The organism is Polycladomyces abyssicola, assembly GCF_018326425.1.
GTDB classification, from domain to species: Bacteria; Bacillota; Bacilli; order Thermoactinomycetales; family JIR-001; genus Polycladomyces; species Polycladomyces abyssicola.
In genome coordinates this window covers 360,001-821,373 of record NZ_AP024601.1, presented here as the reverse complement: position 1 = coordinate 821,373, position 461,373 = coordinate 360,001, and the positions used below count along the sequence as shown (strand labels likewise).

Below are 461,373 nucleotides of genomic sequence, written 5' to 3'. Positions count from 1 at the left end.
CAACAGCTCAATCCCTTCCCACACCATCTCGTGAGCGGCAGATGCCAACGAGGTTTTCGGCGTCACGGTGATGGGATGTTTGGTCATGACCTTCTCCAGCCGCTCTTCCGGATCATGCCCCATCACATCTTTGGTGGTCACCATGCCGACCACCCTGTTTCCGTCGTCCACCACAGGATAACGGCTGTGACCCGTCTGTTGCACCATCTCGTGGAAACGTGCCACTTGATCGTCCACATGCAGAGCAACCGGATTGCGCTCCGGGGACAACATATCCTCCACCAGCAGGATTTCCTTTTTGATCAAACGGTCGTCGATTGCGCGATTGATCATTGACGCCACGGTGAACGTATCATAACTGCAGGAGATGACGGGCAGCTCCAGCTCGTCGGCCAGCGCCTTCACTTCCTCCGTCGTATCGAAACCGCCTGTGATCAGTACTGCCGCGCCACGCTGAAGGGAGATGCGATGCACATTGTCCCGGTTGCCTACAATCAACAGGTTGCCCGGTTCCACATACCGCATCATCGCCTCCAGTTTCATTGCACCGATCACGAACCGGTTCAGGGTTTTGTGTAATCCACCCCGACCGCCCAACACTTGGCCGTCTACGATATTCACCACTTCCGCAAACGTGAGTCGTTCGATATCCGAACGCTGCTTTTTCTCGATCCGAACCGTGCCGACGCGTTCGATCGTGTTGACCAGTCCCTGAACCTCGGCGTCCTTGATCGCTCGATACGCCGTCCCTTCGCTAACACCCAGCGTCTGGGCGATCTGACGGACGGAGATTTTGTGACCGACCTCCAACTGCTCAATATATTTCAAAATTTGCTCATGTTTGGTGGGCATGCGCAACCCTTCTTTCCCCCAATTTGTTGATCCTGTTATATAACATTATACACCAAATAAGATACAGTCAAAAAAAGAAAAGGAGAGTTAAGACTCTCCTTTATCTTTCTACCAAGTAACAGTTTTCGTTCCAAACTGAAACACAATATTTCGCTCATAGGCGTTCATTTTTCCTCCGGTTTCCAGCTTCGTTCCACAGTTGTTTGCTGCAAAGGATCACCCATCATTCTTATCCCATACGCCGCTTCTGTCTGCCCGACAGACTGTGGTTCCATGTCCGCTGTGCTTCCAGCCACCGTTGTCTCCGATCCCGCTCTTCCCGCCGCTCGCGCTCCCGCTCCGTCCGCCAAGCCATCGAGCCATGGGCCGCCGCGACGAGTACGGCCAATGACGTCCACAACACGGCAAACCATGAGCCCCATCCCCAATCAGCGGAAAACGGCAGACGGGGAATCGCAAGCAACATCATCGTCAACGTCAACACCAGCGATAAGCCGTGCTTGTTCCGCAACATGCACCATCCCTCCCGCACGCCGTTTTTACATTGTACGTACAGGCCTCGTACGGAATGCAAAAAAAAAAGAGACGGTGTGGCTCCGTCTCAATGAAGGGGGTTTTCATCCTGTTTTTAATCGTAATAGAAGTAGATTACAGTCAGGTTACATCGCATTTACATTTTTTTATCGGGTGAGATCGATCGATTCCCCGCTCTGCAGGATGACGCCCCGGATGCCTTTCTTCTCCAACCGTTTCACAAAAGCGTCGGCATCCTGCTCAATCAACGGGAAGGTGTTGTAATGCATGGGAATCACGCGTTTGGCACCCACCCATTCGGCCGCCAACAACGCATCCTCGGGTCCCATCGTAAAATTGTCCCCGATCGGCAGCATGGCCACATCAATTTTGTGTTGCATACCGATCAGCTTCATGTCGGAGAACAAACCGGTGTCTCCCGCATGGTAGATGGTGAAGTCGCCCATGGTGACGATCAAGCCGGCTGGCATACCGAGATAGATGATTTCCCGCGTATCTTCACGGACAAAGCCGGAGCCGTGGAATGCCGGCGTCAATTTCACGCGACCAAAATCAAACGTATTACCTCCGCCGATGTGCAAGGGATGCACTTTGGCTCCTTGCCATCCCAACCATGTGGCCAATTCAAACGGTGCGATGATCGTGGCGTCGTTTTCTTTGGCAATTTGGAGGGCGTCGCCGACATGATCCCCGTGTCCGTGGGTCAGCAGAATGGCATCCACGCGGATATCTTCGGGTTTGGCAGTCGCTTTCGGGTTACCTGTCAAGAACGGATCGATGATCACGCGTTTGCCGCCGTGTTCCAACTCAAAACAGCTGTGCCCGTGAAACAGGATTTTCACAGTGATGCTCCCTCCCGATCTTTTCCTGGTTTTGATGATTGACCGGACACACCCTGGTCACTTCTCTATCATTGTAACGTGTTTGCCGGATAAGACAAAGTCCCTCCCTGCCCACGCAGGCTGTCCGGAGGCAAGCCCCTTTTTTTCACCCGCATATACATGCCTACATACGATACATTAGCCAAATACAGCGGAAGGGGATCGTCATGGGGCAACATCGCGTACAAATTCAAATCGTGCCGAACCGATACTTTCCCCCGCAAATGAACATGGTCATCAGCCGTCATCTGGCCCGAAAGCTCCATCTCCAGCAGCACACCATCTGGACCGCCTTCGGTTCGGCCGTCGGAACAGGTCTCGTCGCATTGGCCCAAACCCGAAGCCCTCTGATTCGCATCAGCGCTTCGCTGGCGCATCGCCTCCATCTGACACAACAACTGTCCACCCATGTACGATATGATCCGCAAGGACGCGTGTTACGATTCGGACCTATTCTCGGCATCCTGATCAACCAACATGTTCAGGAAACCGAAATTGACCAGCCTTTTGGAGCGATGACCCGCTTCCTGGAGGAATGCACCCTCGCCGGCAAAAATCGCGGTGTTGTCGTGGCCGTCCTCCGACCGGAAGAAATCCTTTTAGAGAAAAAAACGGTTCGGGGATGGGTATACGAGCAAAATCAGTGGCAAAAGGCGTTGCTTCCACTGCCCGATGTGGTATACAACCGGATCACATCCCGCCGCATCGAAGCGCAACCGCAACTGCAACAAAAAATCCAGCAACTGCGCCATCAGCATCATGTCTCTATTTTCAACGAGCGTTTTCTGGACAAACAACAAGTGTACGACATTTTAAAACAGGACCCGGATATTCGAACCATGTTGCCTCAAACTTATCCTTTTTCCCCCAATATCCTGCGGATCATGTTGATGAAATACCCCTGTCTGTACCTGAAGCCGACCAATGGCAGCCTGGGAAACGGCATTATTCGCGTCACCAACCATGGTGGAGGCATCACGTGCCAATACACATCTGCGACGCGCAATCTGACGCAAACGGTACGTTCAATCCCGGAAGCGATGAAGTGCCTGCGACGACGTATCAGACGGTCTCCCTATATCATTCAACAAGGATTGACGCTGGTCAAAGAGAATGGGCGTCCAATTGATTTCCGCGTCTTGGTGCAAAAGAACATTCGCGGCGAATGGGCGGTCACGTCCACGGTGGGACGCGTCGCCAATGATCAGGACATCGTATCCAATCTCGCTCGGGGCGGAACGTTACGCAAAGCGGGAGAAGTGCTGCTGAGCCTGCAGGTTCCCAATAAGCCGACTCCCGCCCAGCTTCGCGCCAAAGCCATACAGATCGCCCAGACATTCGAGCAGTTGGCCGACGGTCACTACGCAGAACTGGGAATCGACCTGGCATTGGATATTCAGGGAAAACTGTGGTTACTGGAGATCAATTCCAAACCGTCCAAAACGGACGATACAGTGACAAATCCCACTCTGACCACACGGCCGTCCGTCTCCCGGCTGATTGATTACACTTGCCACCTCTGCGGTTTAGTTCCTGCCGCCAAGAAGCGCCGCAATATGAAACATACACCGCAAACCAAACCTGTCAGGAGGAAAGCCCGATGAGCGGTGATCATGACAAAACGCCCACCCTGGGGATCACCGTTTGTAAAACGCGCGGAACCCCGCCTTTTCATGAAACCGCCTATTTCAAACAATTGACGCGGGAAGGTCAGCAGGTCGGAATCCGGGTGATCGTCTTTTGCCCCAAAGACGTCAACTGGGCACGGCGTTCGGTTTCAGCATGGCACTATTCTACTCGACGAGGGCAATGGATCGCTGCAATCTACCCGCTTCCCCACTTGATTTACGATCGGTGTTACTATACCAACGCTCGTCACTATCTGGACTACAAACCCTACGTCAACAGGCTGGCAACCGATCCCCAGATCCGCCTTTTGGGGCGGCCGCTGGGCGGAAAATGGCAAACCTATCTGTTTCTGGCCAAAGATCCCGATCTTCGACCTCATCTTCCGGAAACCCGACGTCTTACGACCATGCAAGATTTATACACGATCCTAGGGCGCTACCGTTCCGCGGTGATCAAACCCAATGGCGGCAGTCACGGTCAAGGAGTAGCGGCCATCCTTCCCGGAAAAGACGGCATTCGCGTACACGGGCGCACACGCGGCAATCGAACGTTTGATGACCGTTTGGTCAACCGTTCCCAAATGGAGCAGTGGATATCCCAATTCACTCAAGGCACCCGTTACGTAGTTCAACCGTATCTGCCGCTGTGTACCACAGATGGCCGACCGTTCGACGTTCGGATCCTGATACAAAAAAGTGAAAGAGGAGATTGGGTCCGAACGGGCATGGCTGTTCGCGTAGGCAAACCGCAAACACTGACGTCCAATCTTCATGGGGGAGGGAAAGCTGTTAAGGCCGAATGGTTTTTCTCCCGCCAATACGAACCGGAACTTCGAACACATATCCTGGAGAGGCTGGAATGGTTGTCTACTCAAGTGCCGATGCAGATCGAGGCGCGACACGGTCGCATGGTGGAAGTGGGCTTGGACGTCGGTGTCGATCCCCAGGGCCGTGTTTGGCTGTTGGAGGTCAATTCCAAGCCTGGACGCAGCGTATTCCTGCTGACCGGTGAGAAAGAAATCCGACGTCGTTCCATTGAGTTACCGATGCGATATGCCCGGGCTCTGTTGGACGGGCAAGTAGGAGGGTCACGATGAGTTCAATTATCTGCCGCATTCTTCCTTTGTCCAATGCCCCAACCAAAGCCGTCATCCTCACACAACCGCTGATGGAAAAATGGGGATGCAAAAACGGGCAATCCGTCAAAATTTCTTTGGGAAACAAAATGCTGATCACACAGGTGATCAGCATTAGGCGGCGTGAACCGATCATTTATCTTCCGGTTGCAACCGCCCGACAACTCAGTATTCCGTACTTCGGCGAGGTACGGGTCACTTTCCAAAATCGGTGCATCAAAATTGGACCGGTTCTTGCCATACTGACAACCGGTTATACTGGCTCCACCGCTTCACCGTTCGGCAACCGATCACAACTGTTCCGCAACTTCCTCGTCGCCGGACAGGATGAAAAACCGTACTTCTATGTTTTCACTCCGGAAATGATCGATTGGCAGCGCGGCGTGATCAGCGGTTGGTTCCTCCGAAAAGACAAGATGGGGCCTTTTCACTGGGAACGACTAACAGCCCCTTTCCCCGATGTGATTTATGAACGCGTACCCAATCGCAAATCCGAATCATTGCCTCACGTCCAACAATGTCTTACCCGGTTGAAATCATTGACCGTTTGCCGTGTTTTCAACCAAGGATTTTTCAACAAATGGTCCATTCACGAATTGCTCCACAATCATCCGCTAACCGCTCAATTCATCCCTGAATCCGTTCTTTGCCCATCCATCGATAAAATCCAGGAAATGCTGAATCGACACCAAATGGTCTATCTCAAGCCCAGCGGAGGCAGCCTGGGCCTCGGTATCTTTCGTATCACCTGGCATCCGACAAACGGATATTACTGCCGGTTCCGCGAAGGGGACAAAAATATCCTGCACCGTTTTCATTCACTCGATAAGCTGATCTTATATTATTTCGGCAAGCAATTGCACCGTTTTGAACGTTATCTGGTGCAACAAGGCATTCGGTTGATCAAGTACGAAGATCGTCCGGTCGACTTTCGCGTGCATATGAACAAAGACAAATCCGGTCAATGGCAGGTGGTTGCAATCGGCACCAAAGTGGCGGGTTTCGGCAGTGTAACCACCCATGTGCGAACCGGTGGTCAGTTGCTTTCCACCTCCACGCTGATGCAAAAGATATTCGGTGATCAGGAGCAATTTGTCAAAGAAGAGATCCACGAAGCCTCCATTCGCATCGCTCAAGTATTGGAAAAGCAAATTGACGGTCCCCTCGGCGAGTTGGGACTGGATATCGGCGTCGATCGAAATCATCAAATATGGCTGTTTGAGGTCAACGCCAAGCCGGGACGCCACATTTTTCTCCACCCCGACCTACGTGATGCCGGCCGCAAATCGGCCCGGTACATCACAGAATACAGCCTGAGACTCGCCAATTTTGTGTGAGAGAGGATGTTGATCGGTGGCGTTAGCGAATGCTGGTTGGTTGGCATGGCAAAATGCGACCATCCCCGTTGCGTTCATCCCTCATCCGCGGTACTCGCCGAAACCGTTGCCCGAACAATTGTCGGTTGTTTTGGGATCGCGCTGGAAAACCAAAATTCCCGTCGTACAGAGAAGAACCGACAGTAGCAACACTCGATACACACCCGCCTGGGTGATGCCCACCAGCCGTAACGAATACAGAGCCGGACCGTTCGTCGCCATCCTCACCTCCGGTGGGAATCGCGGCTTTCGGGGAAACAAGCGCAATTTTATTGACATTATTCGGATGGGGCGCAAGATCGGTGTGACTGTTTTCGTCGTTACCCCCCACGGCATCCATCCCCACGCTTCCTCCGTACGGTGCTTTCTGTTGGACGATCACGGGGAGAAAACACACTGGATTCCGGCTACCATGCCCATGCCCAACATTGTATACAACCGCATCCCCGACCGCCTTTCGGAACAACGTCATGAAGAGCAGGACGCGATTCAATTCTTCTTGGAGACGCCCGGGATTCAACTGTTTAACCCCGGTTTCTTCGATAAATGGACGTTGTATGAATACCTGATGAAATCCGAAAAGACTCAACTCTATCTGCCCGAAACGGTTCAATGGGGCAACGGAACCGAATGCCGTCATTTATTTCGGCGCCATCCCATCCTGTTTTTGAAACCAGTCGACGGCAAGGCAGGGTTGGATATGATCCGTATCATTCGCGAGCCGAAAGGTTATGAAGTGATCCAACAATCGAAAAATGGCAAGAAACGATACCATGAAACTCACTTCAGGTCATTGCGGCGATTGCTGGAGAGCTTGACGAAACAAAGAAAATACATCCTGCAACAGGGCATTCCCTTGGCTACCTACCACAACAGTCCATTTGACCTGCGACTGTTGTTGCAAAAAGACGGAGCCGGATGCTGGCAAGTCACTGGCCTGGGCATTCGCGTTGCCGGATTAGAGGCCATTTCCACGCATGTTCCCATGGGTGGATCCATCGCACCCGCTCATGAAGTTTTAAGGAACGTATTTCGGGAGCGCCAGGCCGAGATCCGTGAGGAGATCGAGCGGACAGCACTCAAGATCGCCCGCCACATCGAGGCGGAAAAACGATGCAACCTGGGGGAAATGTCGATGGATCTGGGGATCGAACCAAACGGGCGGTTATGGTTCTTCGAAGCCAATGCCAAACCAATGAAATTCGACGAACCGGACATTCGGCACCTGTCCTTGGCTCGATTGATCCATTATTGTCTCTATCTCAGCGGATTCAAGCAAAGTAAGGAGGCATGACCGCCGTGCATATACAAATACTCACACCCCGGCAATTATCTCGACACCGCCTCAAAATCCTCTCTTTTTTCCGGAAATACGGAGAAAAACGAATCACGCACAAAGCGCTTCGCTGGCTTCAACAACTATCGGGCGAACAATATCCGGAAGGCACACTTGTCTCCATTGCTTTTGAAAACAAACAGGCCATCGGCATCATCGTCTTTGGGCGTTACGGGCTGGACGAATCGATGATCGCCGTACATCCCGCCTTTCGAAAAAAGGGGATCGGGGAAGCCCTACTTGGTCACGCAATCGACGATCTGGGGAAAGTATATACCCGCGTTGCCTGTGATAACACCCCCAGCCTCAAATTGTGCTTCTCCTCCGGATTGGTGGCGTTTCGTCTGTTCCTCGGCCCCACGGGCAAGCCGACCTTGTGGCTGGCAGGCGGCGATTGGGACCCCTCGGAAGTGACGGGGTGATCCGACTTCGATAAAACGCATCCACAACAAAAGCCCTTTGTTCTGGGAACAAAGGGCTTGTCCGCTTCTTATCGGATCACGCGGCGTGCCGTGACATACGTCTTGTCCAACCAGGGGGTACTCATGCTGTCGTAACGCACCCCACCCGGTCCGTACGTGTGCAGAATTTTGTTGTTGCCTGCGTAAATTCCCACGTGACCGATCTGCCCGTCCGAACGGCCAGCCGTGAAGAACACGAGATCCCCTTTTTGCAGTTGGCCCCGTGGCACATACGTACCCATCCGCGCTTGCTCTCTGCTAGAACGGGGAAGTTTGATACCGTTCTCTTTGAAAACCGTTTGTACAAACAACGAGCAGTCAAAGTATCGAGTCTGGCCGGACGGTGCTCCATATTTGTAGGGAGTCCCCAGGTATTTTTCCCCAGTTTGGATAATCCGGTCAGCCAGGGAAGCAGTCGACTCGGTTTGATTCGCTTGAGCTGGTTTGTTGTTTTGTGGAACGGTTTGACGCTGAGCAATCGCTTGTTTCTGAGCATTATTATGAGTGAATATTCCATCGTTTCCATATTGAAGGAATATTTTTTGGACCATGCTGTATGCATTTGCGTTGGACGGTGTCACCGTAACCTGTTGCGGTGCGGCATGACCGATCCCAACGGGCAATGCCACAACCGTTACCAACGTTGCAGTCACCAACAGCAACGACTTTTTTAACACTCGTTGAAAACGCATGACATCCTCCTTTTCTCCTACTCCCTTTTTTCTAGATTTCAGGATGATCCCAAAATCCTTGTCTATGGTAACATAAATGCCCACGCTAGTTTTATGTAATATACTCCATTCACGCCTAATGAAAGCAAATATTTGTATAATAATCCAATATTAATCCTATATCTTCAATTTAAACCGTTTGTTACCACCCATTTTTCAGTTCAACGGTTTCCACATTCACCCCTGATGAATATACCTATAGACGACTGACTCTATATGCGAAAGGATGGAGAGACGAGTGAGAAAAAAGAGATCCAAAAGCCTCTCCAACAAAAAAATCCAGTCTCGTATGTTGGAAGGGGAACCGATTTTTCCATCGAGAACATTCAGCGAACTTGCTGACGAGGAGGTGTTGGAGGAAATTATAAAACAAGAACAGGAAGAAATAAGGAAAACAAAGGAAATGGACAAAAAGCCGATGGAGTCGCCGTCTTCCGACGGCGTATTGCCCACAGCGAAACAAACGGTCCAACAACAAAAAAAGCAACGCCAACTTTCCCAGCCGACCAAAGCCTTCATCTACACGGATGATCTTACCGACGGCGCTGTCACTGCGGAAAAAATTGCACTGCGCGCGATTGACGGTTCTAAACTGCAAAACCAGTCCATCAAGGAAGATCACTTGGTGGACGGCGCGGTTAACACGGCCAAGATCGCCAACGGAGCTGTCATTGGTCAGAAAATTGCTTCCGGTACAATCAAGGAGCATCACCTTGCGGTGGATGCCATTACCAGCGATAAAATCCGAAAGGAAGCGATTCATGCCGATCACATAAAGGAAAACAGCGTCACGGGAGATAAGCTGGCTGATCGCAGTATTGACGGCAGAAAACTCAAAGAGCAATCCATCACTTCCAAACACTTGGTCAAGGGCCATGTGGAAACCGACCATCTGGCTGATGAATCCATTACTGGAAATAAAATCAAAAGTGGCTCGATCGATTCGCGACAGTTGGTCAACGAGTGCATCACTAACGCCAAACTGGCAGATCAATCCGTTTCAAACTCCAAACTGCAAGATAAGAGCGTCACTGCAGACAAACTGGATGATGAAGTGATTCACGCCGATAAATTGGCTGCTTCTTCCATTCACGATTATCATTTAACTCCTCAAGCGGTGAAAACCGATCATTTGGCCAACTTTTCCGTGACGGCTTCCAAAATCGCGCCCGATGCCGTTTACAGCGAAGCGATTATCGATCAAGCCATCACCAGTAAACATCTGTCAGAAAACGTCGTTACCGAATCCCACCTGTCGGAGCGTGCCGTGACCCGGTCCAAAATCGCGCCCGGTTCGATTGCCACAGAGCATTTACAACGGAAAACCGTCACCAACGAACATGTGCAGCTAGGTGCCATTCACAATTATCATTTGGCCGACAACGCTGTAACCCAATCCAAAATCGCACCTCGTTCCATTCAGTCCGATATGGTGGACGATCAGGCCATACAAAGTCACCACATTCAAAAACAAAGCATTCATTCGAAACATCTTAACCGTCGAGCGATTGAGTCCGACCATCTCCAGGAAGGGATCGTGCAGGAACAACATCTTGCCGAAAATGCCGTCACTGGAGTGAAAATTGCGGATCATTCAATCACTACATCCAAGTTGTCCCCGGAATCCATCTCCACTGACAAACTGATCGATTATGCCATCAACAGCAACAAATTGGCTGACGGTGCCGTTATTTCTCGCAAAATCGCACCACAGGCCGTTGTTTCCGAACATCTCGCACCTGATTCCGTCTCCGATTCCCACATCCAGAATCAAGCTGTCAATACGCGCCATCTCGCACCAGATACCATCCAGTCCCAGCATATCCAAGCAGGGGCCGTCGGGCGGGGTCACCTCGCTAAACAATCCGTCGACACTGCCAAAATCGCACCGAAAGCCGTTGTTTCCGAACATCTCACACCCGACTCCGTCTCCGATTCCCACATCCAGGACCAAGCTGTCAATACACGCCATCTCGCACCAGATACCATCCAGTCCCAGCATATCCAAGCAAGGGCCGTCGGGCGGGATCACCTCGCTAAACAATCCGTCGATACTGCCAAAATCGCACCGAAAGCCGTTGTTTCCGAACATCTCGCTCCTGACTCCGTCTCCGATTCCCACATCCAGAATCAAGCTGTCAATACACGCCATCTCGCACCAGATACCATCCAGTCCCAGCATATCCAAGCAGGGGCCGTCGGTCGGGATCACCTCGCCGAACAATCCGTCGACACTGCCAAAATCGTACCGCAGGCCGTTGTTTCCGAACATCTCGCTCCTGACTCCGTCTCCGATGCCCACATCCAGGACCAAGCTGTCAATACACGCCATCTCGCACCAGATACCATCCAGTCCCAGCATATCCAAGCAGGGGCCGTCGGTCGGGATCACCTCGCCGAACAATCCGTCGACACTGCCAAAATCGTACCGCAGGCCGTTGTTTCCGAACATCTCGCTCCTGACTCCGTCTCCGATGCCCACATCCAGGACCAAGCTGTCAATACACGCCATCTCGCACCAGATACCATCCAGTCCCAGCATATCCAAGCAGAGGCCGTCGGTCGGGATCACCTCGCCGAACAATCCGTCGACACTACCAAAATCGTACCGCAGGCCGTTGTTTCCGAACATCTCGCTCCTGACTCCGTCTCCGCTTCCCACATCCAGGAGCAAGCTATCAGTTCCCACCATCTTGCACCAGATACCATCCAGTCCCAGCATATCCAAGCAGAGGCCGTCGATCGGGATCACCTCGCCGAACAATCCGTCGACACTGCCAAAATCGTACCGCAGGCCGTTGTTTCCGAACATCTCGCTCCTGACTCCGTCTCCGATTCCCACATCCAGAATCAAGCTGTCAATACACGCCATCTCGCACCAGATACCATCCAGTCCCAGCATATCCAAGCAGGGGCCGTCGGGCGGGATCACCTCGCCGAACAATCCGTCGACACTGCCAAAATCGCACCGCAGGCCGTTGTTCCCGAACATCTCGCTCCTGACTCCGTCTCCGCTTCCCACATCCAGGAGCAAGCTATCAGTTCCCACCATCTTGCACCAGATACCATCCAGTCCCAGCATATCCAAGCAGAGGCCGTCGGGCGGGATCACCTCGCTGAACAATCCGTCGACACTGCCAAAATCGCACCGCAGGCCGTTGTTCCCGAACATCTCGCTCCTGACTCCATCTCCGCTTCCCACATCCAGGAGCAAGCTATCAGTTCCCACCATCTCACACCAGATACCATTCAATCCCTTCACATCCAAGCCGGGGCCGTCGGGCGGGATCACCTCGCCGATCATGCCGTCACTACAGCCAAAATCGCATCACAAGCCGTTGTTTCCGAACATCTCGCTCCCGAATCCATCTCCGGTTCCCACATCCAGGAGCAAGCTATCAGTTCCCACCATCTTGCACCAGATACCATCCAGTCCCAGCATATCCAAGCAGAGGCCGTCGGGCGGGATCACCTCGCTGAACAATCCGTCGACACTGCCAAAATCGCACCGCAGGCCGTTGTTCCCGAACATCTCGCTCCTGACTCCATCTCCGCTTCCCACATCCAGGAGCAAGCTATCAGTTCCCACCATCTCACACCAGATACCATTCAATCCCTTCACATCCAAGCCGGGGCCGTCGGGCGGGATCACCTCGCCGATCATGCCGTCACTACAGCCAAAATCGCATCACAAGCCGTTGTTTCCGAACATCTCGCTCCCGAATCCATCTCCGGTTCCCATATCCAGAACCAAGTTGTTGGCGCTCGCCATCTCGCACCCGATATCGTCCAATCCCATCACATCCAAGCCGGGGCGATAGGACGGAGTCACCTCGCCGATCATGCCGTCGCTACCGCCAAAATCGCATCACAAGCTGTTGTTTCCGAACATCTCGCTCCCGAATCCATCTCCGGTTCTCACATCCAGGAGCAAGCTGTCAGTACACACCATCTCGCACCAGATACTGTCCAATCCCATCACATTCAAGCAGGAACCATCGATCGGGATCACCTCGCCGAACAATCCGTCGACACTGCCAAAATCGTACCGCAGGCCGTTGTTTCCGAACATCTCGCTCCTGACTCCGTCTCCGATGCCCACATCCAGGAGCAAGCTGTCAATACACGCCATCTCGCACCAGATACTGTCCAGTCCCATCACATTCAAACCGGAACCGTCGGGCGGGATCACCTCGCCGATCAGGCCGTCACTACAGCCAAAATCGCACCGCAGGCCGTTGTTCCCGAACATCTCGCTCCTGACTCCGTCTCCGATGCCCACATCCAGGAGCAAGCTGTCAATACACGCCATCTCGCACCAGATACCATCCAGTCCCATCACATTCAAACCGGAACCGTCGGGCGGGATCACCTCGCCGAACAATCCGTCGACACTGCCAAAATCGCACCGCAGGCCGTTGTTTCCGAACATCTCACACCTGACTCCGTCTCCGATGCCCACATCCAGGAGCAAGCTGTCAATACACGCCATCTCGCACCAGATACTGTCCAGTCCCATCACATTCAGGCAGGAACCGTCGGGCGGGATCACCTCGCCGAACAATCCGTCGACACTGCCAAAATCGCACCGCAGGCCGTTATTTCCGAACATCTCGCACCTGACTCCGTCTCCGATGCCCACATCCAGGAGCAAGCTGTCAATACACGCCATCTCGCACCAGATACCATCCAGTCCCATCACATTCAAGCAGGAACCGTCGGGCGGGATCACCTCGCCGAACAATCCGTCGACACTGCCAAAATCGCACCGCAGGCCGTTGTTTCCGAACATCTCACACCTGACTCCGTCTCCGATGCCCACATCCAGGAGCAAGCTATCAGTTCCCACCATCTCGCACCAGATACCATCCAATCCCATCACATTCAAGCAGGAACCGTCGGGCGGGATCACCTCGCCGATCAGGCCGTCACTACAGCCAAAATCGCACCGCAGGCCGTTGTTCCCGAACATCTCACACCTGACTCCGTCTCCGATGCCCACATCCAGGAGCAAGCTATCTGTTCCCACCATCTCGCACCAGATACCATCCAGTCCCAGCATATCCAAGCAGGGGCCATTGGACAGGATCACTTGGCCGATCACTCGATTGGTGTGGAAAAGCTGGCATTCGATCCGTCTCTCATGTTTGGAGGCAACAATCTTCGGGCAGGCATACAGGGGTTCACCCTTCACGAGGGAAAAGATGCGGTATTGATTGAAGTTCCCGTCACTCCCGCCTTGGAGACAGACGAATACATCGTTGTCGCCATGACGAACCATCCTTACTGCACAGCCAGTCTGGTCAGCCGATCCCGGCAAGCGTTTACCATCCACGTGCAGCGAAATTGGGAAGATCACCAATTGGTGCAAGGATTTTTCTTCTGGATCGCCACCCTCCCCACCTCCTCTACCGCTTTATCGAAGATACCCCAATCCGATAGAAACTCTTTGGAGGGATCGAAGGAATCCGAGATCATCGCCATGATCAGTCAAACACCTTCCCAATCGAAAGTCTCGGAGGATGTGACACATGATACCCCACCTGAAACGGATGACCTTCCTGTCACCAACTCGAACCAGTCCTACTCAACAAATGACCAACTGTCGGTAGAAGACATCTCTGCTGCATCTGATGTGGAAACGAAAACCCCTGATCAGGAAAAAGGAATTACTGAGGGGGAATCGACAGAGACCGATGCGACACAAGATGAACCTTCCCAAACTGATGAATCAGATGAAGATTACGGAACATTTGAATGGTGAACCTAACACGTTGATAAAATACCAAGTGCTATGTACTCGGTAAGGCACAAACCCAGCGCAAAATCGCTGGGTTTGTTGGCTTTCACATGAATATTCAAACGTATGCACCGGGATAAAAAACCCCAAAAAAGACTGCTGACAAATGTAAAAGGTCAGCAGTCTTTTTCTCAAAAAAGGCGCTCCTTTCACAAAAACCGCCGACTGCATTTTTTCCCGTTGTAGCTGAACATGACAGGCCGTTTCTCGATCACCGTCTCCAGATGGACAGTGCGCCCCCACAGGTGATACACGTGAGGCAACGTTTTCTCCAAATACTTCACGTCCAGCTCGGTACCTTCATAGACGTGCTCCAAATACAGCTCCCCGTTTTGCAAATAGTCCCCGTCTTTGACCTGAATATAGGGAAATCCGCCGTTCACCCGACTGGCGACCAATTCATCCCGCACGTTCTCCCACGATTTGTCCGTGATCTTCCATTCATTTCCCTTACGTTGAAACACGTACAAATCAAGCTCTTCGACCAACTCCTCGGTCAGATAGTTGCGAATGAACGAGATGTCCGAATCCAGTTCCCTCACCTCGAACAGCTTTTCCCGTCCTTGACCCGGGACGCGGCCGAACCGCTCCCGTTCCTCTTCGGTCGGGTTGTCCCAGCGGCGCTCGATGTCTTCAAATATTTTCAATCCCAGGTAGTAAGGGTTAAGAGAGGTTTTGGACGGTTGAATGACGGATGCGTTCAACTTGGCAAACTCGATGGCTTCTTCCTCATTCAGATTCAGCTCCCTCATGATTCGAATGTGCCAGTACGATGCCCATCCTTCGTTCATGATCTTTGTTTCCAGTTGAGGCCAGAAATACAACATCTCCTCGCGCAGAATGGTGAGAATGTCCTGTTGCCAATCTTCCAGAACCCGGCTGTGGTTCATGATGAACAGGAGCAGGTCCTTCTCTTTTTTGGGGGGGAGCTTCTTTCTGAAAGCAACACCGGATGCCGTTTGCTCCTCTTCTTTTTCATCCAGCTTCCACAAGTCATCATACGGGGTGGATGGCCCTCGTCGAGACGTCTCATCGTCGTCTTCCGGTTTGCGACGGGGCGGGCGAATCAGTGTAGGGTCGATGTGCTCCTGAATCGCCAGTACATGATCCAAAAACGCCTCGACGTCTGCTTTACCGTATTGCAGTTCATACGAGCGGATTCGTTCGGCGCTGGCCGCCATACTTTCCACCATGTCGCGGGACGTATTGGTGAAGCGAACATTGTTTTTGAAAAAATCGCAATGGGCCAGGACGTGGGCCACGATGAGCTTGTTCTGGATCAAGGAGTTTCCCTTCAACAAAAAGGCGTAACAGGGATTGGAATTGATGACCAGTTCATAAATCCGACTGAGATTGAAATCGTACTGCAACTTCATCCGATGAAACGACTTGCCGAAACTCCAGTGGGAAAAACGTGTCGGCATGCCGTAGGCGCCAAATGTGTAAATGATGTCCGCCGGACAAATCTCGTATCGCATGGGATAAAAGTCCAAACCGAATCCTTTCGCGATTTCAGTGATCTCATCGATTGCCCGTTCCAACGCCTTCAACTCTTCACTCATCATCCCCGGACATCCTTTCCATTCATCTTCGTGTGGTACATCTATATGCGCTAGGATGGAACAAGTTGCCGTCGGACGCCGGGAAGCGAATGATTCATTCACAAATCTGCAACCGGTTTTGTCCATCACCGGGCGTCTCTCGCCAGGTGTTTTATGGTCTCCATACAAACTATTGGATGTCCCTTGAATCTCCTAATCGTTTTAGAAGTATGAAAAGAGCCCTTCGTTTAGTGAGGGGCTCCACACAATCAAAAAGAAGAGAGCTTTATACGGAACCTGTCAGGACCATCATACAAAAAACCAAGGAAATGAGCGGAAGCGCGTTAACAAGAGCCAAAACGATGATGGACTGGTTCGCAACATATCGCTTCGCAGAATCGGTCAAATGAGGATCTTGTTGGATTTGCATCCGGGTCAGAAAAATGTTTACCGCACCAAAAGCCATGATTAGAAGCGTAACAATTAAGGGGACGACAGGTTCGACAACAGGATGGTCAATGATTTGGAATGAGCCAAAAATCTGTAAGATACCAAAGGCGATGAGAAGAACCGGAACAGCCTCGATAGCCGCCAATCTAACGATAAAACGTTCAAACTCCTTAGCAAACAGTTCTTGCGAATATTCCGAGGAAACAATGTTGGAGACCATTTGCTTAAAAGAGAAAAAGATTCCCACCACGCAAATGGCCGATGCGATTACAAACAACCACAATGGATTTTGCAGCGTCATCTACACTCCCCTTTTCTGTCTATTTTCTATTTATCCATTATTCTACATGATTAGTTTACATTACTTCATATGAAGTTTGGATAATGAAAAATAGCCCAAACAAGCGACTTATCAATTATTTGGGCTCATAAGAAATTATGTGATTGAGGCAATTGTGCTTGACCCACTTTTGATCAGCAGGTAAACAAAATTACGCGTCGGAAGGGTCAGCCTCCTCTTTTTCTAAAGTCCAGTCCTCGTATTCCTCTTCTAACAACCAAGGCAGATAGGCTTCGATATACAATTCCATCCAGGGTTCCGGGAAGGGGAGATGTGTGGGGATGTGACTGTTTGGCAACACTTGGGTCAGCGTTAGCAAAAAGTGGTCTGTTTCATTTTTGTAGTAAACTTTCACTGGCCACTCAGATGGTTGTTCGAGGATTTCCCCTGTGAGCCCGTTCTCTGCACGGAAATAACGGGTTACATGTCCTTCCTTTACCGGGTCCATTCCCAATAAAGCAAACAACTTCTTTACCTCAAACGGAAAGTGTTCGGTAGCTAAAGCATAATTGCTACAACCCTGACAGTTGCAGTGTTCTTTTTCTCCGATATTCGGCAATTCCCGAATCAATTTGTGTGTGGTATCCGGATCTGCCTTCACGGTATAGCCATGGAATCGGACAATCCTCCACTCCGTCACTTCTAACCAATCTCTCCTTTATATCAGGAATTGGCATATGGATCATTCCATATTCCGAAAATATTCAAAAAAGCGGCCAATAAGGAAGTTCCAATCAGGATCCAATCGATACGCCGCCCCTGTTTCGTCTCCACCGTCATCGTTTTACTCCTTCATTTTGTTTCCCAGGGTATGTCTGGTGAATACTGTCCACATTGTTTTCCCGGCTCCCTTACGGAATGGCCAGACACTCCCTTGTCCTGATGGCTTCTTACTTTTGTCATCATACTCCCTTTAGCTGAATTGCCGATGAAGGTGAACTGAACATTGATTGGGCCATAGCTGAATATACGCTGAAAACAAACAATAAAAAAAACGACATTCATACTGTGATGCGCATGAATGCCGTAATTGGATCGATCGTTATCTCTTCTCTTTCTTGGCAAAAAAATGCTTCAATGCATCGTACACTTGGCCTTTCTCCCTGATAATATAGTGCATAAACTTGGGATCGGCGAAATTGCGAAAGGCGGTCATCAGGGTGGAATGCCGGTTGTACTGGTTCACCTCACCGTAGCCGAACAGATTCACGCGTTTCATTAGTTCCCGCACCAGCTTGATACAACGTTCATTGTCCGATGTGAGGTTGTCGCCGTCCGAGAAATGGAACGGATAAATGTTGTACCGGCTGGGGGGATACCGCTTGTCGATGATCTCCAGTGCGAGCCGGTAGGCGGAAGAGCAGATCGTGCCGCCGCTTTCCCCTTTGGTGAAAAAGTGATCTTCACTCACTTCCTTCGCTTCGGTATGGTGAGCGATGAAGACGATCTCTACTTTTTCGTATTTGGTGCGGAGGAATCGAACCATCCAGAAAAAGAAACTGCGGGCAATATATTTTTCGAATATTCCCATACTTCCCGATGTGTCCATCATCGCCAGTACGACGGCGTTGGAATGGGGAATCACGATTTCTTCCCAGGTTTTAAAGCGTAAGTCATCGACGGAGATTCCTTTCGGCCGACGGTGACCCCGGAGTGCGTTTCGTTTGATCGCTTCCAGGATGGTACGCTTTTTGTCAATGTTGCCCATCAGACCTTTTTTGCGGACATCATTGAACCGGATGTCCTGGGTGGTGATTTCATGCTGATCCTTTTGCTTCAAACGGGGGAGTTCCATTTCACCAAACAGGATTTCCTCCAATTCCTCCACCGATATTTCTGCTTCATAATAATCCGCTCCGGCTTTATCGCCTGCTCCTTGCCCTTTGCCCGGCCCTGGTTGCTGCTGCGATTCACGGCCGATGACGTCGCCTACCTGACTTTTGCCGTCCCCCTGGCCGACATGTTTGCTTTTGTTGTGATTGTACCGAAACCGATATTCCTCCATCGAGCGGATCGGCACTTTCACCACTTGTTTGCCGTCGGACATAATAATGCTTTCTTCAGTGATGAGATCGGGCAGGTTCTTTCGGATCGCTTCCTTCACTTTCTCCTGGTGCCGCAGCTGATCCTGGTACCCCTTGCGGTGCAGGGACCAATCCTCCTCCGACACGATGAAAAGGGGATGTTGCACTGTCCGATTCACCTCCCCTCCTGACGGTTTGGCGGGGACGTCAACGATTCAAGAGACTGCCCACATAACGGAGCAATTCATTTGCGCATACCGGACAATAGCCGTAATCATCAATCAAGCGAGCCGTTACTTCGTTGATTTTCTTCAATTGATTCTCATCCGGTGTTTTGGTGGAGGTGGTAATTTTGACCACGTCCTTTAAGTCGGTAAACAACTTTTTCTGGATCGCTTCACGTAAACGATCATGGCTGTTGTAGTCGAATTTTTTACCTTTGCGGGCATAGGCCGAGATGCGGATGAGGATCTCTTCCCGGAACGCCTTTTTCGCATTCTCGGAGATGCCGATCTGCTCCTCGATCGAGCGCATCAGCTTCTCGTCCGGATCTAGTTCCTCACCGGTGATCGGATCGCGGATCTTGGTCCAGTTGCAGTATGCCTCCACGTTGTCCAGATAGTTGTCCAGCAACGTTTTCGCCGATTCCTCATAGGAGTAGACAAACGCTTTTTGCACTTCTTTTTTGGACAGTTCATCATACTCTTTGCGCGCAATGGAAATAAAATTCAGATATCGTTCGCGCTGATCCCGAGTAATTGACGGATGCTGATCCAATCCTTCCTTCAACGCACGCAGGACATCCAACGCGTTGATACAGGGTGCGTCGCTGCGGATCAGGGCACTGGAAATGCGATTGATCACATAACGCGGATCGATGCCTTCCATCCCTTCGTCCAGGTGTTCGTTGTGCAGTTCTTCCAAGTCGGAAACTTTGAATCCCTCCACCGACTCCCCGTCGTACAGCCGCATTTTCTTCAGGAGATCCATCCCTTGCTTTTTGGATTCCTTCAGCCGTGTCAAAATGGAGAAGATGGCGGCGGCACGCAAGGCATGAGGCGCGATGTGAACATGAGCCAAATCACTCTGGCGGATCAGTTTTTGATAGATTTTTTCCTCATCCGATACCCGAAGGTTGTACGGGATCGGCATGACGATGATCCGGGATTGCAACGCCTCATTTTTCTTGTTGCTGATAAACGCTTGATACTCCGATTCATTGGTATGAGCAACGATCAGTTCATCAGCGGATATGAGGGCGAAACGCCCCGCCTTGAAATTGCCTTCCTGTGTCAGGGACAACAGATTCCACAAAAACTTCTCATCACACTTGAGCATTTCCTGAAATTCCATCAGCCCACGGTTGGCCTTGTTCAATTCTCCATCAAACCGATAGGCGCGCGGATCGGACTCCGACCCGTATTCGGTGATGGTGGCAAAATCGATGCTCCCGGTGAGATCGGCAATATCCTGTGATTTGGGGTCGGACGGACTGAATGTTCCAATCCCCACGCGGTCGTCTTCGGATAACAGCACCCTCTCCACCATGACGTCTTCCACCCTGCCCCCATACTCCTCCTGTAGGCGCAACCGGCAAGCCGGACACAAATTTCCTTCGATTCGTACGCCGAGCTCTTCCTCCACATTGGAACGAAGCGCAGGCGGAACCAAATGCAAGGGTTCCTCGTGCATCGGACATCCTTTGATGGCATACACCGCGCCTTCGTCCGTGCGCGAATATTGTTCCAGCCCTTTTTTCAGCATGGCGACAATGGTGGATTTCCCACCGCTGACCGGTCCCATGAGCAACAAAATCCGCTTGCGAACTTCCAGCCGTTTGGCGGCAGAATGAAAATACTCCTCCACCAGACGTTCGATGGCACGGTCCAAACCGAAGAGTTCGCGACTGAAAAACAGGTAGGATTTGTTCCCTGTATCGTCCGTCTCCACACCTTGACTGGCAATCATGTTGTACACCCTGGCATGCGCAGTTTGCGCAATATATGGACGCTCTCGAACAATATCCAGATACTCGGCAAACGTCCCTTCCCATTTCAACTGATGTTCCCTTTCCCGGTGCTCCGCTATACGCTTCAGGATGTCCATAGAAGCCTCCTCTCCTTCAGCACCGCTTCCTTCCCGTACGTCATCAAAATCAGCTATTCTCAACATATGCCTCCCCCGGTTCCATGATCCAAGGGGAAAAGGGATAGCCCGAAAGATGGTATATATTTATGCGTTGCCACGGACAATGTTTCACTCCTCCTGCCCCGTTATGAAGAAAAGAGGGAAACGGATTTCCTTGAAAAAAGAAAAACCCCCGTCATCGGGGGAAAAGACAAGTGGCAAACAGTCAGTTGAAATGCCCGCAACTTCATTCGTCAAAGCCAGGGTGATTTCGCTTCACGAGCCTCAATCAGAAAAAACCCCGGTTCCTTCGCGGATGGCCGACAATAATTCTTCCATGCTCCCTTCCTGATCCGGCTGATAAACGGGATGCCCACGGTCGATCCGGCATTGGTTCAAATAGAACGTTTTCATTCCCACCGTTTGAGCCACCATGTCTTCCTGCATATCGTTGCCGATCATCACGCATTCCTCCGGCCGGACCCCGAGACGATCCGCGATCTCCCGATAATACTCCGGACGCGGCTTGCAAAAATGCATATCCTCGTAAACGGTTACCCATTCAAACGGCAAATCGTCCACTTCAGCCCAACGCAACCGTTCCATTATGGCCACGCGTGGGAAAACGGGGTTTGTCGCCACCGCCACTTTGTACCCTTTCTCCAAAGCCGCTTCCACTACCCGGCGGGACAAGGGTGTCGGTTCAACATGCGTTTTCAACTTGGGATAGTGCTCATCGTAAAATCGGTCGAAATGGGGCCAGATCTCCTCCTTTGACACACCGGCCAACTGGAGGAAGTGTTCCACAAACACTTCTTCGTTGGTTTTGTGAGCTTCACTATTCCGGATCATCGCCTCCGTTGCTTCCCACAGATAACGAACCAGCTTGTCCGGCGAGACGACGTCAGCCACATGAGAGGCCAATTCCTGGAGATAGTGATGAACGAAGGATTCCGTATCCATCGGTAACAACGTACCGTCCAAATCAAACAAACAAGCGCGGATCACACCCGACACCCTTCCTACTCGTCAATTCAATCCTCTTCGTAACGTTTCAGCAATGTTTCCTTGCGCAGAGACAAACAGTTGCACCGGGTTTGTTCGGCATCGATCCGCTTGAGACTGTCCAGCAAAATATGACCGATGGTATGGGACTCATTGTGGAAAATATCGCTTAAGTCCTTGTGCTCCCAGTCCCGAATGATGCCTTCCGCATAGTTGACCACCATGTAGATCCCTGCGTAGCAGGCGCCGATTTCCCGGGCGAGATATACTTCCGGGGTGATGCTTTGACCGACGATGTCCGCAAACCAGGTACGAAACATCTGGACTTCCGCCCTGCTTTCGAAATGCCGGCCGTCCGTATTGACGTAGATACCCCGTTTGAACACATGTCTCCCCTCAGGCTCCACGCGCTCTTTGGCTGTTTGGTACAACGCATCCGCCTGAGTGGGGCAGATCGGTTCACGCATCACGAGCAGATATGGACCATCAAACCCGACATCCTGTCGCATTGAATGATCGATGTAATCATTGGGAATGACCAAATCGCGCAACTCCAGCAGATGATTGATGGCGCCAACGCCACCCTCCGCGAAGATCTTTTTCACACCCGCCTGCTGGAAAACCCAAAATACCTGCCGGGACGCATCGGCACGCGTCACCTTGCCGGGTCGCCAACCGTGCATCCGGCAGGTCAATGCGGTTTTATCGCCGACCCGAATCAACTTGAATTGCGGACTTTCACCGTAGGGTGTGTCAAACACCATCCCCTTTGCCAACACTTCCGTATCTTCACGGTTCAAATCCTCCGGAAACCGGATGGAAAACGTGCTGGAACCACCGATAATGGCAAAGTCAACGCGAGGAATGTCTGTCATCGTTATCCCACCTTTTCCGGGATCATCATACATACAACCGGTTTGACCGGCGAGTACAAAAATCTCCACTCTCAAGAATATCACGGGGTCGAAAAACCCATCAAGCCGTCCGACCGTTTCCATTTCAACAAAAAAACCGCGAACCGCGGTTCATACTCTTAGTATAGCAAAAAAGGATATCAGAAAGGATGACGACCACGGGAGTTGGCCACAGTGTACATCACCCGTTCCCACTCTTCCCCCACCGGAAAAACGTGTTGGATGCCGCTTGTAGAACGGGTTACGGGTCCAAAATCATGGCCATCGCGGGGGCCGCTTCCGCAATTGGCGTCGATGTTGACCCGGAAAGCATTCAATTGGCAAAAACGGAGTACCATGACGACAAAATCCAATTTCAGACTGCCGACGTCTGTGCTCTTCCATTCCAAAACAATACTTTTGATATCGTCGTCTCATTTGATACCATCGAGCATATTCCGAACGGAGACGTATTGATCAAGGAATCGTGGCGGGTGCTGAAGGACGACGGCCTCCTGCTGATCTCCACCCCGAACCGACACTTTGGCAGTCCGGGCCGCTTTCGCGAAGAAAAGCCGCTCAACCCCTACCATTGCTTTGAATATAGCATACGGAATATATCGGGGCTTTGTTGACGCATTATGAGATCCAACTTTACTCCCAGACCATCATGAACGATGTCGATTCCGTCGCGTTCCAGTTGCTTTGTCAATTGTGGGGATTGGACCCGAGCCCCAAAGATGTCCATCGAAATGCCCAAGGTCGGAGCCAGATGGGATCAAAAACGGAGAACCGGGCAACCTGGTAGCGGTGTGCCGCAAGAAACGGACACCGCTGAATGAAGATTCTTTGTTTGAAAAAATCCTGTGAAGACCATGCTGACAGTGGCGTGAAATTCACGTCAGCCCGGGGAAGCCGTTTTGCCGCAACGCTTCATACAATACGATGGCTGCCGCGTTGGACAGGTTGAGCGAACGGGTATCCGCCCGCATCGGGATGCGGATATTGGTGTCGCGATACTTTTCCAGGATCTCCTGCGGCAATCCTGCCGTTTCTTTACCGAATATCAACACATCGCCTTCCCGATAGCGAAAATCGGTGTAGGATCGGTCTGCTTTGGTCGTGGCACAAAAAAAGCGCCTGCCGGGGAGCGCCGCTTCTAGTTCAGCGAACGAGTCGTACAGGTGCACGTTGACCTGATCCCAGTAATCCAATCCCGCCCGTTTGAGATACCGATCTTCAATCGAAAACCCTAACGGACCCACCAAATGAAGCGTTGCCCCGGTGACTGCGCACGTTCGAGCGATATTTCCGGTATTGTAGGGTATTTCCGGTTCGACGAGCACGATGTGAAATGACATGATTCCTTCCTTTCCACCTTTTCGCATGCTTTTGTACGATTTTTATTGTAATGATTGGGTCCACCCTCCGCTATCCCTGTATATGAAAGAATCGATATTGCACACGTGGTGTCCAGGCATGCGAATCGCGATACTCCCAGTAGCGGTGGCGGCTGTTCACCGTATGTGCGTTGACGAGCGGCATGCCGTTGTTGTCGAAAGCAGTGACTATCGTATTGTGATCGTATCGGCCGCTTCCTTCCCAATCGTAACAAATAATGTCCCCGAGCGACAGCTGATCCGGTCGGTCTACCATAACGGCTCTGGCAGTGCCGCCCGTCGCCAAATACCTTTTCAGACTGTCCGCCACCGCCCAACTGTAGCTCCATTGCTCGTGCGGTCCACGGTACCACCAACCTCGATCCCGTCTGGACGTAAAATTCATCGGAATGCCGCCAGCCACCATACATTGCGATACATAGTTGGTGCAGTCCACTTCAAATCGACTGTACCGGGGATTGTAGCTGTTCCACCAAATCTCCGCATACTGCACGGCTCTGGCTCGGTTGTATCCCTGTCGGGTACCGGCCGATTCCTCTTGTTCGCTGATCGTGGTGACTCTGGTCCGTTCCTTCCACTCCGAAGGCTCAGCCAACCGTCCGTCGGCAATCCCCCATTTCCCCTCAGAAAACCGGACGTTGAACTTCCAACAAATCGCCTCTTCTTCCTCATAAGTGTCTCCGTGGATTTCGTAAAACATGCGATGCTCACTGATCATCCACACATCCGCCTCCTCATCGGAGCGGATTTTTTCTTTGACCAACCGCAGTCGAGAATCACTTTTCAGCGGGTGGCAATTCCGTTCTCTCTGCTGTAGCCGCAACCGACGCAGCCGCTCTTGTTCCAACTGAATCCACGCTTCATTTCCATCCTTCAATAACGGTTCGTATAGATCGTCCGGCTCCCCTTCCACCCATAAACGGTTTTGAATTTGAAACCATATCGCGATCGGTTGATGCCATGGTCGTCTTTCCATCACGACCCGACTCCTTTACTTTTTTCCTCATCTTTATGTCAGCGGGTCAAGCAGTATGTGCAGACGAACAGACAAAAAAAGACCGAGAAATCTCGGCCAGGTGAATACTCATCAATGGGAAACGTTTTTCCGGGGTAGGTAGCCTTCCAATGCCAAAAGCTTTTCTTTGATATGCAATCCGCCGCCGTATCCGACAAGGGAGCCGTTGGAACCGATCACACGATGGCAGGGCACAATGATGGGGACGGGATTTTTGTTATTGGCCCCTCCCACCGCGCGGACGGCTTTGGGTGCACCGATCGCTTTCGCGATTTCCTTGTAAGAACGCACTTGTCCATAAGGGATCGCCTGCAACTGACGCCATACCGCCTTTTGAAAAGGGGTACCGAACAATTCTACGGGTACATCAAACTGTTGTCTTTTCCCCTCGAAATACTCTTTCAACTGCTCCACCACCGGAACACAAGTCCGATCGTTTCGCTCTATTTTCACTGAACGGCCCCATTGTTCTGCCCATACTTTGATGCCGACCAATGTTTGATCGCTTTTGCCAAATTCAATGGCACAAACACCTTTGGCTGTCATGGCCAAGGTCAATGGACCGACCGGGCTGTCCATCTGACTCCATACAACCGTGCGCGATCCCGGGATCATCAGTGAGCCCTCCCCATATCCTTCTCTTCCCTTTATTTTACACTTTCCACGATCGGTGTGCGAATGTTTTATTTGCCAGCTGTGAGCAATGAAATCGCATTTTCGACTTCTTTGCGCACTTCTGCTTCTGTTTCCTCCCGTTCCGCTTGCATTAACGCGTTTTTCGCCTCGTCCCCGCCTATTTTACCAAGTGCCCACGCTGCCGTGGCGCGGATCACGGGTCGCGGATCTTCTTTCAGCAAACGACTTAAAAGCGGTACCGCCGTCCGATCGCGAAAATGGGCCAACGCGATAATCGCGTTGCGCTGAATCGGCTTTTTACCCCGCCACGAACCCGCCATGTCACCGAACCGCTCGCGAAACTCCCGATTACTGAGCGTAAGCAAAGGTTTCAACAATGGCTTCACCTGTTCGGGATCAGGCGTAAATGCCTCGTGATGAGTGAAATTCCGCTTACGATTGTGGGGACAAACCACTTGACAGGTGTCACATCCGTACAGACGGTTGCCCAGCTTTTCGCGGTACGCTTCCTCCAACATTCCCTTCGTTTGCGTCAAGTAGGCCAAGCATGCCTGGGAGTTGAGCTGACCTGGCTGGACCAATGCTCCTGTCGGACACGCGTCGAGACAGGCGGTACACTCTCCGCATTGCTCGGTGATGGGTTGATCGGGTGGAAGGTAAACATCCGTCACCATTTCGCCCAGATAGACCCAGGACCCGAACTCCGGTGTGATGATTGCGGTGTTTTTGCCGCTCCACCCGATTCCTGCCCGTTCCGCGACGGCACGGTCGGACAATGCACCGGTGTCCACCATGATTTCGGTCGTCGCATGAGGCACCCATTCCAACAGTGACGCTTCCAGTAGGCGCAATTTCTCCCGCAACACATCGTGATAATCCCTTCCCCAGGAAGCCCGCGCAAAAATACCGCGATACGCGCCCGGTTTGGATTGGGGTGGGTTGTTCATCTTGGACGGATAAGCGAGCGCGATGGCGATAATCGTCTTGGCTTCGGGAACAATTCGATCCGGGTGGGTGCGTTTATCGATGTCGGGTTCTTCAAATCCGGACTCATAGCCCAACTCCCGGTGCCGGATCAATCGCTCCCTCAGCTCCGTAAACGGATCGGCTGAAGCAAAGCCGATTTTGTCGATGTGCAGTTCTTTCGCTCTGGCGATCAGCTTTTCCTTCAGTTCCTCCGGTGTCATCGCGCTCACCTCCTTTTTTTCCGAATGCGACTGTTCGCTTGGCTGGAAGACGACTTCGCTCATATCAGCCCAGGATCTGCCCAGGAGGCCATCATAACATGTGCAACCGGATCATGAAATGGGAATGGTTGGTTAATGCTCAGACTTCAATCCCTCGGCACCGCAGCGCGCGCCAATTCGTCACAGCGATTGTTCCATTCGTTGTCGCTGTGTCCCTTCACTTTGAGAAATTCCACCTGATGATGCCGGGTAAGCGCCAGCAACCGTTGCCACAAATCTTTGTTTTCTACCGGTTCTTTTTTGCTGTTGATCCACCCGTTTCGTTCCCATTTCTCATACCAACGCTGTTGAAAACAGTTCACCATATACGCACTGTCCGTATACAGCTTTACCCGACACGGTTCCTTCAATCGACGGAGCGCTTCGATTGCAGCCGTCAATTCCATCCGATTGTTGGTCGTGTTTTTTTCCCCTCCCGAAATTTCCTTGCGACGAGAGCCATACATGAGTACCGCTGCCCACCCCCCGGGACCGGGATTGTGGGAACACGCGCCGTCCGTGTAAATCACGACTTCTTTCACTGTTTTCCTCCTCCGTCACTGGACACGCAAAGTACGCATGCGGTTGATTGCCCCGGCCAATTCCTGTTTGCGCGGTAACGCCAAGTCACCCGGATGTTGACCGGCATAGGGCGAAATGATATCCAATCCCTTTTGTTCGATCTCATCATACAATTGTTCGATGGCCTGTGCCAATGTTTGCCGTCCGTTCACCCGGCGACCAAGATACCGGATCATTTCCGCCACAGCCCGGGTCTGGCTGGGGTCCACTAATTGCTCCAGGGCCGACAAATCGATGGAAGTCTCGCCGAACACGATCGTGTGCAACCCTTTGGCATCCACCTTTTCTTTTTTGCCACGCTTGGGGTTGAAACTGTCGCGCAGCGGCACGCGAGGGGTTACTTCTCCGAAGGAGTCTCCGCCTTCCTTTTTTCGATCATTGGCTCTCGATTGGGCGATTTGCTTTGCCTCCCGGGTTACGTCGCGCGGCTGGTATTCGTCCATCATGATCACCGTATCAGCCACATCGAAATAGTCACCGGATCCCCCCAACACCAACACACTGGAGACACCTTTCTCCTCATACAACTGGCGCACCTTGTCCAAGAAAGGCGTGATCGGCTCCTTGCCTTTCGCCACCAGCGCCTGCATCCTTCCGTCACGGATCATGAAGTTGGTGGCACTGGTGTCCTCATCGATCAACAGGCATGATGTGCCGATCTCCAAGCTCTCCATGATGTTGGTCGCCTGCGAGGTACTTCCACTGGCATCATCCGTGGAAAAGCGAACCGTATCGCGGCCGAACGGCAGATGGGTGATAAACGGAGAAATGTTCACCTTTTCCACGCGCCGACCATCTTCCGCACGCACTTTGACCGCATTCCGATCGGTGATGACGTATTCCCGTCCGTCTCCTTCGATGTGATCGTACACGCCGCGCTCCAACGCTTTCAACAACGTGCTCTTGCCATGGTATCCGCCACCGACGATCAGGGTGATCCCGTCTCGAATGACCATGCCGCGAATCGCCGGTCCGTGCGGCACTTCCACGGCTACCTCCAACGATGACGGCGATTGGAACGGGATCACTTTTCCGGTGGTCAACGGCCGGTCGCTTACGCCGCTTTCCCTTGGCAGAATGGCGCCATTGGCAACGAAGGAAATCCATCCCCGCTCCTGCAAATAGCGGCGGATGGCGAGTTGGTTATCCACCAATTGCATCCGTTCCTCGATTCGACTGCGATCCAACGAAGATACGGGGAGAGCGCGTTGAACCAGTTTCGGCAAGTCTTCACACAACATCTGGGCCGCCTTCTGCCCCAAAACGGTTCGCCCGCGTGCCGGCAGACCCACACTGAGCCGCACTTCCACGAATTGTTCGTTTACCACGACAGAAGTGCGCGGCAAAATTTCCTGTCCGGGACGGTCGATGGCGATCAGCCCGCTTTTGCCTGTTCCGCCGACACGGAAAGCAAATTTTCCGATGTTCTTGGCCCACTCCCTCGTCAGCCAGTCTTCCAATCCGATCCGCCGATGTGGTTCTGCGAACCATTCGTGCGGATAACGCGCCACATCCATCGGCATCCGCACCCGAATACGCGAGGGAGAGGCAAACGGATCTCCCTGGACATAATCGATGAACAGCGTAAACGTCGGGAATCGGTACTCTCCCTGAATCTCTTTGTAGGCCTTGTATCCTCTGCCGTCGATTCGTTTCAATATGGATTGCAACCGTTGCATGGAATCCCTCCTGCGTTGATTTCATCACACTTTTGGTATTGCCTTTCAAGTGCTATACTTAAAACCAACCCGCACCTGAAGAAAATCGCAACTCTTCGGAGGCGAATCACATGATCACATTGAGCGCGCAAATCCAATCGATGCTGCCCCGGTTCCGACTGGGTGCCATCGTTTACCAGGGGATCACTGTCGCCCCTTCAACCGGACCGTTTCGCGGCCGTTTTCAATTGTTTCAGGAACATCTTCGCATGGAGCACAATACCGACACAATCGGACAAATTCCCGCCATTCAGGCAATGCGGGAAGCCTTTCGACGGGCCGGTGCCTCCCCGTCCCGGTATCGGCCGTCTGCCGAAGCCCTGCTTCGCCGGGTGTTGAAAGGGGAAAACCTCTCCCCCGTCAATAGTGCGGTGGATGCCAACAACTTCTTTTCCCTGAAATATTGCCTTCCCTTCGGCATCTATGACCTGTCCGCCATCGACGGTGACATTGTCTGTGACATCGGCGGTGAGAAAGATGCGTACCAAGGATTAAACGGTCGGGAAATCCGAATGGACGGCAAAATCCTGCTCAGGGATGCGCAAGGTGCGTTCGGCAGTCCATATGTGGACTCTACCCGCACCGGTGTGACGGAGCAAACAAGAGATTGTTTGCAAATCATCTATGCCCATGAGATGGATGACGATGGGCTCCTGACCATCACGAAACAGGTTAGTCATTGGTTTGTCCAGCTAAACGGGGGAGATATCCGAGAAACAACCGTTATCCGGTGAGCAGCATGAGGTTCAAGACGGACTACCCAGGGTATATCTGGTGATGTCCCGCTTCCTGTCTAACGTTGGCCTATTACCGATATACGATCTCTGTGCAACCTCGCCTTACCATTATATCGAAAACGAAAGCATATCTGATCGTTATCGCCCGCAACGTTTTCCCGGCTCCCTCCATCCGGGAAAACGTTGCCGCCTAACCAAATGACCAGACAGGCCCCAGATTATCCCATCCCTCATGAATATATGATATGATAGACTAATATACTGTCAAATCATCGATGAAATCATTACCCATGATTCATAAAGCCCCCACATGCGCTTAACGCAGTTGTGTTATCGTAGCCTCCATAAGGAGATGATGCGTTTGACGCTGGCTTATCGACTTTTGGTATCGGACATCGACGGTACAATCGCCAACAGCGCGAAAGAAATTGCGGATGTCAACCGCCGTGCCATCTCCCTGTATCGACAATCGGGCGGACAGTTCACGTTAGCCACCGGACGCAGCTATGCCGAAGCAAAACGATTTATCGATCTTTTAAAGCCGGATCTGCCCGTTATTCTTTGTAACGGCGCTGTGCTGTATGACCCATCTTCTGATCGGTTGACTCCGATTGCCGTTTTGCAACGGGATGTGGCGGTTGACGTTTTAAAGAAACTGACGGGATTGTGCTTGAACATCGACATTTTCGTCTATACCTCTGACGCCGTCTACGCCACCCAGATCGGTCCATTGGCCCAAGCGGGGATGGACAGCGAGGATTTCCAACTGGAGATCATCGAGAGTTTCGACTTGTTGACGGAGGTACCGTGGATCAAGTTTGTCGTCGTTGCCGATCATGAGGAAATGAAACAACTCCACGCCTGGTCGAAAACGGTCAACCATGATCTGGAGTTTGTCCAATCCTCCGATCATTACTTCGAGATTCTGCCACCCAATATTTCCAAAGGGGCGGCCTTGGCCCGCATCGCCAAGGAGCGGGGAATCCCAAGCCGTCAAATTGCGACGATCGGCGATCATCTCAATGATCTCTCGATGTTGAGAATGGCCGGTTTGTCGGCAGCTGTTGCAAATGCCCATCCCCATGTCATGCAAACGACGGATATCGTGGTCCCCAGCAATGACGAAGGGGGCGTGGCCTATCTGATTCACCATTATCTGTTAAATGATATGGCCATACGTACACAAACGACTTGATAAGAATAAACAAAACAAGGGGCGATGTCGCCCCTTATCTTAATATATTTTATCCTTCCCGATCATGTATCACGCGACGTGGACGCATCTGCGTACCAGCGGATCATCCTTCCCCCAAGATGTTCTGTACCTGCTCCAGCGTCGGCAAGGCCGTCATCGCCCCCTGTGTCGATGCCGCCAATCCGCCCGACATGCTGGCAAAACGGACCCAACGCTCCAGTTCGGACACTGTTACTTCCTCCAAACTCCCCTCATATCGGTCGAGAGAAAACAGAATCCCGGAAACGTAGGCATCCCCTGCCCCGGTTGTATCAACAGCTTCCACCTTCATGGCCGGTACGGCAACCTTGCCGTTGCGACAAAATGCGACGCTTCCCTCCGCGCCACGCGTGACGAAAACGAGGGGAATCTCGTAAACTTTCAGTGCATCCACACCGGCTTCGATTGACTGTTGTCCGGTCAGAAACACCAACTCTTCCTCCGACACCTTTAACACGTCCACCTGTGGCAGCATCTCGATGATGGTGTTTCGTGCCTGTGCAGGTGTTTCCCACAATCCCAAACGCAGATTGGGATCGTACGATACGATCAGACCATGTTTTTTGGCATTGTGAACCGCTTTGACTGTCGCGCTTTTCGCCGGTTCGCGAATCAAGGAGATCGATCCGAAATGCAGGATTTTGTGCATCCCGATGAAATACTCGTCAATTTCGCGCTCATACAAGAAAAAGTCAGCGCTCGGTTTCACGAAAAAAGTAAAATCCCGCTCTCCGTCAGCGTTCAGTTCGACGAAGACCAAACCCGTTCGCGCCTCATCCGTCAAGATCATCTGACGGGTATCCACCCCGTAATCATTCAATGTCTGCTTAAGAAACGCCCCCAGCACATCATTCCCCACCTTGCCAACAAAGGACGAACGCCCTCCCAGCCGGGCAACACCGACTGCTACGTTGGCCGGTGCGCCTCCCGGACTTTTTCGGTATGTCATATTGGTCGCGTCAAGCGGAATCAGGTCGATCAGCGCCTCTCCCAAAGCAACGATTCCTGTTTGCATGGCTTCTCCTCCGTACTCACTGTTTTTCCAAAATGAGTTGGGTGTGCAAGGTCAAATTGCCGATTTCCGACTCCCACATCAAATTGCTGATTTCCGCAATTTTTAGTTTACTCCATCCATCGCGGGTTCGGTAATCCCCAGAAACGCGGAAAGACCCAAAATAAACAGAGACTGACCATGCAGACACTCTGCTCATTTTGGGTCTTAGCCGCTGAGTTACAATCCCCGATATCCAGCTTTTCAGCAGGATTCAAAACGCAAGAAACCATACTCCAGCCCATCGGACACGTTTTTGTCCTCAGTGCAGACGTAGATCTTCACTTTCCTGTACCGGATTTGGTTCAGGTTGAAACCACGGTGTTACCTCCTCAAAAAAACGATCCTGATGTTCGGGTGAGACGGTTCCCAACGGGATGCCGGTGGCTTTTGCCAAGAAAGGATCCAGTGTGCAAAGATCGGACTTCGTGATGTCCGCCAATGCCGTTTTGCCCAGTGTCATCGCCACTTGCTCCATTTCATGGACACAAGCGTTCAGATACCGAACCAAATTCATGACCGACTGATCGATGTCCAAGCGCTCCGTCATTTTTCCGGTGTAGACGAGCAGACTGGTGGGCGGCTCAAATGGCATGGTTTTGACCATTTGATCCCCCACCATCGCCATCAGCGCTGCCGTACCAATATACACGGCATCCGCACCCAAGGCGAGCGCTTTGAGCATTTGGCCCGGTGTAACCAGTCCACCTGTAACAATCAGGTTGATGTCACCTATGACACCTTTTTTGGTGAAAAACTCCGCTGCCCTGGAGATGGCAAATAAAGTGGGCAATCCAACGTCATCCTGGAGAGTGGGAGAGCCACCGTGTGTACCACCTTCGGCGCCATCCAGCGTTACAAAATCCACCTCGGCTTCCACTGCAATTTCCAATTCCTTTTCCAGATGGTGTGTTGCCGCGATTTTTAATCCGATAGGTACGCCGGTTTCATCACGAAGCTGCCGAACCAACCGAATAAAATCATCTTTGGTTTGAACTCCGGGAAGACGTGAATGAATCCAAGCGTCTTCTCCTTTTTTTAAACCGAAGACCTCCCGGAAGTCCTTACCGATATTTTTGGCTGCCGTTCGTTGTGGAGCAGAACCTTGGGCCCCTTGACCCAACTGAATTTCAATCGCATCCAAACGCCGGTATTTGCCCGGGTCATTCATCCAACCGCCCCGATTGTACTGCCCGATAAATAGTTGTGCCGCGTCCCTTTCCTCTTCCAACAGCCCCGCCTCGCCGGAATTGGTTGCCGTCCCGACAGCGGTCGCCGCTTTTGCCAACGCGATTTTGGTGCGCTTGCTCAATGCACCGCCGAAAGACATGGCCGCAATCATGATGGGAATGGAAATCGTCAACGGTTTCCTAGCACGATGTCCGATGGTGATCGATGTGTCGATCCCCACATTTTCCGGAGTGGGGAAGCGAAACAGGTGACACGGATTGAACAGAACCTTTTCCCATGGAGACATGTGAATCGGACTTCCCAGCGGCCGTGAGAGGGGGGTTCCCTGATTCGCCCGCATGGCGATCTCCATCAGATTGGTCACACCGACCTTATTGGTAGTGGGCACCATTTCAAACAGGTTTTCCGTGTATTGGTCGCGAATAGCTCTCGTGATCGCTTTGTCCACCGTATCATTGATGGCCGATCGTATCAGATTCTCAATGAACCTCATCATGGTGAGTCCGCTCCCCTGATCCGCCACCCTCGATCGTATTCCGGATGTCCTCGATCTGTTGGGCCATAGATAAACACATATGCTTGATCGTTCCGAGTTGACGGGCAGCATGCTGTTCTTCCACCGCGATGTCCCCCAATTCCCGATGATCAAACTTCGTCAATTTGTTGAAGTGATCCCGTTCAATGGACGACAATGTCCCGGCCATTGTCTCGATCCGATTCAGCTCGGATTGAATATAGGAAAGTGTGTGTTTGAGATTCTGCACGTTCTCCATTGGATCATCACTCCAAGATGTTTTCCTTATCTTTCCCCCAATCGGATCAGTCGCATTCACGAGGAGCACAGTTGGGCGGAGAATGTTCGATATACCTGTGAATAAACGGTTGGGGATAAGCCAGACTCTAATGTGTAAAAGATTACAATTGGGAAAAAAGGAGTGGTATCAATGGCTTGGCCCCAACGGTTCGATCCTTTTGACAGACACCCGATCACCCATTTTCGCGATGAGTTAAATCGTACATTCCAACGGTTTTTCGGGCAGCCTTTCTTGACAAGCGGCGGTTTCCTCGCAGAGTGCGGGACTTTCATGCCCACTTTCAATGTTGAGGAGCATGAGGATCACTACATGGTTGAAGCGGAGCTTCCGGGAATGGATATCAAGGATGTGAATATCGAGGTTAGTGGGAACACGTTGGTCATCAAAGGGGAAAAACGACGCAAAATCGAACGGGAAAAAGAGGGGCATGTTCACGTCATGGAGAGCAGCTACGGCTCTTTCCACCGTTCCTTCACCTTGCCGGAAAACGCTGATCCCCAGGGAATTACGGCAAAAAGCCGCAACGGTGTCCTTTACATCCGTATTCCCAAAGATCAAACCAAAACACCCCGACGGATTGAAATCCGGGACGACAACCCGCTTCAATAACGCATAACGGATACAATATCTCCGTTTGTGTACGTGACGAAAAAAACATACTTATGAGAATCACCCCAAGTCTTTCTGTACAGTTGAAACCCAATGGCGCACATCGGTAACTTGCTCAATCCAAATGAAGACTGGTTCCTTCATCAGGAGCCAGTCTTCGTGTGTTATCGGAATCGCATTGGGCTGTTCTTTACATGCCTTCTCCATTCATCCTCACTCTTGGTTTGGAAGATTGAGCATATTGATGGGCATTATTCTGATCCTCTTGAGAAATGCGGCTGTTTTACGGGCATCAGGCACGCTCTCATCAGCCATGAAAATATAGAAAATTAAAGAAAACATATTTTAGTATCTTTTCTGATATGCTGAATTCTTTTATTATAATAAATGAGTTTCTTGCCGTGTTTGAACCATCCAGACAGAAGTTATTGTTTAAATTATCTGTAAAAACCGCCATTATCCCTCTTTGTTCCAGGAGATGTGAAGGAGGTCTACCGATGAGACGGAAGGTATATGCCTTGGCAGCAGTGTTGTTCACGGTCAGCTGCTTGTTGTCCGCTTGCAGTCTCTCCGGCAACACAGCCCAAGGCGGCCCCAATGAACCGCAAGTGTTGAACCTCGTTGTGGATTCGGAACCGCCCAACTTGGACAGTGCCACTTTGATCGACGGAACGTCCATCACGGTACTGAACAATGTGATGGAAGGATTGATGCGCCTGGATAAGGACAACAAACCAGTTCCCGCGATGGCGGTGGATTTTCCCGAAATCAGCCCGGACAAAAAAACCTATACATTCAAAATCCGGGATGCCAAATGGTCTGACGGGGAACCGGTGAAGGCACAAGATTTTGAATACGCGTGGAAACGGGCGCTTGATCCGAAGACCAAATCGGAATACGCCTACATTTTGTACCCGATCAAAAATGCCGAGGAGTACAATCAGGGGAAAGTCAGTGCAAACAAAGTAGGTGTCAAGGCACTCGATGACAGCACCCTGCAGGTCAAGTTGAAAGAGCCGATCCCGTATTTCCTCAGCTTGACAGCGTTCGCTACGTACTTTCCGCAACGGGAGGACATCATCAAGAAATACGGGAAACAATATGCCAAAGACCCTGACAAGATGGTGTATAACGGCCCCTTTGTGCTGTCGCGGTGGGAGCACGATCAGGGTCTTCAGTATCGGAAAAATGACGAGTACTGGGATAAGAACAACGTGTATCTGACCGAGGTCAACGTCAAGATTGTCCCGGACTCCACGCAGGCGATGAGCTTATATACATCAGGCCAAGTGGATGTGGCACCGCTGGACGACAATCTGGTGGAAGTGTTTAAAAACAACAAAGAGTACTTGCCCGTGACACGCGGGAGCACCTATTACATCATTTTCAACACGGATGATGCGTTCCTTGCCAACAAAAATATCCGCAAGGCGATCAGCTTGGCGATCGATCGCGACGACCTTGTGAAGGACGTACTGAAAAACGGATCAGAACCTGCAGGCGGAGTCGTGCCGCCATCCATTATGGGTTACAACAACCAATCATTCCGCGACCAGGCACCGGCACAACCGGACTATGATCCGGTCTTAGCCAAGCAATATTTTGAAAAAGGATTGAAGGAACTGGGCCTTTCCGCTCCTCCGTCAAATCTCACCCTCATGGTCTATGATGACGACCGCAAAAAAGTGGCCGTGGCGATTCAGGAGCAGTTAGAAACCAATCTGGGTTTGAAAGTGGCAATCGACCCGAAACCGTTCAAACAAAAATTGAACCTGGAAAAAAAGGGTTATTTCGAAATGTCGATCGGTCGTTGGGTGGGGGATTACAACGATCCGATGACGTTCCTGGATGTCTGGAAGTCGGACAGCGCGGTCAACTTCGGGGATTGGAAAAACCCCGATTTCGATCGGTTGATCGATCGGTCCAAAAAGACCACCAACTATCAAGAACGGAACGAGAACTTGATCAAAGCGGAGAAAATGCTAATCAATGATGCCGCGCTCGCACCGTTGTACTACGAGTCGAAGTCGTTCGTGCAAAAAACGTATGTCCACAATCTGGTGCGCCATCCGATTGGTCCGGAATACTCCCTGAAATGGGCATATATCAAAGGAAAAGCGAAACAGTAACGACTAAGGACATACTTTCGACAGGAAGGCAGGTAATCTACACCACCTTCCTTTTTTGTATGGCCAAGTGCTTAAAAGGACCAGAACACTTTATCGGGATAAGAAATCAAAAAGACGGGCTGTGAAAAGCCCGTCCGTACTGGTCGGGGCGACAGGATTTGAACCTGCGACCCCCTGGTCCCAAATTAGATGAGAACAGAAAACACGGAAAAACGAAGGGAAAAAACACACAATACACAAGGCAATGAGTAATCAGGAAGACGGAAAACAAAGGACAAAAATCGCTTTTGGTTTGCAGTTTGGTTTGCAATTTGTTTGCAAGGGTGATGTGTCGATAACACCCTGTCCATGAACGGATTTCATGGTGATCAAGTCCCACTTCAACTTTGTCTTTTGTTCCATCATGCAACGAGTCCCCACTTGAACCAAACTTTCGAGGGAAGTTTATTTGGGTATGATATGTCTGCTCATGTATATTAGCGGACATGAATTAAGACATTAGAGTCTGATCAAAACTTGCTCATTCTGTTTCCCCGGAACACACAAAAAGCTACCCGTTAGGGTAGCTAAACGCCGATTCCTCTATGGGGAATCGGCGTTTTTGGCAGCCCACCGACATGAATAGAATCGCCAGCCCAGAAACAGTGCCCTCCAGAGATTATCCAGTAAGATAGCAAGCCACACCCCGGCTAATCCCCAACCTAAGGCAATTCCCAATCCATAGACTCCAACCACACGAACTACCCAGATGCCAACGGCCGTCGAAATCATGGGCCATTTCGTATCTCCGGCACCGTTTAAAGCCCCTGTCAACACGAGGACTACAGCCAGCGGGATTTGGGTGAAAGCATCAATTTTCAGCGCAACCCCAACCTGGTGAATGACGGTGGATTCCTTGGTGAAGTAATGGGCGGCCCACTCTCCTCCAAAGTACAAGAAAATCCCGATGGCTCCCATGAAAGCGATGGCCAACAGGACCGAGATATACCCGTAGGTCAGGGCTTCTTTGATTCGTTTGGCCCCTAGTTGCTGCCCGACCAGCGTAGTCGCCGCCACCGCAAATCCGTACCCGGGGAGATAAGAGAAGGTCTCGATGTTCCCGGCAATCTGGTGAGCCGCAAAGGTATAGGTTCCCAGCGCAAGGATCAAGCCAAAATATAAAACCTGACCAAAGCGCATGATGAGACGTTCAATCGCGGCAGGGGTACCGATCCCGGTAATGGAACGAAGAACTTGACGGTCTGGTTTCCATCCCTGGGGCCACTCCTTTCCCAAACGGGTCCGTCGGAGAGAACGAATCAACAACCACAACCCGAATACCCGGGCCAACACCGTCGCCGCTGCGGCACCTGCAATCCCGAAACCGGGGAGCGGACCCAACCCGAAAATAAGGAGATAATCTAAGGCAATATGGACTCCATTCATCCAGAGACCGGCCTTCATGGGGGACACGGTGTCTCCGGTCCCGCGGAGCAAGCTCCCCAGGATAAACGTCAGCGAAATGAAAAGAGAGGGGACAGCCACCACTCGGAAGTAAATCGTCCCTTGGTGCAACACTGCGGGTTCCGCCCCCATCATTTGTAAGATCGGCTCTGCAAAGAATAAGGTGGCAATCCCGAAAACGATCCCCACCCAGCTCGCCAACAAGATGGATTGTTTGGCCACCCGGCGGGCTTGCTCGATTTGGTTTGCCCCGATATAACGAGCGATCAGGGCTGTACTTCCCACCCCAATGGCCATGAAGACCGCAAAATATAGCTCTAAAATCCTTTGCGTAATACCCACAGCGGATACTTCAGCTAGACCAAGCTTAGAAACGAATAGCGTATCGACAAAACCTACAAGGGTTTGTAAAGTATTCTCCACAATGGCTGGCCATGCCAAGGTCATGACAGTTGAGATTTTCTCCCGGATCGTGATGGTATCTGAGACCACCGATTTTGCCTTATCGGATGAATTTATCCAAGGCATCCTTCAAATCCCCCAATACTTTTTCTTGATTCCCCGAACGGATGGCCTCGACCACGCATCCCTCCAAGTGATCTCGTAGGATTAACTTTCCTGTGTTATCCAAAGCTTTTCGGACCGCAGCGATTTGAATCAACAAGTCCCCGCAGTCCCGATCTTGCTGAGCCATTTCCTTGATCGACCTGACATGCCCTTCAATGCGAGCCAACCGATTCACGATGGAACGACGATGTTTATGATGAGACATGGAATCCCTCCTACTGTTCATATCCCCCCCGGGGGGATATGAACAGTATACCATATAAAAAAAGCCGGTTCCCAGATAAGGAATCGGCTTTCTTTATAAAATCATTTTATCTTTGGCTATGTGTTTGGTCTAGGGCCACCCGAAGCCCCTTAGCTAGTTTGGGTACATCGCCGTTCGCCCAGAAGTGCATGAAGAAAAGACGCGGTTGTTCGTTCAGCATGTGATTGTGCAAGGCTGTCACTTCGATACCATGTTTGCGTAGTGCCTGGGCAACGGTGTTTACTTCCTGGGCCGTCAAGACAAAATCCCCCGTGATCGCGGCTCGATGCCCCCCGGTGGGTTGGAAGTTGATCGCAGTGGCGGTCCCCATGGATGGGGGGATTTCCATACCGTTTTCCATGATGGGTTCCGCTCGGGGGATATTCATTTGATAAACCCCATCACTCCATTGCCCGGAATGGCCGAGAATTTGGTCGATCTTCTTCGTATCCAACGAAAGCCAGGTGTACGAAGTGGACTCTCTTGCCTTAAGCGGGGTCTTGGTTATCTCCAACGCGGAGCGGAGGGTGCGGGCCATCTGGACAGGATCGCCGTGTCCTTCGATATGCAGGTACATCACTCGCGGTGATTCGTGGAGCAGGTGGTTATGGATTGCCGTGATACTAATTCCTCTCTGGAACAACCGATCCATGACTGGATTAACCTCGTTTTCCGTCAAGACCATGTCCCCCATGACCATGGCAGTAGAATTGATCCGCTTGAAGGCCACCCAGGATCCAAGCGCCAGCGTTGGGCGAATGATCACGCCCCGGAGGGTTACTCGGAGATCCCGGCGTGGGAAACCGAACTTTAAAACCCCATCGGGGTGCCTCACCCCCGTTTTTCCGAAGACCTGGTCAACCTCCTTCCAATAATTTTCAACCCGGGCTGCTTGGATCGTAGTAACATACTCCGCAAGGGTGCCGACACTTCCCAACCAGACAATCAAGCATACAATTCCCAGGATGAAGCGGGTTCCTTTCACGTTACCATCCTCCTTCAAACTTAGGATTCTCTTCTTCATCCTGGGTTACACGGAGAGAAGCTCTAGTCGAAAGAACCGAATTTTTTTTTGGTGATGGAACTTCGAAGTTTTACTTCTCATCGTCCCGGAAGGTGACTAGGGCTCTATCCATCCGAAGGCTTGCGTCCCTACGTGAGCTCCGTAGTAGGTGAGCTGGGCCGGGAGACTCCCGTCCGATTTTCTTTTCAATTCCCATTCGATAAGCACGCTACCGCTGGCCTCTTTGAATGCCCCGTCTGTTTCTGATATTGATACACACTTAATGCCAGGTTAATCCTGGCCGAGATTGTTGACAAAGGTAGCAGGTCAGCAGTCTTTTTTGTCGAAATAAGAAGATAACATCAACTGCCTCGAGGTTGAACAAGACGATACGTCGGGGACAAAACTACAACCGTGGCTCTTAATACCGCTCCATTGAGGTGGTGAAGACATGGGATTTATCGAAAATCTTTCTAAACAATTTCGACATCCAATTGGTTTCTGGGGACACATTGCCGGAAAACTTATGGCCATGACCACTGGTGAACGAAATGAATGGACCTTGTCTCTACTGGATATTCAACCAAATGACCGCGTACTGGAGATCGGTTACGGTCCGGGAGTAGGAATTTCTAAAGCGAGCCTTATGATTCAGAACGGTAAGGTAGTTGGCATTGATCCGTCCGATGCGATGCGGAAACAGGCGGAACGGCGCAACAAAAAGGCTATCTTGCAGGGAAAAGTCCGCTTGATAACCGGGACGATTGAGGAATGCCCAGATTTTGAACGGCCGTTTGACAAAATTTTTTCCGTTAATTCCGTAATGTTCTGGCCTGATCGAACCCACGTGTTTAAGAAACTTTATCAATGGCTTAAGACTGGTGGAATGATCGCCACGACTTACCAACCGATAGGAAAACATGCTCCCAATTTGGATGCTTTCACCAAACAATTGACTGAAGAGCTGAAACAGGCCGGCTTTATCCGAATCCGGCGAAAGACCAGACACTTCAAACCTGCACCCGCCGTTTGTGTGCTCGCGGATAAACCTTGATGCTGTTAGAAAACATTAATGAGGTACGGCAAGCAAAAGATATATGTAACCACTCTAGAAGAGGGTGGTTTTTTTATGAATGCTTAACAGCTAAGGAGAACGAGAATGGCCCCGAAACCTGCCTTACCGACGTGAGAGAGCTTCTTACCATGTATACTGCTATGAAGATCGCTCAACGGTCTCGAAAATGGCGTGGTGTTGTTTTGTTGGCCCCGCGGCCAGCTGGGTAAAACCTAATCGATGCGGTGTTTTTTAAGCTTGGATGTCTCTCTGAAGGACAAGACTTTACTCGCTTATTAACGGCATCGCTGGACGAATGAAGTGTTTTTTCAATGGATGAGGGGTGCTTTCTCCATGGAAGGCTACCGGGTCCGTTCCATTCGGGCCATCGAGAGGCTGAGCGTAAGCTTTCTTGTCGGATGAGCCGAAGGAGGAAGAGCATGATCACGACAAAGACAATATTCATGAATCCCACCATAAGTACCGGATTCTCCGGGGCGACCATCACCCCCAGCATCACCCCCATCATGCCCCCCATGATACCGGCAAGCAGGCCATCCAACGAGGCGACGAGATGAATAGGCTTTCCTGTTAAATTCCCCACAACCATCCCTATGAGCACGGAATAGATAATCGGTACCGTCAACTGTTGAACAAGTACACCTAAGACCGTTCCTATGAGGAGACTGGCCATCATGGCAGATCCCATAGAGACCATCATCCCAATCATACGTGACAAGATATTTCGATGACGATAAACCAAAATAAAGAGGTAAGTGGTAAAGCCTAAAACGGAGAAAACACTGCTAACGTAAACCAGCACCAAACGATCCCCCCTTTTTAATCCCTTGTTTATCTCATGTACAGAAAGGGGGAGTTATTCCAAGTAATCATATTTGAGTTTGGTAAAGCTTATAAAAACTATGCCCTGCCGTTAACGATTAGATTTTGGGATTCGGACATAAACGGTCGTCCCTTTCCCCTCTTCACTTTCGATTTCCACATCTCCCCCGTGTGCCTGTGTCAGTTTTTTCACGATAGTCAAACCGATACCGCTCCCCCCAAGTTTACGGTTACGCGATTTTTCCACGCGGTAAAAGCGTTCAAACACTTTGGGCACCTCTGACGGTGGGATGCCAATCCCGTTATCTTGGACGATTAGCAATAAATCAGTTCCATCGTTCCGCACCTCCACTTTTACTTCCCCTCCTTTCGGGGTAAACTTCAGCGCGTTGGACAGCAAATTGGCCAAAATTTGCAGTATGCGTGTTCGGTCGACCATGGCCAATACGGAGTCGGGAGCATGAAACCGAAGTGTGACGCCTTTTTGCAAAAAAGAGGCTTGTGCCGACTTGACGGCTTGTTCGGCGATATCCTGGAGATTCTCTCTTTTTCGGTTAAGTTTAAATCCCGGTGCTTCCAACGCAGTCAATTTTTCCAGATCACCCACAAGACACGTCAGGCGCTCAATTTCTTCATAACAGGAGCGGATGCGTTCGTTTGTCGGCTCCCAAACCCCGTCCATCAACGCTTCCATATGACTTTTCAAGGTGGCAAGAGGCGTACGGAGTTCGTGAGCCACATCGGACGTCAGGTTTTTTCGCAGGGCCTCTTGCTTTTGCAACTCCTCCGTCAAATGGTTGAGCGCTTGCGCCAAATCCGACAGCTCGTCGTCTCCCCTCACCGGAATCCGCGTAGTTAAATCACCTTGAATCATCTTTTCTGCCGCTTGACGCATCTGGATCAAGGGCTTTGTAATCCGTTTGCTGACATACAGGCTGGTGAAGACGGCCAATGTGACAGCACCGATCACAGCCAATGTCGTGGATTGGATCATGGCCTGCCCAAAGTGTACATCCAAACTGACCGTGTGTTTATCCATCCCAGGTGTTTGGATACGGTACAAGTGATAATGGTAAACGGTGGCCATAACGAGAAAGGTAACGGAAAGGATCACAGTGCCGGACGCGATGGAGATAAACGCGACGGCCAATCGTTTGCGTAAACCTTTCATCGGGAATCATCTCCCACGAAACGGTACCCAAAGCCGTAAACGGTTTGAATATACATCGGATCGGACGGAATGGGTTCGATTTTATGCCTCAGGTTCTTCACATGTTGATCGATCGTTCGAAGGTCACCCTCATAGTCAAAACCAAAGAGTTTCTCAACCAACTCTTCACGAGAAAAAGCGCGATGGGGATGCCTTGCCAGAATGAGCAACAATTTGTATTCCATCGGCGTCAAGTTCACCATTTGTCCGTGACGAAAGACTTTGCGTTGTCCGGTGTCGATCAACAGCTCTCCGAAAGTCAGGCGCTCCGCCAGCAAATCTTGTTCGGTACGGCGCAAGATGGCTTTCACACGGGCGACAACTTCACGCGGACTGAACGGTTTAACCACATAGTCGTCAGCACCCATTAAAAGGCCCTGAACACGTTCATCCTCTGCTGATTTCGCTGTGAGCATCAAAATCGGGACGGCTGAAAAACGGCGAATTTGTTGACAGACTTCTTCACCAGGCAAGTCTGGAAGCATTAAGTCGAGGATGATGAGGTGAACCGGTTCAGACCGCAAAATTTCCAATGCTTCGGTTCCTGTTGCGGCTTCCCGGGTGTGGTAACCCTCTTTATTCAAATAGGAAGCAATGACTTCTCTGATTTTCTCTTCATCGTCCACAATGAGAACATTTTTCATGTCCCTTCCCTTTCCTTTCAGTGAACCGTGATGTGGAGATGACTTTATTTATCATAACCCAAAACCGGTTCGGCTTCATAAGAACTACATAACTTTCCGGTAAGTTTAGTGAGAGATTGGTCTCAGGAGGGATTCTGATGAGACGTTCCAAGCATTGGTTTTTCCTGGGAGCGGTTGTTGTGGTTGCATTGGTTGTTGCAGGCTGTGCCAATCCACACGCGCAACACTCGGCAGAAATGCCTAGTCACACGAAAGCGGTAGGAGGTCAATTGAGCAAGCCCACCATTTCCAAGGATTCACAAGGGCGCGTCGTTAAGGAATTCACCGTGGTGGCCAAGGAGGCAGATTGGCAAGTGTCTCCCGATTATTCTGTTCGTGCACTGACGTATGACGGGACAGTACCTGGTAAAACCATTCAGGTGGAACAAGGGGATCATGTCAAGGTACGCTTGATAAATAAAATGAAAGTCCCGGTTACGATTCACTGGCACGGCTATCCCGTTCCCAACAAGATGGACGGTGTTCCAGGACTAACGCAAGATGAAGTTGCTCCGGGGAAAACGTATACCTACGATTTTGTGGCGACAATACCCGGCACCTATTTTTACCACTCTCACTTCCAAAGCTCCGATCAAGTGGACAGAGGATTGTATGGTGCATTTATCGTCTTGCCCAAGGAGAAACGAACTCAATATGATCGGGACTATGTGTTGATGTTGGACGAATGGATGAATCATCATGGGAATATGGGTCAATCCGGAAGCCATATGGAGCATGGCGAAATGAATATGGGCGGCTCCGGAATGAACATGGATCATTCCATGATGATGGGAAGCGGCCAAGAATCTTCCATGCCGCAGATGGATCATGACGAGATGATGAAACAAATGTACAACCTTTATTCGGTCAATGGAAAATCGGGATCACTCGTCCAACCGTTAACGGTGAAAAAAGGCGAACGTGTTCGATTACGTTTGATCAATGCCGGATATATGACGCACAAGATTCACTTCCAAGGGCAACCCTTTCAAATTGTCGCCATGGATGGCCATGAAATTTCAGATCCGCCTGTGGTAAAGGACAAGCTCGTTGTAATTGGAGCAGGAGAACGTGTCGATGTGAGTTTCGTGGCCGGAAAAGACTTTGCCATTGATATGCACGACGGTACGCCCGGTGCGAAAACGTTGGTCATCCCCGTACGAGTCATCGGAGGAGAAAAAACACCGGCAAAAGCGGATCAATTGTCCCTACCAGAATTGGACATGAGAAAATATGCGACGAACAGCCGGACAGAAAACGTCGAACCATCCGCTTCGTCTTACGTCTTTCGTTTGAATCAGTCCATGCAAAACGGGGCAGAAGTTTATACAATCAACGGCAAAACCTGGCCGAATACCGATCCCATCGTAGTGAAAAAAGGGGAACGGGTGAAGATTACCTTCATCAATGAGGGACGCTCGGATCATCCGATGCATTTGCACGGTCACGTGTTCAAAGTGATCAGCCGAAACGACGTCCGATTGTCCGTTCCGCTTGAAAAAGACACACTTCTCGTGCGGCCCGGAGAAAAATACGAGATCGAGTTTACGGCAGATAACCCGGGTAATTGGATGTTACACTGTCATGATTTACACCATGCTGCTGCCGGTATGATGACGGTCGTTAAGTATCAAGATTACAAAAGCGATTATTCGGTAAAGATGAACACGGTACACGAATGATGGTTACAGCCAAGGTTATTTATATTTGATAAACACATCACACCGGTTTATCACCATTTGTGGATTATTCATGCACTCCGCCGTATGCACACACTATTATGGGTGTGGATGCGACGGAGTGTATAATCCACCATCTAGGATCTAGCCTGAGTTTTTTTGCGAAGATGTTGAACAGTTGGAGTGAAAACAGCAATAGAGATAAAAAGGTATATATAGCCGCTCCCAGAATAAATGGAAAAAGCCGTTCCTACCATTTTGATGATGGATGAAAATACACACACAAAAGTTGACAAGGGGGATGAAAAATTGAATCGATCGGATTTGGTGAGAAAGTTCGAGAAACAGGCCCGTTTGTACGAAAAAAAGCGAAAAAAACAAGCACAAAAAAAGTGGAGGCAAAAGCTTATTCGTTCAGCCAAGGGGAAAGTGCTTGAGGTGGCGGTGGGGGCTGGAGCCAATTTTCCCTTCTATGGCCCTGATGTGAAAATAACGGCTGTGGATTTCAGCCCGGAAATGTTAAAAAAAGCAAAGGAAGCCGCTCAGGAATACGGAATCGAAGCTGAGTTTATCCAAGCTGATATAGAAAACCTTTCATTTGCTTCCGATTCATTCGATACCGTGGTCTCCACCTTGTCTCTGTGCGGATATCAAGATCCCATCCAAATACTAAATCAATTTAACCGGTGGTGCAAAAAAGACGGCCGCATATTGTTGATGGAGCACGGTATTAGCTCCAACTTTGTTCTTGCTTCCCTTCAAAAAGCATTGGATCCTCTTGCCTACCGTCTGGTAGGATGCCATCAGAATCGGGACATAATGCATATCATCCAATCATCAAAGATTGTAATAGAAAAGACAGAATCTTATTGGACAGACATGGTTCATTTAATCTGGGAAAAGCCTGGTAAATAACTGTCGCCTTTAAGGTTGACGGATTGATGTGCCAACATCGGTGCGATAAATACAAAGACCCCCTGCCGTTCGTGTGTAATCGTGAAATGGGAAACGAGGGTAAAGCTCCCAGGGCGGGGCTCTTTTCATTTCTTCTTATAACCAGCTTTTTGGCATACTCCTTCCAAACACCCTTTGTTCTATGGTAATATCCCTATGATTAGATTCCACATACTCTTTGGCTTCATATTTACCAGCGTACTTATTGGGTTGCCGGTGACCGACGCGTGACCAATGGGCGACGTGACCGAAATGACTTCAAGTCCCAATCAACTTCCTCGTTTTTTGAATGGAAAGGATGCGAATGTCTTGAAGATCTACCGATCAGCAGCAAAAAACGGAGATTTGCTCCAATATATTCCGTGTTATTGTGGGTGTGGGGAAAGTGTGGGACATAAAAACAATCTAAACTGCTTTGTCAAAGAAACAAAATCTGACGGCTCCATTGTATTGGATTCGCACGGTATGAACTGCGGCACTTGTTTAAATATTGCCTCAGAAGCGATTGCCTTGAAAAAAACAAGTGAAAACGTCCCTTCGCCGCTATATTGATCAAAAGCATCAAGATGGGTATGCCAGACCCACGCCCACCCCAATGCCCAAATCCTAAGGGACGAAACTGGATAAAAGGGGTAACAACGGATGAACAACGAGAAAAATCGGCAAATATACCGAATGTGGGCACCATTCTATGATTGGGTATTACAGAATCGGTGGTTTAGATCGGCCCGCCGGAAAGTGGTGGAACAGGCTCACCTCCAACCTGGGGAGAATGTATTGCTGGTGGGAGTCGGAACTGGGCTGGATTTTGCCTATCTTCCTGAGAGTGTGCGGGTAACTGGGATTGATCTTTCTCCCGAAATGTTGGAACAAGCCCGAAAAAAAGCCAGTCGTCATGTCATTCACCTGCAACAGATGAACGCGGAAGCATTGGCGTTTCCTGACGAAACCTTTGATGCTGTTTTTTTCAACCTGATTCTAAGTGTCGTCGAAGATCCACGTAAAGCGCTGATGGAAGGAATCAGGGTGTTAAAAGGAAGTGGACGCATCCTGATTTTTGATAAGTTCCGGCATTCAGAAGCATCGCCTTCCTGGGTCAGCCAAACGCTAAACATACTCACCCGACGACTTGGAACTGATGTGAACCGTTCCTTTGAAAGGATTGCCGACGGGATGCCGGTTTATGTCGTGAAGGATGAACCCTCGCTATTTCGTGGGAAATACCGGATTATCGAACTTCGGAAAGATTGATATTTTTGTACTTCTATCCTTTGGAACTAATCCCGGATACTTCGCGCTTTAACTTTACTCACTTCTTACCAGTATTTTCACAAGAAAGTGCGCTAAGCAGATGACTTTTCCAGTCTCAAAAAGACCGTTTTTGAGACTCTACTGTGACAGCTTCGCTGGTATTACCCCTTGAAGAAGTGTGACGAGGTTTTTAAGCTCTGCTCAAGATGACCGTCTATTTGCATTATTTTTTCTGGCCATCAGCACCGGCTTGCGCCGTGGAGAGTTGTTGGGATTGAAATGGGGAGACGTGGATTTTGATCGTGGGATACTCGTTGTAAGAAGGACGGTACAACGTACTGTCAATGGACTCATTGTCAAAGAGCAACCCAAAACCGATAACAGTCGGCGATTGGTCAATATTTCCCCAGCCACAGTGGACGTTCTAAGACAGCATCAAAAAAGACAGGCAGAGGAAATGCTCAAGTTTGGTCTACGGGATATTGAGTTCATTTTTACAAATACTGTAGGGAACTTGATGGAGCCTAGAAAAGTCAATCATATATTCGACCGAATCATAGGGAAAGCCGGGATTCCCAAGATCCGCTTCCACGATCTCCGACACACCCACGCCACGATGCTCCTGAAACAAGGGATTCACCCGAAAATCGTTTCTGAACGGTTAGGGCACTCATCGATCGGAATCACCCTGGATATATATTCCCATGTGATTCCGTCCATGCAAAGAGAAGCAGCAGTAGCAATTGACCAAGTGCTTCAAAAGGACCGGAACACTTTATCGAGATAAAGGTTTGCAATCCGTTTGCAATCCTGCCAAGAAATCAAAAAGACGGGCTGTGAAAAGCCCGTCCGTACTGGTCGGGGCGACAGGATTTGAACCTGCGACCCCCTGGTCCCAAACCAGGTGCTCTACCAAGCTGAGCCACGCCCCGACAATGATTCATTATTCTCATGAAAAAGATAGTGAAACATGGCAAAAGACATTATAAGCGGAACGTAAGCAAAAGTCAACCTGTTTTTTTCCGATCCATATTTTCTCATATACCAAACGTGCGATTTCCCGTAAAGGGGACACCTGAAAAAAAAGATTGCCAGAGCTACGTGATAAATAAATGACTTTTACCATGAAAAAACGCAGGCTTCCCATTAGAGCCTGCGTTTTCGTTTGGTGCCGAAGGTGGGAGTCGAACCCACATGGTCAGAGACCACACGATTTTGAGTCGTGCGCGTCTGCCAATTCCGCCACTTCGGCATGATGCTTTGATTTCGTTTGTCTCTCGCATTTTCCATTGCGTCGTGACGAATTTAATTCTATAACGGATCGGACAAACTGTCAACAGCCTTTTTGATGTTTTATTTTTCCGACATTTAAGGGGTGATTTTCATTGAAATGAAAAGAGGATCAACCAATCAAAAGCCGAATAAACTGTTGTCCGACATGAAACACTACAGTGGGAGCAAGGGAGGCATACGGTTGATTCGCACATTGGCTGTCAAAGCAGACGGCACGCTGGAACGGGACTTGCCGTTGGAACAACTGGATCGTGCGGACATTTCATGGTATTGGGTCGATTTTGAAGCACCCAGCGAAGACGAAGCCGCGCTGTTACACAATCATTTTCATTTTCATCCCTTGGCTATCGAAGATTGCCTTCACTTTCTACAACGCCCCAAACTGGACTTATATGAAGGATATCAATTTTATGTCCTGCATTCGCTGAATCCGGACACCTTGAAAACCGAAGAGCTGGATCTGTTTGTCGGTGACCGGTATGTGGTCTCGTTTCATTTTTCCCGTCTGAACGAAATTGATTCCGCCTGGGAGGCGGTGTCCGCCGACGCCCAATCGATCCAATTGGGGCCGATGCAAGTGCTGTACTTGGTAATGGATCGGATCGTAGACCAATATTTCCCCGCGATGTACAATCTGGAGGATCGTATCAACGAATTGGACGACGGTACCAACCGACCCCATCGTGTGATCACGCGCCGTTTATTCCGCATCCGCAGTGACATGCTCGCGCTCAGAAAAACCATCGTACCAACAAGTGAAATGCTGTATCGCATGCTCAATATGGATTTTCTCAAGGAAAGCAAGCGCTATAAGCTGTATTTCACCGATATCTACGACCATCTGTTAAAATTGACGGCGATGATCGAATCCAATCGTGAGCTCACGTCCGACATGCGCGATCATTACATGTCAATCAAGACTGACCGGATGAACTCCATCATGCTGACATTGACAGTGTTCACGGTCATTTTTATGCCATTGACATTCATCGCCGGGATCTACGGGATGAACTTTGAATACATGCCCGAACTGAAATGGCGTTACGGCTACTTTGCAGTTTTGGGATTGATGGCAACCGTCGGCGTCTCCATGTTTATCTGGTTCAAAAAGAAAGGGTGGCTGGAGTGAATCCAAAAATCAACCGCAGGCACTCATCCCGTATGCCTGCGGTTTTGTATGGTTTATTCGCTCTCAACCAGCTTGGTCAACAACGGTGCGAGATAATCGACGCGGAGACGCCGATCGTGATGCAAAAAACGGGTGATCTCCGACTTCTCCTTTTTGAGCCAGATGAGAGAAGCAAATTCCGGCTTTATTCCTTTTTTCTGCAGACGATGCAGGAATGCGGCGTAATGATGTCGCATGTCTTCTACTGTCATCGGCAGACCCAAACGATAGATGAGCGTTGCGGAATGACGTTCTCCCCCTGTTTTCAGATACAAAGGTTGGACTTGGACATCGTCCGCCATCTGCGACAGGTCGATCCCCAGCTCTTCCTCTACCTCCCGAAACATACTGTGGAGAAAATCCACCTGATCCTCTTTCACATCCGATTCGTCAATCCCGCCACCCGCCAACTGCAATCGCCTCGGGAATGAAGTGTGATCTGCCATTTCTCCGATCACCCAATAACCATCAGACGTCTCCGTCAGGGCGCAAGCGTACATGACGCGGCAGGCCCAAGGATTGGTCATTTGATGGTGCACGGTATATAGATAATGGTCATATCGGGTGCGCATCAGGGTGACATCAAGTCGGTCGGGCTCATGGTGCCAATCCCGGATGGTAAAGATGGTGCCGTTTTTAAATGTTTTTCCTTCCCGTTTCAACCGCTCCCAATGCACTGAGATGTCCCGTCTCAAAGTGGCCGGGAGTTCGACAGGATCCGGCAGAACCCGTACGCGGATCTGATTGGGCATGCTTTGCAAACAAACGGGTATCATCAACGGGGATCCTCCTTTTCTCTCAAACATGTGGAACAGCCGCGGAGATGAGCCGCGGCTGTCATTTGGAGCGATCTCATTGCGGACGGAATACACCCAGCATGATCTCGATTTGATGGATGCGTGAGCCGTCTTTGGGACTTTCCTCGTACAGTTCAAGGACCAGTGTCCCGTTGGATGGCAGTTGATCGCGAGGAATCGAGATCTCCAGGGTGAACGGTGTCCAACTGGGTGCTCCGCCCTTCACCTGTACAGGTCCCCTTTTCAGATATCGGTGGCCATCGGTAACTGCGTAGTTGAAAACCCCTTCCAACACACGCGCTTCCCCTGTCACGCGATACGTTCCTTCGCCTCCGACGACACGCAATTGACGAAACGCGGCATTTTCAAGCTTGGGCCCCGGCTTCACCGGTTTCCTGTCCAGTGTCGGTGCCGCATGTACTTCAAACGTGCCCTTGGCCAGGAATTGATGCGAACGCGGGGCTTCTCCGTTTATCTTCTCCGGCAACAACTTCACCTCCACCTCATAAGTTCCCGCCGGAACATGTCTGCCTTTTGCTTGAAGATCCCACACACCTCGCCATTGAACCTGTTCCGACGGAGCCAGCATGACTTCGCGCGTCTCTTTTGGAACACTGTCTACTTCCACATGAGCGATCTCGGTTCCTTTTTGGAGAATGACAAAAGAGACGGGTTCATCTGAAAACGTGAGCCGAACATCCTTCTTTCCTTTGTTCCTTAACTTCAAATCAAACTTGACGGTTCCGTTTTTCTCCGCGATCACCAATATCTGACCCAACTGAACGTCGTTGGTCGACGTTGGCTGGCTCGGTGAGGTCGCTTGAAAACACCCCGCCAGCAACACGAAACTCAACCACAGCACCAGCCATTTTCCGCGCATGGCACATCCCTTGCCTTTCGTTTGGCATGTGTTTGTAACATTGCTGTAATATATGCATGTTGCTCACCCTTGAAACCACGCATCAGCGGACCAAGTTGTGATTTTTGTTGTAACAACAAAAACCCCGATGGTCACCCACCGGGGCGAATTTGATTCACCGCATTGCTTCGAGCCGCTCTCGGATTTGTTGACGCGGGAGAATCGCCTGTATAAACGTTCCCTCCCCGACCAATGCCTTATCGTGTTTTGCCGTTACGCGACACACTACTTTGTTGAACCTTACTTCCATCGCTTCGGCGGTAAATGTGACCTTTTTGCCGATCGGGGCGGGGGCGCGATGCTTAACCTCAATCGCCGCCCCCACTCCTTCTTCGTGGTCATCCAGGAAGGGCAAGATCACTTTCCTACCTATCCATTCCATGTAGTACACCATGGTGACGGTGGAGAGTGTCGGATGAATCATCTCTCCGCCGAAGGAAGCCGCCATTTCCTCCGTGACCGTGACGGTCATCGTCTCCTGGTGACCCGGATGCAATCCCGGTTTCACCGGCAAACACCTCACACGCCGAAGGGATTCAGCGGTTTGGTTCCGATATAGGAGAGGACGCTCTTCGTTTCCGTATACAGATCAATCGACTCGATGGCAAGCTCCCGACCGAATCCAGATTGTTTGTAACCACCGAACGGCAATCCGGGGAAGGTGGAGAACGGATTGTTGATCATGATAACACCCGCTTTCAGTTGTCCGGCCACACGGTGTGCGCGGGAGAAATCCTGGGTCCACAGTGCAGCGGCCAGTCCGTAGATGGTGTCGTTGGCCAGGCGGACCGCTTCCTGTTCGTCGCTAAATTTGATGACCACGACGACCGGTCCGAAGATTTCTTCCTGAGCCACGCGCATGTCGTTGGTTACATCCACAATGACCGTCGGTTCGTACCAATACCCTTTCTCAAATTCCGCTCCTTCCGGCCGTTTTCCGCCGCAGATGACGCGCGCTCCCTCTTCCTGCGCCAATTTGACGTAGGAGTCGATCACATTCCATTGTTCCCGGGATATGACGGCCCCGACATGCGTCTCCTTGCTGAACGGATCACCCAATTTCAGTTTCTTCGTTTTCTCTACGAACTTCTCCAAAAATGCATCATAGATCGATTCGTGCACCAGCAGACGGGATCGCGCTTCGCAGGATTGTCCGGTATTGTAGTAAATGCCGAAAACGGAGCCGTTCACCGCCGCATCCAAATCGGCATCCGGAAAAATGATATTGGCCGATTTTCCGCCCAGCTCCAACGTCACCCGCTTCAGGGTGTCGGAAGCTCTAGCCATGATATCTTTGCCCGTCGTGGTTTCACCAGTAAAGGCCACTTTGTCCACACCGGGATGTTCGATCAGGTAAGCGCCCACATCGGAACCGCTGCCGGTAATGACGTTGATCACACCGGCCGGAACACCCGCTTCGTGACAAATATCAGCCAATACGAGTGCGGTCAGCGGGGTGAGCGAGGCAGGTTTCAATACGATGGTGCATCCTGCAGCCAAAGCCGGGGCGATTTTCCAGGCCGCCATCATCAACGGGTAGTTCCAAGGCACGATTTGTGCGCAAACCCCGACCGGCTCCTTGACTGTGTAGTGGAAAAAACCGTTGGGTACCGGTTTGGTACTGCCGGAAATGGTCGTTACTGCACCCGCGTACAGCTCGAAATCCTCAATCGCCTGATGCACTTGACCCTGGGCGGCGGAGATGGCTTTCCCGCTGTTGAGTACCTCCAGTTCCACCAAGTCGTTGAAGCGTTCACGCATAATCTGGGCAATCCGATTGAGGATCTGCCCGCGTCGAGAGGCCGGCCATTTCGCCCATTTTCCCTTCTCCAGCGCTTGGTGGGCCGCTTCCACCGCTTTGTCCACATCGGCTCGGGACGCTTTGGCCACCCGCGCGATCACTTCCCCCGTGGCCGGGTTGAACGTTTCAAACCATTCCCCGGAACTGCTCGGCACTTTTTCCCCGTTGATCAACAAATGATATTCATCCTGCAACAACGCGATCTTCTCTTTCAGCATCGGTTCTCCTCCCTTGATTCGTATGGTGTTTCGCTTCGCCAAACTCATTCCACCCGTTCCACGATGGTGGCGATGCCTTGTCCCACGCCGATGCACATCGTGGCCAGACCATACCGGCCACCTCGTCTTCGCAATTCATAGGCCAATGTGCCAATAATCCGCGCACCGCTGGCACCCAGCGGATGGCCCAACGCGATCGCGCCCCCGTTGACATTCACCTTCTCCTCATCCAATCCGAGTTCACGAATGCAAGCAATCGCCTGAGCGGCAAACGCCTCGTTCAATTCGATGAGATCCAGATCAGCGACGGACAGCCCTGCTCGGGTCAGCGCCTTTTTCGTTGCCCCGACCGGTCCAATGCCCATGTAGTTGGGATGGGTGCCACATACGGCAAAGGTGACGATGCGGGCCAGCGGTTTCAGTCCCAGCGATTGGGCGACGCCCCGTTCCATGATCAGGAGCGCAGCCGCCCCATCGTTGATCCCTGACGAGTTACCGGCGGTTACAGTGCCGTCTTTGCGAAATGCCGGACGGAGAGATGCCAATTTTTGTAATGTGGTGTCAGGACGCATGTGTTCATCCTTATTGAACACCTTTGGTTCTCCGCGTTTGACTGGGATGGTCACGGGTACGATCTCGTCAGCAAAACGGCTTTCTTCCCATGCACGGGCGGCCCGCTGTTGACTGCGCAGGGCGAAAGCATCCTGGTCCTCACGGGACACACCGTATCGTTCGGCGACGTTTTCAGCGGTTTCCCCCATGCTGAGCGGCGGGAACATCTCCGCAATTTTCGGGTTGACGAACCGCCAGCCCAACGTGGTGTCCACCAACGTCTGATTGCCGCGGGGAAACGGTTCCTCCGGCTTCAACATCACCATCGGGGCTCTTGACATACTCTCCACGCCACCGGCGATGAAAATGTCGCCGCAACCAGACGCGATGGCCGCTGCCGCCTGATTGACCGCTTCCAGTCCAGACCCGCACAAGCGGTTGACCGTCACACCGCCCGTCTCCTCGGGCAATCCCGCCAACAGAGCAGCCATGCGGGCCACATTGCGATTGTCTTCCCCGGCTTGGTTGGCACAACCGAATATGACGTCTTCGATGCACTCGGCGTCGACCACCGGATTTCTTGCCAACAAGGCGCGGATAACATGGGCGGCCAGATCATCGGGGCGTACGCAGCTCAGTGTTCCTTTATACCGTCCAAACGGTGTCCGGACCGCATCCACAATGACGGCTTCGCGCACGGTTTGCCCCCCTTTGCTTACACAGATGTCCGTTCTTTCTCTCAGGGCGTGCTTGATGTATAGGTCCGCTTCGCTTTCCCGTTTCGCTCCGTCTTCGCCCTGAAAAGATTGTGCGACAGAATCGCGGCCACCCTCCTACAGATGACCTATATACTGACCTTGCTAATTTCAGAGGATTGCCGCTTCCCATCTACGTCGTACCGATAAAAACCACGTCCGGCTGCACGTCCGGTGTAACCGGCATACACCATTTTGCGCAAGAGGGGAGCCGGACGATAGCGATCCTCTCCCAGCTCGCGCACCAAGCCGGATAAAATCCACACCACCTGGTCGACCCCGATCGTGTCAGCCCATTCCAACGGTCCCATCGGAAAACGTGTCCCTTTTTTCATCGCCAGATCAATGGCGTCCGCTTCCGCTACGCCTTCTGTCAGCGCAAATGCCGCTTCGTTGACCAGCATCGCCCACGTTCGGGGGAAGACCAGACCCGGTTCGTCACCGACCACTTCCACTTGTTTGTCTACATACCGCCACAGTTGCACGGCCCGGGCCCACACGTCATCATCCTCCGCCTGAAGCGGGCGGCCAACTTCCACCAATGGCATCTGCTTGATCATTAACGGGGAAAAACCGCCGACCCGCTCGGGGTGTGGGACCCAGGAAGCGACCTGTGTCGCTGTTACATGAAGTGTGTTCGTCCAGATCGGAGCATCGTTCGGCACGAGTTCCACCGCTCGGCGCAGCAACCGCTTTTTCTCTTCCACAGGTCCAGTGACCGTGTCCACCACCGCACAAGACGATGACAACGGTTGATCCAATTGGTCCATTGCCCATACGTTCCAACCCCGTTCAGTAAACACATCCGACGTTTCTTTTGCCAAGGGTCCGTCACCGATCAACACGATGTCATTCATAGCGGTAATGCCCCCTTCCCGCCTTTTTACCGAGCGAACCGCTGTCCACCAGTTGCCGCTGGTGCGGATGGGGACGGAAACGCGGATCGTGGAAATACCCTTCGTAGACGGAGCATGAGGCGGCATAGTTGATATCGAGGCCAATCAGGTCCTGCAATTCAAACGGTCCCATCGGAAAACCGGCCGCGCGTAGGATGCGATCCACCTGTCGTTTCTCCGCCACATGGTCCCCGACAAGTCGGTATGCCTCGCTGTGAAACGACCGCGCCACACGATTGACCAAAAACCCGGGGGTGTCGGTCACCTTCACGGGGTCCTTGCCAATCTCCTTGACAAACGCCATCGCCTGATCGACCACTTCCCGTTCTGACATTGGCCCGTGGACCACTTCTACCAACGGCATGACGGGAGCCGGATTGAAGAAGTGAAGTCCGATCACCCGTTCGGGGTGCTTCGTGGCCGAGGCGATCGCCGTCACCGATAAAGAGGAGGTGTTGGTGGCTAAGATCGCTTCCAGGTCGGTGATCTCATCCAATTGGGAAAACAACGACTTTTTCACGTCCAGCCGTTCCACCACCGCTTCGATTACCAACTGAGCTTCGGCGACAGCGGACAGGTCGACAGACGACTCGATCCGGTCCAGCACCTGCTTCATCTCCTCCGCCGTCATCCGCTTTTTCTGCACCCGTCGGCGCAAGCGGTCACGGATCACCTGCATGCCGCGTTCAAGAGCTGCCGGGGAGACGTCGACCAAAACGACCCGTTTCCCCGCGGTCGCCAGCACTTCTGCAATCCCGTTCCCCATCGTACCGGCGCCTACCACGGCCGTCCGCACAATCGGATCAACAGTCACTTTTCATCACCGCTGGCTGTCTCACCAATCATCATCGTCACCAGTTTGCCAGCGAAGCCCATCAAATCTTTCGCCGCAGCACGCCCCTCCTCAGAAGCCATTGCTTCGTCCAATGTTTTCCGATCCTCAAACACCATTTCCGCCATCAGATAATACGGAGACTCCCCTCCCATTGGTGTGCCGACAAACCGGGTCACCTCGATCTTCTTTAATCCCGGCATTTTTTTTGCCAGCGGCGCATGCACCTGAAAATAATGCTCGTCAAATGCTTGTTGGTCCTCCGGTTGACGGTAAATGGCGATCAATTTGGTCATGTGGATCCCTCTCTCAGAAGAATTTCCAGTTGATGTCAAGTTCGCGGACTCCGATTTCCCGTCTTAAGCACCGCAACGGGGAATTCGGACCCGCTCCCGAAACCAATAGCAGCTTCATAGCTTCATCGCAGTCTCCAATTTCCGCCTCACTCATCTGGGCTGCGGCACTCTGCGATCGATCACACGAACCGCTTTCCCTTCACTGCGGGGAATTTCATGAGGTCTGCGCAGGACCACCTGCGTCGTCACACCCAAATTGTCTTTGAACAAGCGGCACAGCCGGTCGGTCAGCCGTGCCCCGTCCGCGTGTTCCGACAACGGGCAGTCACCGATCCGCTCTTTGAAAGATTCCGATACTTCCACTTCCACTGTAAAGTGGTCCAATGTCCCTTCCCGTGTGATGATGATTTGGTAATGCGGCGTCACCTCCTTCACTTGCAAGAGAACATGTTCCAACTCGGACGGGAAGACGTTTACACCGCGAATAATCAACATGTCGTCCACCCGTCCCTTGATCCGGGACATCCGCGCATGGGTACGGCCGCAAACACACGGCTCGCGGTACACGGCGGCGATGTCTCCCGTCCGGTAGCGGATCACCGGGATCGCCTCCTTGGTCAGAGTGGTAAAAACCAACTCTCCCGTCTCACCGTCGGGCAAAGGCTCCCCCGTGTCAGGATCGATCACCTCGACCAAGAAGTGGTCCTCCGCGATATGCAACCCGTTTTTGGCTTGCCAGCATTCGATGGAGACCCCCGGTCCCAGCACTTCGGACAAACCGTAAATATCCACTGCATGGATGCCCCATTTTTCTTCCAGCGTGCGTCGCATCCCCTCGGACCACGGTTCCGCGCCGAAAATGCCGTACACCAGAGAAGAGCTCGCCGGGTCCTTGCCCATCTCCTCCATCGTTTCCGCCAAACTGAGGATGAACGAAGGGGTTCCAGCAATGCCGCGCGGCTTGAAATCTTCGATCAACGTCACTTGGCGGGTACGGTTGCCGCCGGAAGCCGGCACCAGCGTCACACCGAGTCGCTCCGCTCCTGCATGCACGCCCAATCCGCCTGTAAACAAACCATAGCCGTACGCATTGTGAAACACGTCACCGGGACGGCCACCTGCAGCGACGATGGTACGTGCGCACAAATCAGCCCAATTGTCCAAATCTCTGCGGGTATACCCCACCACCGTCGGTTTTCCTTTGGTTCCGGAAGAAGCGTGGAGCCGTTTGACTTCCGACAAATCAACAGCAAACAATCCAAACGGATATTGATCCCGCAGATCCTGTTTGCGTGTAAACGGCAACCGGATGATATCCTCTACACTACCAATCTGCTCCGGCTTGATACCATGCTCGTCCAGCCGATGCCGGTAATACGGTACCCGGTAATATACGCGTTCCACCGTTTGGCGAAGTCGTTCCAACTGTAGACGGAGCAACTCATCACGCGGCATCGCTTCCCATTCCGGTTGAAACATCGGACTTCCTCCCTCCCCCCTCGTTGGGGCGCATACTGGACCGTGTCTGGTTATTTCCGTAAGGGGGCAATGTTTTTCCGAGTGAGCGACTGACCAATCCCGACCGAGTGAAGACCCGAAAAGCGCAGAATGGAATCTCGGGCAATTACCTATAGGCGAAGCGTACTTACCTGCGTCCTGCGCGTCGGATAGGAGCGGTCTGCTTCCTTCAAGGCGCAGATGGAGTGAACCGGAAAAGCAATGTGGACAGTATTGCCAGACACGCCCTAGACGGGTTTCAATCCTTCAAAGGGCTGACGGCATCGTTTGCAGTAGAAAATGGCCCGGCAGGCGGTGGGTCCGAACCAATTGTGCACCTCACCGTTGCCCGCACCGCAATAGGGGCATTCGGGCACCAGCGAACCCGAACTGCCTTTAACGGGGGGAGCAATGCCGAATTGCCGCAGCTTCTCTCTGCCTTCCGGTGTGATCCGATCCGTCGTCCAAGGCTGGTCCATCGTGATCACGACTTCCACTTCCCGTATCCCGTCCAGAGCGGTCAATTGTTCCTGCACCGCTTGCCGGATCATGCCGATCGCCGGACACCCGACAAATGTTGGCGTCATCTCCACCCTGACGCAACCATCATCCAGCCGTACCCGGTTGACCATACCCAACTCCACGATACTGATCGAGGGAATCTCCGGATCTTTCACTTCGTCCAAAGCGGACCACAGCATCTGTTCCGTCGTCGGCATGACGCACCCCTCCTTTACCACACAGCGTTGGGGTCCAACCGGTACACTTCGCCCATGGTGTCGAGCAATGCGGACAAATCGTCAGTGTGTTCTCCTTGGCGTCCGTCGACGCTGGGGATGAATATTTCACCCGGCCAAGGGATGCCCGCCTCATCCATCACCGGGCGAATCCGTTCCTCCCACCGCTGTCTCATTTCCTCGCCACTTATGGGGACGATGCCGTTTTCAATCAGAGCGGCTTCAAAACGGCCGAGAGAGAACAATCCCCCCACATCCGACCACAACCGGTTCACTGCCTGTGCCAACCGTTCCTGCGCTTCCCCACCGGCTTGTCCGAGGCGGGCGAACCACAGACGGAAATGCTGCAAATGGTACGTCTCCTCCCGGCGGATTTTACGGGCACCTTCCCTCAGTGGACGGTAACTGGATTTTGTGAGCGCTTCCAACCGAATGTCGTCAAAGACGTCGTACAGAAAGTGGCGGGCGATGCTGTACGCCCAATCTCCGTTGGGGCGTTCCAACAACACGGCATTTCGCCACCTTTTCACCTCCCGGGCGAAAGCGATTCGGTCGGGGTCCTCCTCACCCAAATCATGCAACAGACTGAAACAATAGGTGGCATGGCCCACTTCATCCTGTGCAACGGAACTGAACGCCACATCCTCTTCGATATCCGGCGCCAATCCCAACCACTCCGAATCCCGATGGCCGAGACAAAGCTCATCATCGGCCAGCTGATACAAAAAGTCGACCAGCGCGGCACGATATGCTTCCGATTGTTTAGCTTGTTCCGCGTTTTCCACTCGCATCTTCTTCAACCCCAGTCAACGCTTGGATTGCTCCGTTTTGGCTTCCTCTACCCCCACGTGATGTACGATGTCTTCCAAATAGAGCGCTCGTTCCTTAAACATGCGCCACAGTCGTCCGTTTTCCGTATAACCGGACACTTCACGATACTTGCGATCCATTTCCCGGGCGAAAAAATCTCCTTCATACGGCGTTGCATACACGTGCTCCCTCGGCACAATCCACAAATTGACCGCGCGATCCCGCCGAAGGAAATTTTCCCGTGCCGTCTGCAGAGCCATCTCGGGCGACGGAGCTAACACGCTACCCACATGCACGTGATGATCCATCTGCGACTTTTGCACGAACACTTCATATACCCCGTATTCTGTACGTGTCTTTTGCACTGTTATGAAATCCCCCCTATGGTGCTTAAACCGTGAGGAGTGTCAAACCGCCGCCATTTGCTGGGATCTCACCATCGCTTCCCGCACCCATCGCTGTTCTTCATGCGCCATCTTGCGCAAGCTGATACGCTCCCGCGATTTCGGCCCTTCGTTGTTTTTCACGATCTTGGCAAATTTGTCCCAGTCCGGCTCCGTATACACCCAACGACCCCGCTTCTCGTCGTAGTGTAATTTCGGGTCGGGAATGGTCAACCCGATGGAGCGAATCCGCGGGATGTACTTATCGAAGAATTTTTGACGCAATTCTTCATTGGTCTTGGTCCGGATCCGGTAGTCCATCATGCGTTGGGCGGCAGGTGTCACATCCACCGGTCCGAAGAAAAACAAGAGCGACTCCCACCATCGGTTCAGCGCATCCTGCAACATGTCCCGCTGTTGTCTCGTCCCCTGTGCCAGAGCTAAAATGATGTTCTCCCCGTGCTGCATATGGAAACTCTCCTCGGCACAGATTCTCTTCAGCACCCGGGCATAAGGCGCGTATGATGTATCCAGCAATGCCGCTTGATTGATGATGGCCGCACCGTCCACCAGCCAACCGATCACCCCGGCATCTGCCCAAGTCTCCGCTGGCATATGGAACACATTGTGAAATTTGACTCGACTCAAAAAAATATCCGTGATCAGATCCTCCCGTGTTTTACCAAGCGGGGCGGCCAGATCCTCCACCACGCGCAACAGCAGTTGTCCGTGCCCCATCTCATCCTGCACCTTGGCCATGATCGCTAACTTCCGGCGCAGGGTGGGAGCTTTCGGAACCCATTCCTTCTCAGGATAAGCCCCCATGATTTCGCTGACACCGTGCATATGAATCAGTTTGATCAGCAATTGTCGGTATTCGTCCGGCATCCAATCCGTTGCCTCAATTTTTTCTCCGCGTTGAATACGCTCCATAAAGCGTGCATACCGTTCATCTGACCCGGTCATCCCTCGTCCCCTCCTCCCTTTGCGGCGATACCTTGCAAGATCACTTCCATAAAACGTTCGGCAATCTCTTCCGGGTGCAGCCCGCCGTCAGGTCGATACCATTGATACAGCCAGTTGCCCGCGGACAAGATCAACAAGCGTGTAAATTTGAGATCACGACAGGACAATTCGCCCTGACGAACACCTTCTTCCAATAACCGGTTCCACATCGATTCATATGTGTCCCGCTTGGATTGAATGATCGCCCGGCGATCATTTGAAAGCGCTTTCCATTCATGAAAAAAAACCGTCGCTGCATCCAAATGATTGGCCACAACCCGAATGTGGGCGATCAATGCTTTGCGCAATTTTTCGATCGCGGAATCTTCCCCTTCCACAATTGGAGTAAGCGCTTCCAAAAAAGCATCTGCTCCGCGGTTGGTGATGTCGAACAGCAAATCTTCCTTGGAACGGATATGTGCATACAGGCTGCCGGACAAAATGCCGCTCCGCTCGGATATGTCCCGTATGGTCGTGCCGTGGTATCCTTTAACGCTGAACAGCTTGCGGGCATGAGCCAAAATTTCCTCTTTTCGTCCTACTTTGGGCATGACGATTCTTCCTTTCCACTTAAAGCAAGCGCTTGCTTGTTATTAGCTTACCGCGCATGCTGAAATCTTGTCAAGAGTAGGAAAATAGAAAATGAGGATATGAAGGGCAAAAAAAACCTCACCCTGAATGGGGGTGAGAACTACTGAACCATGTTTCATCAGAAGTAGCTATCGTTGATCCGCGCGTTCACCCATTGATCCGAGCAACAGTTGCCCAGCGCTTGTTCACCCGCATCATCAATCGTTTCCCCGCACACTTGACAAACCACCATCATGTCGGTCATTTCCTCTATTTTTTGATTCATCTGAATCCCTCCTGTTGAGTGTATTATAATATAACAGATACCATTTTGTAAACCTCTGTATTATAACAACTTTGATCTTTCCTACCGCTTAGATCTATCAGTATCAACAACAAAACCGGTTCTCAAAGGAACCGGTTTTGACTGGTTGAGGCTGTATCAGCGTTCCTGCAATTCTCCAACCGAAACGGTCATCTCTCGTTCGGGATCTTGTTGTTCATACACACGGGCAGTCCCGTCATCATTTACATGCTGAATCCAAACCGGCTTGCCGCGATACCGGACTTCAATCGTCTTGGGAGATTCCACGATCTGTTTGGTTCGGTTGACATCCATGACCATCCCTCCTCTGAAAGGTATTGTGGGATGGTCAGTGGACAAATATGCATGACGAAGATATTTCTCTTCAATGCCATTGAACATATTCGACAACCGTTCCGTTCGGATGAAAACAGAACCGATCCGACTTCGGCCAAATCCAATCGCAAGTGGGTATAATGAAAACAAAGACTATCTGTTCTTCATCCCAAATCATCTGGTTTTACATATAACCGAAACAACACTTGTCGGATTTGCACTGTCAGCCCTCCCTTTCTGAACAGAAAGCGTTCATCTACGCAATATTTTTAATACATCTAAATAATAAAAAATATCACGCCTCCCAATGGCATACGACAAACGACAATCGACACGATTCGCAATTTCACAAAGACCATGTCGAAAAAAGGTGTTAAGAATAGCAAATTTCTGGTAGAATTATATTGTTATCTTTGAAATGAAGGATGGAAAAGGTGAGGGAAGTCACATGGACTCCAATATTCGCGCGTATCGCATTCCGGTGGTCACCATTTTTGCGTTAGCGAGCACCGTCTCCTTTTTTTCCGTTTGTCCTCATCCCACTGGACTACTCTATTTCATGGTTATCACATTTTTGGTTATCGGATGCATCATCGACAGCTTCCTTCATTACCAAACCAAAACTCTGAGCGAAAGCGTACAACAATACAAAACTCTTTTCGAATACATCCCGGATGCTATTTACTGCAAGGACATCATGGGTCGCTACACCAGCTTCAACCCCGCATGTGAAAAACTAACCGGATATTCCGTAAACGAAATGATGCAAATGACGTTGTCAGATTGGGTACTCCCCGAAGACTATGAAAGGGTGAAGAACCATGTCCGGCGGGCATTGAAGGGGGAACCCCAACATTTTGAAACGGCCATTGTCCGCAAGAATGGAGAAATCGTCCAAGCGAAGATTTCCTACCTACCCATGATCAAGGAAAATCGCATCACGGGCATTTACGGAATCGCCAAAGACATCACCGAATATAAAAAAACAGACGAACTCTTGCAGCGATCCGAAAAGCTTTCAGCCGTCGGCCAATTGGCGGCGGGTGTAGCCCACGAAATCCGCAATCCGCTCACGGCGTTGAAAGGGTTTCTGCAATTGCAACGTCACAACTCCAACCAATCAGATGAACACCTGTCCATCATGTTGGCGGAGTTGGAGCGCATTGACCAAATCGTCAGCGAGCTGCTGGTCTTGGCCAAGCCGCAAACGGTTCAATTTTCACCGGTGGATTTGTTTCGTTTGCTGGAACAGGTGATCATACTGATCAATACGCAGGCGATCATGAACAATGTGGAAATCGTCATCTCCGAGTTTGATTCAAAGATCCCGACCATGATGGGAGAAGAGAACCAACTGAAGCAACTGTTGATCAACTTGCTGAAAAACGCAATCGAGGCAATGCCCAACGGGGGAACTATCGACATCCGGTGTCGTATGATCCGTGAACGTTCCGTCCTGATTCGCATCACCGATCAGGGATGCGGTATCCCTGAGGAACAGTTGCAAAAAATCAACGAACCCTTTTTTTCAACCAAAGAAAAAGGTACCGGGTTGGGGTTGGTCGTCAGCCACCGCATCGTGGAAAACCATCGGGGCAAACTCACCATCACCAGCCAACCCGGTCAGGGAACACGCGTAGATATTGTGTTGCCTGTACAAATCCCTTCATCCACGGGCTGAATCTCCCTTGATCTCCCGTCGCTCGCCAATTCGCAGGGTCCAGATCACACCCGCACCGAACATCGTTAACAAACCGAAAAACAAATAAGCAGTAAAGACGCTGAACCGGTCGATCATCACACCACCCAAGAAAGTGAAGAACCAATTGCCCAAACCGTTGCCCATGCTGGTGTACAGAGCCACTCCCGTCAAACGCACATCCCGAGGGGTAATATCAACAACATATGCCAATGCGGCGGGGATGAACAAACCGGTGGAAACGCCCTGAAGAAGAGTGGACACGTAGACCAGCCATAGCGGCGGTTCCATGAAATACAATCCCCACCGCATTCCCGCCACCAGCGCCGACAGCAATACCACTGCCAATATCCCATGACGTTTAATCCATGCCTGCGCCCGGAGCATAAAAGGTACTTCACTACCGGCGGCCAACAAAAATCCCAAACCGCTGGCCGCCACCGTGCCACCCAATGACTGGATCAGCAATGAGAAATACGCGTTATTGGCTTGAATGGGACCCATGATACAAAAAGCAGCCAATAAAAAGAGTACATAGCGCCGGTTGCGCAACAACCGGGACAAGCCCTCGCGCAGATTCAACTTCAAAGATACGCGTTCGTCTGGCATATATCCCGCCATCCAGGCGCCGATTCCCATCGTCAAAGTGAAAGCGACAAAAATCACTGATACGCCCCACCATTGTGCCGCCATGCCCATCACATAGGCCGCCACCGCGAAACCAACCGCGCCCCACAGACGAAATCGGCCATAGTCGCCATCCGTCCTTCGCACGTAACTCATGGTCAAACTGTCAGAGATCGGAACCAGGGCAGCCTGAAAAAACGATAGCAGCGCCATAATCCCCAACATGAAAGGATAATCGCGGGTGAGGACAAAGCCGACGGCAGTTAGACCCGTCAACATCATCGCCGTGATGAGGACAACTTTGGATCGTTGCGACACATCGCATACCACTCCCCACAACGGCTGGGCGATGATCATGACGATGGGACCGATTGACATCAACAATCCGATCTGCGTACCGGACAATCTTACTTCCTGCTGCAAATATACACTTAACAACGGAAACAAAATGCCGAAACCTGCATACAAGCAGACAAAAAACAGCCGAATCGGTACATCGGGCAGCGTTTTTCGCTGACAGGGGGTCACCGTTCCCGAACGGACCGGCATCATCGTCATCCCTTTCTCTATTTTGCAGTAGATCACCAATGGCCATATTGTATCACGTGATGAGAAACGGAAAAAAGGAATGATTACCAGTGCGGAAAAAAGAATGCCGCCCCCCGGCCATGGCGGAAGACGGCGGTTTCACAGATTTTCTCTACAGTCTGAGGCCGATCAATCGGTTTTTGCAACCTTCCTGGAAAGATGATCTATCAGGCGGCTTTAGAGGTGACTGGTGAATCCGTCTTGCCACTCGGACGGTAAAACAAGGCCAACAGAACAAAACCGAGCAGAGAAAAGGTGAGGAAATAAAACATACTGCCGCCACCCCAATATTGGATCAGGGTTCCGCCAATATACGGTCCCACCATGCTGCCAACACTGAAGTGCGCCGTTGCGATCGCATTGGCCTGCGGCAGATAGGAGGCCGGCAAGATATCGGATAAAAAGGCCAGTCCCAGTGTAAAGAGCGACCCGATCAGCCCTCCGGTCAGCGCGAACAATACCAATAGTATGGTTGGCCGACCCATAAAAAAGGGGACGAGGCTCATTCCGACAGCACCCAGTGTACAAACGGTCATCAAAACCTGCTTGCGACCAAACCGGTCACTCAAAATACCGAGCGGAATTTGAAACAACAAACTTCCCCAAACGAACGCGCTCAACAATGCGGAAATCCATGCCGTGGAGAGTCCTTCACGTAAACCGTACACCGGAAAACTTCCAGCGAGACACGCTTCCAAAAAACCGTATAAAATAGCAGGACATAAAGCAACCAGGCCCAACCGATAAATTTCTCCCAATTGTGCCCGGTCCCGTTGTTCCTTTTTCTCCGTCGGAGGAGCACCCGCGTCCAGCATCATGGTCAATGCCAACACACCAGCGAGCAACACACCCATCACGACAAACGGCACCCATTGGCCAAACGACAATAAATTCATCCCCAACGGCCCCAATCCGAACCCGAGACCGTAGGACAAACCGTACTGAGAGATCCGTCGACCGCGAATCCGGGACGGGCAAGTGGAGGTGATCCACAATCCGGTCGCGTAATGTAACATACTGTCACCGGAACCGACCATAAAACGAAGAAACACCCAAGCCACCATACTCGTCGTCAAAGGAAACAGAAAAAATGCCACCGTCGTCATCGCTATACCCGTCACAATCACTTTGCGGTACCCCCATCGGGGCACCAACCAACCGCTGATCGGGGCAAACAACAGGATTCCCAAATAAAGCGCTGCTGTATTCAACCCGTTGATGCTGGAACTCACCCCTTGCTGCTCCAACAGTGTCGACAACAGCGGGATGAGCAACCCTTGCGTGAATCCGGCGGCCATCACGATGGCCACCAGGATGCGAAACCGTTTTTCCGACCACGACTCCACCATGACTCTCCCACTCCATCTCATTTTCTTTTCATTTATTGGAGAGTATAGCGTACAGAAAAACAGGGCTTCAAGCGACTGCGTTAAAGGAGCAATACGGTAGGAAACCGCAGAGATGTTGACTGTACATGGGCAGAAAAAGGGCGTGTCTGGTCAAATCACCATCGATCCGCTCCTGGATCGACGAATCACCAGTCACGCCCTGATCAAATTACGCGGGCACGAATACCAATTGCAGAATGAACAGCACCATAAACACGTACATCAACGGGTGAACTTCCCGGAATTGCCCACGGACGATCTTCAGCAACGGATACGTAATGAACCCGAACGCGATTCCCGTCGCGATGCTGAACGTCAAAGGCATGCTCAACATGACGATAAAGGCGGGAAACGCCTCGTCAAATTGATCCCAGCGAACTTTGGCCAATCCGGCCATCATAAAGCATCCGACGATAATCAGTGACGGTGCGGTGATCGCCGGCAAACCTGCGACCGCTTCCACCAACGGTTCAAAAAAGAGCGTCCCCAGCATCAAGAAACTGACCACCACGGCGGTGAACCCGGTACGACCGCCCGTGGCAACACCCGTGGAGGATTCGATATAGGCGCTGGTCGGTGTGGTGCCCATCACTGCACCGGCGGACATCCCGATCGCATCCGCCAACAGCGCTTGCTTCATACGGGGAAATGTACCATTCTTCATCAATCCCGCCTGTTCAGCCACGCCGATCATCGTACCCGTTGTGTCAAACAACGTTACCAACAAGAATGCGAAGATCACCGCATACAGTCCATGTTGGAAGACCTCAGGCAACGTAGCGACCGCCTGTCCGAATGTCGGTGCCATGCTGGGCGGAGCGGAAACCCATTGTGCCGGCATTTTCATCAAGCCGAACGCCCAGCCGGCGGCCGCAGTCAACACCATGCCGATAAACAGGGCCCCTTTGACGCGCAGTGTCATCAGGACCAATGTCGCAAACAGTCCAAACAAACTCAGGATTGTCAGAGGATGTCGGAAATCACCCAGACCAACCAAATTGACTTCATTATTGACGATAATGCCTGCCGATTTCAGCCCGATAAACGCGATAAACAGACCGATTCCGGCAGTGATGCCATGCTTCAGACCGTCAGGAATAGCCCGGATCAACCCTTCACGGAACGGAGTGAGGCTCAACAGCAGGAACAAAATGCCCGCAACCAAAATCGCTCCCAATCCCACCTGCCAGCTGACACCGTGATGTCCCACCACGCTGAAGGCAAAATAGGCATTCATCCCCATTCCCGGCGCGATCGCGATCGGATAATTGGCGAAAATACCCATAATCAATGTACTCAGCACCGTCGACAGCACCGTAGCCACAAACACGGCACCAAAATCCATTCCGGCTTTTTGCAGAATCGCCGGGTTGACCACCACAATATACACCATCGTCAAAAAAGTGGTGAAACCCGCGAGGATTTCCGTTCGGACATTGGTTCCCTTTTCGCTGAAACCGAAAAATTGGTCCATAATACACCTCCTGATAACGTAAAAAACGAACATTAATACCAACAATAACTATAATAATCGGTTTTTTTGCTGAAGGCAAGAAATCACAACAATAAAAAAGGCCCATTTTTCATTATGGGCCAAAAACAATGTTTTCACTCTGATCATGCGGGAGCCCATCGTTTACGCTCCCCTTTGATACAGTTTACTGGCGGCTTGTTCGATGACCTTCTCGTAATACAACTCCACCACCAAATCATATTTTTCTTCCAATGCCGGCAACTCTTCTTCTGTCGCCTTCATCATGGCTTCCTTTAAATCGCTCAGCATATCCTTCAACTCTTCTGCGGTATGGTTTGCCAGATCATCTTTAACGATCTGCATCCAGAACGCCTCCTTTTTCCATCTATACTTGTTCCCAATGCCCGAATGGAAAAAACCTCTTTTTTCGTCATATTGAAGTTAATTGTGACAATGATCGGAAAATCGACACCCTCGCAGCATCTTCCGTTACACGATTGTTACAAAGATGAACCCTACCTTACAAGTGGGTTACAAATCGCCTGATTTCAACAAAATCTTTTTCTCCTGCGCTATAATGAAACCAACGATGCGGAACGGAAAATACGATCTCATTCGGAGGTGTTTCACCATGAACGGTGTTATCGGAATCATGAATGCGACTGCGATCAGTTTGCCACTGTGGATGTTATTGATCCTCTCTTTGCGAATGTTCCTGTAAACAACACCCTATGGTGATGAAATAGATTTAGATTTTTTACCCTTCTCTTCAACCTTTTGCTCGATTCAACCTTTTCAACCTTTGCTCGATCCGATCCAATCCAACCCCCAAAAAAACACTCGATCCGAATACCGGATCGAGTGTTTTTATTGTGACTTGCCCCACACGGATGAAGCACCAGAAGCACTCCCTTTCCCACTCGCTCTTTATAAAAAAAGCCGCATCTCCGCTGTTTTGCGGAAATGCGACCTTCAGGTTCTATTGGGAGGAGATTGATCAGGTTCAGTGGGCTGCTTCTTCGCCCAACTTTTCCTGCGCTTGGTTCAATTGATTTTCCAGCTGAGTGATCAGTTTGCCCAACTGTTCAAAGTTGGGGCTTGAAGATGTCAATTGCTGGGCAATCGCCTGACCGGTCTGCTGGATGCCTTTAGCCAGCTGTGCATCCTTTTGGGCCAGGATGCCGCGCACTTGGTCATAATGGGTAGAGAGCTCACTCAATTCCACCTTGATTTTGTCCACGTTTTTCTCATGATAGAATTCTTTGATCTCCGCCAGCTCATGCAAGATCGTGCTCAGATGGCTTTCATGCATTTGGAGACGGTTTTCATACCCTTTATACACCATCAACATGTGCATGCCGTGTGTGGAGTGCGGGCCGATGTGACAATGTATCGGCCAGATACCGGGGTTGTTGGCGGTCAAAACCAAGTCATACCGCTCCCCGGGACCGATCGTGATGGAGTCTTTCGTCACGGGTTTCGGCAACGGCCGCCCATCACTGGCGATGACTTGGAAATGATGCCCGTGTGTATGAATTGTATGCACGTCCGAACCGGCATTGATCAAGCGGATCAGGTATTTTCCACCCTTTTTCACCTGTACCGGCGGGATGGCCGGATCGATTTTGCCGTTGATGGTGAAGAACTTCGGTTTGCGATCCACTGTATCGTAATCGCCGTCCAAATGTTCGTGTTCCGCTTCCGTTCCGACGTATTTGCCCGCTTCCGTTCCTTCCGCCAAGCTCAATTTGGGATCGCGCTCACCCAACATCCAGACGAATTCTCCGTCATAATGCGGTTTCTTTTTCGGTTCCACGATGAAGGCTCCGTACAAACCCATTTCCGGATGGCGATCCGGCTCCACATGACAATGGTAGAAATACGTTCCCGGTGCCGGGGCATCAAACTCATACGTATAAGTGCCGTTTTGCTCCACTTCTTTTTGGCTTACGCCCGGTGTGCCGTCACCTTGGAAGCTGTTGTCCACACCGTGAAAATGAATCGTATGCGGTTCTTTTTGCCGGTTGTGGAAAATGACTTTGACATGATCCCCTTCTGTCACCCGTAATTCAGGACCGGGAATGGTGGCAGGTGAAGCGGGTTGATTCTTTTTGGGGTCCCACAACCCAAAACCCCAGGAATAAAGCGTTTTGCCGGGAGCCAATTCCTGATTGACATCCGCGGCATATAGATGAAACACCTTGGTCGTTTTTTTCTCGTGATTATCAGGTGCCGTTGATGCACCTGCAGAACACCCTGTCACCATCCAAGCGAGCAGGGCGATCATCATTGCCGTTCGCTTCCACCACATATTCCGCGTTCCCTCCGTACCACCTCATGATACTGTTATTAATCGTAATTGATAATCATTCTCATGTCAACCCAATTTCCCTTCCAAATTATTGCTTCCTACTACTGTCCGGGATGCTTTCCATTTCCATACTCAACACTTGTGTGTAGAAATCGGTATAATATAGTTGACATTCATAGATGGGGGGATCCGGTATGTACCATCTGACAGTTTACGATCAAGACGGAAACAAACTGCACGATGCCCCGCTCGAAGCCGATCATGATTTGGAAGCACGGATCAAAGGAATGGAATGGCTTAAGCAGCATCACTATGAAGAATGCCCTTACCGGATCTTTCACACGTCCGGGCGACTGATCGCATTTCAAAGTCACAAGGGAAAAATCACCGGATAAACCGGCAGAATCTTGATAAACCGCGGATCAGCGGTTTTTTTTTGAGCAAATTGATACTTGTTTCTCTACTAGAAAAGGAATGATAACATAGCATTGAAATCATCATTGCCTACCTAAGCTGAAAAAACTTGAAAAGGTAAGGGATCTGCATGAAACGAAAGCTCACATATGCAGGCTTGGGCATCGTAGTCATCTTCATCTTGGCCATTTTGGAATATACGGGAATCATTTGGCACAACGAATGGTTTGCAAGACCATATGAAGTAAAAGGGCTGGACGTCTCTCATCATCAAGGAAAGATCGATTGGCGAAAGGTGAAAGAGGAAAAAGAATATGATTTTGTTTACATCAAAGCGACTGAAGGAAAAGATTTCGTCGATGACCGACTCCGCTACAATTGGAACGAAGCGAAGCGCCAAGGAATCATGGTCGGTGCTTATCATTTTTTTTCGATGAGAAGTTCAGGGGAAACACAAGCACTTCATTACATCCGGATCGTTCCGAAAGAGAAAGACAGCTTGCCGCCAGTCATCGATGTGGAAATCCATCTCGGTCACAATCGGGAACGCGTCAGAAGGGAACTGCGAGCCATGGCCATCCGACTGCAACAGCATTACGGCAAGCAACCGATCCTCTATGTCACCTATGATACTTACAACACCTATATCAAGGATGATTTCCAAGAATATCGCATCTGGATTCGGGATATTTTCAAACCGCCTTCGCTGGATGAACGGTCTTGGTCCCTGTGGCAGTATTCCAACCGTGGCCGAGTCGACGGGATCCCCACCTATGTGGATATCAACGCCTTCTGCGGAGATATCAAAGCATTCCGACGGGAAATGGCAAGATGAGAAAATCTGGAATACCTTTCTCCGTTTTAAAAAGAAGAAGGCCCCCAAGTTGCTGACAAAGTCACGCGACTCCTATCTCCCGTCTCCCACTCCGTCGTGACAGCCAGAGTCGGTTGATGGGAAATAGGAGTCGCCCGTACACTTGCATCAGGTTTACACTGCTGTCAGCAGACTCTCCCACTTTTTCCTTAAGACAACGGCCATTTCGTAGCGGGCGCATGACACGCATGATTCTCGCAAACGTACACGGTGGCCCGTCCGTCCAATGTATGTTGTTCCTTGGTAAAAGGCGCGATCGTATCCAGTGTCTCCGTCGGTTCTCCTTCCGGCTTGAACAACAGCACCGCATCCGGCAGATATGTCCGGTGTGCTTGCTGGATCATTTGGCGGGTATCTTCGGCATCTTTTTTGCCCACAATCACGATCTCCTTGGTGGGACCGAGGGCCCATTGTGCAGCCGTCAGGAAGAAGGAGTGCGCGATCGGCGAATGTTTTACGGTTTCCCCAAAAGCTCGCAATTGGCGTTCTGCTTGGCTTTCCCATTCAGGGTCCCCCGTCATCCGGGCTAATCGGATCAGGTTGCAGGCGGCCACCGAATTGCCTGACGGCAGCGCTCCGTCATAAACCTCTTTGGGACGGGTGAGCAGCTGTTCCGCGTCCCGTCCGTAGAAGAACAACCCGCCTTTCTCCTCATCCGCAAACAAATCCAGCATCTGATGGGTCAGCTCGATCGCTTTTTCCAAGTGAGACACGTCAAATCCGGCCTCATACAGCTCCAGCAAGCCCCATGCCAGATAAGCATAATCGTCCACATATGCGAGATAAGCCGCTTCACCGTCGCGGTAACGGGCCAACAAACGGCCGTCTTCCCGGCGGAGATACCGCCAGATGAACGACACCGCCTTTTCCGCCGCAGCAGTGTAGCGCTCGTCTCCCAACACGCGGCCGCCACGGGCCAGTGCCGCGATCATCAGACCGTTCCACGACGTGAGGACCTTGTCGTCCTTGTGCGGATGAACCCGCTTCTCCCGCACCTCAAACAGCTTTTCCCGCGCTTCGCTCATTTTCCGTTCCAATTCATGCAGCGTCATCCCTTTGCGTGTAGCAATTGTTTCCCAAGAGACATCCAGTAGGTTGAGAATGTTTTTGCCCTCGAAGTTTCCTTCCGGTGTCACCCCATAGCACTCGACAAACAATTCTCCGTCCGCTTCACCCAATACGTCCTGGATTTCCTCCGGCGTCCAGACGTAAAATTTGCCTTCCTCTCCTTCAGAGTCGGCATCCTCCGCAGAATAGAAGCCGCCTTCGGGATCGGTCATGTCCCGTAAGACATAGGTGAAAATCTCCCGCGCCACCTGAGCGTAGATTTCCTTGCCCGTCGCTTGGTACGCCTCCAGATAGGCCAGTGCCAGCAAGGCGTTGTCGTACAGCATCTTCTCAAAATGCGGGACCAGCCACCGTTCGTCGACTGAATACCGGGCAAACCCATACCCGAGGTGGTCGTAGATGCCACCCCGGTGCATCATTGTCAACGTCCGTTCTACCATCTCCAAGGCATGCTGGTTTCCCGTCCGTTTCCAGTAACGCAACAAAAAAAGGAAATCGTGCGGACGCGGAAACTTGGGGGCATCGCCGAACCCGCCCCAACGCGGATCGAATTGAGAACGAAACTGTTCAAATGCCCGGTCCAACACTTCAGCGGTCAACTCGCCTTCCGCAACGGGGTCCAGATTCTTCTCCAGCAATTCCGTAATCTTATCCCCTGCCCGTAACATATTGGATCGGTCCTGTTTCCACACCACGGCGATCCGTTGCAAAATCTCCATCAGACCGCGGCGACCATAACGGGACTCTTTTGGGAAATACGTCCCAGCAAAAAACGGCTTCTTGTCCGGCGTCATGATAATCGTCAGCGGCCACCCTCCATGACCGGTGATGGCCTGACACACGGTCATGTAGATGTGATCCACGTCGGGCCGCTCCTCCCGATCCACCTTGATCGAGACAAAATCACGGTTGAGCACCTCCGCCACTTCCGGGTCTTCGAACGATTCCCGCTCCATCACATGACACCAATGGCAGGTGCTGTAACCAATCGACAAAAAGATCGGCTTGTCCTCCCGTTTGGCCTTCTCAAACGCTTCCTCCCCCCACGGATACCAATCGACCGGGTTGTATGCGTGTTGGAGGAGATAAGGGGATTTTTCGTGGATAAGGCGATTCGGTTTGCGTTGAGTCTTAGTCAATGTTTAATCCACCCTTCATATGGATGACTAACCTGCGGGTCACAGGTTTTATACACATTAGCCCCTTACATAAAAATGGATAGTCACTTCAATTGTATCCGCTGTTGTACGCTTCCAAACAATATGATCAATAACCGAATTATAGACATGGGTTGAGTTCTGCGTCAGATTTTTGGGACTTTACATCTTGAACGCATTTCAGATGGATTTTGTTCCTTATGCAGGGATGAGATTTCTGTTTAATGAAGACTATGTTGTTAATAGTGTTACTTATGCTGTTGGCAACAGAACGCTATTTGTAAGATTTGAAGAAAAAGTGATTGATGATTTGATATGAAGAACATTTACTACCTAATGGATGGAGATACTCAGGTGGCGGCTATCGAAGGGTATCTTGAATATAAAAACAAATGAGTTAAACCATGACCGCCCCGCTCTCCTTCGGAGTGGGGCGGTTCTACTTCCTCAACCATAGCATGATCAAGTGACTGGTAGCACCCATAATAGCAAAAAAATCCCCCATAAAATGGGGGGAGTATGATGCTGGCCATGTTAAACTATCTCACAACACAGCACCACATAGTCTTTACATCAACCTTTTTTTTCTCTTTTCCATCGATCTACCTCTAATTTGGTTACCCAAATAATGAGTATAGGAACGGAAATGACCATAAGCCACCAAATAACGTTTAGTGCTTTGGGGGAATATTGGTAAACAAAAGCGAGAAAAACGCCAGTTATAATAAAGAGCGTTATAAAACGCAATATAACCAATGATTAGCCCTCCAATTTATGTTACCCATGATTATTATAGCAAAAGTGGTAAATTATTTTAATTTTTGTGTTTTGTGAATTTTATCCCAGAAAAATTAGTCTAGTCTAATGCAACCTTCATAAGCATTTCTGATGACGTAGACCCAACATATGCTTCTACATTACCAGAGTTACATCCGTGTATTGATTTTCTGAAAATAGATAACATATAATATAGGCAAGAGAAAATGTGTAGGGTTGCCCCACCGTGGGCCTGTTGCCGTAAGTAAAGATGCCGCTTTACTTACGGTTTTAATTTAGGAAAAAGCCCAAACTGAGGGCCAACGCCGCTTCCGGCTGGATGTCAAAGTCCGTGGGCTCCGAAACGCCGTCTCTGCTCCTTATCAACAGCTACGTCGTTCGACGGGAAATTCGGATCCGCTCCCCGTAATTTGCGAGAGATACAACCACCATATTACCTGTCTAGCGGGCCTTTATGGCCCGTTTTTATCGGTCAGGGAAAAAGCATGGGAATCTGCACCCCCTTGCTCCCAAAACAGCGGCGTATCCGTTATCAACATGTGTCCCGGAGCATGGGTAATCATCCAATCGGGGCGACTTTCCATAGCTACTGCTTGAGGTGTGACTCCACAAGCCCAGAAGACGGGAATCTCCCCTTCCCGAATCGGGACGGGATCGCCGTAGTCTGGTTGGTCCAAATCGCGAATCCCGATCGCCGCCGGATCCCCTACATGAACAGGCCCACCGTGAATCTCCGGGTAGCGGGAGGTGATCTCCGTCGCCCGGATCAGGTTTGCCGGTGACAAAGGGCGCATGCTGACAACGAGAGGACCACGGAACATTCCCGCCGGCTCACAGGGGATCGGGGTGCGATACATGGGCACGTTTACTCCTTCCTCTACATGGCGGACCGGAATTCCCGCATTCAACAACAGCGCGTCAAAAGTAAAACTGCACCCGATCAAAAAGGAGACGGCATCTTCTGTCCATTCTTCAGTGATATCGAACGCTTCTCGTGCGAGCTCCCCATTCCGGTAGATACGGTAACGCGGCACATCGGTACGCAAGTCCGCCTTCGGTGCCGTCTTTACCGGGACTGGCGATCCGGGATCGGTCACTTCGATGAGAGGACAGGGCTTGGGATTGCGCACGCAAAAAAGCAGGAAATCATACGCATACCTTTTTGGAAGGACGACCAAATTGGCTTGCAGGATACCCGGAGCCAGTCCCGCTGTCGGACGAGTCCATTCCCCCGATCGGATCGCACGACGGATTTCCTCCAAACTGTTCATTTTTTCTTCCCTTCCTCTCTACTTCAATAATTTAGGAATCTCCTCTGCCATCGTATCAATCCCGAGATAAGCCATGATGACCACGATAACGGCCCCGGAAATCGTGAGCCAGACCGGATGCCTGTAGTCACCGACAATGTTCTTTTTATGGGCCGCAACCAACATCACGCCCAGTGAAACGGGAAGGATCAACCCATTGAGCGCTCCTGCCAAAATCAACACTTTCACCGGTTTGCCCACGATGACGAAGACAAGCGTGGAAACAACGATAAATGCGACAATCATTCTCCTATGATATTTCTCCAGGACGGAACCAAAAGTACGGATAAATGATACTGACGTGTAGGCCGATCCGATAACGGATGTAATGGCTGCCGCCCACATAATGACGCCGAACATTTTGTATCCAATATTCCCTGCTGCCAGTTGAAAGACCGAAGCGGCCGGGTTCTTCGGATCTAGGGAGAGTCCTTTTGCCACCACTCCCAACGCAGCCAGGAAAAGAAGGATGCGCATGATGGAAGCGATCCCAATGGCTGAAACCGAGCTCTTTGTCACTTCAGACAACGCCTCAACTCCTTTGACACCGCCATCCAGTAACCGGTGACCCCCGGCAAATGTAATGTATCCACCCACTGTTCCTCCGACAAGGGTAACAATCGCCAACATGTCAATCGAATCGGGAACAATGCTTTTGACAGCAGCCTCTCCGTATGGAGGGGAAGCGGTGAACATCACATACAATGTGAGTACGATCATGACTGATCCCATGATCTGTGCAAACTTGTCCATCGCTTTACCCGCTTCTCGTATCAGAAAAATCCCGATCGCGATGACTCCGCTGATCACAGCTCCCAACTCTGGTGACATTCCAAACATCACATTCATCCCCAGGCCGGTTCCCGCGATATTTCCAATATTAAATGCCAATCCCCCGATCACAACCAAGACTGCAAGCAAAAATCCCATACCCGGCAACACCATGTTGGCTATATCCTGAGTTCGTCTCTCAGAAACGGCTATAATACGCCAAATATTGATCTGGGCACCGATGTCGATCAATATGGAAATCAATATCACAAACCCAAAATTGGCACCCAACGATTCTGTAAAATAAGTAGTTTGGGTTAAAAAGCCCGGTCCGATCGCAGAGGTTGCCATCAAAAATGCGGCGCCCAACAGTAAGCTGCGGTTCTTTTTATTCAAATGCCATCCCTCCAGGATAGTGATTTCTGAATCCACCGTTATATGTTGATGTTCTACATACAAAAACTATTATTCATAAAATTTAATATTTTATAGATACTGTGCCACGCCTTAGATGTGAACATAATACGATCCGTCAGACAGGAATCATTTTGTGGATGATCCATGTCCGACAGTTTCCCGATTTTTCGCTCAAATGATCGTTTGAAGTGATTCCGCACTTCATGCCCATATTATATCGTTGCCCTAAGTATCCCCACAAGAAGGATACCGAGCGACACTCGATTCCGATTGAAATGCAGGATTCTCTCTCGCTATTCATAAATTAACATGAGCGCCAAGCGCCTAGGCCGGAGTATTGACTTACAATTAATAATCGGCTTATGATATGTATGTTGTGCAGGATGAGCGTTGCTATTGGGTTAGGATATCAAACCACATATAGAAAGGGGTTTCCACACTTCACATGGATGCCGTCAATACCAAACCACAGACAATGACACCCTCACATCGATTTGGGATAGCTGCTCTCCTTGGCATGTTGACTGCACTTGGACCCCTGTCTATTGATATGTACTTGCCCGCTCTGCCCGCTCTCGCCAATGATTTGCACACCAGTACCTCCCTTGCCCAGCTCAGTTTGACGGCTTGCTTATTGGGTTTGGCTTTTGGACAATTGTTGGTGGGACCGATCAGTGATATCCGCGGTCGCCGAACCCCATTGATCACATCACTGGTTGTCTACGCTTCCGCTTCCATCCTGTGCGCCTTGGTTCCCTCGATCTGGGCACTCATTCTCCTGCGTTTCGCCCAAGGAATGGCAGGATCCGGAGGAATCGTGATCGCCCGTGCCATCGTGCGTGATCTCTACTCGGGTTCTGAGATCGCGAGGTTTTTCTCCCTTTTGATGCTGGTTAACGGGTTGGCACCCATCCTGGCCCCTGTGATCGGTGGGCAATTGTTGCGCATCACTTCCTGGCACGGGGTGTTTCTGGTACTGGGGATTTTGAGTATCGCCATTCTTCTGACAGTCGCCTTCAAATTGCCTGAAACTCTGCCCAGCCAATATCGTTCGGAGGGAAGCTTAAAACAGACGTTTTCCACCTTCCGCGGCCTGATCAAAGACCGTGAATTTATGGGATTTGCGTGGTCCCAAGGACTGGTGATGGCCGCTATGTTTGCGTATATATCGGGATCACCGTTTGTACTACAAAATATCTTTGGTGTCTCTCCACAAGGGTTCAGTCTGTTTTTTGCCGTCAACGCGATCGGGCTCATCTTGGCCAGTCAAATTACCGGCCGATTGGTAGGTCGGATCAGTAAGACCAAACTGCTCACTGTCGGGATTGTATACGCCGCAATCGGAGGAACCGCCCTTCTTACCGCAATTCTGCTGGGAGTAGGACTTGTCGGTATCATACCGTCCCTGTTCATAGTCGTGTCGAGCGTCGGGATTGTCGTGACCACCTGCTTTTCACTGGCCATGCAGAGTCAGGCTCAATCGGCCGGCAGTGCCTCGGCTCTGCTGGGGGTGATTCCCTTTGTGATGGGGGCGATGGTTGCACCTTTGGTCGGGGTCGGTGGAAGTGACACCGCGATTCCGATGGGGATCGTCATCGCTTCCTGCAACATCGGGGCTCTGCTTAGTTACTTCGTATTGGTGAGACGTTGAGACTCCACACGGCTGAAGTACCACAGGCACTCCCTATGGTCGCAGTGGGATTCTTGGGTAGTTCACGTCCTCAGTCCATTTCTGTTTCGGACAACTCCCAAGTTCAGGGCTGTCTCATCAGCCCATCCCATGCCGTTCTACAGCCGGGCTGTATGTACCCGCATGGGCGGGACACCAGCGACCAACGGAAGTGCCCGTGGTATTACCAGTGTCCTAGTTCCTTTTTTCACTCTTATGGTTTTACCCAGCGGGAGAGACTGGTTCGCCGCTGGAACCCCATACCATAACGTTTTCAAGGAACAGAACCCCTACCAGTGGGATGAGCACCGCTCATACGTTCGATTATACTATAGACAAGTTGCTCTTGACATCCCCACAAGGGGGATTGGCAACGCCGCCTTTCATCCCACGATTAAAACCGTGGGCTTTTAGGCGGCAGTTTCTGTAAATAAAGCTTCTGCTATACGGAGAAAATCATTAACAGCTGCGAATACACGACTGTTGTTATATCTCCCTTCGTGACATAATCAGCTGATCATAACCATCCTCAGTGCCGGATGAGTTTAAATGAGGGCTAAATCGCGGAGCGATCCGCGTCTTTTTCTTTTGCCTTAACATAAGCTATTGCCGTAGAGGAAAGTGTGTGGCTAACAGAAAAGAACGCACCAGAAGCGAACGGATCGATTCTGGTGCGTTTCGTGCCCAAAACTCTCCCTTCCCACCAAAGCCCTCTCATTCACAACTTTGTTCGAAGACCCCACAGCTCGGGAAAGAACCGGTGATCCAGCGTCTTTTTCAGGTATTGGACGCCGGAAGAACCGCCCGTTCCCGTCTTATTGCCGATGATGCGCTCCACTGTAGTCACATGGCGGAAGCGCCATTGCCGCACCCAGTCTTCGAGGTCGACCAGCTTTTCGGCCAGTTGGTAGAGGTCCCAATAGGATTCCACATCGCGATATACCGCCAGCCAAGCCGCTTCCACACTGGGGTGCGCTTGGTAAGGCTGGGTATAGTCCCGGTTGAGCACATCAGGGGGAATGGCCAAACCCGCTCGGGCCAACGCCTGGATGGCGACATCGTAGAGGCTCGGGGCATGCAGTGCTTCATGCAACTGTCGGTACAGTTCCGCATCTTTTCGATAGATATCCAAAATGTGCCGGGTTTTATACCCGAGGGCAAACTCGATCATCCGGTGTTGATACGATTGAAAACCGGAAGCCCGGCCCAATTGGTCACGGAACTCCAGATATTCGGCGGGAGTCAGGGTGGAGAGGACATCCCATGACTGGATAATCTGGGACTGAATTTTGGAAACACGGGCCAACATCTTGAACGCGCGGGACAGCTCCCTGTTTTGGATACATTGGATTGCCGCTTGAATCTCGTGCAACATCAATTTCATCCAGAGTTCGCTCACCTGGTGAATGACAATAAACAGCATCTCGTCATGATGGCCGGACAAGCGTTGCTGCCCGGACAGAATACGGTCCAACTGCAGGTACTCCCCGTAGGTCATCTGATCGCGAAAATCGGTGTGAATCCCTTTTTCGTCATGCATCACATACACCCCCTTATTCATACGGACGCAACAGCGCACGGACCGGGCTGGCATCTGCATCTCGGAGCGCGAGCGGCACGGCGATCAACTCGTAATCACCCGGTTGGACTCGATCCAACACCACGTTTTCCAAAATGCAAATCCCGTATCGAAACAGGGCGTGATGCGCCGCCAACTCCTTACTGTCCAATGGGTCTACGGAAGGCACGTCCACTCCGAGCAACCGCACCCCTTTTTCATGCAAATAGGCGGCGGCATCCGGCCGCACATAGGTAATGGTACCGGGGAACACCGTCGGGTCAGATACGGGACGTGTCCGCAACAACAATCGCTTGACCCCCTCCAGATCATAGGCGGACAACTCTTCGGCACCGACACTTTCATGGGAAGAGACGTCGATCACGCGTGCAGGCCCCACAAACACCTCGATATCCAGCTCCATCACTCTGTAGCCCGTATCATCAAAATGAAACGGCGCATCGACATGTGTTCCCGTATGCGTGCTCATCGTCAACTTGCCGACATTGACGGAACCATACTCCATGGTCCACGACAACGCAAACGAAAACGGCGTATCTCCCGGCCATCCCGCGATGTCATTGCTCAACGGTTGTGAGATATCCAACCATTTCATGCTGATTCTCCTCTCGTCGGAATATGGATGACCAAACGCGCCCTAAGCCACCACATCCCGTGTATTTTCATACTGCTTGTATAGTCCCGTCTCCATGATCTCCTTGAGGATTTGAACACACTTCCAAATCTCCTCAAAGGTTGTGTAGAGCGCAACCGGAGCGAAACGAATTCCGTTCGGCGCGCGAAAATCGGGGATGACACCGTTGGCTTTCAATGCTTTACAGATACGCGCCGCCTCGGGGTGTTCCAGATAGACGTGTCCGCCGCGACGGTGATACTCCAGCGGGCTTCCGATCATAAATCCATATCCGATGAGTTCCCGTTCGATGAGGAAAATCAGATAATGTGTCAGTTGCAGTGATTTTCGGCGTACCCGGTCAATGCCCGCTTCCGCAAACATTTCCAATGAACCGATCAGGGGGGCGGCGCTCAAAATGTGCGGTGTTCCCAGCTGGTAAGCGCCGGCGTGTTCGGCAAGGGTCAGCGTATGGGCCATGTCGAACTGTTGATCCTTACGCGAACCGAACCATCCCGTCAAGCCGGGTGTGCGATCAAAATGCCGGCGATGGACATACAGTCCAGCCACTCCTCCCGGGCCGGCATTCAGGTACTTGTAGTTACACCAAACGGCAAAATCAACGCCCCACTCACTCAACGCATGCGGGATCGCACCGATGGAATGGCAGCAATCGAAACCGATGAGAATTTCCCGTCGGTGCGCTTCCTCCGTCAGCCGTTTCATGTCGAGAATTTGTCCGCTCCGGTACAACACACTGGGCAGCACGATCAACGCGATCTCGTCGGTCATGGCGGCAACAACATCTTCTTCCTCGATGAAACGGCCGTCGCGACTTTTTACTTTGACCAAATGTGTCTCAGGATCATACCCCTTCCATTTGATTTGGCTTTGCAAAACATAAATATCGGTGGGGAAGGCCAGTTCATCCGCTAAAATCTTTGTTCTTCCACCCCGGGGTTGATAAAAAGTGGCCACCGCCTGATGCAGATTGACCGTCGTAGAACCGGTTACAATCACTTCCTCGGGAGAAGCTCCGATCAAGGGAGCGGACATTTCCCCCAATCGTTCCGACAGATCAAACCACGGATACCGTCCCTGGGTCCAGCCTTCAATCCCCAGTTTCTTCCACGACTCCAACATCTCCAGTAGTGATTGTTCAGCCCGCTTGGACAGTAAACCTAGTGAGTTGCCATCCAAATAAATCGTCCCCTCCGGGATGTAAAAGTCATCGCGAAATGAAGACAGCTCATCCTGGCGATCCAAACGCAGGGCGCATTCATACGTCGGGTCAAAAGAGGAAACATCCATTGTATACAGCCCTTTCTGACAATTTCTATGTCCAGTATACGATGAACCCGACAACGTGTCATGCCGAAGCGGGCCCCATTCCTTTTTTTCGTGTTCACCGTGTAGATATTGAATCAATTCCACTCTGAAACTTTTTCATGCTTGTTTGAACGAGAGAAGATCATTTAATCGTGTTCCCCTCTCTCTCCCGTTCCTCATCAAAAATATATCTCTCAATCACTTTTTTTTAACTCACCCTATTTCCAAATAGTGAAAGTTCATGTATGATAGGAGTAATTAGAGAATGGAATAAAAAGGGGTGTCCCGCATGAGCGAATTTGATATTCTTCAAATTGGCTCCCTGATTCGGAAAGTTCGGAAAGATCGTGGTCTCCGTTTGGAAGATATAGCAGATGAAAACATCTCCCCCGCCACAGTCAGCAATATCGAACGCGGCGTTCCCCACGTCAGCATGGATAAGGTAATGTACCTTCTTGAGAAATTGGGTCTCACCATGGATGATATCCCCCAGATCATTGAGAATGAAGAGTATGAACTGGATCGGTTGAAGTTGCGCTTGCTGTCGATTGAATCAATGTTAGACTACGGAGATCCCAACGAATTAATCAACCTTCTGAACGCCCTTCAACTGGGTGACGATCATCAATACGCCGCCCATGTTCATTACCTAAAAGGAAAATGCCACAGCAAAAAGTCCGATTGGAAAAAAGCGGAGAAATGTTTTTTGAATGCGATTCGTCTATCCGCTACAAGTCGCTACAGTCAAAAAGACAATATAGAGGCTCGTAGCTTCAGCGATCTCGGTATCTGTTATTATTATCAAAATGATTTAATTCAAGCACTTCAATATACGGAAAACGCTGAAGATGCATTTGTCGATGAAGGCGGATATAAACATTATAAGTATATTATTAATTGTAATAAGGCTCGTTATCTCGAAAAATTGGGAAGATTGGGAGATGCATTGAAAGTCGTGAATGAGTTGTGGAATCATATCGATGAGATGGACGATAATACCGCTCTTCATCTTTATGAAATCCGTGTTTATCTATTCAAACGAAACAAAATGTATGAAGAAGCGATCCAGTATGCCAAAGAAGGAATATACTTGGCCAGTCTGAATGGGGACAAGCTTTCATTGTTTTATCTATGGACGGCATTGGGGAGTACCTATCTGGCAATGAAGAACTTCGAAGAAGCCGAAGTCTGTCTGACGACTGCTCTATCGTTTGGCAACACGGATTCCAAAAATGTACTGGTTCAAGCTTATTCCAAATTGTCTATTGTCTATATGGAACAAGAACGTTGGGAAGAAGCTCAAAACATACTGAACAAAACCGAAACTCTCGCAGAACAAACCGATGCTCTTTCTTCATTTTTTGCTTACACCGTTATTGGCGATTTTTACAAAAAAAAGGGACGATCTCATCAAGCCATTCATTTCTACCAAAAAGCACTGGATTTAGCACGTAGATACCATCACACAAGATTGGAACATAAAGCACTTTTCCGTCTCGCCCAACTAAAAAGAAACGAAAATAAAGAGGAATTTGCGGCCTACTTGGAAAATATGTTTGAAGTAGCAGTTGCTTTGGAGAAAATGGGTGAGGAGGGAGATTACAGTGACATACTCTAGACTCATTATGTTGGTAGCCTTCATCGTAGTAACATTGTCAATTTCACACCTTGTCGACATCAATGTTTGGCATTCTACAGTCACGGCCGATGTATTCCCTAACAGTGGTGATCCCAAGTCATTGATTGGTTGATACAGACAATTATGAGCAAGCGGGAAAACCCAGCCCGTTCCTCTGGTACTTTAGCTGTGTGAAGCAAGTCACACGCCCTCCTGTAAAGCGCCTCACATTTTATGTAGTGAGGCTTTTCTTTTTCTTATGGCGATTCTATGCAACACATCCGTGTCAAACATATCGTTTGGACCAATCACCGTCTTCCACTCGTTCCCCCAACTCCCTCTCGCTTCCGTTCCAAAAATAGCACCACGCCTGTTCCTCTCTACCATCAGCCGTTATAGCGGTAACGACTTTTCGCAGATACAGACTGCCGGCCTCGTCGCGAGGATCATAATCCTCCCAATCATCCAGCGCAACCATCACACTGTCGTATACATCCGGTGCGATGTGGATCAACTCTCCCTTCACCTCGCCGTCTCCCGGTACCAGGCAGGGCCAGGGAAGCGAAACATGTGTATAGAGGAAACCTCGTACACGGGCCGGTGTTTCATTCACTGTTTTCCCTTTCAACAACCGGTCATAATGGATATTTCCCGGACGTAGAGAACCGTACACAAAGAAAGGCAATCTATGCATGCGTGATCCCCCTCTTGCATCGGAAAAAGTGGGTTTTCTTTTTTGCCTCCGATCTGTATAGTAAAGATACCTACTGTGAATTTTCAAACAATGATTCCCCTCTACATCGATATCCCAAATATCCCATACCCAACCTCACAGTGGGAATCCGATTCTTATGAGGTGTCTCATGCGAACGTATGTGATGCTCATCTTCCTTTGTTGTTCCGTTTGGGCCATCCTTTTTCCCTTACCCGTCGCCGATGCAAACGGTGGTCCCACCATCACTTTCCCCCAGCAAAACGGTGGTTTACAGTTTGATCCGGATTCCAACATCCGCCTTGTTTCCGAACAAGTCCATTATACTATGCATGAGAAGAAACCGTCAGAGGTAGAAGTGCGGTACCAACTGCTGAATGAAAGCGGTCAAGCAAAACGGTTCACGATTTTGTTCGTCACACCCAAGATCAGTTTTGAGCCGCAGGACATCGTGAAACGTCTTCAGGCCATGCATCATTTCGAGGTGACAGTGAACGGACAACCTCTGTCTCTACAACCGGCGATGGCCGTGATGATTCGTAACTGGCGGGCAAAGATCGTCGATCCGGTTCGCGATCCCATCGACAACCGGCCCCTGTCCGGAAATGCCGGAACCCAAACGGCGCTGAACGGCATCAAAATCCCACTACAGATCCGACAGGGTGAAGCCCTCACCGTCCATTTCCGTTACACGCCTTTCGGCGGATATTACAACCGGGATGTCGTTTACCCTGTCTTTTCGCAATGGTACATGCTCACCCCGGCGGCCTTCTGGTCTGGTGAACCGTCGGTCCACTTGCGTGTGACCATGCCGTCCCACTATGTCCTCCACTCCAACATTCCGCTGAAACAGACCGGGAGCGGCCGATACGAAGCGAAATTGAACCGTTTGCCGGAAAAGGAATGGGTATTGTCCTACGCTAAACCCGAAGGATTGTGGTGGGGCACCAACCGATTATGGCTGAACAATGTCATATGGATCACCGTCATCTGGGGAATAGCGTGGCTGATCCTGCGATGGGGGATGCGAAGTCATCGGGCCCTCCCGTATCTCGCCTATCTGGTTCCCTTGTCGCTGGGACCTTGGCAAATCCGTAAAATCATGGGGTATCCGTTGGACCCCATCATGCTCCCGCTATGCTATGCATTCCTATTGGCTGTTGTGTTTTTCCTGCATCGAATAATGCGCTCCCGTCTCTCACAACGTCAGTTGAATCAGAACAAAATTCCCTTTCATTCCTGACCCATCGACGGTTTCGATTTGGAGGCCTTCTTTTGTGCCGGCAACACCGTTTTTTCCGTTACCAATGGAAGGAAGTACTGACGGTACGACCAGAAAAGGTGTCCCCAAAGAAGTGAGAGGAACACCGCCAATGGCAACATGCCCGGATCAACAAACCAGTGAAAACAGAAGATGTTGACGACGAGTGGAGCCAGAACGACCAGCGCAAAAGGGACGAAGCGGTTTATGAGAAGCAACAGGGCAGAGACCAATTCTGTCCCTTTGACCAGTACCAGCAGATATCCATTCCCTAGAAACGCTTCCGCAGCGGGACTGGTTGGCAAAAACGCACCCCACCCCAGAATGACTGCCCACCCGTTCAGAGCGGCGGACAGGAAAATCAATCCCAGCAGCCATCGAAAAACTGTCACCACCGTCATCTTACATTCCCCTTTCTTCTCATGACGTGAGGTGCCGCCTCTTTTCATCAACGGACACATCCTAACGTCCGATGATCTCAATTAGATCCTGTAACTGTTTTTTGGGAAGCCGGGGATAACTGGCACCCTCCACCCGGACCCTGATCCGCTTTCCTTTGTTCGTCGTCAGCAGCTTTTCCTTGCCAGAAGCGGATGAAACCGGCATATCCAACGATCCGTTCGGCCGGATGGTCCACTCCCCATTGGCAAATCTGGTGCTGTAGATACCGGAAGAGTCCTCTCGCAGAAACAGCAGCATCCGTTGATGCGGGCGGGGTTTTACATACAGAGGATACTTCACGTAAACCGGTTTGCCACGATCATCTCGAATGCTTTTAAAATATATGCGATCTTGTTTGGCAATATGGATACGCTTCCCTTGCACCCGCCCCTTGAGGACACGCTCTACTTGAAACGGATACAAGCGTGTGGTATTCGCATCCCGACGACCGGTCACGTCCGTATACGAACCCACGACGATAACTGGTAAATCACGGATCAACGTCTTCCAATCATCGGTGACGACAACATCCAGATACATCACCATCTCCTGAGGAGTGCTGATCGTTTCTTGCACCCACCCCGTCACGCCAATCATAGCCGCCAGTACGAGTAATACGATTCACCACCGCACAATTCCCACATCCTCGTTGATTGATGTTCCCCATCGGATCGAATCATCGTCATTATTACTTATGCACTTCGTGTTCTTCTCCTTTATCAAAAATAATGACCCGGCACTGAGTTGCCGGGTACAATTCTTTCACATCTCCAACAGACCGCCGGTTCCCACCAAAACCGCCCGGTTGTCGATGGCATTTTCGATATTGACCAGTCCTGCATATTCTTTTTCATCCTCGGCTACGATCGTAATCGACAAGTTGGTTTCCTTTTTCTCTACCAGGTACCGGATCTCATCCATATTGCTGATTTGCTCCAGCTCCACACGCCATTGATCATCAGCGATGAGTATAAGTCCTTGACGAAACGCTACTGTAATCGGTTCTTCCTGTTGGGCCGAAAAGATTTGCAGGGATCGAATGGATTGTCCTTGTGCCATCATTTCACCTCCCCTCTCATCATAATGGGGAGAGAAAGAGGTGAAAAGAGGCTTTGTATTTTATCTGGAAGCTGCTCCCGACCGACTGCAAACCGGAAACCGGATCCCGTATATGGTCAATCGTTATTCCAACTCTGTCTGATAGGTTTCTTTGATCCGCAACAAAACCAGCGTCGTCACCAGGGCGGAACCGATGACGTAAAAGGTGGGTGCCAATGGGTTATGGGTGAGCGAAACAAGATAAGTGGCGATAAACGGTGCTGTACCGCCAAAAGTGGCAACAGCCACGTTGTAGCCCACCGATAACGCACTGGCGCGTACCTGCGTCGGAAACAACTCCGCCAGTGTGGTCGGGGCGGGTCCGTTGTACAACGCGCAAAAGATGGCCAACAACAGTTGCGAGACCAATAGCATGATCATACCGTCATCCATCAGGTGAAACAGTGAATACACCGTCACCGCCAATCCAATGGACGACCCGAGCAACAGCGGTTTGCGTCCGTATCGGTCAGACAGCCAACCCACCAGCGGAATCAACAGGCTGAAGAAGGCCAACATGACCGAGTTCACGATCAAACTGGTGGAAAAAGGCAGTTTCAACACTTCAGACAGATAGGTGGGCATGTAGGTGAGCAGCAGGTAGTACGAAACGGTCCAATGCATCGTAAACCCGATCGTTTTCAGCAGTTGAAGGGGATATTTGCGAAAAGCATCGATCAGGGGACGCTCCGGCACTTTGTCCGCTTGTTTCAACCCTTCAAAAAACGGGGTATCCTTCATTCTCACCCGCAAGTACCAACCGACTATGCCAACAAGCACACCGCCGATAAACGGCAAGCGCCAACCCCAGCTGTAGAGATCCTGCTCGGACAACGTTGAATTGAGCAAGGCAGCGATCAGGGAGCCGAGCAACAGCGATACACCCGAACCAAATTCCAGCCAACTGCCAGCCAAACCACGCTTACCCCGCGGGGCATACTCGACAATGAACGACGTGCTGCTGCCCCATTCTCCTCCGGCAGACAAACCTTGAAGCAGTCGGGCCAAGATCAGCAACACCGGCGCCCAGATCCCGATTTGCGCATAGGTCGGCAACACGCCGATCATGAAGGTGGCCAACCCCATCAAAAAAACGGTGAACATCAGCGAAGTTTTTCGACCCAACCGATCACTGACCGATCCGAAAAACATCGCCCCCAACGGTCGAACGACAAACCCGATGGCAAACACGGCAAATGTCATCAACAGCGAGGCGATCCGGTCGGCGGCGGGAAAGAACAGCTTACTGATCACCGGCGCAAAATATCCGTATACTGCCCAGTCGTACCACTCCATGATATTCCCGAACGTTCCTACCAGCACAGCCTTTTTCGAAGCTGCACCGTCGGCGGGTGCCTTGGTTCCCACCGATTGCACCTGCTTCGGTGTCACCCCCGGTTTCGGGTTCATGCACCACACTCCTTTTTTCTATTTACGTAACCTTTTTTCTGAATGATGAAACTTTTCTTCCCAAAAAATAGGCCTTTTGCAGTATGAAAAAGTTCCCGAAACCTTGCCTGGTTCGGGAACTTTTATAGGATGTCTGTGTTTAAGATTGAGCCGTATCTGATCAATATCGCATGTATCGCTTTCTCGGCTCGCTCTCAAACACCTTTTACGACTGCCATCGGGCGGCATTGGGCAACGACGGAAGCCAGATTGGCCCCAACAACGGAATCGATGATCTGGTCCACATCCTTGTATGCTTGCGGACATTCGTCCAAAATGGAGGCCAGCGTACGTTGGTTGACCAAAATCTCATCCTCCGTACCCACTTTCAGGGACTGGGAAAACTGATCCACCGTGACCGTTTCCTTGGTGGCCCTTCGTGAACGGACCCTTCCCGCTCCATGGCAGATGGAATAGAAGTTTTTCTCGCCTTCCTTTTTCCCCACCATGATATAGGAGGAAGTGCCCATCGAACCGGGGATCAGTGCGGGGTGGCCGGTCTCCTTATACGCCGGGGAATTGAGCGGATGACCGGGTGGCAGCGCACGAGTGGTTCCCTTGCGGTGGACGAGCATCCCTCGGTTACGATGCGGCTCCTTCAGTGCATAATTGTGCATGAGGTCGTACAGGACGGGCATTTCGAATTCGGAACCGAATACGTCTTTCAATCCTTCGCGCACCCCGTATGCGATCATGTGCCGATTGGTCACTGCGTAGTTGAGCGCGGAGTACATCAGATTAAGATATCGTTGTCCCTGTTCCGTATTGATGGGCGCATACACCAGGTTGGGGTCGGGGGTTCCTACACCCCACAGCTCCATCGCCTTTTTGAAATCCCGCGTATAACGAGGCCCCAGCATGCCGCCCCATGCCCGGGAACCCGAATGGATCATGACCACCACCTGACCGTCGAACAATCCCCACTTTTCGGCGATGTGACGGTTCTCTTCCTGGATGATCACACTCTGGATCTCGATGAAATGGTTCCCTCCGCCCAGAGTACCCAGTTGTCCCCACGCACGCGCCCACATTTTGTCCGGAATCTCATCGAGATAATCGGTGTTGAAAGAAAACTTGGCATGTTCCACATGGGTGAACGAACGGGTTTTCTTGGGGGTATAGGCATCAGGCACATACCGTTTGGGAAGCCCGTACAGCCCTTCCGTCACCACATCTTCCAAGCGGATGTCCTTGTATTGCGACGAGGCGCGTTCGTTGGTCGGTACGTAGCGCTCGATCGCCTCGATGATCTCGCGCCGCAATTGTTTATCCTGAATATCTTCCTTTCGCAGTGGGGTGAGATGTACCCGCATCCCGCATCCAATGTCCGAACCGACGATGGACGGGGAAACAAAACCGTCTTTCAAATCCCAGACGGCGGTCGTCCCGATACATGTGCCGATGCCTACATGCGCATCCGGTGTATAGCTCATGTACACATTGCGCGGGATCCGCAGATTGTTGTCTGCCATTTGATACACCTTGTGATCCAAGGCGGAAAAAACTTCGTCGTTGGCAAACACATGCAATTGTCCGTGAGGTAAGCGCACTTCCTTGTGGTTGCTTCCGTGATCTCGAATGAACTCCGTCATCATATCCTCCTCTTGTTTTAACGGACCATTGGAATTTCCATCTTAATGAATACGATTTCGAATTGTCAATATGTTTCGGGCCAATACAGGCAGGAGAAAACGGTGACTTGGAGAACATCCCATACGGTCCTCTCTCCACAACCACCTACAGGGAGTGAATACAGTGTACACTTTGTTTCGATACAACTGGCAGGTTCGGGACGAATGGTTTCAACTGTGCGATACTTTGCCTCATGAGGAATTGATGCGTCCGCGTACCGGCGGGTTGGGCTGTATCCTGCGCACCTTGTTTCACATCGTGGATGTGGAATACAGTTGGATCCTCTTTCTTCAGGGAAAACCGGATTTTGAGGAAACGTTTGAACAGCATGCCACACTCGCATCCGTCAAACGTTTGTCCGAATCCTTTCGGCCTGAAGTGGAACGTTTTCTACAGATGTGGTCGAATGAAATGGAAACCCGCACCTTGCAGATCACAGGACGGAGCGGGCAACTGTCCACATTTACTCACGGAGAAATCCTGCGGCACGTCATCGCTCACGAAATCCACCATGTCGGCCAACTTTCCGTCTGGGCGCGGGAATTGAATCTGACTCCGCCGTCAGCCAACGTGATCGGCAGAAAACTGATGGAGCGAGAACAAGGCTTGACCTGAAGAACAACGGGAGCCGCATAGTAACGGCTCCCGTTTATCATGTTCCTCGGTCAAGCCCCCACTTGCTGCTCCTCCTGCGTGTGGCTTTTTGGATTTTTTTGCTTGTTTTTCCAATACCCCAGAGCGATTACACCCGTCGTGACCAACAGGCTGACCACCCATTTCAACCACTCCATGTCCTCCAACCAACTCCGGATAAGCGGTTCTTCCATCAGCATGGACCCTGCCGTCCAAGCGATCACCCCGGAACCGATATACACAATCACGGGAAAACGATCGATCCATTTGATGATGAGAGAACTCCCCCAAATCATGATTGGGACGCTCAGTAGGAGTCCCAGAATCACGAGCAGGAAACTGCCGTGCGCCACTCCGGCTACCGCCAGTACATTGTCCAATCCCATGGCGGCATCAGCGATCACGATGGTACGAATCGCATTCCACAAACTGGACTCCGCTTGAATGTGATGCTCCTCTTTTTCTTCCACCAGCAATTTGAATGCGATCCATACGAGCAACAATCCGCCGACCAGCATCAGTCCCGGTATCTTCAGCAGCCACACCACCAACAACGTTGCCAAGGAGCGAATACCGATCGCACCGAACGTTCCCCAGAATATCGCTTTTTTCTGTTGATCTTTCGGCAATTGGCGTGCAGCCAGTCCGATCACCAACGCATTGTCCCCCGCCAACAATAAATCAATCATGATGATGGCCAACAGTGCGGATACAAATTCCATGATGTCCCCCTCCCTCAACGTTGGATGTTCTCTTTCATCAGATCCTTTCAATCAAGGGGAGTGCGGAAATACGATTTACGCAGACGCTCAAAACGGCGGAATTCGAACGCCATCGCGCATTTTCACGCACTCCTTTCCCCGTGAACCGCGATTCATCCGTATTTCATGAAGGCCCCCCCTTTCGGCGCCGAAAAAGTAAAGCGACCTTCACCCGGGCGGGTAAAGGTCGCATATAAAAAGACCTTTACCCGTCAGGTAAAGGTCTCGCTCACAACGTTACCGTTGCCGACAAAGCCGGGGACATACGTCCCGTAATGACGACTTTGCCGTTCCAGCTACTCCCCTTTAACTCCATTATATAGAGAACCCTATGACATGGTCAATGGTCAAACAAGTTTTTTTTCTAGATACAGATCCCCTTTCTGATTCCAATACCGGCTCTCATTCCCAAGTTCCGTACAATTCCTCGACAACCGTCAGGATTTCCCCTCACATCTGGTGCGGATGGGAATACATGACTTCCCACGTTTCTACGAATTTGTTTATAATGACAAAGTCAGAAAGGCCATTGGAGAGAGAGGGATAAGGTGCGAAAGTGGTGGATTGCGTGGTGTGCGACGCTGATGCTGACAGGGTGCTCCACCTTTGCCGACTATTATGCAGCAAGCCGCCTTGTCAATGAGATGAATCCCCTCGTACAACAAGACGCTGCGTATCTATCCTTGATGAAACAGTTCCAACACCTGCAACAACAGCAAAATCAACTGGAAGATGCGCTCACCGGAACCAACAAACCAAATGTCAAGAAAGCCATCGCTGTGTTGAATCTGATCGACCGTCAATCTCATTTGATGCAGCAGGCGGCAAAGATCAACCAGAGGGCATGGGAAAAGTTGCCGGAAATCAAACGCTTGGCGGCTGATATCGACAGAAAGGAACCCCGCGCTTGGGCACGCAAAGTGACCACATTATGGGATACCCGACTGAAACTGCGGATTCAAGCCGTCAACCTCATTCAACGGCTTCTTCAGCAGGAAAAAGCGTACTTCGCCCAATTGCAGCAGGGAAAACGGCCGGTACAAGGACCAGACAGCACTCTTAGCGACCGGTACGAACAACTGACCCAGCAGTTGAATGATCAAACCATGGCCTTTAATCAAGCTTGGACCACTTTCAACTACCTCACAACCGCGAAGCCGGTAGCCTCAAGAAAAAGTCAATGAGCCACCGGTTTGCAAGGGGGAAGGAGATTCGGTACAAATGGAACTTTCCCCCTCCCTGCCCTCTGTTTTCAACCCACCGATGCCTGTGATCGAATCGGTTAAACAATGCTTTTTTCTCATTTCTGCCTCACCTGATGGTGCTTTCCCGAACCATCAACTGCGGTTCCAATACCACAGCTTCTCCTTCTCCACCAGACAACAGGCGAACCAATAATTCCGCCGCTTTTGTCCCCATTTGATAGCGGGGCTGGTGAACGGTCGTCAACGGCGGATGGGTATACCGCACCAGATCGATGTCGTCATATCCGACCACGGCCACATCCTCCGGCACACGTTTTCCCCATTGGTGAAGTGCCCGGATCGCTCCGACTGCTATCATGTCACTGGCGCAAAACAGCGCGGTCATGTCGGGGAAGCGATCCAGCAACCGACTCACTCCCTCAATGCCAGCGTCTTCCTTAAAATCGCCATCAAACACCTGATCCGGATCAAAGGTCAGTCCGTTTTCCTCCAATGCCTGACGATACCCCTTCAGCCGGTCAAAACTGACGTAGGCCTGCCGGTGACCGTTAATCATGCCGATGCGGCGGTGCCCGAGATCCACCAAATGCTGCACAGCCATACGAGCCCCTCGAACGTTGTCCACCATCACGTGTCCGCATGTTTTTGAAACCAGCGGAACGTCGATCAGCACGCAAGGCACCGAAGCATCCAACACTTCCTGCAAATATCGGTCATCGGTTCGGACACCCATTAACAATACGCCGTCCAATTGACGACGGGTGCACAGTTCCATATAAGAGATCTCCTGCTGTTGGTACGGGCTGGTCGCAGACAGAATCACATCGTATCCCATCAATACCGCTTGATCATGCACGCCGCGAATAATGTCAAAAATGAAATGATGACTGGAAGAAGAACACGTCAATTCAGAAATAATCAAACCAATGGTTTTGGATTTTTTCATCACTAAACTGCGGGCCACTGCATTCGGACGAAAGTTCATCTCATCAGCGATGCGCAACACCCGCTCCCGCGTGCGAGGGTGGATGTCGGGATAACCGTTCAGCGCTCTCGACACGGTTGTGATCGATACCCCCGCCCTTTTGGCGATATCTTTAATGGTCACGGACATGTTGTTTCCTCCGATGAAAACGTTTTCAGCATCATCATATAAAAATGTTCGTAATTTCGTCAACTATCATATTTACCGGATTGGGAATGACAACCGAACCATCTCGGTATATCATGGGTGTAAAGTTGGAACAACAGATATCGTAGAGGACGAATGAAAGGATGACAGCGGCCATGCACCAGGTCCTGGAGAACTACCCGTTGTGGGCGTCCATCATTGCGATTGCTCTTGCGCAATTTTTAAAGGTTTTATGGAATTACGCCCTCCACCGCGTTTGGGATTGGAATTGGTTAATCAACACCGGCAGTATGCCCAGCGGGCACACGGCGGCTGTCACATCTCTCGCAACCGCCGTCGGCCTGCAGGAAGGTTGGGATTCCCCAGCCTTTGCCATCACCACGATCTTGGCCATCATCGTCATGTACGACGCAACCGGCGTCCGTCGTCATGCCGGGATGCAAGCACAGGTATTGAACCGTTTGATGGAGGATTTCACGCAACTGTTGGCAGAAATACGTCGAAACAAAATCAATCCCCCGCAAGCGGGGGTAAAATTGAAGGAAATATTGGGCCATCAGCCCATCGAAGTCTTTACCGGTGCTTGGTTCGGTATCTTCATCTCTCTCCTCGTCTATTGGTTATGGTTTAAATGAACAGGCTCATGTAGATTTCGTCCACATATTCACCTTTCAGCACATATTGTTTGTGCAAATGACCCTCTTTACGAAAACCGTACTTTTTGTACAGCTTAATCGCCCGCTGATTGTTTGAAAACACATCCAGATTGATTTTTTCCAAGCCGTGCGCTTTGGCCCATGCAATGGTATATTCCATCAGTTTTTTCCCCAGTCCCATTCCACGAAAGCCCGGTGCCAGCCAAGTGCGGAATTTGGCTGTGTGCCGGCTCATCTCCATCGATCCGCGCTTCAAAATGGCGACGCCGGCGATCTTTCCGTTCACCTCGGCCACGGTATACATGCCGCCGTCCTTCTGGATGTCGCGAATCTCCTTCTGGTTCTCCACACCGGACGGCATCGTATCCGGATCTTCTTCCAGATAGACACCTTCCTTCACGACACGTGCCATCCGTTTGGTGATCTCCGCTGCGTCGCTTTCCCGAGCCGGACGGAGGGTGACCCATTGTCCGTCCTTCGTGCAGTACAAACGCCGTTCCCGAAAGGGTCGTTCCACTTTCTTGCCTACGGTTTCCGTTTTCATCGCCATGCGTTGAGTAGCTCCTTTCAAATCGTTCCCTGTGGATCGAATCGGGGAGATGCGGTATGATCGAGAAAAGGAGGGACCATTATGAAGCGCATTGTCTCCATTTGTCCCAGTAATACCGAAATCCTCTGTCTCCTCGGTTTGGAAGACCGCCTCGTCGGTGTGGACGATTATTCCGACTGGCCGGAATCAGTCAAACATCTGCCCCGACTTGGTCCGGATTTGGATATTGACATGGAGAAAGTACATTCGCTCCAGCCTGATTGGGTATTGGCTTCCCTCAGTGTCCCTGGGATGGAGAAAAACGTGGAGCGCCTCCGCCAAGCCGGTATCCCCCATTTGGTTCTTTACCCGAAATCGCTCAAAGATATTCCCCGAGATATCCGAACCGTGGGATCTGTTTGTGGAGTAGAAGAAACGGCAGAGAGAACAGCAACGCTCTTTGAGGATCGAATCCGGGAAATCCGGGAGCGCGTCCCGAAGGGTCAACCCCGACCGCGCCTGTATTGGGAATGGTGGCCCAAACCGGTATTTACACCAGGCGGACGCAACTGGCTGACCGATGTCAGCGAGATCGTCGGTGGGATCAACATTTTCGGCGATGTCGACCGGGAATCGGTCCAGACAGACTGGGAAACGGTAGCTGCCCGGGAACCCGACTATACCCTGATTGTGTGGACCGGCGTACGAACGGACCGCATCCGCAAACAACTTATCACCAACCGACCGGCATTCAGGGGAAAACGGTTTGCACGGGAAGACCGCGTCCACATTTTGGATGAGGGCTGGTACTGCCGCCCCTCCCCGCGACTGCTAACCGGCATTCAACACTTGGCGCATATTCTGTATCCCGACCGTTTCACCGCTCCGGACCCCGACCGTCCGCTGGCCCCCATTGCCGTTCAGCCATAAAAAAACCTCCTCCGATCTCGTCGGAAGAGGGTTAAAACATGCGGTATCCTTTGACACGCAGCGTCTTGATCGCCCACCCGCTGACAAACGCACCGGCCAGCCCGCTGAACATGATGATCATGTCCACGATCATCAGTCCGCCTTTGCTGACGATAAAGAAAATCAGCAAACCTGTATATGCGATCACCGGAAACCAGGTTGTTTTCAAAATCATGTTTAAAATGAATCCGATTCCGAAAAAAAGCACGAAAAACAGTGGCACAGACACAATTAACTGGGGCAGACTCACCGTCATCGCCTCCGCTCGTCAAATCATTTTTCCTTTTGTTTTGTTCCCAATCAGTGTACAGAAAAAACGGACACCGGTCAATTCCTTACCGACACAACCGTGAACAGCGGTTGACAAATCACTGCGACACACATCGTTCCCGGCGGCGAAAATTACCTGTTCATCAGTCGAGTTCTTCAAAATCACCAAGAAGTGATGGATGCCAAGACGGATGATGGGACGGACATAAAAGCGGGAGCCACTCATAATAGAGCGGCTCCCGCTTTTCATCAAATCAGTCCTCCTGCGTTTTTTTGCCGGTTCCACCGCAGGATTCGCATGTTTCCGAACCACCCAGAAGGAGTTGGTAATATCCATCTCCTCCACAATAGAGGCAGGTATCTTCCCTTTCCAATGTAGTAGCGGTTGTCATTGACAGCCCCCCTGTTCTTCTTGATTCTGTTTATTTTCTCTAATTTTCAGATAATCATACCTGAGAAAAAGAAAAAAATAAAGAAGTAAATTTTCCCAATATTCCGTTTCTAGTCAGATGTAAGCGTAACCATTGACTGATTTCACTTATTCTCTTTTTTACTCACAATTTTTGAGTGATTTTGGTGAATAAACAAACCCCTTCCTCCCGGAAGGGGTTGAGGTCTTTATCTTTAATCAAACCATTCAGATCAAATGCCGACCCTTGCGCAACACCATCGGGATGCCACCCAACAAATACAGCCAACGCAACTCGATGATGCGTTTCATGATGGCTGCTTTGCGGCCAAACAATTTGCTCTTGCCCACAATGCCGATCGCTTCTTTGCGACCCAGTGAAGCAACGGTTCCCTTCAAGTCGAAGACAAACGGCTCCATCTGGCCGCCTCGAATCGCCGCCACCAGGTTTTTCGCACAGTTTTGCCCTTGTTGCGTGGCGATTTGTGCCGTCGGCGGATAGGGGCGGTCGTTTTCTTTGTTGAATACCAAGGAGCTGTCACCCAGTACGAATACTTCCGGATGTCCCGGTGCACGGAGAAACTCATCCACTTTGACGCGTCCCCGCATCGTTTCCAAGCCGGACTCTTCCACCAGTTTGTTACCGCGGACACCACCCGTCCAGACGACAGTTGCCGCTTTGATTTCTTCACCGCCTTTGAGGATCACGCCGTCCTCGGTGCATTCTTCGATCGGGGTGCTGAGGCGGAACTCCACACCGTTGCTTTCAAAATACTTGACCGCATAATCCACCAGTTCTGGATCGAATCCGGGCAGAACCGTCGGTGCCGCCTCGATATTGATCAGGCGTACCTTTTCCCGGGGAATATCGTATTTACGGCACAGCTCGGGCATCCGATCGATCAATTCACCCACAAATTCAATGCCGGTAAATCCGGCTCCACCCACCACGATGGTGATCAGGTCTTGACGTTGACCTTCATTGTGGTATTTGGAGAACATGTACTCGATATGTTGATTGATCATCCGTACGCTGTTGATGTTACGGATAAACAGCGCGTTTTCCAGCAGTCCCCGAATACCGAACGTTTCCGGGGCACTTCCCAGCCCGACCACCAGATAGTCGTAGGACAACGGTTCATTATTCGCCAAGTGTACTTCTTTTTGATCCAGTTTGATGGCGGTGACCTGATCCTGGATGAACTTCACTTTCTTTTCGTCGATAATATCCCGGATCGCGATTCGTGCATGATCGGCCGGTTGTGTGCCAGCGGCAGGCTCGTGCAACAAGGTGGTGATGTAATGGTAATCGTTTTGGTTGACTAATGTGACGTCGGCCTCATTGTAATTGAGTTTCTTTTGTAAGCCGACCACGGTCATCAAGCCGGCATAACCGGCTCCCAATACGACGATTTTCGGAGTTGCCATCGATATCACTTCCATTGCCTAAGATTTCAGTATGAGAAATTCCTCACATAAAATCCGCCAATTATTTCCTCGTCCTTATTCAGAACCCACAGTTTATGATAATTTTTTCACGTACTCTTGGCAAGGCTTTTTGGTCAGATTTTGTCCCCATCCGTTCTTACGCCGCTCAGTGCCATCTGTCCCCTCTTTCCATTGTGAAAAATCAACATTATAATGGTTAACGATGACCATTGTTCGGTAGGTCTCTTCGGAACGAATCGGAGGTGCTCACATGGGTGGCGGAACGCAACGGGAAATCATGGACATCACCATTATCGGCGGAGGGCCTGTCGGACTCTTTGCCGCATTTTATGCTGGGATGCGCCAGGCATCCGTTAAAATCATTGAGAGTATGCCCCAACTGGGGGGGCAATTATCAGCCTTGTACCCGGAAAAATATATTTACGACGTAGCCGGTTTCCCCAAAGTGCGGGCGCAGGAGTTGGTCCAGAATCTAATCGAGCAGGCCAATCTGTTCAATCCGGTCTATTGCCTGGAAGAAAAGGTGCAGAATGTCGTCAAAAATGAAGACGGCATTTTCGAGTTGACCACCAACAAAGGGTTGCATTTGTCGCGAACGGTCATCATTACGGCCGGTTGCGGAGCATTTGAGCCTCGGAAACTGAACATACCGGGTGCTGAAAAGTATGAAGGAAAAAACTTGTTCTATTTCGTCAACAATTTGAATCAATTCAGGGATCAGGACGTACTGATTGCCGGTGGCGGCGATTCGGCTGTCGACTGGGCCTTGATGCTGGAACCGATCGCCAAAAGCGTCACACTGATTCACCGCAGGGACACGTTCCGCGCACATGAACACAGTGTGGAACGGATGAAAAAATCCAGCGTCCGAATCATCACACCGCGAGAAATCCAATCCCTGCAAGGTGAGGAACGTATCGAAAAAGTCGTGATCGTTGACAAAAAAACGGGGACAACCGAGGAATTGCATGTGGATGCCCTGATCGTCAGCTTCGGATTCGTTTCTTCACTCGGTCCGATCAAAGAATGGGGACTTCACATCGAAAACGGGGGCATCGTTGTCAATTCACGCATGGAAACCAATATTCCGGGCATTTACGCCGCAGGCGACATCGCCACGTATCCCGGTAAAGTGAAATTGATCGCCGTCGGATTCGGCGAAGCGCCCACTGCAGTGAACAATGCCAAACAATATCTGGACCCGTCAGCTCGACTCCAACCGGGTCACAGTTCCAACATGAAGCTTTGATGGTCGGTCGGGACTTTTGAAAAAACCAAAAGCCGTCACCCATCCGAGCAACTCTATTTCCGATATACAATCCGGAGATGAGTGACGGTTTTTTTGCGGAACTTGACAACATTCCTTTACTAAAAACCAAGTAACCGAAACAACCGCTTTCCCCACCGATACCGGTGTGGGAATTAGCGGTCTTTTTTTGCATAAACCTGATGGATCGCCGCCAAGCTAAACCCAGGAACGTCCAAATGTGGGGGGATGTTTGATGGTACAGAGAAAATGGTTGGCGGTTTTGTACTATGCAGGATTGCTGGGGTTAACGCTGTTCATGCCGTTGGCTATCATGACCGCCATGCGGGAACGGGGTGAACCCACCCTGCTCACATGGATTGGCGGAGGTATCGCCTTTGTCATCTGGCTCAGCTATCTCATTTTGCCCAGTTGGCTTGGGCATCGGGATGAATAATGAGTACGATCGCTTATGGTTGCCCCATTTGCAACGGTTTGATCAGCTTATCCATTCTCTGTCCCCATTGCGGTGAAACCATGGAGGATCATGGGCGTCTCCTCGACATGTTTGCCCCTTACAGTCCGTACCGCCCGATTGACGATTTAAAAAAAACGGATGGATGGATCGATGAGGAAAACCATCAGTGCCCACATGTGGTTTATTGTCCCCAATGTGACTTCTCGGACACGCTGATGGTGGCTGAGGTGAATCTCTCCGCCATCTATCCCGACAGGTGATGCTGAATGGAGAAAAAACGGTATTACATCACGGTACACCCTGGCGCTTATCAGGGGGAGATTCGCGAACATCTGGACCCCAACGACGCGTACTACGATTATGCCATCGACGCGACACCGGATGAACTGCAATCCTTGCGCCAATTGATGGACCTTGCTTCGGAACATGATCACGGTTCATTTTGGCAATCCCACATCCCGACCAAGGCCTACCACCTGATGAATAAGGAAAACCAGGCATACGATCAGTATTTGCATGCCATTTACCGTAAAATCCATGAACTGGGTACACCGGAAACCAAACGCCAGATCGAAAGCCTTGGCGTGTTTGAGACATAATTCGCGCCTAATTTTTTCCTTAGATACAATCGCCCATCTCCAGTGGCTTTCCTGTCTCGTATCCTGGATACGAGGAGGAGATCGCCATGGGAAAGAAAAAAGGAAAATTGAAAAAGCGGGAGAAAAAGGCTCAAAACCCGCCCAAACCTCGCACAACCACTGTCGCGGATCAATATAACCGGTTAGAGGTCGCTCCCTTGGAACGGGCTTACAAACAAGCATTACAAGCCAAAGCGTACGGCACCGCCAGTGAACTCTACATGAAATTAACCGAGGCGCGGCGCCACCACCGGGTATTGATTTTTCGGAGGGAGCGAATCCCGATCGGCAGGAACGGATCAGGTTCTCATTAGACGATAACAAACACTCTTAAAAAGGCGCATCCGATTCAAGTCGGCGCGCCTTTTTTTGTGCATAAAATTTGTGCTTAATAAGAAGAAGAATCGTCTATCTCCCGAGCGTTTTGTTCCACATCGGCCGGGATAATAACCTGTTGAACTTCCCCTTGAAATTCCATAGTCCAGTGTTGTTTCCAGTAACCCGTTTTTCCATTTTCTTTTATTCCCAGTTCTGCAGTTTGTTCCGCCTGGGTTTGTCGAAAAGTTTTTTTGTCCACCCACAAGGTCATGGTCATGCTTTTGTATTGAATTCCCTCGTTACTCTTCCATAAATTTTGACCATCCTCGTCAGAAAAGTCCATATACGATCTGATTCGCGGATCATTGTGCAATGTCAGTTCCAATCGGTATGCATCCGCTTCTTCATGAAGTTTGACTTTTTTCCCTTCCTCACGGAAAAGGTTGAGGATTTTGTCTGTATCGTGTTGCACACCTTGGTACAGTTCTTGAACTTCGTCCTTTTCTCCCGGTTGTAAACGTTTTTTCACCCATCCGTCTGTCGATTCTTCGTCTCTTACCATATTGATAAACAATTCCTGATCCTGAGTGTACATTTCCATTTTGATTTGATGATTTTCACCCGGCGCTTCCGCGTCAATATCCATCATACTGTGATATTGATTCTGCTGATCCTGCTCAAACGTCGCTTCAGATTGAACATGCATCTCTCCCGAATCGTGCGGCCCCATAATCCTTTGATCACCCTGGACATGCCACTTTGTTCCCTTCAATTTCCCCATCGCATCGATCGACTTGGCCACCACTTGATCAGCTGTTAACGGCTTTTTCTGTTCCTGTACGGTTTGCAGCGCTTCCACGGCAGTCTGCACACTGCATCCGGCCAACAGCCATACCACACTGGTTACGGCCGCACAGCCGATCGTCATTTTCTTCAACCACGTTCCCGACATGTGCATCTCCTTTCGCGGATGAGTTCAAGTGATAGAATAATGAAAAAGAACTTTTTCTATTTTAGCATCATTTTTTCTGTTTGTGCAGAAATCCGTAGAATTTCGGATAAGGAGATGCACCATTGGAAAAGGATTCGACACATTCAGGAAAATATTTTTATCTGTAAATTGAATCAGCTTTAGCGCGTCCTCCAACCCTTTTATGTATCGGTATTATTTAGTCAACTCTTTTTTACGATAAATCAAATTAATCACACGAAACCCACAAAATATGCCCCTTCGTCGTTAGCTCGTTTCCCAGGGATAAAAAAACGTCCCTCCCCACGGTTGTTAACCGGGTTCAGGACGCGCTAAAACTACAACCCATCCGTTATTCCTGTCGCCTCACCTATCGCTAAATCCGTCCAACCTTACGCCTCAATAGTGTCAACACTCTTCTGGTTTGCCTGGGTTATCGGCGGTACGGAACGAATGGCCGCAGCCGCAGGTGGCGATGGCGTTCGGATTGTGAATGGTGAAGCCACCACCCATCATCGATTCTTTGAAGTCGATTTCCAATCCTTTGATCAGATCAAGGCTGTGTTTGTCGATCAAGATTCGCAAGCCGTGTTGTTCCAGTTCCAAATCCTCTTCCGTTTTATCCTCATCAAAACCCATGCCGTACGAAAATCCGCTGCATCCACCATGGGTCACACCGATACGCAGGTACAATTTCTCCGGATGCTCTTCTTCGGCGAGCATTTCCTTGATCCGGTGACTCGCCCGTTCCGTCAACGTGATCATCATTATCCCTCCCATGGGAGTCAGGGTCGCTTGCTGCACAGCATTCCCTCTCGTACATCCAGTATACAGGGAATGCCTGGCGGATACAACCGCCAGGCATTCGGGGGGTGGTGGATGGGGGGGAAGCGGTGTAGTCGGAGGAATGCGACAGATTACCAGAAATACAGCACATCAGCTTCACGCACACGGTCAGACGTCGAACCGAGCGGGTAGATGCGGTGGGGTTTCGACACGATTTGTTCCTTTACCCACGCGTTCAACAGACCGTCCAGTTCCTTGCTCAACAAGTGAACTTCCGGATGGGACAAGCCCAAGCGCTGAGCCGCCTGCTCCATCTCATGCCGCATTCGCTCGATCTCCTCTTCCAACCGCTTCCCCTTCAGCATCGGTTTCCTCTCCTTTTCGGGTTATGTAGCGTGTAAGAACACATTGGGGGGATTCGAACAAATGTGCTTTACCACTATCTTACCTTGAATCCGACAAATTGAAAACCAGTTTTTTGCTAAATATCACTTAATTCTATGTATTTGTTTCTTATTGTATAATAATGGAGATGGATGTTGAAAGGAGTGTTAGTATGGGTGATCCCCGGATTCGACAAATGGCGCAGGTTCTGATCGATCACTCGATCCGTGTCCAACGGGATGAACAAGTGCTGATCCAATCCACACCGCTGGCGATGCCGCTGGTGGAGGAGTTGTACCGCTTGATTTTGGAACGGGGCGGTCATCCGGTTCCCTTCTTCACCACGGAACGGCTGCAGCGGATTTTTTATGAAGCGGCACCGGATGAGAAACTGGATACCCTTCCCGGCATCATACGCGAAGCATACTTACAGGCAGACGCATTGATTTCCATCGATGCCCCGGAAAACCGGCGCGAACTGATGCAAATCGATCCCAAACGATTGCAGCGCCACCGTAAAGCCAAAGCGCCGCTGTTGGATCGATACATGCGCAACGAAGCCAAATGGGTCGTCTCCCTGTTCCCCACGCCGTCACTGGCCCAAGACGCCGACATGCCACTCTCCCAGTACGAGGATTTCGTGTTCGGTGCGATCAACCTGGATTGGACCCGCATGAAAGCCACCATGGAAACAGCGAAGGCGTTGTTTGACAAGGCACGTGAAGTCCGCATCGAAGCTCCCGGCACCAACCTGGTCATCGGTTTGGAAGACCGACATGGAGTGATCGACGGTGGTGAAAACAATATGCCCGGCGGCGAATTTTTTTATGCCCCTGTTGAACATCAAACAGAAGGTACGATTACATTCGAATGGCCGCAAGTCTATAACGGACGGGAAGTATCCGGCATCCGACTCATGTTTCGGGAAGGCAAAGTGACGGAAGCCACGGCGGAAAAAGGAGAGGACTTTCTGCACGAAGTGCTGGAGACGGACGAGGGCGCCCGCTACCTGGGAGAATTGGGGATCGGGTGCAACACCGGCATCACTCGTTATACCAAAAACACTCTGTTCGATGAAAAAATCGGGGGAACCATCCATCTGGCCATCGGGCAGGCTTATGAGGAATGCGGGGGGAAAAACCGTTCCACCGTTCACTGGGACATGGTGAAGGACCTTAGAGAAGGCGGCCGGATTTATCTGGATGGTCGGCTGGTGCAGGAAAATGGGGAGTGGTGTTTCTAGCAAAATGTTTATGATAAAATAGTGATGGATTGCACAAATCGTATACGACCATGATGAGAAAGAAGGGAATCCGATCATGACGGCCATTTCGACGCCGGACACCCTTACGGACATTCGCGAAAAGGTCGAACGGGGAGAACGTCTCACATTTGAAGACGGTGTCCGCCTGATGAAGTCGAACGACTTGTTGGCCATCGGTCAAATGGCCGATCTGGTTCGACGGCGGAAAAACGGCGACAACGTTTATTTTATCGTTAATACCCATTTGAACTATACCAATGTTTGTTATCTCGACTGCAAACTGTGCGCGTTTGGTTTGAAGCCGAACGATCCCAGATCGTATACGCTCTCCTTGGAACAGATCGAAGAGAAGTCTAAGCAAATCGCGGGAAAAGGATTTACCGAGTTGCACATCGTCGGCGGCGTGAATCCCAAGCTGCCTTTCAGCTATTATGAAGACATGATTCGGATCGCAAAAAAGCATAATCCGGACATTCATGTGCAAGCTTTCACAGCCGTGGAAATCGACTATCTGGCCCGTGTCTCCAAAATCGGTGTGGACGAGGCGATTACGAGGTTAAGAGAAGCGGGACTGGGATCCATCCTAGGCGGCGGGGCCGAAATCTTCCATCCGGAAATCCGGAAAGTGATTTCCGGCCACAAAACCAATGCCGACCGCTGGTTTGAGATCCACGAAATCTGTCACCGACTCGGTATGAAATCCAATGCGTCCATTTTGTACGGACATATCGAACAACCCGAACATGTGATCGATCATTTGATCCGTCTCAGAGAGTTACAAGACAAGACCGGGGGATTCCAGGCCTTTTTCGGCTTCGCTTTCCACCCCGAAAACACCCAGCTGGCACGTGAATTCACTTTGCCCAGTGAAACGACCGGGATGTACGATCTTAAGATCCTGGCCGTCTCCCGTTTGATGCTGGACAACTTCCCGCATATCCGTGCGTTCTGGATGATGATCGGCTTGAAATTGGCCCAGGTTTCCCTCCATTTCGGTGTCGACGATCTGGACGGCACGGTGATGGAAGAACAGATCGTTCATGCCGCCGGGGCCAAGACGAAACAGATGACCCCCAAACAGGAATTCATTCGCATGATCAAAGAAGCAGGGCGAGTACCTGTCGAGCGGGACACTTTGTACAACATCATCCGGACTTATTGAGCCGAGAACCGGAGGGAGGATTTGATCATGACGATCACGGCGAAGGCCAATCCCGATTTAGCAACGATCGTGGAGAAAGTGAACGCAGGGGAACGGTTGACATTAGAAGACGGGTTGGCGCTCTACGCTTCTGAAGATCTGCTGACGATTGCACAGCTGGCCAATCAGGTCAACCGACAAAAAAACGGAGACCGGGTCTATTTCATCCAAAACATGTACATCAACCCCACCAACGTTTGCGAAGCCAGATGTGCGTTTTGCGGTTTCCGTCGGGACCCCGGTGAAGAGGGAGCCTACACGATGTCGCCGGAGGAAGTACTGGCTTATGTCCGGGAGCGGATGACGGAAAACATCCGTGAATTCCACATCGTCGGCGGACACAACCACACGGTGCCGTTTGAATACTATGTGGATACGATCGCCATCCTGAAACAACATTATCCTGATGTGACCATCAAAGCCTATACCGCTGCAGAGATCCAATTTTTCGCCAAGATTTCCGGCCTTTCGGTGGAAGATGTGTTGAAAAGGCTGATCGACGCCGGACTGGATACGCTGCCAGGTGGCGGGGCAGAAATTTTGAGCGAACGGTATCGCGCCAAAATGAGCCCGGACAAAGCGAGTACCGATGAATGGCTGGAAGTGCACCGCATCGCTCATTCTCTGGGACTGAAAACGCACGCCACCATGTTGTACGGATCGATTGAAACCCATGAAGAACGGCTGATGCATATGATCCGCCTGCGGGAATTGCAAGATGAAACGGGCGGTTTTATGGTATTTATCCCGCTCGCCATGCAACCACGCAGTGTAAATGCCGGAATCAAACGACGCACCTCCGCAATGGACGACCTGAAAACCATCGCGATCAGTCGCCTGATGCTGGACAATTTCCCGCATATCAAATCGTACTGGATCAATATCGGTACGCAACTGACACAACTCTCGATGCACTATGGCGCTTCCGACATTCACGGAACCCTGGTGGAAGAACGCATCAGTCATGCCGCCGGTGCGCTCACCCAAACCTCGCTCACGCGGGATGAGCTGATCTGGTTGATCAAAGGGGCGCACCGTGTGCCGGTGGAACGAGACACTTTCTACAATGTAGTGAAAGTATACGACTAAGCAGGTAGACTGTTGACGTCGTGGCTACTGATGGTGATCCAAGTCGAGAGCGATCTCCTGTCGAGGATACAGCTGAATATCTCTATTTTCTGCTGACCTGCAAAAACCCAGCGGTTTATCCGCTGGGTTTGTCTATTACCTCACCAACCTGGATGGGACGTGTCATTCTATTACAAAAGCTGAAAGAAAGTGGCCGAGGTTGTATCTGATGAGTCGGTCCGCTTCTCTTCTCCTACGTTTTCTAATCGAAGCTAGCCAGGGCTTGGTCAGTCGCTCTCCTGCGAAATGATACGTTCGGATCGACGGGCCAGAAACGGAGACAGGGAATGGGGACCCGCAGACTTCGTCAACCTGAATTATCAAAAACGAAATTCCATCTCGTCAATGGCTTTGCGAATTTTGATATACAATTCTTCAGCCGTATCCGCACTGATCAAATCACCGTTGACCAATGCGTACGGCTTTTCCGCACAAATTCCGCAATTACCCAAACAACCGTATTCCAAAACGTCTAAGTCCGGGTCTTGCTCCAATCGTTTCTTGACTTCCAACAATTCGGGCGTCAAATTGTTCACACAAAACTCGATCAATGGTCGCATGGCAATGTCACTCCGTCAATCATCGGTTTCAATCACATTCGTTTCACATTCCCTATATTATAACACGTAAAACGCCCCTTCCATTCAAAAGGGGCGCCGAAAAGCCACTGAAAATCCCATGCCTCTGGGGTGTGTGGAATGTCACGGATGTTGTGGAGATGGCGGCATGCCTCGTTTGAGCCGTTTATCCTGTTCGATCAGTTTGAGTCCTTGTTGTTTCATGACGTCAAGCGTTTTGGAAACACCATGGCTAGACGCGGTGCTGATTTGGGATGAAAACGCAAATTCCTCCAAATCATGGAGGATGTTATGGGAATATTCTGTTCCCCACTGCTTCTTCGTATTGGTTAGATCTTCGCGCAAAGCGGAGAAGAAGGGACGATAAGGCGTACGGGAACGCTCTTTCTGATCGATCCACAAGAACAGTTTTTGAAACTCCTGATCTTTGTTTGGAATGGGGTAGCCCCATTCTTCCCCGTATACCAAGTAGTTTTCATATTGATGCAATTTGTTGATGGACTGGGCCACCATTTGGAACTCCGATTCGGTCAAAATCGGGCGGGACGGCCCTTCGGTAGCCAATGTCCCGTGCAACAACTCCTGACGATAGCGCTCGATCGCCGCCCGCTCCTGCGGCGTCAACGTTTCGACATGTTTGAAGTCGATGAGCACATACAGGAGAAGTCCCACGATCAAGACCGGAATCAGGTTACGCAACAATCGCTTCATATCTTCGCCTTCCTTCCGACACCACCATTAAGGTCCGGCCTTCCACGCCCCGTCCCGGCGCGGGTCGGCACCGCCGTCAATCCGATCATTTTCCTTGTCGATCACCAAGCCTTGTATGCCACCGTAAAACAGGGAATTTCCCTTCACTGTCACCGTGTAACCCCTGCGCCGGAGTTCCCGCTTCACATCCTCGGGCAAATCCTTTTCCACAAATACCTCATTCCCCTCAACCAAAAACCGTGGTTCATTGATGGCAGTCTGGATCGGTTCATGATATTTCAACATACGAATCAGCACTTCCGTCAACATGGGCGGAATGCGGCGACCTCCCGCACTCCCGATGCCGATGATCGGCTCGCCGTCTTTGGCTAAGATGGTGGGCGCCGTGTAACTGATTGGCCGTTTGCCCGGTTGGGCGCGGTTGGGTGAATTATCGCGGAAACTGAAGTTTTTCAGTTGGTTGTTGAGAAAAAATCCGTCCACGTAGACGCCCGATCCGAAGAAGTTGCTCAAGGTGTTGGTCACCGACACCATGTTTCCTTCCCTGTCAACAATGACAAAATGGGTGGTGTTGTCGTGATCCTCCCGATCAGCCAAAGAATCGACTGCTTCCTTGTATTTATCAGACAACTTGTCCATGTCGATGTCCAACGCCATCCGGCGGGTATGCTCCTCGCTCACCATTTCCTCTACGGGTACGTGAACGAAACGCGGGTCCCCCATCTTCTCCACCCGCTCCTGAAAGGCCCGTTTGTTAATCTCCCCGACCAAATGGATAAAGTCAGCTGACAGCTCCCGCGTCTGCTCCACATGCATGTGCTCGGCCATTTGCAGGGATTGAATCAACATGACACCACCAGAAGGTGGGGCGGCGGATACCACTTCGTAACCGGCGAATTTTCCGCGAACCGGTTCCTTTTCCTCCGGCTTGTACGCCTTCAGGTCCAACGACCGAATACCGCCGACCGCGCGCACGATGTCCTGAGCAATCTCTCCCTTGTAAAACGCATCGGATCCTTTTTTCTGAATCGCTCTCAATGTCCGAGCCAAATCCTTTTGCTGCAATAACTGGCCTGGTTGAACCGGCTCACCGTCCGGGAAAAACTGCGGTAAATCCCGAACCGGGAGGCGCCCTCGTGCCGCTTCCAACCGTCTCGTGAGCAAGGGCGTCACTTCAAATCCCTCTTCCGCCAACTGAATGGAGGGTTCGATCAATTTGGCCATCGGTATCGAACCGAACTTATTATTCGCCAGCTCCATTCCTTTGACCATGCCCGGTACTCCCACACCGTTCTTGGTAATATAACCCTTAGAAGGTGCCATCTCCCGGTAGTCGATCACTACCGGCTTCTTGCCTCCTGCTGGATAGATCAGCATGGTTCCACCGCCACCGATGCCGGAGCCGAACGGTTCCACGACACCCAGCGCGTAAGAAACGGCCACCGCCGCATCCACGGCGTTGCCCCCCTGTTCCAAAATATCCATGCCCACGTCAACAGCCAGGGGGTGTGCCGCGGCGACGCCATATTTTTTGCCGCCTTCCTCTTCCTGTCCCAACACATCCTTCTTCCCTTGCATCGCGCCGAATTGATAGACGCCCAACATCCCGATGATGACGATGACGCTCAACAACGCGATCCACACCCTATTGCCCATGTTGTTTCATCCCCTTCAACACGCGGGAATGATCCACTTCCCGCACCAGGAGATCCCCCTCCCTTTTCCACACCTGATTCCATTGATCTGTGTACATCGGCTCCTCGGTGATCTCGGAGAAGATCTTTTCCCGACGATATAGATTGGTCCACCCGAAAACCGGACGAGGCTGTCCTTGCCGGATCATCATCGGGACGATCTCAATGCGGGCCTTACCGTCCGGGTATAGCTTGTACTGCACCAATGCAGTCTCTTTGGTTCGGGACCATCCCTGGTCAAACACGAAGTTGCCCAAGCTGTAGAAAATCACGCTGTTGTTGTACACCTCGACTGGTTCCAATACATGCGGATGATGACCGATGATGATGTCGGCACCGGCATCCGCCAACGCATGTGCAAGATCGCGTTGACGGGGGTGATAATGGCTGTCGTATTCGACTCCCCAATGGATGTGAACCAGCACCAGGTCCGCATTCCGCTTGGCCTTCGCAACCAATGGCATAAAGATATTGGGATCGGCCGGCAGGATCCCGGAGCGATCCTTGTAGGCACGAAAACCTTCTGGCAATACTTCCGAAATGCCCAATACGGCCACTTTTACGCCATTGATTGTGAAATAACGGATCTGTTTGGCACTTTTCAGATCCCGACCGGCCCCTACGGTGTCCACGCCCACCTGGCGAAAGACTTTCCGCGTGTCCATTAAGCCGGGTTTCCCAAAATCCTTCATATGGTTGTTGGCCAGGTTGACGACGTCGAATCCCATTCGCGCCAGTACTTTGGCCGCTTCCGGTCCGGTTTTAAGATGAATGAACTTTTCCGCCAACGGATAACCCGGTTTCAAGACAATCGGATTCTCGAAATTCCCTGTCACCAGATCGGAGGATTGAAAATAAGGCCGCGCATATTGAAACAAATAATCATATCCGTAATGGTTGGTGACGATATTCATGTTGCGGGCAAACATCATGTCCCCCACCATGGTCACCGTGACAAAGGCCCGCTTGTCCTTTTGCACTGAGGCCGCCTCCACCGGCGTCCACCATTGTAACAAGGCCAATAAAACCAGACAGACGATCGTGGCGATCGTCGTGTGCATCAACGCTTGTTTCTTTTGTCGCTTGATGGTTATCAACAGTCGTTGCTTCCATGTCAATCTCACGATGGTCACTTCCTAGATAAAGGAATGCACATATTCGATTGCGATAGGATAAAGAAACAGAATCAGGAACGTCAATCCGCTGAGCAGCAGCGTGCTGCCTACTGTAAACACCAGCCCCTGTTTTTGGATCGTGTTAGCGATCAAGCCCGGAACAACCACACCGATGCCACGGAATTCCTCCACTTCCAGGGGTACAAACGGAAACGTGATCGGCGCGGCCGCATCTAGAGCCAGTTTCAGGGCGATGCCGACTATCAGCATGGCGGCAAATTTCCTGCGGCCATACAAAATGGTGAACCGGGCGATGATCTGTGTGACGATCAGGTAAGTGGCAAAGCTGATCAGCAAAACAGTCAATATAAATACCGGCTGATCAAAGATCAAAGCCAAGTACCCCGGCACGATCAAACCGGCTGGGACCACACCCACTTTCTCTGCAAAAAGCAGGCTGAGCACCACACCGATGATAAGCGCAATATATAAGTCCGAGCCAAACACCTGCATTTCCCCCTAGCCGACGATTTGAACCACTTGTTGTTCCTTCATCTGCTCAAACAGCTCACACAACGGTTCCGCCGCACCGTGAATATTGCCCACGCCGTAGATGACACGCCCTTCCAGCTTGTCCCGAATCGCCTCAAAAATATCCTCAGTCGTTTTCCCTTCCATGTTCAACAAGCGTTTTGCCGGGATCATTCCCGCCTCATAAGCATCCACAATCGGCTTGACACTCTCTCCAATGGCTACGACTGTGTCCGACTTTATGTACGGCAGAACGTCGCGGGCAAATTGTTCGGTACGATCCACCCGGTCCGCACGGCAGTTCATGATAATGACCGGATCGTCAGTCGGATAGCCCAAATGTTTGACGCGTTCCCAGATGTTGAGGGTGGAAGCAGCATCATTGGCGGCAAAACCGTTGACAAAGTAAGCTGGATTGGGATTATGACGGTTGAGCGGATAAATCCGAAGTGCTCCCGGGTCAGGATGCGCGTTCAACATTCCCCTGAGTGCCGTTTCCTCGTCGATACCGAGCGCTTCGGCAACCGCCAGCGCTAGTGCCGCGTTTTCAGGGAACACCATATAGTCGAATTGCCGAAGGTACTCCTCCGAGATTTTCGAGTTATCAGCCACGATTACCTTGGTTTTTCGTTCACGGGCGATCCGTTTGAAATAAGGGACGAACGGACCGTCCGACACGATGAGATGACCGTTGTACGGGATGGTGGCCGACAAGGCTTGCGCCACTTCTTTCAATGTTGGCCCCATCACGTCCATATGATCTTCCAGCACGTTGACGATCACGCCGATATTGGCCTGTAACAGCTGATTTTGAAACACTTCCTGATAATCAGGATTGACGGCCATACATTCGCTTACCAAACATTCCGCTCCCAGTTTGGCGGCCTCGGCCACCACCATTTTTTGTTCACGGATATTGGGACCTTCTGGCCGACGTTTGATCGGCTTTTCCTCATCAGTGAACCAGTAGATCATCCGAGCGGCGGTACCGGTCGTTTTCCCCACCGTGCGATATCCCGCTTCGATGCAGATGCCGGTAATCAACCGCGTCACCGTCGATTTCCCCCGGATACCGTTTACATTTATGCGGATGGGAATGGCGTTGATGTTTTTCTGATGCTGAATCCGCTCCCATATCCCGATCAACAACAGGAAGCCAATAAATAACGGGATCAACCACATTCTCCTTCAACTCCTGCATGGGTAATCGCAACTGTCAAAGAATAAATGCAACTAAGCAGATTCAGGCATTGTCCTTTGTATTACATAATCCCTTCTTTCCAGGCATGTTTTGGTGGATTGAACGAAGATATACAATTGCTATCACTACTCAATAATACAAACTTCAAACAGAAAAATCTATATAGAAGTTGCGTTCTCTACGATTTTCCACAAAACAAAAAAGCCCTAACCTCAGAAGGGCAGGGCTTGACCAAACAATATGCCAAGCGTGAATAGCGAATTTCATCCGAACCGCCTGCGCTTTTCGGATATCCATGCTCAGTCGGGCTTAGTCTCGCTCGCTTTGGAAAAATGCCACTTGATGGTTGACCGGACACGCCTTAGCGCAGTTCGGTGGGAACGGCTCCAAGCGCCTCCAATTTGGTTTGGATCACTTTCAGCTTGGGATCCCCCTCTGCCACCACTTCACTGCCGATCACCACCACCGGATAAAAGTACTCACCGTCGAGCACCCTGGACGCAAAGGCGGTTTCCTCTTCCCCTTCGGGATGCTCGATGTCGATATACCGAACAGTGATTTGACTACCGTACTTCCTCCCTAACGCCGCTTCCAACCAATCAGCCGTTTCCCGGGAGGACGGACCGTTCACACAACTGGGGCAAGGGGTGTCCGCACCGAAAACGAGGATCTCGATCGGTTGCGTTTTCATGGAGTTACTCCTCCCGCTTTCTCCTCTGATGTTTCTTATGAACGAAGCGCTTGATCCAAATCATCCATCAGGTCGGCGATGTCTTCCACTCCTACTGAAATCCGGATCAACCCGTCGGTGATGCCCAGTTCGGCACGCCGCTCCGGCGGAATGGAAGCATGGGTCATTCTCGCGGGAACACTGATCAGGCTTTCTACCGCTCCCAGACTTTCCGCCAGCGTGAAGTACCGCACTTTTTTCACGACTTGTTCGGCCCGCCTGCCGCTGCCCACATCAAACGAAATCATGCCGCCGAATCCGCGCGCTTGGCGTGCAGCGATGTCGTGTCCCGGATGATCCGGAAGGCCTGGATAATAGACTTTCTCGATATCGTCGCGATCCTTCAGCCATTCCGCCAGTTGACGGGCATTGGCTTCATGCTGGCGCATCCGCACACCCAGTGTTTTGATACCTCTGATCAACAAGTAGGAGTCCTGGGGTCCCAACACACCGCCGATCGAGTTTTGCAGGAAATGCAATTGCTCACCCAGGTCTTCATCTGTGACCGCAACCAAGCCGGCCACGACGTCACTGTGTCCGCCCAGATATTTGGTCGCACTGTGAATGACGATATCGGCACCCAAATCGAGCGGGTTTTGCCAGTACGGTGTCATAAACGTGTTATCCACGATCAACAGCACGTTCCGCTCGCGGCAAATACCGGCCACCGCCTCAATATCCGACACTTTGAGCAAAGGATTGCTGGGTGTTTCCAGGTACACCGCCTTGGTATTGGGGCGGATCGCCTGCCTTACTTGGTCCAAATCGCTCGTATCCACGAAAGTCGAATCAATGCCCAGCCGGTTGAACACCTTGGTCAACACCCGGTAGGTGCCGCCGTACACGTCGTCACCCACCACCAGGTGATCCCCCTGATCAAACAACGAAAGAATCGTCGACACAGCGGCCATACCGGAGGCGAAAGCCAGTCCGCGCGTACCGTTTTCCAATTCTGCGATCAATTGTTCCAACGCTGCTCGCGTCGGGTTGCCGGTTCGGGAGTATTCATATCCTTTATGCTGGCCGATTCCTTCCTGCTTATAAGTCGACACTTGGTAGATCGGCACGGTGACCGCCCCGGTGTGCACGTCACCGAACACACCGGCATGAATCAACTTGGTATCCAAACGCATCAGTGTCAAATCCCTCCCTGATAAATCTTTTGGCTCAGATAGCGCTCGCTGCTGTCCGGGAAAATCACCACGATGTTGGTACCGGGCTTGGCTTTCTTCGCTTCCTGCAGGGCTGCAAAAAAAGCGGCTCCAGACGAACTGCCCACCAACAATCCTTCTCGCTTCGCCAGATGCTTCACCATGTCAAACGCATCTTTGTCCAATACAGTGTAGATCTCATCAAAGTAGGACGGGTCCATATAGTCGGGAAGAAACTCCATCCCGATCCCTTCCGTTTTGTGCGGTCCCGGTTGACCACCGCCCAGAATGGAACCTTCCGGTTCTACAATCACCGTTTTAATGGCGGGGTTTTGCTCTTTCAAATAGCGGGCCGTACCCATGAAGGTCCCACCGCTTCCCGCTCCCGCCACAAAGACATCCACCTTACCGTCCATCTGCTGCCAAATCTCCGGGCCGGTCGTTTTGTAATGCGCTCCAGGGTTGGCGGGGTTGGCGAACTGCTGGGGAACGTAGGCACCGGGAATCTTTTCGGCCAATTCCTTCGCCTTGGCGATGGCGCCTTTCATCCCTTCCTCCGTCGGGGTGTTGACGATTTCCGCCCCCAATGCCCGCATCAGTTCCTGTTTTTCCTCAGAAAACTTTTTCGGCACAACGAAAATCACCCGATACCCGGTCCCGACGGCTGCCAACGCCAGTCCGATCCCGGTGTTCCCTGCGGTCGGCTCGATGATGGTACCGCCGGGTTTCAGCAGGCCTTTTTGTTCAGCATCCCGGATCAGCTCGATTCCAAGCCGGTCTTTCACACTTCCGCCGGGATTGAAAAACTCCAGCTTGGCGTAAATGTTCACCCCATCCGGAATTTCGAACCGTTTTATCCGTACGATCGGTGTCCAACCGATCAGTTCTTTTACATCTTCATATACCTGCTTCATCGGAATTCCCTTTCCTTTCCTCACAACCGATGTTTACTCGAAAAAAACACACCCCTTTCATCTTACCACTTTTGAATGAACAAAAAAAAGGATGGTCTTCATATCGCCGACATGAAGATGATTCCCTTTGTCAATCGACACGCTTTGGGATACAATAAATAAGGGGCAAATGGTTCCTCCATCCCATCGGTAAAAAGCGGACCATGGGTCTCGTTTGAAATAAGACCGATTGGCCAGCGATCATACCGAAAGGAGCATGAACCGATGAAAGAACAAGTACAAGAAGTATTGGACAAACTGCGTCCGTTCATCCAACGCGACGGCGGTGACGTGGAACTGGTGGATGTGGAAGACGGCGTGGTGAAAGTTCGTCTGCTCGGTGCCTGCGGCAGCTGCCCCAGCTCCACCATCACGCTGAAAGCGGGGATCGAACGCGCCCTGATGGAAGAAGTGCCGGGCGTCAAAGAAGTGGAGCAAGTCCTTTAATATTTTTTGGAAAAGCCAAGGCCGTTTCCCTCGATTGGGAAACGGCTGAGCATTTGTATCAGAAGTACAAAAGAGGGTTTTAAGACCCTTTTTACTTATTTTTCTTTACTTAGTTCTTTGTTTAAAGTATATTAAGATATGCCAAGCCAGATCCACCAATGAGAGGTGTTGCATATATGACCACGCAGACGGAACTGTCGGCCATCGAAGTGATGAAAGCACGCGGCAGCGTAAAAAAGTACCAACGGGGTGTGGAGATTCCCAAGGAGGACCTGGAAGAGATTCTTAAGCTCGCGGCGAAAGCTCCGTCCTCTTGGAACCTCCAGCATTGGCGTTACTTGGTGATCACCTCGCAAGAGATGAAGGAGAAGATTCTGCCGATCGCTTACAACCAGCAGCAAGTGGTGGATTCCTCGGCCACTGTCGTCATTCTGGGCGATCTGGAAGCGGACAAAAGTGCTGAGGATGTGTACAAACCGGCTTTGGAAGCGGGCCATATCACACAGCAGGTGTACGACACCTTGATCGGGCAGATCAAAGACGCTTATGCCAACAACCCACAGAAGGCCCGCGACGAGGCCATCCTCAATGCCTCCCTGTCGGCCATGCAGCTGATGCTGGCTGCCAAGGCCAAAGGTTACGATACCTGCCCGATGGGTGGATTCGACCGGGAAAAATTGATTCAAGCGCTCAACATCCCGCCGCGTTATATCCCGGTGATGCTGGTCGTCATCGGTAAAGCTGCCGCTCCGGCCCGCCCGTCCAGCCGGTTCCCGCTGGAAAAACTGGTCATTCGGGAAAGCTTCTGATTCTGAGTGAAGCGGCTGAATGACATCCAGCCACTTCAAACGCCCGAAAAAAGCGAAGCCGTTTCCCACAGTTGGGAAACGGCTTTTTTTCGCACTTGATCAGGGTTGCTCCCATCGGATGTTAATGACGCAAAGAAGCTGGTCTTCGCAGCTCCGATCTCCAATCTCCAAGCACAGGTACGGGCGAAACACTTCATTCAAGGGAAAATGCCCGCGATGGGGTTCCTGCACTTTCTGAATTAGTCGATCACCCGGGAAACGATACCGCTTGATCGAGTCAATAGCACGCACGCCCCAGCTCAGCTCGTTTGCTCCGACGATGCGGCCACTTCGTTTTTGCTCTCTTCTTGGTACAAATGACATGCAACCCAGTGAAGGGGGCGCACTTCCTGCCAAGTGGGTGTCACTTCTGCGCAGATGTCCATCGCTTTGGGACAACGGGTACGGAAACGGCATCCGCTCGGCGGGTTGATCGGGCTGGGTACGTCGCCTTTGAGCAGGATTCGTTCGCGCCGTTTCTCCACAGCCGGATCAGGGATGGGCACAGCGGACAACAGAGCTTCGGTATAGGGATGAAGCGGGTTGTCATACAGCTCCTGACTTTCCGCCAGTTCCACCAAATTGCCGAGATACATCACCCCGACACGGTCACTGATATATTTCACCATCGACAAGTCATGGGCAATAAACAGATAGGTCAACCCTTTTTCCCGCTGCAATTTTTTCATCAGGTTGACCACCTGGGCCTGAATCGAGACGTCCAGTGCCGAAATGGGCTCATCGGCGATGATGAAGTCCGGGTCCACGGCCAGTGCCCGGGCAATGCCGATCCGTTGCCGTTGACCGCCACTGAATTCGTGTGGAAAACGATCGGCATGCTCTTCGTTCAACCCCACCGTCCGCAACAGCTCCACCACGCGTTCGCGTCGCTCCTTGCCTTTGGCCAGACCATGGATATCGAGCCCCTCCGCGATGATGTCGGCCACGGTCATCCGTGGGTTGAGTGAGGCATACGGGTCTTGGAAGATCATCTGCATCTCCCGGTTGAACTGTTTCGCCTCTTTACCTTTCAGCTCATGCACGTTTTTCCCTTTGAACTTCACCGTTCCGCCTGTAGCGTTGTACAAACGGATGATAGTCCGGCCAATCGTGGATTTTCCGCATCCGGACTCGCCCACCAACCCGAGCGTTTCGCCCTTGTATACGTGAAAGGTGACATCGTCCACCGCTTTGACGACCTGTCCCCTGCCGGCAGGGAAATATTTTTTAAGTCCTTCCACTTCCAGGATTTTTTCCACATGGGCTTCCATGTCAGTTCGCTCCCCCTTCTACCAGTTGAGCCGGTGGTTCTACCTTTGGCGCCATCGGATGTTCCAGCCAACAGGAAACCTGATGGTTTGATGAGATATTCGTCACATCGGGCATGCGTTCCTGGCAGATTTTCATGACATGTTTGCATCGGGCTGCAAACGGACAGCCCTTTGGCGGAGCGATCAGGTTGGGCGGCGAACCCGGAATGGGGAGCAATTCCTGCTCTTTTTTCTGGTCCAGCCGCGGCATGGAAGCCATCAATCCCCAGGTGTACGGATGACGCGGACGGTAGAATATCTCTTCCACCGTACCGGTTTCCACCACTTTCCCCGCATACATCACGACGACGCGATCCGCCACGTCGGCCACCACACCCAAATCATGCGTGATCAAGATGATGGAGGTGTTCATCTTCTCCTGCAGCTCTTTCATCAGCTCCATGATCTGCGCCTGAATCGTCACGTCCAACGCCGTCGTCGGCTCGTCGGCGATGAGAATCTTCGGAGCACAGGACAAGGCGATGGCAATCATGGCACGCTGGCGCATCCCGCCACTGAACTGGTGCGGGTATTGATTCACCCGCGATTCAGGGCTGGGGATGCCCACGAGCCGGAGCATCTCGACCGCCTTTTTCTTTGCTTCCTCTTTGCTCATCTTTTGATGCTTCATCAATCCTTCGGTGATCTGCCGACCCACCGTCATCGTCGGGTTGAGAGACGTCATCGGATCTTGGAAAATCATCGCGATTTCCGCACCGCGGATTTTTTCCATCTCCCGTTCGGACAGTTTGGTCAAATCCTTGCCGTCAAACAGAATTTCGCCTTGTTTGATCCGTCCGGGAGGATTGGGAATCAACCGCATGATCGTTTGGGAAGTCACGCTTTTTCCACAACCGGACTCCCCGACGATGGCCAGCGTTTCCCCTTTTTTCAAGTCAAAACTGACGCCGCGTACCGCTTTCACTTCTCCGTTGTATGTGTCAAACGAAACATGCAGATCCCGTACTTCCAACACCTTCTCCATACCGATCCTCCTATCGACGCAGTTTCGGATCCAACGCGTCGCGCAATCCGTCACCCAACAAGTTGAAGCTCAACATGATCAGGGCCAAGACCAATCCCGGATAAAACACTTGATACGGGAACAATTGCAGGTTTCTGAAGCCGTCGTTCACCAACATCCCCAAGCTGGCCGCCGGAGGATTGATCCCCAAACCGATAAAGCTGAGGAAGGCCTCAAAGAAAATCGCTTGCGGAATGGAGAACGTGACCGCCACGATAATGGGCCCCATCACGTTGGGCAACAGGTGCTTCAACAGCAACCGCCCGTGGCTCGCACCCAGCGTCCGCGCGGCCAATACGAACTCCTGCTCCTTCAGCCTCATCACCTGCGCGCGAACGATCCGCGCCATCGGCACCCATCCGGTAATTCCCATCGCAATCGCGATTGGCACGATACCGGGCTCAAAATACAGCATCATCAAAATGAGGATGATCAGTTGCGGAATACAGTACATCACTTCCAAAATCCGCTGCATGACGGTGTCCACTTTGCCGCCGAAATATCCGGAAATCGCGCCGAACGTCACACCGATCGTCATGTCGATCAACACGGCCAAAAAGGCGATGGTCAAGGAGATGCGCGCGCCGTACCAAGTCCGGGCCCACAGATCGCGTCCGAAGTTGTCCGTCCCGAAATAGTGATTGCCGAACGGTTCCTTGTTCTGAATGGTATAGTTCATAGTCTGATAATCATACGGAACGAAATGCTGTCCAAACAGGGCCAGAAAACCGACCACCAACAAAATGGTGAAACCGATGATGGCCCCTTTGTTGGAGCGAAAACGGCGCCACACATCGGTCCAGTACCCGACGTGTTTGGAGGACAGCCCGTTTCTCTCCTCCGGACTCACTTCACCGGGTTGAAACATCTCCGGGGATAAATCCTGGTTGAGTTGTTTGGTCGCTTCCATGTGACTCACTCCTTCGCACCGGCTATCCGAATCCGCGGGTCGATAATGCCGTACAAGATATCCACCACGAAAATGCTGACGATGATCAGCACACTGTAGAAAATGGTGACACCCATGATGGCGGGGTAGTCATTGACTTGAATCGATTGCACGAACAGCCACGCCATGCCGGGAATACCGAAGATTTGCTCGATCACGAGCGAACCGGTGATGATATTGATCGTGAGCGGCCCCAAAATGGTCACAGCCGGGATCAGCGCGTTACGAAGGGCATGACGGAACACGACCGTAGCCCGGCTCAACCCCTTGGCCTTGGCCGTCTTCATGTAGTCCTGACCCAACACTTCCAGCATTTCCGTGCGGATATAGCGGGACATCTGCGCGATGACCAAACCGGATAAAGCCAGTGAAGGCAGAATCGTATGTTGCCATGTACCCCACCCTGCCGGTGGCAACCAAAGCAATTTTACGCCGACATAAAAAGAGAGTATCCCCGCCAACAAGAAGCTGGGAACCGACACCCCCAACACCGCCACCACGGTGGCCAGGTTGTCCGCCCAACTTCCCCGCCGCAATGCGGCGATGACACCCAGGGTCAGCCCGATCACAATGCCGAAGATCACAGCCTGAATCCCCACTTGAGCAGAAGCCGGGAACCCTTGGAAAATCAATTCAGTTACGTCCCGACCATTATATTGGAATGATTTGCCCAAATCACCCTGAAACAAATTGCCCAAGAATTGCACATATTGTACAGGCAACGGCTGGTCGAGCCCGTACTCTTTCATGATCGTCTCCTTCAATTTGGGCGGAATGCGCTCTTCGTTCTGTAAAGGAGAACCGGGCATGAAATGCATGAGAAAGAAAGTAAAGGTAATGATGACCCATAGCGTGACAATCATATAGATCGACCGCTGCAGGATATAACGACCCATCCTCTCACTTCCTTTTTCTACAAAAACATGGATGTTAGCAAGCATGGAGGAAGGTATATGTTCCAAGCGAACATATACCTTCCATTTGTTCTACCGGATTATCACTTTGGAACTTGATTTCCTCACTTGTCCAACGTTACCCATTTGAAGTCGTCATCGGCTCCGAACGGATGATGCACCAGACCTTTAACGTTCGGCCGCTCCAGGTTCAGACGATCACGCCAGTACAGCGGTGCGATACCGGCATCGTCCTGCACCAGGATTTTCTCGGCTTCCACCATTTGCTGCAGACGCTGGTTAAAGTCCGGGTTCATTTTGGCCTTTTTGATCAGCTCATCAAATTTCGGGTTGCTGTATCCGCCGCGGTTGAAGCCACCGTTCGTCACGAACAGATCCAAGAAGGTCATGGCGTCGTCATAGTCAGCACCCCAGCGGGACAATACGATTTGGAAGTTGCCGTTTTTGGAGCGTTCCAGACGCTCTTTGAACGGAACCGAACGGATATTGACATTGATGCCCAGATTGGTGCGCAGTTGTTCTTTGATGTATTGCAGCGCTTTTTTCGCCACATCCGTGTCATCACCCAGCAATTCCATCGTCGGGAATTGGCTGAGACCTTCTTCCTTCAAGCCTTCCGCCAGCAACTTTTTGGCTTCGTCTTTGTTGAATTTCACAAAGGCTGGCGCTTGCTCACGGTAGAGCTTGCCGTTTCCGCCTTGCAGGGTCGGCGGGACAAACCCGGTGGCCGGCTTGCCATCCTTCGTGATGTTGTTGGCCAAGATGTTGGTGTCGATGCCCATTTGGATTGCCTTGCGGATCTTCACATTACGCAAAACTTTCTCTTTTTTCATGTTAAATTCCAAATAGCTGGTCACAGCCTCGGGCACCCGTTTGAAGTCCGGCTTGGATTTATACGCATCCACATACTCTTGGCTGAGTCTCGGTACCACATCAAGGTTGTTGGTGTTGTACAGGTTGATCGCAGACGATACTTCCTTCACGATTTTGAAGTTGATGCCGTCCAGTTTGACGGTTGCCTTATCCCAGTAGTTCGGGTTTTTCTTCAGGGTGTAACTTTCGTTGTGTTGCCAGCTGGCCAAAACAAACGGTCCGTTGTAGACCATTTTGTTCGGCTCCAGCGCATATTCTTTTCCGTATTTTTCCACAATGTCCTTCCGTTGCGGATAATAGGTGGCAAATGAAGTCAGTCCCAAGAAGTACGGAGACGGCGCTTCCAGTTTCACTTGCAAGGTTTTGTCGTCCAGCGCCTTAACACCGACATCTTCTGCTTTCGCTTTGCCGGTGTTGTATTTCTCCGCGTTCAGAATCGGGTACAAGATATAAGCGTATTCAGAAGCGGTTTCAGGCGCCAACGCCCGTTTCCACGCATATTCGAAGTCTTGGGCGCGAACCGGCTTCCCGTCGCTCCATTTGGCGTCACGCAGTTTGAACGTGTAGGTCTTTTTGTCCGGGCTGATCGTGTAGCTCTCAGCCATCGCCGGTTGCGGTTTGTTGTTTTTGTCCAGACGCATGAGACCTTCCATCACCGCGTTCAACAGGTTGAACGAAATGTTGTCCGTGGAGATCGCACTGTCCAGGTTCGGCGGTTCACCATCCGAACGTACGGTCAGCACATTGCCGGAAGCACCGGTGTTTTGCTGAACGCCGCCGCATGCGGAAAGCAGCATGCTGGCCACAAGCAAAATGACCAGGGACAAATAAAAGCGCTTTTTCATCTCTTTACCCCCTTGAGCATATTCTGATGATTAATATAGTTAAGGCTGGAAACAGCCATTAACCCTGAGATTCAATATAGAGGAAAGGTTCCCTCTATTTACTCTACTAGATCCTATTTTCACTCTGCAATTCATATTCTGTTAACAGTTATTCAATCCCTTTTTAACATAACTTACTTCCGCCTATTTTGTAAAATGTCAAACATAAGGAGAAAGACTGTTGGCTTATGCAGCGATAGTATTGTCTGGATGACCGGTGACGATTGTGTCCGTGGATAACGGAGTCCACTGGATAGTCGGCATTTTACAATGGGGACTCGGCTAAACCTATATGTACTCCTATGTACTCCCCAAAGGTGGCTACGCCACAGAAAGGCCATCCCTCCCACGCACTGATGTTTTACCAGGATAAACGAAATCTCCTCTACAAAACTCGATCCATCACCTTCCTGTCAATCTGGATGGATTTTAATTTTATAAAAATTCATCCTGATCCAGGATGGTTAGATGTCCAATTATATATTATCGTCACATTGTCCCTTTTTGAAAGAGGAAATTTTTCACTGTTAAATTGCAAAAAAAAGGAAGGCAGTGTAGATTACTTGCCTTCCTGTCGAGAAAGTCTGTCCTCAGGCGTTACTGTTTCGCTTTGCCTTTGATATATGCCCATTTCAAGGAGTAATCCGGACCGACCGGGTGGCGAACTAGATCATGGACATACGTTTTTTGCACGAACGATTGAGATTCGTAGTACAACGGCGCGATCGCTGCATTATCGATCAGTTCTTTTTCCGCTTTGATCAAATTCTCGTTCCGTTCTTGATAGTCGGTGGTCTTTTTGGACCGATCGATCAGCTGATCGAAATCGGGGTTTTTCCAATCCCCGAAGTTGACCGCGCTGTCCGACTTCCAGACATCCAGGAACGTCATCGGATCGTTGTAATCCCCCACCCAACGACCGATCGACATTTCGAAATAACCCTTTTTTTCCAGGTTCAATTTTTGCTTGACCGGCTTCGGGTCGATGACCACTTTCAGACCCAGATTGGTTTCCAACTGCTCCTGAATGGCCAAGGCTACCTTTTTGCGGTCGTCGTCATAGACCATGAGGGTGAGATCTGACGGAGGAGCGGAAAGGCCCAGTTCCTGCAAACCTTTTTCAAAATATTGCTTGGCTAAGGCCGGATCATACTCCGGTTGTGCCGGTGATTGGTCACGGAATGATTGGTTGTTGTAACCCAGAATCGATGGCGGCACAATTCCGCCCGCAGGTTCCGATCCGTTTTTCAGTACATCCTTCACAAGGTCGTCACGATCGATCGCCAAGTTGATCGCCTTACGGATATTTTCGTTGGCAAGGAACGCATCATCCGTGTTGAAAATGATGAAATAGGTGATCCCGCGTGTCACGGGCAAGTACTCTTTGTTGTTTTTAAACACTTCCACCAAATTGTCATCCAACGGTGCGACATCCACTTGGCCTGATGTGTATAAGCTCATTGCCTGCGTGGCATCCGGAAGAATCTTGACGTTAACCTCGGTCAGATACACGTTGTTTTTATCCCAATACTCCTCGTTTTTCCGATATTGAAAGCCTTGATCATGCTCCCAACGCGAAAGCACAAAGGGACCATTGTACACCATATTTTCCGATTCTTTGGCATACTGGCTGCCGTACTTTTCGACGATGTCCTCCCGTTGCGGAAAGTACGTAGGAAACGCCGTCAAGCTGAGGAAATACGGGATCGGCTCTTTCAACTTGACCTGCAGGGTGGTGTCATCGAGTGCCTTGACTCCCACTTCATTCGCACTGACTTTCCCCTGATTGTACTCCTCGGCATTTTTAATGGGGTACAAAATGTAGGCGTAATCCGATTTGGTCTTTGGGTCAAGCGCCCGTTTCCACGCATATTCAAAATCCTGCGCCTTCACCGGTTCCCCATCGGACCATTTGGCATCACGGATTTTGAACGTATAGGTTTTTTTGTCCGGGCTGATCTCAGGGTAATCCACCGCCATCGCGGGAACCGGTTTGTTATCCTTGTCCAGGCGCATCAATCCTTCCATCACATTGTTCAACAGTGTGATGGATGTACCGTCAGATGCTTTGGCACTGTCCAAGTTGGGTGGTTCCGTCTCCACGACGAGGTTCAACACTTGCGGTTCATTGGGGCCGCCTTGGGCTGTGTTGCCGGAGAGACTGCAAGCGGACAACACCCAGCTGACCGTGAACAACACTGCCGCCAAGGCATACACCTTCCGTCTCATCAGTAGACCTCCTTCACATCTCCTGGAACAAAGAGGGATAATGGCGATTTTTTGCAGATAATTTAAACAATAACCTCTGTCTGCTGGTTCAAACACGGCAAGAAAAATATCCTTTATTATAATAATAGAATGCAGCACATCAGAAAAGAGACGAAATGTATAATCTTTAACTTCCTATATTTTCTTCTCTCAAATCCTTATCGTTGCCATAAGGATCCGGCTTGTTTAAAAGAAGAGAAATAAAAAACTTTTATAAATTTCTATACTTAAGGAGGATTGGCATGCATCGAATGCGTCCCTGGCAGTGGAGTTTGATTCTCATGATCGGATCATGGTTGATTGTGGCGCTTATTTCACATACTCAAAAGTTGGAGTGGATCAATGGACTCTTTTTGTTCGGACTCGGTTTTCTCATGGTATCCGGAAGTGCCTATGTCATTCGTGGTGGATTTTTTTCCTTGTTTGTCCGTAGTTTGCGAAAGTGGCTGCAGCCACCGGAATTAGAAGATTGGGGTGAGGAAACAGATTCAGAACGCACCAAAAGGTTGGAATGGATCGTTCCCGCGTTTTTGATGGCGGGATTGGTCGATACCACCCTATCGTTTGCGCTCGTTTATATTTGATTCGATCAAGCGGATGATGTTGCGGTACAGCTGATTCGGTGAATCTCCCTCAACAATTTCGTCGCCGACGACGGCATACAACTTCTTTGCGCAACGTTGGCAATTGCCCAAGCACTGAAAGGCATACACACGTACGTCCGGATGGCGTTGCAACCGATAGTAGACAGACTCGGAACCGTTGCACATATTCGTCAGGCAAAACTCCACCGGTACGCTCATGAATGTCTCGCTCCTTTTGGTGGGGGTATATGTTTCATGGTAGCATACGGTTCGCTCTCAAGTCCCGATTGGATAAAAAAGGAACATCGCAACACGTCAAAATACTGCTGACAATGTAAATGCCGTTTCCCAACCAATCGGCTCCAGCCTGACAGGTTACGGAGCATAGGCGGGAAACGGCTTTCGCTTTTCATCACGTTTTCAACAACCTAGAGGTTTTGCTTATTGCGCTTTGGATGCATTCAGCGCGGAATGCTTGCGGGAATAAGTGAAGTAAATGATCAATCCTATTGTGAGCCAGATCAGAAACGCCGCCCAAGTGATCCACATCAGTTGGGACATCAGGAAAGCGCATAGCACGATCGACACCGCTGGAACGAACGGGACGGCCGGGCAACGGAATCCCCTCGGAAGATTGGGCTGGGATTTACGCAGAACGATCACACTGATGGACACAATGATGAATGCGAACAAGGTTCCGATGTTGACCAATTCGGCGATTTGTCTGATCGGCACCAACGCGCCGATCAGTCCCGCGACGATGCCCAACACCCAGGTGACATTGTAAGGGGTACGGTATTTTTCGTGTACACGGGAAAACCATTTGGGCAACAGACCGTCTCGTGACATGGCGAATGCCACGCGGGTTTGGGCGTAAAGTGCCACCAGCATCACTGTCGTCATGCCCACGATGGCACCGATGTCGATAAATGCGGCAAACCATTTTTGGCCGGCGATCTGCAGGGCCAGCGAGACCGGATGGTCTTCATGCCCTTTGAAAAGTGGATAACGCACGATCCCGGTCATAATGGCGGAAACCACCATGTACAACATTGTGCAAATTCCCAGTGAATACAACAATCCCCGCGGCAACGTGCGTGCCGGATCACGCGCTTCCTCAGCCGCAGCACTCACCGCATCAAATCCCAGGTAAGTAAAAAAGACAATTGCCGCAGCGGCGAAGATGCCTTTGGCTCCAAAAGGTGCGAACGGTTGCCAGTTGGCCGGCTTTATGTAAAATACGCCGATCAAAACAAACAGCAGGATCACACCGATTTTAACCAGCACCATCACGTTGTTGACCCGCTTGGACTCTTTGATGCCACGGGACAACAGCAGCGTGATCAGCATGACGATCAAAAAGGCGGGCAGGTTGAACAGCGTCGTCTTTCCGGGAATGGCCCCGGGGGCCGCCCTCAAAGCGTCAGGCAAATTCAATCCGAATCCGCCGAGCAGTGACTGGAAGTAACCGGACCAGCCGGATGAGACGGCGCTGACGGCGAGCATATATTCCAACACCAAATCCCAACCGATGATCCAAGCAGCCAGTTCGCCCAAAGTGACATAGCTGTATGTGTACACCGAACCGGACACGGGAACCGTGGAAGCGAACTCCGCATACGCCAAAGCGGAAAATGCACAGGCCAGTCCGGCGATGACAAATGACAACATCAATCCGGGGCCTGCTTTCAGCGCACCCGTACCGGTCAACACAAAAATACCGGTGCCGATGATGGCCCCGATGCCGAGCAGGGTGAGATCCCACACCTTCAGTTCCCTTCTCAGCCCTTTGCTTTGTCGACTGTTATCAATCAGTGTACGGACACTTTTTCTTCGAAACAGATCCAATGAAAATTCCTCCCCACACCATCCAGTACACGAAATAGCCCTGCAATTCAGTCGGATCAGACCATGTCTCTCAACCTGTTTAGTATATTAACGCGTTTGGGGGATAAAATTCAAAGGAAAAAATTCCCTCATGGGACACTATCGTTTACGCAATTAACAAAAAAATCCCGGAAAGACAACAATATAAGAGCTAGATTATGAAAATATTTGTTAATAAATCCTAAGATAAAGAGATAGCTGATTTATGTTATATTGTTCAACATAAGCTTCATCCAGTGTTACCCCTTCCGGTTAGTGCTGCATCATGAACGCATCTTCAACCCCTAGGAAAGGAAGTGATTCAGTGTCTGAAAAAAACATAAAAAAAGATTTGGGAACATTTGCCCTGATGATGACGGGTCTGGGTTCCATCATCGGCTCCGGCTGGTTGTTCGGTGCGTGGAAAGCGGCGTCGGTTGCCGGACCGGCAGCGGTTTTTGCCTGGATTTTGGGCATGATTGCGATTATGTTCATCGGTTTGACGTACGCAGAGTTGGGAGCGATGTTTCCGCAAACGGGCGGAATGGTGCGTTATGCCCAATATTCGCACGGTTCCTTTGTCGGCTTCATTTCCGGTTGGGCCAACTGGATCGCGATCGTGACGGCGATTCCCGTGGAAGCGATCGCTTCCGTTCAGTATATGAGCTCCTGGCCGTGGGAATGGGCTCGCAGTCTGTATGACGGAAAAGAATTGTCGCCGATAGGGCTGCTCCTGGCCGGCATATTTGTTATTGTTTACTTCTTGTTGAACTACTGGACCGTTCGTCTGTTTGCCGTGGCAAACAACGCCATCACCGTGTTCAAGATCATCGTCCCCACTTTGACGGCATTGGGCTTGATCGTTTCCGGTTTCCACAGCGGAAATTTCACGGACCACGGCGGGTTCACCCCTTACGGATGGTCCGGAGTGTTGACGGCAATCGCCACTTCGGGTGTGGTTTTTGCGTTCAATGGATTCCAAAGCCCGGTCAACCTGGCGGGGGAAGCGAAAAACCCGAGCCGCTCCATTCCAATTGCGGTGATCGGATCGATCCTGATTGCCGGCTTGATCTACGTGTTGCTGCAGGTCGCTTTTATCGGCGCGATCTCTCCTGAACAAGCCGCCAAAGGTTGGGCCAACATCAACCTGAACTCGCCGTTTGCCGATTTGGCGATCGCACTTAACCTGAACTGGCTGGCGCTGCTTCTGTTTGCTGACGCGTTCGTTTCGCCATCAGGCACGGGGATCACTTATACCGCCACCACCGCGCGGATGATTTACGGCATGAAGGAAAACGGATATATGCCGGGCATTTTTGGTTCCATTCACCCGCTTTACGGAGTGCCGCGTGCGGCCATGTGTTTCAACTTGGTGATTTCGTTTGTCTTTTTGTTCTTTTTCCGCGGATGGGGCTCTTTGGCTGAGGTGATTTCCGTCGCAACGCTGATTTCGTACGTGACGGGGCCGATTTCGGTCATGGCGTTGCGCCGTACAGGCCCGCATCTGAACCGCCCACTCAAATTGAAAGGCATGAGTTTTATAGCACCGATTGCGTTCATCTTGGCGTCATTGATCCTGTATTGGGCGACTTGGCCGTTGACGGGCGAAGTGATTTTCATCATGTTGTTGGGCTTGCCGATCTACTTCTATTATCAAGCCAAAGCGGGTTGGGCCGGTTTTGCCCAGCAGCTGAAGGCAGGCTTATGGATGATTGTGTACCTAGCCTATATGACTTCGATCTCTTATTTGGGCAGTGACCGATTCGGCGGTATCAATATGATTCCGTATGGTATCGACATGGTGTTGATCGCTGTGTCTTCCCTGCTCTTCTATTTCTGGGGGATCAAAAGCGCATGGGAAACCGAGTACATCCAAGCGAGCAAACAAGAGAAAGTCCAGGAAAAAGCGGCAGTATCGATGTAAGACTAAAACACCATCCAGTTTTCCATAAATGGGAGGCTGGAGGAGCTATTAAAAAACCCAGCGGAAAAACCGCTGGGTTTTTAAAAGCCTCAAGGAGCGTCTCAACGCTCTCGCCAAACAATCCATCCGTTGGCCTCCACAATCTGCATAAATTTGATCAGCCGCGGTAACAACGGTTCAGCTTCTTCCCCGAACCGCTCGCGCACCCTGTCAGCAATTTCCCGAACCGTATACCGTCCGTTGCAATGTGAAAGCACAAATGTGCCCAATGCATCCAGTTGAACGCGTATGGCAGCAGGTTGTTTCAAGTATTTGACCGACAGGCGCTCCAGCCAGCTCGTGCGCGGCAGGATGAGGGCGGCTGAAGTCGCCCCTTCCTCCCGTTCCAAGTGCAGGTGCGTTTTCAGTTGCGGAGTCATCTCCAACAGGTTTTGTTTGGATCGATTTCGGCGAAAACCGAACACGCGTCATTCGTTCCCTTTCTTGTTGTCGTCGTTGCTCTCTTCTTGTCCTTCCGCTCCAGCCTGCTGTTCATCGGTTGCAGGTTGGCTTTGTTTCTCTTCAGCCGCATCCGCTTTTTCCACCACTTTTTCTGCCGGTTCGGTTTGAGTGTTTTCCGGAGAATGCGTGGTTACGGCTCCTGCCACTGCCGCTTGCAGTTTCGCACGTCCGGCCACCCACCACAGCAGCAAAGCGGTCAGCACGAATACTGCCAACGGCAACAACTGGCTGTCGAATTTCGGCGTCGCTTCGGGCGATTTCACGTTCAACCAGATCAGGATCGCGATGATGACACCGGCCAGCGATTCACCCGCGATCAAGCCGGAAGCGAACAAGGTGCCCGTTTCGTGCCGGGATTCACGCAGTTTGTCATCCTTGGTAAAGAAGTCGACCAACCAGCGGACAATGCCGCCCACCATGATCGGAACACTGACATGCACCGGCAGGTACACGCCCACGGCCACAACCAAGGAGTTCAGACCCATAAATTCGATCGTCACAGCCAGCGCCACGCCGATGAAGATCAGATCCCACGGGAGGTTCCCCGCCATCATTCCTTCAATGATCACTTTCATCAGCACGGCTTTTGGTGCCGGCAAAGCGGCAGACCCCAGACCATAGGAGGCGTTCAACACGATCAACACAAATCCGATCACCAGACCGGAAGCCAACACCCCGACCATCATCGCCAATTGCTGTTTCCACGGGGTCCCCCCGACCAGGTAACCGGTCTTCAGGTCTTGTGAAATGTCACCTGCCACAGCCAACGCCGTGCAGATGATCGCCGCCACAACCAAGGAGGCCACCATACCTGCTTGTCCAGTGACACCGATAGATTTGAAGACCACGGTCACGATGATCAATGTAGCGATGGTCATCCCCGATACCGGAGAAGAGGAGCTTCCGACGATCCCCACAATCCGGGATGCTACGGTGACGAACAGGAAACCGAAAATAGCAATGGCGATCGCACCGACGATCCCCACATCGGTGACCGGCACAAACGCGATCACCAGGATCAGCGCAAGAATGCCGAGGATCACATAGGTCATCGGAATATCGCGATCCGTCCGTTCAATAGCGACCGTTTCGCCGTTGCGGTTGGCCCGAATGCCCCGTACCGTGTCACGGATGGAGCTGTACAAGATCGGCAATGTTTTCACCAGCGTGATCAAACCGCCGGCCGCCACCGCACCGGCACCGATATACCGGATGTATTCTTTCCAAATGGTCCATGCATCCATTTTGCTGATCGGATCTGCCGCAGGCAGGATCGGCTGCGTGCTCCCTGCCCCGAAGAAAGAAATCGCCGGAATCAGCACAATCCATGCCAGCAGGCCCCCTGCCAGCATTTGTCCGGCAATGCGTGGACCAATGATGTATCCCACACCCAACAGCGCCGGGAAGGTATCCATCCCGATAACAGCATTTTTAAATTTGGCCACTTGTGTTTCAATTTCCGTTTTAAACAGCGAAAAACCGTCTCCCAACGCTTTGACCAATGCACCGATGCCGAATCCGGCAAAAACAAGTCGTGCATTGCGCCCGCCCGTCTCGCCGGACTTCAACACCTCTGCACACGCCGTTCCTTCCGGATAAGGAAGCGTTTCATGCTCATTGACAATCAACAGGCGACGGAGCGGGATCATCATCAGCACACCCAAAAATCCGCCCGTCAACACGATAAAGGAAATCATAACTTGGCTGGGGTTCAACTTCCACAGGTACAATGCGGGCAAGGTAAAAATTGCACCTGCAGCAACCGCTTCCCCTGCCGTGGTCATGGTTTGAACAATGTTGTTTTCCAAAATCGACTCCCGGCGGAACAGTCCGCGCAAGATGGCCATCGAAATCACGGCCGCCGGAACCGATGCACTCACTGTTAATCCGATTTTCAACCCCAAATACGCGTTGGCCGCACCAAACACAATTGCCAAAATAATACCCAACACAAGTGCGACCACCGTCAGTTCCGGCAATGAACGTGAAGCCGGGACATACGGAACAAACGATGGTTTACCAGACCCTTTATTCACTTTTACACCACCTTTTGAGAGTTTTAATCATCAGAAAATATTTAGAGTCCATTCCCAATGTCCATCTTAACACGAAATGACCCTTGGATGGCAACTGTGTTTTTACGTTGGCAATTTTGGCTTAAGTTCATATTTTACAAGTATTTTCTCTCCCGCGAATAGATGGTCGTATCAGAAAGAATAAATGCCCATATCATCCAAATATTATAAATTTGTATATATGAGAAAGACAATTATCTTCCTTGCAGAAAACATCATCGATTTATTTTTTTCATCTCACAATTCATTGATAGAAATTTTTCTTTTATCTATGATTTCTCCTCAGTTCTCGCCATTTTTTATATTTTGCACATCCATCATTTTCATGATACATTCCATAAAAGGAGTAATTGCTGTATCGTCCATTGGAAACAATCACACTGTTGAACCCTGAGGAGTATTTCATCCATTTTGTTTGCCTAGAATAGACATACAGATCTCTTTTGTTTCATTTGGTAAATTTATCCTCGAATAAAAGATGATTTTCTTTTGCTTTCTTTCTGTAAAGCGTTTATGATGAATACAGTTAGTAAAAAAGTCATAAGGATTTTTGATTAAAATCCACAATGTGGTTGAAATAGAAAAATATTAAATAACGCTATATCCAATCCCAAAAAAACAAAGTATGATACACTTAAAAGAAAAATGTCAGTAGAAACGTGAGGTGGACCAAGATGAATCCGATCGAGATGAGCGAGATTGGAGAAGTTATAAGAAAAGTACGTAAAGAGCGCGGCCTTCGATTGGAAGATCTCGCGGACGAGAATATCTCTCCCGCGACGGTCAGCAATATTGAACGGGGTGTTCCCCATGTCAGTCCGACAAAGATTCATTATTTGATGGAAAAACTGGGTCTGGACATCAACCAGTTGCCTGAGTTGTTAAAAGACGAACAACAAAAAATGCAAGACCTTTGGCTCACCCTGCAATCCATCGAATCCAAGTTGGATTTGGGTGTAACCGAAGGCCTTTGGGATCAATTACGCGGACTGGATTTGGATGACGCGCACCCGTTTGCCGCCTATTACTATTACCTGCGGGGGAAATACCAAAAACACCGCCGCAATTGGAAACGTGCGGAACGGGAATTCTCCAACGCCATTCGTCTCGCGGACCAAAGCGAGGAAGGAAAACGGGAAAACATCGAAGCGGCCAGCTTCAACGAGTTGGCACTGTGCAGTTACTACCAAAACAATCTGGAACAGGCCATCCGCTACACAGAAAACGGCATTGAAGCCTTTCTTCCCGACCAAGGGCGCCGCTATTACAAATATATTCTGATGACCAACAAAGCGGCGTACCTGGAAAAAGCCGGGCGCTACGAAGAGGCACTTCGCGCTGTACAAGAACTGTGGAACCATCTTCCCGAGATTCAAAACATCTCTGTCATCCTGTACCTGTATGAACTGCGGGCTGTTCTGCTGCGCCGTTCCGGTATGTACGATGAGGCGATCCGCTATGCACAAGAAGGGTTGGAAATCGCCCGCATCAACAAGCAATTCGACCGCTCATTTGATTTGTGGTCCGCTTTGGGAAGCGTCTACATGGCCAAGAAAGAGTGGAAAAAGGCAGAGATTTGTTACCGTACAGCCTTGTCTTTGAAAGGCACATTCGAAGATGAAGCCGTTTTCGTATCCGCTTACTCCGATTTGGGCACCTTGTACATGTTGCAGGAGAAATGGGAAGAAGCGGAAGAAGCGCTGTCACAAGCCATCGAGTTGGGCCGCTCGCTCAACGATGCTTTGCGCCTGGTCGGTGCACTGCTCGTGATGGGCGAATGCAAACAAAAACAACAACAATTCCAGCAAGCGATTCCGTATCTGGAAGAAGCCCTTTCTCTCACCGAAAAATACGGGTACAAGCAACTGCAATACGATGCGCTCTTTCTGCTGTCCCGTTGTTGGGAGCAAGTGGATCGCGAGCAGTTCAGCAAAACGATTGAACAAATGTACCAAGTTCAAGTGGAACTCAACCAACAGAAAGGGCAATCGCTGTTGGACCGCATCTGACAATCGGCTGTGCAAACGGGCCTCCAATGGAAGCGAAAACATCGCTTCTGTGGAAGGCCCGTTTTTCACAACCAATCCACCTTGGGCACCGTCACACCAAACGCTTCCCGTATCAAATCAGGGAAACGGCGAATCAACATCAACTTTTTCTCTTCCACTGTCACTGCTTGGTTCAAATGAGCCTCCGCCTGACGAGTAGTGTATTTTTGGCGGTCATAGGTTTGGTACAAGACATGGGAGATGCGGTGAGGAAACAGAAATTGTGCGTAGACAAGTTGGTACTCTTCTTCCTTCAACGGAGAAACCGACTGGTATGCCCGTAATAATGGCACGACGATTTCCGGTTTTCCGGTTCGTCCATACGCGTAGATCAGCCATTGTGCCAAATCTCTTGCCCGAACGTCCACTATCAGATGACGCCAATCGATCAACTGGACGCCTTCGGCGGTGCGCAGCACATTGCGGCGATGCAAGTTGCCGTGACATACCTTGCCATGTTCAGACGTTTCCAAACAAAGACGGTCTCCGCCTGCTTGTTCCAAGTATTGAACGGCATTGTCCACCATCGTGTCCGCATAAATGCTGTGGTTCAACCACAGTTCATCCATCTCCTGCCGTTCCCCCGCCAAATCGGCAGCCATTTGGAAAATGGCCATCTGTCTACGGCTTTCTCTCCACAACTCCGTCCATTTACCCAAATGAAGACAGGTTGCTCCATCCACTTCCGATTCCCAATCCCTCGTGGCCGTATGAAACAGAGCCAAATGCCGACTCACTTGCAACCATCCGTCGCGGTCCCACTTCTCCATCTGTTGCCCATCTTGCCATGGCAATATCATATACCGGTGGGCAAAGCCGGGGAAATGTCGTTTTCCTTGTTGAGTCAGAGTCGGCACAGGAATGATGTATCCCGCCTGCTTGACGTGTTCGGCAACCTGTTCGACCAGTGTCCAGGTAGCCTCTTCCCCTTTGCGAAAACGTTTGATGGCATAAGCTCCTTTGTCCGTCTCCACCTTCAAAACACCGGCATAAGGTTGAGCGGATTGCAACTGCAGACCGTAATAATGCTCCAGTAATACATCCAACCGTGGTTCGCCTGTCCATTCCCTCACATCATCCCGGATGTCTGCCATGGAATGTCCCCTCGTCATTTCTTGTTATCTGTCACACTCTATGTACAAACGCGAGGGAATGTGCCTATATTTCATTCCAGCGGCGCCTTGGAGACGGGATGGATCACGTCCAACCCACCGGTAATGTTGATCACGTTTCCGGTTACGAAATCAGAATCCGCCTCGCACAAAAAGCGGATCACCCGTGACACATCCTCACCCGAGCCTGGCCGTCCCAATGGGGTTTCCTTATCTGACAACCTTCGGACATCCTGAATCGTCTTTTCCTTGTTGTCTCCTACTATGTCACCCGGGCAAACCATATTGACCGTAATCCCATAGGGTGCTTCTTCCACAGCCAACGACTTGGTAAATGAAACCAATGCCGTTTTCGCCGCTGCATAAATGGTACGGTCCGGCCAAGCAGGGGCTTCTCCCGCTCGCCCAAAACCAAACAAAATGATCCGTCCGAACTGATTGCGTCTCATGTGAGGCAAGACGGCATGAATGATCATGACCGCACTGCGGAAGTTGCCGTCAATCAGTTGTTCAATTTCTTCGACCGAATAGTCGGCAAAACGGCGACGTTCACGCACAAACGGTCCTACTGCGTGTACGAGGGCATCGACACGGCCAAACCTCGTCACAGTCCGTTCAACCAATCGAGCCACTTCCGTCCGCTGGCTGACATCTGCCTGTACCGCTTCCACCTGTCTGCCGTACTCTCTGAGATGATGGACCAACCGGTTTGCCTCTTCCCCTCCCTGACGGTAGTTGATCATGAGATCCCACCCGGCACAAGCCAACTCCACTGCCGCCATTCGTCCCAAACCGCGTGAACCTCCCGCGATCAGCGCAACGCGGGGCTGATGTGATGTCAATACAACTCCCTCCCTGATTCGTCTGGATTCATGCCTTCAGCCGACAAGATCATAAAATGGAAAGCTTCCGTGTACACTGTGAAAAACAAGCTTGCCGGACAATCTTGAGGGCATGTTTCAAAGGAGTGTGGAAAATGAAATGGTCCGATCATGCCAGAGATTTGCTCAATGAATTGGTCAGTCCCGTTCCCTCGCTGGAACGAGCCGAGGTCAAGCGTGCAATCAAAGAACAGGTGGAAGAACTGGCCGGAGAAGCGGGTCATTCGGGCGTGAACCGCGAGGAATGGGTGGTATGCGGTTATTGGTTGTCCGCTCCGGTCCAGGTCAAACGCCTCACGGAAGGGTATTTGAGAAATAAAGGATATGGTCGTTATCTTGTATCACCCGATTCCACTCCCCATCTTCTCCAGTCGCTCGATCGATCATAACGGACCGTTGTAAACAAGCCGCGGTCATCCACGGGCACCCAGTGCCCGATCGGAGCCGCGGCCCAATCGTTTCCCACCTAGCTCACATCAAGCATGCATGTAGTAAAACCGGCCTTTTTCCTCCGCCAACTGCAGCATCCCTTCATCCCGCAGATATTCCAAATGGGCCAAGGTTTCCGACAGGGCAAAGCGGAGATTATGGATGGACAGATTGGAGCCGAAGATAAAATCACACACCTCTTTCGCTGTTTTCGGACCTTCTTTCACAAATTCCAGCATTTCATTCAGTCGTGCGGCATGGTGCGCTTTCAGCTCTTCGATTCGTTTCCGGTAATGATCAAATACGGGTCCGTGAGAAGGGAACACTTTCTTCACCGGCAGATCGTTCATACGGTCCAACGTGGTCAGATACGACCGCAACGGATTGGGATCACATCCGGGCCACAGACTGATGTTGGGTGTAATTTTGGGAAGCAGAAAATCGCCGCCGATCAACCATTCTCGTTCCGGATCGTAGAAACTGAGGTGGCCGTCAGCATGTCCGGGGGTATGCAGTACTTCATAGCTCCTGTTTCCCAAACGAACCGTCTCTCCACCGGCAATATAAGTCGGTTGCGGGTGAGGTTCCACCCATCGACGGAAATTGCGCAGGTGATCGGGCATCTGCTTCACCCATTCTTCATCCAAACCGTGTTTGGCGTAAAATCGCGCCATCGTTTCCGGCTGATCGCTGTCCTCCCGCCAAAACAGCAAGGCCTGCTCGGCATCCGTCTTGGACATGTATACGGGTGCTCCTGTCTTTTTCTGCAATGTGCCGGCCAACCCGTAATGATCCGGATGATAATGCGTCAGCACGATTTTTTCTACATCTTTCCATTCCCATCCCATTTCCTGCCGTGCTTGTTCCCAAGTATCCAAGTCTTCCCCGATGTGAAGTCCTGTGTCAATCAATGTAATCCCGTCAGTCCCTGTCACCACATACGCGTGAATGATTTTCAACGCGAACGGCAACGGCAGAGAAACTTGCGTGATATCCTCCCATTTGTTCATCGGCTGGCTGCCTCCTTCTGTATCCATTGCAGCAGGTTGTCCACTTCATAGGTTGGCCGGATATCGGATGCCGCCGTTTGTTCCCGGGTGGTAACACCGGTATAAACCAGCAGCGTGTCGATTCCGCCGACCGCTCCTGCCTGGATGTCAGTCATCAGATTGTCTCCCACCACCAACGTTTCTTCCGGTTTGCTTCCCAATCGTTCCAGTGCGTAATGAACCATAAACGGCTCGGGTTTTCCAACAAAGACGGGGTCGACCCCTGTGGCAGTCGCGATCGCCGCACACAATGATCCGTTGCCGGGCAACAGTCCTTCTTCCGTCGGCAACGCTTTATCTCCGTTGGTTCCGATGAACCGGGCGCCATTGCGAATCGCCAAACAAGCCTTTTTCATTTTTTCATAGTGAAAATCCCGGTCGATGCCGACCACGACTGCATCGGGCCGGTCTTCATCGAAACGGAAACCGGCTTCACGCAGAGCCGTGATCAAACCCACTTCGCCGATGGCATAGACGGATTGCGCCGTTCCCTTCAATTGCTCCTGCAAAAAGCGGGCGGTGGCGATCGATGACGTCATCACCTGATCCGGCTCCGCCGGAAATCCAAACGCTCTCAGTTTTTCCGCCACTTGTTCCGGAGTACGGGATGAGTTGTTTGTAAAATAAAGGAAATCACGGCCGCTGTCTTTTAACCAGCGTACAAATTCCAGCGCTCCCGGAATCACTTCCTTCCCGCGGTACAGTGTGCCGTCCAAATCCAGTAGATAGGCCTGATAGGTTTTCATCAGTTACCACGTCCCATCAAAATCATGCGCGGACTTTCCGACGTATACGGATTGCCTTCAAAATCCCCCTTGGCATCCTCCACCCGCAAACCGGATTGTGCCAGCATATCCCGCATTTGTTCATACGTGTACATTTTGACGCGTTCATGGTATTGACGGCGATGCCCGTCAGGAGCCGTGATGGTGATCGTTTTCCGTACGAAATCACCGTCAATGCGACGTTCCTCCCGGATGTGCAAACCGTTTTGCTCCCGCTCACTGACAGGAACCAAGCGAGATTGCACCGATTGACGATTGAGAAAATCAATCAGAAACGCGCCGCCAGACCGTAGTACACGTGCGATTTCGTGCAATACCTTTTGGTTGTCCGCATCCGTTTCAAAATAACCAAAGGAAGTAAACAAGTTAACGACCACGTCAAAAGACCCGTCTTCAAAGGGCAATTCCCGCATGTCGCCGCGAACATACCGAATGTTCCGACCTGCTGATTCTTCCCGTGCGTGTTTCAACAGTGTCTCGGACAAATCGATTCCTGAGACGTGCAATCCCTCCTCTGCCAGCGCGATGGAGTGACGTCCCGTGCCGCAACACAAATCCAATACGTGTTGACCCGGTCTCAGGTCCAACCACCGGGTGATCGCCCGCACTTCTTTTTTTGCGGATGATTTACTGCGATGGCGATACACCAGCAGGTAATCTTCCCCGAAACTTTCTTCGTACCATTGAGACATATGGTTTCCCTCCTGATTCCACAAAACGCCCGATTGATTTCATTGTATTGCAGGATTGTCCCGCAGTGCAAAAAAAGAACGGCTCAATGCCGTTAAGACCAAGTTGTGTCCGAACCAGGGCATCTCTGATCATCGCATGTAAGTGACTTTTCCCAAGGCCGCCGAGCGAAGTTCCCGAAACGCAGGAACCCCACTGCGGGCAATTTCCTCTAAACGATCCGGACGATATGGATCAGACACGGCCTGCTCAATCAATTGTTTTTGGGCTTGATCACATAGACACAATGTTGCCCGCCTTTGGCCTTGCATTCTGTCCGATCCACATCCGCATCCAACATATTGCGGAACCACCCGATTTCACAAGCGCAAGCCTGTTGGTACCGATTTGCCACCTGCGCGATCGGACAGTTGAGCTCCGTCAACTCGTAGGAACCGTCTGACCGCTTTTCCAGCCGAACCATATAGCCCTTTTCATCCTGCAGTTTAGCGAGTGTTTTGACCTGCTCCTCCCACGTTTTACCCCGAAAAGCATCTTGAAACTCTTTTGTCAAACGGTCCTTGCGCCGTTCAAACAACCGCTCAACTGCTTCCGGACCTTCCGTCTCCTCGATGTCCTCCAACAGACTGAGTGCAAAGGTATGATAGTTTTTTGGGAAATATTCATCCGCTTTATCTGTCAGATAAAATTGGCTGGTCGGACGCCCCATCGCCTGGCGCAACAGACGGGAACCAATCATCTGATCCCGTTCCAACGTGTTGAGGTGGCGCCGTACCGCCATCTCCGTGATGTCCAGTTTTTCAGCCAAATCACTGACCGTCATCGGTCCATCCGTTTTGAGCAGATGCAATATCTGCTCCCGAGTGGAGGTCATTGGGCCTCACCTTCCTCTCCCATTATTCTACCCGGTTTCATCAATTTCCGAAACCATTATGTATCCTTACTGGTCATTTCTATTGTTTGCATGGCCATTTCCAATCTCTCGTCCCAAAGCCTTACCTTTGTCAAACGGACACTCTTCGTAAGAGGGGCTTCCATCGTTTTATTCCGGTTGTAACATCGGATATGATGCGCGCCCAGCCATACCGCTCGCGCCTGTAGAAGGACGGTGACAACGTCGCTTTTTTTGTCCCCCGCATGGTCCAAGTATGGAATCCCCGTCTCCATAACGGTCTCGGCAAGTGCCTGCAAACGGGCAACCGGTGTAGGCGAACTTAAGGGATTGGCTTCCGCTGTTCCAGGATGGTCTCGGAACAGACGGATCACTTCGCTCATGTCCGCCTCTCCGAGTAACAGTGCATCCCTACGCCATTCGCGCACATGCAGCACATCGCTGTGCCAATCTCTTCCCGGCGGCACCGCCCTTTCCTCGCCCCGATCTGCAATCACCAGTTCCAACAATGCACATGCCATCGCTAATGTGAGGGCCAACGAACTCCCCGCTTTGGGACTGGGGAACGTTTTCATCGCCATCTCGGTCAATAATCTGTTTATGGGCATTTCCTCGATACGGTCCAATGTTGACGACTCCTGTTTTTATCAGTAACTTTCCCCCAGTTCCCGCGTCAAATACGAACGCACCCAGTGGATGAAGGAAGCCATGATCTCCCGTTTATCCAGATGCACCGCCAAGTCCGCAGGTGCCAACGTGTCGTAATGGCGGACCAATCGATCCCGGAAGAGAACCAGCGCTTTCATCGTATCCGCCTGTTCCGCAGGAATTACCTCTTCGTCAGTCAAAATGTCCACGATATCCAGATACCCACCGGGATCGCGCATAACAAATCCGTCGATCAGCAGACTACCCACGTCGATGATGCATTCCACCGCGATATGATAGGCACGGGACAGAGCAAACACGCGAATAGGGTCTTGTATCCACTTCTCCTTGGGGTGTTCGTCGATGCGGGCGATCACGTCGATGCAGGTTTGCAGATAGGTCAACTGCCGTTCGATTCTTTCCGTATTGACGTCATAAATCATGACTGAAACTCCTCCTTCTGGGCATATCTTGATCTGGGCTAAACCACTGCCCGAAAAACCCCGTGCCCGTTGATTTCCGCCGTTTCTCTTTCATCGTCAGCGACATAGGGTGTCATATCCTCAAAAAAGTGTCAGGTGAACGTAAAATGCATCCGTTATTGCCGTTAATCGCGCTTTCATTCGCCGCCAATGTGGACAATGTCGGAGTAGGCATCACATACGGTTTGGGTAACAAGCAGATTCCGTATGCGGCACTGTTGTTGGTGGCCGTCATAGGAGGATTCGCTTCGGGTACTGCCGATTGGCTCAGTTCCTGGTTACGTCCCGTTCTCCCCGGTTTTTTGCTGGGGTGGATGGCAGGTTTCACCATGCTGATTATCGGCCTGCGATCGTACTGGGCCGCCCGGGTCCGCATCACCCGTTACGCCACCCTGTTGGAAAAGGAATGGTGGTTTTTGGCCCTGGGGTTGTCTTTGAACAACCTCGGGATCGGATTGACCGGCGGGCTGCTCGGTTACGCCCCCACTTTCTTCGGCCTGGTTTTAGGCGGATTCAGCGGTATTCTTCTCTGGGCGGGCTGTATGCTGGGCGCCCGGGTCCGCCGGATTTTTCACCCCGGCCCGTGGCTTCAATATATCAGTGGCAGCGCTTTGATCCTGCTAGGATTATACCAAATCATCACCTCATGAATCCCGGGTTTTAACATGGGCCATGCATATTCCCTTCCTTTTTTTCAAACAATGAGACCATCAGAAGAATGGGAAGGGATGAAGGAAGATGCCATTGTCCAGCAAAGATCTGCATTATTTGAAGGATGAGCTGTCTTGGGAACTGTTGGCGATGAAGAAATGTCATCATTTCGCTCAGGAAGCTCAGGACCCTCAAGTCCGCCAGCTGATCGACCGGGTCGGACGTATACACCAACAGCATTACGAAATCCTGCTTTCCCAACTACAATCGGAAGTGCAAACCGCGGGGATCCAACCACAACCACCTGCCGGTGGAACCATGACGCAATAAGGAGGCGACAATGATGCAACCACCATACGGACAACAAACACCCACGCGGGGGACTCAGCAAAACCAACCTCAGCAATCGACCGGATTGCCCCAGGTCAAAGGGCCGGAATTGAACGACCGTGATCGGCTCAACGACATCCTGTCAACTGAGAAATACTTGACGACAGCCTACAACATCGCGGTGAACGAAGCCAGTACTCAACAATTGTATCAAGTTCAGATGCAGATGTTGACAGAACTGCATCAGTGCCAACGCGATCTGTTTAATCTGATGAGTCAAAAGGGTTGGTACAAAACCGATCCCGCCCCGGCGCAACAAGTAACGCAGACGGCACAACAATTTGCCAACTACCGGACACAGTTTCCATATGCGTAACAAAAGGCCCCGGCTTCCCAGCCGGGGTCTTGTTTTTTATGGAAAAACAGTGAGTCCGTTGACAGGTATTGCAGCTAACCATGTGGAAATCAGAGAATGCATTACCTTTTCCGAGCGGAGGGAAGTGAATTGGGCACCACAGCCGCCGACTGCTTTATTTGCCGGAAACATCGGGGTGAAACTGTTCTCCCATCTGGAAAAGATCGCGGAAAATGACCTTGCATTACTCTACCACGCTCCTTTGGAAAAACAACCGGAACCTTCGATCTATCTGGGTCACTTGATCGTGGAGTCCCGACGACACACGACGGGATGGGATAAACTAATGGAAAAGGAAGCTGCCGCCATCGGCCAAATGATATCACGAGCCGCCCGTGCACTCAAATCACTGGTTCAAGCCGAACATATCTATGTATTCGGCATCGGACACAACGTCCCTCATCTGCATGTTCACGTCATTCCCCGTTATCCCGGAACGCCGCAGGAATATTGGGGGATTCGTGTCACCGAGTGGGACACCGCCCCCCGCGGCGGGATCAACGAGGTGGACCATCTGTGCCGAAAGCTGAGGCAGTTTTTTGACACCGCCACACCCACTTCTCCACCACCGTGACCGTTCCCAAAAAGTCCTCCTTCCGCTCGTTCACTTTGACGAATCCTCGCCGCGCATAAAAAGCGCGGCCGATTTCGTTTTTTTGTTCCACCCAAGCATACATGCTTTTGATCCGTCCCGCTTGAATGACCGCTTCCAACAATCGACGCCCGACGCCCTGCCGTTGGACATCCGGCTTCACATACAATCTTCTCAGTTCGAACATGCTTCTCCACATCCATCGTCTCTTGTCTGTTTTTTGTTTTGTTTGTCAGGAAATGACATTCTTTGTCGGACTGGAAGGATTTCCATCCCTTTCCCACGAATGGATAGCCAGGAACGTGATTAACGGGAGGAGATGAACCATGTCTAAGCCAGCCACGATATCCACCCGGGAAGCTGCCGAGCGTCTTCACGTCCATGCCCGTACGATCCGCAAATGGATCGACGTCTTCGCCGAATACATTCGCCCGGAGTGGAACGACCGGGGCCATTACGTGCTGACTGAAGAAAGTTTTAACCGCTTGGCGGATATACAAGAACGCTTGCAGCAGCAACCCAACAAGTCCATGCGCCAAGTGCGGTTGGAATTGTATAAAGAGGGGAAATTGAAGCCGGAACAGCCACCCGCGTCCACTCAAGACGCAAAAAAAGACAAAGTGGCGCCGTTTCTCAACGCGGAAAAAGCATTGCAACACATGATGAAACATATGGAAAATATCGGAGAAATGGTGTCGGAGCTGTACGAACGGTTGGAACGGATGGAGGAACACACATACAGCTTGTTTGACGCCATCGAAGAGCTGGACAATAAATTCACCACGATGACCTATGAGTATGCTCCCGCCAACGACGTACATCTCATGTTTGACGAAATCCGTAAAAAGCAGGACCAACTGCGCATCGAGCTTCGAAACCTCTCTTTCAACAATCGCTTGGCGGCCGCTTCGGAAGAAAGCCAGTTCGTGCCGCGGAGACAAAAGAAAAGCGCACGTTTTTTGGGCATATTCTGATCCTGCGGTTTTTGGGCTCCACTGATGTGGATGCGGTATAATGGAGAACGGAATCCACCCGCAAAGGAGCTCGTCAATGATGACACAAGAGAATTGGATGTTTTTATATGACGATAAGGAAGAGACGCGTACCCGGTTCGTCAGCTTTGTCGGTGATACCAACCGTTTCGACTTGGCGATCATTCAGACCGATCGATTTTACGGTAAGCTGTTGGTTTTGAACCTTCAATCCAACAAATTCGCCATCATCGGTCCAGACGACTTGAAGGAACCCGGTTATCTGGAACACGTATACGGTTTGTCGGAAGCGGAAGCGAAGGAGTTGGAGCAATTCCTTTGGTCCATGATCGGTTGACAAGTGCATTCGGGCGCATAGTTCCTCCCCGCCAGGGGAGTTTAATTTTTGAGGTGAAAGCAAATGCGCCGGAAACATCCCAAACGTGATTTTCATGAAGTATCCACAGTGGAATCCCAACGCAATGAGTTAGTACCCGAAGAATTCCCGGAAGGCCCCTACGGTGCGGCTCACAACGAAGCACAATTGGGCAAAAGCACGCCTTGGCAACCGGACCAGCATGCCTCTCCCCAATTTACTTACGAAATGCGGGAGTTTCATGAAGGGCTTCCCCGTCAAGCCCCCGGCAGTCACCCTACCCACGACGAACGAGATCGCGAGGGAGATGCACCGACTCAACCGACCTTTGAACCCTGAAAAAACGGGAGTCGAATCCGCCTGCGACCGCTATGATCGCTCGGGAAAGATTCGGCTCCCGTTTCTCCGGAATTTTCACCGCTTTTCGTATACGCGTCGTTCACGTTGTTTTCCTTTCCGCGATTTGGTATAGTGACGTTTGTTGTTGACGCAACGCAACACGAAATACGCACACCCGAAATTGCAGTATTCGTTCAGGTATTCCTCCAAATAGCTGATTTTACTATCGTTGGTCGCTTTGGGGTGATGGTCGGAAAAAAAGCCCTTCAACCTTAACTGACCATATCCCCAATCTCCCACGATGTAGTCGTATTTCCCCAGAATATCGCTGTACCGCTTGCGAAACGCCTCCGGATTCCACCCGTTTTTGTGATTCGTGATCAATTCATATTCTTTTCCCTGTATAGAAATAGTTTCCATAACTCTCAACCTCTGTACCTGTTCTTGTTCCTATCTTACCACACTTGTTGGATCAATTCCTTCTTCCTCCAATTCCGGTCTCATACACATTTTGTCACGCGTACCCCTCTTTTCCGCGGGCATGCTATCCATAGGAGGTGTACGTCATGAAAAGACGCCTGATTTTGGGCTTTTGCGCTTTTCTTTTTCTGATGACAGGATGCATGCAGGCGAGAATGCCGGAGCGCAATCTGGATGAGTCGTTGTATCAAAACAGACAGAACACGCGCCCATATGATTACGTTGGGAATCGAGACGCGAGCCGCTATCAAATGCACGGCGGATCCAACCAGATCGGTTATATCCACTATGATGAATCCCAATTCCGGAATGCGGACGGAACAACTGTCAAGGGTCCCAGCGTTTATGTGGACCGGACGATCTTGGCGCGACACATCGCCCATCTGGAGACGGTACTCCCCAATGTAAAAGCAGCTTCCGTCTTAGTCACGGACAATCACGTTTTTGTCGGTGTTCAGACCAAAACGGGCCGGTTGGACCGGAAAACACTGCATGACGCCTGGAGAACGGCGGCCAGCGTCACGCCCCGATATTTCCGGATTCACGTGACCAGCGATACCCGTTTGCGGAACCAAATCGACCGGGTCGGGATGCGGTTGAAAAGGGGCAATTATGTCGAGGGTGCACGCGGTGATCTGGAACAACTGTTGGATCGTATGGGAGACAAAACGCCTCCCGATGTGGGAGGAGCCGGACGTTCTACCCGCGCGGGAGGACCCGGTGGTGTCTGACACGTGTCTGTTTTCATCTGTACTCTGCTGGGCGTCCTGCACTTTCCGGTTTCAAAGCGGGTCTTGAGCCCGAAAAGAACAAACAGCCATCTCCATAACCGGAGATGGCTGTTTGGTTTATTGCGCCATGCGTTTTTCGGCAGATTGCACTTGCTCGTGCGCATGGTACGAACTGCGGACCAACGGCCCGGATTCCACATGGGAGAAGCCCCGTTTCAGCCCTTCTTCCTTCAGTTGCTGGAACTCCTCCGGCGTGTAATACCGGTGGATCTTCAGGTGTTTTTTGGTCGGTTGCAAATACTGGCCGATGGTCAAGATGTCCACATTAACTGCCCGCAAATCGTCCATGGCCTTCAAAATCTCGTGATACTCTTCACCGACACCCACCATGATGCTGGATTTGGTCGGAATATCCGGCTGCATTTCTTTTGCCCGACGCAACAGCTCCAAGGAACGGTCATATTTCGCTTTAGAGCGGACACGGTCCGAACGGCTCCGCACCGTTTCGATATTGTGGTTCAAAATGTCCGGACGTGCATCCATCACCACTTTTAATGCATCCCAGTTACCCTGGAAGTCCGGGATCAATACCTCTACGCTGGTAAACGGATTGCGTTTGCGGATCGCCTTGATGGTGGCCGCGAAAATGGCGGCACCCCCGTCTTTCAGATCATCCCGTGCAACCGAAGTAACAACGGCGTGCTTGACGCCCATTTGCTCAACCGCTTCAGCCACACGTTCCGGCTCCTGCCAGTCCAGCTCGGTCGGTAATCCCGTCTTCACAGCGCAAAAACGGCAGGCACGGGTGCAGATATCGCCCAAGATCATAAATGTAGCTGTCCGATTGGCCCAGCATTCGTATATGTTGGGACAGCGTGCTTCTTCGCAAACGGTATGGAGCGTCTTGCTCCGCATCATCCGTTTCAATTCCTGATAGTTTTCTCCGGTGGATAATTTAACTTTCAGCCATTCCGGCTTCCGTTCGTGTTTCATCCACACATCCTCCTATGTGCAAAGGCTGCCAAACAGGTGTCCCCCACTATACTTCCCCGGGCGGCTTCTCATGAAACCGCTCGACGCAAAAATACCCGAATAAGATTGATCGAAGCTGCACAATCCTCACGATTATTTTACCATAGACGAAACGGTTACGCCGTGATCAGTTGATGAAAAAGTCCGCGGGCTCCGACTTCCCGTCTCCGTTCCGCATGTGACGGGAAGAACCCGCTTCCCGTAATTGCGTGAGGTTTAACCACTTTGTCCAGCAGTCTCAAAAGTTTACATCGTTTACATGGTAACGCATCGGTACCCACTCTTCAACAGGAGTAAGTTGGTTGTCTCTTCCAGACAAAACCCGATATACTAGACTTAAACATACAGACAAAGGAGGGCTCCCCTTGGACGTTCGCGACAAAAATGAGCGTTTGGGACATCTGCTCAAAGAGATGAATCACGTGGTCGTGGCTTTTTCAGGGGGTGTGGACAGCACATTTTTGCTGGCCAGGGCACAAGAGGAGCTGGGGGAACGCTGTCTGGCCGTAACCGCTTCGTCCGACACGTTTCCAAAAAGGGAATTCGATGCGGCCGTAGCATTAGCCCGTCAATTGGGGGTTCGCCACGAAACACTTCACGTGGAAGAGTTGACCAACGAAGCGTTTGCCGCCAACAACTTGGATCGTTGTTTCCACTGCAAAGACGGATTATACAGTCGCCTGCAGGCCATTGCCGCCCGTTATGCCAACGCAGTCATAGTAGACGGTAGCCATGCGGATGATGTTGGGGATTATCGCCCCGGTATGCAGGCAACACGCCGGTGGGGTGTCAGAAGCCCGTTGATGGAAGTCGGGTTAACCAAGAAGGAGATTCGTCTGCTTTCCAAAGAGATGGGATTGCCGACCTGGAACAAGCCTTCGTTCGCTTGCCTTTCCTCCCGCATTCCCTATGGTACGCGGATTACACGCGAAAAAATCTCACAATTGGACCAAGCCGAAATCTTTTTGTTGGAGCTGGGATTCACGCAAGTCCGTGTGCGCCATCACGAAATGATCGCCAGGATCGAGGTGTTGCCGGAAGAAATGCCGCTTGTACTTCACCACACTGCTGCCATCACCGACTTCTTCCGCTCGCTGGGTTTTGTGTATACCACGTTGGATTTGGCCGGATACAGAAGCGGCAGTATGAATATCGCACGGAATCAGGCGGGTGAAACCCTGTGACCATGGACAGGTTGACCGAGATTTTGCATGCGGTCGCAGAGGGAAGATGTTCGGTGGACCAAGCCCGTCAACAATTGGCCACGTTTGATGAACTGGGCTTCGCTCGCGTCGACCTCCACCGATCCCGGCGAACCGGTTTTCCGGAGATCATCTTCGCCCAAGGTAAGACACCAGTCCAGACTGCGGCCATTTTTCGTCGACTGCAGGCATCGGGAAAGCCTGTGTTGGCCACACGTGTCACACGTGAACAAGCGGATGCGGTACAAAACGTCACACCCGATGTGGAGTATGACGACGTCGCCCGGTTGCTTCGCTGGTGGCCGCCGGAACGTCCGCAAACCATGCGACCTGGCTTTGTCGCCGTCGTCTGTGCGGGAACAGCCGATCTGCCGGTGGCGGAAGAAGCGGCAGGTACGGCAGAGTTTCTCGGTAGCCCGGTCGAACGCGTCTACGATGTAGGCGTGGCAGGATTGCATCGGCTGATCGATCAACTGTCTGTCCTGCGTAAAGCCAACGCCATCATTGTGGTTGCAGGTATGGAAGGAGCGCTTCCCAGCGTGGTGGGGGGATTGGTCTCTGCTCCCGTCGTGGCCGTTCCGACCAGTGTGGGATACGGTGCACATTTGAACGGTTTGGCTCCACTATTGACCATGCTCAACTCCTGTGCGGCAGGGGTGGCCGTCGTCAATATTGACAATGGTTTCGGCGCCGGCTATTACGCCGCACTGATCCACCGCAGTCAAGTTGAGTCGACAGAAATGAGGGACATCGCTCATGGGAAAAATCCTGCACTTTGACCCGTTCTCCGGAATCGCCGGCGACATGGCGCTGGCTGCATTGGTGGACGCCGGTGCCGATCCCTTGTTGATCGAGCAACAGTTGCAAACTCTTCCGCTGGAACCGTTTCAACTGCAATGGACCCACACAGTGAAAAAAGGCATTTCCGCCCGAGCCGTTCGAATCATCACAGAGTCCGAACAAACGGGACATCCCCATCGTCGGTACCGGGAGATTGTCGACATGCTGAAATCAGCTGATTTGCCGGAAAAGGCCGTTTTATGGAGCCTTCAGATCTTTAAACGGATCGGGCAGGCGGAAGCCCGCATTCATGGAATTGCGCTCGATGAGGTCCATTTCCATGAAGTAGGCGCCATCGACTCGATTGTCGATATTGTCGGAACTGCTTTGGCATTGGATCAACTCAATCCGGACAGGATCTCTTCGTCGCCTTCGCCACTGGGGAATGGCGAAGCTGCCATGGCTCATGGGGTTTATCCGCTTCCAGCCCCGGCCACGCTGGAACTGATGAAAGGATATCCCATCCGTTCCACCTCTTTGCCCTTTGAATTGACCACGCCTACGGGAGCGGGCATTTTGACGGCACTGACGGAACAATGGGGCCCCGTTCCCGACATGACCGTCGAACGGATCGGTTACGGGGCAGGCATGCGCGACCTGCCGGACCGACCCAATGTATTGCGCGTGATACTCGGGAACCGCTAAACCTTTCTACATGCCACCACTACACATACCGGTATGAACTTCGTACCGGCGCACAAGCTTTGCTGATGATCAACCGTTGTTTTTTGACTTGGGTACTGTACCAACAACAATCCATTGAGGAGGGGCTTGTGCAGGATGAATGTCGCTAATCGCATCCGCCAGACGTTGTCCGCTTGGCCGGGAGTCAGTGAAGCGCCGCACCGCTTCGGGGGAATTGAATTTCGCTATGGGGGAAAGGAATTGGGCCATTTGCATGAAGACCGGTTGGCTGACCTTCCGTTTTCTCGGTCCGTTCACGATCAGCTGGTGGCGAACGGGGAAGCGGAACCTCATCATATCTATCCCGATTCCGGTTGGGTCAGTGTCTGGATCCGCAAAGAGGAAGACGTGGATCGCGTCATCCGTCTGTTTCGCATGCAATACGACCGGCTAGTAAAAAAATCAGCCAGTCGGAACAAACGGACTGACCTCGTTTACAGAAAGCAGATCTCTCACCACGAATCGGGTGGCTCTTTTCGCGCGCCAGAGCATCGCTGAAACGTCACCCCTTTACTTCCATTATGGGTTCCTGAGCCTGTAATTCCGCCGACGCTCACCATCCCATCCGTTGACGCAAATGCGTGATCTGAGCCACATGATGTCGAATATGCCAGACAAACAACCCCAATGCTTCATCCAGACTCATGCGCCCCATCACTGGATGGAAAAACGTACGCTTGAAGTCAGCCGCTTTCAGTGAGCGCAACATCACTACCCAACGACGGTTAAGTGCCTCGATCAATTGCAAGGAAACCTCCGGCGATTCGGTGCGTGAGTCCGCCATCTCGGCCCACCCGTCATGCTCCCATACATATACTTCCGGTTCTTCTTCGGTCAAAGCCCGTTTGAATCGGATATAGTTGTGCATCTGAGCATCCGCCACATGATGCACCACTTGCCGGACAGTCCATCCACCCGGTCGATAAGGCGTATCCCACTGCTGGGGCGTCAATCCCGACACCGCATGACGAAGCTGCTCGGCTGAACTGTCCAATTCGTCGATCCACTGTTGCACATGCGTTGTTGTAATGGTGTCCGGTTTTTCAAATTGACCGATGGGATACCGCAAATCCGTATTCATCCCTTCCCCTCCCATTGCAACTTCCCCTTTCCCTGTTGGATGATCACCGATCCATTTCTTTCGTTGCTCATCAGGCAACGAAGCGATCCAAGCCATTTCTGCCGCTTTCATCACTTGTTTCAGGGGTACCCCGCCAGTTTCGGCAATTGCGCGGCAATCCCGGTATTCCGGAGCAAACTGTACGATTTCCCCTTGATGGGTTGCGACTTTTACCCGTACCGTCCCCCAAGGGGTTTTCACCGAGTGAAACGTCCGTTCCAATCGGTGCACGGTTACCGGATGCCACCGTATTCCCAATGTGGTGGTTTCCAAGAACAACACACGTTTGACCTCGTTCAGGTGTTCCTCACTTACCAAAACATGCAATGTCACACCGGGCCGCCCCCGCTTCATGATGATCGGAACTATCCACACGTCACGGGCTCCGGACGCAAACAATCGATTCATTACATGTTCGCACCACTCAGGGCTCATGTCGTCCAGATTGCATGCGATCTCCACCATTTCCGGATCCAGGTGTTCAGCATCCGTTTCGTGCATCATAATCCCTCCCCCGAAACAAAAACCAGAAAATACCACCATGATTCCGCTCGAAAACACTCACACTATCAAATGATCAATCAAGCAGGAAATGGTGATGCAGATGCGAAGGTTCCTGGCGTTCTGCATGGTAATGTCCCTAACGCTCGCGTTGACATTCCCATCCGCGGCGGCAAAAAACCCCCACGCGGAAACAGATTGGCGGAAACAAGTATTTAAAAATGTGGAAATGTTAACCGGACTCCCCTGGTATTATCTGGCGGCCATGGATCAATACGAACGCAACTTGCAAAAAGTGCGTCGTGATCTTCCCCGAAAAAAAGGATGGCTGGCCATCCACATTCCCGCCGAAAGCTGGGCCGGTGTGATCAACCCGGACCAAGAGGATAACATGGAAGTCTCCATTCACTATTTCGGGGGCATCGGACGTGACGGCAATGGTGACGGAAAAGCGAATCGTCACGATCCTGTCGATGTTCTGTACACCGTGGCCCGTTTCCTGTCTCAACTCGGAACGGATGAAGATGCGATCCGTACTGGATTGTGGCGGTACTACCACCAACCCATCGCAGTAGATACCATTACGCATATCGCCAAGATCTTTGCCAAATTCGACACATTGAAATTGGATGCACATGTTTTTCCCATCCCGCTGCAATACAACTATACCTACCACAGCACCTGGGGAGACAGACGAGGGTGGGGAGGTCTTCGCATCCATGAAGGGACGGACATCTTTGCCAATTACGGCACCCCCGTTCTCAGTACCTGTTACGGCTATATCGAATTGATGGGATGGAACAAATACGGCGGCTGGCGTCTGGGCATCCGCGACGTATACAACAATTACCACTATTACGCCCACCTGAATGGGTTCCGCAAAAAATTGAAACAAGGTGACATCGTCAAACCGGGCGATGTGGTCGGATACGTTGGCTCTTCCGGTTATGGTCCGCCGGGCACCTCGGGTAAGTTTCCGCCCCATTTGCATTACGGCTTGTACAAATTCAACGGTCGAACCATTTATTCTTTTGACCCCTATCCCCACCTCAAAGCGTGGGAACGGCAAACCCGTAAACAATTGCGGGAAATGAAACAAAAAATGAAGCAAAAAATGAAACGAAAAAAGAGACAGTGAGACTGCATCAAATCCTCGTGCGGGTTCCGATTGTAAACAATCGGAACCCGCAAATTCTATTGAGTCGGGAAGTGAGAAACAGCCTCACCCGCTACGCCCCAACAATCTCAAGATCTCGTCTGGCTGAAGTCCTTGGACAGCCGTATCATTTACCACCGTGACCGGGACGCCCAAGAATCCCATCGCTTTCACTTCCTCCAGATATTCGGGATGGGCGGCACAATCCCGCACTTCATATGCAATGCCATAATCGTGCAAAAAGCGTTTCAATACATTACATTCAATGCAATGCGGCTTGGAATACACCACTACTTGCATTTTGGTTCCTCCTTTCGAGCACCGGACGCCTCTGATGAATAGCGCGATGCTCGCTCGAGCTCAGGTCTTCGATCACCACAGACTGTGAATCACTTTCTTTTCCTCCCACTATATCACAGCAAACGGCTTCGTCGAAGGTCTGCCATCACACGCGAGAAACTGTATAATATCGATAGACTGATCATAGGGGCGATTTCATTGCACAAAAATTTACGATCATTCTTGAATACACTGCGAAAGGAAAATGATCTTGTCGAAATTTCCGTTCCCGTCGATCCCTATTTGGAATTGGCGGAAATTCATCGACGGGTCATAGCCGAAGAAGGACCGGCATTATTGTTTAGCCAAGTAAAAGGTTCGTCCTTTCCTGTCGTGACCAATTTGTTCGGCACCACCAGGCGGGTGGACCTCGCGTTCGGTCCGCGACCGGAACAATTGATGAAGCAAACGGTGGCACTGTTGCACGAATTGCTTCCACCCAAGCCACAAACCTTGTGGAAACAACGAAAACTGCTGTTCGACCTGCTCAGGGTGGGGACCAAAACCGTTTCTTCCAACCGGGCTCCCGTGCTGGAAGCGGAGCAGCCGGAAGTGGATTTGAGCCAATTGCCTGTGATCACCTCCTGGCAGGAGGACGGCGGTCCGTTTATCACACTGCCACTGGTCTATACGCAACATCCGGAAACCGGCCAACACAATCTCGGCATGTACCGGATGCAGATCTTCGACCGCCGAACCACCGGGATGCACTGGCAGATTCACAAAGGGGGCGGTTTTCACCACCACGAAGCGGAGAAGCGGAACCAATCCCTGCCGGTGCGGGTGTTTCTGGGCGGGCCGCCTGCATTGATCGCTTCCGCCATCGCACCCGTACCGGAATCGTTGCCGGAGTTGATGCTGGCTTCCCTCATTTTGGGAGAAAAACTGCCCGTCGTTCGGCCGGGCACCAACGGATACCCGATCATCGCGGAAGCCGAATTCGTCCTCTCCGGTTATGTGCCGCCGCACGAGCGTCGTCCGGAAGGCCCGTTTGGTGATCACTACGGGTATTACTCGCTTAAACATGACTTTCCCGTTTTCCACGTCCAATCGGTACATCACCGAAAGGACGCGATTTACCCGGCGACCGTGGTGGGCAAACCCAAACAGGAGGACTACTATCTCGGCGAATTCCTGCAACGTCTGCTCTCGCCCGCCTTCCCGTTGGCCATGCCGGGAGTCAAGGATTTGTGGACCTATGCGGAAACCGGGTTCCATCCCCTGGCTGCCGCCGTCGTCCGAGAAAGTTATCGGCGGGAAGCATTGGCTCACGCCTTCCGTATCCTGGGCGAAGGCCAGTTGACGCTGACCAAGTTTTTGATCGTCACCGATCAGGTTCTGCCGCTGGACGATTTCCCCCGGTTATTCGAAACCGTGTTGGAGCGGTTTGATCCCGCGGTTGATCTGCTCATCTTCGGGAATACCTCGATGGATACGCTGGATTATACGGGCCGGCGGTTCAATCATGGAAGTAAAGCAGTCCTGGTCGGCGTCGGCGAACCGGTACGTACGCTGCCTGCCGAGTATCGCGGCCCGGAACTGCCCGGGATTCGTCAGATCCGTCCGTATTGCAAAGGGGCACTGGTGGTTGAAGGTGAGCCGTTCGAACAAGATCCGGAGTTGGCCCGCCGCTTGGCCGAATCGTACGGTGATGCGCTGAGTGAATGGCCCTTTGTCTTTTTGGTGGATGACATCCGTGCGGCAGAGGGGCAAACACCGTTCCTGTGGACGGTCTTCACCCGGTTCGATCCGGCTAACGACATCTATGCCCGAGCGGAGCTGGTGCGACACCATCCGAACTACCGCCCGCCGATCGTAATCGATGCCCGCATGAAGCCGGGTTATCCCGATGAACTGGAGCCGGACCCGGAGATCGTGCAGTTGGTTGATCGACGGTGGAAAGAATATTTTCCACAAGGATTACGATCCCATTGAATGGACACCTGCCATTCTGGAAATAGTGGGCCAGAATTTCCCGTCGCAAATGGAGGGCGTATCCGGACTTATCCGGATACGCTTTTTTCTGTCTCGCGCAAAATTCTACCTGATCCGTCCGATCCAACCGGGCTTTAGAGTGTGTCTGGTGTTGTCCACAGTGCTTTCCCAGCTCGCTCCACCTGCGCCCTACAGGGAGGCAGATGATGACCGCTCCGACCCGGTCAGCACAGGTCGCGGGCAGGTACGCTTCGCTTTGAGGAAATTGCCCGCGATTTCAATCCTGCGCTTCCCGAGTCTTCGCTCAGTCGGTGCTTGGTCAGTCGCTCGTCTGGGAAAACATTGCTCCCTTACGAAATGACCAGACACCCCCTAATTATTCCCCTTCATTTTGATCTGCGGCATCGGCACCTGGGGTGATGAGCCGCTCTCGGCTTTTTTCAATGCGCCGTTGTAATAGTAAAATTGCGGCACGTCCCCCATCATCCACGCCGTCGCAATCGGAATCTTGGCCTCAACGACGGTGGGTTCGGTTGAAAACGGAACGACCACGCTCATCTCGGCGTGCACTTTCAACATCATCGTTACCATTACCGTATTGACTCCTGCCGACTCCATCTTCGGTTCGAAATCGACGATCACATCCCCTTTGGGCCAAATTTCCACCGGAATCCGTGGTCCGTAATCAGCCAGGATGTTGCTTTGCAACACTTGCCCCAAACTAAGGCTGATCGGTTTGTTTTCGAGATGATGCAGAGTCCGCGTCACCTCAGAAGTGGTCTGTGTATATACCCGCTGTTGCACCTGCTGATTGATCGTGATCCACGCCACTTGCCCGTCCGCGGCTTTTTCCACTTTCATGATGCGGTCAAGGTCACCGCCCATTTTCAATTGTTGTTGTACCCCTTCCAAAATCGCCTCCGAAGCGATCTTTTTCACTTCGGTCTGGGCGATCGTGACCAAGGTGGGATGCAGGTGTTTCTCCAACAACCACAATGTCTGGTACAACACGGCAAACAGGATGACCAACGCCAGAAACCATGCTCCCGATTTTCTGCGCCGCCTCAATCCCTGAGGTCTGAGGCGCAGCCGCAATCGCCACCTTCGAAACCGCATCGTTATCCCTCCTCGCCCCACTTCTATGCAAAAAACCCCGTCCACTTGCCGGGGTTGTTTGATAGAATGAAAAAGATGATCGTTAGTGACGGAGGAATGAACATGACAACGCAAAACATCGACTTGTCCCGATACGTGTCCAATCTGGATAAAAATGTATATACCATCTTCAATTTGCCCGAAGAAGTGATCGCGGTCATTTTTGCATATGTCAGCCGCAGTCCGGCCAGTTTCCGTGACAATCTGAAAAAACTGCTGGCTGATGGGGAGTTGGCGATGGACGAGACGTCCGGCGGCATGACCGGTTTTTACTCGGAAAAGGCTGCCCGCTTCCACGAAAAATGGGTGGTGGGCTACGGTCACAGCAGTGTGGCGGAACATGCAGTCGCCCATGTGGGAATCGAAAAGATCAGTCGACTGGCATCGGCCGAATTGGAACTGGCCAACAGTTTCAACAGCTTTACCGAGTACAGTCAGCGATATCAACGGCCCCGACGTGGCGACTACTTCATCCCGGAGGAACTGGAACAGGACACCGAAGCGAAACAAGCATTCATCCGCCTTAACGAAACAGCCTTCGACATCTATGAACGGTTGCTCAGCGGACTGATCGACTATCTGAGTCGCAACCTCCCCCGTCAAGAAGGCGAATCCGACAAACGGTTCTCGGTTCGTGTGGAAAAAACGGCGTTTGAAGACGCCCGATACGTATTGACACTGGCTACATTGACCAACCTCGGCATGACCGGTAACGGACGAGCCCTCCGCGACACGATCGTCCGGCTTCTCTCCAGCCGCCACGCTGAATGCCGCCGATTGGCCGAGGAGATGGAGCGGGAAATCAGCCGGGTCATCCCGACATTGCTCAAACACGTCCAACCCAATGACTATCTGTTGCAGACGCGGAATGACCTCACCGACCTGTTGCCGGAATCTCCTCATCAGACGGAGGATACGGGGAGGAAGAAACCGTTCGCCCGGTTCGTTCAGATGCCAGACTACAACAAGGCCTTGACGCAAACGGTGGCCCACTTGATGGTGAGCGAACGATCGATGACTTACGCGCAGGCGTTGGCTGTGGCTGAAGGACTCTCTCTCGAGGAAAAGGAGCGAATCGTCGATACTGCGCTCCGACACCTGCGCTTCTTTGACAACCCCCGGGACGAATTCCAGCATGTGACCTACATCATGGAACTGTTGATCTCGGAGGCCAACTGGCACCAACTGCTCCGTCACAACCGGCGGACGCATTTCTCCTACGGTGAACCGACGGTCAAACTTGGATACACCATCCCGCCGCATGTGGAAGCGGCCGGGCTGACCTCAATTTATGAGGAAGCGGTGTTATTGGCAACGGAAACATATGAGCGCATCGCCGCCCGTTTTCCCGAATCAGCCGCCTATTGCGTGAGCAACGCGCACCATCGTCCCGTTACCGCCACCGCTTCGCTGTGGGAGCTGTACCATCTCATCAACCTGCGCACCTCACCGGAAGCACAGTGGGACATCCGCCTTACATTTGAGACATTGCATCGGGAGCTGCAAGAGAAACATCCTGTGTTTGCCCGCTATGCACAACGACGATTGGGCTGAAATTGAAAACGCCCCCGATCTTCGGGGGCGGACAGCTTGATAAAAAAGATGCGCCTTCCATTCCGATATGTCATTGCCTGAGCCAGAAAAAGCGCCGATTTTGGAATTCGCAGAACGAACCCATGACAATATGGTGTAGCGTGGAGGGAACGGCATTGCTTCTATCACTCAAACAAGATTGGACGTTATGGACACAACAGGACTGGGTGGATGCTGCACAGATAGTCAGTTCTGTAGGGCAAGTACTCAGTGCGGTTTTGACTTTGGTCACAGTCTTTTTTGCTTACAGTCAGATCAACCAGGCAAGGAAGGACGCACAACCTGAGGTAGCGATCTTTATAGCAGAAGACCGACGAAGACACTCGATTGATATTATCCTGACCAATGTGAAAAGTCTTCCTGTTTTTGTGAAGACCTTTATGTTGCGTTATTTTGATCAATCAGGCAGAGTGATCACGATTGGACGCCAGCAACTACTGAGAAAAGGGTATATCAATCCCTATCATCGAGTAAACGATCCGAAAAGCTTACTCGGAATGGGTAATACCTACAAAGTGACACTACATAGCCATTGTTTGAATCCGAGTACCATGATGTCGGAGACTTCTCACATCCCTCGAAGAGCAGCAGCACGCCTGAGAGGAATCTTCACGAGACTGTTAGGGTTACGGCATGCCAGACATCATCATATTGCAGAATTGCGTTTTATCACACCGGGCGTACATCCTGATCCAACAGTGTACTTTTACGCAGTGATTCATCACGACGTAACCATAAATTATTGGGTTTATGCCACCACAAGAAAACTCAAATCGCATGATGATATCAAGAAAGCGGGGATTTTGGTCGCAACTTACGCCATGCCCGATTACAGTAAACAAGTGGCCAAATTCCACTAGTTGTAAGATCAATCAAAAAGCCATTGGGTCTATGAAGTACTCCTTCGTATGTTTCAATGGCTTTTTTGTCTCTGTAGCAAGACACTCTAAGGAAAAGCCCTATTATTTCCAAAACCGGCGTGGTATAATTCTACCCGTTCTACTCATGTAAGATTGATACTCTTCTCCAAACTGATCGAGCATCATTTGTTCTTCTCGCGGTACACGCAAGAAATACATTATCATCAACGACAAAAAAGGGGACCACCCTGCTATCCAGTTATGCAATAACAAAACTTGGGCGACTCCCCACATCAAACTAGCTGCATACATAGGGTGCCTCACATATTTGTATACTCCACTGGTAATGAGTTGATGTCCTTTCCTCAATTCAAGAGTAGGAGACCAGTTTCGTCCTAAATCAGCGTGGGAACGCCAAAATAGCCAGAGGGCTACAACGGAGAATACTACTCCAATCCATCCCGCCCATGATGGAAGCTGATAATCGGCAAAACTCAATAACGGAGTGAAGACATAGATGAGTGGAATGACTAACATCCCGACGGACATCAGAGAGAGTAGGAATATCTCTAAAATCGTTTTACGGCTGTCAACGATCTGATTCGTTTTAGTCTGCCTACTAAATGGAGCGCGAATAATGGACATTGTTACCAGACCCGTAAAATAGATGATTTTGAACATACTTTGTCCTCCCTCAACATCTTTTCGTGATGGATGGCAGAAACCCATTACAAAGTTAGGGTTATTTCCAGCCTACTCGCACGAAAGTGATTACCAGCAACAACAGAAAAAGCCACGAGAAGGGTATCTTCACGTGGCTTTTTTTGGCACAGCAAAAATAGCGTGCTCCCGCGCGTTCACTCCCCCTCTCAAAACGCTTACGAGGTTAGCTGACGGATTCGGGTGGCTGAGAGTCACCCTACCCAGGCATGGAAAAAATCCACCCCGGGATTCACCCCATGCAGTCCGTGACAGATCACCACAGTCTGCAGTTGGTTCCCCCGCTCCCGCGTATCGCAGGACTCAGCGATTTACGAGGATATATTGATTATGAATTGAGCTCATCATACCCCCTCTAATCACATGTTGTAAAGTATAATAAACAGGCGCGGAATCAACCGTGCCAACGAAAGGTATGGACTATGTGCTGAAAGAGAACTTTCCCGAATAGAGAGCTTTTGTTTGCTGAACAGCGAATGACTATTCGGACTTAGCACTGAACGGAGCCAAGGCAAGGATTCGCTATCATTCATTTTCTGATACCACTAAAGATCAGATAAAACAAGGGATGCTCAATCGGGCATCCCGTTTCTTTCTGCATTACTTGTGAGGTATCCACTCCACACTAAAAGGTCAGTCACAAGACGCGGCTAGTTTCTTTTGGATCTAAGCGTTTTTGGCGCTTGTCGAACATGTGCCAAAAGAAAATCGGGGCGTACGCTTTATTCCGCATAAATCATCTTCACCGTCATGCCGCCATCGACTACGATGTTGGCTCCCGTCATGAATCCCGCCTCTTTGGAAGCCAAAAACAGTACCGCTTGTGCGATGTCGTCCGGCCTGCCCACGCGGCCGACCGGATGCTGGGCATGGTCAATTTCCCTTAGTTTCTCGGGTTGGCGTTGACTGCTTTTTTGCCAAGGGGAGACGTCGATCCAGCCCGGACTTACCGCATTGACACGGATCTCGGGTCCCAGACTGACGGCCAACGCATGAGTCAACGCCAAAATGCCGCCTTTGCTGGCGGAATACGCCTCGGTATGGGGCTCCGACATCAGTGCCCGGGTGGAAGCGATTTGGATGATGGCCGGGTCTTCTCCTTTTCGCAGCAAGGGTACCCCGTATTTGGCGCACAAGAAAGCCCCTGTTAGGTTCACCCCGATTACCCGGTTCCAATCCTCCAACGACAGCGTCTCGATCGGACCGTTTCTCATGATTGCCGCATTGTTGACCAAAACGTTTAACTTGCCTTGCTCCCGTTCAACCCGCGCCATCAGCGATTGAACCTCTTCTTCCCGCGATACGTCGATGGGAACGAAAAACGCTCGTCCTCCTTCCGCTTCGATCCAACGCCGGCATTCTTCCCCCGCTTCCTCATCCACTTCGGCGATGTACACGATGGCGCCTTTTTTGGCAAAGGCATGGGACAAGACACGTCCGATTCCCTGTCCACCACCTGTCACGATCACCACACGATCATTCCAATCCATCGGCCCGCCTCCTTTTCGATGATTGAGGCGTGCCCGATACACGCACGTTGATCCAGGTCAGCCCGTTTGGATAACAGGCCACCCCTCTCCCGGTTCAGTGAATAAGCGGACACGCCCCACAATTCGCTGGAGAAAACGATCCTTTCTCGGATCGTTATTTTCCCTTTTACGATACAATTGTACCGTGTTTTTTCTCTTTCTCCCAAACATCATCCGCACTCTTCCGCTTCACAGCCCGTCCCCTCATTCTTGATCACCCGGCAGTGCCACTTTACGTTCGCGATCGCCCGTTCGAACCCGTCCATCCGGGAATGAGCCGATGATGTTCCGCCATCTCCCGTTCATAGTCGGTCAGCTCCGCCCAAGCACGTTCCTCCGCCGGAATGCGGACCCGGGTCAAGATCCACCAGTTGAGCACCGAAAAAAGAAGGGCCGTTCGATACGCACCGAACAGAAGCGGCAATGCCAACAATTCCATCATAACCACCACATAGTTGGGATGCCGCAGAAAACGGTACGGTCCCTTCATCACCGGCCGCATACCCGGTACCACCCAAATGCGGACATTCCAAAACGGCCCCAATGCGCGGAGAACCCAAATCCGGCACACTTGAGCAGCCAGAAAGAAAATGAGTGGAATAGGCCACCAAATCGGCGGTTCGGCTGAAAAAAGCACCTTTTCTACGATTAAGGAGAGAAAAAACAACCCGTGCATCCCTGCAATCAGGGGAAAATGTTCCCGTCCGGCTTCCACCGCTCCCCAAGATCGTAACAGTCGACTGTTGCGATGGGACCAAGTCCATTCCGCCAATCGTTGCATCAATACCACCGAAACGGTCAACCAAAACCAATCATTGACAGACATCTCACCTTTCCTCCCATTGCAAGAGCACCAATTCGGAGCTGAAACCGGGTCCCAATGCCGTCACCAATCCATACTCCCCGGGTTCATGCGATTCCCGCATTTCACGCTCCAGCACGAACAATACGGTGGCCGATGACATGTTGCCATAATTCCGCAACACTTCCTGTGCATGATGCAATTTTTCCGCCGGCAAATCCATCGCCTCCCGATAAGCCTGCAACACTTTCAAACCACCCGGATGAGTAATCCAACGGTGGATATCACTGCATACCAACTTTCTGCGCGCCAAAAAACGATCCACGTTGGGACGTACCTCCCGGCGAACGATGGACGGGATGTCCTTGGAGAACACCACCTGCAACCCGTCGTCACACACTTCCCATCCCATGATCTCCAACGAATCCCGCCAGGTGGTACTCATCGCATCCAACAATCGGGGTCCGCTTGTTGGCCGGGGCACTGTCGCGCGATCCCCCACCAGCAACACCGCCGCCGCTCCGTCGGCGAAAAGGGAGGAAGCGACCAGATTGCTTTTGCTGCGATCCTCCCGGCGAAACGTTAACCCGCACAACTCCACGGTCAACAACAACACCCGCGCCTCCGGATACGCCCTGGCCGTCTCCATCGCCCGCGACAATCCGACGGCACCCCCTGCACATCCCAGACCCCAGATCGGCGTTCGCCTGACGTGCGGGTTCATACCCAACCGATTGATCAAGTGGGCATCAATGCTGGGAGTGGCCAAGCCGGTAGTGGAGACGAAGAGAAACACATCCACCTCGTACGGCTCGAGACCAACCCGATCCAAGCAACGACGCACCGCTGCTTCCCCCAACCGGCACGCTGCTTCGATGTAGGCTTCATTCCGGTCAGAAAACGAATGGTCTTGTTCAAACCACTCCCGCGGCCGGCTAAACCAGCGTGTCTGAATGGCTGTACGATCAAAAATACCGAGTAAGCGGTCCACATCGGAAAAGGAATCCCGAAATAAGTGCCGAGCAAACTCGCGTACTTCCTGTTGATGAATGCTATGGGGCGGAACCGCCGTTCCCACTGATACAATCGTTCCCACGTCATTCTCTCCTTTGACGACACATCCTCTCTATATAGTTTTCCAAAAACAAGAAATCCATCCCTGACGAATTGGAGGTCAGTTGATAGCAAAGTCTGCGGGTAACTCTTTTCTTACAATTCCGACTCGTCCTTGACACTATCCAAGGGGAACAGTAAAGTAGGGAAGGAATCCATTGATGTTTTGAAAAAAGCGGAGGTGCACGATGTCCTGCAACAGCAGAAGGTTTGCCGTTTTGATGCTCCTCCTATCCGTATCGTTGACAGGCTGCGGTTTGGTTCCGCTCCCCGGAACCGGGAAGTGGCATTCACTAGCGTCCGAGCAACCACAGGAAGAACCGAGTGGGGAATTTATCGAAGCCGTCAACAACGGTTCAGGTGCGGATCCGGAGGGAGCACAAGCGGCCTCTACTTTCTATGATCAGCCTTGGTTTGAAGCGGTCGATTTCATCAACGAACCGCCGATGATCCACGGCGGGGTATGGTATTATACCCAAGCCAAACATCCCAACAATTTGGATGACGATTTTATCTGGGATGAAATGGACGTTCTCTACATCCAGCTGGGGGACAACCGATACAGAGGATACGACGCCAAACCGGTGGCGCTGGAATTGATCAACAACCAGGTCGCCCGCGTCACCCTGCATCTGGAGAAAAAGGATGACACCTTTTCCTCAGACCAGCCGGAACCCGCCCGCACTTATATTAAAGTGAACAAAGGCACACTCAAAGGAAAAAGTTTTTTGGTCATGGACGAGAGTGGCCGCAAATTGAAAACCCGATAGCCTGACCATGAAAGTATCAGCCGGGAATCACGCGTGAGGGAGGAAGCATACGCACGTGAACAAAGCCATCATCCGTTGTTTTCTCGTACTGATGGGAACATTGATATTATTGAGCGGATGCAATTTGAAAGCGGACAAAGAAGCGTCAGCTCCGAAAAATCCGCCTTTCAAAGTGCCGTTCGAATACAACGATTGGTCGGATGTTCCTTGGCCTGCCAAAGGCGGTATCTGGTATTTTACGAAAGAAAAACATCCCGGCAATCTCGATACACACGGGGATTGGGACAACGACGACATTCTCTTGATCCAGCTTTCGGATAAAAAGTATTACGGATACACACTGGACCCCATCTCCGTGGAAATCGTGGGACCGGAAACGGTCAAAATCACGTTGGACCTGAACCATAACAACTCCACGTTCGGTGATGATCAGTCACGCCCGGCGCGCGTGTTCATCTCCGTGGCGCGCGGTGTGTTGAAGTATAAAAAGTTTCTCATCGTTTCCGAGGAAGGCAAGAAATTGAACACCAAGTGAACGCTTTTTGACAGCGATATAAAATCCGGTTTCCCAAGCATCTGGGTCGCCTTGATCCATATGCCCGGGTGTTTCCTCACGGATGTAAAAAGAGTCGGGATCTCTATGCCCCGGCTCTTTTTAATCATCAAAATGAAAGAAAGGAATGAAAGACCGTAGATTGAATACCTTTTTACCAGGATGGGGATAAGCGTGTTCGAGGATCTTTTAGGCCTGATCCCGAATACATACTATATCTTATATTCTATTTTCATCATTGGAAAGAGGAGGATTTTAAAGAATTATGAAAAAACGGGAAACCAAAGCCCTAGTGGCCAGTTTGATCGGTAGTTCCATCGAATGGTTTGACTTTTTCTTATATGGAACGATGGCCTCTCTCGTATTTAACCAGCTCTTTTTCCCCAATTTTGATCCGGTTGTGGGATTGCTCTTATCTTATGCTTCATTCGGAATTCCTTTTTTTATCCGGCCGCTCGGCGGAATTATCTTCAGCCATATCGGCGATAAAATCGGCCGCAAGAAAACATTGGTTCTCACTCTTTCTTTGATGGGGATTGCAACCGTTTTCATCGGTCTCCTCCCTGATTACAAAACAATCGGGATCTGGGCCCCCATCCTGCTCACGGTACTGCGCCTGATTCAGGGACTGGGCATCGGCGGTGAATGGGGCGGCGCCTTGCTGCTGGCCGTTGAATACTCCTCCAAAGATAGGAAAGGCTTTTTTGGCAGCGTGCCGCAGATGGGCGTCACCATCGGAATGTTGCTCGGAACTCTGTCCATCAGCCTGATGACTCTGCTTCCGGACAGCCAATTTATGTCGTGGGGTTGGCGAATTCCCTTTATTTTGAGCGCCATTCTGGTATTCATCGGATTGTGGATCCGGAACGGGATTGATGAAACGCCCGAGTTTAAAGAGACGCAAAAAAGCGGCAAGATCGCAAAGGTCCCTCTCTTTGATACACTGCGTTATCAATGGAAATCCGTCTTGCTGGCAGTGGGTGCAAAAGTGGTGGAAACAGGTCCGTTCTATATTTTCTCGACGTTTATCATCTCTTACGGAACCGGCCACCTCGGCTTTCCCAAAACAACCGTATTAAATGCGGTGACCATTGCCACACTGATCACGACCATTACCATCCCGTTTATGGGCAAATGGTCCGACCGGATCGGCCGCAAGCCCCTCTATGTTTGGGGAACGGTAGCGATCATTTTATATGCGTTTCCTTACTTCTATCTGTTGTCGTCAAAATCGCCTTTTTTGCTCATCGTTGCTACCGTCATCGGACTCGGAATTCTGTGGGCACCCGTCACCGCTGTTCTGGGCACACTGTTTTCGGAGATTTTTACCACTCATGTTCGTTACACGGGGGTCACGCTCGGCTATCAGCTCGGTGCTGCGATCGCGGGTGGAACCGCTCCGCTCATCGCCACTGCCCTTCTGGAGACATACAACAATTCATGGGTACCGGTGGCTCTATATATTGTTCTTACCGGAATCATTTCTCTGATCGCCATCTCTTTTGTTCCCAACCAGAAAATGAGCGATGTCCAACAGTCACAACAAGTTGCGAAGTAAAAAAAACGGGAATCAGAGGCACCGGGAACAAGGACCCGAGCGTCTCTGATTCCTTCTTGTACATTCAGTAGTGGAGGGATTTGCATGCTGATTTTATCGGCAGATGAGATTCGTCGCATATATACGATGAAAGATTGCCTGGAAGATGTAGAACAAGCTTTCCGTTTTTACGAAGAAGGAAAAACCGTAACCCCCATGCGCACTTCCATCGACCATCCCCTTATGGGAGCCAATACGCTTTATATGCCGGCTTACATAGAACCCATTCATTACACGGCCGTAAAAGTGGTCAGCATATTCCCGCAAAATGCGGAGAAAGGCAAAAATGTTCTGCAGGGGATCCTTTTGTTAACGGAGGCCTCGTCAGGAGAACATGTGGCAGTGATGGATGCGTCCTATCTAACCGTTTTGCGGACGGGTGCCGTCAGCGGAGTCGCCACGAAATATCTGGCCAGGAAAGATAGTGAAATCTGTACGGTCATCGGATGCGGTGCCCAGGCGGTAGGCCAAATCCAGGCGATGATGGAGGTACGCTCTCTATCCGCCATCCTTCTATATAACCGGACACCGAGTAAAGCAGAAGAGTTGCAGAAGACCATTCGAAAGATGTACCCAAACTGGAAAGGAACCATTGAAATTGCCCCCGATGCCAATTCCGCCGTTCATGCCGCAGACATCGTCATTTGCAGCACCCGCTCGTCCACTCCTGTCTTTGATGGTTCATATCTAAAAAAAGGAACGCATATCAACGGGATTGGTTCTTATCAGCCTCACATGCAGGAAGTAGATCTTACTACCTTAAAGCGGTCGGACAAAATCGTGGCCGATACAAAAGAAGGGGTACTTCACGAAGCCGGCGATTTCCTGATCCCGGTCCGGGAAGGAACATGGAGTTTTGACCGACTGTACGGGGAACTCGGAGAAATCGTAACGGGTAAAAAGAAAGGACGGGAACATCCGAATGAAATTACTTTCTGCAAATCCGTTGGCAGCGCTTTTTTGGATACGATGGTCGCCAGCCGGATCTACCAAAAAGCAAAACAACTGGGAATAGGAACGGAAGTCAACTTCCGGCCTCTGATACGAAACGAAAAGGTGAACAATCAAATGAATGAAGCACACAGCAACCGAGGAGCTCTTTAAGGAAAATGACGGAAAGGAATGAAAAATACTTAATCGAAGACAGCGTCGTATTTCTTTTGATCAAAAAGCTTAGCGGGTTGATCCCTGCTGGGCTTTTTATTTGTTGGAAAATGTAAGAAAGGAATTGAAAGACGATAGATTGAATACCTTTTTATCAGGAAGGGGGATAAGCGTGTTCGGGGATCTTTTAGACAAGTTGTTTAAGCGTTTCCTGTGGTTCCCCTATGTATTAGCGTTTATTTCGATATTAGGATTGGTATGGTACACTCTTTCTCAGTTGGATTGGGAAAACCTTCAAAACATTCCTATAGAGGTTATTGTGATTGTTACCATATTATCTTTCTTTGTCGGTATTCTTTTGTGGTGGAGTTACAAGAGAACAGCAAGGTCCTTGAATTTCACCGAAGAGTTTTCAGAAATAAATGAAGAAATAGTCAAAAATACTGACGCTATCGATATTTTGAGTACAATCGGCAATCTAATTGCCAAATGTTTACGAGAACCTTTTTCAAAGACCAATCATCTTTACACTTTTAATCATATTTGTTGGATGATTCGAGCCTTTATGATTAATAAAAAATCCAAGGACCCCAAAGTGGTACTATTCATTCCTAATGAGGAAGAGACCCACTTAGAACCATGTGGTTGGGCAAGTCACTCGACGCAAATCCAAAAATTCACTCCCGCAATCAGTCAAGAAAACTCAGCAGGATTCACATATATGACCGGCGAACCTTATTACTTGCCTGACGTAAACGCCCCCGGCTCACGTTTCGAACATAATGATCATTCTGACAACTCCTTTTATTCGTTGGTTACGGTTCCCGTAAAATGCGGAAAAGATGTAATAGGCGTTCTAAGCGTGACAGGTGAAGAAAAAAATTCGTACAATGAATCAGAAGACATTCCTTATTTGAGGGCTTTTGCAAACGCACTTTCCCCTTTGGTTTCTTATTATTTATCAGGCAGAAAGGGTGTCTATCGTGCACACCGTGAAAAAGTTGGGTCCAAAAGAGCAGAAGATATATGAAAGGTTTGAACAAGGAAAAATGTCCCGTCGTGAATTTTTGGACCATGCAACCGAAGGTCTTTTTCGGGAAAAAAGGCGGAAAGTGGCGGAAAGGCATGAGAAATACTTTGGGAAAAAAATTTTGTAACTAAGCGAAGAGCAGCTTGGTTTTTTGTAAAAAAAGCCTGGCGGGTTGATTCCTGCTAGGCTTTATTATTTGTTGGATATCGCCTTAATCCCCTTTTCCGTTTATTTTTTTCGCAACAGCACGACATTTCCAGGAAGCGCTTTTTGATTCCCGATCAATTGCAGGGGCAGGACGGGTCCGTGTACAAAATACTCGGTCGGGAAAAAATGTTGGACGACATCCTCCGTGATCGGTTCGAAATGGACATCATGTTCCTCCACGGCTTTTGGTACAGCATTGGCATCTCGGCAACCACGCAACAGAAAGCGGGCTCCCGACTTCATCACGCGTAGCACCTCACTCGCGTAGCGCGACCGGTCGGCTTCGGGTATGAGATGGAAACAACCCCGATCATTCACGAAGTCGACGGATTCATCTTCAATCGGAAGATCCAGAGCATTGCCTTGCCGGAAATCGACCGATACACCTGCCTCGCGTGCGCGTTCCCTTGCGATTTCCAGTGCCTTGGCCGTCATGTCCACGCCGATGGTGCGATAACCGCATTGGGACAAGAAAATGGCCTCCCGTCCTGCACCGCATCCGATATCCAGCGCGACCTCCCCCGGTTGCGGGAGTCCCAAAACGGCGATGGTCGCCACCAATTCCGATGAAGGGGCCACAAAGTCCCAATGGGCGAACTCACCCGTCTCATACATCTTTTCCCAGTCCATCGTACCACTCCTCCTTTGGTTGTCCGGCGCTGTCCATTAGTACTTTTCGATTCAAAGGAGTCAAACCCTTCATTTTGACCGGTTTGACTTGGTCCGGGGTATAACTGCTTCCGTCGTATGTTGTGCTATCCTTCGAGGATTCCTGTAAATCCCGATTAAATCTTCCTTTAAAGTTCTGTTGAAGGCCTTTTTTCCCTTCTTCCAAAACAGCTAAGATGTAACTGGTTAATGGAAGCCAGGTTACCGAGGAGGAGGAGTGATGATGCGAAAAATCGTATCCATTGTCACTGCCATTTTTTTGATCAGCACCGTATTCACGGCTGTCACCATGGCTCAAGCGGATCATGCCAAAACGAAAGATCCCCAATTGACTGACCGGTTCCAACAACTTTCCCGCAGCACAAAGTGGCAGCAAAAAGAAAAGATCGATCTCCAATTCAATGTCTATCATCCACAAGGTATGACGCGGATTGGGGACCTTTATTACATGTCCTCGGTGGAAATCATCGAAAAACCGGTGAAATATGACCAACCCCGGGACGGATATGACCGCACGCCAGGAAAAGGGGTCGGTCACCTGTTTGCTTTTGACAAACAAGGGAAACTGGTGAAAGACATCCAGCTGGGTGAGGGAATCATATATCACCCCGGCGGCATCGCATTTGACGGGAAATTTATTTGGGTACCTGTGGCCGAATACCGCCCCAATAGCCATTCCATTATCTACAAAGTAGATCCCAAGACCATGAAGGCAGAAGAAGTGTTCCGGGTGAATGACCATATCGGCGGGCTGGTCCACGACGATCGAACCGGAAAACTAATCGGTGTCAGTTGGGGTTCACGCAAGTTTTATGAGTGGAATGAACAAGGGAAACAACTTCATGTAGAAAACAACCCCAGTCACTTCGTCGATTACCAGGATTGTGAAGGTGTGGGTCAAGAAAAAATCGTCTGCAGCGGCATTTCGGAGCTGCCCAACCCTGCAACGAACAATTCCAAACCCTTTGAGTTGGGCGGATTGGCCTTGCTTGACACGAAAACGCTGGATATGATACACGAAGTACCGGTAACCGAATTTTCGCCGCAAGGGCATGTCATTACTCGTAACCCGGTGTATCTGGAGAATTCCGACCAAGGGTTGCGGCTTTACGCCGTACCGGATGATGATCACGCATCCTTGCTGGTATATGAAGCGAACTAACGTGAAGGGTACCCAAAAGAAAGGGAGCCACAGTCCGTATCGTGGCTCCTTTTTGATGTGAAGTCAGACTATATCGGCTACCTGTCCACGGTTGTTTTGCATTCGCCTCCCTCTTGTTTTTGCTTCAACCACTCCGGTCGCAGCAGGCTCATGATCCACAAACTCCAATATTCATCTCCGAACCGCCTGCATTGACGCAACAAACCCTCTTTTTGAAAGCCCACTTTCTCGTAACAACGGATGGCTGCATGGTTGAAATCAAAGACGCGCAGTTCAATCCGGTGCAGTTGCAGCGTTTCAAATCCGTACCGAACCGCTTCCCGCATTATCCGTTCTCCCCAGCCCCTCCCGCGGACGTCGGGGCTGATCATGACTCGGGTGATCGTGCCGATGCGATTTTTGGAGTCGATGTTGCCCAATTCGATATGACCCACCGTTCGGCCACTTGCTGTTTCCACCGCTTTCCACACTTGCCGGCCCGGGCTGTGCCAGGACAAGTAGTCGTCCAGTTGTCGCTCATCCAGCGGGAAAGTGAAACGTGGCCCGCCCCATTGAAGGAGTAACGCGGGGGAATTGACCCACTCGATTAATTGGGTATAATCCTCTTTGGTAAAGGGCTGTAATGTAATCATTCCGCTCCCCCTTTCACTTCGACAGTTTCGTTCCGACCGCTACCGTGTAATGGGCTCGTGCGGCTGCCCATTCCGTCCGCAGCAGGCCGTAAATCAGCTGGTCGCCGTACTCCCCGTCAGTTGTACGAGACGCTCGTTTCAAGCATCCTTCCAACCGGAATCCCAATCGGTCGGGAATGGCGCGACTTCGTGCATTGTCCGCGTGACACCGAATCTCGGCCCGGTGGATCTGTTCCTCCTCAAAGAGATAATCCAACAACCGCACCACGCAGCGTGTTACGATCCCCCTTCCTTCATACGCTTTCGCGATCCAGTAACCGATCTCGTAGGTGCCATATCCGTAGCGGTCAGGAATCGCCCCGAGCGTGCCGATCAACTTCTCTCCCAACCAGATGCCGAAATGCATGCCTAAACCTTTTTCATGCCGCTCTTGAACTTCTTCCAAAAAGCGCATCGTGTCCTCCACCTTGCGGGTGGTTGGGGCAAATGACAGCCACGGCGCGAGATGCTCCCGGTTGGCAACAACCAGGCGGAACAGCTTCTCAGCATCGGTTTTTTCCAACCATCGCAGTTCGACCCCGATTCGGTCAACGGCCAAACGCATCGGTATGATCCTCCCAATTCAATCTGTAATCAGCTCGGATCTGTAAATACCAACTGCCTTAGCGCCACACTTCCATCCGCTTCGCCAGATTGCCTGTATGCAGTTCCAATTGCGTTCCGTCGGGATCGAGAAAATTGACGGTCCATCCTTGCCCGCGAAGAACGGGACCGCGCACGATAGTCACACCGTGCTGTTTTAATTGTTGAACGGCTGCATCGAAATCCGATTCGGCAATCGAAAACGCCACGTGATCCACTCCTGCCGCCTTCTCCTGTGCATCGGACTCCGCTTTCTCCACCAGACACACCCAGGCACCGCCACCGTCCAGGTAGGCGTCGGTCCGACCGAGATGAACCAACGTCATCCCCAATACATCCCGGTAAAATGCCAATGAACGCCGCAGATCCCTCACCCGGATCGTCACATGGTTGAAACCGGCCAGTTTCATCTTCGCTCCCCTTTCACGGAAACGGAGAATGCACTGCCATCCAGCAAACCGTCTACGGTCAGCTCCTCCAGCGAATCCAATCGCAGATCGTACTCACCAAAATCGAGTCCCTCCGTCATCGGATTGGGCACCACCACACAACGCATTCCCGCCCGTTTGGCCGCCAACGCCCCGTTCGGTGAATCTTCCACTGCCACCGCTTCTTCCGGGCGTACACCCAATCGGGATACCGCCAGCAGGTACAATGCGGGATCGGGTTTGACATGCTCCACATCATCGGCTGTACATACACAATCAAAATCGGACAGCAGGTCCAACATGTTCAGACGATGCAGGATCACTTCCCGGTCAGAACTGGATGCCAGCCCCACCTTCAATCCTTTTGCTTTTGCCTCCTGCAAAAGGCGTTCCACTCCGGGGAGAGGGCGCTGTTGCTCCACCATCTTCTGATGTCGTGCCCGCCATCTTTGCAGGATGGCTTCCTTGTCCAGCGGGCGGCCGACACACGTTTCCAAGTAACCGAGCGGATCAAATTCACCCCCTCGTGTTCCGATGCACTTGCACCACTCGTCCAGCGGCAGCTCAATACCGTACTTCTGATAGATTTCCTTCAGGGTGAGATAGGCCGGTGTTTCCGTATCCAAAATGGTACCGTCAAAATCAAATATCACCGCACGAATCATATCCCCACTCCTTTTCTCTATTCCCCGTGGATCTGAACCCGGAGGCTTCCTTTACTCAACGGTCGCCGGTCCCTGCCCACTACTTGGTACGGGATTTCCGCAACGAATGAACTGTCAAAGGGATTGGGCTCCAACCGTATCACATGTGAACTCTCCCAAACAGGACGATAATGGGAAGATCCCAACTTGACACCGTCCCGATACCATGGATGTGTATTCTCACCCGGTCGGTTAAAACAGAGAAACAGTGAAAGGTTATCGCACACTTGCAACAGGTGGAGGTTTTCCTTCAGTCGGCTTCGGTCTTCATCCGAAAAATGACGCATCAACGCCTTCTGACGTTCGAGCTCCCGATCCCGGAATGCCACGGCCTGCGGTTCATCGCTGTCGACAAAAAAGGAAGCGTAATGCATACTGCACAAACAAGCGGCATACCCGTCTCTCTTTTCCACCCGGTCAATTCCTTCCCGATACGCGATCAGTTTGGGTTCCAGCGGAAAATTTTCGAACGAATACGGAGCATCTGCTGTTTCGTTCCAATGGATCGTATGATCCAGCGTCTGCCAGCCTACATCGTGGTATTCAATCGCGTAAACAACGGATGGATACGGTTCGGGGCGATTTCGCCAATGGCGGGCCATCAAGCCGGAAATCCGTGCATGATCATGTTGTCGGATCAAAACAAACGCTTCCCCCTGACGACGGACAATCATCGGGGTCACCCCTTCCTTAGGCCTACGAATGATTGGACACGTCCTAGAGAGCCAATGATCAATTACACCCTATCGGTTCTATCAACGTACGTGGTCAAACGGTGATTCATGACGACAACCACTTCATCCTCTGATTTCCCGTTCTCCGCCCATGCCAATAAGATTTTTGAATTCTATTATTCCAAAAATAATAGGAAATAGAAAGAGCAAAATGCTCTTTCATGAGGCAGCCTCCCTCTTGTTCTCACACCATATCACGGCGTAGTGAGTGAATAGGAGACAACCGGATCTCCCCAACCGTTCTCATACACTAGCTGTCGCCAATCCATACGTGATTTCCACCCCTTCTCCTCCAACATCGGTTTGGGCCGAAATTCGACAGGGTATCCCACGCACAGATAGGCGACCAACTCCACTCCGTCCGGCAAACCGAGCAGTTTTTCCACTTCCCGCTTCTCCAGCAGGCTCACCCAACCCACTCCAATCCCTTCGGCACGAGCGGCCAACCATAAGTTCTGCACAGCCAGACAGGTGCTGTATACATCCGTCTCCGGCATGGGGGCACGTCCCAACACAAATGGCGCGTCCCGCCGGTGATCGCATGTCACCGCCAGATTGATCGGTGCTTCCATGATTCCTTCCAGCTTCAGCCGGCTGTATAATGCCTGCCGTTCGTCGTCGGACAACTTCGCCCATTCGTTTTGATTCACTCGTTCAAATGAAGCCTTCACCTGCCGACGCAATTCCCTGGACGTGATCAAAATGAAATTCCACGGTTGCATAAAACCAACCGAGGGAGCATAATGCGCCGCTTCCAAAATACGCGCCAGCACCGATTCGGGAACGGGATCGGGCAAAAAGTGTCGGATATCTCGTCGTTCCCTGATCACACGGTAAATAATTTCCTTTTCTTGCTGGGTATAAGAAGGATGCATTGCCAGATCTCCTTTCATGATTGGGATTCATGGTTTTCATCATGAATAACGAGGATGCTTCCCCGTTGTTTTTCATTCGTGACGGCATTTCGTGATAACGCTGTCCAATCCCTTCTTTTTTAGATACTTCTCCTTTGGTAGAATATTCTATGCGATAAAAATCATCCTGGACGGTGATGAAATGATACTTTTGAACCCCCGGGTGGCCGGACTTTCCTGTCTGCGTTGCGAAACCGATTACAAACTGGACGATTTACTGGAAGGATGTCCCGCATGTCGCAAAGAAGGGCATGCCGCCAATGTCAAAGTGCTGTATGATACCACCCAGAATGTCACCATCAACCCATCGAAAAGCGGTATGCGGCGTTATGCTCCGCTCCTCCCGTATGCGTCCTTCCCCTCTCTTGGAGAGGGATGCACTCCCATCGTGGAACTGGAGATACTGGCACGGCAAATGGGACTGACGTGGCTGGGCGTGAAAATGGAAGGTCAAAATCCCACCGGTTCACACAAAGACCGGATGAGTCCATTGGTCGTTGCCCGTGCTGTCGCTACAGGCCGTATGGTAGTGACGGCCGCTTCCAGCGGCAATGCGGGTGCTTCATTGGCGGCCTACGCTGCCCTTGTGGGACTCCGCTGTGTCATCGTCACCACGCCGGATCTTCCCCATCCATGGAAAAAAGCGATCAAAATGGCGGGAGCGGAATTAGTGATACAATCCTCTCCCCATCAACGTTGGCAATATATCGAGGACAAAGTGAAAAACGAAGGATGGTATCCCGCGACCAACTACACACACCCCCCCGTTGGAAGCAACCCTTTTGGCGTGCAGGGCTACAAAACGGTTGCCTACGAAATCGTCGAATCCATGCGGAATCATATGCCCGACGTGCTGCTCGTTCCCTGCTCGCGCGGAGACTTGTGGTGGGGGATCTGGGAAGGTTTTCGGGAAGCCGCGAAGTGGGGCTGGGTGAAGGAGATTCCCCGCTTGTATGCGGTTGAGCCGTTCCCCCGCCTGACAAGGGTGTTGGCAGGGGAGGACTATCGCAGCCTTTTTCCGGGGGATACCCTGCTCCGCTCCATCGGGGGCGACACCGTCACATATCAAACCGTGTTGGCCGTAAAACATTCCGGTGGAGGAGCCGTGACCGTCTCTTCAGCTGAAGCGGAAGAGGCACAACACCAATTGGCCCGTTGCGGTGTTTATTTGGAAAATTCCGGGGCAGCACCGCTGGCCGGATTGCGTCACCTGTTGCGTACGGGTGAAATTACGGAAAAGGAACGGGTGCTGTTGATCGGTACTTCACATGGATACAAAGAAACGAAATGATCTTCCTTGAAAAGCGAGGGAGCACTTTGACCGAGCGACTGGAAACCTATTTTCAAAGCCAACGTGAAACTCATCTGGCGGAACTTCAACGGTTTATCGCCATTCCCAGCATCAGCTCGCAACCTGCATACAAGGATTCGCTCATTCAATGTGCCCATTACACGGCAGACCTGTTGCATCATGCAGGGATGGAACACGTCACTGTGCTGGAGACGGGAGGCCATCCCATCATCTACGGGGACTGGTTGCACGCGCCCGAAAGTCCAACCGTACTAATCTACGGTCATTATGACGTACAGCCTCCTGAGCCGCTGGAAGCCTGGCATCACCCGCCGTTTGAGCCGATTATCCGCGACGGTAAACTGTACGGCAGGGGAGCTAGCGATAATAAAGGGCAAATCTATCTGCACATTCGCTCGCTGGAAGCATGGTTGAAAACGACGGGCCACCTCCCCGTCAATGTGAAATTTCTCATCGAAGGGGAGGAGGAGATCGGCAGTCCTCGTCTGCTCCCATATCTGGAAACCCATCTTACCCGGTTTCAGGCCGATTTGGTGGTTATCTCCGACACCGCCATGCTAGGGGAAAACCAACCGGCGGTGTGTTACGGTTTACGCGGTTTGGTCGGGTTCCGGATTGAAGTGAGAGGTCCATCTACCGATCTACCCTCCGGCGGCGTTTACGGTGGTGCCGTACAAAATCCGATCCACGCACTAGTTCAATTGTTAGCAAGTATGCGGGACGAACACGGACGCATCACCGTCGACGGATTTTATGCGGATGTCATACCGCCGACACCGCAGGAAAAAGCGGCGTTGGCCGCCCTGCCCTTCGATGAGGAAGCGATGAAAGCTCGCCTTCAGGTGAAGGAACTGTTTGGTGAAAAGGGTTTCACCGCGTTGGAGCGGGCATGGGTCCGTCCCACGCTGGAGATCAACGGCATCGTCGGCGGTTACTATGGAGAAAGCGGCAAAACGATCATTCCGGCCACTGCCTGCGCCAACGTTACGTGCCGCCTCGTGCCCAATCAAGATCCCTATAAAATCATGCAACAGATCGAAGACCACATCCGAACCCACACGCCGCCTGGTGTCACCGTCACCATCACTGAGCGGGAAGCTGCACGGCCGTACGTCACCCCGATCGATCATCCCGCCATACAGTTGGCGGCCTCAGCCTATGAGTCGGCATACGGCACACGGTGTTACTTTATCCGGGCCGGAGGATCCATCCCAGTAGTGGAAACACTCTCCCGACTGTTACAGGTACCGGTCGTCCTGATGGGATTCGGTCTGCCCGATGCCAATGTTCACGGTCCCAACGAGTATTTCTCGCTGGACAACTTTGACAAGGGACTGCGAACGCTGGTCTACTATTGGAGGCACTTGCCCGACGTGTGGAAAAAGAAGAGTTGGTAAGGGAAACACCCCGCATAGCAAAGCTCCTGCGGGGTAAACACTGCATTCAAAAAGAGTAGAACCACGCCGTCGGTACCAAAAAGAGATACGGTGCCGTGATGATCCCCATCGCCAGTCCTACCCGAAATGCTGCCGGTTCCTCCACTCCCGCTCGCCGGGCCAACCTACGATTCACCGTAAAGATGAGCGTACCGCAAACAACGACGATCAATGACGACATGATCGCCGATAACGGATCGTTCCAGATGTATCCAAAATCAATTTTCCCGGAGAACAACCATTCCAATAAAAAGAAAATAGTGATCCCGATCAGATCAACGACAAACCCCATCAACCAAGCCTGGAAAATAAGCGTTCTCAGCTTTCGACCTTCCAATCTCACGCTGTTGCGTTTCAACGTCAAATAAATGACACTGCTGTCAATCAGCAAGTTCCCCAGCAAAGGGATCAAGGTAAACGGCGGGATGAAAATCGACAACCAAATCGGAAAAATCACATTATATAAAATCGGTTTTTTCATGTTGATCTCTCCTTATCGGTGGTCGAACGAATCAGAAACCGCTTGACTCCAGATCTGTCATTTAACCCCGTGCAACAAAACAGCCTTCAGGTAAAACGAACTACCTGAACGCTCCACCTATCTTTGATTCTAAATCGGCAAATCCCATTTCACGATTCTCGATAGAACATACCTTGTTGGGTCAACAGATCTCGCCACTCAGACAGGGAACTTTCGCAAACATGAGACGGATCGCGCCAACGGTTCAGCTGATTGACAAACACGTCCAACTCCGTAACCGGTTGATATTGGCATCGTATCAGATGGATTTGTATGCGTCAAAAGATATCAGTAATACCTGCAGGCTTACCGTTGGGAAAACATAGCCGTCTGCTGTTCCGCTCCAGTCCGGAGGTGAAAAATGACCGCCAATGGCCCGAGTTGCTGGCGCCAGCCCTTTCATCACCCGATATCCGTAACGAGTCAAAAAGTCTCGGACGGAACCGGCAATGATCGGATCTTCTTCCACGATGAAAATGTTGTAGGACATCATGGGACCTCCATACCAAAACTTCCAAATCGGTTATTTTCATTCTACATCTTGGAGAATGTCCCTGCCCATATGTCCGATCCTGTCCATCGTGTGAAAAGAATCTGGTTCTCCCTTGACAACGATGGTTTTATGGCTAACATGATGAGTAATGATTAGTATCAGGTACTAATTTTGATTTGAAGGGGAATGGGAATGAATTTCTCAAACACCAAGATCGGGTCAAAGGCGCGAATCACAGCAATCGGTACCTATACACCGTCAAAGAAACTGACCAACTTCGACCTCGAAAAAATGGTAGATACCTCTGATGAGTGGATTGTGCAAAGAACCGGCATCCGGGAAAGACGGATTGCCGATGAAAATGAATTTACGAGTGACCTTTGTGTGGAAGCGGTCAAAGACATGATCCAGCATCATGACGTGAATTTGGACGATGTGGATTATCTGATCGTGGCCACAACGACACCCGACACTCCGCTTCCCAGTGTGGCCAGCCAACTACAGGCGAAATTGAACTTACCCTCTTCCCTGGGTGCTATCGATATCAGTGCTGCATGCGCCGGTTTTGTACAGGGGTTGCATCTTGCCAATGCGCTGATTACCTCCGGATTGCATCGGAAAGTACTGGTGATTGGAGCGGACACCTTTTCCAAAGTGATTGACTACACGGATCGCACCACTTGCATCTTGTTTGGAGACGGAGCCGGAGCTGTCCTGGTAGAATACGATGAGACCAATCCAAGCTTTATCTGCTCTACTAACACAACGGAAGGAAAAGCGGCCATTCACCTGTATTACTCCGGCATAGCCAACAAACTTCTCGACGAAGACATCATCACCAAGGGGAAAATCGTACAAAACGGAAGAGAAATTTTCAAAATGGCCGTCAACACGCTGGTGAATGAAATACCCAAACTGATGGAGAACGCAGGCATGTCCCTGTCAGATGTCAATTGGTTTGTCCCCCACAGTGCCAATATCCGCATCCTCGAAGCCGCTTGTAACAGATTGCATTTCCCGATGGAGCGGGTGTTGTTCAGCGGGGAGTACTACGGTAACACTTCAGCCGCCACCATTCCGTTAGCCTTGAAGATGGGAATGGAACAAAACAAGATCCAAAAAGGGGATATCCTGTTGTTATCCGGCTTCGGTGGCGGTTTTGTTCACTCCAGCACGTTAATCCGTTGGACGGTGTAAGCAAGAATAGATCAAAAGCCGATCCCCGGCAGAAGGGGACCGGCTTTTCTTCATTTTTCATCCGGCTTGATCACCCACACCACTTTTCCATTAATCCGACTGAAAGGAACGGGCCCGGTGATCCGGCTGTCAATGCTGGCTTTCCGGAAGTCTCCCAGCACAAACACATGCTTCGGCGGAATTTTGACGGGCATGAAGTTGTAGAATTCCTGCTGCGTCTTCAGATACGGTTCTTTCAATGGTTTCCCGTTGATCAAGATACGGTTGTCGCTTCCCTGTATCGTCTCGCCTGGCATGCCCACAATGCGTTTGATACGCCCCAGCTTTTTCCCGGGAACGGTATACGAAATGATGTCCCCCCGATGCAGTTCGTAACCGTCCTTTTGAATCAGTACGATCGTGCCGTCGGGCAGGGTGGGGGACATGCTGATCCCCTCGCCTTTGACAAAATAATAGTGTGTGTGGAAGTAGAAATACCCCCACACACCCAAACCGACCAAAACCAGAAAAGAAATCCCGATCCATAGCAAGATCTTTTTCATCGTTCTTCCCTCTGTGTTTCGTTAAATCAAGGCGCTGATGAGAACCACCATTACCAATACCCCTAAAATCCCTGCCGCAATCAGATAGAACAATTTGCCGAGCAGAAAGATGCCAAACCCTTTCCATCCGGATACTTGATGCACTTTAGCGACGGTGTTGCTGATGACATAGAGATACCATACCCAGATGACCAACAAAAGCAAAAACAAGAGAATGGCGATCGGTACAAAGACGAATGGTTTCCCCTCAAACAGGTCCCCCTTTTGAAACAACCGGCCTCCGAACATCAACAGCATCGGCACCCAGTAAACAAATAGCGCGGTGACAATCGGCACCTTACCCCAGGTGACCGCGGAAAGTACATCCCGCCACTCTCCCGTACCGCCCAGCATTTTTCCCGACAACCAGACAAGCAGGCTCTCTACTAACAAGGAGACGATGCCGCCGATCAATCCGAGAATAATTCCGTACACCAAAGCGCCAAACAATCCGACAGACTTGTCCATGAAAACAAAGAGGATGTCATAAACCCCAGCAAGCCAAGCTAGAGGGATGATCCATTTCCACCCCGAATAATCCGACTGCAGCAAATACGCCATCGTCTGACGAGGACGGGTCCAGATGTGTTTCCACGGGTTGATTTCCTGATAGTTCTCCAATGTGTTTCTCCCCTTTTTCTGTATATATTGAAGGATGAAGGATCATCTCCCGCTATACCACGCGGGGGATGACCTCATTTCAGTTTGCACGCCAACTCCTGTACACGATCTTGATCTCCTTCCCAAATACCTCTGAGCAACCGGACATAGGTGTACCAATATTGCGGTTGTTTTTTTCGCTGGGTCTCTTTTTCCAGTTCTACCAGATAGGACTCTGCCCGACTGTCATCCCGCAATAGCAGGTATTTAATCACAAACCCCATCATCACATGTTCCAGTCCACCGTTCTCTTTTTCCCATGCTTCTCCCCGATATCCCATCAAGTGGGCGAGTGATTCAATCAAGCCTTGATGTTCACTGGCTAATGCCCAATAAAAAGCGTACCGGTGAACGGAAATCTTGACTCCCCGAAAAGTTTTGGAATACCGAGGACTTTCGGGATGATTGTATGGTTCTACTAAAATCACCGCTTCCCAGCATTTGCCGAAAAGATAAGCTTTCTTTTTAAACTCCGGTACATTTTTGTCCACCAACAGATCCTTGAAAGAAACAGTCTCCAACCTATTTGCTATCGCTCTAGGATAATCCCAATATGTTGTAGGATCAGTTTTGATCTTATGGTAACTATCTACGAGTTGTTGTTTACTTTTTTTCGCCATATTGACCAAATGGGCCAAATCATTCGCCATTAATTGTACCCCCTTACGGCCATTGATCAGGGACTCTACTGCTTTTCAACCCGGAATCCGTCGGATCTTTTCCGCGGTGAATGAAAAGTAGAAGGCGACGTAATTTTTTGTGTAACAAGTGATCCTGCAGCACCAAATCCTCGACGATTGAACCATTCAATCCTTCCCTATCGATGGGAGTGGGTTTGAAACTTACGATTCTGTCCTTTACACTTGATGATGTCGACTTATTTCGTCAAAAACAGACTGCTGACCTGCTACCTTTGTCACCAGTCTCAGAGCAGGAATCTTTTGTTTACCTCGCATCCGCAATTGGTGGGGAGTTGATGGCCAAGCCGATGCCCACCAATGCGAACCACAAAGTTTTGTTACCACGGTCGCCTGTACGGGTTGACCGGAGGCAAAAGAAAAAACTGTATTATGCTTTTCTGTCGCTTCCTTCACTGAAACGAAGGAAGCCGGAGCGAATGTGTCGTCTCTACTCTCAGGGCGAAAGGAGTGGTACCTATGTCAACCATTGGTATTGCTGCGGAAACCCGTCGGATTGACGCACTTCTGCTCCGTGCACTCTACTCCGGACCCAAAACCTACTGGGAGCTGATGCGGGCAGGGCAAGCCCAGACTCATCAGGTGCTGAACTCCCTTCAGTCGCTCTTGGAAAGCAAGCTGGTGGCCTACAACGGCAACCGCTTCGTGCTCACCGAGACGGGACGTCAGCAGGCGGAAACGCTGAGACTGGAACGAGTGGCCGAACAGCGCTGTGAAGCCTGCTCGGGGCGCGGTATTGTTCTGCGGCCGCCTTTCGACCGTATTCTTGCGGATTTCCAGAAGATCGTGGCCATGCGTCCCAAAGCAACGCCTGACTTTGACCAGGGATACGTGACGCCAGAGACCACCGTACTACGGTTGGCCCTGATGGCTCAACAGGGTGATCTGGTGGGCCGTGACCTGCTGTTGCTGGGGGACGACGACCTCACGGGCATTGCGGCCGCGCTCTCGGGGCTGCCGCGGCGCATCTGCATCTTGGATGTGGACGAGCGTATTGTCAGCTTCATCCACGATGTAGCCCGGGATCGTGGTTGGGACCACGTTCACGCCGAGGTCTACGACGCGCGGGATGGGCTGCCGTCCCACCTCCGTGGCCAGTTTGATGTGTTCTTCACGGACCCGGTTGAGACCGTCAATGGCCTCCTGCTCTTCCTGAGCCGCTGCACAGAGGGGCTGCGGGAGCCCGGTTCCGCCGGTTACTTTGGTCTCTCATACCTGGAAGCCTCCTGGCGGAAGTGGCGGCAGATCCAGCGGGGCATTCTCGACATGGGCTTTGCCATCACGGACATGCTGGGAGCATTCCAGGACTACCTGTTGGAGGACATTGTGGCTCGGGGTTACCCGGTGGCACGCATGGCTCCAGTTCCGGTCAAGGAGCCCGATATTCCCTTCTACGTCAGCACCGTCTATCGCCTGGAGCTGGTCGAGAAGCCGCAACCCCTCTTCTCCGGCCGGGTGGAGCTTGGGAAGGACCTCTACTACGACGAAGAAGCCTGCGTTACCCTGCAAGAATAGCCGCTTGATTATGCCTCAGGCTGATTCAAAAGACTTAAGTTCCCAGTTGATATAAGATAGAGCGGGTACCAAAAGGTGCCCGCTCTTTTGATAATATTCCTGTTTGTAATGGATAACGGCCTTCCAACAAGTCTTGCCACGTCTTGTCCCGTACCTCGGAGAACAAAAAGTCCGCCCCGGGTTAGGCAATCTTGGCTGCTCAAACACTCCTCCCGGTACCTTCCGGTGATTTACCTCCACATCCAATCCCAGGTACTTTTCGTCTAACCACTCGCCAAACCATTGAGAGAGTGCGGAATATCGGTCATCTTATCTGTTTTTCTTCTTGACCAAACACAATTGCTTCATTTAGTATAATAATCAAATATTTCTGTCAATAAATTGCGCTTGGTATGAATCCAGCTTTATTTATTTACATATTCATTATATATGCAAGTCCAACAGCAGAGTAGGGAGGAGTATAATGAACGAGTTTCGCGTACCGCCCGTTGTTCTTTATGGCCGCGATTCTTTCTCGCAAGTGGGTGTCCATGCTGCACGTTTAGGGAGCAAAGCACTGATCGTCAGCGACCGGATCATGGAAAAACTCGATTATGTAACACGGTGTAAGCAAATGCTCGATCGGGCCGGAGTTGCTTCTGTTTCCTATCTGGATGTCAATTCAGAACCCACCGATCAGCATGTCGCCACAGCGCTGGAGCTTTTTCAAAAAGAAGACTGCGATCTGCTCATCGCCATCGGCGGAGGGAGTTGTCTGGACGCTGCCAAAGCCGTTTCTATCGTCGCGGTAAACGGTGGGTATATCGGTGACTACATTGGAGGGAAAAAAGAGATTGCCCACCAACCGGTCCCATTGATCGCCGTCCCGACGACTGCCGGGACAGGTTCGGAAGTGACCAGTGTGACTGTGATCACCAACACAACAAACGATGTAAAGATGATGATCAAGCATCCCGCCTTGATTCCCGCTGTAGCTATTGTCGATCCCATCTTAACCCTTACATCACCGCCCCATGTTACCGCTGCCACCGGAATCGACGCTTTGTGTCATGCGATTGAAGCGTACCTGTCCCGACGGGCTCAACCCATCACGGATACGTTGGCCTTGTCTGCGATTCAGCTAATTGGTCAGAATATAAGAACGGTTTATGAAAATGGAGATCATATTGTGGCCAGAGAAAATATGGCTTTAGCAGCGATGCAAGCGGGGATGGCTTTTTCAAATACCTCCGTTTGCCTGGTTCATGGTATGTCCCGCCCGATTGGCGCCATTTTCCACGTTCCTCATGGCATTTCCAATGCGATGCTGTTGCCGGCTGTGTTAGAGTTCAGCAAAGAGGCATGTATCGAGCGATTGGCAAGTATTGGGCGCGTATTTTGCGAAGATTTGAAAGCGGTTTCTGATATAGAGGCAGCTGATGGTGTCATCTCCATGATCAAGCAACTCTGCCTGGATCTTGACATTCCCAATATGAAACAACAGGGCATCGATAGAACCGAATTTGAACAAGTAGTCGACAAAATGGCTGCCGATGCCTTGGAAAGCGGCAGTCCGGGATTGAATCCACGCATCCCGACTCATGCGGAAATCGTCGAGTTGTATCATCGCTGTTATGATTATCATTTTGTAAATATTTGAAAAACAAAACGAAAAAGAGGTGAACTTAGATGGGTCAGAAAAACAGCGAAGCCGTTAAATCTGCTCTATCCAGTTTCATAGGAACAGCGATCGAGTGGTATGACTTCTTTTTGTATGGAACAGCAGCGGCCCTGGTCTTTCCTCAACTCTTCTTTCCAGAGTCTGATCCGCTGACTGGGACGTTGCAAGCTTTTGCCACCTTTACGTTGGGTTTTGTCGCTCGTCCGTTTGGAGGAATTATTTTTGGTCATTACGGCGACAAGATTGGCCGTAAATCCATGCTGATCGTGACCCTGATGATCATGGGGATCGCCACCGCTTTGATCGGGCTGTTACCCACATATGAGAGTATCGGCGTTTGGGCGCCCATCCTGCTCATCGTCTTGCGTTTGCTGCAAGGGATCGGTGTAGGGGGAGAATGGGGAGGGGCTGCCTTAATGTCAGTAGAGCACGCGCCAAAAGGGAAAAGAGGTTTTTATGGAAGTTGGACACAGATGGGAGTACCGGGAGGGCTGTTGCTCTCGACCGCTGTATTCACCATGTTTTCGTCTCTGCCGGAGGAGCAATTTTTAACATGGGGGTGGCGAATCCCCTTCCTGGTCAGTTTTCTTCTCATCGGAGTGGGCCTATTTATTCGCTTGCGCGTGATGGAAACACCCGCCTTCCAAAAAGTGAAGGAGACGGGAACAGAAGCTCGTCTGCCGATCTTGGAAGTGCTCAAAGCTCAGCCGAAACAGGTGCTTCAGGCGATGGGGGCGCGTTTTGCCGAGAACGGCACTTTCTATATCTTTAGTGTGTTTGTGCTCACCTATGCGACTGAACAATTGGGAATGCCCAAAAGCATGGTCTTAAATGGAGTGACCATTGCCACCGCTCTGGAGTTTATCGCTGTGCCGCTGTTTGGTGCTCTCTCAGACCGAATCGGCCGTCGTCCGGTATACATGGCTGGAGCCGCGTTTACTGCTTTGTTTGCTTTCCCCTTCTTTTGGCTACTTGACACGAAAAGTACCTTTTTTACATGGCTGGCAATCGTCATCGCGCTGGCGCTCGGTCATGCAGCGATGTATGGTCCGCAAGCCGCTTTCCTCTCTGAACTGTTTGGCACACGAGTACGCTATAGTGGGGTCTCCATCGGTTATCAGTTAGCATCGGTATTCGCCGGAGGGCTCGCACCGCTGATCGCCACCTCACTCATGGCCTGGGCGGGCGGAAAACCTTGGGCAGTGGCTGTTTATTTGATCTTTATGTGTCTGGTTACGCTCATCTCAGTCTACTGGACTTCCGAAACTTATCAAAATGAGGTGTCAGAAAAGCTGACTGTAACAAAATCGATTTCGTCTTAAATATTGAATGTGAAAAAAGGTATTTTCTCTTCGTGCATGATCCCCAGGGTGGCCCCTTTTGACGCCACCCTGACCTTCATGTGCTTGAAGGCTATTTCTCGATCGGACTGTCCGCCAGTAGTAACCGCCGTCGGTGTTCAGTAACATATGAATTGGAAGATGATGAATCGTTTTTCATGCTGTTTCTAGGTATATCACCGCCATTTTTTGGATTTGACTTTTTGTAGAATGGTTTCGGTGTGGTTGGTATGGTAGACAATCCCAACAGGGTAAACCCGTATAGACTTGCTTCACGGTGATATTATCGAACGAATATATAAAATTTACAATTTTTATTTATAAACTAAATAAATTTTATTTATGTTATACTGGAAATCATCAATAACCTCCTATCAAAATCAATTAAAGATAGACATACACTTAAAAAGGTGATTTAAATGTCCATTACACTTCAAGAAGTAATGCAAGCTCGTTCTCGTATTAGTTCCTATATACGGCATACCCCGCTGGAGTACACCAAAACGTTAAGTCAACTTTATAATGCAGATATTTATCTTAAACTAGAGAACCTGCAGGTTACGGGAAGTTTCAAACCACGCGGATCACTGAACAAACTCCTTACCTTAGATCAAACACAACAAACACGTGGTGTTATCGCACCCTCAGCTGGTAACCATGGGATTGGGTTGGCTTATGCCTCGTCCAAATTAGGAATACCGGCCTATGTTTATCTACCGGAAGATACTGATAGAGGAAAAATAAAAACCTTGAATCAATACGGTGTTTCTATTAAGTTTTTCGATTCAATTGAATCGGCGAGACAAGCAGCTATTAAGGATGCCGAAGAAGAGGGATACATCTTCTTATCTGCTTATAATGATCGTTCAGTGATAGCGGCTAATGGAACAATCGCATTAGAAATATTAGAGGACTTATCTGATGTAGATACAGTCATTGTCTGTGTTGGTGGCGGAGGACTTGCTTCCGGAATAGGAACGGTTCTCAAAGCCGTTAACCCTTCGATTGAAGTTTGGGGAGTGCAAACAGCCAATAGTCCTACACTAGCTGTTTGGTTTAAACAAAGAAAAGTTACACCTGTGGATCTTAAACCCTCGATCGCGGAAGGATTAAGCGGTCCCATTGATCCTGATACGATGACATTCCCCATCATACAAAAATGTGTTGATCGTATATTAACTGTTACAGATGCCGAAATTATCGATGCAATGAAAGCCATGATAAACGAACATCGATATATTGTTGAACCGTCAGGGGCAGCAGGCATAGCCGCCCTACAACGATATTCGGATGAACTTAGGGATCGCAAAATAGTGATCACTGTTACTGGACGTAACATTTCTTGGAATAGACTGCAAAACCTATTAAGTAACCCATCTATAGAGCATCGCTACGGCCAGAGATAATTTATCTAAAGAATGGAACATGAGTTTTGATTAATGTGAAACCGACTCCCTGTGTGGTAAGGGGTCGGTTAATTTTGTGGTAAATTGCATCCATAGGGGCTGGAGGGAACGAAGAAGGATTTTGGGGCCACCCCCCAATAAATAGAAATGTGACTTGTAAACCCACTTGTCCCAAGTCATTTTATTTAGGTTACTATGGGATCATTGTTATGTGCCGATTGTCATAGAAAATAATAGCGGATCGAAAACGATTTTTTTTGGATAAGCAGAAAGGTGAGTTGATAAATATGAGTGTAACAAAGAAAGGAACATTGCAAGTGCCTGGAGCCAACCTCTACTATGAGGTGCGCGGAACCGGTCCCGTCCTTCTTATGATCCATGGCGGAGGTGGTGACGCCGACAAGCTCCTCCATGTCGCTAACCATCTTGCTAACCGGTACACAGTTGTTACCTATGACCGTCGGGGTCACTCGCGCAGTAATCTTGCCAAACCGACTGAGGATTACCAAGTGAAGACACACAGTGAAGACGCTCACGTCTGTTGGCAAAACTGACCGATGAACCGGCGTACGTATTCGGAAGCAGCTCCGGCGCATGCATCGGACTCGATCTGTCCATCCGCCATCCCGAGCAGGTACGAGTTCTGATCCCACACGAGCCGATCTTATTGCAACTTTTATTCGGCGATGAGCAAGCACAGGCCAGACAAAGCTTGAAGGACCTGAAAGAAAATATTCGCCGTGAGTTGAAGGATCTGGAAGAGAATATTCGCCGTGAGGGTGTTCTTTCCGCTTTCATGAAGTTTTCGTCAAAACTAGGCATGAACTCCGGCTATCGATCTGCTCAACCGATTGAGGACCTAATGGAGGGATCGTCGCCAATCTCACGTATTTCATCACATTTGAAGTACCGGGAATACGCCGCCACACATGGGATCTCGATACGTTGAAGATTGCGTTGAAATCTTCGTCGATGCGGGTCCTTCCAGCCGGCGGCAACGCTTCACGGGGAGATTTTCCTTACCGTTGTGAAGTGGCATTAGCGGAAAAGCTGGAAACAGAGGTAGTGGAGTTTCCTGGACATCATGGAGGGTATAGAATTTATCCACAAGAATTCGCAGAGAGATTACACGACGTTTTCGGGCAATAAAAAAAGCGTCGAGGACCTTTTATCCCGGTCCCCTACGTCTATTCATGGAAGTCGTATGTTTTCATGTTATTTGTTTTCTCCTCTCCAATCGTGCATTGTATTTTTCTGAGATGACCATTCCAGTGTAAATACCTACAGAAAAGCCTAAGCAGTAGGCAAACAAGTTGAGTATGTCACCTATGTTTTCAAGAATAAATTTCAGGACAATCGTATAAATAAGGATTTCAATGAAGGACAGGGAAGAGGCAGCAAGCTTTTTCCCCTGAACCATCAACAAAAAACGAAAGGTGGAGTAAGCAACGTACCCCACCTGTAAGGCAAAGATACCTAGTGCCATAAACATTTTTTCTCTCCTGTCGTGTTAACTGCCTATTTTTTCGAGAATTCGAATAGCACAAATTTCACCATCATTGATTTCAGCTTCCGCGTATCCGTAAAGACCATCGTAAATGGCAATTTGGCGGTTAAGGGGAAAGGTGACACGAGAATTCCTCAATCCGTACATACACGTTTTCCAAGCATGCCAACCCCTATTTGCTAATTTATGACGGTCAAGTGCTTCCCGAATGTCCTGCTTAATTTTATCAAGGTAGAGGTTGGTCATTATTCATCCTCCTCTAACTGAGTCTGTCAACAATTTGGTAAGCCATTTCGACAATCATGCCAAGTTCCAATTCATCGCTATGACTTTCATATTGATGGACGACACCCAGTACTTCTAGGTCATCAACCTTTAGCACCAATTCCATTTTGATTCCTGATTGTTGCTTCAAAGTTTCATCCGATCTAAGTCCTCATTAAGATTAAATGTCAAACCGAAGCCTTTTGTACCTCGGTCAGTTTCATCAAGTTCGTCAACTTCGATAGGCAAACTTGTGCTCTGAGCGGTTTGCTTAACCAACAAATTTAATCCTCAATCGTTTTGGAGACGAAAAAAAACCACTCTTTCGTAGGGATAGAGAAAAAAGGGGATCTACGCTCGCAAGCCATTTTTGTATTGGGTTATTGAGCGGGCTGTCGGGTAAATGTGTGTGTCTTGGCTAAGGGAATCTGATACACATGTGACGGTTAAGTCTGGATGGTTGCGCGTTGGGCACAAAGGCTTTGTTGAACCAGACCCGAAAAGCACTTTTTGAGTTTACAAGAACGAATGAAAGATGAGAAACCGAAACAGTGAGTTTTGCAGCGGTCTGATCGGCTGACCGAGGCGGGGATTCATCACTGATGGCGAAAACTGAAAAAACAAACCACGGTGGGTGAATGGGAACTGATTAAGGACATCACCATTCACGATCTGTGACATGATTTTGCTCACCGGTGTCGGGAAACTGGATGGACATTGGAAGAAATATTACTTGGGCCATATATTATAAAGGAGTACCGGCAATTCAGACAACTGCTCGCTATTAAGCACGGGGCCCTCTCTAATACTAAGAAAGGGTCAGATCCTCACTGAAGAGGATTCCACGATGGCAATCACAAAAGAAGACTTGTATAAATTAATCGATCAGTTGAATGAGGCCAAAATCCCCTTCGCGTACGATTTCCTGAAATACCTCATTCAACAAGATAACCCCTTCAAAGTATACGAAAACATGCCGGCTGATCCCTTGCCTATGAACGATGAAGAACGGGAACAATGGGAAAAGAAGAACGAAGGAGAACTTACCTCACTCAAACGCCTAAAGAAAGAACTCGGACTTTAACGCCCGAAACGACAAACCGAAATAAAGCCTTTTTGTCGGCAACTCAAAGGGTTCTGCCATAGTCTCAAAAACGATCGTTTTTGTGACATGAGAAACCTTGGGTTTGTCGGTACTTTCCTTTATTTTAGTATAAGACGAAGGACTGATCTAAATGAAAGGTCTTCAACTAACAAATCCCCCAGTTGCAAAAGCAGAAATGCTTATTCGTAAACCAGTTGACGCAGTATTTGAGGCTTTTATCAATCCCGCCATCACGACCAAGTTCTGGTTTACCAAAAGCAGTGGAAGGCTCGAACCAAATAAGCAAATCCAGTGGGATTGGGAAATGTATAATTTTTCTGTACAGGTTAGTGTAGAAGCAATTGAACAAAACAGGCGCATACTCATTGAATGGACGGGCTATGACAAGCCCACAACAGTAGAGTGGATTTTTACTCCATTAGCAGATAACACGACTTTCGTCAGTATTACAAACACCGGATTTAGCGGAAATGGGGATGAGGTTGTAGAACAAGCGATCGGATCAACAGAAGGATTCTCGTTTTTACTCGCTGGGCTAAAGGCATATCTAGAGCACAATATCATCTTAAATCTCGTATCGGATCGTTTTCCTGAGGGACTCACTCCACAATAATAAATTCTGGCGGGAAAATACCTTCAGTTTTAAGACAAAAGAAACCACACTTTTTCTATTCGTGAATCGTTGTCGTAACCCATCCGTCTTAAAGATGGGAAACGAAGGAAAACCTCCACACCCCCTGCCCAGCTTTTATTGCTGGGTAAATCCGGAACTTGTATGAAAGGGGTTTTAAGTTGATATCTACTGTTTTATTATCGATCGTTTTTTTTGCATCTACCAATGTAGATGATATATTTCTCCTAATGGCTTGGTTTTCACAAACAAACGGATCATTAACAAAACAACACGTTATTATTGGTCAATACTTGGGCTTTATCACGTTGGTTTTACTAAGTCTTATCGGTGCTTTTGGTGCACTCGTTATTCCGAAAGAATGGATTGGCTTATTAGGGATCTTTCCTATCTATCTGGGGATCAAGGCTCTATGGGAAAGGTTTAGGAATCAAGATGATACTGAAGACAACGATAACAAGGAGTCATCTCATGAAGAAGGAGCAAAAAAGAATTGGCTTCAAAGATTCCTTCATCCCAATATTTATAAAGTCGCGACCATCACCTTCGCTAATGGTGGAGATAATATCGGGATCTACATACCCTTCTTTTCAAGCCAAAGCATAGCCCGATTGATTATCATCATCACCATTTTTCTCGTCTTAGTAGCTGTTTGGTGCTTCATTGGATATCAACTTGTAAGTCATCCGCTTGTAGTCAAGACTTTAAAGGGGTATGGACATATTATCGTGCCATTCGTGCTCATTTTCCTTGGTGGATATATCTTAATGGAGAGCGGAGCGATTCATTATTTTGCTAAGAAAGTATTTTGTCAGGGTAACCTGAGTCATTTTCCATTTCTTGATCAATTGGCGACAAAATCGGTCAATGCTCCCTCCACCCAAGGGTGAGGGGATTGAATCGAATCTCTCTAATACTAAGGAAAGAGCAGATCCCGTACCGATGAACGATGAAGAACGGGAACAATGGGAAAAGTGGAACGAAGGAGAACCTGCCTCACTCAAACACCTAAAGAAAGAACTCGAATTTTAACGCCCGAAAAGTCCGGCGTTTTCTTTTTAAAATCCGGCTCCTTGGACTTGGAAAGCGCAGGAATTAAATCGCGGGCATCTTTCTATAAGCAAAGCACACTTTGCCCGTGTCCTGTGCCATGACCTACTTCCCTAAACGGTTTGTTCCTGTCCGAAAAAGTAAATGAAAAACCCTCCAGCGAAGTTTCCACCGGAGGGTCTGATCCAAACATCAATGCTCCACCACCGACAATTCCGCTTTCCTCTTCCTGAAATTCCAGTCGCTGTAATACATCTGTGCCACAAGAATGTTGGGGCCGGTGCAACGGGCAGACGGGCAGTAGCAGTGATGTTTCCGGGCAACCGGATGGGACAGCCAGCGGTTGAAAACGTCGATCAGACGATCCGTATGGATGTTGCCCAAGGGTGGAACATCACCGAAGTCGGTTACGATGATGTCTCCGGTGAAGACGTTGATGTTGAGCCGGTTGCGTCCGTCGGGGTCGTGGCGGACGGTGATGTTGGGCTCACGATGAAGCCTCAACCACAGTTCGCGATCCTCCGGCCGGTCGCTGCACGGATAGAACGGCAGGGTACCGAACAAGATCCACACATCGGGATCACGCTGATCGACCAAATGGAGAATGGTCTCCCGCAGTTGATCCAAACTGAGCAGTTCCATATTCTTGGCGAAATCGCTCGGGTACAGCGGATGCACCTCGTGGCGCACACATCCCATCTCGGCGATGTGCCGGTGCATCAGCGGGAGATGGGGCGCGGTAAACGGGCTGATCAACGATTCCGCAGAGACGAACACGCCCGCTTTGGATAATGCCCGCGCGTTATCCACCATCCGGTTGTACAGCATTTCCGCCGTTTTGAATGGGACATCCTGTTTGGAATGGGCAAACACAATGCGGTGAAAGTCCTCCGGCCCCCGGTAGTTGTAAGAGATATGTAACACGTCCAGGTCTTCGATCCAGTCTTCGTACCGCGACAGGGGCAGGGTCAGGTTGGAGTTGAGCTGGGTGTAGATCCCCCGCGAACGGGCATAGCGCAATAAGGGACGGATCGTCTCCTTTACCACTTGCGGGTTGAGGATCGGTTCGCCGCCGGTGATGCTGATCGTCCTCAGGGTTTCCACTTCGTCCAGCTTGCGGATCAGCTGATCGACAGGGATGGGGATCCCCTCCCGTTCGACCAGCATTTCCCCCACAGCGCAATGCTCACACCGCAAATTGCAAAGTTGGGTGACGGTGAATTCCACGCTGGTCAGTTCGTATTGTCCTTTTTCGCTGCGTGTATACCAAGGGTCCCAAGGGTCCCAATCCGGTGTGATCGGCCGTCGGTCCGTTTTAGACGTCACGGTTTTCATCATCTTGATCCCCTCGATTCTCCAGAATGCGCACGAATGAGAGTATACTCCTCCCCAACAACCGGCGTCAAATCTTCGTTGCCTCCCTCTCCCACAACTGCGCAAGCAACGACGGGTCGATATTGCCTCCGCTCAGGATGACGCCTACTTTCCGGCAATCCCGGGGCAAAGCTCCCTTCCGCACGGCCGCCAGCGCCACAGCAGCTGACGGTTCTATCACCGTTTTCAATCGCAGCAGGGCAAAACGGATCGCATCTTCAATCTCTTCCTCCGTCACCAGTACGACGTTCTCCACATGCGATTGCAAGATGGGGAATGTCAACACGCCGGGTGTTGTCGCTCGAAGACCGTCTGCCACCGTCGACGGGGGATCGATGGACACCCTTTTACCCTCCTGGAGGGAACGGTATGTATCTGCCGCCAGTTTCGGTTCTGCACCGAATACGCGGATCTTCGGATTCCAACCGTGGGCTGCAATCGAAGTCCCCGACAGTAATCCACCACCACCGATCGGCGTGATCACCGCATCCAAATCCGGTACTTCCTCCAACAACTCCAGTGCCACCGTTCCCGCTCCCGCAATGATATGCGGATGATCAAACGGTGGAACGATGGTGAGTCCCCGCTCCTCCGCCACTTGTCGTCCGAATGCTTCCCGATCCGTCGTCAGACGGTCAAACGTCAGCACCTCTGCGCCGTAGGTCTCCCGTGTAGCCGCCAATTTGACGGGCGGTGCATCAGTCGGTATGCAAATGACGGCCGGAACACCGGACAACCGGGCGGCCAGCGCCACCCCTTGGGCATGGTTACCCGATGAGTAGGCGAGTACCCCGCGCTGTTTTTCCTCCTCGGTCATTCGGGAGATCGTGTTGTAGGCACCGCGGAACTTGAACGCGCCCCCACGTTGGAACTGCTCACATTTGAGGTAGATTTCCCGACCACTTTGTTTATTCAATGTCCGCGATGTCATCACAGGAGTCCGGTGGGCGGCACCTTTCAACCGGGCGGCCGCCTCCCGTATACAGTCATAGGTGATGGTCTCCATTCTCCCTGTCCTTTCCATGTTTTTACTCCATTATATCATTCACATGGCGGACTCATCCCGAACATGTTTCCAACCATACAAAAAGGCTCGGCAGACCTAAGCCGACGAGACTTTTCGCAAGTGATTGATGAAACTGTATCGATCCCCCGTCGATAACCGGCGAGGGAGACTGCTGACAAAGTGATCTTGCCACTCGTGATTTCGGAAGCGGGTCCAAATTTCCCGTCGAGCGCGGACTTTAACGGATCCCACGTCTTTGTCACCATCCTGAAGACAGTACATCCGTCTCTGACTCCAACGTTGATTCCACATAAGCAGGGATGTCGATGCCCAACCCTTCGGCCAACCGTTCACCGGCTTGTTGAAAATCATGGGTCCGTCGGATGGGTTTCCGTCCGGTGGAACCGGTAAGCGGGGTTTCGCTCTCTCGGTACCGCGGATCCGGTTTGGGTTCGTCATCGCAACGGTTGGGTTGCGGGAGGCACTCCCATTTGTCAACGAATATTGCAAAAAAATTTTTTACACGATTTCTTGAATGGTGATGACACACAGGTGAAAATAGAGATGGTGATGTTCATGTCGTTTAAACAAAAAAACCACGGCAAATGGATCGCCTACCGCGTCACACCCGAGTGGGAAGGACATACCGTACGGGAAGTACTGCAGGGACCATTGTTGCTGTCCAATCGGATGATCAACCGGCTTACGAGGTCGCGCGGAATTCAGCTCAATGGTAAAATGCCTTGGCTGGACCGTCGGGTGAAGGCGGGCGACCGTCTGCGTGTGGCAGTACGCCCCTTTGAACGAGCCGACCTGCCACCGGAGCCGGTACCGTTTTCCGTAGTCTATGAGGATGCTGATCTGATGGTGGTGGACAAACCCGCTGGGATCAATGTTCATCCCGTACGCCCCGGTGAAGGAGGAACGCTGGCCCACGGGATCATCCATTACTGGCTGTCACAGGGCAGAGAAGGACGCGTACGGCCGGTACACCGGCTGGACCGGGACACTTCTGGCCTCATTCTGATCGCCAAACACGCCTACGCGCATCAATTGCTGGACCGAGATTTGCGACAACACGATATACGACGGGAGTATCTGGCGTGTGTAGCCGGGCGGGTGGAAAATCCCGAAGGTACCATCCGCGAGCCCATTGCCCGCGATCCCAACCATCCTTTGCGACGGTGCGTTTCCCCTGAAGGCGATCCGGCCGTGACACACTACCGGGTCCTGGCACAAAACGATCGTGCCTCGATTATATGGGTCCGATTGGAAACAGGACGGACCCATCAAATTCGCGTGCATTTCTCTTCGCTTGGTCATCCGCTGTATGGGGATAAACTTTACGGTGGACCCATGGAGGGGATCGGGCGACAGGCCTTGCATGCTTGGCTCCTGTCGTTCCGCCATCCGTTGACGGGAAAACATCTCACTCTGAAGGCCATGCCGCCGGAGGATTGGTTACAGTTGACCGAATCACTTCATTTTGTCAGGGAGGAATGGACGGATGGATTGGCGCTTTCAGGGGATTGACCATGTACAACTGGCGGCACCGCCGAACTGTGAGGAAGCAGCGCGACGGTTTTACGGCGAATGCCTAGGGTTGGAAGAGGTGCCGAAGCCGGCCGAATTGCAAAAACGGGGCGGTGTTTGGTTTCGCTTAGGCAATCAAGAGGTGCACATCGGGGTACAGGACCCGTTTGTGCCGGCAACCAAGGCGCATCCCGCTTTTTTGGTCACATCCCTTGCGTTGTTAAAACAACGATTGGCCGAATACGGCGCAGAGATCATCGAAGATGCACCGATTGAAGGCCGCGAGCGATTTTTCACCCACGATCCATTCGGCAACCGTATTGAGTTTCTGGAGTACAAGTGAACATTCGCAAACCAAAAATGGAGGAGCAAATGCTCCTCCTTGAGACAACTGACAAAGTGTTGAACCACTCCCGATTCCGGATGCGCCGTTCTCCCTCTCATACGCTAGCTCAAGGCTCATGGGAGAACAGCCACCCTCTTTTTAGGTAGCGGCCGAATTCCCGTCAAGCGACTCTGGCTGGAGTTACGGAGCGGAGACGGGAAATCGCGTCCACGGAATTGTTTCTATCATTTTTCGATGACATACAAATCCGGGGAAACTTGAGCCAGAAACGGGCTTCGGTTTCCGATCCAATAAATATGCAGTTCGTGCATCGCTCTTGTGCAGGCTGTGTAGAACAACTTTCGTTCGCTCTCTTTTCCATAAACGCCTTCCGACGCATTGAAGATGATCACCGCGTCGAACTCAATCCCTTTGGCGAGATACGCCGGGATGATCAGGGCCCCTTTTTCGAAGGAAACAGAGTCCTTCCCGATCAACCGGATCGGAACCTGTTCTTTCAACACCTCATACGCTTCTCGGCTCTCCCGAGCCGTTTTGCAGATCACGGCAATCGTTTGGTGTCCGGCATCTTGAAGGGAGCGGATCCGGCCAGCGATTCTTTTCGCCAGCTCATTACAGTCCGCCACCTGCGTCAAGGTCGGTTTGGGGCCTTCCCGGTTGAACGGTTCAATCGCCTCGCCGCCGGCGATCAGCTGCCGGGTGAATTCGACGATCTGCCGGGTAGAGCGGTAACTGCGCGTCAGGACAAAGGTTTCGACCTCGTCGGTTCCAAACAGATCAGGCAGCGCCTGAAAAACGTCACCGTCAGTGGCATGAGCGAAGATCGCCTGGTTAAAGTCGCCCAGAACGGTCATTCGGGCGCGAGGATACAGCCGTTTAACAAACGCAAACTGGAACGGGGAGTAATCCTGCGCTTCATCGATAAACACGTGCCGGATGGTATTGTCCGTTTCCAACCCTTCGATCTGTTCTTTCAAATACAGAAGCGGCGTCGCGTCTTCACAGGAGAGCTTGCCGCGATCCAGGCGCTCCACCGTCTGCGCGCAGATCGTCTTCCAATTATCCGGTAACCGGATTTCGGGAGCAAATCGCGCCACATAGTCCGGATCAGCGAACAGTTGCCGGTAGATCCCCGCGATGTCCACGAATTCCAACCGCTTCACAGACTGACGAAGCGGCCTGAACCGTTCGTGAACAACAAAGGCGGCGAGAAATTCCCGTTCACGCTCAAAGTCGTCAAACGTGGTCATCGTGAAACGCTTTTGTTTCTGCAGCGTTTGATAGGCGCGAACCAACGTATGGCGATCCAGATACTGAATTTCCTCCTCCACCCACGGCTTCGAACGCTCCAAACGAGCCCGTTCTTTTAAATCTTCCAGCAGCCGTTCCGCGAGAAGGCTCATACGGTCATGAATAGTCAGAGATGCAGGGAGCGAGTAAAATTGGTGCCGGATGTAATCGGCGGGAATGAGAACTTCATCTTCCAGCTTCAGATCATGGAAGAGCATCCCGTCCTGTCCGAGATACGCAATGTATTGGTCGATCAGATTCATAAAGCTTGTGGACGTCTTGTACTGGATTCCCTCAATTCTTGCCGAATATTCCGGGTCATCCATGGACGTCAGCACATATTCCATCTGGGTGAACGGGTCTTCCAGCTCATACATGTTCCCGATCCGTTTTTCCAACAGCTCTTGGAATGTCGTCTGCTGCATATTCTCTTCCCCCAGCTCGGGGAGAACCGTGGAAACATAGCTGTTAAACATCGGGTTGGGCGAAAAAAGCATGATCTGGTCGGCGGTCAGCGAACCTCTGTACCGGTACAACAGCCATGCCACTCGCTGAAGAGCAGTCGACGTCTTGCCGCTTCCCGCCGCTCCCTGAACGATCAAGAGACGCGGCCCTTCACTTCGGATAATGCGATTTTGCTCTTTCTGGATCGTGGCCACGATGCTCTTCATCTGCGCGTCCGCATGCTTGCCGAGCACTTCCTGAAGCAGCTCGTCTCCGATGGTGACACCCGTATCAAATAGGCTGATGATTTTTCCGTTCCGAATAATATACTGCCGCTTCAGCTCCAGGGTCCCCGTCACTGTGCCGCCAGGCGTTTCGTACCGCACCGTGCCGGGAGTCCCGTCGTAATACAGGCTGGAGATCGGCGCCCGCCAGTCATAAACGAGAAATTCATCGTTTTCATCTCGGAATGAAGCGATTCCCAGATAAATCTTCTCTGTTTCCTGCTCTCCGTCTTCCCTGAAATCGATCCGGCCGAACCATGGAGACTTCCTCATCCGCGAAAGAATAGACAACTCCTTGTTCGCGTGCCGGAAGCTGCGTTCCCTTTCAGCCAACACTTCCGCCTGCTGTTTGACACTCACGGCAGTTTCCACCGTTTCATGCGGCTCATCCACGTTGACCGTCACATCATCCCAGAAGTTCTTACGGATGTTTACGATTTCCGACTTAAGCCCGCTGACCCGCTGCTGCAGATCATCCATCCGTTTGCCGATTTCAGCCGTTACCCGGCCCACCCGCTCTTGTTCTTTTTGCCATTCCTGCTGTGTCACGCTCATGCATCCGTCCCCCTTGCCGATGATTTTCGAAAAGACCTTGACAGCGGAACCGGAAAGTGATAAGATATAATTGGGTATTTTTGATTTAAATGATAAATTCTTGATAATCAGGTATAGTTCAGGATATCACACATCAATGCTGAATTCAATCCGAACAAACCATCCATTCCCCATTTTTCTCCTAAAATGAAAAAACACCGGACAGTGAATGAAGCTTCACTGTCCGTTTTTTGTTTCGCGGCGGGCCGCAGGCCCCACTCCCGACGCCTCCATCGCCTGCGGAATCCACCCAAGCGATTCTGCTTATGTAAGGATGCATGTCCTGTCTGAAAGAGCCTCAAGCTACTACGATTTCGGGTAACTTGAGGCCGCTGAACTGCTACGTTTGTCAGCCAGTCGCGAGGAGCAGATGCTCCTCTCTCTTTACACCATCTTCAGCAGCGCTTCCCGGCCGATCATGCCCGGATAAATCCCCATCTCCCGGGCAGCATGGGTGACTGATTCCAGGGGGGCGGCCAACAAATCATCCAGCGACCGCACCCCTACCGCCCGTCCGGCGATGACGCCACGGTCGGCCAACTTCTCATTCAACAAAGTCACATCCAAAGCGCCACACATGATGTACCCCTTTTCCGTGGCGATCGCAAGCAAACGCGTTTTGGGCAATGCCACTTCAATGCCCAACACCGTCCGCCCCGCCACCTCGATCGGTTTCAGTTGAACCAAGTTTATCCCTCCCACGGTACGATTCCCCTAATACCGTATGTGAGCGTAACGGGAACGGAACGGCAATGGGCCTCTATTCTCTACGAAATCAAAGCCCATACAAAAAACGAGCTCCCCATCAGAGGAACTCTTCTGCCACTCAATGAATGTATGGCGTCTGAAAGGACGGTTTCCACATCGGCAGTTTCCCTTCCTGCGCCATCTTGGCTTTCAGCATTTCCACCAAATAAATGGCCACCATTTGCAATACTTCATCATCGCTCATTTCTTCGATCAGGTTCAAAACATCCTGTCTCGTGTGATCTTCCAGCAAATGGAGAACCAATGATACCGCATCATCTTCATCGTCGGTTAATTGGTCTCGGTACAACGAATATACTTCATCCACAAAACGCATAGGATACCCTCCTTCAGACCTAATTGTAGCGCAACTGAACTCCTGCTGGAAGGGTGGGCTTGGAAACATTGGGTTATCTTGCGGGACAAACCTGCACCTGGTGCCACCGTTGGCTTTTGCACGCATTTACTGCACCAGGTTGCCGAATCCAATGGGCCAGCACGTCCCGCAAAAACTCCGGCAACAAATAGCGAACCTCTTTCGCTTCTTGGAAAGTGGGGTATCCTACCCCGAACGTAAACATATCGATCGTGGCCACCGAATAGTCACGATCCGCTTCCAACTCCCGCCCGCCAATCCGCACGGTACGAATTTTTTGGTACGGAGGCGCTTCCGCGCAGTATTCGATGTCCATCCCCGATACGTTGAGGATACCCAATTGTTCCCCGCGAAATCCGAATCCTCGAAGTACTTTGGTTTGAAACTCTTCCAGCAATGATTCTTCCAATATGCGACGAAGTTGTTTTCCGGTCAGTAACAGGCGGCACGGATTGATCGGATGAGGCAAAATCCGGTGAAGCAACCTCCGCGTCACCGGACCGGCGGGCAAGTTATCCAGAACCTGCCCTGCATTGACAAGGGCGATATCCGTTCCCACCCAGTCGCGCAAAGCATCAGCTAACAAATTGCCCAATGGCGATTCTGAGTGCCAATCGATTGAAAGAGGTTGGTTCAGTGTGGTGACGGTATCCGCCAGAAACTGTTCTGCTTCCTCCCGTCCCTCGGCAATGCGTCTCAACACCTCTTTCGAGAGAGGCACCCCTTCAGTGGGGAGGGATGTTCCTTCCACGTCTGCCACGCGTTTGTACCGTGCATCCCATGACAGCGTAAGATGCCCCACATATTGTCCGAACTTGCCTGCTCCCATTATCCACGTTTGTCCGATCCGCTCCGGCTTTTCCATCAAGTGATGGGTATGCCCGCCCAAAATGATATCCAAATGAGGCACTTCCTCCGCCATCTGACGATCATTGGGCAACCCGAGATGGGACAGCAGCACCAACACATCCACCTGGTTACGCAATTGCTGGACCGCTTCCCGCACCCGCAGGAACGGATCATGAACCTGCCATCCCATCATTTCGTATACCATTGGATAAGGGATTGTGGCACCGAGCAGACCCACACGCACTCCCCGACACTGGAGAATCGCCCACGGACGGAGCCAAGCGGGCCGGTCTCCTTCGATCGGCGTAACATTGGTCGCAATGACGAAAAATGGCGCCGTTTCGTAAAGCCTATCCAACGACGCACGAGAAAAGGTGAGCAACTCGTTGTTTCCCAATGTCACCGCGTGGTAGCCGGTCTCCGCCATCACGGAAACATTGACACGCCCGTCGGTCCCTTCTGTTTCCATCCGTTCCCGATCCATGTGATCTCCGATATCCAACAGCAGAAACCCTTCATCGCGCCCTTCGATCTCTTTGATCAGTCGCGATGTCAACGTATGAATACCAGCCGCGGCTTCCAATCGGCTGTGGATGTCATTGGTATGGATGAGATGAAGTCGCACCACTTCTTGCACAAACATCCTCCTAACTCAATGAAGACATGCCGTCGGCGATCATTTTCACGGCCACCAACACAATCGCGATCCGAAACGTGACCAACAAGGATTGACTGCTCATCCGCGCGGAGATGGCCGCCCCCAACTGACCACCGATCCAAGCACCAGGAGCCATCCACAATGCGGCGAACCAGTCGATATTTCCCTGAACGGCGTGGGCAACACTGCCGATGGCGGCGGAGAGCAGGATGATAAACATGGAGGTAGCGGTGGCCACATGCGGGGGAAAGCGATACAGCATCACCATCATGGGTACCAACAGCGAACCGCCACCGATCCCAAACAATCCGGAAATGATACCCACGACAAATGAAATGAAAAGGGCAGTCGTCCGATGATATCCGTACGTATATTCTCTTCCTTCTGCGTCCACAAACGTACGCGTCACCGACTGGGGAAGCGAAATTCTCCTGAGTCGATCCCGAAACGACATCACTGCTGACACTCCCAGCATCAACAGGCCAAAACCCACCAAAAATCCGCCGGAACGAAAAAAATGAGTCAGATAAGACCCAATTGCCGCTCCCGGTCCGCATGCGGCAAAAAACAACCAACCGCTAGCAAAATCCACGCGCCGCTGACGGGTGTAGGACAATGTCGAAGACAGGGCGGTCAAAATGATCAACGCCAACGATGTCCCCACTGCCACCGGAGGCGTAATATGGTGAAACCGTCCATCTACTTCCGCCAGAAACAACAATGCCGGCACGGTAATAATCCCGCCGCCCAATCCGACGATACTGCCAATCGTACCGCCGATCAATCCGATCAAAAACAACACCAGCCACTCCACAGCAGGTCACTCCTTATTCCCATCCGTCGCCAAACACACGTCAATGCCGGATGGAATGCATACAGTGGGGGGAATCGAAATTCATCCCGCAAGTATGACATCGTTTCTCTATCGGGACCATTATACAGGTTGCAGATGGAAAACGAAATCTCAAGAACTGCTGCAACCACCTCCGCCACATCCTCCCCCGCAACTTCCGCTACTGCAATGGCTGCCTCCGTCACCGCAGTGATTACTTCCGTCATTACCACCCAACGAGAAACAGCCGAAGAAAGTGGTGCTGGAGGAGGTTGCGCCATTCGCCGCTGCTGTCTTTTTGGCGGAAGATTTGGACGATCGGGTCCGACTGATCTCTTCCCACTTCAAAATCCGGTTCACATCGAAACGCGGCGAATCGTACAGGGAGTAAAACAACACACCATACATCAATCGCCGAACAGGATCTTCCACCTGTTCGAACAACCGGATGATAAACGCCTCATCATCCCGGCCACGCTCCTCGACAAATGAGCGAACGAAACGGATTCCCTCATGGATCTGCTCCGCCAATCGATAGATGATCCGGCGAACGACGACGTCCCCTGCATGCCATCGAAAATACCGCTCCAGAACTTCTTCGGAGACCTCTCCCTCGAAATCCCGCAAAATCTCCATGGGGACAGGTTGACGGAAAAACGGTCCCCAGGTCAATATACTGTAGGGTGTGGGTTGAAACAACCAACAATAAATGAGATCAAACCATCCCCGCATCGTCCTGCCGGCTGCGGCACCGGCGGCATCATGCGGTTCGTGGTGAAGATATTCACCCAGGAAGCGTTTGGAAAACTGTTCATACGTCCGGGTGAACATGAGCATTTCGTGCCACACTTGATCCACTTCGCGACTGTACATCGGCACTTGTTTCATCAATGCGGTCATAAGAAAAAAACGCTTCAATTCAAACCAACGGTTGTTCCACTCCGTCTCTCGGATGGCGTGGATCTCCATCATCCGACGCTTGACCCGGTCCACGTATTCCCGGGAATAAGACCATACGAGCCGGTTGATCAATTGACGCAGGTCACCGTTCAATTGCGAATCATGCGACTGCAGGCCCAGATCTTCCAGCACCCATGACTGTTTGCGGATAGCGGCCTGCCGAACCCCCCGGCGGCTCATCCGTATCCACCACACCAAACAGATCAAGGCTAATCCTCCCGCAACCAACCACACCCACATTCGGCCCACTCCTTTTTTCTTTTTTATCTAAAACAATGTTCCCTGCCGAAATACAGGCAGCGGATCAGCGGATGGTTCGATCCAGCCTTTTTCCGCCAATAGACGAATCATCTGTTTGGCGTTGTTTGCCGCATCGCCCTGCGAATTGTTGTTGAACAGCAGGATCAACTGCTTCGATCGCTCTCTGAGGTGATGGAGATAGGATAGCCATTCCCGCAATTCCTCTTCCGAATAACGATACGCGTAGCGAATCTCTCGCCAATCGGGTCGGTGAGAAGCTTCCCACCCCTCCCGGTTCCGTCCGTGGAACCGGATGAGGGAAAGTTCAGAATGCGTCACCGCCGGCACGATCGGAACGGAACCCTCTCCTGCCTGAGGTTCATCACACACCACATGAATGAGTTCATGATCCTTAAGAAACTGCAGGGTTTTTTCCTGAAAACGAGGCGAAAACCAACTCCGATGCCGAAATTCAACGGCAAGTGGCAACGTCGGGTATCGTTCGCGGCACCAACGGATGTAGCGGACATGTTCCCTCGTACAATCGTACCAGGGGGGAAACTGAAACAGCACCATGGACAACTTGCCGGAAACCGTTACCGGCCGAATGGAAGCTTCGAACAGATCAAACACCTCTTCCCGGGTACGCTCCGGTGCCCGTTGCGGGCGGCCGTGACCGGTCATCTCCCGATAGGCTTTTACAACAAAGCGGAACCCGGATGGCGTCTCCTGCACCCAACGCTCCCACCGTTCGGGCGGTTGAATCGCATGATAGCTACTGTCCACCTCCACGACGTCAAAATGACGTGCATACAACGCCAGCTTCTCTTTCGACGGGGTTTTGGGCGGATATAGATCATGATCACCCCAACCGCAAACCCCCACCCGGATCTCCGTCATGCCTCTCGAATCCTCTCCCGCTTGTCAGTTCAGCTTTATTGTAGCAAAAAAGCCAAGGAGGCGTCTCAAAGTTTTCCTCCGCCAGACACAACCCGATCCGTTCATCTTTTCGTTCAACAAAATTCGATATACAATAAAACCTGAACAAGCACGGCCCGTACCAACCAAGCACAGATGGGATCAATCGGTGAGGAGGAATTCTATGGCCTCTTCCTATCTTTCGATCTGGGGCCCCGTTGTCGAACAGATCCACCATTACCTTCGGCAGCAATATCCCAAAGAAGGATGCGGCATATTGGCGGGTCATGACCAGGAGATCACGCATTTTTTTCCAATCCCCAACCTGGATGACAGCCCGCATTCGTTTTCATTTGAGCCTCAGGCCTATTTAGAGACGATCAGGCAATTGCGGGAACTGCAATTGGAGTGGATCGGGGTGGTCCATTCCCATCCCACCACCGAACCTTATCCGTCCGCCCGTGACATTGCCAATTGGCACTACCCCGAAAAAAGCTACTGGATCTGTTCACTCAAACAAGGACACTGTCGTCTGTCAGCCTACTATATTCGACACCAACAAGTGATTCCCGTTATGTACCAAATCATTGTGAATCGCTGAACACTGTTGGTGCCCCGTGGGAGGTTTTTCTGTTGTTGGAACGAATCGGTGACGCTTTGCACACGGATAAATATCAGATCACAATGATGTATGCACATTGGAAAAACGGGTCGCACCAAAGAAAGAGAGCGTTTGACCTGTATTTCCGTCATCTTCCGTTCGGCAATGGTTACGCCGTGTTTGCCGGGCTGGAACGTGCGTTGCAATATTTGGAGAATCTCCGATTTACCGAGGAGGACATCGCCTTTCTCGCCCGACAGCCGGAACAATACGACCCCGATTTTTTGGACATGCTCCGCACGTTTCGGTTTCAAGGCGATGTGTACGCCGTACCGGAGGGGACGATCGTATTTCCCAACGAGCCGTTACTCCGACTGGAAGGTAACGTGATGGAGCTGCAATTGGTGGAAACCGCCCTGCTCAACTTTATCGGCTACCAGACACTGGTCGCCACCAAAGCGGCCCGCATCCGCACCGTGGCTGGCAACGACCTGGTCATGGAGTTCGGCACACGTCGGGCACAGGAAAGTACGGCCGCCATATGGGGAGCGAGAGCAGCGTATCTCGCCGGGTTTGACGCCACCTCCAACGTCCGGGCCGGTGAGCGTTTCGGTATCCCCATCATCGGCACCCATTCACATTCCTGGGTGCAGGATTTTGAAAACGAACTGGAAGCCTTTCGCGCATTTGCCCGTGCGTTTCCGGAACAATCTGTCCTGCTGGTGGATACGTACGATACATTGCGAAGCGGACTCCCCCATGCGATTCAAGTGGGTTTGGAACTGAAACAGCAAGGCAAGCGACTGGCCGGGATCCGGTTGGACAGTGGCGATTTGGCCTATTTGTCCAAACAAGCTCGCAAAATGTTGGACGAGGCCGGATTGACAGACACCCGGATCATTGCGTCCAGCGACTTGGACGAAGATACGATCCTGAACCTGAAAGCACAAGGTGCCCGCATCGATTCGTGGGGGATTGGGACCAAACTGATCACGGCCTATGATCAACCCGCACTGGGAGCCGTTTACAAAATGGTAGCCAAAATGGAGCAGGGTCAGTGGGTGCCTACCATCAAAATCTCGTCCAATCCGGAAAAAGTGACCACACCAGGTCGGAAAAACGTGTACCGGATTATCGACAAGGTGACCGGAAAAGCACAGGCTGATCTGATCACCCATGTGGATGAACGGGTGGACGAGAAGACTCCGCTCGTATTGTTTGATCCCGTCCACACCTATCGGAAAAAACGAGTCACCCACTTCCAGGCAATTGAACTGTTGCAACCCGTGATGCGAAATGGGGAACTTACGGTAGAACTTCCGTCACTGGAGGAGATTCGCCGTTATCATCGGGAACAACGCTCCCTGTTCTGGGAAGAGTATCTGCGACTGCTGAATCCCGAGGAGTACCCCGTTGACCTGTCCAATAAGTTGTGGAAGATGAAACAGGAGTTGATTCAGCAGATTTACCAGACATTTGTCGAACCGAAAAAGAAACAGGATTGAAAAAAACAGGAGTTGCACGCTTGGGTGTGTCGTGCGCTTCCCGGTTCGGAGCCTACATGAAATCAGATCCCGTTCATTAAGGAGAGAAGGCGGTTGCGTTGGATCTTGTGGTCCATGATGCTGTTGTTTGGCATCCTTCTGCTGTTGCTGATCTATATCGGTTATCGGTACTGGTATCATATGGCTCGTCTCCCCCAACCATCGACACGGCCGCTCCGGTATCACCCCCGGCCGGACCGGTGGTCATCTGATGAGGTGACCATCACGTGGGTGGGACATGCCACTTTGCTGATCAACCTGTACGGTACACGAATCCTGACCGATCCCGTACTGGGAGAACGGGTCGGAATCAGTTTGGGGCCGATCCGAATCGGCCCCCGACGGTTTGTCCCTCCGGCGCTGACCGTGGAAGAAATCGGGCTGGTGGATCTGATCCTTCTTTCCCACGCCCATTTTGATCATTTTGACCTCCCCACCTTGAAGCGATTGGCTTCCGACCGGACACATTTGGTGACGGCCCGTAACACGTCTCGCCTGTTGAAAGGCCTGCCGTTTCAAAGCATAAGGGAGCTGGGCGGAACGGAATCAGTGGAACTGGATGAAGTATTACGCATCACGGCTGTCCCCGTCAGACATTGGGGAAACCGGCTTCCATGGAACAACGATTACGGGTATACAGGCTATTTGATCGAGAAAAATGGGGTACGCCTCTTTTTCGCCGGAGACACCGCCTATACACCTGGTTTGCGCGATTTGCGGAAATACGGTTCTATCGATGTGGCATTCATGCCGATCGGTGCGTACAAACCGGATGCGTTTCAGGCCAATCACTGTACACCCGAGCAGGCATGGCAGATGTTTTTGGACACAGGTGCCCGTTGGATGGCCCCCATCCACTGGCGTACGTTCGTCCTGTCGTACGAACCGGTGGACGAGCCGATGCAACGGTTGTTGCAGGTGGCAGGGCCTGACGAGAATCGGATCATCCTCCGGGAACAGGGGATGGAATTCCGTCTGCGGTAGTACTTGTTTGTCAGAATAACGGAGTAATGCCTCCTTATTGCCGTTACCCCTCTGAAAAGGCCTGCCCTTTCTCCGTGATCTTGCCCGTCTTTCTTCCAATCCAAAAAAAAACCTGCGGAAAAACCGCTGGATTTATCCATAGCCTTATCCCGGGGCCTGGCGCCAGCCCCGGAGAGGCTATGCCCATTAAATGTTATGATTTAGCGGACATATCATCCCAATCGCTCATTTCCTTTTAACGAAATGTTTTGTCTCCATGTTGGCTACGCACCCTCTACAGCTCCGCTCAGACCTGATACAAATTTGATAGCACGGTTGCCTGGCTGTACTCCTATTACAGGCCTTATATCGTCTCGTTTACTTCTGAAGTGCCTATTAAAGCGAGAACTTCATCCTTCGTTAACCAACGTAGGCCATATGGAACACTTTCGGCAAACCTCAAATTAGGGTCGATACAATAACCAATGTAAAGACTAGCATCGTAGGATTTGATTACAAATGTATGGCTATCTCGGCGGAGGTAGAGTTCTTCACCATTTTCTAACTCGCCGATTATCTCCGAAGGAGTTCGACCCGAATGCATGCTGAGATAGGCCATTATACTCTCTCCTCTCATCTTATTCCTTACTTTTTCTGCCGTAGCCAACACCAGTCATTGGTGGGGTGTTATTACCACCGTTTGGAGACGCTTTCTTGAGTAAGTCTATCATGTGTTTTTGAAGGGAATATAAGCGGTTGGTTAATTTCTGCAGGAATTTGTATATATCCCCATTGCTGAAGCTATATGCTGTGAAAAGAAAAAACCGTCTCCCGCCTATATGATTGGCTGAGAGACGGCGTCCCCGGTGATGACCGGGGCTTTTCTCATTCGGTGCCCGTTCGAGCAGATGCCTCCTGTGACGTTTTCACCACAGGGCTTCCAAATTTTTGTTTCAACACATAGGTAAGATAGATGATCACAATCAGCGGAATACCGCAGATCAAAGCGATCCGTTGATCCGGGATCAGTCCCATGCTGAACAGGACAATAGTATTCAACGTAAACGCCAGAATCGGTACGACCGGATAAAACGGTGTCCGGTATTTCAAATCTTCCAACTTGCCACCTTCAGCGAGAAAGCGCTTACGGAAGAAAAACTGCGACGCAGCGATCGAAATCCAGACGACGACTGCTCCCATTCCCGCAGCGGAGATCAGCCAGAGATACACCGTATCTGCGGCGTACACGCTGGTCAACAGCGACAGCAATGCCACAGCCAAACTGGCCAACAGCGCACGGATCGGAATGCCGCGTCTGGTCAGTTTGGAGAAAAATGACGGCGCCATTCCGTCTTTGGACATGGACCACAACATCCGGGAAGAAGCGTACAAACCGGAGTTGGCCACCGACAACAACGCTGTCAGAATGACGAAGTTCATGATGTCGGCCGCGTACGGAATCCCCATCTGATCCAGTACGTAGACGAAGGGACTTTCCATCACACCCGCTTTTTGCCACGGAATCAAGGCCGCCAACACCGTCATCGCCAACACGAAAAAGACCAACGTGCGCCACACGGTATTGCGGATCGCTTTGGGAATCGTCTTTTCCGGTTTTTCGCTCTCACCGGAAGCGATCCCGACCAGTTCCGTCCCCTGGAAGGAGAAGTTGACCGTGATCATCGTCATCAAGATCGCGACGATTCCGTTGGGCAGCAAGCCGTCTTTGGTAAAATGCGTAAACATCGGGGCCGAATGCGTTCCCTTCAAGTGTAGCATGCCGAACATGGCCGCTCCACCCAAGATGATGAACAACACGATGGTGATCACCTTGATGCTGGAAAACCAAAACTCCAGCTCCGCATAACTGCGTGCCGAAAACGCATTGAACAAAAAAAGTAAGAATGCAAATAGTGCACACCAGACCCATACAGGGACATCAGGCAACCAACGCCCTAATGTCATCCCGATCGAGGTCAATTCCAATCCAACAGTGAGCGCCCAGTTGAGCCAATAGACCCACCCGATCGTGAAGCCGACAGCCGGACTGATAAACTTGGTCGCATAGCTTTGGAACGACCCTGCTTCCGGCATGGCAACGGCCAGTTCACCCAAACAAAGCATCGTCAAATACATGACGAAGCCGCCAACAAGATAGGAAAGTACCGCACCCAGCGGTCCCGCGGTGTTGATGGTGTAACCGGACCCTTGGAACAATCCGGTTCCGATGACGCCCCCCAAGGCGATCATAAACAAGTGCCTGCTTTTCATGCTGCGTTGTAATTGCTGGTCCTGAATACCGATTTGTGCCATACTATCCTCCAATCCATCTTCTATTCGAATATTATAAATTATAAATGGAAACGGTTAAGTAAGACAAGTTCAGCATATTTGCCAAATTATCCATAAAGATATCCCGCAAACGTCCGTCTGCAGAATACTCTGGATCGTACTCTGGAACCTTTGGCATAATCGGTGTAGATGGTCTGGTTATTCCCCCGATACATAGTTTCGCTTGCTGTCCGCATACGACGAATAACCAGGCACGCGCAGATTGATTTTCACAGGAGATGACAACCCGAATGCATGAAACCCTTCATCACTTAACCCAATGCCCTTATTGCAGCATGCAGTGCACATTTTGGTGGCAACAAACCGAAGAAGGAACCAAGATGCTTCCGAACGCGGATGATCCGGTCACTCAGGGTAAATGTTGCGGCAAAGGACGTCTCGCCCATATTCCCAACGACAGCCCGGAACGGATCACCACTCCGTTGCTTAAAAGTAACGGGACATGGCATCCCGTTACGTGGGAAGAAGCGATGGCGTGGTTCAGCCAACGGGTTCACCGGTGGCAAGACAAGTTTGGTCCAGACGCGGTCGCTGTTTACGGCGGGGGTTCACTAACAAATGAGGTGTCCTATTTGCTGGGGAAATTTGCCCGAGTCGCTTTGGGCACACGATATATAGACTACAATGGGCGCTACTGCATGTCTTCCGCAGCGGCGGGGGCCAACCTCACGCTGGGTGTGGACCGGGGATTGACCAATCCGTTGTCCGATCTGCCACTTGCCCGCTGCATCCTCATGGCAGGCGCCAATGTGGCGGACGCACAACCAACACTGATGCCCTATCTGCTGGAAGCGAAAAAGCGGGGAGCATTCCTGATTGTCATCGACCCACGGGAAACACCGACAGCCCGCATCGCCGACCTTCATCTTCCCATCCGTCCGGGCACCGATGCCGCTTTGGTCAATGGTATGCTCAAAATCATCGTGGAGCACGATCTGGTCGATTGGTCATTCGTCCGCCGTCATACCTCAGGCTGGGAGTCGTTGCTCGACCACATTCGCCGGGTTGACCTGTCGGAAGTGGTGGAACAAACCGACATCCCGAGGGAGTTGATTGAACACGCCGCTCTGGCTTACGGACAAGCCTCCACCGGGTTTGTCCTGACCGCCCGCGGAGTGGAGCAACATGCCTGGGGTGTGCAAAACGTCCGCAATTTCCTCAATCTGGTGCTGTTGACCGGGAAGATCGGCAAACCGGGTTGCGGGTACGGTGCGATCACCGGTCAAGGAAACGGACAGGGAGGACGGGAACACGGACAGAAAGCGGATCAACTGCCCGGATACCGTTTGTTGGATGATCCTGAAGCGCGCGAACGGATCGCCCGCATCTGGGGAGTGTCACCGGACACGCTTCCTCGATCCGGCGTTTCTGCTTATGAAATGTTTGACAAAATCCTGGCCGATAAGATCCGCGGCATGATTGTCTTCGGTTCCAATCCGATCATCTCCAGCCCCAACGCCGCGCGGGTGGAATCAGCATTGCGACGATTGGATTGGCTGGTCGTCGTCGATTTCTTTTTGACCGAGACGGCACAGATGGCCGATTTGGTGCTTCCCGCCGCATCGTATCTGGAAAACGAAGGAACGATCACCAATCTGGAAGGACGGGTTCTGTTGCGTAGAGCGGTCCGTCCCGCACCGGGGCAAGCCAAACCGGATTGGGAAACGATCATGGAAATGGCACGGGCATTGGGAAAAGGAGAATGGTTTCGTTACCAATCGGCGGAAGACATCTTTCGCGAGTTGGCCGAAGCCAGCCGGGGCGGAAAAGCGGATTACTCCGGCATGACTTACGGACGGATCGAACAATCGCAAGGGTTGTTTTGGCCTTGCACCCATGAACGCCCGGAAGGAACACCACGATTGTTTGAAGATGGCCGGTTCGGTCATCCCGACGGGAAAGCACGACTCGTTCCCGTCCATGCCCCAACCTCAAATTGGCGAGAAGAAGACGAATGGCCGCTCACACTCACAACCGGGCGCATCATCCATCATTATTTGAGCGGTACACTGACAAGACGAACCCCTGCTCTGATGGAAAAATCACCTGTACCTTATCTGGAAATGCATCCCGAAACGGCCCAGCAGCTGGGACTGTCAGATGGCCAACCGGCCCGCGTCACCTCTCCTGTCAGTTCGATTGTGCTGACGGTGAAAATAACGGAGCGCATCCGCCCGGACACCGTCTTTGCCCCCTTTCATTGGGAGGGGGAACAATCTATCAACCGCCTGATCCCGGCCAAGCTCGATCCGACCAGTCGGATGCCCGCATTCAAAATCGTCCGGGTTCGGGTCGAGCCGGTAAAGGAACAGCCGCAATCCCGACAACAAGAACCCGTACTGGTGTCGTAACTGATTTGACAGGAAACAAAAGCGCCCGCACAATCGCGGGCGTTGCTGTTTACTGATGCCGTTGGGTGATCATTTTTTTACGGGTATAGAACTCCACCCCGTCGCGGCCGTTAGCATGCAGGTCGCCGTAGAAGCTGTTCTTCCATCCGGAGAAGGGGAAGAAGGCCATCGGTGCCGGTACCCCGACGTTGACACCGAGCATCCCCGCATCGATCTCTTCGCGGAACTGGCGGATCGCTTTGGCACTGTCGGTGAAAATGCAAGCACCGTTGGCGAACGAAGATTGATTGGCCACTTCGATCGCTTCATCCAAGGTGTTTACCCGAACCACGGACAGGACGGGAGCGAAGATCTCATCCTGCCAGATCTTCATACCGGGTTTTACCTCATCGAAAATCGTCGGCCCGATGAAGTAACCGGATTCGTCCACCGCGTCGTTCCGTCCGTCCCGGACCAGTTTGGCACCTTCTTTTTCACCCGTGACGATGTACTGGACCGTCCGCTCCTTGTGCGCATCGCGAATGACCGGACCGAGGAACACGTCAGGTTCCAGACCGTTACCGATGCGGATTTCATTCGCCGCCTGCACCAGTTGATCCACCAGTTGATCAGCGATGTCCCCTACCGCCACGACGACACTGCAAGCCATGCACCGCTCCCCGGCGGATCCGAATGCGGCGTTGATGATGGCCGGCACAGCCTTTTCCAAATCCGCATCCGGCATGACAATTGAGTGGTTTTTGGCTCCTGCCAAGGCCTGCACCCGCTTCCCGTTGGCCGCCGCCGTCCGGTACACGTACTCGGCAACGGGTTGGGAACCGACGAAGGAGATCGCTCTGATGTCCGGATGTTCCAACAATCCGTTCACCACTTCGTGAGCACCGTGAACAACGTTCAGAACACCGTCGGGCAATCCGGCTTCGGCAAACAGCTCGGCGAGGCGGTTGGCCGACAATGGCGTTTTTTCGGACGGCTTGAGCACAAACGTGTTGCCGCAGGCAATGGCCAGCGGGAACATCCAGCATGGCACCATCATCGGGAAGTTGAACGGGGTGATCCCACCGACCACGCCGAGCGGATACCGATACATCGCCGATTCGATATCGGTGGCGATTTCGGAAAGCGTACTGCCCATCATCAGCGTTGGGGCGCCAGCCGCAAACTCGACGCATTCAATGCCCCGTTGCACTTCTCCCAGCGCCTCATTGTAGCTTTTGCCGTTTTCTTCTGTGATGAGGCGGGCCAATTCTTCCTTGTGCTCGATCAACAGCTGATGATACTTGAACAGGATGCGGGCACGCACCGGCACCGGCGTCTTCCGCCACGTGCGAAATGCTTCCTTGGCTGCTTCCACTGCCCGGTCCAAATCGCTCCTCCCGGACAGGGGGACCTGTACGAGCGTTTCCCCCGTCGCCGGATTGGGAACCGTTTCAAGGCGTTCCACTTGAGCCTCCACCCACTGTCCTCCGATGAAGTTGCGCAACGTGCGCGTTTGCGTTTGGGGCATCATCTTCCAGCTCCTTTCCATATCCCCGTTTCAACTGGTTACTTGGTTATGCAGTAACACATTTTCCACTTCTTCCAGGGTGGGCATCGCCTCAGAACAACTGTGACGACCGACCACGATCGCTCCCGCAGCGCAGGCAAACGCCAACCGGCGATGAACCTCCCATCCCTGCAACAACCCATACACATAAGCAGCACCAAAAGCGTCATCGCCACTTTCTGGTCGTCGATATTGCTGTACCTAATTTACTAATCATGTGGGAAGCAAACGCCTATGTTTTTCTCAAGCAGAAAACACTTCAATCGGAATTCATACCTCTCGTTCTATCCATTCGATCATTCGTATAACAAATCCCTTTTTTTCACCATTTGCTCTCACAAAATTTTGTATCCACCTATATGTTTGAACGCATGCACATGCCCATGATCATGGTATAAAACTCGGTGATATAAGCGATATCACACAAATTGCCCCATCTGTTGTAAAGAATCTATATTTTTTGTATAGTTAAAATTGGTATGCAACAATGGATGTGCGTCGATATATTCCAGTAATCGTACAGGGTCCCTGCGCCAAAAATCACGTTCCCGTTCGGGAGGGATAACCGTGACCCAAAGGCATTTGGCCCTTACGTCCTCTTACGAAATTGCCGATAAACGGCTCGAAATGTCCCGACAATGGAATTGTTTTCTCGAGGAGCGTCAGATCCCTCGTGCCGTTCGACCTGTAGTACAAAACTCATGGAAACGCTGTATGGAGACCGGTGTGGATCCCACACGGCAGCAGACAACGGTACTGTTAAGCGATGAGGACGTACAAAAACGTATCGCCAATTTCCGTTTGTATCAACTGGCCCTTCCCATATTGGAACGGCTGGCAAAACAGACGGAAGAGACGGGCCATCTCCTAACCCTGTGCAATCACGATGGGTTCATTTTGTACCTGTGCGGCGAACAATCTATTTTACAGCGGGCGGAAAAAATGAATTTCGTCGTTGGTTCGCAGTGGAGCGAAGAGGCGATTGGAACCAACGCGATCGGGACGTGCTTGAAGACTGGACAGCCCGTACAAATTTTTGCCTCTGAACACTTTTGCGAGGGCGTCCATGACTGGACATGTTCCTCCGCCCCCATTTTTGATCCAATCACCCAGAATATCCTCGGGGTTGTCGACCTCACCGGACCCTGGAACTATGCACAACCCCACAGTCTCGGCTTGGTAGTGGCCGCGTCCCAATTGATTCAACAACGGTTGAACGAGGAGGCCGATCGTCACCGCTATCGGTTAATGGAACGATTTTGGGAAGCCCATAGACGCTATCCACAAGATGGCGTAGTGGTGTTGGATTTGTCTTTTCAGATGGTTCAGGCCAACACAGCCGCTCGGCGTTGGTTAGCGAACAACTACGCCTGCTTGCGTCAACTGCTCTACCAGCTTATGACCGATCACCAATCCAACGCGGATGCGCAAAAATGTAAGTCGTTTCAACCGCAAACACCCGACGTAACCGCCATTGAGGAGGTTTTCGACGACGACGCGCGCATCGGATTTCTCTGTATCATCCGCAACAAATCTGTCGTCAACCGATCGGAACCACTGATGCGTTCCAACCCTTCATGGAAAGACCTCGTCGGTCATTCGCCGGCCATGGTACAAGCAATGACCAAATGCGAAGTGGTGGCTGACACCGATGTTCCAGTGCTGCTCCTCGGCGAGAGCGGAACGGGAAAAGAACGGTTTGCCCGCGCCATTCACGCATCGAGCCGCCGCCGCGATAAGCCTTTCATTGCGATCAACTGTGGGGCCATCCCCAAAGAACTGATCGCGGCGGAGCTGTTTGGATACGAGCCAGGAACATTTACCGGAGGCTTGAAACAAGGAAAAAAGGGCAAATTTGAGGAAGCGGACGGTGGTACACTCTTTCTTGACGAAATTGGGGAGATGCCCCTGGAATTTCAAGTTCACCTGCTTCGGGTTCTACAAGAGAAGGAAATTCTCCGCCTGGGCGGTCACCGTCCCGCCAAGGTCGATGTACGGATCATTGCCGCCACTCACCGTGACTTGGTCCAAATGGTGCGGGAAAAACGCTTTCGGGCTGACTTGTTTTACCGGCTGCACGTAATCAGCATCGCCATTCCGCCGCTGCGGGACCGGCGTGACGACATTCCGCTTTTACTCGATCACTTTGTCAGGCGATTCGCAGACAAGTACAACCGTCCCATTCCCAAAATCGATCCCGAGTTGAAGGCGTTTCTCGTTCACCGATACGACTGGCCCGGAAACGTTCGTGAGCTGGAAAACGCCGTCGAGCATGCCATGCTCTTCTGTGCTGGTGACCGGATCGACTCGGACCACTTCCCTCATGCCATCGGAAACGCGTACCTCTCTGACACTCAGGAGCAAACCTGTACACTGTTGACGGTCGATTCCAAAAACGAACTCACTTTTACCAGTGACGGCAGCCCTTCCGGGGAAAAGGAGCGGTTATTGCAAATTCTAACGGAAACGGGCGGAAACCTGTCGGAGGCGGCCCGCCGTCTCGGCATTGCCCGAACCACGCTATACCGTAGACTTAAAAAACTAGGCATTGAAAAGAGGGCCATCATCCGCGCTGGAAACCCATAATGAAGTAATACGTAAGCCCCGCCACTACCGGCGGGGCTTGGTATGTCTTATGGCTGAGGAACAGGACGACCCAACCATTGTTCGTAGAAAGCATCGATGTCAGGTTCGTAGTCGTGAATGACAGGATACCACGGGGTGACGGCTTCCACCTCCAACTGCGTAGCGCAGTTGGGGCAATAATATTCGCGGATGACTTGCCACTGCGGATCGGGCGCCAGCAGCTTGGGATACAGCTCGGTCATCTTCTGTTCGTCGTCACGCACATACACAAGAGCATTCAGCTTCCAGTTCTGGCAGTAATCGCCGAACTCGTGCCCGCAGTCGCACTTGATTACGCGAGAGCCATCTTTTTTCAGCACCACGTACAAGTGCTCACCGTATGGGAGCAAAATCTTGTCATCCCACGGCACACGCTCCTGCAAAATGCTCACGTAGGTGTCAAACCGGCCAGGATCCTTAAAGGACGACAGCATCTCCTTTAGTTTCGGGAAACTGACGGTTCCGTCGATCAGCTCTTCGATCGTTCGGCGATCATATTCCTGCGCCATTTACGTTTCCCCCTATTTAAAGACTTTCTCTCAGTTTCAACTTGGCCCCAAACGTGGGTACCTCCAACTCATCTTCCCTCACAATCCAGCTTTCCGGCAGGTTCCAGAACGAACGGAATTCCTGTAAGAACTTCTCACTCAAGGAAAAGCTTGAAGCGTACATGTGCCGAACCTGCACAGCGGCTTCCTTGCGCAGAATGCGCTCGCGTTCTTCCTTCATCCACTCACGGGTCGGCTTGCCTCGCTTGAGCCGCTCCTGCCGGATTTGCTTACGCCGTTCCGCGGTCTTCACCGGGTCAACATGATATTGCCCCTTTTCGTCGCGGGTAAACACAGCCCCGTACACTTTTTCAGCGTACTCCGGCAAGATGTACCCACCATTGAGGTCCACTTCGATGTGCTCTGGCTTGCGCTCCAGCGGATCGCCGAACCCAGGCCCACCGCGCAGGTAGTTGAGGTACAAGTCGTAGTTGTCAAAAATCGCTTCCGTGGTAATCGCTTGCTTGTCACGCTTGATGACTTTCGCCTCAAGCAGCTTTTCGTACTGTGGTTCGTCAGGATTCGGATCTCCGCCTTGCGGGAACGGCAACCGTTTTTCGAAACGCTCCTTCAGGTCGGTTCCGTGTGCTTCGAAGCGATACCCTGCTGCTGCTGGATATCCACCCATCAAACCGCAGTCGCTCGACATGTACCCGTTACCCATAAAGAACATCGTCCAGTCCTTGGCGTTCCACACCATGCGCAGGGTTTCATAGCCACAACCACCGCGGTATTTTCCGTACCCGCCGGTGTTGGGTTTGATCGACCGGCCAAGGTACAACAATGGCTCGGCAAGCTCCCAGATTTCCATGTCTCCCATGTCGCCTTCAGGATTCCAGATCGCCGCCGCATGATCCAGTCCGTCCCGCACGGCCGAGGCGCCGGTACCCTCGGCAGCTGCCTCAAAGCTGTTCACGGCGTGGATGGTGTTGTACTGGTTAAACCCGCCACCTTGCAGCCAGTTACTCGTGTTTGCGTTGCCGGCATTCACTTCTTCCAAATAGCCGCGGCTGAAGTAGGCCCGACTCAGTCCCCGCCACAGCGGGCTCCACGCGGAAACGAGGAAATGCCACGCATAACTGTGCGCTGTGCGGATGTCGTCGGGGTTCATCCAGCCCCCCTCGGGTAAAACGAAGTTGGTGGCGTAAACAGCTCCGTCGTTCACGCGGTCGTTCGGGATCAGTGTTTGGGTCATCATGACCCAGATGCCACTGGTAAACGCGATGGGTTGTGCGTTGTAACTGTGCCAGCCCCAGCGGCTTGCGCCATCGAAACTCAGCTCCCAGCGGCCGTCGGGGTGAATGGTGACTTCCGACGGTGCGTGCATAATCGTGTCGACCTTGGCATAGGGCGGGACATCCACGTCGGAATGCCGATACGGTACATCAACAAACCCCACTTGGCGATACTTGCCGGGGACCGTCATCGCTTTCAGGCGGTTGATGAGCCCGCGCCGCCCTTCTTCGATGATCTCGCGGATAAATTGCTTGTACCTGTCAATTCCTTCTTCGTCGATGATGTTGAGCACCAGGTCGCGGATCATATGGCAGCCGGCCACGCGAGTCCGCTCGTCAAGCAGCCAGTACTTCGTGGTGCGTATCGATCGCTGGCTTTCGATCAGCCAATCGCGCAACAGCTCATCGTTTTGACCGATTTTGCGGCAGGCCACCTGGTATCCGTCGTCGTAGCGGTTCACCGGCCCGACGCACATGCTTCCGGGGGCCGTGGCACCGGTGTCGATTACGTGAGTGACGCCACCGACCCAGCCGACGAGTTCCCCTTTCCAGAAAATCGGGACAATGGTATGGACGTCACAGGGATGGACGTTGCCCACCTGACAGTCGTTGTTGCAGAAGATATCCCCCGGTTCAATCCCTGGATTCTCCTCGTAGTCGTTTTCAATCATGAACTTGATTGCCGAACCCATCGTTCCCACGTGAATAATGATCCCCGTTGACGTGACCACCGAATCGCCTTCCGGGGTGTAAAGGGTGAAGCACAGCTCACCTTCTTGTTCCACAATGGGAGATGCAGCCACGCGTTTGGCCGTCTCCCGGGCGTGGACAACACCACCGCGGAGCTTGGCGAAAATTTTCTCAAAACGGATCGGTTCCGACTCTTTGAACGGCAGCTCCTTCAAACCGGCATAATACCCGGTCTCCTTCGACAATTCGTCGATTTCGCGGCGCATCTCTTTCAATGTCTTGCCGTCCCATCCGATCGGCCGCATCTGCTTGGCCTGCTCCTGTTTCGCAGCCAAATCGCTCTCGCGAATCGCCATGGCACAATCCCTCCTTTGAAAGGTTAGCGAGACACTTCCCGCAGATGGAAAATGCGGTGCTTATCGAGAACGGTCTCAAATCCGAAGGGCACGACAAAGGTGGTCGCCGGGGACTCAATGATCGAGAAGCTCTTGATGCGGTTGCCCGCCTTGAGGGCTTCCATCTCCCAGATGTCGGCCTCGACCCACTTGCCGTCCCAGTATACCCGCCGTTTGCCAAGGTAGGCGTCTTTCGGCGGCTCTTCCCCGACCAGCGGCTCTTCCGGAATCTTCGGCTTCGGCACGTCGACGACGCCACGCACAATAGCACCCGTAACGGTGTACCCGAGCTCCGGCGAACGTGCCGCTTTGGCATATACCCGCGCGTACGTTTCTTCGAACGATGCTACCAGCGCATCCCAGTGGTCCGCCGTTTCGGCACGCATCAGGGGTGATTCGATTTCCAAATCGTTCAGCTGGCCTTGGTACTGCATGCGGAAGAACAGCCGGAAACGGACCTCATCACGGGAAAATCCATTCTTAACAAACTCTTCAGATACTTTTTCCTGAAGTTCGCTCCAAGCCCGTTGCAGAACACCAGCCGCTTCGGCCTTTTGCTCTTCTGTCGCCGCGTCGGGGACATTGATGTCCAAGGTCATATCGTACCGATACTCGAAATCGGCTGCTCCACAGCCGAACGCGGAAAAACCAGCCGCCCACGCAGGCACCAAGACATCCTCAAACCCCAGCCCTTTGACGTAACCGGCGGTATGCAGCGGTCCCCCACCACCGTAGGAGAAACAGACAAACTGTGTTGGTGAATAGCCCTTGCCCATGATCATCGATTCCAAATAGTTACGCAACTGGGACTCGAGCAGCTCGATGACGCCGTAGGATGCGTCTTCCACCGACAACCCGAGCGGTTCGGCCAGCTGGGTTTTGACAGCCTCGTACGCCCGCTCCCGGTCCAGCTTAACCTGCCCCCCGAGGAAATTGTCAGGATTGATGAGGCCCAGCACCACGTGGCAATCGGACACGGTGATCGTGTCCAGCCCTCCATCCGGATTGCAAACGCCCACCCGGTACCCGGCGCTATCAGGTCCGAGAACTATCGACTTCGTATATGGATCGACACGGACGAAGCTGCCGGTACCTGCGCCAATGGAGTCCATTGACACCAACGGCAACGACAGTACCAAACGTGCCATATCCGGACTGGTATTGATACTGAAGTCCCCTTGGGTAATCATGGCCACGTCAAAACTGGTTCCGCCAATGTCCGAACAAGCGATGTTGGAGATGCCCAGATGTTCACCTAAATATTTGGCACCAACCACACCGCCAATCGGGCCGGACACCAACGTGCGGGCCAATTCGTTGGCACGAAAGCTAATGGTCCCACCGTGGCTGGCCATGACGCGGATGTCAAACTTCTTCCCTTTTTCACGGAGACTCTCGTTGACCTTCTCAAGTGTTTTACGCGAAGGGTCTGCCGCGTACGCTTCCAGGATGGTTGTGTTCGTCCGATGAGACTCCTTGCGCACCGGATAGTAATCCACTGACGCGAACACCGGGATATCCTTACCCATCTTTTGAATCGTCTCGCGGGCGATGTCGCGCACGCGCCGTTCATGCACCGGATTCTTGTACGAATGCAACAGGCTGATGACAATGGCCTCCACGCCTTCTTCGACCAATTCCCGCACGATCGGCTCCACTTCGTGTTCATATAGCGGGATGACAACGTTCCCGAACATGTCGATCCTTTCCGTCACGCCACGTGTCCATTCGCGGGGTACTAACGGCGGATCATACTTATGTGTGTTGAGATGAAGCCGGTCCGAATACGAGTATCCGAGGTACGACTGTACGGCTCGACCCATCCGGTGGAAGTCCTCCATGCCCTTGTTCACAATCAATCCGACCTTACGCCCTTTACGGGACACGAGTCGGTTCAGCATGGCGGTGCCGGAATAGACCCCCGTCAGCAGCTGCGGAAACGCCTCTTCTACCGTCATGTCCCAGTACAAGAGAGCGTCCTCAGAGGAATTCAAGAGGCCGACCGACTCGTCTTCCGGAGTCGTTTGCGCCTTCCCGACGACAAACTCCCCCCGGTCATCGATGATAAACGTGTCGGTCATCGTTCCTCCGGCATCAATGGCTAGGATTTGCGGTTTGCGCGTGGACACAGACCATCACTCCCCTCCAAATTCACCATCGGTATGAATGAACTTCACGCCTTCCCGAAGGGAAAACGTTTCACCCATTATCTAAGCAAACCACGTGCCAACGATTACTTGGATGCGAACGCACCTATCCCGCAAAAAACCGAAGGCCTGTGCGTAACAATTGTCCACGTCAGCGCAACAGGTGTTGCGCAACAGGTGTTCCTCCGGATATGTAGTACTTTCCACCATTTCCCTTGACCAATATATCTCTCTGTATTGCCGGAGAAGGATGATTCTATGAAAATAGAATTGATGATATTTCCCGGATGGTGAACCACATGCGATACCGAGAAATGCAACCGATACCGCAGCTCCGCCCGTTCATTCGTTGCATTTGGTATCTGGAACGGACGTATGATCCGTCGGCTCCGCTGGAAACTTTGTGGCCCGACGGATTTGTACAATTGCTCATCCATTATGGGAAATACCATCTCGAAAACCATCAAAATCCCTTGCCCCACGGATTTTTCATCGGACCTTTGACACGATGCACCCGTTTATACACCCTCGGTCGGCTACGTTTGTTCGGTATTCGCTGTTATCCTTGGGGCTTCTCTTCTCTTTTCAACATTCCGATGACGGATTTACAGAAAAAGTCGCCTGATGAGCGGGATCATATGTGCTAGTGTAGGGAATGAAAAGGAAATGGAAAGGTGGGTATGAGGATGATCAGACAAATTGCCACGGTGGCGATCTACGTGGAAGATCAGGATGCAGCACTTCAATTTTGGACCGAGAAAATCGGATTCAAAGTGTATCGCGATCAACCGATGGGGCCACAAGGAAGATGGATCGAAGTCGGACCGGAAAACGTTCAAACCCGACTGGTACTGTACCCGAAATCGATGATGCCCAATTGGGAGGAACTGAAACCTTCTATTGTGTTTGAATGTGAGGACATCCAGGGAACGTACGAACGACTCACCGCCAACGGTGTCAAGTTTTTGGACGAGCCCAAACAGATGCAATGGGGCACCTTCGTTCAATTTGAGGATCCGGATGGAAACCGCTTTGTGTTGAAGGGATAAGTGTATTCCAATAAACGTGAGCCGTTGACCATTTCCGCTTTCAACCGACAGATGTCGTTATGAAGCGGTGGTCAACGGCTCTTCCATTTTCGGTCGGGTTGACCAACATGATACACAATCATGTTTCACTATTCAATTATTTGAAGCGAAGTCATTTTACATGTGGTTAATTCCAATCCCATTTTGGCGACAATAGTAAATAACAGCATTTCACCTCATCAGGAGGAACATGATGTCTGACTTTATAGAAACCATTATTAGAACGATATTCTCTGTTTTCTTACTCATCATCAGCACTCATATTATTGGAAGACAAGCCATTTCTCGTTTAACTTATTTACATTATATCGTGAATATCACGATAGGATCGATTGCAGGGAACCTTGCCTTTGAATATAAACTTAATCCCTATCTTATAACGTTATCTATTGTATTATTAACCGCTCTGTCCGCTCTGTTGTCATATCTCGCTTTAAAAAGCCGCACTTTTCAAAGATGGATTATTGGAGAACCGGTTCTCCTGATCGATAAAGGAAAAATCCTTGAAAAAAATCTATCCAAAATCAATATGGGCTTGGAAGTATTGAGTCAAAGTTTGAGAAGAAAAGACATCTTTGATATCAATGAAGTAGAATGCGCGATACTGGAACCGGACGGGGAATTATCAGTATTAAAAAAACCAATGTATCTTCCAGTGACTCGTAAAGACTTATCGCTTCAAACATCTAACCGCTCATTTCCTACAGAATTGATTGTTGACGGAGAAATCGTTGTTGAAAATTTGGCCAAAAGAAATTTAACGATGGAATGGTTAGAAAAAGAATTGAATAAGCGCAAATTGACACCCGAAGATGTCAACTACATGGTACTGAGTTCAAATCATCAACTGTATATTGACTTATATCAAGACCGTTTGAATCATTAATCTCTTTCATCCAAACGGTTTCCGTTTTTGTGGAAAGTTACGGCGGTTCTTTGCAACGAACCACAGCAGCTCCATATGCGAGAACAGGATTTGAGCTTTCAGTTGCCGAAGGCTTGCCGCAAGTCGGTGATCATGCCCCCCCCATCTTCCGCCATCCCCCCGATTGTGGCTACGGTAATGGGCTTAGGTATTCCTTTTGCAATCGCGATCACGCCTGACGGTTTACGCGCTTATGTCACAAATCAGGGTCCTGACACGGTATCGGTGATTGACACCGCAAATAATACTATTGTTGCAACCTTGCCTGTGGGAACTAATCCCACTGGCATCGCGATTACTCCGATTCTGTTATTTTAAACTGCGGACATCAAACGTGGTTCCAAGTATACAAACTGCTCATTATCGGTGATTTTTATCAGGCTAGACACATCATAAAGCGCCCTTCTCTCCGCTGGGCCTACACCCAGTTCCAAAATACCAACTGGCCGGATGTCGCTGTCATCCTCGATCCCGATCAACCATCCAAACTCACCTTTTCGATATCCCGTGATGACCACTTCCACGTCTTTGTAGGCGATCACCTTTTGCCACGCTTTTGACCGTTTCCCCACTAGATATGGAGTGTCCTTCTTTTTCAGCATAATGCCCTCCAGATCCAGCTTCGAGCAAGCGTTGAAGAGATCAATCGTTCGATCGCTTGCTTTCTTGTCTGCAACCGTCTCATGACCGCATCAAAATCCGGTCGGCCACCATCACCGGTTACAATCAATTCGCCGCCTAACACTGTTCCCGGTGGCACTTTTGGCATACTTAGTTCGGGAAAACGATCGGTCACCTAGTTCCCATGCCGCGTGTATGCTCGTATGCCGTCCACGTCGAAAGGAGCAGCCAAAATCGTCCATCTTCGGTTCAGCAATGTAATCGTCACTGTCAAAAGGCTGATTAGATGGATGTGCAAGCATTGGCTCGATAAACACAAAAATCCCCCTGTTTTCGTATGTACGGGGGATTCTGATTTTATTGTATTATTTCGCTTTTACATCGGGAGATGGGAAACGGAGGAAATTAAAAAGAAAAAAGCGCGGTGTCCGCGCCAAACCTATCTCATTTTCTATTTATTAGGAGACGGTGAGGGTGGACAGACAGAGGGTGACAAAACAAAGAGGGTATCTTCCCAACACCCCTAGATCAGTGGAACCCTTGCATTTTCAGTATATAAAAGGATTGCAAAAGAATTTGTGATAAATTGCACAAAATAAGTGACGATATTATGACAGTGATTTTCTTATATCGTTAATATGTGATATGTTTCATAAATTAAACACCGGAAAGAAACCACGAACCACTCGGTATGCACCAATCCCAATGGATCCCGTAGTGCTTACGGAATACATCCGGCATCAAATTGGTCCACTCTTCGATTTTGACCGTCAAAACGGAACCGAACTCGTTCTTCCTTGTCGTGATGCATGATCATTCTCAAGTAATTGTAATGCCCTCAATCGCTCGTCAAACGATGCCTCTTCCCAATTTAACCAACGAAAAATATTTGGATAACTAACATCCGGTTCATGTTTGCGGTGAAATAACTTCCTCTCTTTGCTCATCCCTCCTCCATAATCACAAACTATTCCGCCTTTGTCCATCAAATGGAGTGTGGTATACTGGTAAAAGGACTTTTGCGGTCAAATACCGGATATCAGCAAAAAAGGACAGGTGACATGACGGAATGGAAATGATGGATGCACATCAGATTATCCAATTCATCGCCAACAGTGAGAAAAAAACGCCCGTCAAAGTGCATATCAAGGGGCAACTGGATCAGATCGACTTCGGCTCGAACGTGAAAACGTTCTTTAACGGCAATGTAGGTGTATTGTTCGGGGATTGGAAGGAAGTACAGCCCGTCCTCGAAGCCAACAAAGACAAAATCGAAGATTACGTGGTGGAAAACGACCGGCGCAACTCCGCCATTCCGCTGCTTGATCTGAAAAATATCGAAGCGCGGATCGAACCAGGAGCCATCATTCGTGAACAGGTGGAAATCGGGAAAAACGCGGTCATCATGATGGGAGCGGTCATCAACATCGGTGCAGTGATCGGCGAAGGCACAATGATCGATATGAACGTGGTCGTCGGTGGTCGCGGCACGATCGGGAAAAACTGCCACATCGGTGCGGGAGCCGTCATCGCCGGTGTGATCGAACCCCCGTCAGCAACACCCGTCATCATCGAAGATGATGTCGTCGTCGGTGCCAATGCCGTGATCCTCGAAGGTGTCCGTGTCGGCAAAGGCGCGGTGGTGGCTGCAGGTGCCGTCGTAACGGAAGATGTTCCGCCCAATACCGTGGTGGCGGGAACCCCGGCCCGGGTCATCAAACAAATCGACGACAAAACCCGGTCCAAAACGGAAATCATGCAGGAACTGCGCAAACTCTAAACACAACCATCCCACGGGCCCTCGGCGGCCCGCCTTTCATATTGGTACAGAAAAAGGGGGAGCCCGATGACCGACTGGCACACACTTGACCAGACCTATATCATGCCCACGGTTCGCCGCTTGCCCATTGCCATTGACAAAGCAGAAGGCAACTACCTGTACGACACGGAAGGCAACCGTTATCTGGATCTGTTCACCGGATTGGCCGTCAACGTGCTCGGCCACTCCCATCCGGCGATCCTGCGGGCTCTGCGGGAACAAGGGGAACGGTTTTTGCACATTTCCAACCTGTTTCTCAACCCCCCCGCGATCCGGCTCGCACAACGCTTGGTGGAAAACAGCATCCCGGGCAAAGTGTATTTCGCCAATTCCGGCGCGGAATCGACCGAAGCGGCCATCAAGCTGATCCACAAATGGACAGCCAAACGGGGAGAAGGACGTGACGGCATCGTCGTGATGAAAAACAGCTTTCACGGCCGAACACTGGGCGCGCTGCGGCTGACCCGTCAACCGAGTGTCTATCAGGACTTTCCGCAACCCGATTTCCCCTTTTATGAAGTGGAGCCCGAAAACATCGACGAACTGCGGCGTGTATGCGAAACCCATCGACCGGCCGCTATTTTAGCCGAACCGATTCAAGGCGCGGGCGGCGTCGTACCTCTTTCCGATGCCTACTTGCAGGAAATGGCCCGTCTCTGTGAACAGCACGGCATCCTTTTGTGCATGGACGAGATTCAAACCGGCATGGGGCGGACGGGCAAATTGTTTGCTTACCAGCATTACGGTCTGCAACCCGACCTCATCCTTTTTGCCAAAGGGGTGGGCGGCGGCTTGCCGCTGGGCGGGATCATCGCCGGGGAGAAACTGATGAATCTCTTCCAGCCGGGCGATCACGGCACCACATTTGCCCCGTCGCCACTCAGCGCTGCTTTGGGCAACGCCGTGCTGGACGTGCTGTTGGATGAGGGACAAATGGAAAAAGGACGGCAAACGGCGGAGTACTTGTGGAGCCGATTGCGGGAGCTGAAAGAACAATATCCCACGGTTATCCATCATGTGCAGGGAAAAGGGATGATGATCGGCATCCGCACCAACCGGAGTGCGGAGGAAATCGCGGAGTGGCAAAAAGCGTTGTTGAAGGAAGGCATTTTGTTCAATGTGACCGCGAAAACAGTGATCCGCCTGCTGCCGCCGCTGACACTCACGCGGGAAGAAGTGGACCTTTTCATCGAACGGATGGAACAATACATGAAACGAACCTTTTTGTGAGAGGGGGTGTGCCGAATGAGCGCCGTTTCAGATCAGATCCTGAATCCGTTTATCCAGATTCGGCGACAATTGCATCAAATCCCCGAACCCGGTTTTGCCGAGTTCAAAACCCAGCAATTCATCCTGGAGTATCTCGCGGGATTGCCACAAGAACGGTTGCAGATCCGCACTTGGCGCACCGGTGTGTTGGTGAAGATTTCCGGCACCGCTCCACGCCAATGCATCGGGTACCGTGCCGACATGGACGCTCTGCCGATGGAGGAAGAGACGACGCTTCCCTTCAAATCAACCCATCCCGGATACATGCACGCTTGCGGCCACGATATGCACATGGCGATCGCGCTGGGTGTATTGACCCATTTTGTCCATCATCCCGTCCGCGACGACCTGCTGTTCGTCTTCCAACCGGCTGAAGAAGGACCGGGCGGTGCCCAACCCATGTTGGAAAGCGAAGAATTCCGCTCCTGGAAACCGGATTGTATGTTTGCCCTTCATGTCGCGCCGGAATATCCCGTGGGAACGATTGCCGTCAAGCCCGGCATCCTGTTCGCCAACACGTCGGAGCTGTTCATCGACTTGGTCGGCAAAAGCGGCCACGCCGCCTATCCCCACCGGGCCAACGACATGGTGCTGGCCACCTCCCATCTGGCTATTCAACTGCATCATATCGTTTCGCGCAACATTGACCCGTTGGATTCGGCCATTGTCACCATCGGCAAAGTGACCATCGGCACCAAACAAAATATCATCGCCGGGAAAGGGCGGCTGGAAGGGACGATCCGCACCCTCTCGATGGATTCCATGCGGAAGATCAAGTCACGAATTGAAGCGATGGTACGTGGGATCGAAGCGAGTTTTGAATGTGAGGCGACCATTGACTGGGGCGCCAACTACTGTCAAGTGTATAACGACGAACCATTGACGACGGAGTTTATGGACTGGCTCCGTCAGACGAACATCGCCAACCTGACGGTATGCAAAGAAGCGATGACCGGCGAGGATTTCGGCTACTTTCTGCAGGAGATCCCGGGATTCATGTTCTGGCTGGGTGTGGACACACCGTACGGATTACATCATCCGAAAATCGAGCCGAATGAGGAGGCCATCCCTGTCGCTATTCGCGTGTTGACAGAATATATCACGTGGAAAGCTTCACAACAAAACTGAAGCCAGCATCAGGCTGTTGATTCTTTTTTAGAAGGCGTTTTCCCAATGTGGAGAACGCCTTTTGAATTTGTGATACGAATGCACACCGGTGGTGACGGTGGAGAGTACGACATCCGCAACAACTCGTACGACTTCTGGCGCAAAAAACCGACAACCCAAGAGCGGTTCTTCTTATGTCGGCACCGATTTGAACCGAAATTACGGATACAAATGGGGGTGCTGCGGCGGTTCCAGCGGCAATCCGTCCATTGAGACCTATCGCGGCTCGGCACCGTTTTCCGCTCCGGAAACCGCCCGACTGCGCGATTTTATCAACAGTCGAGTAGTCGGCGGCAACAAACAAATCCGCACTGCCATCACATTCAATACCTACAGCGATCTGAGCTTGTACCCATATGGCTATACGTACACGGATGTGCCGAGACATGACACAAGATGATCATGATGTGTTTGTTGCCATGGGAAGAGTCATGGCGCAATCCAACGGCTACACACTCCAACAAGCGAGCGATTCGTACATCACCGACTGGGATCTGACGGACTGGGCTTATGGTACGTATAAAATCTTCGCATATACATTTGAAATGTATCCTCGTACATCCAACCCCGGATTCTACTCACCCGATGAACAAATTGCGACCCAAACCAGCCGAAATAAAGAAGCGGTACTGTATATTGCCGAGATGGCGGATTGCCCCTATCGATCGATCGGCAAAGGATGCACTATGAACATAACAACTAGAGCACGTTTGGTCATTCCGTAAAGGAGCAATGTGGACAGTATTCACCAGATACGCCCTAGGGTATGTCTGTGCTCAAAAGGTCGCTCATGGCACTCGTGTGAAACTGCTAACCCTTGGAACAGGTCTTGAATAGTTGGACACTGTCATGAGCCTGGGAAGAGCCTTCTACTCACTACTTAGGAGGAAGAAGCCAATCAGGCCTCATTTCCTGGGAAATCTGATATTTCTCTCTTGCAATATGATGAAAATCGGGATATACTATTAGCGAACATATGTTCCGATAGCTGATCCACGGAAATGGGAGGAGATATCTTGCTTCTCACGTCCGGATGCCGCGCATCACACCGTTTCTCCACTGGAAGTCCCGTCTCCGGGGCCGTTTTATCCCGACGTTGCCCCTAATGGTAAAAGGGTGACCGGTTTAATCGTAAACCGGTCACCCTTTTTTGTTATTGCTTCCCCATCAGCCGATCGAGCCTTCCATCTCCAGCTTGATGAGACGGTTCATCTCCACCGCATATTCCATCGGCAGTTCCTTGGTGAAAGGCTCGATAAAGCCCATCACGATCATCTGTGTGGCTTCTTCTTCACTCAACCCACGGCTCATCAGGTAGAAGAGCTGATCCTCGCTCACTTTGCTGACCGTGGCTTCGTGTTCCAGCGTGATGTCGTCGTTCAGAATTTCGTTGTAAGGAATCGTGTCGGAAGTCGATTGGTCATCCAAGATCAAGGTATCGCATTTGACGTTGGCTTTGGACCCTTGTGAATTGCGGCCAAAGCTGGTCAAACCGCGATAGGTGACCTTTCCGCCTTGTTTGCTGATCGACTTGGAGATGATCGTCGCCGTGCAATTGGGAGCCAACGCCACCACTTTGGCACCGGCGTCCTGATGTTGACCTTTGCCTGCGACCGCGATGGAAAGGACGTCCGCTTTGGCACCTTCCCCTTTCATGATGACGGCCGGATACTTCATGGTCAGTTTGGAACCGATGTTGCCGTCCACCCATTCCATGTGCGCCCCTTCTTCGGCCACCGCACGTTTGGTTACCAAGTTGTAGATGTTGGGCGCCCAGTTCTGAATCGTGGTGTACCGGCAACGGGCCTTTTTCTTGACGATGATCTCCACAACAGCGCTGTGCAGCGAGTCGGTGCTGTAGATCGGGGCCGTACAACCTTCGACGTAGTGGACGAAGCTGCCTTCGTCCGCAATGATGAGCGTCCGCTCAAATTGCCCCATGTTTTCGGAGTTGATCCGGAAGTACGCCTGCAACGGTACTTCGCATTTCACCCCCGGCGGAACGTAGATGAAGCTGCCACCGCTCCAGACCGCACTGTTCAAAGCGGCAAACTTGTTGTCCGAGGGCGGTACGACCGTGCCGAAGTACTCCTTTACCAGTTCCGGATATTCGCGTACGGCAGTGTCCGTGTCGCAGAAAATGACACCTTGTTCTTCCAGCTCTTTTTGCATGTTGTGGTAAACCACTTCCGACTCGTACTGCGCCGACACGCCAGCCAAGAACTTCTGCTCGGCTTCCGGAATCCCCAAACGGTCAAACGTCCGTTTGATCTCTTCCGGCACCTCATCCCAGGAACGTCCTTGACGTTCGGACGGTTTTACATAGTAGGTGATACTGTCAAAGTCCAAGTCGTCCAATTTACCGGGCAAAATGGAGAACCATTTGCTGTTCATTTCGTTGGGCAAGGGCATTTTGTAAAACTGCTCCAACGCTTTCAGGCGAAACTCCAGCATCCACTCGGGTTCGCCCTTCATCCGGGAAATCTCCTCGACGATCTCCCGGGTCAAACCGCGCTTGGCCCGGTAAACCGCTACGTCTTTATCGCGAAAGCCGTATTTGTACTCAGACAGATCCGGCAGTTCTTTCGCCATGTTCAATCCCCCCTTATAGGGCTTAATGCCCACTTGCCTGGGAGCTCTTCAATCCCTTCTCCAAGGCCTTCCAAGCCAGAGTGGCGCATTTGATCCGTGCCGGAAACTTCGACACGCCGCTCAAGGCTTCGATATCTTCCAATGGAAACTGTTCAAAGTCCACATCTTTTCCTTGCATCATCTCTGAAAAGAGATCCACCAAGCGAAGGGCATCTTCCACTTTCAGTCCCCTGACGGCTTCCGTCATCATCGAGGCGGAAGCCAGACTGATCGAGCATCCTTCGCCAAGGAACTTTGCTTCTTCTATTGTACCATCCTTCACCCGCATTTGCACGGAGACGCGGTCACCGCAGGTCGGATTGTTTAAATCGATGGTAACCGCGTCATCCTCAATCCGTCCACGGTTGCGGGGTTTCTGGTAATGGTCCATAATCACGCGACGGTACAATTCATCCAAGGACATGACCGAAATACTCCTTCGTTTTTTGTAACCCTTTCACCAACAGATCAATATCTTCTTCCGAGTTGTACAAATAGAAGCTGGCCCGCGCCGTGGCCGTCACATTCAACCACCGCATCAAAGGTTGCGCACAGTGGTGTCCAGCACGTACGGCAATACCTTCGGCGTCCAACACCGTGGCCACGTCATGCGGATGGATATTACCCAAGTTAAACGTGATGACGGCCATGCGGTCTTGTTTGGGACCGTATATGGTAAGACCATCGATCTTCTCCAACTGCTCGATTGCATACGCGGCCAGTTTACGGTCATGTGCTTCGACGGTGTCCATGCCGATCTCCTGCAAATAATCGATGGCCGCCCCGAGACCGATCGCGCCGGCGATAATCGGCGTGCCACCTTCAAATTTCCACGGCAACTCTTTCCAGGTGGATTCATACAAATCCACATGATCGATCATTTCCCCGCCGAACTCGACCGGCTCCATCTGTTCCAACAACGCTTCTTTCCCGTAGAGTACACCGATCCCGGTCGGAGCCATCATTTTGTGCCCGGAAAAGGCAAGGAAATCGCAATCCAAATCCTGTACGTCCACTTTCATGTGCGGTACGCTCTGGGCACCGTCGACCACGATGACGCCTCCGACTGCATGCACCATCGTAGCAAGTTCTTTGACCGGATTCACCGTACCCAGCACGTTGGACACATGTCCGATAGCGACGATTTTCGTCCGTTCGGTGATGGTTTGTTTCGCCTTCTCCAAATCAATCGTGCCGTCAGGTTCCAGCTCAAAATATTTCAGCGTCGCGCCCGTCGCTTTGGCCGCCTGTTGCCACGGAATCAGGTTACTGTGATGTTCCGCCGGAGAAATGACGATTTCGTCGCCTTCACCCAAATGGGTCCGAGCATAGCTGTGCGCCACCAGGTTGAGGGCGGTCGTCGTTCCCCGAGTAAAGATCACTTCCTTGGTGGAACGGGCATTGATAAATCCGCGTACCTTTTCCCGTGCTCCTTCGTACGCATCCGTGGCGCGGGTGCCCAGCGTGTGTACCCCACGGTGTACGTTGGAGTTGTACCCGCGGTAGTATTGTTCCACCGCTTCGATTACCTGAATCGGCTTTTGTGATGTGGCTGCACTATCAAGATATACCAACGGGTGACCATTTACTTCTTGATGCAGAATCGGAAAATCTTTTTTATACTGATTCATCTTCCGAATTTCCTTTCGATCACGCCGTGCAGACGATCACGCAGCGCCTCAATCGGAATGGCCGACAACACCGGGGACAAGAAACCGAAAATGATGAGCTTTTCCGCTTCCTGACGCGAGATGCCGCGTGACATCAAATAATACAGTTGCAACTCATCGACCCGTCCGACACTGGCCGCGTGGCCGGCTTTCACGTCGTTTTCATCGATCAGGAGAATCGGGTTGGCATCTCCGCGGGCTTCACGATTGAGCATCAACACTTTTTCGGCTTGCTGACCGTTCGCTTGTTTCGCACCCTTTTCGATCTTGGTGATGCCGTTGATAATGGATGACGCTTGGTCTTTCATCACTCCGCGCGCGTTGATGTCACTTTCGGTCGATTTGCCCCAGTGGTGTACGGTCGATGTGATGTTGGCGCGCGTTTCATCGGTCCCCACGGCGATGGTTTTCACGTCGACGTATCCTCCGTCGCCTTTGAGATGTGTGGTGTTGTCCGAAATGATCCGACCTGTACCGAGATCGCCGATGATCCATTCCATCCGGCCATCCCGGTCCACGATCGCACGGCGGTAGGTCGTATCGACGATCTGGTCGCCCATGTTGTTGACTGTTGCCACACGAACATGGGCTCCCGGTCCGACAAAGGTTTCGATGATGCTGTTATTGACACCGGTCGTCCCGTTTTTGGCGGAAACGAAGTTGACGACCAGATCCACACGACTGTTGTCTTCAGCAACCACCAATACGTGGGGCAACATGCCGACTTCCGTACCTTCGGCCCAGAACAGGCTTTGGAACGGCAGATCCACTTCCACATTGCGCGGCACATACAGGAAGACGCCACCCGACCACAATGCGGCATGCAATGCTGTCAGGCGATGTTCATCCACCCGTACCGCATCGGTCATAAAATATCGCTTCACCAGTTCCGGATGTTCACGCACGGCGGAGGCGAGATCCTGGAAGATGACGCCTTTTTCCGCAAGTTCGCTCTGCAAATGGCGGTACACCGGGCTGGAGTTTTTTTGTACGATCACATTGTCATCCTGTGCTTCGGAGGACAGCAAGGCGCGAATCTCTTCGGGCAGTTGATCCAGACCCGACAGCGATTCGGCCGGGGTGTACGGCTGGAACGAAGTGAAGTTCCACCGATCAATCCGCGTCTTCTCCACTTTGGGCAGGTGGAGCGACGCGGCGGTTTTCAACGCTTTCAGGCGAAGCTGGAGCATCCATTCAGGCTCTTGCTGGGACTGAGACAATGTTTCGACGACGTTTTGCTCGAACAACAATCCGGTATCTACGCTCATGATCGCCACCCCGCCTTACGATTGCTGCCCGACGGTTTCGTCTTCGATGCCCAGCTCTTCCTTGATCCAGTCATAACCTTCCGCTTCCAGCCGTTCCGCCAATTCCGGACCGCCCGACTTCACGATCCGTCCTTGCATGAATACATGGACGAAATCCGGTTTGATGTAGTTCAACAACCGTTGATAGTGCGTAATGATCAGAACGCCCAAATTCGGCCCCAGCATGGAGTTGACGCCTTTGGCCACCACTTTCAACGCATCGATGTCGAGACCGGAATCAATTTCGTCCAGGATGGCGATGCGGGGTTCCAACATCATCATCTGCAAAATCTCGTTCCGTTTTTTCTCACCGCCGGAAAAACCTTCGTTCAGATAACGGTGAGCAAACGATTCATCCATATTGAGCATGGCCATTTTTTCATCCATTTTGCGGATGAACTTCATCAGGGAAATTTCGTTTCCTTCACCGCGTTTGGCGTTGATGGCGGTACGCAGGAAATCCGAGTTGGTCACTCCGCTGATCTCACTCGGATACTGCATAGCCAGAAACAGGCCTTTGCGCGCCCGTTCATCCACTTCCATCTCCAGTACGTCTTCGCCGTCCAGCGTCACGCTACCGCTGGTCACTTCATATTTGGGATGTCCCATCAGCGCCGAAGCCAACGTGCTTTTTCCCGTCCCGTTAGGACCCATGATGGCGTGCACTTCGCCGCCGTTGATTTCCAGGTTGACGCCTTTGAGAATCTCTTTTCCTTCTACGTTTACGTGAAGATTTTCTATTTTGAGCTTCGGTACGTTCGACATATACAATTCCTCCAATGCGTCAGCACTTGTATGTTCAAACCGAACGGCGCCTGCTTGGGCGTGTCTGGCCGATCCAGTCTGCTGATTATCGCCGACAAAGTTCCGCAAAAAGCTGCCTTCTGCCTTTGCCTCATAACCGTAGGACCAGACTCGTCCTGGGCGCCTTCGGGAATTTCCAACGCCAGTGCGTCCCGATTCCATTTGCGGGATGGCCACAGCTGATGGTACGATGAAACCGGGACGGTGAAACCAATCTTTCCTTAAACTGATTATCATCTGATTCTCATTCTATTCTATATCATGTGCTCATGGGGATCAAGGTACAATCGTGCATAGATGAACTTGGTGGTCATCCCATCCGGAAATCTGTCAGTTTTAACTTGCAGGAAAGGGAGGAGAAACATGCGCCTCGCCGGAAAAAAAGTGATTGCGCTGGTGGAAAACGAATTTGAAGATTTGGAGCTCTGGTATCCCGTCCTCCGCGTCCAGGAAGAGGGAGCGGAAGTGGTTTTGGTCGGTCCCGAAGCAAAAGCCGAGTATAAAGGAAAATATGGTGTACCCGTTCGGACAGATGCCGCATTCGACGACATCGACCCGAATGATTTCGACGGCATCTTGGTGCCTGGCGGTTGGGCGCCCGACAAGTTGCGACGTTACGAATCGGTGCTGAACATGGTCCGCGTGATGGATGCAGCCCAAAAACCGATCGGACATATCTGCCATGCAGGTTGGGTGCTGATCTCCGCCGGTATTCTCCGCGGCAAACGAGTAACGTCTACGCCCGGCATCCGCGATGATATGGTAAATGCCGGAGCTACTTGGGTCGATGAACCGGTCGTCGTTGACGGACACATCATCTCCAGCCGCCGTCCGCCGGATTTGCCGCCTTACGCCAAAGCTTTCTGTGACGCATTGGCCGGAAGCTGAACCATGCAACCGATCCGCTGTATTCAGTGCTACCTTCAGAGACCGGGCGGCCGATGTGAATTTTGCCCCCTGCACAAGAAAAACCGGCATCTTTACCGATCCATTGGCAAGGGTTGGTATGTTCGAGTTGAGTCCGAATCGTCCTCACCCCGCGATTCCGCCGAACAAAATGACCGTGATCGGCGCTGAGCGTCTCCTTACAGTAACAGCCTTCCGCTTAAGATATGCGGAAGGCTGTGTTGTTTCGCCATTACATCGAAGCTGCAGACTTTTCCAGAGCTTTTTCTTCTTTGCTAGCTTGGATGTACTCGGTTTCCCAAGCGCTTTTGATTCCCCAGTAGTAAAAAGCCAAGGACGATACAGCGATCAGTGCCATGTCGAAACCGTACGGAATGTAGTTGTGTCCACCGAATTTGTCGCTGCCCAGATACGAGATCAGAATCATGTAGGCCAGATACACGATCAGCCACATGCCCGCTTTCAGCTGGCGGCCAAAACCGGTCCAGTTCGATTTCGCCTGATAATAGAAGTAGATCGGCAGACCCAACATCATGATCAAGATCACTTCACCCGTCAGTGGCCAAGTCGCCCAGTACAGGATCAAAGACGCCATGATGAATGCAACGGGTGCAATGATCGACATTCCCTTCACCTTGAGCGGACGGTTCAGATGAGGAGCCGTACGGCGCAACGCCATGACCGAGATGGGACCCGTCACATACGAAATCAATGTCGCGACCGAAATGACCTCAGCCAAGGAACCCCATCCGCGGAACAAGAGCAGGAAAACGAACGAAATGGCCAAGTTGAACCACATCGCCGCACGCGGCACACCATAAAGTGGGTGAATGGCACCGAAAATTCCTGGCATATAGCCGTTTTCCTTCATGCCGTAAATCATCCGCGCAGTTGTGGCAGTATAGGTGATACCCGTGCCCGACGGTGAAACGAACGCATCCGCGAACAGGATCAACGCCAGCCAGTTCAGGTTAAGCGCGATAGCCAAATCGGCAAACGGAGAATTCAGGTTGATGTTGGCCCAACCTTTGGCCACCTGATCAGGAGACACCGCACCGACAAATGCAACTTGCAACAAGACGTAGATCAAACCGGCGATCATAATCGAACCGACCACTGCCACTGGAATGGAGCGATTCGGATTTTTTGCTTCGCCCGCCAGGTTGACCGGGCTTTGGAATCCATTGAACGCGAACACCACACCGGAGGTGGCAATCGCCGTTAATACACCGGACCAACCATAAGGGGTGAAACCACCGTGGTCGGTAAAGTTGCCGCTGTGGAATCCGGCGACGATCAGGCCCAAAGCCGTCAAGGCCGGAACGATAAATTTGAAGACGGTAATGGCATTGTTCGCCACGGCAAACAGGCGAACAGTCCAGTAGTTCAACAGAAAATACACGATAACCAAAATGCCTGCAAGGAAGAGACCCATCGGCGACAATTCCTTACCGTCATACAGGTTGCGGGCCCATTCCCATGGCCACGAACTCATATACTGAACAGAAGCTTCCGCTTCAACCGGAATAACCGAAACGATCGCGATCCAGTTGGCCCAACCGGAAATGAAGCCTACAAAGGAACCATGCGAATATTGGGCATAACGCACCATACCGCCCGTTTGTGGAAACATCGCGCCCAACTCCGCATACGTCAAACCGATGAACATAATGGCAATCATGCCCAAAATCCAGGCGAAAATCGCCGCAGGTCCGGCAACCGACGCCGCTTTCCACGCACCGAACAACCAGCCGGAGCCGATGATGGAACCCAAGCCCGTCATCATCAGGGCAAACGTTCCCAAATCTTTTTTCATGTTTTTTTCCGACACCGAATCACTTCCTCTCCATTGAAGCGTTTACATCCGTATGCATGGATTTGCGAAGACAACCATGCGGGAGTTGGCAGACATTTGCGAATGATCCTGCTATCGTTCCGGATCCGTAATAGACGGTAAGTTGCCTGATTTATGGCGTCAAAAATGTCAGAAGGTGATACACTGGATAAATCATACGTCAACTAATATAACATAATCGATAGGAACCATGCCAATACTTTATACTTGGAAGTGTTTGACAACTCTTGTTTATAAAAAAACCTTCCATATTTCCCGGACTAATCCATGACTCCGGCAGCGTTTTTTCAAAAATAGCACGAAAAAACGAACCCGATCTTCATAACAGATCGGGTTACATTTCAACTGAGCATTTTGATTAAACTTCTTATTTTGTTTGCAGTTTTTTTCCGTTCTGATCGACCACAATGAATTTTTTCCCGTCGAGCGATCCCCGCTTGACAGTCATGTACACCCGAGCCGGTTCTTTCTCATCGGTCTGGAACTCATCTTTTTCCAGCTTCACCACTACCCGAACCACGTCGGGCTTGATTATCTGAAGATTGGTCGGAGTCATTTCATACCCTTCATATTCCGGGTTGCCGATCTGTACCAACAACACATCCTCTTCATCCCAAGTGAAGGAATCCTCAAGATTGCCGGGATGTTTCTCTTTGGTGTACACCCAAACCCCCGGTGTGGGCTGCGGGTCCGGCGCGCCGTTGATCCAGTTGATCGGCTGGAACTTGATCTCCTGATACGTTTCCTGCGGAGCCGTGGCGCCTTCCACATCTTCCTGATTTTGTCCGTCTTGCCCCTTGGTATCACTGGTATTCTCCGATGCCTTGCTGTCTTTGGGCGGATTGCTGACAGCCGAAAGAAGTTGACCGCATCCGGATAATAGACTGCTCATAAGGGCGAAAGATACAAGGATGATAAGTTTTTTTAACATATGTACCCGATTGCCTCCCATATGTGGACTCCCCATACAACTTAAAATAAACCCAAAATTTACACGCGTCAAGCAGATTACGTTAAAAAATCATGAATATCGGTAATAAGTATTATATATTAAGTTGAATTTGAAATTAATATCCATAAATACTAAAAAAACTCTCCGTAAAACGGAGAGATCAGGTTGTTGCAAAATTCGACAGGCTTGTCTCCCGTCTGAAGCTGTGCTTCCCCTTCTCTTATAAAAGGGTGGCTAAGAAATTGCGAACAAAGGAGAAAACGCGAACCTGGAATCGCTTAACGAAGTGAAGACTCGGAAAGTGCAGAATTGAATTCGCCGGCCATTTTCTCAAAGTGAAACGTAATTTGCCCGCGTCCTGCGCTGACCGTCTAAGCGCTCATGCATCCGCTTCCCTGCAAGGCGCAAGTGATCAGCCGGGAAAGCGATGTGGACAGTATTTCACCAGACACACCTTAATTTATATGGGAAAACGAAGAGGTAGTTTTGCAGATCAAGTTGCATCAAAATTTTACGGAAACCTCGCCTTTCCCTCTTGAGCGTTTTCGCCACAACACTACGGTGATCCATAAAACGGCGACCAACAGGAAGCACAGGGACATCGGTTTGGCGACAAACACTGTCCAGTCGCCATTGGAAGCGGTAAGCGCCCGCCGCATGTTGTTCTCAATCATTGGCCCCAACACCAATCCCAGAACAAGCGGTGCCAACGGAAAATCATTTCGGGAGAGCACGTACCCGATCACACCGCAAACGATCAACAAAAACACGTCAAAAATGTTGACCTGGACGGCATATACTCCGAACACGGAAATGGCGATGATCAGAGGAAGCAGATATTTCGGCGGCGTTTCGATGATCTTGGCAAACAACTTGACCAACGGCATGTTGAGAACCAACAGCATCACATTGCCGATGAACATGCTGGCGATCAAGCCCCACGCCACTTGGGGATGCTCCGAAAACAGCAGCGGACCGGGCTGGATGTTGTACATGATCAGCGCACCCATGAGAATCGCTGTCGTGCCGGAACCGGGTATCCCCAGCGTTAGCAGCGGGATCATGGCTCCGCCGGATGCCCCGTTGTTAGCCGACTCCGGTGCGGCCACCCCCTCAATCGCTCCGCGCCCGAACTTCTCGGGGTGTTTGCTCCACTTTTTCTCCAGAACATAGGCAAAAAAGGAAGCCAATGTCGCCCCTGCCCCTGGCAGTACTCCAATCAGGAAGCCCAACAGAGAACCGCGCATAATGGGCATGGCACTTTGCCCCAATTCCTGGCGAGTCGGCATCACCTTTCCGATCCTGCCCACCGGCGATTCACCACGTTCCCTCTCCAGGATCGCCCGAAACACTTCCCCCATCGCAAACAGTCCAACGGCCACCGTGAGAAACTCCAATCCCTGGTACAACACCGGTATATCGTAAGTGAACCGGGCAACACCCGACACATTGTCCATCCCGATGGTCGACAACAACAGTCCCATCACTGTCATGATTAAGGCTTTGGTCATCGATTTACCGGCCAATCCGCTGACAGCACACAACCCCAACACCATCAAGGAAAAATAATCGGCTGGTCCAAACGACAAAGCCAAATCGGACAACGGTCGTGCCAGAAACACCAGTCCCACCAATGACACCACGCCGGCAACGAACGACCCGATCGCCGCAATGGCCAAAGCAGCCCCCGCACGGCCTTGCCGAGCCAATTGATAGCCGTCCAACGTAGTCACAACGGAGGAGGATTCACCCGGTGTATTCAACAGAATCGATGTGGTGGACCCTCCATACATCGCCCCGTAGTAAACACCCGCCAACAGGATGATGGCGCTGGCGGCCGCTTCTTCCGGCTGTGCTCCGGCCGTCATCGTGGCGGTGAGCGGGATGAGGAGTGCCACGCCGCTCATGGGCCCGATGCCGGGCAACACACCTACAGCCGTACCAATCAATACGCCGACAAATGCAAACAACAAATTGTGCCATTCGAGTGCCGTTTGAAATCCCTTCAACAGATACGCCAGTGTTTCGATGGCCGTTCCCCCCTTATCCGCTCAGCCAAAACGGCAAACCGGGCAATGTTCCTTCCAAAACCATGACGAACAACCCGTACACTCCCACGGAGAAAGCACCTGAAATCAAAAAGGTTTTTCCCCAACTCCCCCGTTCCATCGTTTGAAAGGCGACGACGAGAAAGAGAAAAGTAGACAAAATGTAACCCAATGTTTCCAGCAGCGCGCCGTACAATATCGTGGCCGCCAGTATCACGGCGAATCGTTTCACATCCGGTCTTTCCTTCTTCTCCAACTGGTCCGGATAGCGGAATGTTTCCATCAACAGGCGTAGTCCCAGCAACGCCAGCACGCCACCCAGGATCATGGGAAAGATATCAGGTCCCACCACACTGCCGTAAGCTGTGTCGGCAATCCTGCGGCTTTCGGCTACAAACACGACTCCGATCAAGATAAAGACGATAGCAGCCGCCCGATCAAACTTCTTGCTCAACTGCAATCCCTCCCATCAGGGCTTGGCCATGCCCAACACCTTCAACAGCGTACGGATCTGCTGATCCTGCTCCTCTAAAAACGCCTGAAATGATTGAGCGTCCCGATATCGTCCGATCCAATGGTTGGCCGCCAACTCCCGTTTCCAAGCCGGATGCTCAGACAAAGCTTTCAACTGCTTCTGCCAATATTTCACCGCTTGCGGCGGCATTTGCTTGGGTCCGAACACCCCTCGCCAAATGACGAATTGGGTGTTGATACCCAACTCCTTTAACGTTGGTACTGTTTTCAATTCGCCGTCCAGCCGATGTGGAGCGGTGACGGCCAGTACCCGCACTTTGCCCGCCTTCAGATATTCACCGACACTAGATGCATCGGTAGCGATCAAATCAGCATTTCCTCCCAACAAAGCGGCCATCGCTTCTCCTCCACCATCATAGGAGACATATTTCATCTTTTTCGGCGAAACACCCGAATAATAAACGGGGAGAACCGCCATCAGGTGATCCATGGAACCAGGGGCCGACCCGCCCGCCACTGTCAAGCGTTCGGGATGGGTTCGAATCACCTGTAGGACAGAGCGTAAATCGCGGTAAGGCGAGTCTGACCGAACTACATAAGCACCGAAATCTTCGGTCAACTGTCCCAACGGCGTCGTATCCCGATATCCGAACGGACTGTTGCCCTCTTTTTTCAGATGATTGATCAGGATTGGAGGGGAATTGACGAACAGTTTGTAAGGATTGGCCCGGTCTTGGGTAGCGTATTCGGCCAAAAACACCGTGCCACCACCACCCGGTCTATTTTCAACGCTCATCGTTTGATCCACCAACTTGGATTCCCGTAGCGCCTTGACCAATGCCCGGGCAGTCAAATCCCAACCTCCGCCCACACCGGAAGGCGCGACCACGGTAATCGGTTTTGCAGGATAGGCACCCGCGGTCCAAGGGTTCCCGCTGCAAGCGGTTACAACCACCAGCACCAGTGCGCACATCCAAGCGATAGCCGCATTTCTCATCAAAATTCCTCCTATCCACTTGTTTTGTATGATATATGGTATCAGAATCAACAGAAAAAATAAATATTTTAGATAAAATAATGTCGACGTAAGTTGTATGTTTCACTTCACCAATATTTGCCCGCTCACCACTAAACTACTCAAGATTAGGTGAACCGTTTTCCTCTCGTTCGATTTCGACCACAAAAAGCAAAAGCCACTCTATTTCAGAGTGGCACCAATAGTTCATCATCTTTTTTATTTAAACTTTCCGGAGACGCCGATCGATATTTTCTTGCATCAGTCGCGCGATTTCCCGCGAATCGTAATCCATTTGCATAAGGACTAATCCAAATTGGACGAGCGCATCTCGACATGCCCGATCTGTGCTTTCTGTAACTCCTCATCCAGTTTGCCGGTCAACATGAGAAACACCATACGAAAATCAGCAACCAGTGACCACAACGGATGGCCGAACGTGGCCGGTTTGTTTCCCTCAATGAAAAAGTGACTGTACCACGCAAATCCATACGCAATCACAGGCGCCAACAACAGCCACTTCCATTCCATGGTGACCAACGCCAACACTGCACACACCACCACCATGGATGTGCCCGCCGCATGCCACTGTCGCGTTTTTTTCTTGCTGTGCTGTCTCAGATAGTGTAGCCAGAACGATTGGAAATCAGTGAACATGCGAACACCTCCCTTTTTGTTTGACCGATTCAACACCTCGGTTTGAGATGGGGATATTTGTGCAATTTCCGATACAACGTGGTACGGCCGATCCCAAGCAATCTGGCAGCCTCCGAAAGATTCCCGCGTGCAGCTTGAATCGCCTGTGCAACGGCCCGCTCCTCGGCGTCGTTGATCGAGAGTAAAGAAACCGTCTTTTCCGATCCAGGCTCTTCGCGCCTCAGCAGAGGCAAGTCCTGAAGGCTGATCCAATCCACTCCTCGAATCAAACACGCTTGATAAGCCGACTGCCGGATCACTTGCCGCAGTTCACGGAGATTTCCCGGCCAATCGTGCTGTTCGAGGATGGGCCACACTTCATCTGAAACCCCGATGGCACGTCCCAGCTCCTGCTCCACCTTCTTCAAAAAATGTTCCGCCAACAAACGCAGGTCTGTCCGCTCCCGAAGAGGCGGCAGAACCAACTCCATCTCACGCAGACGGTAAAAGAGATCAGCCCGGAAACGTCCTTCAGCGACAGCCTGTTCCAGATTCTGATGCGTCGCGGCGATCACGCGCACATCAACCGGGATCGGCCGATGAGAACCGATCCGGGTCACTTTCTTTTCCTCCAAAACACGCAACAACACCACCTGTGAAGCTGGCGGCATGTCCCCGATCTCGTCCAGAAATAGCGTGCCTCCGTCAGCCGCTTCAAACTTCCCTTTGTATCCGTCCTTTCGCGCTCCCGTAAATGCCCCTTTTTCGTAGCCGAACAACTCCGACTCCACCAGCGTCTCGGGAATCGCCCCGCAGTTGACGGCAACAAACGCACCTTTTCTTCCGCTGGCCTCGTGAACGGTACGTGCCAGCCGATCCTTGCCCGTCCCCGTTTCCCCACGGATCAGCAACGTAAGGGGGGAAGGAGCGATCCGAACAGCCAGCTCAAACACTTCCCTCACCTTGGGGCAACCCACTACCAGATTGGAAACGGGTTCCTGTTTGTCGGAATGGCTGTCTGCCGGAATCCGACCAGTAAGATGAATGCGAAACGTCCGTTTCCGCTCATCTTGGATGGGTTTAGCCACCCAGGAAACATCGCTGTCTGCGAGGGCGGGCTTCAGAACGCTCACATCTCGGTCCGATCTTGTCAGCAGCACTTTGACATCGTCGGGATCAAACCAACGGGTCAGCGGTTGCCCGATGCAATCCGCCATCGCGTGTCCCAACCACCTGGCCGCGGACTGATTCACCCGGGTGATCTGCCCATCCGTATCGACGGCGATCATCGGGTGACTCATACTTTCCATCAGTGCGTCCGCTTCCCGCATTTGCAAGACCAGTTCGCGTCGGGCTTGATGCAGCAACAGACGAGCCTGACACGCTTGTGCGGCCGTGATCACCATCCCCAACGTATGGGGATGATGCAGCCGGGCGTCTCCGCTGACGTCGAGAATCCCCAACAGTTCTCCCGTCGGTGAATACAAAGGAGCCGCATAGCAGGTCAAAAACCGGTTCTCTTCACAATAATGCTGGTTTCCCCAAACCGAAACCGGTTTGGATTCTGCCAAGGATGTACCGATCGCATTTGTCCCCTTCACCCGTTCTTCCCAATTGGCCCCGATATCCAGCCGGACCCGAGACGCACGATCGGTAAACGGCGGATCTCCCCACTTGGCTACGATATATCCGTCCCGATCCGATACCAACACCATGAAAGAGGAATGCCTTACCTGCATGTACAGCGTTTCCAATACTGGCGAGCAGGCTTGGAACAGATCACGCATCCGCTCCCTTCGGTCTTCCAGTTCGCCGTCGGTCAGCAACTCGTCCTGCACGCTTTTGGGATCGACACCCCATTTGCGACTTCGTTTCCACGAGGATGCCAACATCGGGGGAAGCTCGTTTTGTTCCGGCTCCGCTTGCATAAAAATCCCTCCGCGGTCGACTGAGACGTGTCGGATACATCATGTCCGCTTTTTCGACTCTACGCTAAGCAAAACGTTGCCGTCTCACCCATTGATCAGACACACCCAGTGTCTTCCAAATTCGAGTATAGCGTTTATGTTCGGAAATTTCAATTGATTTCAGAAAAAACTGTTCCAAACTGAAACACCGATACACCGCTGGAACAAAAACGGAACAACTGATGGCCTTGATTTCGCGATGTAGAGTTTGGCATAGAATTTGCTCTTTCTTGATGGGCGGAAACGCTACCAAACTATTTTGCAAGGAGGCTGGGAAGGATGAGCGTCACGTTGTCCGGCTACAAAAAGCCCAATACAGAAGGGAGCTTGCTTCACTACCGGTCTCAGTACGAAAACTTCATCGGTGGAGAATGGGTGCCGCCTGTGGGCGGAGAGTATTTCGACGACATCTCTCCGGTTGACGGTCAAGCGTTTACCCGTGTTCCCCGCTCTCGAAAAGAAGATATCGAGTACGCTCTGGACAAAGCACATGCCGCCAAGGAAAAATGGGCGAACACCTCCGTCACTGAGCGTAGCAATATCCTACTGAAAATCGCGGACCGTATGGAGGAAAATCTGGAGAAACTGGCCTTGTCAGAAACCTGGGACAACGGAAAGCCGATCCGTGAAACGCTGAATGCCGATCTGCCGCTGGCCATCGACCACTTCCGCTATTTTGCCGGCGTGATTCGCGGTGAAGAGGGCAGCATGTCCGAGATTGACGCCAGCACAGTATCGCTTCATATCAAAGAACCGATCGGCGTCGTCGGACAAATCATCCCCTGGAACTTCCCGCTCCTGATGGCGGCGTGGAAACTGGCTCCCGCTTTGGCCGCCGGCAACTGTGTGGTGCTGAAACCGGCAGAACAAACACCGGCTACCATCCTGCTCTTCATGGAATTGATCGCTGATTTGCTCCCGCCGGGTGTGGTAAACGTGGTCAACGGTTTCGGACCGGAAGCGGGTCAACCGCTCGCTTCGTCACCCCGTGTGGGCAAAGTGGCCTTCACAGGCGAAACGACTACCGGGCGCCTCATCATGCAGTACGCCTCCGAAAACATCACGCCAGTTACGCTGGAGCTGGGTGGAAAATCTCCGAACATCTTCACGGAAAGCGTACTGGAAGCCGATGATGAGTTCCTGGATAAGGCTCTGGAGGGCTTCACCATGTTTGCCCTCAATCAGGGGGAAGTCTGCACCTGTCCGTCCCGTGCGCTCATCCAGGAATCGATTTATGACGCCTTTATGGAACGGGCACTGGAACGGGTGAAGAAGATCAAATTGGGTGACCCGCTCGACCCAACCACGATGATGGGTGCGCAAGCCTCCAACGATCAATATGAAAAGATCCTGAGCTACATCGCCCTCGGCAAGGAAGAAGGAGCCAAATGCCTTACCGGCGGACGACCGTACCAAAACGAACGCTACCCGAACGGCTTCTACATCGAGCCGACCGTCTTTGAAGGTCACAACAAAATGCGCATCTTCCAAGAGGAAATCTTTGGTCCGGTCGTATCCGTCACCACGTTCAAGGACGAAACGGAACTGCTGGAAATCGCCAATGACACGCTGTACGGCCTGGGTGCTGGTCTCTGGACACGCGACGTGCATCAAGCCTACCAAATCGCCCGGAAGATCGAAGCCGGCCGTGTGTGGGTCAACTGCTACCACCTGTATCCGGCACACGCCGCCTTCGGCGGGTACAAACAATCTGGTATCGGGCGGGAAAATCACAAAATGATGTTGGAACACTATCAGCAAACGAAAAACGTCCTGATCTCCTACGACAAGAATCCGATGGGATTCTTCTAAACCCGGGAGTTGGTGTTGATGGAAACGGTCAAACGCGTACTCGTCACCGACGAGGCCAAACGCGTGATTGAGCAGTTGCGAGCCGAACACGGCGAGCTGATGTTTCACCAAAGCGGCGGTTGTTGTGACGGTTCCTCCCCCATGTGTTTTCGCAAAGGGGAGTTCCGGGTCGGTTCCAGCGATGTGTTGCTCGGCGAAATCGACGGTTGTGAATTCTATATGTCCCGTTCCCAATTCGAATACTGGCAGCATACGCAGCTTACAGTGGATGTCACCCCCGGCAGGGGTGCTTCATTCTCCCTGGAAATCCCGTTGGGTGTGCGCTTCCTCATCCGTTCCCGACCGTTTACGACGGAGGAACGGGAACGGCTGGAGCCAATTCGCATCCCCGGTTGATCAAACCCTTTTCTCAGCAAAATTGTCCGTTCCTAATCCAGGCAGGGTCGTTGGTGATCCTGCCTTTTTCTTTGATTTAGATAATTTGTCAGGAGCGTATTTTCATCCGCTGAACAATGGCCAACAATGCAAATGAAAGCAACACTGTGGAAGCCACCCAGTAAGCGGCCAACCGTGTGTCACCCGATTCCACGGCAATATAAATGGCGGTGGGGATGGTTTGCGTTTTTCCCGGGATGTTTCCGGCCACCATCAGAGTCGCACCAAACTCCCCCATCCCTCTCGCAAATCCGAGCACGTACCCCGTCAAAAGTGATCGCCACGAAAGCGGCAACGTGATATATCGGAAGACTTGCCATTCTCCGGCTCCCATCGATCGGGCTGCATCTTCCAATTCCCGATCGACCGACTCAAAACCGTTCTTCAGCGTCTGATATACCAGGGGAAAAGCTACCACAACCGCAGCGATCACGGCTGCCCACCAAGTAAACAGTATGGGCTGATGAAACAACCACTCCATCGCTTGTCCGATCCAGCTTTTTCGCCCCATCAGGACGAGCAGTCCAAAACCAACCACCGTGGGCGGAAGGACAAGGGGCAGGATCAACAATGTCTCTACCGCACTTTTTCCATAAAAAGAATGTCCTTTCATCCACCATGCGGCTACTAGGGCGATAACAAACACGAGAATGCTGGCAACCCCGTTTACTTCCAAGGACAACCAAATAGGAGACCAGAAATCCTGATTCATCATGTCGGATGATGTGCCTTTTCAAATCCGTATTTTTGGAAGATATTCATTGCATCGGGGCTGCGCAACCAATTGTAGAAATCCCGTGTTTGCTTGGGGCGCGGGGTCGATTTGATCACACCAATCGGATACACGATCGGTTGATGCGTTTTCGGATCAGCCTCAGCCACTACTTGTACATCATGGGCAGTTCGGATATCCGTCCGATACACGATTCCCGCATCAACATTTCCCGTTTTTACATAAGCGAGCACTTGACGAACATCACCTGTGAACACCAACTTGGATTGCACCTGTTTCCACAGGTTCATGTTTTCCAGTGTTTGTTTCGCATATTGACCGGCCGGTACCGTTTCCGGTTGCCCGATCGCGATCGTTTTGATTTGGGGGGATGGTAAATCGGAAAACCCCCTCGCTTTCACGTGGGACTCTTTCGGCACGACCAGAACCAATTCGTTACTGAGCAAATGGGTACGGTCACGCGGATCAACGATCCCTTCCCTAACCAATGCATCCATCTCTTTTGCTCCTGCAGAGATGAACAGATCCGCAGGTGCCCCTTGCTCAATTTGCTGTTTGAGCTTGCCGGAAGACGCAAAACTGGTCACAATTTGGACACCGGGGTGTGTGGACTCATACCGGGACTTGATTTCTTTCATGGCATCCGTCAGACTAGCTGCCGCCAAAACCGAGATCTCCACCGGTTGTGAATGAGCTTGATTTTCTCCCCGATTGCAAGCAACTACTATGAACATCATCAGCACGATCGCAATCCAACTGAACAATTGAGCGAGTCGTCTCATAGGGACCTCCACAAGAACATGTTTATTCATATCCACGTATCTCAGATTATTTCTATTTTAGCATGAAAAAGCCCGGCCGGTATTGGCCGGGCAAAGTGATCCGGGCGAGCCTTCTACAGCCCTCGAAAAATGGAGGGGCATTTTTATTGCTTCGTCCATTCATTTCTGTTCCGGCAGAGGAATCTTCACCTGGTACTTGTACACTGTGACATCGTACGGTCGGATTTTCAACTTTTCGGGGACTCGGTAAAGGTCCGGAACTTCCAGCACCCAGCGTCCGTTGTCGTTGAGGACCAATCCCGAATATTCCTTCCCAGACTCATCGTACACCAGCCATAAATTTTCTTTGGCGATCAGAAGAGGGTCCTCATTTTCCACCACGGAAGTTTTGGTCAAGTCGACGAGCAGATGGTTCGGCGTTTTTGGCAAGGAGGCGGTTGTTTTGCCCAATCTCGCATTGTTGAGCGTGTAGGCGGCGCGGTTCAACCGGATCGTCTGCTCCCGGCCAGGAATGAATTCATAAGTTTTGTCGGTCAGTTCAGCCAAATAGACGGCATCAAACAGCAAATACAACGGTTTTTTCGGAAGAGGACCGAAATTGTATTCCTCTCCACCGCCGCCTTTGGGAAAGACGTGATAACGCATGACCCATTTTTCCTCATGGTGCGTGCCGGAGATCACCTCGCCACTTTGATCCACGATCTGGTATGCAAAGTGAAGTTCCGGGCGCCGTTCTTTGTGCCTGGCCTCTTCTTGTCCATTCAGGCGAACACCGGCAACAATCTGCGCACTGGTGGGAGTGTAAGACACTTCCTTGAGCGTGAATGCAAACTTTCCGTCGGGGGTCACCCTTTGCTCACCGGGCTTGAATTTTTGCACACGGGCTTTACTGAGATCCAGAGGGATTTTCAACTCCCAATTTCCTTGAACGCCCTGAATGGACTTGGCCTTCACGACCAAGGTGATCCGGGAATTTTTGGGTTGGTTGAAACCCTTTAAACCGACCATTTCCGACCGCCAATCTTTGGCAGGTCTGTGAGACTCCATGGTATTGATCCATTTCCCCTGTGCATCAAACAATTTGGAACGAATGGCCAGAAAATGACGGTCTTTGCTGATGTCGCGCACATCCAGGATCTTGCCGTCCCTCTCCACTTGGTATATGAAATACACCTCATTGGTGTTGGCCAGCACTTCCGTGACACGCAACGTATATCCTTTGTCCGTCACGCTGTAGCCGTTGCGGTATTCATTTTTCTTGACAACTCCGGGGAGTAAACCGAAATCCCGGAAAGTGGCCGTCAAATATTCCGCAAACGTCGGTGAAGCCCAAGCGGTGATTCCGATTCCCAACACCAGAAAAGCGAAGGCCGCGGCGGTTCGCTTCATCCATTTGAATCCGGATTTTCTTGCCCCCGATTCCGGTCCGGCGCCACAGGCGGACTTCCGAGCAATCCTCTCTACTTCCTTCCGCACTTCCGCCACAAAGGAGTTCGGTAGGGACGGTTCGGTCAAAACCTCACGGAACTGCTGATCCTCATCTTTCCACTCGTCCAGCAAAGATCGGCACGCCGGGCACTTCAACAGATGGGCCGCCGTCTGGCTCCTCTCTTCCGGTGACAGTTCACCATCCAGATACGCGAACAACACGTTCAGACCGGGACATTTCATGCTCCATTCCCCGCTTTCCTGAGCGTTTTCTGTTCTCTGAGCTTCTTCCTCGCCCGGTAGAGGCGGTTTTTCACATCATCAACCGTGATGCCTAGCACGTGAGCAATCTCCGCGTAACTCAAATCATCCAGATACTTGAGCAGAAACACCCTCCGGTAGTGTTCTGGCAAGTCATAGATCCGGTCCATGAGCGACCGGTATACCTCCTGTTTCAGAACGATGCTTTCAGCGCTTTCGCTTCCGGGCGGCTCCCCATCGGTCGGGACGGCGCCCATTCTGTCGCGCTTCCGGAGTTCATCCACGCAGCGGTTGAAGGCGATCCGATACAGCCAGGTGGAAAAGCGACGTGAAGAATCAAACCGCTGAAGGTTCCGGTACACCTTGATGAACACTTCCTGCGTCAAATCCTGGGCGTCTTCCGGATTACCGATCAACCGGAGCATGAGGCGGTACACGCGGTCCTTGTAGCGGAGAACCAGGGCATCAAACGCATCCAGGTCTCCGGCGAGAACCTGCCGTACCAAGGTCAGATCATCCGGCATGTCCTGCACTCCCATCTGTCTGCTGATTTCTGTTTCACCCTTGATACGCTGGAGAGTCGGCGACTTCTCACCGGAAAAAGAAAAAACTCCGCGCCAGGAATGGCTACGGAGTAGAGTATGAAGAAGAACGAGTCACGAAACACCCGGTTTTCACGTTTCGCTTTTCCTGCATCCACAAAGGTACTCCTCATCCAGCAGGTAATACTCACTTGGTCTTCCCAGCGGCCATTGATCTTCAAACACATTGCCAATCAGCCAGCTGTTATTCCGGAGAAATCAGCTTCAATGCGCCAAAGTCATCTATTCACTTGGTCTCCGTCAGTTCCAAAAACAGATCGACATCTTCGAGTACCGTATCCACGGCCGATTGCCAAAATTCCGGTTGAGTCAAATCGACACCGAGGTGTTTCTTTGCAAGATCTTCCACCGTCATGCGACCCGTATCGCGCAACAGCGCCACGTATTTCCGGGCGAACGACGGCCCCTCCGCCTGTGCACGGGCGTAAATACCCGTGCTGAACAGGTAACCGAAGGTGTACGGGAAATTGTAAAACGGTGCACCGGTAATGTAAAAGTGGAGTTTGGACGCCCACATATACGGATGGTAGACACTGAGTGCGTGGTGAAATCCGTCCTTTTGCGCCTGCAACATGAGTGCGTTCAATTCCTCCACGCTGACCGGGCCTTGTTTGCGCCGTTCATAAAACCGCGTTTCAAACAGGAAACGAGCGTGAATATCCATGAAAAAGGCCACTGCGCGCTGCAGTTTGTCTTCCACCAGTTTCAATTTTTCCTTGGCCGATGAAGCGTGGCGAATGGCAGCGTCAGTCACGATCAACTCCGCGAACGTAGATGCCGTTTCCGCCACGTTCATCGCATAATCCTGGGCAAACTCGGGCAAATCGTTCATCACGTGCTGATGGTACGCATGACCCAGCTCGTGTGCCAAGGTGGAAACGTTGCTGGCTGTCCCCGCATAGGTCATGAAAATCCGAGATTGGCGGGAAAGTTTGAAACTCGTACAGAAACCGCCGGGGCGTTTGCCGGGACGATCCTCCGCTTCAATCCAACGGTTCTCAAACGCATGGCGGGCAAACTTTGCCATCTCCGGATCAAAGTGCCCGAACTGTTCTACGATGAAATCCGCGGCCTCATCATACGGAATCTGTTTTTCCTCTCCCGGAAGGGGGGCACTCAAATCGTACCAACTGAGAGCGTCCACTCCCAGCAACAATGCTTTTCGGTCCATGTAATAGATCAGGCGGGGCTTGTTTTTCTCGATCACTTGCCACATCGTCTCCAGGGTTTCCGCCGACATTCGATTGTCGTCGAGCGGTTCCTTCAACACCGAATCCCAACCCCGGTGCCGGTACAAATTCAAGCGATATCCCGCCAAATGGTTGAGTGATGCGGCACACAGCTCCGCCTCCTGCGACCACGCTTTTTCCAGTGCGGCAAAAGTGGATTGGCGCACGCGGCGATCGGGGTGGGACAACCGATTGGACGCCTGCCCGACGGAGAGGTGAACGGTTTTTCCTTTCTCCTCCACAGGGATCTGTATCCTGCCGACGACGGTGTTGTACAGTTGACCCCAAGCATGGTATCCGTCAACGGACAAATCTCCCGCCAAAGTTTCCATCTCGGGAGAAAGTTTCTCCTTGGCATGCCGACGCCGTTCTTCCAAGAAAAAGGCGATCGGCTGAAGTCGTTCGTCTTGCAACAATCCCGCCCAATCGGAATCCGGCACTTTCAAGAGTGCGTCATCCATCGCCGTCATCGCGGCCCGGTAAGCGGCCCCCAATTGCGTCAGTCGTCCCCGCCACAACTTCGCTTTTTCATCCTTCACATCCTGAGCGGTCAGACAACTGACGAAAGCGCTCGCCTGATACAACCGACTGGTGGCTTCTTGTGCACGCGTTAACGTCTCATGCCAACGATCAGGGGTCGCCGGCTTGAGAGTGGCCAGTTTCGTGATATCCCGCTTCAGTTCATCAATCCGCCGCGACAGGTCGTTGACGAACTGTTCAAACTCAGGAGATGCACTCCCTCCTGGAAAAAAGGAATCCAAATCCCATTTCATGTTATATTTTTGTTTGCCCATGTCATCACCCTTCTCGCTGATTTCCCATCCATCATCTCATCCGATGCCCATGTTCTCTAGAACGTGTCTGGTAAATACTAATCCGATTGCTTTTCCGGCTCGCTCTACCTGCCGTTCTGCACGGAAGCAGATAGTTGCCGCCATAATCAAGTACCCTAGTGATTCACTATGTAACAACAAAGCATGATTTTCCTCTTTTTATCATAACGCAAGTCGACAATAAAAAAGAGGGGGAGATCCTCTCTCCCCGTTTAATGGGTGTGACCGCTAAATGCCTGCAACGCATCCTGCACCAACGTCACGGCCTGAGCCATGGCGGAACCTCCACCGAAAGCGGCGGATACCGCGGCAGCCTCCATCACCTGCATGTCATTGGCTCCTTGGTCCACCGCTCCTTTCGTGTGGTACAAGATGCAATACTCGTCATTGGTGAGGACACCCAGCGCCAGACCGATCAGGTGCTTGACCTGACTCGAAAGCTCTCCGTCGGTAAAACATGCATGGGTGAATGCATGGTAGTGACGAGCCACTTCCGGGAGATGGCGCTCCAGCTCACCCAATCCTTCCTTGTATTCCTGCAGGGCATCGTGAATAACGGAATGGTCCATGTATCATCCGTCCTTTCGGGCATGATATGGTTTGTTTGACATTGCTAGCATTTGCCCTTCATGGGACAGACATGCATGCAACACGTCATCACTCTACCCGCAGGACGATTTTTCCGATATTCCGGTTTTCTTCCATATATCGGTGCGCTTCCCGCACTTGTGTCCATGGCCATACGCGATCAATGATCGGCCGCAACCGCCCATCGGCAAACCGTTTCCATGCAAATTGGGTAAAATCGCGAACTAACTGAGCTTTGTACGCCACACTCCTCGCACGCAAGGTGGTGGCGATCACATGAATTCGTTTGGCCAGCAACGGTGCCAGATTCACCTCAGCCACCTTGACCCCGCCCAACGCGCTGATGAGGATGATCCGACCGTCAGCCGTCAGGCATTCCACATTTTGATGCCAGTACGGCGCGCCGACGAAATCGAGGACGGCATGCACGCCTGCCCTGTCGGTCGCTTCCATCACTTTGGGGGCGAAAGGGCCTTCCTTGTAGTTGAACGCCGCGACCGCACCCAACTCCCGACAGAACGCCAGTTTTTCCTCCGTCCCGGCGGTGACGATCGGGATGAAACCGGCTTCTTTGGCCAGTTGAATCGCGGCCGTGCCCACGCCACTGGCTCCCGCGTGAATCAGTACGTACTGACCCGCTTTGAGTTCAGCCAACCAAAACATCGCCTGATAGGCGGTGAGAAACACTTCCGCGATCGCCGCCGCTTCCGTGAAGTCCATGTGCTCGGGTATCGGCATGGCCAATGATTCGGGAATGACGGCATACTCGGCATACCCACCCCCGGGAAGCAGGCCGAACACCCGATCTCCCTCGCGAAACTGTGTGCATTGCGTCCCTGCCTTTTCCACAATCCCCGCCATTTCCAAACCCAGAATGGGACTTGCACCCGGCGGCGGCGGATAATGGCCGCGTCGCTGCAAAATATCCGCCCGATTGAGGGCCGTCGCTTTCACTCTTACCAGCAGCTCATCCGGCTTGGGTTCGGGAGTTGGATATTCACCCAAGTACAGTTGTTCCACGCCACCGGGTTCCTTCACGAGAATCGCGCGCATCACCCGTCTCCTTTCCCGTGATTGGCTCGCCGTAGAAAACCGTGGAAGAACCGCCTCGCCCGCATTTTCATCAGATCAGGCGGTAGACAGCGCTTCACACAGCACTGTCGGCCATATCACGCACGGCCCAGTGCCTGTTTGATCTCCTGCACTTGCTGCCCAAATTCCGCATCGGACAATACCGGCTCCGCTGCCGACGTCTCCCGGATCAGCTCTTCCGGCAAGCGGATCCACGAACGACAACCCAGATACTCCTCCAGAATCGGCACTTCCAACGGGCGCTCCAACCGGTAGGTGCGCACCAAAAGCAAATGCAACGGTTGTTTCCGTTTCCACTTTAACCGTTTCACGGCAAAGTCGGGCACCCAGATATGGAACGACGACAAACGATTCAGTGCCTCTTCGTCCAAGATTTCGATGTCTTCAGCCAGGCGGGCAAAATATTTGACGGTATTGGTCTTGGCTTCCGGGTTCCACTCTTTCATTGTTTCTTGCAGCTTGTCCTGGAATTCCGGTTTCACCAGATCGGCTTGCTCCTGCTGATGTTCATAAGTGGGGTAAAGGAAGAAAGCATCCGCTTCCACTTGGAAATGACGGGTTTCCTCATGAATACCCCCTTTGCGCATGAGCAAAATCTGCTTTCCTTCCGCCAGCGCTTCCACTGCAACAGCCCATTCTTTCAATGCAATCGGTGTCAACGTTTGCACCGTCATCTGTTTTCCTCCTTCATGCTTATTGATTAGGATCAATCAGTCAGACGTCAGGAAGAGGCATCATTTGTAGCGGCAATGTATTGTTCCAGCGCTGCCTGCCAATCTCCTTTTGTCCCCACCCGCATGCTAGTCATCTGCCACCGGCAATCGGGTGTTGGGATCGTCGTACTGACGGAATGTATGATTCCTTCCGCTCTCCCTTTCAGTTGAAGCCATTGCTTGTCCGTATCCGCCATCTTTTTCCCGTTGGTGTATCATGGACAAACGGAATCCGAAGAAGAAGGTTGATTGAAAAGCCGCCACCCGCTTGCATGCGGAACATCTTGTATCCTTATTGTACCATGATCCATTTCCGAACACGGCAACCGTTCCGTGACAGATTGGTCAAACAACACGAAAAAACACCGCTCCCTAAGCGGTGTATGTTGCTGAACAAGTGGTGGACCACTCGCGATTTCAAGTGAAATGAAAGATTTGAGATTTGTCTTCTCAGCTCGTTCCGCCTTACGCCCTGATGTACGCAATGTCCAATTCCGAACACGGCCCCTCTGTCATCGGGGTGGCGGAATCTGCTTCTGCGGCTGTTGTCGGCGCAGCTCATCCACCTTTTTCAGATCAGGCGTTGATTCCACCATCTGCTCGACAGCATCGATATGTTTGGGTACATCGCGATCGCCGCCCTTCATGTTGCGGTTCACATTCGTCCCTCCCTTCTCTTCTCATAAAGTGCCTCCGGAACTTGAAAACTATACAATTATTTTTTGTATATTCCAAAGATAATAATGAGCATATCTCTGATCTGGTGAGCGTGCTGATTTTGTGTTAATGTAATTTCAGTCCTTGATTGATAGGAACGAAAGGATCGAAGCAACATGGCATGGTTTGCGATTGCCGCGCTCAGTTCGCTTACGTTCGGACTGGCCGGATTCTTTATGAAAGTGAGTGCCGCTCGACGCGGTTCTGTGGCCCATCTGCTCCTGGGCCTGTATCTGACCGGGACATTGGGCTTTTTACTATGGATGTGGAGGGAAGGGACATTTCGGACAGATGTGCCGACGCTGGTGGGCGGCCTCCTGCTCGGCTTGGGATCGACCTTAGGCAACTTGCTGTTTATGAAGGCGTTGGATCACGGTCCCGCCAGCTTGACCACCCCGTTAGTGAACACCAATATTTTGCTGATCATCCTTTTCTCCGTGATCGTCTACGGAGAAAGATTGTCCTGGTTTGAAACCGCCGGGGTAACCCTGTTGGTGCTGGCGATTCTGCTCATTCCCATCGACCGCAATGAAAAACTGGCCATTCGCAACCCGCGCTGGTATGCCCTGTTGTTGATGGCTACCCTGCTGTTCTCATTCCGTAACGGTGGACTCAAAGTGACACAGGAAATGCACATACCCGGTACACCCGTGTTGTTTTACGGATACGTGCTCGGCCTGATCTGGTTTGTGGTGGAGGTACTACGGCAACCGCGGTCGGGGGACACGGAAGCGCGCAAGGCAGCCAGGACGGGACTGGTTTGGGGGTTGTTGAGCGGCATCTTCTCGTTTTTGGGCATGCAATTGTACTCCGTCGCACTGATCGACGGCCCCGCTAGCATCGTAGCCCCGATGTTTGCCACCAACAGCCTGATCGTCGCCATTTTGTCCATTCTGATCTACCGGGAGCGATTATCGATCTTGCAAACCTGCTCCCTCGTCTTTTTGTTCGCCGGTTTGATCCTGATCCGCCTGTGAGGAGGGAATGATTCGTGACCAACCGTCCGGCGCCGGACTTCTGCCTGCCCCCCATTGACAGAGAGGAAACCATCTGCTTGAGACAATTTCGCGGTCATGCTGTCTGGCTGTCGTTTTGGGTGACGTGGTGCGGAGCGTGCCAACAGGACCTCCCACAAAAAGAGGTGCTGTACCGCTCCGTCCGCCATCCCCGGTTTACGTTTTTGACCATCAATGTCACCGGACGGGAAGCTCGCCCGGAGTCCGTCCCTGAATTCCTTCGTGAACGCGGGTACACCTTCCCCGTGCTGAAAGACGACGGCCGCCGGGTCTATGATGCGTTCGGCATCACCTCAGTTCCCGCCACGGTATTGATCGCACCTGACGGCACGATAGCCGGTATCTATGACGAAACCGTGCCGATAGTGAAGATCCTGAAGGAGCTAGAGCGGATTTTGCCGGAGGATTCAAACTGACTTCCTAGAAATCACTTGATCATGGTAAAACCCCATTACACGTTTTTTCCAACAAGCAAAAAACGGTCCGCTATAGAAGCGGACCGTTTTTCTGCTCACCATTATTTTTGTGCTACTTGTTCTCCATACAAGCGATACGCCGCGTGCAGGGTGGGACCCACGTATTGGTTGAGCGGGAAGCCGTGACGAATGGCTTCGGTGATAAACGCCTTGGCCGTGTGGACCGCTTCCGGAACGGAAGCGCCTTTGGCCAGCTCGGCGGTGATGGCCGCCGAATACGTGCATCCGGCTCCGTGGGTGTACGTAGTGTCGATACGATCACCTTCCAGGATATCGAACGTTTCTCCGTCGTACAAAACATCGACCGCCTTTTCGTGTTCCAACTTGCCGCCACCTTTGACGAGCACGTATTTCGCGCCCAACTCGTGGATTTTCTTGGCGGCTGCTTTCATGTCTTCCACCGTGCGGATCGGGCCGTGTCCGCTCAACTGCCATGCTTCAAACAGGTTGGGCGTCACCACGGTCGCCCGGGGCACCAACACCTCGCGCAGGGCGACGGCCGTTTCCGGATGAAGCACCTCGTCCGTTCCCTTGCAGACCATGACGGGGTCAATCACCACATTGTTCAATTGATAACGGTCAATCGTCTCCGCCGCCAGCTCGATGATCTCCACGGAGCCCAGCATCCCGGTTTTCATCGCGTCGACACCAATACCCTCGACGATCGTTTTCAACTGCGCTTTCAACGTATCTAAGGCAACAGGAAACACCTGATGTGCCCATCCGTTGTCCGGGTCCATCGCCACGATCGTCGTCAACGCGGTCATACCGTAGACGCCCCGTTCCTGAAACGTTTTCAAATCGGCCTGAATGCCCGCTCCTCCACTGCTGTCCGATCCTGCGATGGTAAGTACTTTACGAATGCTCATGATTTGTCCCTCCTCATTTCCAAATCCGGTTTTTCCTTCAATAAACGCATGCCATTCAGTAACACCAAAATCGTTGCACCCATATCTGCTCCGATCGCCAGCCACAAGGTCAACCAACCCGGTATCGCCAGCAAAAAGGCCAACACTTTGATCCCGACAGCAAACGCGATATTTTGCCGGATCACACGAAGAGCCGCCCGGCTCAGTCGAACAGTAAACGGCAGTTTGCTCAAATCATCAGCCATCAGGACGATGTCCGCCGTTTCCAGGGCTACATCGCTACCAGCCCCGCCCATGGCGATTCCCACATCGGCGGTTGCCAGCGCTGGAGCATCATTGATCCCGTCGCCCACCATTCCGACCGGTCCGCCCGCCTCAGTATAATGGCGGATTTTACGCACTTTATCTTCCGGCAACAACTCTGCACATATTTCGTCTATACCGGCCCGATGGGCTATGGATCGCGCCGCCTTGGCATGATCTCCGGTCAACAGCACCATACGGCGTAGACCGAGCTGTTTCAGCGCATGAATCACCTGAGCGGCATTGTTCCGCAATTCGTCCGTGAAGGCGATGATCGCCAACGCTTCCCGATCCCTTCCCAAAGCGACAACCGTTTTCCCTTCATCCTGCAATTGGTTGATCGCCTCGTGCCAAGGACCGAGATCAAATCCCTCTTCTTCCATCCAACGCGGACTGCCGATCCAATAGGGGGTCCCGGCGATGTAGGCCTTCGCTCCTCGGCCGGGTACGGATTTAAAGTGGTCCACATGCGCCACCGGAACCCGTTTTTCCTTCGCTTTCCGAACGATGGCCAGCGCCAGCGGATGTTCGGACAGCCGCTCGATCCCCGCTGCCAGTGCCAACACCTGCGGTTCACTCTGATCCTGCAGGGGGATGATGTCCGTCACAACGGGTTCACCGTGGGTCAGCGTGCCGGTTTTATCGAAGGCAATCGTTTGGAGTGTGCCCGCCTTTTCCAGGTGTAGACCCCCTTTAATCAGCACACCGTATCGAGCCGCGTTGCCGACGGCCGTCACGACAACGACCGGTGTAGAGACGACGAGGGCACAGGGACAAGCCACGATCAGCAACGCCAACGCTTCATACAGCCAGGGCTTCCACGCCGCTCCCAGTACCAACGGCGGGATGATGGCGATGGCAAAAGCCAAAGCCAACACGATGGGCGTATAAACGCGGGCAAACCTGTCGACAAACGCCTGTGCCGGCGCTCGCTGCTCCTCGGCTTCCCCCACCAGAGCCACGATCTTGGCAATGGTGGTCTCTTCCGCCCTTCGTGTCACCCGTACCTCGATTGCCCCGGAATGATTAAGCGATCCCGCAAACACCTCATCTCCCGGTGACTTTTCCACCGGCAGGGACTCCCCGGTGATCGCCGCCTGATTGACAGCCGTGCTCCCTTTGACCACTTCGCCGTCGGCGGCGATTTTCTCCCCGGGACGGACGATCAGCACGTCACCCACCTTCAACTCTTCTACGGGAACGGATTGTTCCACCCCTTCGCGACGTATTGTCGCCGTTTTCGGCGCCCAATCCATCAATGATCGAATCGAGGCACGTGCGGATTCCATCACGGTTCGTTCCAACCAACCGCTGACGCCGAACAAAAAGGCCACTACCGCCGCTTCCTCCCAGTAGCCGATAGCCCATGCTCCCGCCACCGCTATGGTCATCAACGCGTTCATATTGAAATCCAACCGCAGCAATCCCACCATACCGCGGCGGAAATGGTTCCATCCTCCCAATACCGTGGCCGCGGCAAACAAACTGATGAAAAGCGTCGAAGAAAGCTCCAGCCATTCAGCCAGTTCGGCGAGCAAAAGAAGCACCAAAGCGGTGGCGCTTGAGAGAAACAATGGATCATTCAAACGGAACCGTCCCAAACCAATATGCTCTTCCCGCCTGGCCACCCGGATGTCGTCAAACGCCCCCAGCTGTTCCACTTCCTCGATGCTCAACTGGCGCCCCCTCACCACCAGCCGGGACGTAGCCAGATGAACGCGAGCATCGATCACTCCCTCCGCTTGACGCACTTTTTCTTCAAACTTGGCCGCACAATCAGCGCAAGTCAATCCCGTCAACGGGTAGACATGCTGTTCGCGATCCTTCGCCTGTCCCCTGAGTGTCACCCGTTATCCCCCTTTGAAATCACACAAGCATGATTCCCGCTTATCCACATTGTATTGCGAAAAGGTGGAGAATGAAAGCGGTGGGACATTCTCCCCCACCCTCGCCCATACACATAGACAAGAAAGCGAAAGGAGCGAACACAATGAACTGGTTGGAAGCGATGGTACTGGGTATCATCCAGGGATTGACCGAATTTTTGCCGGTGAGCAGCACGGGGCATCTCTACCTCGGCCGTCATTTGTTCGGGCTGGATTCTGCCGGTTTGTTCCTGGACACGATGCTCCACCTCGGTACACTCGCAGCAGTGATCGCCGTATATGGAGACGAACTCGCCGCCATCTGCCGCAAACCGCTGGGCAAAACGGGACGGCTTCTGATTGTCGGCACGATTCCCGCAGTAGTGGTGGGCATCACTTGGGAAGATACATTGGAGGCGATCTCGCAAACGGGCGTCACCATCGGATGGGAGTTTCTCATCACCGGCGCGGTATTATACTGGGCTGACCGGATAAAAGCAGACGGTCACAAAGGGATCAACGACCTTACCTATGCCGATGCACTATGGATCGGTTTGGCCCAAAGTGCAGCCATTTTACCCGCCGTCTCCCGATCCGGGATGACCATCGCCGCAGCGTTGTGGCGAAACGTCGAGACAACCGCCGCAGCCTCCTATTCGTTTTTGCTCTCCATTCCGGCCATCGGCGGCGGTGTCCTGTTGCAAGGTGCCAAACTGTTGGACGGTCGGGCAGAGCACATCCCCCTGTCCTCCCTTTTGATCGGTACAGCCATGGCCGGGGTCTGCGGTTACACGGCCGTCCGCTGGATGGTCCGCATTCTGAGCCGCGGATCACTCAAAGGGTTTGCCTGGTACGTGTGGGTCTTGGGGGCGTTCATTCTGTTGATACAGTGGTCGGGACATTTTTAACCCCCAAGTAATCCGGACTGTACACCACTTCCAACTTCAACCGGAACGGGTCCTCGAAATAGACATCACTTGCTGGAAAACGGCTGCTCTTCTCCTGATTCGATAACGCCTGTCAAAACCGTTTGGCCGACGCCCGCTTCTCCTCCAGAATGGAGCGAACCAAGTGAATTGCCCCCATCTCACCCAACGAAAACCATTCCAACAGTTTATTGCCCTGTAACAGTTTCCAGGCGATGAGGCGTGCCGGCATCCCTTTTTGTGCGAGATGGCGGGTTTCCTCCACCAACTCCAACAAAAAGCGACGTTTCGCCTCCAACGCTTTGCGGCCCTCCTCCACCACACCGGCATGAGCGCAAAACACCGTCTCAAACGGATATGACAAAACGCGCTCGATCGAGGCAATCATATCCGCTACCGACTCTCCGCGCATACCGTAATGTAATCGGGTACCCAAAAACAAATCGCCCGAAAACAACCATCCCTGCTCTTCTTCCAAAAACACAACATGGTCGGGGCAATGGCCGGGTGTCGGAATGACGCGAAACCGAAAACGCTCCGTCTGCAACAATTCTTCTGCGACGGTTCCAGAAACCGGCTCCATCTGCCCCCACACCCATTTCCGATAGACGGGAATGCTCGGAGGCTGCCTCAGGATCCGGGCCGTCTCCTCGCTCATCATTACCGGAACGCCGTAGGTACGGGCCAGCCATCCCGCATTACCGGAATGATCTTCGTGAAAATGGGTCAGCGCCACGACTGAAGGTGGGTGCTCCGCAGCAAATGCCGCCACCTGTACCCGTGCCCTCGGCGGGCCGGTATCGATCCACAGCCCGTCAACACAGTACCAATAAAAGCGAAGCGGATGCCCCAAAAACGTGAACGCACCTTTGACTGTGCGGACGTGATCATGATGTTGAACGGATAATTGCAACTTCGTCATCCTGGTCACCTGTGATTCTTCAGGGTGTTTTCTATCTTAGCACAAAACACGCTGCCCGAATCAGTTTTTTCTATTTTTCCGGTTAATTGTGAAGGATACACCCAACCGAAGTGGAACATAGATCCATTGATCAATTTTCCGCGGCAACCCTATATGGACGCTCAGATCGAACATATGAAAAATCAGAAGGCAAAGCGGCAGGATGCCAAGCGGTCAGTCTATTATTTCGTCGGGAGATTGTTGTTGATCACAGGTGGTGGGGTCGTTCAGTTTTTGTAACCTTGTTCTCAAAAAGGGGGTTTTCTCCATTGACGGATAGAGAAATACTTGGACAAGGTTACACAGCAGACATCTATCCCTGGGGAGAAAATCGAGTGATCAAGTTGTTTCATAAGGGGATCTCCGAATCTTCCATCAAGCGGGAGTTCTTCGTGAGCAAATTAGTGGAAACGCTGGGACTAAACGTTCCAAAAGTGTTTGAAAGAAGGCAATACCGAGGAAGAGAAGGGATACTCTACGAGCGGATCGATGGCCCTACCATGACGCAGGCAATCTCCCAAGAGCCCGAAAACATCAAAAAGTTCGCGTACAAACTTGCCGATCTACATGATGTGATACACCGAAAAAAAGGGATGGGATTACCACAACAAAAAGATATCCTAAGCAGGCGTATCTATCAAACGGACTTACTCTCGGTAAACACAAAAAAGAAGATTCTTCATCATCTTGAGCTTCTTCCTGAAGGAAGCCAAGTTTGCCACGGAGATTTTCACACCAATAACATTATCATCTCCTCTCAAGGCGCAGTCATCATTGATTGGATGGACGGGACCTGCGGCCATCCACTGGCAGATGTTGCAAGGACAGTGTTGATTTATCGATTGGCATCCATTTCTGATCGTGTTGTTGAAAGCTTACGAGATAGCATCATTCAAGAATATCTAAATGCATACATCCGGTTGTCTAACTGCACTATGCAACAAATCAATACTTGGGAACTTCCTGTTGCCGCGGCGAGATTAACGGAAAGCATTCCAACAGAAGAGAAGGAACGGTTACTGTTTCGAATCGATCAGCTGATAAGGGAAGATTGGTGAACAACTCCTAGATTTCTTTTCGTAAAGAATACGAGGCGGCAACACTCACCACACGCTATCACCTTTCCTTCAACCTCCCGTCTTTCAACTCCCACACCGTCCCTCGGAACCGTGAGAGAAACCACCGATCGTGGGAGACTGCAATCACAGTACCTGGGTATTCCTCAAACGCCCATATACGGGTCCGCCTCTTCCTAAAAAACAACCACAGGCCTCGCCTGTGGTCACAGTGATCGGGAAAAACATCGCAATACGATCGCATAAACCTACTTTGCACAACACTAGGATCATCGGTCGTTCGTGTAAACTCACTTTGGCTTCACATATCACACCAAACAGGTCAACAACCGGCCCGGATCTTCCGTATAACGTCCCAGCGTATGCGTAAACCGGATGGCATCGGCCCCATCCAACACGCGGTGGTCAAAGGAGAGCGACACGTTCATCCGCCAACCGACAGTCAACTCACCATTTTCGACGACTGGCCGCTCTTGGACCGGATGTATCGCCAAAATCGCCACTTCCGGCGGATTGATGATCGGCGTGGCCCACCGTCCGCCCAATGCTCCGGCGTTGCTGATGGTAAACGTACTACCACGCAGATCACCCGGTGACAGCGTTCCTTCCCGGGCCGCTTTCGTCAACGCGGATACTTCCCGAGCCAACTGCTCGATGCTTTTTTGCTCTACATTTCGCACGACGGGAACAAGCAACCCCCGAGGCGTATCTGCGCCAAACCCAATCGCCACTGAAGAAAACCGGCGAACCGTACGCCGCTGTTCATCGAAATGGGCATTAAAAGCGGGATGTTGCAACAGGGTGACTGCCACCAGTTTCATCAATACGGGTGTATACGTCAACCTGACGTCATCTGGTGTCCACTCCTGCTTCATTTTTTTGAACCATGCTACCAGTCCTTCAGCGTTCAGCTCATCAAAATGAGTGGCATGCGGTTTGTTTGTGACCGAGAAGAGCAATCGGTCTGCGATCACCCGACGCGTCGCAGGCAACGGCTCCTCCGTAATTGCCGGCGTACCATTCGCACGCGCGGCTTCGACGGGAATGGCGACCTCCTTCGCATAGTCCCGGATCGGCACCCATTCTTCCTCATCAACGCGCATACCGCTGATCGTAACGGGGGCTTTCCCCACGGCGGCGTGAAACCGACGGACATCTTCGTCAGTGACGCGTCCGTTCGGTCCCGTTCCTTCTACCTGGGTGATATCGACTCCCAGCTCGCGCGCCAGGCGGCGGGTGGAGGGAGCAGCAGGCACTCTTTTACGGTTGAAACGGACGGGTTCGTCCACGGAAGCGGCGGTTGACGATTCCTGTGAGGAAGGCGCTTCAGCCAAGGGATCCGTAATCACCAGCAGCACATCCCCCACCCGCATCACGTCTCCTTCTTTCCCGTTGATTTGGGCCACCCGACCGGCAGCGGGTGCGGGCAGTTCCACCACTGCCTTGTCCGTCTGCACTTCCACCACCGGTTGATCGGCTTCGACGAGTTCCCCCGGTTTCACCAACCAGCGAACAATCTCCGCTTCCGCCACTCCTTCACCCACATCAGGCAACGTAAAGGTTACGCTCATCTCTCTCCCTCCTTAAAAAGCAATCACCTGCCGCACCGCTTCTGAGACACGTTTTACATCGGGCCGGAATGCATCTTCCAACGCAAACATCGGTACCGGCACATCATAGCCCGTCACACGGGCAATCGGTGCCTCCAACCAGAGAAACGCCTGCTCCTGCAACATTGCCGCGAGTTCTGCACCCACTCCGGCAGTGCGGGGCGCTTCGTGAACGATGACGGCACGTCCCGTCTTTTTCACTGATGTAACCAGTGTTTCCTCGTCCAGCGGATACAGTGACCGAACATCGATCACCTCGCAGGAGACGCCTTTTTCGGCCCATTCATCCGCTGCGGCGATCGCCACCGGCACCATCGCCCCCCAAGCGAGCAGGGTGACATCTTCCCCTTCGCGCACGACACGCGCTTGTCCAATCGGTACTTCATACGCTGTTTCCGGCACTTCTTCCCGAACGGAACGATACAGTTTCATCGGTTCCAAAAAGAGGACTGGATCCGGATCTGAGATGGATGCCAACAACAACCCCTTCGCATCATAAGGCGTGGACGGCACCACCACTTTCAGCCCGGGCGTGTGGACAAACAGCGCTTCTGTCGAGTCACTGTGCAGCTCGGGGGCGCGAATGCCGCCGCCATAAGGGGCACGGATCACCATCGTCGCCGGAAACATCCCCTGCGTCCGTGTCCGCAGACGGGCAGCGTGGGAAACAATTTGCTCAAAACCCGGGTAAGAAAAGCCGAGAAACTGAATTTCCACGATCGGACGCAAACCGTTGACCGCCATGCCGATCGCCGTACCGACGATGCCCGCTTCCGCCAGTGGGGTGTCGATGACCCGATCATCGCCGAAACGTTTCCACAATCCTTCTGTCGCCCGGAACACACCGCCGTTTTTTCCCACGTCCTCACCGAGAATCACCACACTCGGGTCCCGTTCCAATGCGATGCGCATGGCATCGTTGATGGCCTGGATCAAAGTGAGCTGTGCCATCGTCATCACCCCTCTTCCAGACGAAAGAGCGACTCTCGCTGACGTACCAGAGAAGGCGGCAGATCGGCAAATACGTGTGCAAACAGATGGGAGGACGGCGGCACTTCCGCAGATTCCGCTTCACGGACCGCTTCCTCAATCTCCTGTTTGCAATGGGCTTCCCAATCCCGCTCCTCCGCTTCCGACCACAAGCCCTCCGACTCCAGCAACCTACGGTAACGTGTCAAGGGGTCACGCAGTTCGACCCACTCCCGCGTCTCTTCCTGTTTGCGATACCTTCCTGCATCGTCGGCGGTGGTATGTGCGCCATGGCGATACGTCACCGCTTCGATCAAGGTGGCCCCTTCCCCTGACCGCGCCCGTTCTACCGCCTCTTTCATCACCGTATAGATGGCCAACACGTCGTTGCCGTCGACACGCACTCCGCGAATCGCGTACGCAGCCGCCTTTTCCGCCACCGTCTCCGTCGCCGTCTGCCGGGAAAACGGTACACTGATGGCGTACTGGTTGTTTTGACAGAAAAAGATTACTGGCAGGCGAAACACGCCCGCAAAATTCAATCCCTCATGAAAATCCCCTTCCGAGGTGGCCCCATCGCCGAAATAGGCCACAGCCACCGACTGTTCCCCTTTCAGCTTGGAAGCCCAGGCCGCCCCTGCCGCGTGTGGGATCTGCGTGGCGATGGGAACGGCCGGCGGGAACAATTTGATGCCCTCCGGCGGGCGGCATCCTTCAACCCGTCCCATCCAATACAACAAAATCTGTTTCAGCGGCATCCCGGCGATCATTGCCACCCCGTGTTCCCGGTAACTCGGAAAAACCCAGTCCTCCCGATTCAGGGCCAAAGCGCTCCCCACCTGAGCCGCCTCCTGACCCTGCAATGGCGCATACGTACCGATCCGCCCCTGTCGTTGCAAAATGACCGCGCGCTGATCGAACAGGCGAATCTTGCACATCCATCTATAAAACTCAATTTTGAGCGGTCGCTCGATAGGTTTCCACGCTACCTCCCCTTCCGGGGTCAACGTCCCGTCGGGCTGAAGATATTGCAGCCCGACTTTTTCCATCTGTCGCAGCATCGACGATTCCTCCCTGGATGGCATCAACGCGTAAACCCGAGAAGGATGCGACGCAAATCGGCCACTTGCTCCAACCGTTTGACCACCAAACAGTTAGCGGCGCGATAGGTCGGGATATCCTTCTCCCGGGACAATTGGTAGATCTGTAACAACATCTGATAGATGGAGCGGGTTTTGGCCATCACGCGCTCTTCGTTGTAGCCCTTCAGCTCGTCGGCCACCTGAATCAAGCCACCGGCGTTGACGAGGTAATCAGGGGCGTACAAGATACCCATCTGGTGCAGCATGTCTCCGTGACGATCCTCCGCCAGCTGGTTGTTGGCTGACCCGACAATGGCTTGGCACTGGAGTTCCGCAAGTGAACGGTCGTTGATGACACCGCCTTTGGCGCATGGTGAGAAAATGTCGCAAGCCGTTTGATGAATCGTTTGAATATCCCCACGCTCCACCTGGTCCGGGTACTGATCACACAGCTTCTGCACGCGTGACTCATCGATATCGGCGACGACTACCCGCGCTCCTTCCTCCACCAACAATTGCACCAGACGTGTTCCTACCTTGCCCGCACCCTGCACCGCAACCACGCGCCCCTGCAAGCCGGGAGAACCCCACAGATGTTCGGCGGTCGCCCGCATCCCTTGCAATACGCCCAACGCTGTTGGAATGGACGTATCTCCGCTTCCGCCGTAACTTTTGGGCAACCCGACAAACGAATCAGATTCCCGTGCCGCATGGACAAAATCTTCAGGGGACGTTCCCATGTCGGTTCCTGTAAAAAAGCGTCCGTTCAAACCGCCGACAAACCGGCCGAACGCGCGAAACAGTTCCGGAGTTTTATCCCGATTCGGGTCGCCGATGATCACTGCTTTTCCACCGCCGAAATCCACATCAACCACACCGCACTTGTATGTCATGCCCCTGGAAAGGCGCAACACATCCTCCAGTGCTTCATCCGTCGTGGTGTACGGTGCCATCCGGCATCCCCCCAACGCCGGGCCCATCGTGGTGTTGTGAATGGCGATGATCGCTTTCAAACCGGATTGCGGATGGCGACAGAAGATCACTTGTTCGTGTCCGAATTGGTCCATCAGTTCAAAAATATCCCGCATCGTGGCTCCCTCCACGTTGGCACTGTTGTTCACCAACTGCAGGGTCTGTGTCTGCTGATTTTTCATCGGGCACCCTTCCGTTCCCTCAAAAATGTAAGTATTCTCGTCCGCCATTCCGTTTTCCCTATGACTAATGATATGCCCGATCAAATCGGGGTGTTCACCCGACGGCCACGGTTCATTTTCCGCGGAACTGGGGCTTTCTCTTTTCCGCGAATGCCATCACACCCTCACGAAAATCCTCCGTTTTCCCCGCGATTTCCTGCATCTGCGCTTCGTATTCCAGTGCTTCCTCCCATGAATGTTCCATCCCGTAAAACAGCGCCCGTTTGGTCAGGCTGTACGCCTTGGTCGGTCCCTGCGCGAGCTGTCTTGCCCACCGGAAAGCCTCTTCCTCCAACTGATCGTGAGGCACGATCCGGTCTGCCAGCCCGACCTGTACGGCCTCCTGCGCCTCCACATCGCGGCCGGTCAGTGCGATCTCCATTGCCCTGCCGAAACCGATCAGCCGTGGAAGGAAATAGCTGGCACCACTGTCCGGAGCCAAGCCGATCCGCGAAAACGCCACGATGAATTTGGCCCTGTCGGAGATGATGCGCAAATCGCAGGCCAAAGCAAGGCTGCAACCCGCACCGGCTGCCACTCCGTTCACCGAAGCGATGACCGGTTTTTCCATCTGCACGATGGCGCGAATGATCGGATTGTACCGTGTCCGCACACTGTTGCCGAGCGACATTGTTTGCAGGTTGGCATCACTTCGATCACGCAGATCCTGACCGGAACAAAACGCCTTGCCCGAACCGGTCAACAACACCGCACGCACTTCGGCATCCTTTGCGGCTTCCTTGAGTACTTGCACCAATTCGTCACCCATCTGCTGGTTGAATGCGTTATACACTTCCGGGCGATTGAGTGTGATGAGCCCCACGCCCGATTCCTTCGTAAATTGCACCGTTTCCGGCATAAAATCTCCTCCTTCTGAATTGATTCGAAAATTCCTCTTCTATTTGCCCTGAAACCGCGGTTTCCGTTTCTCGACAAATGCACGCATGCCCTCTTTTTGATCTTCAGTGGAAAACAGGAAATAAAACAGCTTTTGCTCGTAATCCAGTCCATTTTCCAAGGTCATGTCCATCGCCTTGAGTACCGCTTGCTTGGCCAACCGAACAGCAACCGGTGGTTGTTGAGCGATCTTTTTGGCAAGATTCATCGCTTCCGCTTCCAACAGCTCGGGCGGCACCACCCGGTTGATCAGCCCGACCTGAAGTGCTTCCCTTGCGGTCATCGATCGGCCGGTCAATACCATTTCCATCGCCCGCACCTTCCCGACGGCACGTGTCAACCGCTGGGTGCCGCCAGCTCCCGGTATAACGCCGAGCAGGATTTCCGGTTGACCGAACACAGCCGTCTCGGAAGCAACGATCAAATCGCAAGCCATGGCCAATTCGCAACCGCCTCCCAACGCATACCCACTGACCGCCGCGATCAACGGTTTAGTTAACTTCCGGAGGCGATCCCATTCAGCAAGCTGATCCTGAATGAGCATCTCCACAGACGAAGCTTCCGCCATCTCCGGGATATCCGCCCCGGCGGCGAATGCTTTCTCATTACCGGTAATGACCATACAACGGACGTTTTCGTCCCGGTCCATTTCCGTCAAGACAGCCACCAATTCCGAAATCAACTGCAGATTTAACGCGTTCAATACTTCCGGCCGGTTCAACCGGATCCAGCCCACGTTTTCCCGAATCGAAGCGACAATGTAACGATCATTGCGATTTCCCACTGGCCTACCCCCTTGTAATAAATTGGTATTAAAGCTCTTACATTTCCACGTTTTAAGAAAAAACATGTATACATAATCATCTGTATATTCATTCTATCAATTCTACAGGTAGATTGTCAGTGTTTCGCTGTGCAGCACGAAAGAGAAAATCATTTCCAGGTCAAAAGCAAAAAAAAGAGCCCTCGCGGGCTAATCGGGTCAGGAGACGTATTTTCTCGTTTCTTCAAGACAAGATTCGCACAAGATTTTGCCTTTGAAATACAACAGTTTTTCCATTCCGCCGCAAAATACGCAGGAAGGGTTGTATTTTTGCAGGACGATGCAGTCGTCGTTGACAAAAATCTCCACACCGTCATGCGGTTGAATGTTCATCATGTCCCGCAGCTCTTTGGGCAACACAATCCGTCCGAGATGATCCACTTTGCGTACGATGCCAATCCCATTCATCGCAATCCCCTCACTACGCAGATAGTACTGTTTTCGGGGAGGGTCGATACAAAACCGAACTAAGAGAGCGGGAGCGGAGCGACAAAGCCCATAGCCGATAAGAACTGGGGTTCGACGGAGGAAGACGGTGCCCCCTCCGTCTGGTTGGTGTGCGTCCCTTCATCCTGACCCGTATCATTTGCGGAGTCGTCGGGCGGATTCGTCGATTGCGGCTCCGGATATTTCTGATCCTGACCTCCGTCACCGCCGCTGCTCTCTTGACTTCCCTGGTCATCCGACGGGTTTTGGTTTGGCGGTGACGTTTCCGAGTCGCTCTCGGGAGCCGTGGTTTGTCCATTGTCCGATGCACTGTTGGACGGGTTTTCCACATCTGATGTCTGTGGTGAATCGGTAGCCGTTCCATCCGAAGGGGATGGTTCCGTCACCGCAGGGGCCGGATTTTCCTCCGACTGTGCAGGTGGTTCGTCGGTGTTGCCCGAATCTTGAGGAGCCTGATCACCCGGTTGTGTAGCCGGGGACGGTTCCTGCAGCCAATTCTCCCATTGTTTCTCCGGCGGTGGATCTGTCAACACCGGTTCCACCGTTTTCAGCTGACTCATCAACTGGGAGATCGATGCATTGGCCACGACAGTCGTCGAGATGGGAGCCCCTTCCCGCTTTGCCAACAACCAGAGAGCGTATTTGCCGAGCGACAACCCGGTGCCTTCCGCTTTTTCGCGTAGTTCCTTGGGCAACGGCAAAGTGTACACATTCAATGCGGTGGCCAGATGAGGCTGGTGTCGGATCTCCCGACGAATCTGCTCCAACAGAGGTTTCACTGATCCTTTGTCAGAGACACCAGACAACACGATCCCTTCTTTACCCCGGATATATCCCCGATCACGCGCCCGTTCGAGAAACGAGACTACAAACTCCCGGATATTTTGTCGTTGCCAATCCATCCCTCGCATCAGCTGTCGGGCAGGCTGATTGAGCGGCCGTACCATAACCACTTCCTGCTGACCGTTGATGCCAAGCTCCAGACTGGGATTCATGTCGATGTATACGTACGTTTCCGCTTTCGTGTCCGAAGGGATCATCCACGGCAATAACAGGACAATACCGGCAATGAAGGCCGCCACAGCAAAGGCGATGGAACCCCATCTCCAGACCGGATTCATATGGGGATCGGGCACGATCACTTCATCTCCGGGTTGGGCATGGTGATGCTGTTTGGGTACGTGCAAAAATTCGCCGTCCGACGTCATCACAACCCAATCCCGCGAACCGACCTCCATTACGATTCCCTTTCGCACAGCAACAACCCCCCCTTCTTACCGGACGACAGGCCGAGATATTCCTGCATCAAAGGCAAGTCCTCGACCAATACCACCGTCAATGCAACCAGGTATTTGCGATGCCTTTGCAAGGTCCTTCGGTGCAACCCGATCCGACTCGCCAGCTCTTTACCCGGCTTGACTTGCTCATAGAAATCACGTAACAAATCTTTGTCAGCCACAATGCGGCTGGCGATCTCCAGCAAACGCTCGCGTGTGTCCCGGTGTTTGGGGGAGGCTTTCACCAACTCGGACATCTTGATGCCAAACCGTTCCAGACATTGCGAAAAATGTTTCACTTCCAACCGGCGTGCCCGTGCCAACTCTTCCTCCTGATACTGCACAAAGGATCGGGACACCACTTCCGGATGATGAGGCTCGTTCTCCTTGGCGTCTGGCGGCACCAACGGTACCTGATTCGCATGTTTTTTTTCGTGACGGTAATAATCGATGAGGCGTCGATGGATCACCATATACGCGAAGGACAGGAACGAACTTGACTGTTCCGGTTCATAACGGCTGATTGCCTCGTTCAATCCGACCAACGCAATGGTGAATTCGTCATCCTGTTTGCTGATCTGCCGTTTACAAACCTTGGAGGCCACGCGAAGTATGTAGGGTTCAAGGTCTCTTAACAAATCATCGCGGATCCCGCCGGATTCGGCAGCTTGGGCTTCCCTTACACGTGCTTCGATCTCGGGTTTTTGCTCCAAAAGATCCCCGCTACCCGGCACTTGCAATACCGACACCTCTCCCTACTCTATGTATTCGTAAACGTATCCGTTTTTCTGTCCTTCATTTTGCTTCCTAATTGTACCACGTTTTCGACCTATCGTCTGCAAAATTCAAGGTTGTCATCGCATAATATCAGGGATAATAACGAAAGATATAGAAAAAGGAGGTAAAATTGAGATGGAAAAGGAAGAAAGGAGACCCCATCCTCCCCGTTTTGCTCCAGGAATGACAGAAGAACAACTGGAGGAAGACGCTACACCGGAGGAGATCGCCCGGGGCAACTCGACCCGCGTGACCCGGTTGGAACAGGATCGCTATGTGGACGAATAGGATGGTTCCGATGAATAGAAAAATGGGGAGCCCGTCTGTGAACCGATGGCGTCCCCATTTCTCAGATATCCAACTTATCCAACCGATCACACTCGGTTGGCTTCCGCCGTGCCGAGCGATCGAATGGCTGCCACCGCATCCGGATTTTCCAGCGAAGAAAGATCTCCTGCCTCATTTCCGAGGTAAGCGGCCCGGATCACCCGGCGCAAGATTTTTCCGTTACGGGTTTTGGGCAGTTCCTGCACAAAATGAACGCGCTTGGGTCGCAGCGCTTTGCCCATTTTTTCCTCTACCAGACGGATCAGGTCCGATTCCAGCTCTTCCCCAGGTTCATAACCGGGTGCCAATACTGCAAAACAGACGGCCTGCTCCCCTTTCGTCTCATCCGGCACGCCCACCGTTGCCGATTCAACGACGGCCGGATGATCCACGAGCACCGATTCCATCTCTGCCGGGCCCATCCGTTTCCCCGCGATTTTCAATGTATCATCGGATCTGCCCGTGATGTACCAAAACCCTTCTTCGTCCACTTCCACCCAATCGCCGTGAACCCATGTTTTGGGCCACCTACTCCAATACGTTTCTTCATACCGTTGCGGATCGTTCCAAAATCCTTTGGTCATGCCGACCCACGGTTGCCGCAGAACCAACTCCCCTACTTCTCCACGCACTGTTTGACCGTTTTCATTCCACACATCAGCGTCCATTCCCGGCATGGGACCACTGAATGAGCATGGCGCGATCGGTTTCAACAGGTTCCCGCCCAAAATACCGCCGGAAATCTCCGTTCCGCCGGAATAGTTAAAAATCGGGACCCGTCCGCCGCCCACCTGTTCAAACAACCACTGCCACGGCTCCGGATTCCACGGTTCCCCCGTCGACCCGAACACGCGCAGGGAACTGAGGTCATGCCGTTTGACCCAGGAAACGTCATGTTTCATCAATGCCCGGATCACCGTGGGAGAGATCCCCAAATGGCTCACCCCGTGCGAGGCAACGATCCGCCACAAACGGTCTGGTTCCGGATAGTCCGGTGTGCCTTCAAACAACAGCATGGCGGCACCCATCATCAACGCACCGAACACCATCCACGGTCCCATCATCCATCCCATGTCGGTCACCCAAAACAGGATATCCCCCGGCCCTACATCCATGCCGTATCCCGCATCAAACGCCGCTTTGATCGGAAAGCCGGTATGGACGTGTACCGTTCCTTTGGGTTTGCCGGTGGTCCCCGACGTGTAAATGATCATGAACGGGTCCTCCGATGCCGTTGCCTCAGGAGAAAACGGTTTCATTTCTGTCATCAAATGGTCCCATTCTATATCGCGCTCTTCGTTCCATGGCACGTCCCGTTTCAGCCGGCGAACGACCAACACTTTTTTCACCGAAGGAGACAAGTCGACCGCTCGGTCAGCCTCTTCCTTCATGGGCACCACTTTTCCCCTCCGCAGGAACCCGTCCGCCGTGATCAGGAGTTTTGCTCCGCAATCATTCAGTCTGGAAGCAACCGCTTGTGCACCATATCCGGAGAAACACGGTGTGAAAATGGCACCGATGCGAGCAATCGCCAACATCGCCACGACATTTTCCGGAATCATCGGCAAATAAATGCCGACCCGATCGCCTTTTTGAATGCCCAGTTGACTTAGTCCTCGGGCTAAACGGTTGACCTCGAACCACAGGTCCCGGTACGTGTATTTGCGGACCGCGCCGTCGTCCCCTTCCCAAACCAGCGCCAACCGATGACGGGATTCGTTTCGATTCACCCATCGGTCCAGACAATTGTGGGAAACGTTGAAACACCCGTCCACGAACCACCGTGTCCACTGAATCCCGTCGGAAGCGTCCATCACTTGGCGGTATGGGCGAATCCACTCCAATTCCAGATCTTGAACCACCGCTTCCCAAAACCAAGAGACATTTTGGATGGACCGTTCATAAAACCGATCATAATCTGAGATCCCAAACCGCTGCATTAACCGATACAACCTTGTTTGCCGTGCTTGTTCCTCATCGGGAAACCAGACCGCTTTCGCCATACCCACACGCCTCCTTCTCAGAACTTCATCCTTTATTTTACTGGTCGGTAGACAGATGGTCAAAAGAATAATCCGAATCATTGGTCAAACAAAATGGGAATGAATGAAGTCAAATTTGGGAATGTACTGGAAATCTATTTTATAGAACAGGATAAACATGCCCCGACCGGTGGGAACTTGTTTTTTTGAAAACCCGAGCAAACTGGGAAAAAATCGGGTACAATAGAAAGCACAACGTCAAATTTAAAGTGAAGTGATGACCAATGAATCCCCAATATTTGAAACGTACCATCGTCAAAAAAGAGATTCGCAGCCGTTATCTGGACGAAGTCAAAGAAATACAGGTGTATTTGCCTCCTCAATATGACGAAACCGTCACCTATCCGGTGTTGTATCTGCAGGACGGAGACGACTATTTCAATCTGGGGCGTATCGCTACCCAAGCCAACCAACTGATCTACGAGAAGGACATCCGACCTGTCATTATGGTGGCCGTCCCAGTCGACAAAAGCAAGCGTACGGCAGAATATTCCCCGATCGGTGAACGCAACCGACTGTACCTGCAATTTTTTACGGAGGAACTTTTGCCGGAGATCGAAAGCGAATTTCCGGTGGATCGGACACCTGACGGACGGGTCGTCGGCGGATCATCACTGGGAGGAACCGTTTCGCTTCACCTGGCACTGGAGTACCCGGAAGATTTCCGCCAGGTCCTGTCACAATCGGGCGCTTTTCTGGAAGCGACCATTGATCGGATTCGCCAAACGGTTTCACTCGACGACCTGGTGGTGTACCAATCCATCGGAAAAGCGGAAACCGCCGTGCCCACTCATATGGGCAAATTGGATCTGTTGGCCCGCAATCGGGAAGTGTACCGCCACCTGCAGGACAAACAAGCCCAGGTGCATTATGTGGAAAAAGAGGGCGACCACACGTGGGGATTGTGGCAGAAAGACATTCCCGACGCCCTGAGAATCTTTTTCGGAAGCTGACGGATAAAAAGGGAGCCGTTCACCGAACCACTTCGAACAATCGAAGTCGGCAAAACGGCTCCCCGATCTAGGGTGTGTCAGATGAACACGCTCTAATCCAGTCTCTCCTCCAGCCAACGGCGGAAAGCTTTCACCTCGGAAAAAACGGCATCCGGTTCCGGTTGGAAGGAACAGGTCTTTTCTTTTGCAAACCAGCAAACTCCCACCGTGGAAACTCCGGCAGCCTTTCCGGCCATCACGTCGACAGACATATCCCCTACATACACTGTTTCTTCCGGACGTGCCCCAAAATGACGCATCGCCAATCGGATGCCATCCGGTTCCGGCTTATACCGCTTGATTTCCGTGCCGGTCACCCACCAGTCGACCAATCCGTCCATACCCAGCAGTTCAGCGGAAATGGCCGCACTTCTGCGACCTTTTCCGGTCACCACACCGACATTGGCTCCTCGTTCCTTCAACCAGTTTAACAGTTCCAAAACGGCCTCGTCGGACCGGACCAACCGAGTATGGTGCTCCCGATACAGTTGAAAATAGACATCGTGTGCCTGCTGCAGGCAATGGCGGGGAAGACAGCGCTCCAAAATCACTTCCTCCGGCGGTCCGAATCTCGCGGCAATTCCCGCGTCATCCAGTTCTTCTTCACCGAAGCGGCGAAATACTTCGCAAAAAGACCGATAAATCAGCGGAAGTGTATCCGCCAGCGTCCCGTCGAAATCAAACAGAACCGTCCGTAGCACATAATCACCCCGTATATGATTACTCCCGGTCTCCAGTTTCTCCATTCTTTTTTTCGATTGCCCGTGTCATCTGCTGCCACACGGTACCGCTCGCTTCTTCGCCTTTTTCGATACGCTCGAGCGCCATCCGTACTTGCAGACGCACCTCGAATTCGGGATCGTTCTCGGCTTCACGCAAGGCCGGAAGTGCCGATTCGTCCCCCACTTCGTAGAGAAAACGGGCTGCCCGCCACCGTACCAATTTATTGGGATCTTTGAGCGCTTCCGCCATCGGTCCGATCGCACGGGGATCACCGAGGTCGGACAAAGTATCGCCCGCAGTACGGCGAACAATGGGGGAGGGGTCTTTCAAGGCTTTCAACAACAATGACAATACATCGGCATCATCCACTTCCCCCAGATAAGCCACGGCCAATCTTCGAACGGACACATGGGGATCGGACAACGCCTTTTGCAGTACGGGCAATGCCTCCCGATCCGGTTGTTTCATCCGCGACAATGCGGCATATCGCGTTTCCCAATCCGGTTCGTCCAACCGCCTGGCCACTTCATCCGCATCCAATCGCTCCTCTTGAACTGTTTCACCCGCTTGTAACCGGAATGCCTCCTCCACCATCCGGTTCAACCGGGCGGCATCATATGCTGCGGCTATTTCCTTCACCACTTCTTCACCTACTTGGTTCACATCTCCGTACCGAACCCCTCGCTCTTCCCATTTTCGTTCCATGATGACATTGGGAGAAGCCATTTTCAGCTTCATCGTTGCCTCCAGGAAACGATCGGGCAGACCGAAACGGGTTTCTTCCCCGTTTTTCACCACTTTTACCTGAATGGGAATACCACGGAACGTCTGAACGAACACCTGTACTTCGCCAAATCCGTCCGGTGCCGCTTCCTTCTGTTCATCCGTGGTTTGAACATCCCCCTCTCCGCCCAACACTTCCCGAGCGGCAGAGAGGATCTCCTGCCAATCCGCTTTGGGATGGCGTTCCAGGGCGATGAAATCTGATACCTGAAACACTCCCTTGACCCCCGGAATCTGCAACAGGCGACGTACATAGTCCGGTGCTCCTTCGGCCTGTTCACGGGTGACGTTGATGCTCACCCCTGCAGGCAACCGCTCATCCATGTTCAATTTCATGGTGTTGGGACTCGGTGTGGGTTCAATCGAAATCACTTTCATCGTATTCGTCCCCTTCCGTTCGCATGATGGTCTGGACGTATTGTATCATATCCCGTTCCACGCCCTCCAACTGCGGAAACCAAACGATAACGGATATATTCCCGTCCAAAGGCGTGATAAAATAAAAAAGGTTGATACCAATACATTAGGACTGGAGCAAACCGATTTGATCAAAGGAGCATGGACTGATGAGGAACTCACACAAGGGTGAATGGATTCGTAATACATATGAAGTGTTGAAAGTATTTCCCCTTCAACTGGGAACGCTGTATTTCACCCGGTTCCACCCTGATCCGACAAAAGTGGATGTCACCCAAACGGGTACCCGCTTCATTCTTGCAGTTCCGGCCACTTCCCTGGCAACGGATGCACCCCTGACGGCGCTTTTGGAAAGGGACGAATCACGGTTTGTATCAGCGGAAGCGGTGTTTGTCGAAAAGGAGACACTGTACTGGGTGTATCGCCGCATGCCGGACACCTGGCTTGCGTATCGGCTGCTGTCCCCCCATCGCGTTCCGGAGAGGGAGATTCCCTTGCTGTTGCAACAGGTGGTCAGGGCGTGGATAAAGATAGAACGGAATGGAGAATGGACCTTTATCCATCCCGAGAACCTCTTCCTGGAAGACAGCGGACAGATACGCTTTCTGTACGGTGGTCCCACTTGGCTGACACGCCCTCCCCTGTTCCCACCGGATGAGAGAGTTCGTTTGGGTTTGCTGGCGTATTCGCTATTGACCGGTCAACGGATGCCGTTACATGTTACAATGGAAACCCTCCGTTCCCTGCCCGAAGATCCCGTTGTTCCAAATGCATGGAGGTCCTTTCTCCGTCGGATGTGTCAAGCATCGCCAACAAATGTCCCTTCTTGGGACGAAACATTGGAACTGTTGGAGCAAACCACACGGATCCTCTCCAGGCCGGAAACAACGGGAAGGGAACATACCGCATCCGACCCGACCACCGGCACCGCAAAGAAAGTATCAAGTGCGTCTGAACGGACTGCACCGGCACCACATGTCCCAACCGCCTCCATTCCTTGGTGGAAGCGCAGAGCCGTTCAACTGGGAGCGGCCGCAATTGGCGGATTGATGCTGTTGACCGCTGCCGGATGGGGTATCACGCAAATGATCATGTCCAATACGGACTCTGCAGCATTAAGCCCGTCCCAATCCAAACAGGCGGCAATCTGGTACAACCAATCTCTGGCGGCGTATCAAGCGAAACAATACGATCGGGCATTGGACTTGGGTAAAAAAGCTTTGGCAGCCGATCCGAGCAAACAGGGATATTACCTGCATGTCGCCAAATTACACCAAATTCGCGGAGACTTCCAAAACGGCGTGCAAGTCATGAAACAAGCTGTGAAACGCTTCCCGCAAGACCCCGCCATGCAGGACGGATTGGCCATGCAGGCGTATTATGCCAAGGATTTTATGGCCGCCAAAACCGCCAGCGACAAAGCTGTGCAAATGAACCCGTCCAATCCTGTCTATTTCTATCACAACGGAAAAATTCTCAGCGCGCTGGGAGATTACGCACATGCATCGGAGATGTTGAAAAAAGCGATTGCCTTGGACAGTCGGCAACCTTACTATCACTATGACCTATCCGTATATCAATACCGGTTGGGACAAATCGATCCCGCCATCCGCTCCGCCAAGACCGCGTCCGATATGGATAGTGGTAATTCCCGATACAAGATGATGTTGGGTATCCTGTATCTGAAAAAACGAGAACTTGTCAATGAAAATCCGTCGCTTTTACCGGAAGAGAAGGAGGCGCAAAAACGAAAATGGGCACAAGAAGCGGTGAATGTATTCGATTCGTTGGTGAAGAAACAGGCACTGAATGAGGGAGGGTATTATTACGCGTCCGTCGCTTTCTACTACGCGGGACGGCTTCCCGAAGCGACAAACGCCATTCAGCAGGCATTGAAAGCGAACAACCGACACGCTTTGTATCACTACCATTACGGCGTCGTGCTCGCCGCTTCAGGCAAGCGTAATGAAGCAATTGCCCAATTTCGACAGGCGGTTCGTTTGGAGCCGAATCATCCTTTATACAAAAAGGCACTCGACCAATTACAGAAGTGATCCACAACTTTTGACATCATTTTTAAAGTTGGTACTTCCGATTTTCACTGATTATGCTAATATAGAAAAATAGGGAAGATGGGCAAAATTTGAATAAGGTGGGGAGTGGAACTGTTGCGGACGCTAATTTTGACTTTGGCTCTCCTACTTGTCTCATTCCCGGTCGCAAACGCCGCACCAGTCGACGTCAATGTGGGTGTTGACCCGCAACCGATCACCGATGAGGTGAACCAAACTGTCGACGATGTGACCGATTTGGTCCGTGAAGTGGTTCCGCCGGTAGTGGTACCGCCTGTGGATGAACCTCCGGTGGATCAGCCTCCGGTTGACCAGCCGCCCGTGGATGAACCTCCGGTAAATCAGCCGCCTGTGGATCAACCTCCGGTGGATCAGCCGCCTGTAGATGAACCTCCGGTGGATCAGCCGCCTGTAGATGAACCTCCGGTGGATCAACCTCCGGTGGACCAGCCGCCCGCGAATGAACCTCCGGTAAATCAGCCGGGAGATGAAACGCCTGTGGAGCAACCACCGGCCAACCCGACACCCGTGAATCACCCGAGCAGTGGAGGGCAACATGACGGCGGACGTCAGGTGACGGTGGACAAGCCTTCCTACAGCGCACCCACCGTCGTACAACCGGAAGAAATCAAACAACAATCGTTCCACAAATCGGGCGCTTCAGCACCCCAGCTGGAAACCCAAGAACTGCCGAAAACGGCTACGCCGTACCCCAATCTGGCATTGGCGGGCGGATTGTTGCTCGTCTGCGGTGCAGTGCTGTATCGGTTCCGTCCGCAAAAAGGCTGAGCGGCTTTGATGCGCAAATTGGGGCTTCTGTTGATGGCTGTGGGTGGCTTGCTGGTGGGCTGGAGCGGGTACCAATGGTGGACAGAAAGCCACACAGCTGTGTACGACCCGAAAACGGCGCTGGCGTATACGCCACGGACCCATCCCAACGATCCCGCGCTGTCCAGGGGGATCCCACCCTATCCTGCTCCACGAACGGGAGAAACATTGGGGCAGTTGATCATCCCTCGTATCGGAGCCATTTTGCCCATCGTGGAAGGAACCGATGAGGACCAATTGGCCAAAGGAGTGGGACACCTTCGCGGCAGCGCCCTTCCGGGCGTCACCGGCAATGCGATACTGTCCGGGCATCGGGATACGGTTTTCCGTCGGATGGGTGAAGTGAAAAAAGGCGATTTGCTGGTGGTGAGAACCGAAGCAGGCACTTTTACCTACCGGGTGCAAAAAATGTGGGTGACCAAACCAACGGACCGGTCGGTACTCGCTTCCAAACCCACGCCGATACTGACATTGACCACCTGTTATCCTTTCGGTTATATCGGAAGCGCACCAGATCGCTACATCGTGGAAGCAGTACTGATTCGGATCGATTCGAAAAAAAATTAAAGCGGAATCCCATCTTCCCACTATTTAAATCCGGGCCATTGGGCCCGTTTTTTTGTGGAATTTGCCCACGATGGGATTTCCGCTCTTTTTGCTTCTTCTAGAGTGTGTCCGGTAAATACTGTCGGAATTGCTTCCCCGGCTCGTCTTACGCCCGGACCTAAGATTGATTAAATGCCTACACCTCACAATAATATACGGGTTCGTCATACAGTCGCAAGGAGTCCGACCACTGTCGGCAAAGCTTTTCCCATTCATCCGAAATCACTTGTTGGGTCAACAAGTGTAACGGAATGCGGAGGTTTAATAACCTACCGCTGACAACAAATCGGGTGACACCCGCTGGCATCACATTTCCGCTCAAAACGATCTGCTCCAACTCTTCCAACCTGCAAACAGGATAACGGAGAATCACCTTCCCCTCATCCGGCAGCTGTCCGCCCCCTTGTGGCAAACGCTGAACGGCGCAGTTCCGGCTGTAGGCATCCACCACCTCATGCCAGAGATGGAGACGGGATAAAGCATGATTGCACTCTTCCACCGGCACCAGGAAGAAACTCCGTCCATCCTGCTCCACCACTTCGGCCACGGGATTCGCCTCATCAACCCGTTCCTCCCAACGCAGCCGAGGATGATGCCTCAAACGGTCCAACCACGTACCGACCGGCACCATGTGCTCCCAAGATTCCAACATCACCTCTTCCTTGGTCACCACTTGCAACGGAATCCGGAGACACCCCAGTTTTTTCAGCGCACACGTGCGATGTGCCCCGTCGATGATGAGATACCGACCGTCCCGCATCCGGATGCCGAGCGGTGGATGTCGCAGAACCCCCTCCCGTTTGATCGCTTCACAGATTCGGTGCAGCCGGGAAGGTTCATGGGCCTCATGCAGACAGATTTGGTCCGTGTCAATCAACTGGAGTGTGGACAATAGATTGGTCATGTGTGGAATCACCTCCATCTCCCGCTTCTTTCTCCGTCTCTCCCAGATAGATGTGCCGCGGGTGCGGATGACTGAGAAAATCATGGTGGGAAATCGCCCATCCATAGGCGCCCGCATGGGAAAAGAGAATCACATCTCCGATTCGCACGCGCGAAACGTACACATCCCTTGCCAGTACATCCTTCGGTGTGCACAGCTGCCCGACGACCGTAATTTGAGCATCGGTCAGCACTTTTCTCGGAAACGGATAATCCCACCGCTCAACGGGGAGAACGCGAAACGGGTGGCTGTGTTGCCAGGAAACGGGCAAGCGAAATTGATGCGTCCCGCCACGGACGATGACAAAATGCTTCCCATGATTTTTTTTGATATCCAACACTTCCACTGCATAAAATCCGCAAGCAGCGGTCAAAAACCGGCCGCACTCGAACAGGACGGTGACACCGGGCGGACATTTGGTTGCCAACATGAACTCCAACCGCCTGACAAACAGATCCCAGTCGAATTGTTTATCCAGTTCGGTATAATTGATCCCGATGCCGCCACCCGCATTCAGATAGGAGATGCTCAAACCGAACATTTCGACCCATTCCTTCACCCGATCACAATAATATTCAACCAACCGGACATGCTGTTCCGCATCCAGATTGTTGGAAATCGAATGCAGGTGAAATCCCTCCACCCTGACGGACGGCAATTGCTGAGCCAATCGGATCACATCGGGGATTTCCGGTTCCTCAATGCCGAATTGCGTTGGGCGTCCCGCCATCGCCAACGTGGCCTGTGGCAACGGTCCCTTCAGATTGACACGCAACAGGATCGGAACCGTGATGTTCCGTCTGGCGGCAATGGTGGCCACCCTTCGCAGTTCATGTTCACTCTCTATGTGGATGAGTTGAACGCGATGATCGATTGCCCCTTCGATTTCCTCATCCGTTTTGCCCGGACCTCCGAATATGATCGGGATATCGGGCGCAATCACTCTCACCTTTCGGATCTCACCGATTGAGGCGACTTCAAACCCGTCAACGATCGGTGTCAATGCACGCAATATCGGCTCCTCCGAATTGGCCTTGATCGCGTAAAACAAACGGCAAGGCTTGGGGAGTGTTTGCACACATCGACGCACATGCTCCCGCAAATCATCCAGATCATAAATGAAAGCGGGAAGTGACCCGCGACCGTTTTCCCTCTCCGACAAAATATATCTCTCCACTCGATTCATCAGTGGTTCCCGTTCCTTGATCAAAGCTTCGGCTTTCATTTGATATCGATTCAGATGGGCAGACATCGCCCGGAACGACACACCTCTCTCATCTCCCAATACAAATGCCCGAATCCCTTGCTGATACAAGGCGGGAAAGTCCTCTTCCGCCCGCGGGATGGCACAGTAGGGCACCCCCCGCCGACTGGCGCTTTCCTGTACCCGTTTCAGCGCTTCCTTCACGATCGGGGAACGGGTCTGCCAGGGGATTCCGTAAGACTGGGAAAGATCGGCGGCTCCTTCCAGCACCATATCGATTCCCGGCACCGACAAAATCTCATCGATTCGTTCCACCCCTTCCCGGTCCTCGATCATGACGACCACCATGATCTCTTCATTGGCGACCCGGATATATGTAGGCAGATCCATTTTGGCAAAACCGGCTGGGCGGCCGCTGTTCAGACTCCGATTCCCCTCCGGATAATAGCGACTCGCCCGCACAGCGGCTTCCGCTTCCTCCTTTGACCGGACATGGGGCACTACTACTCCTTGCGCACCCGCATCCAGCGCGCGCAGGATGGGACCGGGCGAACAATCGGGAACCCTTACCAAGGCAGCCAAATTGATCGCTTCGGCGGCGCGGATCATATTTTCCAGTGTCTCCAGATTGATGGACACATGCTCCGAGTCAATGATGACAAAATCATATCCCGCACAGCCAATCATCTCCACCATCAATGGCGCGGGAATGGAGGAAAACAATCCGTAGACTATTTTCCCCTCTTGTAATTTGCGTTTCACGGCGTTGGTTCTGAGCATTTCGTTCCCCCTTCATTCACTGAATCTCTCATTGACTACTGTCCAATTGTTTTCTCGGTTCCCTCCACCTGCGCCTTTCAAGAAAGTAGATCATGGCCGCTCGACCCGGGGCGCAGGACGCGGGTAAAGTACGCTTCGCTCAGAGGAAATTGCCCGCGATTTGATTCCTGCTCTATCCGGGTCTTCGCTCGGCTAGGCTTAGTAAATCGCTCACAGGGAAAACATTGCCCCCTTACGGATTGACGCTGTTACTACGATGCGGAGAAATGGAATCGGAGTCTGCGACTTTGTCAACAAGCTGAGACGCATGATACGGGTCTCAATTGGTCGCTACAGTGTACAATGGATTTTCCACCTGATGAATCCGCAATTCCGTATCGGGATACAAACGGCGTTTGGTCAATTGCTCCACACCGATCGTCGGTACGAACAAGTCAAACAGCCGGAAACGTTCCTGCAACGCCGGAAACTGTCGTTGATAGGTTTCAATCACTTGTCTGGTGAGCGACCAGAACCGGCTTTCTTCATACCCGTAATGATCCGCCAGAAACATCGCCAGTTCTCCGAGGTTGATGAAGAAAAACGCATCCAGCACAAAATCTCTCACCAATTGAAGATCGTCTGTTTCAATAAACGAGTTGCGGTTGACACGTGCGTGATATTCCGGTGTTGCCAAGAGGTTGGGGCATTTTTCGGGATCAGCAAGGTGATTTTTGGCAAACCGGATCCCGTCGTGGAAATCTTTGAGCGCCAACCGGCTCGGCCATCCCTGCCGATGAATCAGTACCATGTTTTGCGCATGGGATTCCAATGCCACTCCGTGTGCGTACAGCAGGTGGATGATGGGCAGCACACTGGTCTCCAACAACTGCTTCAGCCATGGCTCCACACCGTATTCCCGAACCCAGGGATCGATCAACGGCCGTCCATCCAGATCCACTACGCTCAGCGCATTGAAAGGTACCGCTTCTTCCCCCGCGTCCATATAGGAATGCAGACTTTCCCGCCAGATACAACCCAGCACCCCGTAAGTAGCTGATTGTACCAAATCGGACAATGCGGGTGGATCATACGAGATCCCCATCACTTCTCCCAACAGTACAACCCGTTTTTGTTCCTTCAGGTAAGGGTCGCTCTCCACGAGCCCCTTCAGCCAATCGGTGACAGCCGGTGCATTCACCACCGTATGCGGCGCCAATACACGACCGGTGGAAGTGTTGACGATACTCATGGCCAGTTTGAGATAAGCTTTTTCAGGTGAAGAGAAATTGGCCAACGTTCGAATCGACTGTTGCGGGCGATACACATCCTTGGACATGCCCAACAGAATGAGCCGTTTTTCCCGCAATTCCCGGTGAAACGAAGGGACAATCCGGTTTTGCCATTGCCACGGATGGACCGGTACCCAAAGATAATCGTCAGGATCAGCTCCCTGGCTCCGCACTGTTTCCGCAAACCTTTCCACCTGCTCTTGACCCAGCTCCGCCAACAGGAATGCATCGACATCCAGATCCCGAGAAACGGCCCAACGCGTTGCGTCCCGGCGTACCGCCAGCCACAATGAACGGATATCTGGTTGAAACTCAGGTCCGTATCGATAATGGTCGATATAATCAAATCCGATCCGAGACTTGTAACCGGGATGATAGGGATGGCCGTCCATCACTTTTCCTTCCAGATCGTCATAACCGCTTCCCTCAAATGATTGTTGTTGTTGAAAGCGATGGTATTGAGCCAGTGTATCTTTGATCAGGGTCTGTTCCAATTCTTCGATGAAATGGACCAAACGGTTTTCATCCGCCCCGATCGCCTCGCGGGTCTCCAGCAAAAATTGCCCCAGTGATTCAGCTTCCGTCGTCACGTTCCCGACAGAGCGCATCACCGGTCGGTTAGTGAGACGTACGCGACCGAACGTAAACCTTCTGCGCCCCGAGCACGTATAGGTCACCCGGTTTCCCGTTTCATCCCGGCCTTCGATGGAATAGACTGCCTCTTCTCCTTGATTTTCCGCCTGATAACGGACAATTCCCTCATAAATCAGTGACTCGATCAATTGACGGAAAATGCGCCGCCGTACTGATACCAGCTGTTCTGACTGTAACGCCTCAACGACCGTTTTCTCCATCAGTTCCACCTCACACAGGCCAACGGGTTGGGGATGTCCACATAGAGCGGTGTTTCCCCACGTTTTTGGAAACAACTGATCCAATTCGCCTTGGCCGGCAAGCTTTTTCCTTCCAACAAATCCATCAGATAGGGCTTTCTTTCCGATGATGCGAACAAACCGGAATCTCGCAGAACTTCACCAACTGTCCGCCACAGTGAAACTTCATCCAATTGGCTGTGGAAAGCCAACGTATGGATGAGATGACCCAGGTGATTGACAAACACATAGTATTTCAACCGGTGCCACGCTTCACGGTCCGAATAGAGAGCCGGACTGTCCTCGGCCACATCGGACAAAAGATTTTTCCCCACCCGCTCTCGGCTGATGCTGACGCCTTCCAAATCCCGCACGTAAAAATGGACAGGCCAACCGTCTTGTATGGTAACCATCGCATTTTGTACATGCGCTTCCATACTGACCCCATGTTCCAAAAACAGCCACAATATCGGCACCAATGAGATTTCCAAATATTGTTTCAACCATTTTTGCACGTGAGAGCGTTCCGGCTGCGCCTGTTCCATCTTTGCCGATAAACGCACCGCTTCCCAGATGGGAGCTTCGCCTGCCGATGGAGGTTGTTCCAAAAGAGCCGCTACCACGGTTGGAGACGCTTGGACGAATTTTTCATCAGATTGGAACAAGGGATTCTCCCGGAAAATGACTGCCAAACTTTCAGCCAATCGTTTCCGCTCCTCCGGCGTTGCCTCTTTCAGCGAAAGTGTGCGATATCCCGCCTCCAGCAACACAGTAAAACCGGCGTACGGAATCTGTTCGTTCAATCGGGCGAGAACCCGGCCAGCGTCCACGGTCCGCTGCACTTGCTCCGGCGGATTGACCCGGACGAAGTTGGTGATGCGCACATCGAGTGGCAACTTGTAAATGAAGGCGTGTGTGGGATCCCAAACGGTCCGCACGGAAGACGTCGGATATACCCGGTTTCCCTGTTCACCCAAGTCTATCAATTGTCCCGTCCGAATCAGCTGTTGTACCAGGGGCCATTGCTTGACATGTTGTGCCTGCCAAGGGTGAACGGGCAACAACTTGAAGTGCTGACGCTCCGGCGCCAATTTCCGCTTCGCCGCTTCCAAAACCGGATCAGGAAACAGCGTCTCATCTGAATATCCCAAAAGCGTCTCCTCTACCAGTTCCGGGTCCGCAGCGAAGTAGTGCAGGGCGAAAGAAGCTCCCATCTCCGGTGCATAGCGGGACAAATCATCCGGTTCAAAACCTTCCGCACTTTTGGGGGTAGGGTGAAACGGGTGTCCGTAGACCAATGATTGTTCCGCCGCCAACATCCGTTCTTCTCCGGTAAAATCCCATAATGAACGATCGGATTGCAAACGGCTTCGTACATACTGCCCCGTTTTCCGGACCGAATTGTGGATCTGGTCGAGCATCAAACGGACCCTATTGTCTCCGTCACCCGACTTGGCATGATGGGCAGCCATTTCCCGGAGAAGGAGGCCTGCCATTTCGATGGCATTTTGCAGTCGACGGCAAATTGCCTCCCCTTTCACATCCTCCTCCACCCAAAAAGCGGAACCGTAACGATGATGCCCGAAAGATGACAGATAGCGGATGGCACCCCAAATCGTTCTCCCGGTCACCTTCAGCTCAATCTTCATCGGCAACCCTTGTTCATGGATTACCTCCCGAACTGATGCCGGCAACCCCATCCACGCAGGGTGATCCGGATCGATGGTCGGGTTAAAAGTTTCCGTCTCCCGAAGGTATGCATTCAACAAACGTTCCATTGTCGCGGCTTCTGCCAGCATCATGCTTTTGTCGGCAGATGGCTCAGCAGACATAACAAACGGTTTATTGGTCATCTTTCATTTTCCACCTCTCGAAACCTACTTGAATCGAGGGAAGAACCACGGATTTCCAGCTTTCGCTCCTGTTCAAGGCAACAGCTCCTACAAGAAACGTCATGCCCATGATCACGATCAACCACCCGTTGCTCAACAATCCCCCGAGCACGGCGACAGTCAAGGGGCCCAGCAATTGGCCGAGAACAAGAAAGGAATTGGCCGCTCCGATCCAAAGCCCCCTGTTTTCCTTGGTCGATTCCTCTGTGACCGCCAACATCACCGATTGCATAACGGCACTAAAACAAAACCCCTGCAACAGGCGCAGCGGAATGAGCCAGTAGACATGGGAAGGCACCACCTGCAACAAAATGCTGACCGCACATCCCAGCACCGCCCAAAACAGGTTGATCTCCACTTTGCGCCGGTCATTTTGCACTCCCCACCAGGGAGCGCCCAGCATACTGGCCCCCCAGGTAACCGCCTGCAATATGCCCACCCATGTGGAGGCTTGACCGTCCGTTCCGCCTAATCCTTGCACATAGGGGGCAAATACGACGACAAGCCCAAAAACCCCGATTTGTGCGCAGAGTCCCGCGATGAGAAAGGAACGTAACCGAGCATGCCCCATCAAGGTAATCCAGGTACCGTACACGCGGGTTTTCGGAGTTTCCTCTGCTTTGGGCTTGTACGTCTCACGCAACACGACCACCGCCACTGCGCCGCTGATTCCCGTCAGAACACCGATAGCCCACAACAACGCGCGAAACCCGATCCAGTCCGCCAATACACCACCGATGAGCGGACCGATCAGGGACCCCGCCGCTGTAGCGCTCTGCAGCATCCCCAGCACTTTTCCGCGCTCCTCCTTCGGTGCCTCGGAGCTTGCATAAGCGGAAGCAGCATCGACAACCCCGCCGAACGCCCCCTGAAGCAGACGGCAGAGAAAAAATTGAAACGGGGTTTGGCAAAAGCTCATCAGCAAAAGACAACCGGCGAGGCCGAACAAGGCTCTGACGACCATCCACTTGCGCCCCCAGCGATCCCCGATTCTCCCCCACACGGGCGATACCAGACAGAGGGTCACAGCCGGAGCGGCCACGCACAATCCTGTCCAAAACCGGTTGGCGGCCGGATCCTTGACACCCAGATGGGTTAGATAGAAAGGGAGCAGCGGAACCATAACCGTCAACCCGGCTGTCGCCAAAAACTGCCCGCTCCAAAGAACTGCGAAACCGGCGTTTCGCCCCAACATCACGTTCATCTTTCCAGACTCCGCAACGGATTATGGGTTTCTCCGGTTCCTGCTGGCATACCGCCGCCTCCTGTACCGGTTCGCTTCAACAGCGGGGCGATCAAAAGACGGGTCGGCCATGTCGGATGGGTCAACAGTTGTTTGACCGCAACATCACGAACCGTCTCGGGCAAATCCAATGTCGCCAGACACGTTTGAATCGCATCCCGTATCACCCGCCAAAACAATGCTTCATCGATCGCATACACCCGTGACAGAACATCGATGATGGCGTAGAGGTTCACCTGAATCCCCAATGTTTGAAAATAGGAGAGCAATGCCTCGGGCGATTCCAGAATCAAGCTGTTGGGTGTCCCGGGCTTCACAATATATCCGGGATCCGCCAACCCTTCGCGTTTCAGCCAGGGAAGATGGACGCGTACGGTGTCATGGTCCCGCAGCATCAATCCGTCGATCCTTCCTCCCTTGATGACAAGCAACACGTTCTGACCGTGAATCTCCGGCATCATCCCGTATCGAAACGCAATCAGCGCAGTACGGATCAACGGCTCACAAATCTCGCGAAACAGGCCCAATACATGTTCCGTCTCATCGGTTTGACCGTATCGGGAACGGAGCAACCCGGCAAATACAGGCAACTGCCCATTGGGGTCCGTCACCGCCAAAGAAGACATCGCGATCAACTGAACTTCCGAATCGCCGACAAGGTGATCCGGATACTCCCGAATCAGACAGGCGAGATGCCCCGGTTTGTCCTCAAACGGGTCCCCCTGAGGATCATGAAATCCGAACCACATCTCCTCCCTGCAGAGATGCAGCCTTTTGTGCAGCATCGGCTCCCGCTCGATCAGCTGTTCCAGCAGACGCTGTCCTTTCACTCCGTTGGTCAAGTAACGGGGTGGAACAATGCGCAATGCGGCAAGTGAGAAGATGCCGATCGGCAATTTGATATGGTATCGGTCATTATGCACGGGAGAAAGCGTCCGTACTGAAGAAGTGGCCACAAATCTTCCCAACCCGCGCATCAGAGGAATACAAATGCCGCTCTCCATCTCCTGTTGAAACAGCTCCGGCAACACGTGCTTCATCTGCCAGGGATGGACGGGGAGAACCGCATAATCCCGACGATGCAGCCCCTCTTGCACCATCGCTTCTTCCAACTGTTGACGCTCATCGTCCTGCAGCAGCAGATCCTGGATCGCTCCCGCCTTTTCCCCTTGAATCAGATAGTCCCTTCTCAGGGCCACCCAATCCAATCCGAATGAGTGACCGAATTCCGGACTGTACGTCCTATAAGCGTTGCGGTCCCACCCTTTTTTCGCCCGTGAAGTCGGGTGAAACGGACGATCTCTCAGTGATGACAAACGTTCCATGCGGAGAAATGGGGATGGGGGAAACCCATCCCGCTCACTGTAAAACGATTGTGCCGCTTCCATCGAAAGCGCCGTATGTTCAACCGCATCTTCCAACTCGGTGAGAAAGCCGTCCAGATTCGGCATCAAAACGGCGCGGTCCTCATCCAAAACAGAATCGGCCAAAATCCGCATCAAGCCAACTGGATCGAGCGATTCCGCATTTACTCCTTCCGTTCCCCTCGAGATCAGAAGAACCGGCAGCCGGCTCAGTCGATATGGTTGGATAAACCGTTGGGGGCGTACCCGGAACAGCAGGCTGCGGTCGGTATCTACATCCAGACGGAAATAAAATTCTCCATCTTCCAACTCCCATTGTGGAAGCAAATCCGTATCACAACAGCTCGTGGTGACAATGCCCCGATCAATGATTCCCAAGAGATTTTCGTGCAACAGCGCATTGACCAAGTCGTATAAAACCATCTCGGACGCTTTTTTGCGCAATGTTTCTTGATCGGAAACAGTGGCGGTGATATTGCCGACCCATGGTATGTACAAATGGGAACCTCCTTCCAAGACGTGTCTCATGGATTGCCGCACGTTCCTAGTAGCGTGTCTGGTGAATACTGTCCAATTGCTTTCCCGGCTCACTCAACCTGCGCCCTGTATGGAAGCAGGTCATGGCCACTCCGCCCCGGAGACAGGCCGCGGGCAAAGTACACTTCGCTTAGAGGAAATTGCCCGCGATTTCATTTCTGCGCTCCGGGTCTTCGCTCGACCGGGCTCAGGTCTTCGCCCACCTGGGAAAGCATTTGCTCTCTTACGGATGATTTACCAGACACGGACTAGTACAGGCTTAACCATGTTCCGACGTTGGCATTCAGTGCCCTTTGATAGACTTCCTGTGCACTGGTAATATCCTCAACCGCCATGCCCATCGGATTGAGAACGATGATTTCATCGTCTGTTTCGCGTCCCGGTTTTACCCCGATCAATATCTCTCCCAATTCCGCATGAAGTTGCTCACGGGAGAAACGTCCTTCCAGCACCAATTGGTTGATGATTTTTTTCTCCCGGTTGGCTTGGTCCCAATCATCCACCACAACTTTATCTGCTTTCAAGAACACTTCCTTGTGCAAGTCCATGATCGAAATATTGCTGACAAAGGCTCCTTTTTGCAGCCATTCATAGGGAATGTACGGGGTATCTGTCACTGTGCAGGTGACGATCACCTCTCCTTCCCGAATTGCATCCTTGGCACTGTCGGCCACCACTGCCTTCACACGGGGAAAACGCTCCTGCAATTCATCTGCAAGTCGAATCGCCGCATCCTGGTGGAGGTCAAACAGATGCACAGTCGCAATATCCGGGAACTGCTCCAGCAACGAACGCAATTGCATGTGGGCGATCAAGCCGCACCCGACACAGGCCACACTGCGAAACCCTTGACGAGCCAGATATCGTGCCCCGATCACCGTCACGGCAGCGGTTCTCATCCCGCTGATTAAACTTGCTTCCATGACGGCAATGGGATAGTTGCTTTCAGGATCGTTCAGGATAATGAGGCCGCTGGCACGCTCCTTACCGCGAACCCGCGGGTTGTCGTGTTTGCTTCCGATCCATTTCAAACCCGATACCGGCTTCTCGCCCCCGATATAAGCGGGCATTGCAATGATACGATCGGCAATATGACTGTTGTTGACACGCAAGTAGGGTTTCAACGGCTGGACAAAATCCTTCCGCGCATGCAATTCCAACGATCTGCTGACCGCTTGTACATACAGGTCGGATGACTCCCCGCCGATTTTGACGATATCCTCTCTGCTCAGGTATAAAATCGAATGATCGCGCTTCATGTGGTAACCCCTTTCTATGTATGTCAGACGGAAACTTTTTTTCGAGATAGATTTTCCATCCACTGATCGTCATACACACTGTCCAAATAACGGTCACCGCGATCGGGGAGAACAGTTACGATACGGGAATTCGGCGGAATCACGTGAATGATTTTTCGAATCGCAGCGATGACGGACCCGGAAGATCCGCCGGCAAAAATCCCCTCATGCGCCAGTAGATCCCGGCATCCCTGTGCCGACTCGAGATCGTCCACATAGACTACCTCATCGATTTCCCCCGGACTCAACAGTTCGGGAACACGGCTCGCCCCGATACCAGGCAGCTCCCGAGGTGCAGGGGGAGCACCGAAAATGACCGACCCGACCGCATCCACGGCAATCACTTTGACGTGGGGAAATTTCTCACGAACCCGTCGGGAACAACCGAGAATACTGCCCGTTGTGCTGACAGCGCAGATGAGGTAGTCGACAGGCCCATCCACCTGCTCGATAATTTCTCTTCCCACACTGTGATAGTAGGCCTGCCAATTCCAAGCATTGGCGTATTGGTTGATCCAATAAGCATTGGGAATGGTCTCCAACAACTCCTTCACCCGCCTGATGCGCGTGTGAAGATAGCCGCCATACTCATCTTTCTCTGTGACCATTTCGATTTGTGCACCAAACTGCTTGAGGATTTTCAAGTTGGTCGGCGTAATTTTCGGATCGACGACACAAGTGAATTTCAATCCGTAAATTTTGGCCGCCATCGCCAGGCCGATACCGAGATTTCCAGAAGTACTTTCGATCAAGTGAGTTCCCTCATGGAACGTACCGTCTCGAAGCCCACGTTCGATGATGTACCGGGCGGGGCGATCCTTCATACTGCCGCCGGGATTCATCATCTCCAGCTTGGCATAAACTTTCCTGTCTGCAAAAAGGCGTTTCAAATGGACCAACGGCGTCTGCCCGACACAATCCACGATCGAACTGAAGATCCCACCAGGGGATTTTGGGGAATGATCCTCTATCAACTGGAACACCCTCTTTTGAGTCGAATTGATTACAAATGATAATCATTCTCATCGACAATAATGAATGATAATCATTCTCATGTCAATACGCTTTTTTCATTGAAAACAGAAAAACCCCCGAATCAGAGATCCCTGGCGATACGATTCTCTGATTCAAGGGTTTTATCTGAGCATGTCTGTTCCATATTGCCCACTTGGTTTCCCCGGTTCGCTCCACCTGCCCCCTGTAAGGAAGCAGATCATGGCCGATCCGACCCGTTGAAGCACAGCACGAAGGTCCGTTTCGTCAATTCCATTCCTGCGCTTTCCGCGTCTTCGCTCGGCAAGCTTGGACAGTCGCTCACCTGGGTAAACATTGGTCCGCACAGAGTCGCCAGACACAATCTAGATGCGCCCCAAACGCAGACAAGTGGGACAGGGGCGGTTGCCGGGAAACTGGTACCGTGACTTGCCCCACACGGCTAAAGCCGTGGGCTTCTCGCTTCATCTGGCGTGGCAACCCACATCCATCCACGATGGCTTCGTCCAAGCCTAGTGATTTTAGTTTAACGAGTTTTCGCTTGAATAGTAGTTTTCGGTGTTTTCGCACTTTTCTATCCGATTGTACCAAAATTCTGTCGGACTTGCAAGAGGGCTAAAGCCCTTCCTCGTCCGACGCTCGCTTTCATTCCAACCCTGAAGGGCTGGGTTTTCCCGCTCGCTCTTTATAAACAGCAAGTAGAGCGCACACATATCACAGCATCCGGTTCTTTCGTCAAACATGTCCGATAGGTGGCGGCAAGCGCCGGAGCATAAATGCCGATCCAATCGTAATACACGGAAGACACGTTGGGGTGGGAATCTCAATTCCCTAGCATTGCCGATTTTCCGGTACAAGGATCGGACGTAGTTCCCCGCATTCTCCCACAAAATGAGTGGAGACACACCCACTTCGGATGAAATGCGTCCAATCAGTTCTTTTAGGTTGATCATTGGCATCCTTCGGGAAAGCGAGCGGAACCGGTAGTCCTTTCCCCCGCAAATCTTCCAATACGGAGGGAAGATACGTCCCAACAGCCATGTGATCCACCCTCTTGATAATGAGAATCTTTCTCTTTCAATGGTAACCAATGCATCTCACCATGTCAAAACGGAACGAAAAAAGATTGCATACCATCCGGAAAAATTGTTGATTGTTAACACCCTCACCGATATAATGGGTGATGGTAATGATAATTATTCTCAATAACATGAGGGGGGCACTCACTTGTTCACCAAAAAGACCTGTTTCTCTATTCTCCTGATCGCCGTTATGCTGGTAACCTCAATACTGGCGGGTTGTAGCGGCAATGCCGATCAAACGACAACTGGTCAACAAGGAAACAGCGCAGCCAAGCGGACAGTGAAGCACGAACTGGGTACACTGGAATTCACAACTCCGCCGAAGCGGATTGTAGTGCTGGATATGTATTTGTTGGATATTGCAACCGCACTGGGGATTCAACCGGTCGGTGTGGCCCAGGAGGAGCTGAACAACAAATCGCTTCCGGGATACTTGAAATCCCGCGTTACGAACTCCTTTACCTGGGTGGGCAGTCGGAAAGAACCCAGCCTTGAGATGATCGCCAGTCTGAAACCGGATCTGATCGTTGCCGATCTCCAGCGTCATAAGGAAGCATATCCGCAACTGTCCAAGATTGCACCGACCATGGTGGTCAAAGGGTCTGGCGGCCAAGATTGGAAACAAATCGTCAAGTCGCTCGCAATCGCTTTGAACATGCCCGAACGGGGCGATCAGGTCATCAAGCAATACGAACAAAAAGTCGCCCAAGCCAAAACGGCGTTGTCCAAGGCGGGAACGCTCAAAGTTCTCCCCATCACGATTTATCCCAAACAAAAAGTACGTATTTACACAGCGGATTCCTTTACCGGTACCGTTCTTCAGGACATGGGATTGACCGTTCCTTTCCGGGCTGACGGGCAACCGTTCATCGAAACCGGCGCTGAAAAGTTGGCGGACATCAAAGCAGACCAATACCTGTTGCTGCAAAGTCCCGCCTATACCAAAGGAGTCGATTGGAAAAACACACCCGTGTTCAAGGATCTGCCCGCTGTAAAAGCCGGAAAGGTCGTTCCGGTCCAGATGGAGACCTGGAGTTTCTACCGTGGACCCCTTGCCGCTCAGGTCATTGCTGATGAAGCAGTCAAGCTTCTCGCCAACAAACAAGCAAAATAAAAGTGTGAAATGAGGCGTGACCGAGGATTCAACCCCGAGGACACGCCTATCCTTATGGCCTGGAGGGGGGAAGCAGTTGGATACCCGTAATCCCGTCAGTCGACGGTTTTTTACTCGATCGGAAAACAAAGCTCTTCCACGCATCCTGTTATTTTTTCTCTGTTTATTACTACTCGCCATTGTCATGGTACTGAATATTCGGTTCGGAACCGGTCTTTCCCTCGATGCCATTTGGAAAGCCACGATCCATTATGATCCTCACAATCAACAACATCAGATCATTCACGATCTTCGGTTGCCCCGTGTGTTGGCAGCGGTACTGGTGGGAGCGGCATTGGGGATTTCGGGAACGATCATGCAGATTATCACCCATAACCCGCTTGCTGCACCGGATACATTGGGAGTAAATGCCGGCGCGGCATTCACCGTGTTGATCACCTTGTTGTTTTTGCCATCCGTCCCGCAAGATCTGATTCCCGTCTTGGCATTTGCCGGAGGCATCTTCACCATGATCTTGGTCTGGGGAATCAGCTCTGTCGGTTCACGCGGCGTTACCCCCATCAAACTCGCTTTGGCAGGTGTCGCCGTCGCGACACTGATGAGAACGATGTCGGAAGGGTTGATCCTTGCCCATTCTCGTGCCGCGTTCACCTTAACCTATTTGTTGAAGGGAAGTTTGGCCGGTATCCGTTGGGATGATTTAGAATTGTTGATCCCCTGGACTGTTGGTGGAATCATCGTGGCGCTCCTGTTCAGCCGAACGTTTAACCTGATGCGCCTGGGCGACGACGTGGCAACCGGACTGGGTGTACGTGTTCCCCTGTTCCGTATGGCTGCAGGCATTGTTGCCGTGATTTTGGCCTGCTCCTCTGTGGCTGTCGCAGGTCCCATCACTTTTGTCGGATTGGTGATTCCGCACATGACACGCCTGGTGGTCGGAATCGATGAACGATGGGTGATCCCTTTTTCCGGTATTTTTGGTGCACTCTTGCTCACCCTGACCGATTGGGTAACTCGTGTCGTATTTAATCCGCAAGAGGTGACGATCTCGATCCTGACAGCCCTGATCGGCGCACCATTTTTCATTGTGCTCGCACGCTCAAGGAGGGTCCGATGAAGTCATTAATCCAGCTGAACCGTTCATGGTGGTTGATCCTGTTTTTGTTTGTCCTGATGCTGGTGGCGTCCATAGCCAGCACGGCTTTGGGTGCCGTGAAATTGAGTTTGTATGACGCATTTGCCGTCTGGTTCGGTGACGCCTCTCCACAGGCACAATTCATCATTGAAGAAATGCGGTTACCACGCACGTTCATCGCACTGCTGGCCGGCGGATGTCTGGCCATGTCCGGCGGAATTTTTCAGGCGATCACCCGGAACAGTCTGGCTTCTCCCGATTTGATCGGTATCAGCGCCGGTGCCGGTTTGGGAGCAGTCATCCTGATTCTGCTGGCTCCATCCTCCCCACCGGGACTGTTGCCCTTGTTCGCATTTGCGGGTGGACTTTTGACCGCTGTGGTCATCTATCTGTTGGCCTGGCAAAAAGGCGTGGAATCCACTCGGCTTATCCTGATCGGAATTGCAGTATCTTCGGTTTGCTTGGCTGCAAGGGATGCTGTCGTACTGAAAGCGCCGGATGAACTGGATTCGGCGTTGTTTTGGCTGGCAGGGTCTGTTTGGGGAAAAGGGTCGGAACAATTGTCGGGGGTGTGGATCTGGGCCGTCGCTTTGTTGGGGCTCGGGTTGTGGACGGCACGAACTTTGAACGTACTGCAGCTGGGAGACGAAACCGCGAAGGGATTGGGAATCCATGTGGAAAGGACCCGACTTCTCATTACGGCCATCGGTGTCGGATTGGCCGGTTGCGCGGTTGCGGTAGCTGGTAATATCGGGTTTGTAGGCTTGATCGCTCCTCATATGGCCCGATTGCTGGTTGGCTCTGATATGAAAAAAATATTACCCGCCTCCGCCATCCTCGGGGCTTTGTTGACAGTCGCCGCGGACACTGTAGGACGTGTACTGATCGCACCGTCGGAAATTCCGGCCGGAATCTTTACCTCCCTGATCGGATGCCCATATTCCCTCTGGCTGTTACGGTTGGAACGGAGATAAGGTGATTTCCGAAAAGAATAAACTGATCGTCCCTGATCATTTGCCATATCCTATCGTATGAACTTGTGGGTGTTGTTGACAAAGTCCACGGTCTCCGAATTCCCTTGCAGGCTTGCCCGCATCCTGCGCCCCCCGGTTCGGAGCGGACAAGACCTGCTTTCTTACAGAGCACAGGTGGAGCGATCCGGGAAAGCGAGCGGGACCGACTCATCAGACCACTTTGCCAGCAATCTCGGGGCACATCGTGCCCCTTCTTTTTTCGGGGAACATTCCCCCTTGTTTTTGTGCTCAAACGTGTTAACATAGTGGGAAATTGCATACTCATCCGATTCTTTTAACAGGAGATGTCGAAAGTAATGAAACGCGTGCATCCACCTTTTACCCAACTGATCAAACAATTGCCGGCCACCGTGCCATTCGTCCCGCCCGAAGCGCTGGAGCGGCAAACGGGACAACCCATCCGATTGCGCCTGGGTGCCAACGAAAGCGACTTCGGCGTCTCTCCCTTGGCGAAGGAAGCGATGCGCCGGGCCCTGAAGGAAGTATCCTGGTACGGGGATTCGGAAAACGATGCACTTCGCACAGCGTTGGCACACATCCACGGTGTCCGTAAAGAAGAGATCGTGATCGGCTCCGGCATTGATGATCTCCTTGAGCTTGCGGTGCGCACCTTTGTCGAGCCGGGCGTTCCGGTCGTCACCTCGTTGGGCTCTTACCCCACCTTTCAATTTCACGTGACCGGATTCGGTGGGCAGCTTCATTTCGTACCCTACTGTGAGTGGAAAAACGATTTGGAGGCTTTGGTGGAAAAAGCCCGCGAAGTGGATGCCCGACTGCTGTATCTGGCCAACCCGGACAATCCGACGGGCACTTGGCATTCAGCCGATGATGTGGCTCGCCTCATCGAAGCACTGCCTCCAAGGTGCGTGCTGATCTTGGATGAAGCCTATATCGAATTCGCACCGCCATCCGCTCACCTGCCCATACAGGGCGATCACCCGCAAGTGATTCGAATGCGCACCTTCTCCAAAGCCTACGGTATGGCAGGAGCGCGAATCGGTTATGCCATTGCATGCGAAGAAACCATTTCCGCTTTTGACAAAGTACGTCTTCATTTCGGCGTTAACCGAATCGCACAAGCCGGTGCCTTGGCATCGCTCCAAGATCCCGACTTCGTCCGTGACGTTGTCAACGCCGTCAACGAAGGGAAAAAGGAATACGAAGCGATGGCGGAAGAGCTGGGTTGGCGCGCCATTCCTTCCGCCACCAATTTCGTCGCCATCGACGTGGGCGACGCGGATCGCGCACGGCGCATCGTAGATGATTTGCTCAAAATGGGCATATTTATCCGCATGCCGGGCGTATCTCCGCTGAATCGCTCAATCCGTGTGACCGTAGGCAAGGAAGAACATCGAAAGCAATTGGCGGAAGCGCTCAAAAAAGTAGCCGACCGGATTCGCTGATGGCAATGAAAACAGCCCCGCAAGATTCCTTGCGGGGCTCTGCGTGAATGCGATATCAACAATATTTGTCGAAAGCGGCTTTGAGACTGGCGGCGATTTCTTCCAGACTCCGGTTTTCGATCTGTTCCCGGGGAATCATGTGGACAATTTTGCCGTCCTTTAAAATGGCAAACGACGGGGAAGAAGGCGGGTAGTCACCGAAATATTCCCGTGCCTTGGCGGTCGCTTCCCGATCCTGACCGGCAAACACCGTGTACAAGTGATCCGGCGTCTTATCGTGCTTCAGCGCCTCGGCCACCGCCGGACGGGCCAAACCGGCCGCACATCCGCATACCGAGTTGACGACGATCAGGGTGGTGCCTTTTTTGGCTTCTCCTTCCAATGCTTCCACCACTTCTTCCGGTGTCCGCAATTCCCGAATGCCCAAACGGGTTAATTCATCCCGCATCGGCTGGACCATCATTTGCAATTGGTGAAAATAAAAATCCTGGGCCATCCTTCATCCCTCCTCACTGTTATTCTATCCCATCTCCTCTTCGAACGTCCATAAACGTAACCAGCCGGATTTTTCTTGCTTTTCCGACATATGTGCGGTAGAACGGAATTGAGCATGATGACAACTTGGTGGAACCCACACGCGATTGAGGACGCGATTGAGAGAGCACCATTGATCCTCTCTTTCCTGGGTTGGGCAGTCGATCGCAGTAACGGCCGCCCTTGGGGAAGCAGGCTCATCCGAAACTTCAGACGGAAATTCGGAGTCCGTGACCGTTGTCGCCAATTTGGCAATGAATCCACTTGAAAAGGGAGGAGAAAACGTGGACGTACAAGCGTACCCTCTCGCGGATCGGCATCCCGAAAACGAGGCAACCCGACCTTGCCTTTCTGCGTCACTTGCAAAACCGCCATTTGCTCAGCGTGCCGTTCGAAAATCTGGATATCTCTCTTGGACAACCAATCCGCCTTTCCTTACCCGCTATGTACAACAAAGTAGTGAATCGGAAGAGGGGCGGCTTTTATTACGAATTGAACGCGCTGTTCAATTGGCTTCTTCGTGAGTGCGGATTTTCGACATCGCTGATTTCCGCCCGTGTTCGTAAACCGGACGGCGGTTACAACCCGGAGTTCGATCACCTGGCTTTACTCGTTCACTTGGACAAGACGTATTTAGTAGACGTGGGATTCGGGGACAGCTGCAGAGAACCGTTGCCTTTGGATGGTACGGAAGTGGAAGACATCAGTGGCAGGTACAGAGTGATGGCCGTCGGGAAAACATCGGGCCAATACGCTTTACAAAAAGAAACGAAAGACCATTGGTTGACCGAATATCAGTTTACGACCATCCCGCGCGAGCTGCACCAGTTTGCTTCCATGTGCGAATACCATCAAACGTCGCCGGAGTCGACGTTTACCCAAAAAACCATGTGCACGATCGCCACATCGACCGGTCGAATCACCCTGACACGCGAACATTTGACCGTTACAAAAAACGGTTATCAACAGAAAGTCCCCATTGTATCCGAGCAATAATTTGATGATCAGCTTCGACAACATTTTCCACATCCACCTGTGACAAGGAAAGGGACGGTTTTTCCGGTTTGTTTGCCGCCATTGGCAAAAACGACAAAGGTCGTAACCGGAAAAATCCGTCCCATATTCTATTTGTCTCCATCAACTGATGTTTTTATTCACTCACAAGATCATTTCCACAACATTTTTCCCATTCGTTCGGCAGCAGCCGTAATCAGCGGAGCAAATTGCTTCATGCGATCTGGCGTCCATCGCCCCACCGGACCCGATACGGCCAAGGCTGCAACGATCCGCCCCGCGCGGTTGAAGATTGGCACGGCGATTGCCGACGTACCGGCCTCCCGCTCCTCGATGCTGATCGCATATCCCGTCTCCCGAATCTCTTCCAATTGTTTTTGATACTGCGCCCGGTCCACCGTCTGCGGCCAATCGGGATCGGCCAATACTTCTTTCTGCACGATCGGATCGGCATAGGCGACCAACACTTTGCTGGAAGCGCCAACCGACAACGGCATACGGGCACCGACCGGTGCCACACGGCGTATGGTCTGTTTGCTTTCTACTGCTTGTACACGGATGCGTTCCAACCCGTCTCTTATGTACAAACTGACCGTTTCATCCACCTGATCGCGTAACCGCTCCATTTCAGGCAAAAATAATACTGCGGGATCATCCGAGTGATCCATATTGGCCGCCAACTCCCACACGCGAAACCCCAGTTTGTATTTTTCCGTGTCGGGATTACGAGTCACAAAGCCCTTGCTCTCCAACGTGGCCAACAGACGGAATACCGTACTTTTGTTGATCGAGGTGCGATGGGCGATCTCGGTCAGCCCCAGCTCCGGCTGATCCACAAAACACAACAGAATATCCAGGGCACGTTCCGCCGCCCGCACCGTCATTTTTTTATCCTCCGCCAAGGGCAAGCCCTCCGTGTTTCACGGTTTGAAAACGATTTTCCTTTTATTATACGTCGGAACCGATCACAAGAAAAGGGCGACAGGATAAGTGATTAAGGGGTATACAATTCCGAAGCTCCATAGTATAATGATATCGAAAAAAGAAACTTGGTTTCATCAGATGAAACATATCGACTTTCTTTTTGCACATTCCATCCAAAGGAGGGACTCAACATGCCCAACGACGTGTTTGGTGTACGTTCCCAGCTTGAATCGGGCGGTAAAACGTACACATACTACCGCCTGCAAGGGCTGGAGGAACAAGGACTGGGCAAGGTTTCCCGCTTGCCATTCTCCATCAAAGTGTTGTTGGAAGCGGCAGTCCGTCAGTGTGACGGAAAAGCCGTGACTGAGGAGCATGTGAAACAACTGGCCCGGTGGGCGGAAGAACGTTCGGATAAAGAAGTGGCCTTCAAACCGGCCCGGATCGTGTTGCAAGACTTTACCGGCGTACCGGCCGTCGTTGACTTGGCCGCGCTTCGTTCCGCGATGAAACGGGTGGGTGGAGATCCGTCTCGGATCAATCCCCTGATCCCGGTGGATCTCGTGATCGACCACTCCGTCATGGTGGACAAATACGGCACTGAGGATGCCCTGGAATACAACATGAACGTGGAATTCGAACGGAACGAGGAACGCTATCGCCTGCTCCGTTGGGCGCAGGAAGCGTTTGACAACTTCCGTGCGGTTCCGCCGGCAACCGGGATTGTGCACCAAGTCAACCTGGAATACCTGGCAACGGTAGTGGCCACCCGCGAAGTGGACGGCCGTACCGAAGTGTTCCCGGATTCGCTTGTCGGCACCGACTCCCACACCACGATGATCAACGGTTTGGGCGTTGTGGGTTGGGGAGTTGGCGGCATCGAGGCGGAAGCGGGCATGTTGGGTCAACCGTTGTACTTCGTGACACCCGAGGTGGTTGGCTTTAAGCTGACCGGCAAATTGCCGGAAGGCGCCACTGCGACCGACCTGGCTTTGACCGTCACCGAAATGTTGCGGAAAAAAGGCGTTGTTGGCAAATTCGTGGAATTCTACGGACCGGGTCTGTCCAACATCAGCCTGGCTGACCGGGCCACTGTGGCCAACATGGCGCCGGAATACGGAGCGACGATGGGCTTCTTCCCGGTGGACGAAGAGTCCCTCAACTATCTGCGCAACACCGGCCGCGACGAAAAGCTGGTTCAGCTGGTGGAAGACTACTGCAAAGCGCAAGGCCTGTTCCGCACCGACGATACGCCGGACCCGATCTTCAGCGACACCATCGAGCTGGATCTGTCCACGGTGGTTCCCAGCTTGGCCGGTCCGAAACGCCCACAAGACCGGATCGAATTGAAAGACATGAAAAAAGCCTGGAACGACACCTTGCGCAAACCGGTGGAAGAACGCGGCTTCGGACTGTCCGAGGAGGAAGTCGCCAAAACCGCTGAAGTGCAAGCGGACGGTGAGTCCTTCACGTTGAAAAACGGTTCCGTCGTGATCGCCGCCATCACCAGCTGTACCAACACGTCCAACCCGTCGGTGATGCTGGGTGCCGGCTTGGTGGCGAAAAAAGCGGTGGAAAAAGGACTGAAAGTGCCGGCCTATGTCAAAACCAGCTTGACGCCGGGTTCCAAGGTCGTCACCGACTACCTGAAAGAAGCCGGTCTGATCGAACCGCTGGCCCAACTCGGCTTTACCGTGGCCGGTTACGGATGCGCCACCTGTATCGGGAACAGCGGTCCGCTGCCGGAAGCGGTGGCCAAAGCGATCGAAGAGAACGACCTGACCGTCGCTTCTGTACTGAGCGGTAACCGGAACTTCGAGGGACGGATTCACCCGTTGGTAAAAGCCAACTATCTCGCATCTCCGCCGCTGGTCATCGTTTACGCGCTTGCCGGTACGGTGGACATCGATCTGTTGAACGAACCGATCGGTTACGGCCACGACAACCAACCGGTCTACCTGAAAGACATCTGGCCGAGCGCGCAGGAAATCCGCGACGTGATGAACCAAGCGATGAATCCGGAACAGTTCAAGAAGCAATACAGCCGCGTCTTCGACGCCAACGAACGGTGGAACAACCTGCCCACGCCCAAAGGCGAACTGTACGATTGGGATCCCAAATCCACGTACATTCAAGAACCGCCGTTCTTCGTCAACCTGTCCCCGGATGTGGAGCCGATCAAGGAAATCCGCGGCGCACGCGCGTTGGCCGTATTGGGCGACTCGGTCACGACCGACCACATTTCTCCGGCCGGTGCCATCGCCCCGGACAGCCCGGCGGGCAAATACCTGCGTGAACACGGTGTGGAGCCGAAAGACTTCAACTCGTACGGTTCCCGTCGTGGCAACGACCGCGTCATGACCCGCGGCACCTTTGCCAACATCCGTATCCGCAACCTGATGGTCCCGGGTACGGAAGGCGGCGTCACCAAGTTCCTGCCGACCGGCGAAGTCATGCCGATTTACGACGCGGCCATGAAGTACAAGGAGCAAAACACGCCGCTGGTGGTTCTGGCCGGTAAGGAGTACGGCACAGGAAGCTCCCGCGACTGGGCGGCCAAAGGCACCAACCTGCTTGGTGTAAAAGCCGTCATCGCGGAAAGCTTTGAACGGATCCACCGGAGCAACTTGGTTGGTATGGGCGTGCTGCCGCTCCAGTTCGTCGAAGGTCAAAACGCCAAAACGCTGAACCTGACCGGCGAAGAAACCTTCGACATCATCGGTCTGAGCGACGACATGCAACCCAACCAAACGCTGAAAGTACGTGCCACCAAAGCGGACGGAACCACGGTCGAATTCGACGTGATCTCCCGTCTGGACAGCGTGGTGGACATCGAATACTACCGCAACGGTGGTATTCTGCAAACGGTGTTGCGTCAAATCCTGAACAACACCGAGCAAGTGAACGCCTGATTTTCCATTTCCCTGAACCCCGTTTTTGCGTGGTACTACCCGGTACCACGCTTTTTTTTCGGGCTATAAGGTATGAATCGTCAAGAAGTCTCCCTGTCGGTTTTGCCTTCAAACATACAGGTGGCCACAAAATTTGGGGAACTCAATTTGTGGATCCCAACAAAAAGTAAGGAATTGGTAACATGGTTAAATGGATGGAACGCGAAGTAAAACTTCCTCTTGAGGAATTTACCAAAGTCGAGAAAAGTCTAGGTGTTCTATTGCCACAAGACTATATTGATTGGTTTCAACGATATCAAGCAATCGAAAACAGAGATGCCCATTTCCTTATCAATAACGAGCCTTATCATTTTGATGAGTTTTATGATCTTTATGAGATCCCTGACGAAGTGGAAGTTTGGTATGAGGAAGATCAGCAACTCAAGAAAACCAATCTTTTTGTCCCGTTTGGATTTGATTCTGCATTAAATCCTTATTGTTTCTATTACGGACAAAAACAAGAAAGTCCAATCATTATCTGGCTTTATCTGACGTAGCAGTATCAGAGCTTGAAACTTCATGAAGCATCCCGGGACATGATTCAGTTTGGGGAAATATGATACTGGATATAGAAAGTTTTTTTGGATGAGGAATAAATGGGCAATGGTGATATCAAGGTCATTGAACGGACTCGTGAAAAGAAAAAGTCGCCCAGTGGGCGTGTGCGACGGTACAAACAACGCCGGAATATGAGTGATTCAGGCTGGAAATCGGAGTAGCTGATAACAAGAAAATGCCGCTTTCCCGCGAGCGACCTTTGAGCTTGAAAGAGGAGCAAAGGGAAAACGGCCAGGCCACCCGAAATCATGAATAGAGACAGAAATTCCGACACTTTTTTCAATATTTTTATGAATGACGCTGATTCAAATAATGATAAAATGTTTGCATCCAATCGTACCACGCTTTGACCGTTCCTTGCGGCACACCTGCAGTCAACCAGCGTTTCCTCCCAAAACGCCGGCAGGAGCCCCCTTCCATCAGCAACAGATCCGATGCCCATTCGGCCAGATCCATATCCTGCGTCGCCAACAACGTAATGCGATGTTTCGGTTGGGTGGCCAGCGCCTTCTCCAACAGCACCCTTCCCATTTCATCCAAACCGATTTCCGGTTCGTCCAGCAACCAGATCACCGGATCGGCCAACAGACTTTTCGCCAAAAAGAAACGCTTCAGTTCACCCGGCTTCAACTCATGGAGCGGGACGCGACGGACGGAACCGAGTCCCCATTGTGCGATCAGTTCCATGGCCCGCCTTTTGGGATTGGGTACTCGGCGTGTTTGCGCCAGATACATCAGCGAATGTTCGACCGAGATGGTTTGATCCATTTTTCGAAGCGGCGGCACATAACCGATGCGCTGTTTTACCTTTGCCAGCATCGGATCATCTGCCATCGCGGCACCGGATTTTGACCACATGCAGAACGAGCCATCATCACTGCGATATGTCACGCGCCCGTCATCTGGTACCAACTGCATGGCTGTCAGGCGCAACAATGTGCTTTTGCCCGAACCTTTGGGACCCAGAACGGCGGTGATGCCGGGCCGAACGGTCGCGGAAAAATCGAGCAAACCAATCGAAGGCGTCGGTATCCGGGATGAGACACGACCTTTCTGCTTCGGCTTCATACGGAATATTTTACTGACATGGGACCACTCGATCCGCAACGGAACTCCATCCTTTCGATCCACATCTATTCCAAATGTCGTACTTCTCCGCTGGTTTTCCATCATCTCGGGAATCCATTACGCAGCACAATTCGACATGTTCGACAAAAGGAACGCGGAATCCTTTTTTCGCCTACGACTTTTGTAGTAGAAAAAGGTGGTTCTCTTGTATCTTTATAGACGAAAGCCAGTTCAAAGATGTTTCACTAAACCTGCAATTTTTCCCCAGACACTGAAGAGGAAACAACCGATGTCTCCTGCGATAACCCACATGAGCGAAATTGGTAAACACGCATCCCCATCCAATAGAAATACATCGCACCAATCACCACCAACCCGATCACGGCGAATCCCCAGTGTCCGCCCAACTGTTGAACCAGCCACCCGCCCAAAGACGGCCCCATAAAAAACCCCAATCCCTGAAAGCCGTTGGCACCGAAGTATGTCCCCCGCAAATGATCAGGTGCCAGCCGATCGATGAACAAGCTGTTAGTGGGGAAGATCAGGATTTCCCCCACGGTCAGGATTACCATGCCGATGACAAACCATGCTTCATGTTGCCCGACGGCGAAGCAGCCCATTCCGGCAGCGAACAGGATCGTACCGATCAGCAGGCTTTGCAGGATGGGACGTTTCTCACTCCACCGGGTCAAGAGCATCTGCAAAATAACGACCAACCCGGCATTGATCGCCAACAGAATCGAAAACAACAGTTCCCCGTTCACCACGTTTTGCTTCAAGTACAAAGGCAGCGTCGTTTCGATTTGGGCATATCCGATATTGGCCAAGATCGCTCCGGCCAAAAAGAACCTCAAGGCCGCATCGTTTCGCACCACCTGAAATGCAGCCCGCATCCCGACGCGTTCCCGCTCTGTTTGTGTGACATGGGACGTCAAATCATGGCGGTAATGGTTCAACATCAGCAACAGGAGCCAAGCGTAAACGAAATAGACGGTTCCCGTGATCAGAAACGCTGTCTTACCGGCCAGAATTCCTGTCACTGCGCCGATCAGCGGACCGATGACAGCTCCCACATTGATCGCCAGGTAACGAAATCCAAATACCCGGATTCGCCGTTCCGGAGGAGTGATATCCGCCATCAATGCTTGCGAAGTCGGCTCAAAGAAGGAACGGCACACACCGTTCAGCAGGTTGAGCAACATGAAAAAAACAATATGTTCGGCAACAGCAAACCCGATGTACACCCCTGCCCACAGGAACATGGCCGTTACCATCACCGTGCGCCTGCCGAACTGATCCGAAAGATTCCCGCCGACAAAGCCGCAAAACGTCCCCGCCAAGGGTCCCAAGCCCACCGTCAGTCCCGCCAGTGCCGGATCTATCTCCGTATGTTGCGCGAGATAAATGGTCAAAAATGGCAGACTCATAAACATAGCCGCCCGCGAAAATATTGTTCCTCCCACCAAGACCCACACCAAGGGATGGTATTGACTCCAACTCCGCCCCTTACACCTCATGTCCATCCCTCTTTCTTTCTCTCTGATCTTGATCTTCCACCCACACCACATTTCTCCGCTTGCAAAAATTATACCTGATGAGTCTGAATTCGGGAATCCCTGTCTCGATTTCGCGCCTTTTCGATTTTGAGATAATCATTTTTTCTGTGGCAGGCAATCCCATCATCTGCAAAGAATAGGATATAGGAGTTCATAGAGGGAGTGCTGTGGATGTTCGCACCGCTTGTCTTGTGCGTTTATTTTTTGATCGGTTATGCTTACTGGAGAAAGATGGAGGACGGGATCCAGGAGTGGATGGCCACCGGGGACGAGGAGACTGAATCCCTTGCTGCGGAGTATCAACAAGTTGTCGACATGGTAGGGGAGAATAAGGCGTATTTTCTTTTTTCATTTGTCGTGACCATCTTTTGGCTTCCGTTCGAAATCACGATTCTCTTCAGAAGATGGATACGAGTCGAACATGATTGACTTCCTCATTGACCTGGCAGGTATCCTGTGTTAAGTTCAAGTTAGGCAACTGCATATCAACGGGAGCTTGGAGGAGCCAGGCTGAGAGGGCGGGGAACTCTACCGCCGACCGTTTAACCTGATCTGGGTAATGCCAGCGTAGGGAACTGCATTCGATCCTTTATTTCGAAGGGGAGAGGACCGTACGTTGGCGTACGGTCCTTTTTTTCATACCCGTACGCGACGGAATCGGATGCACCTGAACCTGGGGACAGCTTGTGTTGATGTGTGGGTTGCAAAACCAACATCACAGGAGGTTTACGATGTCGGAAACTTTTACGTTCCCCAACAGCAAAAAGGTGTACATCCAAGGTTCTCGCCCGGACATTCGCGTCCCCATGCGGGAAATCACACTTTCTCCCACGACGGGGCGCAACGGCGAAGAGGTACCCAACGAACCGGTTCGAGTCTATGACACGAGCGGGCCCTACACGGATCCGAACGTGGAAACCGACATACGCAAAGGGCTTCCCGCCTTGCGCCGTCCCTGGATTTTGGAGCGGGGCGACGTAGAGGAGTATGAGGGTCGGGAAGTGAAACCGGTGGACGATGGCTATCGCTCTAAAGATCCGCTGGAAAACGAGGATTTGAAACGCTTGAAACGTCGTCCGCTACGGGCGAAAAAGGGCAAAATCGTCACGCAGATGCATTATGCTAAAAAAGGCATTATCACTCCCGAAATGGAATTTGTCGCGTTGCGGGAAAACGTGGACCCCGAGTTCGTTCGGCAGGAAGTGGCGGCAGGACGGGCGATCATCCCGGCCAACATCAACCATCCCGAGTCCGAGCCGATGATCATCGGGAAAAATTTTCACGTGAAGGTGAACGCCAACATCGGAAATTCGGCCGTGACCTCTTCGATCGAAGAAGAAGTGGAAAAAATGCGGTGGGCCACCCATTGGGGCGCCGATACGCTGATGGATTTGTCCACCGGGAAAAACATCCATACCACCCGTGAATGGATCATCCGCAACTGCCCGGTCCCGGTCGGAACCGTTCCGATTTATCAGGCGCTGGAAAAGGTGGACGGCAAACCGGAAGATCTTACGTGGGAGGTCTATCGCGACACCCTGATCGAACAGGCGGAACAAGGGGTAGATTACTTCACCATTCACGCCGGGGTGCTGTTGCGTTACATCCCGCTGACCGCCAACCGCGTCACCGGTATCGTCTCCCGTGGTGGATCGATCATGGCGGCCTGGTGTCTCGCCCATCACGAAGAAAACTTCCTGTACACGCATTTCCGTGAGATCTGCGAGATTCTGGCCGCGTACGACATCTCCGTCTCGCTCGGTGACGGATTGCGCCCGGGATCGATCGCGGACGCCAACGATGAAGCACAGTTCGCCGAACTGAAAACCCTGGGCGAGCTGACCAAGATCGCGTGGGAATACGATGTACAAGTGATGATCGAAGGCCCCGGTCACGTGCCGATGCATAAAATCAAAGAGAACGTGGACCTACAGCAGAAAATCTGCCACGAGGCTCCGTTTTACACGCTGGGTCCGCTGACGACCGACATCGCGCCGGGATACGATCACATCACCTCGGCGATCGGTGCGGCGATGATCGGGTGGTTCGGCACGGCCATGTTGTGCTACGTCACGCCGAAAGAGCACCTGGGCCTGCCCAACAAAGATGATGTGAAAGAAGGCGTGATCGCTTACAAAATCGCCGCCCATGCAGCCGATCTGGCCAAAGGACACCCTGGTGCGCAAAAACGGGATGACGCCCTGTCCAAAGCGCGCTTCGAGTTCCGCTGGATGGACCAGTTTAATCTCTCGCTTGATCCAGAGCGGGCCATGGCCTTCCACGATGAGACCCTCCCGGCGGAACCGGCCAAAACAGCGCACTTCTGCTCGATGTGCGGTCCCAAGTTCTGCAGTATGCGCATCACGCAAGATATCCGGGAATACGCACGGGAAAAAGGATTGGACCTGGAATCGGCCGCAGAAGAAGGCATGAAGGAAAAAGCGAAAGAGTTCCGCGAAACGGGTGCGGAAATTTATCGGTGAACAACAACATAAGCTCCTGCCTGAATTTGGCGGGAGCTTTTTTTTCACATTTGCGTTCGCAAGAAACCATACGTTACTTGTTGCACCGGATCATCCTAAGCCAACGATGCTAGACAAGGAAAACAGAGTTTTCCGAGAAGGACGAGAATAACCTAGGTCGGAGAAGGACCTATTAAAAAATCTACTTTTACCCTGGTTCTGAAACCCAAACAGTATTTTATTAACAGAATAGAATAAAGAAAAAGATACAGGAGGTTAACCCCGATGTTTTTCTTTGACGAGCATCCTTTCCGATCACCGCCTACAAATGAAAATGAGAATAAAAATTTGACACGCGTCAAAGTCCATGTCGATTTGAGTATCTTGTTGAAGATGTTAGAAAGGCAAGAGTCTCAAATTCGTGCCTTACACGCTGAACTGAAAAAGTTACAGCGTCAGAATAGACATTATAGTAAATCCAGAGCAAAACACCGATGAGGTGATATCGTGGATTCGAAAAAAGACTTTGATCGGAAAGATCGGAGAAAAAAAGATCACGATGATGACAATGAAAACAAGAACAAAAACAGAAATATCAACATTATTGATATTGATATCGACATTGATGTTGATGATTACAAGATAAGAAAAAAGATATACAAAGGCTAATGAAGGCTTTCCAACCTCCTGTATCTATCGACCGCAATAAGCGGTCTTTTTGACTTGGCGATGTCCCATAGACACGGAGCCGATCGTCACTGAAAAGATCAAAAGTCATGGAGACCACCACCAATATAAAAATCTACTTTTATCCTAGTTGAGAAACCCAAACAATACTTTGTTAACCGAATAGAATAAAGCAAAAGGTACAGGAGGTTAATTGCTTCTTTGATGAGATTTCTTCCCGAACTCTGCCCAATCAGTCGGTTAGATAAGGCTAGAGTCTCAAATTCGTACCTTACACGCAGAACGAAAAAAGCCAGTGCCAAAGAGAACAGTCTATTAATTCCAAATGAGGTGATATTGTGGATTGGAAAAAAGACTTTGATTTGAAAGGGCAAGATTGGAAAGGTCATGATTGGGGACATCGTAGAAGAGAAGAAGAAGAGGAAAATGAAAACAGAAACAGAAACAGAAACAGAAATACCAACATCATTGACATTGATATCGACATTGATGTTGAAAAAAAACGCCGGAAAAAAGATCCAAATAATAATTAAGATTCTCCAACCTCCTGTATCTATCGACCGCCATTCGCGGTCTTTTTTATTTTATTAGCAATGATATCGATCATTCAAAGAATATCAGTCCCTCCACCAACAGCAAACACGTTCACGGTTTGTTACAATAAAACATCAAAAGGGTAGCGTGATTCAGCTAAGGAGGGAGCATATGCACTCTCATACGGACATGTCCACTTTACATGAGGCGTTGCAAACCATTGGCGAAACTCCTGATTCCATCGTATCCGTTCAACCGGTTTCCGGGGGCAGTATCAGTAGTGCCTTTCAGGTTGAGACGAACCAACACACCTATTTTTTCAAATGGAAACAGGGTGCCCCCGACGGTTTTTTCCGTGCCGAACGGGACGGGCTTCGTCTGTTGGCCGATGCAGGGGCTCGTGTTCCTGAGGTGTACGCATTCCGTGATGAGCATGACGGCTGGATCTTGATGGAGTGGATTCCCACATCGGGTACCGGAGGCTACTCCCGCCATGCTGCCGCAGCGTTGGGTAGGATGCTGGCCACGCTTCACTCTCATCGAAAGAAAGCGTACGGCTTGGATGCGGACAATTTCATCGGACCTCTCCCGCAAGCAAACGGTTGGATGGACAGCTGGACCGACTTTTACCGAGAGCGACGGTTGCTTCCCCAGATCCAACTGGCCGCCCAAAAACACCGCCTTCCCTCTACGAGAGCGAAACGGTTAAACAGACTGTTGGATCGCCTGGACGAATGGTTGGACGTCACCGACATCCATCCCGCATTGCTTCATGGCGATTTGTGGGGCGGCAACTGGATGACGGGAAAAGGGGATCTGCCTTGGCTGATCGACCCGGCGGTATATTACGGTCACCGGGAAGTGGATCTGGCCATGAGCGAACTTTTTGGCGGCTTTCCATCGGCTTTTTACGCGACTTACCGAGAGATATACCCACTGGAACCCGGTTACGAGGATCGAAAGCCACTGTACCAACTCTATTACTTGTTGGTGCATCTCAATTTGTTCGGCGAATCGTACGGACCCGACATCGACCGAATTTGCGGGCATTACGTGGGATGATAAAAAAACCCCTTTCGGCAGTCCATCCGGTGCCGAAAGGGAAAATGGAAGAATTCCTTAGGAGGGGTTGACAAAAGGGGCAAAGGACTTGTTCAAACCGATCAAGCGGTGAATTGCTCGGCTTCGGTCGATCCTTCCAGTGCCGTCGTCGAGGCGTTACCGCCGGAGATCACCATCGACACTTCATCGAAGTAACCGGTCCCCACTTCACGCTGATGGCGCGTGGCCGTGTAACCGTACTGCTCGCTGGCAAACTCGGCCTGTTGCAATTCGGCGTAGGCCGTCATGCCATGGTCGCGGTATTTGCGTGCCAACTCGAACATGCTGTGATTGAGCGTGTGGAACCCGGCCAGCGTAATGAATTGGAACTTGTAGCCCATTTCGCCCAACTCATGTTGGAAACGGGCGATCGTATCGTCGTCCAACTTTTTCTTCCAGTTGAACGAGGGCGAGCAGTTGTAGGCGAGCAATTTGCCCGGGAACTTCTCGTGAATCGCCTCAGCAAAGCGACGGGCTTCTTCCAGATTGGGTTCGGACGTCTCACACCAGATCAAATCGGCGTACGGCGCATAAGCCAATCCGCGGGCGATCGCTGCATCCAATCCGCCCCGTGTACGGAAGAAACCTTCCGGTGTCCGCTCACCTGTGATGAATTCTTGATCTCGCGGATCGACGTCGCTGGTGATCAGTTGGGCGGCGTTGGCGTCGGTCCGGGCGATCAACACGGTTGGGACACCCATCACGTCAGCGGCGAGGCGTGCGGCAACCAAGTTGCGAACCGCCTGTTGCGTCGGCAGGAGCACTTTTCCGCCCAGGTGACCGCATTTCTTCTCCGAGGACAGCTGATCCTCAAAGTGAACCCCGGCTGCTCCCGCTTCAATCATGCTTTTCATCAGCTCAAATACGTTGAGCGGACCGCCGAATCCCGCTTCTGCGTCGGCCACAATCGGGGCAAACCAATAAGTATCGGACTTTCCTTCCGCATGTTCGATTTGATCGGCCCGTTGCAACGCTTGGTTGATCCGTTTTACAACGTGCGGCACGCTGTTCGCCGGATACAGGCTTTGATCTGGATACATCTGGCCGGCCAAGTTGGCGTCCGCCGCCACTTGCCATCCGCTCAGGTAGATCGCTTTCAATCCGGCCTTGACTTGTTGAACGGCTTGATTCCCGGTCAACGCGCCCAAGGCCTTCACATGATGCTCGGTGTGAAGCAAGTGCCACAGGCGCTCGGCGCCTTTGCGGGCCAAGGTGTATTCGATTTGAATGGAACCGCGCAGACGAAGGACGTCTTCCGGTTGATACGGACGTTCAATTCCTTTCCAACGCTCGTCGTTTTCCCATTCTTCCTTCAATTTTTTCACTTCTGCTTGGTCGATCATGCTGCATGCATCCTTTCATTATGTTTTAGTCCAGATATTGATAGGCCGGCAGAGTGAGAAAATCGATCAACTCATCCTGTCGGGTCCACTCCATAAACAATCGGGCAGCCATTTCATAACGTCCGTTTTGGAAGCTTTCTTCCCCGACTTGCTGCCGGATGTTGTCCAGCTCTTCCTGCAACAACGTTTCAACCAGCTCTACCGTCACTTTCCGCCCGTCATCAAGCACACCTTTGGGATGACGAATCCACTGCCATACCTGCGCTCGCGAAATTTCCGCGGTGGCGGCATCTTCCATCAAGTGGTTGATGGCCACTGCACCGTATCCTCTCAGCCACGCTTCCAGGTACTGAATACCCACGGAGATGTTGTTGCGCAAACCCTGTTCCGTGATGACTCCCGTCGGTACTTCCAGCAGCTCTTCCGCCGTCACTTGTACGTCATCGCGCTGGCGGTTCACTTGGTTGGCCGTCGGCATCAACCGGTCAAACACTTCCATCGCCACTGGTACCAGTCCCGGGTGAGCTACCCACGTACCGTCGTGTCCGTCACGCGCTTCCCGTTCCTTATCCTCGCGTACCTTTTGCAATGCCCGCTCATTGGCTTCTGGGTCATTTTTCACCGGGATCTGCGCTGCCATCCCGCCAATCGCATGAGCTCCCCGCTTGTGACATGTTTTGACGGTCAGTTGAGTGTATGCCCGCATGAAAGGGACCGTCATCGTCACGTCACCCCGATCAGGTAGAATGACTTCAGGGTGATTGCGCAGGGTTTTGATATAACTGAAAATGTAGTCCCAGCGGCCACAGTTGAGACCAGCCGCGTGTTCCCGCAATTCATACAAGATTTCATCCATCTCAAACGCGGCCAGAATCGTTTCGATCAACACCGTCGCCTTGATGGTGCCACGCGGAATGCCCAACTGCTCTTGGGCATACACGAAAACATCGTTCCACAGCCGCGCCTCCAAATGACTCTCCATTTTGGGAAGGTAGAAATAGGGACCCGATCCTCTCTCCATCAACTCCCTGGCATTGTGGAAAAAGTAGAGGCCGAAGTCGAACAGACTGGCCGACACCGGTTTTCCGTCCACCTTCATGTGTTTTTCCACCAGATGCCAACCGCGCGGCCGTACGATCAGGGTGGCCGTTTTTTCCTTCAGTTTGTACGATTTTCCTTCGGGCGTGACGAAATCAATCTGACGACGGATCGCATCCCGCAGGTGAATCTGGCCTCCCACCGTGTTTTCCCAAGTGGGCGAGTTGGCATCTTCAAAGTCGGCCATGAATACCTTCGCGCCGGAATTGAGCGCGTTGATGACCATCTTGCGGTCTCCCGCAGGTCCGGTGATTTCCACCCGCCGATCCTGCAAATCCTCGGGCACGGGTGCGATTTTCCAATCCCCTTTGCGGATCTCCTCCGTCTCCGGGAGAAATCCCGGCTTCTCGCCAGCATCAAACCGTTTTTGCCGCTCGGCTCGCCGCTGAAGCAGCTCGATTCGCCGCCCGCCGAATTTCCGTTCCAACCCGGCCACAAATGCCACTGCTTCCGGCGTCAGGATTTCCGCAAACGTCGGGGTAACCCGTTCCACCTCGACGCCTTCCGCATAACGCATCGTCTGCGTCGGCACCGCCTTAGCCCCCTTTCGCTGTCACTCATCTGTATTGATACAGTTTACTTTTACGGTTGTTATTATAGTACAGTTCAATTTCGACTACAAGCCCTTTTTTGAAAAATGTCACAAAAAACCGATCACACGGTGGTAAAGAGCGTAGTAACGGGGTTTGCTGTTGTATATCAGAAAGCCTTGAAGAGAAAAAGGAGCCTCCCAAATCGAAGGCTCCTTTTCCGTGTGTGATTGCTTGATCAACTCCAGATGGTGTCCGTATGCCTCATTTTCGTCAGCACTACGTCAATTTCGCTGTACAAGATCTTAGCTTTTTCAATACTCATCCCCCACATGTTTGCGGATTTCCTCCATGGCGGGCATGCCCCCCTGTGCTCCCAGCTTGGTCACGGACAGACTCGCCGCCACGCATCCATAGCGAATCGCTTGTTTGAGGGGAAGCCCTTGGGAAAGCGCCACGGCAAACACGCCGTTAAATGTATCTCCCGCCCCGGTTGTATCAACCACGTTCACTGACAGGGCTGGAACGCGGACAAATCGATCGCCGTCAAAATAACGGACACCTTGGCTACCTTCCGACAAAATGATTTTGTTGGGATACCGTTTCAGAAGCTTTTCAACATCCGCGCAGTCCCTAAAAATTGCACGGCATTCATGCTCATTTGGTGTCAGGTAGGTCACTTTTTCAACCAACTCAAGAGGCAATATTTTAGCGGGTGCCGGATTTAAAATGACCGGAACTTCCCATTTTTTGCAGAGATCAGCTACATACATCACGGTATCCAGAGGAATTTCCAACTGCAAAAGAACGACTGAGGCGTCTTTGATCGCTTCTTTTGCCCGATCCACAAGACTTCGATCGACTTTGCTGTTGGCGCCGGGAACAACCACGATACTGTTGTCTCCTTCGGCAATGACGATATGGGCGATACCGGTACTTTCATTTGTAACCGATTTCATAAATTTTGTAGAAACACCTTGTTTTCGAAAATTGTCCAGCACCATGTCGCCGAATTGGTCGTTCCCCACTGCTCCGACCATCTCTACTTTGGCTCCCGCCCTTGCCGCCGCCACGGCTTGATTCGCTCCTTTTCCGCCGGGGACGATATGAAACGATTCGCCGATGACGGTTTCGCCGGCGATGGGGCGTTTGGGTGAGGTAACCACCAAGTCGATACTGGAACTGCCTACCACGACAATCTTGCCCATCTTATCCCATCCTTTTTATAGTCTCTCGTTCGACCAGTTTGACAGGAAAACAATGGGTTTTTGCCAGTTGGAAGAAGATATAAAAAATTCGATTTCCCGTCTCCGCTCTAACAGTTAAGAGTCGCTCGACGGGAAATCCGTACCCGCTTCCGAAATCGCGAGTGGTTCGCCCATTTTGTCAAGAGTGAGTAATTACAGAAACTGCCGCTAAAAGCCCACGGCGACCATCGGAAGTGCCGTTGGGGTATTTTAATCGTTGGATGAAAGGGGCGTTGCTCGGAATCCCCTTGTGGGGATGGCAAGAGCAACTTGTCTATAATATAATCGAAAGTATAATCGAACGTATGAGCGGTGCTCATCCCACTGGTAGTGGGTTCCGTTCCTTGAAAACGTTATGGTATGGGGTTCCAGCGGCGAACCAGTCTCTCCCGCTGGGTAAAACCATAAGAGTGAAAAAAGGAACTAGGACACTGGTAATACCACGGGCACTTCCGTTGGTCGCTGGTGTCCCGCCCATGCGGGTACATACAGCCCAGCTGTAGAACTGCATGGGATGGGCTGATGAGACAGCCCTGAACTTGGGAGTTGTCCGAAAACAGAAATGGACTGAGGACGTGAACAACCCAAGAATCCCACGGCGACCATAGGGAGTGCCTGTGGTACTTCAACCGTGTGGAGTCTCAACAGGCCGCTATGTGTCCGTCCGTTCGAGGCTCTGTTCCTCCGGCTAGAACACCATGATCCGTTCTCCATATGATCTGACCACGTCCGAAACTGCCCGATCCCATCGCCCATTTGACATCATGTCCTAGACGGGCAAGGGCTTCTGCAATATGTGCCGGAGTGGTATGCTCCAACTCTACCGTTTTCCCTTCTATCCACTGCCACCTTGGAGCATCTAAAGCCGCTTGCGGATTGAGATGAAAGTCAACCGTGTTCATCACAACCTGCACATGCCCTTGCGGCTGCATAAAACCACCCATAACTCCAAACGGCCCCACGGGCTTTCCGTCTTTCGTCAAAAAACCGGGAATAATGGTGTGATAAGGTTTTTTTCCGGGTTCGAGACAATTGTCATGGTCAGGATCCAAAGTAAAATTATGACCCCGGTTGTGCAAAGCAATACCGGTGCCTGGTACAACCAGACCGGATCCAAAACCCATATAGTTACTCTGGATGAAGGACACCATATTACCTTCCCTGTCTGCAGTACACAGATAGACCGTACCTCCTTGGGGAGGCTGGCCCGGTTCCGGTTGCAACGCTTCTTTTCCGATTTGACGGCGACGTTCTTCCGCGTACGCATCCGACAGCAAATCCTCTACCCGTACGGACATTTTACGAGGATCTGCAATATATTTTTTCCCGTCTACGTAAGCCAACTTCATCGCTTCAATCTGTTTGTGGTACGTATCGACCGTGTCTCGTTCTGAAAAATCGAACCCCTTCAAGATATTCAAGGCCATAAGGGCTACTAACCCGTGACCGTTTGGCGGGATTTCCCATACATCGTATCCGCGATAATTTACACGGATCGGATTCACCCATTCCGGTTGATATGCGACCAGGTCCTCCAATCTGAGATAGCCCCCGTATTGTCTCGAAAACTGATCCATCTTCTCAGCTAATTCGCCGCGATAGAACGATTCCGCGTTCGTTTCGGCAATCAACTGCAATGTTTTGGCATGATCGGGTGAACGCCAGATCTCACCGATCTCAGGAGCCCTGCCTTCCGGAGCGAATGTATCGAACCATGATTGAAATTCGCTCCCTTTCAAATTTTCACTATATATCCGAAACGCTCTGGCCCAATTGGTTCCAAGCACCGGCGTAATCGGGTATCCGTTTTCCACATATTCAATGGCGGGTTTGAGCACTTCCGCAAAAGGGAGTCGACCAAATCTGGTGGACAGTTCTGACCATGCAGCAGGTGCACCGGGGACAGTCACAGGGATAAAACCATATTTGGGAATTTGTTCAACTCCGGCCTTTTTTAAAGCGTCGACGGACAGGTTTCGCGGGGCCGGACCGCTGGCGTTCAATCCATAGAGCTTTCCTTTGGTCCAGATCAGTGCAAAAGCGTCTCCGCCGATTCCGTTTGATGTTGGTTCCACTACAGTCAGTGTAGCTGCCGTCGCAACTGCCGCATCGACCGCGTTTCCGCCCTTCTTCAGAATGTCTAATCCTGCTTGAGCGGCAAGCGGTTGCGAGGTGGCAACCATCCCGTTTTTGGCGTATATCACGGTTCGACGCGACGGATAGGGATAATGGACCGGATCGTATTTCAACTGTAACTCTCCTTTCAAGCTACCTGATGAGACAATACGATGCCCCCGTAAACGAATGCGGCTATGATCACCAGCCCAGGGTGAATGCGCCCTTTGGTCATCGCCCAGAACGACACGGCGGAAATGCCCAAAGACTGCCAAATCCCGATCGATTCTAGAGAAACTTCACCCATCTCCCAAGTCAAACCGACCATCAGAACCGCGATCAACGGTTGTACCAATAAGGTCATACCCTTAACGGCGAAAGATTGCCGAAAACGGTTGACGATTTGTAAAAGTAAAATCAAAGCGATCGCCGAGGGGACCACAGTGGCAATTGTAGTAATCACAAATCCCCACCATCCGGCCTCTTGATAACCCACAAATGCGGCAATTTTTGTTGCGATGGGACCCGGCAAGGCATTTCCCACTGCCAGTACATCCGCAAATTGTGCATTGCTCAACCAGCCGTAGTGCTTTACGATCTCCTCCTGCATCAAAGGTATGGAGGAAGGACCTCCACCATAACCGAGCACATTGGCAACGAAAAAACCCCAGAACAGCTTCCACCAATCCATCATCATGTTCCTTTCTCTTCATGTTTCCGGTTGAATCGCTCCATGATTTTTAGATGGAAGGATCCGTAAAGCAAGAACAGGGCAACGACGATACCGGGATGGATATCTAACACATGGAGGAACAGAAACGCAGCAAATCCAAATCCGATTGCAAATCCTTTACCGAGCCCTTCCCACGCTTTTGCTGCAAATTCGTAAGCCATCATTCCGAGCATGACGAAAATGACAGGCCGGACAGCCGCGATCATCCCCGCCACAAACCTGGAATGCCGTAACGCGTACAGACCACCGAGCAGGGCAATCATCGCAAGACTGGTTGGCAAAATATGAGCGAGAACCGCTATCACGGCTCCCATTGCCCCTTTTTGTCTGTATCCGAGATAGGCTGCCATCTTTGTGGCAATCGGCCCCGGAAGCGTGTTAGCCAAAGCAAGAATCTCTCCAAACTCATCGTCATCCATCCAACGATATCTCGTGACCGCCTCATATCGAATGAGTGGAATGACTGAGGGTCCTCCTCCATAGCCCAAGATCCCTGTACGCCCCATGGCGATGATGAGTTCTTTGTAAACCCCTATTTCTTTCGTCATTGAGTTCCGGTGCATGCCCATACTGCTTTTATCCACCTCAAATGAAATCCGATCTTTTTTATTTTATATATTATGAGAATATTATATAGTCAGGTTGAGGACAACCCTATTCCGATCAAGGAGTGATCTGTTTGAAAAGGCTCGTGATCGTCGGAGGCGGGTTTGCCGGAGTGTGGAGTGCAATCGGGGCGGCTTGGAAACTGCACGAAAAGAGAGCGGATCACATCGAAATCGTACTGATCAGTCCCCACCCGGATCTGCACATTCGTCCCCGATTGTACGAGCAGGATCTCAACGATGTTTGCGTGCCGCTGGATTCCGTGTTGCAACCGGTCGGAATACAGCGCATCCAAGGCATGGTACGTTCCGTACATCCTGTGGAGAAACAGATTGTCCTCGACGGGGAACGGACGATGTCTTACGACCGTCTGGTGCTGGCTGCCGGAAGCCGTCTGCACCGACCGGATATCCCCGGACTTGATGAATGGGCGTTTGACGTCGACACGTATGAAGGTGCGGTGAAACTGGACCGCCACCTTCGCCGACTCCCACATCATCCGCTTCCGGGGCGCGAAGTGGTTGTGGTTGTCGGGGGTGGGTTTACAGGAGTGGAAATCGCAACGGAAATGGTGGATCGTCTCCAAAAAATCGGTCTCAACGACAGAAGAATCGTGCTCGTCGAGAAAGGAGCGGTGCTGGGGGCGGACTGGGGCCCTCACCTGCGCTCGGTAGTGGAAAAAGCCCTGGACGATCTCGAAATTGAAACCAGACTGTCCACCTCCATCCGATCCGTCACCCGTACCGGAGTCGAATTGGATACGGGGGAGCGGATCACTGCCGCTACAGTTATCTGGGCCGCGGGTATGCGTGCCAATCCTCTGACCCGTACGATCCCTGCAAAAAAAGACGAACTGGGCAGACTTTCGGTGGATGAGTATCTCCGCGTCAACGGCCATCCCCATCTGTTTGCGGCGGGGGATATCGCCAAAGCCAAAACGGACGAAACGCATCACGCTCTCATGTCTTGTCAACACGCGATTCCGCAAGGGAAAATCGCCGGGCACAACGCCGCCGCCGATCTCCTCGACGAGCCGTTGAAACCCTATCGGCAGGAACGATACGTCACCTGTCTGGATTTGGGTCCCTGGGGGGCGGTGTATACGGAAGGATGGGATCGAGCTGTGAAAGCGACAAAGAAAGAAGCGAAGAAAATCAAGCAAACCATCAATCGAGTGTGGATTTATCCCCCTGTTGGCAACACCGCGGACATTTTGGCCGTAGCAGCTCCCGACGCTTCCCACAGGAGGAACAATTAACGCCCGCGGAGGCGGGCTTTTGCCTTGTCAATCGATCTCTCTCTTTTTCTCCGCCAAGGCTTTTTTCCTTCCCTTGGCGTTTTTGTTTTTTCTCCCGGTTCGGATTGACTTTTCGAGTAGTGGTTAACGCGGGGCCAATCCGATATACGATGTGCAGTGCGGGCATCGCGAGGCGTCCGGGTGTACCTCGGAAAAACAAAATTCGCAGGTTTTGCCCGGCACCTTTTCCTCTTCTTCCGTTCTGCGGATGCGGTTGATCTGACGGATGATCAAAAACATTGCAAAAGCCACGATCAAAAAGTCGATGAGATGATTGATGAAGAGTCCGTAGTTGATCGTGGGGGCACCGGCCGCTTTCGCTTGGGACAATGTCTGGTAATCGCGATCCCCCAAATTGATGAACAGGTTGGAGAAGTCCACTTTCCCCAACAGCAAACCAAGCGGAGGCATCAAAATATCGTTGACGAGAGACGAGACCACTTTGCTGAAAGCGGCACCGATAATGACACCTACCGCCAGATCTACCAAATTCCCTTTAAACGCAAATTCGCGAAACTCTTTCAGCAAACTATCCCTCCTCACCTTGATCATCCCGCCGGAACGGTAACACCACCAACGGTTCATACATTGGTACACGTCCCCACATCGTCCGGTACAACACCAGATCCTTGACCGTCCACTCCATCTCTCGTTCTGCGGTCTGAGTGATGACCTCACTCACACTTTTGGTGTCAAAATCATGCCGTTTGTATTGTCGGGCCAAGGTAATATGCGGACGGAACGGGCGATCTTCCCGTTGAAAACCGAGTGGCGTCAACGCTTGTACCACTTCTTGCTGCAATGTGTTCAAAGCCGGAACCTCTCCGTCCACTCCGGCCCATAAGATGCGCGGTCTGCGCGGAATACCGAAGACACCGATGTCCTTCAATTTCAACGTGAAAGGTGTCTGTTTTCTCGCTACGCGAGTCAATTGCTGCTGGAGATACGGCACTTGTTCCGGCTTACACGCCCCCAGGAAAAAGAGCGTAATATGATAATCTTCCGGGTGGACCCATTTGCCAAACGCATCCCACCCTGTACTTCGGATCTGGTCACACCACCGGGTCAGAAGTTGCCGACGCGGACGGTCCAGCCGGACGGCAACAAACAACCGCCAATCGGAAATGAAGATCACTTCCTTTCGCTGAGTGTGTTCATCACATGAATACTGTTAGCCCCCGGCATCGCTGCACGGGGGCTGAGCTCCAAATTCGTCAACCTTTATTGCAATGCTTTTTTGGCCGCTTCAATAGCCGCTTCGTAGTTGGGATGTTCAGCGATTTCCGGGACGTATTCAGCATGAACCACCTGGTCGTTTTGGTCGATCACGAACACCGCACGGGCCAACAAACGCAGTTCTTTGATCACAACGCCATAGGCCGTGCCAAAGGAGAGATCGCGGTGATCCGACAGCGTCTGCACTTTGTCGATACCGGCAGCACCGCACCAGCGTTTTTGAGCGAACGGCAGATCCACGCTGATCGTCAAAATGTTCACGCCTTCCAGTTGGGCTGCTTCTTCGTTGAACCGACGGGTTTGTGCATCGCAAACACCCGTATCCAAAGACGGTACCACACTGATGATGCGCACGCTGCCCTTGGTGTCGTCCAACGTCACTTCGGAGAGATCATTGGCCAACACCTTGAAGTTGGGGGCGGCATCTCCGACTTTGATTTCCGGTCCGATCAAGGTCACCGGGTTGCCTTTGAAGGTGACCACACCTGTACGCTCTTGAGCCACGTTGTCTACCTCCTTGCCATTGTCCAACGATTCTATCATATCATGAAGAGAGAGAAGGGAAAATCCCATTGGTAGAATCGAGGGATCAAATGCAGGAGAAACATCGATTGCTCAGAAACATCCCCATCTTTTCGAGCGTACCCGAAGACGAATTGGCTCCATTGGTTTCCCGGTTGAAATTTCGGACACTAAACAAACGTGAGATCGTGTTTACGGAAGGGAGTCCCCGAACATACGTTTATTTCATTCACAGCGGCTGTGTGAAAACGTACAAAACGGATGCTGACGGCCATGAACAGATTATCCACTTTCTGCAAAAGGGGGAGTGGTTTCCTCACAACGGTTTATTCGGACACCGCCCCTATCCGGCCACCGCAGAAGCCATCCAACGGACGGAGCTGTCAGCTCTGCCGGTTCGCGCTTTTGAAGAATGGCTGATCCAACGCCCCAAACAGATGATGGAACTGTTGCGCACCTTGGGAGACAAGATTCAGTCACTGACAGAAAAAATGCTGATTCTCAGCATGCATGAAACGGAACATCGCCTGATCTCCGTCCTGATTCAACTGGCCCAAACACACGGCGACATGAGAAAGTCGGGATGGCGCATCCCCCTCCCGCTTACCCACCGGGAGTTGGCCCATTCCGTCGGTACCTCCAGAGAGACGATCAACCGTATGATGCGTAAACTCCAAAAGGAGGGCATTGTCGCCATGAACCGAAAGGAGTGTATCATTTTGGATCCCGCTCGGTTGTTGGATCGACGGAACCGTTTTGGTGATGACAAAGGACACGGTTGATCCTGCTCTCCCACCCGTATGTCGATTTCCCAGGAAATCACAAATTACGTCAACCGTTGACCACTTCTCCGCCGTTGGGGTGCAATACTTGCCCTGACATGTACGACGCATCATCCGATGCGAGAAACACGTAACACGGTGCCACCTCGCTCGGTTGACCCGCGCGCTGCATCGGTGCGTTGGAGCCGAAGGTAGCCGTCTGTTCCGCGGTAAATGTCGAGGGGATCAGTGGCGTCCAGATCGGCCCCGGCGCTACCGCGTTGACCCGGATTCCCTTCTGAATCAAATCCTGGGACAACGACCGGGTAAACGAAACAATCGCTCCTTTGGTCGACGAATAATCAAGCAAAATGGCATTCCCCCGGTAGGCGGTGATGGATGTGGTGTTAATGATGGCACTCCCTTCGCGCAAATGGGGCAACGCCGCTTGAGTGAAGTAGAAACAGGAAAACACATTCGTTTGAAACGTCCGTTCCAGTTGCTCCGGTGTGATTTGGGTGATATCAAGCTGAGGATGCTGTTCGGCGGCATTGTTCACCAAAATATCCAACCGCCCCAATCGGCGAACTGTTTCTTCCACGGCGGATCTGCAAAACGACGGATACCGGATATCCCCTGAGATCAACACACACTGCCTGCCATGCGCCTCAACCCGTCGTTTTGTTTCCTCTGCATCGACATGCTCATCCAGATAAACAATCGCCACATCCGCCCCTTCTTTGGCGTATGCGATCGCTACTGCACGGCCAATGCCGCTGTCACCACCGGTAATCAACGCCACCTTTCCCTGCAACTTGCCACTCCCGCGATACGCATGGTTCTCCGCTTTCGGCTGCGGTACCATCTCGGCCTCGATTCCCGGTTGCCGGGACTGGTGCTGGGGTGGTTGTAACACTTTTTTGGGTTGGTTGCGTTCACCCATCCTGATCACGCTCCTGTGGATTGGCGTTTTCCTCCTTTCCCAGCCTTCCCGAACCGAACTGCCCACAAACCATGGACCACCCAGTGATGGTTCCTTGAACAAACGGTGAACTGTGATGGCCGTCACTGTGACCCTTCCCGATCCGAAATACATTGTAGAAAGAAAGACGCCCACAACCTTCCCGGGGAGGGAAAGCCGATGTCAGGTACCCAAACTACGACCCTGTTTGAACGATTAGGAGGGGAAGAGGGAATCGCCGCCATCGTGCAAACATTTTATGACCGTGTGCTGAACGATCCGCTGTTACAGCCGTTCTTTCGTCACACAGACATGAACCGCCAACGTCGTCACCAAACGCAATTTCTCATCTACGCAACCGGTGGAGCCCCACGATACACTGGTGCCACCATGAGAAAAGCACATGAAGGTCTGGGCATTCGTCACCAGCATTTTGACGCCGTCGTCAGTCACTTGGCAGAAGCACTACGCCAACATCAAGTGAAAGAGGAGGTCATCACGGAACTCGCGAAACGATTAGAAACTTTGCGAGGGGAAGTGGTGGAGGAGGAGTGATGTCGGAATCCTTCCGACTAAGTCAATGAATACTGTCTAACGGATTCAGTGAACCATCACGGTTCACTTTTTTTTGTTCTTTAACGATAGCGCAAAAGGGACTCAATCTCCTCTACACAGGTATTTGATACAATTCGTTTGGTTTCGGGAAACACACCTTTCCCCAAGGAGGGGGTCCCTCATGGCGAAAACGATGGAGACACTCACCCAGCTGACAGTCAAGTTGGCGGAAAATGAGGAGGAGCGGCAACAAGTATATCAATTGCGTTATCGGGTGTTTGTCGAGGAAAAAAATAATCGTTCGTTGGCAAACCCCCAAAAGGAAGAACGAGACAGCTATGACCCATATTGCGACCATTTGATCGTCGTGGATCATACCGTCGGGAAAGTGATCGGCACGTACCGTTTGTTGCCGGGTGATCGGGTACAGCACCAATGTGGTTTTTATTCCGAATCGTTATTTGATCTTTCCGCTTTTCGGACTTTGTCTTCGATGACGTTGGAGTTGGGAAGGAGCTGTGTCGCACCGGAGTACCGAGACGGGAAAACGATACAATATTTGTGGGCGGGCATCGCGGATTATTTGCAACAACACCGTTTTCGATACCTGATCGGTTGTGCAAGTCTGCCGCTGTTGGAATTGGAAGAACTGAACCGCATTTACAGCCTCATGCACCGGAATGGGATGCTGACTGACGAATTCGGTATGCGGCCCATTCCCAGTCGAAAAGTCGAAGGATTGAAGCTCGTCGATATAGAAGGGCGGGAGAAAGACATCCTGAGCAAACTGCCGCCACTTCTCAAAGGATATTGTCGATTGGGGGCCAAACTGGCGATCGAACCCGCTTATGATCCGGTCTTTTCCAACTTCGTTTGGCTTGTGGTCTTGGAAACCTCTCAAGTGATACGCCGGTATCGTCGTCGCTTTTTGGGGGGAAGGTGAACAATTACGAATGGATGCCAAACGAAGAATGAACGAAAGATACAAATGGCCTCGCGGTTGTCTGCGGCGATTGCCGCGTCCTTTTGCTGGAGCTTACAGGAGAATCAGACCTCTTCGCAGAACAGACGGGGTATTACTTACCCCCATCCAGCCGCACCTTGTACCCCGACAAAAACGACAACAGCACATGTGCCGCCGTTTTGACAGAGAGCATGCCGACGTCCCGGAACGGGTCCAGACAAACCAGATCCAATGCACGTACCTTCTCTTCTTTTCCGAGGCGATACACCGCTTCAAACAGCTCCCACGAAACCATACCGCCAGGAGATGGACCGGGAGAGCCGGGGAGTGAGGCCAGATCCAACACATCGAGATCCACCGTTACATAAATCAGGTCAACCGACCGGTTGAGCGTATGCAGAACATCCGACAGGATGCGGCTCAATCCTTCCTTTCTCACTTGGTGCATGGTATAAAAGGTGATGCCTTGTTCTTTCACATAGTCCCGGTACGCCAATACATTGGCGAAACTGTGAATCCCAATCTGAAACACATGACCGCCTTGGACCACCCCTGATTCCAACAATCCCCGAATGGGTGTCCCGTTGCTGGGACCACCATCCTCCAGATTACGCACGTCGAAATGGGTATCGAATTGGATCAATCCAATCGCTTTTCCTGCATGATGACGTGCGAAGGCCTGTACGGACGGACTGGTGATCGAGTGGTCTCCACCCACGATCAACGGGAGAAAGCGGGGATACACAGCCGTGCGTTCGTACAGCTCTCCCATTCCCCGCAAAATATTTTGATGGCAGCGGGGTATGTCCGTTGTGTGCATCCGGATGTTGCCCACATCCCTTACCCTCATCGGGGACAAATCCACATCGTGATCAGCATCATATGGGGTAAACGAACGCCAACTGCTACGGATCGCGTCGGGTGCTTCGCTGGCCGCCGAAGGACTGATCGATGAGCGAGAGAGGGGAACGCCCACGATCCCCGCCTCCATCTCTTCCTTTCCGTCCCAGGGTGAAATCCACTGACTCACCTTCCAATCCATCCGATCCGCCCCTCCGCGGCGATCGATCAAACCAGAAGGCTCAATATACTGAAACGACATCCGTTATCATCCTTTCATCCGACTCATTCGACAAAAAACCCCCACCGCTTTCCAGAAAAAGCGATGGGGCCGGGTATTTCTCGTCAAATCTCGTGAAACGAATCTCCTTCTTCCATCCGCTGTTCATACCCCGCCGCAGCTTCTTCCAGGGCGACCGCCGCAGTTTCCCATGCTTCCCATTCCGCCTGATTGGGCACCTGAAACGCTTCCACCGTGGCCAAATTTCGCGCCCGCCGCGCATCCCGTTCCAAACGGGCTGCCAGTTGGTGAAACCGTGCCCGCACACGTTGTTCAAAGCGTTCCTGACCTTGTTCCTTGCAATAGGTCAAGCAACTGGGACACATCATCCATTTCGGCGTCCCTTCTACATACAGATCACCAAACATCGCGCCGGCGTAGAAACGGTCCTCGATTCCGCAAAAATCACAATGCAATTCCTTTTTTCCGGTCATAAATCCCAGCTTCAAGCTTACCTGCCGTTGATCCCGCTCCACATGAATTTCATTGCTCTTCTTTTCTTCCACCACTTTGAAGAATTGTTGGATTAGGTTCTTGACATTCTCTTTGGTTATCGGGGACTTTAAACGGGCAAACTGCCGTTTCAACCGCACGAACGGATTGCTGTTTTCCGCAGGCTCTTCCTCTGTCTCCTCATTTTTCTCGTCGTCATGAACAATGACGAGAAATTGGGACGGCTCCTCAGTCTCATTGTTTTCCCGCTCATCGATCACTTCCAATTCCGGTACCCGTTTTTCCATCGGTTCCATCGCGATTCCCCCTTGAGCGATCCTTGTTAATCCTTAAGCTACTCGGTTCCGGTTCTGATTCCCTGCCGGTCTCGGAAACTAGACAAAAAGAGGAGGAAACCGCTGTGTTGCGACACGAATTTCCCGTCAGAGTGCGACAGATCCTGCCAAGCGCCGCCCGTTTTTGACCCGTCTTGGTCATCGGCGGACAAGCTGCCCGTTTTTCACCACGACTCGCCCCTTCTTGATCACCGTGTCAATCAGGTTGATCCCAAAATGATATTGCAAAAACGCGTAATGAGGGGCATCGAGCAGAACCAGATCCGCCTGTTTCCCTTCCTCCAGACTGCCGATCTGCCATCCTCTCCCGATGGCGTGGGCCGCGTTGATCGTCGCCGCCGAAATCGCTTCAGCCGGTGTCATTCTCATGTGCAAACATGCAAGGTTCAGTATCATTGGCATCGACATGGTCGGTGACGAACCGGGGTTGCAATCCGTCGATAAAGCCACCGCCACTCCGGCCTCGATCATATCGCGTGCCCGGGCAAAAGGGGCCATCAGATAAAAAGCGGTGCCGGGCAAAAGGACGGCGATCACACCGGTTTCCGCCAATCGGCAAATGCCGCGGTCCGAGACCCTCAACAAATGATCGGCGGAGATGGCCCCCAAATCCGCAGCCAATTCGGCGCCGCCCATCGCTTCCATCTCATCGGCGTGAATCTTGGGCATCAGTCCGTGGCGTTTGCCCGCCTCCAGCACACGTCGAGACTGCTCAAGCGAAAAAACGTCTTTCTCGCAAAACACATCGCAAAACTCGGCCAGTCCCTTATCCGCCACTTGCGGAATCATCTCATCCACCACAATGTCCACATAACGGTCGGGATCATTCCGATACTCTTCCGGAACCACATGCGCCCCCATAAAAGTGGACACCACGTCGACAGGGTGGGTTTCATGCAGTCGGCGGGCCACTCGCAACTGCTTCCACTCATGTTTCCAGTCCAATCCATATCCGCTTTTGGCTTCTACCGTGGTCACCCCATATTGCAGAAACCGATCCAACCGGCTGGACGCTTGCCGGAGCAATTCTTCCTCGGTCGCCTGTCGCGTTTTCCGCGTCGTAGCCAGAATGCCGCCTCCCGCTTGCAAAATCTCCAGATAGGTGGCGCCTTGCAACCGCATTTCCAGCTCGTACTCCCGCGTTCCGGCAAAAACGAGATGGGTGTGTGGGTCCACCATCCCCGGCATGACCACTCGACCGCCAGCATCCATCACATCCGCTTTGTCTGAAAGTCGCTCCCCCCAACGTTGGCATAGCCGGTGCCACACTTCTTGTTCCGTACCGACGGCCGCGATGGTTTCCCCTTCGATCGCCACACACCCGTTTTCGATGATGCCTAAGTCGGAAAGCGACGATCCCGTTTTCGGCCGGCCGCTGGCACCGCGCAGGGTCAACAGTTGCCCGATATTACGAATCATGAGTCGGTTCAATGGTCATCGCCTCTTAACATCGGAATCTTCACCCCGTGATGTCGGGCCATCTCCACGGCCCGTTCATATCCCGCATCGACATGGCGAACGATGCCCATTCCCGGATCGCTCGTCAGGACACGTTCCAAACGCTGGTCCGCCTCCGGTGTGCCGTCGGCCACGATTACCATCCCGGCATGCAGGGAATATCCCATGCCGACACCGCCGCCGTGATGAACGGACACCCAACTGGCTCCGTTGACAGCATTGATCAGGGCGTTCAGGATTGGCCAATCGGCGATGGCGTCGCTCCCGTCCTTCATCCCCTCCGTCTCCCGGTTGGGAGAGGCAACTGAACCGCAATCCAAATGATCCCTGCCGATGACGATGGGGGCAGAAAGCTCCCCTTTTCCTACCATCTCGTTGATGATCCGACCAAATCTGGCCCGCTCCCCGTATCCCAGCCAACAGATACGGGCAGGAAGTCCCTGGAACTGTATATGTTGTTGGGCCATACGAATCCATCTCACCAATCGGTGATTGCCGGCGAATTCTCGCAGGATTACTTCGTCCGTTTTGCGAATATCCTCGGGATCGCCGGAGAGTGCCACCCAGCGGAACGGCCCCTTGCCCTCACAAAACAACGGTCGAATGAATGCCGGTACGAATCCGGGAAAATCAAATGCATCCTTCACCCCTTCTTCCCATGCCATCTGCCGGATATTGTTGCCGTAGTCAAACACGACCGCCCCCTGCTTTTGCATCTCCAGCATCGCCCGAACGTGTTTGGCCATACTCGCCTTCGCCCGTTTGACATACCCTTGAGGGTCCTGTTTGCGCAAGTCAGCCGCTTCTTCCAGTGTCATACCTTCCGGTAGATATCCATGAAGGGGATCGTGAGCGGAGGTTTGATCAGTCACCAGATCGGGGATTTCTCCCCGCCGGACCAGTTCGGGCAGCACCTCGGCCGCATTCCCCAACAAACCGATGGACAGTGGTTTCCTTTCGGCTACAGCCTGTTTGGCCATCTCCAGGGCTTTCTCCAGCGAGTCGGTCTGAACGTTCAAATACCGGGTCTGGATGCGGCGTTCGATCCGGACCGGATCGCATTCGACGGCGATGACCACCCCTTCGTTCATCGTCACCGCCAATGGTTGTGCACCTCCCATCCCACCCAAACCAGCGGTGACGGTCCATGTTCCCTTCAATGTGCCGCCGAAATGCTGTCGGGCCGCTTCCGCAAACGTCTCATATGTTCCCTGCAGAATCCCCTGTGTACCAATGTAGATCCAGCTTCCCGCCGTCATCTGCCCGAACATGATCAATCCCTTTTGCTCCAACTCCCGAAACGTCTCCCAATTGGCCCAGGCCGGCACCAGATTGGAGTTGGCCAACAACACACGCGGTGCATCTGGATGGGAGCGGAACACCGCCACCGGTTTGCCCGACTGAACCAAAAGCGTCTCGTCATGCTCCAACTCCCGCAACGCGGTCGTGATGGCATCGAAACATTTCCAGTTGCGCACAGCCTTACCGATCCCCCCGTAAACGACCAATTCGTCGGGGTTCTCCGCCACTTCGGGGTCCAGATTGTTCATCAGCATTCGAAGCGCCGCTTCCTGTACCCATCCTTTAGCCGTCAGGCGATTCCCCCGCGGCGAGCGGATCACCCGGTCTGGCTTCACCTGCATGCGATCCCCTTCCTTCACCTTTGTTATGAATAGAATGAATCATCATTCTATTCTAAGCGTAACGGTGGCGACACCTGGGAAGCAAGCGAGCACATTAGCATACAAATGTGTTAGCGAAATAAAGGTGCAGTTGATGCAAAACAACGAAAGTTTCTTGAGTGAGAAGGTTTTTGCAATGACAGGAGCCAATATTGCATTCAAAATATTTGATCATATACAGGGAAGAACAGGAGGTTTATGAATGTTTGTTAAACTGACACATCTATTTGTTCGTTTTGCCCAACGCTTCATGCCTGATCCGTATCTATACGCCATTCTGCTGACGATCATCGTGGCGGCCGGCGCTTGGTTGGCGGTGCCCGGAGTGGGACCGGGCAAATGGGTCGAAGTATGGTATGAAGGCGTGTGGGGGACGCAAAACATTTTCACGTTCGCCCTGCAAATGACCTTGATCCTCGTCTGTGGGTACACACTGGCACAAGCACCGTTGATTGAGCGGACGCTTCGACGGTTGGCCTCCCTGCCGCACAACCAATCCCAAGCAGCCGTCCTGGTGTTCCTTACCGGGGCCATCACTTCTTTTTTTAACTGGGGATTGGGGTTGGTAGTGGGAACATTGCTCGCAAAAGAAATGGCCAAACGGATGGAAGCTGATTTCGCCTATCTCGTGGCTGCCGCCTATATGGGGTTCATCACCTGGGCATCCGGTTTTTCCAGTTCCATCGTGTTGGCCAATGCTGATCCCGCTTCTTCGCTCAACTGGATTCATAAATTGACCGGACAAACCGTTCCCGTCTCCGAAACATTGGGTGCGGCTTACAATTTAGTTCCCGTCGTTGTCACAGTCATCGTCATCGCCGTTCTGCTGAAACGGATACAACCCCAACAGATCCAACCGGTGGACCGGGCCCGGCTGTCCCAAACGGATGCCAAACAGGAAATGGCTGCCACGGGTGACTCCACGTTCGCATTCCGGCTGGAGCGGGCTTGGATCTTCAACCTCCTCGTGGCAGCTGCGGGATTGTATTACTTTTTCATCATCGCCGGTGCCACGCTCAAAATCGATACGATGATCATGCTGTTCACCGTAGCCGGATTGCTGTTTCACGGCACACCGATCCGGTTTATTCAAGCTTTCAAGGAAGCGGCCAAAGCATCCGGTTCCTTGCTGTTGCAATACCCATTTTACGGCGGGATCATGGCGCTGATCACTTTTTCGCCCGATCCGGCTCACACGCCGTCACTGGCCGTCGTGCTCGCCCGTTCTCTCGTGGAAGGAGCTACCGAAACCACGCTGCCCTTTTTCAACTTTCTCGCCTCCCTCATTATCACGATGTTCATTCCGTCCGGGGGCGGCCATTGGGCTGTTCAAGCACCGGTTTCTATTGAAGCAGCCCGCCTGTTGGGAGAAACCAGCGTGCAGTATTTGGGGAAAATCTCCATGTCTGTCGCATTCGGCGAGCAGGTGGGCAACATGATCCAACCATTTTGGGCGTTGCCTGTGTTGGCCATCGCCGGTCTCTGATATCATGGGCTATTGCATGATGGCTCTATTGATTGGCATCGTAATTTTCGGAGGAGCGCTGTTGGTATTGTAGAAAAAAGCAACCCGGCGGGGAACCGCCGGGGAAACACTCGCGATTTCGGGTGCCGAATTTCCCGTCAGGTGCGGTGCTTAAGACGGGAAATCGGAGCATGATGGTTTATTCTTTCGCATCATCACTGATATCCGGCACAGGTACATCCGGATCCGTTTCCGTTTGAGACATACTGGCAGTATCCGACTGCAATCCCAGGCAACGTACCAGCCCGTACGTGATTGCATTGGCCAAACCGTCCAAAAAACTGTCGCTTTTGAGCAGGGCCGCGTCCTTCGTGTTGCTGACGAACAAATTCTCCAGCAGCACGGCGGGCATGTTGGTTTCTCGCAGAACATGAAAATCGGCCCGTTTTTTACCCCGGTCGGGTACGCCGTACCCATTTAGATACTTGACCACTTCGGCATGGATGATTGCTTGGGCGTCGTAGGTGAATTGCGAAACGGGACCGTTCCAGATGTACGATTCGAACCCGCGCGCATCCGGATCGCTGAAGGTGTTGTGATGCAGCGATATAAAGTAGTCCGCTCCCTGACTGTTTGCCCAGTTCGTTCGTTCGTCCAGACTTTTGTACACATCACTCGCACGGGTCATCGTCACCGCGCACTGATACGGCTCCAGCTTCACATTCAACATTTGACCGATTTTCAACGTCAAGTTCTTCTCGTACAAACCGTTCCCCACCGCCCCCGAATCCACGCCGCCGTGTCCAGGGTCTACCGCGATCAATTTCATACATGTGTGCCTCCTCCACGGGTGATCAACACACCGGAAGTAATTACTTATTCATAATTATAACATAAAAAATAATCAGCGCCGGAACGGCGCTGAAACTGATGCTCGACAGCCAATTTGATGGAATCGCTAGAACGTGTCTGGTCCCATTTCTTTTCCAGCTATCCCTTTAAGACCCGACGGCGATCTGTTTCATTTTGACCGTCCACTCAGTATACTCGGAACCAATTTTCAGTTGACACTCCACACGACTAAAGCCGTGGGATTCTTGGGAACTCCCATCTACTGACAGGATATTGACCAAGCTCAACCCGCCAACCCAGCGGTGAATAGTCTTATACCTTCTTGCAAGATATTGATGGATGCATTGATGTCTCTGTCATGGTGAGTTTGGCACTCTGGGCATGTCCACTCTCTTAGATTGAGGTTCTTTACCTCTTTATGACGATGCCCACAGTTGGAGCATAGTTGACTAGATGGGAACGCCTTACCGACTTTAACAATCGTTCTTCCAAACCATTTCGCTTTATACTCCAGCATGGTTACAAATTCAGACCAAGATGCATCAGTGATTGATTTAGCAAGGGTATGGTTTTTCACCATGTTTTTGACTTGCAAGTCTTCCAAACAGATCACTTGGTTTTCGTGAATCAGTTTGGTTGACAGTTTATGTAGAAAGTCATGTCTTGCATTGGCAATCTTTTCATGGATCTTAGCAACCTTGATCCGTGCTTTGTTCCAATTGCTACCGCCATATTGACGACGTGAAAGAATCCGTTGCCATCTAATTAACTTTTTTTCGTACTTTCTGAAGTACTTGGGAGCATTGATTTTTTCACCATTAGAGAGGATTGCAAAATCTTTCAAGCCAAGATCGACTCCAATGGCTTTTTCTTTGTCAACGGGTTTATATGAGCAGTAGTTCATTTCGCATAGGATGGAGACAAAATACTTTCCAGATGGATTACGCCGGATCGTAGCGGAAAGGATTTTTCCCTCTACTTCTCTTGATTTTGCAAAACGTACCCATCCTAGTTTTGGTAACTTGATTTTGTTACCAATTACTTCAATTGTGGGTTTACCCTTCTTTGGATGGTTGCATTGACTGGTGTAGGATTGAACAGGATTTTTCCTGCTCTTGAAGCGTGGACGGTCATTCTGCTTTTTGAAAAAGCGTTTGAATGCATCATCCAGATGTTTCAATGCATTTTGCAGTGAAGTAGAATCTACTTCTTTCAACCATTCAAGCTCTTTCTTAAGTTGGGTTAATTGTTTTGAGCAAGCATTATAGGTTAGTCCTTTTCCTGTTTGCTCATATGCGTCATTCCATTTAGCTAGGAAGTGATTGAATACGAAACGACTACAACCAATTGACTTGTTAATGAGTGTAGCTTGTTCTTTGCTAGGATAGATACGGAACTTAAACGCTTTGTGCATTTGCTTTTCACCTCCTTTTCCTATATTATATACGTAAATACGTAATGGGACAAGGAGGAAAGCTAATGGCACGAAAAAAATTCACAACTTCTTTAGATGAAGAAGTGATTAAGCAACTAAAATTGCAAGCTGTTAAAGAAAATACAGATGCTAGCAAGATTATTGAGAAGTTAGTCAAAGAGTATTTACAAAAAATGTCGGACTTGCGAGAGGGGAGTTAACCCCTCCCTCGTCCGACGCTCGCTTTCATCCCAACCCTGAAGGGCTGGGTTTTCCCGCTCGCTTTCATATAAAATTTCATTTTCATATATGATTCGATGCTATTCTATACATATATTCGATTGATGTCTGAATTTTATGGCCATATGGTTGTCACTTCTTGTTTCATCCTCCATTTGTTATAGTGGTGACAAGAGCAAAAAACGGGGTGAAATGGTTCATGGACATTCAGATCAGTCCTTTGGCCGTTGCCCGATTGAAAGCAATTTTGTCACAGGAGGAAGACGGAGAACGTCTGGCTGTACGTGTGGTACCGCTGACATCGGGATGCGGATCTCCATCCTTTGCCATCGAATTGACCGAAGTGCGCCCCGGTTACCTCACCGTGGAAAAAGAGGGGATTCTGTTTACCTGTCCTCCGTATGAGAAGGAATGGATGGATGGGATTCACATCGATCTCAACAGGGAAAACGGCAAATTCTCGATCACGCATTCCAGGCCGCTGGGCGGATGGGGTTGCAAGCTGGGGATGTCCGGTGAGTGATCAATCAAGCGATCTTGGGAGGCTGGCGGGGAGTCTGCTTTGGATCGATATGGAGGAGAGGAATGCCGCTGAAAATCGCAGGATTGTTGGGAATGGTGCTATTTGGCGTCGCTGGTTTGTCCGTGCTGATCTACTGGTGGCCAGCTGTTTCCCGCTACGACACGTCCCCCATGCCTGCAGATCAAAAACAGGCCGCTCTCGTTTTGGGAGCGGCCTTGTGGGATGAACGACCCAGTCCGGCATTGCGGGAGCGTTTGGAGATGGCCGTGAAGTTGTACGAACAGAAAAAAGTCCGATATCTCGTGTTGTCCGGTGGACCGGAGGGCAATGGTGTGACAGAAGCGCAAGTGATGAAAGAGTATCTCATCTCCCGCGGTGTACCGGCAGCGTCGCTGATATTGGAAGATCGATCGCGCAATACCGAAGAAAATCTCCGTTTTTCCAAACGGATATTGGATGAGCATCATTGGGATGAGGTGTATTTGGTGACGCACGACTACCACCAATATCGCGCTTTGCAATATGCCGCACGCAACGGCATTCACGCCGTTCCCGTACCGGTTCATTCGCAAGTGTTATGGATGCCGTACCACAAAGCACGGGAATGTTTGGCGCTAGTCAAATTGACCTTGTTCAGCCGTTAACACGTTCGGCCAATCGTCCCCGGGACCATCAATGACGATCCGCTCACCCCGGTGATCAAACTCGATGTTTTCCTGCAAAGGCAAAAACGAAGTAAACACCGTTCCGTGCAACCGGTTGGTCAGTCCTGCCAGCCGGTTTTCTATCTGAAGCACACGTTGTTTGACGGATATCCAATCATCTCGTCCTTCCCCCTTGGACAAATCGTGAAGGGTGTTGCGGACATGTTCCGTCTGTTCCGATATCCTCAACAACAATGGAGCCCAATCGCGCTCATCGGCCGAAGATTGAAAGCCTGTCAAACGCTGGTTGATAGGGGCAGCTTCCACCTGATCCCAACTTGCGGGATTCCATCCATTCTGACTCAAGGCAGTGAGTCGGTCTTCCAGTTCCTTTACGGACTTCACCCAATCTCCCAAAGCGTTCCACAAGGATTGCCGTCCCTCTGCCCTGCCGGGGCCTGACGATATCTCCTGCATGAGTTGTTCCATCTCCTGCCGTATACCCGCCAAAGCATGCAACCATCCGGAGACAGGCATCATTTGGGGCACCTCCCACCGTCATTTCCCTTATCATGTGAGAAACCGGCACCCGTTTATTCGTCTTTCCCCTCGTCTTCGTGGGCGATTTTTTTTCGATACAAGTATCCCTCCCAGGGATGATGCCAATGTGTGATAGACTCTTCCCCCACCTGCCAGCAGAGTAACACTTCCCGGCCGTCGATGAGTGAGGGGAAGTCGACCAGTCCCATTTCGATATCCTTGAGCTGCGCTCCTGTTCCATTGATCCAATCGATCACACCCCGAGCCTGAATATTGAGAAACTCCAATTCTGCTTCCCGTTCAAAAAACGGGTCCTCTCCCCCTTTCCCATGACCGGCTTTCAACATCTGCAATTCCCGGTACTTGGTATCAAACTCCCTTTTCAGCCGCTGCAACTGCAACACATTTTTCCGGAGGACCGGTAACAACCGGTTCGCTTCGTCTAAGGTGAAGTACCGTTTGCTCACACAATCACCCCTTATTTTCGTGCACTAACCGCTTCAATATGGGGTCCAAAATCTCAATGGTGAGGTCATCATGGGGAATGGACTGTCGGGCACAATCCTGCAGCTGATCCAGATACGCTTCCACATCCTGTTTCAGTTTGGCGACGTCGATCCCCATGAACACATCCGGGTAACTGACCAACTTGTTTAACGCCGCCGTCATCAATTTGACAGCGCCACCCGTATTTTGGTTGCGACAATGATGCAAGCCGACAGCCGTTTGCAACAATCCCTGATAAAACAAATCCCGCCCCTCTTCCAGCCACAGTTCTTCCATCACATCATGACAAGTATAGTAATCCCGTTCCAAGTTGAACAAGCACAAAAAGCGGACATACAGCTCGGGGTATTCGCCCCCTTGATTTTCATGCGACACGTCAATTCGCCTCCTGCGTGAACAATCGCAGCCCGTTTTCAACGGTGGGATTTTGTTTGGACTTTCGTTACAATGGTAAAAACGGCAAACAACCAACGCCAAGGAGGATTTATGATGAATTTGGAAACCCCCTGTCAGGAAAACTTGGTTCACCTGATCAATGAAATCAAGTCCCATTTGAAACTGGTCAACACCGCACTCATCGACCCTCAAGAGTTTCATTTGGATGACTATGAAGAAATCTTGGCTCTCTATCACATGATCCGCCGGAAAAACGACCGACTCACCATGATGGAAATCGAAGGTGTGTTGGAGGAACTGGGCCGATTGCGCCGTCCCCGTTGATAGAACAAAAACCGCCGGATACTGGCGGCGGGTTTGATGTACAATCCATCGACTCGTATAAGGCCCGATCAACGGGATTCCGGGAAATACGCAGCCAATTTTTCGGGAAGCGGCACGCTTTTCCGCTCCTTCAAATCGATGGTGACGCTGGTCACCTGAGCGTCAGCGACGCGTTCCCCTTTCTCGTTGTCGATGACTTGTTCCAGCACGAAACTGGAACGGCCCCGTTTCACGGGACGCGTGGTGATGGTCAGTTTTTCACCCAATGTGGCTTCCTTGCGGTAATTGATCTCGATCCGGACGGTGACGGTGCCGATCCCCATTCGGGTAAACTCGTCAAACGGCAATTGGGCGCGGTTATACCATTCCTCACGTCCCCATTCCAAATACTCCAGATACTTGGCATTGTTGACATGCCCCATCACGTCGATTTCCGTTGAACGCACTTCGATTTGAATTGAGACTTCCATCCACTCACCCCTCCATTGCTATACCCGTTTTTTCGACAAAGTTTGTCGATTTCCTTCGTTGAAATAAGAAAAACCCGGACACCGGTTGACTGCTGACAGTCACCCGGTGTCCGGGACGTTTCAAACGCGACCTTTTCCGTTTGGATACCGAATGTCACTTGTTGACCATGTGAATCGCGTGACCCAACACGCCTTCCGCCGCTTCCATGAGCGCCTCGGGCAAGGTCGGGTGAGCATGGATGGTCAAGCTCAGATCTTCCGCATTGGCTCCCATCTCGATGGCCAGCACCGCTTCAGCAATCAGGCTGGATGCTTCCGGACCCACGATCTGCACACCCAGGAGCTGCTTGGACTCCTTGTCGGCAATGACTTGGATGAATCCATCCGCTTTTTCCATCGAGAGTGCCCGGCCGTTGGCCTGGAAGGCGAACCGGCTGACAACCGGATCGTAGCCTTGCTCTTTGGCTTCTTTCTCGCTCAAACCGGTGTAGGCAATTTCCGGATCGCTGAAGATAACGAACGGCATCGCCACATAATCCACTTCGCTCGGTTGACCGGCGATAACCTCAGCCGCCACTTTTCCTTCGTAGCTGGCTTTGTGCGCCAGAAGCGCGCCGCCTGCCACGTCACCGATGGCAAAGATGTTGGGATTGGAAGTGCGCAGTTGTTTATCCACTTTGATAAAACCGCGCTCATCCAGTTCCACTCCGGCTTGCTCCAAACCGAGCTCATCGGTGTTGGGCTTGCGGCCCACAGCCACCAGTACGTAGTCGGCGGTGAAGGTTTTCTCTTCGCCACCCACTTCGGCGGTGACGATGACTTCATCGCCTTCTCTTTTACCGGAGGTAACTTTCGCTTTGGTGTGGACTGTGACACCCAGCTTCTTCAGATTGCGGGACACCATCCGCACCATAGCTTGATCCACGCCGGGCAGGATGTTGTCGGCACCTTCCAGGATGGTGACTTCGCTGCCCAATTTGCTGTAGGCCGTACCCAGCTCCAGACCGATGTAGCCGCCGCCGATCACCAGGAGGCGCTTCGGCACTTCCTGCAGGTTGAGCGCTTCAGTCGAGGAGAGGATGCGCTCACCGTCAAATTTGAGGAACGGCAGCTCGGCCGGACGGGAACCGGTTGCCACGATACAGGCTTTGAACTCATAAGTTTGGCTGGCATTTTCCGTCGCGATTTTGACGGAGTTTTTGCCGCTGAAATAGGCTTCCCCTTTGATCACTTCCACCTTGTTGCCTTTGAGCAACGTGGAAACGCCGCCGGTCAGTTTCTTCACGACGCCGTTTTTCCACTCCATCAGGCGGGAAAGATCTACGGAGACACCTTCAACATCGATCCCCATTTTCTTGGCATCCTTGATCATCGTCAGATGCTCCGCCGCGCTGATGATCGCCTTGGACGGAATGCATCCGCGATTGAGGCAGACACCGCCCAATTCCGCCTTATCGACCAACGTTACTTTGCGTCCCAGCTGAGCGGCCCGGATGGCGGCCACGTAGCCGCCGGGACCGCCGCCGATGACCAGCACGTCAACTTCGTTCGCGAAATCTCCCACTACCATTTTATCTCATCTCCATCATCAAGAGATTCGGGTTTTCCAGCAACTCTTTCACCCGGTTCATGAAGCGCGCCGCCACGTCGCCGTCGATCAAACGGTGGTCAATGCTGAGCGAGATCGCCATCATCGGACGGATGACCACTTCTCCGTTGCGCGCCACCGGTTTTTCAGTGATGGTTCCTACGCCCAAAATGGCCACTTCCGGATAGTTGATGATCGGTGTGAAGAACTGGCCACCGAAGGAACCGATGTTGGTAATGGTAAACGTGCTGCCTTTCAGCTCGTCCGGTGCCGCTTTGCGCGAACGGGTCCGTTCCACCAATTCGGCGATTTCCTGCGCCAGCTCGAAGATCGATTTTTGATCCGCGTTTTTGACCACCGGCACGATGAGACCGTCGTCGGTCGCGGTCGCAATACCCATGTGGTAGTAGTGCTTGATGACGATCTCTTCTTTCTCCATATCGATCGACGCGTTCAACGTCGGGAACTCGCGCAGGGCCGCGATCAAGGCTTTGATGATGAACGGCAGGTAGGTCAACTTGATGCCGCGCTCGGCCGCAGCTTGTTTCGCCCATTTGCGCAGCTCCACCAGCTCGCCGGCGTCGATTTCGTTCATGATCGTCACGTGCGGGGCAGTGAACTTGCTTTCCACCATCCGCTTGGCGATGGTTTTGCGCAGACCACGCAGCGGAATACGCTCTTCCGTACCCGCCACCGGAGCCGCTTGCACCGGAGCTGCCGCTTGTTTTTCCTCGGCTGCCGGTTGCGCTTCGGCTTGCGGACCTTCCGCCGCTTTGCGCACGTCTTCGGCGGTGATCCGTCCATTCGGACCGGTTCCGTTTACTTGAGTGATGTCCACACCCAACTCACGGGCCAATTTACGGACGGACGGCATAGCCAACACGCGTTTTTTCGGACCGGCCGGTTGCGCTTCCTGTTTGGCCGGAGCCGCTTGCGGTTGCTCCTGTTTGGGCTGTTCCGGTTTTGCTTCGACTTTTTCTTCCTCGGCCGTTTCTTGCTGCGCGCCTTCTCCGCCTTCGGTTTCAAACACGGCGATCACCGTGCCGACCACGGCGATCTCTCCTTCTTGGACGCGCAGTTCTTTCACCGTCCCGGTCACCGGGGACGGGATTTCCACCACTGCTTTGTCGGTTTGTACTTCGGCGAACACGTCATCTTCCTTGACCTGATCGCCTTCCTTGACATACAGCTTGACGATCTCACCTTCGTGGATGCCTTCACCCACGTCCGGCAGTTTAAATTCGTAGGCCACGGGCCTCGTTCCTCCCTTCTTAGATTAGAAATCCAAAACTTTGTCGATTGCCGTGCGAATCCGCGCCACCGAGGGCAACCATTCGTCTTCGAGCGAGGAGATCGGATACGGCGTGTCAAATCCAGTCACCCGCAACACAGGCGCTTCGAGGCTGAGGATCGCTTCTTCGTTGATCCGAGCGATGATTTCCGCACCGACGCCGGCCGTACCCACCGCTTCATGCACGACAACGACGCGTCCCGTTTTTTCCACCGAAGAGAGGATGGTCTCCATATCCATCGGAGCCAGGGTGCGAAGGTCAATCACTTCGGCGGAGATACCCCGCTCCTGTTCGGCTTGTTCGGCCGCTTTTTGCGCCATCGGCACCATCGCACCCCAAGCGATCAGGGTGACGTCGTTGCCTTCTTTCACCACGTTGGCTTTACCGATCGGCACCGTGTACTCGCCTTCCGGCACTTCCTGCTTCACCGAGCGGTACAAGCGCATCGGCTCGAAGAACAACACCGGATCAGGATCGCGCATCGCCGAGATCAGGAGACCTTTGGCATCATACGGCGTGCTCGGGATGACCACTTTCAATCCCGGTTGATGCACGAACAACGCTTCCAAGCTGTCAGAGTGCATTTCCGGCGTTTTTACGCCCCCGCCGTACGGAGACCGGATCACGAGCGGAACATTGAAGCGCCCGCCGGAACGGAAACGAAGCCGGGCCGCTTGCGAACAAATTTGGTCCATCGTTTCATAGACGAAACCGGAAAATTGGATTTCCGCCACCGGACGGAACCCGGTCGCCGCCAACGCCACAGCCGTTCCGATAATGCCGGACTCTGCCAACGGAGTGTCAAACACTCGGTTTTCGCCGAATTGCTGGTACAAACCTTCCGTCGCGCGGAACACACCGCCGTTGACCCCGACGTCTTCCCCCATTACCAATACGCGCTCGTCCCGTTCCATCTCCACGCGCATGGCATCATTGATCGCTTTGATCATCGTCATCGTGGCCATTACTTCGTCTCCTCCTTCCAGCGCAGGTACGCCTCTTTCTGTTTCTTCAGATCCGGCGTCATGTCAGTGTAGACATACTCGAACAGGTCCGTAATCTGACCTTTGTCCATTTTTTCCACTTTCTTGATCGTTTCCGCGATCTGATCCAGCATTTCTTGTTCGATTTGTTTTTCCCATTCTTCGCTCCACAAACCTTTGTTTTGGAGATATTTGCGGAAACGACGAATCGGTTCGCGTTTTTCCCAATCAGTTTCTTCTTCTTTTTTCCGGTAACGAGCCGGATCGTCCCCTGCCATGGTGTGCGGTCCGAGACGATACGTCACCGCTTCGATCAGGGTCGGTCCTTCCCCGTTGCGCCCGCGATCAGCCGCTTCTTTCACTGCTTTGTACACAGCGAAGATGTCGTTACCGTCGATGCGCACGCCATGAATGTCATAAGCCACCGCTTTTTGTGCGATGGTTTTGGATTTCATTTGTTTCTCCAGCGGCACGCTGATGGCATAGTGGTTGTTTTGCACAAAGAAGATCGCCGGGGCGTTGTACACAGCCGCGAAGTTGAGCCCTTCGTGGAAGTCCCCTTGCGAGGTCGCACCGTCACCGAACAGCGCGATGGCCACTTTTTTCTCGCCTTTCAGATTGAAGCCCCAAGCCGCACCGGCTGCGTGCAACACGTGAGCCGCGATAATGATTTGCGGCGGGAACATGTTCACACCTTCCGGGATTTGGCCACTGCCTTTTTGTCCGCGAGAATAGAGGAACACTTGCTCCATCGGCAGACCGTGATACATGGCCGCCCCCATGTCACGGTAGCTGGGGAAGAAAAAGTCGTCTTTGTTCAGTGCAGCCACGGAACCGATTTGGCAAGCCTCCTGCCCGGCCATGGGAGCATAGAAGCCCAGTCGGCCTTGACGGTTCAACTTGATGGCGCGTTGGTCAAACACGCGAAGACCGTACATCCACCGGTACAGATCTTTCAGTTCTTCATCGGACAATTCCGGCGGCTCTTGTCCTTCATTGATCTCGCCGTCCGGATTCAGGATCTGAAGCGTTTCAAATTCCTGCTTCAGTTCTGCCACGATCATTCACCTCGCTCCATTGGTTGCCCCTTGTGATCAGGGATGATGATGCTTATGGACAGTTCAACATATAGCGTTCCAATTTCTGCCGGAATGCATTCCCTACCGGACGCATCAGGGCCGAATCAGAACGCGGATTGTAAGGAAATCAGAAAATCCGTCCGTCAGGATCACAAATTATTTCATCGATATCCTCGACGTGTTACATATAATATCCTAACACTTCAACATGAAAAATGCCAGTAATCTAACTGGCATTTTGACGAAAGAAATTATTCCCACAAACTTCTGTATCACTAAATGTACCCATTCTGTTATATATTATGGAGCAAATTTGAAGGGTGTTGTATCACAATTGAGAACGTTTTCATTGGTTTCGGTATCTGCATGCGCTCCTCATTTAGGAGAGGAGAATCTGGCACCATCATCCCTTAACCCAACCGGGGATCTTTCAACAAGCGCTCCAATTCCTCTTTATGTTTTGTTTCATCGGCGATCATGTCTTCTAACTGGATTTTCAATCCGATCTCTCCCACTTTCTCCGCTTGGGAGATCCGTTCCGTATAACGGGCAATGGTGGCTTTCTCGGCATCCAATGCATGCTGGATCATTTCCCGAACATCCTGCATTCGTTTCACCTCTTTTGGTTCCACAACAGGCGTGCCACCCAACGCCACGATTTTTTCGGCCAAATAACTGGCGTGTCCCAGTTCGTCCTGCGCTTCCGATTCGAAGAACGGTTTCAGAACCGGACGACTCAGACCGGATACCGCCGCCGCATTGTGCGTGTACTGGATCACAGCGGCATATTCATACGCCAAATCTTCATTTAATCCGTCAATCAATACTTGCCGATCCCTATCCATCAAAATGAACCCCTTTTTCCTTTAAAATATTACTTACGGTATCAATGTACCCATATCATGAAAAATAAAACATGGATCATCCGTTACATTCATCATGGGAGCCATGGAGTTCGATCAAGCCCGCACAAATGTTGTATAATAGTGGGCAGATGTCAGGGAGAATCTGTTTATTTCTTGTTTGTTTCAAGAGAGGGGGTACCAAGTGAAAGGGAAGAGGTGCCCCGAACAAGTGGAGATGATTACAATGAAAACGGTACAACCTGAAGAAACCCCGCTGATGTGGGGGGACAAACGATACAACAGCTGGAACTATCATCTGCGCCAAACCTTTGGTGAGAAGGTATTCAAAGTGCCGCTCGACGGCGGTTTTACCTGTCCCAACCGTGACGGTACGGTGGCGACGGGCGGATGTACGTTCTGCAGTGCCCGTGGTTCCGGTGATTTCGCCGGCAACCGGCGAGACAGTCTCGTTCAACAATTTGAAGAAGTGAAGGAACGGATGCACCGGAAATGGCCCCAAGCCAAATACTTGGCCTATTTTCAGGCCTTCAGCAACACATATGCACCGGTCGACGTGTTGCGTCCCATGTACGAGACTGCATTGGAACAGGAAGGTGTAGTAGGTTTGGCCATCGCCACGCGGCCTGACTGTTTGCCTGATGACGTCGTGGAACTGCTGGCCGAACTGAATGAACGTACGTACCTTTGGGTGGAGCTGGGCCTGCAAACCATTCACGAAGAGACTTCGCGCCTGGTCAATCGGGGGCACGATTTTCAGTGTTTCCTGGATGGTGTGGAAAAATTGCGCCGTCACAATATCCGCACGTGTGCCCACATCATTTACGGCCTGCCCGGTGAAACGGAAGAAATGATGATGGAGACGGCAAAAGCATGTGCGGAGATGGACATTCAGGGCATCAAGATCCATCTGTTGCACTTGCTCAAAAACACACCGATGGTGAAACAGTATGAAGCTGGTCTGCTTCGCTTCCTGGACAAGGAAACATATGTGAAATTGGTGGTGGACACACTGGAAATCCTTCCACCGGACATGATTATTCACCGGTTGACGGGAGACGGACCGCCCGACCTCTTGATCGGACCGTTGTGGAGCTTGAAGAAGTGGGAAGTGCTCAATGCCATCGATGATGAGCTGAAACGCCGAAATTCCTGGCAAGGGAAGCGGTGGTCATCCTCGCGTTCGGGGTTGGTGCGAAGCGGGGGAAGGAGATGATTGTCCCCGCTGTCCTCTCTTTTTCCCATGCATTGGTCCGGCAAGCGATTGATGAAGGCGGGATTGCCGTCGACGCCACTACCGGCAACGGACACGATACGCAATTTTTGGCGGAATGCGTCGGTCCGGCGGGGAAAGTGTACGCGTTCGACATCCAGCAGGAGGCGCTCGCACGCACAAAGCAGCGTCTGAATGAGCGGGGCATCGCCAATCGCGTCGCACTCATCCACGCCGGACACCATGAGATGGATCAGTATTTACCGGTAGAGATTCGTGGAAAGCTGCAAGCCGTGATGTTCAACCTGGGATATCTGCCGCATGGCGATCCTACCGTCATCACCCGACCGGAAACCACGCTTCCCGCTTTAGAGACGGCTACTGTCTGGTTGACCCCGGGCGGAGTTCTTTCCGTCGTTTTGTACACCGGACATCCCGGCGGACCAGAAGAAGCGGAACACGTGTTGCAATGGGCTCAGTCTCTTCCTCCGAAGACGTTCCAAGTGATGCATTATCAACTGCTCAACCGGCAACAGGCACCTTCTTTGGTACTTGTGGAAAAACGTAAGCAGGCCGCCTGACAGGGCGGCCTTTTTACATACCACGATCAATCGTCACCAAAGGAATCGCCGATGTCGTCCAAGAAATTCCCCGCATCATCGACCCAATCTTCCACTTGATCCTCCACTTGATTCACCCAATCAGCAATGCCACCGTCATTGTCAGTGATGCTTTCCACAGCCTCCTCCAACAATTCGTCGGCTACCATTCCGCCAATCATGCCTGCAGCAAAGCCACCGATGCCACCGCTGAAATGCCCGTGGTGACCGTGACCGTGCCATCCGTGTCCGGACGGGAACCCGTGAACGTGCGCATAGTGTCCCGTGTGATGACCAGCAACACCGGTTGAAGCCATTTCTTCTAACATATGACGTAACTGTTCGGTCAAAAGGGGTGGTTGGTCCAATACATCGTTGGTTACATACCATTCCCGGCGAATCTCCCTCTCGTGACCGTAACCGTGACATTCCACTTCCAACCACAATCGAATGCCGTGATCGTCAACGGCAGCCGTAAATTCCACTTCCTTGACCCGATCATGCAAAAATGCGGTCGGGAAGAATTCGAACTCCTGTACATAACCATTGAAAGAGCGGGAGCTATGTTTTTCACGGAACCCCAACTCAGCAAACGCTTGGAGCAAATGGGACAACCGGACGGGCGGCACCACTTGGATAGGATCGCTGTCCGATGAGTCCACCCCTTGTGCAATGTCCAAAGTCGTGTGAAACACGTAGGAAATTCCGTGAGCGGACAGAGGGAGGTTGTACGGCAGGCGAAACGCAAACGGATACTCCTTCACCTCACGGGCGCCGATCACAAATGATGTGGGAAATGGAATCCGGGTCACCCGACGGGTATGCTGACGCTGATTCGCCCACAGGTGCAATACGAGATCCACATGGATGCCGTTGATTTTCTGCTCCACCTCTCCTCCGTGGATAATCAACCGTCCACGCACCTCATCGCCGAGCGCATAACAGTCTTTTTCCAGCACCAGATCGACACGGGCAGAACCGTGCCCCAGCTTGGCCAGCAAATGTTTCCACATCAAGACCATCCCCCCATACGTTTCTGTCCCGATTGTACATCAATTTAGGCTGGACGTTCCTCCCGAAACAAGCAAAAAGATCGACAATCCCACATCAAGAGAGAAAATCACTCTTTCCATTTTCCCGTCCGAATCCAATGTCTTTCCATTTGGCTGAGAGGCACTCCCTCCACTTTTCGTTTCCCGCATTTCACGCAGATGCAATAACTTTTCCAAGCGTTCCACCCTACCAACTCCCAGCGATGCAAACAAATGCGTATCCCCATTCTCTTTTTCCCGCCGCTCATTTTTCATGCACCCTCCATTTACAGAGCGACACCCCCACAGGAATGGGAATTATTTCCGATCGATATTATAAAAAAACATCTCCCGTATGGGAAGATGTTTTTGTCTCAAAACGCCGCTCGTTTCAGCGACCTCTTTTTTGTTTGGCGGCCAAAGCACTGAGCCGTTCCTCACTGCTTTTTAGCCATTTTTTCATCATGTCTTCAAAATCTGTGGGGCCATTGCGACGTCCAGAGCCACGTCGGTCGCCACGGTTGGGACGGTCATCGCTGAGCGCTTTAATCGAAAGGGAGATTTTCCCGGATGGATCGACCGAAAGCACTTTTGCTTTGACCGTATCGCCCACCTGCAGTTCATCTTCTACTTTTTCCACGTACTTCGTGGAGATTTGCGAAATGTGTACCAGACCCGTCTCTCCTGACTCCAATTTGACGAATGCCCCGAAAGGTTTAATTGCAACTACTTCTCCGCTGACGACGGATCCTTCCGTTACCTGGCTCATTCAAACACTCCCGAAATGATATTCATTCTGTACGAAAATACCATTTATCTGTGCGCAAGTCAATGGTTAATCTACCCATTGTACTGAACGTTTTCCCACGCTCCGTTCCCATTCGTTCATTGCTTTATATAATAAGAATAACATGTTTGCCGTTTACTCCGCAATTTCATTCACCTTTTTCTGCTTAATATGCTATACTTTTTTAAGCGAACATCGTACAACCAGAACAGATTATTCAGGAAGGAAGGATTTATGACGATGCAAACCGGCGTCCAAGAGGGGAGCGTATTAAAACTGAACGGAACTGTTCACCGTCAATTGCCGGTGGCGGCATTGATTGAACAGGCGATCTTGCGAAAAGAAGCTGTATTGACTGCAAACGGTGCACTGCGGGCAACAACCGGCAAATACACCGGTCGATCACCCAAAGACAAATACATTGTAGATGAGCCGACCGTTACTGACAGCATCGACTGGGGGCCCGTCAACCAACCGATGAAACGCGAAGTGTTTGAACGCCTGTATGCACGTGTACGGGAATATCTGCACGACAGGGAAGTGTTTGTGTTTGACGGTTATGCGGGAGCCAATCCCTCCCACCGTCTTCCCATTCGCGTCATCACAGAATATGCATGGCACAACCTGTTTGCCCATCAGTTGTTCATTCGTCCTTCAGAAGAGGAATTATCCGATCACACTCCTTCATTCACCGTCATTTCGATGCCTGGCTTCCAAGCGGTTCCCGAACGGGACGGAACGCGATCGGAGACGTTCATCATCATCAGTTTTGAACATCGGGTCGTGTTGATCGGCGGTACCCAATATGCTGGGGAAATGAAAAAATCCATCTTCAGCGTCATGAATTACCTGTTGCCGGAGAGAGGTGTCCTCCCTATGCACTGCTCCGCCAACGTGGGGCACCAAGGGGACGTCGCCCTTTTCTTTGGACTCTCGGGCACTGGGAAGACCACATTGTCCGCCGATCCGGAGCGCTGTCTGATCGGAGATGATGAGCACGGCTGGTCGAACACGGGCATCTTCAACATCGAAGGCGGTTGTTACGCCAAATGCATCGGATTGTCGAAGGAAAAAGAACCGCAAATCTGGAACGCAATCCGGTTCGGTTCCGTGTTGGAAAACGTGGTGTTGGACGACAACCGCCGGCCGGATTATGATGATCATTCGTTAACGGAAAACACCCGTGCCGCCTACCCGATCGATCATATTCCGAACGCGGTGATTCCCGGCATCGCCGGTCATCCGAATGTGATTTTGTTTTTGACGGCGGATGCATTTGGTGTGTTGCCACCCATCTCCCGGTTAACCCCGGAACAGGCGATGTATCATTTCCTGTCAGGTTACACCAGCAAACTGGCCGGCACCGAACGCGGCGTCACGGAACCGGAAGCGACCTTCTCCGCTTGTTTCGGCGCTCCTTTCCTTCCACGTCCCGCCCGGGAGTACGCGGAGATGTTGGGAGAAAAAATTGCCCGGCATCAAGTTCGCGTCTATCTGGTCAACACCGGCTGGACCGGCGGTCCGTACGGTGTGGGTAAACGGATGAACCTCGCCTACACGCGGTCCATGGTCCGGGCAGCCATCAACGGGCGTCTGGAGGAGAGCACTTTCAGTATCGACCCCATCTTCAAAGTAGCGGTGCCGGACACGTGTCCGGACGTTCCGAGCGACATCCTGAAACCGCGAAGCACTTGGTCCGACCCCGAAGCCTACGATCGGAAAGCCCGCGAGCTGGTACAGCGGTTTCAGGAGAATTTCAACCGGTTCAAGGATATACCCGAGTCGATCCGCAATGCGGGGCCGACCATCGAGTGAAAAACAGGGCCGCCCGTAAGAGTGGGCGGTCCTGTTTTTCTCATGACGCCAACGCGTCCAGAATCTCTTCCTTTGTCTCAGCTTTCATCAGCCGATCCCGAACCTCGGCGTGCATCAATTTTCGCGACAACGCGGCCAGAATCTGCAGATGTTCGTTGCCCGCCTGCTCGTGGGGGACGGCGATAAGAAAGACGAGTCGCACCGTGTCTTCTTGATCGGCATGCCAGTTGATCGACTCAGGCAACCGGGCAAATGCCACCGCCGGCTGTGTAACGGATGCGGATTTAGCGTGGGGAATGGCAACATCGAATCCGATCGCTGTAGAGCCCAGCTTCTCCCGCTCTTCCACATCCTGCAGGTAACCTTCGACGTCGGTGATCACACCCTGTTGTTTCAGACGTTCGGACAACTGCCGGATTACTTCTTCCCGTGTAGACGCTTCCAAAGACAACATCATGCTGTCAGGTTTGATCACTGTTATGAGATCCAATTCAGTTTCCTCCTTGCTCTGTCGGCTTGCGTTTTAACCATGTCACCAGCAACGCCGTCACCACTGTTCCGATGGCGATGGCCAACACATAATAGCCCAATCGTTCCACCGCGTGCGGGATGGCCAACACGAACACGCCGCCATGCGGTGCCCGGAGTTCGCATCCCCACACCATCGACAACGCTCCTGTCACAGCGGAACCGATCATCAACGAAGGAATCACGCGAATGGGGTCAGCCGCCGCAAAAGGAATGGCGCCTTCCGTGATAAAGGAAAGGCCCAGGATACCAGCTGCTTTGCCTGCTTCCCGCTCTTCTTCACTAAACTTGCGTTTGGCTATCAATGTGGCCAACCACAAGCCCAACGGGGGCACCATACCGGCGGCCATCGTTGCCGCCATCGGTCCGTACACCTGCGATCCCAGCAGGCCGACGCTGAACGTGTATGCAGCCTTATTGACGGGACCACCCATGTCAAACGCCATCATCGCTCCGAGCACGAGACCCAACCAAACAGCATTGGCGGTACCCAGCGATTGAAGCCATGCGGTCATGACGGTCATGATGTTTTTGATCGGGGCACCAATGACGTAGATCATCAGCAACCCGACGATCAAGGATGAGAGAAATGGAATGATGACGATGGGCTTTAACCGTTCCAGTGTCTTGGGGAGAGGCAATAAGGTTTTGATCCCCTGTGCCACATATCCCGCCAAAAATCCGGCTACGATCCCGCCGAGAAAACCGGCTCCCAGTTTGGACGCCAGCATCCCGCCGATCAATCCCGGCGCCAGACCCGCTTTGTCAGCGATCGAGTACGCGATGTAACCGGCCAACACCGGTACCATCAAGGCAAATGCGGTGCCTCCGCCGATGTCCATCAGCGCGGCTGCCAACGTACCCTTCTGTTCAAACGCTTTGATTCCGAACAAGAACGACAGTGCGATCATCAACCCGCCTGCCACCACCAACGGAATCATGAACGACACGCCGTTCATCAGATGGCGGTACGGTCCCGACAGTTGGGTCTCCTTCTTGCTTGCTTCCTTTTTCGGAGTGGGTCGGGCTTCCGCTTCCTTCGGGGATTGGGCCAAGGCCCGTTCGATCACGTCACTCGCCTTTTTAATCGCTTCACCGAGCGGCACGCGTACTACCGGTTTCTCCGCGAAGCGTTCCTCTTCCACATCCACGTCCGCCGAAATGATCACGGCATGGGCCTCCTGAATCTCTTCCTCGGTCAGCCGGTTTTCCACTCCCGTCGCACCGCGTGTCTCCACTTTGAGCGATACGCCGTGTTGTTTAGCCGCCTGTTGCAATGCCTCCGCAGCCATAAACGTATGTGCGATCCCGGTGGGACATCCGGTGACGGCAACCAATCGTTTCATACCTTTTCTCCTCCTCTCATCCACTGAACGACGATATCCGCTCCAGATGAATCTGTCGACTCATGGCGACGGTTTCCTCCCAACCGCAAAGCTCGGTTCCGGCGTGAGCAGCAGTAACCGTGCCGGCCGCAGTCGCAAACCGCGCCACTTCTTCTTCACTTTTTCCTTGCAGCCATCCCCATACCAGCGCCGCCATCATCGAATCCCCCGATCCTACAGGACTTTTGGCTTCAATGCGCGGAGGAATGGTACGAATCGTTTTCGTTTCCGTCATCAACCACGCGCCGTTGGCACCATCGGACACCGCTACCCACCGAATCCCGATCTCCAGCAAACGACGACCCGCTTCCAACACGTTCTGCTCCGTGTCCAAAGGTGTCCCGACATACCCTCCCAACTCGCGTCGATTGGGTTTCACAGCAAAGGGTACCGCGTCCACGCCCAGTTTGAACGGCACACCCTCCGCGTCCAGGAAAGCCTTTACATTTTTGCGCTTTGCCATTTCGATGCAATCTCGATACAACCCGTTCGGAGCACCGGTCGGCAAACTTCCCGACAACACCACCACCTTTGCTTGATCCAGCAGACGATCAAACAAATGGATGAAAGCGTCTACATCTTTGGCGTCAACTCGGAAACCCGGCGCGTTCAGCTCCGTCATCCGTTGTGGCTTCGTCTCGGCAATTTTGCAATTGATCCGAGTGACGGCATCTACCGGGACAAACTGATGCAAAATCCCCATACGATCCAAGGCATTGACGACAAAATCACCATTGGCGGTTCCAATCCACCCTGTCGCCATCACATCTGTTTGCCATCCCTTGAGCACACGCGCCACATTGATGCCTTTGCCGCCCGGATCCATCCTGACTTTTTGGCCTCTGTTCACCTCACCTGGCCGCAACACAGTCACTTCCACCGTCTGATCAATCGCCGGGTTGCAGGTCACGGTCAGCACTTCGCACATGACAACGGCTCCTTTGGCAATGTTTGATTGTTGGATCACACTTTGATTACACGCACGCCCTTTTCCCGTATCCGTTCCGCCAACGCCTCCGGCACCCCCGTGTCCGTGATCCAGACATCCACCGCTTCCACTGGGGCAAATTGCGCAAACGTCACTTTGCCCGCCTTATCGGAATCACTCAACAATATCACCTGCTTTGCAGAACGGATCATCGCCTTTTTCACCTGAGCCTCCAACAGATGGGGTGTGGTCAATCCTGCATCCGGGTCCACCCCGTTGGTGCCGATGAATGCTTTGTCCACCCGGATCGTTTCCAACGTCTTCTCCGCGACGGGGCCAACCATGGACTGGGTCATGCCGCGGACCGTCCCTCCCACACAGAGAAGCTCGATGGAGGAGTGACCGGACAGCTCACGCAAAACGAACACCGAATTCGTCACAACCGTCAATCGCTGAAATTGGTTCAACTCCCTTGCCAGCGCCCAAGTGGTCGTTCCGGCATCCAACAGCACGGTTTCTCCTTCGCGAATCATGCTCGCGGCTCTGATGGCGATGCGCCGTTTTTCCTCGCGGTACTGGTCCTCCTTTTCCTGAAAGGAAGGTTCAAATCCCACGTGTTCCAGAGAAATGGCACCACCGTGGGTTCGTTTGAGCAGACCAGCGTCTTCCAGCTCTTTCAGATCACGTCGGATCGTTGCCGGGGAGACACCGAAGCGCTCACACAATTCGGAAACGGATGCGCGCTTGTGCTCATGCAAATAGGAAAGGATCTGCATTTGTCGTTCTTCTGTGAACATGTTGACCCTCATTTATGATCGATCATTTTCGATCGTTTGTGATCACTGATGATTATATATGATTTTATCCCCTCTTTTCAATCAATTTTTTATGGAAATTCGGCCTATTCCTTCGATCCTTGGCTGCCACCATCTTGAAAAAAAATACGTAACCTGCTATCATCAGCGGAGGTTTGTGTCTTGCGGAATTTGGATCAAGGAAGGGTATGCGAATATGAAGCGACCTGTTGTCATCGGAGTGGCCGGTGGAAGCGGTTCCGGCAAAACGACGATTGCGCGCAAACTGTACGAGCAATTTGCCGATTCGGTCGTCATGATCGAACAGGATGCATATTATCGGGATCAGTCTCATCTGCCCCTTGAAGAACGGATCAAAACCAACTACGATCATCCGCTCGCGTTTGACAATGATTTGTTGATCGAACATCTGAACAAGTTACTGAACTACGAACCCATTCACAAACCCGTTTACGACTACAAATTACACACCCGTTCCGAAGAAACCGTGTATCTAGAGCCTAAGGACGTCATTATTTTGGAAGGGATTTTGATTCTGGAGGATGAACGGTTACGGGAACTGATGGACATCAAGGTGTTTGTCGATACTGACGCCGATGTTCGGATTCTCCGTCGAATGGAACGGGACATCAAAGAGCGTGGGCGCACGCTGGAATCTGTCATCCATCAATACCTCACCGTCGTTCGTCCGATGCATCTGCAATTCATCGAGCCCAGCAAACGGTACGCCGACCTGATCATCCCCGAAGGCGGATACAACCAAGTCGCAATCAATCTGCTGGTGAACCAGATCCGTACCTATTTGCAGAAACAATAAACAATGAGACAGTTCCAGAACCAACCCGGTCCTTTTTTCAATGGGCCGGGTGTTTTATTTTTTCCAACGGTATGACCCTGACACGTTGTCATGGTCTACAATGTTCCACCATAGGGGTGATACACATGAGGATCAGCGATTTGTCCGAACAAACGGGTGTCAGCTTGCGTTCTCTCCTTTTAGGTCTTTTGCCACGCTTTTGATCGTTTTCCTTTTAGATATTGAGAATCTTCCTTTTTCAGCACAAAACCCTCCAGGTCCAATCGGTGATGCCTTAGGGGATCGAGGTTTGAACCCTCTGATGGTTAACTACGTAAAAACCTCCACTATCTTGTGGAGGAGAATGGTGAGGGGATTATTCATTTTCCTTCGCCTCTATGGTAGGTATATAAGTCCAGCTCGAAATAACCGGATCGGTGTTACAATGGTAATTGGATTGGATGACCGTGTTGTGGATTTGGCCCAGTTTATATTGCTGTTTTTTTCTTCTGTTCATGCGCCTCGCATCGAAGATGCCTCGCCCTGCGAGGACACAGGCGATTCGCCGTGGACCGACAAACCGGTTAGGGATCATCATGCTTCGTCCGGATCGAACACGCAGTCGCTCAGCGGAATCACCCGGGTCTTGCGGATCCATTTATACAGCAGCCACAAGAGGAGGAACACGGGTAAGCCGATGTACGTAGCGATAACATTCCCCCACTGGATGGGGCCGCCGGTGAAATCTCCATAGCCTTGGCAAAGGATGACGATCGCGCACAGGACAATGGCAAAGAGTGGCCCGAAGGGGTACCATTTCGCCCGGTACTTTAATTCATTGAGGTTCCTTCCCTGCGCGACATATGCCTTACGGAACCGATAGTGGCAAATGGAGATCCAGAGCCAGGTGATGAACCCGGTCATGCCCGAGCAGTTCAACAGCCAGATGAAGACGACACCGTTTCCGAACAGCGAGGAGAGGAATGCGAGGAATCCGAAAATTGTGGTCACATACAGGGCATAGGTCGGGACACCACGTGAATTGACCCGTGTGAACAGCTTCGGCGCCTTCCCTTCCTTCGCGAGCGCCCACAACATCCGTGTCGACGCGTAGATGGCAGAGTTGCCGCAGGACAGCACAGAAGTGAGAATGACGGCGTTCATTAGCCCGGCCGCAAAGGCAAGCCCCGCACGCTTGAACACCAGAGTGAATGGGCTGACCGCGATGTTCGTCACATCGTTCTTGAGCAGGTTGGGATCTGTGTAGGGAATGATCAGACCGATAATCAGAATGGAGAGCACGTAAAAGATCAGGATTCTCCAGAACACCGTGTTGATGGCCCGTGGCACGTTACGCGAAGGGTTGTCACTTTCGCCCGCCGCAATGCCAACGATCTCGGTACCCTGAAACGAGAACCCTGCAATCATTAGCACGCCGAACGTGGCCATGAATCCTCCATGGAATGGACTTCCGCCGAGCACAAAGTTGTGGAAACCCACGGCAGGCTGGGTCAGGATGCCAAAGATCATCCCGATGCCGAGGAGGATAAACACGATGATGGCGATCACCTTGATGCCGGCAAACCAAAACTCTGCCTCGCCATAACTGCGCACCGAGAGGATGTTGAGCGTAAAGAGAATCGCCAGGAAAATGGAGCTCCAGACAATAGAAGGAGTGTGCGGAAACCAGTACTTCATGACAAGCGTAGCCGCCGACAGTTCGACCGGTATCGTGACCGCCCAGCTGAACCAGTAATTCCATCCGATGGAGAACCCAAGAGCCGGATCCACGAATTTTGTGGCGTACGTTGCAAACGATCCGGAAGTCGGGAGCAGGGTGGCCATTTCACCGAGGCTGGTCATCACAAAGTACATCATGATGCCAATCACGATATACGCGAGTAGCGCTCCACCTGGCCCCGCTGAATTGATCAATGCGCCACTGGCCACGAACAGCCCTGTGCCGATGGCGCCGCCAATCGCAATAATGCTGAGATGACGCGATCTTAAGCGTCGTTGCAGTTTGCCGTCCGCCACAGTCCCTGACTGAACCTGTACATTGGCCACAAAGCCAACCCCCATCCATGTTTCTGAAAGTGGTTTCTTATATGGGTATGAAATTCTGATCACAAAATGTTTGTATACGCCGCTCCCATGTGCGGCACGAGCGATCCTTCCCGACGGGTATCCCCCCTTTCGCGCTCGTCACCAACTTATCCGGATTAAAGCAAAGATTACTCAGTATTATCAGAGATCCAGTACGAGGCGGTCGCCTGCCGCTCGTGAGACGCATGCGATGATCGACCGGTTTGATGCCTTTTCTTCATCCGTCAGGTAAAAATCGCGATGGTCCACCGCCCCTTCGACGATGCCGATCTCGCAAGTTCCGCACCCTCCGGCGCGGCACGCGTAACGGACCCGAACGCCGGCGCGCAGGAGAGCGACGAGCAGCGTCTCGTGCTCCGCAACCACCACATCCCGACCCGATTTACACAGGGATACCACAAACGGGCGTGGATTTTCGGGCGTCGGGGCCGTGAATTGTTCGACGTGGATGTTGCTCTTCGGAAATCCGAGCTCCTCCGCATGCTGAGAAAACTCCTGGATGAAGGAAGCAGGGCCGCACAAGTAAACGTGCGTACCCACCTTGGCCCCGCCGAGAACGTTCGGCGTCAACCGCGTCCCGTCTTCGGAAAAATAGAATCGGCTCTCTGGGTAGCGGGCCTGAATGAACGCACGAAAAGCGCAATACGAGCGGGATCGCGCGGCGTAGTGCAGTTCAAACGACCCGTTTTTGGCCCGGAGGTCCGCCATCATTGACAGAAATGGTGTGATGCCAATCCCCGCTGCCAGGAACACATGGTGCCTTGCACGCTGGCTCAGCGGAAAATGGTTTTTCGGCGGGCTGATGCGCACAATGTCACCCACGCGGACACGGTCGTGCCAGCCGGCAGAGCCCCCCTGCGAGCTGTCCGAACGGCGAATGGCAATCTGATACACATTGCGCATGGCCGGATCGCCAATAAGTGAGTAGTTTCGCTCAAAAACGCGGCCGTCGAAATCGACGAATGTGGTGATATGGGCACCTGCCGAAAACGGCGGCAACCGATCCGTCCCCACAGGAACCAGCGTGAACCGTTTTACCACCGGTGTCTCTTCATCGATCCGCGCAACGCGGACGGTCAGAATGGCATCCTGTCTCATGGGTTCTCCTTCTTCGTTATGTTGTTGAGCATCAGGTAGCCGAGAACGGCATCCAACCGTTTGGAATAGTGATCCGACACCGAAATCATCTTTCCACACTGCCGGCAAATCACGGTTGGTGCGTCACCGATAGGATTGATGGTGTAACAGGCAATGCAAAAAACCTTCTGGTACTTTTGTCCATAGCCTCGGATCTGGATGTCTTCTTTGGCGTAACCCACCATTTCCGCAATGCGGGCGAGCGATCGAGCTGACACCCAGGAGGCCGCGATGTACAGGTGAGTCCCCATCGGCTGATGTTCCAGATACATCCGAAGTGCTTCCGAGTCACCGACATGCGGCCACGAACGCTTGGCAGAGATGAGGGCGTCTATGCAGTGGTCGTCTGTCTCTCCCGCGCTATCCCCGACGAGGTTCCATTCGACGGGATATCCCGTGGCGGCCATCCGCCGGACATCGGGAAGCACATGCGCTACCCCGTGATCATCGACAAATACCAAGTGTTTTCGGCAACGGCCGCTGATCTCGAAGGGTGACAGAGAATCTAGGGAGCGCTCCGTCATAGGCATCGCCCCAGGTAATCGATGACCTGCTCTCGATATGCTGCCAAACCTTTGTACGTTACCACCTGTTCCGGGAGCGTGACGAGCACCGAATATAACTTGTGCGCCCAATCCGGGCGATCGCACAACTCTCCCACCGATTTTAGGTAGGTGTGAATGCTAAACAGCAGGGCGTTGCTTCCTGGAAGCCGCAGCACACACTGCTCCTCAACGCGAAATTGCACCTCGTCGGCCACGTTCTCCAGTGTCACCTGGTACCTTGCCGTCCCCCACTCGTCAAACGTCTCCGGCGGAATGTGGAGTCGTCTGCCAACCTGCAAAGTCCAGTTCAGGCGCGTCCACGGTTTGCCCGCCTCAACCCGCAGCAGAAACCTTCGGATCTTTTCGGCCAGTTCGTTACTCCACGGCACCGGTCGATGAATCTCCTGGAACGCCATTCCGAGATCGAACGTGAGTGACCAAACGCTCGGGAAGCAAAGTTGCCCAGCTTCGAGGTAGATGTCGTCGTCACGTTGGACCATGATTAACAAATCTTCCTGCACATGCCGGCCAATCCAGTCAAGCGGCTGCACCGGGAGTGTACTCGCATCACCAAACGTGAATCGGTCGGTCTCGTTCAGCAACAAGTTTCGGAATGTCCATTCGTCGTCCCGCTTCTCGATCGTGAAACAGTCAGGGTAGTTCTCCACCAACTGGTGTACAACCGCATCCACCACTTCCCACTGTGCCGCCAGTGTTCCCGGAAGCGCGTGGAAGCAGCGTTCCGGATGAGCTTCGAGCAAGCGGCGCTTTTCGGCGACTTCGTCGAAATACTCGGTGGTTACCTGTATACAGCATGGCGGGTCGAGTGGTTTCAGATTGTTCGAATAGAGATACCGATCCTCCTCCAAAGGGAATGGGAAACGATGTTGCAGGGAAACCATGCTTGATTATTCTCCTCTTCCCGCAATGTCTTTACGTCGCACCGGAGCTACATTGGCAAACGCTTCATTCATAAAAACGATGAGGCCCATGATACCGACTCCTTCGTAAAGGGCATCAATTCGTTTTTTCTTCTACTGCACAACTCTCCTTTCGCAAAAACAGTCAAGAAACAGTCATTTATATTATAATTAATTCTGACAATTTTGTCTGTATCCTAGCTGCGTTCATCCGGACACTGTCCTTATCGGGTAGCTTAACAGTTTGAAATATCTTTACGATCACGGACACCAAGGTGACTTTTAAGTTTTCCTGAATCAGTTTAAGGAAATGGGGTTTTGAATTTGAAGAATATAAGAAAATATGGGAATCCCCCTTTTACTGTAGCATGCATTCATGGAGGACCCGGTGCTCCAGGAGAGATGGCGCCGGTAGCAAAGGAAATATCCCATATTTGCGGTACTTTGGAACCATTGCAAACATCTGCATCCATTGCAGAACAACTTCATGAATTGCTGACTGTCTTAAAAAAGCATGGAGACCTTCCCATAACATTGATTGGTCATTCATGGGGGGCGTGGTTAAGCTTTATTTTTGCTGCACGCTATCCTTTGTTGGTTAAAAAATTAATACTGATTGGAAGCGGTCCCTTCGAAGAAGAATATGCTTCAAAAATAATGAAAACACGGTTAAGCAGATTGAACAAAGAAGAAAAGTTAAAAGTACACGCTTTAGAGGAAGCCTTACTTGACCCCAGGCAAGACAATAATGTAGCCTTATCTCAATTTGGAAAGCTCCTATCCAAAGCGGATTCTTTCGATCCTTTACCTTCCATCGGCGAAGAAATAGAGGTTCAACCGGATATCTTTCAAAAGGTATGGAAAGAAGCCAGTGAATTAAGACGAAGTGGAAAACTTCTGGAACTAGGCAAACAAATACAATGTCCGGTGATCGCAATCCATGGTGATTACGACCCGCATCCATATGAAGGAATCAAACAACCTTTATCTCAAATGGTTGAAGACTTTCGATTCATTCTATTGAAAAACTGCGGGCATACCCCTTGGATGGAACGGACTGCAAGAGACAGCTTCTACGAAGTCCTTAAAAAAGAATTAAATTAAGATCCCTCCGTTTTTTCAGCGTCACTATAGCGGACATATACCACATAAAAAGGACGATGACCCAGCTTACCCGGATCATCATCCTTTTCAAGAAATCGATGGGTTCCCCATTGAGCAGAGGACATATTTCGCGATGTTCTTCTTTCAAACCGTTCTTAATCCACTCACCGGGTGAGCGTTTTTTCCCGATCAGCTTCGTACGCTTTGACGTGACTGTAAACGGTTTTCAACAACGGAAGATCCAGATCGGCCGGTGCATTCCGTATCAGATATCCATGCAGATGGTCCGTCTCGGTGGGTAACCCTTTTTCGATGTCCCTTGACAACGAGGACTTCATCTCCGGTCCCTGCACCTCAATCACCCGCCAGATTTTTTCCTCCATCTCCTCCGATAACGACGGTTCGATCGACCGCGCCACCGAGACCACTTCGTTCAACAACCGGCGGAACAACTCTTTTCCGAAGGGTGATGCCGTCACTCCCCCCACCGTGGTGCGCATCAATGCCGTCATCCCGCTGAAGGTGGCGATAAACACATATTTGTTCCACATCTCCTGTACAATATGATCGCTGGCCCGCGCCTGCATGTTGGCACCTTCCATTTCATGAAGCAACGATTTTACGCGCTCCGACATGCGCCCGTCCCATTCCCCAAACACCATATCGTGACGCGGACTGTATTGCTCCACTTCCCCTTGATCGTTCAATGTGGATTCGATGAAACAAAGCCCGCCCAATACCCGTTCCCGTCCGAAGCGCTCAAACAATGCCTCCATATGGGCCATTCCGTTGAGTAAAGGCAGAATCGTCGTCCGTTCGTCTACATACGGCGTGATCGAATCCAACACGGTGTCCAAATGATACGCTTTGACCGAAAGCACGATGCAATCAAATGGCTCTGCCTTCTCGCCTGCGGTGATCACTTTTGGCTTTGTATGGAAATCCCCGTGTATACTTCGGATGGATAATCCACGTTCTTGTAGTTGACGCTTTCTTCTTTCCCGTACCAAAAAGGCGACATCGGCACCTTTTTCCAACAGACGTCCGCCGAAATATCCACCAACGGCGCCCGCGCCGACAAACAAAAACCGCATGGTACGCCCTCCCTTGGTTGAAAGGTAGTTCGTGTTTTCTCAAACGTCATTCTACCACAAGTTATCCGAAAAGAAAGACGACAACCCGCTACATAAAGAAAGGTGGCCCTTTTCAAAGGACCGCCTTTGAGCTAACCGAAACAGGAGCGAAAGGCAAGGAGGCCACCCGATTCATTGACGACTTCCATACAAACTGCCCATTATTTCGTTTGTCCATGCCAAGATTGATTCACATCAAAAATCATCTTCTTCAAATCGCTTTTGCGCACACGCCACATATTGGAAACTTTGACTCCGGGAAGTTTACCCGTTCGGAGCCAGTAGCGGATCGTCACGGGCGAAACGTTCAGAATTTCCGCAGCTTCTTTCGGTTTTAGCAATTTTTCGTCTTCCATGGCCATCACCCTTCACGGCACTTCCGCCTAGATTTGGTTTCGAATATAGGAAAAAAGTATTATTGCTACTGAAAAAATCATATAAAAGACGCCATTCATCGTCAATCATCTTTGAATCTTTGGCAGATATGCTTGTACAATACTGATGTGCCATACCATCCTACCAAGGCGGTGGACATCACAATGCATGACAGCAGGGAATCCCTACTTCAGGAACTGGCTCACATCGAAAAATGGGAACAGGAACAAAAAGATCTCTGGTTTTGGGAGAAACTCGGCAGAATTCCTTTTGCCTTATTGGACAAAATCACACCACGAGCCGTCCACGACAAAATCGAACAAGTGTTGAATGAATTGGGCAGCTTTTTGATGACCGGTGGCCGCTATCTCATTCTGGAGCAGCGCGTCTATCAAAAGTGCGCCCAAAAATGGCCACAGTTCCGTCCTCCTTACACTCCCGCGAAAATGGCAGATGTTCCGCTGAACATCATGGACGAGTTGGCCGATGACATGATTGAAACTCATGTCGGTGTCGCCACGGTACAAGGGGCGACCACGGGATTCGGTGGCGTTTTCACGCTGGCGCTGGACATTCCGGCCGTATTGAGCCTGTCACTCAAAATCCTGCAGGAAATCGCCATCGTGTACGGATATGATCCCAATGATCCGCGAGAACGGGCATTCATCGTCAAATGCATGCAATTTGCTTCCTCCGACTACATAGGCAAACAAGCAATCATCGAACAGTTGGCCGCTTACCAACAACCGTCCGATCCCCGGCGGGAACGGCATGTGATCTCCGAACTGCAGGGTTGGCGCGAAGTGTTCGAAAGCTACCGCGACACCTGGGGATGGAAAAAGCTGTTCCAGCTCGCACCGGTCATCGGCGTCTTTTTCGGCGCAATCTGGAACCGGACCATGTTGCGCGACGTCGCAGAGGCCGGAAAACAGTTTTACCGCAAACGCCGAATTCATGAAAAGCTGAAACAAACCCTCCCATCTAATCATTCGTAATCAAGACAAAATTTCATGCACGTTTCACAGCCAAAAAAAACCTGCCGATCACTTCGGCAGGGTTACTCGCTTATTTGTTTTCGGCACGTTGCTGCTGGAAACGGATCAAGCGGCGGCTGAGCACACGGAGCCTGTTTTTCAACTGTTCTTCCCATTCTTCGTCTTCGAGCGCCTTGGCTACGCGTGACAGATCCAATGCCATGTCGATCTGTTCCCGCAACACTGTTTCTGGATTGTCCTCTTCAAAGCTGGTGCAATTTTCTTTCCACTCCTGCACCTTTTGAGGGTCCAGATATTCGTTGAGATTCACTTCGTGCGCCCCGTCTTCCTGTGCGTATTCCACCAACAGTTCAAACTCATCACGCACCGCGTGGTGCACCTCAAACTGGTGACAGACCGGGCAATAAAACAGTGGTACGTTATGCACTCGCGTCGGCCCCTGACGCAATGATCCGATTGTTCCGATCATCGAAGCGCCACAGCAAAAACCCATGGCTCCTCCGCCTCCTTTGATCCTGTCTCTTTCTGTTAAAAAAGTAACACGGCCGCTTTTCAAAATGCGTTTGTTTTGTTATTGTTAATATTGTACCACACGAGGAGAACAGCCAAACCTGATGAAAATAAAACCGCATAGCGAGCGCAACGGCTATGCGGTTCTCATGGGATCAGCACCATCCCATGTCACAGCTCTGCGTATAATGTTCATCAGGGAACTGATCGCCCACGGCGTAAATGGAGTTCTCCTCCACCTCAAACCCATCTACAACTTCCATGCCCATGTTGCGCAAGTCGATCTTTCCGATCGGCTTTTTGTTGTAATACAGCACCATTTCGCCGTCACCCATCCGCCCGGTCACTTTCCGCGTGATGTTGATACGGTATTTGGTGTTTGAAGACATCTCGGTCATCCCTCCTTCAAGCGTACATAGCATGAGGGGATGCGGAAGGTCCGACCAGCAAAGTAGCTTTACCGAGGACCTTCACGCACCGATTATAATATATTATACCGCATTTTATCAGAATGTTTAATCTTCATTCACCAATTCCTCATATTTTTCCGCACTCAACAGTTTGTCAAGATCGGACGGATCAGACATTTCCACTACAATCATCCATCCATCTCCGTATGGGGATTCATTCACTTTTTCCGGCGCATCTTCCAAGTCGCCGTTCACTTCCACAACTTTTCCGCTGACCGGTGCATACAACTCCGACACTGTTTTGACGGATTCCACACTGCCGAACGGCTCACCTGCCGTCACTTCGCTACCTACTTCGGGCAGCTCAACAAACACGATATCACCCAATTCCGATTGGGCGAAATCAGTGATCCCCACGCGCACCTTGTTGTCGCCTTCTTCTTTGACCCACTCGTGCTCTTCGCTGTACCGCAATTCTTTCGGCAGATTCATCCTAATCCCTCCGCATTATTCTTCGCCCAAAATGCGATTCAACGGGTTTTGCAACAGGTTGAGCGCTTTTTCACCGGCCGAGCGGTGACGCAATACGCCTTCTTTATCAAACAGGTAGAACGCCGGTACAAATTCATTTTCAAATGCATCCACTACGTTGTGTTGATTGTCGATCGCTTGAGGATGTTTCAATTCGTATTTTTCAATCGTTTCTTTGACCGGGCCGATCTCAGTGTCCTTTTCGGATCGCGGCATGTGGACACCGATCACTTGCAGTCCTTTGTCCTTGTATTTTTCCCGAATCTCATTCACTTGCGGCAGACTGGTCTTGCACATGCCACAACTGATAGACCAAAAGTGAACGAGGACCGGTTTGCCTTGAAGATCTTCCTTGGAGACTTCGCCGTTTACCCACTCGGTGACCCCTTTGAATTCGGGCATCGGCGTTCTCAGTCGCATGGCCATCGCACTTCAAACCTCCTTCTCAAACAATAGGTGGAAGAAAGGACCTAACGGCAGATGCGTTAGGCCCTTGTTTCGCATGTATTGCATTAAGCTTCCAGGGTTTTTTGGCCCGGTTTCCAGTCGGAGGGGCACAACCCGCCGGTTTGCAGGGCTTGCAGCACCCGCAGAGTTTCATCCACACTGCGGCCGATATTCAAGTCGTGCACCACTTGATAACGCACGATGCCTTCCGGATCGATGATGAACAGACCGCGCAGGGCCACACCTTCTTCTTCGATCAAGACACCGTAGTCGCGAGCCACTTTTTTGGTGAAGTCCGCGGCCAGCGGGAACTTGATGTCGCCCAGACCGTTTTCTTCACGCGGTGTTTTGATCCAAGCACGGTGGGAGTATTTGCTGTCCGTGCTGACGCCCAGCACTTCAGCCCCCAGGTCTTGGAATTCTTCGTAACGATCGCTCATTGCGGTGATTTCCGTCGGGCAAACGAAGGTGAAGTCCAGCGGATAGAAGAACAGCACCAGCCATTTGCCTTTGTAGTCGGAGAGCTTCACTTTTTCGTCCAGCGTCTCCAGGTTTTTGGTGCTTTCCATTTCAAAATCCGGAGCCGGCAGTCCCACAAGACGAGTTGCCATTTGTCCCTTCCTCCTTTTTATATTTGAGATAAATGAGGGGTGTTGTTCCAGAGCCATGTTTAATTTACCCAACGACGATCGTATGTAAACATGGCTCGTGTAACCCCGACGTTTATTACCATACCACGACCCTTATTTAAAGTCAATACTAATTTATATTAAGTATAATTTGGGAACGGTTATCAAACGATGAAGGTTTTTTGCGATGGTTGTCCAAACCTTTACGTAGAATTGACCAAGTATTCATAATCAATTGATACGATCCAATTCGATTAAGACAGATCACAGGGAGAGGGGATCGATTTATGAAAAAAAGAGGCTTCCGTGTGCAGCGATGGACCAAGGCACTCTTGGCCTGTGCCTTAGTCGCATGTGCCCCGCTGCTGACGGCAGCGGATCTGTCACCGACGGCACATCCCCAAACGTATATGAACGTGCAATTGTTGGGGATTAACGATTTTCACGGCCAGCTCAACGTGACGCGCAACGTAAACGGCCAACCGGTGGGACGCGGTGACGTGTTGGCTGCTTACTTGCGCGAGAGGGAAGCGCAAAACCCGAATACCCTGCTGGTGCATGCGGGCGACATGGCCGGAGCGAGTGCGCCCGTCTCAGCGTTGATGCAGGATGAGCCGACCATCGAAATGTTGAACAAACTGAGATTTGATGTCGGAACAGTTGGCAACCACGAATTCGATGAAGGCGTCAACGAGATGATGCGGTTGATTTACGGTGGATATCATGAGAAGACGGGTTATTTTGAAGGCGCCGAATTCCCCTATATCTGTGCCAATGTCGTCGATGAAAAAACCAAGCGACCGATACTCCCTCCCTCGCTCATCAAGCGGGTGAATGGCATTCCGATCGGGTTCATCGGCGTAGTGACGAAGACGACACCGACCATTGTGACGCCCTCCGGTGTGAAAGGCGTTTTATTCACCGATGAAGCGGAAGCGATCAACCGGGAGGCCGCCAAGCTGAAAAAGAAGGGTGTTCATGCCATCGTGGTGCTGGCTCATGAAGGCGGGTTCCAAGACGCCAAAACCGGTCAGATCACCGGTCCTATCGCTGATATCGCCAACAAGGTGGATGACGATGTGGACGTGATTTTCGCCGGGCACAGCCACAGCTATCTCAACGGCACAGTTGACGGCAAGCTGATCGTTCAGGCTTACAGCTACGGAACGGCGTTTTCCGATGTGGATGTCGTGATCGACAAGAGAACCAAGGACATCGTAGCGAAAAAAGGGGAAATCATCACCACCTATCAGGCCAATGTGCAACCCGATCCGGAAATCCGGGAACTGATCCAGTACTATGAAGAGAAAGTGGCGCCCATCGTCAACCAGAAAATCGGAACAGCCGCACAGACGTTGAGCAAAGAGGAGAACACCGCAGGTGAGTCCGCCTTGGGCAACCTCATCGCCGATGCGCAACGCTGGAAAATGGGGACCGATTTCGCGCTGATGAATCCAGGCGGCATCCGGGCCGATATTGATGCGGGCGATGTCACCTGGGGTGAGTTGTACAACGTACAGCCGTTCAGCAATGACCTGGTCAAAATGACCATGACCGGCGACCAGCTGAAACGGGTGTTGGAGCAGCAATGGCAGGGAGACCGCGCCAAGATCCTGCAAATCTCCGGTTTTACCTATACATGGGACCCCTCCCGTACCGTCGGCGACCGGATCACGAACCTGAAAAAAGCTGACGGCACACCGATCACGCCTGACGGCCGTTACACCGTGACTGTCAACAGCTTTTTGGCCGGCGGCGGAGACGGATTCACCGTCTTCCAGGAACCGACCGACAAAGTAGTCGGACCGGTCGATCTGGATGCATTGATCGAGTATATCAAACAATTGCCGCAACCCTTCTCCGCCCAAATCGAGGGGCGCATTCAACTAGCGGGACAGTGAATCACCTATCAGATGAAAACCCACCGATTCACTTGTCGGTGGGTTTTTGTACGCGAGTTTAGGGCATGCCAGATTCATATTATTGTCAGTGCTTTCCCGGCCCGATCCACCTGACCCTGAAAAGGAATCAGAGCAAAACTTTCGAACCGGGGAGCGCAGGACGCGGGCAGTACGCTTCGCTTAGAGGGGAATCGATGCTGGGTCGGATCCAGGTCTACTTCACTGTACCGGCATTCGTGCTCCTGTCCCGTTGTAACAGAAAAACGGATTCAGATTCGGGAAGCCCGATCCGTGAAAAACGGTCTTTCTGAACGGATATGAAAAACTGACCATTGCTTCGTGATGAGTGTGATACAATCGGTTCGAGAGGAGTGTGAACACATGGCCAAAAAAGGCAGGATCACGATGGAAAACGGCGAGAAAATCCTCATCGAATTTTTCCCGGAAGCAGCACCGGGAACCGTCGCCAACTTCGAAAAGCTGGCCAATGAGGGATTTTACGACGGTTTGACGTTTCATCGCGTGATCCCCGGCTTCGTCAGCCAGGGCGGTTGTCCGTACGGAAACGGGATGGGAGGACCGGGCTACACCATCCGCTGCGAAACGGAAGGCAACCCTCACAAACATATTCCCGGTGCCGTCTCCATGGCACATGCCGGGAAGGATACCGGCGGAAGCCAGTTTTTTATCTGTCATGAAGCCCAACCTCATCTGGACGGTGTCCACACCGTGTTCGGGCAAGTGATCGAAGGGTTGGATACGGTCAAAAACATGAAGCCCGGTGACCGGATGAAAGAAGTGCGCGTGTGGGAAGAGTGACGTGACGGCAATCCCCCGATGAGATTCGGGGGATTTGTTCGCCAAAGTTTATTCTCCTGAATCCCCCACCGGCTCAATACATTGCGGCACATCATTCCGTGGCGAGTTGACCAGCGTAGAGACGGCGTAAAACGACAATGTCTCCGCATGCGGGACCAGCATCTCCACAGCGGCGACAGAGTCGCGCAAATCAGCATCCAGCCACACTGACTCCGCCTCCGGTCGCAAAATCACCGGCATGCGGTCGTGGATGGACGCTACCGGACCGACCGCTTCTGTTGTAATGATGGTGAACGAATCGACCGTCTCCCCTTCCGGCGACACCCATCGGTCCCACAGCCCGGCCAACCCCGCCAATCGACCGTCCCCTGGTACGATTCGGTACGGTTGTTTCCGTTTGTCCGATAACACTTTCCATTCATAGTACCCGTCTGCGGGAATGATGCATCTGCGGCGTGGCACCAGGGAGCGAAACGCCGGTTTTTCCAGCAGGGTTTCCCTTCTGGCATTGATCATCCGCTGCCCGATCGATGGCGTGCGTGCCCAATGCGGAATCAAACCCCACCGAAACATCATCAACCGTCTCTCGCCCCCCGGCAAACCGACCACCACTGGGACACGCTGGGTGGGTGCGATGTTGTAGCGGGGCTCATGTTCCACCTGTTCCGCTTCTGCGATCAAAAACCGTCGCATGATCTCGCCCAACCCGGCGGTCAGCGTAAAACGTCCGCACATGACACATCCTCCCTTTAAAATGTCGTATGAGGGACCATCACATCCGAACAACGCACGTCCACGACAGCGGGCACTGATGTAGCCAATGCCCGCTGCAACACCGGCTCCAGGTCCGCCGGTTGATCGACAACGAACCCTTCTCCTCCGCATGCCTCTGCCAAAGAGGAGAAATCCGGATTGACAGTCTCACTGCCCATGGTGCTGAATCCGACCAGTTGCATCCGATTTTTCTCCATGGCATACGATCCGTTGTTCATCACTACCAGTGTGATGTCCAACCCGTAATGGGCCGCTGTCACCAAATCGGCGATGGTCGTCATTACCCCGCCGTCACCCGCCACCGCGATCACCTGTCGGTCCGGATAAACCAACTTGGCGGACATCGCCGCAGGCAGGGCAAATCCCAGCGTCCGCCATCGACCCGAGATCAGAATCTCCTGACGTCGACTTTGAAAAATGCGGTTGAACCACAACGTGTGATCCCCCGTATCCACCGCCATCACCGCGTCCTCCGCCACACAACGGGACAAAGCGTGAATCACACGCTGCGGGGCGATGGGCACCCCGTTTTGGCTCACCTCATCGGCCAATCGCTGCTCCCACTCCTCCCGCAGCTGATGCACCCGTGCACGCCACTCGGCACGGTCGCGCTGTTGCAACTGACCGGACAAGGCAGGCACCACCTCCTCCACCTTGCCTGTCATCCCCACGGTGACGGGTACGACCCGTCCAAGGGCACGGGGATCGGAATCGACCTGGATGATGGGGATATTCCGTGGTACTTCCGTTTTTGGCCACCAAGTCGCTCCCAATACGAGACAGACATCCGCTTCATTGAGCAACACCGTGGATGGTTCACTGCCCGCCTGTCCCAAGCCCCCCACAAACAACGGATGATCGTTGGGGATCACCGGTCGTGCTGGCATGGTGGCGATCACCGGTGCATCCAGCCGTTTTGCCATCGCCGCGATTTGTTGGCCTGCCCTTTCTCCTCCGCGTCCGACCAGCAAAACGGGTCGCCGGGATTGGTTGAGCCACTCGGCCGCCCTCGTCACATCCCGCGGGGAAAAAGCCGGTTTCCATTTAGCCGGAGGTAAAGGAAAAACTGAATCGGAAATCGACATGCTCCATATGTCTTTCGGAACGGACAAATGGCCCACCCCTCCCTGTTCCACCGCTGTTCGCATCGCCAAATGCAATTGCAACGGCAACCCGCGAGCATCCGCCGCCAACGCGGAATAAGAGGCGACAGCCTGAAACAATAATTGCTGATTCAGTTCCTGTTTGGCCCCCGTTCCCAGTGACTCCCGCGGCACCTGACCAGTGATGGCCAGCACGGGAACTTGGTCCAATGCGGCATCACCCAACCCCGCCAGCAGAAGCGCCGCGCCAGGACCGCTGGTTGCCGTACAGACTCCCAGGTTGCCCGTTAATTTGGCTTCCGCCGATGCCATCAACGCCGCCGTCGTCTCCGTCCGGCACGCGATATACTGCACCTTTCGCTGGCGCGACAACGCATCCAGCAACGCAAGATTGGCATCCCCCAACACACCGTACACCCGGGGCACTCCCCATTCGGCCAATTGTGACACCACGTGATCTGCGACCGTTTGTACCATCGATTATCCATCCTTTTCTAGCCGTTTCCCTTTTCATTTTGACCGGAAACCGACAGTACATACCCCTTTACCTTCACGCCGCGTCAACCTTTATGATGAAAGCGGGAGGGATCTCCTGTGAGAAGAATGCAGATCAAGGAGATGGCAGAGCGGCTGGGTATCACGCCGCGCGCCATCCGCTATTACGAGGAAAAGGGGCTGATCGCACCACCCAAAGAACCGGACAACCGATACCGCACCTTTACCGAAGAGGAGGCATGGCGTCTCCAAACGATCGTCACGTTACGCCGTATCGGCATGCCGGTCAATGAGATCAAAAAAGTGCTGGCGGAGGTGGACCGCGGCCACGAACATGTCGTCACCCGCTACTTGGAACTGCAACGGGCCGCTACATTTACCGAGTGGGTCCGACTCAAACATCAATTGGAGATCATCGAGCGGATGATTCAAAACGGGGAACAAAACCATGCCCCTTCTTGGGACGATTGGTACCGTCTCACACGCCATTGGCAAGAGCAGGAACAATGGCGGTTAAAGTGGCGAGACCGATGGGCATTCGATCGACAGACGGAATCGTTTGACCAGCGCGTGGAGAAAAATGATCCGCTGGACCTGTATGCAGAGTACGATAACGCCTTGCAAACGCTGACCGAGTGGATCGATGCCCGACCGGGAGAAACCGGCTTGGACCTGGGAGCGGGAACGGGCAATCTGTCCGGACGGTTTCTCGCAAACGGAATTCGGATGGCCGCCGTGGATCAGTCGGCGGAAATGCTGCGACGCTGCCGCAAGAAATTTCCCCAAATGACGACCAAACTGGGCAATTTTTTGGCCATCCCCTTCCCCGATCATGCTTTCGACTTTGTCGTCACCAGCTTCGCATTTCATCACTTGCTCGAAGAACAAAAACCTTTGGCACTGGAGGAGATGCGCCGGGTTTTGCGCCCGGGCGGGAGGGTCGGTATTGTCGATTGGATGATTGAGAGCGACGAGACGTTTCACGCTTGGAAAGAGAAGATCCGCCGGGCGGGCAGAACGGACGTGCTGAAGGAGATGGCATCCGAATACTATGTTCGCCTGGATTGGCTGTGCCAATGGTGGATATCACGGGGATATGACGTTCAATTTCGCTCGTTGACACCCATGTTGCACGTTTGGGTGGCAAGACAGCGCGATGAAAAGGACACCTGATCATCAAGGAGGAATTGCCTGTGCATCCCGAACAAATGGACCGGCTGTACCAGCTACCCGGTTTTTACTGGGGAATGGAACCGAACCGATTGGCTTACAGTCTACTTGAAACCCTTCCATCCTTGCAGGGGAAAACCGTTGTGGATCTGGGTTGCGGAGAAGGGAGGGATGCGGTCTATTTCGCCAAAAATGGGCTGAATGTAATGGCAGTCGATCTATCTCAAACGGGATTGAAAAAAGCGAAACACTGGGCGGAAACGGAAGGAGTGTCCCTTACTACCGTTCAAGCGGATTTGTTATCCTATCGTATGGATACGATGGTGGATGCCGTCTATTCGATCGGAGTCCTTCACTATCTTCCACCGGAGATTCGACCCAACACGTTTGGTCACTACAAAGCGATGACCCGCTCAGGCGGGATTCACGCATTCAACGTCTTCGTGGAAAAACCGTATATCCCTGTGCCGCCCGATTACGCAGAAAATGAATATTTCTACCGAACCGGTGAGCTTTTGCAATATTATTGGGATTGGGAAATTATTTCGTTTGCGGAGTTCGTATTTGACTGCAACTCCAGCGGCATTCCGCACCGACATGCGGTCAATGTGATGTTGGCGCGAAAAATCTAGCGGAGAAGGAAACCGCCGCCCTCATCAGGCGGCGGGTATGCTCAGCTCACCCAATTTTCCTCAAACTGCTCTTCCTTGAAGCCCACCGTGACCCGTTCGCCGTCGGTGACGATCGGCCGTTTGATCAACATGCCGTCACTGGCGAGCAAATCCAGCTTTTCATCATCGCTCATCGTTTTCAACTTTTCCTTCAGATTGAGCTCCCGGTATTTTTGTCCGCTCGTATTGAAAAATTTCTGCACGGGCAGGCCGCTTTTGCGGACGAGCTCTTCCAGCTCCGCACGGCTGGGCGGATTCTCGACGATATGCTGCTCTTCAAACGGAACTCCCCGCTCCTCCAGAAACTTTTTTGCCTTGCGACAGGTGCCGCAACGGGGGTACCAGTACATTTTCAACTTCGCCATCTGAAACCCTCCCCACAGATTGTCCGTTACCAGTATACCCAACTTGGCGGAACCAGGCGTGTTCGATACCCTTCCTTCGAGGGTATGTCTGTACATCGTTTTCCCGGCTCGCTCCACCTGCGCCCTGCATGGAAGAAGATGATGACCGCTCCGACCCGGTCAGCGCAGGTCGCGGGCAAAGTACACTTCGCTTTGAAGAAATTGCCCGCGTTTTAATTCTGCGCTTTCCGAGTCTTCGCTCAGTCAGGGCTTGGTCAGTCGCCCGCCTGGGAAACCATTGCTCCCTTACGGAATGCCCAGACACACCTCAAGCCCACCCCTTGTTTTGCCGAACACCTTTTCACCCTTAACGAAACACTTGTCCGCCCCGTTTGTACTCTACATCGGACACTCCATCCCTCACGTTGGCCGCACGGGCGATGGCGAAGAAAAAGTCGGAAAGGCGGTTCAAATAACGGCGTACCTCGTCGTTGGTCTCCTGCTCTCGGCACAGCGTCACCACGCGGCGCTCGGCCCGACGTGCCAATACGCGACACAGATGAAGCGCTGCGGATACTGGCGATCCACCGGGCAGGATAAACCGTTGAATTTCCGGAGTTTCCGCCATGTAGCGATCAATCCATTCCTCCAAACGGTTCACCAGGTCGGCCGTCAATTTGTACTGCCGCTTTTTTCCCACCTGCGCCAAATCACCGCCGGCATCGAACAGTTCGTGCTGAATCTCAGTCAAATCGCGAATCATGTCTGCGTGTTTCTCCGGGTTCATTCGGGCGATCGCCTCACCGACAAACGCATTCAACTCATCAATCGTACCGTACGCTTCGACGCGGATGTCGTCCTTGTCGACCCGTCCGCCGATAACACCGGTTTTTCCTTCATCCCCGGTACGGGTATAGATGCGCATCATCTTCACTCCTTCATGAAGCGGATATCGAAGCGGTTCACCGTTCAGACAAATGCATCGGACATGAAAACCGGATCTACCATTGGTTGCCGAGAATCAAGGTGACCATTTTATGGAGCGGAAACAGAAAGCGGCTGTCCGCAAGACGTGGTTACAAATCCTTTCTCCTCCGACTGCAGCAATACCTGCGGCACGCCGGCGGACGGATGGCGTACCATCACCGGATCGATGCCGTACGCATCGCGGATCACTGACGCCTGGATCACCTGTTCCGGTGTCCCCTCCCGAATCACCCGACCATTTTTCAGCAACAATAACCGGTCACAGAATTGCGCCGCCAAATTCAAATCATGTAACACGATCACGACGGACAACCCATCTTTCCGTTTCCACCGCACAATCCGGTCGAGCATGCTCAACTGATGCCGTACATCCAGATAGGTCGTGGGCTCATCCAGCAACAACAACCGGGGCTGTTGCGCCATCGCCTGTGCAATCGCCACCCGTTGCCGCTCACCGCCGCTCAATACCGCGACGGGTCGCCACCGGTGCGAAAGCAGATCCGTATCGGCCAAAATTTCCTCCACCAATGCGCGATCCCGTTCCGTTATCCACGGCCACCAACCCTGGTGAGGATGACGGCCCATCATCACCACTTCTTCCACGGTGAAATCAAGCGGGGGCAACCCTTCCTGGGGTAGCAGAGCGATCCGGCGCGCCCGCTCCCTGACCGGCCAATCCGCGATCGGACGGTCTTCCCACATCACGGTACCCGTATCGGGGCGTTCCTCACCGGACAACAGCCGAAGTAAAGTGGTTTTGCCTGAGCCATTGGGACCGATGATACCTACCATCTCACCAGGGCCGACATTCAAACTGACTTCGGACAGCACACTGCGTTCGCCATAGTGTTTGCCCACCTTTCGGGCTGCTAACATGACGATCCCTCCCCTCTGCGGGAACGGAGATGGTTTCTCAACAACCATGCGAAAAACGGTGCGCCGACAAACGCAGTCACCACCCCGATCGGTAATTCACGAGGCGCCAACATCACTCGGGCCAACAGATCGGCACCCGTCAGAAAGACCCCACCTGCCAACAAGGACAACGGAATCAACCAACGATGATCGGGACCGCACAATATGCGCATCACATGTGGAACGACCAACCCGACAAACCCGATTGTCCCTGATACGGACACGGCTGCGGCGGTAACAAGTGATGCCGTCACCAACAACAGTCCGCGCACCATCCCGACGGACACGCCGAGATGCCCCGCTGCCCGATCGCCCAACGCAAACAGGTTTAACTCCCGGCTAAACCACCAGCACACCACGGTACCGATGGCCAGAAACGGACCCACCACGGCAACGTGTTCCCATTCCCGCAGGGCGAAACTTCCCATCAGCCAGCTCTGGATCTGTTGCAGTTGTTCTTCGGACAACGCGATGCAAAACGTGAGTACCGCACCGAAAAACGCCTGTACGACTACACCGGACAGGATGAGTGTCTCCGGCCGCATCTGCGAACCGACCCTGGCCAATTGCAACACGGCCAGCAATGCCACCATTGCACCGATAAATGCGAAGACAGGTACGTTCCAGCCACCCAGCCAGGCCGCTCCCCACCCGGTCAACAGTGCAATGACCGCCCCGAGGGCCGCTCCGGAAGAGACGCCGAGAATGTACGGATCGGCCAACGGGTTACGCAACAACGCCTGATAGACGACACCCGCCATGGCAAGCGATGCTCCGACCAGTACGGACAGCAAAACCCGCGGTAACCGAATGGATCGCACAATCGTCTCGACAGACGTGTCGCCCGGCGGTTGAATCATCGAACCGACTCCGGGCAACACCCGCCCCAGAATCCGCCATACATCCGCCAGCGGGATCGGCGTACTGCCGACGGATACGGCTACGGCCACCGTCAACGTCAGCAGTCCCGCCAGACCCGCCAACCAATATACTTTTTTGCTCCGCATCATGTTTCCCTTACTGTTTCGCACTAAACACTTGCGGATACAACGCTTGCGCGATCTGTTTCAGCCCTTGCGTCACCCGCGGTCCGGGCCGGTTGACCAAATCCGGGTTGACCGTGACAATCCGTTTTTGCTTCACAGCGTTGATCCCAGCCCATCCGGAGCGGGAGGCGATTTGTGACACCACTTTATTTCCGCCGGTGTCATAGGTGGCGATGATCACGTCCGGATTCCATTTCACGACCTGCTCCGCCGACACTTGAGGCCATCCTTTTTGGCTTGCGGCCACGTTGTTCCCTCCGGCCAAACGAATCAGCTCGTCCATAAAGGTACCCGAACCGGCAGTAAACAGTGTCGGGTCCAGCTCAATCCACACTTTAACCCGCTTGTCGGCCGGGATGGAAGCCACTTTTTGTGTCACATGGTTTTTCTCCTGTTCCATCTTTGCGATTACCTGACGAGCCTTGTCCATGGCCCCCGTCGCTTTGCCCACCAAGAGAATCGAATCTTCTACACCTTTAAGGCTTTGTCCGTCCACCACCAGCACCGTTAACCCCAGTTTCCGCAATTGGCCGATCGTATCCTGGCCGTTTATCGGGTTGGCCAGCACCAGATCGGGCTTCAGCGACACTACTTTTTCCACATTAATCTTCAAATCTCCCACTTTTTCCTTCTTCGCCGCACCCGCCGGATAATTGTCCAGAGATGAAACGCCAACGATCTTTTTGTCCAGACCCAATGAAAACGCGATTTCCGTGGTGCTGGGGACCAATGAAACGATGCGCTGGGGTTCCCGCTTGATCGTTACGCTCTGCCCGGATGCATCCTTGAGGGTAACCGGGTAAGCACCCTGTTTTCCGTCATGATCCGCGTGCGGTTGGGGCGACTGAGAGCAGCCCGCCACCCCCATCGTCATTACCAACAACAACGTCAACAACCAACCAAACCATTTCTTCATCCAGTCTCTCTCCTTCCCTTCACAACATAAAAAAACCCCGCCTCCATCGAGGTCAGGGAAATCCTCTCGCGCATACCGCATGCTGGAAAACGCGCACGCGAGTGTTGCGCTCCTCCTCACACCCCGAAGGAGAATCGCAAGTGACCGCGAAAAGGCAGGTCTCCTGGCTCGTGGATCACCGCATTCGGCCGCGCCTTCCCATCCCCTTGGGGACAGTGGCATCGTGCGACCGCGCTCCCCACTCACAGTGGCGGGACCGCGCCGGATTTGCACCGGTCTTCCCTTTTCACCTTTATCCCTTTTGGATAAAGGACCTTTTCGCCTATTCACTTGTCGGTTTGCAATCTACCCGAATTTTAACACTTTGTCGGATTTCTGACCATCCCCTTTGTTTAGAGAACGGTCGTCACGGGAAAGAGGAAAACGACAGCTTTGATGCGAAATCAAGTTTGTCAGGGCGTGTATCATCATTCTGTAACTGAGGCACATGTTTTTTTCATGGCGACTTACCAAGCCCCGACAAAGCGAAGACCCGGAAAGCGCAGAATTTAATCGCGAGCAAATTCCTCCATGCGAAGCGTACTTTGCCCACATCTGGCTCTCACTGGGTCGGAACGGCCGTGATCTGCTTCCTTGCAGGTGCAGGTGGACCGAGTCGGGAAAAGAATGTGGTCAGTGTTTGCCAGAAACGCCCTGGGAACCCGATCACGGAAAGGAGGGTGCAGGCGCAATTCTACCATTTGCGCCGCAATAGATGGAACATCAGACCTTCACATGGGATTTGGGAAAGGAAAACCGCATCATCCGTGGAGACGTTTATGCCGCAACGACCAAGTCGCCGCTCCCGGTTGTCATTATGTGCCACGGTTTTAAGGGATTCAAAAACTGGGGCTTTTTCCCGCATGCTGCCCGTGTACTGGCAGACCGGGGGTTTGCCGTCATCACCTTCAATTTCTCCATGAACGGAGTGGGTGAAAATCTGGAAGAATTCGATGAACTGGACAAGTTCGCTCGTAATACGTATTCCCGTGAACAGGAGGACTTGGCATACCTCCTGGATCGGCTGTTACAGGGAAATGTGCCTTTGCGTGAAGCAATGGACACTGATAAAATCGCCCTGGTCGGGCACAGTCGCGGCGGAGGGAACAGCCTGATCTTCGCGATGGATCATCCGGAGATCGGGGCTGTCGTGTTGTGGAACAGCGTTGCCCGTGTCGACCTGTTCTCCGATGACCTGAAACGGGAAATCCGCGAAAAAGGCGTTGCCACCATCCTCAACGCCCGCACAGGTCAAGAGATGCCGATTCACCGTGAGGTGTTGGACGATCTGGAACGCAACCGTGAGCGGTTCGACATCCTGAACCGACTCCCGTCTTTCGAACGCCCCCTGCTGATTTTGCACGGGAGTGACGACCGCTCCGTACCACTCGCCGCGGCCAAGCAACTCTCCAGCGCAGCCGCTAACGCCCGTTTGGTCATCATCGAAGGAGCGGATCACACTTTTGGTTGTGTCCACCCGTTCCGCGGTCCAACCCCTTACCTGGACCAAGCCTTGGATGAGACTGCACGCTTTTTGCATCAGACTTGGAGTGAATCGCAGTGAGGAGAGCACAGCGAAAGGGCCGGCTACATTGCCGGCCCTTTCGCTCAAGGGGGTCAAACTTGTATCCAATTGAAAAAAGTGTATTGCAAGGGGGGCTTGCGTTAAATTACAGGACGCTGTTTGAAACTAGCCGTTGGTTTCAATCACGTTCGCCGATGTCGCATTTATATTATATACTCTTTTCCAACAAAGTGGAATGATCTATCCAAAAAATTGTTTCGAGTTTTTTAAGTTCCACTGAAACCCTCAGTGATGAAAGTGATTTCTCGTCGGTGAAGATTGTATTTTAATACAAAGGAGTGTTTTTTTCTCATTCAATGGTTTTATCCATCAGTCATACTTTTGTATTATCGTGCTTCGATCTTTTTTCACTCCCGTTTGGAGACTCGTAGGAATTTTGCCTCCCTTTTCAACAAAAAAACACGCCTGGGGCGTGTCGTCCATCCATGTTATGATCTCCACTCTCTCACACTGCCAACGTCACCTTGTAGCCCGTATGTTTTCGCATATGAAACACACCATGATCCAACAGCAGATATTGTGCCTTGATTCCCACCAAGCGGCCTGTGATCTCTTCCTGCTTGTCCAATCCTAGCGATTTCATCTTTTCCGGCCGGTCCAATTGGGGATAAGTGAACCGGTACATCTGTGTCTTTTCCAACCAATACGGCAGGAACATCTCCGGCACTTTCTCCCGGATTTCCTCCCTCACCTGCCACAGATCCCGCTCGGCCACCTCGTTTTTCAACATCTTCCGCCAATCCGTTTTGTCCGCTATGTATTGGGACAAATGCAACTCCAACTCGCCGGCAGCCTTGCGTGTCGGCACTTCAGCGATTGGGACCGCGGCCACCGCACCTTGGTCCACCCACCGTTTGAATGCGTTCGTCTTGCGGGTGATACCCACCTTGACGTCGCTGCTGAGCGCCAAGTACACATAATGCGGTACCATGCAATGCTGATCGCCAAAAGCATCATCACGGCAGGTACCTTCGTGATAATGGCACAGATGCGGCTTCACGATACACAGATCGTTTTCCGCCAGGTCTCGGAAACAAGGGAAGCAATAACCGTTGTTATAGGTCTTTTTGATCTTGCGTCCACAATGGCAGCAAGCTTTCTCCTTGAGAAACGTGATGCGGATCGTTTGCCCCAGCCAATCGTTGAGCCGAACCGCTTCATCCCCCACCCGGGCAAAATACGTGATCGGCTCGGCTACCTCATGTTCCAAGGGGCGTAGATAGCCTGTCCACTCCACGGTGGTTCCCCCTCTCTTCTTCCCCATTGTATCACAATCAGCGGAAGCGAAAGGGGTTTTTCCACCCGCCAAAACGGCGTGTCGTCTGATGATACAAAATCAGGGACCCCACACAAACGGCAACAATGATGACATACAGTTGTGCAGAAATCACCACCGACAGAATCATTACGGCCACAACGGTCAGTATTGTCGAGATCCCCATATACCGCGTCAACAACAAACTGACCAAATAAACCAGGATACCCATCGCAATCAGCATCGGACTCAACACGAACAACGCTCCGGCCGCTACTGCCGTTCCCCCACCGCTGCGAAAAGCGGGGACAACCGGAAACAAGCGGCCCATCACCACCAGCAATGCCGCTACGCTGGCACCAAACCATCCGCCCATCGCCCACCCGATCAACACGGCCAAAGCACCTTTGGTCATCTCCAACACTACCCACAGCACCACATCCTGCAAAGGACCGGTGTGCATGATCGCTTTTCCATTGATCCGCCTTCCCATCCACCACCCGTAAAAGGGGAACATGCCGATCCCATAGGCGACAAGTGCAATGATGAGCGTTCTCATAACGATGCCCCCTCACCAGCGAGGATACGGTCTCAATGCCAACAGACCGATCGCCGCCAGTCCGCAGTAGCCGAACAACGGGTAGACATATCCGACGAAAGCGGGAAACCCGATCAGCGAACAAACGTAACCAGAGATGAAAATACCGGCCATAATCGTATTCATGCGAAAAGGTAGATATTCATGGAGATGGGCGGCCAAACCGTACACATTGCCAATCAGGGTAGTAAAGATCTCCCCCCACATCACCAACAGAAAAAAAGCCTTCATCGCGGTGCCCAACGCGGCAATCACCATCGCGATCGGGATTTCCCTCCGAAAAATCTCCGGTATTTCCAACGTCATGGCAAAATGACTGGCCAATAGCATCACACCCAATCCCACTCCGCCAATCCATCCTCCCGCCGTGAGAATCCGCTCATCGGCCACTTCGTTGCCCATCGGCACCAATACCGCTTGAGACATCGCCAGATTGAACGCCACATATGTCAAAGCAGACAACCACCACTGTCCGCCGCCGTGATGCGATGCCGTCAGCCACTCAACCGCCTCCGGCCGCCCCAAACCGTTGATCGCCACGAGCAGGGTAAAAAGAAACATCATCGGCACGATCACCGAATTGACGGAAAGAATGCCATCCAATCCGCGGACAATCACAGCGAAGGCCACCGCAGCTGTGAGAATGACGCCCAGGTGAAACGACCACCCCAATTGTTCCCGGAACAGAGCGCCTGTCCCCGACATCATTGCCGTCGTGACGCCAAACAGCACCACCCCCACGAATCCGTTCATCCATTTCCCCCACCGGGGACCGAACAGAAACCGGTTCAGCTCTTCATACGAAGCAGCTTTCAACCGCGCCCCCATCACCATCATACGGGTGCCCAGCCATGAAAACATCAGGGTGACCGCCACGATGCCCCAAATGCCTTGTGAGCCGAAACGCGTAAAAAATTGCATGATTTCCTGTCCGGAGGCAAACCCGGCCCCCACAACCGTACCAATATAGGTAAATCCGATCCGGCACGCTGCCATCACTCGATTGCCCAATCCCGCTCACTCCTCGCGACTCGTCCCTTTCAGGACTAGTCTATGGGCAAGCGAACGGGGTTAGAACAAAAGGAAAAGGACCGGTTACAAAACCGGTCCTTGCGACTGCTGATAGTGTAGATAAGCCACACGATTTCGGTGTAACAGTTGCCCTCTCGAAATAGCGGGTCCGAATTTCTTGTCGAACCACTCTAGCTGTCGCTATGAAGAGGAGACGGGAGATCAGAGCGGACGGTTTTTGTCAACAAGAAAGGACCGGCAAGAAAGCCAGTCCTTTTGAAGCAACGTCAGCCGATAAAGCCGGTGTTGCCACCGCCGTTGTGTCCACCGTTGCCACGATCGGTTCCGGTATCGGTCCCTTGGTCGGTACCGCCTGTGCTGGTACCGTCTGTGCTGGTACCGTCGGTACCGTCTGTGCTGGTACCGTCTGTACCGCCCGTGTTCGTACCGTCTTGGCCACTCGAGCCATCCAGGAAACCACCGGGTCCCTGACTTTGGTCATTTCCTTGCGGGTTCCCCTGCTGATTGCCTTGGTCATTGCCCTGCGGGTTGCCTTGTGGGTTGCCTTGCGGGTTCCCTTGATCAGGTGGCGGCGTTTGCGGTTGATCCGGCGTCACTTGGACTGTCGCCACGTTGGACGGCAGTTCTTGGTTGGTTTTCGTGTCAATGGCTACTACTCGGTAGTAATAGGTTTTCGGTTGCGGTGCCGGCGCGAGTCCGCCGATCAACCCACCGCCTCCACCGGCTTGCGGCACTTGGATGCTGGTATCCGTAAACGAACCGCCTTGTACCTCGCCAAGCGGCTGCCAGTTGACCTGATCCTCGGAACGCTCCACACGGTATTTGACGCGCGGGTCGTTTTGCGCGTTCCAGCTCAGATTGACGGCGTGCGACGCTGGATCATACTGCCCACCTACGCTGACGGCCATCAACTGGAACGGCGGTGTCGGTTCCGGCACGCCCGGCGGCGGATCAAACGCCATAATCCGCTCGTGGTTGGATTCCATGGTATCTTCCATGATCGCCTTGAACATCTTCGCCGGATATTTTCCACCGGTCAACTCCACTTGTTCGCCTTTCGGCGGGTTGAAAATAGTTACCGCCAACACGTGCTTCGGCGTATAGCCGACAAACCACGCGTCTTTGCCGTTTTGTGTGGTTCCCGTTTTTCCGGCCACCGGTTGACCGTTGTCCAATTTGGCGAATTTCCCGGTATTGCCATGAGTCACACCCTCACCGGAGACAACGGACAACAACATCCGGGTGGTGTACCACGCCGCTTTTTTAGAGTATACACGTATATCTTTTTTCACTTCTTTATCGGGTTCTACGACTTCTCCGTCCGCACTCAACACTTTATCCACGGCATGGGCCTCATTCATCACGCCGTTGTTGTTCAACGCGGAGTAAGCTTGTGCCATTTGCACCGTATTGACACCGTCGGTCAATCCGCCCAATGCGAGCGGCGACCATCCCTTATCCTTCTCTGTCAACGGCAAACCGGCTTTCCGACCGAACTTCAAGGCTTTGTCTAACCCAACTTTTTTGTCCAAAATCCATACCGTCGCCGCGTTCATCGATTCGGCCACGACATCCCGCATCGGGACGAGACCGTAGTATTTTTTCTCATAGTTTTTCGGCGTCCAGCCGCCATAGGAAACCGGCTCGTCCGGAATCATCGCGTATTCGTTGATGTCGTCATTCAAGTCAATCGCTGGTGCATATACGGTGATCGGTTTAATCGACGATCCCGGTTGGTGCGGTTCAAGCGAACGGATGGCAAATGTCGGTTTGTAGAACCGACCGCCGGCGATCGCTTCGATCAGGCCGTTTTTCGGATTGACCATCGTCGCACCGGCATCCAGCTCTTTATTGCCCTGATACAGCTCATCGTTTTTGACCGCTTTCTCCACGGCCACCTGCGCTTTCGGATTCAAACCGGTGTAGATTTTATAATTCTTGGTCGCCAAATCGGTCTCGCTGATGTCATACCGTTCCTTCAGTTCGTGAATCACATATTCCTTGTAGGCGTCATACTGCTTGCTCTTCTTCTTGTATTCCTTGAATTTGGTGGTATCGACACCGAGCGGCTTTTGCTTGTATTTGTCCACCTCAGAAGGCTGAATGATCGGCGGCAGGTTTTCATCTTCCGCCATCTTCATCAAGACAACATTTCGACGCATCTTTGCCTTGTCCGCATGATAGATCGGGTTGTATCCCTCCGGCGCTTTCGGCAATCCGGCCAGCAAGGCAATTTGTTCTGGTTCCAATTTATCTTTGGTAATGTCTTTGCCGAAATACACCTTGGCGGCCATCGCCACGCCTTTGATCCCGTTGCCGAAGTAAATGTTGTTCAGATACGCTTCCAAAATTTTTTCTTTTGAGAAGTTGTCTTCAATGGCCATGGCCGTGGCCATCTCTTTCAACTTCCGGGAAACGGTTTTTTCCCGGTTTTTCAGGATGATGTTCCGGGCCACCTGCATGGTGATGGTCCCGCCACCTTCTCCTTTTGACATGGTGATGATGTTTTTCACCATGGCACGCCCGAAACCGAACCAGTCCACTCCGTGGTGTTTGTAAAAGCGGACGTCCTCCACCTTGATGAACGCTTTGGGGAGATCCGGGTTCACTTTGGTCATTTGTTCATACGTGACATATTCCCTGTCCGAATCTCCCAGCTTCATTATTTCATCACCCTTTTGATCATACAGAGTGGACGCCGTATCTTGGTTCTTCATATCATCCCAGTTAACAGTGCTAGCATACGCCTTTAACGCAGAACATCCACCGATGATCATCAATCCACTCGTCATCAATACCAATACAAGCCATTTCCAGTTAAAGAAACGCCAAATCCCCGACTTTCCACCGCCGCCCTGACCCCCGCGGCTCGCCCGGGAGGCCGCACGCGAGCGCGCCGGCGGCGCTTCGGACCGCGATGATCGAGAACGCAACGGTCGGTTGCGGCTGCTCCGTCGCAATTCGTCCATCCTTCCAACCCCCTGTCACCTGGCTTTTCACCCAAAAGGGAATAACGACAAATCCTCCACTTCGCGCACCGAACGCGCTGCGGTGCAGGATTGCCGGGCTGTGACTAGCTTGTCTTCGTCACCGAACAACCTGGAAAAATTCTTATCATACCAATGATTTATATTACTAGAACACGAGAATCAGTCCAACCCATTTGCGAAATTGACAATTTTTCACGGAAACTTCTCCTTGTTTTCCCTCAACCCGACAATGTACCATCAATACGTGAGGTGAGGGATATGAACAGAAAAGCGGCCGTGTTTGCCTGTCGATTGACCGGATGGGTCGGGTTGGCGGTGACGCTTTTTCTATGGCAACTATATGGCTGGATTGGTTGCTTGATCGGATTGGTAGGTTCATTGATGTGGTTCGGACTGGGTCGGCTGTTCGACCGCTGATCATCCCATTTGGGATTACCATTCTATTATAACGTAATTTTCTACCCCTTCGTTGTCAGTTCGATGAACAAAGTTCGATGCCAACCGACAATTCTCCCGTCATGACGGGCTGAAACGAAAATCCCGGTTATCAAAACCGCCTGTGACCGGAATCACTCCTCCGGTGATAAAATCCGAATCCGGGTGTGCCAAAAACCGAACCACTCGCGCCACATCTTCCCCCGTGCCCGGACGCCCCACCGGGTTGCGGGGTTCCTTTTTCCCTCGTGCAGCGGCGATGGGTGCTTCCTTGTAGGGATGGCGGATATCGCCGGGACAAACCATGTTGACCGTAATCCCATAGGGGGCTTCTTCCTCAGCCATCGACCGCGTCAGGGAGACGACACCCGCTTTGGCCGCTGCATAAGCAGACACCCCCGGCCATGATGGCGCGTTTTGCACGTCAGGAAAGCCAAACGTGATAATGCGGCCAAATCGCTGTTTACGCATGTGGGGGATTACTTCTCGCGCACAGTAGAAGACGCCGGACAAATTGCCGTCCACCATCTCGCGCCATTCGTCGTCCGTAAGATCCGTGAGGCGAATGTGACGGAACAAAAACGGTCCCGCCGTGCAAACGAGCACATCAATCCGCTCCCATCGATCCAGAATCGCCCGTGACATGCGCCGCACATCCTCCACACTGCTCACGTCACCCTGCATGGCCATCGCTTCCCGCCCGACCGATTCAATCTCAGATACCAAACGTTCAGCAGCATCCCGGCTCTTTCGATAGTTGACCGCAATATGATAGCCGTCGTCCGCCAGTCCTTTGGCGATCATCACCCCGAGACCGGTGGCGCCGCCCGTAACCCAAGCCACTCGTCGGCTCATCGGTTTTCCTCCCTTCATCCTTCTCCATTCTATCGAAAATCCACCCGTTTTTCATGAACGGAGCATACGGACATCCGGGTACAAAAAACCCCCTTCGTGGGAAGGGGAGATACTGCTGACAAAGTGGTTGAGCCCCATTCTTAATATCGGTGAGCCGTTTTCCCTCTCGCTCCCTTTTTAGCAAGCTCAAAGATCGCTCGTGGGAATACAGCCACCCCCTGGTAAAATGCGGATCCGAATTTCCCGTCAAGCGACTCTAGCTATCGATTCGGGGTTGAGACGGGAAATCGGGAATCGCTGGGTTTGCCACCCCGTCAACCTATGCTCATATTCACCGTTTCATCGAGACACTTTCCCCGGAACGTATACCGACTCAATCCAGGTCCGGGCAAACGGATGGCCGTCCGGGGTCCAACCGTTTACATCGACGGTGACATTATACACGCCTGTTTGGGTGAAGGCAGGCAATGTGCCGACAAATTCACCCGCTTGACGGGAAGGAACGAGGCGCATCTCCATCCTTTGTTGATTCATAGATGCTGCCGTTTGAGCCGAAGGCGGAACGACACGGACACGGACATTCCAACGGTCCCAACGGGCCGATGCTACGGAGGGCATCACTTTCATCGCATAGGTCCCGGTCTTGCCCTTGACCGGCTGGATCTGATATTGCAGTCCAGACGCGGATGTGTAGGTGACCGTCATCAGGTACGCATCATCCACGCTGTTTTGAATGCGTACTTTCCAGTTTCCTGCTGCCGGTTGCGCGATTCGAAAAGCGTTTACATTCGCATTCCGAAAAATACCTTGATCCACACCAGTGAAGTATTGCGGGCTTTGGCTGTTATAGATCTGACCTGTCGGGGACTCCAGGATCACCTGTGCTCCGGCATGTCCGGTCATCACATTGAACACCACTTCGGTATTACCAGATTCAACCGGTACCGTCTCCGTCACAATTTGCCCCGCCGGGAGTGATTGCCCGCGCACCACTTGTTGGGGGGTAGCCGCTGATTGCACGCGATCCTTGGTTGCGGACACATGCGACGATGGTTCGACCGTCATCGCCGTTTTGCCCGTTCGCAACAACGGTTCAATCCGATAGAATGAAGCGGTGCCGGTGCGGATAAAATCATGATCGAAATTTTCCGTAAATATATGCGAAGCGTAGGGCAATTGGGTACTCCATACGTTAACCAACCCGTCATTGCTGCCATGCACCGACAGATATGCCCCGCCCGTCCACAATGCGGACGGGAATGGTCCCCAGTTGGTACCTGCTGCGGTATAGAACGGATTGTTGCTCACCTCGGCACGTCCGTCCGTATCTGAGCGGAATTGGTCCATGTAACCCGTCTGCAGGACGTATACCCCGTCACTTTTGACCCCCAGCAATTCAGCCAGCCACCCCGCATACCAGCTGTATGCGAGATCGGCCAGATGCGAGCCGTGATGCGGGGACGCCAACGTGATCACCTTGCCCACATAGGGAGAGGCACCATAATACACCAATGCAGTCTGCGTGTCGATCCCGCCTTTGCTGTGCGCCACCACATTGACCGGTTGCCCGAAGTATTGTGAAATTTGGCGCAACAGTCCGGCCAGCAATTGACCGTTGTCCCACATGCTGGCACCGCCGTTGCCTGAAGCGTCCCACAGCTGCAGGAAGGCCGTCCGGTATCCTGCATAGTAAGCGTCTTCATACATATCGTTGTGGCCATGGTATACCGTGTCTTCCCACCAGCTTTCGGCCGTGCCGTTCAACCCCTGAACAAACACGATTGGCGGCTTGCTGGGATCGGCATTGGGCGGTGTCGCTCCCAAATACCATGTTCCCGGCGGATCAGTGGCGGTGGATACAGCGCCCCCCGCCTGTCCCATCTTGACAGGAGGCGGTACGCTTGCCTTCCCGGATGCCGGTGCGCCGGGAACCAAGAGAATACACATCAACAAGGCAGCAAAAACGAACCATTTCCTGTGTCTCACTGGGTATCGCTCCTTTCCGTGAATTGATTGTGCCTTTCTTTGAAAAGGAGCCAAATTCCTGCCGCCTGTTTTTCACTTGTTTTCCGCCTGTTTCACCCGGTCCAACAGTTGTTTCATATCCGCAGGCATGGGGGACTCCCAAGTGCGCGGAGATTTGTCGCGCGGATGGATGAGCGTCAAACGTGCGGCATGCAGAGCTTGCCGCTCCATCCCCCACATGGCCGCATCTTCCTCATTTCCATATAAAGTATCGCCGATGATCGGATGGCCGAGATGCGCCAAATGGACCCGAATTTGATGGGTTCGCCCCGTTTGCAGTGAAAGACGTACCAACGATGCCTTGGAAAAAGCCGCTTCCACCCGGTAGTGGGTGACCGCCTCCGCTCCGTCCGGGGTTACGATGCGACGGCTGGTGTGGGCGGGGTCCCGACCGATCGGGGCATCGATCGTACCGGATGCTCGCGACACATGGCCGTTCACGATGGCCAAATATTCGCGTTCATACCGCTTGTTCGCCATCTGCCCGGATAAAAAAGCATGGGCGTGCGCGTGCTTGGCAAACACGATCAAGCCGGACGTCTCTTTATCCAGCCGCGTCACCGGCCGCACCTGGTGAGCCTCTCCCCTTTCCCGCCAATGATGCACCAAACCGTTGGCCAATGTCCAATCCCGGTAATCTTTGGTCGGATGCACAACGACACCCGGTTGTTTGTCCAACACCAGCAGATCTTCGTCTTCATACAGAATGTGTAAGGGAACGGGCTGAGGAGGAATGTGGACCGGCTCTTCGTCCGTCAGGGTGACAGTAATGACATCCCCCGTTTTCACGCGGGAGGTCAGATAGGCGAATGAACCGTTGACCCGAACACCATCGGTCACCTTCAATCGGCGGAACTGACGGCGGGAAAACCGGAACCGGTTGCGCAGGACTTGGCGGACCATCTTGCCGTCCTCCGACTCATCGACACGATGTGTCATCACTGTGTGTGACTCCATGTTTTCATCCCTTTCTCGCACCACTTACCAAACAAAAAACAAAAACGATCACGATACGGACGTACACTGCTGTATCAATTCATTATAGTCGTTTCCATCGAAAAAGAAGAAAACGAAACCCGTTTCCCCATACATCCGTCTCATAATCCTCCGGCCAATTCCCCATAATATGGTTATCACCAATAAGGAGGCCACGAAGATGGACGCCAAAAAGAATGATCCCCGCTTCACAGAGATGGAAGACGCGCAGGAAACGGATGCCTCGCAATTCATTCAACTGGCTTATGAACAAAACAACGAAGCGGCCGACGTCACCGCGATGAACAAAGAAGCCGAAGAACAGACTGACTGATGCATTTTTTGGAGATGTAAGACCGGTCAACCCAGTTGGGAGGCGAAGGATCAACCTGACCACAACCGGGTGATTCTGTCCCGGTGAGGAAGCGGAATGTGAAAAACCGCCTCCCAAACATGTTTGATACAAAAAGGAGCCAATACCCTATGGAACCGTTCCGCCAAGACCCTGTATCCGTCGACCGGCGCCTGTTGCCCGACGGGCGCGTACAGGTGGATTTCTCCGGTGAAATTGCCGTATTCGACACGCTGGAACAAGCAGACCAGGCGATACATGAATATTTGGCCAAACATTATCCGGATGGTGAATGATGTTGTTTCAGTGCCCCGAAGTAGGTTAATCACTTTGTTCAGCAGACATGTCCTTCGGGGCTGTTTCTCATCAACCATCTACTTTTTCTTATCTTTAAATCCTCTATTAATCAATAACTCTCTGAGTTCAACTAGAAACAACATACCGCATACAATAGCAAAAGTAACAGATAAATAAAAGAAAAGTTTTACAATCACCAGATTCCACCATTCCCCAGGAAAATCCTCAGGGAAAAATCCTTTCGGAATCCAAGAGGGTGCATCGCTTCAATTCCCGTATAATGCATAACCGAAAAAAATCGAAAAGGAAATAAATCCGATTGTACTCAATCCTAGTTCTAAAACATACTTATATCCCTTTTTCTTCATAGTACCTCTCCATCATGATGACGGATTATTCGAACCGGAATGTGTTTCTTTTTCAAATTTATTTCAGAAACAGTTTTTTTATCGCACCGAAAGTTAGCTTAGTAACAGGTCATAAGGTAAGGGGCCGGTGGCTTATCTTCCCCTTTAAGGTATTACCGCTTTATGCGCTAAAGGCTGAAATTCCACCAGTATACGGGCATAACAGTTTGGACATCTTATTAGGAATGAGGGAGGGATTCATTCGTGTGGATTCTTTGGCTGTACCTATTAAATATGTTCTTAATGTTAACCATAGCGATCCGCGAAGTACGAAAACCAGCCAATGCTTTGAATTGGTTAACCATCAACCTGATTTTTCCTTTTATCGGTTTTGGGCTCTATCTTAGCGCATCGCATCCTGTGCGCATTCGTCGAGAAAGACTGACGTCTCCACACAATAAGTCGGATAAGTTGCCTGATTCATTCAGCCGCACAGCCTCGGTCATCGCTCATGCTTTACGGCATTTGACCGTACATGGCCTTCGGACTGGCCGAGTTCAGGTGCTTAAGAACGGCATTGAAACATATGAGAAACTTATCGAATCTATACGGAACGCGAAAAGAACAATTGATATGGAATATTACATATATCGGGATGATCAAATTGGCAGACTTATCACGGACCTGCTAATCGAACGGTCCTCCGCAGGTGTCCAGGTCCGATTTTTGAGAGACGGTTTTGGAAGCCGACAATTTCCACGGCGTCAGATCATTCGGATGATGGATGCAGGGATTGAATGCCGTACGTTTTTTCCCGTGCGCTTCCCTTCGGTATTATTATCCAATTGGAATTACAGGGATCATTGTAAGATCGTCGTGATCGACGGAAAGGAAGCTTTTACAGGTGGTATCAACGTCGGGTATGAGTATACAGGATTGAAGCCCAATGTAGGGTTTTGGCGCGACAACCATGTGCGAATTGTAGGTGAAGTTGCAGCCGATTTGCAAGCTGTCTTCGACGCTCATTGGAGCATCGCTTCGCCGGAACGGATGAAGACGAGGACACGTAACAAAAAAGTTGAAGATACCTTAAAGCCTATTCAGAGTCCAAGGCATATATTGCAGAACATCACTCAACCAGGTAGAGCTTCTTTTGCCGATTGGTCCACAGAATGGGGCGCTGAGTTGGGCACCATGGATGGTTCCAGTGATGACACTATTCCGAACACAGAGACGTTGCAGGAAGCATACGTACAAACGTTAGAAGGTAATCCTGGAATTCCCACCCAAATCATCCGGCAGTCATACTTCATTTGTCTGACACAAGCGACCCGGACTATTGACATCACCACTCCCTATTTTGTGCCCGATGCCGATATCATCATGGCGATAAAGACAGCCGTGGCACGCGGTGTTCGGGTTAGATTGCTGGTTCCTCGTCAAATGGACCTCACAACCATGATCGTGGGCGCTGCAAGCCGCACCTATTATGGAGAATTGTTGGAAGCCGGGGTCCATATTTACCTGTACAACAAAGGTATATTGCACGGGAAGCTTATGATTATCGATGGGGAGATTTCCGTAGTAGGCGCTGCAAACTATGATATGAGAAGTTTTCGCCTGGATTACGAGGTATGCGAAGTCTTGTATAGTGCCAACGTGGCAAGAGAACTTACAGAGCAATTCGAGCACGATCTCACTGATTCCGAACTGTTGAAGATCGAAGATTTGAGGAACCGCTCTCTTTCACAGCGTATTCTCGATCAAGGAGCGCGCCTGCTCTCCCCGTTGTTATAGATGCTCTGTTGCTCCATTTTTCCTCCTAAAGTTGGTTCTTGTTTCCAGACTATTACAGGGGGTAGACGGAAAGAGCCAATCTATCCATCCATCTTTGTTTTATCAATCCCGATCAATTCTGCCCGCACCCACAGGCCGTAAACGGTGGCAGCAAAGAAAAACGCCACAGTGCCTATGGCGGCGAACACCACGTACCCATTGGACATGTCCCCACGATCGTGCACATTTCCCCAAATCCAAGCCGCCAGACAAACCAACGCCGGAAAAATGAAAGCCCAACCACCCATCCAGGCCGCTTTCACCTGTTTTCGCCGATTATTCGGATACATGGCATATAATACACGTCTGGCGTACCACCGGATATACCATCTGCCCGCGATGAAATACGCAATCAACAAGGCCCCCCACATAATCAATGAACCGATGGTACTCGGATTGATGATTCCCCACCGCCAAACTACAGAGATCATCAGCTCCAAATAGACAAAAAAGAACACCGCACATCCTGTCACGAACAGAAGATGGGGCAACCACAACCGTACAAGCTGTCTCATTAAATCCCCCCAACTTACAATCGGCCCGAAATAAAAATAGGCAGGTTGAAAACCATCTGCCAACTGATGTTAAAACACTAATCAAAGAGAAAAGCTAAGCGCGAAACGACCTTTCATTGGACTTAACAGTCCATTGATCATGACCCTGTGATTCTACCTTACCATCTTCTTTTTCAAATCAATCCCGATCAATTCCGCCCGTACGATATACCGGTCGGGCGCACTGCCCACATAGTTGAACGGATAACATGTGGTCAGCGTCAGGATCGGCTTGGGGTAAGGAACGATCACCGTTCGGTCGTCCGCATCAGTCACCCACATGGTACGCACCTGATAAACAAACATCCCGTCGGCTGTTTGGACGTACAGTTTGTCCCCTTTTCGCACTTCTCCCATCCGGCGGAACACCGTATCCCTGTGCCCGGACAGAACCACTTGCCCCGTTTCCCCCGGCATCACGGTACCGTAACCGACGTAGTGGCCCACCCCTTTAGCCAGATCATCGGGACTCGTTCCTTCCACGATCGGCAAAATGGCCCCGATCCGGGGGATGATCAGTTTTCCGATCATCTCTCCCGAATGGGGCTGTTGGTGCGAAGTGATTCCTTGCGACAATGCGGGCCGTGGTGAGGTATCCAGTCCGTCATTCGCGATCGACATTGCCATCTCCGGATCATACACCGCGATATGGAGTTGATCCCACCATTGAAAGCCGTTGTACAACAGGGTCAGGCTTCCGATGATGATGAGCAGAACGGCGATCGCGCGCGTCATGTTATCCCCTCACCGTGCGGAATTTGAGCAGGGCCAGACCGATCAGGAGCATCAGGCCGCCAAACAGCGTACCCATCGGGTAATCGGTGGCCGTTACCGGCAATTTGCCGCCTTTTTTGGCTTTGTTTATCATTTCTTTGCCTTTTTTCACGGGCATGATCGGCGGTTTTTTCGCATCTTTTCCATCCCCGTCTTTGGGCGGAAGCACCACCGTTTTACCGCCGTCCTTCACCTCGATGCTGATCGTGTTGATCGTTCCCATCGGCGCACCGTCCACCTCACCGATGAACATAGCAACCACATCATAGGTGCCCGGCTCCAGTTTGTCGAGGGTATAGGTGAAAGACGTTCCTTTGTAATCCGGCTCGGACATGGTTTCCGTGATTATTTCTTCGTCTTCCTGATGACCCACACCGATGTACCAGATGCCTTGTGCTTCTTTGGCATAGGTCAACTCGGCCTTGATCACGTGTTTGCCGTTTTCCGTCGTATAGGTGATTTTCATTCCCGGTATGGTGAAATCATGGTCTTTTTCCAGCGTGACCTCTTTCCCGTCCACCGTTCCGGTGAACTTCACGTGCAGGGTGTATTCACCCTCTTGATACAAATCTTCGAACACGGCCGTGCCGTCTTTGGAAGTTACGGGATCCAACCCGTCAATGGTGAATTCCCATTTCCCTTTAACGTCTTTGGCATTTTCAATCTCGGCTTTGAACAGGATGGCCCCTTCGTCAGTCAGATCTTGATGGACCTTGATGTCGTAGTTGCCGGGAACGTCCCCGGGTTGTTCATCGCCGTTTCCTTTTTGATCTTCATTCGTTACATTTTGTTCGTCATTACCCTTGTCATTGTCATTGCCCGGTTTGGACTTATCCAGGTTTACCGATACGTTGCCGGACAACTCCTTGTCTTCCGTTCCGTTGTCCACTTTTCCTTTAAAAGTGACCGTCAGTTCCAACACGCCACCTTTTTCCGTCAGGGAAGCCGGGAGCTCGAAGGTGACGGACGGGCTTTGGGATTCTTTTTTGGTTTCGATATCCGTTTGCCCTTTCAGCGTCCATTCACCGTCTGCTTGGGTCGCGCCCGGGATGGTCGCCGTAACGATGTGTTTGCCGTCCTTCACTTCATGTTTGACATCCAGCGCAGCAGAACCGGAGTTGGCCCAGGTGGTGGGGATCACCGCAAACACCAACAGGAGGGCCATGAGGGTGGATACCAGTCTCAAGATTCCCAATCCTCCCAAAAGAAATATGAATCACGAAAAAATGATAGCATAAGGGTTTTCATTAAGGCAATATTTGTTTTTATTTGAAAAACCTATATTTGTGTACAAAATCGATAAACACGATCAAATCGTCACCAATAAATTTTTCTGAAAGAAATTTCCATCTTCTTTATAGTCACGCAACACGCCGTAACAGGCTGTCCGGTTAGGACAAAGCTCCATAGCGATACCTTGCGTCTCGTAACAAAATCGGGCCGCTATTACCCAGGAAAATTGTATTGTTTCGTCTAACGAAATGGTAGTGATGAGTCATCCATTCCTAACACAACGAAGCCCATCGAGACACCCAACTAAGTGTCCCGATGGGCTTGTTTCGAGAGGAATTTCAGAGGGAAAGTGGTCACCCTGAGAGATGCAGAATACCTCTTAATACATCACGCCGGTACGCCGATGTGTTCGGGCGAAGAAAGCCGGGTCCGGATCGAAGTATCGGGGATCGTATTTGGCCACGAAATGACCGTCCGGCGTCAAATACCCTGATCCCCAAGTAGGATCCATCGTTAACCACCTACCGTCAATGCGTGCTTCCACCCACGCGTGCCGGTTGCCTTGGGACATGCCTTCCACGAACCGTGCTTCGATCCCGATCGACCGCAACAAGGCAACGGTGAGAAAGGTATAGTCTTGGCAGACTCCTTTTTTCTCGCGCAATGTCTTTAATGCACTGTCATCGAGCTCGAACGCGTCTGTCCGAAATTTGTCCACATCATAACGCACATGGGTGGCGACGTATCGGTATATGGCTTTGGCTTTGGCTCGATCATCCATTTGGCCGGCAACGATCCGGCGTGCCAACGCTTCGATTTGCGGAGAATCTGACTGAATACCCCTGGACGGCAAAAGATAGCGTAGATCTTTCGGACCCGTGGCGTTCACCTCGAACTGGGCGACACGGAAAAAGCGGAAATAGTCACGATGTTGGTGAGTGATTTCCGGAACATTGACCGACACCTCATACCGTCCCGGTCCGAACCGGAGCCAAAAAACCCCGTCAAACCGATAATTTTTGACCGGGATAAAGTAAGTGGCTTCCTCGCCGTCTTTTACCGTTTGTATGATCAATTCCCTCGTCTCACCGGCGTAAGGCGCGTCCGGGTCGATCCGACCGGCGATCCGATAGGTGTATTTTCCGGTACCTCCACTGGCTTGCGGCACCGTGATCTGTATTCCCCGTTTTTCATAATCAGCAAAATACCGGATCGGCGCTTTTCTCGATCGATCGGCGTTATCCACCAAAATCTCCGCGCCTTCCTGATAGTATCGCTGGTGCTTGGCATCCGGCACCAGCACCCGTAGCTGATGAATCCCCTTACCGTAATAGAGGGGAATGTCGGCGGCAAATGCTCCGTTTTTCACCGAAACTAACCGATCCCAGGATTGTGAGCCTTTCACCAGTTGGATCATCACATTGTGGCGCCCATAAGTTTGACGGATGATGCCTGTCACATGAATCCGGCCATTCGCCCGGACCAACCCCTGTGACGGCTGCTTGAGAGAAAGCCCCGTCTCCCACGCATACGGCGAATAGGCAATGTCTCGTTTCACCCGAGGATTGACGTTGACGACGGTAAATTGCGTCAGCTCGTAGAAAGTATCGGCTTTCTCTCGGCTCGGCAAGCGAACCGTCACCTGATACTCACCTTTACCGGCAAACAACCGGATGCTTTGCGCAAACGTCCCATTTTTAATGGGAATGTAGATATCAAATTCGTTCTCCGGAGCTGCCGAATGATCCCCCATTTTCCGGAGACCCACCCATACAAATGGCGATCGCAATCCGCGATGATTCTTCACCGTGCCGGAAAGAGAAAACATTTCATTTACCGCAAACCTCTGATAACGCGGGGAAGAAAGCGATGCCCCTACTTCCCGCGCGTAGGTAGAGTACTGGAGCGGTTCCTTGATCCATTGTGCGTTGAATTGCTGTACCATCTCCGCCAACGGATCGGTGGAGCTGTCCTGTTTGAGAAACGGTAGATCGCAAGCGGAAAACATGGCCGACATCAACAATAACAAAACGGTGATACCGGTTTGTCTCACTCGTCGCACGCAGTCACCCCGTTTCCGATCCATTTTGCCTCCATTATCTCACGAAACCGGATCAAATCGCAGCAACACATTGTTGAAAACAAAAAAATGGGACCGCACGATGCGACCCCGCATTCATATAGACCAAGACCAGACCGAGTGAACGAGCGCCTTCGGTCAATAATAGTGTACACCAGATTTCCGATGCTGTGTTTTTAAAACTTCGACAATATTCGACAAAAACTCCCCCCCATTTTTTCGTTTTTGACGCAGTTTTTTGACCATGTTTTAAAACCCCCAAAAATTGCATTTTTCAAGCCTGTATTTGTTTCTTGACACCAACTGAGTTCCATGTAAGATTGATATGCAAAGGAATCTTTTCAAAACATGAAATGTTGCCTCAGAATTAAAGGCAGGTGAACCGTGATCGAGCTCGGTCACAACATCCGACGCCGGCGAAAGGAACTGGGTTTGACGCAATCGCAACTGGCTAAAGGTATTATTTCCACTCCTTATCTCAGCTTGATCGAAAACGGCAAAGCATTGCCCCGTCCAGACATACTGCTCCCACTGGCCAAGCGGCTTCAGACCAGTGTGGAGAGTTTGATGGGAGTTACCGACGAAAACACGATGGAGCAAGTGCAGTCCCTGATCGAAAAAGCGCGATCTGCACTCATCTATGAAGCCAACGGCTTCGAACAGGCTCATCAGTATGTCGACACACTTCACAAACTGGTGGAATCCGTCTCCGACCCCCATATCCTGATGAAAGTGGATCTTTTGGAAATCAACTTGTATGAGCACAAATTTGATGTTGACCGGTATACACAATTGATGAAATCCTTCGAAGAAAAATGGGAAAATTTCCGAAATGATCCTGACATTCTAGTCCAATATTTACGGATCAAAGGGAACATGGAATTCCACATGGCCCGATACGAAAAGGCCATGTGGCACTACAAGGCGGCGGAGAAACGATTGGCCGATGTAACGGACGAGATTGAGAAAGGGTACATATACGGCAACCTGGGAAAAACATACTTGCTGCTGGCCAACCCCTCCCTCGGCATCCTGTACGCGGAAAAAGCGATGCAGATCATGTCGGCACACGACCGCTGGCTGGAAATGTGCCATCTGCTGCAACTGATCGGATCATGCTACTGTTACAACGGCGAATATGAGGAGGCGTTACATTACTTTGAACGCATCCTGCGCATGTGTGATCAGTTTCTTGTTTCCTCACTTCTCATCTCGCGGGCCTATCACGAAATCGGCATCTGCCACATGAAATTGGGCAACACCGAAAAAGCGATCCATTTTCTGAATCAATCACTGGATGTAGTGGAGCCCGGTGGATTGCCCGACTGGGAAATCGGAGTGGTCCACCAATCCCTTTGCCAAACGTACTTGAAACGCGGAGACCTCGTCCAGGCCAAAAAACATATCCTCACAGCTCTGGAACTGCTCCAAGACAGAAAAAACTTTTTGGCGGAATGCTACATCTACCTCGGGAAAATCGCCTACGCCGAAAACAACCCGGAAACATTCGTCACCTACTATATGCGTGCCATCGAGATTTTCGAGGAACTGGACATTGGAGAAAAAATCGCACGTGCAGCTCATACGCTGGGAAGATACTTCCTGGAACAGGGTGAACATCAACGGGGTGCCGAATTGTTGCTCAAAGCATCCCGGCATTACGGTCAATTGATCCCGACCGTCGATTTCGATGTCGATTTGCCCACCCCAATCAAAACGGCACAACAAAAAAGCGGGTAACCCATGTAATAGGTTACCCGCCGCTTTTTTTGGAAAGCCGAACTCATCCAGCGGATTCTCCCAGCATCGCCAGAAACTCCTCTTCGTCCAGGATCTTTACACCCAGCTCCTGTGCTTTGGTCAGTTTGGAGCCCGCTTTCTCACCGGCGATGAGGAAATCGGTTTTTTTGCTGACACTGCCGGACACTTTGCCGCCGAGCGCCTCAACTTTACCAGCCGCTTCCTGGCGTGTCATGCTGTGCAAGGTGCCGGTCAGCACGACCGTTTTTCCGGCAAAAGGACTGTCTTGCTCCGTTTGCTTCTCTGATACCGGACCCAGGTAGGCGAAATTGACGCCCGCTTGACGCAACCGCTCGATAGTTTCCTTCACTTCCGGCTTCGCGAAATACGTGACGATGGAGTCGGCCATTTTCGGCCCGATCTCCTCGATCGACTCCAGCTCTTCCCGCGTGGCCGTCATCAATTTGTCCAGAAGTCTGAAATACTGCGCCAAAATACGCGCCCCTTTGGCACCGACGAAGCGGATGCCCAGGCCGAAGATCAACCGCTCCACGGAGTTCCCCTTGCTCTGTTCGATGGCGGCCAACAGATTGTCCACCGATTTTTCCCCCATGCGCTCCAGGGGCAATAGCTCTTCTTTCTTCAAGTAATACAAATCGGCCACGCTGCGCACCAGTCCCGCTTCAAACAGTTGAGTGACCACTTTTTCCCCCAAACCTTCGATATTCATCGCACCGCGGGAAACAAAGTGAATGATGCCTTCCCGGGTTTGGGCCGGACATTGGGGATTGATGCAGCGAAGAGCTACCTCGCCTTCCAGCCGAACCAGGCGGCTGCCGCATTCCGGGCAGTCGGAGGGCATTTGATAGGGCCGTTCCTCACCCGTTCGCCGTTCTTTCAGCACACCGACGACCTCGGGGATGATGTCGCCCGCTTTTTTCACGATGACGTGATCGCCGATCAACAACCCTTTTTCGCGGATGATGTCCTCATTGTGAAGAGAGGCCCGTTGCACCGTCGTGCCAGCCAGGGTGACCGGTTCCAAAATCGCTGTCGGGGTGACTGCCCCGGTCCGCCCCACACGCACCTCGATCCCCCGCAGGATTGTCACCGCTTCCTCGGCCGGAAACTTGTAGGCGATCGCCCACCGCGGACTTTTGGCCGTCATTCCCAAGCGTTCTCGAAGTGCAAGATCATCGACCTTGATCACGATACCATCAATTTCGTAGTCCAGTTCCGGTCGCTTCTCCCGCCACTCTTCGACGAACGCCATCACTTCCTCGATGCTGTCTACTGTACGGCGATGCGGGTTCACCTTGAGACCCAATCGACTCAACCATTCCAACGTCTCCGTATGGGTCGACGGCAACAATGCCTCATCCACAGCACCGACCCCGTACAAAAAGATGTCCAATGCCCGTTCAGCCGCCAATTTCGGGTCCAGCTGCCGGAGCGATCCAGCCGCAGCGTTGCGCGGGTTGGCAAACAACGGCTCGCCGCGCCGTTCCTTCTCCGCGTTGATGCGGCGGAATTCCCGTTTCGGCATGAACGCTTCTCCGCGCACTTCCACCGTCACCGGTTCGCGCAGGCGCAACGGCAGAGAGCGGATCGTTCTCAGGTTTTGCGTGATATCTTCGCCAGTCTGTCCGTCTCCCCGTGTCGCTCCCTGTACAAACACGCCGTTTTCATACCGGAGGGAAACAGCCAGTCCGTCGATCTTCAATTCACAGACATAGCGGACCTGATCCACACCGCCCATGCGTTTGATCCGCTCGTCAAACTCCCGCAAGTCTTCCTCATTGAACGCGTTGCCCAGACTGAGCATGGGGACGCGATGCTCCACCTTCTCAAAAAACGGGAGCGGCTCGCCTCCCACCCGCTGGGTCGGCGAATCCGGCGTTTTCAGCTCGGGGAATTGTTCCTCCAACCGGATCAACTCTTGCATCAGCCGGTCATATTCCGCATCCGAGATGATCGGATCATCCAATACATGATAACGGTAATTGTGCTCTTCAATCTGTTCACGCAATGATTGGGCGCGTCGCGCTGCCTCTTGCCGGTCCATTCGCATCCGCTCCTTTCCCACCCGGATCAAAACACGTTTGCGTGTCAAAACCAGTAGACACGCCCTAGCTTTCCACGCGCGTAATCGGGGCATACCGCGCCAACAGGCGCTTGACGCCGACCGGTGCGGGGAAGGCGATGTTCAGCTCGGTATCGTCGCCTTCTCCCTGCACTTTAACTACCGTACCCACTCCCCATTTGCCGTGTCGCACTTTGTCCCCCACACGCCAATCGACGTTCGGGTTGGGGATGGGCCGTCTGACGGGACCATGGCGCAACGTCGGTTTGGTTCCCGTCGTTTCTTCCCCGTTCGCCGGTTGGATTAAATGATCAGGAATCTCGGAGAGGAAACGGGAAGGCGGATTAGCACTCGTCTGTCCAAACAACATCCGCATCCGGGCCCGGGTCAGATACAACCGTTTCTCCGCCCGTGTGATTCCGACATAGGCCAGACGCCGCTCTTCCTCCATCTCCTCCTCGTCGTCCAACGACCGGACATGCGGGAAGATGCCTTCCTCCATCCCCACGAGGAATACATGTGGAAATTCCAGCCCCTTGGCGCTGTGCAACGTCATGAGTGTGACGCCGCTATCCGCCTCGTCTTCCTCTTCCAGCGCGTCAATGTCCGAGATCAAAGCCAGGTCGGTCAAAAAGGCAACAAGCGTCTTGTCCTCACTCCGCTGTTCAAATTCCTGCGCCACCGAAAGAAACTCGTCGATGTTCTCGAGACGGGAGGCGGCTTCCAACGTCCCTTCCTTTTTCAACTCCTCCCGGTAGCCGGAACGGTTCAACACCTCTTCGGTCAGCTCGACCGCGGAGAGGTACTCCACCATCGCATGCAGTTCACGGATCAACTGAACGAACGACGAAAGCGGCTTGAGAAAACGAGCTGACAGCCCAATCGTTTCCGCCTCCAGCAGCGCTTCAAACAGGGAAATGCCGTGATCCGCCGCATACTGGGCGATCTTGTCCATCGTCGCCTGACCGATGCCACGTTTGGGTACATTGATCACGCGTTGCAAGCTGAGATCGTCATGAGGATTGACCACCAAACGCAGATAAGCCAGGATGTCTTTAATCTCCTTGCGCTCGTAGAACTTGATGCCCCCTACTACCTGGTAGGGAATGTTGGATTTGAGAAAAACCTCCTCCAACACCCGTGATTGGGCATTGGTCCGGTACAGTACCGCATAGTCGGAATAGGCGTGGCCTTCCCGGTGTCCCCGGATGATGGTCTCCGCCACAAAATAGGCTTCGTCATGCTCATTATCCGCTTCAAAAAGCTGAATACGCTCGCCCCGCTCATTTTCTGTCCACAATTTCTTCGGCTTGCGCGAGCGGTTATGTTCGATCACTCCGTTGGCTGCATCCAAAATGGTCTGCGTTGAGCGGTAGTTTTGCTCCAGTTTGATCACCTTTGCCGACGGATAATCCCGCTCGAAATGCAGGATATTGGAAATGTCCGCCCCACGGAAACGGTAGATCGACTGATCCGAATCTCCGACAACGCACAGATTCTGATGCCGAGCCGCCAGATGTTTCACCAACACGTACTGCGCATGGTTGGTATCTTGGTACTCGTCAATGTGAATGTATTGGAATTTGCGTTGGTAGTAGTCCAGCACTTCCGGTGCTTGTTGGAACAACTGCACGGTGGTCATGAGCAAATCGTCGAAATCCAGTGATTGGTTTTGCCGCAGACGGTGTTGATACCCCTCATACACCTCCGCCGCCACTTCATCCATGAGTCCGTCTGCCCTCTCCTTCATCTGGCGGGGGGTGAGCAACTGGTTTTTGGCTTGGCCGATTCGATGGAGAATGGCCCGAGGTTCAAATTTTTTGGGGTCCAGGTTTTGTTCCTTCAACACCTGTTTGATGACGGTGAGCTGATCGGAGGTATCCAGTATGGTGAAATTGCGCGAATATCCGATCCGATCGATATCTCGCCGCAAAATCCGAACACACATCGCATGAAACGTGGAAATCCAGATTTCCTCAGCCGACGGCCCCACTAAGGAGACAATCCGCTCTTTCATCTCCCGCGCCGCTTTATTGGTGAATGTGATAGCCAGGATGTTCCACGGATGTACTCCCTTGGCAAGCAAATACGCCACACGCCGGGTCAACACCCGGGTCTTTCCGCTTCCGGCGCCGGCCACGACCAGCACGGGGCCTTCAGTCGTTTCCACCGCCCTCCGTTGTTCCGGGTTGAGCCCTTGCAGCAAGGCTTCTGTCGTTTCCGTATGTTGTCCCATAAAAATGGATCGCACCCGTTACGAGGCGCGATGCCCTCCTTTCCCTTTGTCGCTTTTCACGTCGACATCCAAATCCGTTTCCTTCACCCATTTCACCGTTTGGACGGCCGCATCCACGTTGTAATAAACCAAATTCCCCACCACGACGGTGTCTGCAATCTTCGCCATCGTACGGGCACTCTCCTCGGAGTGGATCCCGCCGCCATAAAAAAGCCGCGTACCCGCCAAGCCCTTCCGCGCCGCCCGCACGATATCGGGATCACCGAAGGTCCCGCTGTATTCGACATACAATACGGGCAATCCAAACAGGTATTCCGCCATACGGGCATACGCGGTCACATCATCCTTGTCCAACGGGAAGCGCGATTTCGTCACCCGTGCCACCTTGGACTCAGGGTTAAGCACGACGTAACCCAATACCATGACATCTTCCCACGGGATCATAGAACCGTAAATCTTCACCGCCTCATGATGCGCACCCACGATCCAATGGGTGGAACCCGAATTCAACACGGTGGGGATCAAATAGCCGTCAAACCCGGGAACCACCGCCGACTTTTTGGAGATCTCCTGTACACACTCCACCGGGTAGCGTCTCACGCGTGTCAGCAGTTCCCAAGTATTGTCGAACGTGATGCCGTCCGTACCACCGATGATGATCGCGTCCGTGTCCGATTGACATATCCGCTCCAACGCCCGGTCCGACAACACACGGTTGGGATCGAGCTTGAAAACGTGTCGCCAACTTTTTGCTCGCTCTTTCAGCATGGATGCCGGCTCCTTCCCGTCCCCTTACATTCAGCAACATTATACACAACCGAACAGCGGAGAAAAAGAAAACCCCCGGAAGGATTCCGGGGTACTTTCAAGGGGACTTGTTCAACAAGGTGCGTTCATCCCGTCACTTTTCCTTTTCCTCTTCCTCCAAGCGCTCCAACACCAGCTTGTATCCGTCCGTTCCGTAATGGAGACAACGCTTCACGCGGGAGATGGTGGCCGTACTGGCCCCTGTTTCCGATTCGATTTGGCTGTATGTGTACCCTTTGCGGAGCATCCGGGCAACTTCCAGGCGCTGGGCCAAAGACTTGATTTCGCCGACCGTGCAGAGGTCGTCGAAAAACTGGTAGCACTCTTCCACATTTCGCAGTGTCAAGACTGCTTTAAACAGTTGCTCCAACTCTCTTTTGCGCAGTTTGTTCAGTTGCATCCGTTCACCCCCTGCGGCAGACGAACACTTTCACGATTTAAAGTAGTAGATTCGACAATCCGTCCCGTTGTTCCTCCCCTATTGAAATGTAACCTTTCCATTTTCGGGGATCACATTCACCCACGTCTTGCCCGGAACCAACGATACGATTTTACCATGAACCGTTGGTACGATGACACCGGAACGATTTTCCCATCGAATCGGAATTACTTTTCCTTTTTGGAACAGATAGCCATTCCCCGACCCTGCAAGGTCTACTTCCCGATGTCCGGCACTGTCGAAAATGTGATGCTTCGCACGTATCACCAGCACGTTTTGCATGGTGAGCGGTTGACCGCTTTCCCGGTCCACCTGTTTCTCCCCTTGCGTGAAACGGACATATGCTTGCTGGACACTGTCGTATGAATATCCGCAGTTGTACAGACGATGATACACGATGTGGATCTGTTTGGCCGGCTTTCCGTGGTCAGTGGCTCCTTGCGCCGAAAAGGTCAGCGGCAATCGTTGAGAAGTGGCGTCGTATCCTTTGGATCGGGCGCCTTGTACCAGCTTGCCCAAATCGGTATATAAATTGTGAGGCGGCTTTCGAAATCCTGCCCGCCAATAATACCGGGCATCCTCGTGAATCCCGTCAAGATGGGGCAGTCCTTCCTGTTTGATTGTGTCCATGGCGTTGGTCGCACCGCCGGCATGCGCAACCACGGCATGAAGACCCTTTGCCAAGTCCAGATAGTACTTCCGTACACTGCGAACAGGCCCCACCACTCCGGACGATTCACTGTGATAAAACGCCGCAAACCGCGTAATCTCCCCTTCAGCCAGGATTTCATACACCCAATCGGCACGGCCTAATCCAGTTTGCGGACGGGCAACGTGATGATTGTTGATCATCACCATCAAAATCATAGGGTCCCGGTTCTTCGTTGGCAACCCCGTAAGTGGTTCCCGATTTTTCTGCAAAGCGGGTTCCCGTTGCGGACCGGGCTCCTTTTGAACGTAACCGCACCCAGTCAACCACACCAGCAGTCCACAGATGACTGTACCAAGAAGCCACTTCCGCATCATGTATCTACTCCTTTTACAAGATATTTCCTTTCACCCTTTCCACACAAAATGTCCCGTCCCTTTTTCCCGTTATGAAAAAGTATGTATACGTTTGACAATCATGACAGGTGGGAAAACAACAAAGATAAGAATCCGTTGTGTGGATGACGAAAGTCGACGTCAACAAGCAAAAAGACGGAGGAGGGATGACATGTCCATTCGGGTGGAGACGCGCGGAGTAGAGGAACACCAGCATCCGTTTTACATCATTCGCTACGCCGTTGTCAGGGACGATGAGGAGTACATCGCCAGTGTCGCCCGTTATGTGCATAACGCTCAAGGGGGAAAAGTGCAGTTTCTGGAACCGGACATGCGAAAAATCCAGCAACTGCCCAACGCCATTGAACACCTCAACGAAGTGGAACGCGTCGTCAAAGAAGAAGCGGTGCGATTGATGAAACAGTTAAAATCAAACGACTGAAAAAGGTTCAAACGCCTGTCCGATCACGACAGGCGCTTTTTCATTGAATTTTCTTTTGTTTGTCCGACGGGAGCAGCAACGGTACAATGATGTCGGCATAGGATGGACGACATCTAAGTGTGTCCGGAAAAGGGGAATGATCATGAACGTCACCGTAATCGGCCTGGGATATGTAGGCCTCACCACCGCCGCTGCGTTAGCGGAGCTCGGTCACTGTGTGGTCGGTGTTGACATCGACAACGTTAAAATCGAGAAGCTGAATCGAGGGGATGTACCTGTATGGGAACCGGAACTGGCTCCCCTGATCGCGAAAAATCGGCAGGCACAACGGCTGGCTTTCACCACGGACGTTCACAACGCCGCTTCACAAGCTGATGTGATCCTTGTCGCAGTAGGGACCCCTGCCGGCCCGGAAGGAAAACCGGATTTGACTCAACTGGAACGTGCCGTATCGGATCTCACCGATTGTCTGCCTTCGGACGCACTCCTTATCATCAAAAGCACGGTTCCGGTGGGAACTACCGATCAAATCGCCACCCGTCTCCAACGGGACGTGGTTCACAATCCGGAGTTTTTGCGTCAAGGGAGTGCCGTGCACGACTTTTTCCACCCGGACCGCATCGTGATCGGGTGCGAATCCAAGTGGGCCGCGGGGCGTATGTGCCGGCTCTATCAAGGTATCACCGCACCTATGATCGTATGTGACCGCCGCAGTGCGGAAATGATCAAATATACGGCCAATGCCTTTTTGGCGATGAAAATTTCCTATATCAACATGATCGCCGACCTGTGTGAAAGCTTGGATGCCAACGTGGAGGATGTGGCCCGCGGGATTGGTGCCGACCATCGCATCGGCCACGCCTTTCTGCAAGCGGGAGCCGGTTACGGCGGTTCCTGTTTCCCCAAGGACACGCAAGCACTGTTGTACATGGGAGCGCAAACAGGCTGTTCCCTCCCTTTGGTCGAATCGGCCGATCAGATCAACCAACTGCGTCCCCGGAGGTTGGTGACCAAAGCCGAACGAGCGCTGGGGACGCTCAGCGGGAAACGCGTCGCCCTGCTGGGATTGACATACAAACCGCAAACCGACGATGTCCGATCAGCTCCATCCATCGCCGTCAGCCGGATGCTGTTGGAAAAAGGGGCCGAGGTGCACGCCTACGACCCCCGTGCACGCCGTTTCCCAGTCCAACAGGTTGCCATCAGTCCGGATGTCGATACGGCGGTTCGTGACGTGGACGCTGTGATGATACTGACGGAATGGGACGAATTTCGCCATATGGATTGGAAACGGTTGTTGCCGACCCTGCGGTGTCCCGTTATCATCGACGGCCGCAATCTGTATCGGCTGGAAGAGATGCGCGAGTTGGGAACAACGTATCCTCTCCATTATCTCTCTGTCGGCCGACCAGAAGTGAATACATGGAGATAGGCATATTTAAGAAAAAGTCGCCTGAAAGCCCACGGCGCCCATAGGAAGTACCCTTGGGGTATTTCAATCGTGGAATGAAAGGCGACGTTGCTCGGTGCCCCCTGTCCGCTTCAAGTGCAAACAGTGCGGATACACCATCCACGCTGATCTGAATGGGGCGATCAACATCGCCAAAGCCATTTCAGGGTTAGTAGCCTAGCACACTGGTAATACCACGGGCACTTCCGTTGGTCGCAGGTGTGCCGCCCATTCGGGTACGTGCTAACCGGGTGGGACGGGCTGATGACACACCCTTAGCTTGAGGGTTGCCCGAAACAGAAATGGACTGAGGGCGTTAACCACTCAAAAATCCCACGGCTTTAGTCGTGTGGAGTGTCAATCCTGAACCGCCACTTTTTTGTCAATGATGGTGGAAGCCCCGCCTTTCTCAACTTTCACCCTATATATCCAGGGATGATGAAACATGTTCCGTGCAACATAACTGCCGTTAGGACTCGGTGTCGCCGGGAGAGTTTGCGTTTGGTCACTCTGTTCGTGACAAATTTGTCGTGTTCCGTCCCCTGACAGCCTTCCATGTTCACCAGCACTCACACCAGGATTTCCTAAGCCACGCTGCTGATCGACACCTTTCTGACGCACCCGGTGCAAAAAGTGTGCATCAGCAGCATAAACGGATCAAGCATAACTGAGTGGTTCATTTTTATGAATGGATAAAGAGCAGGAAAACCCAGCCCTTTAGGGTCGGGATGATAGCGAGCATCGGACAAGAGAGGGAGCTTTGGCGTTCTTGTAAATCCGACAGATTTTGGTACAATTAAGCGCAGAAGTGCGAAAACACTTAAAACTACTATGCGAGCAAAAACTCGTTAAACTAAAATCATCAAGGCTTGGACGAAGCCTTCGTGGATGGATGTGGGTTGCCACGCCAGATGAAGCGAGAAGCTAACGGCTTAAGCCGTAAGGCAAGTCACGAGGTAGATGCAGACGGACGTCGCTATCTGCGGGGAGACGGAAAAGTCGTGGAGTTGGGAGACGTGCTGAAACAGGAAATCCGATAACAAAGCGCAAGCGGTTATTCCGCTTGCGCTTGTTCCGGTTTGTGATCGGAGAGTTGAATGCGGCCCATAAAAAGAGTACAAACAGCACCGAGCAGCACAAAGATCAATCCGAAAAGGAAGACGCTGTGCAACGAATCGACCAACGACGTTTTCAAAACATCCACGAAGGTCGGCGGCAATTTGGTCAACATCGCCGGATTCAATAGGGAATTATAAAGACTTTGTGCATCACCTTGCATCATCGACGATAGCCGAGAGGCCATCTCACCAGGCAGATTCTGAAGCAGCGGTGCCATTTTTTCGTTCAACGTCTCACTGGATCGGGCATTCATCACCGCTCCCAGCACTGTCATCCCGAACGTGCCGCCGATCTGTCGGAAAAATTGACTGGATGAAGTGACCACTCCCCGCTCGGAGCGCGGGAAACTCTCTTGCAACGCCAGCGTCAAGAGCGGCATGACCAAGCCCATTCCCAATCCCAGTATCACCATGTAGACCGACGCGGTAAAAGCGGAAGTATAAATATCCATGGTGGAGAGCAGAACAAAACCGCCGGCCATGATCAGCATACCCAACGCCATTTGAACCCGCATCCCGATCTTATACACCAACTGCCCGCCCAACACGCTACCCACAATCATGGTAATCATCATCGGAGTCATGACAGTGCCGGAAGCGGATGCACTGACCCCCGTCACACCTTGCATGAACAAGGGAACAAACATGATGGAGCCGAACATGCCGACACTCATCAGGAAACCAATACTGTTGATGATGGTAAACGTCCGGTTCCGAAAGAGACGAAACGGGAAAATCGGTTCGGTCGCCCGGGCTTCCACACGGGCAAACAGAATCAACGACACCAGTCCCAACGCAAACAGTCCGAGTATTTGCCATGAAGTCCATTCATACTCTTTTCCGCCGAGGGATAGCGCGAGGAGCAGACTGACCACACCCAACACCATCGTCAACATGCCGGCCCAGTCCAATCGAACGGATGTGGAGGATCGGTGTCCCTTCAGCCCGATCGCGATCAGAATAGCCGCCAGTATCCCGATCGGCAGGTTGATATAGAATACCCATCTCCAGTTGAGCGCGTCCACCAACCATCCGCCCAACTGGGGACCGATCACGGAGGAAAGACCGAAAATCGCCCCAAAGACACCTTGCCATTTTGCTCGTTCTTTTCCTTCGAACAGATCTCCGATGATGATCATCGCCATCGGCATCATCATGCCGCCGCCGATGCCCTGAAAACCACGAAACAGGATCAGTTCAATCATGTTTTGTGCGGCCCCGCACAGTGCCGAACCGATCACAAAGATGGTCAGACCGGCCACATACACCATCTTGCGCCCCATCAAATCGGCCAACTTTCCGGTAATGGGAACCACGGTGGTGGCTGTCAGCATATACGCGGTGGTGACCCAAGTCAACAACGAAAGTCCACCCAGTTCACCCACGATTCGCGGCATGGCCGTACCCACGATCGTTTGATCCAATGCGCCAAATAGCATGGCGATAATCAAACCAGCGATCAATACCCCTCGACGGTTCGTAGAAGGGGTATCCCATTCCACTTGATCATGTGTGGTTTCCATCCCTATTCCCCCTTTTCTCTTCGTCATTGATCGTTGATATAAACTGCTGTACATCCAGATCGGCCGCGATACGAGCCAGCTTTTCAAATGCCTGGATGAAAACGGTGAGCTCTTCACCATCCAATTGATTCAAACAGTATCCGACCACACGTTTGCGCAGGTTCCAGATTTTTTGCAACACGTCCGAACCGGTTTCCGTCAATTGAACGATGACCACGCGGCGATCCTGTTGATCTCGGAACCGTTCAATATAACGGCGGCTTTCCAACCGGTCCAGCATGACGGTGATGGCACTGGGTTTGACCTCCATTTTTTCTGCCAACTGCGATACCGTGCAGTGTTCTTCTGTTTTAATCAAGTGCAACAAAAACACTTGACCCGGTGTCAGATCGAACGGTGCCTGCAATACAATGTTCGCTCCCAAATGCTGTGCAACGGATCGGAGGGCGGCATCAAACCGATCAACCCAGTTGTCCGTTTCTCTCACATTGTTTGACCTCCCGTTTCGCTATTTGATTTCATAGTTTAATATTTAATTTGGTTAATGATTAAACTGTATAATGAAAAAGGCAGTTTTGTCAACAGCTGAGAAAAAGGAAAAAGCTGCGCTATTGGCGCAGCTAGGTGGTCAGATCACTTCGTTGCGAATCTCCTGAACTCGGCCGAACAGACACAATCTTTACCCCCACCGCTCTGCCGGATACACGAACGTCCGGTCCTTCACCCGTAAGACACCGTCCGCTGTCAACCGGGCCTGCGGGAGATTTGTGGAGGTAAGGAACAAAAACGTGTAGATGGGATCGTAATACGGATGGCCAAACCGCTTCAGTTTATCCGTCAGCTCGTCTGTTTTCTCGACCAACTTTTCCATCGGCCATTCACTCATCATGCCCAAAAGCGGAAGCGGCAAATGAAAATACGTCTCTCCTCCTTGTATCCATGTGATCCCACCGCCATCGTCGAATGTGCGACGAACGGCTTGAGCCATCGCTTCGATGTTTCTACCGATCACCAGACAATCGCCGGAACCATTGTAAGTGGATACCAATGCATCGATGTTTCGACCGAACCCACGAATCAAGCTCCGTGTGATCCAGCGTCCGTTCCGGTCAATCAGATAGGCAAACAGCCGGTCGTCATCCTCGGACAATGCAACCCCGTCGGGTCCTGTTGATACGGTTTCTTCGGTCAGCTTGGTGATCACGGGGTTGATCAGATTGAGCACAGGCACAGTTTCTCCTTCTTTTACCTGCCATCGCAGTTGCTGCACATCCGCCCGCCACGTGAAAGATCGTTGCATGACAGAAAAACGCGTCCACTCGATGGACGGTGGTGATTTCACCCACTGTCCATCAGCCGCCACCAGTTCTCCGTTGGCGATCACTTTCAGGGGGACAGGCTCGTCCAGTGAAGAAAGCACATTGATATCTGCGAGTCGCCCTGGTGCGATTCCCCCGATTCGTTCATCCATGCGGTAATACACGGCCGGATTGATCGTCACCATCTGATACGCCCGAACTGGATCACACCCGGCCTCGATGGCCGTTCGAATCAGTTGATCAACGAACCCGTGACGAAAATAGGACGGAGACGGCCCATCCGTGGTCATCATCAGTCGATGCCACGGCACTTCTCGTTCCCGCACCAATCCTTCCATCAACACCGGCAAATCAGGACGAAGCGAACTGTGTCGAAGCGTTACCATGTATCCAAGACGCAGACGGTCCCACACTTCATCCGGTGAAATACTTTCATGATCCCCCGTCACCCCCGCTGCGGCCAACCGTGCCAATGTACGGTAGGAGGCACCGGGTGCATGACCTTCCACCCTTTTGTTCCACTCATGAGCCGTTCCAATCCATCCATGCATTCGTTCGTCCCCATTCAACAGCGGCATCCAGTCGGACAGCTCACCCGCCTGTAACACCAGCGGATGGTGCAAAAACCGACGGACCCGCTCATCGTCCAACAGATGAGACAGGGATTCCGGCAAATGGGTTTGCGGGTCCAAACGCGCCCACCATCCATATTTGACCGGTAAACGGGACAGTTCTTCCCAGAGTCGGATTATCTCCTTTTCTTTCAACCAGAGGAAAAAGAACAAATTGTCACTTATGAGCATGGTGGTCCCGAGCGGCAAGACATGCTCGGCCAGCGTGACGGGATTATACAAAATAAACGGATGGGCATGTACTTCGATATATCCGGGAACGAGCACGCAACCCGATACATCCAGCACGCGCGTACCCGTTTCCGGCCGGATGCGGGCCTCTTCCAGATCACCCACATAAGCAATCCACCGGCCCGCCACAGCCACATCAGCTCGCTCCATCCGACCCGTATACACATTGAGTACTTCCGCTCCACTCAGAACAAGGGAAGGTGATCGGCGTCCCATCGCCGTTTCGACCAACTTCCTCCGTTCTTTGCTATCCATCGGCAAAACCATCCTTCTTTTCCTCCTTTTCTGTCATTGATACTTCCATGCTATCACATAGAAGCGGGAATAAGGAATGAAGGCGGGCCACATAATAAACCCAGCAATTGCAAGGAGGATGTACCGATGCAAAAAAATGTGGGAACCTGGGATGCAATCTTACGCATCACGATGGGAACGGCCGGTTTGGCTTGGAGCATCGCCCGAATGGTTCGCCGTCCGTACAGCGGATTGCCGCTGATGGTTGCTCTCCTCTCCGGTATGAAGGTGGCCGAAGGCATTACTCGTTTCTGCCCGATGCTGTATCTGTTGGGCCAAAGTACCGCAGAATCTCCCAGTTCGCGAGCGCCGGTCACTACGTCACCGAAACCGGAACCTGCTCCGTGAACAAAAAGAGGTGAAATCATTGATACCGACACAACCCTGGTCCTGGCTGATTGAAACGCTCAATGATTATGGATTCGTCATCCTGACCGCCGTTGGCTCGCTCGTGGTGATCGGCCTGGTCATCCGGCGTTTTTGGCGGCGTACGTATCTGTGAACTCGGGACAAGGTTCCCTTGATGACTTACCTGATTCTCATCCTACTCAGGCTGAAAGGAATTATCTGGCTTGCTAGTGACAGGCATCGCCCTTTCCCTGTTTCTGAGCAATAGAGAACCGTGTCCAGCTTAATCGTCGGATTATCGCTGATATTTGGCTTGGATAAAGATTTCTAAAAGGTATCGCGGATTGTTGGAGTTCCATAATTAAAAGAGAATGAGAAAAAAAGCCAGTAGTTGCAGCAGGGTCACATGCATTCGTCCAATCTTACCAACTCTACCACGGCAGCCCCAACCGAAGATGATTGCCGAAAATCCGGTTGAATATGGAAGATATTAGGATGCAACCGTGCCTTTACTGTTACACTACGGGGTGGCCCAAAAAGCCATACAATTGGCTGGGGCCACCCCTTTGCTTTGGACCAAGATGGTCCTATAGACCCAGTTACAGGTGAAGTAGGGAGCCAAGCACCAATCGCAAACAACTCTTCCGGGTAGAACGGTCCCCCCATTTGCGGCCTAATCCCCCACAAAACCCAGCATTCGGATTTCCCGCAATGGGCTCGTCAGAAATGGTTTCACAGCATGGCGTATGTTTTCAGCCTGTCAAAAGGTGTGAAAATTTTCGTTCGCATCAGTAGAAAGAATGACTTTATTCGATGTAATTTATCCCTTGTGACAACACTTTTCTGACTACGGCTGCTGACGATTCGTTGCCAGTAGGACTCGGCTGCTTGGTACACCTCTATAAGTCATTTCATTCCTTTAATTTTATACGCCTATGGTCTTTCAACAAGATTTCGCGTACAGTTCTCCACTATATTACCAGGATATGCAAACAATCTCAAATTATATATAGTTATAATCCGTCCTTTCAATTCTTTATTATGAATCTATAAAGTATTATTCTGGTCGTAATTTTTACATACACATACAAAAAAGCGCATGATACAGAAGCAGCGCTCATGTAAATCATTGTTTTTTTAATTAATATTAGGTTACCGTATAAAAATTGGCTTGATATTGAATGATCCCTCTGTTTTTTACCTTGACGAGCTTTTGGCCTGATACAAGAAACTCCAAATGTGCCAAAGTCTCTGCTATCGCGAATCGCCATTGATGGGGAGTCAGATTTTTATGACCAAAAATTCCATCGGCAATCTGATAGGCGGATTGACCTTCTTTTGCCAGATCGAGCATCTGGATCAGCCTTCGTTCATGATGGGAAATGATCTCATCAATTCTACTCGAAAGGTTGTCAATAACTTCTCCGTGAGCCGGAAGTGTCAAAAGCACGTCCAAGGACCGTACTTTATTCAGAGAGTTAAGATAATCTTGAAGTGGATTTGAACGGCTGTCAGGCCACAAACTGATATTGGGTGTAATCTTATCCAAAATGTGATCGGCTGCAAGCAACAACCGTTTTTCCGGTTGATAAAAACAGATCAGGCCGTCACTATGACCAGGGGTTGAAATAACTTTCCAGATATCCCCACCCAGAGTGACTTCATGATCCGTTAATATGGTGAGATTCGGCAAAGGGAGAACGTGGGCCCTTAATTTCTCCATGTTTTGCTCTATTTTATCAGCGAGGTCAGCCGGTACTCCATTTTCCCTGCACATGATGGCGACGCGGTTGGCCTGTTTACTGTCCGGTCCAAAAACCCGGTCTGCCATCGCAAAATCTTCAGCGCTTATGAACACCGGTGCACCTGTTAACTCCTGCATCCAGCCGGCTAATCCAAAATGATCCGGATGAAAGTGAGTCAAATAGATTGAACGGATCTGCTTAGGCTCCACATCCAAATCGGCAAACACCTGAAGCCATGTTTCGATAGCCGGAGGATAATTGAATCCTGCATCCACTACATTCCAACCATCCGATGCTCTAAAAAGATAGCAATAAATGTACTTCATCGGAAATGGTACAGGGATCGGAATACGGTAAATATTTTCTTCTATTTGTTGAATATTCAAAATGTCCGCCTCCTAGGAATTCTTCCAGACCGGCTCTCTTTTCTCTATAAAAGAACGGAGTCCTTCTTGAGCGTCTTCCGATTGTATCAAATCCCGAAAATATATCTGCTCAACTTTTCCAATGGAGGAGGCAAAACTGGAAGCCATGGCTTCACGGACAGCTTTTCTTGTCAAACGAAGAGCTACTGTGCTTTTATTTTTCAGTTTACTTAATAATTGTTTAAGATTCGTTTCCAAATCTTCCGGCGACAAAACGCGATTCACAAATCCCCATTCATACGCTTTATGGGCGTCAATGGTTTCTCCTGTTAACAGTAATTCCATGGTTCTATTAAATCCCGTCAACCACGGGAACGTCACAACTGAAACCGGCGGAAACAGACCCAAATTAATTTCCGGTTGTCCAAACTTGGCCTTTTCCGTTGCATACACGATATCACAGAAGGTAGCTAATTCACATCCGCCGCCAATAGCTGGCCCTTCAACAACCGCAATGGTTGGACAGGGAATTTCAATAAGAAGGTGAAACATTTTATGAAATAGATGCAACATCGGTTCTGCCTTATCTCCCATATGATCCTCTACAGAAACTCCTGCAGAAAAGACTTTTCCCTCGGCACGAATGACTAAGGCATGCAGATTCCGATTGCTTCGAATACTGAAAAGAGCATCAGAAATTTCTTCCATCATTTGAATATTCATTACATTGACTGGTGGCCGACTTAAAACAAGAAAGGCTACACCTTCTTCAACATAAAACTTGATCGTTTCATAGTTGTTACTGACCATAAGTTTTCCCTCCGCCTTCATTCATAATCTAATCAGTTGCCAGCAACTCTTCCAAAGACTGATTCAAACGAAGACCGCATTCCTTCACTTCCTGTAGGATCTGTTGAATCACTTCGCCAGCGCTCATGATGGAGGTAATTAAACCAACCGACTGCCCCGCATGAAGCCAGCCATCGTTGATATGGCCGTCGATGGCCGCAATGCGATTTCTTCTTCCATTTATAAGGGGATACAGCTGATCAAACGCAGGCTGGTTTTTTTCAAGTTCTGTTATTTGATTGACATAGGGCGTATTTAAAACTCTGTTAACCCCGCCAATGCTTCTCTCTATAATAACCGTGTCATTGTCCTCCGCTTCAAGCAGCTTTCTCTTATAATGTTCATGGGCCGGGCATTCTTTCGTAGCAATGAAGCGGGTACCCATTTGTACCCCTTCTGCGCCCAACGCCATGGCAGCGACCACTCCATGTCCGGTTACGATCCCACCGGCCGCTACGACTGGAATCCTGACTGCTCTTCTGACTTGTGGGACAAGACTAAACAGGGTCAATTCAAACGGACTGTTGCGCCCTCCCGCTTCAAAGCCTTCACAAATGACAATGTCAGCTCCCGATTTTTCCGCATTCACAGCATGTTTTACCGAACCTACCAAAACCATGACCTTCAAGCCTAATTCCTTGAAATAAGGGATATAAGGCCGGGGATCCCCGGATCCCAAACTGATGGCCTGGATTCGATCTTTATGAGCCTCAACAACACGAAAATAGGAATCATTTACAAAATATTTGCTGATTGGTATATTTACACCGAAAGGTTTATCGGTTCGTGAGGAAGCGATTTGGATTTGCTCTTCAAAGTCTTCGGGAGTGCGTCCGGACGCAGCTACCTGTCCAAATCCCCCGGCGTTTGACACTGCTGCTGCCAATTCTCCATTCCCCACATAAGCCATCCCGCCTTCGATAATGGGATATCGAACTTGAAGAATCTCTGCCACCCGGTTTTTTCTCATCCCATCACTTCCTTAATTCATTCACCAAATCTAAAGCATAAAAATAGCTTCACGATTAAACAATAAAAGGATTTATCGCCTTAGCCCTATTCGAAACATATTCGCGGTCAGGTACTTGTTCAAACATCGTTTCAAAATATCTTATGGCTGGCACAGATAATAGTTGGTGAATATTGAAAAACAACTCTCTTGCTTTGAACCCGCTCCAGTTTGCCGGCAGAAGATCTACAGGAAAACCGGGATCCAAGAATAAGAATTTCCGGTATTCGTGAACGAGTGTGGTGCTCTCGACAAAGCTTGGATTAGATTATACAAGGTTTCTTGAAATATTATTTTTGGCGGGATAGGAGTTCAGTATTCTGTTAAAAAACAATACCGGTCTAACAGACCGATATTGTTTTAAAGAATTGAAATCCTGGTCAATTAATAACCTTGCCAATCGGGTTGGCGTTTTTCTATGAATGCGCTTAGTCCTTCTTTGGCATCTTCGGAGCGGAACAGAAGATTTTGCAGTTCCCCTTCGTAGCGGATGGCCACATTGAGCGGCATTTCCTTTCCGTTCATGATCGACAGCTTAATGTTGGATACAGCATAGGTGGCGCTTTTCGCGATCTTTCTCGCGTACTCCAGCGTTTTCGCCCTTGTTTCCGCTTGCGGGAACACTTTATTCACCAGGCCGATTTCCAACGCTTCATGCGGGGTCAGCAAATCGCCGGTAATATTCATATCCAGCGCCCGGGAGTATCCGACAAGGCGGGCCAGCCGCTGCGTTCCGCCCGTCCCGGCCAGCACTCCCAGGGTAACTTCTGGAAGTCCGATTTTTCCTGCTTCATCTCCCATGAAGCGAAGATCGCAGCCAAGGGCCATTTCCAGCCCGCCGCCCACCGTATGCCCTTCCGGGCAGGCATATAGACTTGGGGTGAACGGGCAATTTTGTCCAGCGTTTAATATGTTTATTCAAACAATCGTTCTAAATACATAATATACATACATAATTAATTTAATCATTCAACTTTTTTATACGATTTTTTGACGTTCGTTTAATAATCATAGTATCAAAGTCCGAACAGATTCAGCGGGCGGCTTCCAACATAAGAGAGCACGCTTTTTGTTTCTGTATAAAGATCCAAGGTCTCAAGTGCCAACTCTCTTCCAAAACCGGATTGCTTATATCCCCCAAATGGTGTTCCGGGGAATGCAGAGATCGGAGAGTTCACCATTACAATACCAGCACGGATCGCAGCAGCAACACGATGAGCCCTTCCATGATCCTTCGTCCAAATGGCTGACCCCAAGCCGAAAATCGTGTCATTGGCTTGACGAATGACTTCCTCTTCGTCATTAAATTTCATAACTACTACAACCGGGCCAAAGATTTCCTCTTGGGCAACCCGCATGTCATTGGTTACATTTCCGATAATCGTCGGCATATACCAATGTCCTTTTTCAAAGGCGGGACCTTCAGGACGCTTACCGCCGAAAAGCACTTCGGCTCCTTCTTCCACTGCCAATTTCACATAGCTGTCAATGACTTTCTCATGGCTTGCAGAAATTACGGCCCCGATATGAACCCCTTTTTCAAAAGGATCCCCTACACGTAAACGAGAGGCTTTTTCAAGGAATTTTTCCATAAAGATATCGTAAATTTTTTCGTGAACAAACAGGCGTGAACGCGCTTCACAAGATTGTCCTGTATTATAGAAGATTCCGTAAAGTGAACCATCAACCGCAGCGTCAATATCACAATCGTCAAAGACGATATTGGGAGATTTCCCGCCCAACTCCAATGTGACACGCTTCAATGTGCCGGACGCACGGGCCATGATATCTTTCCCGGTCGCCGTCTCACCCGTAAATGCAATTTTGTCAATTCCCGGGTGCTCCGTCATATAAGGACCAATCTCTGAGCCGCTTCCTGTGATGACATTGATGACTCCTTCGGGAACACCTGCCTCGTGGCAAATTTCGGCCAGCATATAAGCAGTAATCGGAGTATAGCTAGCTGGTTTTAAGACAACCGTACATCCGGCAGCCAAAGCAGGTGCAATCTTCCACGCAGCCATCATTAAGGGATAATTCCAAGGTATGATTTGTCCGCATACGCCAACAGGTTCTTTTACCGTATAGTTAAAGAAACCGTTGGGAACCGGCTTTGTTTCCCCTCCTAATGTAATGGCTGCTGCAGCGTAAAATTCAAAATCCTCTATGGCCTGCATGATTTGGCCTTTGGCCGCGTCTACTGTCTTTCCGCTGTTGAGAACCTCAGCGCGAACCAGCTCATCAAAACGGCTTCTCATGATACTGGCAATTTTGTTCAACAACCGCCCTCTTTTAGCTCCTGTAAACTTCCGCCACTTCCCTGATTCAAATGCAGCACGTGCCGCTTCGACCGCTTTGTCTACATCTTCCTTTGTCGCTTTTGCAACAGTCGCCAGCACTTCTTCTGTGGCAGGGTTATGCGTTTCAAAAAATTCCCCGTTGCTGCTGTCCACGTATTGACCGTTAATGAATAGTTGATATCTCTCTTTGATCATCATGTAGAGCCCCCTTTATAATTTTTCAATAATAGTAGCGATGCCTTGACCAACTCCAACACACATGGTAGCTAACCCATAACGGCAATCTCTGCGCTTCATTTCATGAATGAGCGTGGTCACGATCCGGGCCCCGCTGCATCCCAATGGATGCCCCAGCGCGATTGCCCCTCCATTCACATTCACTTTGTCCATATCAAAACCAAGCTCTCTGATACAAGCAATGGATTGGGAAGCGAAAGCTTCATTAATTTCGATCAGGTCTATTTGTTTAACGGACAACCCGGCTCTTTGCAACGCTTTTTTTGTAGCTGGAATGGGCCCGATTCCCATGTAAGACGGATGTACGCCAGAAACAGCCGAAGTGACAATCCGGGCCATCGGTTTTAAACCCAATTCTTCAGCCTTACGCTTTTCCATGATCAAAAGCGCACTCGCTCCGTCATTGATCCCTGATGAATTGCCAGCTGTAACGGTTCCCCCCTCCTTAAATGCAGGTTTTAGTTGGGCGAGTTTTTCTAGGGTTGTATCCGGCCGCGGATGCTCGTCCGTATCAAAAAGGACCGGGTCTCCTTTGGGCTGGGGTATGCGGATCGGGACGATCTCATCCTTAAATCGCCCACTCTTGATTGCATTATTTGCTTTGTTTTGACTGAGCAGCGCAAATTCGTCCTGTTCCTCCCGGGAGATTCCATAACGGTCTGCAACATTCTCCGCGGTTTCCCCCAAACTGATGGGGGGATATTGTTTAGCCAAAGCAGGATTGACGAAACGCCAGCCAATGGTCGTATCTTGCAAGGTGTGATTCTGCCTCATTCCGCCAAGCTGAGGTTTCATCAATACGTAAGGTGCGCGCGTCATACTTTCCGTTCCACCGGCAATAAAGACATCTCCAAGATCTGATTTTATGGCTGACGCCGCTTTATTAAGCGCTTCCAAACCGGAGGCACAAAGACGATTCACAGTAACTCCAGGCACCGTTTCCGGCATGCCGGACAGCAGCACAGCCATCCGAGCCACGTTTCGATTATCTTCACCGGCTTGATTAGTACACCCAAATATGACATCATCTACGATGGAAGGATCGATCGGGTTTCTTTTCAGCAATTCCCGAATGACATGTGCAGCTAAATCATCCGGTCTTACATCTCTCAAGGCTCCGTTGTATCTTCCGATCGGCGTCCGAACGGCATCAATGATTACCGCCTCTCTCATCCCCGTTTTCTTCACTCCTCGATCTTGTAGTTATAGAAACCCTTGCCGGACTTTTTCCCCAGCCAACCAGCGTGGACCATCTTTCGCAATTTGGGAGCGGGCCGGTAGCGGTCTTCACCCAAGTTCCTATAGAGTCCCGCTAAAACCGCATAGACATCATCAATTCCAATTTCGTCCGCCCAGGCAAGTGGTCCCATGGGATAATTAGTTCCTTTGGTCATAGCGATATCAATGTCTTCAGCACTGGCAATGCCTTCAGTTAAAGCAAATACCGCTTCATTAATAATCAGTGACAAAATTCTAGGGAAAACCAATCCCACTTCGTCATCAACGATTTCAATTTCTTTGCCAAGCAGTTGAAAAAATTGCCGCGTGTGATCCAAATAGGTGGAATTCGTTTGAAGGGCCGGTGCTACCTCAATCAACTCCGCGCCCTCCCAGGGTGCGAATGCGGCGAATCCCACTAAACGACTGGGATATTTTAACCAGGAAGCGGTTTCAGTTGCTGTTACTCCAAGGCAGGTACTGAGAATCAAGACATCTTGCCCAATGAATGGTTCAATTTCCTGAAGATTATTCTTCTTCCGGTCGAGATCAAGATTGGTGGTTTCGATGACTAAATCAATGTCCTTTTCTTGTTTTTTTATTTCATTTCCGGAGACTACGTCATGCCCTCTTGTCTTCAATCCCATGATGATCGATTCAGTTAATGAACCGTCACCTACAACAGAAACTCTTAACTTAGTTGTCATAATTGTAATAACCAACACCCGCCTTTCTGCCTAGCTTGCCTGATTGCATCATCCGTTGCTGATAATAATGCGGGCGAAAGCGTTCTTCTCCAAAAAACCCCTGATGAACTGATTCGGTGGTGGAAAAATTAATATCGATCCCGATTAAATCTTGCAATTCAAAAGGCCCCATCCTGAATTTTCCTTCTTTTTTCATTATACGGTCAATTTGCTCAATAGTAGCCAAGCGTTCACCATGAATTTTCAATGCTTCATTGTAAAAAGGACGGGCGATCCTGTTCACAATAAACCCTGGCGTATCCTCACAAGTGACGGGGATCTTACGGAGTGCTTTGGCGAATTGAACAAGAGCCTTGACCGTTTCTTCCTCTGTTATTACCCCTCTAATCACTTCCACCAGCGGCATTAAAGGCACAGGATTGAAGAAATGCATACCGGCGACTCTTTCCGGACGGCGGGTAATACTCCCGATCTCGGTGATCGAAAGCGAAGAGGTATTTGTTGCTAAAATGGTTTCCTCGGAACAATACTTATCTAGTTGCTGGAAGATGTCTTTTTTTATACTTAATTTTTCGGGAGCCGCCTCAATCACAAACTGGCAAACCCGCATATCCGATAAGTCAGTACTCGTCTGAATTCGTTTATTTATTTCTTCTAATTCATCTCTTAATATTTTTCCTTTTTCAACCAGTTTCTCCAAGCGGGTTCTCATTCTCGTAAGAGACTCGATCACAATCTCTTCTTTGATGTCAAAGAGGAGGACGTTAAAACCGTTTTGTGCAACCACTTGTGCGATTCCGGACCCCATGGTGCCAGATCCGACTACCCCAACCGTAGTACTCGACATCTTTTCTACACCTCCTCTTGATCCATCTCGGAGTTCTGCCATCTGATAAACTCAAAGACACTGTGACAGCCGTTACAATAATATTGACGAACGAGTTGTGCGGTTCCGAATGGGGACAAGAGGGTGACATCGGTTGAATTACAGAATGAACAATGAGGGACCATTTGCTTCTCTGCCAACATAGAAATCCTCTCCAAATATTTCGATTTTGACTTGCCCTATTTCCATCACTCTATTAATATTACGTTTTTCATAATATCGTTTCTATAACATAATATTAAATTAAACTTTCTTTTCTGTCAATAAAGATCGCATTTTTGAGGTTAAATGAGCGAGTTATGGTTATGTTACCAAATGCCCCCATGTCCGTCGTCTTTCTACTCGGGCTGATCGCCACCCGACTGGCGGAACGGATCCGCATCCCTGCCACTGTCAATTGCTGATACCTACCTTTTGCAAACTTGTGGACGGGTGTTTTAATGTACTTGTTCTTGAGCCAAATGATGGGATTAGAAAAAGTACCATCGATGGATTTGAACAACAAAGATAAAAGTAGGGATCCATAACTTTCCACATTTAAGCATTTAAACACTCTCTTTCAAGCTCAACAGCAGCCTTCAAACTGAGTTTCATCAATCGATTGAAAGGCTATGCTCAGATAATAACGGATTGACTTAATACTTGAAGTTACATATAATCTTGCTTTATATTTGTTCATTTGTATTCCATCTAAGAATAGAGGCACCCCAGGTAAGCCCGCCTCCAAAGCCAACCAATAGCAGATGGTCACCTGCTTTAATCTTTCCGTTCTCGACTAACTCATCTAGCGCAACCGGTATGGAAGCGGCTGACATATTTCCGTATCGGTTCAGATTTACTGCTACTTTGTCATGAGAGATCCCAAGGCGTTTTACTGCGGAGTCGATGATGCGAATATTAGCCTGATGCGGAACGAGATAGTCTATATCTTCTATGGTTAAACCGGCTTTTTCCATCACTGATTTCGCTGAACTTTCCATCACGCGTACGGCAAACTTAAATACATCGGAACCTGACATTTGAATATAATGCTGACGGTTTGAAACAGTCTTGATACTTGCAGGGAGCCTTGATCCGCCAGCAGGGACTTTTAATAAATCACCGCCGCTTCCGTCTGATCCGAGATCGAACGATTTGAAACCGTAGCCATCCTCCACGCATCCCAGAAGCGTCGCTCCGGCACCATCTCCGAATAGAATACATGTGTTCCGGTCGGTCCAATCCACGATTTTAGATAAACAATCAACCCCCACAACCAAAACGTACCGATAAAGTCCGGTTTCAATAAATTGGGCCGCTGTTGTGATCCCATAAAGGAAGCCGGAGCAAGCAGCAGCCAAATCAAAGGAAGCCGCCTTTTCGGCCCCTAAACGATGCTGCAAAATGTTGGCGGTTGAAGGAAAAGATGTATCAGGTGTAACGGTGGTCACAATGATTAAATCCAATTGTTCTGCCCTGACACCGGCTTTTTTTAGGGCTCTTACCGCAGCTTCATACCCTAAATCGGATGAAGCTTGCTCCTCAGAAACAATCCTTCTTTCTTGAATTCCTGTTCGGGATACAATCCATTCATTTGATGTATCCACCATCTTTTCTAATTCATAATTGGTTAATACTTTTTCAGGAACATAAGAACCTGTTGCTAAAATTCCTACACTTTTTCGTTTCATCATTTAATAATCCTCCAAAACATTTTTGTTAACTTTCCGCCTCGAAAAGAACTGAAGCTTTAAAAAACGGTGTATAAAAGGACTTTATACACCGTTACACCGTTTTGAATTTGACAGATCAGCCCATATGAACCACCTTTTTTCCAAAATCCATCGAGCTGCTGTGCCCGGGCTGCAACCTGGCTTGCGGATCAATGTATGCCTTCGCATTATTAACAGCTGTAGGCGCCTCGCCAAAACCGACCGCGATTAATTTTACTTTTCCCGGATAGGTCGCGATATCCCCGGCAGCGTATATACCGGGAATATTGGTTTCCATTTTGGAGTTGACTAGGATGCCTCCTTTTTCCAGTTCGAGGCCCCACTCTTTAATCGGTCCCAGCGAGGTAACAAAGCCAAAGTTCACAATGACCGAATCCACTTCCAATGTTTTTTCTTCGCTCGTCTTGTTATTTCGGATTACCACTTTTTCGATTTTTTCATTTCCCAGCAAATCTTTGAGTTCATAAGGAGTTAATATATGAACGCGAGAGTTCTTGAGAGTTTCGACACTATGTTCATGGGCGCGAAATTTATCCCTGCGGTGAACAAGATGAACCTCCTTGGCGACGGGCTCTAACATTAATGCCCAGTCTACGGCTGAATCTCCACCGCCGAACACCACGACTCTCTTTTCGGCAAATGCATTGATGTCTTTGACAAAGTAGTGAAGATTTTTCTCTTCGAAGTTGGCCGCTTTCGGATGTTCCAAACGTCTGGGCTCGAAAGCTCCGGCGCCTGCCGCAATAATGATCGCTTTGGAGAAATGAACCCCTTTATCCGTAGTGATTTCAAATTGATCCTCATACTTTTGTACATCTAATACACGCTCTTCAAGGGCAACAGCCGGTTCAAATTGCATCGCCTGTTCTTGCAAAGCGTTCACTAATTCTTGGGCACGCACCTTCGGAAAACCGGCGACATCATAAATATATTTTTCCGGGTATAGAGCGGCTAACTGCCCTCCCAGTTGCGGCATACTTTCTATAATCTTTACGCTGCATTTACGCATGCCTGCATAGAAAGCAGCAAAAAGCCCGGTCGGTCCTCCACCGATAATGGTGATGTCAAATACCTTATCATCACGCTTCAGTTTCATCGTGTGTCCTCCTATACATACTATTTAGGCATTTAACCACGGATTGATTTGACTGAATTCTCCGGGTCCTTCTTTTTGCAGAATCTCTTTCACCTCATCGGGAATAGGGACGGAAAAGATTTTCCCCTCTTCTTGCTTCACCCATCCGCGCAGCTCATACCCGTAACCGGTTCTTGTATCACCCCGGTATACTTCGTGATGAAGCTTAATCGTTTTGCGATTGATTTCTGCTACCTGCGTTTGAATGGTAATAATATCATCGTAATATAATGGTTTTTCGAACGTACAACGGGCATCCAGAAGAGGCAGAATAATCTGCTGTTCGGCGGCAAGTTTTGCAGGGGATAATCCTACACTTCTGAAAAACTGATGTCCGGCGATATCAAACCATTTAAAGTAATTGGGATAATAGACGATTCCAGCCTTGTCGGTATCTCCCCAATTGACTCGTATCTGAAATTGGTTCTGTCTCATTTTTTACTTCCTCCTCTGACGTCCTGATTGGTTCCAGACAAGCCCCGATCACAATGGACTCGTTATCTGAAATAAAATCAGAAATCGCTTTTTGTAAACTAACTAGTTTTCTTTTATTCATAACATAAATTCACCTCAAAATATTATGAAATGATATGTCAGAATGTAGACTTTTAACTAATCCTGAATTTAAAACGCTGAATCTTGCCGGTTGTTGTTTTGGGAAGGGCATCTACAAATTCGATGATGCGAGGATATTTATAACGTGCCAAATGCTGCTTGGTAAACTCTTTCAATTCTTTGGCCAGGTTTTCTGACGGATCTACGCCATCCTTCAAAACTATGTACGCTTTTGGCATGACGAGATCATTTTCGTTGGTCACTCCCACAACAGCTACCTCTAACACCGCCTCATGCTGCAATAAACAATTTTCTATTTCTACCGGGGAAACCCAAATTCCGCCAACCTTTAGCATATCGTCAGACCTGCCGCAATACCAGAAATACCCATCATCATCCCGATAAAATTTATCTCCTGTATGAAACCATTCCCCCAGAAACTTCTGCTTGTTCTGTTCATGCAAGTTCCAGTATCCATGCGCAATGCTGTCTCCGCGAATCAGCAGATCGCCAACTTCATTTGGCGGCAGAGGATTTCCCTCTTCATTTACAATTTTGGCCTCAAATCCAGGTACAATCTTACCGGAACTTCCCTCCCGGATATCGCCGATTCGATTTGAGAGGTAAATATGGAGGGCTTCTGTAGATCCGATCCCATCCAATATATCCAGGTTATAGAGATATTTCCACTTACGTAGAAATACCACTGGAAGAGGTTCGCCTGCAGATACACAAATTCGAACAGAAGAGAGATCATAACGTTTATTGTTTTTCTCCGTAAAATCAATCATATGGCCATAAAGAGTGGGGACTCCAAAGAAAACGGTAGGCTTATACTTTTCGATCGCTTGCAGTACAACTTCGGGAGTGGGTCGTTCAGGAACCAAAACCGTTGACGCCCCTACTCCAAACGGGAAATACATGCCGCCTCCCAATCCATAGGCAAAGAATAGTTTGGATGCGGAAAAACATATATCGTTTTCTGTTAGTTTTAAAATATTTTTCGCATAGCTATTTAAGGCAAATTCCATATCGTGCTGCAAATGTATGACACCTTTGGGATTCCCGGTACTTCCTGAACTAAACAGCCAAAAAGCTGAATCATCATATTGAGTGTGGCAGGGTTTCAGATCTTCGCTTGCTTGCTCCATCATTTCATAGAAGCTTAGAGTTCCTTCAACTGTTTTGACATCGCTTTCAGAAATGACAATTACATGTTCGAGGTAAATAAAACGCTTTCTTAAATGCTGTATATTCTCCCAAAGATCTTGATGAATAATCAAAGCCCTGGCACGACTATTGTTTAGGTAATATTCATAGTCAGACGGTTGCATCATTGTATTCACCGGAATGGGTACAGCCCCTATTTTGATGGAACCAAAAAACGAGTAAATGAACTCCGGCGTATCATGACAGTTGATCAGAACCCGGTTTTCCATCTTTAAACCAAGTGTTTTCAGCATGTTGCCCACCTGGTTGACTCTCTTTTGCATTTGCCTATAGGTGATTTGTTCATCACGAAAGTAGATGGCAACTTTATCTCCCAGACCCTTATTCACATTTTCTTCGATAAACCTGGTGGAAGCATTATAAGGTAAGCCGATTCCGCGCAAATCCATCTCATCATCCCCTTAGCCTCTTTTCAATAAATGAGATAAAAGGGAGAAAGACCGGGGTCCGGGGGACGGGAACCCCGTCTTTAACAATAACGGGAATAGATTTGTCGTAAATCCGTGTGATTTTATCATTAAACACCTTGCCAATCGGGTTGGCGTTTTTCTATGAATGCGCTTAGTCCTTCTTTGGCATCTTCGGAGCGGAACAGAAGATTTTGCAGTTCCCCTTCGTAGCGGATGGCCACATTGAGCGGCATTTCCTTTCCGTTCATGATCGACAGCTTAATGTTGGATACAGCATAGGTGGCGCTTTTCGCGATCTTTCTCGCGTACTCCAGCGTTTTCGCCCTTGTTTCCGCTTGCGGGAACACTTTATTCACCAGGCCGATTTCCAACGCTTCATGCGGGGTCAGCAAATCGCCGGTAATATTCATATCCAGCGCCCGGGAGTATCCGACAAGGCGGGCCAGCCGCTGCGTTCCGCCCGTCCCGGCCAGCACTCCCAGGGTAACTTCTGGAAGTCCGATTTTTCCTGCTTCATCTCCCATGAAGCGAAGATCGCAGCCAAGGGCCATTTCCAGCCCGCCGCCCACCGTATGCCCTTCCAGGCAGGCAATATAGACTTGGGGCGAACGGGCAATTTTGTCCAGCGTTTCATTGCAGAATAAGCAGAATTGCGTCTTAAAGCGCGGTTCCGATGCTTTCAAAAAGTGAATGTCCGCCCCGGCAGAAAAGAATTTCGGCATATCACTCATGAGAACAACCACTTTTATTTCCGGGTCAAAGCGGATCTCGTCAATGGCTGCATTCAGTTCTTTGTAAAAGTCGAGGTTGTAAGAGTTGGTTTTATTAATGTGAAGATGGATTTCAGCGATCCCGTTATCCTTAACCAGTGTTAGATTTTCCTTTTTGATTGTGGTTGCAACTGACATTAGAAGTTCCTCCTCTTTGGATTCATCATGATGAATAGTTAGGCTTGCGCTTCTCCCTGAATGCAGCCAAACCTTCCAACCGATCGGCATGGTTTATGGTTTGCTTATAACAATCCCATTCCGCTTCCAACCCTTGTTGCAGCTGATTTTTAGAAAAACTGTCAATCGCCAGTTTTGCCAGACGAACAGAATTCGGGGAGTTCTTAGCGATTTCATCCGCAATTTGAAGCGCTTTCAATTCGGCCTGACCAGATGAGCAAACCTCTTCAACCAGATTGATCTCAAAAGCTTCTTTTGCGCTTAATTTTGCCGCAGTGTAAATTAACTTCTTCGCCATTCCAACTCCCACTAATCGAGGGAGTCTCTGAGTCCCGCCTGCTCCGGGAATAATTCCCCAAGAAACTTCTGTCAAACCGATGAGGGCATCTTCTTCCATCACTCGCAAGTCGCAAGAGAGAGCGAGTTCACATCCTCCACCTAATGCCAACCCTCTGATGGCCGCAATGGTAGGCATGGGCAAAGCGGCAATTTCATCAAATGTTTTTCTTAATAACCTGACGTATGAGATAATTTCTTGTTCATTCATGCTTTGTCGTTCTTTTAAATCCGCGCCCGCGCAAAAAGCTTTGCTTTCACCGGCCGTAAAGATAACCGCACGAAGATCGCGATTCACTGATAATTCTTTAATTTGAGATGCCAGATCTTTTACCAAAAATCCACTTAATGCATTGGCACGAGCGGGATTATTCAGTTTTACGATTCCTATATTATCTCGGATTTCGAAAATTACTCCGTGCGAAGACATTTTAAGCACTCTCCACACCGGTTAGTTCCTGAATAAATACTTCTTTTAACTTATGATGAAATTTTTGGTATAAATATGATTCTCTTGAAATATAACCTTCATCAACTAGTTCCGTTTTTTGTTCAATAGCTTTGATCCAAGCCTCAACTTCAGGAATGATCTGATCTAATGCTTCCTTGAACTTCCGCGGAACCGCTCCTCTGTCTTTCAGTAGTTGCTGTGCCCAATTTCGGGAATAAATAATGTGCTCTTTCTGTTCTCTTAATAGTTTGTTAACCCGTGTTGCGATTTCCGCATGATTGGCCTCAAGCACGGATTTTAGCACCAAATCCATCGCCGTATTGACTGTGAACAAGGCGGCAATGAGTGAAATCCAGTTGTGAACTTCCTCTACGCCTTTGAATGCTTTTCCTGTCTGTTTTTCGATATTAGGTTTTTTTCCCTTATGGCCTTTCAAATCAAAAGTCCAGTTATAAAGCAATCTTGCATGACCCAATTCCCCTTGAGCCATCGCAATCGCAGACAGTGTTGCTTCAAGGTTCGGCCCGCTGACACCAACCTCGACAAGCCGATCACCGAGTACATACTTATTGTCGGCAACCGTTTCAAGCAGTTCAATAAACGCCTTCAAACCTGCTGTTTGTTCTGCCATACTCACGAAACTCCCTCCTTTGCAAATAAGCCTTGCGGCCTTCTCACCCAATGCAATTGGTCTCTCCGGATGACACACATTTCGACCCAGTCTTCTTCATCGTAAGTGAAGGTGGCATACACTTTGGCCAAATCTTCCGTTTCCGCTTCCACTGTACCGATATGGATTAAATTGTCTCCACGTTTAACGCGAGCGAAAACGTCAAATTCATGCCGTCTTTCACTATGCGCACTCATCTTGAACTTACCCCCCAGTGCTTCATTTTTTCGCGGGCCTCTTGACTTAAGCGGTCAACCGTCCAAGGCGGATCCCAAACCACTTGGATGTTAACCTTTTTCACACCCGGCTCCTGCAACAACCGTTTTTCGATATCTCCTTCGATCCATTCCATGCATGCACAGGAGACAGAGGTATAGGTCATGGTGATGTCGATCGTACCCTGATTTTCCTGAATGTCATAGATAAGTCCCATATCTACGACACTGACCGGGAATTCAGGGTCCATCACCTCTTTTAAAGCATCCCAGTACCTTTGTGTATTTTCTTTCATCAGCTCACCTCTTTTCGAAGGGCTTCCAATTCCCGGGCTCCTTTTTGAATTCTCTCAACAAACTGCTTGTTTTGAGGCCCGCGTTGTTTAAAGCGCTTGATCACATTCTCCCAAGTATCCGGCTGATCAAAAAGCCACTTTTTATTTTCTACATCGAATTTGCAGGGGAAAGGAACATCGAGGACATATTTTCCGGTTCTTTCATCATAATGTGCCGGTACTTTGACCCCGATTGATTCACAGAAAGGCACAGCCGTGGACAGCCATTTCTGACGGAGTTCGTCATTTGTTCTTCCTTTCAGCTTATACTCAAGCTGTTGAGACCGTTTTTTTAGATTATCCGCCACACCGAAGAATTCCAAGGCCATCAAAAACATCCAGTCCACAGCGCGTTGAACTTCTTCTCTTAATTCAGGATCTTCCATCGCAGATCTCATGATGATTTCGCCATTCCGCAGGTGAAATAACTCTTCCTTGTCTACTTTGACCAACGCCCGTTTCCAGGGACCATAAGAGGTATGTTCATAGGCATCTCCCAACAAAGTGTATCCGGCACGATCAAACAACGCATTGAAGACACCCAATTCGATCCAGTTAGACAATTCAAAATCAAAAGCATAAGGGTTTTTAAAGCGGTTCGGAGCACGATTATACAATAGTTCATCGGTATCCTCGCCCAGATCTTTTAACAGCCGATAGGCGATGTGTGCGTGACCGATTTCATCCTGCATGATGGCCAAAGCCGTAATCTTATGGTTCAACGTCGGAGCTTGGTCATAAACCGTCAATAACGGGGGAACGCTTAATAACTCTGTATCTCCGACAATCAACAAAGTTTGTTTTAGGGCTTGGAGGTATTCTTCGTTCATATCCTCCACTCTCTCAACGATGAAACCTTGTTTGATTTTTTCTTTTAAGAGGGCAGCCTGTTCCATCTTGATCCACCTCTCTATTATGTTTTTTTGTCTAACGTTTATCTAACGTAATAGTAAAATATACCGTAAATTCTGTCAAGTAAATTCGCTGATTCGAAAAGCCCCCTCTTTACCCTCTATAAGACCGCCTGTAAACGGTCGAGGTGCATATACAAACAATTCACTCGCCACCAGATCATGGGCAAACGCAGCACAGTTCACGGCGAAAAACGGCTTATCCTTTCTCAAGCTTAACGCCGTAGTAAAATGTTTCATATGATCCTGATTTTTGCTCCCTATTATCTGCGTTTCATTACGAAAAACCTAGCATGAAGCTGGAATAAAGACGTAGACAGAGGAAAGGGGATAATTTAATGAAATAATCGAATATTTGAGCCATTGAAAACAGAAAGCCCATAGCTTTATATTACGTATTAAAGGCGATAGTCAACAAAATGTATTGAGGAGGATGATCGTATGACCTCTGTGACGAAAGAAACAATCGGCAACAAATATGTAACCGTCACCAAAGAAGACGGAATTGCTGAAATTCACTTTAGCATCAACAAGACCAATACTTACAACCTCGACTTCTACCGCGAATTGAACAACGCCATTGACGATATCCGATTTGATCACGATATAAAAGTGGCCGTTCTGATCAGCGACACACCCAAATTTTTCTCTGCAGGAGCGGATGTCAACTACCTACGATCCTGCGATCCCCGAACAAAAACCCAATTCTGCTTATTCTGCAACGAAACGCTGGACAAAATGGCCCGCTCTCCACAAGTCTATATTGCCTGTCTGGAAGGACATACAGTAGGTGGGGGACTGGAACTGGCCATGGGCTGTGACCTGCGTTTCATGGGGGATACAGCCGGGAAAGTGGGGCTTCCTGAGGTTGCTCTGGGCGTTCTCCCCGGCACTGGTGGAACCCAAAGGCTGTCACGTCTCATCGGGTATTCCAAAGCATTGGATCTCTGCATTACCGGAGAGCTGTTGACACCGCAGGAAGCGTTGGAAGCAGGAATCATTAACAAAGTCTTCCCCCAAAACGAAGTGCGGCAAAAGACGTTAGAATATGCCAAGAAACTTGTGAAGAGTGCTACCTACGCCGTCTCCAATATTAAACTTTCCATCATGAACGGTAAAGAGATGCCTCTCAATGTGGCTATCCGTTATGAAGGAGAACTTCAGAACCTGCTGTTCCGTTCTGAAGATGCCCAAGAAGGCTTGAGTGCGTTTTTGGAAAAACGGCAACCGAATTGGAAGGGTGTCTGATGACCTGAAAATTACTTTCCATGCAATACCGGTCGTAACAGGAATCCGTTACGACCGGTATTGCCTATGCTTTCACAAAAAGGCGGGGGTTGGTATGTACTACCGGGGTATAGGTATTCCCTACAATGCAGCCACACGTTTTATTGATGAAAACGTGGAACAAGGGCGAGGAGACAAAACGGCAATTTATTTTGAAGACCGGCAAGTTAGTTACAAAGAATTGCAGGAGATGACCAATAAAACCGGAAACGGGCTAAAGAGCTTAGGGGTTGACCTGGAAAATCGTATCCTTTTACTGTGCCATGACTCGCCCGAATTTATCGCTTCCTTTTTCGGTGCCATCAAAATAGGGGCAGTACCGGTACCGGTTAATACGATGTTGCATCCTACCGATTATGAGTATTTTCTTAACAACAGTCGCTCAAAAGTATGCATCGCCCACGAAGATCTTTGGGAAAAAATCAAGCATTTAAGAAAGCGCTTTCATTATCTCCAACACGTGGTAGTGATTGGAGATACTGTGGATAAAAGAGAAGTAATACCTTACTCCCGATGGATGGAAGAGGAGTCTGGGTTATTGGAATCGGCCCACACTGTAAAAGACGACACTGCTTTTTGGCTGTTCAGTTCAGGCAGCACCGGCAGCCCGAAAGGGATTATTCACCTTCAGCACGACATGGAGTACGCCTTAGACCATTACGCCAAACAGGTCCTAAACATGTCAGAAGAAGATATCACCTTCTCGGCATCTAAACTCTTTTTCGCTTACGGTTTGGGTAATGGCGCGTATTTTCCTTTAGGTTGCGGTGCCTCGACTGTCCTGATGCGGGAACGCCCAATACCAGAAAATGTCTTCCATACAATCGAGCGATATCGCCCTACAATCTTTTTTGGTGTCCCAACTCTATACGGCGCAATGATCAACTGGGCACAACAAACCAGAAAACAATATGATCTCTCTTCTATCCGTATCTGTGTATCAGCGGGAGAGCCTTTGCCCTCTGTCATTTACGAGAAATGGAAAAAAATGTTTGGTGTTGATATCTTAGATGGAATTGGTTCAACAGAAGCCACTCATATTTTCATTTCCAATCGCATCGGAGATATCAAGGTGGGTAGCTCAGGCAAGTTGGTTCCCGGTTACGAAGCAAAGATTACGGACGAACAAGGGCAAGAACTTCCTCCCAACGAGGTGGGCGACCTGTTGATAAAAGGGGACAGCATTGCCCATTGTTACTGGAATCTTCACGATGAGAACAAGCGTCGCTTTATCGGGGAATGGTTCCACACAGGGGACAAGTATTATCGGGATGAGGAAGGGTATTTCTGGTATTGCGGACGATCGGATGACATGATGAAGGTTGGAGGAATCTGGGTTTCACCGGTTGAGATTGAGGGTGTATTGCTCCAGCATGAAGCTGTGATTGAAGCCGCTGTCATCGGGATTACAGATAAAGAAAACTTAGTACGAACCAAGGCTTATGTCGTGTTGAAGGAAGGATTTGAAAGCTCCGAGGCCATGAAAGAAGAACTGAAGGAGTTTGTGAAACAGAAGCTGGCATCGTACAAATGCCCAAAGGAACTGGAATTTATCGACGAACTACCCAAAACAGCTAACGGTAAAATTCAGCGTTTTAAATTAAGAAGCCTAGCTGACTCTGTCCCCTTCAAAGCTTAAGGTTCAAGGGAGGAATAATATGCCATCTTCGAAAATAATGTCCTTGGAGGATGCAGTGTCCCGTCACATTCAAAACGGAGATTCCGTAGTGATGGGAGCCTGTCTGGAATCCATGATACCCTTTGCCGCTGCATATGAAATTGTTCGTCAAAAGAAGAAAGACTTAACATTAATTGCTCCTATCTCGGATATCCTGTTCGATATATTAATCGGCGCAGGAAGAGCTAGAAAGATTATTGCAGCATGGTCCGGCAATGTCAGCGCCGGTTTGGGATACAACTACCGACGATCAATAGAACAAGGAATTCCCCACCGAATTGAAGTAGAAGACCACAGTAACTTCTCTCTGGGGCTTGCTCTATTAGCCGGTTCCATGGGTGTTCCTTTTCTTCCCACCCGTTCCCTTTTAGGAACGGACTTACTAAAAAGTAATCCCCGTTTTCACGTGCAATCTTTGGGAGAAGAAACGCTGGTTTATGTTCCTTCCTTGAACCCCGATGTCGCCATTTTGGGTGTTCAACGCTCCGATATCGAAGGAAATGCCCATTTCTGGGGAAATCTTGGATTATTTCAAGAGGCAGGGATGTCCAGCAGAAAGGTCATTCTGCTGGCAGAAGAAATCGTGCCTAAAGAAGTGATAGCCAGTGATCCCAACCGTGTAATGATTCCCGGATTCAAAGTGACGGCTGTGGTTCATTGCCCGGGATTCGCCCATCCCTCTCCGGTACCCGGTTATTATAAACGAGATCACGACTTCTTTACGGAATATCACCGGGAAACCAAGAAACTGGAAGGTTTTAAAAACTGGTTGAACACCTGGGTTATCAGTATAAACTCTCACAATGAATATCTTGCCCGACTAGGACAACGATTTGAGAAGTTAAAGGTAAAGGAACCGCTTTTTGCAGCCCCTGTTAATTATGCTTATCGATGAACGGAGGGACCCCTTTGGAATATACAACCGAAGAATTGATGGTGGTTGCAGCAGCTAGAGAAATCCGAGACTCGGAAATCGTTTTTGTCGGTATGCGTCTACCGATGCTTGCGTTCTGTGTGGCAAAACGATTACACGCCCCAAATGCTATCGGATTCTTTGAATGCGGAATTGTCCGAGATGAACCCCCGGAAGAATTGTTGTACACCATGGGCGATCCAGCTAATATCGCGGGAGCTTCCTGGTGCACTTCCACCAACAACCTTATGTTTTTAATGCAACAAGGGTTGATTGACATCGGTTTTATCGGTGGAGCAGAGATTGATCAATACGGAAATGTGAATACATCTTATCTGGGTGATTATACTTCACCCAAAGTAAAGCTGCCCGGTAGTGGCGGAGCTGCGGATATTGCCTGTCTTTCCAATCGATTGATGGTTATTATGCCTCACGAAAAAAGAAGGTTAGTCAAAAATGTAAACTATATCACTTCCCCCGGTTATGGAACGGGGCCCGGTTGGCGACAAGAAACAGGTCTTCCCAGAGGAGGAATCAAAGCATTAATTACTAATCTGGGGATTCTACGTGCCGATAAAGTTACGAAGGTTCTTATCGTCGACACAATTCATCCAGGGATATCCAAAGAGCAGATCATCGAAAATACTGGATGGGACATCCAATTCTCACCTGATTGCTCTGAAACTCCTCCTCCTACAGAAGAAGAACTTGAAGTCCTTCGTTCAATTGATCCTAAGGGTTTTTGGACAAAGCGACAAACATCAGAGGTGAAAACTCCACAATAATATTTGATCCTCCTGCATTCTGGTGCAGGAGGATCAATCTTTTAATATAGTATTTAAGTATTGAACTCCTAAACGTGTACATTAATCCCCAAAAATGGGTTAATAGCACCTTCACGATTTGGCAATACTTCATTGTCCGGAGCTGGTTGATAACACTCTTCAAAAAATTGTACAGCTCCATTGGACACCAACTGATGAATTTTCCAAAATAGTTCTCTGGCCTTTATACCACTCCATTTTTGAGGAAGAAGATCCAGCGGAAAACCCGGATCCTTAAAAAGAAACTTTCGATATTCATGAACCAAGATCGTTCTTTCCTTAAAACATTCCCGATTGCTCAAGGTACCACTATATATGGCCTGCTTTATTTCCTCATATCGAGCCTCACAATATTGAATAAACTGTTTATATTCATTTTCGATTTTTTCAAGATCCCATCCCCGTGTAATTATATCCTCGTTTTCGTGTGAAACGATGGAGTCTGTTTGGAAGAAAAAGACATAGGGTTCTAAATGATATTCCCTAACCATGTCCATTACTTTTTCTTCTAAAGGATTAGGGCTTATCCATGTGCTGTTGGAAATTAACCCAAAGCCGAGCCACGTAAGTTCCTTACGGATTTGTGTACGTAACTCCCTTTTTTCTTCCGGTATTGAATAGGTTAGTACACGCCATAAACGGTCCCATTTATGGTTTTTGATTGAGTAAACCCTCCGAACACCATCTTCAATGTTCCGTTTTCCTTTATCCGTCAATGAATAGTAGCTTTTATTCCCGATTCTCCGTACCTTAAGCAGATCTTGGTTGACCATCCTCATTGTTGCTCCACGGACGGACTGCTCCGAGATCCCGAATTCCCCCATCAGACGGATTAGGCTTCCAATCCAAATTTCTTCCCCATAGTACTGAATGTAGTCACCGTACAGTGTAAACATCAAAGATCGAGGTCTCATACTATAACCTGCCCACAAGTGAGATCAGCACCATTATATAAGGATACGTTGGATAGTTCAATGTTTACGCCATTAACCAAGGACCCGATAAAGCGTTTTCCGTGGTACTCTCTTGTTCCAACAGCTTTCGTACCTCTTCGGGGATCGGGACTGCTGATAAGTGATTGCCCGATTTTTTAACCCATCCACGTAACTCATATCCTTGTCCTGTTCGGGTGTCTCCCCGCATAATGACGTGATGCAAACGGATTGTTTTCCGGTTAATTTCGGCGACACTGGTAATAATGGTGGCGATATCGTCGTAATACAAGGGTTTCTCAAAAGTGCAACGGGCATCCAATAACGGAAGAATGATTTGTTCTTTTTGCTCCAATTCGGAAGGGGACAGCCCGATACTTCAGAAAAACTGATGCCCGGCGATATCGAACCATTTAAAGTAGTTAGGGTAATAGACGATCCCAGCTTTATCTGTATCGCCCCAATTCACCCTAAATTGGAAGCTGTTTGTTCTCATAAGCTTCACCTCTTTATTACACGTTGGATGGAAACGGTACCTGATTAGGTTTCTCAATCTTAACATGTTAATTGTTGTTGGTGATCGTTTCTTTCGTCACAGAAATCATGCGACCATCCTTCTCAATGCATTTTAATCACGACCGCCTATAATACGTAATATAAAAAAGAGTGCATTTGTTTTCAATTATTGAAATATTCTGTTTTTCCTTTTTATTTGTGTCTCTTCTCATTCTACATCCTTTTCCCGGCTGTATTCTAGGGATTTTCGTTTGAATTAATTCGGAAACCTCGGGTTTGGAACACCATAAAGTCATAACCGTTGTTCCTTAGTCTTAGTTGCAAAAAGGAAACACCCGTCATTGCGTAATTCGTAACATAGGCTGAGGTATTTTTGAGGGCATTTAATATTACTTTTTGAAAACGATTTACTAAAAAGCATATTTGTGAAAGAAAAAGCTCAGATGACTTCACAGTACCTCTTGGAATGGCAAAATCAACTTCACTCCCTCAATTCCGTTCTGCTCCAATCCTCCCCCTAATATATTGAATGTGGATCTTACAGGGGAGGATTGTGTTTTGTGTTTATCAAAAATTGCTTAACGCCACGCGAACAGATTTTGACCGTCACGCCCGACGCCCGTTTGGAACAGGTAATCGAAACGTTGCAAGCCCATCAGCTCCATACGATTCCCGTCGTCGATCGGTTTAACCGCTTTCTCGGTATCACCGGATACGGCCACATGATGAAAGCCTTCTTGGACAACCGCCGCTCTTGGAAGGAAGGTACTGTAGCCGACACGTTGGAGCCCATTCGTCCGTTGACCATTTTCAGTGATTTTGAAGAAACGTTGCCCGTCATCGTACGCCATCCGTTTGTACCGATTGTGGATGGAGACCGGATGACATTTCTCGGGATAGTGAAGATCAGTGATATCGAGAACGCACTGTCATCCGCTTTTGGCACAAACATTCCAGGTATCCGTCTCTTGTTGGGCGTGGTCATCGACATGCCGCATCAACTGGAACACGTGGTGGATGCAGTCAAACCTTTTGATGTCAACATCATCTCCATCACCACGTTTGATGCCGGCGATCCGGCGGCGCGCCGCATCTTGCTGAAAATCGAGCTGACTCCCCATCTGTCCGCCATCCAGCAACGTCTTGTGGACAAAGGATTGCGCGTCCTCAGTGTGAAAGAACGGCGAATTCCGTGATCACGCCTACTTTGGCAGGATCTGGGTCAAAGGCCGAAACAGCGTATCCATCAATTGGGTGGGGCCTGGTAAATTCGGATCGAACAGCAGTGCTAAGGCCAGCGACCATCCGATCAACGTCAAGCCGATCAATGCGGCTTTTTCTTTTTTTCGTCCCGGCTTGATCCTCGGCCACTCATACAGTACCAACAGAATGGCGACAACTGTGATGCCGATGATGACTCCCCAATTCACGGTTTCTTCACCTCCGGGATGGGACTTTCATTATTCATTCCAGGACGCATGATAGTGACACGGGGGTCGACTTTCACTTCCACTTTCGGGAATATTTCGTCCCACCGATCCTTCACCTCGGGCCATTTATCGGGATATTTCCGGTGGAATGCATCGGCAAAACCGAAAACATCCGCTTTCATTCCCTTTTGGACCTGATTCATCGCCACCATGATAATGTGTTGAATATCCCGTGCTACATCCTTTTCCAATTTCTTGTTGATGTCGGGGTTTTCCATTTCCAGACCGGTTGTGTTCTGGATGACGGTCCCTTCCGCTTTGATCCGGACGGTCATTTTCCATTTGCCTGCTGTGACGGAGGGCACCAATTGGGTATTGGGCTTCAACAGTTCGACCGATACGTCCCCCTTGTTACCTTTGGGTTTGACCGTGACAATGACCGTTTTGATTTCATTCCGCACCCACAACACGCCTCTGGTGATTTTGTCGTCAATCCGGCCCACGATTTTGTCTTTTTTCAGAACGGCCACTCCGTTGAGTCGCAAACTGGGCTCCTCTTTTTCCGCGTCTCCCTGAACGGATGGGCTTTGTTCAATCCAAGGCAAAATGACTGCGTGCGAATCGCTTGTCAGCATCTGTAATACATCTTTCACGGTCATTTCTGCGCCGACCCCCGTTTTTGACAAATCGTCGATCACTTCCGCACTGCTTCGTCCGACAGGAGGGATAATTTGCAAAAGAGCGGAAGCCGGGCTCTTGGCGGCAAAAACGGAAGTGCGTTTCCGGGTAGAATAATAACGGTCGAAAAAATCCAACTGTCCGGCGATTCCTTCTCTCAATAACCTGTCACCGAAAATCAGGGAAGTATTGTGATGCCAAAAAATTCTGCGCGGGATTTTTTCCTGCAATTTCCGAGTGGCATCGGCTACGTCGACGCCTTCCGCGGCGACGACGTACGTTTGTTTGGCGCCAGCGCCACCTCCTCCTCCGCCTCCACCTCCCATCGTGTCTCCTCCTCCCGCCGCTTGCGGAATCATCAATTGAACAGCCAAACCCATATTCCCATTCTCCTTTTTGTCGACCGCTATCCCCACCACCAACGCCAAATCGTTGACTTCCACCCGGTCCCAACAACCCGAAAGGAGTATGGTACACATGCCGAGCAACATCATTTTTCGTATCGAAAGAAATGGATTCATCCTTCTCCCTCCGCGGCTTGGTGAAGATTTTTCCGCAGCAAAGCGATCAACAACAGAACCGTCGGAATCATGGTTTGCATCGTGATCTTGTAAAAGGGGTATGTGGTCGCAATGAAATCGAACATCTCCGACAGATTGGGCGCCGCCCACGTAGCCATCAGGACGATGAGAAATCCGACGGGAAGTACCACCGGACGATGATCGGAGAGATTCAACCACTGAGACATCCCGATCACCACCGCATAATAAAACACCGTGACTTTGACGAACAATCCCATGATCCAAATCGCCGCGAGAATCGACTCCACATGTTCGATAAAATCAGCAACACTGATGTAACGGGCTGATTCCAACACGGGGAAGATATAATTCTCCGTCAATTTCCCGAACAAAAGAAACGTTCCCAGATTGGTTATCACCATGGTGACGAGGACAGTCACCACCGATGCCATCCCCCACTTCATTTCATTTTTCCGGTCACTCACATAAGGCAGTAAAAACGTCATCAGAAAAAATTCACTGAACCAGCCTTGCGGAGGAATCGATCCCAACAAGGAAGGCGTTAACCCTTTCTCCAAAATGGGAGACAAATTTTGGGGATCCAGTTCCGGGATCAACAGCAAATTGATGCTCACCATCAGGATGAAAAGAAACGGCACGAAAATCTGAGCCGCTCTGCCCATCACTTCCACACCGCTGCGAACGGCGTAGGCGCACACCAACACCATACTCCCCAACATTATAAATACCGGCGTTCTTGTCAAAAAAACTATTTTGAGAAACGCGGCATACTGTATCATTATCACTCCGCTGACATGCAAGTAAAACAACAGGAAAAGCAAACCCAGCACTTTTCCCGGCACCTTCCCGAGAATGCGCTCACTGTATTGGACCACGGTGCATCCTGGATACAGACGGTTTAATGCCACCGTCACGAACACGGTGAAAAACCCGATCACGGAAGCCCAAATCGGTGAAAGCCACATGTCCTGCTGGGCGTATTTGCTCGTGGCGGTGGGCACGAACAAGAGTTCCGTCGCCACTACGGCCGCATACATCAATACACCCATTTGAAAAGCGGATATTTTGCCTTTTTCGTACAAGCGGTTGTTCATGGCTCATTCTCCTCAGGGCCAACATCTGAAATCCGAATCCATTTCTTATTTCTCATCTCCCTTGGAAGGGTCAGGCTTGAGATCGGGGCCCATTCGGTGGGCATTATACTTTCCCGTGAAATGAGGACGGCGGTCCATTTTCCACATTGGCGCCCGGATGATCACGTCTTTGAATTCCACAAACTGAGTGGTGACGATCGGTGCCAGATAGGGGACACCAAAGGAGCGCAACGTGCACAAGTGAACGACAATGACAATGATTCCGAGAATGACCCCGACCAGCCCCATCGTCCCCGCCAGAAATATGATCGGAAAGCGCAGCATTCGAAAGGCGATTGCGGTGGTGTAGCGCGGGGTCGCAAAAGAGGCGATTCCCGTGATGGCCACCACCATTACCATCGGAGTGGAGACCAAACCGGCCCCAACCGCCGCCTGCCCGATCACCAGCGCTCCGACGATGCTGACTGCCGCCCCCACCTGTTTGGGCAACCGGACACCCGCTTCACGCAGAATTTCAAACATAATCTCCATCAACAATGCTTCCACCAACGCAGGGAAAGGCACTCGGTCTCTTGACGACGCGATGGTGACCAACAGCGAAGTGGGGATCAATTCCTGATGAAAACTGATTACCGCCACATACAGGGAAGGGAGAAGGAGGGAAATTCCGATAAAGAAATACCGCAACCAACGAATGGCGGTACCGATGATGAAACGTTGGTAATAATCCTCAGGCGATTGCATCAGCGAGGCCAATGTCGCCGGCACCACCAACGCAAAAGGGGTGCCTTCCATCAAAATGGCCACCCGCCCCTCCAGCAAATTGGCAGCCACAATGTCCACACGCTCCGTATTGATCACTTGGGGAAAGGGAGAGTAGGGATTGTCTTCGATAAATTCTTCGAGATACCCGCTCTCCAGCACCCCGTCGATATCGATGCGCCGTAGCCGGTTGATGACTTCTTCTACCAAGGTGGAGTCGGTGATCTCTTGGATGTAGGTGACGACCACCTTCGTACGGGTGTGACGCCCGAGACTCAGTGATTTCATCTTCAGGCCTGGGTTCCGAATTCTTCGGCGGATCATCGCCGTATTAACTGTCAACGCTTCGGTGAACCCTTCCCGGGGTCCCCGAATGATCGTTTCGGCCTCCGGTTCAGCGACTGCACGTTTGTCCCATTTTTGCAGACCGAAATACAAAGCCCGCGCTTCCCTGTCGATTAACAATACCGGTTGCCCTGTCGACAGATGTTCGACGCATTCGTCGCGCGTAAGAGCCTCACCCACGTCGATGACCGGAATGATTTTGTTTTTTAGGGATGTGAAAAGGGAATCCGACTCCACCACATGCTCTCTCATCAAGGGTTCCAAAACGTGCTCATTGATCTCCTCGATGTTGCTCAAGCCCTCAATGTAAACGATTGCGGCGTTTCTTTTTCCTCCGATGAGAAACGGACGAATGATCACATCGAAGCTGTCGGCATAAATGGAGCGGAAGAAGTCCAGATTTTCCTCCAAATCCGTGGAAAGAATGGTACCGTCATGACGCGACGCTTCCCGGTTCGTCCGTCCCTTTTCCGATCGCCTTTTCTTTTTTCGAGACCACGGACGCACCCTCATCGTTTTTCTCCCTTTCGGTAAATCGTGCCTATTTTATGGTTAATATGGCTCACCGAGCAGCAGTTTATCCCCTGTGGTATCGTCGAGATCAGTCATTTTTGTTCCCTTTCGGTTCTGTTTTTCTTGCCGAAGTTTGGTGCCTCCATTTTCCCCGTTTTCTAACAGGAATTTAGTAAATTTTTTACTTATATTCCGATGTTTAGAGGAAATAATGGAGTATTTTATGACGATTTCTTTGAAAAGGGGAGGAATTTGCAGAAAGTGATAGAATATTGATGTACCCAGAATCAAGGAGGGTTTTCCATTGAAAAGGATATCGTATGCCATCATCACTATTCTATTGGCTGTTAGTTTCGTTTTCGCTGGAACTTCCAGCGTGCATGCACTGTCCCTGTCTTCCACTCCCACGGATGCACAGACGGATTCCTCCAGTCAAGAGATCATCGTCAAATTCAAACCGGGGATCTCCCAGGCCACCCGATCTCTCATACATACCGAAATGGCCACCCGGTTATTGTTCCATAACAATGTACTCGATTTTGACGTAGTCAAACTGAATGGTCAGTCGATTGAAAAGGTTCTTGATGCCTATCGAAACAATCCACTCGTCGAATATGCTGAGCCCAATATCGTGTTCCACGCAATGATGACTCCGAACGACACGTATTTCAGTGATCAATGGTCCCTTAAGAAGGTACAAGCCCCTACCGCGTGGGATCTCGGTCAGAGCGCGGACAACGTGGAAATTGCCGTCATCGATACGGGGGTGGACAATACCCATCCGGATCTGGCCAGCAAAGTGATCAATGGACACGATTATGTGGACAATGATAACGATCCGATGGATCTCAACGGACACGGCACGCACGTGGCCGGGGTGGCTGCCGCCGTCACCAACAATGAACAGGGGATTGCGGGCATGGCGCCCAAAGCGAAGATTTATGCTGTCCGTGTGTTGGATGAAAATGGGGAAGGTACGTTGGACAAAGTGGCCAGCGGGATTGTTGACGCAGCCGATCACGGTGCCAAAGTCATCAATCTAAGTTTGGGTTCTTCCCAAAGCGCTCAAACCCTGAAGGACGCCATAGATTACGCTTGGAACAAAGGGGCGGTGGTGGTGGCTGCCGCAGGCAATGACGGAACTTCCGCCCCCACTTATCCGGCTTACTACAATCAAGTACTCGCCGTAGCGGCGACAGATAATAACGATCACAAGGCTGACTTCTCCAATTACGGCAAATGGGTGGATGTGGCAGCACCGGGTGTAGATATCACTTCCACCTATGTGGGAGGCGGTTATAAAACCATGTCAGGTACATCGATGGCCGCTCCTCATGTTTCAGGATTGGCCGCACTTCTCGCGGCAAAAGGTCTCGACAACACGCAAATCCTCGGCGCCATCCAAAGCACAGCCGAAGACGTTACCGGCACCGGTTCCAATTGGGAATACGGTCGAATCAACGCGCTGAATGCCATGCAGAAGTGATGAACCGACGCATGAGAAGACAAAAGGAACGCAGACAGGCGTTCCTTTTTTCAAACCGTACACAATGGCTTCAAACCTGGGTGATTTCTTTTCACGATTGGCACTTGCGATGATCTCACCTCTGAAACGATTGGTATTCCCGCTCACTGTGTATAAAAGCGGGCCGAGATCACAAAGATTAACGTTGTGAGAAGCCGGTGGATGCTTCGCTCTGGGACGTGTTTGGTAAATCCGCGAGGGAGCAAATGCTTTCCAAGGTGAGCGACTCAGCTCTCAGCCTTGCCGAGAGAAGACCCGGAAAGCGCAGGAATGAAATCGCGGGCAATTTCCTCTAAGCGAAGCGAACTTCACCCGCTTCCTGCGCTTCGGGTCGGAGCGTCCATGACCTACTTTCTTGAGGGCGCAGGTGGAGCAACCGGGAAAAATTGGACAGTATTCACCAGACACGTTCTAATGCCCAATCGAAGGGGCCTTGCCAGCACAGTTCCCACACCTTGACAGTATCTGGCGAATCCAATCGGTTTTACCCGACACATAAGCGGCCCGGTCCTCCCGATATTGTTGGGCCAAACGCCGTTTCAGCTCCGCGTATTCGTCGGCCAGATCCGGGTTTAATCGAAGATAATCGCGGAAAAATAGGTGGTGACGAAATCCTTCGCTGTCCTGTTCCATGATATGAAGATGATGCGTACGCGGCATTCCCTTGCGAAAAAACAATCGACCCTCCTCACGATCGTGAAACTGAAACACATATCCTAAAGGACGGAGTCGATCTTCATATACGGAGAGTGGCAGGAGAGTGGGCACTCCGGCGAGAATATCAACGATAGGCTTGGCAGCTAAACACGGAACTGCTGTACTGCCGATATGATGAATGGACAAAACCAATGATCCCAGTGCTTTTGTCAGAATCTCCTTTTCCTGTTCGTACACCTGTGGCCACGCCGGATCATAAGGCACCACCACGATGGGATCAGGATGAGGGGGCATGGATTTCACCTCTTCACGATCGAATTTCAATGATCTATAATAAATTCTCACAGAAGTTTCAAACTTTCACAAGGTCATGGTGGAAAACCGGCGGAGCCAAGAGTACAATAAAGGTATACGAACAAATGATCGCTTCCATTGACACCGGAAAGTTCAAGGGGGTGGGTAACCATGATGCTCAGCGAAGAGGAAAAAGAAACCGTCATTCAATTTGATGAGTCGGGCACCACAGCGACGGTGTACACTGCCAGCTGGAATGTAGCGCGTTCATTCAAGCGCGCAGGATACCAACCCGTCAAAAAAACCAAAGGAGCATGGTGGTTTGAAATCCCGGTCGGCGCCTTCACCATTCAAGGCAGCAAACAGACCACCACCATCGGTTAAGAAAAACCCTGGGTGATCCCAGGGTTTTTAAGATTATTTCTTTTCCGCCGCCAGTGCTTTTGCCGCAATGTCCCGCCGAAAATGCGCACCGTCAAAGTTAATTTGGTTCACCGCTTCATACGCGGCCGCCTGCGCCGCCCCGACATCCGCACCCAATGCAGTCACAGCCAGCACACGCCCGCCGGCGGTGACCAACTGATCGCCTTCCTTTATGGTACCGGCATGAAACACGATGCAATTGGGACGGGATTGGGGTAGTGAACGAATGGGAACGCCTTTTCGATAATCACCCGGATATCCTTCGGACGCCATCACGACGCAGACGGCTGCTTCTTTCTTCCACCGGATCTCGATATCGCCCAATTTACCACGAACGGTCGCCAGCATAATTTCAGCCAAATCACTGTCCAATCGGGGCAACACCGCCTGCGTTTCCGGGTCGCCAAACCGAGCATTGAATTCGATTACCTTCGGCCCTGATTCCGTCACCATCAAACCGGCGTACAACACGCCGCGGAACGGCCGCCCTTCCCGTACCATCGCCCGGGCGACAGGTTCCAGGATCTCGGCCACCGCCCGATCCACCACCACGGATGGGATCTGCGGAACGGGGGAATACGCGCCCATGCCGCCGGTATTGGGACCTTGGTCACCGTCAAATACGGGTTTGTGATCTTGGGAGATGACCATCGACCGCACTGTTTCCCTATCGACAAACGCCATCAGGGACATTTCCTGACCAGAGAGGAACTCTTCGATTACCACTCGATTGCCTGCTTCACCGAATACTTTTTCGTTCATCACCCGTTCGATGGCCAGTTCCGCCTCTTCCACTGTCCGTGCCACGGTGACTCCCTTGCCTGCCGCGAGACCGTCGGCTTTCACCACGATCGGCGCTCCCTGTTCCCGTACATACTGTTTCGCTTCTGCTGCTGTAGTAAACGTACGGTACTTCCCGGTGGGAATGCCGTAGCGCGCCATCAAATCCTTGGCAAACGACTTGCTCCCTTCGATCTCCGCCGCTTGTTGATTGGGTCCAAACACGGCCAGTCCTTCCGCTTCGAAAGCATCGGTTATGCCTGCTAACAAAGCCGCTTCCGGCCCCACCACTGTCAGGTCGATCTCTTGATCCTTCGCAAACGCCAACAACCTATTCACATCCGTCACACCGATCGGAACACACTCGGCCAGTTCGGCGATCCCGCCGTTGCCGGGCGCGCAGAACACTTTCTTTACCAATGGGCTTTGCGCCAATTTCCACACCAATGCGTGTTCCCGGCCGCCACTACCAATCACCAGTACGCGCAAAACCATTTCCTCCTTTTAAGCTTGTCCATCTACTGGCAAAGAGCAATATCCGTTTCGGCTCCATAAATGCAATGTTGCTTCGGGTGCGCTATTTTTCTCTTACCGAAAACTTGATTGTACCTCAATCATGTCGGACCTTATGAGAGGGCTGAAGCCCTCCCTCGTCCGACGATCGCGATGAGCCCAACCCTGAGAAGGCAGGGTTTTCCCGCTCGCTCCTTATAGAACGGAACTCACCCTACGTGGGCCAAATCCAGCTCAGAACAAACAGCCAGACCGATACCAATAAAAACGCAAGTGTCCAATCATGACGGGACATCCGCCCGACATGTCCCGTGGATATACACTGCATGCGAAGCGACAGCACACCGCTGGTAACAACAGCGAGGATGAAAAAGAGTCCACCCATCACCCGCATGCCGCCCTGCCAACCGTGGAGACCATGAATCAACGGCAGGATCAAACCGAGTAGCAGCAATGAAAACAGGGTCAGAACGAAAGACAAACGAAGACTGCGCACCGGGAATCCCTCCTTCTTCGCTCGATTCCATCATACGCAGCGGCTTCTCCGTTGGTCGCTATTTGTATCTCCTTGGCCCATGCTCTAGTGTTTGAAATGGCGCACGTCGGTGAACACCATCGTAATGCCGTGACGGTTGGCTGCCTGGATCGATTCTTCGTCGCGGATGGAACCTCCGGGTTGGATAATGGCCGTAATCCCGGCGCGGGCAGCTGCTTCCACGGTGTCACTCCTGGGGAAGAACGCATCGGAAGCAAGTACCGCTCCTTTGGCCAGTTCTCCCGCTTGACGAATGGCGATTTCCGCTGCGCCGACGCGGTTCATCTGACCGGCCCCCACCCCGATCGTACGGTTGTCGCGTGCCAACACAATCGCATTGGATTTGACGTGCTTCACCACTTTCCAAGCAAACAACAATTGCTCCCACTCGTCTTCGGTCGGGACTCGTTCGGTCACCACCCGGCAATCTTCACGGCTGATCCGTTTTTGATCCGTCTCCTGCACCAAGAACCCATCCCCGGCAGTGATCTGTTTCCACGAAGGTTTGCCCGTTGTCGGCGTTTCCGGCATTTCCAGCAGACGGAGATTTTTCTTTTCGCGCAAAATGGTCAAGGCCGCTTCATCAAATCCGGGCGCCAGGATGATTTCCAGGAAAATTTCCTTCAACTTTCTGGCCGTCACTTCGTCCACGGTGCGGTTGAACGCGATAATGCCGCCGAAGATGGAGACCGGATCAGCGTCATGTGCTTTTTGGAAAGCTTCCGCCACCGTTGAGCCGATACCGACACCACACGGGTTGGTGTGCTTCACAGCGACCGCTGCCGGTTGATCGAACTCGGACACAATCTCCCATGCGGCTTGCGCGTCTTGAATATTGTTGTAGGACAACGCTTTGCCGTGCAGTTGTTTCGCGGAAGCGATCCCGGGCGTTGACGGTAGAGGCTGACGGTAAAAGGCCGCCCGCTGATGGGGGTTTTCACCGTATCGCAGATCCTGCGCTTTTTCAAACGTCACGGTCCAGCGCTCCGGGAACGTTTCTCCCGTCTGTTCAGTGAGGTATCCCGCGATCAGGGCATCATACGCCGCCGTGTGGCGGAACGCTTTTGCCGCCAACTGCAGTCGGGTCTGTGGGTCCACCTCTCCGTTTTTCTCGATCTGATCCAGCACGTCGTCGTAGTCGGCCGGATCGACCACTACAGTGACGAAACGGTGATTTTTGGCGGCCGCGCGCACCATGGACGGCCCGCCGATATCGATGTTTTCCACGGCCGTTTCAAAATCCGTATCGGGTCGGGAAATCGTTTGTTGGAACGGATACAAGTTGACGACCACCAGGTCGAACGGTGTCACCCGGTGTTCCTCCAGTTGTTTCAGATGCGTCTCATTGTCGCGGATCGCCAACAATCCGGCGTGGATGAGCGGATGCAGGGTTTTGACCCGTCCGTCCAGGATTTCCGGAAAACCGGTGACGTCAGATACGCCCGTAACCGCTACACCCGCTTCTTCCAAAGCGCGCTTGGTTCCCCCTGTGGAGACGATCTCCACACCCCAATCGGCAAGACGGCGGGCCAACTCCACCACGCCGGTCTTGTCGGATACGCTGATCAACGCACGTCGGATGGACATGTTGTTTGCTCCTCCCTTTGCTTCATCAACGCGTCGGTGTCGATCTCACCCCGGATCAAACGAAGTACCACTTCCGGATACAACCGGTGTTCCACCGTTTGGATTCTGTTTGTCAATAATGTCTCATCGTCCCCATCTTTCACAGGTACCGGCTCCTGCGCGAGAATTGGCCCCGTGTCCATCCCTTCGTCCACCAGATGAACGGTGACGCCGGTCCATTTGACGCCTTTTTCCAGAGCCTGTCGTACGGCATGCTTGCCGGGAAACGCCGGCAACAACGAAGGATGGATGTTGACGATTCGACCATAATAGGCCGTCAGCAGCGTCGGACCGATCAACCGCATGTATCCGGCCAGCACGATCCAGTCCACACGATACTCCTGCAGCAGGTGAAGGACATCTGCTTCATACGCTGCCTTATCGGGATACGATTTGGGAACGAATGATCGGGCCGGCACCTTCAACCGCTCTGCCCGCTCCAATGCTTTGGCGCCGGGGCGGTCACAGACGAGCAGCACGATCTCCCCCGGCCAGCCCTGCTCGCGGGACGCCTTCACCAGTGATTCAAAGTTGGAGCCGCTCCCGGAAGCGAATACGGCGATTCTCATGCCTTACCGCCTCCGATCCACCGAATCCCGCCGGCACCTTCCGCGATCCGTCCAATCAGATGGGCTGTCTCCCCCATCTCCTGCAGAACGGACAGCGCTTCTTCCGCTTGATCCGCCGGCAAGATCACCACCATGCCGATTCCCATGTTGAATGTTCGGTACGCATCCGTCTCGCTGAGCCGTCCCTCGCGCACGATCCATTTCAACACGGGCGGCACTTCCCACGTGGATCGGTCAATCTCGGCCCGGCATCCTTTCGGCAGCACGCGCGGGATGTTTTCGATTAATCCGCCGCCGGTGATATGCGCTCCCGCCTTCACCTCAAACCGTTTCATCAGTTCTAGGAACGGTTGGACATAGATTTTGGTGGGAGTGAGCAGCACTTCACCGACGGTGGCCCCGCCCCATGGAACTGTGTCGTACAAACGATCCGGATTTTCTTCCAGCAACACTTTGCGAACCAATGAAAAGCCGTTGCTGTGAATACCGCTGGAAGCTAGCCCGATCAGTACATCACCGGGAACGATGTTCTCTCCCGTCAACAAACGGTCCCGTTCCACGGCACCCACGCAAAAACCGGCCACATCGTATTCACCTGCACCGTACATCCCCGGCATTTCCGCCGTTTCGCCGCCGATCAGCGAACATCCCGCCTCTTGGCAACCGTCGGCGATCCCTTTGACGATCGCTTCCGCCTGAGCGGGATTCAATCTGCCCGTAGCCAGATAATCGAGGAAAAAGAGCGGTTCCGCTCCCTGCACCACTACATCATTGACACACATGGCCACACAATCGATCCCGATGGTATCATGTTTGTCCATCGCAAATGCGATCTTCAATTTGGTCCCCACACCGTCAGTGGAAGAAACCAGTACCGGGTTCCGATAGGAAGGAAGGGAGAACAGTCCGCCGAAACCGCCCAAGCTCCCGATCACTTCGGGTCTCATCGTTCGTTTCACATGGGATTTGATCCGTTCCACTGTTTCATTGCCTGCGTCGATGTCCACACCGGCCGCGCGGTACGCGTCACTCATCGCTCTCCCTCCAAAACCAGACTCTCCTCCACCAGCGTGGGGTAGTTCCCGTCAAAACAGGCCAGGCAATGCCCTCTGTCGGGTTCCCCGGTCGGGCGACCGATCGCTTCCAGCATGCCCTCCTTGCTCAGGAACACAAGACTGTCCGCCCCGATCAGTTGCCGGATTTCCTCGACGGAATGAGAGGCAGCGATCAACTGTTTCCGATCCGATGTGTCGATCCCATAGTAGCAGGGGAATCGCACCGGCGGGGAGCTGATGCGCACATGCACTTCTGTCGCACCTGCTTCGCGCAGGAGATTGACGATCTGTCGGCTGGTCGTCCCGCGAACGAGCGAGTCATCCACCATGACGACCCGTTTGCCTTCCACCACTTTGCGGACTGCGCTCAACTTCATCTTGACACCCTGTTCACGCAATTCCTGACTCGGCTGGATAAACGTGCGACCTACATACCGGTTTTTGATCAGACCCAATTCATACGGGATCCCGGTCGCTTCCGCATACCCGATCGCCGCGGAAATGCTGGAGTCCGGCACACCGGTGACCACATCGGCTTCGACCGGTGCTTCCTTGGCCAGTTGTTGACCAAGCCGTTTCCGCGCGGCATGCACGTTGATGCCGCTGATGTCGCTGTCCGGGCGAGCAAAGTAAATGTATTCAAACGAGCAAACTGCCCGCCGTGCCGGTGGGGCGAACCGATCGACGCGCATCCCATCGGCATCGATGATCAGCATCTCGCCCGGTTCGACCTCTCGCACGTATTCCGCACCGATCACGTCCAAAGCACACGTCTCGGAAGCAAACACAATCGCATCCCCCAGCCGTCCCAAGGAAAGCGGACGCAACCCATGGGGGTCGGATGCGGCAATCAATTGTTCATTGGTCAAAATCAACAGGGCAAACCCGCCCATTACCTGATTCAACGCTTCCTTAGCCGCATCCACAAGATTGGTATGGCGGGAACGGGCGATCAGATGGGGAATCACTTCCGTGTCGGTCGTCGTCTGGAAGATGGAACCTTCCCGCTCCAATGCTCTGCGCAACCGCTGCGCGTTAACCAGGTTGCCGTTGGTGCACAACGCAAGCTCACCTGCGACATAGTTGAACACCAGTGGTTGAGCGTTATTGATCCCGCTTTCTCCGGTGGTGGAGTAACGAACATGACCGATGGCCGTGTTTCCCGTCAATTTGGACAGCACATCCCCTTGGAACACCTCGGTCACCAGTCCCATTCCCCGGTGATGGCGAAACCTGGTCCCGTCGGTCGTGACGATGCCCGCGCTTTCCTGCCCGCGATGCTGAAGTGCGTGCAAGCCATAATACGTCAATTGCGCTGCCGACGGATGACCGATAACGGCGAACACCCCGCACTCTTCTTTCAGTTCGTCGAAGATGCATTCATCGCGCATGGTATCGCTCCTTCCCATAGAGCGGTCAAATCTGCCACCGGTACATTCATCGCCTGCACATCGTTTACCTTTACCCGCAACTGTTCACCACCGACCCGACCGATGCACTGGAGGGGGACGCCGTATTCGTCAGCCAGTGATGCCAATGCGGATGCATGCTCCTCAGACACACTGAGCAATACACGGGACTGGCTTTCACTGAAGAGGAACGTTGTCGCCGACAGCGTTGTATGGATCTCTACTTGCGCCCCGCGATTGCCGCTGATACAGGATTCAGCCAGGGCCACGGCTAATCCGCCTTCGGACAGATCGTGCGCCGAAGCCACCCAGCCTTTTCGAATCGCTGACAAAGTGAAGTCTTGCACCCGTTTTTCCTTTTCCAGATCGATGCGCGGCGGACGTCCGGCGATACGACCCGTCACCACTTTCTGCAGTTCACTGCCGCCCAACTCATTGAACGTCTCTCCCACCAGGTAGATCACATGGCCGTCTTCTTTGAACGCTTGCGTGGTGATGTGCTCCCGTTTTTCGATCAACCCCACCATGCCGACCACGGGAGTGGGCAACACCGCTTGACCGTTGCTCTCGTTGTACAGGCTGACGTTGCCGCCGATCACCGGTGTGTTGAGCGCACGGCACGCTGCGCTCATTCCGTCGATCGCCCGGGACATTTGCCAGTAGATCTCCGGTTTTTCCGGGTTGCCGAAATTCAGACAGTCCGTAATCCCGATCGGCTCCGCGCCGGAGCAGACCACGTTGCGTGCCGCTTCGGCCACGGCGATGGCTCCGCCCTGTTCGGGATCGAGATAGACATAACGCCCGTTGGCATCCGTACACATGGCCAACGCTTTCTCCGTACCGCGCAATACGATCACCGCCGCATCCGAGCCCGGACGTACCGCGGTGGAAGTGCGCACCATGTGATCGTATTGTCGGTAGATCCACTTCTTGCTCGCCACCGTCGGAGATGCCAGCACCCGTTTCACGGCGTCTTGCGGATCAACGTTCTCAAGTTCGGCGCTGGCGTCGAAATCTGCAAAGCTGCGATAATATTCCGGCTCTCGTGCTTCTCTTACATAAACGGGCGCGTCATCCACCAACGTTTTCACCGGGATATCGGCCACCCACTCACCCCGATGGCGCAGGCGCAGACGACCGTCATCCGTCACGCGGCCGATTACGGCGGAGTTGAGACCCCACTTGTCAAATACGCGTTTCACTTCTTCTTCGCGCCCTTTTTCCACGACCAACAACATGCGCTCTTGTGATTCGGACAGCATGATCTCATACGGTGTCATGTCGGCCTCACGCTGGGGAACCCGATCCAAATCCAATTCCATTCCGCAGCCGCCTTTAGCCGCCATCTCGGAGCTGGAGCAGGTCAACCCGGCTGCTCCCATGTCCTGGATACCGATCAGAATACCCATTTCCACCAATTCCATGCAGGCTTCCAACAGGAGCTTCTCCATAAAGGGGTCGCCCACTTGCACGGACGGACGCTTCTCCTCCGATTCTTCGCTCAGTTCCTCGGATGCGAACGTGGCACCATGGATACCGTCGCGTCCCGTGCTGGCACCGACGTAAATCACCGGGTTGCCGACACCTTTGGCCACCCCTTTTTGCAGATGTTCATGGGGCAGAATGCCGACACACATCGCGTTGACCAACGGATTGCCTTCATACCGCGCATCAAACGCCACTTCGCCACCCACCGTCGGAATCCCGATTGAGTTGCCGTAATGCGCGATCCCCGCCACCACGCGCTCCAACAGATAACGTACACGCGGGGAGCTCAATTCACCGAAGCGGAGCGAATTGAGCAACGCCACCGGACGGGCGCCCATCGAAAACACGTCGCGGATGATACCGCCCACTCCGGTCGCCGCTCCCTGGAACGGCTCGATGGCGGACGGATGGTTGTGGCTTTCAATCTTGAACACCACTGCTTGGCCGTCACCGATATCGATCACGCCGGCTCCTTCACCAGGCCCCTGCAACACACGCGGCCCTTCGGTGGGAAAACGGCGCAGCAATGGTTTGGAGTTTTTGTAACTGCAGTGTTCCGACCACATTACGCTGTAAATGCCCGTTTCCGTCCAGTTGGGCAGACGTCCCAAATGGCCGATCACCTGCTGATACTCCTCTTCGGTCAAGCCCATTTCCCGATACAGTTTATGATCCCGAATCATCTCGGGCGTCGGTTCCAACACCTTTGTCGCCTGTTCAAGCCGCACCGTAATTCTCCTCCCAGTAAGCCAGCATCGAAGTGAAGAAACGCACACCGTCCACCGATCCCAACCAATCATGCACCGCCCGTTCCGGGTGGGGCATCATCCCGAGCACATTGCCCTGCCGGTTGACGATCCCGGCGATGTCGTCTACCGAACCGTTCGGATTTTCCTCGACATAGCGGAACACGATTTGGTTGTGTTGTTTCAACTCTGCCAATGTTGCCTCGTCACAGTAATAGTTGCCTTCGCCGTGTGCGATCGGGATTCGGATGATTTCCCCTTCCCGATAGTCCCGCGTAAACGGCAATTTTGTGTTTTCCACCCGGAGCGGTTGGATGTCGCAACGGAATTGCAAGTGGTCGTTACGCCGCATCGCGCCCGGCAGCAAGCCTGCTTCCAACAAAATCTGAAACCCGTTGCAAATGCCGACGACCAATTTGCCCCGTTCGGCCGCTTCAATCACACTGTCCATCACCGGAGAAAATCGCGCCAATGCGCCCGTACGCAGATAGTCGCCATAGGAAAAACCGCCGGGAAGAATAATCGCATCATACTCACTCAAACCCCGCTCTTGGTGCCATACCGGTTCGACCGGAACCCTCAACACATCTTCGACAGCTTTCAAACAGTCCACATCGCAATTGGAACCGGGAAACACCGGAACCGCAAAGCGCATCAGGCTCCCTCCTCCAGCTCAAACGTGTAATTTTCAATCACCGGATTGGCCAACAGCTTGTCGCACATGGCAGCTACGCGGGCTTCAGCTTCCGCCCGGTTATCGGTGTTGAGCCACACTTCCATTCGCTTGCCGATGCGAACCTCCGTTACCTCTTCAAACCCCAGCGAGTGGAGCGAGCCTTTGACCGCACTTCCCTGTGGATCGAGCACACCCGGCTTCAACATGACTACAATCGTCGCTTTGATCATGGTGTTGTCCCCTCCAACCGGTTCCAGATTTCCCGATACGCCTCCACCACATTTCCCAGATCGCGGCGGAAACGGTCCTTGTCCAACACTTTGCCCGTCTTCACATCCCAGAAACGGCACGTATCCGGTGAGATTTCATCCGCCAGGATCAACCGTCCGTCCGGATCGATCCCGAATTCCAGTTTGAAATCAACCAACGTTACCCCGAGCTCCTGCATCTTTTTGCCTAACAAGTCGTTTACCTGCAAGGCGATGCGTTTCATCTCTTCCCGCTGATCGACGGTGGCCAATCCCAGCACATCGATATGATCTTCCGTGATCAACGGATCCTTCAACTCATCGTTTTTGTAGTAAAACTCGACGATCGGGCGCGGCAACATACGTCCTTCTTCCAGTCCCAGCCGTTTGGCCATACTACCGGCCGCACGGTTGCGCACCACCACCTCCAACGGTATGATGGTGACTTTTCGGACCCATTGTTCGGTCGGGGAGACTTCCTGAAGGAAGTGGTTGTCCACACCGTTTTCGCGCAAGTACCGGAAAAAGAATGCAGCGATGCGGTTATTCATCTCTCCCTTCCCGGCCAGTTGCGCTTTTTTCTCCCCGTTGAAAGCGGTGGCGTCATCTTTGTACTCCACCCACAACACGTTCGGATCATCCGTCCGATACAGTTTTTTGGCTTTTCCTTCGTAGAGCAGGTCTCCCCGAATCATGTTCGGTCTCTCCTTTTCCCGTTTCCCGATTCATCGACGATACATTCCGTCCCTATCTTCCCGTGCAGGCCTGGACTAATCGCCAGTCAGCCCACTTTTATTCCACCAAACCCAACCGGCGGAAAATGGTGTCCACATGCTTCAGGTGATGACGGTAATCGAAACAATCCGCGATTTCTTCCGGTGACAACGTGTTTGTGATCAATTCGTCGCTTTCCACCAGCCCGCGGAACGGACGTTGTTCCTCCCAGGCTTGCATGGCCAGCTTTTGCACGCGGTCATACGCTTCTTCCCGCTTCAATCCCTTGTCGATCAGAGAGAGCAGGACGCGTTGCGAATAAATCAGTCCGTAGGTAGCTTCCATATTCCGTTTCATGTTGTCCGGCAGAACCGTCAGTTCTTCGACGATTCCCGCAAACCGGCGCAACATGTAATTGAGCAGCGTGGTTGCATCTGGCAGAATGATGCGCTCCACGGACGAGTGGGAAATGTCTCGTTCATGCCAAAGCGGTACGTTTTCGTAGGCCGACAGCATATGTCCGCGAATGACGCGGGACAAGCCGGTGATATTTTCCGATCCGACCGGGTTACGTTTGTGCGGCATCGCCGAGGAACCTTTTTGTCCTTTTTTGAAGGCTTCCTCCACTTCGCGGATCTCGCTCTTCTGCAGACCCCGGATTTCCACCGCAAATTTCTCCAACGACGTGGCGATCAAAGCCAGTGTCGCCATATATTCCGCATGACGATCCCGCTGCAGGGTCTGCGTAGAGATCGGCGCCGGTTTCAATCCCAGTTTGTCGCAAACATACTGTTCAACAAACGGGTCGATATTGGCATAGGTGCCGACGGCGCCGGAGATTTTGCCGACCCGTACCTCTTCCATCGCCCGGACGAAACGGTCGCGGTTGCGTTTCATCTCGGCATACCACAGTGCCATTTTCAGTCCGAATGTGGTGGGTTCCGCATGTACTCCGTGCGTCCGTCCCATCATGACTGTCTCTTTGTGTTCCAGCGCTTTTCTTTTCAAGACATCGAGAAAATGATCGATATCCTTCAGCAAGATGCGGTTGGCTTGTAGCAGCAGATAGGACAGAGCCGTGTCCACCACGTCGGTGGAGGTCAATCCGTAATGAACCCATTTGGATTCAGGACCCAATGTTTCCGCGACCGCACGGGTGAACGCCACCACATCATGACGGGTATCCTGCTCGATCTCCAGAATGCGTCCGATGTTGATCCGGGCATTTTTCCGGATTTTCTCCACGTCCTCTTTGGGAATCACGCCCAATTCCGCCCAAGCTTCACACGCCAAAATCTCCACTTCCAGCCATGCTCGGTATCGGTTCTCGTCATTCCAGATTTCCTTCATTTCCGGTCGTGTGTATCGTTCAATCACAGCATTCCCTCTCTTTCAACAACGACTCGATGATAATCGGTTATTGATCGGGGTGCCCCATTTCCCCTCGCTCCATCGACAAGCTCGGTGCGGAGCTGGTGGAAAATCGGAGCCCGCAACTCTGTAAACAGCCTGGATCATCTTAGGTCAAAACTACAGTGTCATGTTCCGTTGTGAAACGGTCAATTGTTCTCGAATATGTCCATGTCTTCGTCTTCCCAAATACCGAGCTGTTGAACCGTACCCCACGCTTCCGCCAGCGACTCGCCCAAAACGGTGACGTGCCCCATTTTGCGTCCGGGTTTTGCCTCTTTTTTCCCGTATAGATGCACCTTCACATTGTCGGGTAAGGTCGGAATCCGCTGTATCAACGGCTCCACATGCTCCCCCAGTATGTTGACCATCACGGCCGGGGTTAACAAGCGGGTCGAGCCCAATGGCAGACCGCAAATCGCCCGCAGAAACTGCTCAAACTGCGAGGTCGCGCAGGCATCGTACGTAAAATGTCCGGAGTTGTGCGGACGCGGGGCCAACTCGTTCACCAGCAATTGTCCGTCCTCCAAGAGAAACATTTCCACCGCGCAAAGTCCCGTTATCTCCAGTTTCTCCGCTACATCGCGGGCCAACTGTTCGGCACGTGCGGCGATTCGCTCGTAAACCGGCGCTGGTGCCAGCGTCACGTGCAAAATATGATGCCGGTGAATATTTTCCACCACAGGGAATGTAGCGATCTGGCCATGCAGATTGCGTGCCACCACCACCGACAATTCTTTGATAAACGGAACAAACTGCTCCACAATGCAGGGTTCCCCCGGTCGGGACAGCGCCTGCCAAGCTGGCTCCACGTCTTTCTCCCCGCGCAAAATTCGCTGACCTTTCCCGTCGTATCCGCCCGTAACCGTCTTCAGCACACACGGATAACCCAATTCTGCGGCAGCGTCACGCAATTGCTCCGTGTCGTGGACCACCCGGAACGCGGCGACGGGGATGCCGCAAGCGTCCAGCGTCTCTTTTTCCCGTACCCGATGCTGAGTGATTTCCAGCAAACGACTGCCTTGCGGGACAAAAACCTTTTCCTCCAGCCGTTTAACCACTTCGGGGTCGATGTTTTCAAATTCGTATGCCACCACGTCTGACCATTCGCCCAATTGTTCTGCGGCAAGAACATCATGATACCCGGCGGAGATGTGGTGGTCTGACACTTGGCTGCCAGGACAATCTGTCGAAGGGTCCAGTGTGATGAAACGATATCCCAACTTCCGTCCCTCGAGGATCACCATGCGTCCCAACTGACCGCCGCCCAAAATTCCCACAGTGCTTCCCGGCAACAATACGGTTGTCGGTTTGACTTGCAGTTCCATCATGTCAGATCACCTGATTCGATCACTTGTTGACGGATCCGTGCCCGCCGTTGTTTCAGGCGTTCGCGAATATCAGGGTCGCCGATTCCCAGTATTTCCGCCGCCAGCAAACCGGCGTTCACCGCACCGCTCTCTCCGATCGCCACGGTTGCCACTGGTACGCCACCCGGCATCTGAACGATCGACAACAGGGAATCCAAACCGTTGAGTGACGAAGATTTGACTGGGACACCAATGACGGGCAATACCGTTTTGGAGGCGACCATTCCCGGCAAATGGGCCGCCCCGCCCGCCCCGGCAATGATCACCTCGATTCCACGCTTCTCCGCCTCTTCTGCATAGGCGAACATTTCATCCGGTGTCCGATGCGCGGAAACGACACGTGCCTCATACGGGATGCCCAACTCATCCAATACTTCGCAAGCCCGCTTCATTGTAGGCCAATCCGACGTGCTCCCCATGATTACGCCGACACGTGGTTGATTCATGGCACAACTCCTCTACATCGAGAATCTATCCAAGAAAAAATCCGAACGCAGATATTTCATCAGGAAAAATCTGCCGTTCGGAGGACACACCGAAGGAAGATTTTTCCCATAGTCCGGAAATTTACGGTTTCCGGGTAGAGACACTCGAGCCATATTCCCGAGCATATATGAGAAAAATCACATGCAGTATCAGTTTAACATTCTATACAAACTGGAGTCAATGGAAATACGAACATTTAATTGACCATTCATATTTTCTGTTCGTGTTTTTCGGATTATCCCGCAGTGGATACAATCGTTCCGTCAGGAAAAAACGACTTCTTCGATGAAAGGTGATGCAGTCCGTTCAACAGCCGATCATCCACTCATTCAATCGAATTTGACGTCTATCATAAGCGATCTCGAACGACTGGGCAAATGTTTTTTATTCCTTTGCAAACAAAAAAGCAGCCCACCATGATGGTGAGCTGCTTTGTTTCGACCTGCCTGGCAGCGTCCTACTCTCCCAGGGGCTCCCGCCCCAAGTACCATCGGCGCTGGAGGGCTTAACTTCCGTGTTCGGAATGGGAACGGGTGGTTCCCCTCCGCTATCACCACCAGACAGGATATGGTGTTTGGTTACACCTTCAAAATTGGTTACGGGATCGTCTGCATTCACTTGCGAGTGAGGGGAAGCCCTCGACCGATTCGTATCCGTCAGCTCAACGCATTACTGCGCTTACACCTCGGACCGATCTACCTCGTCATCTACAAGGGGTCTTACTCCCACGAGGGGATGGGAAATCTCATCTTGAGGGGGGCTTCGCGCTTAGATGCTTTCAGCGCTTATCCCGTCCGCACTTGGCTACCCAGCGATGCATCTGGCGACACAACTGGTACACCAGCGGTGCGTCCATCCCGGTCCTCTCGTACTAAGGACAGCTCCTCTCAGATTTCCTACGCCCGCGGCAGATAGGGACCGAACTGTCTCACGACGTTCTGAACCCAGCTCGCGTACCGCTTTAATGGGCGAACAGCCCAACCCTTGGGACCGACTTCAGCCCCAGGATGCGATGAGCCGACATCGAGGTGCCAAACCTCCCCGTCGATGTGGACTCTTGGGGGAGATTAGCCTGTTATCCCCGGGGTAGCTTTTATCCGTTGAGCGATGGCCCTTCCACTCGGAACCACCGGATCACTAAGCCCGACTTTCGTCCCTGCTCGACTTGTAGGTCTCGCAGTCAAGCTCCCTTCTGCCTTTACACTCTTAGGCGCGATTTCCAACCGCGCTGAGGGAACCTTTGGGCGCCTCCGTTACCTTTTAGGAGGCGACCGCCCCAGTCAAACTGCCCACCTGACACGGTCCTCCAGCCGGATCACGGCTGCGAGTTAGAACCCCGGTACAGCCAGAGTGGTATCCCACCGGCGCCTCCACCGAAGCTGGCGCTCCGGCTTCTCAGGCTCCCACCTATCCTGTACAAGCTGTACCTAGATTCAATATCAGGCTGCAGTAAAGCTCCACGGGGTCTTTCCGTCTTGCCGCGGGTAACCTGCATCTTCACAGGTACTACGATTTCACCGGGTCTCTCGTTGAGACAGCGCCCAAGTCGTTACGCCTTTCGTGCGGGTCGGAACTTACCCGACAAGGAATTTCGCTACCTTAGGACCGTTATAGTTACGGCCGCCGTTTACTGGGGCTTCGGTTCAGAGCTTCGCCTTTCGGCTAACCCTTCCCCTTAACCTTCCAGCACCGGGCAGGCGTCAGCCCCTATACTTCGCCTTACGGCTTAGCAGAGACCTGTGTTTTTGCTAAACAGTCGCTTGGGCCTCTTCACTGCGACCTCCTCGGGCTGTTAACCCTACCGAGGCACCCCTTCTCCCGAAGTTACGGGGTCATTTTGCCGAGTTCCTTAACGAGAGTTATCCCGCGCGCCTGAGGATTCTCTCCTCGCCTACCTGTGTCGGTTTGCGGTACGGGCACCTCACTCCTCGCTAGAGGCTTTTCTTGGCAGTGTGGGATCAGGGACTTCGGTACTTCAATTTCCCTCGCCATCACGGCTCAGCCTTATGACCGGACGGATTTGCCTATCCGATCAGCCTTACCGCTTGGACGCGCACTTCCAATCGCGCGATCCCCTACCCTCCTGCGTCCCCCCTTCGCTCAAACGGAGTGGAGGTGGTACAGGAATATCAACCTGTTGTCCATCGCCTACGCCTTTCGGCCTCGGCTTAGGTCCCGACTTACCCTGAGCGGACGAGCCTTCCTCAGGAAACCTTAGGCTTACGGCGGAGGGGATTCTCACCCCTCTTTTCGTTACTCACACCGGCATTCTCACTTCCCAGCGCTCCACCATGCCTTCCGGCACAGCTTCGACGCCCTGGGAACGCTCCCCTACCGCGTATCTTCCGATACACCCACAGCTTCGGTGGTCCGTTTAGCCCCGTTACATTTTCGGCGCAGGGTCACTTGACCAGTGAGCTATTACGCACTCTTTAAATGATGGCTGCTTCTAAGCCAACATCCTGGTTGTCTCGGCAACCCCACATCCTTTTCCACTTAACGGACACTTGGGGACCTTAGCTGGTGGTCTGGGCTGTTTCCCTCTTGACCACGGATCTTAGCACTCGTAGTCTGACTCCCGGAGTAAAGTAAACGGCATTCGGAGTTTGACTGAGTTCGGTAACCCGGGAAGGGCCCCTAGCCCAATCAGTGCTCTACCTCCGTCACTCATCCTCCGAGGCTAGCCCTAAAGCTATTTCGGGGAGAACCAGCTATCTCCGAGTTCGATTGGCATTTCACCCCTACCCACACCTCATCCCCTGGTTTTTCAACACCAGTGGGTTCGGGCCTCCATTGAGTGTTACCTCAACTTCACCCTGGACATGGGTAGATCACCCGGTTTCGGGTCGACGACCACGTACTCATTCGCCCTGTTCAGACTCGCTTTCGCTACGGCTCCGGCTTCTCGCCTTAACCTCGCACGTGACCGTCACTCG

442 protein-coding genes, 2 tRNA genes, 2 rRNA genes, 9 pseudogenes and 4 riboswitches (2 of these 459 cut by a window edge) are annotated in these 461,373 nt (G+C 51.7%); of the genes and pseudogenes, 155 read left to right on the top strand and 300 right to left on the bottom strand.

What is annotated here, in order from left to right; genetic code table 11:
* The 3 genes from KI215_RS04140 to KI215_RS04130 form a co-directional block, all read right to left on the bottom strand.
* Nucleotides 1-852, bottom strand: partial view of a DRTGG domain-containing protein gene (locus KI215_RS04140; RefSeq protein WP_212774313.1) — the 5' portion only. 462 nt of this gene lie to the left of the window's left edge; the window shows 852 of its 1,314 coding nt (coding positions 1-852); its start codon is at nt 850-852; the stop codon falls past the left edge of the window.
* Nucleotides 853-1,081: 229 nt separating this feature from the next.
* Complete coding sequence (locus KI215_RS04135) at nt 1,082-1,366, bottom strand: hypothetical protein (RefSeq protein WP_212774312.1); 285 nt, start codon at nt 1,364-1,366, stop codon at nt 1,082-1,084.
* A gap of 166 nt (nt 1,367-1,532) precedes the next feature.
* Nucleotides 1,533-2,228 (bottom strand): metal-dependent hydrolase, encoded by a 696-nt coding sequence (locus tag KI215_RS04130; RefSeq protein ID WP_212774311.1) that lies wholly within the window; start codon nt 2,226-2,228, stop codon nt 1,533-1,535.
* A 206-nt stretch (nt 2,229-2,434) separates the two neighbouring features.
* Between KI215_RS04130 and KI215_RS04125 the strand changes: the two genes are divergently transcribed.
* From KI215_RS04125 to KI215_RS04105, 5 genes are read left to right on the top strand one after another with little or no spacing between them, the layout of a single operon-like run.
* On the top strand, nt 2,435-3,871 hold the full coding sequence (locus tag KI215_RS04125; RefSeq protein WP_212774310.1) for a YheC/YheD family endospore coat-associated protein: 1,437 nt from the start codon (nt 2,435-2,437) through the stop codon (nt 3,869-3,871).
* Nucleotides 3,868-4,992, top strand: coding sequence for a YheC/YheD family endospore coat-associated protein (locus KI215_RS04120; protein WP_212774309.1), 1,125 nt, complete (start codon nt 3,868-3,870; stop codon nt 4,990-4,992). The genes KI215_RS04125 and KI215_RS04120 overlap by 4 nt, the downstream gene beginning before the upstream one ends.
* A complete protein-coding gene (locus KI215_RS04115; protein WP_212774308.1) occupies nt 4,989-6,368 on the top strand; it encodes a YheC/YheD family endospore coat-associated protein in 1,380 nt (459 codons plus the stop codon). The genes KI215_RS04120 and KI215_RS04115 overlap by 4 nt, the downstream gene beginning before the upstream one ends.
* Nucleotides 6,369-6,384: 16 nt before the next feature.
* A complete protein-coding gene (locus KI215_RS04110) occupies nt 6,385-7,701 on the top strand; it encodes a YheC/YheD family endospore coat-associated protein (protein WP_212774307.1) in 1,317 nt (438 codons plus the stop codon).
* Between the two features lie 5 nt (nt 7,702-7,706).
* A complete protein-coding gene (locus tag KI215_RS04105) occupies nt 7,707-8,165 on the top strand; it encodes a GNAT family N-acetyltransferase (RefSeq protein WP_212774306.1) in 459 nt (152 codons plus the stop codon).
* 68 nt (nt 8,166-8,233) lie between these two features.
* Here KI215_RS04105 and KI215_RS04100 read toward each other — a convergent pair whose 3' ends face one another.
* Nucleotides 8,234-8,896, bottom strand: a complete 663-nt coding sequence (locus KI215_RS04100; protein WP_246512191.1) for a C40 family peptidase — start codon at nt 8,894-8,896, stop codon at nt 8,234-8,236.
* 277 nt (nt 8,897-9,173) lie between these two features.
* Between KI215_RS04100 and KI215_RS04095 the strand changes: the two genes are divergently transcribed.
* The gene (locus tag KI215_RS04095) at nt 9,174-14,699 is read left to right on the top strand and encodes a WIAG-tail domain (RefSeq protein WP_212774305.1); all 5,526 of its coding nucleotides are present in this window, start codon (nt 9,174-9,176) and stop codon (nt 14,697-14,699) included.
* Between the two features lie 185 nt (nt 14,700-14,884).
* Here KI215_RS04095 and KI215_RS04090 read toward each other — a convergent pair whose 3' ends face one another.
* From KI215_RS04090 to KI215_RS04060, 7 genes are all read right to left on the bottom strand, one after another.
* Nucleotides 14,885-16,300: a SpoVR family protein gene (locus KI215_RS04090; protein ID WP_212774304.1), complete on the bottom strand. Its 1,416-nt coding sequence runs from the start codon at nt 16,298-16,300 to the stop codon at nt 14,885-14,887.
* A gap of 262 nt (nt 16,301-16,562) precedes the next feature.
* Entirely contained in the window at nt 16,563-17,027 is a 465-nt protein-coding gene (locus KI215_RS04085) for a hypothetical protein (protein ID WP_212774303.1), read from the bottom strand.
* Between the two features lie 190 nt (nt 17,028-17,217).
* Nucleotides 17,218-17,706: a hypothetical protein gene (locus tag KI215_RS04080; RefSeq protein WP_212774302.1), complete on the bottom strand. Its 489-nt coding sequence runs from the start codon at nt 17,704-17,706 to the stop codon at nt 17,218-17,220.
* Nucleotides 17,707-18,108: 402 nt separating this feature from the next.
* Nucleotides 18,109-19,257, bottom strand: a complete 1,149-nt coding sequence (gene yhbH, locus KI215_RS04075) for a sporulation protein YhbH (RefSeq protein WP_212775057.1) — start codon at nt 19,255-19,257, stop codon at nt 18,109-18,111.
* 40 nt (nt 19,258-19,297) lie between these two features.
* The gene (locus tag KI215_RS04070; RefSeq protein ID WP_212775056.1) at nt 19,298-21,196 is read right to left on the bottom strand and encodes a PrkA family serine protein kinase; all 1,899 of its coding nucleotides are present in this window, start codon (nt 21,194-21,196) and stop codon (nt 19,298-19,300) included.
* Nucleotides 21,197-21,502: 306 nt separating this feature from the next.
* Nucleotides 21,503-22,225: an HAD family hydrolase gene (locus tag KI215_RS04065; protein ID WP_212775055.1), complete on the bottom strand. Its 723-nt coding sequence runs from the start codon at nt 22,223-22,225 to the stop codon at nt 21,503-21,505.
* Nucleotides 22,226-22,251: 26 nt separating this feature from the next.
* On the bottom strand, nt 22,252-23,097 hold the full coding sequence (locus KI215_RS04060; RefSeq protein ID WP_212774301.1) for an MTAP family purine nucleoside phosphorylase: 846 nt from the start codon (nt 23,095-23,097) through the stop codon (nt 22,252-22,254).
* 188 nt (nt 23,098-23,285) lie between these two features.
* Between KI215_RS04060 and KI215_RS04055 the strand changes: the two genes are divergently transcribed.
* Nucleotides 23,286-23,750, top strand: coding sequence for a class I SAM-dependent methyltransferase (locus tag KI215_RS04055; protein ID WP_212774300.1), 465 nt, complete (start codon nt 23,286-23,288; stop codon nt 23,748-23,750).
* A gap of 261 nt (nt 23,751-24,011) precedes the next feature.
* On the opposite strand, the gene trmL is transcribed toward KI215_RS04055, so the two are convergent.
* The 6 genes from trmL to KI215_RS04025 form a co-directional block, all read right to left on the bottom strand.
* Nucleotides 24,012-24,476, bottom strand: coding sequence for a tRNA (uridine(34)/cytosine(34)/5-carboxymethylaminomethyluridine(34)-2'-O)-methyltransferase TrmL (gene trmL / locus KI215_RS04050; protein ID WP_212774299.1), 465 nt, complete (start codon nt 24,474-24,476; stop codon nt 24,012-24,014).
* Nucleotides 24,477-24,546: 70 nt separating this feature from the next.
* Nucleotides 24,547-25,491: an amidase domain-containing protein gene (locus tag KI215_RS04045; RefSeq protein WP_212774298.1), complete on the bottom strand. Its 945-nt coding sequence runs from the start codon at nt 25,489-25,491 to the stop codon at nt 24,547-24,549.
* A 111-nt stretch (nt 25,492-25,602) separates the two neighbouring features.
* Nucleotides 25,603-26,145: a methylated-DNA--[protein]-cysteine S-methyltransferase gene (locus KI215_RS04040; protein ID WP_212774297.1), complete on the bottom strand. Its 543-nt coding sequence runs from the start codon at nt 26,143-26,145 to the stop codon at nt 25,603-25,605.
* 68 nt (nt 26,146-26,213) lie between these two features.
* The gene (gene queG, locus KI215_RS04035; RefSeq protein ID WP_212774296.1) at nt 26,214-27,353 is read right to left on the bottom strand and encodes a tRNA epoxyqueuosine(34) reductase QueG; all 1,140 of its coding nucleotides are present in this window, start codon (nt 27,351-27,353) and stop codon (nt 26,214-26,216) included.
* Between the two features lie 146 nt (nt 27,354-27,499).
* Nucleotides 27,500-27,934 (bottom strand): ribonuclease HI, encoded by a 435-nt coding sequence (gene rnhA / locus KI215_RS04030; RefSeq protein ID WP_212774295.1) that lies wholly within the window; start codon nt 27,932-27,934, stop codon nt 27,500-27,502.
* A 15-nt stretch (nt 27,935-27,949) separates the two neighbouring features.
* Nucleotides 27,950-29,653 (bottom strand): ABC-ATPase domain-containing protein, encoded by a 1,704-nt coding sequence (locus KI215_RS04025; RefSeq protein ID WP_212774294.1) that lies wholly within the window; start codon nt 29,651-29,653, stop codon nt 27,950-27,952.
* A gap of 110 nt (nt 29,654-29,763) precedes the next feature.
* Between KI215_RS04025 and KI215_RS04020 the strand changes: the two genes are divergently transcribed.
* The gene (locus KI215_RS04020; protein WP_212774293.1) at nt 29,764-30,426 is read left to right on the top strand and encodes a B3/B4 domain-containing protein; all 663 of its coding nucleotides are present in this window, start codon (nt 29,764-29,766) and stop codon (nt 30,424-30,426) included.
* Between the two features lie 364 nt (nt 30,427-30,790).
* Nucleotides 30,791-31,624 carry a Cof-type HAD-IIB family hydrolase gene (locus KI215_RS04015; RefSeq protein WP_212774292.1) on the top strand — a complete coding sequence of 278 codons (834 nt, stop codon included), beginning with the start codon at nt 30,791-30,793 and terminating at the stop codon, nt 31,622-31,624.
* Between the two features lie 103 nt (nt 31,625-31,727).
* On the opposite strand, the gene KI215_RS04010 is transcribed toward KI215_RS04015, so the two are convergent.
* From KI215_RS04010 to KI215_RS04000, 3 genes are all read right to left on the bottom strand, one after another.
* A complete protein-coding gene (locus KI215_RS04010; protein WP_212774291.1) occupies nt 31,728-32,678 on the bottom strand; it encodes an aminoimidazole riboside kinase in 951 nt (316 codons plus the stop codon).
* Between the two features lie 298 nt (nt 32,679-32,976).
* Nucleotides 32,977-34,401 carry an FMN-binding glutamate synthase family protein gene (locus KI215_RS04005; protein WP_212774290.1) on the bottom strand — a complete coding sequence of 475 codons (1,425 nt, stop codon included), beginning with the start codon at nt 34,399-34,401 and terminating at the stop codon, nt 32,977-32,979.
* Nucleotides 34,385-34,678 (bottom strand): hypothetical protein, encoded by a 294-nt coding sequence (locus KI215_RS04000; RefSeq protein ID WP_212774289.1) that lies wholly within the window; start codon nt 34,676-34,678, stop codon nt 34,385-34,387. Before KI215_RS04000 ends, KI215_RS04005 begins: the two co-directional genes overlap by 17 nt.
* A gap of 171 nt (nt 34,679-34,849) precedes the next feature.
* Between KI215_RS04000 and KI215_RS03995 the strand changes: the two genes are divergently transcribed.
* Together KI215_RS03995 and KI215_RS03990 are read left to right on the top strand one after the other, a co-directional pair.
* Nucleotides 34,850-35,329, top strand: a complete 480-nt coding sequence (locus KI215_RS03995; RefSeq protein ID WP_212774288.1) for an Hsp20/alpha crystallin family protein — start codon at nt 34,850-34,852, stop codon at nt 35,327-35,329.
* 497 nt (nt 35,330-35,826) lie between these two features.
* Nucleotides 35,827-37,458, top strand: coding sequence for a peptide ABC transporter substrate-binding protein (locus tag KI215_RS03990; RefSeq protein ID WP_246512190.1), 1,632 nt, complete (start codon nt 35,827-35,829; stop codon nt 37,456-37,458).
* A gap of 582 nt (nt 37,459-38,040) precedes the next feature.
* Here KI215_RS03990 and KI215_RS03985 read toward each other — a convergent pair.
* The 3 genes from KI215_RS03985 to KI215_RS03975 all read right to left on the bottom strand — a co-directional run bounded on the left by KI215_RS03985 (nt 38,041) and on the right by KI215_RS03975 (nt 40,697).
* Nucleotides 38,041-39,429: an MATE family efflux transporter gene (locus KI215_RS03985; RefSeq protein ID WP_212774286.1), complete on the bottom strand. Its 1,389-nt coding sequence runs from the start codon at nt 39,427-39,429 to the stop codon at nt 38,041-38,043.
* Nucleotides 39,404-39,673: a metal-sensing transcriptional repressor gene (locus tag KI215_RS03980; protein ID WP_212774285.1), complete on the bottom strand. Its 270-nt coding sequence runs from the start codon at nt 39,671-39,673 to the stop codon at nt 39,404-39,406. Before KI215_RS03980 ends, KI215_RS03985 begins: the two co-directional genes overlap by 26 nt.
* Before the next feature lie 106 nt (nt 39,674-39,779).
* A complete protein-coding gene (locus KI215_RS03975) occupies nt 39,780-40,697 on the bottom strand; it encodes a DUF1259 domain-containing protein (RefSeq protein ID WP_212774284.1) in 918 nt (305 codons plus the stop codon).
* Nucleotides 40,698-41,166: 469 nt separating this feature from the next.
* Between KI215_RS03975 and KI215_RS03970 the strand changes: the two genes are divergently transcribed.
* Complete coding sequence (locus tag KI215_RS03970; RefSeq protein ID WP_212774283.1) at nt 41,167-41,769, top strand: class I SAM-dependent methyltransferase; 603 nt, start codon at nt 41,167-41,169, stop codon at nt 41,767-41,769.
* A 172-nt stretch (nt 41,770-41,941) separates the two neighbouring features.
* Here the strand turns inward: KI215_RS03970 and KI215_RS03965 are convergent, their stop codons facing one another.
* The 3 genes from KI215_RS03965 to KI215_RS03955 all read right to left on the bottom strand — a co-directional run bounded on the left by KI215_RS03965 (nt 41,942) and on the right by KI215_RS03955 (nt 44,466).
* Nucleotides 41,942-42,595 carry a hypothetical protein gene (locus KI215_RS03965; RefSeq protein ID WP_212774282.1) on the bottom strand — a complete coding sequence of 218 codons (654 nt, stop codon included), beginning with the start codon at nt 42,593-42,595 and terminating at the stop codon, nt 41,942-41,944.
* A gap of 108 nt (nt 42,596-42,703) precedes the next feature.
* Nucleotides 42,704-43,783 carry a sensor histidine kinase gene (locus KI215_RS03960; RefSeq protein WP_212774281.1) on the bottom strand — a complete coding sequence of 360 codons (1,080 nt, stop codon included), beginning with the start codon at nt 43,781-43,783 and terminating at the stop codon, nt 42,704-42,706.
* Complete coding sequence (locus KI215_RS03955; protein WP_212774280.1) at nt 43,780-44,466, bottom strand: response regulator transcription factor; 687 nt, start codon at nt 44,464-44,466, stop codon at nt 43,780-43,782. Before KI215_RS03955 ends, KI215_RS03960 begins: the two co-directional genes overlap by 4 nt.
* A 137-nt stretch (nt 44,467-44,603) precedes the next feature.
* Here KI215_RS03955 and KI215_RS03950 point away from each other — a divergent pair, with 137 nt between their 5' ends.
* From KI215_RS03950 to KI215_RS03925, 6 genes are all read left to right on the top strand, one after another.
* The gene (locus KI215_RS03950; RefSeq protein ID WP_212774279.1) at nt 44,604-46,187 is read left to right on the top strand and encodes a multicopper oxidase family protein; all 1,584 of its coding nucleotides are present in this window, start codon (nt 44,604-44,606) and stop codon (nt 46,185-46,187) included.
* A gap of 306 nt (nt 46,188-46,493) precedes the next feature.
* Nucleotides 46,494-47,099 (top strand): class I SAM-dependent methyltransferase, encoded by a 606-nt coding sequence (locus tag KI215_RS03945; protein WP_212774278.1) that lies wholly within the window; start codon nt 46,494-46,496, stop codon nt 47,097-47,099.
* Between the two features lie 273 nt (nt 47,100-47,372).
* Nucleotides 47,373-47,690: a PCYCGC motif-containing (lipo)protein gene (locus tag KI215_RS03940; RefSeq protein WP_212774277.1), complete on the top strand. Its 318-nt coding sequence runs from the start codon at nt 47,373-47,375 to the stop codon at nt 47,688-47,690.
* Nucleotides 47,662-47,748, top strand: coding sequence for a PCYCGC motif-containing (lipo)protein (locus tag KI215_RS16245; RefSeq protein WP_212775054.1), 87 nt, complete (start codon nt 47,662-47,664; stop codon nt 47,746-47,748). The genes KI215_RS03940 and KI215_RS16245 overlap by 29 nt, the downstream gene beginning before the upstream one ends.
* A gap of 32 nt (nt 47,749-47,780) precedes the next feature.
* Nucleotides 47,781-48,389, top strand: a complete 609-nt coding sequence (locus KI215_RS03930) for a class I SAM-dependent methyltransferase (RefSeq protein ID WP_212774276.1) — start codon at nt 47,781-47,783, stop codon at nt 48,387-48,389.
* Between the two features lie 178 nt (nt 48,390-48,567).
* A complete protein-coding gene (locus KI215_RS03925) occupies nt 48,568-49,176 on the top strand; it encodes a site-specific integrase (protein WP_212774275.1) in 609 nt (202 codons plus the stop codon).
* A 68-nt stretch (nt 49,177-49,244) separates the two neighbouring features.
* Here KI215_RS03925 and KI215_RS03920 read toward each other — a convergent pair.
* Together KI215_RS03920 and KI215_RS03915 are read right to left on the bottom strand one after the other, a co-directional pair.
* Nucleotides 49,245-49,321, bottom strand: a tRNA-Pro gene (locus tag KI215_RS03920).
* A 234-nt stretch (nt 49,322-49,555) separates the two neighbouring features.
* Nucleotides 49,556-49,641 (bottom strand) — tRNA-Leu (locus KI215_RS03915).
* Between the two features lie 222 nt (nt 49,642-49,863).
* Here KI215_RS03915 and corA point away from each other — a divergent pair.
* Nucleotides 49,864-50,811, top strand: coding sequence for a magnesium/cobalt transporter CorA (gene corA / locus KI215_RS03910; RefSeq protein ID WP_246512188.1), 948 nt, complete (start codon nt 49,864-49,866; stop codon nt 50,809-50,811).
* Nucleotides 50,812-50,864: 53 nt separating this feature from the next.
* On the opposite strand, the gene KI215_RS03905 is transcribed toward corA, so the two are convergent.
* From KI215_RS03905 to KI215_RS03830, 16 genes are all read right to left on the bottom strand, one after another.
* Nucleotides 50,865-51,629 (bottom strand): hypothetical protein, encoded by a 765-nt coding sequence (locus KI215_RS03905; protein WP_212774274.1) that lies wholly within the window; start codon nt 51,627-51,629, stop codon nt 50,865-50,867.
* A gap of 73 nt (nt 51,630-51,702) precedes the next feature.
* Complete coding sequence (locus KI215_RS03900; protein ID WP_212774273.1) at nt 51,703-52,527, bottom strand: Gmad2 immunoglobulin-like domain-containing protein; 825 nt, start codon at nt 52,525-52,527, stop codon at nt 51,703-51,705.
* Nucleotides 52,528-52,681: 154 nt separating this feature from the next.
* Nucleotides 52,682-53,074 (bottom strand): thioesterase family protein, encoded by a 393-nt coding sequence (locus KI215_RS03895; RefSeq protein WP_246512187.1) that lies wholly within the window; start codon nt 53,072-53,074, stop codon nt 52,682-52,684.
* Between the two features lie 11 nt (nt 53,075-53,085).
* Complete coding sequence (locus tag KI215_RS03890) at nt 53,086-54,585, bottom strand: aldehyde dehydrogenase family protein (RefSeq protein ID WP_212774272.1); 1,500 nt, start codon at nt 54,583-54,585, stop codon at nt 53,086-53,088.
* A 44-nt stretch (nt 54,586-54,629) separates the two neighbouring features.
* The gene (pcaF, locus tag KI215_RS03885; protein ID WP_212774271.1) at nt 54,630-55,835 is read right to left on the bottom strand and encodes a 3-oxoadipyl-CoA thiolase; all 1,206 of its coding nucleotides are present in this window, start codon (nt 55,833-55,835) and stop codon (nt 54,630-54,632) included.
* Between the two features lie 146 nt (nt 55,836-55,981).
* A complete protein-coding gene (locus KI215_RS03880) occupies nt 55,982-56,749 on the bottom strand; it encodes a 3-hydroxyacyl-CoA dehydrogenase family protein (RefSeq protein WP_212774270.1) in 768 nt (255 codons plus the stop codon).
* A complete protein-coding gene (locus tag KI215_RS03875) occupies nt 56,742-57,602 on the bottom strand; it encodes a 3-hydroxyacyl-CoA dehydrogenase family protein (RefSeq protein WP_212774269.1) in 861 nt (286 codons plus the stop codon). Before KI215_RS03875 ends, KI215_RS03880 begins: the two co-directional genes overlap by 8 nt.
* A complete protein-coding gene (locus KI215_RS03870) occupies nt 57,599-57,916 on the bottom strand; it encodes an EthD family reductase (RefSeq protein ID WP_212774268.1) in 318 nt (105 codons plus the stop codon). The genes KI215_RS03875 and KI215_RS03870 overlap by 4 nt, the downstream gene beginning before the upstream one ends.
* Nucleotides 57,917-58,066: 150 nt before the next feature.
* A complete protein-coding gene (locus KI215_RS03865; protein ID WP_212774267.1) occupies nt 58,067-59,395 on the bottom strand; it encodes a phenylacetate--CoA ligase family protein in 1,329 nt (442 codons plus the stop codon).
* A 266-nt stretch (nt 59,396-59,661) separates the two neighbouring features.
* Nucleotides 59,662-60,132: a 1,2-phenylacetyl-CoA epoxidase subunit PaaD gene (gene paaD / locus KI215_RS03860; protein ID WP_212774266.1), complete on the bottom strand. Its 471-nt coding sequence runs from the start codon at nt 60,130-60,132 to the stop codon at nt 59,662-59,664.
* A gap of 14 nt (nt 60,133-60,146) precedes the next feature.
* Nucleotides 60,147-60,941: a 1,2-phenylacetyl-CoA epoxidase subunit PaaC gene (gene paaC / locus KI215_RS03855; protein ID WP_212774265.1), complete on the bottom strand. Its 795-nt coding sequence runs from the start codon at nt 60,939-60,941 to the stop codon at nt 60,147-60,149.
* A 15-nt stretch (nt 60,942-60,956) separates the two neighbouring features.
* Nucleotides 60,957-61,325 carry a phenylacetic acid degradation protein gene (locus KI215_RS03850; protein ID WP_246512186.1) on the bottom strand — a complete coding sequence of 123 codons (369 nt, stop codon included), beginning with the start codon at nt 61,323-61,325 and terminating at the stop codon, nt 60,957-60,959.
* 42 nt (nt 61,326-61,367) lie between these two features.
* Nucleotides 61,368-62,309: a 1,2-phenylacetyl-CoA epoxidase subunit PaaA gene (paaA, locus tag KI215_RS03845; protein WP_212774264.1), complete on the bottom strand. Its 942-nt coding sequence runs from the start codon at nt 62,307-62,309 to the stop codon at nt 61,368-61,370.
* A complete protein-coding gene (locus tag KI215_RS03840) occupies nt 62,306-62,899 on the bottom strand; it encodes a TetR/AcrR family transcriptional regulator (protein ID WP_212774263.1) in 594 nt (197 codons plus the stop codon). The genes paaA and KI215_RS03840 overlap by 4 nt, the downstream gene beginning before the upstream one ends.
* A gap of 158 nt (nt 62,900-63,057) precedes the next feature.
* Nucleotides 63,058-63,204, bottom strand: coding sequence for a hypothetical protein (locus KI215_RS03835; RefSeq protein WP_212774262.1), 147 nt, complete (start codon nt 63,202-63,204; stop codon nt 63,058-63,060).
* A 156-nt stretch (nt 63,205-63,360) separates the two neighbouring features.
* Nucleotides 63,361-63,537: an H-type small acid-soluble spore protein gene (locus tag KI215_RS03830; RefSeq protein WP_212774261.1), complete on the bottom strand. Its 177-nt coding sequence runs from the start codon at nt 63,535-63,537 to the stop codon at nt 63,361-63,363.
* Between the two features lie 469 nt (nt 63,538-64,006).
* Here KI215_RS03830 and KI215_RS03825 point away from each other — a divergent pair, with 469 nt between their 5' ends.
* A complete protein-coding gene (locus tag KI215_RS03825; RefSeq protein WP_212774260.1) occupies nt 64,007-65,239 on the top strand; it encodes an ATP-binding protein in 1,233 nt (410 codons plus the stop codon).
* On the opposite strand, the gene KI215_RS03820 is transcribed toward KI215_RS03825, so the two are convergent.
* The 5 genes from KI215_RS03820 to KI215_RS03800 form a co-directional block, all read right to left on the bottom strand.
* Entirely contained in the window at nt 65,225-66,433 is a 1,209-nt protein-coding gene (locus KI215_RS03820) for an MFS transporter (protein ID WP_212774259.1), read from the bottom strand. The two genes, KI215_RS03825 and KI215_RS03820, sit on opposite strands and share 15 nt — an antisense overlap.
* A 206-nt stretch (nt 66,434-66,639) precedes the next feature.
* Nucleotides 66,640-67,821, bottom strand: coding sequence for an MFS transporter (locus KI215_RS03815; RefSeq protein ID WP_246512185.1), 1,182 nt, complete (start codon nt 67,819-67,821; stop codon nt 66,640-66,642).
* A gap of 208 nt (nt 67,822-68,029) precedes the next feature.
* Nucleotides 68,030-69,334: an NCS2 family permease gene (locus KI215_RS03810; protein ID WP_212774257.1), complete on the bottom strand. Its 1,305-nt coding sequence runs from the start codon at nt 69,332-69,334 to the stop codon at nt 68,030-68,032.
* A gap of 162 nt (nt 69,335-69,496) precedes the next feature.
* Complete coding sequence (locus KI215_RS03805; protein WP_212774256.1) at nt 69,497-69,697, bottom strand: hypothetical protein; 201 nt, start codon at nt 69,695-69,697, stop codon at nt 69,497-69,499.
* Nucleotides 69,698-70,337: 640 nt separating this feature from the next.
* Nucleotides 70,338-71,645, bottom strand: coding sequence for a multicopper oxidase family protein (locus tag KI215_RS03800; RefSeq protein ID WP_212774255.1), 1,308 nt, complete (start codon nt 71,643-71,645; stop codon nt 70,338-70,340).
* A 194-nt stretch (nt 71,646-71,839) separates the two neighbouring features.
* Between KI215_RS03800 and KI215_RS03795 the strand changes: the two genes are divergently transcribed.
* Entirely contained in the window at nt 71,840-72,040 is a 201-nt protein-coding gene (locus KI215_RS03795; protein WP_212774254.1) for a YhzD family protein, read from the top strand.
* Nucleotides 72,041-72,189: 149 nt separating this feature from the next.
* Nucleotides 72,190-72,894 carry a glycoside hydrolase family 25 protein gene (locus KI215_RS03790; protein ID WP_212774253.1) on the top strand — a complete coding sequence of 235 codons (705 nt, stop codon included), beginning with the start codon at nt 72,190-72,192 and terminating at the stop codon, nt 72,892-72,894.
* Between the two features lie 188 nt (nt 72,895-73,082).
* Here KI215_RS03790 and KI215_RS03785 read toward each other — a convergent pair whose 3' ends face one another.
* The 3 genes from KI215_RS03785 to KI215_RS03775 all read right to left on the bottom strand — a co-directional run bounded on the left by KI215_RS03785 (nt 73,083) and on the right by KI215_RS03775 (nt 78,367).
* Nucleotides 73,083-75,140, bottom strand: a complete 2,058-nt coding sequence (locus KI215_RS03785) for a thioredoxin domain-containing protein (protein ID WP_212774252.1) — start codon at nt 75,138-75,140, stop codon at nt 73,083-73,085.
* 1,247 nt (nt 75,141-76,387) lie between these two features.
* The gene (locus KI215_RS03780) at nt 76,388-77,206 is read right to left on the bottom strand and encodes a putative hydro-lyase (protein WP_212774251.1); all 819 of its coding nucleotides are present in this window, start codon (nt 77,204-77,206) and stop codon (nt 76,388-76,390) included.
* A gap of 18 nt (nt 77,207-77,224) precedes the next feature.
* Nucleotides 77,225-78,367, bottom strand: coding sequence for an NRAMP family divalent metal transporter (locus tag KI215_RS03775; RefSeq protein WP_212775050.1), 1,143 nt, complete (start codon nt 78,365-78,367; stop codon nt 77,225-77,227).
* A gap of 511 nt (nt 78,368-78,878) precedes the next feature.
* Here KI215_RS03775 and KI215_RS03770 point away from each other — a divergent pair.
* Nucleotides 78,879-80,084 (top strand): multidrug effflux MFS transporter, encoded by a 1,206-nt coding sequence (locus KI215_RS03770; protein WP_212774250.1) that lies wholly within the window; start codon nt 78,879-78,881, stop codon nt 80,082-80,084.
* Between the two features lie 736 nt (nt 80,085-80,820).
* Here the strand turns inward: KI215_RS03770 and kynA are convergent.
* The 3 genes from kynA to kynU are packed head-to-tail and all read right to left on the bottom strand — an operon-like array spanning nt 80,821 to nt 83,605.
* A complete protein-coding gene (gene kynA, locus KI215_RS03765) occupies nt 80,821-81,642 on the bottom strand; it encodes a tryptophan 2,3-dioxygenase (RefSeq protein WP_420830167.1) in 822 nt (273 codons plus the stop codon).
* Between the two features lie 13 nt (nt 81,643-81,655).
* Nucleotides 81,656-82,276 (bottom strand): arylformamidase, encoded by a 621-nt coding sequence (gene kynB / locus KI215_RS03760; protein WP_212774248.1) that lies wholly within the window; start codon nt 82,274-82,276, stop codon nt 81,656-81,658.
* Between the two features lie 42 nt (nt 82,277-82,318).
* Nucleotides 82,319-83,605: a kynureninase gene (gene kynU, locus KI215_RS03755; RefSeq protein ID WP_212774247.1), complete on the bottom strand. Its 1,287-nt coding sequence runs from the start codon at nt 83,603-83,605 to the stop codon at nt 82,319-82,321.
* Between the two features lie 307 nt (nt 83,606-83,912).
* Between kynU and KI215_RS03750 the strand changes: the two genes are divergently transcribed.
* Nucleotides 83,913-85,241, top strand: a complete 1,329-nt coding sequence (locus KI215_RS03750; protein WP_212774246.1) for a helix-turn-helix domain-containing protein — start codon at nt 83,913-83,915, stop codon at nt 85,239-85,241.
* Nucleotides 85,242-85,527: 286 nt separating this feature from the next.
* Here KI215_RS03750 and KI215_RS03745 read toward each other — a convergent pair whose 3' ends face one another.
* Nucleotides 85,528-85,935 (bottom strand): gamma-glutamylcyclotransferase family protein, encoded by a 408-nt coding sequence (locus KI215_RS03745; RefSeq protein WP_212774245.1) that lies wholly within the window; start codon nt 85,933-85,935, stop codon nt 85,528-85,530.
* Nucleotides 85,936-86,104: 169 nt separating this feature from the next.
* On the opposite strand from KI215_RS03745, the gene KI215_RS03740 reads away from it, so the two are divergent.
* On the top strand, nt 86,105-87,196 hold the full coding sequence (locus KI215_RS03740; protein ID WP_212774244.1) for a DUF4424 family protein: 1,092 nt from the start codon (nt 86,105-86,107) through the stop codon (nt 87,194-87,196).
* Here the strand turns inward: KI215_RS03740 and KI215_RS03735 are convergent.
* From KI215_RS03735 to KI215_RS03715, 5 genes are all read right to left on the bottom strand, one after another.
* On the bottom strand, nt 87,187-87,615 hold the full coding sequence (locus tag KI215_RS03735) for a hypothetical protein (RefSeq protein WP_212774243.1): 429 nt from the start codon (nt 87,613-87,615) through the stop codon (nt 87,187-87,189). The two genes, KI215_RS03740 and KI215_RS03735, sit on opposite strands and share 10 nt — an antisense overlap.
* 61 nt (nt 87,616-87,676) lie before the next feature.
* Entirely contained in the window at nt 87,677-88,231 is a 555-nt protein-coding gene (locus tag KI215_RS03730; protein WP_212774242.1) for a hypothetical protein, read from the bottom strand.
* 186 nt (nt 88,232-88,417) lie between these two features.
* Nucleotides 88,418-88,714, bottom strand: coding sequence for a hypothetical protein (locus tag KI215_RS03725; protein WP_212774241.1), 297 nt, complete (start codon nt 88,712-88,714; stop codon nt 88,418-88,420).
* A gap of 123 nt (nt 88,715-88,837) precedes the next feature.
* Nucleotides 88,838-90,163, bottom strand: coding sequence for an MFS transporter (locus KI215_RS03720; RefSeq protein WP_212774240.1), 1,326 nt, complete (start codon nt 90,161-90,163; stop codon nt 88,838-88,840).
* A gap of 194 nt (nt 90,164-90,357) precedes the next feature.
* On the bottom strand, nt 90,358-91,794 hold the full coding sequence (locus tag KI215_RS03715; RefSeq protein WP_212774239.1) for an RtcB family protein: 1,437 nt from the start codon (nt 91,792-91,794) through the stop codon (nt 90,358-90,360).
* Nucleotides 91,795-91,957: 163 nt separating this feature from the next.
* Here KI215_RS03715 and KI215_RS03710 point away from each other — a divergent pair, with 163 nt between their 5' ends.
* Entirely contained in the window at nt 91,958-92,449 is a 492-nt protein-coding gene (locus KI215_RS03710; protein ID WP_212774238.1) for a DinB family protein, read from the top strand.
* A 50-nt stretch (nt 92,450-92,499) separates the two neighbouring features.
* Here the strand turns inward: KI215_RS03710 and KI215_RS03705 are convergent, their stop codons facing one another.
* A complete protein-coding gene (locus KI215_RS03705; RefSeq protein ID WP_212774237.1) occupies nt 92,500-93,189 on the bottom strand; it encodes a TerC family protein in 690 nt (229 codons plus the stop codon).
* A gap of 587 nt (nt 93,190-93,776) precedes the next feature.
* On the opposite strand from KI215_RS03705, the gene KI215_RS03700 reads away from it, so the two are divergent.
* Nucleotides 93,777-94,412, top strand: coding sequence for a YkyA family protein (locus tag KI215_RS03700; protein ID WP_212774236.1), 636 nt, complete (start codon nt 93,777-93,779; stop codon nt 94,410-94,412).
* A gap of 127 nt (nt 94,413-94,539) precedes the next feature.
* Here KI215_RS03700 and KI215_RS03695 read toward each other — a convergent pair whose 3' ends face one another.
* Nucleotides 94,540-95,547: a LacI family DNA-binding transcriptional regulator gene (locus tag KI215_RS03695; protein WP_212774235.1), complete on the bottom strand. Its 1,008-nt coding sequence runs from the start codon at nt 95,545-95,547 to the stop codon at nt 94,540-94,542.
* A gap of 173 nt (nt 95,548-95,720) precedes the next feature.
* On the opposite strand from KI215_RS03695, the gene KI215_RS03690 reads away from it, so the two are divergent.
* The gene (locus tag KI215_RS03690) at nt 95,721-96,200 is read left to right on the top strand and encodes a divergent PAP2 family protein (RefSeq protein WP_212774234.1); all 480 of its coding nucleotides are present in this window, start codon (nt 95,721-95,723) and stop codon (nt 96,198-96,200) included.
* On the opposite strand, the gene KI215_RS03685 is transcribed toward KI215_RS03690, so the two are convergent.
* Complete coding sequence (locus KI215_RS03685; RefSeq protein ID WP_212774233.1) at nt 96,193-96,771, bottom strand: GNAT family N-acetyltransferase; 579 nt, start codon at nt 96,769-96,771, stop codon at nt 96,193-96,195. The genes KI215_RS03690 and KI215_RS03685 overlap by 8 nt on opposite strands.
* A gap of 81 nt (nt 96,772-96,852) precedes the next feature.
* Between KI215_RS03685 and KI215_RS03680 the strand changes: the two genes are divergently transcribed.
* Nucleotides 96,853-97,680, top strand: coding sequence for an ABC transporter substrate-binding protein (locus KI215_RS03680; protein ID WP_212774232.1), 828 nt, complete (start codon nt 96,853-96,855; stop codon nt 97,678-97,680).
* 31 nt (nt 97,681-97,711) lie between these two features.
* On the opposite strand, the gene KI215_RS03675 is transcribed toward KI215_RS03680, so the two are convergent.
* From KI215_RS03675 to KI215_RS03660, 4 genes are all read right to left on the bottom strand, one after another.
* On the bottom strand, nt 97,712-97,975 hold the full coding sequence (locus KI215_RS03675) for a YuiB family protein (RefSeq protein WP_212774231.1): 264 nt from the start codon (nt 97,973-97,975) through the stop codon (nt 97,712-97,714).
* Nucleotides 97,976-97,987: 12 nt separating this feature from the next.
* On the bottom strand, nt 97,988-98,239 hold the full coding sequence (locus tag KI215_RS03670; protein WP_212774230.1) for a hypothetical protein: 252 nt from the start codon (nt 98,237-98,239) through the stop codon (nt 97,988-97,990).
* Nucleotides 98,240-98,243: 4 nt separating this feature from the next.
* Complete coding sequence (locus tag KI215_RS03665; RefSeq protein ID WP_212774229.1) at nt 98,244-98,381, bottom strand: YuiA family protein; 138 nt, start codon at nt 98,379-98,381, stop codon at nt 98,244-98,246.
* Nucleotides 98,382-98,626: 245 nt separating this feature from the next.
* A complete protein-coding gene (locus KI215_RS03660; RefSeq protein ID WP_212774228.1) occupies nt 98,627-99,826 on the bottom strand; it encodes an NAD(P)/FAD-dependent oxidoreductase in 1,200 nt (399 codons plus the stop codon).
* A 271-nt stretch (nt 99,827-100,097) separates the two neighbouring features.
* Between KI215_RS03660 and KI215_RS03655 the strand changes: the two genes are divergently transcribed.
* The 5 genes from KI215_RS03655 to KI215_RS03635 all read left to right on the top strand — a co-directional run bounded on the left by KI215_RS03655 (nt 100,098) and on the right by KI215_RS03635 (nt 102,523).
* The gene (locus tag KI215_RS03655; protein ID WP_212774227.1) at nt 100,098-101,096 is read left to right on the top strand and encodes an NAD(P)/FAD-dependent oxidoreductase; all 999 of its coding nucleotides are present in this window, start codon (nt 100,098-100,100) and stop codon (nt 101,094-101,096) included.
* A gap of 253 nt (nt 101,097-101,349) precedes the next feature.
* Complete coding sequence (locus KI215_RS03650; RefSeq protein WP_212774226.1) at nt 101,350-101,550, top strand: hypothetical protein; 201 nt, start codon at nt 101,350-101,352, stop codon at nt 101,548-101,550.
* A complete protein-coding gene (locus KI215_RS03645) occupies nt 101,550-101,831 on the top strand; it encodes a hypothetical protein (protein ID WP_212774225.1) in 282 nt (93 codons plus the stop codon). The genes KI215_RS03650 and KI215_RS03645 overlap by 1 nt, the downstream gene beginning before the upstream one ends.
* 6 nt (nt 101,832-101,837) lie before the next feature.
* On the top strand, nt 101,838-102,170 hold the full coding sequence (locus tag KI215_RS03640) for a hypothetical protein (RefSeq protein WP_212774224.1): 333 nt from the start codon (nt 101,838-101,840) through the stop codon (nt 102,168-102,170).
* A gap of 86 nt (nt 102,171-102,256) precedes the next feature.
* The gene (locus tag KI215_RS03635) at nt 102,257-102,523 is read left to right on the top strand and encodes a hypothetical protein (RefSeq protein WP_212774223.1); all 267 of its coding nucleotides are present in this window, start codon (nt 102,257-102,259) and stop codon (nt 102,521-102,523) included.
* 74 nt (nt 102,524-102,597) lie between these two features.
* On the opposite strand, the gene KI215_RS03630 is transcribed toward KI215_RS03635, so the two are convergent.
* The 3 genes from KI215_RS03630 to KI215_RS03620 all read right to left on the bottom strand — a co-directional run bounded on the left by KI215_RS03630 (nt 102,598) and on the right by KI215_RS03620 (nt 104,648).
* Nucleotides 102,598-103,479, bottom strand: a complete 882-nt coding sequence (locus KI215_RS03630) for a DUF6612 family protein (protein ID WP_212774222.1) — start codon at nt 103,477-103,479, stop codon at nt 102,598-102,600.
* 426 nt (nt 103,480-103,905) lie between these two features.
* On the bottom strand, nt 103,906-104,262 hold the full coding sequence (locus KI215_RS03625; RefSeq protein WP_212774221.1) for a HesB/IscA family protein: 357 nt from the start codon (nt 104,260-104,262) through the stop codon (nt 103,906-103,908).
* 152 nt (nt 104,263-104,414) lie between these two features.
* Nucleotides 104,415-104,648 (bottom strand): aspartyl-phosphate phosphatase Spo0E family protein, encoded by a 234-nt coding sequence (locus KI215_RS03620; RefSeq protein WP_212774220.1) that lies wholly within the window; start codon nt 104,646-104,648, stop codon nt 104,415-104,417.
* Between the two features lie 191 nt (nt 104,649-104,839).
* On the opposite strand from KI215_RS03620, the gene KI215_RS03615 reads away from it, so the two are divergent.
* From KI215_RS03615 to mqnE (KI215_RS03605), 3 genes are all read left to right on the top strand, one after another.
* Nucleotides 104,840-105,910: an aminopeptidase gene (locus KI215_RS03615; protein ID WP_212774219.1), complete on the top strand. Its 1,071-nt coding sequence runs from the start codon at nt 104,840-104,842 to the stop codon at nt 105,908-105,910.
* A 76-nt stretch (nt 105,911-105,986) separates the two neighbouring features.
* Entirely contained in the window at nt 105,987-107,093 is a 1,107-nt protein-coding gene (gene mqnE, locus KI215_RS03610; RefSeq protein ID WP_212774218.1) for an aminofutalosine synthase MqnE, read from the top strand.
* Nucleotides 107,094-107,120: 27 nt separating this feature from the next.
* Nucleotides 107,121-108,221, top strand: a complete 1,101-nt coding sequence (gene mqnE / locus KI215_RS03605) for an aminofutalosine synthase MqnE (protein WP_212774217.1) — start codon at nt 107,121-107,123, stop codon at nt 108,219-108,221.
* A 359-nt stretch (nt 108,222-108,580) separates the two neighbouring features.
* Here the strand turns inward: mqnE (KI215_RS03605) and KI215_RS03600 are convergent, their stop codons facing one another.
* From KI215_RS03600 to cysK, 9 genes are all read right to left on the bottom strand, one after another.
* Complete coding sequence (locus tag KI215_RS03600) at nt 108,581-108,820, bottom strand: YuzB family protein (protein WP_212774216.1); 240 nt, start codon at nt 108,818-108,820, stop codon at nt 108,581-108,583.
* A gap of 141 nt (nt 108,821-108,961) precedes the next feature.
* Nucleotides 108,962-109,549, bottom strand: a complete 588-nt coding sequence (locus KI215_RS03595; protein ID WP_212774215.1) for a hypothetical protein — start codon at nt 109,547-109,549, stop codon at nt 108,962-108,964.
* Nucleotides 109,550-109,576: 27 nt separating this feature from the next.
* Nucleotides 109,577-111,205: a gamma-glutamyltransferase gene (ggt, locus tag KI215_RS03590; RefSeq protein WP_212774214.1), complete on the bottom strand. Its 1,629-nt coding sequence runs from the start codon at nt 111,203-111,205 to the stop codon at nt 109,577-109,579.
* On the bottom strand, nt 111,195-112,367 hold the full coding sequence (locus KI215_RS03585) for a CapA family protein (protein WP_212774213.1): 1,173 nt from the start codon (nt 112,365-112,367) through the stop codon (nt 111,195-111,197). Before KI215_RS03585 ends, ggt begins: the two co-directional genes overlap by 11 nt.
* 12 nt (nt 112,368-112,379) lie before the next feature.
* Entirely contained in the window at nt 112,380-112,865 is a 486-nt protein-coding gene (pgsC, locus tag KI215_RS03580; protein WP_212774212.1) for a poly-gamma-glutamate biosynthesis protein PgsC, read from the bottom strand.
* Nucleotides 112,866-112,877: 12 nt separating this feature from the next.
* Nucleotides 112,878-114,071 (bottom strand): poly-gamma-glutamate synthase PgsB, encoded by a 1,194-nt coding sequence (pgsB, locus tag KI215_RS03575; protein WP_212774211.1) that lies wholly within the window; start codon nt 114,069-114,071, stop codon nt 112,878-112,880.
* 380 nt (nt 114,072-114,451) lie between these two features.
* On the bottom strand, nt 114,452-114,781 hold the full coding sequence (locus KI215_RS03570) for a DUF1462 family protein (protein ID WP_212774210.1): 330 nt from the start codon (nt 114,779-114,781) through the stop codon (nt 114,452-114,454).
* A 35-nt stretch (nt 114,782-114,816) separates the two neighbouring features.
* Nucleotides 114,817-115,953 carry a bifunctional cystathionine gamma-lyase/homocysteine desulfhydrase gene (locus KI215_RS03565; RefSeq protein WP_212774209.1) on the bottom strand — a complete coding sequence of 379 codons (1,137 nt, stop codon included), beginning with the start codon at nt 115,951-115,953 and terminating at the stop codon, nt 114,817-114,819.
* Between the two features lie 5 nt (nt 115,954-115,958).
* A complete protein-coding gene (cysK, locus tag KI215_RS03560; RefSeq protein ID WP_212774208.1) occupies nt 115,959-116,885 on the bottom strand; it encodes a cysteine synthase A in 927 nt (308 codons plus the stop codon).
* A 264-nt stretch (nt 116,886-117,149) separates the two neighbouring features.
* Here cysK and KI215_RS03555 point away from each other — a divergent pair, with 264 nt between their 5' ends.
* Nucleotides 117,150-117,371, top strand: coding sequence for a NifU family protein (locus KI215_RS03555; RefSeq protein WP_212774207.1), 222 nt, complete (start codon nt 117,150-117,152; stop codon nt 117,369-117,371).
* A 176-nt stretch (nt 117,372-117,547) separates the two neighbouring features.
* Complete coding sequence (locus tag KI215_RS03550) at nt 117,548-118,180, top strand: nitroreductase family protein (protein ID WP_212774206.1); 633 nt, start codon at nt 117,548-117,550, stop codon at nt 118,178-118,180.
* A gap of 299 nt (nt 118,181-118,479) precedes the next feature.
* Here the strand turns inward: KI215_RS03550 and KI215_RS03545 are convergent, their stop codons facing one another.
* The 6 genes from KI215_RS03545 to KI215_RS03520 form a co-directional block, all read right to left on the bottom strand.
* Entirely contained in the window at nt 118,480-119,490 is a 1,011-nt protein-coding gene (locus tag KI215_RS03545; RefSeq protein WP_212774205.1) for an ABC transporter ATP-binding protein, read from the bottom strand.
* Between the two features lies 1 nt (nt 119,491).
* A complete protein-coding gene (locus KI215_RS03540; RefSeq protein ID WP_212774204.1) occupies nt 119,492-120,514 on the bottom strand; it encodes an ABC transporter ATP-binding protein in 1,023 nt (340 codons plus the stop codon).
* Between the two features lie 10 nt (nt 120,515-120,524).
* Complete coding sequence (locus tag KI215_RS03535) at nt 120,525-121,463, bottom strand: ABC transporter permease (protein WP_212774203.1); 939 nt, start codon at nt 121,461-121,463, stop codon at nt 120,525-120,527.
* A 5-nt stretch (nt 121,464-121,468) separates the two neighbouring features.
* Complete coding sequence (locus KI215_RS03530) at nt 121,469-122,398, bottom strand: ABC transporter permease (RefSeq protein ID WP_212774202.1); 930 nt, start codon at nt 122,396-122,398, stop codon at nt 121,469-121,471.
* 122 nt (nt 122,399-122,520) lie between these two features.
* Nucleotides 122,521-124,134, bottom strand: a complete 1,614-nt coding sequence (locus tag KI215_RS03525) for a peptide ABC transporter substrate-binding protein (RefSeq protein ID WP_212774201.1) — start codon at nt 124,132-124,134, stop codon at nt 122,521-122,523.
* Nucleotides 124,135-124,770: 636 nt separating this feature from the next.
* On the bottom strand, nt 124,771-126,402 hold the full coding sequence (locus tag KI215_RS03520; protein WP_212774200.1) for a peptide ABC transporter substrate-binding protein: 1,632 nt from the start codon (nt 126,400-126,402) through the stop codon (nt 124,771-124,773).
* Nucleotides 126,403-126,683: 281 nt separating this feature from the next.
* On the opposite strand from KI215_RS03520, the gene KI215_RS03515 reads away from it, so the two are divergent.
* A complete protein-coding gene (locus KI215_RS03515) occupies nt 126,684-127,025 on the top strand; it encodes a DUF3899 domain-containing protein (protein ID WP_212774199.1) in 342 nt (113 codons plus the stop codon).
* Here KI215_RS03515 and KI215_RS03510 read toward each other — a convergent pair.
* Nucleotides 126,999-127,244: a DUF1450 domain-containing protein gene (locus tag KI215_RS03510; protein ID WP_212774198.1), complete on the bottom strand. Its 246-nt coding sequence runs from the start codon at nt 127,242-127,244 to the stop codon at nt 126,999-127,001. The two genes, KI215_RS03515 and KI215_RS03510, sit on opposite strands and share 27 nt — an antisense overlap.
* 222 nt (nt 127,245-127,466) lie before the next feature.
* Entirely contained in the window at nt 127,467-128,873 is a 1,407-nt protein-coding gene (locus KI215_RS03505; RefSeq protein ID WP_212774197.1) for a branched-chain amino acid transporter BcaP, read from the bottom strand.
* A gap of 388 nt (nt 128,874-129,261) precedes the next feature.
* Here KI215_RS03505 and KI215_RS03500 point away from each other — a divergent pair, with 388 nt between their 5' ends.
* Nucleotides 129,262-130,815, top strand: a complete 1,554-nt coding sequence (locus tag KI215_RS03500; protein ID WP_246512269.1) for an APC family permease — start codon at nt 129,262-129,264, stop codon at nt 130,813-130,815.
* A gap of 101 nt (nt 130,816-130,916) precedes the next feature.
* On the opposite strand, the gene KI215_RS03495 is transcribed toward KI215_RS03500, so the two are convergent.
* Nucleotides 130,917-131,279: a PqqD family protein gene (locus tag KI215_RS03495; RefSeq protein ID WP_246512184.1), complete on the bottom strand. Its 363-nt coding sequence runs from the start codon at nt 131,277-131,279 to the stop codon at nt 130,917-130,919.
* 3 nt (nt 131,280-131,282) lie between these two features.
* Entirely contained in the window at nt 131,283-133,352 is a 2,070-nt protein-coding gene (locus KI215_RS03490; RefSeq protein ID WP_212774195.1) for an OPT family oligopeptide transporter, read from the bottom strand.
* A 713-nt stretch (nt 133,353-134,065) separates the two neighbouring features.
* Here KI215_RS03490 and KI215_RS03485 point away from each other — a divergent pair.
* Nucleotides 134,066-135,400 (top strand): tetratricopeptide repeat protein, encoded by a 1,335-nt coding sequence (locus tag KI215_RS03485; RefSeq protein WP_212774194.1) that lies wholly within the window; start codon nt 134,066-134,068, stop codon nt 135,398-135,400.
* 65 nt (nt 135,401-135,465) lie between these two features.
* Here the strand turns inward: KI215_RS03485 and KI215_RS03480 are convergent, their stop codons facing one another.
* Complete coding sequence (locus KI215_RS03480; protein ID WP_212774193.1) at nt 135,466-136,533, bottom strand: phosphotransferase; 1,068 nt, start codon at nt 136,531-136,533, stop codon at nt 135,466-135,468.
* Between the two features lie 71 nt (nt 136,534-136,604).
* The gene (locus KI215_RS03475; protein WP_212774192.1) at nt 136,605-137,393 is read right to left on the bottom strand and encodes an SDR family oxidoreductase; all 789 of its coding nucleotides are present in this window, start codon (nt 137,391-137,393) and stop codon (nt 136,605-136,607) included.
* 134 nt (nt 137,394-137,527) lie between these two features.
* On the opposite strand from KI215_RS03475, the gene KI215_RS03470 reads away from it, so the two are divergent.
* Complete coding sequence (locus tag KI215_RS03470; protein ID WP_212774191.1) at nt 137,528-137,821, top strand: DUF2621 family protein; 294 nt, start codon at nt 137,528-137,530, stop codon at nt 137,819-137,821.
* Nucleotides 137,822-137,908: 87 nt separating this feature from the next.
* Here KI215_RS03470 and KI215_RS03465 read toward each other — a convergent pair whose 3' ends face one another.
* The 6 genes from KI215_RS03465 to KI215_RS03440 all read right to left on the bottom strand — a co-directional run bounded on the left by KI215_RS03465 (nt 137,909) and on the right by KI215_RS03440 (nt 142,368).
* Nucleotides 137,909-138,871, bottom strand: a complete 963-nt coding sequence (locus KI215_RS03465) for an MBL fold metallo-hydrolase (protein WP_212774190.1) — start codon at nt 138,869-138,871, stop codon at nt 137,909-137,911.
* Nucleotides 138,868-139,656 carry a TIGR01457 family HAD-type hydrolase gene (locus tag KI215_RS03460; RefSeq protein ID WP_212774189.1) on the bottom strand — a complete coding sequence of 263 codons (789 nt, stop codon included), beginning with the start codon at nt 139,654-139,656 and terminating at the stop codon, nt 138,868-138,870. Before KI215_RS03460 ends, KI215_RS03465 begins: the two co-directional genes overlap by 4 nt.
* Entirely contained in the window at nt 139,656-140,387 is a 732-nt protein-coding gene (locus KI215_RS03455; RefSeq protein WP_212774188.1) for a class I SAM-dependent methyltransferase, read from the bottom strand. Before KI215_RS03455 ends, KI215_RS03460 begins: the two co-directional genes overlap by 1 nt.
* Nucleotides 140,388-140,638: 251 nt before the next feature.
* Nucleotides 140,639-141,259: a helix-turn-helix transcriptional regulator gene (locus KI215_RS03450; protein ID WP_212774187.1), complete on the bottom strand. Its 621-nt coding sequence runs from the start codon at nt 141,257-141,259 to the stop codon at nt 140,639-140,641.
* Nucleotides 141,260-141,315: 56 nt separating this feature from the next.
* Nucleotides 141,316-141,903: a hypothetical protein gene (locus KI215_RS03445; RefSeq protein WP_212774186.1), complete on the bottom strand. Its 588-nt coding sequence runs from the start codon at nt 141,901-141,903 to the stop codon at nt 141,316-141,318.
* 21 nt (nt 141,904-141,924) lie between these two features.
* Nucleotides 141,925-142,368: a DUF86 domain-containing protein gene (locus tag KI215_RS03440; RefSeq protein ID WP_212774185.1), complete on the bottom strand. Its 444-nt coding sequence runs from the start codon at nt 142,366-142,368 to the stop codon at nt 141,925-141,927.
* A gap of 146 nt (nt 142,369-142,514) precedes the next feature.
* Between KI215_RS03440 and KI215_RS03435 the strand changes: the two genes are divergently transcribed.
* The 4 genes from KI215_RS03435 (at nt 142,515) to KI215_RS03420 (ending at nt 144,377) form a co-directional block, all read left to right on the top strand.
* Entirely contained in the window at nt 142,515-143,057 is a 543-nt protein-coding gene (locus KI215_RS03435; RefSeq protein WP_212774184.1) for a manganese efflux pump, read from the top strand.
* A gap of 88 nt (nt 143,058-143,145) precedes the next feature.
* Nucleotides 143,146-143,388: a hypothetical protein gene (locus KI215_RS03430; protein ID WP_212774183.1), complete on the top strand. Its 243-nt coding sequence runs from the start codon at nt 143,146-143,148 to the stop codon at nt 143,386-143,388.
* Between the two features lie 13 nt (nt 143,389-143,401).
* On the top strand, nt 143,402-143,764 hold the full coding sequence (locus KI215_RS03425; RefSeq protein ID WP_212774182.1) for a spore coat protein: 363 nt from the start codon (nt 143,402-143,404) through the stop codon (nt 143,762-143,764).
* 49 nt (nt 143,765-143,813) lie between these two features.
* Nucleotides 143,814-144,377, top strand: coding sequence for an HIT family protein (locus KI215_RS03420; protein WP_212774181.1), 564 nt, complete (start codon nt 143,814-143,816; stop codon nt 144,375-144,377).
* On the opposite strand, the gene KI215_RS03415 is transcribed toward KI215_RS03420, so the two are convergent.
* Nucleotides 144,301-144,594, bottom strand: a complete 294-nt coding sequence (locus KI215_RS03415) for a GNAT family N-acetyltransferase (protein WP_212774180.1) — start codon at nt 144,592-144,594, stop codon at nt 144,301-144,303. The two genes, KI215_RS03420 and KI215_RS03415, sit on opposite strands and share 77 nt — an antisense overlap.
* Nucleotides 144,595-144,721: 127 nt before the next feature.
* Between KI215_RS03415 and KI215_RS03410 the strand changes: the two genes are divergently transcribed.
* The 3 genes from KI215_RS03410 (at nt 144,722) to KI215_RS03400 (ending at nt 146,081) form a co-directional block, all read left to right on the top strand.
* Nucleotides 144,722-145,369 (top strand): MerR family transcriptional regulator, encoded by a 648-nt coding sequence (locus KI215_RS03410; RefSeq protein ID WP_212774179.1) that lies wholly within the window; start codon nt 144,722-144,724, stop codon nt 145,367-145,369.
* A 76-nt stretch (nt 145,370-145,445) separates the two neighbouring features.
* Complete coding sequence (locus KI215_RS03405; RefSeq protein ID WP_246512183.1) at nt 145,446-145,724, top strand: DUF3055 domain-containing protein; 279 nt, start codon at nt 145,446-145,448, stop codon at nt 145,722-145,724.
* A 63-nt stretch (nt 145,725-145,787) separates the two neighbouring features.
* A complete protein-coding gene (locus KI215_RS03400) occupies nt 145,788-146,081 on the top strand; it encodes a hypothetical protein (protein ID WP_212774178.1) in 294 nt (97 codons plus the stop codon).
* Nucleotides 146,082-146,156: 75 nt separating this feature from the next.
* Here the strand turns inward: KI215_RS03400 and KI215_RS03395 are convergent, their stop codons facing one another.
* On the bottom strand, nt 146,157-146,501 hold the full coding sequence (locus tag KI215_RS03395; protein ID WP_212774177.1) for a YutD family protein: 345 nt from the start codon (nt 146,499-146,501) through the stop codon (nt 146,157-146,159).
* A 146-nt stretch (nt 146,502-146,647) separates the two neighbouring features.
* Between KI215_RS03395 and KI215_RS03390 the strand changes: the two genes are divergently transcribed.
* Nucleotides 146,648-147,292, top strand: coding sequence for a YhcN/YlaJ family sporulation lipoprotein (locus KI215_RS03390; RefSeq protein WP_212774176.1), 645 nt, complete (start codon nt 146,648-146,650; stop codon nt 147,290-147,292).
* A gap of 117 nt (nt 147,293-147,409) precedes the next feature.
* Here the strand turns inward: KI215_RS03390 and lipA are convergent, their stop codons facing one another.
* Nucleotides 147,410-148,285 (bottom strand): lipoyl synthase, encoded by an 876-nt coding sequence (gene lipA, locus KI215_RS03385; RefSeq protein WP_212774175.1) that lies wholly within the window; start codon nt 148,283-148,285, stop codon nt 147,410-147,412.
* A gap of 404 nt (nt 148,286-148,689) precedes the next feature.
* Between lipA and larE the strand changes: the two genes are divergently transcribed.
* The 4 genes and pseudogenes from larE to KI215_RS03365 all read left to right on the top strand — a co-directional run.
* Nucleotides 148,690-149,508, top strand: coding sequence for an ATP-dependent sacrificial sulfur transferase LarE (larE, locus tag KI215_RS03380; protein WP_212774174.1), 819 nt, complete (start codon nt 148,690-148,692; stop codon nt 149,506-149,508).
* Between the two features lie 2 nt (nt 149,509-149,510).
* Nucleotides 149,511-150,305 (top strand): nickel pincer cofactor biosynthesis protein LarB, encoded by a 795-nt coding sequence (gene larB, locus KI215_RS03375; RefSeq protein WP_212775047.1) that lies wholly within the window; start codon nt 149,511-149,513, stop codon nt 150,303-150,305.
* Complete coding sequence (gene larC / locus KI215_RS03370; protein ID WP_212774173.1) at nt 150,283-151,011, top strand: nickel pincer cofactor biosynthesis protein LarC; 729 nt, start codon at nt 150,283-150,285, stop codon at nt 151,009-151,011. Before larB ends, larC begins: the two co-directional genes overlap by 23 nt.
* 135 nt (nt 151,012-151,146) lie before the next feature.
* Nucleotides 151,147-151,449: pseudogene (locus KI215_RS03365) on the top strand (luciferase domain-containing protein); the annotation flags it as partial.
* Between the two features lie 154 nt (nt 151,450-151,603).
* Here KI215_RS03365 and KI215_RS16155 read toward each other — a convergent pair.
* Nucleotides 151,604-152,671 (bottom strand): YfiT family bacillithiol transferase, encoded by a 1,068-nt coding sequence (locus tag KI215_RS16155; RefSeq protein WP_338048322.1) that lies wholly within the window; start codon nt 152,669-152,671, stop codon nt 151,604-151,606.
* Nucleotides 152,672-152,774: 103 nt separating this feature from the next.
* Between KI215_RS16155 and KI215_RS03350 the strand changes: the two genes are divergently transcribed.
* A complete protein-coding gene (locus KI215_RS03350; RefSeq protein WP_212775045.1) occupies nt 152,775-153,809 on the top strand; it encodes a M23 family metallopeptidase in 1,035 nt (344 codons plus the stop codon).
* 84 nt (nt 153,810-153,893) lie between these two features.
* Here KI215_RS03350 and KI215_RS03345 read toward each other — a convergent pair whose 3' ends face one another.
* Nucleotides 153,894-154,127, bottom strand: a complete 234-nt coding sequence (locus KI215_RS03345) for a glutaredoxin family protein (RefSeq protein WP_212774171.1) — start codon at nt 154,125-154,127, stop codon at nt 153,894-153,896.
* Nucleotides 154,128-154,325: 198 nt separating this feature from the next.
* Between KI215_RS03345 and KI215_RS03340 the strand changes: the two genes are divergently transcribed.
* The gene (locus KI215_RS03340; protein WP_212774170.1) at nt 154,326-156,101 is read left to right on the top strand and encodes a menaquinone biosynthesis decarboxylase; all 1,776 of its coding nucleotides are present in this window, start codon (nt 154,326-154,328) and stop codon (nt 156,099-156,101) included.
* A 372-nt stretch (nt 156,102-156,473) separates the two neighbouring features.
* On the opposite strand, the gene yunB is transcribed toward KI215_RS03340, so the two are convergent.
* Nucleotides 156,474-157,217: a sporulation protein YunB gene (yunB, locus tag KI215_RS03335; RefSeq protein WP_212774169.1), complete on the bottom strand. Its 744-nt coding sequence runs from the start codon at nt 157,215-157,217 to the stop codon at nt 156,474-156,476.
* Between the two features lie 102 nt (nt 157,218-157,319).
* Between yunB and KI215_RS03330 the strand changes: the two genes are divergently transcribed.
* Both KI215_RS03330 and KI215_RS03325 read left to right on the top strand, forming a co-directional pair.
* The gene (locus KI215_RS03330; RefSeq protein WP_212774168.1) at nt 157,320-158,810 is read left to right on the top strand and encodes an FAD-dependent thymidylate synthase; all 1,491 of its coding nucleotides are present in this window, start codon (nt 157,320-157,322) and stop codon (nt 158,808-158,810) included.
* A 155-nt stretch (nt 158,811-158,965) separates the two neighbouring features.
* A complete protein-coding gene (locus KI215_RS03325; RefSeq protein ID WP_212774167.1) occupies nt 158,966-159,709 on the top strand; it encodes a hypothetical protein in 744 nt (247 codons plus the stop codon).
* Between the two features lie 102 nt (nt 159,710-159,811).
* Here the strand turns inward: KI215_RS03325 and KI215_RS03320 are convergent, their stop codons facing one another.
* From KI215_RS03320 to KI215_RS03305, 4 genes are all read right to left on the bottom strand, one after another.
* Nucleotides 159,812-160,390, bottom strand: a complete 579-nt coding sequence (locus KI215_RS03320) for a protein-S-isoprenylcysteine O-methyltransferase (protein WP_212774166.1) — start codon at nt 160,388-160,390, stop codon at nt 159,812-159,814.
* Nucleotides 160,391-160,568: 178 nt separating this feature from the next.
* A riboswitch (cyclic di-AMP (ydaO/yuaA leader) is annotated at nt 160,569-160,748 on the bottom strand.
* Between the two features lie 403 nt (nt 160,749-161,151).
* Nucleotides 161,152-161,919 (bottom strand): SDR family oxidoreductase, encoded by a 768-nt coding sequence (locus KI215_RS03315; protein WP_212774165.1) that lies wholly within the window; start codon nt 161,917-161,919, stop codon nt 161,152-161,154.
* 271 nt (nt 161,920-162,190) lie between these two features.
* Entirely contained in the window at nt 162,191-162,784 is a 594-nt protein-coding gene (locus tag KI215_RS03310; protein ID WP_212774164.1) for an isoprenylcysteine carboxyl methyltransferase family protein, read from the bottom strand.
* A gap of 1 nt (nt 162,785) precedes the next feature.
* Entirely contained in the window at nt 162,786-163,856 is a 1,071-nt protein-coding gene (locus tag KI215_RS03305) for a type III polyketide synthase (protein ID WP_212774163.1), read from the bottom strand.
* Between the two features lie 205 nt (nt 163,857-164,061).
* On the opposite strand from KI215_RS03305, the gene KI215_RS03300 reads away from it, so the two are divergent.
* The 5 genes from KI215_RS03300 (at nt 164,062) to KI215_RS03280 (ending at nt 168,927) form a co-directional block, all read left to right on the top strand.
* A complete protein-coding gene (locus KI215_RS03300; protein WP_212774162.1) occupies nt 164,062-164,643 on the top strand; it encodes a hypothetical protein in 582 nt (193 codons plus the stop codon).
* Between the two features lie 55 nt (nt 164,644-164,698).
* Nucleotides 164,699-165,178 carry a hypothetical protein gene (locus KI215_RS03295; protein WP_212774161.1) on the top strand — a complete coding sequence of 160 codons (480 nt, stop codon included), beginning with the start codon at nt 164,699-164,701 and terminating at the stop codon, nt 165,176-165,178.
* 283 nt (nt 165,179-165,461) lie between these two features.
* The gene (locus KI215_RS03290; protein ID WP_212774160.1) at nt 165,462-166,754 is read left to right on the top strand and encodes an MFS transporter; all 1,293 of its coding nucleotides are present in this window, start codon (nt 165,462-165,464) and stop codon (nt 166,752-166,754) included.
* 84 nt (nt 166,755-166,838) lie between these two features.
* A complete protein-coding gene (locus KI215_RS03285) occupies nt 166,839-167,897 on the top strand; it encodes an ornithine cyclodeaminase family protein (RefSeq protein ID WP_212774159.1) in 1,059 nt (352 codons plus the stop codon).
* A 172-nt stretch (nt 167,898-168,069) separates the two neighbouring features.
* Nucleotides 168,070-168,927, top strand: a complete 858-nt coding sequence (locus KI215_RS03280; RefSeq protein ID WP_212774158.1) for a GAF domain-containing protein — start codon at nt 168,070-168,072, stop codon at nt 168,925-168,927.
* 228 nt (nt 168,928-169,155) lie between these two features.
* Here KI215_RS03280 and KI215_RS03275 read toward each other — a convergent pair whose 3' ends face one another.
* Entirely contained in the window at nt 169,156-169,764 is a 609-nt protein-coding gene (locus KI215_RS03275; protein WP_212774157.1) for a class I SAM-dependent methyltransferase, read from the bottom strand.
* Nucleotides 169,765-170,023: 259 nt separating this feature from the next.
* On the opposite strand from KI215_RS03275, the gene KI215_RS03270 reads away from it, so the two are divergent.
* Nucleotides 170,024-170,965 carry a DUF6454 family protein gene (locus KI215_RS03270; RefSeq protein WP_246512182.1) on the top strand — a complete coding sequence of 314 codons (942 nt, stop codon included), beginning with the start codon at nt 170,024-170,026 and terminating at the stop codon, nt 170,963-170,965.
* 77 nt (nt 170,966-171,042) lie between these two features.
* Here the strand turns inward: KI215_RS03270 and KI215_RS03265 are convergent, their stop codons facing one another.
* The 6 genes from KI215_RS03265 to bluB form a co-directional block, all read right to left on the bottom strand.
* On the bottom strand, nt 171,043-171,597 hold the full coding sequence (locus KI215_RS03265) for a GNAT family N-acetyltransferase (protein WP_212774156.1): 555 nt from the start codon (nt 171,595-171,597) through the stop codon (nt 171,043-171,045).
* 13 nt (nt 171,598-171,610) lie between these two features.
* Complete coding sequence (locus tag KI215_RS03260) at nt 171,611-172,201, bottom strand: GNAT family N-acetyltransferase (RefSeq protein ID WP_212774155.1); 591 nt, start codon at nt 172,199-172,201, stop codon at nt 171,611-171,613.
* Between the two features lie 58 nt (nt 172,202-172,259).
* On the bottom strand, nt 172,260-172,649 hold the full coding sequence (locus KI215_RS03255; RefSeq protein ID WP_212774154.1) for a VOC family protein: 390 nt from the start codon (nt 172,647-172,649) through the stop codon (nt 172,260-172,262).
* Nucleotides 172,646-173,332 carry an HAD family hydrolase gene (locus KI215_RS03250; RefSeq protein ID WP_212774153.1) on the bottom strand — a complete coding sequence of 229 codons (687 nt, stop codon included), beginning with the start codon at nt 173,330-173,332 and terminating at the stop codon, nt 172,646-172,648. Before KI215_RS03250 ends, KI215_RS03255 begins: the two co-directional genes overlap by 4 nt.
* 17 nt (nt 173,333-173,349) lie before the next feature.
* Entirely contained in the window at nt 173,350-174,045 is a 696-nt protein-coding gene (locus KI215_RS03245) for a DUF3891 family protein (protein ID WP_212774152.1), read from the bottom strand.
* 254 nt (nt 174,046-174,299) lie between these two features.
* On the bottom strand, nt 174,300-174,980 hold the full coding sequence (gene bluB, locus KI215_RS03240; protein ID WP_212774151.1) for a 5,6-dimethylbenzimidazole synthase: 681 nt from the start codon (nt 174,978-174,980) through the stop codon (nt 174,300-174,302).
* A gap of 181 nt (nt 174,981-175,161) precedes the next feature.
* On the opposite strand from bluB, the gene KI215_RS03235 reads away from it, so the two are divergent.
* Complete coding sequence (locus KI215_RS03235) at nt 175,162-176,310, top strand: threonine synthase (protein WP_212774150.1); 1,149 nt, start codon at nt 175,162-175,164, stop codon at nt 176,308-176,310.
* Between the two features lie 26 nt (nt 176,311-176,336).
* On the top strand, nt 176,337-177,728 hold the full coding sequence (locus tag KI215_RS03230; protein WP_246512181.1) for a dipeptidase: 1,392 nt from the start codon (nt 176,337-176,339) through the stop codon (nt 177,726-177,728).
* A 46-nt stretch (nt 177,729-177,774) separates the two neighbouring features.
* Here KI215_RS03230 and KI215_RS03225 read toward each other — a convergent pair whose 3' ends face one another.
* The 3 genes and pseudogenes from KI215_RS03225 to KI215_RS03220 all read right to left on the bottom strand — a co-directional run bounded on the left by KI215_RS03225 (nt 177,775) and on the right by KI215_RS03220 (nt 178,777).
* Nucleotides 177,775-178,248, bottom strand: a complete 474-nt coding sequence (locus KI215_RS03225; protein WP_212774148.1) for a hypothetical protein — start codon at nt 178,246-178,248, stop codon at nt 177,775-177,777.
* A gap of 132 nt (nt 178,249-178,380) precedes the next feature.
* Nucleotides 178,381-178,517, bottom strand: a pseudogene (locus KI215_RS15850) (class I SAM-dependent methyltransferase); the annotation flags it as partial.
* A 29-nt stretch (nt 178,518-178,546) separates the two neighbouring features.
* The gene (locus tag KI215_RS03220; RefSeq protein WP_212774147.1) at nt 178,547-178,777 is read right to left on the bottom strand and encodes a hypothetical protein; all 231 of its coding nucleotides are present in this window, start codon (nt 178,775-178,777) and stop codon (nt 178,547-178,549) included.
* 195 nt (nt 178,778-178,972) lie between these two features.
* Here KI215_RS03220 and KI215_RS03215 point away from each other — a divergent pair, with 195 nt between their 5' ends.
* A complete protein-coding gene (locus KI215_RS03215; RefSeq protein WP_212774146.1) occupies nt 178,973-179,977 on the top strand; it encodes a ketoacyl-ACP synthase III in 1,005 nt (334 codons plus the stop codon).
* A gap of 50 nt (nt 179,978-180,027) precedes the next feature.
* Here the strand turns inward: KI215_RS03215 and lepB are convergent, their stop codons facing one another.
* The 3 genes from lepB to KI215_RS03200 all read right to left on the bottom strand — a co-directional run bounded on the left by lepB (nt 180,028) and on the right by KI215_RS03200 (nt 181,868).
* Complete coding sequence (lepB, locus tag KI215_RS03210; protein ID WP_212774145.1) at nt 180,028-180,519, bottom strand: signal peptidase I; 492 nt, start codon at nt 180,517-180,519, stop codon at nt 180,028-180,030.
* A 21-nt stretch (nt 180,520-180,540) separates the two neighbouring features.
* Nucleotides 180,541-181,179 (bottom strand): YIP1 family protein, encoded by a 639-nt coding sequence (locus KI215_RS03205; RefSeq protein ID WP_212774144.1) that lies wholly within the window; start codon nt 181,177-181,179, stop codon nt 180,541-180,543.
* 74 nt (nt 181,180-181,253) lie between these two features.
* The gene (locus tag KI215_RS03200; RefSeq protein ID WP_212774143.1) at nt 181,254-181,868 is read right to left on the bottom strand and encodes a hypothetical protein; all 615 of its coding nucleotides are present in this window, start codon (nt 181,866-181,868) and stop codon (nt 181,254-181,256) included.
* Nucleotides 181,869-182,375: 507 nt separating this feature from the next.
* On the opposite strand from KI215_RS03200, the gene KI215_RS03195 reads away from it, so the two are divergent.
* The 5 genes and pseudogenes from KI215_RS03195 (at nt 182,376) to KI215_RS03175 (ending at nt 188,986) form a co-directional block, all read left to right on the top strand.
* Nucleotides 182,376-183,431: a bis-aminopropyl spermidine synthase family protein gene (locus KI215_RS03195; RefSeq protein ID WP_212774142.1), complete on the top strand. Its 1,056-nt coding sequence runs from the start codon at nt 182,376-182,378 to the stop codon at nt 183,429-183,431.
* 463 nt (nt 183,432-183,894) lie between these two features.
* Entirely contained in the window at nt 183,895-185,070 is a 1,176-nt protein-coding gene (locus tag KI215_RS03190; protein ID WP_212774141.1) for an iron-containing alcohol dehydrogenase, read from the top strand.
* Nucleotides 185,071-185,099: 29 nt separating this feature from the next.
* The gene (locus tag KI215_RS03185) at nt 185,100-186,413 is read left to right on the top strand and encodes an MFS transporter (protein ID WP_212774140.1); all 1,314 of its coding nucleotides are present in this window, start codon (nt 185,100-185,102) and stop codon (nt 186,411-186,413) included.
* Nucleotides 186,414-186,850: 437 nt separating this feature from the next.
* Nucleotides 186,851-187,837: a threonine ammonia-lyase gene (locus KI215_RS03180; RefSeq protein ID WP_212774139.1), complete on the top strand. Its 987-nt coding sequence runs from the start codon at nt 186,851-186,853 to the stop codon at nt 187,835-187,837.
* Between the two features lie 287 nt (nt 187,838-188,124).
* Nucleotides 188,125-188,986 (top strand): annotated as a pseudogene (locus tag KI215_RS03175) (alpha/beta fold hydrolase).
* 61 nt (nt 188,987-189,047) lie between these two features.
* Here KI215_RS03175 and KI215_RS03170 read toward each other — a convergent pair.
* Both KI215_RS03170 and KI215_RS03165 read right to left on the bottom strand, forming a co-directional pair.
* Nucleotides 189,048-189,329 (bottom strand): DUF5698 domain-containing protein, encoded by a 282-nt coding sequence (locus KI215_RS03170; protein ID WP_212774138.1) that lies wholly within the window; start codon nt 189,327-189,329, stop codon nt 189,048-189,050.
* An 18-nt stretch (nt 189,330-189,347) separates the two neighbouring features.
* A complete protein-coding gene (locus KI215_RS03165; RefSeq protein WP_212774137.1) occupies nt 189,348-189,590 on the bottom strand; it encodes a hypothetical protein in 243 nt (80 codons plus the stop codon).
* An 865-nt stretch (nt 189,591-190,455) separates the two neighbouring features.
* On the opposite strand from KI215_RS03165, the gene KI215_RS03160 reads away from it, so the two are divergent.
* The 3 genes from KI215_RS03160 (at nt 190,456) to KI215_RS03150 (ending at nt 192,234) form a co-directional block, all read left to right on the top strand.
* Nucleotides 190,456-190,692, top strand: a complete 237-nt coding sequence (locus tag KI215_RS03160) for a hypothetical protein (RefSeq protein ID WP_212774136.1) — start codon at nt 190,456-190,458, stop codon at nt 190,690-190,692.
* 151 nt (nt 190,693-190,843) lie between these two features.
* Nucleotides 190,844-191,326, top strand: a complete 483-nt coding sequence (locus KI215_RS03155) for an SRPBCC family protein (RefSeq protein WP_212774135.1) — start codon at nt 190,844-190,846, stop codon at nt 191,324-191,326.
* 179 nt (nt 191,327-191,505) lie between these two features.
* Nucleotides 191,506-192,234, top strand: coding sequence for a cadmium resistance transporter (locus tag KI215_RS03150; RefSeq protein WP_246512180.1), 729 nt, complete (start codon nt 191,506-191,508; stop codon nt 192,232-192,234).
* Nucleotides 192,235-192,586: 352 nt separating this feature from the next.
* On the opposite strand, the gene yfkAB is transcribed toward KI215_RS03150, so the two are convergent.
* Together yfkAB and KI215_RS03140 are read right to left on the bottom strand one after the other, a co-directional pair.
* Nucleotides 192,587-193,732: a radical SAM/CxCxxxxC motif protein YfkAB gene (gene yfkAB, locus KI215_RS03145; protein WP_246512179.1), complete on the bottom strand. Its 1,146-nt coding sequence runs from the start codon at nt 193,730-193,732 to the stop codon at nt 192,587-192,589.
* A gap of 64 nt (nt 193,733-193,796) precedes the next feature.
* The gene (locus KI215_RS03140) at nt 193,797-194,792 is read right to left on the bottom strand and encodes a threonine ammonia-lyase (RefSeq protein WP_246512178.1); all 996 of its coding nucleotides are present in this window, start codon (nt 194,790-194,792) and stop codon (nt 193,797-193,799) included.
* Between the two features lie 558 nt (nt 194,793-195,350).
* Between KI215_RS03140 and KI215_RS03135 the strand changes: the two genes are divergently transcribed.
* Together KI215_RS03135 and KI215_RS03130 are read left to right on the top strand one after the other, a co-directional pair.
* On the top strand, nt 195,351-196,307 hold the full coding sequence (locus tag KI215_RS03135) for an RluA family pseudouridine synthase (RefSeq protein ID WP_212774134.1): 957 nt from the start codon (nt 195,351-195,353) through the stop codon (nt 196,305-196,307).
* Nucleotides 196,282-196,650, top strand: a complete 369-nt coding sequence (locus tag KI215_RS03130) for a VOC family protein (RefSeq protein WP_212774133.1) — start codon at nt 196,282-196,284, stop codon at nt 196,648-196,650. The genes KI215_RS03135 and KI215_RS03130 overlap by 26 nt, the downstream gene beginning before the upstream one ends.
* A gap of 227 nt (nt 196,651-196,877) precedes the next feature.
* Here KI215_RS03130 and helD read toward each other — a convergent pair whose 3' ends face one another.
* The 7 genes from helD to KI215_RS03095 all read right to left on the bottom strand — a co-directional run bounded on the left by helD (nt 196,878) and on the right by KI215_RS03095 (nt 204,827).
* A complete protein-coding gene (gene helD, locus KI215_RS03125) occupies nt 196,878-199,226 on the bottom strand; it encodes an RNA polymerase recycling motor HelD (RefSeq protein ID WP_212774132.1) in 2,349 nt (782 codons plus the stop codon).
* Nucleotides 199,227-199,649: 423 nt separating this feature from the next.
* The gene (locus KI215_RS03120; RefSeq protein ID WP_212774131.1) at nt 199,650-199,952 is read right to left on the bottom strand and encodes a YunC family protein; all 303 of its coding nucleotides are present in this window, start codon (nt 199,950-199,952) and stop codon (nt 199,650-199,652) included.
* A 139-nt stretch (nt 199,953-200,091) separates the two neighbouring features.
* Complete coding sequence (locus KI215_RS03115) at nt 200,092-200,349, bottom strand: DUF6154 family protein (RefSeq protein WP_212774130.1); 258 nt, start codon at nt 200,347-200,349, stop codon at nt 200,092-200,094.
* A gap of 73 nt (nt 200,350-200,422) precedes the next feature.
* The gene (locus tag KI215_RS03110) at nt 200,423-201,874 is read right to left on the bottom strand and encodes a bifunctional metallophosphatase/5'-nucleotidase (RefSeq protein ID WP_212774129.1); all 1,452 of its coding nucleotides are present in this window, start codon (nt 201,872-201,874) and stop codon (nt 200,423-200,425) included.
* A gap of 10 nt (nt 201,875-201,884) precedes the next feature.
* Nucleotides 201,885-202,709 carry a sulfite exporter TauE/SafE family protein gene (locus tag KI215_RS03105; RefSeq protein ID WP_212774128.1) on the bottom strand — a complete coding sequence of 275 codons (825 nt, stop codon included), beginning with the start codon at nt 202,707-202,709 and terminating at the stop codon, nt 201,885-201,887.
* 150 nt (nt 202,710-202,859) lie between these two features.
* A complete protein-coding gene (locus tag KI215_RS03100; RefSeq protein ID WP_212774127.1) occupies nt 202,860-203,927 on the bottom strand; it encodes a glycine-rich domain-containing protein in 1,068 nt (355 codons plus the stop codon).
* Between the two features lie 27 nt (nt 203,928-203,954).
* Complete coding sequence (locus KI215_RS03095; protein WP_212774126.1) at nt 203,955-204,827, bottom strand: DUF72 domain-containing protein; 873 nt, start codon at nt 204,825-204,827, stop codon at nt 203,955-203,957.
* Between the two features lie 202 nt (nt 204,828-205,029).
* On the opposite strand from KI215_RS03095, the gene KI215_RS03090 reads away from it, so the two are divergent.
* The 3 genes from KI215_RS03090 (at nt 205,030) to KI215_RS03080 (ending at nt 207,974) form a co-directional block, all read left to right on the top strand.
* Nucleotides 205,030-205,446, top strand: a complete 417-nt coding sequence (locus KI215_RS03090) for a M67 family metallopeptidase (RefSeq protein WP_212774125.1) — start codon at nt 205,030-205,032, stop codon at nt 205,444-205,446.
* 83 nt (nt 205,447-205,529) lie between these two features.
* A complete protein-coding gene (locus tag KI215_RS03085) occupies nt 205,530-206,951 on the top strand; it encodes a nicotinate phosphoribosyltransferase (RefSeq protein ID WP_420830181.1) in 1,422 nt (473 codons plus the stop codon).
* A 93-nt stretch (nt 206,952-207,044) separates the two neighbouring features.
* Nucleotides 207,045-207,974 (top strand): MBL fold metallo-hydrolase, encoded by a 930-nt coding sequence (locus tag KI215_RS03080; RefSeq protein WP_246512177.1) that lies wholly within the window; start codon nt 207,045-207,047, stop codon nt 207,972-207,974.
* A gap of 864 nt (nt 207,975-208,838) precedes the next feature.
* Here the strand turns inward: KI215_RS03080 and KI215_RS03075 are convergent.
* Nucleotides 208,839-210,266, bottom strand: a complete 1,428-nt coding sequence (locus KI215_RS03075; protein WP_212774124.1) for an amino acid permease — start codon at nt 210,264-210,266, stop codon at nt 208,839-208,841.
* 257 nt (nt 210,267-210,523) lie between these two features.
* On the opposite strand from KI215_RS03075, the gene KI215_RS03070 reads away from it, so the two are divergent.
* Nucleotides 210,524-212,656: a molybdopterin oxidoreductase family protein gene (locus KI215_RS03070; RefSeq protein WP_212774123.1), complete on the top strand. Its 2,133-nt coding sequence runs from the start codon at nt 210,524-210,526 to the stop codon at nt 212,654-212,656.
* 49 nt (nt 212,657-212,705) lie between these two features.
* Here KI215_RS03070 and KI215_RS03065 read toward each other — a convergent pair whose 3' ends face one another.
* Both KI215_RS03065 and KI215_RS03060 read right to left on the bottom strand, forming a co-directional pair.
* Nucleotides 212,706-214,166 carry a CoA-acylating methylmalonate-semialdehyde dehydrogenase gene (locus KI215_RS03065; protein WP_212774122.1) on the bottom strand — a complete coding sequence of 487 codons (1,461 nt, stop codon included), beginning with the start codon at nt 214,164-214,166 and terminating at the stop codon, nt 212,706-212,708.
* Nucleotides 214,167-214,193: 27 nt separating this feature from the next.
* Nucleotides 214,194-214,358: pseudogene (locus KI215_RS03060) on the bottom strand (5-dehydro-2-deoxygluconokinase); the annotation flags it as partial.
* A gap of 411 nt (nt 214,359-214,769) precedes the next feature.
* On the opposite strand from KI215_RS03060, the gene KI215_RS03055 reads away from it, so the two are divergent.
* Nucleotides 214,770-216,788 carry a sigma-54-dependent Fis family transcriptional regulator gene (locus KI215_RS03055; RefSeq protein ID WP_212774120.1) on the top strand — a complete coding sequence of 673 codons (2,019 nt, stop codon included), beginning with the start codon at nt 214,770-214,772 and terminating at the stop codon, nt 216,786-216,788.
* Between the two features lie 47 nt (nt 216,789-216,835).
* Here the strand turns inward: KI215_RS03055 and KI215_RS03050 are convergent, their stop codons facing one another.
* The 3 genes from KI215_RS03050 to KI215_RS03040 are packed head-to-tail and all read right to left on the bottom strand — an operon-like array spanning nt 216,836 to nt 221,824.
* Nucleotides 216,836-217,336 (bottom strand): acetone carboxylase subunit gamma, encoded by a 501-nt coding sequence (locus KI215_RS03050; protein ID WP_212774119.1) that lies wholly within the window; start codon nt 217,334-217,336, stop codon nt 216,836-216,838.
* A gap of 16 nt (nt 217,337-217,352) precedes the next feature.
* Nucleotides 217,353-219,656, bottom strand: coding sequence for a hydantoinase B/oxoprolinase family protein (locus KI215_RS03045; protein WP_212774118.1), 2,304 nt, complete (start codon nt 219,654-219,656; stop codon nt 217,353-217,355).
* 23 nt (nt 219,657-219,679) lie between these two features.
* Nucleotides 219,680-221,824, bottom strand: coding sequence for a hydantoinase/oxoprolinase family protein (locus tag KI215_RS03040; RefSeq protein ID WP_212774117.1), 2,145 nt, complete (start codon nt 221,822-221,824; stop codon nt 219,680-219,682).
* A gap of 305 nt (nt 221,825-222,129) precedes the next feature.
* Here KI215_RS03040 and KI215_RS16240 point away from each other — a divergent pair, with 305 nt between their 5' ends.
* The 4 genes and pseudogenes from KI215_RS16240 to KI215_RS15845 form a co-directional block, all read left to right on the top strand.
* A complete protein-coding gene (locus KI215_RS16240; RefSeq protein ID WP_420830166.1) occupies nt 222,130-222,489 on the top strand; it encodes a DUF6597 domain-containing transcriptional factor in 360 nt (119 codons plus the stop codon).
* 39 nt (nt 222,490-222,528) lie between these two features.
* A complete protein-coding gene (locus tag KI215_RS03035) occupies nt 222,529-222,891 on the top strand; it encodes a VOC family protein (RefSeq protein WP_212774116.1) in 363 nt (120 codons plus the stop codon).
* A 232-nt stretch (nt 222,892-223,123) separates the two neighbouring features.
* Nucleotides 223,124-223,816 (top strand): DUF421 domain-containing protein, encoded by a 693-nt coding sequence (locus KI215_RS03030; RefSeq protein WP_212774115.1) that lies wholly within the window; start codon nt 223,124-223,126, stop codon nt 223,814-223,816.
* A gap of 213 nt (nt 223,817-224,029) precedes the next feature.
* Nucleotides 224,030-224,158 (top strand): annotated as a pseudogene (locus tag KI215_RS15845) (hypothetical protein); the annotation flags it as partial.
* An 11-nt stretch (nt 224,159-224,169) separates the two neighbouring features.
* On the opposite strand, the gene KI215_RS03020 reads toward KI215_RS15845, so the two are convergent.
* Entirely contained in the window at nt 224,170-224,457 is a 288-nt protein-coding gene (locus KI215_RS03020) for a hypothetical protein (protein WP_212774113.1), read from the bottom strand.
* A 1,088-nt stretch (nt 224,458-225,545) separates the two neighbouring features.
* On the opposite strand from KI215_RS03020, the gene dapD reads away from it, so the two are divergent.
* The 5 genes from dapD (at nt 225,546) to KI215_RS02995 (ending at nt 229,456) form a co-directional block, all read left to right on the top strand.
* Nucleotides 225,546-226,256, top strand: coding sequence for a 2,3,4,5-tetrahydropyridine-2,6-dicarboxylate N-acetyltransferase (gene dapD, locus KI215_RS03015; protein WP_212774112.1), 711 nt, complete (start codon nt 225,546-225,548; stop codon nt 226,254-226,256).
* Nucleotides 226,257-226,322: 66 nt separating this feature from the next.
* Entirely contained in the window at nt 226,323-227,525 is a 1,203-nt protein-coding gene (locus KI215_RS03010; protein WP_212774111.1) for an aspartate aminotransferase family protein, read from the top strand.
* A gap of 15 nt (nt 227,526-227,540) precedes the next feature.
* Nucleotides 227,541-228,692: an N-acetyldiaminopimelate deacetylase gene (locus tag KI215_RS03005; RefSeq protein ID WP_212774110.1), complete on the top strand. Its 1,152-nt coding sequence runs from the start codon at nt 227,541-227,543 to the stop codon at nt 228,690-228,692.
* A 97-nt stretch (nt 228,693-228,789) separates the two neighbouring features.
* On the top strand, nt 228,790-229,131 hold the full coding sequence (locus KI215_RS03000) for a M14 family zinc carboxypeptidase (protein WP_212774109.1): 342 nt from the start codon (nt 228,790-228,792) through the stop codon (nt 229,129-229,131).
* A complete protein-coding gene (locus KI215_RS02995; RefSeq protein WP_212774108.1) occupies nt 229,118-229,456 on the top strand; it encodes a M14 family metallopeptidase in 339 nt (112 codons plus the stop codon). Before KI215_RS03000 ends, KI215_RS02995 begins: the two co-directional genes overlap by 14 nt.
* 442 nt (nt 229,457-229,898) lie before the next feature.
* On the opposite strand, the gene sufB is transcribed toward KI215_RS02995, so the two are convergent.
* From sufB to sufC, 5 genes are read right to left on the bottom strand one after another with little or no spacing between them, the layout of a single operon-like run.
* A complete protein-coding gene (gene sufB, locus KI215_RS02990; RefSeq protein WP_212774107.1) occupies nt 229,899-231,323 on the bottom strand; it encodes a Fe-S cluster assembly protein SufB in 1,425 nt (474 codons plus the stop codon).
* A 22-nt stretch (nt 231,324-231,345) separates the two neighbouring features.
* Nucleotides 231,346-231,786, bottom strand: coding sequence for a Fe-S cluster assembly sulfur transfer protein SufU (gene sufU, locus KI215_RS02985; protein WP_212774106.1), 441 nt, complete (start codon nt 231,784-231,786; stop codon nt 231,346-231,348).
* A complete protein-coding gene (locus KI215_RS02980) occupies nt 231,773-232,993 on the bottom strand; it encodes a cysteine desulfurase (protein ID WP_212774105.1) in 1,221 nt (406 codons plus the stop codon). Before KI215_RS02980 ends, sufU begins: the two co-directional genes overlap by 14 nt.
* The gene (gene sufD, locus KI215_RS02975; protein WP_212774104.1) at nt 232,990-234,300 is read right to left on the bottom strand and encodes a Fe-S cluster assembly protein SufD; all 1,311 of its coding nucleotides are present in this window, start codon (nt 234,298-234,300) and stop codon (nt 232,990-232,992) included. Before sufD ends, KI215_RS02980 begins: the two co-directional genes overlap by 4 nt.
* Nucleotides 234,301-234,315: 15 nt before the next feature.
* A complete protein-coding gene (gene sufC, locus KI215_RS02970) occupies nt 234,316-235,104 on the bottom strand; it encodes a Fe-S cluster assembly ATPase SufC (protein WP_212775038.1) in 789 nt (262 codons plus the stop codon).
* Between the two features lie 402 nt (nt 235,105-235,506).
* On the opposite strand from sufC, the gene KI215_RS02965 reads away from it, so the two are divergent.
* Entirely contained in the window at nt 235,507-236,031 is a 525-nt protein-coding gene (locus tag KI215_RS02965; protein ID WP_212774103.1) for a type 1 glutamine amidotransferase domain-containing protein, read from the top strand.
* Nucleotides 236,032-236,281: 250 nt separating this feature from the next.
* On the opposite strand, the gene KI215_RS02960 is transcribed toward KI215_RS02965, so the two are convergent.
* The 7 genes from KI215_RS02960 to KI215_RS02930 all read right to left on the bottom strand — a co-directional run bounded on the left by KI215_RS02960 (nt 236,282) and on the right by KI215_RS02930 (nt 244,957).
* Nucleotides 236,282-237,865: an APC family permease gene (locus KI215_RS02960; protein ID WP_212775037.1), complete on the bottom strand. Its 1,584-nt coding sequence runs from the start codon at nt 237,863-237,865 to the stop codon at nt 236,282-236,284.
* A gap of 406 nt (nt 237,866-238,271) precedes the next feature.
* Nucleotides 238,272-238,835, bottom strand: coding sequence for a hypothetical protein (locus KI215_RS02955; RefSeq protein ID WP_212774102.1), 564 nt, complete (start codon nt 238,833-238,835; stop codon nt 238,272-238,274).
* A gap of 524 nt (nt 238,836-239,359) precedes the next feature.
* Nucleotides 239,360-240,886 carry a tripartite tricarboxylate transporter permease gene (locus KI215_RS02950; protein ID WP_212775036.1) on the bottom strand — a complete coding sequence of 509 codons (1,527 nt, stop codon included), beginning with the start codon at nt 240,884-240,886 and terminating at the stop codon, nt 239,360-239,362.
* 13 nt (nt 240,887-240,899) lie between these two features.
* Nucleotides 240,900-241,358 (bottom strand): tripartite tricarboxylate transporter TctB family protein, encoded by a 459-nt coding sequence (locus tag KI215_RS02945; protein WP_212774101.1) that lies wholly within the window; start codon nt 241,356-241,358, stop codon nt 240,900-240,902.
* Between the two features lie 15 nt (nt 241,359-241,373).
* A complete protein-coding gene (locus KI215_RS02940; protein WP_212774100.1) occupies nt 241,374-242,375 on the bottom strand; it encodes a Bug family tripartite tricarboxylate transporter substrate binding protein in 1,002 nt (333 codons plus the stop codon).
* A 324-nt stretch (nt 242,376-242,699) separates the two neighbouring features.
* Nucleotides 242,700-243,050 (bottom strand): Mpo1-like protein, encoded by a 351-nt coding sequence (locus tag KI215_RS02935; protein ID WP_212774099.1) that lies wholly within the window; start codon nt 243,048-243,050, stop codon nt 242,700-242,702.
* A gap of 29 nt (nt 243,051-243,079) precedes the next feature.
* The gene (locus KI215_RS02930; protein ID WP_212774098.1) at nt 243,080-244,957 is read right to left on the bottom strand and encodes a sigma-54-dependent Fis family transcriptional regulator; all 1,878 of its coding nucleotides are present in this window, start codon (nt 244,955-244,957) and stop codon (nt 243,080-243,082) included.
* A 318-nt stretch (nt 244,958-245,275) separates the two neighbouring features.
* Between KI215_RS02930 and exaC the strand changes: the two genes are divergently transcribed.
* Both exaC and KI215_RS02920 read left to right on the top strand, forming a co-directional pair.
* Complete coding sequence (exaC, locus tag KI215_RS02925) at nt 245,276-246,808, top strand: acetaldehyde dehydrogenase ExaC (protein ID WP_212774097.1); 1,533 nt, start codon at nt 245,276-245,278, stop codon at nt 246,806-246,808.
* Between the two features lie 18 nt (nt 246,809-246,826).
* Nucleotides 246,827-247,204, top strand: a complete 378-nt coding sequence (locus tag KI215_RS02920; RefSeq protein ID WP_212774096.1) for a DUF779 domain-containing protein — start codon at nt 246,827-246,829, stop codon at nt 247,202-247,204.
* An 88-nt stretch (nt 247,205-247,292) separates the two neighbouring features.
* Here KI215_RS02920 and modB read toward each other — a convergent pair whose 3' ends face one another.
* The 10 genes from modB to KI215_RS02870 form a co-directional block, all read right to left on the bottom strand.
* Entirely contained in the window at nt 247,293-247,958 is a 666-nt protein-coding gene (modB, locus tag KI215_RS02915; RefSeq protein ID WP_212774095.1) for a molybdate ABC transporter permease subunit, read from the bottom strand.
* Nucleotides 247,955-248,758 carry a molybdate ABC transporter substrate-binding protein gene (gene modA, locus KI215_RS02910; RefSeq protein WP_212774094.1) on the bottom strand — a complete coding sequence of 268 codons (804 nt, stop codon included), beginning with the start codon at nt 248,756-248,758 and terminating at the stop codon, nt 247,955-247,957. The genes modB and modA overlap by 4 nt, the downstream gene beginning before the upstream one ends.
* Nucleotides 248,759-248,917: 159 nt before the next feature.
* Nucleotides 248,918-250,429 carry a DUF4179 domain-containing protein gene (locus KI215_RS02905; RefSeq protein ID WP_212774093.1) on the bottom strand — a complete coding sequence of 504 codons (1,512 nt, stop codon included), beginning with the start codon at nt 250,427-250,429 and terminating at the stop codon, nt 248,918-248,920.
* Nucleotides 250,426-250,971 (bottom strand): RNA polymerase sigma factor, encoded by a 546-nt coding sequence (locus KI215_RS02900; protein ID WP_212774092.1) that lies wholly within the window; start codon nt 250,969-250,971, stop codon nt 250,426-250,428. The genes KI215_RS02905 and KI215_RS02900 overlap by 4 nt, the downstream gene beginning before the upstream one ends.
* Before the next feature lie 304 nt (nt 250,972-251,275).
* Nucleotides 251,276-253,072 carry a M3 family oligoendopeptidase gene (locus tag KI215_RS02895; protein WP_212774091.1) on the bottom strand — a complete coding sequence of 599 codons (1,797 nt, stop codon included), beginning with the start codon at nt 253,070-253,072 and terminating at the stop codon, nt 251,276-251,278.
* A gap of 251 nt (nt 253,073-253,323) precedes the next feature.
* Nucleotides 253,324-253,680, bottom strand: a complete 357-nt coding sequence (locus KI215_RS02890; protein WP_212774090.1) for a carboxymuconolactone decarboxylase family protein — start codon at nt 253,678-253,680, stop codon at nt 253,324-253,326.
* Nucleotides 253,681-253,768: 88 nt separating this feature from the next.
* Complete coding sequence (locus tag KI215_RS02885; protein WP_212774089.1) at nt 253,769-254,752, bottom strand: NAD(P)H-quinone oxidoreductase; 984 nt, start codon at nt 254,750-254,752, stop codon at nt 253,769-253,771.
* Nucleotides 254,753-254,868: 116 nt separating this feature from the next.
* Nucleotides 254,869-255,465, bottom strand: a complete 597-nt coding sequence (locus tag KI215_RS02880; protein ID WP_212774088.1) for a DUF1802 family protein — start codon at nt 255,463-255,465, stop codon at nt 254,869-254,871.
* Between the two features lie 47 nt (nt 255,466-255,512).
* Nucleotides 255,513-255,701 carry a hypothetical protein gene (locus KI215_RS02875; protein WP_212774087.1) on the bottom strand — a complete coding sequence of 63 codons (189 nt, stop codon included), beginning with the start codon at nt 255,699-255,701 and terminating at the stop codon, nt 255,513-255,515.
* 315 nt (nt 255,702-256,016) lie between these two features.
* Nucleotides 256,017-256,163, bottom strand: coding sequence for a hypothetical protein (locus KI215_RS02870; protein WP_212774086.1), 147 nt, complete (start codon nt 256,161-256,163; stop codon nt 256,017-256,019).
* Nucleotides 256,164-256,337: 174 nt separating this feature from the next.
* On the opposite strand from KI215_RS02870, the gene KI215_RS02865 reads away from it, so the two are divergent.
* Nucleotides 256,338-257,198 (top strand): EamA family transporter, encoded by an 861-nt coding sequence (locus KI215_RS02865; RefSeq protein ID WP_212774085.1) that lies wholly within the window; start codon nt 256,338-256,340, stop codon nt 257,196-257,198.
* Between the two features lie 14 nt (nt 257,199-257,212).
* Nucleotides 257,213-257,653 (top strand): TlpA family protein disulfide reductase, encoded by a 441-nt coding sequence (locus KI215_RS02860; RefSeq protein WP_212774084.1) that lies wholly within the window; start codon nt 257,213-257,215, stop codon nt 257,651-257,653.
* Nucleotides 257,654-257,754: 101 nt separating this feature from the next.
* On the opposite strand, the gene pdxK is transcribed toward KI215_RS02860, so the two are convergent.
* Together pdxK and KI215_RS02850 are read right to left on the bottom strand one after the other, a co-directional pair.
* Nucleotides 257,755-258,582, bottom strand: a complete 828-nt coding sequence (gene pdxK / locus KI215_RS02855) for a pyridoxine/pyridoxal/pyridoxamine kinase (RefSeq protein ID WP_212774083.1) — start codon at nt 258,580-258,582, stop codon at nt 257,755-257,757.
* A complete protein-coding gene (locus KI215_RS02850) occupies nt 258,579-260,732 on the bottom strand; it encodes a heavy metal translocating P-type ATPase (RefSeq protein WP_212774082.1) in 2,154 nt (717 codons plus the stop codon). Before KI215_RS02850 ends, pdxK begins: the two co-directional genes overlap by 4 nt.
* A gap of 143 nt (nt 260,733-260,875) precedes the next feature.
* On the opposite strand from KI215_RS02850, the gene KI215_RS02845 reads away from it, so the two are divergent.
* The gene (locus KI215_RS02845) at nt 260,876-261,658 is read left to right on the top strand and encodes an undecaprenyl-diphosphate phosphatase (protein WP_212774081.1); all 783 of its coding nucleotides are present in this window, start codon (nt 260,876-260,878) and stop codon (nt 261,656-261,658) included.
* A gap of 112 nt (nt 261,659-261,770) precedes the next feature.
* On the opposite strand, the gene KI215_RS02840 is transcribed toward KI215_RS02845, so the two are convergent.
* Nucleotides 261,771-262,598: an MBL fold metallo-hydrolase gene (locus KI215_RS02840; RefSeq protein ID WP_212774080.1), complete on the bottom strand. Its 828-nt coding sequence runs from the start codon at nt 262,596-262,598 to the stop codon at nt 261,771-261,773.
* 126 nt (nt 262,599-262,724) lie between these two features.
* On the opposite strand from KI215_RS02840, the gene KI215_RS02835 reads away from it, so the two are divergent.
* Nucleotides 262,725-262,877 (top strand): hypothetical protein, encoded by a 153-nt coding sequence (locus tag KI215_RS02835; protein WP_212774079.1) that lies wholly within the window; start codon nt 262,725-262,727, stop codon nt 262,875-262,877.
* A gap of 29 nt (nt 262,878-262,906) precedes the next feature.
* Entirely contained in the window at nt 262,907-263,695 is a 789-nt protein-coding gene (locus KI215_RS02830) for a phosphotransferase (protein WP_212774078.1), read from the top strand.
* Between the two features lie 326 nt (nt 263,696-264,021).
* Here KI215_RS02830 and KI215_RS02825 read toward each other — a convergent pair whose 3' ends face one another.
* From KI215_RS02825 to sigI, 9 genes are all read right to left on the bottom strand, one after another.
* Nucleotides 264,022-265,284 carry a dihydrolipoamide acetyltransferase family protein gene (locus KI215_RS02825; RefSeq protein ID WP_212774077.1) on the bottom strand — a complete coding sequence of 421 codons (1,263 nt, stop codon included), beginning with the start codon at nt 265,282-265,284 and terminating at the stop codon, nt 264,022-264,024.
* 12 nt (nt 265,285-265,296) lie between these two features.
* Nucleotides 265,297-266,274: an alpha-ketoacid dehydrogenase subunit beta gene (locus KI215_RS02820; RefSeq protein WP_212774076.1), complete on the bottom strand. Its 978-nt coding sequence runs from the start codon at nt 266,272-266,274 to the stop codon at nt 265,297-265,299.
* Nucleotides 266,275-266,279: 5 nt separating this feature from the next.
* Nucleotides 266,280-267,353: a pyruvate dehydrogenase (acetyl-transferring) E1 component subunit alpha gene (gene pdhA / locus KI215_RS02815; RefSeq protein WP_246512175.1), complete on the bottom strand. Its 1,074-nt coding sequence runs from the start codon at nt 267,351-267,353 to the stop codon at nt 266,280-266,282.
* 23 nt (nt 267,354-267,376) lie between these two features.
* Nucleotides 267,377-268,528 carry a Leu/Phe/Val dehydrogenase gene (locus KI215_RS02810; protein ID WP_338048320.1) on the bottom strand — a complete coding sequence of 384 codons (1,152 nt, stop codon included), beginning with the start codon at nt 268,526-268,528 and terminating at the stop codon, nt 267,377-267,379.
* Between the two features lie 112 nt (nt 268,529-268,640).
* Nucleotides 268,641-269,426: an enoyl-CoA hydratase-related protein gene (locus KI215_RS02805; RefSeq protein ID WP_212774075.1), complete on the bottom strand. Its 786-nt coding sequence runs from the start codon at nt 269,424-269,426 to the stop codon at nt 268,641-268,643.
* A 39-nt stretch (nt 269,427-269,465) separates the two neighbouring features.
* Nucleotides 269,466-270,248, bottom strand: coding sequence for an enoyl-CoA hydratase-related protein (locus KI215_RS02800; RefSeq protein WP_246512174.1), 783 nt, complete (start codon nt 270,246-270,248; stop codon nt 269,466-269,468).
* Nucleotides 270,249-270,446: 198 nt separating this feature from the next.
* On the bottom strand, nt 270,447-270,695 hold the full coding sequence (locus tag KI215_RS02795) for an AbrB/MazE/SpoVT family DNA-binding domain-containing protein (RefSeq protein ID WP_212774073.1): 249 nt from the start codon (nt 270,693-270,695) through the stop codon (nt 270,447-270,449).
* Between the two features lie 59 nt (nt 270,696-270,754).
* Complete coding sequence (locus KI215_RS02790) at nt 270,755-271,990, bottom strand: anti-sigma factor domain-containing protein (RefSeq protein ID WP_212774072.1); 1,236 nt, start codon at nt 271,988-271,990, stop codon at nt 270,755-270,757.
* The gene (gene sigI, locus KI215_RS02785) at nt 271,972-272,760 is read right to left on the bottom strand and encodes an RNA polymerase sigma-I factor (protein WP_212774071.1); all 789 of its coding nucleotides are present in this window, start codon (nt 272,758-272,760) and stop codon (nt 271,972-271,974) included. The genes KI215_RS02790 and sigI overlap by 19 nt, the downstream gene beginning before the upstream one ends.
* Before the next feature lie 163 nt (nt 272,761-272,923).
* On the opposite strand from sigI, the gene KI215_RS02780 reads away from it, so the two are divergent.
* Nucleotides 272,924-273,076, top strand: a complete 153-nt coding sequence (locus KI215_RS02780; RefSeq protein ID WP_212774070.1) for a hypothetical protein — start codon at nt 272,924-272,926, stop codon at nt 273,074-273,076.
* An 86-nt stretch (nt 273,077-273,162) separates the two neighbouring features.
* Here the strand turns inward: KI215_RS02780 and KI215_RS02775 are convergent, their stop codons facing one another.
* Nucleotides 273,163-275,118 (bottom strand): AMP-binding protein, encoded by a 1,956-nt coding sequence (locus tag KI215_RS02775; RefSeq protein ID WP_212774069.1) that lies wholly within the window; start codon nt 275,116-275,118, stop codon nt 273,163-273,165.
* Nucleotides 275,119-275,381: 263 nt separating this feature from the next.
* On the opposite strand from KI215_RS02775, the gene KI215_RS02770 reads away from it, so the two are divergent.
* On the top strand, nt 275,382-276,110 hold the full coding sequence (locus KI215_RS02770; protein ID WP_212774068.1) for an alpha/beta hydrolase: 729 nt from the start codon (nt 275,382-275,384) through the stop codon (nt 276,108-276,110).
* A 92-nt stretch (nt 276,111-276,202) separates the two neighbouring features.
* Here the strand turns inward: KI215_RS02770 and KI215_RS02765 are convergent, their stop codons facing one another.
* Nucleotides 276,203-276,850, bottom strand: coding sequence for an HAD family hydrolase (locus KI215_RS02765; RefSeq protein ID WP_212774067.1), 648 nt, complete (start codon nt 276,848-276,850; stop codon nt 276,203-276,205).
* Between the two features lie 19 nt (nt 276,851-276,869).
* Complete coding sequence (locus tag KI215_RS02760) at nt 276,870-278,033, bottom strand: conserved virulence factor C family protein (RefSeq protein WP_212774066.1); 1,164 nt, start codon at nt 278,031-278,033, stop codon at nt 276,870-276,872.
* Nucleotides 278,034-278,221: 188 nt separating this feature from the next.
* Here KI215_RS02760 and KI215_RS02755 point away from each other — a divergent pair, with 188 nt between their 5' ends.
* The 3 genes from KI215_RS02755 to KI215_RS02745 all read left to right on the top strand — a co-directional run bounded on the left by KI215_RS02755 (nt 278,222) and on the right by KI215_RS02745 (nt 281,539).
* Entirely contained in the window at nt 278,222-280,126 is a 1,905-nt protein-coding gene (locus KI215_RS02755; RefSeq protein WP_212774065.1) for a tetratricopeptide repeat protein, read from the top strand.
* Nucleotides 280,127-280,240: 114 nt separating this feature from the next.
* A complete protein-coding gene (locus KI215_RS02750; protein WP_212774064.1) occupies nt 280,241-280,933 on the top strand; it encodes a hypothetical protein in 693 nt (230 codons plus the stop codon).
* A 9-nt stretch (nt 280,934-280,942) separates the two neighbouring features.
* Complete coding sequence (locus tag KI215_RS02745; RefSeq protein WP_212775033.1) at nt 280,943-281,539, top strand: class D sortase; 597 nt, start codon at nt 280,943-280,945, stop codon at nt 281,537-281,539.
* Nucleotides 281,540-281,714: 175 nt separating this feature from the next.
* Here KI215_RS02745 and KI215_RS02740 read toward each other — a convergent pair whose 3' ends face one another.
* The 8 genes from KI215_RS02740 to sbnA all read right to left on the bottom strand — a co-directional run bounded on the left by KI215_RS02740 (nt 281,715) and on the right by sbnA (nt 293,956).
* On the bottom strand, nt 281,715-282,482 hold the full coding sequence (locus KI215_RS02740) for a ParB N-terminal domain-containing protein (RefSeq protein WP_212774063.1): 768 nt from the start codon (nt 282,480-282,482) through the stop codon (nt 281,715-281,717).
* On the bottom strand, nt 282,448-284,505 hold the full coding sequence (locus tag KI215_RS16235) for an aldolase/citrate lyase family protein (RefSeq protein WP_420830165.1): 2,058 nt from the start codon (nt 284,503-284,505) through the stop codon (nt 282,448-282,450). Before KI215_RS16235 ends, KI215_RS02740 begins: the two co-directional genes overlap by 35 nt.
* 319 nt (nt 284,506-284,824) lie before the next feature.
* The gene (locus tag KI215_RS02725) at nt 284,825-286,630 is read right to left on the bottom strand and encodes an IucA/IucC family protein (protein ID WP_212774062.1); all 1,806 of its coding nucleotides are present in this window, start codon (nt 286,628-286,630) and stop codon (nt 284,825-284,827) included.
* Nucleotides 286,630-288,501 (bottom strand): IucA/IucC family protein, encoded by a 1,872-nt coding sequence (locus KI215_RS02720; protein WP_212774061.1) that lies wholly within the window; start codon nt 288,499-288,501, stop codon nt 286,630-286,632. The genes KI215_RS02725 and KI215_RS02720 overlap by 1 nt, the downstream gene beginning before the upstream one ends.
* Nucleotides 288,491-289,744 (bottom strand): MFS transporter, encoded by a 1,254-nt coding sequence (locus tag KI215_RS02715; protein WP_212774060.1) that lies wholly within the window; start codon nt 289,742-289,744, stop codon nt 288,491-288,493. Before KI215_RS02715 ends, KI215_RS02720 begins: the two co-directional genes overlap by 11 nt.
* Nucleotides 289,741-291,645: an IucA/IucC family protein gene (locus KI215_RS02710; protein ID WP_212774059.1), complete on the bottom strand. Its 1,905-nt coding sequence runs from the start codon at nt 291,643-291,645 to the stop codon at nt 289,741-289,743. The genes KI215_RS02715 and KI215_RS02710 overlap by 4 nt, the downstream gene beginning before the upstream one ends.
* A gap of 287 nt (nt 291,646-291,932) precedes the next feature.
* Nucleotides 291,933-292,943 carry a 2,3-diaminopropionate biosynthesis protein SbnB gene (gene sbnB, locus KI215_RS02705; RefSeq protein ID WP_212774058.1) on the bottom strand — a complete coding sequence of 337 codons (1,011 nt, stop codon included), beginning with the start codon at nt 292,941-292,943 and terminating at the stop codon, nt 291,933-291,935.
* 23 nt (nt 292,944-292,966) lie between these two features.
* Nucleotides 292,967-293,956 (bottom strand): 2,3-diaminopropionate biosynthesis protein SbnA, encoded by a 990-nt coding sequence (sbnA, locus tag KI215_RS02700; RefSeq protein ID WP_275956737.1) that lies wholly within the window; start codon nt 293,954-293,956, stop codon nt 292,967-292,969.
* A 1,246-nt stretch (nt 293,957-295,202) separates the two neighbouring features.
* Between sbnA and KI215_RS02695 the strand changes: the two genes are divergently transcribed.
* The 4 genes from KI215_RS02695 to KI215_RS02680 all read left to right on the top strand — a co-directional run bounded on the left by KI215_RS02695 (nt 295,203) and on the right by KI215_RS02680 (nt 299,743).
* On the top strand, nt 295,203-296,171 hold the full coding sequence (locus tag KI215_RS02695) for an ABC transporter substrate-binding protein (RefSeq protein ID WP_212774057.1): 969 nt from the start codon (nt 295,203-295,205) through the stop codon (nt 296,169-296,171).
* 76 nt (nt 296,172-296,247) lie between these two features.
* Complete coding sequence (locus tag KI215_RS02690) at nt 296,248-297,288, top strand: FecCD family ABC transporter permease (protein WP_212774056.1); 1,041 nt, start codon at nt 296,248-296,250, stop codon at nt 297,286-297,288.
* The gene (locus KI215_RS02685; protein WP_212774055.1) at nt 297,285-298,280 is read left to right on the top strand and encodes a FecCD family ABC transporter permease; all 996 of its coding nucleotides are present in this window, start codon (nt 297,285-297,287) and stop codon (nt 298,278-298,280) included. The genes KI215_RS02690 and KI215_RS02685 overlap by 4 nt, the downstream gene beginning before the upstream one ends.
* A gap of 356 nt (nt 298,281-298,636) precedes the next feature.
* Complete coding sequence (locus tag KI215_RS02680; protein WP_212774054.1) at nt 298,637-299,743, top strand: aminotransferase class I/II-fold pyridoxal phosphate-dependent enzyme; 1,107 nt, start codon at nt 298,637-298,639, stop codon at nt 299,741-299,743.
* 55 nt (nt 299,744-299,798) lie between these two features.
* Here KI215_RS02680 and KI215_RS02675 read toward each other — a convergent pair whose 3' ends face one another.
* Nucleotides 299,799-300,239 carry a BrxA/BrxB family bacilliredoxin gene (locus KI215_RS02675; RefSeq protein WP_212774053.1) on the bottom strand — a complete coding sequence of 147 codons (441 nt, stop codon included), beginning with the start codon at nt 300,237-300,239 and terminating at the stop codon, nt 299,799-299,801.
* A gap of 302 nt (nt 300,240-300,541) precedes the next feature.
* Between KI215_RS02675 and KI215_RS02670 the strand changes: the two genes are divergently transcribed.
* On the top strand, nt 300,542-301,273 hold the full coding sequence (locus KI215_RS02670) for an arylamine N-acetyltransferase family protein (protein ID WP_212774052.1): 732 nt from the start codon (nt 300,542-300,544) through the stop codon (nt 301,271-301,273).
* Nucleotides 301,274-301,443: 170 nt separating this feature from the next.
* Here KI215_RS02670 and KI215_RS02665 read toward each other — a convergent pair whose 3' ends face one another.
* Nucleotides 301,444-302,193 carry an IclR family transcriptional regulator gene (locus tag KI215_RS02665; RefSeq protein ID WP_246512173.1) on the bottom strand — a complete coding sequence of 250 codons (750 nt, stop codon included), beginning with the start codon at nt 302,191-302,193 and terminating at the stop codon, nt 301,444-301,446.
* A 213-nt stretch (nt 302,194-302,406) separates the two neighbouring features.
* Between KI215_RS02665 and acnA the strand changes: the two genes are divergently transcribed.
* Together acnA and KI215_RS02655 are read left to right on the top strand one after the other, a co-directional pair.
* A complete protein-coding gene (gene acnA / locus KI215_RS02660; RefSeq protein WP_212774051.1) occupies nt 302,407-305,127 on the top strand; it encodes an aconitate hydratase AcnA in 2,721 nt (906 codons plus the stop codon).
* A 182-nt stretch (nt 305,128-305,309) separates the two neighbouring features.
* Nucleotides 305,310-305,663, top strand: coding sequence for an SMI1/KNR4 family protein (locus tag KI215_RS02655; protein WP_212774050.1), 354 nt, complete (start codon nt 305,310-305,312; stop codon nt 305,661-305,663).
* 349 nt (nt 305,664-306,012) lie between these two features.
* Here KI215_RS02655 and KI215_RS02650 read toward each other — a convergent pair whose 3' ends face one another.
* Complete coding sequence (locus tag KI215_RS02650) at nt 306,013-306,831, bottom strand: ABC transporter ATP-binding protein (RefSeq protein ID WP_212774049.1); 819 nt, start codon at nt 306,829-306,831, stop codon at nt 306,013-306,015.
* 206 nt (nt 306,832-307,037) lie between these two features.
* Nucleotides 307,038-308,309 (bottom strand): MDR family MFS transporter, encoded by a 1,272-nt coding sequence (locus tag KI215_RS02645; RefSeq protein WP_275956736.1) that lies wholly within the window; start codon nt 308,307-308,309, stop codon nt 307,038-307,040.
* Nucleotides 308,310-308,519: 210 nt separating this feature from the next.
* Between KI215_RS02645 and KI215_RS02640 the strand changes: the two genes are divergently transcribed.
* The 5 genes from KI215_RS02640 (at nt 308,520) to KI215_RS02620 (ending at nt 313,093) form a co-directional block, all read left to right on the top strand.
* Complete coding sequence (locus KI215_RS02640) at nt 308,520-308,777, top strand: hypothetical protein (RefSeq protein WP_212774047.1); 258 nt, start codon at nt 308,520-308,522, stop codon at nt 308,775-308,777.
* Between the two features lie 51 nt (nt 308,778-308,828).
* Nucleotides 308,829-308,939: riboswitch (TPP riboswitch) on the top strand.
* Nucleotides 308,940-309,079: 140 nt separating this feature from the next.
* Nucleotides 309,080-310,831, top strand: a complete 1,752-nt coding sequence (gene thiC / locus KI215_RS02635; RefSeq protein ID WP_212774046.1) for a phosphomethylpyrimidine synthase ThiC — start codon at nt 309,080-309,082, stop codon at nt 310,829-310,831.
* A 486-nt stretch (nt 310,832-311,317) separates the two neighbouring features.
* Nucleotides 311,318-311,479, top strand: coding sequence for a hypothetical protein (locus KI215_RS02630; protein ID WP_212774045.1), 162 nt, complete (start codon nt 311,318-311,320; stop codon nt 311,477-311,479).
* 356 nt (nt 311,480-311,835) lie between these two features.
* On the top strand, nt 311,836-312,030 hold the full coding sequence (locus KI215_RS02625) for a hypothetical protein (protein WP_212774044.1): 195 nt from the start codon (nt 311,836-311,838) through the stop codon (nt 312,028-312,030).
* A gap of 172 nt (nt 312,031-312,202) precedes the next feature.
* Nucleotides 312,203-313,093: a fructosamine kinase family protein gene (locus KI215_RS02620; RefSeq protein WP_246512172.1), complete on the top strand. Its 891-nt coding sequence runs from the start codon at nt 312,203-312,205 to the stop codon at nt 313,091-313,093.
* 101 nt (nt 313,094-313,194) lie between these two features.
* Here KI215_RS02620 and aceA read toward each other — a convergent pair whose 3' ends face one another.
* The 6 genes from aceA to KI215_RS02590 form a co-directional block, all read right to left on the bottom strand.
* On the bottom strand, nt 313,195-314,475 hold the full coding sequence (gene aceA / locus KI215_RS02615) for an isocitrate lyase (protein WP_212774043.1): 1,281 nt from the start codon (nt 314,473-314,475) through the stop codon (nt 313,195-313,197).
* A 25-nt stretch (nt 314,476-314,500) separates the two neighbouring features.
* Nucleotides 314,501-316,090, bottom strand: coding sequence for a malate synthase A (gene aceB / locus KI215_RS02610; protein ID WP_212775028.1), 1,590 nt, complete (start codon nt 316,088-316,090; stop codon nt 314,501-314,503).
* 327 nt (nt 316,091-316,417) lie between these two features.
* On the bottom strand, nt 316,418-317,311 hold the full coding sequence (gene rbsK, locus KI215_RS02605; RefSeq protein ID WP_212774042.1) for a ribokinase: 894 nt from the start codon (nt 317,309-317,311) through the stop codon (nt 316,418-316,420).
* A 680-nt stretch (nt 317,312-317,991) separates the two neighbouring features.
* The gene (locus tag KI215_RS02600; RefSeq protein WP_212775027.1) at nt 317,992-319,533 is read right to left on the bottom strand and encodes a gamma-glutamyltransferase family protein; all 1,542 of its coding nucleotides are present in this window, start codon (nt 319,531-319,533) and stop codon (nt 317,992-317,994) included.
* Nucleotides 319,534-319,613: 80 nt separating this feature from the next.
* Entirely contained in the window at nt 319,614-320,156 is a 543-nt protein-coding gene (locus KI215_RS02595; protein WP_212775026.1) for a chromate efflux transporter ChrA, read from the bottom strand.
* A gap of 2 nt (nt 320,157-320,158) precedes the next feature.
* Nucleotides 320,159-320,746, bottom strand: a complete 588-nt coding sequence (locus KI215_RS02590; protein ID WP_212775025.1) for a chromate efflux transporter ChrB — start codon at nt 320,744-320,746, stop codon at nt 320,159-320,161.
* Nucleotides 320,747-320,877: 131 nt separating this feature from the next.
* Here KI215_RS02590 and KI215_RS02585 point away from each other — a divergent pair, with 131 nt between their 5' ends.
* Complete coding sequence (locus KI215_RS02585; RefSeq protein ID WP_212774041.1) at nt 320,878-322,062, top strand: NAD(P)/FAD-dependent oxidoreductase; 1,185 nt, start codon at nt 320,878-320,880, stop codon at nt 322,060-322,062.
* Between the two features lie 123 nt (nt 322,063-322,185).
* On the opposite strand, the gene mscL is transcribed toward KI215_RS02585, so the two are convergent.
* The 3 genes from mscL to tpx form a co-directional block, all read right to left on the bottom strand.
* Complete coding sequence (gene mscL, locus KI215_RS02580; protein ID WP_212774040.1) at nt 322,186-322,629, bottom strand: large conductance mechanosensitive channel protein MscL; 444 nt, start codon at nt 322,627-322,629, stop codon at nt 322,186-322,188.
* Between the two features lies 1 nt (nt 322,630).
* Complete coding sequence (thpR, locus tag KI215_RS02575; protein WP_212774039.1) at nt 322,631-323,236, bottom strand: RNA 2',3'-cyclic phosphodiesterase; 606 nt, start codon at nt 323,234-323,236, stop codon at nt 322,631-322,633.
* 86 nt (nt 323,237-323,322) lie between these two features.
* On the bottom strand, nt 323,323-323,841 hold the full coding sequence (gene tpx / locus KI215_RS02570) for a thiol peroxidase (RefSeq protein WP_246512171.1): 519 nt from the start codon (nt 323,839-323,841) through the stop codon (nt 323,323-323,325).
* A gap of 107 nt (nt 323,842-323,948) precedes the next feature.
* Between tpx and KI215_RS02565 the strand changes: the two genes are divergently transcribed.
* Nucleotides 323,949-324,641, top strand: coding sequence for a Crp/Fnr family transcriptional regulator (locus KI215_RS02565; RefSeq protein ID WP_212774038.1), 693 nt, complete (start codon nt 323,949-323,951; stop codon nt 324,639-324,641).
* Between the two features lie 49 nt (nt 324,642-324,690).
* On the opposite strand, the gene KI215_RS02560 is transcribed toward KI215_RS02565, so the two are convergent.
* Nucleotides 324,691-325,563 (bottom strand): SDR family oxidoreductase, encoded by an 873-nt coding sequence (locus KI215_RS02560; RefSeq protein WP_212774037.1) that lies wholly within the window; start codon nt 325,561-325,563, stop codon nt 324,691-324,693.
* A 198-nt stretch (nt 325,564-325,761) separates the two neighbouring features.
* On the opposite strand from KI215_RS02560, the gene KI215_RS02555 reads away from it, so the two are divergent.
* Together KI215_RS02555 and KI215_RS02550 are read left to right on the top strand one after the other, a co-directional pair.
* Complete coding sequence (locus tag KI215_RS02555; RefSeq protein ID WP_212774036.1) at nt 325,762-326,136, top strand: group I truncated hemoglobin; 375 nt, start codon at nt 325,762-325,764, stop codon at nt 326,134-326,136.
* A 181-nt stretch (nt 326,137-326,317) separates the two neighbouring features.
* Entirely contained in the window at nt 326,318-327,079 is a 762-nt protein-coding gene (locus KI215_RS02550; RefSeq protein WP_212774035.1) for a GNAT family N-acetyltransferase, read from the top strand.
* 133 nt (nt 327,080-327,212) lie between these two features.
* Here the strand turns inward: KI215_RS02550 and KI215_RS02545 are convergent, their stop codons facing one another.
* From KI215_RS02545 to hutU, 4 genes are all read right to left on the bottom strand, one after another.
* Nucleotides 327,213-328,202 carry an agmatinase family protein gene (locus tag KI215_RS02545; RefSeq protein WP_212774034.1) on the bottom strand — a complete coding sequence of 330 codons (990 nt, stop codon included), beginning with the start codon at nt 328,200-328,202 and terminating at the stop codon, nt 327,213-327,215.
* Between the two features lie 83 nt (nt 328,203-328,285).
* On the bottom strand, nt 328,286-328,969 hold the full coding sequence (locus KI215_RS02540; protein ID WP_212774033.1) for a hypothetical protein: 684 nt from the start codon (nt 328,967-328,969) through the stop codon (nt 328,286-328,288).
* A gap of 177 nt (nt 328,970-329,146) precedes the next feature.
* Nucleotides 329,147-330,427 carry an imidazolonepropionase gene (gene hutI / locus KI215_RS02535; RefSeq protein ID WP_420830180.1) on the bottom strand — a complete coding sequence of 427 codons (1,281 nt, stop codon included), beginning with the start codon at nt 330,425-330,427 and terminating at the stop codon, nt 329,147-329,149.
* An 8-nt stretch (nt 330,428-330,435) separates the two neighbouring features.
* Nucleotides 330,436-332,109 carry a urocanate hydratase gene (gene hutU, locus KI215_RS02530; protein WP_212774031.1) on the bottom strand — a complete coding sequence of 558 codons (1,674 nt, stop codon included), beginning with the start codon at nt 332,107-332,109 and terminating at the stop codon, nt 330,436-330,438.
* 241 nt (nt 332,110-332,350) lie between these two features.
* Here hutU and KI215_RS02525 point away from each other — a divergent pair, with 241 nt between their 5' ends.
* On the top strand, nt 332,351-333,634 hold the full coding sequence (locus KI215_RS02525; RefSeq protein ID WP_212774030.1) for a TIGR00366 family protein: 1,284 nt from the start codon (nt 332,351-332,353) through the stop codon (nt 333,632-333,634).
* Nucleotides 333,635-333,812: 178 nt separating this feature from the next.
* On the opposite strand, the gene KI215_RS02520 is transcribed toward KI215_RS02525, so the two are convergent.
* Nucleotides 333,813-334,442 carry an N-acetylmuramoyl-L-alanine amidase family protein gene (locus KI215_RS02520; RefSeq protein ID WP_212774029.1) on the bottom strand — a complete coding sequence of 210 codons (630 nt, stop codon included), beginning with the start codon at nt 334,440-334,442 and terminating at the stop codon, nt 333,813-333,815.
* 306 nt (nt 334,443-334,748) lie between these two features.
* Complete coding sequence (gene tnpB / locus KI215_RS02515) at nt 334,749-335,879, bottom strand: IS200/IS605 family element RNA-guided endonuclease TnpB (protein WP_212774028.1); 1,131 nt, start codon at nt 335,877-335,879, stop codon at nt 334,749-334,751.
* A 65-nt stretch (nt 335,880-335,944) separates the two neighbouring features.
* On the opposite strand from tnpB, the gene KI215_RS02510 reads away from it, so the two are divergent.
* From KI215_RS02510 to KI215_RS02500, 3 genes are all read left to right on the top strand, one after another.
* A complete protein-coding gene (locus tag KI215_RS02510; protein ID WP_212774027.1) occupies nt 335,945-336,100 on the top strand; it encodes a DUF6364 family protein in 156 nt (51 codons plus the stop codon).
* Between the two features lie 218 nt (nt 336,101-336,318).
* Nucleotides 336,319-336,642, top strand: a complete 324-nt coding sequence (locus KI215_RS02505) for an iron-sulfur cluster biosynthesis family protein (protein WP_212774026.1) — start codon at nt 336,319-336,321, stop codon at nt 336,640-336,642.
* A gap of 62 nt (nt 336,643-336,704) precedes the next feature.
* Nucleotides 336,705-337,286, top strand: a complete 582-nt coding sequence (locus KI215_RS02500) for a YdcF family protein (protein WP_212774025.1) — start codon at nt 336,705-336,707, stop codon at nt 337,284-337,286.
* Here the strand turns inward: KI215_RS02500 and KI215_RS02495 are convergent.
* Genes KI215_RS02495 through KI215_RS02485 form a run of 3 tightly spaced genes read right to left on the bottom strand, consistent with a single transcriptional unit; the run spans nt 337,257 to nt 338,708 of the window.
* Entirely contained in the window at nt 337,257-337,826 is a 570-nt protein-coding gene (locus KI215_RS02495) for a hypothetical protein (protein WP_212774024.1), read from the bottom strand. The genes KI215_RS02500 and KI215_RS02495 overlap by 30 nt on opposite strands.
* 53 nt (nt 337,827-337,879) lie before the next feature.
* Nucleotides 337,880-338,293 (bottom strand): DUF2203 domain-containing protein, encoded by a 414-nt coding sequence (locus KI215_RS02490; protein ID WP_212774023.1) that lies wholly within the window; start codon nt 338,291-338,293, stop codon nt 337,880-337,882.
* Nucleotides 338,294-338,297: 4 nt separating this feature from the next.
* Nucleotides 338,298-338,708 (bottom strand): DUF309 domain-containing protein, encoded by a 411-nt coding sequence (locus KI215_RS02485; protein ID WP_246512170.1) that lies wholly within the window; start codon nt 338,706-338,708, stop codon nt 338,298-338,300.
* Between the two features lie 114 nt (nt 338,709-338,822).
* On the opposite strand from KI215_RS02485, the gene KI215_RS02480 reads away from it, so the two are divergent.
* Nucleotides 338,823-339,053, top strand: coding sequence for a DUF1128 family protein (locus KI215_RS02480; RefSeq protein ID WP_246512169.1), 231 nt, complete (start codon nt 338,823-338,825; stop codon nt 339,051-339,053).
* A gap of 68 nt (nt 339,054-339,121) precedes the next feature.
* Here the strand turns inward: KI215_RS02480 and KI215_RS02475 are convergent, their stop codons facing one another.
* The 6 genes from KI215_RS02475 to KI215_RS02450 all read right to left on the bottom strand — a co-directional run bounded on the left by KI215_RS02475 (nt 339,122) and on the right by KI215_RS02450 (nt 345,310).
* Complete coding sequence (locus tag KI215_RS02475) at nt 339,122-339,523, bottom strand: acyl-CoA thioesterase (RefSeq protein WP_212774020.1); 402 nt, start codon at nt 339,521-339,523, stop codon at nt 339,122-339,124.
* Nucleotides 339,524-339,677: 154 nt separating this feature from the next.
* On the bottom strand, nt 339,678-341,093 hold the full coding sequence (lpdA, locus tag KI215_RS02470) for a dihydrolipoyl dehydrogenase (protein ID WP_212774019.1): 1,416 nt from the start codon (nt 341,091-341,093) through the stop codon (nt 339,678-339,680).
* A 1-nt stretch (nt 341,094) separates the two neighbouring features.
* Complete coding sequence (locus tag KI215_RS02465) at nt 341,095-342,363, bottom strand: dihydrolipoamide acetyltransferase family protein (RefSeq protein WP_212774018.1); 1,269 nt, start codon at nt 342,361-342,363, stop codon at nt 341,095-341,097.
* A 24-nt stretch (nt 342,364-342,387) separates the two neighbouring features.
* Nucleotides 342,388-343,368 carry an alpha-ketoacid dehydrogenase subunit beta gene (locus KI215_RS02460; RefSeq protein WP_212774017.1) on the bottom strand — a complete coding sequence of 327 codons (981 nt, stop codon included), beginning with the start codon at nt 343,366-343,368 and terminating at the stop codon, nt 342,388-342,390.
* Complete coding sequence (gene pdhA / locus KI215_RS02455) at nt 343,368-344,450, bottom strand: pyruvate dehydrogenase (acetyl-transferring) E1 component subunit alpha (RefSeq protein ID WP_212774016.1); 1,083 nt, start codon at nt 344,448-344,450, stop codon at nt 343,368-343,370. Before pdhA (KI215_RS02455) ends, KI215_RS02460 begins: the two co-directional genes overlap by 1 nt.
* 425 nt (nt 344,451-344,875) lie before the next feature.
* Nucleotides 344,876-345,310: a ferritin-like domain-containing protein gene (locus tag KI215_RS02450; RefSeq protein ID WP_212774015.1), complete on the bottom strand. Its 435-nt coding sequence runs from the start codon at nt 345,308-345,310 to the stop codon at nt 344,876-344,878.
* A 244-nt stretch (nt 345,311-345,554) separates the two neighbouring features.
* Here KI215_RS02450 and mnmL point away from each other — a divergent pair, with 244 nt between their 5' ends.
* Both mnmL and mnmM read left to right on the top strand, forming a co-directional pair.
* On the top strand, nt 345,555-346,544 hold the full coding sequence (mnmL, locus tag KI215_RS02445; protein ID WP_420830179.1) for a tRNA modification radical SAM protein MnmL/YtqA: 990 nt from the start codon (nt 345,555-345,557) through the stop codon (nt 346,542-346,544).
* On the top strand, nt 346,541-347,122 hold the full coding sequence (mnmM, locus tag KI215_RS02440) for a tRNA 5-(aminomethyl)-2-thiouridylate-methyltransferase MnmM (protein WP_212774014.1): 582 nt from the start codon (nt 346,541-346,543) through the stop codon (nt 347,120-347,122). The genes mnmL and mnmM overlap by 4 nt, the downstream gene beginning before the upstream one ends.
* A 26-nt stretch (nt 347,123-347,148) precedes the next feature.
* Here the strand turns inward: mnmM and KI215_RS02435 are convergent, their stop codons facing one another.
* From KI215_RS02435 to KI215_RS02425, 3 genes are all read right to left on the bottom strand, one after another.
* Nucleotides 347,149-348,153: a sporulation protein gene (locus KI215_RS02435; RefSeq protein ID WP_212774013.1), complete on the bottom strand. Its 1,005-nt coding sequence runs from the start codon at nt 348,151-348,153 to the stop codon at nt 347,149-347,151.
* Between the two features lie 39 nt (nt 348,154-348,192).
* Nucleotides 348,193-348,378: a hypothetical protein gene (locus KI215_RS02430; protein WP_212774012.1), complete on the bottom strand. Its 186-nt coding sequence runs from the start codon at nt 348,376-348,378 to the stop codon at nt 348,193-348,195.
* Between the two features lie 184 nt (nt 348,379-348,562).
* On the bottom strand, nt 348,563-348,940 hold the full coding sequence (locus KI215_RS02425) for a S1 RNA-binding domain-containing protein (RefSeq protein WP_205496922.1): 378 nt from the start codon (nt 348,938-348,940) through the stop codon (nt 348,563-348,565).
* 252 nt (nt 348,941-349,192) lie between these two features.
* Between KI215_RS02425 and pckA the strand changes: the two genes are divergently transcribed.
* Nucleotides 349,193-350,773 carry a phosphoenolpyruvate carboxykinase (ATP) gene (pckA, locus tag KI215_RS02420; protein ID WP_246512168.1) on the top strand — a complete coding sequence of 527 codons (1,581 nt, stop codon included), beginning with the start codon at nt 349,193-349,195 and terminating at the stop codon, nt 350,771-350,773.
* A 40-nt stretch (nt 350,774-350,813) separates the two neighbouring features.
* Here the strand turns inward: pckA and KI215_RS02415 are convergent, their stop codons facing one another.
* The 4 genes from KI215_RS02415 to KI215_RS02400 are packed head-to-tail and all read right to left on the bottom strand — an operon-like array spanning nt 350,814 to nt 354,411.
* Nucleotides 350,814-351,263, bottom strand: a complete 450-nt coding sequence (locus tag KI215_RS02415; RefSeq protein WP_212774011.1) for a PTS sugar transporter subunit IIA — start codon at nt 351,261-351,263, stop codon at nt 350,814-350,816.
* 1 nt (nt 351,264) lies between these two features.
* On the bottom strand, nt 351,265-352,647 hold the full coding sequence (locus KI215_RS02410) for a fructose-specific PTS transporter subunit EIIC (protein WP_212774010.1): 1,383 nt from the start codon (nt 352,645-352,647) through the stop codon (nt 351,265-351,267).
* A gap of 16 nt (nt 352,648-352,663) precedes the next feature.
* On the bottom strand, nt 352,664-353,614 hold the full coding sequence (gene pfkB / locus KI215_RS02405; RefSeq protein WP_212774009.1) for a 1-phosphofructokinase: 951 nt from the start codon (nt 353,612-353,614) through the stop codon (nt 352,664-352,666).
* A 35-nt stretch (nt 353,615-353,649) separates the two neighbouring features.
* Nucleotides 353,650-354,411, bottom strand: a complete 762-nt coding sequence (locus tag KI215_RS02400) for a DeoR/GlpR family DNA-binding transcription regulator (protein ID WP_212774008.1) — start codon at nt 354,409-354,411, stop codon at nt 353,650-353,652.
* 58 nt (nt 354,412-354,469) lie between these two features.
* Between KI215_RS02400 and udk the strand changes: the two genes are divergently transcribed.
* Entirely contained in the window at nt 354,470-355,246 is a 777-nt protein-coding gene (gene udk, locus KI215_RS02395; protein WP_338048318.1) for a uridine kinase, read from the top strand.
* A 573-nt stretch (nt 355,247-355,819) separates the two neighbouring features.
* Here udk and KI215_RS02390 read toward each other — a convergent pair.
* From KI215_RS02390 to KI215_RS02375, 4 genes are all read right to left on the bottom strand, one after another.
* Nucleotides 355,820-357,307 (bottom strand): amino acid permease, encoded by a 1,488-nt coding sequence (locus KI215_RS02390; protein WP_212774006.1) that lies wholly within the window; start codon nt 357,305-357,307, stop codon nt 355,820-355,822.
* Nucleotides 357,308-357,472: 165 nt separating this feature from the next.
* Complete coding sequence (locus tag KI215_RS02385) at nt 357,473-358,429, bottom strand: PDR/VanB family oxidoreductase (RefSeq protein ID WP_212774005.1); 957 nt, start codon at nt 358,427-358,429, stop codon at nt 357,473-357,475.
* Nucleotides 358,426-358,992: a hypothetical protein gene (locus KI215_RS02380; protein WP_212774004.1), complete on the bottom strand. Its 567-nt coding sequence runs from the start codon at nt 358,990-358,992 to the stop codon at nt 358,426-358,428. Before KI215_RS02380 ends, KI215_RS02385 begins: the two co-directional genes overlap by 4 nt.
* Nucleotides 358,989-359,915: a heme-dependent oxidative N-demethylase family protein gene (locus KI215_RS02375; RefSeq protein WP_212774003.1), complete on the bottom strand. Its 927-nt coding sequence runs from the start codon at nt 359,913-359,915 to the stop codon at nt 358,989-358,991. Before KI215_RS02375 ends, KI215_RS02380 begins: the two co-directional genes overlap by 4 nt.
* A 420-nt stretch (nt 359,916-360,335) precedes the next feature.
* Here KI215_RS02375 and KI215_RS02370 point away from each other — a divergent pair, with 420 nt between their 5' ends.
* Nucleotides 360,336-361,037 carry an alpha/beta fold hydrolase gene (locus KI215_RS02370; RefSeq protein ID WP_212774002.1) on the top strand — a complete coding sequence of 234 codons (702 nt, stop codon included), beginning with the start codon at nt 360,336-360,338 and terminating at the stop codon, nt 361,035-361,037.
* Between the two features lie 164 nt (nt 361,038-361,201).
* Here KI215_RS02370 and KI215_RS02365 read toward each other — a convergent pair whose 3' ends face one another.
* Both KI215_RS02365 and KI215_RS02360 read right to left on the bottom strand, forming a co-directional pair.
* Nucleotides 361,202-362,131 (bottom strand): ketopantoate reductase family protein, encoded by a 930-nt coding sequence (locus KI215_RS02365; RefSeq protein WP_212774001.1) that lies wholly within the window; start codon nt 362,129-362,131, stop codon nt 361,202-361,204.
* A 200-nt stretch (nt 362,132-362,331) separates the two neighbouring features.
* Complete coding sequence (locus KI215_RS02360) at nt 362,332-362,526, bottom strand: helix-turn-helix domain-containing protein (protein ID WP_212774000.1); 195 nt, start codon at nt 362,524-362,526, stop codon at nt 362,332-362,334.
* Nucleotides 362,527-362,709: 183 nt separating this feature from the next.
* On the opposite strand from KI215_RS02360, the gene KI215_RS02355 reads away from it, so the two are divergent.
* Nucleotides 362,710-363,540, top strand: a complete 831-nt coding sequence (locus KI215_RS02355) for an EcsC family protein (protein WP_212773999.1) — start codon at nt 362,710-362,712, stop codon at nt 363,538-363,540.
* A 70-nt stretch (nt 363,541-363,610) separates the two neighbouring features.
* Here KI215_RS02355 and KI215_RS02350 read toward each other — a convergent pair whose 3' ends face one another.
* The 5 genes from KI215_RS02350 to KI215_RS02330 all read right to left on the bottom strand — a co-directional run bounded on the left by KI215_RS02350 (nt 363,611) and on the right by KI215_RS02330 (nt 366,049).
* Entirely contained in the window at nt 363,611-364,033 is a 423-nt protein-coding gene (locus KI215_RS02350) for a hypothetical protein (RefSeq protein ID WP_212773998.1), read from the bottom strand.
* A gap of 172 nt (nt 364,034-364,205) precedes the next feature.
* A complete protein-coding gene (locus KI215_RS02345; protein ID WP_212773997.1) occupies nt 364,206-364,439 on the bottom strand; it encodes a DUF2553 family protein in 234 nt (77 codons plus the stop codon).
* Nucleotides 364,440-364,565: 126 nt separating this feature from the next.
* Entirely contained in the window at nt 364,566-364,952 is a 387-nt protein-coding gene (gene gcvH, locus KI215_RS02340) for a glycine cleavage system protein GcvH (RefSeq protein WP_212773996.1), read from the bottom strand.
* A gap of 15 nt (nt 364,953-364,967) precedes the next feature.
* Entirely contained in the window at nt 364,968-365,411 is a 444-nt protein-coding gene (locus tag KI215_RS02335; RefSeq protein WP_212775021.1) for a redoxin domain-containing protein, read from the bottom strand.
* A 92-nt stretch (nt 365,412-365,503) separates the two neighbouring features.
* Entirely contained in the window at nt 365,504-366,049 is a 546-nt protein-coding gene (locus KI215_RS02330; RefSeq protein ID WP_212773995.1) for a peroxiredoxin, read from the bottom strand.
* 305 nt (nt 366,050-366,354) lie between these two features.
* Here KI215_RS02330 and KI215_RS02325 point away from each other — a divergent pair, with 305 nt between their 5' ends.
* Complete coding sequence (locus KI215_RS02325; protein WP_212773994.1) at nt 366,355-367,968, top strand: bifunctional metallophosphatase/5'-nucleotidase; 1,614 nt, start codon at nt 366,355-366,357, stop codon at nt 367,966-367,968.
* 381 nt (nt 367,969-368,349) lie between these two features.
* The gene (locus KI215_RS02320) at nt 368,350-368,787 is read left to right on the top strand and encodes a peptidylprolyl isomerase (protein ID WP_212773993.1); all 438 of its coding nucleotides are present in this window, start codon (nt 368,350-368,352) and stop codon (nt 368,785-368,787) included.
* A 48-nt stretch (nt 368,788-368,835) separates the two neighbouring features.
* Here KI215_RS02320 and KI215_RS02315 read toward each other — a convergent pair whose 3' ends face one another.
* Nucleotides 368,836-369,522, bottom strand: coding sequence for an SOS response-associated peptidase (locus tag KI215_RS02315; RefSeq protein ID WP_212773992.1), 687 nt, complete (start codon nt 369,520-369,522; stop codon nt 368,836-368,838).
* 14 nt (nt 369,523-369,536) lie between these two features.
* Complete coding sequence (locus tag KI215_RS02310; protein WP_212773991.1) at nt 369,537-371,141, bottom strand: thiamine pyrophosphate-binding protein; 1,605 nt, start codon at nt 371,139-371,141, stop codon at nt 369,537-369,539.
* Nucleotides 371,142-371,267: 126 nt separating this feature from the next.
* On the opposite strand from KI215_RS02310, the gene KI215_RS02305 reads away from it, so the two are divergent.
* Together KI215_RS02305 and KI215_RS02300 are read left to right on the top strand one after the other, a co-directional pair.
* Nucleotides 371,268-372,332 carry a MerR family transcriptional regulator gene (locus KI215_RS02305; protein WP_246512262.1) on the top strand — a complete coding sequence of 355 codons (1,065 nt, stop codon included), beginning with the start codon at nt 371,268-371,270 and terminating at the stop codon, nt 372,330-372,332.
* Between the two features lie 20 nt (nt 372,333-372,352).
* Nucleotides 372,353-372,961, top strand: a complete 609-nt coding sequence (locus KI215_RS02300; RefSeq protein ID WP_212773989.1) for an SAM-dependent methyltransferase — start codon at nt 372,353-372,355, stop codon at nt 372,959-372,961.
* A 41-nt stretch (nt 372,962-373,002) separates the two neighbouring features.
* Here the strand turns inward: KI215_RS02300 and KI215_RS02295 are convergent, their stop codons facing one another.
* The 5 genes from KI215_RS02295 to KI215_RS02275 all read right to left on the bottom strand — a co-directional run bounded on the left by KI215_RS02295 (nt 373,003) and on the right by KI215_RS02275 (nt 377,208).
* Nucleotides 373,003-373,365: an arsenate reductase family protein gene (locus KI215_RS02295; RefSeq protein ID WP_246512166.1), complete on the bottom strand. Its 363-nt coding sequence runs from the start codon at nt 373,363-373,365 to the stop codon at nt 373,003-373,005.
* Nucleotides 373,366-373,711: 346 nt separating this feature from the next.
* Nucleotides 373,712-374,269 carry a cob(I)yrinic acid a,c-diamide adenosyltransferase gene (locus KI215_RS02290; RefSeq protein WP_212773988.1) on the bottom strand — a complete coding sequence of 186 codons (558 nt, stop codon included), beginning with the start codon at nt 374,267-374,269 and terminating at the stop codon, nt 373,712-373,714.
* A gap of 110 nt (nt 374,270-374,379) precedes the next feature.
* A complete protein-coding gene (locus KI215_RS02285) occupies nt 374,380-375,207 on the bottom strand; it encodes a heme ABC transporter ATP-binding protein (RefSeq protein WP_212773987.1) in 828 nt (275 codons plus the stop codon).
* Nucleotides 375,201-376,256, bottom strand: coding sequence for a FecCD family ABC transporter permease (locus KI215_RS02280; protein ID WP_338048317.1), 1,056 nt, complete (start codon nt 376,254-376,256; stop codon nt 375,201-375,203). The genes KI215_RS02285 and KI215_RS02280 overlap by 7 nt, the downstream gene beginning before the upstream one ends.
* Nucleotides 376,257-376,263: 7 nt before the next feature.
* Nucleotides 376,264-377,208, bottom strand: a complete 945-nt coding sequence (locus KI215_RS02275; protein ID WP_212773986.1) for an ABC transporter substrate-binding protein — start codon at nt 377,206-377,208, stop codon at nt 376,264-376,266.
* A 136-nt stretch (nt 377,209-377,344) separates the two neighbouring features.
* A riboswitch (cobalamin riboswitch) is annotated at nt 377,345-377,541 on the bottom strand.
* Between the two features lie 421 nt (nt 377,542-377,962).
* Between KI215_RS02275 and KI215_RS02270 the strand changes: the two genes are divergently transcribed.
* Nucleotides 377,963-378,811: an alpha/beta hydrolase family protein gene (locus KI215_RS02270; protein WP_212773985.1), complete on the top strand. Its 849-nt coding sequence runs from the start codon at nt 377,963-377,965 to the stop codon at nt 378,809-378,811.
* A gap of 466 nt (nt 378,812-379,277) precedes the next feature.
* Here KI215_RS02270 and KI215_RS02265 read toward each other — a convergent pair whose 3' ends face one another.
* The 4 genes from KI215_RS02265 to KI215_RS02250 form a co-directional block, all read right to left on the bottom strand.
* Entirely contained in the window at nt 379,278-380,069 is a 792-nt protein-coding gene (locus KI215_RS02265) for a DUF2797 domain-containing protein (RefSeq protein WP_246512165.1), read from the bottom strand.
* A 37-nt stretch (nt 380,070-380,106) separates the two neighbouring features.
* Nucleotides 380,107-380,646 carry a glycerol-3-phosphate acyltransferase gene (locus KI215_RS02260; RefSeq protein WP_212773983.1) on the bottom strand — a complete coding sequence of 180 codons (540 nt, stop codon included), beginning with the start codon at nt 380,644-380,646 and terminating at the stop codon, nt 380,107-380,109.
* A 12-nt stretch (nt 380,647-380,658) separates the two neighbouring features.
* Nucleotides 380,659-381,696, bottom strand: coding sequence for a YkvI family membrane protein (locus KI215_RS02255; protein ID WP_212773982.1), 1,038 nt, complete (start codon nt 381,694-381,696; stop codon nt 380,659-380,661).
* Nucleotides 381,697-381,983: 287 nt separating this feature from the next.
* On the bottom strand, nt 381,984-384,686 hold the full coding sequence (locus tag KI215_RS02250) for a transglycosylase domain-containing protein (RefSeq protein WP_212773981.1): 2,703 nt from the start codon (nt 384,684-384,686) through the stop codon (nt 381,984-381,986).
* Nucleotides 384,687-384,965: 279 nt separating this feature from the next.
* Between KI215_RS02250 and KI215_RS02245 the strand changes: the two genes are divergently transcribed.
* Nucleotides 384,966-385,124 (top strand): hypothetical protein, encoded by a 159-nt coding sequence (locus KI215_RS02245; protein WP_212773980.1) that lies wholly within the window; start codon nt 384,966-384,968, stop codon nt 385,122-385,124.
* Between the two features lie 99 nt (nt 385,125-385,223).
* Here the strand turns inward: KI215_RS02245 and KI215_RS02240 are convergent, their stop codons facing one another.
* From KI215_RS02240 to KI215_RS02230, 3 genes are all read right to left on the bottom strand, one after another.
* Nucleotides 385,224-385,997, bottom strand: coding sequence for an SDR family oxidoreductase (locus KI215_RS02240; protein ID WP_212773979.1), 774 nt, complete (start codon nt 385,995-385,997; stop codon nt 385,224-385,226).
* Nucleotides 385,998-386,336: 339 nt separating this feature from the next.
* The gene (locus KI215_RS02235) at nt 386,337-387,983 is read right to left on the bottom strand and encodes an esterase/lipase family protein (protein ID WP_212773978.1); all 1,647 of its coding nucleotides are present in this window, start codon (nt 387,981-387,983) and stop codon (nt 386,337-386,339) included.
* A gap of 72 nt (nt 387,984-388,055) precedes the next feature.
* Nucleotides 388,056-388,961 carry an RluA family pseudouridine synthase gene (locus KI215_RS02230; RefSeq protein WP_246512261.1) on the bottom strand — a complete coding sequence of 302 codons (906 nt, stop codon included), beginning with the start codon at nt 388,959-388,961 and terminating at the stop codon, nt 388,056-388,058.
* Nucleotides 388,962-389,178: 217 nt separating this feature from the next.
* Between KI215_RS02230 and KI215_RS02225 the strand changes: the two genes are divergently transcribed.
* The 3 genes from KI215_RS02225 to KI215_RS02215 all read left to right on the top strand — a co-directional run bounded on the left by KI215_RS02225 (nt 389,179) and on the right by KI215_RS02215 (nt 391,790).
* Nucleotides 389,179-389,331: a hypothetical protein gene (locus KI215_RS02225; RefSeq protein ID WP_212773976.1), complete on the top strand. Its 153-nt coding sequence runs from the start codon at nt 389,179-389,181 to the stop codon at nt 389,329-389,331.
* A 149-nt stretch (nt 389,332-389,480) separates the two neighbouring features.
* Complete coding sequence (locus KI215_RS02220) at nt 389,481-389,645, top strand: hypothetical protein (protein WP_212773975.1); 165 nt, start codon at nt 389,481-389,483, stop codon at nt 389,643-389,645.
* Between the two features lie 642 nt (nt 389,646-390,287).
* Nucleotides 390,288-391,790: a phospholipase D-like domain-containing protein gene (locus KI215_RS02215; protein ID WP_212775018.1), complete on the top strand. Its 1,503-nt coding sequence runs from the start codon at nt 390,288-390,290 to the stop codon at nt 391,788-391,790.
* 80 nt (nt 391,791-391,870) lie between these two features.
* Here KI215_RS02215 and KI215_RS02210 read toward each other — a convergent pair whose 3' ends face one another.
* From KI215_RS02210 to KI215_RS02195, 4 genes are all read right to left on the bottom strand, one after another.
* On the bottom strand, nt 391,871-392,344 hold the full coding sequence (locus KI215_RS02210; RefSeq protein ID WP_212773974.1) for a hypothetical protein: 474 nt from the start codon (nt 392,342-392,344) through the stop codon (nt 391,871-391,873).
* Between the two features lie 153 nt (nt 392,345-392,497).
* Nucleotides 392,498-393,118, bottom strand: a complete 621-nt coding sequence (locus KI215_RS02205; RefSeq protein WP_212773973.1) for a class D sortase — start codon at nt 393,116-393,118, stop codon at nt 392,498-392,500.
* A gap of 1 nt (nt 393,119) precedes the next feature.
* The gene (locus KI215_RS02200; RefSeq protein WP_212773972.1) at nt 393,120-394,343 is read right to left on the bottom strand and encodes a hypothetical protein; all 1,224 of its coding nucleotides are present in this window, start codon (nt 394,341-394,343) and stop codon (nt 393,120-393,122) included.
* Between the two features lie 426 nt (nt 394,344-394,769).
* Complete coding sequence (locus KI215_RS02195) at nt 394,770-396,476, bottom strand: transglutaminase domain-containing protein (protein WP_212773971.1); 1,707 nt, start codon at nt 396,474-396,476, stop codon at nt 394,770-394,772.
* Between the two features lie 378 nt (nt 396,477-396,854).
* On the opposite strand from KI215_RS02195, the gene KI215_RS02190 reads away from it, so the two are divergent.
* Nucleotides 396,855-398,210, top strand: a complete 1,356-nt coding sequence (locus KI215_RS02190) for a helix-turn-helix transcriptional regulator (protein ID WP_212773970.1) — start codon at nt 396,855-396,857, stop codon at nt 398,208-398,210.
* Nucleotides 398,211-398,253: 43 nt separating this feature from the next.
* Here the strand turns inward: KI215_RS02190 and ligA are convergent, their stop codons facing one another.
* The 5 genes from ligA to KI215_RS02165 form a co-directional block, all read right to left on the bottom strand.
* Nucleotides 398,254-400,275 carry an NAD-dependent DNA ligase LigA gene (ligA, locus tag KI215_RS02185; protein ID WP_212773969.1) on the bottom strand — a complete coding sequence of 674 codons (2,022 nt, stop codon included), beginning with the start codon at nt 400,273-400,275 and terminating at the stop codon, nt 398,254-398,256.
* A 64-nt stretch (nt 400,276-400,339) separates the two neighbouring features.
* A complete protein-coding gene (pcrA, locus tag KI215_RS02180) occupies nt 400,340-402,529 on the bottom strand; it encodes a DNA helicase PcrA (RefSeq protein ID WP_212773968.1) in 2,190 nt (729 codons plus the stop codon).
* Nucleotides 402,530-402,547: 18 nt separating this feature from the next.
* Nucleotides 402,548-403,297, bottom strand: coding sequence for a heptaprenylglyceryl phosphate synthase (gene pcrB, locus KI215_RS02175; protein ID WP_212773967.1), 750 nt, complete (start codon nt 403,295-403,297; stop codon nt 402,548-402,550).
* A 133-nt stretch (nt 403,298-403,430) separates the two neighbouring features.
* Complete coding sequence (locus KI215_RS02170; protein WP_212773966.1) at nt 403,431-403,736, bottom strand: YerC/YecD family TrpR-related protein; 306 nt, start codon at nt 403,734-403,736, stop codon at nt 403,431-403,433.
* A gap of 78 nt (nt 403,737-403,814) precedes the next feature.
* Nucleotides 403,815-404,801 (bottom strand): DUF3048 domain-containing protein, encoded by a 987-nt coding sequence (locus KI215_RS02165; protein ID WP_212773965.1) that lies wholly within the window; start codon nt 404,799-404,801, stop codon nt 403,815-403,817.
* Between the two features lie 190 nt (nt 404,802-404,991).
* Between KI215_RS02165 and KI215_RS02160 the strand changes: the two genes are divergently transcribed.
* From KI215_RS02160 to KI215_RS16085, 4 genes and pseudogenes are all read left to right on the top strand, one after another.
* A complete protein-coding gene (locus KI215_RS02160) occupies nt 404,992-405,261 on the top strand; it encodes a hypothetical protein (protein WP_212773964.1) in 270 nt (89 codons plus the stop codon).
* Nucleotides 405,262-405,403: 142 nt separating this feature from the next.
* Complete coding sequence (locus KI215_RS02155; RefSeq protein ID WP_212773963.1) at nt 405,404-406,693, top strand: UDP-glucose dehydrogenase family protein; 1,290 nt, start codon at nt 405,404-405,406, stop codon at nt 406,691-406,693.
* Between the two features lie 103 nt (nt 406,694-406,796).
* Nucleotides 406,797-406,892: pseudogene (locus KI215_RS02150) on the top strand (zinc ribbon domain-containing protein); the annotation flags it as partial.
* Between the two features lie 730 nt (nt 406,893-407,622).
* Entirely contained in the window at nt 407,623-407,751 is a 129-nt protein-coding gene (locus KI215_RS16085; RefSeq protein WP_275956733.1) for a hypothetical protein, read from the top strand.
* Nucleotides 407,752-407,765: 14 nt separating this feature from the next.
* On the opposite strand, the gene KI215_RS02145 is transcribed toward KI215_RS16085, so the two are convergent.
* The 3 genes from KI215_RS02145 to KI215_RS02135 form a co-directional block, all read right to left on the bottom strand.
* Nucleotides 407,766-409,352 (bottom strand): MDR family MFS transporter, encoded by a 1,587-nt coding sequence (locus KI215_RS02145; protein WP_212773962.1) that lies wholly within the window; start codon nt 409,350-409,352, stop codon nt 407,766-407,768.
* Nucleotides 409,336-409,839, bottom strand: a complete 504-nt coding sequence (locus KI215_RS02140; RefSeq protein ID WP_212773961.1) for a MarR family winged helix-turn-helix transcriptional regulator — start codon at nt 409,837-409,839, stop codon at nt 409,336-409,338. Before KI215_RS02140 ends, KI215_RS02145 begins: the two co-directional genes overlap by 17 nt.
* Nucleotides 409,840-410,031: 192 nt before the next feature.
* Nucleotides 410,032-411,801: an adenine deaminase C-terminal domain-containing protein gene (locus tag KI215_RS02135; protein WP_212773960.1), complete on the bottom strand. Its 1,770-nt coding sequence runs from the start codon at nt 411,799-411,801 to the stop codon at nt 410,032-410,034.
* Nucleotides 411,802-411,915: 114 nt separating this feature from the next.
* Between KI215_RS02135 and KI215_RS02130 the strand changes: the two genes are divergently transcribed.
* Nucleotides 411,916-412,176 (top strand): YgaP family membrane protein, encoded by a 261-nt coding sequence (locus KI215_RS02130; RefSeq protein WP_212773959.1) that lies wholly within the window; start codon nt 411,916-411,918, stop codon nt 412,174-412,176.
* 19 nt (nt 412,177-412,195) lie between these two features.
* Nucleotides 412,196-412,330: an EYxxD motif small membrane protein gene (locus tag KI215_RS16080; protein ID WP_275956732.1), complete on the top strand. Its 135-nt coding sequence runs from the start codon at nt 412,196-412,198 to the stop codon at nt 412,328-412,330.
* A 993-nt stretch (nt 412,331-413,323) separates the two neighbouring features.
* Here the strand turns inward: KI215_RS16080 and KI215_RS02125 are convergent.
* The 21 genes and pseudogenes from KI215_RS02125 to KI215_RS02030 all read right to left on the bottom strand — a co-directional run bounded on the left by KI215_RS02125 (nt 413,324) and on the right by KI215_RS02030 (nt 430,639).
* Nucleotides 413,324-414,307, bottom strand: a complete 984-nt coding sequence (locus KI215_RS02125) for an MBL fold metallo-hydrolase (RefSeq protein ID WP_420830164.1) — start codon at nt 414,305-414,307, stop codon at nt 413,324-413,326.
* A 12-nt stretch (nt 414,308-414,319) separates the two neighbouring features.
* The gene (locus KI215_RS02120; protein ID WP_212773958.1) at nt 414,320-415,096 is read right to left on the bottom strand and encodes an enoyl-CoA hydratase/isomerase family protein; all 777 of its coding nucleotides are present in this window, start codon (nt 415,094-415,096) and stop codon (nt 414,320-414,322) included.
* Nucleotides 415,097-415,124: 28 nt separating this feature from the next.
* Entirely contained in the window at nt 415,125-416,105 is a 981-nt protein-coding gene (locus tag KI215_RS02115; RefSeq protein ID WP_212773957.1) for an NAD(P)H-dependent flavin oxidoreductase, read from the bottom strand.
* Between the two features lie 55 nt (nt 416,106-416,160).
* A pseudogene (locus tag KI215_RS02110) lies at nt 416,161-416,400 on the bottom strand (PaaX family transcriptional regulator C-terminal domain-containing protein); the annotation flags it as partial.
* A 128-nt stretch (nt 416,401-416,528) separates the two neighbouring features.
* Nucleotides 416,529-417,049: pseudogene (locus tag KI215_RS02105) on the bottom strand (enoyl-CoA hydratase/isomerase family protein); the annotation flags it as partial.
* 111 nt (nt 417,050-417,160) lie between these two features.
* Nucleotides 417,161-418,642 carry an aldehyde dehydrogenase family protein gene (locus tag KI215_RS02100; RefSeq protein ID WP_212773956.1) on the bottom strand — a complete coding sequence of 494 codons (1,482 nt, stop codon included), beginning with the start codon at nt 418,640-418,642 and terminating at the stop codon, nt 417,161-417,163.
* 12 nt (nt 418,643-418,654) lie between these two features.
* Nucleotides 418,655-419,854: a thiolase family protein gene (locus KI215_RS02095; RefSeq protein WP_212773955.1), complete on the bottom strand. Its 1,200-nt coding sequence runs from the start codon at nt 419,852-419,854 to the stop codon at nt 418,655-418,657.
* Nucleotides 419,855-419,865: 11 nt separating this feature from the next.
* A complete protein-coding gene (locus tag KI215_RS02090; protein ID WP_212773954.1) occupies nt 419,866-420,606 on the bottom strand; it encodes a 3-hydroxyacyl-CoA dehydrogenase family protein in 741 nt (246 codons plus the stop codon).
* The gene (locus tag KI215_RS02085; protein ID WP_212773953.1) at nt 420,596-421,453 is read right to left on the bottom strand and encodes a 3-hydroxyacyl-CoA dehydrogenase NAD-binding domain-containing protein; all 858 of its coding nucleotides are present in this window, start codon (nt 421,451-421,453) and stop codon (nt 420,596-420,598) included. Before KI215_RS02085 ends, KI215_RS02090 begins: the two co-directional genes overlap by 11 nt.
* A gap of 5 nt (nt 421,454-421,458) precedes the next feature.
* Nucleotides 421,459-421,617, bottom strand: coding sequence for a PaaD-like zinc ribbon domain-containing protein (locus tag KI215_RS16230; protein ID WP_420830178.1), 159 nt, complete (start codon nt 421,615-421,617; stop codon nt 421,459-421,461).
* A gap of 540 nt (nt 421,618-422,157) precedes the next feature.
* Entirely contained in the window at nt 422,158-423,165 is a 1,008-nt protein-coding gene (locus KI215_RS02080; RefSeq protein WP_212773952.1) for a beta-ketoacyl-ACP synthase III, read from the bottom strand.
* Between the two features lie 115 nt (nt 423,166-423,280).
* Nucleotides 423,281-424,300, bottom strand: a complete 1,020-nt coding sequence (locus KI215_RS02075; protein ID WP_275956731.1) for an NAD(P)/FAD-dependent oxidoreductase — start codon at nt 424,298-424,300, stop codon at nt 423,281-423,283.
* 24 nt (nt 424,301-424,324) lie between these two features.
* On the bottom strand, nt 424,325-424,774 hold the full coding sequence (locus KI215_RS02070) for an acyl-CoA thioesterase (protein ID WP_212773951.1): 450 nt from the start codon (nt 424,772-424,774) through the stop codon (nt 424,325-424,327).
* Between the two features lie 173 nt (nt 424,775-424,947).
* Nucleotides 424,948-426,513, bottom strand: a complete 1,566-nt coding sequence (locus KI215_RS02065; protein WP_212773950.1) for a benzoate-CoA ligase family protein — start codon at nt 426,511-426,513, stop codon at nt 424,948-424,950.
* A gap of 128 nt (nt 426,514-426,641) precedes the next feature.
* Entirely contained in the window at nt 426,642-427,442 is an 801-nt protein-coding gene (locus KI215_RS02060; RefSeq protein ID WP_212775015.1) for an enoyl-CoA hydratase/isomerase family protein, read from the bottom strand.
* Between the two features lie 25 nt (nt 427,443-427,467).
* Nucleotides 427,468-428,247, bottom strand: a complete 780-nt coding sequence (locus KI215_RS02055) for an enoyl-CoA hydratase-related protein (RefSeq protein ID WP_212773949.1) — start codon at nt 428,245-428,247, stop codon at nt 427,468-427,470.
* Between the two features lies 1 nt (nt 428,248).
* A complete protein-coding gene (locus KI215_RS02050; RefSeq protein ID WP_212775014.1) occupies nt 428,249-428,899 on the bottom strand; it encodes a Phenylacetic acid catabolic protein in 651 nt (216 codons plus the stop codon).
* 2 nt (nt 428,900-428,901) lie between these two features.
* Nucleotides 428,902-429,135, bottom strand: a complete 234-nt coding sequence (locus tag KI215_RS02045) for a hypothetical protein (protein WP_212773948.1) — start codon at nt 429,133-429,135, stop codon at nt 428,902-428,904.
* The gene (locus KI215_RS02040; protein WP_212773947.1) at nt 429,132-429,449 is read right to left on the bottom strand and encodes a metal-sulfur cluster assembly factor; all 318 of its coding nucleotides are present in this window, start codon (nt 429,447-429,449) and stop codon (nt 429,132-429,134) included. The genes KI215_RS02045 and KI215_RS02040 overlap by 4 nt, the downstream gene beginning before the upstream one ends.
* Nucleotides 429,449-430,384 carry a Phenylacetic acid catabolic protein gene (locus tag KI215_RS02035; protein WP_212773946.1) on the bottom strand — a complete coding sequence of 312 codons (936 nt, stop codon included), beginning with the start codon at nt 430,382-430,384 and terminating at the stop codon, nt 429,449-429,451. The genes KI215_RS02040 and KI215_RS02035 overlap by 1 nt, the downstream gene beginning before the upstream one ends.
* Nucleotides 430,385-430,459: 75 nt before the next feature.
* Nucleotides 430,460-430,639 (bottom strand): sigma 54-interacting transcriptional regulator, encoded by a 180-nt coding sequence (locus tag KI215_RS02030; protein WP_212773945.1) that lies wholly within the window; start codon nt 430,637-430,639, stop codon nt 430,460-430,462.
* A 201-nt stretch (nt 430,640-430,840) separates the two neighbouring features.
* Here KI215_RS02030 and KI215_RS02025 point away from each other — a divergent pair, with 201 nt between their 5' ends.
* The 4 genes from KI215_RS02025 to KI215_RS02010 all read left to right on the top strand — a co-directional run bounded on the left by KI215_RS02025 (nt 430,841) and on the right by KI215_RS02010 (nt 435,062).
* Entirely contained in the window at nt 430,841-431,647 is an 807-nt protein-coding gene (locus tag KI215_RS02025) for an enoyl-CoA hydratase/isomerase family protein (RefSeq protein ID WP_212773944.1), read from the top strand.
* A gap of 94 nt (nt 431,648-431,741) precedes the next feature.
* A complete protein-coding gene (locus KI215_RS02020; RefSeq protein WP_212773943.1) occupies nt 431,742-433,325 on the top strand; it encodes a benzoate-CoA ligase family protein in 1,584 nt (527 codons plus the stop codon).
* A 19-nt stretch (nt 433,326-433,344) separates the two neighbouring features.
* A complete protein-coding gene (locus KI215_RS02015; protein WP_212773942.1) occupies nt 433,345-434,259 on the top strand; it encodes a CoA transferase subunit A in 915 nt (304 codons plus the stop codon).
* A 14-nt stretch (nt 434,260-434,273) separates the two neighbouring features.
* Nucleotides 434,274-435,062 carry a CoA-transferase subunit beta gene (locus KI215_RS02010; RefSeq protein WP_212773941.1) on the top strand — a complete coding sequence of 263 codons (789 nt, stop codon included), beginning with the start codon at nt 434,274-434,276 and terminating at the stop codon, nt 435,060-435,062.
* Between the two features lie 68 nt (nt 435,063-435,130).
* On the opposite strand, the gene KI215_RS02005 is transcribed toward KI215_RS02010, so the two are convergent.
* Together KI215_RS02005 and KI215_RS02000 are read right to left on the bottom strand one after the other, a co-directional pair.
* The gene (locus KI215_RS02005) at nt 435,131-436,015 is read right to left on the bottom strand and encodes a PaaX family transcriptional regulator (RefSeq protein WP_212773940.1); all 885 of its coding nucleotides are present in this window, start codon (nt 436,013-436,015) and stop codon (nt 435,131-435,133) included.
* Between the two features lie 64 nt (nt 436,016-436,079).
* Nucleotides 436,080-436,529, bottom strand: a pseudogene (locus KI215_RS02000) (acyl-CoA thioesterase).
* A 580-nt stretch (nt 436,530-437,109) separates the two neighbouring features.
* Here KI215_RS02000 and KI215_RS01995 point away from each other — a divergent pair.
* Nucleotides 437,110-437,745 carry a CBS domain-containing protein gene (locus KI215_RS01995; RefSeq protein ID WP_212773939.1) on the top strand — a complete coding sequence of 212 codons (636 nt, stop codon included), beginning with the start codon at nt 437,110-437,112 and terminating at the stop codon, nt 437,743-437,745.
* 6 nt (nt 437,746-437,751) lie between these two features.
* On the opposite strand, the gene KI215_RS01990 is transcribed toward KI215_RS01995, so the two are convergent.
* From KI215_RS01990 to KI215_RS01975, 4 genes are read right to left on the bottom strand one after another with little or no spacing between them, the layout of a single operon-like run.
* Complete coding sequence (locus tag KI215_RS01990) at nt 437,752-437,979, bottom strand: hypothetical protein (RefSeq protein ID WP_212773938.1); 228 nt, start codon at nt 437,977-437,979, stop codon at nt 437,752-437,754.
* On the bottom strand, nt 437,976-439,178 hold the full coding sequence (locus tag KI215_RS01985) for a Ger(x)C family spore germination protein (RefSeq protein ID WP_212773937.1): 1,203 nt from the start codon (nt 439,176-439,178) through the stop codon (nt 437,976-437,978). Before KI215_RS01985 ends, KI215_RS01990 begins: the two co-directional genes overlap by 4 nt.
* A complete protein-coding gene (locus KI215_RS01980) occupies nt 439,175-440,293 on the bottom strand; it encodes a GerAB/ArcD/ProY family transporter (protein ID WP_246512162.1) in 1,119 nt (372 codons plus the stop codon). The genes KI215_RS01985 and KI215_RS01980 overlap by 4 nt, the downstream gene beginning before the upstream one ends.
* A 45-nt stretch (nt 440,294-440,338) precedes the next feature.
* Nucleotides 440,339-441,913, bottom strand: coding sequence for a spore germination protein (locus KI215_RS01975; protein WP_212773936.1), 1,575 nt, complete (start codon nt 441,911-441,913; stop codon nt 440,339-440,341).
* A gap of 313 nt (nt 441,914-442,226) precedes the next feature.
* On the opposite strand from KI215_RS01975, the gene KI215_RS01970 reads away from it, so the two are divergent.
* Nucleotides 442,227-443,399 carry a S8 family peptidase gene (locus KI215_RS01970; protein WP_420830177.1) on the top strand — a complete coding sequence of 391 codons (1,173 nt, stop codon included), beginning with the start codon at nt 442,227-442,229 and terminating at the stop codon, nt 443,397-443,399.
* A 450-nt stretch (nt 443,400-443,849) separates the two neighbouring features.
* On the opposite strand, the gene KI215_RS01965 is transcribed toward KI215_RS01970, so the two are convergent.
* Nucleotides 443,850-444,389 (bottom strand): GrpB family protein, encoded by a 540-nt coding sequence (locus KI215_RS01965; RefSeq protein WP_212773935.1) that lies wholly within the window; start codon nt 444,387-444,389, stop codon nt 443,850-443,852.
* A gap of 171 nt (nt 444,390-444,560) precedes the next feature.
* Between KI215_RS01965 and KI215_RS01960 the strand changes: the two genes are divergently transcribed.
* Complete coding sequence (locus KI215_RS01960) at nt 444,561-444,773, top strand: hypothetical protein (protein WP_205492400.1); 213 nt, start codon at nt 444,561-444,563, stop codon at nt 444,771-444,773.
* Between the two features lie 33 nt (nt 444,774-444,806).
* On the opposite strand, the gene purD is transcribed toward KI215_RS01960, so the two are convergent.
* The 15 genes from purD to KI215_RS01885 form a co-directional block, all read right to left on the bottom strand.
* On the bottom strand, nt 444,807-446,081 hold the full coding sequence (purD, locus tag KI215_RS01955; RefSeq protein ID WP_212773934.1) for a phosphoribosylamine--glycine ligase: 1,275 nt from the start codon (nt 446,079-446,081) through the stop codon (nt 444,807-444,809).
* A gap of 238 nt (nt 446,082-446,319) precedes the next feature.
* Nucleotides 446,320-446,601, bottom strand: a complete 282-nt coding sequence (locus KI215_RS01950) for a hypothetical protein (protein WP_212773933.1) — start codon at nt 446,599-446,601, stop codon at nt 446,320-446,322.
* A gap of 84 nt (nt 446,602-446,685) precedes the next feature.
* On the bottom strand, nt 446,686-448,227 hold the full coding sequence (purH, locus tag KI215_RS01945; RefSeq protein ID WP_212773932.1) for a bifunctional phosphoribosylaminoimidazolecarboxamide formyltransferase/IMP cyclohydrolase: 1,542 nt from the start codon (nt 448,225-448,227) through the stop codon (nt 446,686-446,688).
* Nucleotides 448,206-448,835 carry a phosphoribosylglycinamide formyltransferase gene (gene purN, locus KI215_RS01940; RefSeq protein WP_212773931.1) on the bottom strand — a complete coding sequence of 210 codons (630 nt, stop codon included), beginning with the start codon at nt 448,833-448,835 and terminating at the stop codon, nt 448,206-448,208. The genes purH and purN overlap by 22 nt, the downstream gene beginning before the upstream one ends.
* Nucleotides 448,832-449,869, bottom strand: a complete 1,038-nt coding sequence (gene purM / locus KI215_RS01935; protein WP_212773930.1) for a phosphoribosylformylglycinamidine cyclo-ligase — start codon at nt 449,867-449,869, stop codon at nt 448,832-448,834. Before purM ends, purN begins: the two co-directional genes overlap by 4 nt.
* The gene (gene purF, locus KI215_RS01930; RefSeq protein WP_212773929.1) at nt 449,866-451,281 is read right to left on the bottom strand and encodes an amidophosphoribosyltransferase; all 1,416 of its coding nucleotides are present in this window, start codon (nt 451,279-451,281) and stop codon (nt 449,866-449,868) included. The genes purM and purF overlap by 4 nt, the downstream gene beginning before the upstream one ends.
* A complete protein-coding gene (gene purL, locus KI215_RS01925) occupies nt 451,251-453,470 on the bottom strand; it encodes a phosphoribosylformylglycinamidine synthase subunit PurL (protein ID WP_246512258.1) in 2,220 nt (739 codons plus the stop codon). The genes purF and purL overlap by 31 nt, the downstream gene beginning before the upstream one ends.
* A 34-nt stretch (nt 453,471-453,504) precedes the next feature.
* Nucleotides 453,505-454,188 (bottom strand): phosphoribosylformylglycinamidine synthase subunit PurQ, encoded by a 684-nt coding sequence (gene purQ, locus KI215_RS01920; protein ID WP_212773927.1) that lies wholly within the window; start codon nt 454,186-454,188, stop codon nt 453,505-453,507.
* The gene (gene purS, locus KI215_RS01915) at nt 454,188-454,439 is read right to left on the bottom strand and encodes a phosphoribosylformylglycinamidine synthase subunit PurS (protein WP_212773926.1); all 252 of its coding nucleotides are present in this window, start codon (nt 454,437-454,439) and stop codon (nt 454,188-454,190) included. The genes purQ and purS overlap by 1 nt, the downstream gene beginning before the upstream one ends.
* Nucleotides 454,436-455,152 carry a phosphoribosylaminoimidazolesuccinocarboxamide synthase gene (gene purC / locus KI215_RS01910; protein ID WP_212773925.1) on the bottom strand — a complete coding sequence of 239 codons (717 nt, stop codon included), beginning with the start codon at nt 455,150-455,152 and terminating at the stop codon, nt 454,436-454,438. The genes purS and purC overlap by 4 nt, the downstream gene beginning before the upstream one ends.
* Before the next feature lie 97 nt (nt 455,153-455,249).
* Nucleotides 455,250-456,548, bottom strand: a complete 1,299-nt coding sequence (gene purB / locus KI215_RS01905) for an adenylosuccinate lyase (RefSeq protein WP_212773924.1) — start codon at nt 456,546-456,548, stop codon at nt 455,250-455,252.
* Nucleotides 456,549-456,730: 182 nt separating this feature from the next.
* Entirely contained in the window at nt 456,731-457,909 is a 1,179-nt protein-coding gene (gene purK, locus KI215_RS01900; protein WP_212775011.1) for a 5-(carboxyamino)imidazole ribonucleotide synthase, read from the bottom strand.
* Nucleotides 457,909-458,397: a 5-(carboxyamino)imidazole ribonucleotide mutase gene (purE, locus tag KI215_RS01895; RefSeq protein WP_212773923.1), complete on the bottom strand. Its 489-nt coding sequence runs from the start codon at nt 458,395-458,397 to the stop codon at nt 457,909-457,911. Before purE ends, purK begins: the two co-directional genes overlap by 1 nt.
* An 89-nt stretch (nt 458,398-458,486) precedes the next feature.
* A riboswitch (purine riboswitch) is annotated at nt 458,487-458,588 on the bottom strand.
* 293 nt (nt 458,589-458,881) lie between these two features.
* Nucleotides 458,882-458,998 (bottom strand): 5S ribosomal RNA (rrf, locus tag KI215_RS01890).
* Between the two features lie 65 nt (nt 458,999-459,063).
* A 23S ribosomal RNA gene (locus tag KI215_RS01885) occupies nt 459,064-461,373 on the bottom strand; it runs 630 nt beyond the window's last position.

Bases quoted from the DNA above. Each gene is read 5' to 3' on its own strand.
- KI215_RS04135 (WP_212774312.1), bottom strand. From the start codon at position 1,366: ATGTTGCGGAACAAGCACGGCTTATCGCTGGTGTTGACGTTGACGATG.
- KI215_RS04125 (WP_212774310.1), top strand. From the start codon at position 2,435: ATGGGGCAACATCGCGTACAAATTCAAATCGTGCCGAACCGATACTTT.
- KI215_RS04120 (WP_212774309.1), top strand. From the start codon at position 3,868: ATGAGCGGTGATCATGACAAAACGCCCACCCTGGGGATCACCGTTTGT.
- KI215_RS04115 (WP_212774308.1), top strand. From the start codon at position 4,989: ATGAGTTCAATTATCTGCCGCATTCTTCCTTTGTCCAATGCCCCAACC.
- KI215_RS04100 (WP_246512191.1), bottom strand. From the start codon at position 8,896: ATGCGTTTTCAACGAGTGTTAAAAAAGTCGTTGCTGTTGGTGACTGCA.
- KI215_RS04090 (WP_212774304.1), bottom strand. From the start codon at position 16,300: ATGATGAGTGAAGAGTTGAAGGCGTTGGAACGGGCAATCGATGAGATC.
- KI215_RS04085 (WP_212774303.1), bottom strand. From the start codon at position 17,027: ATGACGCTGCAAAATCCATTGTGGTTGTTTGTAATCGCATCGGCCATT.
- KI215_RS04070 (WP_212775056.1), bottom strand. From the start codon at position 21,196: ATGGACATCCTGAAGCGTATAGCGGAGCACCGGGAAAGGGAACATCAG.
- KI215_RS04060 (WP_212774301.1), bottom strand. From the start codon at position 23,097: ATGACAGACATTCCTCGCGTTGACTTTGCCATTATCGGTGGTTCCAGC.
- KI215_RS04055 (WP_212774300.1), top strand. From the start codon at position 23,286: ATGACGACCACGGGAGTTGGCCACAGTGTACATCACCCGTTCCCACTC.
- trmL (WP_212774299.1), bottom strand. From the start codon at position 24,476: ATGTCATTTCACATCGTGCTCGTCGAACCGGAAATACCCTACAATACC.
- KI215_RS04045 (WP_212774298.1), bottom strand. From the start codon at position 25,491: ATGGAAAGACGACCATGGCATCAACCGATCGCGATATGGTTTCAAATT.
- KI215_RS04040 (WP_212774297.1), bottom strand. From the start codon at position 26,145: ATGATCCCGGGATCGCGCACGGTTGTATGGAGTCAGATGGACAGCCCG.
- queG (WP_212774296.1), bottom strand. From the start codon at position 27,353: ATGACACCGGAGGAACTGAAGGAAAAGCTGATCGCCAGAGCGAAAGAA.
- KI215_RS04025 (WP_212774294.1), bottom strand. From the start codon at position 29,653: ATGCAACGGTTGCAATCCATATTGAAACGAATCGACGGCAGAGGATAC.
- KI215_RS04020 (WP_212774293.1), top strand. From the start codon at position 29,764: ATGATCACATTGAGCGCGCAAATCCAATCGATGCTGCCCCGGTTCCGA.
- KI215_RS04010 (WP_212774291.1), bottom strand. From the start codon at position 32,678: ATGCAAACAGGAATCGTTGCTTTGGGAGAGGCGCTGATCGACCTGATT.
- KI215_RS04005 (WP_212774290.1), bottom strand. From the start codon at position 34,401: ATGATGAGGTTCATTGAGAATCTGATACGATCGGCCATCAATGATACG.
- KI215_RS04000 (WP_212774289.1), bottom strand. From the start codon at position 34,678: ATGGAGAACGTGCAGAATCTCAAACACACACTTTCCTATATTCAATCC.
- KI215_RS03995 (WP_212774288.1), top strand. From the start codon at position 34,850: ATGGCTTGGCCCCAACGGTTCGATCCTTTTGACAGACACCCGATCACC.
- KI215_RS03990 (WP_246512190.1), top strand. From the start codon at position 35,827: ATGAGACGGAAGGTATATGCCTTGGCAGCAGTGTTGTTCACGGTCAGC.
- KI215_RS03985 (WP_212774286.1), bottom strand. From the start codon at position 39,429: ATGCCTTGGATAAATTCATCCGATAAGGCAAAATCGGTGGTCTCAGAT.
- KI215_RS03980 (WP_212774285.1), bottom strand. From the start codon at position 39,673: ATGTCTCATCATAAACATCGTCGTTCCATCGTGAATCGGTTGGCTCGC.
- KI215_RS03970 (WP_212774283.1), top strand. From the start codon at position 41,167: ATGGGATTTATCGAAAATCTTTCTAAACAATTTCGACATCCAATTGGT.
- KI215_RS03960 (WP_212774281.1), bottom strand. From the start codon at position 43,783: ATGAAAGGTTTACGCAAACGATTGGCCGTCGCGTTTATCTCCATCGCG.
- KI215_RS03955 (WP_212774280.1), bottom strand. From the start codon at position 44,466: ATGAAAAATGTTCTCATTGTGGACGATGAAGAGAAAATCAGAGAAGTC.
- KI215_RS03950 (WP_212774279.1), top strand. From the start codon at position 44,604: ATGAGACGTTCCAAGCATTGGTTTTTCCTGGGAGCGGTTGTTGTGGTT.
- KI215_RS03940 (WP_212774277.1), top strand. From the start codon at position 47,373: ATGGGCGACGTGACCGAAATGACTTCAAGTCCCAATCAACTTCCTCGT.
- KI215_RS03930 (WP_212774276.1), top strand. From the start codon at position 47,781: ATGAACAACGAGAAAAATCGGCAAATATACCGAATGTGGGCACCATTC.
- KI215_RS03900 (WP_212774273.1), bottom strand. From the start codon at position 52,527: ATGCGCGGAAAATGGCTGGTGCTGTGGTTGAGTTTCGTGTTGCTGGCG.
- KI215_RS03890 (WP_212774272.1), bottom strand. From the start codon at position 54,585: ATGCTGAAAGAGAAGATCGCGTTGTTGCAGGATGAATATCATTTGTTG.
- KI215_RS03880 (WP_212774270.1), bottom strand. From the start codon at position 56,749: ATGAATGACATCGTGTTGATCGGTGACGGACCCTTGGCAAAAGAAACG.
- KI215_RS03870 (WP_212774268.1), bottom strand. From the start codon at position 57,916: ATGACCAAATTGATCGCCATTTACCGTCAACCGGAGGACCAACAAGCA.
- KI215_RS03865 (WP_212774267.1), bottom strand. From the start codon at position 59,395: ATGTTTCAACCGGAATGGGAAGCGATGCCGCGTGATGAGTTGCTCCGT.
- paaD (WP_212774266.1), bottom strand. From the start codon at position 60,132: ATGCCGACGACGGAACAGATGCTGTGGTCCGCTTTGGACGAAGTGAAA.
- paaC (WP_212774265.1), bottom strand. From the start codon at position 60,941: ATGCGAGTGGAAAACGCGGAACAAGCTAAACAATCGGAAGCATATCGT.
- paaA (WP_212774264.1), bottom strand. From the start codon at position 62,309: ATGACCGGGTCAGATGAACGGTATGCACGCTTTATGGAGCGTATTCAA.
- KI215_RS03840 (WP_212774263.1), bottom strand. From the start codon at position 62,899: ATGCCCAAAGTAGGACGAAAAGAGGAAATTTTGGCTCATGCCCGCAAG.
- KI215_RS03835 (WP_212774262.1), bottom strand. From the start codon at position 63,204: ATGAATCAAAAAATAGAGGAAATGACCGACATGATGGTGGTTTGTCAA.
- KI215_RS03830 (WP_212774261.1), bottom strand. From the start codon at position 63,537: ATGGATGTCAACCGAACCAAACAGATCGTGGAATCTCCCAAGACGATT.
- KI215_RS03825 (WP_212774260.1), top strand. From the start codon at position 64,007: ATGGACTCCAATATTCGCGCGTATCGCATTCCGGTGGTCACCATTTTT.
- KI215_RS03820 (WP_212774259.1), bottom strand. From the start codon at position 66,433: ATGCCGGTCCGTTCGGGAACGGTGACCCCCTGTCAGCGAAAAACGCTG.
- KI215_RS03815 (WP_246512185.1), bottom strand. From the start codon at position 67,821: ATGGTGGAGTCGTGGTCGGAAAAACGGTTTCGCATCCTGGTGGCCATC.
- KI215_RS03810 (WP_212774257.1), bottom strand. From the start codon at position 69,334: ATGGACCAATTTTTCGGTTTCAGCGAAAAGGGAACCAATGTCCGAACG.
- KI215_RS03805 (WP_212774256.1), bottom strand. From the start codon at position 69,697: ATGCAGATCGTTAAAGATGATCTGGCAAACCATACCGCAGAAGAGTTG.
- KI215_RS03800 (WP_212774255.1), bottom strand. From the start codon at position 71,645: ATGTGGTGGAAGCGAACGGCAATGATGATCGCCCTGCTCGCTTGGATG.
- KI215_RS03795 (WP_212774254.1), top strand. From the start codon at position 71,840: ATGTACCATCTGACAGTTTACGATCAAGACGGAAACAAACTGCACGAT.
- KI215_RS03790 (WP_212774253.1), top strand. From the start codon at position 72,190: ATGAAACGAAAGCTCACATATGCAGGCTTGGGCATCGTAGTCATCTTC.
- KI215_RS03780 (WP_212774251.1), bottom strand. From the start codon at position 77,206: ATGAACAGTTTGGAGGAAATCCGTCGTGCGATCCGATCGGGGGAATGG.
- KI215_RS03775 (WP_212775050.1), bottom strand. From the start codon at position 78,367: ATGGCAACCTCTGCGATCGGACCGGGCTTTTTAACCCAAACTACTTAT.
- KI215_RS03770 (WP_212774250.1), top strand. From the start codon at position 78,879: ATGGATGCCGTCAATACCAAACCACAGACAATGACACCCTCACATCGA.
- kynA (WP_420830167.1), bottom strand. From the start codon at position 81,642: ATGCATGACGAAAAAGGGATTCACACCGATTTTCGCGATCAGATGACC.
- kynB (WP_212774248.1), bottom strand. From the start codon at position 82,276: ATGAAATGGTTGGATATCTCACAACCGTTGAGCAATGACATCGCGGGA.
- kynU (WP_212774247.1), bottom strand. From the start codon at position 83,605: ATGGATGTTTCCTCTTTTGACCCGACGTATGAATGCGCCCTGCGTTTG.
- KI215_RS03750 (WP_212774246.1), top strand. From the start codon at position 83,913: ATGAGCGAATTTGATATTCTTCAAATTGGCTCCCTGATTCGGAAAGTT.
- KI215_RS03745 (WP_212774245.1), bottom strand. From the start codon at position 85,935: ATGCATAGATTGCCTTTCTTTGTGTACGGTTCTCTACGTCCGGGAAAT.
- KI215_RS03740 (WP_212774244.1), top strand. From the start codon at position 86,105: ATGCGAACGTATGTGATGCTCATCTTCCTTTGTTGTTCCGTTTGGGCC.
- KI215_RS03735 (WP_212774243.1), bottom strand. From the start codon at position 87,615: ATGACGGTGGTGACAGTTTTTCGATGGCTGCTGGGATTGATTTTCCTG.
- KI215_RS03725 (WP_212774241.1), bottom strand. From the start codon at position 88,714: ATGGCACAAGGACAATCCATTCGATCCCTGCAAATCTTTTCGGCCCAA.
- KI215_RS03720 (WP_212774240.1), bottom strand. From the start codon at position 90,163: ATGAACCCGAAACCGGGGGTGACACCGAAGCAGGTGCAATCGGTGGGA.
- KI215_RS03715 (WP_212774239.1), bottom strand. From the start codon at position 91,794: ATGACGGAGTTCATTCGAGATCACGGAAGCAACCACAAGGAAGTGCGC.
- KI215_RS03705 (WP_212774237.1), bottom strand. From the start codon at position 93,189: ATGGAATTTGTATCCGCACTGTTGGCCATCATCATGATTGATTTATTG.
- KI215_RS03695 (WP_212774235.1), bottom strand. From the start codon at position 95,547: ATGTCCGTGACCATTAAAGATATCGCCAAAAGGGCGGGGGTATCGATC.
- KI215_RS03690 (WP_212774234.1), top strand. From the start codon at position 95,721: ATGCACCAGGTCCTGGAGAACTACCCGTTGTGGGCGTCCATCATTGCG.
- KI215_RS03685 (WP_212774233.1), bottom strand. From the start codon at position 96,771: ATGGCGATGAAAACGGAAACCGTAGGCAAGAAAGTGGAACGACCCTTT.
- KI215_RS03680 (WP_212774232.1), top strand. From the start codon at position 96,853: ATGAAGCGCATTGTCTCCATTTGTCCCAGTAATACCGAAATCCTCTGT.
- KI215_RS03675 (WP_212774231.1), bottom strand. From the start codon at position 97,975: ATGACGGTGAGTCTGCCCCAGTTAATTGTGTCTGTGCCACTGTTTTTC.
- KI215_RS03670 (WP_212774230.1), bottom strand. From the start codon at position 98,239: ATGAAAAGCGGGAGCCGCTCTATTATGAGTGGCTCCCGCTTTTATGTC.
- KI215_RS03665 (WP_212774229.1), bottom strand. From the start codon at position 98,381: ATGACAACCGCTACTACATTGGAAAGGGAAGATACCTGCCTCTATTGT.
- KI215_RS03660 (WP_212774228.1), bottom strand. From the start codon at position 99,826: ATGGCAACTCCGAAAATCGTCGTATTGGGAGCCGGTTATGCCGGCTTG.
- KI215_RS03655 (WP_212774227.1), top strand. From the start codon at position 100,098: ATGGGTGGCGGAACGCAACGGGAAATCATGGACATCACCATTATCGGC.
- KI215_RS03650 (WP_212774226.1), top strand. From the start codon at position 101,350: ATGGTACAGAGAAAATGGTTGGCGGTTTTGTACTATGCAGGATTGCTG.
- KI215_RS03645 (WP_212774225.1), top strand. From the start codon at position 101,550: ATGAGTACGATCGCTTATGGTTGCCCCATTTGCAACGGTTTGATCAGC.
- KI215_RS03640 (WP_212774224.1), top strand. From the start codon at position 101,838: ATGGAGAAAAAACGGTATTACATCACGGTACACCCTGGCGCTTATCAG.
- KI215_RS03635 (WP_212774223.1), top strand. From the start codon at position 102,257: ATGGGAAAGAAAAAAGGAAAATTGAAAAAGCGGGAGAAAAAGGCTCAA.
- KI215_RS03630 (WP_212774222.1), bottom strand. From the start codon at position 103,479: ATGTCGGGAACGTGGTTGAAGAAAATGACGATCGGCTGTGCGGCCGTA.
- KI215_RS03625 (WP_212774221.1), bottom strand. From the start codon at position 104,262: ATGATCACGTTGACGGAACGGGCGAGTCACCGGATCAAGGAAATGCTC.
- KI215_RS03620 (WP_212774220.1), bottom strand. From the start codon at position 104,648: ATGCTGAAGGGGAAGCGGTTGGAAGAGGAGATCGAGCGAATGCGGCAT.
- KI215_RS03615 (WP_212774219.1), top strand. From the start codon at position 104,840: ATGGGTGATCCCCGGATTCGACAAATGGCGCAGGTTCTGATCGATCAC.
- mqnE (WP_212774218.1), top strand. From the start codon at position 105,987: ATGACGGCCATTTCGACGCCGGACACCCTTACGGACATTCGCGAAAAG.
- mqnE (WP_212774217.1), top strand. From the start codon at position 107,121: ATGACGATCACGGCGAAGGCCAATCCCGATTTAGCAACGATCGTGGAG.
- KI215_RS03600 (WP_212774216.1), bottom strand. From the start codon at position 108,820: ATGCGACCATTGATCGAGTTTTGTGTGAACAATTTGACGCCCGAATTG.
- KI215_RS03595 (WP_212774215.1), bottom strand. From the start codon at position 109,549: ATGAAGCGATTGTTGCGTAACCTGATTCCGGTCTTGATCGTGGGACTT.
- ggt (WP_212774214.1), bottom strand. From the start codon at position 111,205: ATGGGCAATAGGGTGTGGATCGCGTTGTTGAGCGTCATCGTCATCATC.
- pgsB (WP_212774211.1), bottom strand. From the start codon at position 114,071: ATGTGGTTGATCCCGTTATTTATTGGCTTCCTGTTGTTGATCGGGATA.
- KI215_RS03570 (WP_212774210.1), bottom strand. From the start codon at position 114,781: ATGAAAACGCAACCGATCGAGATCCTCGTTTTCGGTGCGGACACCCCT.
- KI215_RS03565 (WP_212774209.1), bottom strand. From the start codon at position 115,953: ATGCGTTTGGATACCAAGTTGATTCATGCCGGTGTGTTCGGTGACGTG.
- cysK (WP_212774208.1), bottom strand. From the start codon at position 116,885: ATGAAGCAGGTATATGAAGATGTAAAAGAACTGATCGGTTGGACACCG.
- KI215_RS03555 (WP_212774207.1), top strand. From the start codon at position 117,150: ATGAAAGAACAAGTACAAGAAGTATTGGACAAACTGCGTCCGTTCATC.
- KI215_RS03550 (WP_212774206.1), top strand. From the start codon at position 117,548: ATGACCACGCAGACGGAACTGTCGGCCATCGAAGTGATGAAAGCACGC.
- KI215_RS03545 (WP_212774205.1), bottom strand. From the start codon at position 119,490: ATGGAAGCCCATGTGGAAAAAATCCTGGAAGTGGAAGGACTTAAAAAA.
- KI215_RS03540 (WP_212774204.1), bottom strand. From the start codon at position 120,514: ATGGAGAAGGTGTTGGAAGTACGGGATCTGCATGTTTCGTTTGACACA.
- KI215_RS03535 (WP_212774203.1), bottom strand. From the start codon at position 121,463: ATGGAAGCGACCAAACAACTCAACCAGGATTTATCCCCGGAGATGTTT.
- KI215_RS03530 (WP_212774202.1), bottom strand. From the start codon at position 122,398: ATGGGTCGTTATATCCTGCAGCGGTCGATCTATATGATTGTCACGCTA.
- KI215_RS03525 (WP_212774201.1), bottom strand. From the start codon at position 124,134: ATGAAAAAGCGCTTTTATTTGTCCCTGGTCATTTTGCTTGTGGCCAGC.
- KI215_RS03520 (WP_212774200.1), bottom strand. From the start codon at position 126,402: ATGAGACGGAAGGTGTATGCCTTGGCGGCAGTGTTGTTCACGGTCAGC.
- KI215_RS03515 (WP_212774199.1), top strand. From the start codon at position 126,684: ATGCATCGAATGCGTCCCTGGCAGTGGAGTTTGATTCTCATGATCGGA.
- KI215_RS03510 (WP_212774198.1), bottom strand. From the start codon at position 127,244: ATGAGCGTACCGGTGGAGTTTTGCCTGACGAATATGTGCAACGGTTCC.
- KI215_RS03500 (WP_246512269.1), top strand. From the start codon at position 129,262: ATGATGACGGGTCTGGGTTCCATCATCGGCTCCGGCTGGTTGTTCGGT.
- KI215_RS03485 (WP_212774194.1), top strand. From the start codon at position 134,066: ATGAATCCGATCGAGATGAGCGAGATTGGAGAAGTTATAAGAAAAGTA.
- KI215_RS03480 (WP_212774193.1), bottom strand. From the start codon at position 136,533: ATGGCAGACATCCGGGATGATGTGAGGGAATGGACAGGCGAACCACGG.
- KI215_RS03470 (WP_212774191.1), top strand. From the start codon at position 137,528: ATGAAATGGTCCGATCATGCCAGAGATTTGCTCAATGAATTGGTCAGT.
- KI215_RS03465 (WP_212774190.1), bottom strand. From the start codon at position 138,871: ATGAACAAATGGGAGGATATCACGCAAGTTTCTCTGCCGTTGCCGTTC.
- KI215_RS03460 (WP_212774189.1), bottom strand. From the start codon at position 139,656: ATGAAAACCTATCAGGCCTATCTACTGGATTTGGACGGCACACTGTAC.
- KI215_RS03455 (WP_212774188.1), bottom strand. From the start codon at position 140,387: ATGTCTCAATGGTACGAAGAAAGTTTCGGGGAAGATTACCTGCTGGTG.
- KI215_RS03450 (WP_212774187.1), bottom strand. From the start codon at position 141,259: ATGACCTCCACTCGGGAGCAGATATTGCATCTGCTCAAAACGGATGGA.
- KI215_RS03440 (WP_212774185.1), bottom strand. From the start codon at position 142,368: ATGATTTATGACGTCAATACGGAAAGAATCGAACGGCAGTTGACCTAT.
- KI215_RS03435 (WP_212774184.1), top strand. From the start codon at position 142,515: ATGCATCCGTTATTGCCGTTAATCGCGCTTTCATTCGCCGCCAATGTG.
- KI215_RS03430 (WP_212774183.1), top strand. From the start codon at position 143,146: ATGCCATTGTCCAGCAAAGATCTGCATTATTTGAAGGATGAGCTGTCT.
- KI215_RS03425 (WP_212774182.1), top strand. From the start codon at position 143,402: ATGCAACCACCATACGGACAACAAACACCCACGCGGGGGACTCAGCAA.
- KI215_RS03415 (WP_212774180.1), bottom strand. From the start codon at position 144,594: ATGTGGAGAAGCATGTTCGAACTGAGAAGATTGTATGTGAAGCCGGAT.
- KI215_RS03410 (WP_212774179.1), top strand. From the start codon at position 144,722: ATGTCTAAGCCAGCCACGATATCCACCCGGGAAGCTGCCGAGCGTCTT.
- KI215_RS03405 (WP_246512183.1), top strand. From the start codon at position 145,446: ATGATGACACAAGAGAATTGGATGTTTTTATATGACGATAAGGAAGAG.
- KI215_RS03400 (WP_212774178.1), top strand. From the start codon at position 145,788: ATGCGCCGGAAACATCCCAAACGTGATTTTCATGAAGTATCCACAGTG.
- KI215_RS03395 (WP_212774177.1), bottom strand. From the start codon at position 146,501: ATGGAAACTATTTCTATACAGGGAAAAGAATATGAATTGATCACGAAT.
- KI215_RS03390 (WP_212774176.1), top strand. From the start codon at position 146,648: ATGAAAAGACGCCTGATTTTGGGCTTTTGCGCTTTTCTTTTTCTGATG.
- lipA (WP_212774175.1), bottom strand. From the start codon at position 148,285: ATGAAACACGAACGGAAGCCGGAATGGCTGAAAGTTAAATTATCCACC.
- larB (WP_212775047.1), top strand. From the start codon at position 149,511: ATGGACAGGTTGACCGAGATTTTGCATGCGGTCGCAGAGGGAAGATGT.
- larC (WP_212774173.1), top strand. From the start codon at position 150,283: ATGGGAAAAATCCTGCACTTTGACCCGTTCTCCGGAATCGCCGGCGAC.
- KI215_RS16155 (WP_338048322.1), bottom strand. From the start codon at position 152,671: ATGCACGAAACGGATGCTGAACACCTGGATCCGGAAATGGTGGAGATC.
- KI215_RS03350 (WP_212775045.1), top strand. From the start codon at position 152,775: ATGCGAAGGTTCCTGGCGTTCTGCATGGTAATGTCCCTAACGCTCGCG.
- KI215_RS03345 (WP_212774171.1), bottom strand. From the start codon at position 154,127: ATGCAAGTAGTGGTGTATTCCAAGCCGCATTGCATTGAATGTAATGTA.
- yunB (WP_212774169.1), bottom strand. From the start codon at position 157,217: ATGCGGTTTCGAAGGTGGCGATTGCGGCTGCGCCTCAGACCTCAGGGA.
- KI215_RS03330 (WP_212774168.1), top strand. From the start codon at position 157,320: ATGACAACGCAAAACATCGACTTGTCCCGATACGTGTCCAATCTGGAT.
- KI215_RS03320 (WP_212774166.1), bottom strand. From the start codon at position 160,390: ATGTTCAAAATCATCTATTTTACGGGTCTGGTAACAATGTCCATTATT.
- KI215_RS03315 (WP_212774165.1), bottom strand. From the start codon at position 161,919: ATGGATTGGAATGATCGTGTGGTGATCGTGACAGGTGGTGGACAGGGA.
- KI215_RS03310 (WP_212774164.1), bottom strand. From the start codon at position 162,784: ATGTCTGTCAATGATTGGTTTTGGTTGACCGTTTCGGTGGTATTGATG.
- KI215_RS03300 (WP_212774162.1), top strand. From the start codon at position 164,062: ATGTCCTGCAACAGCAGAAGGTTTGCCGTTTTGATGCTCCTCCTATCC.
- KI215_RS03290 (WP_212774160.1), top strand. From the start codon at position 165,462: ATGAAAAAACGGGAAACCAAAGCCCTAGTGGCCAGTTTGATCGGTAGT.
- KI215_RS03285 (WP_212774159.1), top strand. From the start codon at position 166,839: ATGCTGATTTTATCGGCAGATGAGATTCGTCGCATATATACGATGAAA.
- KI215_RS03275 (WP_212774157.1), bottom strand. From the start codon at position 169,764: ATGGACTGGGAAAAGATGTATGAGACGGGTGAGTTCGCCCATTGGGAC.
- KI215_RS03270 (WP_246512182.1), top strand. From the start codon at position 170,024: ATGATGCGAAAAATCGTATCCATTGTCACTGCCATTTTTTTGATCAGC.
- KI215_RS03265 (WP_212774156.1), bottom strand. From the start codon at position 171,597: ATGATTACATTACAGCCCTTTACCAAAGAGGATTATACCCAATTAATC.
- KI215_RS03260 (WP_212774155.1), bottom strand. From the start codon at position 172,201: ATGCGTTTGGCCGTTGACCGAATCGGGGTCGAACTGCGATGGTTGGAA.
- KI215_RS03255 (WP_212774154.1), bottom strand. From the start codon at position 172,649: ATGAAACTGGCCGGTTTCAACCATGTGACGATCCGGGTGAGGGATCTG.
- KI215_RS03250 (WP_212774153.1), bottom strand. From the start codon at position 173,332: ATGATTCGTGCGGTGATATTTGATTTTGACGGTACCATTTTGGATACG.
- KI215_RS03245 (WP_212774152.1), bottom strand. From the start codon at position 174,045: ATGATTGTCCGTCGTCAGGGGGAAGCGTTTGTTTTGATCCGACAACAT.
- bluB (WP_212774151.1), bottom strand. From the start codon at position 174,980: ATGCATCCTTCTTATACCCAGCAAGAAAAGGAAATTATTTACCGTGTG.
- KI215_RS03235 (WP_212774150.1), top strand. From the start codon at position 175,162: ATGATACTTTTGAACCCCCGGGTGGCCGGACTTTCCTGTCTGCGTTGC.
- KI215_RS03225 (WP_212774148.1), bottom strand. From the start codon at position 178,248: ATGAAAAAACCGATTTTATATAATGTGATTTTTCCGATTTGGTTGTCG.
- KI215_RS03220 (WP_212774147.1), bottom strand. From the start codon at position 178,777: ATGTCCTACAACATTTTCATCGTGGAAGAAGATCCGATCATTGCCGGT.
- KI215_RS03215 (WP_212774146.1), top strand. From the start codon at position 178,973: ATGAATTTCTCAAACACCAAGATCGGGTCAAAGGCGCGAATCACAGCA.
- lepB (WP_212774145.1), bottom strand. From the start codon at position 180,519: ATGAAAAAGATCTTGCTATGGATCGGGATTTCTTTTCTGGTTTTGGTC.
- KI215_RS03200 (WP_212774143.1), bottom strand. From the start codon at position 181,868: ATGGCGAATGATTTGGCCCATTTGGTCAATATGGCGAAAAAAAGTAAA.
- KI215_RS03195 (WP_212774142.1), top strand. From the start codon at position 182,376: ATGTCAACCATTGGTATTGCTGCGGAAACCCGTCGGATTGACGCACTT.
- KI215_RS03190 (WP_212774141.1), top strand. From the start codon at position 183,895: ATGAACGAGTTTCGCGTACCGCCCGTTGTTCTTTATGGCCGCGATTCT.
- KI215_RS03185 (WP_212774140.1), top strand. From the start codon at position 185,100: ATGGGTCAGAAAAACAGCGAAGCCGTTAAATCTGCTCTATCCAGTTTC.
- KI215_RS03180 (WP_212774139.1), top strand. From the start codon at position 186,851: ATGTCCATTACACTTCAAGAAGTAATGCAAGCTCGTTCTCGTATTAGT.
- KI215_RS03170 (WP_212774138.1), bottom strand. From the start codon at position 189,329: ATGTTTATGGCACTAGGTATCTTTGCCTTACAGGTGGGGTACGTTGCT.
- KI215_RS03165 (WP_212774137.1), bottom strand. From the start codon at position 189,590: ATGACCAACCTCTACCTTGATAAAATTAAGCAGGACATTCGGGAAGCA.
- KI215_RS03160 (WP_212774136.1), top strand. From the start codon at position 190,456: ATGGCAATCACAAAAGAAGACTTGTATAAATTAATCGATCAGTTGAAT.
- KI215_RS03155 (WP_212774135.1), top strand. From the start codon at position 190,844: ATGAAAGGTCTTCAACTAACAAATCCCCCAGTTGCAAAAGCAGAAATG.
- yfkAB (WP_246512179.1), bottom strand. From the start codon at position 193,732: ATGATGAAAACCGTGACGTCTAAAACGGACCGACGGCCGATCACACCG.
- KI215_RS03140 (WP_246512178.1), bottom strand. From the start codon at position 194,792: ATGGAAAGGACAGGGAGAATGGAGACCATCACCTATGACTGTATACGG.
- KI215_RS03135 (WP_212774134.1), top strand. From the start codon at position 195,351: ATGTCGTTTAAACAAAAAAACCACGGCAAATGGATCGCCTACCGCGTC.
- KI215_RS03130 (WP_212774133.1), top strand. From the start codon at position 196,282: ATGGATTGGCGCTTTCAGGGGATTGACCATGTACAACTGGCGGCACCG.
- helD (WP_212774132.1), bottom strand. From the start codon at position 199,226: ATGAGCGTGACACAGCAGGAATGGCAAAAAGAACAAGAGCGGGTGGGC.
- KI215_RS03115 (WP_212774130.1), bottom strand. From the start codon at position 200,349: ATGCGTTTTGTGGATGAAGTATATTCGTTGTACCGAGACCAATTAACC.
- KI215_RS03100 (WP_212774127.1), bottom strand. From the start codon at position 203,927: ATGTGGGTGTGGTTGGTTGCGGGAGGATTAGCCTTGATCTGTTTGGTG.
- KI215_RS03095 (WP_212774126.1), bottom strand. From the start codon at position 204,827: ATGACGGAGATCCGGGTGGGGGTTTGCGGTTGGGGTGATCATGATCTA.
- KI215_RS03090 (WP_212774125.1), top strand. From the start codon at position 205,030: ATGGCCTCTTCCTATCTTTCGATCTGGGGCCCCGTTGTCGAACAGATC.
- KI215_RS03085 (WP_420830181.1), top strand. From the start codon at position 205,530: ATGATGTATGCACATTGGAAAAACGGGTCGCACCAAAGAAAGAGAGCG.
- KI215_RS03075 (WP_212774124.1), bottom strand. From the start codon at position 210,266: ATGGCACAAATCGGTATTCAGGACCAGCAATTACAACGCAGCATGAAA.
- KI215_RS03070 (WP_212774123.1), top strand. From the start codon at position 210,524: ATGACAACCCGAATGCATGAAACCCTTCATCACTTAACCCAATGCCCT.
- KI215_RS03065 (WP_212774122.1), bottom strand. From the start codon at position 214,166: ATGATGCCCCAAACGCAAACGCGCACGTTGCGCAACTTCATCGGAGGA.
- KI215_RS03050 (WP_212774119.1), bottom strand. From the start codon at position 217,336: ATGGCGCAGGAATATGATCGCCGAACGATCGAAGAGCTGATCGACGGA.
- KI215_RS03045 (WP_212774118.1), bottom strand. From the start codon at position 219,656: ATGGCGATTCGCGAGAGCGATTTGGCTGCGAAACAGGAGCAGGCCAAG.
- KI215_RS16240 (WP_420830166.1), top strand. From the start codon at position 222,130: ATGGTGAACCACATGCGATACCGAGAAATGCAACCGATACCGCAGCTC.
- KI215_RS03035 (WP_212774116.1), top strand. From the start codon at position 222,529: ATGATCAGACAAATTGCCACGGTGGCGATCTACGTGGAAGATCAGGAT.
- KI215_RS03030 (WP_212774115.1), top strand. From the start codon at position 223,124: ATGTCTGACTTTATAGAAACCATTATTAGAACGATATTCTCTGTTTTC.
- KI215_RS03020 (WP_212774113.1), bottom strand. From the start codon at position 224,457: ATGCTGAAAAAGAAGGACACTCCATATCTAGTGGGGAAACGGTCAAAA.
- dapD (WP_212774112.1), top strand. From the start codon at position 225,546: ATGGAAATGATGGATGCACATCAGATTATCCAATTCATCGCCAACAGT.
- KI215_RS03010 (WP_212774111.1), top strand. From the start codon at position 226,323: ATGACCGACTGGCACACACTTGACCAGACCTATATCATGCCCACGGTT.
- KI215_RS03005 (WP_212774110.1), top strand. From the start codon at position 227,541: ATGAGCGCCGTTTCAGATCAGATCCTGAATCCGTTTATCCAGATTCGG.
- KI215_RS02995 (WP_212774108.1), top strand. From the start codon at position 229,118: ATGACACAAGATGATCATGATGTGTTTGTTGCCATGGGAAGAGTCATG.
- sufB (WP_212774107.1), bottom strand. From the start codon at position 231,323: ATGGCGAAAGAACTGCCGGATCTGTCTGAGTACAAATACGGCTTTCGC.
- sufU (WP_212774106.1), bottom strand. From the start codon at position 231,786: ATGTCCTTGGATGAATTGTACCGTCGCGTGATTATGGACCATTACCAG.
- KI215_RS02980 (WP_212774105.1), bottom strand. From the start codon at position 232,993: ATGAATCAGTATAAAAAAGATTTTCCGATTCTGCATCAAGAAGTAAAT.
- sufD (WP_212774104.1), bottom strand. From the start codon at position 234,300: ATGAGCGTAGATACCGGATTGTTGTTCGAGCAAAACGTCGTCGAAACA.
- sufC (WP_212775038.1), bottom strand. From the start codon at position 235,104: ATGTCGAACGTACCGAAGCTCAAAATAGAAAATCTTCACGTAAACGTA.
- KI215_RS02965 (WP_212774103.1), top strand. From the start codon at position 235,507: ATGCGCCTCGCCGGAAAAAAAGTGATTGCGCTGGTGGAAAACGAATTT.
- KI215_RS02960 (WP_212775037.1), bottom strand. From the start codon at position 237,865: ATGAAAAAAGATTTGGGAACGTTTGCCCTGATGATGACGGGCTTGGGT.
- KI215_RS02955 (WP_212774102.1), bottom strand. From the start codon at position 238,835: ATGTTAAAAAAACTTATCATCCTTGTATCTTTCGCCCTTATGAGCAGT.
- KI215_RS02940 (WP_212774100.1), bottom strand. From the start codon at position 242,375: ATGAGAAATGCGGCTATCGCTTGGATGTGCGCACTGGTGCTGGTGGTT.
- KI215_RS02935 (WP_212774099.1), bottom strand. From the start codon at position 243,050: ATGTTCACTGATTTCCAATCGTTCTGGCTACACTATCTGAGACAGCAC.
- KI215_RS02930 (WP_212774098.1), bottom strand. From the start codon at position 244,957: ATGCAAGCGGAGCCGGAACAAAACGAGCTTCCCCCGATGTTGGCATCC.
- exaC (WP_212774097.1), top strand. From the start codon at position 245,276: ATGAGCGTCACGTTGTCCGGCTACAAAAAGCCCAATACAGAAGGGAGC.
- KI215_RS02920 (WP_212774096.1), top strand. From the start codon at position 246,827: ATGGAAACGGTCAAACGCGTACTCGTCACCGACGAGGCCAAACGCGTG.
- modB (WP_212774095.1), bottom strand. From the start codon at position 247,958: ATGATGAATCAGGATTTCTGGTCTCCTATTTGGTTGTCCTTGGAAGTA.
- modA (WP_212774094.1), bottom strand. From the start codon at position 248,758: ATGAGACGACTCGCTCAATTGTTCAGTTGGATTGCGATCGTGCTGATG.
- KI215_RS02905 (WP_212774093.1), bottom strand. From the start codon at position 250,429: ATGAAATGTCCCGGTCTGAACGTGTTGTTCGCGTATCTGGATGGTGAA.
- KI215_RS02900 (WP_212774092.1), bottom strand. From the start codon at position 250,971: ATGCCGGATGATCTGACCTTGGTACGGCAGGTTCTCGCCGGAGACCTG.
- KI215_RS02895 (WP_212774091.1), bottom strand. From the start codon at position 253,072: ATGGGCAAACAAAAATATAACATGAAATGGGATTTGGATTCCTTTTTT.
- KI215_RS02890 (WP_212774090.1), bottom strand. From the start codon at position 253,680: ATGGACCATTCCGTTATTCACGATGCCCTGCAGGAATACAAGGAAGGA.
- KI215_RS02885 (WP_212774089.1), bottom strand. From the start codon at position 254,752: ATGCGCGCGATTCTCGTGAAGGAACCCGGTGGCGTGGAACAACTGTAC.
- KI215_RS02880 (WP_212774088.1), bottom strand. From the start codon at position 255,465: ATGACGGTGCAAACGTTGACACCGATTGCATTGAAAGAATGGGCTGTT.
- KI215_RS02875 (WP_212774087.1), bottom strand. From the start codon at position 255,701: ATGGCGGATACGGACAAGCAATGGCTTCAACTGAAAGGGAGAGCGGAA.
- KI215_RS02865 (WP_212774085.1), top strand. From the start codon at position 256,338: ATGGCATGGTTTGCGATTGCCGCGCTCAGTTCGCTTACGTTCGGACTG.
- pdxK (WP_212774083.1), bottom strand. From the start codon at position 258,582: ATGAGCATTCGTAAAGTACTTACCATCGCAGGATCGGACAGCAGTGGA.
- KI215_RS02845 (WP_212774081.1), top strand. From the start codon at position 260,876: ATGAACTGGTTGGAAGCGATGGTACTGGGTATCATCCAGGGATTGACC.
- KI215_RS02840 (WP_212774080.1), bottom strand. From the start codon at position 262,598: ATGACGAAGTTGCAATTATCCGTTCAACATCATGATCACGTCCGCACA.
- KI215_RS02825 (WP_212774077.1), bottom strand. From the start codon at position 265,284: ATGAGCGTAACCTTTACGTTGCCTGATGTGGGTGAAGGAGTGGCGGAA.
- KI215_RS02820 (WP_212774076.1), bottom strand. From the start codon at position 266,274: ATGGCACAGCTCACTTTGATCCAGGCCATCAACGATGCCATGCGCATC.
- pdhA (WP_246512175.1), bottom strand. From the start codon at position 267,353: ATGCTGCGACAGATGGAAAAAGTCGGGCTGCAATATCTTCAGCCCGAC.
- KI215_RS02810 (WP_338048320.1), bottom strand. From the start codon at position 268,528: ATGAAAAATCAGCAGACACAGACCCTGCAGTTGGTGAACAACAGTGCC.
- KI215_RS02805 (WP_212774075.1), bottom strand. From the start codon at position 269,426: ATGCCGGAAACGGTGCAATTTACGAAGGAATCGGGCGTGGGGCTCATC.
- KI215_RS02795 (WP_212774073.1), bottom strand. From the start codon at position 270,695: ATGAATGGGATTGGCATCGTACGCAAAGTGGATCATCTCGGACGGATT.
- KI215_RS02780 (WP_212774070.1), top strand. From the start codon at position 272,924: ATGGAAAAGGAAGAAAGGAGACCCCATCCTCCCCGTTTTGCTCCAGGA.
- KI215_RS02775 (WP_212774069.1), bottom strand. From the start codon at position 275,118: ATGGCGAAAGCGGTCTGGTTTCCCGATGAGGAACAAGCACGGCAAACA.
- KI215_RS02770 (WP_212774068.1), top strand. From the start codon at position 275,382: ATGAATCCCCAATATTTGAAACGTACCATCGTCAAAAAAGAGATTCGC.
- KI215_RS02760 (WP_212774066.1), bottom strand. From the start codon at position 278,033: ATGAAAGTGATTTCGATTGAACCCACACCGAGTCCCAACACCATGAAA.
- KI215_RS02755 (WP_212774065.1), top strand. From the start codon at position 278,222: ATGAGGAACTCACACAAGGGTGAATGGATTCGTAATACATATGAAGTG.
- KI215_RS02745 (WP_212775033.1), top strand. From the start codon at position 280,943: ATGCGCAAATTGGGGCTTCTGTTGATGGCTGTGGGTGGCTTGCTGGTG.
- KI215_RS02740 (WP_212774063.1), bottom strand. From the start codon at position 282,482: ATGACCAATCTATTGTCCACACTCCAGTTGATTGACACGGACCAAATC.
- KI215_RS16235 (WP_420830165.1), bottom strand. From the start codon at position 284,505: ATGCTCAGAACCAACGCCGTGAAACGCAAATTACAAGAGGGGAAAATA.
- KI215_RS02725 (WP_212774062.1), bottom strand. From the start codon at position 286,630: ATGGAGAAAACGGTCGTTGAGGCGTTACAGTCAGAACAGCTGGTATCA.
- KI215_RS02720 (WP_212774061.1), bottom strand. From the start codon at position 288,501: ATGACCAATAAACCGTTTGTTATGTCTGCTGAGCCATCTGCCGACAAA.
- KI215_RS02715 (WP_212774060.1), bottom strand. From the start codon at position 289,744: ATGAACGTGATGTTGGGGCGAAACGCCGGTTTCGCAGTTCTTTGGAGC.
- sbnB (WP_212774058.1), bottom strand. From the start codon at position 292,943: ATGAAGCGCGATCATTCGATTTTATACCTGAGCAGAGAGGATATCGTC.
- KI215_RS02685 (WP_212774055.1), top strand. From the start codon at position 297,285: ATGAAGTCATTAATCCAGCTGAACCGTTCATGGTGGTTGATCCTGTTT.
- KI215_RS02680 (WP_212774054.1), top strand. From the start codon at position 298,637: ATGAAACGCGTGCATCCACCTTTTACCCAACTGATCAAACAATTGCCG.
- KI215_RS02675 (WP_212774053.1), bottom strand. From the start codon at position 300,239: ATGGCCCAGGATTTTTATTTTCACCAATTGCAAATGATGGTCCAGCCG.
- acnA (WP_212774051.1), top strand. From the start codon at position 302,407: ATGCCCAACGACGTGTTTGGTGTACGTTCCCAGCTTGAATCGGGCGGT.
- KI215_RS02655 (WP_212774050.1), top strand. From the start codon at position 305,310: ATGGTTAAATGGATGGAACGCGAAGTAAAACTTCCTCTTGAGGAATTT.
- KI215_RS02645 (WP_275956736.1), bottom strand. From the start codon at position 308,309: ATGAGGTGTAAGGGGCGGAGTTGGAGTCAATACCATCCCTTGGTGTGG.
- KI215_RS02640 (WP_212774047.1), top strand. From the start codon at position 308,520: ATGTTCGCACCGCTTGTCTTGTGCGTTTATTTTTTGATCGGTTATGCT.
- thiC (WP_212774046.1), top strand. From the start codon at position 309,080: ATGTCGGAAACTTTTACGTTCCCCAACAGCAAAAAGGTGTACATCCAA.
- KI215_RS02620 (WP_246512172.1), top strand. From the start codon at position 312,203: ATGCACTCTCATACGGACATGTCCACTTTACATGAGGCGTTGCAAACC.
- aceA (WP_212774043.1), bottom strand. From the start codon at position 314,475: ATGATCGACCAAGCAGAAGTGAAAAAATTGAAGGAAGAATGGGAAAAC.
- aceB (WP_212775028.1), bottom strand. From the start codon at position 316,090: ATGCGTTATGCGGAAGGCGTCGAGGTGGAACGGGTTACCCCGACGTTT.
- rbsK (WP_212774042.1), bottom strand. From the start codon at position 317,311: ATGGGCAAGATTGTCGTGGTAGGCAGTTCCAGTATCGACTTGGTGGTT.
- KI215_RS02600 (WP_212775027.1), bottom strand. From the start codon at position 319,533: ATGGTTGCCACCTCGCAACCGCTTGCCGCTCAAGCAGGATTAGACATT.
- KI215_RS02595 (WP_212775026.1), bottom strand. From the start codon at position 320,156: ATGGATTGGTGGAAGCTGTTCTGGGGTTTTTTCGTTGCCAATGTGCTC.
- KI215_RS02590 (WP_212775025.1), bottom strand. From the start codon at position 320,746: ATGACGAAAGAAATAGGGGTTTACAAAGAACTCATCATCGCCATGGGG.
- KI215_RS02560 (WP_212774037.1), bottom strand. From the start codon at position 325,563: ATGGGTGAACGCAACCAACCCAAAAAAGTGTTACAACCACCCCAGCAC.
- KI215_RS02555 (WP_212774036.1), top strand. From the start codon at position 325,762: ATGTCAGGTACCCAAACTACGACCCTGTTTGAACGATTAGGAGGGGAA.
- KI215_RS02550 (WP_212774035.1), top strand. From the start codon at position 326,318: ATGGCGAAAACGATGGAGACACTCACCCAGCTGACAGTCAAGTTGGCG.
- KI215_RS02545 (WP_212774034.1), bottom strand. From the start codon at position 328,202: ATGTCGTTTCAGTATATTGAGCCTTCTGGTTTGATCGATCGCCGCGGA.
- KI215_RS02540 (WP_212774033.1), bottom strand. From the start codon at position 328,969: ATGGAACCGATGGAAAAACGGGTACCGGAATTGGAAGTGATCGATGAG.
- hutI (WP_420830180.1), bottom strand. From the start codon at position 330,427: ATGATTCGTAATATCGGGCAACTGTTGACCCTGCGCGGTGCCAGCGGC.
- hutU (WP_212774031.1), bottom strand. From the start codon at position 332,109: ATGCAGGTGAAGCCAGACCGGGTGATCCGCTCGCCGCGGGGGAATCGC.
- KI215_RS02525 (WP_212774030.1), top strand. From the start codon at position 332,351: ATGTTTGTTAAACTGACACATCTATTTGTTCGTTTTGCCCAACGCTTC.
- KI215_RS02520 (WP_212774029.1), bottom strand. From the start codon at position 334,442: ATGAAATTGATCGCGGTAGACCCTGGACACGGCGGCGTGGATTCGGGG.
- tnpB (WP_212774028.1), bottom strand. From the start codon at position 335,879: ATGCACAAAGCGTTTAAGTTCCGTATCTATCCTAGCAAAGAACAAGCT.
- KI215_RS02510 (WP_212774027.1), top strand. From the start codon at position 335,945: ATGGCACGAAAAAAATTCACAACTTCTTTAGATGAAGAAGTGATTAAG.
- KI215_RS02505 (WP_212774026.1), top strand. From the start codon at position 336,319: ATGGACATTCAGATCAGTCCTTTGGCCGTTGCCCGATTGAAAGCAATT.
- KI215_RS02500 (WP_212774025.1), top strand. From the start codon at position 336,705: ATGCCGCTGAAAATCGCAGGATTGTTGGGAATGGTGCTATTTGGCGTC.
- KI215_RS02495 (WP_212774024.1), bottom strand. From the start codon at position 337,826: ATGATGCCTGTCTCCGGATGGTTGCATGCTTTGGCGGGTATACGGCAG.
- KI215_RS02480 (WP_246512169.1), top strand. From the start codon at position 338,823: ATGAATTTGGAAACCCCCTGTCAGGAAAACTTGGTTCACCTGATCAAT.
- KI215_RS02475 (WP_212774020.1), bottom strand. From the start codon at position 339,523: ATGGAAGTCTCAATTCAAATCGAAGTGCGTTCAACGGAAATCGACGTG.
- lpdA (WP_212774019.1), bottom strand. From the start codon at position 341,093: ATGGTAGTGGGAGATTTCGCGAACGAAGTTGACGTGCTGGTCATCGGC.
- KI215_RS02460 (WP_212774017.1), bottom strand. From the start codon at position 343,368: ATGGCCACGATGACGATGATCAAAGCGATCAATGATGCCATGCGCGTG.
- pdhA (WP_212774016.1), bottom strand. From the start codon at position 344,450: ATGATCGTGGCAGAACTGAAGCAGGAATTTGAAACGCTTCAGATCCTG.
- KI215_RS02450 (WP_212774015.1), bottom strand. From the start codon at position 345,310: ATGGATAGGGATCGGCAAGTATTGATTGACGGATTAAATGAAGATTTG.
- mnmL (WP_420830179.1), top strand. From the start codon at position 345,555: ATGAAAACGGTACAACCTGAAGAAACCCCGCTGATGTGGGGGGACAAA.
- mnmM (WP_212774014.1), top strand. From the start codon at position 346,541: ATGATTGTCCCCGCTGTCCTCTCTTTTTCCCATGCATTGGTCCGGCAA.
- KI215_RS02435 (WP_212774013.1), bottom strand. From the start codon at position 348,153: ATGTGGAAACATTTGCTGGCCAAGCTGGGGCACGGTTCTGCCCGTGTC.
- KI215_RS02425 (WP_205496922.1), bottom strand. From the start codon at position 348,940: ATGAGCCAGGTAACGGAAGGATCCGTCGTCAGCGGAGAAGTAGTTGCA.
- pckA (WP_246512168.1), top strand. From the start codon at position 349,193: ATGACGATGCAAACCGGCGTCCAAGAGGGGAGCGTATTAAAACTGAAC.
- KI215_RS02410 (WP_212774010.1), bottom strand. From the start codon at position 352,647: ATGAAACGATTGGTTGCCGTCACCGGATGTCCCACCGGGATCGCACAT.
- pfkB (WP_212774009.1), bottom strand. From the start codon at position 353,614: ATGTGCGAAGTGCTGACCGTGACCTGCAACCCGGCGATTGATCAGACG.
- KI215_RS02400 (WP_212774008.1), bottom strand. From the start codon at position 354,411: ATGTTCACAGAAGAACGACAAATGCAGATCCTTTCCTATTTGCATGAG.
- udk (WP_338048318.1), top strand. From the start codon at position 354,470: ATGATTTTATCCCCTCTTTTCAATCAATTTTTTATGGAAATTCGGCCT.
- KI215_RS02390 (WP_212774006.1), bottom strand. From the start codon at position 357,307: ATGGGGGTTGGCTTTGTGGCCAATGTACAGGTTCAGTCAGGGACTGTG.
- KI215_RS02385 (WP_212774005.1), bottom strand. From the start codon at position 358,429: ATGAGACAGGATGCCATTCTGACCGTCCGCGTTGCGCGGATCGATGAA.
- KI215_RS02380 (WP_212774004.1), bottom strand. From the start codon at position 358,992: ATGACGGAGCGCTCCCTAGATTCTCTGTCACCCTTCGAGATCAGCGGC.
- KI215_RS02375 (WP_212774003.1), bottom strand. From the start codon at position 359,915: ATGGTTTCCCTGCAACATCGTTTCCCATTCCCTTTGGAGGAGGATCGG.
- KI215_RS02370 (WP_212774002.1), top strand. From the start codon at position 360,336: ATGGCGCCGGTAGCAAAGGAAATATCCCATATTTGCGGTACTTTGGAA.
- KI215_RS02365 (WP_212774001.1), bottom strand. From the start codon at position 362,131: ATGCGGTTTTTGTTTGTCGGCGCGGGCGCCGTTGGTGGATATTTCGGC.
- KI215_RS02360 (WP_212774000.1), bottom strand. From the start codon at position 362,526: ATGGAAGACGAAAAATTGCTAAAACCGAAAGAAGCTGCGGAAATTCTG.
- KI215_RS02355 (WP_212773999.1), top strand. From the start codon at position 362,710: ATGCATGACAGCAGGGAATCCCTACTTCAGGAACTGGCTCACATCGAA.
- KI215_RS02350 (WP_212773998.1), bottom strand. From the start codon at position 364,033: ATGGGTTTTTGCTGTGGCGCTTCGATGATCGGAACAATCGGATCATTG.
- KI215_RS02345 (WP_212773997.1), bottom strand. From the start codon at position 364,439: ATGTCTTCAAACACCAAATACCGTATCAACATCACGCGGAAAGTGACC.
- gcvH (WP_212773996.1), bottom strand. From the start codon at position 364,952: ATGAATCTGCCGAAAGAATTGCGGTACAGCGAAGAGCACGAGTGGGTC.
- KI215_RS02335 (WP_212775021.1), bottom strand. From the start codon at position 365,411: ATGCGACTGAGAACGCCGATGCCCGAATTCAAAGGGGTCACCGAGTGG.
- KI215_RS02330 (WP_212773995.1), bottom strand. From the start codon at position 366,049: ATGGCAACTCGTCTTGTGGGACTGCCGGCTCCGGATTTTGAAATGGAA.
- KI215_RS02325 (WP_212773994.1), top strand. From the start codon at position 366,355: ATGAAAAAAAGAGGCTTCCGTGTGCAGCGATGGACCAAGGCACTCTTG.
- KI215_RS02320 (WP_212773993.1), top strand. From the start codon at position 368,350: ATGGCCAAAAAAGGCAGGATCACGATGGAAAACGGCGAGAAAATCCTC.
- KI215_RS02315 (WP_212773992.1), bottom strand. From the start codon at position 369,522: ATGTGCGGACGTTTTACGCTGACCGCCGGGTTGGGCGAGATCATGCGA.
- KI215_RS02310 (WP_212773991.1), bottom strand. From the start codon at position 371,141: ATGGTACAAACGGTCGCAGATCACGTGGTGTCACAATTGGCCGAATGG.
- KI215_RS02305 (WP_246512262.1), top strand. From the start codon at position 371,268: ATGCAGATCAAGGAGATGGCAGAGCGGCTGGGTATCACGCCGCGCGCC.
- KI215_RS02295 (WP_246512166.1), bottom strand. From the start codon at position 373,365: ATGGCGAAGTTGAAAATGTACTGGTACCCCCGTTGCGGCACCTGTCGC.
- KI215_RS02290 (WP_212773988.1), bottom strand. From the start codon at position 374,269: ATGCGCATCTATACCCGTACCGGGGATGAAGGAAAAACCGGTGTTATC.
- KI215_RS02285 (WP_212773987.1), bottom strand. From the start codon at position 375,207: ATGTTAGCAGCCCGAAAGGTGGGCAAACACTATGGCGAACGCAGTGTG.
- KI215_RS02280 (WP_338048317.1), bottom strand. From the start codon at position 376,256: ATGATGCGGAGCAAAAAAGTATATTGGTTGGCGGGTCTGGCGGGACTG.
- KI215_RS02275 (WP_212773986.1), bottom strand. From the start codon at position 377,208: ATGAAGAAATGGTTTGGTTGGTTGTTGACGTTGTTGTTGGTAATGACG.
- KI215_RS02270 (WP_212773985.1), top strand. From the start codon at position 377,963: ATGGAACATCAGACCTTCACATGGGATTTGGGAAAGGAAAACCGCATC.
- KI215_RS02260 (WP_212773983.1), bottom strand. From the start codon at position 380,646: ATGAGAACGCTCATCATTGCACTTGTCGCCTATGGGATCGGCATGTTC.
- KI215_RS02250 (WP_212773981.1), bottom strand. From the start codon at position 384,686: ATGGACGAATTGCGACGGAGCAGCCGCAACCGACCGTTGCGTTCTCGA.
- KI215_RS02245 (WP_212773980.1), top strand. From the start codon at position 384,966: ATGAACAGAAAAGCGGCCGTGTTTGCCTGTCGATTGACCGGATGGGTC.
- KI215_RS02240 (WP_212773979.1), bottom strand. From the start codon at position 385,997: ATGAGCCGACGAGTGGCTTGGGTTACGGGCGGCGCCACCGGTCTCGGG.
- KI215_RS02230 (WP_246512261.1), bottom strand. From the start codon at position 388,961: ATGACACATCGTGTCGATGAGTCGGAGGACGGCAAGATGGTCCGCCAA.
- KI215_RS02225 (WP_212773976.1), top strand. From the start codon at position 389,179: ATGGACGCCAAAAAGAATGATCCCCGCTTCACAGAGATGGAAGACGCG.
- KI215_RS02220 (WP_212773975.1), top strand. From the start codon at position 389,481: ATGGAACCGTTCCGCCAAGACCCTGTATCCGTCGACCGGCGCCTGTTG.
- KI215_RS02215 (WP_212775018.1), top strand. From the start codon at position 390,288: ATGTTCTTAATGTTAACCATAGCGATCCGCGAAGTACGAAAACCAGCC.
- KI215_RS02210 (WP_212773974.1), bottom strand. From the start codon at position 392,344: ATGAGACAGCTTGTACGGTTGTGGTTGCCCCATCTTCTGTTCGTGACA.
- KI215_RS02205 (WP_212773973.1), bottom strand. From the start codon at position 393,118: ATGACGCGCGCGATCGCCGTTCTGCTCATCATCATCGGAAGCCTGACC.
- KI215_RS02195 (WP_212773971.1), bottom strand. From the start codon at position 396,476: ATGGATCGGAAACGGGGTGACTGCGTGCGACGAGTGAGACAAACCGGT.
- ligA (WP_212773969.1), bottom strand. From the start codon at position 400,275: ATGGACCGGCAAGAGGCAGCGCGACGCGCCCAATCATTGCGTGAACAG.
- pcrA (WP_212773968.1), bottom strand. From the start codon at position 402,529: ATGGGACAACATACGGAAACGACAGAAGCCTTGCTGCAAGGGCTCAAC.
- pcrB (WP_212773967.1), bottom strand. From the start codon at position 403,297: ATGCTGAAAGAGCGAGCAAAAAGTTGGCGACACGTTTTCAAGCTCGAT.
- KI215_RS02170 (WP_212773966.1), bottom strand. From the start codon at position 403,736: ATGCAACTGAACAAACTGCGCAAAAGAGAGTTGGAGCAACTGTTTAAA.
- KI215_RS02165 (WP_212773965.1), bottom strand. From the start codon at position 404,801: ATGATGCGGAAGTGGCTTCTTGGTACAGTCATCTGTGGACTGCTGGTG.
- KI215_RS02160 (WP_212773964.1), top strand. From the start codon at position 404,992: ATGTCCATTCGGGTGGAGACGCGCGGAGTAGAGGAACACCAGCATCCG.
- KI215_RS02155 (WP_212773963.1), top strand. From the start codon at position 405,404: ATGAACGTCACCGTAATCGGCCTGGGATATGTAGGCCTCACCACCGCC.
- KI215_RS16085 (WP_275956733.1), top strand. From the start codon at position 407,623: ATGAAGCGAGAAGCTAACGGCTTAAGCCGTAAGGCAAGTCACGAGGTA.
- KI215_RS02145 (WP_212773962.1), bottom strand. From the start codon at position 409,352: ATGGAAACCACACATGATCAAGTGGAATGGGATACCCCTTCTACGAAC.
- KI215_RS02135 (WP_212773960.1), bottom strand. From the start codon at position 411,801: ATGGTTTTGCCGATGGATAGCAAAGAACGGAGGAAGTTGGTCGAAACG.
- KI215_RS02130 (WP_212773959.1), top strand. From the start codon at position 411,916: ATGCAAAAAAATGTGGGAACCTGGGATGCAATCTTACGCATCACGATG.
- KI215_RS02120 (WP_212773958.1), bottom strand. From the start codon at position 415,096: ATGGTCAGTAACAACTATGAAACGATCAAGTTTTATGTTGAAGAAGGT.
- KI215_RS02115 (WP_212773957.1), bottom strand. From the start codon at position 416,105: ATGAGAAAAAACCGGGTGGCAGAGATTCTTCAAGTTCGATATCCCATT.
- KI215_RS02100 (WP_212773956.1), bottom strand. From the start codon at position 418,642: ATGATGATCAAAGAGAGATATCAACTATTCATTAACGGTCAATACGTG.
- KI215_RS02095 (WP_212773955.1), bottom strand. From the start codon at position 419,854: ATGAGAGAGGCGGTAATCATTGATGCCGTTCGGACGCCGATCGGAAGA.
- KI215_RS02090 (WP_212773954.1), bottom strand. From the start codon at position 420,606: ATGACAACTAAGTTAAGAGTTTCTGTTGTAGGTGACGGTTCATTAACT.
- KI215_RS02085 (WP_212773953.1), bottom strand. From the start codon at position 421,453: ATGTCGAGTACTACGGTTGGGGTAGTCGGATCTGGCACCATGGGGTCC.
- KI215_RS16230 (WP_420830178.1), bottom strand. From the start codon at position 421,617: ATGGTCCCTCATTGTTCATTCTGTAATTCAACCGATGTCACCCTCTTG.
- KI215_RS02080 (WP_212773952.1), bottom strand. From the start codon at position 423,165: ATGATGAAACGAAAAAGTGTAGGAATTTTAGCAACAGGTTCTTATGTT.
- KI215_RS02075 (WP_275956731.1), bottom strand. From the start codon at position 424,300: ATGAAACTGAAGCGTGATGATAAGGTATTTGACATCACCATTATCGGT.
- KI215_RS02070 (WP_212773951.1), bottom strand. From the start codon at position 424,774: ATGAGACAGAACCAATTTCAGATACGAGTCAATTGGGGAGATACCGAC.
- KI215_RS02065 (WP_212773950.1), bottom strand. From the start codon at position 426,513: ATGGATTTGCGCGGAATCGGCTTACCTTATAATGCTTCCACCAGGTTT.
- KI215_RS02060 (WP_212775015.1), bottom strand. From the start codon at position 427,442: ATGTCAGTTGCAACCACAATCAAAAAGGAAAATCTAACACTGGTTAAG.
- KI215_RS02055 (WP_212773949.1), bottom strand. From the start codon at position 428,247: ATGTCTTCGCACGGAGTAATTTTCGAAATCCGAGATAATATAGGAATC.
- KI215_RS02050 (WP_212775014.1), bottom strand. From the start codon at position 428,899: ATGGCAGAACAAACAGCAGGTTTGAAGGCGTTTATTGAACTGCTTGAA.
- KI215_RS02045 (WP_212773948.1), bottom strand. From the start codon at position 429,135: ATGAGTGCGCATAGTGAAAGACGGCATGAATTTGACGTTTTCGCTCGC.
- KI215_RS02040 (WP_212773947.1), bottom strand. From the start codon at position 429,449: ATGAAAGAAAATACACAAAGGTACTGGGATGCTTTAAAAGAGGTGATG.
- KI215_RS02035 (WP_212773946.1), bottom strand. From the start codon at position 430,384: ATGGAACAGGCTGCCCTCTTAAAAGAAAAAATCAAACAAGGTTTCATC.
- KI215_RS02030 (WP_212773945.1), bottom strand. From the start codon at position 430,639: ATGAAACATTTTACTACGGCGTTAAGCTTGAGAAAGGATAAGCCGTTT.
- KI215_RS02025 (WP_212773944.1), top strand. From the start codon at position 430,841: ATGACCTCTGTGACGAAAGAAACAATCGGCAACAAATATGTAACCGTC.
- KI215_RS02020 (WP_212773943.1), top strand. From the start codon at position 431,742: ATGTACTACCGGGGTATAGGTATTCCCTACAATGCAGCCACACGTTTT.
- KI215_RS02015 (WP_212773942.1), top strand. From the start codon at position 433,345: ATGCCATCTTCGAAAATAATGTCCTTGGAGGATGCAGTGTCCCGTCAC.
- KI215_RS02005 (WP_212773940.1), bottom strand. From the start codon at position 436,015: ATGAGACCTCGATCTTTGATGTTTACACTGTACGGTGACTACATTCAG.
- KI215_RS01985 (WP_212773937.1), bottom strand. From the start codon at position 439,178: ATGAATCCATTTCTTTCGATACGAAAAATGATGTTGCTCGGCATGTGT.
- KI215_RS01980 (WP_246512162.1), bottom strand. From the start codon at position 440,293: ATGAACAACCGCTTGTACGAAAAAGGCAAAATATCCGCTTTTCAAATG.
- KI215_RS01975 (WP_212773936.1), bottom strand. From the start codon at position 441,913: ATGAGGGTGCGTCCGTGGTCTCGAAAAAAGAAAAGGCGATCGGAAAAG.
- KI215_RS01965 (WP_212773935.1), bottom strand. From the start codon at position 444,389: ATGCCCCCTCATCCTGATCCCATCGTGGTGGTGCCTTATGATCCGGCG.
- KI215_RS01960 (WP_205492400.1), top strand. From the start codon at position 444,561: ATGATGCTCAGCGAAGAGGAAAAAGAAACCGTCATTCAATTTGATGAG.
- purH (WP_212773932.1), bottom strand. From the start codon at position 448,227: ATGTCCATCCGACGTGCGTTGATCAGCGTATCCGACAAGACCGGCGTG.
- purN (WP_212773931.1), bottom strand. From the start codon at position 448,835: ATGAGAATCGCCGTATTCGCTTCCGGGAGCGGCTCCAACTTTGAATCA.
- purM (WP_212773930.1), bottom strand. From the start codon at position 449,869: ATGAGTGACGCGTACCGCGCGGCCGGTGTGGACATCGACGCAGGCAAT.
- purF (WP_212773929.1), bottom strand. From the start codon at position 451,281: ATGCGCGATGAATGCATCTTCGACGAACTGAAAGAAGAGTGCGGGGTG.
- purL (WP_246512258.1), bottom strand. From the start codon at position 453,470: ATGATTCGGGATCATAAACTGTATCGGGAAATGGGCTTGACCGAAGAG.
- purQ (WP_212773927.1), bottom strand. From the start codon at position 454,188: ATGCGCTTTGCGGTTCCGGTGTTTCCCGGTTCCAATTGCGATGTGGAC.
- purS (WP_212773926.1), bottom strand. From the start codon at position 454,439: ATGATCAAAGCGACGATTGTAGTCATGTTGAAGCCGGGTGTGCTCGAT.
- purC (WP_212773925.1), bottom strand. From the start codon at position 455,152: ATGATTCGGGGAGACCTGCTCTACGAAGGAAAAGCCAAAAAACTGTAT.
- purK (WP_212775011.1), bottom strand. From the start codon at position 457,909: ATGGAACTGCAAGTCAAACCGACAACCGTATTGTTGCCGGGAAGCACT.
- purE (WP_212773923.1), bottom strand. From the start codon at position 458,397: ATGAATCAACCACGTGTCGGCGTAATCATGGGGAGCACGTCGGATTGG.